The organism is Flavobacterium sp. K77 (genome assembly GCF_021608205.1).
In the GTDB taxonomy this organism is placed as follows: Bacteria; Bacteroidota; Bacteroidia; order Flavobacteriales; family Flavobacteriaceae; genus Flavobacterium; species Flavobacterium turcicum.
This window is the reverse complement of sequence record NZ_JAKIHO010000001.1, coordinates 403701-865073: the sequence shown is the minus strand read 5'-3', so window position 1 is coordinate 865073 and position 461373 is coordinate 403701. Positions and strand designations below refer to the sequence as shown.

Sequence of the window (461373 nt, the reverse complement as noted above, 5' to 3'; positions counted from 1 at the left end):
AAAAACAATGGATTGCCTGAATCTTCGAAAAGTGCTTTTGGATCAAAAAAATGAAATACAAACCAATGCAGAGCGCTTAAAAAAATTAACAGACAGTGTACCCGACGGAATTTTTCAATTAAAAATGAATCCAGAAGGTGCTTTGATTTTTGAATTCATTAGTGAGGGTATGATTGAATTACACCCTTCAGTCACCATGCAACAATGGTTAGACACTCCCGAAATTGGTTTTACATTAATATGTCCGGATGACTTAGATGATTTTAAAATAAAATTAATGGACTCATTCAACAATTTGTCTTTTTTAAATATTGAGTATCGCGTAAAACATGAAACAGAATACCGTTGGCATTCTATGAAAGGAAATCCAGAACGATTGCCCGATGGAAGTGTCGTTTGGTATGGTAGTTTTCACAATATCAACAATCGAGTTGAATACGAGTTAGCTATGGATCAAATTGTATTTGACATATCACATGTATTACGACGCCCAATTACAACACTTATGGCTTTAAATAACTTGATCGAAAACGAAAAAAACATAAGTCATGAAACCCTTATAGAATATGTGACTTATATCAAGAAAGTATCAGAAGAAATGGAAATATTTACGCAAAACCTGAGCGCAATTTACCAAAGAAAAAAAGAGTTAATTACAAACAAAAGTGGCAGAATTAAACCATATAGCAAATAAAATAAACTACCGACCATCATTTTTATTTTTCATGAAACGATGAGCTAAGCTATTTAAGATATATTGCACTAATGATTATAAAAACAAAAGCTACCTAATAACAGGGTAGCTTTTGTTTTATATTTTAAAACTGGCAACTTTTTTCTATTTTGTTTTCACAGGTGGCAAGTCAAACGCTGCTGGCTCATGCTCAAAACCGTTTCGGTGCGCACCATCACAAAAAGGTTTATTAGCAGATAATCCACAACGACAAAGACCCAAGGCCGTTCTCCCCTCTAAACCGTAGGTTTGACCGTTGCAATCAGTAATTTCAAAATCGCCTTCAATTTTTATAGAACCATTTTTGTTGATGGTTAATTTAGTAGTACTCATACTTGATATTATTATTTTTAGAGCGCAAAGGTTAAAAAATTATTCAAGTACCAACTCGCCAAAACTAATTTTTATGCTTTTGATTTATTATTTACATTAATTCTAATTTGACACTGACACCCATTGCTTTAAAATCATAGTTTTTACTCAGGCATCGTAGGTGTAATAATACGACTATTAGGCGAACTTAAAGTTTCTATAAAAGCTAAGAGAGCATTGATTTCGGTACGATTTAAGTTTAATTTTTTAAGAATTGGAGAATTTACTGGTAACAGGGAGTCACGGGCAGTTCCTAAATACTTTGCCTGAACAGGTGATGGGTTGCCTAAATTGTAAAATTCGACTACATCAAGTAAACTTGGGAAATGGCCATTATGCATCCATGGTTTTGTATTGGCTACTTCGCGTAAAGTTGGGGTTCTAAATTTACCTAAATCCTGCTTATTTTTAGTAACATTGTATCTTCCAAAATCTTCATTAACGGTACCAAACAAGGTTTGGCCATCATTGTGAAATTGATTGTCGCTAAAGTAAGGTGTATTGTGGCAATTGATACATTGCGCTTTAGTTCTAAACAAATGCAATCCTAAAACTTGCTCGTCAGAAAAGGCATCAGCTTTTCCGGTTACAAATTTATCAAACTTACTTTTTGGACTTTTAATAGTTCGCTCAAAGGTGGCAATGGCGTATTGTACGCGCTTTAGAGTGATTTCAGAGTCGCCAAATGCAGTTTCAAATAATTTTTTATATCCTTTTACAGCGGCAATCTTATCGACTGCAATAGTCAGCTTTTCGTTCATTTCTAAAGGATCAGAGATGGGAAATTGTGCTTGATCTTCTAAACTATTAGCACGACCATCCCAAAAAAGTGATGTAGCATATCCTGAATTTAAAATAGTCATAGCATTTCGTTTGCCAGTTTGTCTGTTATGACCAAAGGACCGCGTTAAATTATCAGTCCAGCCCAACTCTGGATTATGGCAGGAGGCACAAGCAATTTGTCCGCTAATTGACAACCTTGGATCAAAAAACAAGGTCTTTCCTAAAGATGCTTTTTCCTTAGAATAGGGGTTGTAGTCCGGAAACGGAACTTCTGGCAAAGGACCTATATCTTTAAAATTTGCAGGATCAACATTTCGATCTAAGGTTGGTTTAGGCCATAAAGCAGGATTTCCACTGCTATATAATTGTCTTAAATCTTCAATAGGAATATAAGGGTTGTCATCATATGATTGATATGCTGATAGCCCAAGTAGAGCTAACAAAGCGACTGTTATATATTTAATTTTCATGTTTTTTAAATCTTAAAATTACAAACTAATTTCTTTTAAACAACTTGCAGCTATAGGAGCAGGTCTTGGATAAACTCGGTTATTATAAATTTTGTATTGTGAAGTCACCGTACCTCCAAAAAGGGTCGTATTGGTTGCTTTTAAATCAAAAGAAATCTCAAAAAGACCACTACTTATTTCTGTATAGGTACCGCCGCCCGAAATGCCGATACTATAACTTTTACCATTTGTACCTGCAATTGTAATGTATTGCGGAATGATTAAAACAGTTCCTCTAGTTTTACTATTTCCGCCTTCAGGAAAAAACTCTAAGGCTGAGGCGATATTAAAACCAGGAGAATTCGCCGCCGAAATACTTTCATTAGAGAACCATCGCTTTAGACCAAACGAATTGGTTGTATTAGTTCCAGTAGTAACATTAAACCCAATTTTAAAAGCATGATGGTAAATATCATCTGCAGGATTAGGCGTACCTCTGTCACTGAATAAAATGGCATTTTCAGAACCAGCAGGTACTACCACTGGAAAAGTAAAAGCATTAAAACTTTGCCAAGCACAAACGCCTGCTCTATCAAACCAATTTTCACCATAGGTTAAGTAAAATGGATTCGAAAGGTCATAAAATTTAGCGGCTGTATTGGCAGTAACATCTCTAATTGATTTGATGGGTTTAACGATTTGCAAAATCGAATTACCAGTAGGACTATAAGCTGCAGTAGTTGCTAATTCTATATCTGATTGATAGTACACATCATTGTTCTTTATGTTCTCTAAAAGCGTCAATCGGTATGAAATAGAGCTTCTGTTTGCAGCAAGCGCTTCACGCGTAATTTTGTAGTTGAATCCGTTTAATGTCTTGAACATACTAGCTTCATCGATTTCAGAAGGAATAAATCCGTTGGGGAAATTTACTTTAAACACAACCTCTTCACCCACGTTTCCTTGCAATTCTATTCGATTCACAGGAAAACTGTATGTTGTTTTTATATCTTCAAGGTTGACCTCTAAAGCATTATTTGGTGCTGATAAATTCAAATTTCCGATAGTTATTGATGGATCTGAACTTGATTCTAGTTTTAAAGTAATTTTTTGCTTTTCATTCCACCTTTTGTCGAAAGATACAAAAACAGTATCCGTTAACTGATTTCCAGAAAAAGAAAGCTGGTCTTTGGGAATCAGACTAAAAGTAGCCGCATCACCATTAGTTATTACGCTGTAAGTTACAAAAACAGGTTTAGCTAAAGTTGCCGAAGTTAGTGATACAGGTATTTTAAGCGTTTTTACTGATGTGTTTTTATAACTGCTCACTGGCACTAACGCACTGTTTTTTGCAGGAAACTCTAATGGAGCATTGTTGCTGTTTACCAATAAATTGAATCGTACGAAGGGAGGAACGCTATTGGCATCTAAATTATAATCATCCTTTGAACACGCGCTAAAAACACAAAGAATGAGAGAGACGAACACTATAATTTTAGTATGTTTCATTTTGCTGTAAGTTTGCGTTAAGGTTAATATTTTTTTGTGGTATTGGTAAAACAAATTTTGGAGATGGAAAATCGAGATTACATGTAGTTGCTAAACAACCATCAGTACGAACAATACTCTTTCTTTTACGGGCTAAATCAAAAAACAAATGCCCTTCAAAACAGAGTTCTTTACGCCGCTCTAGTAACAATGCATCTTCAAGATTTTCAGTAGCGGTAAGCAAAGTCGCTTTGGCACGAGATCTAATAGTGTTGATATCAGCAATGGCACCCGATCGATTACCTAATGCTAGCGCAGCTTCGGCACGGATCAAATACACTTCACTCAGTCTGAAAGCAGAATATCCTGGATTGTCCTGAAGTTTTTTGGTAAAATAATAATTTACATTTACAAATACGCCGTTTAATAAGGTAGGTAGAGGTTTTTCTAAAAACAATTGCCTACGAATATCAGCAGTTTCGTATAAGTTTCTCAAATCTTGCGAAGCCACATATTTGTTGTAGTTTGTTGGTGAAAAATACCCAAAATAACTGGATAAGGAACCTCCTACTTCTCCACCACTATCTCTAGGAATTGAAAATTCTAATAGATTTTCTGTTAAAGGTGCGTTGGTTTGCTCCCATTGTGCCACATAATTTTCAGATGAAACCAAACTAATGCCCGAAGATTGAATTACATCATTTGCTACATCAAAAGCGTTTTGCCAATTGTTTTGAGAAAGGTAAACGCGAGCCATTAATGCTTTTGTATTGATTGCGTTAAAATAAGAATTAGTAGGTCCTGCTAAACTTGGCACATTAGAAAAATTATCTAAGGCAGCATTCAAATCTGCTACAATTTTGAGGTAGGTATTGGCCAGCGTTTCTCTTTTAGGATATTGAATTCCTTTCGATAAACTTGCTGTGCTATATACTACACCCAATTGATCTGCTCCGGTTCCGGAAATAGGTTGCGAGTATACCAAAGTCAGTAAAAAATGAGCGTAGGCTCTTATAGCCAAGGCTTCGGCTTTGATTTGATTTTTTTCCATTGCAGTCGCATCAGTTAACTGGTCTACATTTTCAAGAATTAAATTAACCTGATTCACAACCGCATAACTGGCATCATAAAAAGGTGTAAAATTACTTTCTAAAGCTTGATCTTGAAAAGAATATACGTTTTCAACATTGATAGGAACTGTGATTTGCCCGCGATTACTGCCTGATATTGTTGGTGTAAATTTTAAGTTACCACCTTGTAAATCAGCGTAAACCGCAAAGCGTTCTCCCCTTACATTTTCTTCGAGTTTGCCATAGGTTCCATTGAGAGCAACCAGCATTCCGTTTTTGGTACTCAATTGTTCTGCAATAGAGGTTTGAGAGCCTGGTTCTTGCTCTAAAAATTCACTACAACTTTGCACTGACAGAACAACAAGTAGCACAAAAAGGTATTTTAAAAATAGTTTTGAATGATTCATGTTGTTAAAATTTAGTGTTAAATCCTAAAGAAATTGTTCGAGCTTGTGGATAAGTAAAGCTAAATTCCCGCACTCCGTTGCGGCCTGCTGGACTTTTTTGCTTGTACCAATAAGCCACATTTGATACATCAATAAAAACAGAAAGAGCATCGAGCAATTTTGTTTGCATAGGAACATTATAGCTTAAATTGATATTACTAATTCGAATATTGGTATTATCATATAAAAATTTACTCAAATTCGGGATCAAAGTGGCGTTGCTTATTACCAAAGGTTGTAATGCCACATCACCCTGATTGCGCCAATAATCATATGCGTTTACAGATAAATTTCTATTCGAAGTAATGTTGTATTTTGAAATCAAACTGTTATCTACCAATATCGCTCCTCCAATTTCAAAAGCTCCTCTAATAGATAAAGTCAAATTATCTTTAATCACAAAGGTATTGCTGAAACCTCCAAAAGCATCTGGTTGATTATCGCCAATAGGAACCCAATCTGCAGGACCAAATAAGCTCGTGTAGGTTGCCGCATCATAAATTTGGCCGTTTTTTTCTAACAAATCCCTTCCGGTGGCAGCATCAACGCCTGCGTATTTAATACCCCAAATGGTTGAGGTACTAAATCCTATTTTTTGCGCCAGCGCCACCTCAGATGTTGAAAAATCACTTCCCAATCCAATTAACTTTGTGACCTTGTTTTTTACTGTTGAAATATTAAATGAGGTTGTCCATTTAAAATCCTTCGATTGCCACCATTTTACTCGCGTGCTAAACTCGACACCTTTGTTGTACATACTTGCTGCATTTAGCTGTAAGGAAGTATAACCGGTTTCGGTAGGAATATCTCGGCTGGTAATTAAATCTGTAATATTATCGTAATAAAATTCGAGACTTGTTTCTACACGGTTCAAAAAATTAAAGTCGATTCCAGCGTTGAATTTTGTGTTTTTTTCCCAGCTTAAATTCCCATTCGGTGCCGCACTTGGAACCGCACCATTGCCTCCATTGTAATCGATTAGGTTTATGGTATACAAACCTTTAGAACGATACGAACCAATTCTGGAATTACCTGTAGTCCCGTAACTGACTTTTAATTTAAGTAAATCAATTTTGTTTTGAGCAGTCATGAAATTTTCATTAGAAACAATCCAACTCAAACCCGCACCCCCATTTAAAGCTACATTGGTATCGTCACCAAAAACAGAACTCTCGTCTCTTCTAAAATTTCCTAAAAAGTAGTATCGTTTTTTATAATTGTAATTGAGTTGAGAAAAAAACGAGACTCTTGAATTGTAACTGATGTCCTCTCTATAAACCTGATTGGCAAGTCGTTCATCTACAGTTGTTAAAGGGTCATCATCTCTAAGTGCGTTGTTAACATCATTAATTTCGCTTGAATTTACGAAACCACGTCCAGATGCATAGCCGAAATTAGCCTTTTCACTAGACAATTCGAATCCTAAAACTCCATCAATAGTATGGTCTTGATTGATGGCTTTGTTAAAAAGAGCCTGTCCTTGCCAATTCCATTTTGTTCCATTTCTTTCATTAATGAGTCTGCGTCCCCAGTTAGGATATTGGATGCCATTTAGCACAAATGTACCATTACTTTGCCCGCTTTCATTGGCACCTGAAAAATAGCGGTCTTGTACTTTATCTTTGTAATCAAGTCCAAATAAGGTAGAAAAACTTATAAACTGGTTCAATGTGTATGATGCGCTAGCACTACCTAAAATACCATAGCTGTTCGAAACATTTTTGTTTTGTTCAATAGCAGCCAAAGGATTACTTAGACCAACTACGCCAATAGTTGAAAAGGAGCCGTCTGGATTGTAGGGAGCAATTGTAGGCACAAAAGCGTAGCTGTAGTAAATATTTGGCGCGTCTTTTTGAATATAACTAGGGTTAAGAGACAAACTAAAATCAAATTTATTCGCTCGGTAACCTATGTTGATCCCTGCATTATATTGCTTTGTAGAATTCCCTTTTTGAGGCTCGTCAATTTCTAGGTAACTCAAACTAGTTCGATAGGAAAGCTTGGAATTGGCACCAGAAACATTGAAATTGTATTTGTTATAAATACCTGCAACATTAAGCAAATCAAACCAATTGGTATTGATGCCATTATAGGGAACGGGTACATAATTGGTTTGACTGTTTTTAAGATATTCATTTCGTAAATCAGTGTATTGAGAACCGCTCAAATATTCAATTTGATTAATCGCAGATGAAATACCCAATTGATTAGAAAAACCAAATTTCGTTTTGCCTTTTTTTCCTTTTTTAGTTGTGATTAAAATAACTCCATTTGCACCATCGGCACCGTAAATACTAACTGCTGCCGCATCCTTCAAGATAGTCAAACTCTCAATGTTTTCGGGTGAAATTTGCGCCAACGGATTGGATAAGTTTTCTGAGAAAGCACCATTGGCATCAAAAAACTGATTGTCAATACCTACTTCTTCGCTTATAATTACACCATCAACAATGATAAGTGGTTGTGTCGAAGTACCTAGATTTGAATTTGATAAAGAACTCAAACTACCCTGACCACGAATATTTATTTTAACTGGCCCACCAATTCCTGAGGTATTTTCGATTAAAACACCTGCAATTTGACCCACGACCATTTTATCAATACTTTCTGAAGCTTGTTCAACTGCAATGTCTTTAGCTGTTAACGTAGCAATACTTCCAACAACTTCTTCCTTCATTTTTTTGGTACCATAAGAAGATGTGATTACCACCTGCTCTAATTCATCTGTAACTTGCTGCATAGAAAACACAAAATCGACTGTATTCCCTACTCGTTGCGCTTGCGCTTTCATTCCAAGGTATGAAACTTCTAAAACAATGTTCGGGATATCGTTGCCTTTTAGTAAATAGACAAAGCGTCCGTTACTGTCACTGATCACACCAGCCGAAGTCCCTTTCATCAAAATAGTTGCTCCTGGAATGGGCGATTTGTCTTTAGCATCTAGTACAATTCCTTTAATAAATCGTTCTTTTTCCTGCGTTGGTTCTTGTGTATCATTACTGACTAAAAGGATTTGTTCTTTTTGTATAAAAAACGTAATTTTTTTATCCTTAAAAACACGATTGAGAACCTCTTCAAGCGGACTATTTTTGACTTTGATTGATACTTTTTGACTTCCATCAATTTTACTAGCGTTAAACACCACTCGGTAATTTGTTTCTTGTTCGAGTAATTTAATAAACTCTCGCAATGGTACATCCTTGCACTCAAGGGTAATGTTTTTGTTTTTGGTTTGAGCAAAAGTTTGCAAACTCAGCAGGAATATCCCGCAGCTTAACAGTAACTTTTGCCAAAAGGGATTAAGTGTAATGGTCATTTAGTTGTTGTTTTTGGGTTTATAATTGGGTTAGTTAGTGATAGTAATTGTACGATTGTTTACAGTGTATTTAAATGGAGTATCAAGCTGTAATAAATTCAAAATTTCTTGAGGTTTGGCATCTTTTAACTTAATGGTACCAGTAAATTTTTGTTTGTCTAAATTACTGTTGGAGTTTATTATGCGCACATCGAAGGTGCGTTCTATTGTCTTGCATATACTTACAAAGGAACTTTCTTTTAAAATTAATTCGCCATTCATCCAAGCGGTGTAAACTGATACATCTACCGAACGACTTTGATGAGTATTGGTTAATAAATCCCAGTTTACCAATTGTCCTACTGACATCATTGTACTGTTATTTGCGTTACCATTTTGGATTAACTGTACACTTCCTTCGGTTAAAACCGTTTGCATTGATGATTCGTCAGGATAGGCAGATACATTGAATTTTGTTCCTAGAACAGCCACGCTAACACTGTTAGTGGTCACAATAAAAGGTCGAGATTTATCCTTTGTTACGTCAAAAAAAGCTTCTCCAGTTAAAAAAACAGTTCGTTTTCCTTTGACATCAAATTGCTGAGGATATCGTAAGCTTGTACCAGCATTAAGATGCACCGACGTTCCATCGGACAAGATTACTTTAAATGTTTTTCCGTAAGGAACTTTTAGAGTATGGTAACTAACAGCTGCTGTGGTAGTAGATTTTGGGTACACAATTTCATTTTTTTGATGCACTGCAATTGAATTCCCTGCTTTATTAGTTACGTTTTTAGACTCATTTCCCGAAACAGCGGTTATCTCACCTGTTTCAAGCTCTAAAATTACTTCATTAGTTGGTTTGGCAATTGCATTATCTTCCCACACCACTGATTTTCCTAATGTAAAAAACAAAAGAAAAATAGCGGCATATCTCAAAAACAACCTTTGGTATTGCTTTCGCCTGATTTTTCTTTGAAGGACAATGAAATCATTTTGCAAGCTCGTGTTTGACAAAGCAATGTTATCTGTTAACAACCATGCTTTTTTAAGAGCGAAGAATTCTTTTTTGTTATTTTCGGAAGATTCAATCCATTTGAAAACTTCAAGAACTTCCTCTTCAGATGCCTCGTTGTTTAGGTATTTGTATAATAATGTTGAAATCATAATTGAAAAAAAATTAAAATTCTAGTTTTAAAAAAAGGAATAACACCTTCACATACCTAAGAATCATCAAACTGTTTTTGTTAAAAAAGTAGATTTTACAAGCATAAAAACCACAAAAAATCAACAAAATCACAATTGCTTATAGTAAGTACACGTTACAAGGAGAAAACCCTACTCGAATTTTTAATTTTTTTTAACTATTTAGTAAAGTGATGATAATAAATGAAGGTAAATAATCAGATAGTTGCTCTTTTAAAATCTTTAAGGCCTTTGTCATGTGGGCTTCAACCGCTTTTTGCGATACGCCCATAGCTAAGGCTATTTCTTCATTTTTTTTGTTTTCAAAACGTTTTTGCAGATATACTTGTTTTGTTTTTTCAGGAAGCGATTCTATAACTGTATTGATGCGAAGTTCTAATTCGGAGATTTCAACCGAATGAAAATCAATTTCATTCAAAATTTGAGTATTGAGAGCTCGTTCTTTTTGATTGAGTAAATCGTTTTTGAATCTATCCTTAACTTTATTATGGCGGATATGGTTGAGACAAATTGACTTGGCGTAAGTGTATAAAAACGAGAGAATGCCATTTTCTGAATCAATTTTATCTTTATTGATCCATAGTTTCAAGAAGACTTCTTGCGTTACATTTTTGGCTTCGTCTTGATCGTACAAAAATTGAATACTGAACCCTAGCAATCGATTGTAATAGGCATTGAAATAAAAATTAAAAGCGCTTTCATCACCATCCTTAAAAGATTTGAAAGTTTTACATCTATTTTTATCTAACTCCTCCATATTAAAAACAACGCTTCCAATCCAAAATAATAGTTGTACCTAATTACCATACTGAGTTGTAAATCACGTTCCCGCAAAAATACTTAAAATATGTTTTAGAAAAATAATTATTTAGAATAATTATACATTAGCATGGGAATTCAAAATAAATCTGTAAAAACTAATTCAATAATAAGTGTTTAGACTTGCTAGGTATGACTTAATAAATAATCGAAATTCAATGCAATGACAATTAATAAAAATCTAAATTTCTTTTTACTGACTGTTGTGCTAAACACAGAGGCAATAAATAAGAGGCATACTCTTGTTTACAGAAATAAAATTTTAAATTTACCCCATATTAAAAATAAAACTGAAATAGGCTGACACTATCCTGGCAGCAGAATTTGATAAAACCAAACTCAAAGCAGACAATTACAAAAAAAGATGAGCACTTTAAAAAAAATAAATATCTACCGCCGAATTTTAACCAAGAGTTTAACCAAAAATATTGGAACTTCTGCACAAAAATTTGTCGTTGATCCGAATCAAAAAATAGAAATCAAAAGAGTATTAATCTCTAGGCCCAATCATCGATTAGGTAATTTATTGTTGATAACGCCGCTGGTACAAGAGGTGCAAGCTACTTTTCCGGATTGTAAAATTGACTTGTTTGTAAAAGGTGGTTTAGCTCCCATTGTTTTTGAGAATTATCAAAATATACAGACCGTAATTGAACTTCCTAAAAAACCTTTCAAAGATTTGATTGCTTACTTTAAAGTGTGGACAACCATCAAAAAAGGAAATTACGACATTGTGATTAATGTAGACAAAAATTCTTCGTCAGGACGTTTATCTGCGCAATTTGCTAACGCCAAATATAAATTTTTTGGAGAAGAAGATACTACTTTAGCACAAAAGCATTCTGATTATTGCCATATTGCCAAATATCCAGTTTATGAATTCAGAAACTTTTTAACGCAATTAAATTTTCCGGGAAATCAACAAGAAGTACCCCCGTTAAACTTAAAATTGAATGCAAAAGAATTGGAACAAGGTAAAAATACCGTTGCCAAAATAGTAGGGACCAGTAGCAAAACGATTGCCATTTTTACTTTTGCAACCGACGATAAATGTTATGCCACAACTTGGTGGGAACCATTTTACGCTCGTTTGCTTAGTGAATTTCCTGATTATGCCATTCTTGAAGTATTGCCAGTAGAAAATGTTTCTCAAATTGGTTTTGCTGCACCTACTTTTTACAGCAAGGACATTCGAGAAATTGGAGCTGTAATTGCCAACACAGCAATTTTTATTGGAGCTGATAGCGGTATCATGCATTTGTCAAGTGCTTCACTTACGCCTACAATTGGACTTTTTTCTAGAGACAATATAGAAACATATAAACCTTATGACAACAACAGTGTAGCCATAAATACCAACCAGGGAAATCTTGATGATTGGATGGCCATTGTACGCCGAACTTTACAATCTAAGTCATAAAGTAAACCAACAATTAAACAGAAAAGCGACCCATGAAACTAAAATTCCTGTTACTTATCGTATTAGTGCAAAGCAGCTATAGCATTAGCGCTCAGCAAAAAGAAAATTTCAGCCTTCAACTGGATCACATGGCACTTTCTGTGAAAAATTTGGACAATTCAGTACAGTTTTATAAAAACGTTTTACAACTTCAAGAGATAACCAATAAAACCCAAAAAGAAGGAATCCGCTGGATGTCGTTAGGCGAAGGAAAAGAATTGCATTTGGTGTCGACTATAAAAGATCCTGTACAAATTAACAAAGCGATACATCTTGCTTTTAAAGTGCTAGACTTTGAAAATTTAATTAAAAAACTAAATCAATTGCGAATAACTTATTGGGATTGGCCTGGTAAAAAAGATACAATAAGCATTAGAGCTGACGGTGTAAAACAAATCTACATTCAAGATCCAGACGGGTATTGGATTGAATTGAACAGCCTTTAAAAGTAAAAAGCCAAATCATATTTGATTTGGCTTTTTTATTATTATTGAATTACTCTATTGATTTGTGAGAAGTTTTTCTCGTAATATTTCTCTTTTGTAGAAGAAATAATTACACCATTACTTGTTGAGGAATGAATGAATTTAATTTCCCCATCGGTGACCTCAACTACCATCCCAACGTGATTAATTTGCCTGCGGCCATTGGTTTTAAAGAATATTAAATCTCCTTTTTGAGCTTCCTCAACGCTAACTTGAACTCCAACGGTTGATTGCTCTCTTGAAGTACGAGGTAATTTTATATCAAAAGCACCAAAGGTATTACACATCAATCCTGAACAATCAAACCCTGCTTTTGATGAACCACCCGAGCGGTAACGAACACCGATATTCTCAGAGGCACTCTCGATCAATTGATCTAAAAAATCGTGATTAAAATTAGGTTTAGTTGTGGCATTAAAATCAATTTTGCTATTTTCAATTGCGGCATCATTGATAGAAATAGGAGTGGCTGCAATTGCTTCCCCTTCTGGAATTGTACTTGAAGTGATGTTGAGTTTAAAACCCACCGGTAGTCCATTTTTGATGGCTGGATTTTGGTTTTCTAACTCTTTAACGCTAATACCGTATTGTTTTGCAATAGCGTACTTTGTTTCTTTGGGTAAAACTTCGCGTACTATTGTAATAGCTTCGCTAGTTTTTGTTTCTTGCTTAGCAACAGTTTCAATTGGCTGTTTATTTTCAAGTTTTTTATCAGTAGCAACACTATTTAATGTTGTTGGAACTGCCGAGGCAAGAACGACACTACTATTTGGACTGACTGGAATTATAACTTTTTGTCCCACTTTGAGAGCCTTCACACCCAAAGTAGGATTGGATTTGTCGAATTCTTTGATTGTAATTCCGTATTTTTTGGTAATCGAATATTTAGTTTCTTTAGGTAACACTTCCCATTCAAAAGATTCTCCAGCAGGAATTGCTTCCGTCTTGGTAATTTCATCTTTGGTTAAAAGATCTGATTTTGCTGTTGCAATCGCACTACTTTCAATAGCTTTGGCTGATGCGGGAACATTGATTTTTTGACCAATTTGCAACTCGGTGCTAGCCAATAAAGGATTTACTTCTTTTAAATCATTAACTGTAATACCGTATAATTTTGCAATTGCGTAAAAGGATTGTTTGGCTTGCACCTCGTGTTCTTTGGTCGCGATTGTGCTTGTTTTTTTATTTTTTTGTGGAAGTGCCTGCGGTTCGTTGGTTGGGATTATTAAAACCGAATTTAGTTTTAAAAGTTTTTTAGCACTTGGATTTAGTTTAAAAATAGCGCTTTGTTTTACATCGTACTTTTCTGCAATACTAGAAATGGTTTCTCCTTTTACGATGGTATGCTTGATGGTTTTTTCTTGAGCAAAGGCAAGAAAACAATTAAAAAACAACACAATTAATACTATCCGTGAACTCATATACTTTATTTCAATTTAGCTCTCTAAGCTGCAACGATACGAGTGCTACGTGCTACTGACCGTTTTCGTTTATCACGACAGCATGTTTTACTGGGTGCAACTGCTTTTGGAGACTTTAAAATTTCGAAAAAGCTAATTTAAGTGATTTAATCAAAAAACAGGTCGCTTTTCTAAATTTTAACGTTGAAAAATGAAACTTTAACCCTTTTTTTTGAATTTCATTCTAGAAATACTGGCTTCGCGAGATAGTTACATTTTAATAAAATGATAAAAAATATAATTCTTGAGACAAGCAATTTTCCCCAGCCACGATAGCAGCGAACCTCTTTTGCAACTCAAGTGCTATTTTTTTCTGGGAACAAAGAGCGACTAAAAGAAGCTCCTTTTGTGACCTTGAAAAAAAGTACTTGAGTAAAAAAAGGGAAGCGGATAGCGGGAAATAGCTCCTAAAAAAAAACTCCCAAGTTCCCTTGAGAGTTATTGTTTGTGTTCAAATTATTTAAGCATTGCCAGCTGCTGCGATTAAATTGAGCGCTGATCCTGCAACAAACCACCCGATTTGACCTTCGTTGTAGGTGTGATTTGCCAGTATGTAATCCGTGGTTCCGTCATTGTGAACGAAAGCTAGCGTAAGCGGTTTACCCGGCGCAAAATCAATCAAGTCGATAAAATTGATGGTATCATCTTCTTGGATTTTGTCATAATCAGCCTCTGAGGCAAAAGTAAGCGCTAACATTCCTTGTTTTTTCAGGTTGGTTTCATGAATACGCGCAAACGATTTCACTAAAACTGCTTTTACGCCTAAAAAACGAGGCTCCATGGCGGCATGCTCTCTTGAACTTCCTTCACCATAATTGTGATCACCCACGACAATAGATGGAATTCCGGCTGCTTTGTATGCTCTTGCCACTGCAGGGACAGCATCGTATTGACCAGTAATTTGATTTTTAACCGAATTTGCTTTTTGATTGTACGCATTGATCGCACCAATAAGCATGTTGTTTGAAATGTTATCCAAATGCCCTCTGAAACGCAACCAAGGTCCGGCCATAGAGATGTGATCAGTAGTACATTTACCAAAAGCTTTAATTAATAGCTTACCTCCAGTAATATTTTGTTTGTCCCAAGGTTCAAACGGTTCCAAAAGTTGCAAACGCTCTGAAGTTGGAGAAACCGCCACCGCAATACCACTTCCATCTGCAGCTGGCGCTTGAAAACCTGGATCTTCGGCATCAAATCCTTTAGATGGTAACTCATCACCAAATGGGGCGTCAAGACGCACTTCTTCGCCATTTTCGTTGATAAGTGTATCGGTTAAAGGATTAAAACTCAAATCACCTGCTATGGCCAAAGCCGTTACCAACTCAGGCGACCCAACAAATGCTAAGGTATTTGGATTTCCATCAGCACGTTTAGAGAAATTTCTGTTGAAGGAATGTACTATGGTATTGCGTTCCTCTTTCTCGGCTCCTTCTCTATCCCACATCCCTATACAAGGGCCGCAGGCATTGGCAAAAACAGTTGCTCCCATGGCGTCAAAAGTATCAATAAAACCGTCGCGCTCTATGGTGTAGCGTACCAATTCAGATCCTGGAGTGATGGTGAATTCTGATTTAATTTTTAAATTCTTATCCGTTACTTGTTTCGCAATTGAAGCAGCGCGTGCAATATCTTCGTAAGACGAATTGGTGCATGAACCAATTAAACCAACTTCAATTTTTAGCGGCCAATTGTTTTTGATAGCCTCTTCTTTCATTTTAGAAATAGGAGTAGCCAAATCAGGCGTAAACGGTCCGTTAAGATGTGGCTCTAATTCGTCTAAATTAATTTCGATTACTTGGTCAAAATATTTTTCAGGTTCTGCGTAGACTTCAGGATCTCCGGTTAAGTACGGCGCAATAGCATCTGCGGCAGCGGCCACATCAGCACGATCAGTTGCGCGCAAGTATTTAGCCATTGATTCATCATAACCAAAGGTTGATGTGGTTGCACCAATTTCGGCACCCATGTTACATATCGTTCCTTTACCAGTGCAAGACATTGCTAAGGCGCCTTCACCAAAATATTCAACAATGGCTCCAGTTCCTCCTTTTACGGTAAGAATACCTGCTACTTTTAAAATCACATCTTTTGGTGCGGTCCAACCTGATAATTTACCCGTTAATTTCACACCAATTAATTTAGGAAATTTTAGTTCCCATGCCATTCCTGACATCACATCTACAGCATCGGCACCACCTACTCCAATGGCTACCATTCCTAAACCACCGGCATTTACGGTGTGCGAGTCGGTACCAATCATTAAGCCGCCAGGAAAAGCATAATTTTCCAACACTACTTGATGGATAATTCCTGCTCCCGGTTTCCAGAAACCGATACCATATTTATTTGAAACTGATGATAAAAAATCAAAAACCTCGTTACTCTGCGTTTTGGCTCGTGCCAAATCGGTTGCTGCATCTACTTTAGCTTGAATCAAGTGGTCACAATGAACCGTTGTTGGAACAGCAACAGTTTTTTTTCCTGCATGCATAAATTGCAATAAAGCCATTTGAGCAGTAGCATCTTGGCAGGCTACGCGGTCTGGTGCAAAGTCAACATAATCCTCTCCTCGCCTGAATGGCTTTTCGGGCATTTTATCCCAAAGATGATTGTATAAAATTTTCTCTGTCAAGGTAAGCGGACGCCCCACTAATTCACGTGCTTGATCTACTCGTGCAGGCATTGAAGCATACACTTTTTGGATCATTTCGATATCAAATGCCATAGAATTTGTATTTAGTGATTATTGTTTCATTTATTGAACCTACAAGTTACGAAAAAATCAGACCAAAAAAAAGCCTGAGCGATAACACTCAGGCTTTTGAAAGGAAATTAACAAAAATTTACCTTATTTTACTAATAATTTATGAGACGGAGCAAATTGTGTTAAGTTGATTCCGTCAACAGCAGTTTTATACTCTTCGATAGTAGGTGTTCTTCCTAAAATGGTAGATAAAACAACCACTGGCGTAGAAGAAAGTAAAGATTCTCCTTTTTTACCGTCGGTATCTTCAACTACACGACCTTGGAATAAACGAGTTGATGTTGCCATAACCGTATCTCCTTTTGAAGCTTTTTCTTGGTTACCCATACACAAGTTACAACCAGGACGCTCTAAGTACAACATGTTTTCATACTCGGTACGCGCTGCCGCTTTTGGTGCGTTATCATCAAACTCAAAACCAGAGTATTTTTGTAATACTTCCCAATCACCTTCTGCTTTTAATTCGTCCACAATATTGTATGTAGGCGGCGCAACAACTAATGGTGCTTTGAACTCTACTTTACCGTTTTGTGCTTCTACATTTTTAAGCATTTGTGCCAATATTTTCATATCGCCTTTATGAACCATACAAGATCCTACAAACCCAAGATCAACTTGTTTGGTTCCGCCATAAAACGAAAGTGGTCTGATTGTATCGTGAGTATAACGCTTAGAAACATCAGCATTGTTTACATCTGGATCAGCAATCATTGGCTCAGCAACAATATCCAAATCAATAACTACCTCAGCATAATATTTAGCATTAGCATCAGGAGTTAAAGCTGGTTTTTCACCAGATTGAATTTCAGCAATTCTTTTGTTTGCGATATCGATCAACCCTTTAAGCACTTGCTTTTGGTTGTCCATACCTTTATCAATCATAATTTGGATTCTACCTTTTGCAATTTCTAAAGATTCAATTAGAGTAGCATCCTCAGAAATACAGATAGAAGCTTTGGCTTTCATTTCAGCAGTCCAATCGGTGAACGTAAAAGCTTGATCTGCTGTTAATGTTCCAATGTGTACTTCGATAATACGACCTTGGAAAACATTTTCGCCACCAAACTGTTGCAACATTTGCGATTGTGTAGCATGTACCACATCACGGAAATCCATGTAGTTTTTCATGTTTCCTTTAAAAGTCACCTTTACAGATTCTGGAATTGGCATAGAAGCCTCACCTGTTGCTAATGCAAGGGCTACAGTTCCTGAATCGGCACCAAAAGCAACACCTTTTGACATTCTAGTATGTGAATCTCCACCAATAATAATTGCCCATTCATCAACAGTAATATCATTTAAAACTTTATGAATTACGTCGGTCATGGCGTGGTATTCTCCTTTTGGATCACGAGCTGTAATTAAACCAAAATCATTCATGAATTTCATTAATCTTGGGATATTTGCTTTCGATTTATTATCCCAAACCGAAGCCGTGTGACATCCTGATTGGTAAGCACCATCTACAATTGGAGAAATCACAGTAGCTGCCATCGACTCTAATTCTTGTGATGTCATTAAACCAGTAGTATCTTGAGAGCCTACAATATTCACTGTTACACGAACATCTGAACCAGCATGTAATATTTTACCCGGAGTCGCTCCTACTGCGTTTTTATTGAATATTTTTTCAACCGCTGTTAAACCTTGTCCTTCGACAGAAACTTCTTTCGAAGGTGCAAAAACTGGTACCGTTGCAATTCCTAAAGTTTTAGAAGCAAAAGTTTGCAATTTTTTACCAAAAACAATGGCGTAAGAACCACCTGCTTTGATAAATTCCATTTTTTGAGGTGTGAAAGCTTTCGAAATATCGATCAATTCTTCACCGTCCTTGTATAGTTTTTTGGTTTTGGTATTAATAGTCAAAACCGTTCCAGTTGCTACAGAATATGCTTCTTCAAGAATTGGGTCACCACTTTCATTACGAAGTACTTCACCGTTTGCATCTGTTTTTTTAACCCAGTTTTTCAAATCCAAACCGATACCACCAGTTACATCAACTGTCGTTAAGAAGATTGGAGAAATACCATTTGTTCCCGCCACAATCGGAGCAATGTTGATGAATGGAACGTATGGACTAGCTTGTTTTCCTGCCCAAAGTGCTACGTTGTTCACACCAGACATTCTAGAAGAACCTACACCCATAGTACCTTTTTCAGCAATAAGCATCACACTTTTATCTGGGTGTTGCGCTTTTAAAGCTTCAATTCCTTGTTGTGCTTCTGGCGAAATGAAACATTTACCGTGTAATTCACGATCAGAACGCGAGTGCGCTTGATTTCCAGGCGACAATAAATCAGTTGAAATATCACCTTCGCCAGCAATGAACGTCACTACTTGAATTTCTTCGGCAACTTCAGGAAGTTTCGTGAAAAATTCCGCTTTAGCATAACTTTCTAAAATAGAGGTCGCAATTGCGTTGCCTGCTTTGTAAGCTGCTTCTAAACGATCTGTATCTGCTTCATACAAATACACTTGTGTTTTTAAAACTTCGGCTGCAGCCAAAGCTTTTTCAGCATCGTCACCCAAAGCAATATCTAATAAAACTTTGATTGAAGGACCACCTTTCATGTGCGACAATAATTCTAACGCAAATGCTGGGGTAATTTCAGCAACTACTTCAGTACCTAAAATGATTTCTTTTAAGAAAGCGGCTTTTTGAGCAGCTGCAGGTGTTGTTCCTGGCACTACATTGTAAATAAAAAATTGAAGAGACGCTTCACGATGTGCATTCGCTGTGTCTTTAATTTGAGAGATGATTTCGCTAATTAAGTCTGCACCATCAATTGGCTTTGGATGAAGTCCTTGCCCTTTTCTGTCTTCGATTTCTTGTAGATAATCGTTATATAAACTCATAATTGGAATGTTTTTCTATGTTTACAACTTTTACTTTGAGCAAATCAGAGACAAAAGCAGAAACTATTTATTTATCTAGCAAATTTAGTAGATTAAGATGAAATTTAAAAAAATATAATGAAAGTGACCATTTGAAAAAATACTATTAGTAAATACTGAAATCAAATGCTTTAAAATAAGAATAAAATAAAATATTAACATATTTGTGCTATATCCTCAAGAAACAAAACGCTTTTTAATTATTTCGTAAAAACAAAAAATACCAATTTCAAGAAAACGTTGTAGTTCGTCTTAAAATTGGTATTTAAAAATAGAATTTCTTGTCTCTAAAACAACTTTGTAATGATCATTTCCTCAGTAATGCCCTCTGCATCGGCTTTGTAATTTTTAATAATTCTATGACGCAAAATTCCAATAGCTACTGCTTTTACATCTTCAATATCTGGAGAAAATTTACCTTGAAAAACAGCGTGAGTTTTAGCGGCTAAAATTAAGTTTTGCGACGCACGTGGTCCTGCACCCCAATCTAAATAATTTTTCACAAAGTCAGTTGCTAAGTTATTATCAGGACGGGTTTTACTAACCAAAGTCACGGCATATTCAATTACATTATCAGCAACTGGAATACGACGAATTAATTGTTGGAAATCGATAATTTCTTGAGCGGTAAATAATGGATCAACCACTGCTTTTAGATCTGCTGTGGTTTGTTTTACAACTTGTACTTCCTCTTGAAAACTAGGATATTCTAGTTTGATAGAAAACATAAAACGATCTAGTTGCGCTTCTGGCAAAGGATAAGTACCTTCTTGCTCAATTGGGTTTTGAGTTGCCAACACAAAATATGGCAAAGCAAGTTTGTAATTGGCTCCTGCAATAGTTACCGAGCGCTCTTGCATGGCTTCGAGCAAAGCTGCCTGAGTTTTGGGCGGTGTTCTATTAATCTCGTCAGCGAGAATTATGTTTGAAAAAATAGGTCCTTTGATGAATTTGAATTGACGGTTTTCGTCTAAAATTTCGCTTCCCAAAATATCCGACGGCATTAAATCTGGTGTAAATTGAATGCGTTTAAAATCTAACCCCAAGGCTTGCGCTAATGTGTTTACCAACAAAGTTTTTGCCAAACCTGGAACACCTACCAACAAGGCATGACCGCCACTAAAAACGCATAACAAAATTTGTTCTACAACGGCATCTTGCCCAACGATAATTTTGGCGATTTCTTTTTTTAAATCATTTCTTTTTTGAACTAAATTTTGAACTGCAGCTACGTCTGACATGTATAAAGTATTTTTAAATGAAAAAGAGTTAGTTTTTATGAAAACATAAAACTAACTCTTTTTATTAATTTATCGAAAAAAATATGAAACTTCTCAATCAGAAAATAAGCGCTTATTTTTTTAACCAATTATTAGTGAAATCACAATCTCTGTATTCCCCAACAATTTTTATGTAGGTTTCTTTAATTTTCTCATCAAACCATTTACCAATAGCCGTTATACGTTTTTTGTTTAACGCTAACTCTTTAATTTTTGTATAATCTTTGGCATAATCAGCAGCATGCTCATCAATACGATTGGTAACTGTTATGATTTTAAATTTCTTTTTACCTTGATCATCTTGATCTAAAATTGGTGCTGAAATTTCGTTGGTTTTTAAATTGGAAACCTGACTATAAAAAGACGGATCCATCTTGGTCAACTCAAAACGAGTATCCTGAGTTTGAGGATTTATTAGCGCTCCACCATTTGCTCTAGTCTGTTTTTCATCAGATAAACTTCTTGCAGCCTCTGCAAATGTAATTTCTTTAGCTTCGATTCTCTTTTTGATAAGTGCAATTTTTTCTTTAGCTTCTTTCAAAGAAGTTTCAGTTACAGTTGGTGCTAACAAAATATGACGTAATTCTACCTCTTGTCCTTTTATTTTCTCTATGTATATTATATGAAAACCAAATTCTGTTTCAAAAGGGGCTGATATTTCACCCTCAGCTAAACTAAAAGCAACTTCTTTAAATTCTTTTACAAAAGGAGTTTTACGATTCATCTTGTAATAACCACCATTAGCTCTTGAGCCTGGATCTTGAGAGTATAAAACCGCTTTTGTAGAAAAACTAGAACCCTCTTGAATTTCCTTTTTGAACTCATTTAATCTATCAATAACCTTCTGTTTGTCTTCTTGTGAAACCTTTGGTTCCACCACAATTTGCGCTACTTCCAACTCCACTCCAAATGATGGTAAATCTTCTTTTGGAATATCTTTAAAATAATTGCGTACTTCTTCAGGTGTAATTTCTACAGCATCAACAATCTTTTTTGTCATTTCAGAAGTTAACTTACCCTCTTTCAAAATATCTGCAAAATACGTTCTAAAATCTTCTTCAGAGTCTTTTTTATAGTACTGAATTACCTTTTCCATCGAGCCGATTTGACTTACAAGGTAGGTCAATCTTTCCTCTAACATTCCTTTCACTTCTGCATCTGAGACAATAATACTATCTTGTACAGCTTGGTGTGCGTATAATTTATCTTCAAGTAATTTACCTAACATTTGACATCTGGTAATATCCTTTACAGAACCACCGTTAGCAGCAATTTCTAGATATGACTTATCAATATCTGAATCTAAAATGATGTAATCACCTACGGTAGCAATAACTCCGTCTACTTTTAGCTTTCCTTTTGAAGGCGCTTTTTTAACTGGAGCAGCAACAGAATCGATAATAATCTCTTGTGCATTGGCCTGAGTACTTACAAAAAAGAGACAAACTAAAGTAAGTAACAAGACACTTTTGCTAGTGATAAATTTCATTTTAATGGTAGTATTAATTGATGTAATAATTTTATAATTAAGCTTTTAGTTCTGCTATTGCAATACTAAATAAATTGAACGGCTGGCAAATATACACTTTCAAAAATAACTTCAAATATAAAGTCAAAATTGGAAACAACTCCTTAAACAATTCAAGCGAACAAAAATAGCAATTCATTGACACAAAACAAGTTTCATTGGTACTATTAACAAAAAATTATAGGCAAAAAAATCAGTACAATTTTCAGCAAACTTTCTTAAAAAAGCTACAAACAAAAATCCAAATTAAAACCTAAGAAGCACCGTCTTATTATCAGCAACAATACCAGAACTGCTTTTAAAAAAATAAATTATTACCTACGTAATCTTTCGTAAGAAATAAAGTTGTAAACACTATAACGTTTTCGTGATTCGCAAGAAAAAATAATAAACAGCATTTCGAATAATAAAAATATATTCGTAAAAAAATAAATTATTCACAAAATTAAACACATTAAAATATACATATTATCAGCAAAAAGAAATTTAGCTAAATAAGTTGTAGAAAATTCCCTCTAATAAATTAACCAAACTATCAAACCATGAAAAAACCAATTTTTAAAATTTTTGCGCTGACCACCGCCTTAATGGCTTTGTATTCTTGTAGCAATGACGATGCGGCAAACACCCTTGAAACAGCAAAAGAATTCAAAACGATCAATGTAACAACACATGACGGTCGTCCATTTGATACCGGTAAAAAAACTAATCTTTCAAACGGTCGCTATGTAGCTAACCCTGGTGGAGGAGTCATGATGCAAGCCTTTTACTGGGATGCTCCTGCGGGAGGTACATGGTGGAATGTGGTGAATTCAAAAATTACTGCATGGTCAAACGCCGGTATTGGCGCAATCTGGCTACCTCCTGTATCGAAAGCACAAAACGGACCATTCTCCATGGGATATGACCCTACAGACTACTTCGATTTTGGTAATTTCAATCAAAATGGAACCGTTGAAACTCGTTTTGGATCCAAAACCGAACTGGAAAGTTTAATTACAAAAGTACATACTGAAAACATGCAAGTGTATGCCGATATGGTCCTCAATCATAATAGTGGCGGACAATTAGAAAGCAATCCGTTTACAGGAACTCAAACCTATACTAATTTCACAGGAGTAGCCTCAGGTAAATTCAAAAGAACAAGTTCCGACTTTTACAAAAATGCCTATGGAAACAATGACGAGGGATCCTTTGGTGGATTTCCTGATCTTGCTCACGTAGTGCCTAATGTACAAGATTGGTTATGGAAAAGAGCCGATGGAGTTGGGAAATTTTATAAAAATACGATGAAATTTGACGGATGGCGATTTGATTATGTCAAAGGCTTTGCTCCATGGGTAATTCGTGATTGGAATGCTAATGTAGGTGGATTTTCAGTAGGTGAACTTTGGGATTCCAATGTTGATTTGCTAAATAATTGGGCTAATAATGCCAATAGTTCTGTGTTTGATTTTGCTTGCTATTACAAAATGAATGACGCATTTGACAATAACAACCTGAACTTATTAAACGATGACATGATGTGGAAACGCAATCCATATAAGGCGGTTACATTTGTTGCCAATCATGATACTGATGAAATTTGGAAAAAAGAACTGGCTTACGCCTACATTTTAACTCATGAAGGGTATCCAACTATTTTTTACAGAGATTATGAAGAATGGCTGAACAAAACCAAAATGAACAATTTAATTTGGATTCACAATAACAAAGCCACAGGAAATACCTCCATTTTATATACCGATACGGATGAGTATATCGCTAGACGAAACGGATACAATGGGAACCCAGGATTAGTTGTTTACATCAACAATTCAAATACTTGGCAAGAACGATGGATTCAAACCAATTGGAGCAATGCTCAAATAAAAGATTTTACTGGGAATTCTGGTTGGTATCCTACCACACAAGCAGACAAATGGGTTAAAATACAATGTCCACCAAATGGCTATTCTATATGGTCTATCAATATGTAAAATCAAAGGCTACCAAATACGGTGGCCTTTTTTTATAACATTACTAATTGACTCTATTTTAAACCAAAAAATGATCCTGAAACCATTGTAATATTCTTGCTATTAGCTACTACATTTTTTTTAATTGGCATTTATAAATAGTACTTTTGCAACCTATTTATATATACACATGGCTTTTTTAGAAGAAATACAACGCAGAAGAACTTTTGGAATTATATCGCATCCCGATGCCGGAAAAACAACACTTACAGAAAAGCTCCTCCTTTTTGGTGGTGCTATTCAAGAAGCAGGTGCTGTAAAAAACAATAAAATAAAAAAAGGAGCTACGAGTGACTTTATGGAAATTGAACGCCAAAGAGGTATCTCAGTTTCTACATCCGTTTTAGCTTTTAACTACCAAGATAAAAAGATAAATATTCTTGATACGCCTGGTCATAAGGATTTTGCCGAAGATACTTTTAGAACCTTAACAGCCGTTGACAGCGTAATTGTGGTGATTGACGTTGCCAAAGGTGTCGAAGAACAAACAGAAAAATTAGTTGCTGTTTGTAGAATGCGAAAAATTCCTATAATTGTTTTCATCAATAAATTAGACCGCGAAGGACAAGATGGTTTTGACTTGATGGACGAAGTAGAACAAAAATTAGGACTCGCTGTCACTCCATTGAGTTTCCCTATAGGAATGGGTTACGATTTTCAAGGTATTTATAATTTATGGGAACAAAACATTAACTTATTTAGTGGTGACAGCCGCAAGAATATTGAGGAAACTATTGCTTTTTCAGATGTACAAAGTCCAGAGCTGGAAAAAATTATTGGACAAAAACCTGCTGATAAACTTCGTGAAGAACTAGAGTTAATTGATGAAGTATATCCAAAATTTGATCGCCAAGACTATTTGGATGGGAAATTGCAACCTGTGTTTTTTGGTTCGGCTTTAAATAATTTCGGAGTTCGCGAACTTTTGGATTGTTTTGTTCAAATAGCACCATCGCCAAGACCAAAAGACTCCGAAACGAGATTAGTCGATCCTGCTGAACAAAAAATGACTGGTTTTGTATTTAAAATTCATGCCAATATGGATCCTAAGCACCGCGACCGTTTGGCTTTTATAAAAATTGTGTCTGGTACATTTGAAAGAAATAAACCGTATTATCACGTACGTCAAAAGAAGAATTTAAAGTTCTCAAGCCCGAATGCTTTCTTTGCAGAGAAAAAAGAAATTGTAGACATTTCCTATCCGGGAGATATTGTAGGTTTGCACGATACCGGAAACTTTAAAATTGGAGATACACTTACAGAAGGTGAAGTAATGAGTTTTAAAGGAATTCCGAGCTTTTCTCCAGAGCACTTTAGGTATATCAATAATGCAGATCCAATGAAAGCAAAGCAGTTGGATAAAGGAGTTGATCAGTTAATGGATGAAGGTGTGGCACAGCTTTTTACGCTTGAAATGAATAACAGAAAAATAATCGGAACAGTTGGTGCACTACAATACGAAGTAATTCAATACCGATTAGAGCATGAATATGGTGCAAAATGTACTTACGAAAATTTTCCAGTGCACAAGGCTTGTTGGGTAAAACCAAACGACTCTAAAAGTGATGAGTTTAAAGAATTCAGACGTATCAAACAAAAATTCTTGGCTCACGATAAATACGGACAATTAGTATTCTTGGCCGATTCGGACTTTACAATTCAAATGACTCAAAGTAAATACCCTAATGTAAAACTATTCTTTACCTCAGAGTTTGAGTAAAAATTAAAACTATAAACGTACCTTGCGTTTGTATTGAAGACAAAAAAAACGCTACTTTCTCAAGTAGCGTTTTTTTATATTCTTAAATCAATTATTAGGCAATCATACTTTCTAAACTAGAAGCTTTTTTTAAGAATGCTTTAATTAGCAATCTATTTGGAGCAGTACCAGAGGTAATAATTTGTTTTTTTGTTGTTGTCCCTTCTGGATTTATTGTTTTGTTAGGATCTTGTTTTGAACCCATAAACCACAAAACAAAATTCATAGAATTTGTAGTAGTAGTTGCAGAAACATTTTCTGTTTTAGTAGAAGTAACTTCTGTCTGATTCATTTCTGCCACCGTATTTGTAGTTTGACCAAATGAAGAAGAAGATACCAAAGTAAAAGCAAGCACCATCAAGGTGTTTAGTATAAATTTGTTGCTTACTTTAAAAGAAAAATGATTCATATTACTTTCTAATTTTATACGGATAGTAGTTTTTTCTCTATCTCGAGCACGAAAGTATAACATTAGTATATTGTCCAAAAATATTCTCGACAAAGCGCTATAAAACTCGTTCAAAGCACAAATTGAGTATATTAAGCACTGTTAAACTGCATCTTAACAAAAATCAAGGATAATTATAACAAGGAAGTCCAACAGTAAAAAATTAATAGAAACTTTAGATCTACGAGACAAAAAAGCCGTTTCGGGTATTTAAAATAGTGCATAAAAAAAAGGCTCCAGAAAAACTGGAGCCTTTTGAACTATTATTTATGCCTGGCCAGCAGGGCCAAAATTTAAAGGAATTGGAGCTTGATCGGTATCTTTGATCTCGCCATGAGCGCTTTCAAATCTATGAATATTTTCTCCAATCGCTTTCAATAATCTTTTAGCATGCTGCGGAGTCAAAACAATTCTTGACTTCACCTTTGCTTTAGGTATACCTGGCATGATGCTTACAAAATCCAGAACAAACTCAGACGAAGAGTGATTTATTATTGCTAAGTTAGAATAAATTCCTTCAGCAGTAATTTCATCCAATTCGATATTAATTTGATCTTGTGGTTGATCTTTCATATTTTTAGTATTTAGTGGTTAGTTAAATAGTCCTCAGTGATTAAACTTTATGAAAAATCACTAAGGACTAGACACTAAAACCTTAATAGATGTACTCCTCTTTGTTAGCCATCATATCATTGTAATCGTCTTTTGAACCTACAATTGTGTGATCGTACTCTCTCATACCTGTACCGGCTGGGATTCTATGACCTACAATTACATTTTCTTTCAATCCTTCTAAGTAATCAATTTTACCTGCAACTGCAGCTTCATTTAATACTTTAGTAGTTTCCTGGAACGATGCCGCAGAGATAAATGATTTAGTTTGAAGCGAAGCTCTTGTAATACCCTGTAATACTGGAGTTGCTGTTGCAGTTACCACATCACGAGCTACTACTAGATTTTTATCTGTACGTTTCAATAAAGAGTTTTCGTCACGCAACTCACGAGGCGTAATGATTTGTCCTTCTTTTAATACAGCTGAATCTCCAGCATCCTCTACCACTTTCATACCGTATAATTTATCGTTTTGAACGATGAAATCTTTAGTATGAATCAATTGATCTTCTAAGAATAAAGTATCACCTGGATCTTGTACTCTTACTTTGCGCATCATTTGACGAATAACAACCTCGAAGTGTTTGTCGTTAATTTTTACACCTTGTAATCGGTATACCTCTTGGATTTCATTTACCAAGTACTGTTGAACAGCAGCTGGACCTTGAATTCTTAAAATATCATCTGGAGTAATTGCTCCGTCAGACAATGGCACACCTGCTCTTACGAAGTCATTTTCTTGAACAAGAATTTGACTTGATAATTTAACTAGGTATTTACGAACATCTCCAAATTTAGATTCGATAACAATTTCGCGGTTACCTCTTTTGATTTTTCCAAAAGAAACAACACCATCAATTTCAGAAACTACAGCTGGGTTAGATGGATTACGAGCTTCTAATAACTCTGTAATTCTTGGTAAACCTCCGGTAATATCTCCTGATTTAGAAGAACGACGAGGGATTTTTACCAAAACTTTACCTGCTTTAATTTTCTCACCATTTTCAACCATCAAGTGGGCTCCAACTGGTAAGTTGTATGAACGAATCAATTCACCATCTTTACCGTAAACTAATAAAGTTGGAATTAATTTTTTAGCTCTTGATTCAGAAATTACTTTTTCTTGGAAACCAGTTTGCTCATCGATTTCAACCATGAACGATTGTCCTTGCTCTAAATCTTCGTAAGCAATTTTACCAGTAAACTCAGAAACAATAACCCCGTTATATGGATCCCATTTACAGATCACTTCTCCTTTTGCAACAGATTGACCATCTGCAACAAAAATACTAGAACCGTAAGGAATGTTATTGGTACTTAATAAAATACCTGTTCTTTCGTCAATTAATTTCAATTCAGTAGAACGAGAAACAACGATATCTACCGAGTTTCCTTCGCTATCTTCACCTTTAACAGTTTTAAGATCTTCGATTTCAAGCTTACCTGCAAACTTAGTTACAATGCTTGATTCTTCAGAAATACCACCCGCAACCCCTCCAACGTGGAAAGTACGTAATGTCAACTGTGTACCTGGCTCACCAATAGACTGTGCTGCAATTACACCAACAGCTTCACCTCTTTGAGTCATTTTACCAGTTGCTAGGTTACGACCGTAGCACTTAGCACAAATTCCTTTTAGAGCCTCACATGTTAATGGAGAACGAACTTCAACTTTCTCTATTGGAGAAGCGTCGATCGCTTTCATAATTACTTCAGTAATTTGCTCACCTGAACGAACTAGTACTTCGCTTGTCAAAGGATTAATTAAATCTTGTAACACTACACGTCCTAAGATTCTCTCTCCTAATGATTCTACGATCTCTTCGTTCTTTTTCAATGCTGAAACTTCAACACCTCTTAATGTACCACAATCATCGATATTTACAATTACATCTTGTGAAACGTCATGTAATCTACGAGTCAAGTATCCAGCATCAGCTGTTTTAAGAGCGGTATCCGCAAGACCTTTACGAGCACCGTGAGTAGAGATAAAGTACTCAAGGATCGAAAGACCTTCTTTAAAGTTAGAAAGAATTGGGTTTTCAATAATTTCACCACCACCAGCAGTAGATTTTTTAGGCTTAGCCATCAAACCACGCATACCAGTTAACTGACGAATTTGTTCCTTAGAACCCCTCGCTCCAGAGTCAAGCATCATGTACACAGAGTTAAATCCTTGTTGATCCTCTCTAATGTTTTTCATTGCTAACTCTGTTAATTGCGCATTAGCAGAAGTCCAAACATCAATAACTTGGTTGTAACGCTCGTTATTAGTAATAAGACCCATGTTATAGTTAGCAGAGATACCTTGAACTTGCTCTCTTGCATCAGCAATTAACTTAGGTTTTTGGTCTGGAATTCTAATATCACCTAATGAGAATGACAATCCACCTTTGAAGGCGAATTTATACCCCATATCTTTCATGTTATCCAAGAAAGCAGCAGTAGTAGGTACATCTGTACAGCTAAGTACGTGCCCAATAATATCTCTTAAGTTTTTCTTTGTCAATACGTCATTGATATAACCAGCTGCTTCAGGAACAACTTCGTTAAACAATACACGTCCAGCAGTAGTTTGAATGATTTGGTAAACTAATTCACCAGCCTCATTGAAATCTTTTGCTCTAATTTTAACACGAGCATTCAATTCTACTCTTCCTTCATTCAAAGCGATATTCACCTCTTCAGCAGAATAGAATGTAATTCCTTCACCTAAAATTTTCAATTCAGGAGTTGACAAACGTTCTTTGGTCATATAATACAGACCCAAGACCATATCCTGAGATGGTACAGTGATTGGAGCACCATTTGCAGGGTTCAAAATGTTGTGCGAACCTAACATTAACAACTGAGCCTCTAAGATAGCCTCTGGTCCTAATGGTAAGTGTACCGCCATTTGATCCCCATCAAAATCCGCGTTAAATGCCGTACAAACTAGAGGGTGCAATTGGATTGCTTTTCCTTCAATTAATTTCGGTTGGAACGCTTGGATACCAAGACGGTGCAAAGTAGGAGCACGGTTTAATAAGATTGGGTGACCTTTGATTACATTTTCAAGGATATCCCAAACAACTGGCTCTTTTTTATCAATTATTTTTTTAGCAGATTTAACTGTTTTTACAATTCCCCTTTCGATTAATTTACGAATCACAAAAGGTTTGTACAATTCAGCTGCCATATCCTTAGGAATACCGCACTCTGATAATTTTAATTCTGGTCCAACAACAATTACCGAACGAGCAGAATAATCCACACGTTTACCCAATAAGTTTTGACGGAAACGACCTTGCTTACCTTTTAACGAGTCAGAAAGTGATTTCAACGGTCTGTTTGATTCTGTTTTAACAGCAGATGCTTTACGCGTGTTGTCAAATAATGAATCTACAGATTCTTGCAACATACGTTTCTCGTTTCTCAAGATAACTTCTGGAGCTTTGATCTCCATTAATCTTTTCAAACGGTTGTTACGGATGATTACACGACGGTATAAATCATTCAAATCTGAAGTTGCAAAACGACCTCCATCAAGTGGTACAAGCGGACGTAATTCTGGTGGAATAACTGGTACCACTTTCATAATCATCCATTCAGGACGGTTTTCGCGGTTTAAGTTAGACTCACGGAAAGATTCAACTACTTGTAATCTTTTTAAAGCTTCTGTTTTACGTTGTTTAGACGTTTCATTGTTAGCACTGTGTCTTAATGAATATGATAATGCATCAAGATCAATTCTTGCTAACAAATCCATAATACACTCTGCTCCCATTTTGGCAACAAATTTATTAGGATCAAAATCATCTAAATATTGGTTGTCTGCAGGAAGGGTATCTAAAATATTCAAATACTCCTCTTCAGTCAAGAAATCTAATCTTTGTAATGATTCGCCATCAGCATTTTTAGCAATACCAGCTTGGATTACTACGTATCTTTCGTAGTAAATAATCATATCTAATTTCTTAGAAGGAAGACCAAGGATATAACCAATTTTGTTTGGCAAAGAACGGAAATACCAAATATGAGCAATTGGCACCACAAGATTAATGTGACCTACTCTATCTCTACGTACTTTTTTCTCTGTAACTTCAACACCACAACGGTCGCAAATGATACCTTTGTAACGAATTCTTTTGTATTTTCCACACGCACATTCGAAATCCTTTACAGGTCCAAAAATACGCTCGCAAAAAAGACCATCACGCTCTGGTTTGTGCGTTCTATAGTTGATCGTCTCTGGCTTTAAAACTTCACCTCTTGACTCTTTTAAGATTGACTCTGGAGATGCTAATCCAATAGAAATTTTATTAAACCTTTTAACTTGGTTTTTATCTTTATTGTTATTATTTCTGTTATTCATCATAGTTTCTACTATTGATTTATCTGCAATTAAAAAATTGATTTTTGTGTTGGTCTCGGTCTTAAACATCTGGTTCAATCCTCAACAATAACACTACCACGAATTACTTCTCTAAACCTCAAGCCCTTGCTTGAAGTGCTAGTTATTGAACTCTAAAACTCAATAAAAAATCGGAACGGTTTACGGGTATAAATCTTGAAAACTAATTTAAAAAGTAATCAGTGTTCAGTATTCAACATACATTGAACACTGACCACTTTTTACTGAATATTATTCTTCTAATCTGATATCTAAACCAAGACCTTTCAATTCATGCATCAATACATTGAATGATTCAGGTAATCCTGGCTCTGGCATAGATTCTCCTTTAACGATTGCCTCATAGGTTTTAGCTCTACCAATTACGTCATCCGATTTCACTGTTAAGATTTCACGAAGTGTACTAGAAGCTCCATAAGCCTCTAATGCCCAAACTTCCATCTCTCCAAAACGCTGACCTCCAAATTGTGCTTTACCTCCAAGTGGCTGCTGAGTGATTAAAGAGTACGGTCCGATAGAACGTGCGTGCATCTTGTCATCAACCATGTGACCTAATTTCAACATGTAGATTACACCTACAGTTGCAGCTTGGTGGAAACGCTCTCCAGTACCACCATCATACAAATGCGTATGACCAAAACGAGGTACTCCAGCTTCATCCGTTAAAGCGTTGATTTCGTCTAAAGATGCTCCGTCAAAAATTGGTGTAGCAAATTTTCTACCCAAGTTCATACCAGCCCATCCTAATACCGTTTCATAAATCTGACCAATGTTCATACGAGAAGGTACCCCAAGTGGGTTCAACACGATATCAACTGGTGTTCCATCTTCAAGGAAAGGCATATCTTCGTGACGTACGATACGAGCAACAATACCTTTGTTACCGTGACGACCCGCCATCTTATCACCCACTTTTAACTTACGTTTTTTAGCGATGTATACTTTTGCTAATTTCAAAATTCCTGCTGGTAATTCATCTCCAACAGTAATCGTGAATTTCTCTCTACGTAATGCACCTTGTAAGTCGTTCAACTTAATTTTATAGTTATGAATTAAATCATTAACCATTGTATTAGTAGCATCATCAGCTACCCATTGGCCTTTACTTAAGTGAGCAAAATCCTCTACTGCATAAAGCATTTTTTGAGTGTATTTTTTACCTTTTGGTAAAACTTCTTCACCCAAATCATTCATTACACCTTGAGATGTTTTTCCGTTAACGATCAAGAAAAGTTTTTCAACTAATTTGTCTTTCAATTCAACAAATTTCACTTCAAACTCCATTTCAAGTGCTCCTAAAGCATCCTTGTCTTGTGTACGTTTACGCTTATCTTTTACCGCTCTTGCGAACAATTTTTTATCTAAAACAACACCATGTAAAGAAGGAGACGCTTTCAAAGAAGCATCTTTTACATCACCTGCTTTGTCACCAAAGATAGCACGCAATAATTTCTCCTCAGGAGTTGGATCTGATTCCCCTTTTGGAGTAATTTTTCCAATAAGAATATCACCAGGTTTCACCTCGGCTCCAATTCTAATCATACCATTTTCGTCCAAATCTTTAGTAGCTTCTTCAGAAACGTTAGGAATATCATTCGTTAATTCTTCATTACCCAATTTCGTATCTCTTACTTCTAATGAGTAATCATCTACGTGGATTGAAGTAAAGATGTCATCACGAACTACTTTCTCAGAAATTACAATCGCATCCTCAAAGTTATAACCTTTCCATGGCATAAACGCCACTTTCAAGTTACGACCTAATGCTAATTCTCCATTTTGAGTAGCATATCCTTCAGATAAAACCTGACCTGGAACAACTCTATCACCTTTTCTTACGATAGGTTTCAAGTTAATACTTGTTCCTTGGTTGGTTTTTCTAAACTTAATTAAGTTGTATGTTTTTTCATCTGGCTCAAAACTTACCATTCTTTCTTCTTCGGAACGATCATATTTGATAGTGATGATGTTTGCGTCAACATACTCAATAACTCCATGACCTTCAGCATTAATCAATACTCTAGAATCAGAAGCTACTTGACGCTCTAAACCGGTACCTACAATTGGAGCTTCAGGGCGTATCAATGGTACGGCCTGACGCATCATGTTCGATCCCATCAAGGCTCTGTTCGCATCATCATGCTCCAAGAAAGGAATCAAAGATGCAGAAATAGAGGCAATTTGGTTTGGAGCAACGTCAGTATAATCAACATTTGATGGGTCAATAACAGGGAAATCACCTTCTTGACGCGCAATTACGTCTTCGGCAGTAATCTTTCCAGAATTGTCCATTTGAATGTTAGCTTGTGCAATTAACATTCCTTCCTCTTCCTCAGCACTAAGGTAAACTGGAGTAGATTCTAAATCTACAACACCATTAGTTACTTTACGGTAAGGTGTTTCGATGAATCCCATTCCATTCACTTTAGCGTAAACACCAAGTGAAGAAATCAATCCAATGTTTGGTCCCTCAGGAGTTTCAATTGGACATAAACGCCCGTAGTGCGTATAGTGAACGTCACGAACCTCAAATCCTGCTCTTTCTCTTGAAAGTCCACCTGGTCCAAGTGCAGATAACCTACGCTTGTGCGTGATCTCAGCCAATGGATTGGTTTGATCCATAAATTGAGACAACTGGTTGGTACCAAAGAATGAGTTAATTACAGAAGATAATGTTTTGGCATTGATCAAATCAATAGGTGTAAACACCTCATTATCTCTTACGTTCATTCTTTCGCGAATTGTTCTAGCCATACGAGCAAGACCAACACCAAATTGTTGAGAAAGTTGTTCACCAACTGTTCTTACTCTTCGGTTAGATAAGTGATCAATATCATCAATCTCCGCTTTAGAGTTGATTAATTCAATCAAATATTTCACGATAGTTATGATATCCTCTTTGGTCAAGACTTGCTTTTCCATCGGGGTATCTAAACCTAACTTTTTATTAATTCTGTAACGACCTACTTCACCTAAGTTATAACGTTGATCAGAGAAAAATAATTTATCAATGATACCACGTGCTGTTTCTTCATCAGGCGGTTCTGCGTTACGCAATTGTCTATAGATATGCTCAACAGCCTCTTTCTCAGAGTTTGTTGGATCCTTTTGCAATGTATTATGAATGATAGCATAATCACCTTGATTAGCATCTTCTTTATGTAATAAGATAGACTTAACGTTAGAATCAATGATTTCTTCCACATTATCTTTGTCGATAATAGTATCTCTATCAAGGATTATTTCGTTACGTTCGATAGATACAACTTCACCTGTATCTTCATCTACGAAATCCTCGTGCCAAGTGTTCAATACACGTGCAGCAAGTTTTCTACCAATGTATTTCTTAAGACCAGTTTTAGAAACCTTAATTTCCTCAGCAAGGTCAAAAATTTCAAGAATATCTTTATCTCTTTCAAAACCGATAGCTCTGAAAAGAGTGGTTACTGGTAATTTTTTCTTTCTATCAATGTAAGCATACATTACACTATTGATATCAGTAGAAAATTCAATCCAAGAACCTTTAAACGGAATTACTCTCGCCGAATACAATTTTGTACCATTTGCATGGAATGATTGACCAAAGAAAACACCCGGAGAACGGTGCAATTGAGATACAACTACACGTTCAGCACCATTGATAACAAAGGTACCACTAGGCGTCATATAAGGAATTGTACCAAGATAAACATCTTGAACAATAGTTTCAAAATCTTCGTGTTCTGGGTCAGTACAGTACAGTTTAAGTCTAGCCTTTAATGGCACGCTGTACGTAAGACCTCTTTCTATACATTCTTGAATTGTATAACGTGGAGGATCTACAAAATAATCAAGGAACTCTAATACGAAGTTGTTTCTTGTATCAGTTATTGGAAAATTTTCCATGAAGGTATTGTAAAGCCCTTCGTCACCTCTTTCGTCTGATTTAGTTTCTAATTGAAAAAAATCTTTAAACGACTTAACCTGAACATCTAGAAAATCTGGATAGTCAGGGATATTTTTTGTTGAGGCAAAATTCAATCTTTCAGTCTGATTTGTTAGCATCAATGGACAAAATTTTGATTAAAAAAGTAATTTGTTTTGTGAATTTTAGAGTTCTAAAAACACATTTTATAACCACTACATCTTTAAAAATTAATTATTAGGATAACTACTTTCTTATTATCTATTAATTTTTTTTCCTCGTAATGGGCATAAATAGGGTATTCAACGTGCTAGTTTGTTGTAATACAAGCTAGACTTTTGTTATACGAAAAATGGTTTAGGTCATTGAGTGACTAAACTCAAGACCTAAACCTTATTTTATAAACTTAGTTTAACTATTTAAGCTCAACTACAGCTCCAGCTTCTTCTAAAGATTTTTTAAGACCTTCAGCCTCTTCTTTAGTTACACCTTCTTTAACAGTACTTGGAGCACTATCAACTACATCTTTAGCTTCTTTCAAACCTAAACCTGTAAGTTCTTTAACCAATTTCACAACTGCTAACTTAGAAGCACCAGCTTCTTTCAATACAACTGTAAACTCAGTTTGAACTTCTTCAGCAGCAGCTTCACCACCACCTGAAACTACTACAGCTGCAGCAGCTGGTTCGATTCCGTACTCATCTTTTAATATTGTTGCTAATTCGTTAACTTCTTTTACAGTAAGGTTAACTAATTGTTCTGCGAATTGTTTCAAATCTGCCATTTTTTCTATCGTTTTAAAATGATTTGTAAAAATATAATTTATTTATTGTGCGCTAATTTAAATAACTATAGTTTGAAATATAGTTATTATGCCTCTGCTTCTTCAGTTGCCTCTTCGCTATTAGCGAATTGGTTTTGAAGAGCTGAGATAACTCTTTGTGCAGGAGATTGCAATAATCCAATGATTTCGCCAATAAGCTCTTCTTTAGATTTGATAGTTGCTAATGCATCTAATTGATCGTCTCCGATGTAAACTTCAGAATTAATGTAAGCTCCTTTCAATACAGGCTTTGCTGATTTTTTTCTGAAATCTTTAATAATTTTTCCAGGTGCATTTGCAACATCTGAAATAAAGATCGCACTGTTACCAGTTAATACTGATGGTAAATCTCCATAATCATTGTCAGATGCTTCCATTGCTTTTGCAAGCAAAGTGTTTTTTACAACCTCTAATTTTATACCTGCTTTAAAGCAAGCTCTTCTCAAGCTTGAAGTAGTCTCTGCATTAAGTCCTGAAATATCAGATATGTAAATGATATTTGTACCAGCTAACTGTGCAGTTAAATCTTCAATCGCGATTGATTTTTCTTCTCTAGTCATACTAAAAATTATTAACTACCAATTATACTGCTTTTGGATCCAATGCAATAGCTGGACTCATTGTGCTTGTAAGGTGAATACCTTTAATGTAGGTACCTTTAGCAGCAGTTGGCTTAAGTTTGATTAATGTTTGAATAATTTCGTGTGCATTGTCATAAATTTGCTCAGCACCAAATGATACTTTACCAATTCCTGCATGTACAATACCAGTTTTATCAACTTTAAAATCGATTTTACCAGCTTTAACTTCTTGAACAGCTTTTGCAACATCCATAGTTACAGTACCTGTTTTAGGGTTTGGCATTAAACCTCTAGGTCCTAAAATACGACCCAATGGACCTAATTTACCCATAACAGCAGGCATAGTGATGATAACATCAACATCTGTCCAACCATCTTTAATTTTTTGAAGGTAATCATCAAGACCAACGTAGTCTGCACCAGCTGCCAAAGCTTCCGCTTCCTTATCTGGAGTAACTAATGCTAATACTTTAACATCTTTACCAGTACCATGAGGTAAAGTAACTACACCTCTTACCATTTGATTCGCTTTTCTTGGATCTACACCCAAACGAACTGCGATATCAACAGACTCATCAAATTTTGCAGAAGCAATAACTTTGATCAATGCAGCAGCATCTTTCAAAGAATACAATTTGTTCTTTTCAATTTTTGAAGCAGCCTCTTTTTGCTTTTTTGTCAATTTTGCCATGTCTATCTCTTAATTAAAAAGGAGAATCTCCTGATATAGTTATACCCATAGATCTAGCAGTTCCAGCAATCATGCTCATAGCAGATTCGATTGTGAATGCATTTAAATCTACCATTTTATCTTCAGCAATTGCCTTGATAACATCCCAAGTAACGCTAGCTACTTTTTTACGATTTGGTTCACCAGATCCTGACTTTAGCTTTGCAGCTTCCAATAACTGGACAGCCGCTGGAGGAGTCTTAACAACAAAATCAAATGATTTGTCTTTATACACAGTAATTTGTACTGGGCATATTTTGCCGGGTTTATCTTGAGTTCTAGCATTAAATTGCTTACAGAATTCCATGATGTTTACCCCAGCAGCTCCTAAAGCAGGTCCAACCGGTGGCGACGGGTTCGCAGCACCTCCCTTAACTTGTAGTTTAACTACCTTACTAATTTCTTTAGCCATTTTTAAAAAATTTAACATTGCAACCAATGGAAGCGGTTACAATGATTATTATAGATGTAACAAAAATTATACTTTTTCAACTTGCATGAAACTCAATTCTAAAGGTGTTTTTCTTCCGAAAATTTTCACCATTACTTCAAGTTTACGCTTTTCTTCATTAATTTTTTCAACCGTACCGTTGAATCCATTAAATGGTCCATCAATTACTTTTACAGTTTCGCCCATATTGAATGGAATAGCACGTGTATCTGTATTAACAGCCAACTCATCAACTTTTCCTAGCATTCTATTAACTTCCGACATTCTTAACGGAACAGGCTCTCCACCTTTAACTTCTCCTAGAAAACCAATAACACTTGTTATAGACTTAATGATATGTGGTATTTCACCAACAAGATTCGCTTCAATCATTACATAACCAGGAAAATAAACCTTGTCTTTAACTAATTTTTTTCCTTCCTTAACAGTAACGACTTTTTCGGTTGGAACAAGAACTTGAGAAACATAATCTTCCATTCCTAATCTTGCGATTTCGGTCTCGATATATGCTTTTACTTTGTTCTCCTGCCCACTAACCGCTCTAACGACATACCACTTCTTCACATTATTATCTGCCATAACAAAAATTAAGCTTTTATCCAATTAAAAAATCCAGCTAAAGCTTTTGCGAAAATCTCATCTACTCCCCAAGTCCCCAAGGCAAATAAAACAGAAAATACAGCTACAACAATGGTTAGACGCTGTACTTCAGACCATTCCGGCCAAGTTACATTTGATTTTAATTCCTCAAATGCCTCTGATATGTAATTTACAACTTTTGTCATTGTGATTTATTTTTTTGCACGGGCGGAGGGATTCGAACCCCCATCAACGGTTTTGGAGACCGCTATTCTACCCTTGAACTACGCCCGTAGAATAAAAAATAGTGTCATCGTTAAACGACACTATTTTTTGATTGTATATTTCGTGGATTAACCTACGATTTCAGTTACTTGTCCAGCACCTACTGTTCTACCACCTTCACGGATAGCGAAACGTAAACCAACGCTCATTGCGATTGGGCTTAACAAAGATACATTGATAGTTAAGTTATCACCTGGCATTACCATCTCTACACCTTCTGGTAAAGTAATAACTCCTGTTACGTCAGTTGTACGTACGTAGAACTGTGGACGGTAGTTATTGTGGAATGGAGTGTGACGTCCACCTTCTTCTTTTTTCAAGATATAAACCTCAGCTTTGAAAGTAGCGTGTGGCTTAACAGATCCTGGCTTAATGATAACCATTCCTCTTTTGATAGATTCTTTATCAATACCTCTCAACAATAAACCTACGTTATCTCCAGCTTCTCCTCTATCAAGGATTTTACGGAACATCTCAACTCCAGTGATAGTAGAAGTCAATTTCTCAGCTCCCATACCAATGATTTCAACTGGATCTCCAGTGTTAGCAATACCAGTTTCGATACGACCTGTAGCAACAGTTCCACGACCAGTAATTGTAAATACATCCTCAACTGGCATCAAGAATGGTTTGTCAGTATCACGTAATGGCTCTTCGATCCAGTTATCAACAGCTTCCATCAATTCTAAAATTTTAGGAACCCATGCAGCGTCATTGTTCAATCCTCCTAAAGCAGAACCTTGGATAACTGGACAGTTGTCACCATCATATTCGTAGAAAGATAATAAATCTCTAATTTCCATTTCAACAAGCTCTAACAACTCAGCGTCATCTACCATGTCAACTTTGTTCATGAAAACAACCATTCTAGGAATACCTACTTGGCGACCTAAAAGGATGTGCTCACGCGTTTGTGGCATTGGTCCATCAGTTGCAGCTACAACAAGGATAGCTCCATCCATTTGAGCAGCACCAGTAACCATGTTCTTTACGTAATCCGCGTGACCTGGACAGTCAACGTGTGCGTAGTGACGGTTAGCAGTTTCGTACTCAACGTGTGATGTATTGATAGTAATACCTCTTTCTTTTTCTTCAGGAGCATTATCAATTTGATCAAATGATTTTGCTTGACAGTAACCAGCATCAGATAATACTTTTGTGATTGCTGCTGTTAAAGTAGTTTTACCGTGATCTACGTGTCCGATCGTACCAATATTTAAGTGTGGTTTCGAACGGTTAAAGGTTTCTTTTGCCATTTTACTTAATTTTAATCTTGTTATATATTAATTTTTATTTCCTACTTACTTGAGCCAACTACGGGAATTGAACCCGTGACCTCTTCCTTACCAAGGAAGCACTCTACCTCTGAGCTAAGTCGGCAGAACCTCTTATCAAAGAGCTTAGTTTATAAAAGAGAAGCTGTATACTTTTCTAAAACAACTAAGTTTTATTCTTGTGGGGAGAGCAGGATTCGAACCTGCGAAGTTCACACAGCAGATTTACAGTCTGCCCTCGTTGGCCGCTTGAGTATCTCCCCTCACTTTCTTTATCTTTCAATATGTTAACTTGGAGCCGGCGGAGGGACTCGAACCCACGACCTGCTGATTACAAATCAGCTGCTCTAGCCAACTGAGCTACGCTGGCAAATTGATAAAAAAAGTCCGCTATTTCTAACGGACTGCAAATGTATAGATTTTATCTAGCAATCAAAACATTTTTTGAAAAAATTTTATATTAAATGTGCGAACTAATCTTTTCTTTTCGTTTTAGAAGCATTCGCTCTAGAGATTCTGCGGCCAACTCTGTCGCTTCTTCAAAAGTTTTGCATTGTTTTTTAACCAACAACTCATCACCGGGTACATTAATTTTTACTTCGACAATTTTATTTTCTTTCTCACTCGTTTTTTCCACTTTCAAATACACATCAGACGAGACGACCTTATCGTAGTACTTTTCAAGTTTATCCATTCTTTCTTGAACAAAATCAACCAACTTTCTGTCAACAGTAAAGTTAACTGCGTGAACACTTACCTTCATAATCATCGTTATTAAAAATTATTAAATATTTTTTTATCATCAACCCCTTGGATGTGCTTTTTTATGCACTTCTTGAAGAACCGATAAACTACTGTGTGTGTACACTTGCGTAGAAGCTAGACTAGCATGCCCTAACAATTCTTTGACTGAATTTAAATCTGCACCATTATTAAGTAAATGAGTAGCAAAAGTGTGACGAAGAATGTGAGGACTTTTTTTTAGCTTGTGTGACACTTCACTAAAGTATGAATTTATTAACCGATACACAAGACTTTCGTTTAATTTTGTTCCTTTTTTCGTGAGAAAAAAATAATCTGAATCTTCAAGTATCTCTAAATCAGCCCTAGCAACAAGGTATCTCGTGATCGAATCTAACAAAAACGGCAACAACGGTAGCAAACGTTCTTTTTGGCGCTTCCCTAGTACTTTGATAATACCCGATCCTAAATCTACATTTTTAAACTCCAACCCAATAAGCTCTGCCCTTCGCATGCCTGTTGCATAAAACAATTCAACAATCAATTGATTGCGTATTGATTCGAAATCAGCTCCTTCTGAAAAAACCTCCGCAACCTGCACCATTTCTTGTTCTGAAAAAGGAATCTGAATTATTTTGGGAGTTTTTAAGGCCTTGTGAGTCGCCAAAGGACTGGCTTTAAGTTGCTTACTTCGGAGTAAAAATTTATAAAATGCTTTGAGACTAGCAATTTTTCTATTAATTGTAGTGTTTGAAAGTGACTGATCGACTAACTCTACTATCCAAGCTCTTATTTGAACATACAAAACATCATCAATTGAAGTTTGCCCATATCGCAACAGCACAAAGTCTCGAAAAGAAACTATGTCATTATTATAAGCCGTGATGGTATGATCGGAATACTTTTTCTCCAGGCGGAGGTGTTGTTCAAATGCTTCTATACTTGTAACCATAAAAAAACCGTTAGCACCAAAGTTAAATAATTTTGATGACTAACGGTTCCTATTTTCTGTAGAATCGACTAACTTTCTAAGCTATCTTTCAAATTTTGGATATAAGCCGCTTTTTGAATTTTGATTCTGTTTGTTACTGATGGCTTAATAAAAGCAGCACATGCTCTTTGATTGCGAATTCTCTTTATTTTTTCTTTTTAAAACTAAAGTAATACTTAACTTCAAAACCCAAATTATATTTAGTATCTAAATCTGTTGTAGGTGTCCTTTTAATCACCTTGTTAAAGTTGATATTATCTACAAAAACAGATAACAAAATTGCATCATAGGATTCTGACCACAATTTACCCAAAACCCCCATGTTTAAACCAAAAGAACGACTAACTCCTTTTCGGGTTTCTTTTGAATGAATTGTTTTAGTCTCTTGATAAACAAAAATCGCATCTGAAGCTTTTATTTCGGCATAATTATATTTTGGCTTTACTGCTAGGTACCAATGTTTATTTTGATCCAAAGGAATAGACAAATTGGGAGTAACACTCCAATTTAAAGCCTGAAAAGTTGTAAAAACATCTTTTATCCGCATCAAAGAATTTGCAGAGTCATAAGTAGTATTGTTTTGCAAAGCGCCGAAAAAGAATCGGAATTCAACCTCTGGCTTAATAAAGTCCTGCAGATTATATTGAACTCCTGCAGAAATATTTAGGTAACCATTATTTTCAAAAGATGTATTGATATTTTGCCCCGCACCCAAAAAAGGCAATACCTTTTGTGCATTGACACAAAAAGTATTGACAATTACTACAAATAAAACTTTACTTATTTTAGAATAACCCATGCAATAGTAAAATTTAAAATAGGAACAACTTGATGAACTAAATTACTACTGAAATTATATCCCAATCCTGTATTCGCACCAAGATTTACCCCTGTTTTATACGTTTTTTGAAATCCCCACACAGCCCCTGCTGTAAGGCCGTCATAATCGCTTAAATAAGAACCATCATTAATAGGTTTCATATAATAACTAATAGAAGGAGCAATATAAGCAGCTGAATTACCCCTAATTGATTTATTTTTAGCCAAGCGTTTTTTCTAAATTATAATAATAACGATATTGCGCTCTGCCGAATGGAGATGCCAACAGTTTTAATTTCCCATCTCCATTACCCGTGCTTCCAAATGACAAATTAACATCAACATTAAAAGTTGTCTTATCACCTAGAACCCGCTCATAGGTCAAGCCTGGTGCTAAAATATTAACTTTAAATAAATTTCTCGATAAATCACTTTCTTTTTGCGAATAGGCAAGCGTTGAAAAGATTAAAATAGCTGTAAATATTAAGATTTTTTTCATGGTCAATAGTGTTTTTAAAATTAATAAGATATTTTATTCTTTTTGAATAAGTCTTGATCCAGACCGTTCACCATTATTATAACCTGCACCGTAATTTTCATAATTTTCCTTTTAACTGATAATAAAAAAAATGTAAGATTTACTTTGTTATCAGTTAAAAGGAAATTTTTTTAACAAAAAAAATAGCATTAAAGTTAAAAAACTTTAATGCTATTTCTATAATAATTTAGAATCGACTAACTTTCTAAGCTATCTTTCATATTTTGGATATAAGCCGCTTTTTGAATTTTGATTCTGTTTGTTACTGAAGGCTTAATAAAAGCAGTACGTGCTCTTAGTTGACGAACAGTTCCTGTTTTATCAAATTTTCTTTTGTAACGTTTTAACGCTCTATCGATATTTTCTCCGTCTTTAATTGGTATAATTAACATAATATAGACACCCCCTTTCTTTAGCCTGCAAAAGTAGAATAATAAAGTGAACAAACAAGTGTTTGGATAATTTTATTTAATTTTACTAACAAAATAAAGTTTATGTGGTTTATCGTAATTTCTATTCTATTACTTCTTGCGAGTATTTTACCCTATATGCCACTAACTCATTGGTTCTATAGATTTTTTGAGTTTGGGAAAATCCAAATACTTATTTTACAGATTACGGCTTTGGTTTTTAGCTTTATCCTGTTAAATCAATCAGAAGTTTGGATCCAAACTCTTCAGATATTGACTTTTGTTGTTATAACAATGCATCTTACCGCCCTTTACAAATACACGTCTTTTTACAAGTCAGTACAAAGAGAGCCTTGCGATGTTTCTTCAGAATTAATCACTGTCCTTTCAGCAAACATACTTCAAGACAATACAGAATATGAAAAATTTATAGCTTTAGTTCACAAATACAATCCAGATATTGTTTTAACCATGGAATCTGATGAAAATTGGGAAAAGGCACTCTTAGTTTTGGATCAAAAATACAAATACAATGTAAAAGTAGCTTTAAGGAACACCTATGGAATGCATTTGTATTCTAAGTTAAAAATTACAAATCACAATGTTCATTATTTTGTGGCCGACGATTTACCAAGTATCGAGGCTAAAATAAAAACAGCTGACGGTTTTGAATTTACTTTCTTTGCAGTTCATCCGCCTCCACCAAGTCCTACTGAAGAAGAAAATTCCAAAGAGCGTGATGGAGAACTTTTAAGTGTTGCGAAAAAAATAAGACAGAATGCAGATACTTGTGTTGTAGTTGGGGATTTCAATAATGTGGCTTGGGCAAAATCCTCCATCCTATTTAGAAAAACTAGCGAGACAATTGACGGGAGAATTGGTCGTGGATTCATTTCAAGTTTTCATACCAAATATTGGTTTTTAAGATTCCCTATTGATTTGATGTTTCATACACCAGATGTATTTATAGACGAATTGAAAAGTTTAGAATATTTTGGATCTGATCATTTTCCGATTTACGCAAAGTTTTTCATCAATAAGAAAACTTCCGAACAACAGCACTTAACAGAAAACTTAGAAGAGGGCGAACATGAGATTGTTCAAGAAATAATCGTAGAAGGGATAAACGAAAAAAGCGACAATCGTAACTGATTGTCGCTTTTTTATATAGTTTAAAAATTTTTATACATTTTACAATTTTCTACAAATCACTTTTAATTTAATTTGAATGTTTTTATCTCCAAAATTAATAAATTAGAAATTTTTCGAAAATCGCTATGTAATTTCAGAGCAACTATTTCACAGCTGGCTCGTAACTTTGATCATCAATAATCATTTTTCCTAAAATTTCTTTTAAAATCTCTGAAGTACCGCCTCCAATTGGCCCTAAGCGACTGTCTCTAAACAAGCGCGCCAAAGGATACTCTTCCATGTAACCATAACCACCTAGCATCTGCAAACAACTGTAAATAGCCTCATCAGCAACTTTGGTTGATTTCAACTTAGCCATTGTAGCCTCTTTTACTACATATTCTCCTTTATCTAATCGAGCAACAGCAGCATAATTAAAAATTTTACAGTGCTCTACTTCTGTAGCGTGCTCTACAAGGGTGTGACGCAAGGCTTGAAATTTACTTATCTTTTTTCCAAAAGCTTCACGTTGAGACATATAATCGATAGTATAATCAATTGCATATTCTCCTCTAGCATGTGCATTAATTGCCATTATTAAGCGTTCAAGTGCAAAATGCTGCATGATATATGGAAATCCTTTCCCTTCTTCACCCATAAGATTTTCAGCAGGAATCTCTACATTATCAAATGCGATCTCTGCCGTATCCGATGCTCTCCATCCCAATTTATCAAGTTTAGATGCTGATATTCCTTTTAGACCGGTATCCATCAAAAAGATACTAATTCCTTTGTTACCCAACTCCGGATTTGTTTTGGCCGCCACAATATAATAATCAGCGTAAACACCATTAGTGATAAAGGTTTTCGATCCGTTTATGATATATTTGTCGCCTTTTCTAACTGCGGTGGTGCGCATTCCCGCAACATCACTTCCTCCAAAAGGTTCTGATATACACAATGCTCCAATTTTTTCACCTGCAATACTCGGCGCAAGATAATCTTGCTTGATTCTATCATCGCCTTCTGCATTTAAATGCGTCATAGCTAAATACGCATGAGCCCACATTGCTGCAGCAAAACCTGATGATTTTATCTTTTGTAGTTCTTCTAAAAAAACAACTGTGTAAAACAAATCAAGATTCATCCCGCCGTAGGCCTCTGGGTAATTAATTCCAAAGTAACCCATATCGCCAAATTTTTTCCAGATAAAACGCTCTATCGTACCTGTTTTTTCCCATTTTTCAATGTGAGGAACCACTTCTTTTTGTAAAAAATCTTTTAAACTTTCTCTGAAGGCCTGATGCTCTTCTGTGAAGTAAACTGAATTCATATTCTATTATTTTTTTCTTTTAAAAATGTAAATTAAGGTCGTCATTGTTGGACTGAGGCTTACAATTATTAAATGCAACAATACATCAACTAATCTAAAGAAAGGCACTTTACTCTAATAGTTCACTCAAACTAAACGGGATAAAAAACCTACATAGCTCCCAAAACCAGCAACTTCTAACGAAAGTCCAAATATAAGGCAATTATTTTTGCTTTATCAACAGGAAATCCTTTAATTTTTGTTAAATCCTCAATTTTAGTAAAATCTCCTTTCATGCTACGGTAGGTAATTATATCCCGAGCAAGCCCACCTTTAAAATAATAAAACTGATTTAATTCTTTTAGAGATGCATTATTAACATCTAACTTTAAAATAGCCGGCAATGCACCGATATGAAAATGTGTATTCAATTCTGAAATAACCTCAGGTGATAAGCCCCAAACTTCAGTCAATTGCTCCATACTTACAAATCCACCAAGAATGGAACGCTGCTTGATAATTCTGGTAGACAATGCCTCACCTACACCATAAATTTTCATAAGATCATCTTGGTTTGCGAGATTGATATCTTTGACAATGATTTTTTCTTTAGCTCCTGCAGCCTTTTTATAATCATACGATTTTTTAGTGTAGTCACCTTTTGGTTTCGTTGATACCCAAGTCGGAAACTGAAACATTGGAGCAATTTCTTTTAAAAGAGAATCTGAAATTTGAGTCACCATTTGAAACTCAGCTGCTGAATTAACGTATTTATTTTGTTTTCTAAAAGCGAATAAGCGGTCAATCTCTGCGACTGACATGCCTAAATTATATCCTTTATAGTCAGAAATAAAATTAGGGTTAAATTTATATATTTTGTTCGACGCTTTTTTAGCATTATTACTAAGTGTGTCGATGGTACTTTGCAGAGCCAACCACGTTTGCTCCTTAGGATCTTTTTTTTCTATGACAGACCAATCACAAAAAAACACCAAACTTTGTAATATGACGATAAAAACTAACAGTATTAAAACACCTGTACGTTGTTGTTTAGTATAGCTAAAATAGGAAACAATGGTTTGTAATCCATTCATAGGTTTAAAAATTGATATCACACGAGATTAGTTTTAAAAATAAGAAATAAATACGAAACTCATTACGAATTACTTTAAAAAAATTGATTCTCAACACACAACCAACTTTTATCATATTGCGGTAAATATGACAAATCAATAATAAAAAAGAGTTTGAGACATTTTTTACAACTTAAAATTCAATAATTGTTTTTATTTTTTGTAAAAAAGAATACATTTGGTGCTTAATAACTTAAAACATTAAACAACCATGTCAATCTGGAGAGTTAAACCAGTATCGGCTTTTGAAGCTGATATGAAAAAAAGTCAATTAAAAAGAGTTTTAGGTAAGTGGAGCCTTACCGCTATTGGTATTGGAGCCATCATAGGAGGGGGAATATTTGTATTAACAGGTACAGGCGCATACAATCATGCAGGTCCAGCACTTGCTCTTTCGTTTGTAATTGCAGGTATTGCCTGTGTATTTGCTGCATTATGTTATTCTGAATTCGCTTCTATATTACCCGTTGAAGGTTCTGCATACGCTTACGCTTACGGAACAATTGGAGAAATATTTGCCTGGATTATTGGCTGGGGATTAATTCTAGAATACGCCATGGGATCTATGACCGTCGCCGTTTCGTGGTCTGGTTATTTTAATAAAATGCTCAAGATGTTCGGAGTATCATTACCCGAATGGCTTACTGCAGACCCAGGAAGTTATACTGGAGAGGGATTTAGCATGAACTTACCGGCATTTCTAATTGTATTGCTTGTAATTTCATTACTTATTAAAGGTACTGAGAAAGCAGCAAGCGCTAACAACTTTATTGTAATCTTAAAAGTTTCTGCCGTAATATTTGTAATTATTGCGGGAGCATTCTTTATTGATGTAGACAACTGGTCTCCATTTATCCCAGAAGCACAAACAATTATAGTTGATGACAAACCACACGAAGCGTATGGCGTAGCCGGAATAGTTTCAGGAGCAGCTGCTATTTTCTTTGCTTATGTAGGTTTTGATGCTGTTTCTACCCAAGCTGGTGAAGCAATCAATCCGAAGAAAGACGTTCCTTTTGCTATTATTGCATCATTATTAGTTTGTACCGTTCTATATATCTTAGTATCATTAGTACTTACTGGTATGATTAGCTACCAAGATTTCAACCCACTAGGTAAATATCCAGAAGCGATCAAAGCACCTGTTGCATATGCATTTGATATTGCTGGTCAAGCTTGGGCTGGCTACATTATTACTATTGCTGCTACCGTAGGTTTAATTTCTGTATTAATGGTAATGATCATGGGACAATCCCGTATTTTCTTAGGGATGTCAAAAGATGGATTAATCCCACCGGTTTTTTCAAAAATCAATCCTTTGTCAGGAACACCAAGAACAAACTTGATGATATTAGGAGCATTTATTGCTATTGTTGCAGCTTTTACACCAATTAGTAAACTTGCTGAAATGACCAGTTTTGGTACCTTATTTGCCTTTACAATGGTATGTATCGCTGTGTGGATTTTGAGAGTAAAACAACCTACTTTAGAGCGCAGTTTTAAAGTACCTGCGTTACCAGTTATTGCAATTTGCGGAATCGCAATTAATACCTACTTGATGGTAAACTTGAGTAAAGATGCTCAATTATTCTCATTAGGATGGCTAGCGATTGGTATGGTAATCTATTTCCTTTATGGAAAAAGAAATTCTAAATTGAACAACCCACAAGAATAAAACAAAAAAGGCTCCTAAATGATTAGGAGCCTTTTTTTTATCTTATAGATCAAAAACTGATGTTCGCTTAGCGCGAATAAGATCTTTTAACTTAATCCAAAAAGCCAGTGTTAGATACACTGCAAACCACAAACCCGCGGTGACAAACGATAAGTAAATAAAAAAAAGTCGCACACTACTAGCACGCATTCCTAAAGTATCTGCCAATCGTGAAGACACATGGAATCCGTGTTTTTCGAAAAAAAACTTGAGTTTTATAATTACTGACATACAATTTAATTGCTAGAACAAATCTACAAAAAATACAGGATGAAATAACTCTAGTAAAATTAAAGTCCCGCTTTTAATAAATCGACCCCAATTGCACACTCTAAGCATTTACTTTTATTACAATATTCATTTTTGAGCTGTAATAGGGCTTGCGAATCAAATGCATTACTAGCATCAATACCAAAACTAGAAAATTTAGTAATTATAGCGTTTTTCTCTGCAGCAATTCCTTCCATAATCGTCAATAGATTATCTAAAACCTCACCTCCTTTACTCTTTTCGTAAGCAAATTGCATCGGAATTATGGTATTGATTAGGATTAAATCGATAAAAGACTTAGATAGTTTTTTAGTTCTTTTAATACTATTTTTATCAAATTGATAATGCAAATCCCAATAAGAAGATGCTGAAATTTCAAACAGCTGATACCATTTTTCAATAGTTTGTACTTGCATCAAAAGTTCGAATAAATTGGCATTTTGATGGTATAATTGTGCTAGTTGTGACAATCTAACAGTTGGAAAATTATCAGGACGGTGTTTAAAAAACTGCACTGTACCTTCAACTCGTGGCTCTAAATTGTACTTGTGCACCAAATACAAAAATCTAAATTTTAAATCCTTGAAGTACGCATCTTCATGCTCTGGTTCTAACAAACCTAACAAACCAAAAAATAAAGCTTCTAAATTAGCAAGCTCTGAGCGCTCTTTGCGAATAATTGAAAAAGGAATAGATTGGGCCATCCTTAAAAAAATATCCCCATTGGTATTTAAACCAAAATTCTTAGCTAATAACCAAAACAAAGTAGCTTCCCAGTCGTTTTGTGATTGGTCTAAAAACGCAAAAATAGGTGTAGCTTTACGATCTAATCTTTCAAAAAACAAACGCTCTTTCCAATTACTCCAAACAAAATTAGCTGTGCTTGCTAGCTGTTTTTCACAAAAAATCCAGGACTTAGGGTCTAGTAAAACAGTGTAATTTTGCACCGTTTGAGCGTCTACATAATTTTTAAGTTCTAAAACAGGAATGGCACTATTATTTTTTCTAAAAATTTCGGTGTCATGTTCCCAAACAACATGAAGGATCACATTTTCGTAAGCAGGATCTTGCTCATGATGATGAAGATACCAATCAGACGATTTTACATGGATTTCAACATTTCCAGCCCATTTTTGTTCACCAATTGTGATTTGAGCATTAAAAAAATCAGGACCTGCTAATTCCAAATACTGACCAGCAGCAATCACAGTTACAGCCTCACCACTTGTAGTTATCATTTCGAAACTGCTGAATTTTTTAAACTTCCAGATGTAATGTAAAAAATCTTCCTTCATAGATCTAAATTTAGGCAGACCTAATGTACAAAAAAAGATTATAATTTAATAAGAAAATAACGATTTACAAAACAGTTAAATCCACACAGTCAGATAACTACGCACCTACAAGATGAGCTACATACAGCTTCGCACAAGCACGCGCATCAGATAAAGCCTCATGATGCTGCAATTTAATATTCATCACACGACAGCAATTTTTAAGTGTTGTAGGCTTTAGACCTTTTGCTCTGTACAATTTCACTGTACACTCCCAACGGTCTTTTATATCTAAATCTTGATATGGTAATTCATACATCGCCATCGATTTTTGAAGTACAGACCGATCAAAACTTTCATTATGCGCTACTACAATTTGCCCTTGCAAACGCTTTTTAATTTCAGGAAAAACATCCAGAAAAGTAGGCGAGAAACGCGTGTCTTTTGGTGTGATGCCATGGACCGCAATAGTGTACGGACTATAACTATTATTAGGTGGCTGAATCAAACTTACGTATTCATCTACAATTATTCCGTTTTGAACGGTAACAATACCAACTGAACAAGGATGGAAAGAGATTGCAGTTTCAAAATCAATAGCTGTAAAGGTCATTGCGTGCGAATTATAAAATTTAAACTAATCGTGAACTAGGAAGTGAAGTTGGATTTAGGACATAAAAAAACCACAGTACAACAAATCAAAACGTATATAGTTAGCTCTTGCTGTACTGCGGTTTGAGTTTTTCAATTATTTAATCGAACCAATAATATCGTACTTTGTGATAATATGGTGTTTGCCATTAGAAAGTTCTACTAAAACAGCGGCATTTTCTTTGGTAAACAAACGAGAAACTTCATCAATTGGAGTGCTCTCGCTCACAACTGGAAATGGTTTGCCCATGACATCTTTAATCGGTTTATCGGCAACGTCTTTGTTCGCTACATAGCTTTGAAATAAGTCACTTTCGTCAACTGAACCAACAAATCCATTAATATCTATTACTGGGATTTGTGATATTTTGTATTTACGCATACGCTCAATAGCATGCGAAACCAACTCCTCGGTGCGAACAACCACAAGCGGTTTATCGATATGATCTTTGATAACATCAGCTGCTTTTGTGATTTCATCTTCTAGGAAACCTCTTTCACGCATCCAATCATCATTGAACATCTTACCCACATAGCGACTTCCTGAATCGTGAAAAAGTACTACAACAACATCCTCAGGTGTAAAATGATCTTTCAATTGCAACAAACCTTTAATGGCTGCACCAGCAGAATTCCCAACAAATATACCCTCTTCTAAAGCAATTTTTCTGGTGTAAACTGCGGCGTCTTTATCAGTCACTTTTGTGAAACCATCGATTAGAGAAAAGTCAACATTTTTAGGTAAAATATCTTCTCCAATTCCTTCAGTGATGTACGAATAAATTTCATTTTCATCAAAAATTCCGGTTTCGTGGTATTTTTTAAAAACAGAACCGTAGGTATCAATTCCCCAAATTTTAATATTTGGATTTTGTTCTTTTAAATATTTAGCTGTCCCAGAAATGGTTCCACCGGTTCCTACTCCTACTACAAAATGAGTTATTTTACCATCGGTTTGTTTCCAAATTTCCGGACCTGTTTGCTCGTAATGTGCAATTGCATTCGAAGGATTATCGTATTGATTGACGTACCAAGAATTAGGAGTTTCCTCAGCCAAACGCTTTGAAACAGAATAGTAAGAACGCGGATCAGTAGGCTCAACATCAGTTGGGCAAACTACAACTTTAGCACCTACGGCACGAAGAATATCCATTTTTTCTTTGGATTGTTTATCTGAAATAACGCATATTAACTTATATCCTTTGATGATAGCAACCAAGGCCAATCCCATACCTGTGTTACCAGAAGTACCTTCAATAATAGTTCCGCCAGGTTGTAAACGACCATCAGCTTCTGCATCTTCAATCATTTTCATAGCCATTCTGTCTTTTACAGAATTTCCCGGATTGAAGGTTTCTACTTTTGCTAGTACCAAAGCATCAACTTCGGCGGTAACTCTATTTAGTTTTACTAACGGAGTATTACCGATGGTACCTAATATATTTTCTGCGTAATGCATAAAAAAGTGTATTTAAATTTAAGATTTGTTACAAAAACGATTGCAAAGATAGTGTTTTGTTAGAAATTATTCTTGCTCAAGACAGATTGCGTTCGTGATAGTAGCGGCATCCTTTGCTTGCTTTCTTAAAGCAAGAAAAGATAGAGCGGATAGCACGTAAAAACGCCCAAACGGATTAATTGAAAAAATTCCAAATTAAACCAAAACGAATCGTGAAATCACGAGAAGGATTATTTGGAGATGAGTAGAAATTATTACCGGTAAAAGGAGAGTTGAAATGCTCTACTTTGAAATATATTCTCGTGCGCTGAATTTTTGCATTGATGAAGAAATCTAAATTAGGATGATTCCCAATTTCTTTCTCATTTTGCACAAAGAACTCACCAATTACGGGATTGTACTCATTGGCAAGATATTTAGAAAAATAATTTAAAGAGATACCTGTTTGCAAGAAGAGTGCATTTTTGAACAAGTAATCAGAGTAATAAATGGTGTTGCGCGTCACTAGTTCTGGAACATTTAAAATAGCATCATTTTGTTCTGTTTTTTGATACAGCACGGTGTTGTCAAGAGCGAATTTACCAAACTGAAATTCTCTACCTAATTTTAAAGAAAGATACTTAATTGTTCCATTGTACTGTGCAGGTGCAATTATTTGTGTACGCTCGCTTTTTTGTTCAGCGGTTGCTACATCTGCGAAATATAAATGATCATTGAGAACCGATAAATTAAGCTCAGCATTCAAGAAAGGAGTAGTAGCCGTTCCTTTGATAACATTGATTTTTTCGTTTTTAAAATTATTAGACCAATTGTATTCTATATAACTACTTTGGTATAAATTGTAGTTATTATTGGGTAACTTATTTAAATTTTGGTACTGAAAAGTGAATTGATAATCATCGTTCAAGTCATAAGCGACTTGTGCATCCAGATTTGACAAAGACTGATTAGTAATGCTACGCGAGTATAAAAATTTACCTTGAACATTGTCTTTTTTATATGTGTATTGCCCACCAGCTGAATTAATGTTTTGACTAAACGCATTTGGAATAGGTACTTGATTATCAAAAAACAAAACACGGTTGTAGTAATAATTAGAACGAAAATCATCAATAAAAAATTCAAACAAACCCAAAGAAGTATTCTCGTAAACAAGACCTGCTTTATTATACATTCGGTTGTAACGAGTTTGGTCATTAATACCAGAATCGGTAAATGAGGCTCCAAAACGATTCACCTCTGTACTGCCAACATTTGAGGGTACTGTTAGTTGGTTGTATTCAAAAAATTTATTTTCATAATTAATTTGGTGTCTTACCGATAAGTTATTGCTACCTTGTTTAGGATTGATTCTGAAATTTTGATCCAAAAAAATCCTTCTTCCTTTTAGAAAAGATTTAGCATCGTTTAAAAAAACTTCAAAACGCTGTCGGTTATTAAAACTTGGATTCTCACTTTCAAAATCATTTATTGTCGTAATGCCACCATTTTCCTCATTTAAAATATCTTGATAGGTATAATGTGCTTTGGCAAAATACCTTTTGTTTTTAGAATTAAAATTAACTGTAAACCTAAAATTACCAGTACTAGAAAGTTGGTTTAAATATTTACCCTCTGAACGAAGACCTTTATAAGCGATACTAAAATTCAAATTTTCAGATGTATTTAAACTAAGGAACGAATCAACAGATTGGCCACGACCAACCGTGCTTTTAAAATAAAGTTCGGTTATAGGCGTAGCTACAGAGTTGTAACGAATTTGATTGGCCTCAAGAAAATTAAAATGTTTTGCCTTGAATCCCATTTCAGGAAATGGAGAATACCCATTTAAACCAAATTGCAAAGTATTATAAGTTTGCCCATCATTTGAAAACGGCAACAGCCCGAAAATATCTCTTCGCAAATAGTTGTGACTGTACTCTTTTTGAATCGTAAGCGACGTATCTATATAGGTTGTGTCGTTTTCTAAACTAATGAAACGGTATAAATCTAAAGTAGCAACCTTGTCGACACTTTTCTTTTGCGCGTTTACCATACCTGATTTGGATTGGTCTCTGTTTGCGTTTTGTTCTTTATCCTGCGCATTCACAAATACAGAAAACAAAATAAAGGAAAGTAGAAAAACGATTCTCATATTCAAAATATCATAATTTAAGGTGTAAAGATAAATCTAATCCTTCAAATGATGAGTCAATTAAAAGAAAACTCTAAAAATTACTACTGAAAACAGTACTAAACATTTACAAATTCAAAATTAGCGAAGTAAAATAAAACAAAAAGACCGCAAGTATGTACTTGCGGTCTTAATAAATATACTAAATCTCTAAAAAAGATTTAAAATCTAATTAGTATCCAGGGTTTTGTTGAATAGTTGGATTGGCATTCAATTCAGAAATTGGAATTGGCAAAGCAAATTTAGTACTCGTTAATGGCAAATTAGATGGATTCGCAGCAGGATAGCTAGCCGATTTAGAGCTATAATCTGCAGGATCTCTATCGATAGAAGAACCACCTGCTAAAACACCTAATCTTTTCAAGTCAATAAAACGATGACCTTCAAAAGCTAGCTCTATTCTTCTTTCGTCTAGAATTGCTTTCCAAGCAGCAGTTGCATTAGCATAGACTGGTAATGGTTGAGCCGTAGCAAAACGATTGTCTCTGATAGCCTTAATAGCCTGCGCAACACCTAATAAGTCATTTGCAAATGCTCTTCCTTCAGCACGTAGGAAGTACATCTCAGACAATCTCATTACTTTATGATCTGAATTAAGATTACCTACTGAAGCTGAACCTGGATACTTTCCAAGTACAAGTACATCAGTTTTGATGTAGTCAGCTGATGTAGCGTAGTTTGGATCAACTACAGATGTAGGAGCAACAATAACCGCTCTTCTTACATCACCAGGAGTTGCATCAACTTTGTTATATAAAGCTCTAGAAATTTCAAAAAATGGAGAACCACCGAAAGTAGCATTAACCGAAGCCCATCCATTTCCTAAGTTAGTTCCTTGAGCCGATTGCTGCAAAGTACGTTTTAGTCTAAAAATAACTTCAGTGTTTACAGGTTCAGCATCTGTTAAAAATACACTTGAATAATTTGTAGCATTTGCTAAAACTAAACCAGAGCTAGAAATAACATTATTCGCCCAAGTCTCAGCGTTAGCAAAGTCACCTTTATAACCATAAGCTCTGGCTTTTAAACCCCTTGCTAAATTAGCACTAGCGTATAACTTAGCAGCGGCTCCAGTGTATGGAGATGGAGTTGTAGCAAAAATTGCTAATGCATCATCAAGATCTTTATGAATTGCTGCATAAAAAACACCATTTGTTGCTCTTTGTTGAACAGGATCACTAGAAAAGATAATCTTATCAGCTAATACACCTGCTAGTGCAGCATCACTTTTCAAATCTGGGGAGAAATAAGCCATGATTTTTAAATGTGCCATAGCTCTCATAGTTAAAGCTTCCGCCTTTAATGTTCTCAATTTTGCTAACTCAGCAGTATTACTTGGAGCAGTTTTTGCTGCTAAATCATCCGCAAAAGTAATAACACGATTGGCACGAGATAATACAAAATAAGTGTTTGACCAAATAATATCTGGCGATGCAGACGAAATATTTAGAAAGAAAATATAGTTATCACTAATTCCCTGTCCTCCGTTTGCAAAACCGATCCCAACTTCATCAGTAAACACAGATGAAAAAACAACATCTTCTCTATTTGCAGCAATACCATAAGTAGAATTCATAACACGTTGCAAATCACTAGAAGAAGTAATAGCTAAATCTGCAGTTAATGATCCTGGCGTAAATGGTTCTAATAAATCATTATTACAAGATACAGTTAATGCACCTGCGAGTAATGAAAGTATAAATAATTTTTTCATTTTCATATAAATTATAATTAAAATTTCAAATCAACACCGAAAGTGAATGTTTTTCCAGTTGGATACTGACTTTGGTCACCAGATCTTGCACTTTCTGGATCAAAACCTTTCCATTTTGTAATGTTAAATAAGTTTTCACCTTGAATAGTAAATGCTAAATCAGACATGAAGGTTCTTTCAAGATATTTCTTTGGAACTCTGTAACCCATTTGAGCATTTCTTAGTCTTACGTATGACGCATCTCTCAAGAAACGATCAGACAAAGATTCTGCACCGGCATTTGACGCATTTAATCTAGGAACATTTGATGTAGTATTTGTAGCAGTCCATGCATTTAACAAATCATCTGTTACATTGAATTGACCGATTCTACCACTACTGTAAAGACCTGACAAATCAAAATCAAAACGATCAACTTCTTGAGCAAAAGTAAAGGTAGTAGATGTGAAAAATCCTTTGTAAGAAAAATCAAAACCAAAACCTCCTTGATATTTAGGTAAAGCATTTTTACCAGTAGCTTTTCTGTCTGCACCAGTTGGTGTTTCAGTAGGATTTCCGTTAATATCTTCAAACAATAAATTACCATTTACAGGGTTAACTCCTAAATATTTGTAAAGAAAAAACTGATTTAATTTACCACCATTTTGGTTTATTATAGTTGTTCCTACTATACGTCCATTATTTGTCTTTATGCCGTCTATAGAGTTATTATTGATAGATCCGTTAGCTCTAAGAGTTAACTTAACATTTTCATTTTTAACTAAATCGTAAGCTAAATTCAATTCAAAACCTTCATTTATTACGAAAGCGTCTGAGTTTTTAGTAATACTTAAAGCACCTGTTGCAGGAACTAATGGCTCACTTAAATACAAATCATCAGTTTGTTTGTTGTAAAAGTCAAACGAACCTCTCAAAGCGCTTTTGAAAAATTCAAAATCAAGACCAACATTGTACTGAGTTGTAGTCTCCCATCTTAATTGAGGATAACCGATGTTTAGACCATATCCTTGACCGTTGTTGTAAGCATTGTTAGTACCTGGATAAATATCTGCAAATGCTGGTGGATTAATACCTGCATAGATTGTACCATCAACAATACGTTGATTTCCAGAAGTACCATACGAACCTCTTAATTTCAAAACATTTACAAAACCTAAAGATTTGATAAAACCTAACTCTTCAAGGTTTGCTCTACCTCCAATAGAATAAAAATTGTTGAATTGATTTTCTTTAATAAACCTACTTGATCCATCTATTCTGTAAGATGCAACCAAACCAAACATTTTTTTGTAATCGTAGTCTACTGTACCAAAGTAAGAAATCAAATCATTTCTAAGTTGTTGAGCAAATACACTTGGTACATTGAAATCATTAGCAGATGTATCACCTACATAACCAGCACCCGTGTTAGGAACAAATAAAACAGGATCTAAACCATTTTGAGTAAAGTTGTTTACATGTAATCTAGAGTGGTTATACTCTGAAAATGCAGCAACATTGAACGTATGATCACCTATAGTTTTGTTGTAATCTAATTGAAATAAATTACTAAACAAGAACTCACGTCTTTGATTCATGATTTCATACCCTCCAAAAACTTGGCCAGGCGATAAAAACAATAATGTATTAAAAGATATTGGGAATCTAGCCTCTGTAAATCTATTTGCTAGCAATTGTCCAGAAGTTCTAACACGACCTGTCAAGCCTTTTGTCAATTTGTAAGAAGCCTCAGCAGCTAAGTCAATTCTAATTTCTTCAGTTAAGTTACTGAACTTTTTCAATTTATCAATTAAAAAAAGAGGAGTGTATAACAATGTACCACTTGTGTTGTAAAGCTGAAGAACTTCTCTAGAGCCTTTGTACTCACTTGGATCAATGTAAGGAGCAGATTGAAATGCACCCAAAACTATGTTCTGGTTGATTCCACCTGTACCAAGACCTGTAGACTCATTACTTTTAGAGTAACCAACAGCTGAATTTAAGGAATATTTGAATCTTTCAGAAGATGATTTACCATTGATGTTATTTCTCACTGTAAATCTTTTCAATCCTGTCTCTGACAAGATACCGTCTTGATCAAAATAACTTAAAGATGTGAAAGAGTTTAAATTCTTACCGTTTTGTTCGATACTTAAGTTGTGATTTACCGATGTTGAAGTTCTGAAAAAATAATCAACCCAGTCCGTATCAATACCATAACTAGCTATTTGAGCGTCAGTCAGAGTAGCACCTCTTCCTCTTCCTAATCTTTTCTCAATTGTCAGCAATTGTTTAGAATCTGCATAAGAATATCTTTGCTTTTGTAAAGTTGAAATACCGTATTGAGTGGCATATCTAAAAGTAGTTTTGTCATCATTAAAACTTCCTTTTTTCGTTTTAATAACAATTACACCATTTGATCCTCTAGATCCATACTCTGAAACAGCAGAAGCATCTTTTAATACATCTAAACTTTGAATATCATTTGGATTGATTGATCTAAATCCATCACTGTTTGATGGAAAACCGTCAATAACATACAATGGATCTGTATTACCATTAAGTGTACCAACACCTCTAATAATTACAGATGGCTTAGCACCTGGCTGACCAGTGCTTGCTGTAATATTAACACCCGCTAATTGCCCTTGAATTGTATTCAATGCGTTGGCATTAGGCCTGTTTTCAATAGTTTGAGCAGATATAGAAGCGGCTGCAGTAACGGCAGTTTTCTTGGTAACTGTTCTATACCCTTGAACAACAACTTCAGATAAAACCTTTGCATTGTCCGTCATTAAGACATTAACATTACTAGCAGCACCTACTACTTTAGTTGTTTCTGTCATACCTACAAATGAAAACACTAAAACATCGCCCGTTTTAGCTTTAATAGAATACTTACCGTCTAAATCTGTTTGCACACCAGTCTTAGAACCCTTTACTCCAACATTAACTCCAGGAAGAGGACCGGTAACATCTGTTACCACCCCAGTTATCGTTTTCTCCTGAGCAAACGATAAGTGCATTGAAAACGCTACAAGTAGCGTCATAATCCATTTGTACTTTGATCTCATATTTAATAAATTGAATTAGTTATATCGCAAAAATCACAAATAAATCTTAAATAAGCAAGCATTTGAATTTTTTTAACAAAATATAATCTTTAAAAGATTTACATAAAAAAAACTAACATCACAACAATAGCAGCACTTCGCCTCCATATAACTCAAAATTTAAAGAATTTATCTACTTTTACACAAAAAATACAAAATGTTAAAATCTTACTTTTTAGAAGCTGTTTTGGAGGCTGGCACTGATGAAGCAGGCCGCGGTTGCTTGGCAGGCCCCGTCACAGCTGCAGCTATTATTTTACCACCAAATTTCAAACATGAACTTTTAAACGACAGCAAACAATTATCAGAGAAAACTAGATTAAAACTTCAACCTATTCTAGAAAGCGCAGCAGTAGCTTTTTCAGTAGTTCATTTGGAGGCTACCGCTGTAGATGAGTTAAACATTTTAAACGCATCTATAAGAGCAATGCAAGAATGTATTATTGGCCTTACTGTTCAACCTAAATCTATAATAGTCGATGGTAACAGCCCTTTTATACCAAAAGGCGGCATTAAACAGAGAGCCGGTAGAAATTTCACTTCTCATGAAATTGAGATCCTGAACAATATTAAAAGTACAAGCATAATAAAAGGCGACTCTATGTATAGGAGTATTGCAGCTGCCTCTATTTTGGCAAAAACCTATCGCGATGCGTACATGGATCAAATACACGAAGAATTCCCAATGTATAACTGGAAAAAAAATAAAGGCTACCCAACTAAAGAACACCGAGAAGCTATACGTAAATACGGAGTTACTAAATACCACCGTATGTCGTTTAGACTTTTACCAGAACAATACGAATTAGAATTATAAAAATTTACTCCTTAATAGTGGTCTCTTCAAATTGGGCTTCAAATAAAACGGTAAGATGTTTGATTATCTTACTTTTCAGCTCGGCTTCATCTACTTTTTCAACTCCCAACTCTACCTGTAAAGAAGTGACTGCTTTACCACGAATACCACACGGAATAATATTATCAAAATATCCCAAATCAGCATTTACATTTAAAGCAAAGCCATGCATAGTCACCCAACGAGAGGCACGCACTCCCATCGCACATATTTTTCGGGCAAATGGCGTTCCTGCACCTAACCAAACGCCTGTTTCGCCTTCGCTTCGGCCGCAGGTTAGACCATATTCTTGGAGGGTAAGAATGATGGCTTCTTCTAGGAAACGTAAATACTTATGAATGTCTGTAAAGAAATTTTCAAGGTCTAAAATAGGATAACCTACAATTTGTCCCGGTCCGTGATAAGTTATATCACCACCTCGGTTTATTTTATAAAACTTAGCGCCTTTTGCCTCTAATTGTTTTTCGGATAAAAGCAAGTTGTCTAAGTCACCACTTTTACCAAGTGTATACACATGAGGATGCTCAACAAAAAGAAAATAATTAGGAGTAGCCAAGTCGAGTTCTTCTCGGCGATTTCGAATTTTTAAGTCAACAATTCCTTTAAAGAGTTCCTCTTGAAGTTCCCAGGTTTGTTTATAATCTTGTAATCCTAAATCCTGTAATCGAATGATTTTGTTCATGCCTAGATGCAATTTTTGGAGATTATGCAGTACATAGTGCACAACCTATATATATATAATGAATGCAAAGGTACAAAGTTTAAAGCGAAGAAAAGTTGTTATGAGTTTCGTTCCTTACTCAAAAAACACTTCTAAATTGGTACTCTCAGGGTCAGATAAACAATCAGAGAGCAGCAATTTTAGCTGCAATGATTTATGATCTTCACTAATTTGAGCTGATGGATTGGAAACCCATTTAATTTTTCGAGCAAAATGATAATCTAGTACTAGATCTTGTTTGAGGTTAAATGCTTCGTATCGCTTTTTAAGATTGCTAATTTCATCTTGCTGCTTTTTCAATTCGGTTGGATTCGTAATTTTCACTTTCCGAGAAAATACATTGTCTTTTAAACCAAAGCTGACCAAGTAATAATGTTCCTCGGCTACTAATGCATAATTATTTACAATATCATCTGCATAATCTTCTGTTTTATACAAATCAGGAATTTCTTCTACTGCATTAAAAGAGTGTTTTATTGTGGTTCGAAAAATTTTCTCGATTGCACTCTTAAATTCATGCACTGTAACAGCTGCGTACTTTTGAAAAATTGCTTTTTCAGAATCAGGAAGTCGCCCAAATGTTTCTTGATGTTTCGAAATCACATCTTGAAAAAGATAAGTAGTATCTTTAAAAAAAGTTTCTTTTGTATACTCCTCGCCTACAAGCTGCATGTAACTTTGCTCATCTCGAAGCTCGGTAACGGTTATTGATCCTTGACCCTTTTCATCTACAGTTAAGGTTTCGCTTACCTGACAACTTAGACAGCAAAAGCATAGCAATAAAGCCAAGATTGGATACTTCATAATTTCATTTTAGAACAAGAATTCAAAAGTACGAATTTTACATTTAAAAAATTAGCTACTGAAAAAATAAAACGACTCCCTTAGCCCCGATTGCAGCGGCATCCTTTTTTACTTGTTTTTTTTTAAACAAGTAAAAAAGATATAGTGGAAAGCGGGAAAAAACGTTTCTAAAAAACGAAAAAATGTGCTTCAAAAAACCTTGTATTTTAAGCTTTAGATTTAAAAACTTATATAGTATCTTTGCGCTCTTAAAATCAGCATAAAATGGCATTATCCGAACAAGAAATATTACGCAGAGAAGCACTAACCGAATTACGTAATTTAGGCATTGAGCCTTACCCAGCAGCCGAATTTATCACCACCGCATATTCTAGCGAAATCCTTGCCGATTTCGAAAAGTATGAAGGAAAAGAAGTGGTTTTAGCAGGACGTTTGATGGGAAAACGTATCATGGGAAAGGCCTCATTTGCTGAATTGAAAGACGCCGAAGGCCGTATTCAAGTATATATTTCGAGAGATGATGTGTCGAATGACGAGGAAAAAACAATGTACAATGTAGTGTTCAAAAAACTCTTGGACATTGGTGATTTTATTGGAGTACGCGGAACGGTTTTCAAGACTCAAGTTGGTGAAATATCTGTTCATGTTTACGGATTAACGGTGCTTGCTAAAGCGTTGAAGCCACTTCCTGTTGTAAAAACAGATGCCGATGGTAAAACCTACGATGCTTTTGCCGATCCTGAGCAAAGATACCGCCGTCGTTATGTTGATTTAACTGTAAACGATCACGTTAAAGAAACGTTTATCAAACGTACCAAGTTGTTTAACGCCATGCGTTCTTTTTTTAACAACGCGGGCTACCTTGAAGTTGAAACTCCAGTTTTGCAACCTATTCCTGGAGGAGCCGCTGCAAGGCCATTTATTACGCATCACAATTCATTAGACATTCCGTTATACATGCGAATTGCGAACGAATTGTACTTAAAAAGATTAATTGTTGGTGGATTTGATGGGGTGTATGAGTTTTCTAAAAACTTTAGAAATGAAGGAATGGACCGCACGCACAACCCAGAATTTACCGCTATGGAAATATATGTAGCCTACAAAGACTACAACTGGATGATGAAATTTACCGAAAACTTACTGGAACATTGCGCTGTAAGCGTAAATGGTACTAGCGAAGCTACTTTTGGAGAACATAAAGTCAATTTTAAAGCGCCTTATGCACGCGTTACGATGACAGATTCTATCAAACACTTTACTGGTTTTGATATTTCTGGTAAAACAGAAGCAGAATTGTTTGAAGCAGCGAGAGGCATGGGAATTGACGTTGATAAAACGATGGGGAAAGGGAAACTTATTGATGAAATTTTTGGCGCTAAATGCGAAGGAAACTACATTCAGCCAACTTTTATTACGGATTACCCAAAGGAAATGTCGCCACTTTGCAAGCAACATCGCGACAATCCAGAACTTACAGAACGTTTTGAATTAATGGTTTGCGGAAAAGAAGTTGCTAATGCCTACTCAGAATTAAACGATCCTATTGATCAAAGAGAACGTTTTGAAGATCAAATGCGTTTAGCAGAAAAAGGTGATGATGAGGCGAACGGTACAATAGATGAAGATTTCTTGAGAGCTCTTGAATATGGTATGCCACCTACCTCTGGATTGGGAATTGGAATGGACCGTTTGATGATGTTTTTAACTAATAATTCATCAATTCAAGAAGTACTGTTGTTTCCGCAAATGCGTCCTGAGAAAAAACAAGTTAAAATTGAACTTGAAGAAGACGAAAAGTTAATTGTAACACTTTTGCAAGCAAATAACAATCAAATGGAGTTTGGTTTATTAAAGAACAATGCAGGACTTAGCGGTAAAAAATGGGATAAAGCCATGAAAAACCTTTCGTCATTAGGAATGACCGAAGTTGTAGTGGATGGCGATGTGAAAGCTTGCCGATTGAAGGAATAACAGATCTTATAATAGAACATTAAAAGGAACTTCGTAATGGAGTTCCTTTTTTTTTAGAACAACTTCAGTTACAATAACAGAGCTTTCCTGCTACTAAACCTTAGCTAATTTTAAAAGATATAGTTTGAATTCGCTGATTTTTTGACAAAATCATAAAGACGTTAAATCCGTCTTAAAAATCATACATATTTTGTTTTAAGTTCTATTTTTACTTAAAAAAATAGATATGAAAAAATTTACAACATCCTTATTTACACTTTGCGCATTTGCATTTGCAAATGGTCAAGCCAAAGATGGCCAACTATTAAAAGGCAAGTGGTTAATTGAAGCCAATACTGGTTTTGGAAATAATGTAGGTTCTACTGCTTTATATTTCAGTAATTCTAATGGCGTAAACTCCTTTAATATTGGAGCAGAAGGTGGCTATTTTATTAAGGATAATCTAGCTATTAAACTTGGATTGGGCTACGGAGAAATTGATGGTATTGGTGAACCTATTGCCTACAAAATTGGAGCAAAATACTATTTCAAAGGTTTGATTCCTGTTGAACTATCGTATAACGGTATCGGTTTTGGGGATGCTGATTTAAATCCTACATATGTTGGTACACAAATTGGTTACGCCTTATTTTTAGGAAAAAACGTGAGTATTGAACCTGGAATAAGATACAATCTAGCTACACACAAACAATTCTATGATAATGCTTTACAACTAAACATAGGTTTTGCACTGCATTTTTAAGCACTTCTTCACTATATAAAAACAAGTAAGCCAACCCTTCCCAGAGTTGGCTTACTAATGCAAAAAACAATCTAACTATTAAAACCCTAAACCTACGGCCATTGCAGTAACTTGTATATTAAGATCTGCTACTTTTGTTGCAGCTCCTGTAGTAGTGTTCAGGCTGTAAACTCCTGTTACACCGTTAACTTTTAGTAGAGCAAAAGCACTTCCGCTTGTTCCTCCAATATCAAATCCGCTATCCGCATCAATATTAACTCCTAAACTTCCAATAGAAACTAGTGTTCCGTTGTTTGGTGGATCTTGACGGAACATTGTATCAGTTTGTGAATCAAGCACAAATAATACCGTTGTTGTAGCACCAGCAAAGTTATTGGTATATGCTGCAGCATTTACAACTGGAGTTCCTGGATTTAAGTTTCCATCAACCGTAACCGCTCCTGTGTCTGGGTGCAAACGTAAGTTTTGACCTGTATTACTCACTAAACGAATTCTATCTACTGTTGGATTAAAATCAAATCCAAAAGAAGTACCTGATAAAGATGTCAATAAACCTGTACCTACTTGAGTCAAAGCTCCACTAGCAGTATTAACAGAAAATAATCTACTTTGATTTGTAATAGCATACAAAGCTCCTGTTGCAGGTCTAAAATCGATTCCTACTACACTTTCTCCCGAAGCAAGACCTGTTAAGGCAACGCTATTGTTTGAACCGTTTGTTGGATTGAAACGAACTAACATATTTCCTGCTGTTGTAGCATAGGCTATTGGATTAGTTTTGAATGCAATACTGATTACCGATGCTGTAAATTTACCAACATTTTCTGCTTTACCAGTTAACAAGCTAACTGTGAATAATGTAGAAACATTGTTACTGTTAGTCACTGCTAATGCAGTAGAATTATCTGGCAAAATATCCATATCACCAGTTCCTTCAAAATTTACACCTAAATCACCCACTAATTGCAAAGCTCCGTTGTTTGGTGGATTTTGAATATATAATTTATCTTGTTCAAAGTCAATATCATATAATAAAGTAGAAGCTGCACCAGCCATACTATTTGTGTATCCTACAGCCCCAATTTTAGCAGAACCACCACCATTTATGGCACCATCAGTTGCTGCAACTGTTCCCAATTCAGGGTGTAGTCTTAAATTTTGACCTGAGTCAGTTACCAAACGAATTCTATCAACTGTTGGGTTAAAATCAATTGATGCGTTTCCTCCAGCTAATAGCGGAGTGAATGCTACAGCTCCAAGTGCCGTTGCTTGACCACTTTTTTCGTTAATAACATACAATCTGCTTGAAGAACCTAAACCGTATAGTTGGCCGGTTGCTGGTCTGTAGTCAATGCTCACAATGTTTTCTGACATAGGCAGACCAAGAATAGCGGTAGTTGACGTAGCAGTATTTAAATTACGTGCATTATAAGTTAAAATAGTATTGTTACTAGCCAAGGCAGTAAAATTAACATCTGGTGCTACCACAGCAGGTGGTGTTACAGGAGTTTCCATTTCTTTTACATCATCATCATTACATGAAACCGTAAATAGTGATAAAATAGCCAATCCAAAAGTGGAAGCTAAACCTAAGTTTTGTTGATTGTTTTTCATTGTTTATTTATTTAGTTATAAGGAGATGTACGAAGGATTTTCAAATTTGGTTTCCTATTCCTATGAAAAAAATTAAAAAACAAGATCATTTTCAGTTCTAGAAATCAAAAAGACCGCATTTTATTGGCTTCGCACGATCTAAATTTTTTTGTAAAAAAAAATGCTGTGGTAATTTTTTTGGCCTTTATATCTTTATCCCTTCACTAATATAAAAAGAGATAAGTTATCAGCTATAAAATTTTAGTGACTGAATATCATATAATTATAACATATATTCTTTTAAAAAAAACACTTAAAACAAAATACAAAAACTAATAAACTTATGTTAAGGATTAAACTTTTAGCATTCAAAGCAATCTTAATGGTATTAATCCAAAAAACAAAACACGATGAAAAAAGTACTAATTGCAGTTGCATTAATTGTAGGAATGGCAAGTAATGCTCAAGAAAAAATGGAAGGCCGCAGAAATGCGAGAGAGAATCAATTAACAAAAGAACAAAGACAAGAGTTGCATTTAAAAAAAATGACTTTAGACCTTGATTTATCAACAGCCCAACAAAAAGAAATTCAAGTTGTTCTCAACGAGCAAAGTAACAAAAGAGAGACTGCATTGGCAAACAGAAAAGAAAAGCAAGCAGCAAATGCTAAAAAACCAACTGCTGACGAACGTTTTGCAATAAAAAATCAAATGCTAGACGATCAAATTGCAATGAAAGCAAGAATGAAAAAAATACTTTCTAATGAGCAGTTTAAAAAGTGGGAAACCATGAAAGAAAATAAAAATGATCGCATGAACCACCGCCTTGCAATGCATAAGCAACGTAAAGGAGGTAATTCTAATACAAATAAATAAAATTGGTTTTAACACATTAAAAAGCCCAAAATGAAATTTCATTTTGGGCTTTTACTTTTAAATCATAAGTTACTAAAAAGTTTTAGAAACTCTATCTATGGCTTCAATTGTAAAATCTAAATCTTCATATGTTAAAGCATCTGTGATAAACCACGTTTCATAGGCTGAAGGCGCAATATAAATCCCTTCTTGTAACAAACCATGAAAGAATTTCTTGAAAGTTTCATTATCTCCTTTAGCAGCCGTTTGAAAATCAACAACTGGTTCAGCATCAAAATGAACTGAAATCATTGAACCAATAGTATTAATTGTAAACGTTACTTGGTTCGCCTCGAGTACGCGTGCTATTCCAGCAGCTAAATAAGCCGTTTTCTCTGCCAATCTGGTAAAGATGCTTCTATCTCGATCTAATGCTTGCAACATAGCCAATCCTGCAGCCATAGCCAAAGGATTTCCAGACAAGGTTCCTGCTTGATAAACAGGACCAAGTGGTGCTAAATAATTCATGATTTCCTCACGTGCTGCAAAGGCCCCTACTGGTAAACCACCACCTATTACCTTACCAAAACAAACGATATCTGCATTTACTTGAACTAATTCTTGAACACCACCTGCAGCCAAACGAAAACCAGTCATTACCTCATCAAAAATTAACAGAATCCCGTTTTCAGTACAAAGTGTTCGTAAACCTTCTAGAAATCCTTTTTGAGGCGGAATACAGCCCATGTTTCCTGCTACAGGCTCTACAATAATAGCGGCAATTTCGTCCTTGTTTGCCTCGATAAGTGCTCTTACATTCTCTAAATCATTGTATTTGGCCAACAAGGTATCTTTGGCCGTACCCGCTGTAACACCAGGACTATTTGGTGAACCAAAAGTAATTGCTCCACTACCCGCTTGAATTAAAAACGAGTCAGAGTGGCCATGATAACAACCTGCAAATTTTACGATTTTGTCTTTTTTAGTAAATCCTCTTGCCAAACGAATTGCACTCATACAAGCCTCAGTACCTGAATTGACAAACCGAATTTTATCAATATTTGGCACCATTTTAACGGCTAAAGCTGCAATTTCAGTTTCTAAAGCGGTGGGCATTCCAAATGAGGTACCTAACTTAGCTTTATCAATTACTGCTTGTACAACTGGTTCATAAGCATGACCCAAAATCATCGGACCCCAAGAATTGATGTAATCAATTAAACGATTACCATCTTCATCATACAAATAGGCTCCCTTGGCACTTTTTACAAAAATAGGAGTTCCTCCTACTGCCCTAAAGGCACGAACTGGCGAGTTTACTCCTCCAGGAATTACTTTTTCTGCTTCAGCAAAAAGCTGACTACTTCTTTGATATAACATTGTATTATTTTGAGAATTAGTGTTAGTGATTATTTTACAACCAGACGCTGTCCTACAGAAAGGATATTGTCTGATAACTTATTTTTTTCTTTCAATTCTTCTACTTTTAATGCAAATTTTTTAGAAATCGAATACAAAGTATCCCCTTTTTGCACCACATATTCAGCCTCATTTAGCTCATTATTTTGCGCTAGCACCACGGTTTCTTTTGATGGCACATAATTACTATCTAAAACTTGATTATCGTATTGATGCAATTGGTATCGGTCTATATACGAAATAAGTTTGTCTGGGTATTTAGGGTCAGTTGCATAACCTGCCGCACGTAATCCATGTGCCCATGCTTTGTAATCGCCTTTTGGCAATAAGAACAACTTGGCATATCGATTTCTTGTTGTTAAAAATAAGGCATGATCTCGAAACGATTCTGATGGGCTTTCGTATTTACGAAAACATTCTTGCGAAGCATCATCATCGTGTTTTACGCTATCACCGGTCCATCCTACATGGCATTTTATACCAAAATGATTGTTAGCATTGAAGGCTAAATCTCCTTTTCCAGCACCTGATTCTAATATTCCTTGAGCCAAAATAATACTGGCTGGAATGCCATAGGACTTCATGTTATTCATGGCAATATCCTTAAATTTTGCGACGTACATTACAATTACATCAGAGGTAACCACCGTTTTTGAGGTAGAAACAATTGTTTCAGTTTCGGTTTTTTTCGGAAATGTTGCGGTTACTTTTTTCGGAATTGGCTTCGTTTTACCAACGGTAGAAACTGGATTTTTTTTTATCGTCCTAGTTGGAGTTGTCTTAGTATTGGAAACCGGTTTTTTAGTCGTAATTATGGGCTTTGTACTATTACAAGAACCCAATAATATCAAGGCAAAAAGAAGTAGTATTTTTTTAAACATGGACATCTATCGTTGGTAACTGTTTGTTTTTTAATTTTAAATTCATGCCTGCAATACCCTGTAAACCGCCACTGTGCACAATCAATATTTTAGAATTTTCAGGAAAGTAATTCTTTTGAATCAAGTCAAAAACTCCAAATACTGTTTTTCCTGTGTAAATTGGATCAAGCGGAATTTTAAACTTTGAATAGAACTCATTGATGAAATCTACCAACTCTAAATTCACCTTTCCATAGCCTCCAAAATGATACTCAGTAATCAATTCCCAATTGTCTCGATTTACAAAATTACGAATTTCATTGCTTAAAAAATCACCTTTTAGAGAAGGAAAGCCTAAAACTTTTTGAGAAGGTTGCGCGCTAGCAATGATTCCAGATATTGTACCACCTGTACCCACGGCACAGCAAATAAAATCGAATTCAGCATCAGTTTGGGTTAAAACCTCAGTACATCCTTTGATTGCAAGTTCATTTGTCCCTCCTTCTGGTATATTATAAAACCAACCAAATTGCGATTTTAAATGTTCTAAAAACGCAGGATCTTCCTTTTCTCGATACTCTGACCGAGTGACAAAATGAAATTGCATGCCACACTCTTGAGCAAAACGCAATGTGGGATTATCGAGTATTTTATCAATGAGTTCCTCACCGCGAATCACGCCAATTGTCTTAAAACCATTGACTTTACCTGCGTACGCTACTGCGGCAATATGATTTGAAAAAGCACCGCCAAAAGTCAGTAATGTATGGTGGTTTTCAATTTTAGCTTGTTGCAAATTGTATTTTAGTTTCCTGAATTTATTTCCTGAAACAAATGGATGTAATAAGTCCTCTCGCTTAATGGCAATAGTACAATTATTAGGAAATAGCTGCGGCAAGATTTGATTCAATGTTCTAAATTTATGACAAAGGTAAAACTATTCAACAATAAAAAGTGCAACCCTCGCGAGTTGCACCTTTTAAGTAACCAAATCCACCAACTTAATTTTTTACAATAATCTTTTTCCCAACTGTTTTATTGTCTGCTGTGCTTAATTTAACAATATATATTCCATCAGCCAAACCGTTTGTAGGGAATTCATATTTGACATTTGAACCAATATCTTTTTTAGTAAACAACAATTTTCCAGCAATATCATAAATGCCACAATAGCTCAAATCTAATGATTCTGGATTTTCAATTACCACGTTTTTTGCGCTGTTATTGTGATAAACGATAAAGCTTTCAGCCTTCAATTCATCAATTCCTAATGTAGTGTTTTTACGGAACGTAATTTCAAATTGCGTTGTGTTTTTTCCTGCTGGTAGATCTAACTCATGAAAGTTATTTTTGATATCGTAATACAAATCACTCACCTTATCGTGAAGGTAAACGGCTTCTACTGCATCCAAATTCATAATATCTTTCACCGTAATTTTATAATTCGCAGGCTTATCATTTTTAAAACCAACAGCTATTTTTTTATCAAGGTCAAAATTGGTCACATTAATAATATATTCTGCGTTGTTAAGAGCTATGAACATATCTGCAGCTGCGCTATCGCTTGAAGATAAAGCATCCATCGCACGATCTACACCATCTGTAGCTTCTGGCATAAAAGCTAATGCTAATTGGCGGATTCCTTGATTATTTAATAAGGCATTGATTCTTATTTGAGGTGTTACTGCAACACTTACTTTATTATAATCAAAACCAGAAACAGACTGTACTCTTGATAAAAATGCAACATTGGGATCTACAGCTTTATCCTTTTTAGACTGCACCTTTTCAAATTGAGAGTTATTCGCTGCACCTTCTTTTACAAAAACGCGATATGCATTTTTCATTTCAACCGTTCCGCTTACATTACCCATAATCATGAAACCCTGCCCAACTGGCGAAAATCGTCTATTAAACATGCCACCTGTTGCAATCATTGTACTTGGGTTGCCTGAGCCATCATACGAGTAAAAGGTAGCGGGCACATAAACTCCAGCCCCACCGCCTGCTGGCGAAAAAGCTCCGTAACCACCTTTATAGTCAGCAATGTAATGAGAAGCAACCGTTTTATCATGCTCCCAAAAATAAGCAATACCGGTAGTTTTAAGTTGTTCTGTTAAAAAGGCTGACAAATCAATAGCAGAAGGATATGGATTTCCTGTTAGAGTAAATTGCGAAGCAGCTATTGGAATTTGAATGGTTCCATCATTCGGCTTTCCTCTAAAATCATAGCGTTGCTTGCTTCCTGAATTATTTTGAACTCCATTGACTGTTGTAGAATTGGTTCCTGCAGTCCCTTTCATTGTAAAGCCTTCACCAGCATTTATTGATGACGCAGAACCTACTGTAATCCAACTTGCATAATTGGATGTTCCAATTAACTTGTATATCCAATATGGTGCGATCGATAAAGGATTTGCCTGACCATTGTAATTATTCATAGGTAAAATGGTAGGTTCATTAAAACTGATCAAACCCGTTACATCTTTTAATTGTGAAATACCAAATGGCGAATTACCTGCAGTTGCACTAGCTCCTCCAACTGGTGAACACCAATAATTGAATTGAAAATTATTTGTGGTGCCTTCTTGAAAAACAGACAAAGCACCTAAGCCTTTATTGGCACTTCCGGCAGTACTTGCTTGTACCAATTGTGCATTATCGCGCAAGTAGAGATTACTCGTTGTTGCATTAAGCTCGACTTGATTTTTAACAAAAACAACTTGATTTTTAGCAAACACAAAACTATTAGGACTCACATACATTTGCGCATACATGTGAAACTGAAAAAGCACCATTACCAAAACGGCTGATCTCTTAAGTAATTTTGTCTTCATAATTGCTAGAATTAAATTCGTGACTCTTGTTTCTCTTAAATTGATTGCTCTGGTTTAAATCAAATCTTCCCGTTAAGCAACGAGACAAAGCTACAAAAAAAAAGAATTACAAAACATCAAAAAAACCGATAAAAAGTACAAAATATCGATAAAATACATTTTTTTAATAAAAATATATTCTTTTTCTTATAAATAAAATTTAGACAATAAAAAATTGTACTAAAGAAGTTGATTACTTGAAACAGTTATTTTTTGTTTACAAGCTTTTTCAAAATCGTTTAATCAAATAAATAAACTGGACTAACTTAAAAAACGGAAGAAATTAAAAAGAGGTCGCTTTTCTAAAAACAATAAGTCGCGCTCGTGTGCATACGCCTCACGCTCAAAACTAATAGAACGGTAAGCGAGTTGCCATTTTTTTAGTTTGATTAAATGCCAACAAAATTCAATAGCGTACCACAAAAAAAAAGGAATAATTAAAAGCTCTAATTGCTGTCGCAGATGTATTTTTTCATGCTGTACCAACACCAGATCTTGTTTTTCACTTTTATCGTTAAAAATGATAAACGGAAAAAGAGTGATGCTGCGGTATCCTTTCGGAATTAAATATTTGGCCACAATCAAAAACATTCGCTTTAAAATTTATAAGTTTGTAGTGGGTCGGTGCTCTTTTAAAAGCTCGAATTAGCAACAAAATAAGACCCAATAAATCCAAATTGCACTATGACAAGCCAAAGTAATGAAAATAAATTAACAGAGGGCGAAGATTTCTATTATACTCCAGAAGGATACAAATGCTTTACCGAAAAACACCATTTAAAACGCGGTTATTGCTGTAAAAATGGCTGCAGACATTGTCCGTATGGATTTAATAAAAAAACAGGTACAGTAAAAAAGTAAGCGGTTTACAGTCTCAGTTTGCAGTCAAAAATTCAGGTAAAAACGAAAAAACACACATCAAAAAATGACTTTTCAAGAACAAATACTTCAAGGAATACCAACAGTTTTACCACAGCTTAAGCCGTATGACAGTGCCCGATTTGCTAATCCAACTGCATCTACAGCAATTAATCATGCTCCCAAACGAAAAGACATTTTATCAGATGATGAAAAAATACTAGCGCTTAAAAATGCCTTACGCTACTTTGAGCCACAGCATCACGCCGAATTACTTCCAGAATTTAAAGCTGAATTAGAAACTTTTGGTCGTATATACATGTATCGTTTTCGACCGGATTACGAAATTTATGCCCGACCTATAAACGAATATCCCGGAAAAAGTACGCAAGCAAAAGCGATCATGTTAATGATTCAAAACAACTTGGATCATGCTGTTGCGCAACATCCGCACGAATTGATTACCTACGGTGGCAATGGCGCTGTATTTCAAAATTGGGCGCAGTACTTACTTACCATGAAATACCTAGCCGAAATGACCGACGAGCAAACACTCAGCATGTATTCTGGGCATCCAATGGGATTATTTCCTTCGCACAAAGAGGCGCCGAGGGTGGTTGTTACGAACGGAATGGTGATTCCAAATTACTCTCAGCCGGATGATTGGGAAAAAATGAATGCTTTAGGCGTTTCGCAATACGGTCAAATGACAGCGGGAAGTTACATGTACATTGGTCCGCAAGGAATTGTTCACGGAACTACGATCACGGTTTTAAACGGATTCAGAAAAATAAAAAAATCCCCAAAAGGCGGTTTATTCGTTACTTCTGGATTGGGTGGAATGAGTGGCGCACAACCAAAAGCCGGAAATATAGCGGGATGCGTAACGGTTTGTGCAGAGGTGAATCCAAAAATTACTCATATTCGCCATTCGCAAGGTTGGATCAATGAAGTGATTGAAAATATCGAAGAACTAGTGCCAAGAGTTAATAAAGCTTTGGAAAATCAAGAAGTAGTTTCCATTGCTTATCTCGGAAATGTCGTTGATGTTTGGGAACGATTTGACCAAGAAAATTTGCACATCGATCTGGGTTCTGATCAAACTTCATTGCACAATCCGTGGGCTGGAGGTTATTATCCAATAGGCTATACTTTTGAAGAATCGAATGACTTAATGGCAAATAATCCTGCCAAATTTAAAGAAGAAGTTCAAAAAACATTACGTCGTCATGCAGCAGCCATCAACAAGCACACCGAAAAAGGAACCTATTTTTTTGATTATGGAAATGCGTTTTTATTAGAAGCTTCTCGCGCTGGAGCGGATGTACTAAAAACAAAAAACCTTGCTTCTCCTTCTCCTTCGGGGAAGGACGGGATGGGGCTTGATTTCAAATACAACAGTTACGTTCAAGACATTATGGGACCAATGTGCTTCGACTACGGATTTGGTCCATTCCGTTGGGTTTGCGCCTCTGGTAATCCAGAAGATTTAGCAAAAACCGATACAATTGCCTGCGATGTTTTAGAAGAAATGATGAAAAATTCACCTGAAGAAATACAGCAACAAATGGCCGATAACATCCAATGGATAAAAGGCGCTCAAGAAAATCAGTTGGTTGTGGGCTCACAAGCTCGAATTCTTTATGCTGATGCCGAAGGAAGAATAAAAATTGCCGAAGCATTCAATCAAGCTATTGCCCGTGGCGAGATAGGACCCGTAATTTTAGGACGCGATCATCACGACGTTTCCGGAACCGATTCTCCATACAGAGAAACATCAAACATTTATGATGGCTCCCGATTTACAGCCGATATGGCCATTCAAAACGTAATTGGAGACAGTTTTCGTGGAGCAACTTGGGTATCTATTCACAATGGCGGAGGCGTAGGCTGGGGCGAGGTAATTAACGGTGGCTTTGGTATGGTTCTTGATGGCACTAAAGAAGCATCAAGGCGTTTAGAATCAATGCTTTTCTGGGATGTGAATAACGGAATTTCCAGACGTAGTTGGGCGCGCAACGAAGGTGCCATTTTTGCAATCAAACGAGCAATGGCCGCGCAACCTTTACTAAAAGTGACCATCCCAAATGAAGTTAGCGATGATTTGCTCAGCAGTTAAAGTAAGAACATAAAATAAGTCCCATTAATATCAAACTGAAATACCATGAAAACAATTAAATTACTCTCTGTACTATTCGTTTTTGTATTGGCTTCGTGCGCCTCTGTTCGGGTGCAATCTGACTTTGATTCGAAAGTTGATTTTTCACAATACAAAACGTATGCATTCCATAAAAACGGAATTGATAAAGTCGAAATTTCGCAACTGGACAAAAAACGAATTCTAAACGCAATTGACGTTGAGCTTAGCGCAAAGGGAATGACTAAAAGCGAAAATCCTGATTTGTTAGTCAACATTTTTACCAAAGAAAGAGAAAGAATCGACGTTAACCAATTCAACATGGGTTGGGGTTACGGCTGGGGTTGGGGTTGGAATCCATTTTTATGGGGCGGCAACAACACCTTTGCATCTTCTAGCGTTGAAGGGACCTTGTTTATTGATTTAATCGACGCTAAAAAGAAAGAATTAATCTGGCAAGGAGAAGGCATTGGTAATATCACCCAGAATCGCGGTAACAAGGAAAAAAGAATCAGCGAATTTGTGAACCAAATTCTAGCTCAGTTTCCGCCTAAAGCGAAATAAGAACAACACTTAATTAAACGAAAAGTCTACCTTTGTGTAGGCTTTTTTTATACTTTATTATGACTACACTACACGATATACAAACATTGGATGATATTAAAATTTTGGTTAATTCATTTTATGCCAAAGTACAAAACGACGATTTGATAGGACCTATCTTCAATGCTAAAATAGGCGACAAATGGCCCGAACACCTAGACAAAATGTACGGCTTTTGGGAGACAATTCTACTAGAAGTACACTCGTATTCTGGTAGCCCGTTTCCACCGCACAAACATTTGCCTATTGGCAAAGAACATTTTAACCGTTGGATACAATTGTTTACTGAAAATGCTGATGCTCAATTTGCTGGACCGATAGTTGACGAAGCCAAATATAGAGCCAAAGGAATGGCCGATATGTTTCATTATAAAATTGATTATTTCAGAAACTTAGAACAGCAACAAAATAACGACTAAAACCAATTATCTTTCCATTTCAAAAGCTTTCAAACCTTACAAAATAATGATGCGTAACTCCATTTTCGCCCTACTTAGTTCCTTTTTATTTTTAGCCTGCGCGACAAATAAAGCAAGTTTATCAGCAGAAAAAGCGCCACAATTACGTTTCTTGAATCAAATTGAAATTCCGTTTAACACTAGTTTTCAAAACACAACGGTAGGCGGTTTATCTGGAATTGATTACGATGCTAAAAACGACTTGTATTATTTAGCTTGCGATGATCGCTCTATTTACCAAGAAGCTCGTTTTTACACTGCTTCCATCGCGATTCAAAACAACGCAATTAGTGAGGTCGCTTTTAAAAATACCTTTCGTTTGCAAAACGAAAAAGGAGAATCCTTTGCCAATTGGGAAACGACACCCAACCTATCAACCGATCCCGAAGACTTGCGTTACAATGCAAAAACTAAAAGTTTACTTTGGACTAGTGAAGGCGCTCGCGTGTTAAGCTCCGGGAAAAATGTGTTGCAAAATCCGGCCTTGACCATCATGGACACGAAAGGAACCTATGTGACCGAAATGAAACTCCCTGAAAATTTACAGGTGCAGGAGATTGAAAAAGGCCCAAGAAACAATGGCACGCTAGAAGGTTTAACTTTCGATTTCGATTATAAAAATTGCTTTGCCAATTTAGAAGAACCTTTGTTTGAAGACGGTCCACAGTCGAATTTAAACACCGGAGGTTTGATTAGACTATATCAATTTGATACCCAAAAAAATCAGAATATAGCGCAATTCGGTTATCGATTAGAACCGATTGCAAAAGCGCCATCGCCGGCAGGTGCCTTTGCTGTTAATGGTATTTCGGCCATTCAATATTATGGAATAAATCAGCTTTTGGTGGTAGAGCGCTCCTACTCAACGGGTACGCAAGCGTGCACGGTAAAAATCTTTTTGTGTGATTTAAAAAATGCGACTGATGTAAAAAACAGCACGTCACTGCTAGTAAACAGCATTCAATTAGCATCGAAAAAATTGATTTTGAATCTGGATGAACTCGGCATTTTTATTGACAATATTGAGGGAATTACCTTTGGCCCTCGACTTGAAAATGGCAACAGATCGCTAGTGTTGGTATCTGACAATAATTTTTCAGAGAAACAAAAAACGCAATTTTTGTTATTTGAAGTGATCGAGTAATAAATCGAGGCGACTTTTTTTGCAATACACGCCTAGCCCCAATTGAAATAGAAAGCTTTTTGCAAAAGCCGTTTTGATTTTTCTTGTTGCGGCAGAGCGACCAACGGAAGCTCCTGCCGAAACTGTAGAAAAACAAACGGATGTGCAAAAACTTGCCATGAAAAGCGGGAAATGGCTCCTGAAATTCGTATTTTTGCGGCTGAACTACAACGTTTTCGACATGAACTCAACTATAGAAAGCAATCCGTTATTAGACCGATTGCCAAAGCACTTACGACAATTTATTAAACCTCAAGATTATAGCGATTACACGCCCATTAACCAAGCGGTTTGGCGTTATGTGATGCGAAAAAATGTGGCGTATTTATCGAAGGTAGCCCACAATTCGTACCTAGACGGTTTGCAGAAGACAGGGATTGAAATTGACAATATTCCGAGTATGTACGGCATGAACCGTATTTTGAGCGAAATAGGCTGGGCTGCGGTTGCAGTTGATGGTTTTATTCCGCCAAATGCCTTTATGGAATTCCAAGCTTACAATGTATTGGTTATTGCATCAGACATCAGACAACTCGAACACATTGAATATACTCCAGCACCCGATATTATTCACGAAGGTGCCGGACATGCGCCTATCATTGCTAATCCGGAATATGCTGAATATTTGCGTCGATTTGGTGAAATTGGTTGTAAAGCGATATCATCGCACAAAGATTACGAAATGTATGAGGCCATTCGTTACTTATCGATTGTAAAAGAAGCCGAAGATACGCCTGAAGCCACTATTGCTGCTGCTGAAAAAGCGGTGGAAGATTTGCAAAATAATATGGGAGAACTCTCAGAAATGGCACAAATTAGAAACCTGCATTGGTGGACTGTGGAATACGGCTTAATTGGAACTGTAGAAGATCCGAAAATTTACGGCGCGGGACTACTCTCCTCGATTGGCGAAAGTGCACACTGCATGACTCCTGCGGTAAAAAAAATACCTTACGATATCTCGGCAGCTAACCAGAGTTTTGACATTACTAAACTACAGCCGCAGTTGTACGTAACACCAACATTCGCGTATTTGAATTTGGTTTTAGAAGAGTTTGCGAATAAAATGGCGTTGCGAACAGGAGGCTTGTCGGGGATTAAAAAACTTATTGATTCGAAAGCATTGGGTACCGTTGAATTGAGTACTGGCTTGCAGATTTCAGGTGTTTTCAGTTCGGTTATTGAGCACGATGGAAAACCGATTTACCTACAAACTACTGGAAAAACGGCATTGGCTTACCGCGAAAAGGAATTGGTAGGACACGGCACATTAACGCATCCAGAAGGTTTTGGTAGCCCAATTGGAAAATTAGAAGGCATCAACTTGGCTATTGAAGATATGAGTCCGAAAGACTTGAATGCTTACGATATTTTAGAATCGAAAACAGTTACTTTAGATTTTGAAGGCGGTATTAAAGTTACAGGTGAAATTATTACTGGATCGAGAAACCTACAGGGCGAAATTACTTTGATTCGTTTTAAAAACTGTACGGTTACGCATGGCGAGAGAGTATTGTTTCAACCAGAATGGGGCGTTTATGATATGGCAGTTGGGAAAAAGATAACATCGGCTTTTTCAGGACCTGCTGATGTCAATAGTTTTGATTTGATTACGCATTTGCCGTCGAGCAAAACTATTAAAGCCAAACAATCTGCTGAGCGCGATGATTTGGAAGTTTTGTACCAAACCGTTCGAAATATCAGAGTTACAAAAGATACACAAACTTCATTGGCTCCAATTTTTGAAAAGTTGCAAAATAACCATCCTAACGATTGGCTACTTGCAGTTGAAATCACAGAATTGTTACAGGAAAGAAATGAACCGCAGTTAGCTCAGGAAATCATGATGTATCTAGAACAATTGCAAAGTAAAAGACCCGAAGTAGCTCATTTGATTGCTGGTGGCTTAGACTTGATTTTTGACAAAGCGAAAGCTTAAAGCTATGAACCGTAAATTCGCAGATTTAAGAGATTTGGATTTGGTATCGGAAAACATTTGAAAAAAATTTAACCGCAGATTCGCAGATTTATCTCAAACAAGATAGAGATGAATTTTGTGGAAGAAAACAGTTTAATAAAAATTTAACCGCAGATTCGCAGATTTTAAATTATTCTAAAAATTTGCGAATTTGCGGTTTTTCTTTGCTTTACATTTTGATTTTTTGTCCGAAGTCTTTTTCGGTTTCAATTACTTGACCGTCATATTTCAATGTCCAACCCAACTGACTCGTGGTAATCAATAACTTGGACAACTCACTAATTAATCGGTTTTGTGCGTTAGTTTTCAAGGACGATTTTTCAATTTTTTTAGCCAAATTGGCTTTTACCGACTTGTTGATTTTATTGTAATCGTCACCCGTGAAAGGATTTAATTTACTTTGTTCGACGTCATAAAATTGAATATCGGGGCTGATTTTGATTTCTTCCTTTGGAATTTGAACAATCGTAATGATTTTGTTAATGGAATCAATATCGTATTTCATTAGGTGCAAATCGTAAGCTACAGTAACATCAGCATTAACCACAACCAAGGCTTTTTTCTCAAAAGAAAGCATATCCATCAAATATTTCTGTTGGTTTTTATAAGTAATCACCTCAGAAAAATGCCCTTCAGTAACCACTAATTTCCCAACATTTAAAATTTGTTGCTGAATAAGATTGGTGTTATACGTAATATCTTGATCTTCGTTTTTCTTGAAGTCGCAGAATTTAAACAATAAAAATATGATTAGAGCTGCTGCGATTCCGATTAATATTCTTTTAAACATAATTAAAATTTCATGAATGAGTATTGAGATTCTAATATAGTTATTTTTTCTCTGACTTTGGCTTGAAATTTCAAATGACTTTCTGATTCGGGGTTGAATGGCTTGTGCGCAAGGCTTTTTTGGACACCTTCTACCTCATCCATAGTTGACCAAGCTTTTTCGGAAATGACCGCATCTACAAATCGTTTCCAGATGTAACTAATGGCTGTTTGATTGGGATGCAACATATCATCGGCATAAAAACGATAATCACGCAATTCATCCATCATGATTTCATACGAGGGAAAATAAGCCCCCTCCGCCCCCGAAGGGGGAACTTGCAAAACAGTATGCAAAGCAGAAATTAAATTGGCTTTGCTCCTTTGGTTTTCAACAAAACCGTCTTTGATGTGTCGTACTGGTGAAACTGTAAAAATTAGTTTGCATTCCGGATTTAGAGTACGAATTAAATTTACTGTACTTGTGATACTTCCTTGTATTGTTGCAACAGTAAGCAATTCTTTCTGAAATTGTTTTTGCGGTACTTTATGACAATTTGCTACAATTTTTTGGCTTTCGATATGACGATATACCCACGAAGTTCCATAAGTGATAATGCAATGGCTTGCTTGCATGATGTATTCGTGAACGGATACAAGAATTGCATTTAGCGTACCCAACAATTCGTCTTTGTTTGATGTACTCAAATCAGAATGCGCATCAAAGCAATGCCAGCGTTCGTTATGAAAAAAGACATCGTCAGCAGTAAATTTCTTTTCAGAAACAGCCAACTCGATAAGTTTTTCAATTGCTAGTGGATGAAAGAGAATTCCAAATGGATTACAGCTATTTTGAAATTTATAATAGTCTAATTTTTCAGCCATATTTACAGCAAAACAAGAACCTATTGACATGATTTTAGAAGTGTAATCAATAAGGAATTCATTTTTAGGAATGGGAATTGGTGTAGTAAACTGCATAGAAAAAATTTAAACTAGTATTGCTTTTGTATTATGGGTACAAAAAAAGCCCTTTTTCAAAACATCGAAAAGGGCTTTTGATAAAGTTTTATCTTTAATAAAAATAGGTGACTTTTAAATATTCTCGATCATCAGGTGCGTCTTCGAAAATCTGTTCAATAAGATAATTGTCGTCATCATATTTCATTGTACAACTGTACATGTTAGCAGAAGATGTCACACTGTCGTCAGCAAAAACAGTCGAGTTTTCAACAACCGTCATAATACCGTTATTGGCAGATATTAAAGCAAAATGATCTAGTAATTTGCTAACACCTGCAATCTGGTTCCAAGGGTTTTTAAATTGATCGTAGTTTAAGGTAATTAATTCAGTGCTTTTACCTCCTTTTTGATCTACCACAAAGGTTTTTTTATTTGTAATAATGTTTGCGGATTTCACAGTCAATACGCCCATATATAAAGGTTTTTCTTTTTGATCTTGTAGTTCAAAACCTTCATAGTTAATTGTTTCATCCGTATTGTATTGGTAGCGCACCACTTTTTTATCAGATGATTCAACACGGGCCAACTTACCATTTTGGTATGTGTAATTGTAAACCGTTACCTTATTATTTTTCTTATCTGTAGTTTTAATCTGCGAAATTAAACTATCAACATAAGTGAAATCATTGCGAACCAGCTCGCTGTTTGTATTTACAAGTTTATCTCCTTGGTACTTAAAAACAGTGGTTACTGTCTTATCGTCTGCAGTGGTTTCAACTATTTTATTGACTAATTTTACCTCTCCATTTTTCTCTTGGCTACAAGAAGTAAAAAGCAAAACCAACAAACCAATAAGCTGTACTATTTTTAATTTTTTCATTTCATTTAAAAGTTGCAACTGCATTTTTACAGTTGATTAACTGTTTTATTTGCAGCACTTCAAGCTGTCAAAGCTACACAAAATAGCTCACATTTAAAAAATTTTAACTCTTTGCCTTATTGTACAAAGGCAATTGCTTGTTCTAATGCTTGTTGGATTCCGTTTGCATTTTTCCCTTTTCCAGAAGCAAAAAAAGGCTGTCCGCCACCATTCCCGTCTATTAATTTTCCTAATTCTCTAATTACAGTTCCAGCGTTCAAGCCTTTTTCTGCAACCAATTCTTTTGAAATGTAGCAATGGATGTTAGGCAAACCTTCTTCAATTGAAGCTAAAAACACGAATGAATTTGGTTTAGCAGTTCCAATAGCTTGCGCCAAATCTTTGGTAGAACTCATTGATAAATCAACTTGTTTTGCCAAAAAGTTAATACCGTTTACCTCTTGAAAATCAGCAACCAAAATATTCTTTAATCCGTCGATTTTCTCTTTTAACAATTGCTCAATCTGTTTTTTCAGCTTCGCATTATCGTCTTGCAATGAAGCTACCGATTTTAAAACATCTTGTGGATTTTTCAAAGTTTCTTTGATTTCTGCCAAAGTATTCTCTTGATTTTGGTAGAAATTTTTAACCGCATCACCTGTTATTGCCTCAATACGACGAATTCCTGCTGCTACTGCACCTTCGGAAATAATTTTGAAATGCCAGATTTCGGCGGTGTTTTTTACGTGAATTCCACCACAAAGTTCTTTGCTTTCGCCAAATTCAATCATTCGAACTGAATCGCCATATTTTTCTCCAAACAAAGCCATTGCACCTTTGTTTAATGCTTCTTGAATTGGAATATTACGGTGTTCTACCAATTGTAATTGTGCTTCAATTTGAGCATTCACACTTGCCTCTACTTGACGTAATTCCTCATCTGAAACTTTAGAGAAGTGCGAAAAGTCAAAACGCAAATAGTTTGGATTTACTAACGAACCTTTTTGCTCTACGTGCGTTCCTAAAAGACTTCTCAATGCCAAATGCATCAAGTGTGTAGCCGAGTGGTTTTTAGAAGTTGACGTTCTTAAATCCGTATTTACTTTTGCTACAAATCTAGCTTCGATATTTTCTGGAAGCTGTTTTGCAAAATGTAAAATCAGATTATTTTCCTTTTTCGTATCAATGATATCAATCGTTTGGTTTGCCGAAACCAATGTTCCTTTATCACCTACTTGTCCTCCACCTTCTGGATAAAATGGCGTATTGTCTAAAACAATTTGATATAAAACACCATCTTTTTTAGAATCTACTTTACGAATACGAGTGATTTTTACTTCGTTTTCTGTTTGGTCGTAACCCACAAACGTCTCTACATTTCCAGGAATCAACACGGTCCAATCTTCGGTTGAAACTTCAGATGCAGCACGCGAACGATTTTTTTGCTCTTGCATAGAAGCATCAAATTCAGCCTCGTTGAAAGACATTCCTTTTTCTTTTAAAATCAGAGCCGTTAAATCTTTTGGAAAACCAAAAGTATCGTACAATTCAAAAGCTTTTGCTCCTGAAACTTCATTTCCTGATGTTTCAGCAACCACTTTGTCTAACAATTGTAATCCTTGATCTAAAGTTCGTAAAAACGACGCTTCTTCCTCGCGAATTACATTGGTAACCAATTGTTGTTGTGCTTTAATCTCTGGGAAAAACTCTCCCATTTGGTCTGCTAAAACAGCAACTAATTTATTGATAAAAGGTTCTTTAGTATCCAAAAATGTAAATCCGTAACGAATTGCACGACGCAAAATTCTACGAATCACATAACCAGCACCTGTGTTGGATGGCAATTGTCCGTCAGCAATAGCGAAGGCAACCGCACGCACGTGATCTACAATAACACGAATGGCAATATTGGTTTTCTCCTCGTCTGCGCTCGGAGTGACAGTATTGTCTACATATTTAAAACCTGTAATTTGTTCTACTTTTTCAATAAGTGGCGTAAAAACATCAGTGTCATAATTGGATGTTTTGCCTTGTAATGCCATACACAAACGCTCAAATCCCATTCCGGTATCTACGTGCTGTGCTGGAAGTTTTTCAAGAGATCCATCGGCTTTACGGTTAAACTCCATGAATACATTATTCCAGATTTCAACAACTTGTGGGTGGTCATTATTCACCAAACTTTTTCCTGATACCAAAGCTTTTTCCGCATCGGTACGTAAATCAACGTGAATTTCAGAACATGGTCCACATGGTCCTTGGTCGCCCATTTCCCAGAAATTGTCTTTTTTGTTTCCAAGAATGATTCGGTCTTCATCAATTAATGTTTTCCAGATATCCCAAGCTTCTTGGTCAAAAGGCACATTATCTTCTGCGCTGCCTTCGAAAACAGAAACATATAAATTTTCTTTTGGGATTTTGTACACTTCGGTTAAAAGTTGCCAAGCCCAATTGATAGCTTCTTTTTTGAAATAATCACCAAAAGACCAGTTTCCTAACATTTCAAACATGGTGTGGTGGTAAGTATCAAAACCTACATCCTCCAAGTCATTGTGTTTTCCTGAAACGCGCAGACATTTTTGAGTATCGGCAATTCGGTTGCTTTTTGGAGTTCCGTTACCCAAAAAATATTCTTTGAATTGGGCCATTCCTGAGTTATTGAACATCAAGGTAGGATCGTCTTTTAAAACGATGGGCGCCGAAGGCACAATTAAATGCCCTTTGGATGCGAAAAACTCTAAAAACTGCTTACGTACTTGTTGTGATGTCATTTTTTTAATTTAAAAATTTAAAGATTTAACAGTTTAAAGATTATTTAGAATTGAATTTTTCAATTTTTTAATCATTAAATCTTTTTGTTCCTTTTGCCCCAGATAGTAGCGAAAAGCGTTGTGAAATGAAATTTATTTTTTCTTGCGCTGGCAGAGCGACCAACGGAAGCTCCTGCAAGGGCAATAGAAAAAACAATTTCATGAAACAACCTTGCAGCGGATAGCTGGATTGGGCACATTGTATTATTAATTCCTGAAAAAAGGCGGTATCGAATGAAACATTTCTTAAATTTGTTCGACTAACCCTTTACAAAGCGCAAAAATAGGGTATTTTAAAATATGTCGAAAGTAAAATATTATTACGATTCTGAAAATCTAGCCTATAGAAAAATAAAAACCAAAAAAAGGCAAAAAATAGGTGTTGCATTGCTTTTTGTAGTTGCCGCAGCTTTGTTTGGTTTTTTGAGTTTTATTGTATTGTTGAACACTCCTTATTTTGAAACGCCAAAAGACCGCTTGCAAGCTCGTGAAATTGAAAATTTGAAACTAAATTATGCAATTTTAAACGAACGCTTGGATGAAATGAGCGATGTTGTTGCCGCAATTGAGGACAGAGATAATAATTTGTACCGCGTGTATTTTAACAAAGCTGCAATTCCGGATTCGATTAGGAAAGAAGGTTTTAAGGATAACAATCGTTACCAATTGCTTGCCGGATTTGACAATTCGGAGTTGGTAAAATCAACCACCAAAAAAGTAGATGTTTTGAGCAAACAACTTGCCATACAATCAAAATCTTTGGATGTCATTTTGAAGCTTGCCGATGCGAAAAGTGATTTTTTGTCAGCCATTCCTGCCATTCAACCGGTGCGAAACGAGAATTTAAAACACATGGCATCTGGTTTTGGATATCGAACAGATCCTTTTACGAAAGCGCGAAAAATGCATGAAGGAATGGATTTTACAGCAAAATCAGGTACTCCCATTTACGCCACTGGCGATGGAGTTGTGGCAAAAGCAGACAATACTGCCTCGGGTTACGGCAATCATATTGTAATTCGGCACGGATTTGGATATGAAACTTTATACGCACACTTGAGCAAATACAACACTAGAGCTGGGCAACGTGTGAAAAGAGGCGATGTTATAGGATATGTTGGCAGCACAGGACGTTCAGAAGCGCCACATTTGCATTACGAAGTTCATAAGGATAATAAAGTAGTGAACCCGCTTAATTTTTATTACGGAAATATTTCGGCAGTTGAATATGTGGTTATTGCGCAGTTAGCAAATCAAGAGAATCAGTCGTTGGATTAAAAGAGTGAGTTGTGAAAAGTGAATCGTGAGATGTGAATTGTGAGGAGTGAGGAGTGAGAAGCGAAAAGTTTAGTTTCAAAGGGCGGAAATAAAAAATTATAAAATAAATAAAAATGCAAATTGATTTACCAAAAGACAAACGATACTACAGCATTGGCGAAGTGGCCAAAGCGTTTGATGTAAATGCATCGCTTATTCGGTTTTGGGACAGTGAATTTGATATTTTAAAACCCAAAAAAAATGCAAAGGGCAACAGAATGTTTACGCCTGAGGATATTACCAATTTGCAATTGATTTATCATTTGGTAAAAGAAAGAGGTTTTACGCTTGAAGGAGCAAAAATTCATTTGAAAGAAGGTCAAAAGAAAACCTTAGATAAATTCGAAATTATTAAAAAACTAGAAGCAATTAGAAATCAATTAACTAATATTAAAAACGAACTTTAGCGTGACGCTAGGAGTACCAAACAATTAAAACAAATAAACATTAAATTAAACAAACATGAGAAGATTTTTGCCTTGGATTATCATTGGAGGATTAGTTGTACTTGCTATTATGTACTACATTAACGTAACTAACGGAGCTGTTGTAGTTGATCAAGCAGTTAAAAAAGAATGGGGTAACGTGGAGACTTCGTACCAAAGACGAAATGATTTAATTGGTAACTTGGTAAATACGGTAAAAGGTGCCGCTGATTTTGAAAAAGAAACACTAACAGCGGTTATTGAAGCTCGTGCCAAAGCTACTTCTGTAACAATTGACCCAGCTAACGTGAGCCCAGAACAATTAGCAGCTTTTAACTCAGCGCAAAGCGGTGTGAGCAGTTCATTATCTAGATTATTAGTTTCTGTAGAACGCTACCCTGAATTGAAAGCAAATTCTAACTTCATGAAATTGCAAGATGAATTGGCTAGTACAGAAAATCAAATTTTAACAGCTAGAACTCGTTTCAACGAATCAGTAGAAGTATACAACAACTATGTTTTGAAAAATCCTAGAAAATTGTTTCTATCTGACTACAAAGAAAAAGCTGCCTTTAAAGCCGTTGCAGGTGCTGAAAAACCTGTTGAAGTAAAATTCTAAATCCTATTTTTAATTTTGAATAACGATTTTTGATTGCAATCTTGCAGTTAAAAATCGTTATTTGTAATTCAATCCCTTTCTTATGTCAAAAGTAGAAGATTTGTTGAGCAGTGCCGAAGAGCAAGAAGTAGTAGCAGCCATTTGCAGTGCTGAAAAAAATACCTCAGGAGAAATTCGAGTTCATATTGAAAAAACTACTGATCAAGATCCATACGACCGCGCTATGGATGTTTTTCATGAGTTGAAAATGGATGCAACCGAATTGAAAAACGGCGTATTGATTTATTTGGCAGTAGAAGATCGCAATTTTGTTATTTGTGGCGATCAAGGCATCAACGAAGTGGTTCCAGATGATTTTTGGGACTGTACGCGTGACATCATGGTGGCGCACTTCAAAAAAGGCGATTTCAAACAAGGCTTGATTGATGGCATTCACCGCGCAGGCGAACAATTACAACGCTACTTTCCTTGGCAAGAAGGCGATACAAACGAATTATCAAACGAAATCTCAAAAGGATAATGAATCTATATCCAAAAAATATCTTAACTACACTTTGCTTTATTGGTTTCTTACTGATAAGTTTTGTAGCAAATGCTCAATTTACTATTCCGGCTAAACCAGATTTACAAACATCCGTATACGATTATGCTAATGTTTTGAGCAGTACCGAAAAAGCACAATTAGAGCAAAAACTCATCCGATATTCTGATTCGACCACTACGCAAATTGTAGTCATAACCATTGAAAGTTTAAAGGGCGAAGATGTGAGTTTACTCGCTACCAAATGGGCACAAAATTGGGGAATAGGTGGCTCAGCTCAAGATGATAATGGCGTGATTGTTCTTTTGGCTAAAGCCGAAAAACGAATTGCAATTAATCCTGGATATGGATTAGAGGACCGATTAACTGCTGGTATAGGTGGTGAAATCATTCGAAATATTATTGTTCCCGAATTTAAAGCCGGAAGTTTTTACAACGGTTTAGACAAAGGAACGGATGCCTTAATTGACGTTTTTAAAGGAAAATACAAAGGCAAACGCGTTGAAAAAAAATCGAGCAAAGGCTTTCCTATTGGACCCATCATTTTAATTGTGATTGTTTTAATAATTATAGCATCGCGCAGTAAAGGCAACCGAAATAATGGCAACAACGGTGGCGGAGGCATTGGCTCTTCCCTACTCGATGTGATAATTTTAAGCAACCTTGGCCGTGGTGGCGGAGGTGGATTTGGCGGTTCTTCAGGTGGAGGCTTTGGAGGCGGCGGCTTCGGTGGTGGTTTTGGCGGAGGCGGTTTCTCTGGCGGAGGATCTAGCGGCGGTTGGTAAACGCTACAGCTATTTTAAGACTAAAATAATTTCCTTTATAATTGAAACACTCTTATTTTATGCCACGTATAAATAAGAGTGTTTATTTAAAATTAGATTTTCATGCTTTCACAAAAAGCCAAATATGCTTTAAAAGCCCTTTTATATTTAGCACAACAAGAGGACACACACGTGTCAAGAACTCTTGAAATTGCTGACGCCGCTTCTATTCCGAAAAAGTTCTTGGAACAAATACTCCTAGACCTCAAACGCGGGCATTTTGTAGGTAGCAAACAAGGAAAACTTGGCGGCTATTACCTTTTAAAATCTAAAAATGAAATCACTTTAGCGGATATCCATCGGCTTTTTGATGGTGCAATCGCTTTACTGCCTTGCGCCTCTTTAAATTTTTACGAACGCTGTTCTGACTGTACTGATGAATCAACATGCGCCTTACGTCACGGGCTAATTGTCATTCGTGAGGAAACACTCAAAGCCATGCAAGGCATCACTATTGCTTCGTTAATACATCGTTAAAAAAATATATTTTAAACTCGACTAATTTTATAGAATTTATATATATTTGCATCGAAATATTAATAGTAACTCTATTTAAAGCAAGATGAAAAAGATGCAAGTACAAAAATCCTTAGAAGTTTTCAAAAAATTAAACCCCAAATCACCCCTTTGTATGATGTGTATGTGTTAGAAATAAAAAAAAATATTTTAAAACTCTACTAATTACATATATATACTATAAATGAAAAATACTTATCTAAAACTAAGCACTACTTTATTATTTTTTCTAGTTTTCTCTACTTCTTTTGCGCAAGTACTTCTTGAAGGAAAAGTAAAAGACGAACAAGATGCGCCAATTGAAGGTGTCAACATCGTGCTCAAAGGCACCACAAACACTACTACAACGCTAGCTGATGGAACTTTCAGTATTGAAGCAAAGTCACTTCCTTTCACGCTGATCGTGCAATACGCAGGCTACAATACCAAAGAAATTAAAATTACCGAATTGCCTACCAACGTAAAACCGCTGGAGATTATCATTTCGTACGGAGAAGAAAAAGTACTCTCTGAAGTGGTAGTTACCTCTCGCAGAAGAATAGAAAAAGCACAAGATATCCCAATTGCTGTATCTGTAGTAACCGGAAAACAAGCAGATCAAGCAGGTGCTTTCAACGTAAATCGTGTGAAAGAATTGATTCCTTCGGTACAATTGTACTCCTCCAATCCTAGAAATACGGGTATCAACATTAGAGGACTTGGTTCGCCTTACGGACTTACTAATGACGGAATTGATCCTGGTGTTGGTTTTTATGTTGATGGTGTGTATTATGCACGTCCAGCAGCCACCACTTTAGACTTTGTAGACATTGACCGCATCGAAGTATTGCGTGGACCACAGGGATCACTTTTTGGCAAAAACACAACCTCAGGTGCTTTTAACATAACCACCAGAAAACCAAGTTTTACAGCTGGTGCTGATTTTGAAGTAAGCTACGGAAATTACGGTTTCCTTCAAGCTAAAACATCAATAACAGGTGCGTTAAGTAAAAAACTGGCTGGTCGAATCTCATTTTCTGGAACACAAAGAGACGGATTAATTGATAATGTAGCTACTGGAAGACCTACAAATACTTTAAATAATCAAGGAATTAGAGGCCAATTATTGTACAATGCTTCTGAAAACACAAACATTTTATTCGCAGCTGACATCACCACACAACGTCCTGATGGGTATGCGCAAGTAATAGCTGGTGTAGCGCCAACGCAAAGAGCTGCTTACCGCCAATTTGATGCCATCATTGCTGATTTGAATTACCAACTCCCAAGCAGAAATGCTTTTGACCGTAAAATTGATCACGATACACCTTGGCGTTCTGGACAAGATTTGGGCGGCGCATCGCTTAATGTAGATACTAAAATAGGTAAAGGAACTTTGACCTCAACTACAGCATGGCGTTTTTGGAACTGGGATCCTTCCAACGATAGGGATTTTACGGGACTTCAGGTTTTGGCGAAATCACAAAACCCAGCCAGACATACGCAGTTGACACAAGAAATTCGCTATGCTGGACAAGTATCTTCTAAATTAAGCGGAGTAATTGGTGCCTTTTTTATCGATCAAACGGTTAAGATTAGAGGAACAGAAGAATCTGGGAATGCACAATGGCGTTTTTCTCAATCGCCAGTAAACTACAACAATAATGGGGTTTCAACTCCTGTGCCGCTTGCTAGATGGGCTGAACCAGGATTACTTGAAGGCTACGAAATACGCACCATTGCTGATATTCATGCTGTAAGTGCGGCTTTGTTTGGTCAATTAGATTGGCAAGTTACCGATAGATTGCACATTCTACCGGGATTACGTTACAATTATGACAAAAAGGAATCAAATTACGACCGTCAAACGTACGGTGGTTTACAAACCAATGATCCACAATTATTGGCAATAAAAAGAGCGGTGTACACTAACCAAACCTTCTCTGCAAACAAAGATAAGTTTGACTTTTCAGGAAATATAACGGTGAATTACAAAGCGACTGATAAAATTAATGGCTACGCTACTTACGCTAAAAGTTACAAGCCAGTGGGTGTAAACGTAGCCGGATTGCCTACTCCTGCTGCAGGACAAACTTTAGCTGATCTTGCCGTCATTAGACCCGAAGATGTAAATCATTATGAAATTGGGATAAAAACCTCTCCGTTCAAAAGAGCTATTTTAAACCTGACTTTGTACAATACAGATATCAAAGATTTCCAAACCAATGTACAGGCAGCTGAATTAGGAGTTAATCGTGGTTACCTAGCCAATGCAGACAAAGTACGTGTACGAGGTGCCGAAGTGGATGCTAGTTTTGTAGTCAACGAACATTTTACTTTTAACGGGGCGTTGAGTTACACGGATGGTAAATATATTAAATTCACCAACGCTCCACTGCCTCTTGAAGAAACGGGAGCTCCTGTATCTTTCAAAGATGTGTCTGGAACTACTTTGCCTGGTGTTTCAAAATGGGCCGGAAGTTTAGGCGGAGAATATACCAAATCAGCTAAGTTTTTTAGCAACTTAGGTAAATTCTTTGTGGCAATTGACTCGTATGCACGTTCTGAATTTTCATCAAGTCCATCAGCTTCAAAATACTTGGTGGTTCAAGGATATGCTATCTTTAACGGTCGTTTCGGATTTAGAGCAACCGAAGGATTATCTGTAAACTTTTGGGGTCGAAACCTCTTGAACAAAGATTACTTTGAGCAATTATTACCAGCTGGCGGAAATGCTGGGCATTATGCTGGTGTTTTAGGCGACCAAAGAACTTACGGAATTACCTTGAAATATTCGTTATAAACAACAACTTCAGTCTTTTATAACACAGCACCGCTATCCTATAAGTTAGCGGTGCTTTTTTTTTATGGGTAATAAATTGAATCAACAAATACGTAACTACTTTAAAATGGTTGACTTTGTGTACATTTGCAACCATTTTAAAACTAATGACTCAAAAATTCCTTTTCTTTTGTACACTACTCTGTTTGGGGTTGCAAGCTCAAACCGTAAAAAAAGTAGACCATCAAAGTATTGTATGGACGCGCTATTACAACCAATTGCTGTTGAGTGAAAAATGGTCTTTACATTCTGAAATTGACAACAGAGTTTTCACAAAACCGATTCAGCAAAACGTTTACGTGTTGCGTGTGCAAGGACGTTACAGAATAAACAGCTATCTTGAAACAGGTGCTGGTTTGGCTCATTTTTCGGTTACTACACAAGTACCCGAAATCAATCCCGAGTTTAGAATTCCGGAATACCGCGGGCAACAAGACTTGACTTGGAGAATCAGCGGCAAAAAAACAGTAATTAATCAACGTTTTCAAGTAGAGGAACGTTTTATTCAGAACGCGAATTCCTCAGGATTACTACCTGGAAGTACTTTTTCATGGCGTTTTAGATACCGCCTACAAGGAGATTATACCTTTTGGAAAAAAGAAAACCAAGCTATAAAAGCCATTCTCTCTGATGAAATCATGTTCAATGCTGGAAAATCTAACCGTAAAAACACCTTTGACCAAAACAGAATTTACGCAGCGATACATTTTCAAGCTAGCAACCATTTTTCGTATGAGTTAGGCTACCTCAACAGTTATCAAAGGCGACCTAGCGGTGTTGACTTTTTTGATCGCGATATTATTCGATTGAGTGTTTTTCATCGTTTGAATTGGAAAAATAAATCCTAAAAAAAATCCCGAATTTCTTCGGGACTATTGTTCTCGTGATATAGCAGATTTGGAACTAAATTAAGCCCATTCTTCGGATTTGCCAAATCTTCCAAATACAAACCAATTTTTCCATTAAGCCAAATACCCAAATTGCTTGTAGCGTGTGTTGTGAGAAGTGATTTTTAGTTTTCAATTTTAAAAATAGCATACTTACTTTTGTCAAGTATATTAAGCTCAAATTTGAACAAGATTTTAATGTTAATTGAATTTTCTTCCAAAACTAAAATTTCTTCTTCTGAATATTCAATTCCATCTCTTTTTTTCCATTCGGATGATTTCTTCGCTTTTTCAATTACTTCTGCCTTAATAGGTTCAGTAATTTCAATTAATAGTTCATTGTTATACCAATTATCTTTTTGAAAAATTTTATATTCTATTGTGTTAAGATCTATTATAAAAACGTAATCTTTTAGCTCGTAGTTGTTGAAAACAGGAATGTTTTTATATTTAGATCTACAAAAAGGAATGTTTGTTTGAGTTAAATACTCTATATCATTTTGGGAATTGTTTAAAATATCATTACTTATCCAATTGGAAAAAATAACAACTTTCGTTTTATCTTCCAAGGAGCTAATATATCTATCAACTTCTTTTTTAAGTTCATCTCTTTTTAAAATTATTGCTCTTTCTTTTTCTAATAAAGATAAGAAAAATTGTTTGTTTACTTCTCTTGCAGTTTTATTACCAAAATCAGTAAGTCCATAAATGTTTTGATAATTTTCACCATCAATGAAAGCAAATTTTGATTTTAACATTGTTGTAAAAAATCCAATTCCATCTTTTTTGAAAACATTTGGTAAATATTCTACTCGATCGTAAAATTTCAATAAAGTTGGAACTATAGAGTTATTATCCCAAATATTACCTACATTTTTCTTAAAATCATCAATTTTTGTTGTGGATAATGGAATCTTTGATATTTCTTTATAATAAATAATTTCCTGTTCTTTTTTTAATATTTTAAAGAACTCAATAATTCGTGTTTTACTATAATCAAAACTATCATTACTTTGTTCCAAAGTAAAATTGTTTGTATAAAGTATTGAAAACCACTTTTTTTTATTTTTTTCAATAACTTCTATATTCTTTATTATATCATCTAATTCAAATCGAAAATTTTTAAGAATATTAATTTTTTTTATATCTACACCATAGTTTAAAATATTATACTTAAAAAGCATAATTGTAAAACCAAAGTTAAGCCAAGTTGACGGCATTAATAACCAAGTGGCTTCGCCAATTATAGGCTCTTCGATTTGCCAATCTCCACATTCCCACAAACCTTTATCGACATCAGTTTTATATTTAAAAAAAGAATTTATTAATTCTTCTCTATAATCATACGTTTGACTTAAGATATCTTCAAGTAGTTTTATATTATAATCTTTTAATTTAATTTTATTATTTTGAAAAAGATAAAATTGCCAAAATAAAATTGTGAAAGCAAAGCTAAAATTGTAATAATTATCTTTATAGTCGTTAAACTTGTATAAGCTCTCACTTATTTTTTTTAAAATTAAATTATAATTTTCATTATTTTTTTCATCTATGATTTTCTTAATTAATGATATTAATGCAAAGTATGATATTTCTAAATATTCATTATCAATTTCATCAGTGTAACTAATAAAAGAAATATTTTCTGTAAATCGAATTGTAAAAACTTCCATTAATCTTTTTTTACTTTCATTACTAAGATGAGAATAGATGTTTGAAGGTATTCTAATTAATTGATTATATGTTGTAGTTGATTTTTTTACTGATTTCAATATTAAGTCATCTCTTAAAAAAAGAATGAGTTCTAAATAAACTTCATCATTATTTTTTTTTGATGCCGTGATAATACTTTCTTCAATTTTATAAATTAGTTGATTAACATAATCAATACTATTTGGTTCAAAATTATTTCTATATTTATTTTTATATTGCATTTTAGTAAGTATTAAGAAATTTTTCAAAAATGTCATTGACATTTGACAAATCTTCTTTCAAATCTTCTAATTTATTATTACTGACATTATAATCTATTTTTTTCAAAAGGATATTTAAGATATCAGTTTCAAAACTTTCTTCAAACATTGGCTTGTCTTTATAAATGAAATAATTTGATAATTTATTGTTTTCTTCATCAATTGAAATTAATAATAAATCATTATTTGCTGGTGTTTTTTCGTCAAGTTCTAAATTTGTATAATAGTTAACTTTATTTTTAATTTTGATGAAATGTTTTAGTAATTCTGTGCTTCTGATATCTCTAAAATATTTTACTTTGTCAAAATTAACTGTGATATTATGTTTGTCTTTGAGTTGATCATCAAAGTTAAATAAATGTGAGGTTGTGAGCGTGAAATTATTATTTTTAAAAAAGTTATTATATTTAATTCTAAATTCCTTTTTAACTTTTTTTACATAAAGTATATTTTCAAATTCAATTTTTAACTCTTTGGCTATAATATTTTTTCTGGTTGTTTTATTGATAAATTCAAAAACAGTTTTGTATAGATTTATTAATAAAAAGATAAAAATAAGAAACGAATAAAACAATAAGATTAAAATATTCGTTTTATAAATTACTAAAATTTTAAAAGTAAAAATTAATACTAAAAGATAAAAAACAATAGCAAATCCGAAGTATGTGATAAATTTAAAATGTACTTTTTTGGTAATTATTTTTTCTAAATCATCTCTATCATCTTTTAAATGAGTCAGTAATAAATTAGTTACGAATAAATTCATAGAAACTAAAGTTATAACACTCGGTGTTAAAATCTTAATAGTGTCGTTGAAGTCAATATCTAATATATTAAGAAATTCAAAATTAAAATATGTATAAAGAAAAACGATTAAAATGGAACAAAGAAATATTAATAAAATTTGCTTAAAAGATAAATTTGAAAAAAAATTATTAATTTTATTTGTCTTATCACTATATGTTTTATACAATTCGGGAAATTCTGAATTTATTTCTTTTTGGGTTTCTGATAATATTGACATTATTTGATTTTTATCGATTTTTTCCTGCGTTACACCATCATTTCTCACAACTAATGTATATGTCTCATAAAACAAATCCAATCTATCCTAATATCGATAGCTTCATGCCATTACAAAAGTTCTAATTGCCACGAAAATAATCATAATAATTTTCTTAACAATAGAAATCTTCAAATAACTCACAAATCCATAAACTAGAAATAAATACTACAAAAAAACCCAAGAATAAAATCTTAGGCTTTTGGCATCTGTAACAACAAAAAAAAACACTTCGTTACAAAGTGGTTTTCTAGTTTTATTTCTCTCTAATATAAATATCGATTGGCACTCCTGAAAAATCCCAATTTTCTCTAATTTTATTTTCAAGGTAACGTTTGTAAGGTTCCTTAACGTATTGTGGCATGTTAGCAAAAAATACAAACTGAGGCGTTTGTGTAGGCAACTGCATGCAATATTTAATTTTTACATATTTCCCTTTGGTAGCTGGTGGCGGATAAGCCTCAATTACCTTAAGCATGAATTCGTTAAATTTAGAAGTCGCAATACGCTGCTGTCTGTTTTCGTATACTTTTACCGTAGCTTCTAATGCTTTTAGCAAACGCTGCTTGGTCAATGCCGAAACAAAAAGAATAGGCACATCCGTAAACGGCATTAATTCTTTCTTGATTTTCTCTTCGTAATCGCGGGTTGACATGGTATCTTTTTCAACCAAATCCCATTTGTTTACCAAGATTACAACACCTTTTCGGTTTTTTTCGGCCAACCAAAAAATACTTTGGTCTTGCCCTTCAAATCCACGTGTCGCATCAATAACAAGGATACAAATATCAGCATGCTCAATAGCACGCACAGAACGCATTACCGAGTAAAATTCTAAATCTTCTTTTACCTTAGCCTTACGACGAATTCCCGCAGTATCCACCAAGTTAAATTCAAACCCAAAACGGTCAAACTTCGTATCAATAGCATCACGCGTAGTACCCGCAATGTCTGTTACCATAAAACGTTCTTTACCAATCAAGGCATTGATAAAACTTGATTTACCAGCATTTGGTCGCCCAACTACTGCAAAACGTGGCAATACCACTTCCTCTTGAACAGGTTCTGGTTTTACCGGGAAAGCATCAATTAAAGCATCCAATAAATCTCCTGTTCCACTACCAGATATACTGGCAAACGTATAGTATTCACCCAAACCTAAGTTGTAAAACTCCAAGGCATCTTTCTCACGCATGGCGTTATCAACCTTGTTTACCGCTAGCAAAACTGGCTTAGTCACTTTACGCAACAAGCGCGCCACCACATCATCCATAGGCGTAATGCCTTCCTCAACATCAACCACAAAAATAATTACATCGGCCTCATCAATAGCCAGTTCTACTTGCTTACGGATCTCGCCCTCAAACACGTCATCAGAACCTTTTATGTATCCTCCGGTATCAATTACAGAAAATTCTTTTCCGTTCCACTCGCTTTTACCATAGTTTCTATCGCGGGTCACCCCAGATACTGAATCTACAATAGCTTCTCTTCTTTGTATCAGCCTATTAAAAAGGGTCGATTTCCCTACATTAGGTCTTCCTACTATCGCAACAATGTTATTCATAATATAATTTGAAAATTCGTTTTTCCGAAACCTTATTTTTCCGTTTCGGGTGGCAAAGGTAGTGTTTAAAAGCGTGATTATCAATTTTTTTCGAATATTAGCCACAACGCCAAAACCTAACCACCTCATCTTCAAAACAAAACTCACAACGGCAACACTAGCGTTTGTATTTATTCGTTCTTCGAATATTCTAAAATATCGCCTGGCTGGCAATCTAAGGCTTTACAAATAGCTTCCAAAGTACTAAACCGAACCGCCTTAGCCTTTCCTGTTTTTAATATGGATAAATTAGACAAGGTCAAATCTACCTTCTCCGAAAGCTCGTTCAATGACATCTTGCGCTTAGCCATCATCACATCTAGGTTTACAATTATTGCCATAACTTAAATGGTTAGTTCGTTTTCTTGCTGCATTTCGATTCCTTTTTTTATAATTTGCCCAATTACCAATAAAATGACACTCATAAACCACCACACATCACCGCCACCAAAACTTAAATCAGCAACATTAGGCATTTGTAGTCCGTCTGCAATCAAATTCTTTGTAAAGCCAGCTCCCCACAAGGAAAACAACCCAATTCCAAAAGAAATGGTAGCCACCAAATCAATAAACTTTTTCAGAGAATCATTAAAAGGCTGTGCCAAATCAATTTTTTTACTGTGAAAAACGAGTACAATAGTATAAAACAAGATCGCTTTCAACACCGCAACAATACACATTAAAACAGTCAAAGTCACATAATGCGACTGGTTGAAATGATACAAAGCTGCCAAATCAACCTCTGTCCAAAACTTACTTGCCCCAGCAGGATTGAGCAGCAACGTAAAAACAGTGTTAAAAATAAAGCCACCCGCCTGGATGCAAAGCCCCACAAAAATAATCCAAGATACCACTTGCACTACTTTAAAAACAAAATTGGTTTTTCTAGACATGATACAAAGTATTTAAAATTAAAACACAAATATATCAATATTTATTGAATAACAATAAAAATACATCATTTATCAAAATATTTTTATCACTTTTAAAATCATCAGGAGCTATTCCAGCGCTACAATACAACTCCTCGCGCCTCAAGGAGCTGTTGCAAAGCCCGTGCAGGAGCTTCCTTTGGTCGCTCTACACGCGCAGCAACAGCATCCTTTTTTCGCTGCGGGGTTTCCTTTTCGTTCTGGGCTAAAAAAAAAATCAGTACAAGAGACTAACTCTAGTACTGATTTTAAATATTGCATTTAAATGAAAACTAAAAAATTACCATCAATTCACTCCTCACTTCTCACTCCACACTTCTCACCTCTCACCTCTCACTCCTCACCTCTCACTTCTCACTATTCACTTCTCGCTTCTCACCTCTCACTCCTCACCTCTCACTTCTCACTATTCACTTCTCACTATTCACTATTCACTACTGATTATACCCAAAACGCTTCAACATATTCGCGTTACTTCTCCAGTTTTTGTTCACTTTTACGTAAAGCTCAATGTGAATTTGTTTTCCAAAGAATTTCTCTAAATCTTCACGCGCCTCAGTACCTACCTTTTTTAAGGCGGCACCTTTATGACCAATCACAATTCCTTTTTGAGTTTCGCGTTCCACCATAATCAAAGAACGAATGCGAATGATATTGTCGTCTTCAAAAAATTCTTCGGTAACAATTTCAACTGCGTACGGAATCTCTTTGCTGTAATTCAACAAGATTTTTTCACGAATGGTTTCATTCACAAAAAAACGCTCTGGCTTATCCGTAAGTTGGTCCTTTGGGTAATAGGCTGGCGACTCTGGCAAAAGTGTAATGATTCTTTGAAAAACTTCAGGAACATTAAAATTTTGCAACGCTGATATTGGGTATATTTCAGCATTCGGAACTTTCTCTGTCCAAAAAGCCACTTGTTGCTCTAATTGTTCTTGGTTCGAATTGTCAATTTTGTTCAGCAATAGCAAAACTGGAATTTTCGAGTGGATGATTTTATTAAAAAACGCTTCGTCTTTAAGTTCCTGCTCCCCTATTTCGACCATGTAAATCAACACATCAGCATCTTCAAAAGCCGATTTCACGAAGTTCATCATCGATTCCTGCATTTCGTAGGCAGGCTTAATGATTCCTGGCGTATCCGATAAGATCAATTGAAAATCCTCACCGTTTACAATACCTAGAATTCTATGACGAGTTGTTTGTGCTTTTGAAGTAATAATTGATAATCGCTCTCCAACAAAGGCATTCATTAATGTTGATTTACCAACATTTGGATTCCCTATGATGTTTACAAAACCTGCTTTATGTGACATATTTTAAAATAAATTTATCATGCAAAGGTAGCCATATCAACTCAATAGACGAAATAAAACATTTTTTAAAATTTTGATTGTATTTCTAGAAAAACGTCGTACATTTGCACCCGAAACAACGCGGGATAGAGCAGTAGGCAGCTCGTCGGGCTCATAACCCGAAGGTCACAGGTTCGAGTCCTGTTCCCGCTACTAAGTAGCCTTATTGAGATTACAAAACGCACATCGCGGGATAGAGCAGTAGGCAGCTCGTCGGGCTCATAACCCGAAGGTCACAGGTTCGAGTCCTGTTCCCGCTACTAGAAAGCTTCAGAGAAATCTGAAGCTTTTTTTTGTTTATTTTACTTTATTTAAATTTTAGACACGAATTAGGAGGGCTCATATCCGCCGCGGCGGACACAGGTTCGAGTCTCCGCCACGGCGGACTACTAGAAACCTTCAGAGAAATCTGAAGCTTTTTTTGTTTATCTTAGCTTTGATGAAGCCTTATTCACATTGTAGACACGAATTAGGAGGGCTCATATCCGCCGCGGCGGACACAGGTTCGAGTCTCCACCAGTGCGAGACTACTATAAAAGCTTCAGAAAAAGCTGGTGTTTTTTGTTTTTAAAAACTTTCTATTATGGATGAATTTGTGGTTTACATTTTATATTCTGAAAAATTCAATAAAAACTATACAGGATTTACATCGAACCTCATAGAACGTTTCAAATCGCATAACGTTTTAGGCACCAAAGGACACACCTTGAAATTTAGACCTTGGACTGTAATTTATGTTGAATTTTTCTCTTCTAAAGCTGAAGCCATGAAAAGAGAAAAATATTTAAAGTCAGGAATTGGAAGAGAGTTTATTAAAAATTTAATTCTAAAATAAAAACTCGTCGGGCTCATATCCGCCGCGGCGGACACAGATTCGAGTCTCCACCAGTGCGAGACTACTATAAAAGCTTCAGAGAAATCTGAAGCTTTTTTTGTTTATCGTAGATTTAATAAAGATTATTCAGATTGATGGTGCGAAGTCGAAGACATTCGCACATCTTTCGATAAGGTGCTTTTATGAGAGAGCAAGGAGATCAATTTGAACTACCTTACTTTGTAAATGTTTCCGACTTCGAGCCATTTAAAATATTTTTTCACCGCAAATTCGCAGATTGTGGTATTATTTAATCTGCGAATCTGCGGTTATATCAGATGTAATAATGCTTGATGCAGATTACGGATGAAAGTCGGAGACATTCGCACAGCTTTTAAAAGACACTCTTCTTAGAGAGCGGTTACTATGACGAAAACACCACTTGAAAAAGCTGGTGTTTTTTTTCTTTAAAAAACTTACAATCACTCTGATTTTCTTGCCTTTAAATCCAAAAATTGATTCTCAAAAAAAAAAATTAAAAAAAAATGTTTTTTTGAGGTAACAATTAATATCGTACTGTATCAAAAGGTAAACTTTAAAAAAATACATCTTATGAAAACGAAATCTATTTTAATTATTGCATTTTTCCTTTTGATCTCAAAATCTGTTTTTGCTCAAACTGCCTTCAAAGTAGAGGTAAAAGGAAAAGGAACTCCAGTCTTGTTATTTCCTGGTTTTGGTTGTACCGGTGAAGTTTGGAATGAAACAGTAGCCGAACTTTCTAAAAACAACGAATGTCATATTTTTACTTTTGCGGGATTTGGGAATGTCCCTCCTATTGAAACTCCTTGGTTGGCTACCATCAAAGATCAGGTCATTTCCTATGTCAAAACTAAAAAAATAAAAAATGTTACATTAATTGGTCATAGTTTAGGAGGTACTTTAAGCTTGTGGTTAGCCTCTCAGGAAACCAATTTGTTCAAAAAATTAATCATCGTTGATGCTTTGCCTGCAACTGCCGCTTTAATGATTCCTAACTACAAAGGAGAAATTATTTCGTATGACAATCCGCAAAGTAAAATGATGATGACTATGGACCAAAAAGCGTTTGACGGAATGAATTCGCAATCCACTTCTTTTATGTGTATGAACAAAGAAAAACAAAAGACTATCAATGAATGGATGCGTCTTGTGGATCGAAAAACTTACGTTCACGGTTATATCGACATGCTAAACTTAGACCTGCGCAAAGAAATTTCTAAAATTAAAATTCCTGTTGTAATTTTAGCTGCTTCAAATCCAGATCTTACCACAGTACAAAACACCTATAAAGCCCAGTATGAAAACCTACCTTCTGTTAAAATTGAGTATGCAGCAAACTCCGCTCATTTTGTTATGTACGATCAACCGGAATGGTTTATGGATAAAGTAAAACTTGAATTAAAATAAGGTGGCTAAAAAAGAATTATTCGACGAGATTTATTACAAGCACTACAATAAAGTGTTTCGATTGTGCAAAGGATATTTTTGTGGCGATACCGCATTAGCCTCTGATGCAACTCAGGAAATCTTTATCAAAGTTTGGGAGAAGTTAGACACTTTTAGAAATGAATCAAATATCAGCACTTGGATTTACAGAATTGCAGTAAACACTTGCCTTCTTTATTTGAGAAAATCATCTACAAAGAAAGAAATCAGGACCGATATCCTGCCTCAGATTGTTTCAGAAACCTATTCGAGCGAAAAAGATGAGCAGCTTAGACAAATGTATCAATGCATACAAAAATTGGAAGAAACGAACAAGATGATCATCCTGATGACTTTAGACGGTTTAGAATATCAGGAAATATCAGAAGTAATCGGGATAACCGAAGAAACCCTTCGCGTTAGAATTCACAGAATCAAAAAAAGTTTAACTCAATGTGTACAAAATGAAAACATTTGAAGAATTACAAAATATCTGGAATCAGCAGACAGCATCTGAATCACAACCAACTCCCAGCGAAATTATAAAAAAAGCGGAGTTACATACTAAAAAAATTAAACGCAGTCATTTATGGACCAGAATAATTTTAAGCCTTACCTCAATAATATTAATCTCTTATTATATTTGGGCTGATGCTTATAGAAACATACAGTTTAGTATTGGCTTGTGCATTATGATTGTAATGCTTGTGAGCCGCGTAGCCTTAGAATGGATCAGCGTAAAAAAGCTTGCCAATTTAAATACTGATCTCACATTAATAGAGTACAGTAAACTAGCACATCAGTTTTATACTTGGAGAAAAAAAATACATTACATCCTTACTCCTATTATTTACCTCACGTATACAGCTGGATTTACATTGCTCTTACCAGTTTTTAAATCAATTTTCTCAAGAGGCTTTTATCTATACATTTTATTAAGCGGATATATTTTTTTATTTCTATTTGCATTTTTTATGATACGATTCATTCAAAAGGAAATAAAACTTTTACACTTCTTGAAAAACATTTCGTAAAGAAACAATTGGCAGCTGTTTTAGCGTCTCCCATTACTAGAAAAGCTTCAGTCTAAAATCTGGAGCTTTTTTTATTAATCTTAGATTTACTGAGCTTTATTCAAATTGAAGGTGCGAAGTCAGAGACATTCTCACAACTTTTAATAAAACAAAAATTATGAAGCGAAGCATTTTTGAAAATTTTATATTTTATATTTCAATTCTAAAAATTACTTTAAATGTTCCATTTTCTCAGCGGTTATTTTCTTCACTTGATTGACCAATAATGGCAAAGCAGGCTCTACCATATTATGTCCGAAACCTTGAATTTCATAGAGCGTTGTAGCTTTATGACCAACAACTTTCATCATTCGCATGAAATATGCATTCTCTTCGTAACGTCCTAACATTTCTAGTTCTCTATCACCCGTAATGAGTAATAACGGTGGTGCATCAGCGCGCACATGATACAAGGGAGCGAATGCGTCAACGACAGGCTGGGTGTCTGGAATTCCACGTTCTTTGCGCAATTCATAATGAGTAATTACTTGCGGACTTAACGGAATTAAACCTGCAATTGTATTCGCATCGGCATTTTTTGCCTGCAACCATTTTTTATCCATACCAACCATCAGGGCCAGGTAACCTCCTGCGGAATGTCCAGAAACAAAAATTAACGACTTATTTCCACCGTACTTTTCGATATTTTGAAACGTCCATGCTACCGCAGCAGCAGCATCTTCGATACATTTTTCGACTTTTACCTTTGGTGACAACCGATAATTAACAGAAATCACTGCAAAACCTTTGTCTTTTAGTCCGTCCGGTAGCTCTTTGTTTCCACCTGAAAGTCCGCCACCATGAAACCAAATTACCGTAGCGAAACCTTTGCTGTTTTTTGGATAATAAACATCTAAAACGCAGCGCTCTTTAACGTACTCATCGGTCTTTGAGTTAGTAATATCATAATAAGAAACGTTACTCACCGTAGCGTATTCTGTTTTTTGAGCCCATAAAATGGAAACTGTAAAAAGGAAAAAGATTGCGAAAATTTGTTTTTTAATCATGTCGTAAGGTAGCATATTTATTTTGTAGCTCTAAAATTAAGTAAAACGTGTACACTGGCAATTTAATACTACCTAAAAAGTCTTGATTATTATTACAACTTATCTAAAGGCTAATTTGAATTGTTTGGACTGATCATTTTGTAGGAACACAATAACAAATAGAAACCACAAATCAATACTTGTTCTAAATGTGATAGCAAACTTACCTTTAGTTTTCGTTAGTTAATGAGTACGGAACATCTTCCTTTTTTGTGCCTCTTTTTAGATTGGGCGTTGCAGACATTTCTATTTCTAAAGAAGCACCTTTAATTAGCTCTGAATGACTGATCCAGTTTTTAGAATATGTTTTACCATTGAATTGCAATGATTGGATGTACCTATTTTCAACAGTATTTGCTGGAGCATTAATTTGAATTGTCTTACCGTTTTCTAGCTGAATAGTTGCCTTTTTAAACAATGGAGCCCCTAAAACATATTGATCAGATGCTGGAGTCACAGGATAAAATCCGAGAGCTGAAAAAACATACCAAGCAGAGGTTTGCCCATTATCCTCGTCACCACAATACCCATCGGGAGTGGCGTGATACATTCTGTTCATCGTCTCTCGAACCCAATATTGCGTTTTCCATGGCTCATTGGCGTAATTATACAAATAAATCATGTGCTGAATCGGTTGATTTCCGTGAGCATATTGTCCCATATTAGCAATTTGCATTTCTCTCATTTCATGGATTACTCCTCCTTTAAAATTGCCCGTCGCAAAAACAGGTGGAGCAGAAAAAACTTTGTCTAACTGCGATACAAATGTCTTTGGTCCGCCCATTAAATCTATCAAACCTTGCACATCATGAAAAACGGACCACGAGTAATGCCAACTATTTCCTTCTGTAAAACCATTAAACCATTGAAAAGGATCAAAAGGAGTAATAAATTTACCATCCTTGTTTTTTGGTCGCATTAAATTATAAGAAGGATCAAATAGATTTTTATAATTTAAACTTCGCTTTTTATACAAGTCGATTTCGGATTGTGGCTTTTTCAAGGCTTTAGCCAATTGATAAATCGCAAAATCATCATAAGCATATTCCAGAGTTCGAGCTGCACTTTCATCATCGGCGTCTTGTGGCACAAAGCCCAAGGTATTATAAAAATCAACTCCAGCTCTACCCACAGCTCTCAAAGGACCTGCATTATTGGCGCCATGAATTAAAGCTTGGTATAAATTTTCGATGTCGTATTTTGAGTTTTTTCCGCTCTTCAAATACGCCTCAGATACAATAGAAGCCGAATTATTACCCACCATGATATCGCGTAAACCAGGACTTGACCATTCTGGCAACCAACCGCTTTCTTTATAAGCATTCGATAAGCCTTCTTGCATCTTAGCATTCAAATCAGGATACATCAAGTTTAAAAATGGGTATAAAGCCCTAAAAGTATCCCAAAACCCAGTGTCAACAAACATATAACCAGGTAGTACTTGACCATTATAAGGGCTATAATGAACTATATTTTTGTTTTTGTCAAACTCATAGAATTTTCTTGGAAAAAGAAGCGAGCGATACAATGAGGAATAAAAAGTTCCCATTTGGTCAGTCGTCCCGCCTTCTACTTTTATTCGGTTTAGCTCCTTATTCCAAATGGCTTTTCCTTTCGCTTTGAGCGCATCAAAATCATCATTCCCAATTTCTTTTAAATTCAGTTCCGCTTGTTCATAACTAATAAAAGACGAGGCTACTTGTAAATTAACCGCTTCTCCCGATTTCGTTTTAAAACCCACTACTACGCCGGCATGGTTGGCTTGCATTTCTAAAGCATTACCTAAAACATCGCCATTAAAAGTTGCATTTGTTTCAAAATCTTTATCAAAAACAAGCACAAAATAATTTTTGAAATTTTGAGGCACACCACCACTATTTTTTGTGGTATAGCCAATAATTTTTCTTTCAGAAGGAATAATTTTCACATAAGATCCTTTGTCAAAGGCATCAATAACAACATATGCATTATTGGTTTCAGGAAAAGTAAAACGAAATCGTGCAGCCCTTTCGGTAGGTGTAATCTCGGTTGTTACGTTATGATCAGCCAAATACACACTATAATAGTATGGCGTAACGGTTTCAGCTTTATGCGAAAACCAACTTTGGCGCTCCTCTTCCTTAAATTTTAAATCACCAGTGACCGGCATGATTGAAAACTGACCGTAATCGTTCATCCACGGCGAAGGTTGATGGGTTTGCTTAAAACCTTTAATGCGGTTTGCTTTATAGGTATATGCCCAACCATCACCCATTTTTCCTGTTTGGGGTGTCCAAAAGTTCATTCCCCATGGCATTGCTATGGCGGGATAGGTGTTCCCATTCGAGATTCCATAATCTGAATCGGTACCAATTAGCGGGTTCACCCAATCAACAGCTTGCCTAGCTTCTGTAACCACAAGTTCTTGTGCTGTACCCGAAACTATGAAAAACAGACTCAACAACACGAACCGAATTCTATTTATTTTTATACTCAAAACTACATTATTAATTGCGTTAATTATTCCTTTTCTGACTTCGGAATTTCTAAAAATATCTTTTACCAAGCTTTCGAAAATAAGCTGTAAACCAGTTTCCTTCTAAATCTAAATCTGTTGTCTGTGTTCAAACTGCTCCTGCAAAACCAACTTTAGCTGATTGTAGTTATATTTATTTTGCAGTTGTTTGCTTTTATACAATTTCAGTAACACAGACTGTTAGCACCACCAAACTGTAATTTTAAACATGGATTTTGTTAAACTGAACGAAAGTAAAATAAAGGTGATATTAAAATCCTTCTTAACAAAAATACTAATACGTTTTAGTTTAAAAAATATTTTTCGCTAAATTTATCTTTCATTATAGCTTAATAGGATTTGGATTTAGGAACATCAAAATTTTGAAAAATTAATCATTAAAAAAGTCATTGGACGTAACAAACATTTCATTATTAGCAAGCCAAAAAAATAAACGAAGGAGGAAGAATTACGTAGATATTCAAAAAAGCAATTGAATTACTCAATTCACCGAGCAAATGACTATAAAAGTTATTTAAGTTTATAAAAATGAACGGATTAAAACAAATCAAAGACAATTTTAGAAAAATACTTTTTCTGTTTTTATCTACCAGAAAAATTAAATCTTAGATTTCGATACAAAGAATATTCGTTAAAATACCCTGAATAAATTCTATAAAAAAAGGTCTATTGCATCTGCAATAAACCTTTTAGGTTTTACTTTTTTTGTAATTAGCTTCCTTTGTTGAAAAGAATCATCTTGAAAATTATCTACCAAAATCATCCTGTAACCTAACAATATCCTCTTCGTCTGAAGGATGATCAGGATCCGTATGCTGCCAAATTTCGGCTACAACACCCCAAGTATTCAAACCTATCAACCGATGACGTTCTCCTGTATTCATTTTTATAAAATCACCCGCTTCAAGCACTTTTAAATCTCCTTCTTCATCAGTGTCACTTATTTTTACTCCGACCGGTCCATTGACTACTTTCCACACTTCAGACCTTCTGAAATGATACTGCCAAGAAAGTCTACATGATGGCGCTACAACCAAAATTTTTGGGCTTCGCTTAGATGTGAAATCTTCTGACTCTGGAGCAAGATTAGGAAAAAAATTTGAAGCAAAAGTATTTGTTTCCTTTTCATTTATCACAAAAAAACCACCCCAAGGTCTAGTTTGATCTTCATTTTCGATAGTGTAGTTAGCCGTTTCTAATTGATTTCTGATCTCATCAAAAACAACTGATTTATCTAAATCGTTTGATAACTGTAATTGCATTTTTTAAATAATTAAATTAAAAATGAGGCAGTTCCTCCTTTGTTTTTTTTCAAAAAACCTCATTATAAAAATAAGCTGCCTCCAATATAATAGTTGCTTCGGTGTTTTCTAAAATTGCTATAGGCATCTTTAATCCCAAATTAGCAAATTATTGTTTTAAAGCAGTTAGAAATAAACATTCACTATTTGTAAATTTCCTATCGACACTAATATACTTCGGCAAAATTACGCAGAAAAGGCGTTAAAAATAAACTTAAATTGAGTGTAAATTTTTGATACACCTTTTTAGCCGCTTCATTACTCAGTTCTGCCAATTCCGTTATTCCTTCTTGTAGCTATAACCCTATTCCATTTTCCTATTCCTAAATAAACCGTCAAGGTAAAAATAATCATTTCCTGCACCATCTTTCAATTCTTTATACTGCAAAAGTCCTTTTTTCGGAATTGGAACACCTTTAACTATTCGGAAAGTATCTTTTAAATTACAGCAACATAATCGGTACATTGTGTTATTGGAACAAATCTTAAAAACATCATTAGTGTTTTTATAAGTGGTCAATTTTCTAAGAACTACTTAGCAACTTGCATCATTTAAAAATCGAGTAAACAACTGTGCTAAACAGAGATATTTCGCAATTCTTCTACAAAAAAACTTCTGACAGCGCTTCTTAATTCATATTTCATTCAAAATTGACAATTCCTATTTGCTAATGAAAATGCAACTCCAATTGGTAACACGGCTAGTATTTGAATTTTAAAAAAATTAAATTCAAAATGTATGATAACCTACTATTTATCATACAAAAAAATTACTTTTTGAATAAAAGTCAAACATCAAGATGTAAAACAGTTGTTTATAATCGTTAGGCAGGATTTAAAAAAATAAATTGTACTGTTCTTTCCTTACAAGACAAAGAATAGTTAAAATAAAAAGAGTTAAATACTAGGTTTAAAGCGTGAGCCTAGTTGCTAGTTAGGAGTTGCCAAAGAGGACTCTCTAATTTTCAATTTTCCTTGTAATACAACTCGTTTTGGGCTTTCATGAACTTCTTTTCGCTGTAGTAACGGTAAAAGAATTTTCATTACTTCGGTACTTATTTCAACCATAGGCTGAGATACAGCAGAAATCGTAGGGGTATGTATTTTGAAGAATTCATTATCATCAAAAGTAAACATGCCCAATTTATTAATTAAATGAGGTGCGTTTTTCTTGAGTACTTTTAATCCTGTTTGAGCCAAATAATTGGTTGCAAAAAATACAGCGTCTCTATTTTCGACTTCAATAATGAATTTTTTTATAGAATCCCTAGATGTTCCAGCGCTTGATTCAACATAAGGTATCACTAATACATTAGAAACTAAATCCGCCTCTGTAATGGCTCTTTCATACCCTCCAAGACGATCTGTCATTTGGGTTTGAGTGGAATCTGTTGTAATAAAACCAATACTCTTAAAATTATTATCGATTAAATGTTGAATTGCATTGTACGTAGCTTGTTCATTATCTACCACAACGCTATTACAATCTAAATCAGAAAAATACCGATCAAGCAAAACTACTGGTATATTTTCGTCAAGCAATTCTTGAATCACGCTTTTAATTCCGGGAGAAGGCACAATGATAAAACCGTCTACTTGTCTGTATTTAAAAAGACGAATAAGCTCAATTGATTTTTCATCATTGTTTTCGTTGCTACAAAAAATAACTTTATACCCTTTACTGTATGCAATATCCTCGATTACACGAGCTAATTTAGAGAAAAAGCTATTCGAAATATCTTCGACCATAAATACTAAAATATTTGATTTACCGGTACGAAGACTTTGCGCTATTTGATTTGGTGTATAATTTACCTCTTTGGCGTAATTCAATACTTTCTGAATAAGTAAATCAGAAATGTGTTTCTCCTTCCCTTTTCCATTCAAGACGAAAGAAACCGTTGTCACTGAAATTTTAAGATGTTCAGCTATTGATTTAATCGAAACAGGTTTTTTTTTCATCTTTACAACTGCATTAAAAAACGGATAATTTACTTTTAATTGATTACCAAATGGTAAGCACCAAAGATAATAAAAGTATTATTAACAAAGGATAAGCGATACGAGATGCACTTTGTTTTTTTATATTTCCTTGATTTAGCTTTCTTAAATCTCCGTTAAACCAAAAAATCATTAGTAACCGACGATTTCAACGCATAGTTTTTTTTGCAAAGCGAGAAATGAAAAAACACAAAAAAACCTGTAAAGTAAACTCCACAGGTTGTAATGAACTAAGTTTATTAAAAGCAACTAAATATGAATTCTATTATTAATGTTAATCTTCGGCTACAATCGCTGTATTTCGTGAAGTGCTTAGCTCTAATAGGGTTGCTACGCCTTTATCGTTTACCATAGTCATGTTTAAGGTATCTAAAACAGCTAGATTTCTTGAAACCAAACCATTAAATTGGTTGTAAGATAAATTCATCTCTTTCAAATTGTTCAATTTTTCTAATTCAAAAGGAACTTGACCTACCATTTTGTTATCAAAAAGACTTAAGTTTTCTAATGCTATTAATTGCTCAACTTTTCTGTCCAAAGCACCTACCAAAAGATTACTGTTCAATAGTAATGCTTTAAGATTTTTAATTTCATAAAGAGATACCGGAATTTCACCTTCTAATTGATTATTGAATAACGAAAGCACTTCTAATTGACGTAGAGCACCGATGGCTTGTGGCAATTCACCAGATAAACCATTCATGTATAATTCTAATTTCTTTAGGTTATTTAATTCACAAATAGCGTTTGGAATTGAACCTTGAAGTTTATTAAACGAAAGATTCAATACTTGCATTTGCTTTAACTCTCCTATCGCAGAAGGAATTGTCCCCGCAATTTGATTTTTGTGTAAATCTAATTCTTGTAAACTTTCTAAGTTTTTAATTTCAGCTGGCAATTCTCCAATCAAGTTGTTATCTGCTAATTGAAGTGCAACAACTTTATCGTTTTGCAACTTTACTCCAAACCATGTAGATACCGGAGCTGATAAATCCCATTTAACTTTCCATTGACTGCCGTTAGTTGACTCATACAATTTTACAAGTGCTTCTTTTTCGCTTGGTGAAACAGCAGCTAGCATTGAAAATGCACAAAATATAGTTAGTAATAGAGTAGTTTTCGTTTTCATACGCTGAAATGTTTGATTTAACAGGACGAAAGTACACTTAAACGGGTTTACCAGCAAATAAAATCGACGAACGACATCATTTGTGTTTTTTTTTAAAGATATACCTTACAATACGTAGTTGAAATCATTTTTCAAATGTTTTAGTATATTTGTTTTAACAACTTAAAAACTAAAATTATGGAAATCAATTTTTTAGCACTGCTGGTAGCCGCTTTATCAACATTTGCAGTTGGATCTATATGGTACCACCCAAAAGTTTTTGGTACACGATGGATGAAAGAAACAGGACTAACTTTGGCGCAATTGCAACAAACTAATTTATTTGTTTTGTTTGGTGTATCAATTATTTACGCACTAATGATTAGTTTTTTAATGCAAACACTAACTATTCATCAATTTGGTGCATTAGGAATGATTGGTGGTGATCCAGCATCAGCTAAACCATCTTATGGAGCATTTATGAACGATTACGGAACAGCTTTTCGAACCTTTAAACACGGAGCTCTTCATGGCTTCTTATCGGGGCTTTTCTTGGTTTTACCTATAATAGGAACAACCGCTTTACACGAAAAACGTAGTTTTACTTACACAGCAATTGTTAGCGGATATTGGATCGTATCCTTTATGATAATGGGTGGTATTATTTGCGCTTGGCAATAATCTAAACATTTTGTAATTATCATTTAACTACTTGCATTTATTACTTTATCGTTTCAATTGCTTCCGCAATTTGCAGGTCTAAATCAGTAACTCCATTGTGATCGTGAGTTGTTAAGGCAATTGAAACTTTATTATAAGAATTTGACCAATCTGGATGATGATTCTGTTTTTCGCAAAGCAGCGCCACTTGAACCATAAAAGCAAAAGCTTGTTTAAAATCTGAAAAAATAAAGTCTTTGCAAATACGATCGTTATTCAATTCCCAACCACTAAGCTTGGCTAATGCTGGCATGAGAACATCTGGAGTTAATTTTTTCATTTTTATATCTTTTTATCAGGTTAAAGATAGCTATTTAATCAAGAAGATATAAAACATTAAGATTATTACTTAATTTTGAGGAAAATTAAAAATCCTATTGACCTCCTCGTTTTCATTTCAATTATTTACTTCAGCTATTACTCTTCCTTTAGAGTGGGACACTATTGCTGTGACCAATCTTTTTCTTACTCGTAATTACCTACAAATTTTAGAGGAATCAGCACCCGAAAATATGGATTGCCATTTTATTGGGATTTATCAGGAAAACCAAGTAAAAGGAATTGCACTTGCTCAATTTTTAGATTTAAACCAAGTACCATCATACGGTGCTCGCGATAAATCATTAAAAACAAACATCCGTAACTTTGCATTTAAAAATTTTGGAGCCCACGTATTAGTCATGGGCAACAATATGCTTACAGGTCAAAACGCTATGGCTTTCGCCAATGATACTCCTAAAGACGAAGTATTGCAATGCATTCAGCAAGCAAGTAAAGCATTAGAAAAAAAATATAAGTCATTGGGTAAAAAAGTACACATCAGTACTTACAAGGATTTTGTGAAGAAGGAAATTAGTGATTTTGAACTCCCTTCATTTAAAAATTATTATCGATTTAGCACCCAGCCTTCCATGTTGTTTTTTATTAAAGAATCTTGGAAAAAAGAGCAGGACTACATTGATTCCTTGTCAAAAAAATACAGAGACCAATACAAAAGAGCTCGCAAAAAAGCAGCAGGAATTGAAAAACGAAAATTACATTTAGAAGATATCATTCACTTTGAAAAGCGCATTTACGAACTGTATTTGCACGTGGCAAAAAACGCTCCCTTTAACACCTTTTTTCTAGCCAAAAATCATTTCCAGAAGCTGAAAGAAATTCTCAAAGATCAGTTTTTATTTTACGGATACTTTATTAATGATGAACTAATTGGATTTAACACTTTATTGAAAAACGGCAACACTATGGAAACTTATTTTTTGGGTTACGATGATTTGCTACAACGAGAAAAGATGTTGTATTTGAATATGTTATACGATATGATTGCCTATTCAATCAATAAAGGATTTAACGAAATTGTTTTTGCAAGAACAGCGCTCGAAATTAAAAGCTCCGTTGGTGCAGTACCAGTTGACATGTTCGGTTTGATGCGACATAGCAACCCTATCATTAATCGATTTATGCCCTTGTTGTTTCCTTATTTAGAGCCAGAAACCATTTGGCAAGAACGAAATCCTTTTAAATAACGCCAGCAACAGCTGGAACTGCAACTTTTATTTGTTGGTGTAAAATAGCGATATCGAGCTTAGTTTGCTTCCCACAATATTCTCCATCAATTTGAAAATTAACCGGTTGTTGAGTCGTTATTGTTGCTTTTTTCGTCGAAATAATTTCGACATCTTCATCATTTATTGGCATGTTTCCGGTGATAATTTTACCAAAAAGAACCAAATCCATATTTTTTAAAATCACCAATTCAAACAATCCATCATCCATCAGTCCCGCCGGATTTATGGTTACTCCTGTTCCGTATTTTTGGGAATTGGCAATAACAATCATGCGTGCCTCACAAGCAACAGTGGGAAAATCTCCTGTAATGGTTGCAAAAAAAGGAGGTTCTAAATCAATTAGTGTCGAAACGGTTTGTAGCATGTACCCTATTTTACCTCGAATGCTTCCGTTTTCGTAGTTCTTAACCAAATCAGCATTCAAACCAATATCACTTAAATGGATACTTTTTTTACCGTTTATTGCAATCATGTCAATGGCTTTAGTCTCGCCAGAAAATGCAATTTCAAGATTCTCCTCAATGGTAGTTGGTAAATTCAAATCGACTGCCAAACCATTTGCAGAACCTGCTGGCAAAATACCCAAGATAACATCATGCTCCTCCATTGCCTCTGCCACCATTTTGATTGTACCATCTCCACCTGCAACTAATATGCGTTCGAAAAGAAATTTGTTGTACAAGGTTTTTATGTTTTCAATATCATCTTCACCAGTTGTGGTATAAACCTCAAGATTCACTCCCAAATTTTCAGCAAATTCCGAAACCAAGGTTATAATTTCCACCTTGTCAATATCACCTGAAATAGGATTTACAACTAGCAATATATTCTTTTCCACTTTCATTATGTTTATTACTTAAAAATCTCTAATTTGACCCTATCAAAAGTACCAAAATATATGAAACCAATTCTAAAATTATATCGCGGCTATGCAAATGACCAAGAATTGATTGTCATGGGACATGTTTTTAAACCCTCCTCGGTCGAAGAATATAATTTTCAAAGGAAGAATCTTAAAAATGCCACTTCTATTATCAAGCTTTTTCAAATAAAAACTTTGGCTAATGCCGATGTCTATTTGCATTACAAAGGCCTAAACATACATACAAAAACACTAGACGATGGCTACTTTAAGTTTTGTATACCAATGGATACAGAAATGCAGTACGGTTGGAACGAATACAAAGTAAGCACACCCTATAAACAGAACAGTATTTCAGAAAAAGGTTCCTTTATACGACCTCACAAGGGCAATCTTGGAATAATATCTGATATTGACGATACTTTTTTGGTATCGCACACTATTAGTCCGTTAAAAAAACTATACGAACTCTTATTTAAAAACATCAATAAACGAACAGTATATGATGATGTTGTAACCCATTACCAAGCGCTTAGCACAGCCGGTCGATCGCAAAGTGAGGAGTTCAATGTGTTCTTTTATGTTTCAAGTAGCGAGTGGAATCTATATCGGTTTATAACTAAGTTTACTGAAATGCATCAGTTACCCGAAGCAGTTTTGTTACTTAAGGACATCAAAACTAGCCTTTGGGATTTCTTTTCGACAGGTAGAGGCAATCACAATCATAAATTTGAAAAAATCAAGCATATTTTAGAGTTTTATCCCAACCTTGAATATGTTTTGCTTGGTGATGATTCGCAGCAAGATGCTTTTTTATACGAAGCAATTTGTAAAATTTTCCCAGTAACGGTAAAAGCTGTTTACATTAGACAAACCGGCCCTTCTCCAAAAAAGAAAATAGAGACAACCCTTGAGAATATCGCATCATTAAATGTTCGTATTTGCTATTTTAAAGACAGTAGTGAAGCTATTGCGCATTCAAAATCCATTGGCGTTATTTCATAAAAAAAGAGCCTTTTTAAAGCTCTTTTTTGAATTATAAATTATCTATTTCTTCTTGAATGATTTCCCAATCTAACAAAAGTTGGTCTAAATCTGCTTTCTTTTTATTGTAAGCGGTAAAAAATTTAGCATCTTCGATGTGTTTGTCGTAGTTAGAAGTTAGCATTTTGTCATCGTTTTGAATGTCTCGCTCTAATTGTTTGATTTGACTTTCAACTTTACTGAGTTTGTTCTGCAAGGCTTTGCCTTTCTTTTGGTCTTCGTACGAAGCTTTATTGCTATCTTTAGGCGCAGAAGCTTTACTCGCGTCCTTTTTCTCCACTTCACGCATGTTTTCAAGATTGCGTTGCTCTAAGAAATAGTTGATATCGCCTAAGTACTCTTTGATTTTTTGGTCTTTGAATTCGTAAACAATATTCGACATTCCTTGTAAAAAGTCCCTGTCGTGAGAAACCAGAAGTAGCGTTCCACCAAATTTTTGCAAGGCTGCTTTTAAAACATTTTTAGATTTAATATCTAAGTGATTGGTAGGTTCATCCATTAACAAAACGTTGATAGGCTGTAACAATAGTTTACACAATGCTAAACGGTTACGCTCACCACCCGAAAGTACTTTTACTTTTTTCTCAACATCATCACCACGAAACAAAAACGACCCTAGCATATCTCGTACTTTCATACGATTGGTATCTACTGCTGCGTCTTCCATAGTTTGTAGTAAGGTAATCTCTCCATCTAAATATTCGGCTTGATTTTGAGCAAAATACCCCAATTGTACGTTATGACCGAGCTTTATAGAGCCTTGATATTCAAATTCATCAACAATTGCTTTGATAAAAGTCGATTTTCCTTGACCATTTTGTCCCACAAAAGCAATTTTACTGCCACGCTCAACAAGTAAACTTATATCTTTTAAAATAGTTGTGTTGCCGTAACTTTTTGTCACATCTTCGGCCTCAATTACTACTCTTCCTGGTTCTTTTGAAACTGGAAAAGAAATGTTCATCACCGAATTATCATCTTCATCTACTTCAATACGCTCGACCTTATCTAATTTTTTAATTAAGGACTGCGCCATTGATGCTTTCGATGCTTTGGCGCGAAACTTTTCAATCAATTTTTCAGTCTCCTCAATTTTCTTGGCCTGATTTTTTTGAGTAGCTAATTGTTTCTCTCTAATTTCATGACGCAATTCTAAATATTGAGAATAAGGCTTATTAAAATCGTATGCTTTTCCTAATGAAATTTCAATAGTTCTGTTAGTTACGTTATCCAAAAACATTTTATCATGCGAAACAATCACCACAACTCCTGGATAATTACGTAAAAAACTTTCTAACCAAATGATACTTTCAATATCTAAGTGATTCGTAGGCTCATCCAGTAATAAAACATCATTCGATTGCAGTAGTAATTTGGCCAACTCAATACGCATTCTCCAACCTCCAGAAAATGTTTCGGTTTGATTGTCAAAAACTTCTCTTTTAAAACCAAGACCCAAAAGAATTTTTTCAGTGTCGCCAACATAATTGTAACCGCCCAAAACTTCAAATCGATGCGTATAATCGGAAAGATCTTCGATAATTTGGCTGTATTCATCACTCTCGTAATCCGTTCTTGTTACCAAAAGATGGTTGATTTCTGCCAATTTTTTCTCAACCGCTTTTATCTCTGTGAATGCTTCGTAGGCTTCTTCTAAAACAGTTCTACCGCGTTCAAAATCGATATCTTGTCGTAAGAAACCCATTTTGATATCTTTCTCCTGAGATATCACACCCGAGTCTGGAGCAAAGTCACGCGCTAACATTTTCAACATGGTTGATTTTCCCGCACCATTTTTTCCAACTAATCCAACCCTGTCTCCCGCACCGAGTCTAAAAGTAACTTCTTCAAACAAATAAGAGCCACCAAAAGAAACCGACAAATTATGTATATTAAGCATGTATTGTGATTTTATTCCTCTGTGATTTATTAAATTTGCCTATCTTCTGGTAGGACTAAAATCAGGAAAATTAAATTTTTTGCAAATGTTAAAAAAAGGATCCAAATTATATAGCATTTTAACAGGAACTTGTCCTAAATGTCACAATGAGAGCATGTATTTACAAAAAAACCCATGGCATTTAACCCAAGTTTTAAAAATGCATGACAATTGCAGTCATTGTGGATTGAGATATCAAATAGAGCCATCCTTTTTTTACGGAGCCATGTACGTAAGCTACGGATTAAATGTCGCTATTGGTATTGCAGCGTTTGTCATTTCTTTTTTCTTCTTTAAATCAAATTTAAAAGAGGCATTTGTTGTTATAATCATTGCATTAACAGCACTATTTCCGTTTGTTTTACGCTGGGCTCGAAACATTTATATCAATATGTTTGTTTCGTATGACCCTAATCAAAACAAAAAATAAATCCCTACTTTTTACGCTTTTCAAATCGCCAACAGTCAATACTTGGGTCTAAGGCATTTTCAAACTCGATAAAATCATACAAGGCCTTAGCCATTGACGGCCCCAACATAACGCCTCTAGTTCCTAAACCATTTAAAACGTGTAATTGAGGATGTATTTGGTGCGTTCCAATTAATGGTCTTCTATCTCGAACGGTGGGTCTGATTCCTGCAAAATGAGATATAATTTTAAAATCACAATTGATAATTTCTTGAATTCGATCAATCAATTCTTGTTTGCCCTCCTCGCTTGTGTCATTGGTTTTATCTTTCCAATTGTAAGTAGCTCCTACCTTAAAAAGATTTTCTCCAAGCGGCAATATAAATACGCTGGTGTTCACTATTACATCGAGTTGTAAACCAGGCGCCTCAATTATAAATAATTCGCCTTTAGTTCCATCTAATGGAAGAGAGTTAAAATACGGATTAGCGTGCAAGCCATACCCTTCAGCAAAAATAACATGTTTGGCAATAATCCCTTTATACCGCACTCCTCCTGTAATCAACTCCAAAGCATCATACTCAAAATCAAATTCTTCATATTGACCTGATGCCGAAAGGAAAGCCCTAAATTCCTGAAGCAATAAAGCAGTATCTACATAACCTGTATGTAATACTTGACCGTAGCCATGAGGAGATTCAATACCAATAAATGTATCATGAATTAAAGTAGTTGATAAAAAAGGGGCTAAATTGACTTTATCCGAAGCAGTAAACCAATTATTCTGTTCTTCCACTGAAAAAAACTTACGGAGAATTGGTTTCTTAAAATCAAACTGAAAAGATAATCGTTTTTCAATTCTATTGTAAAAAGCGTTCATTTGTTCAAGTTGCTCTTTAGCATTCCATACTTCGCTAAACCGCTTCAAAATAACCGGATTGTACAAACCTCCAGCTACACGAGATGAGTTTTGAGAATTATTATCCACTACACAAATTGTCTTATCATTTTCAAGTGCCCATTCTGCAAAAGAAAGTCCTCCCAAGCCAGCACCAACTATTAAATAATCAATCATAAAATATCAGTTTAAATATCACCAATAAACAAAAAAACTCCTACCACAAGGGTAAGAGTTTTATCTGTTTTAATCTTACGGAAACTAGTAGTTCCACATATCCGATTCAAAATTTCTAATCTTGTCTTTTACTCTTTCAGATTCTAACAACTGATTTTGAGCATTGTCTTTCATGTACTCTTCAATTGCTCGATCTCCGTAAACGTTCTCTTCTTTATAAATCAAACTGTTAAATCGGCGAGAGTTCAAAATTTGATCAAACGAAACTGGCATCGCTGAATTTTTATCATTAAAAGCTTTTGCATTATGTAAAACTTCGCGCGCCGCTGGGAAAAACACCCAAAACAACTCGATATAATCTTTCTCATCACTGTTCATCGTATACACGTCAGGAGTAATAGGACAAATTCCTAACAAACGATATTTCAACTCACTTTGACGTTTGTCAAAATACCAATACCCCTTGATTTTGTATTGCGTAACATCTTGCGCAGATAAATCCTGTCTGACAATGTACTCATCAGAAATTCTATTACCAGCATTTAATTGCTCTCTACCAGCATCAGTTGTATCCACACGAGTTAAAGAGCCCTGAATGTCTTGCAAAGATTTTTTGGTATTGAAATAACTATCAGTATAAACTTCAGTGATTTGACCATTTTTCATTGCCTTAGTCAATACATCATATAAAGACCTTCTATCAGAACCAATATTCGCTGTATCAATAGGAAAATATAAGGAGAAATTTATCTTCTCACTTAAATCAATAATTTCCCATGTTGTTTTACCCATTAAAACATCACGGTCGTGTACATAACCGTAGGCTAATGGTTTATCGTTATCTGAATCCAGCTGTGCAGCAGTTTTTAGTCCAATTTGGTCTGGAGTTTTTGCATTTAGCAAATTCGACTGCCCTACGGAACTAATGCTCCAAGAAAGAGAGACGATAGCGATAAAAAGATTTCTTACATTCATAATAGTGTCCTAATAAAATATTGACTTTGGTTTATACAACCGTTGTATTATTGTATTTCATAAATTACAGGTGCGGTTCTTGGCAACAAGTAGCTACCCGCTCCTTCTAATTTTGTTTTGATCTCAGAAATAGTAACCTGATCTCCACGTCCGGCTTTTGCCAAAACAGCTTTACATTGTGCGTTTAATTTGTTTCCTTGAACAACTACGGTAGGTTGACCAGTAACTTTTAAGTTAAAACCAACTACACTCAATCCTACTTCAAAGTCAAAATCAACAAGCTTAGCTCCAACAGTAGAAATTTCTAAACTTGATTTAGGACCTTTAACAACTCCCATTTCTCCACGGATAGTACCAGTTGGACCAGGAATACCTTTGATTCTAAACACACGTTTATCAGAAGCTACCTTACCATCAGCCATTTTTCCAGAAACATTAATTACAACCTCGTTACCAGCTTGTGGGCTCATGTTGTATTTTCCGTTTCCTACTTTAGTTAATCCTGGTGCAGAAGCATTAACATTGTTATCAGCAATTCCTGCAAAAGAAATAGAAATTGGATTTACAACTCCTCTATAAACAACATTCATTTTGTCTGCTGAAATAGTAGCTGAGTTTGGTCTAGGAACAACTACATACTTGCCTTGAAAAGGTAATGGAATGTTCTTTCCGTCTTCTAAGAAAGTAAATTTACCGTTGATTGATTGCTCACCAACACTTCCAGCAGTCATCGAAATTACAGCTTGACCGTTAACGATTTTTCCAGGACCAGAAAAAGAAGTTGGTTTTGTGTTTTCGTCATAACGACCTAAAACTACTTTACCTGTAACTTGTTCTCCTTGAAAGTAAGCACTCTTGTCTAAAACAACAATCGCTTGATAATTGCTGTAAGAAGCAGCAGCAACGGCCGCTTTTCCTAGCAAAGTATTGTAAACATCTGTCTCCACTTTTTTAACATCATTTTGCCAAGCAGATAACTTTGCTAATGATGCTACAGCTGGAAAACCTTTAAAATGGTAATCTAAATATGCTATTGCTATTCCATCTTTGTTTTTAACCGGTGCAAGATCAAATTTTGACTCTACTTCGCTTAAAATTGAAGCTAATTTTTTGTTTCCACCTAAAGCTGCCTTAACATCATTTTTGTACTGCTCAATAGTTTTAACAACTTCGTTACCTTTTGCAGAATAACCCGCAGGACTAAACCAAGAATTATCTAAGTTGTCTCCTTTATCCATTTCCTCATAAGGTAATTTACCTGTATCTGGATTTGTTTCAGTGCCTGTTAAAACTTCCGTTTTTAAACCTGCAATATAGTCGTAGAAATTCTTAGTAAGTGTTTCTACTTTGTGAGCAGTTGCAGCAGCGTCTTTAAACTCTCCGCCTGCCTCTGCAGCTTTAGCATCTAAACTCAATAACATTTGAGCGTTAGATTGTTCTGCTGCTGTATTTGATCCTTCAAATTTTTCATTCATTAATCCAAAAGCAGATAATACTTCTTTGGACATGTTTAATGCCAACATAGCGATGAAAACCAAATACATAAGGTTAATCATCTTCTGTCTAGGGGTTAGTTTTCCTCCTGCCATATTTTCTAAATAATTAGTTTGTTGTTAATGTATCGCTCGACTAATTATCCTTTATTGTTCATAGCAGAAAGCATTCCACCGTATACACTATTTAAAGAAGATAAATTAGAAGTTAAAGACTGCATTTGCTCTTTCAATTTCAAATTGTTAGCTGCAACTTCTTCATTTATTTGTGCATTTTTAGAAGCACTTTCTAATTGTACTTTGTACAAACTATTTAGAGACTCCATTTGAGTAGCCGCTAAACTTAACTCTTCACTATATTTTTTAGTAGAAGCAATAGAATCTACAGTAGGAGCAATTCCTTTAGCAGCTGATTCAAAATTTTTGATACTGTTTCCTAAACTTGCCATTAACGCTCCGTCAATTTTTGCATCCTTTAGCAATGTATCTAATTTTTGAGACAATAAACCTTGCGTATCTGCCGCTGGTTCTGCTTTTTTAGCAGCTGGTTTTGCCGTTCCACCTACTAACTCAGGGTAAACGTTTTCCCATTTGTATTCATCATCAACAGGTTCGAAAGCTGAAAGTGCGAAAATTGCAGCTTCAACAACTAGTCCAATTGTCAACATCAAGTTTCCTGTGATAGGACCAAATTCAATATGTGTGATTTTAAATAATGCTCCGATGATTACAACTGCCGCTCCCATACCGTAAGCGAAATTCATTGCTTTTTTACCTAGTAATGCCATAATAATAGTAATTTAAAAATTTAATAGATTGGGTTTTTGTTATTTTTTCTTTTTTCCTGTTCCAGTTGTCTGAAGCCCCATGTAGTCTTGTACTGTTCTAAAACCAATGTAACTTCTTGCTGAATCAGCGTATTCGTAATCTCTTGTGCTTACCTGTAGGAAATAAGCAACATCTTTCCAAGATCCTCCACGTAATACTTTACGTTTGTTGGATGCATCTAAAACGTTTGGGTTCATTGTAGATACATATTCGTATGCGTTAGGATCGTATGCTGAATCCGTCCATTCAGAAACGTTTCCAGCCATATTGTATAAATTATAGCCGTTTGGTTCATATGATTTAGCTTCTACTGTGTACAAAGCTTCATCTGCAGCATAATCTCCGCGGTTTGGCTTGAAATTAGCTAAGAAACATCCTCTATCATTTTTCGTATAAGGACCTCCCCAAGGATATGTAGCTGATTCTAAGCCACCTCTTGCTGAATACTCCCACTCAGCTTCTGTAGGCAAACGGAATGAGTTGATTAAATCACGACCTTTTCTTTTTGACTTGATATGTGTATTTTTATATAAAGTTCTCCAAGCACAAAAGGCTTTAGCTTGTGTCCATGTAACACCAACTACCGGGTACTCGCCATATGCTTTATGCCAAAAGTAGTCGTTATGCATTGGTTCATTGTATGAATATGCAAAATCTTTGATCCAAACTGTAGTATCTGGATAAACCTTAATTGTTTCAATTTTAATAAAATCTTTTCTTCTACCAACTTTAGCTTTGGCAGCAGCTTGAATATCCATCCAAGAATAGCGGAACTTCAATTTATTTACATCTATGGTACGCAAACCGTTGTATGACTCTTCAATTGGCAAATACATAGAATCCATCACCTCAGTGTAATATTCGTCCGGATATAATTTGGTATCCTTAATTAATTTCACCTTTTTATTTAATCTTCTACCAGCGTACTGATCATCCTCTGTCCCGATACTGTAATAGTTATCATACATGTACTTATCGTAAGCAGTCATTTTAGTTGGATCTGAATCATTGAATGCAAAATCGCCAATACTACCTGCATTTCTCCCTCTTCCAGTACTTGCGGTTGCTGTTTGACCATTCATATCAGCCATAATAGCCAAACGAACTCTCATTGTAGAATCTTTAACCCATTCTACAAACTGTCTGTATTCTTTATTTGTGATTTCCGTTTCATCCATATAGAAAGAACGCACAGTAACAGTTTTGGTAGGTGCATCTTCAATATTTGCTAAATCAGCATCTGATTTACCCATAATAAAAGATCCTCCTGGTACCAAAGTCATCCCATAAGGTTTTTCAGGATGCCATTTCCCTCCATCAACACCAACTAATTCTCCTCTGTCGCTTGTTTTACCACAGCCAGTTAAAAGGGCTATAATCGCTGTGAAAGCTATGAACTTCTTCATATAAATTTGGTTATCTAATCATTATTTTTAAGTGTGTAAACCTATTTATTATTTTTTACAAAAACAATTTTTTTGTTCCAAACAAACTGTTTTTTATAAAAAAATCATAAATATGTCCTAAATCGATCTAAACGATGTTTTTTCTTTGTGCTTTCCACCACCTTTCGGGCAGTTCTTGGTTGCAAGCAAGTAAGTATTCATCGTAGGAACACGGTAATAACGTGTTTCTTTTTAATTTATTATTAACATTTGAAATAAATGGAATTTCTATCCACCAACGGTCTGTTTTATCACTTTTATAAAAAACCAGTTCCTCCTCTTCTAAAGGCACAATATATTTCAAATAATTCTCTTTGCTTCCAAATGGATATTCATGTGAACGGTAATGAAACCCTTCGATAAAGTACCAAACGACTTGAGCTGCAAGCACGGCTTCGGCAGCAGTATTGTTATGATTGTAAATACCAAATGAAGATACTTTATCACTTATTCCTGCATACCTGCTTAATGCGCAAATTTCTTTACCATTAAAGCCATTTGGCTGAAAACGAATTGTATTTCCAGAATCAGAAGATTTTACAGAATTCAGGTCAATGCTAACCATATCAGCATCTCTAAAAACTGGTTCTGCAATTGCAATATTATTAGAAACTTCACCTAATCGGTAGGCATCAAAATATAATTTTTCGATCAAATCAATTTCTTCTTGCGAGTTGAAATAAGTCTGATATCCGATATTGCAATAATTAAACAAATTATTTGGTTCCTCTACAATCATTTTGGTAAGGTATGAAGTAGCTGAAAGATCTTCTTCATCTGTACCGAAATCAAATTTTGCATCAACGGCAACCAAATTCACCATTTGCTCTAAAGTATCATACGCACGATACAAAGAATAGGTGATGTCCTGAGAGCCGCCAAGAACAATAGGTATTATTCTTTTTTTAATTAATTCGGTAGCAATTTGCTTTACCGCAAAATAAGTATCTGAAACATTACTTCCTGCGGGAATATCTCCCAAATCAGCGATAGAAGCGTCCCAATTTCCTGGAAATAAACTATAAAATTGCCTTCTTATTGGATTAACCTCCACCTCAGAAATAGCATTACAATCGCCGCGATTATCCAAAACACCAAAAATGGCAATTTGAACCTGATCTAAATCTGGAAATTGATCATTAGTATGTAAAACAACCTTACTTCCTAATTGCTGCGCCTTAAGGTTACCTATAAAATCAAGAACATCTGAGTCTATGGGTTTCAAAAAATCAAATTCCATTTTCTATTTTTTTGCTACTGGCTTTTTTACCGCTGTTTTTTTTGCTGTTGCTTTTTTGGCTGGCGCTTTTTTGGCCGCTACTTTTTTGGCTGGAGTTTTCTTTGCGATCATCTCTTGTACTTCGGCCAAAGTCAATTTTGCAGCATCAACATCCTTACTTAATTCAATTTTTATCTTTCCTTTAGTAATAACAGAGCGTCCCCATCTAGCTTTTTCAACCAAGATTCCTTCTTCCTCCCAGTTGTGAAGCACTTTATCTATATTTTTTTGTAATTTATCTTCAATCAAGGCTTCAATATCATTTTGAGATAAATTATCAAAATCATATTTTTTACTCACATTGATAAAAAGGCCATTCCATTTAATAAAAGCACCAAATCTACCCACACCTTTTTGAACACCTTCGCCTTTGTATACTGCAATTGGAGCATCAGCAAGGGCCTTTTCATCAATTAATTCTTTGGCACGTTCAAAATCAACATCCAGTGGGTTTTCGCCTTTTGGCAAAGATACGAAAGCTGCACCATGACGAATATAAGGACCGTAACGGCCATTACTCACCTCTACTTCTTCATCTTTATAAACACCTAAGTTTTTTGGTAACAAGAACAAGTTTAAAGTTTCTTCCAGCGTGATGTTACCAATATTTTGGTCGTTCATCAAGCTTGCGAACTTCTTGTCTTCATCATCAGCAGCACCAATTTGAGCCATTGGTCCAAATTTACCCAAACGTACCGAAACTGGTTTGCCTGTTTTAGGATCAGTTCCCAGAATACGTTCGCCACTTTCACGTTCTGCATTGGCTTCAACATCTTTCACCGTTGGATGAAATTGATCGTAAAACTCTTGCATCATTTTAGTCCAAACGATATTTCCTTCGGCTATTTCATCAAAATCTTGTTCTACTTTGGCAGTAAAATTATAATCGAGAATGTTTCCAAAATTCTTAACCAAGAAATCAGTAACAATGGTTCCAATATCTGTTGGCACTAATTTTCCTTTATCAGAACCAGTATTTTCTTTTAGCATTTTTTCAGCAAGCGTGCCTGCTTGCAAAGTAAGTTGCGTGTACTTACGCTCTTGCCCGTCAAGATTCCCTTTTTCAACATAATTTCTGTTGATAATAGTAGAAATTGTTGGTGCATAGGTAGATGGTCTACCAATACCAAGTTCCTCTAATTTTTTCACCAACGAAGCTTCTGTAAAACGAGCTGGAGGTCGAGAGTATCGCTCAGTAGCGGTAATATAATTATTTTGCAACTTTTCGTTCACTTTCATTGCTGGCAACATGCCTTCTTGCTCCTCCTCGTCATCATCATGACCTTCTAAATAAACTTTTAGAAATCCTTCAAAAAGCAACACCTCTCCAGAAGCTGTGAATACCTCGCTGTGATTATTAGCTTCAATTTTTACATTGGTACGCTCTAGTTGTGCGTCACTCATTTGTGAAGCTAGCGTACGTTTCCAGATCAAATCGTACAAACGGGCTTGGTCGCGATCAATATCTACCGTATGACGTGACATATCCGTTGGTCGAATCGCCTCGTGTGCCTCCTGAGCTCCTTTGCTTTTATTGGTAAAAGTTCTAGGTTTTGAGAACTCCTTACCGTAGGATTTGATAATTTCAGCCTGAGCTGCTTCCATCGCCTCTTTTGATAAATTAACACTATCCGTTCTCATATAAGTGATCAATCCCGCTTCATACAAACGTTGCGCTAACTGCATGGTAATACCTACTGGTAAATACAATTTTCTAGCTGCTTCTTGTTGTAAAGTTGAAGTGGTAAAAGGACCTGTAGGCGACTTTTTGGTAGGTTTTGTTTCTAACTCCCCGACTTTATATTGTGAACCTACGTTATTGTTTAAAAAAGCTTCTGCTTCTTGTTTGGTATTAAAATTTTTAGGCAACTTCGCTTTGAATGCTTTACCGGCTTCATTAGTAAACTCGGCTACTACAGAGTAGGTTGCTACTGCATTAAAGTTTTGAATGTCGCGCTCGCGTTCAACAATTAATCGAACCGAAACCGATTGTACACGACCAGCAGACAAACCTCCTTTTATTTTTCTCCATAAAACAGGCGATAATTCGTAACCAACCAATCGGTCAAGCACACGTCTGGCTTGTTGTGCATTTACTAAGTTATAGTCAATTTCACGTGGATTGTCAATCGCTTTTAAAATAGCCGTTTTTGTAATCTCATGAAAAACAATACGTTTGGTTTTTTTGATATCCAAATTTAGCTCTTCGGCCAAGTGCCAAGAAATAGCCTCACCCTCGCGGTCCTCATCGCTCGCTAGCCATACCATTTCTGCTTTTTTAGCCAAACCTTTCAATTTGGTTACCAATGCTTTTTTATCTGCAGAAACCTCATACTTTGGTTTAAAACCTTGCTCCACATCTACTCCTATTTCTCGTGAAGGTAAATCGGCAATATGCCCATAACTGGACTCTACCTGATAATCACTTCCAAGAAATTTTTCGATTGTTTTTGCCTTTGCAGGAGACTCTACGATAACTAAATTCTTTGCCATTGCTCTATTTTTCTGGGACAAAAGTAGAAGTTTTTTTTATATATCGGGCTTTTGCCGATTTTTAAAATAGAATAAAACCTACTTGATTTGATAATTTGTTGCGAAACGCCTTGTTTTATATCTCTCGAAAAATACTTTGAAAATAAATAAATTCCACTTCTTGTTTTACGAAAATAACTCATTTAAGGTTCATTTTAAACAGTAACATATGTTGCCGCTCTTTCAAAACACTGACTCTATTTATAAAAATAACCATCAACCAAATTTTAGTAATGGCATAAAAAAGAATTTCTTATTTCGCAGTACAAAGTAAAAAGTAGAGCAAAATCGAAACTTTTTCGACAACTTCATTTAGCTCAAGAGTATTCTATTGTAAAATGCAAAACATTGTTAATTTGTAGGCTGACATCTTGTCATATTTGCCGGAATTACGTTATCTTTGTACTTTGAAAAAATGGAATGGAAAAGATAATTGAAGAAAGTAAACAAGGCGAAAGTCTCGTTTTAGAAAATAAACCCGAAAACACTAAAAAACTATTCATTGAGAGTTATGGTTGCGCTATGAACTTTTCAGATAGCGAAATTGTAGCTTCTATTTTATCCGGAAATGGATACAATACGACTCAAGTCTTGGAGGAAGCCGATTTAGTTTTAGTAAATACATGTTCTATTCGCGACAAAGCAGAACAAACCATCCGAAAACGATTGGAAAAATACAATGCCGTAAAACGCATTAATCCAAAAATGAAAGTGGGTGTTTTAGGTTGTATGGCAGAGCGTTTGAAAGAAAAATTTTTAGACGAAGAGAAAATCGTTGACATGGTAGTTGGTCCAGATGCCTACAAAGATTTACCTAATTTATTAGCCGAAGTTGAAGAAGGTCGTGATGCCATCAATGTAATTTTATCAAAGGATGAAACTTATGGTGATATCTCGCCTGTTCGTTTAATGACTAATGGTATAACTGCTTTGGTTTCTATCACTCGAGGATGTGATAATATGTGTACTTTTTGCGTAGTTCCTTTTACACGTGGTCGGGAACGCAGCCGTGAACCACAAAGTATCTTGAGTGAAATTCAAGACTTGTGGAACAACGGTTACAAAGAAATCACATTGTTAGGTCAAAATGTTGACAGTTATTTGTGGTATGGTGGTGGCTTGAAAAAAGATTTTGCTAATGCTAGTGAAATGCAAAAAGCTACTGCAATTGACTTTGATCAATTACTTGAAATGGTTGCCATTGCTTTTCCTAAAATGCGCATTCGATTTTCAACCTCAAATCCGCAGGATATGCATGAAAGTATTCTGCACGTTATAGCTAAATACCCAAACATTTGCAAGCACATTCACTTACCGGTACAATCAGGAAGTAATCGTATTCTAAAAGAAATGAATCGTTTGCATACGCGGGAGGAATACATGACTTTGATTGACAAAATCAGAACTGTAATTCCAAACTGCGCTATTTCGCAAGATATGATTGCAGGTTTCCCAACAGAGACTGAACAAGACCATCAAGATACATTGGCGTTAATGGACTATGTGAAATATAATTTTGGTTATATGTACTCGTATTCTGAACGTCCAGGAACACTTGCTGGAAGAAAAATGGAAGATGATGTACCCGAAGAAACAAAAGCACGCAGACTGCAAGAAATTGTAGACTTACAGCAAAAACACGCTTGGTTTCGTTCAGAGGAATTTATCGGTCAAACCGTAGAGGTTTTGGTTGAAAAAGTTTCAAAAAAATCAACTGAAGAATTCTCAGGTAGAAACTCACAAAGCATTACAGTGGTTTTCCCAAAAGAGAATTACAAGATTGGAGATTTTGTTAATGTAAAAATTACAAGCTGCACAAGCGGAACATTGAAAGGTGAAGCAGTTGGATATTCTGAAATGAATTAGAAAATTTTGCCACAGATTAAAAGGATCCTCACAGATTTTTTTAAATGCTTTGAATCTTAAAAACTGTGGCAAGAAAAATATTTACAAGTTGCACAAGCTGAACATTAAAAGGGGAAGCGATTGGACATTCTGAAATGAATTAGAAAAGTTTATCAGAAATTAAAAAGATCCTCACAGATTTTTTAAATCCTTTGAATCTTAAAAAGATGTGGTAAGAAAAACAATTACAAATGGAAGGCTATAGGGAAGAAGAAACATACAAAATAATAGGAATTTGCATGGAAGTTCATCGTAATCTTGGCCCAGGCTTACTAGAAGTTATCTATAAAGACGCATTAGAAATTGAATTTAGAGCAAACAACATTCCTTTTGAAAGAGAAAAAGAATTTGCAATTGAATATAAAGGTAAAATTTTACCTCATAAGTTTTATGCAGATTTTGTAGTTTGCCAAGATATAATTTTAGAGGTGAAAGCCATAAAAGAATTTTCAAATGAGCATGTTGCTCAAATTCTTAATTATTTAAAATTAGCCCAATCAGAGATAGGGTTGTTAGTGAATTTTCAAACAAAATCTTTACAATATAAAAGATACGCTTTGTAAAATCTGTGAAAATCTTTTTAATCTGTGGTTAAAGAAAAAAATATGGAATCAGTTCAAAATATAAAACAGCGCTTTGAGATTATCGGGAATGATCCGAAGCTCAATCGCGCCATAGAAAAAGCCATTCAGGTTGCTCCTACTGACATCACCGTATTGGTTGCCGGCGAAAGCGGAGTTGGTAAAGAGAATATGCCTCGTATTATTCACTCCCTATCCCATAGAAAACATGGCAAATACATTGCTGTAAACTGTGGAGCTATTCCGGAAGGAACTATTGATAGCGAATTATTTGGTCACGAAAAAGGCGCTTTTACAGGTGCTACCAGCACACGTGAAGGTTATTTTGAAGTAGCTGATGGCGGAACTATATTCCTTGACGAAGTGGGCGAATTACCGCTTACCACCCAAGTACGCTTGCTACGTGTGCTTGAAAATGGTGAGTTTATAAAGGTAGGATCGTCACAAGTACAAAAAACTGATGTTCGAATTGTGGCTGCCACCAATGTCAATTTGTTTGACGCCATTGAAAAAGGAAACTTTAGAGAGGATTTGTACTATCGTTTGAGTACCGTAGACATCACTTTACCGCCTTTGCGAGAGCGCAAGGACGATATTCATTTGTTATTCAGAAAATTTGTTGCTGATTTTGCACACAAATACAAAATGCCTCCGTTGAAACTAGATGAAAATGCGGTGCAATTACTGCAAAAATTTAGATGGAGCGGTAACATTAGGCAATTACGTAACGTAGCGGAACAAATTTCAGTGCTTGAAACGAATCGAGATATTTCTGCTGCAACTTTGCAATCGTATTTACCAGAGCAAGGAAGTAATTTGCCATCGGTAATTAAGGATAAAAAAAGTGAAAACGACTTTTCGACCGAAAGGGAAATTTTGTACAAAGTACTTTTTGACATGAAAAGCGATTTGAATGATCTCAAAAAACTAACGCTCGAATTAATTCAAAACGGAAGCACTCAGGTTCAAGAAACTAATCAACATTTGATCAAGAAAATCTACGGAACAAAAGATAGCGACAACGAAATAGATTTTGAAGAAGAACCAAGAACCGGTTTAATCACTACGCCTTCTGCCGAAGAATTATACCAAGAAAACGATGATAATTATTTGTTTGCAGAGACAGTCGAGGAAGAAGAAACCTTGCGCTTAGAGCAAAAGGAAATTGAAATGATAAAAAAATCGTTAGAAAAAAATAAAGGAAAACGAAAAGCAGCTGCTGATGAATTAGGAATTTCGGAACGTACTTTATATCGAAAAATTAAGCAATTTGATTTGTAACAACCGATTAAATTTTCACCTATTACTTTCAAGAACATGAAATTTATAAAATATTTTCTTTTAGCCCTATTGATTGCAAGCACAAACAGCTGCTCTGTTTATAATTTTACAGGAACAGGTAACATTGATGCCAAAACCTTTCAAGTCGGATTTTTTCAGAATAATGCTGAATTGATAGAACCTGGAATCGATAGAACATTTACCTTGAAATTACAAGATTTGATTCAGAATCAAACCAATTTAAACCTTGTTACGAATGGTGCCGACTTAACCTACGAAGGTGAAATTGTAGATTACAGAATTAGTCCAATGACTGCCACGGCTGATCAAAGAGCTGCACAAAACCGCTTGACCGTTCGAGTAAATGTTCGTTTTACAAACAAGAAGAAAGAAACAGATGATTTTGAAAAATCGTTTAGCTTTTTCTTTGATTATCCTGCCGAACAACAATTAATAGGCGCACCACTTAATTCTGCTTTAGAAGAAATTTTTGATCGTATTACACAAGACATCTTCAACGAGTCTTTGGCCAAGTGGTAACTCAATTCAACCTGTACTCACAATTATTTGACCAACTAGCTCTATCTTAGCATACAACTTGATTTAAAAAAAATGGAATTAGCTGACTATACCTATTTAATAACTAAGCCGGATGCTATCCTTGAGAAGCAAACCACAGCGTTAGACGACGTGATTGCATCGTATCCTTATTTTCAAAGTGCTAAAGCCATTCAGCTTAAAGGACTATACAGTCAAAACAGCTTTAAATATAATGGCGCTTTAAAACTAACGGCCGCCCACACTACAGATCGTTCTGTATTATTTGATTTTATCACTTCCGAAAATTTTGTCGCTATACACAAGCGCCTTTACGAAAAGAAACTCCAAGCCATCTTAGACATTAATGTTATTGATAGTGAAGAAATAAAGCAGCCAGAAATTATAGAACCAGTTTTAAGCCCTGTTGAAAGATCGATTTTAACCTCGATTAAAGAAGCTTCAACGCCCGAACCCAAAGAGCAAGAAGCCATACTTATCGAAAAACTCGAAATAGGAAGCCCACTTGAATTCTCTAAAAAAGAGCAACATTCGTTTCAAGAATGGCTACAACTATCAAGAACGGAGCCAATCAAACGTGACGAAATTGAGCAAAGTATTCCAGAGGAACTTGTGCTTGATCCTGAAAAATTAAAAAAATTAGCCATTATTGATAAGTTCATTGAGACTAGTCCTAAAATTTCTCCTGTAAAGCAGAACTCGAGTCCAGCTGTGAATATTGAACTTCCTACAGCCGATCATTCGGCATTAATGACAGAGACCTTAGCGAGAGTTTATTTGGAGCAAAAAAAATATCAAAAAGCGATACAAGCTTATGAAATATTAATTTTGAAATATCCAGAAAAAAGTAGTTTCTTTGCGGACCGCATATCGGATATTAAGATTTTACAACATAATAATAATTAAACAATGAGCACATTTTCAATTTTTTTAGTTTTAATAACTATAGTTTGTTTCCTATTAATCGTAGTAATCATGGTACAAAACCCTAAAGGTGGCGGATTATCATCTAATGTTGGTGGTTCACAAATGTTAGGTGGGGTACAAAAAACAACTGATTTCTTAGACAAAAGTACTTGGACACTTTCTGCTATTTTAATTGCGCTTATTTTACTTTCAAGCTTAAGTTTCACAGGATCATTAAGTGATACTGATTCTAAAATTATTGAAAATACACCAGCTTCTGCAGCTCCAGCTCCAGCTGTACCAGCTCAAAACGCACCAGCTGCTACAAATCCAGCAAAATAATTACTTGATATAATATAGAAAATGCCAGCCTGTCAAAGCTGGCATTTTTTTTTAAGAAATTATGTCAGTTTTATTAGCATGGCATAATTTCTGAAAGTTGCTTAGCATTCCAAAATAAATAATTTAAAAACATAAATCATGGCATTAAACATTAAACCACTTTCAGACAGAGTTCTTATCGAACCTGTTGCCGCAGAAACAAAAACTGCATCAGGAATTTTTATACCAGATACAGCCAAAGAAAAGCCTCAAAAAGGGACTGTTGTTGCTGTAGGAAATGGAACTAAAGAACACACAATGACCGTAAAAATCGGAGATTCTGTTCTTTACGGAAAATACGCTGGGACCGAGTTAAAACTAGAAGGAAAAGATTATTTGATCATGCGCGAAGATGATATTCTAGCGATAATCTAAATTTTGTTAAAAGTTTCAGGTTAGATTCCTGCAAGCAACTTTAAACTAAAACAACTTTAAACTAAATTAAAAATGGCAAAAGATATAAAATTTGATATTGAAGCACGTGACGGATTAAAACGTGGAGTTGACGCATTAGCAAATGCTGTAAAAGTAACATTAGGACCAAAAGGACGTAATGTAATTATTGGAAAAGCTTTTGGAGGTCCAAACGTAACCAAAGATGGGGTTACCGTTGCTAAAGAAATCGAATTAAAAGATCCTTTAGAAAATATGGGAGCTCAAATGGTAAAAGAAGTAGCTTCAAAAACCAATGACTTAGCTGGTGATGGAACTACAACTGCAACCGTTTTAGCGCAAGCAATTGTAAAAGAAGGATTAAAAAACGTAGCTGCCGGAGCAAACCCAATGGATTTGAAACGCGGTATTGACAAAGCAGTTGAGGCTATTGTAGCTGACTTAGCTCAGCAAGCTAAAGTTGTAGGTAGCGACTCTGAAAAAATCAAGCAAATTGCTTCTATCTCTGCTAATAATGACGAGGTTATTGGTGAACTAATCGCTACTGCTTTCGCAAAAGTAGGAAAAGAAGGAGTGATCACTGTAGAAGAAGCAAAAGGTACAGATACATATGTAGATGTAGTTGAAGGTATGCAATTTGACAGAGGATACTTATCTCCGTACTTTGTTACCAACTCTGAGAAAATGGAAGTTGAATTAGAGAATCCATTCATCTTATTGTACGACAAAAAAGTATCTTCTTTAAAAGAATTATTGCCGGTACTTGAGCCAGTAGCACAATCAGGTAAGCCATTATTGATTATTGCTGAAGATGTTGATGGCGAAGCTTTATCAACATTAGTAGTAAACAAATTAAGAGGAGCATTAAAAATTGCTGCTGTAAAAGCACCTGGATTTGGCGACAGAAGAAAGGCAATGCTAGAAGATATTGCAATTTTAACTGGAGGAACTGTAATTTCTGAAGAGAGAGGTTACACTTTAGAAAACACTACAATTGAAATGTTAGGAACTTCTAAAAAAGTAACTATCGACAAAGACAATACTACAATTGTAAGTGGTGCTGGAGATGCAGACATGATCAAAAATCGTGTGAACCAAATTAAAGGTCAAATGGAAGCTACTACTTCTGATTATGACAAAGAAAAACTGCAAGAGCGTTTGGCTAAGTTAGCTGGTGGCGTTGCTGTTCTTTATGTAGGTGCTGCTTCTGAAGTAGAGATGAAAGAGAAAAAAGACCGTGTAGACGATGCATTACACGCAACTCGTGCTGCTGTAGAAGAAGGTATTGTTGCTGGAGGTGGTGTAGCATTATTAAGAGCTAAAAATGTTCTTGCTGCACTTACAGCTGACAATGCTGATGAAGTTACAGGAATTCAAATTGTTTCTCGTGCAGTAGAAGCTCCATTAAGAACTATCGTTGAAAACGCAGGTCTTGAAGGATCTGTTGTGGTAGCGAAAGTTGCTGAAGGCGCTGGTGATTTTGGATACAACGCTAAAACAGATCAATATGTAGATATGCTTGCTGCTGGAATTATCGATCCGAAGAAAGTAACACGTGTAGCATTAGAAAATGCAGCATCTGTAGCTGGAATGATATTAACAACAGAATGTGCATTAATTGACATTAAAGAAGAAAGCGCTGGAGGCGGAATGCCAATGGGCGGTGGAATGCCAGGGATGATGTAATCCTAAAGATTAGTAAATAAATTAAAGGTCGAAGCAAGAGCTTCGACCTTTTTTTATACGCCAATAAAACCGCGTTAATAGAATGACTTGCACTAAAATAAAATCTAATAAAGTGGTGTAAAAAAAAGGATGCAGTTTTCTATAAACCACATCCTTTTTTATGTTAATCAGTTGTTATTAAAGTCCTAATTATTTTATTCTTGAGTCTTCGACTTTCGGCTAAATTTATAAATAACAGGCAAAATCGTAATTCCAACCAAAGTAAGAACAATTAACTCAATATGCTCTTTCAAATCGATTTGATAATTAGTCAAAAGGAAACCATACAAATAATGACCCGCAAAGATTAATGTAAAAGACCAAATAAAAGAACTTAGGATGTTATAAAACATAAATTTTTGCTTGTTCATAGAAACGATACCAGCAACTATTGGTGCAAAAGTTCTAAATATTGGAAGAAAACGAGCAAAAATAATCGCCTTGCCACCATATTTTTCAAAGAAATCCTTAGATTGTACTAGATACTTACGCTTGAACCAAAAACTATCCTGCTTATTGTACAAATAATATCCACTTTTTGACCCAAACCAATATCCCACTACGTTTCCTAAAATACCAGCTAACGCAACCAATGTAGATAACAAGACCACATTTAAGAAATCATTATCAATAAAAACTATATTTTCAATTAATTCGCGACTGTAAATCCCTGCCAAGAACAACAAACTATCCCCTGGTAAAAAGAAACCTGCAAAGAGACCCGTTTCGGCAAAAACAATAAATAAAACGATATAAATCCCCAACTTAATCCCGTTAATATCAAAATGGATGTAAAAAAGTGGGTCTATTAAATTCTTCCAATCAAAATTGTTCATTCTAAGTTTTTTTGTACTACAATTATTAGTGCGTGAAAGTACATATAATAAACATCAAGAACAATTTATTGTTTTATTTTAAAGTTTTATTAACGGTTGTAAAAACCCTCGAAAAAGACAAAAATTGAATTATTTTACTTGCTTTTGATAATACAAACCTGCCAAAAATAATAGTAAAAAAAGAGGTTGAATAATAAATCTTCTGATGTAAAACAAAACCCAGTTTTGATTTGGTAAATCGTTCAAAAGCACAATGTAGAAAGCAACAATTAATACCACAAAAAAGAACAAATACAGCAGTGATGCAAACTTAATTAAAGCTTTGTCTCGATATAAAATAAAAATGATTGCCAGCGAAAAAACGGTATTTAAAAAATATCTAAAAAACAATCCTAAAAACAATTTACCTTCATCTAAAATAGGAAGTTTTGAGTCTTCAAAATCGTTTTTAAAAAAATCTAGAAAGGGATCATAAAACATTTGATTCTCAGAAGCACGTACCAAAATTAAAAGCACAACAAGAACCATCAAAAAGAAAAAACGCGACTTGTTTTGAAGTAGTTTACGCAGCATAACTTGAATATTTACGCACCCAAATTAACCATAATAAAAACACCACACCGTAAATTGATAATGGAAAAATGACTCCATGAAGCAAAGGTTCTTGGGCTGGATAATAAAAAATTAAGGCGCTCAAGGCTGCAATGCGAAGTACATTTAACACATAAATTAAAACACTACCGCACAAAACATAACCAATTGTAATAGCCCAGCGACCAGAAAAAGAAATCACAAATGAAGCAAACAATATTAGAACGCTCACTGCATTACAACCTTCAACAATCCTAGCTACGTAATGATTTTGATACATAAGCTTCATGTAAGCGTGTTTTGAACTTTCGGCTACAAAAGAATTAGTAGTAAAACAGTCCAAAACCCAAGCGGTATGATTGCTAACCATCTTGGTGATCCCATCCACTTTATTCATTTCAAATCCAGATAAGTAGTATTGATACAAAGCTGTCAAAACAACATAACTCAGAAAAAAAGAACCTAAAAAAAGTAAAAAGGGTTTGTATTGGTAATAATATTTTTTCAACTTAATTTTTTTTTAACAAATTTATACAAAATATAAAACCGTCTTTAAATACTTTTGTAAAATAAAATTAACAAAACATGACCTTTCAAGAATTACAACCTAAAGTTACCGAAATTACTCAAAATACAACTCAAACCCGAGACGAAAAACTTTTGTCTATCTGTCAACTTTTGAGCAATTCTATCCCTTACTACAATTGGGTAGGATTTTATTTTGCCAATCCCGAAACAAAAACGCTTCATTTAGGACCTTACGTAGGTGCAGAAACAGATCATACTGTAATCCCTTTCGGAAAAGGAATTTGCGGACAAGTTGCCGAGTCGAATGCAAATTTTGTGGTGCCTGATGTAAGCGCTCAAGACAATTACATTGCTTGTAGCTTTACCGTAAAATCTGAAATTGTTGTACCCCTTTTTGTAAATGGACAAAACATAGGCCAAATTGATATTGATAGCCATGTAATTGATCCTTTTACTGAAGAAGATGAACGATTTTTAGAGTTTGTCAATCAAGAGATTGCAAGATTATTTTAGCATGAAAAATAAAAAGCAAACCTTCAATTACTCAAAACTTATTTTTTGGTGTTTAATGCTAGCACCTGTATTTGGTTTTAGTCAAGAATCAGTTGGTAAAAAAATATATCTTGACTCACTTGGTGTAGAAACAAACTACGATAATCACTTGTTCTATCGTGTGATTGAATCTTTCGATACGACCACAAATATGTATAGTTTTAAAGAGTATTATAAATCTGGAGCTATTTCTATGTCAGGTCAAGCACTCACTGCCAATGTTGAAAGTAAATCTGGAGAGTTTATTAATTATTACGAAAACGGGAATAAGAAGAGCATTACCAACTACTTAAAAGGTAGATTAGTTGGAAATGAAGAACTTTGGTACGAAAACGGCACAAAGGAATCTGAATCAGAATATTTTGAATCAGAAGATGGTTTTTCGACGTTACAAAAACTTAAAAACTACTGGCTGGAAAACGGCAAGCAAACCGTTGTAAATGGCAATGGTACTTATGAAAAAACTTTTAAGTTCGGGACTGAAAAAGGAATGTATAAAAATGGACTGAAAGAAGGTTCTTGGACAGGAACCTTTATCACTATTTATGGCTATACTGAACAATATAGAGACGGCGAGTTGATTTCAGGAGTGAGCACAGATCAAGACAATAATGAATATTCCTATACCCAATTAGAAGTTAAACCAGAACCATTAACCGGTATGAAAGATTTCTACCAACATATCGGGAAAAACTTCCAAATCCCTAGAGCCTACGACAGAGTGAAAGGAAAAATATACATCTCGTTTGTTGTAGAGAAAAATGGTGACTTGGGCGAAGTGAAAATCCTCAAATCATTGAGCGATGTTTTAGACCAAGAAGGAATTAGAGTCGTTAAGAGTTACGGAAAATGGAAACCAGGTATGCAAAGAGGGCAAAATGTTAGAGTACTATACTCCCTGCCTATTGCACTACAAGGCTCTAGATAATTTACAACAATCTCAAAATAAAAACCGATTAATGTTTCCTTATTCATAATTATTTTTTACTTTTGCACCCGTCTACCAATAGATGGCAGACATACATAAGAATCATTAAATAATATTGGAATGTATTTAACTAAAGAGATTAAAGAAGAAATCTTCGCACAACACGGAGAAAAAACGAATACTGGAAAAGCTGAAGCGCAAATCGCTTTGTTTACTTACAGAATTAGTCACTTAACTGAGCACTTGAAAAAAAATCGTCATGATTATAACACAGAGCGTTCATTAGTATTACTAGTAGGTAAAAGAAGATCGTTGTTAGATTACTTGAAAAAGAAAGAAATCAACAGATACCGTGAAATTATCAAAGTATTGAATATAAGAAAATAATCAATAGGAAAGAGGTGCGAAAGTGCCTCTTTTTTTATTTTATATAATATTGTCTTAAATCACTACAGAAGTCCTGACACAAAAGGGATTAGAGCTAAGACAAAATCGCAGCATCAATTCATTTGGATTGATTATTAAAAAAAGTTTGGTTTTTCATTGGGTTTTAGGCATTAACTACGCACAACAACAACTACAACACAACTAGAACCCATGTTTAACTAAAAAATTAAATTTATGATTCCACAATTATTTGTAGAAAGTATCGATTTAGGTGATGGCAGAAGCATCACAATCGAGACAGGTCGTTTAGCCAAACAAGCTGATGGATCTGTAGTAGTAAGAATTGGAAAAACTGTTATTCTAGGTACAGTTGTTTCCGCAAGAAAAGCAAGTCCAGGTATTGATTTTTTACCATTAACGGTAGATTACCGTGAAAAATTTGCTGCAGCGGGTCGTTTCCCTGGAGGTTTCTTCAAAAGAGAAGCACGCCCTAGTGATAGCGAAGTATTAACAATGAGATTGGTAGACCGTGTATTGCGTCCGCTTTTCCCAGATGATTACCATGCTGAAGTTCAAGTTATGATTCAATTAATGTCTCATGACGAGGATGTAATGCCAGATGCGTTAGCAGGATTAGCAGCTTCGGCGGCACTTGCATTGTCTGATATTCCATTTGAAACTTTGATTTCTGAAGCTAGAGTTGGTCGTATTGATGGTAAATTCATCATCAACCCTTCTCGCGCACAATTAGCATTGTCAGACATTGACATGATGATTGGAGCTTCAACCGATTCTATCGCCATGGTAGAAGGTGAAATGAAAGAGATTTCAGAAGCAGAAATGCTAGAAGCAATTAAATTTGCTCACGAACACATCAAAGTACAAATTGCTGCGCAAGAAAGGTTAGCTGCTGCTTTTGGAAAAAAACAAGTACGTGAATACGAAAATGAAAAATCTGATGAAGCTATTTACGCTAAAGTAAAAGAAGCAGCTTACGATAAAATATATGCTATTGCTAGCAAAGGTTCTTCTAAACAAGAACGTACTGCTGCATTTGCAGAGGTAAAAGAAGAAGTAAAAGCTTTATTTACTGAAGAAGAATTGGCTGAAAATGGAGATTTAGTTTCTAAATACTTCTACAAAACCAATAAAGAAGCAGTTCGTAACGTAACCCTAGATTTAGGAACTCGTTTAGACGGAAGAAAAACTACAGAAATCAGACCAATCTGGTGTGAGGTAGATTATTTACCATCAGTACACGGATCTGCATTGTTTACACGTGGAGAAACACAAGCTTTGGCTACAGCTACTTTAGGAACTTCTAGAGAAGCTAATCAAATTGACTCTCCATCTGAACAAGGTGAAGAAAAATTCTACTTGCATTACAACTTCCCTCCTTTCTCAACTGGTGAAGCTCGTCCATTAAGAGGAACTTCAAGAAGAGAAGTTGGTCACGGAAACTTGGCACAACGCGCCTTGAAAAACATGATTCCTGCTGATTGTCCTTATACAATTCGTGTAGTTTCTGAAGTATTAGAATCGAATGGTTCTTCTTCTATGGCTACTGTTTGCGCTGGTACATTATCATTGATGGATGCTGGTATCCAAATGATTCGTCCAGTTTCTGGAATTGCAATGGGATTAATTACTGACGGAGAACGTTTTGCTGTATTGTCTGATATTCTTGGTGATGAAGATCATTTAGGAGACATGGACTTTAAAGTAACTGGAACTTCTGAAGGAATTACCGCTTGCCAAATGGACATTAAGATTGACGGTTTGAAATACGAGATTATGGAAGCTGCATTGGCTCAAGCTCGTGACGGTCGTTTGCATATTCTTGGAAAATTAATTGAAACGCTTGCTGCTCCAAAAGAAGATGTGAAACCATACGCTCCAAAAATCATCACTAGAACTATTCCTGGTAACTTTATTGGTGCTTTAATTGGACCTGGTGGAAAAGTGATTCAAGAATTACAAAAAGCTACAGGAACTACAATCGTAATCAACGAGGTAGACGAGCAAGGTGTTATTGAAATTTTAGGTACTGACCCTGCTGGAATCGAAGCAGTATTGGCTAAAATTCAATCAATCACTTTCAAGCCACAAATGGGTGAAGCTTACGAAGTGAAAGTAATCAAAATGCTTGATTTTGGTGCCGTTGTAGAATATACAGCTGCTCCAGGAAATGAAGTTTTATTACACGTATCTGAACTAGCTTGGGAAAGAACTGAAAACGTTACTGATGTTGTAAACATGGGCGATGTGTTTCAAGTGAAATACCTAGGACTTGATCCAAAAACAAGAAAAGAAAAAGTGTCTCGTAAAGCACTTATCGCTAGACCTCCACGCGAGGAGAAAAAAGAGTAATCAGATCTTAGTTTACTAAAGGTTTATTTATAGGAAATCCCGTTCGCCAATGCGAACGGGATTTTTGTTTTTCTAAAAACACATATCGCTCTAATGTATACTAAACCGCATTAGGGATAGCAGTGGAAATCCTCTTTATTCGCCAAGGCGTATAAAAAGATTGTAACGTATAGCCCGATTCGCCGCGGCGAAAATGCCCCAAAAAAACGATTTAAAATAAAATTTAAAAATAAATGTAACTTTTTTGCAACTCCTTACGTATAACTATTTGTACACTTTAAAATTGAGGAGACAACACCATGAGACAACTTAAAATTACCAAGCAGGTAACGAATCGTGAAACTGCATCATTAGACAAATATTTACAAGAAATTGGAAAAGTTGATCTTATCACGGCTGATGAAGAGGTAGAGTTAGCACAAAAGATTAAAGCTGGTGACCAGCGCGCTTTAGAAAAATTAACAAAAGCCAACTTACGTTTCGTAGTATCGGTGGCAAAACAATATCAAAACCAAGGTTTAACCCTTCCCGATTTAATTAACGAAGGAAACCTTGGACTAATAAAAGCAGCACAGCGTTTTGATGAAACTCGTGGTTTCAAATTCATTTCGTATGCTGTATGGTGGATTCGTCAATCGATTTTACAAGCGTTGGCTGAGCAGTCTCGTATTGTACGTTTGCCTTTAAACAAAATTGGTTCTATCAATAAAATCAACAAAATGTACGCTTTATTAGAGCAGTCTAACGAGCGTCCGCCATCTGCTGAGGAAATTGCAAAAGAACTTGATATGACCGTAAATGATGTAAAAGAGTCTATGAAAAACTCTGGTCGTCACTTATCAATGGATGCGCCACTTGTAGAAGGTGAAGATTCTAACCTTTACGATGTATTGCGTTCTGGAGAGTCTCCAAACCCAGACAGAGAGTTAATCCACGAGTCATTGCGTACCGAAATTGAGCGTTCTCTTGAAACTCTTACACCTCGTGAGGCTGATGTAGTTCGTTTGTACTTTGGTCTTGGTGACCAACACCCAATGACTTTAGAAGAAATTGGAGAAACTTTCGACCTAACTCGTGAGCGTGTACGTCAAATCAAGGAAAAAGCAATCCGTAGATTAAAACATACTTCTAGAAGTAAAATTTTAAAAACCTATTTAGGATAACTATATTTGTTTCAAGTTTAAAGTTTCAGCTTGCTTATAACATCTTGAAATCTTAAACTTGAAACTTTTTTAAAGCAAACAACAGTCTGATTAACTGTTCGTTTTTTGATTGATGATTGAAACCTCGGCTGATTACCGAGGTTTTATTTTTTTAATAAAACGTCGGTCTGTTCTCCGCCACGGCGGATCGATTTTCCGAGGTTTTATTTTTTTCAATATACCTACAAATCACTATTTACTGAGAACTAATCACTGAATACTGTTCACTACTCACTTTTCACTATTCACTTCTCACTTTAAAGGCGTAACCCTCCGTAAAAACTTCGGGTCGGGCTATTCGCTATATCTTTTGTTTCGCTAACGCTGCACAAAAGGATTCCGCTTCTATCCCTTACGCAATCTTGTTTACTAAAAGTCGTTGTTTCTTCTTAATGAAAAATTACTGCAATTGGTCTAAAAAAACTATTTTTGCACAAACAACAACTAAAGAATCTGAAACAAATTCAGATTAAACAACTACACAATGAAAAACACACTTATTGCTCCATCAGTACTAGCCGCTGACTTTGGAAACCTACAGCGAGACATTGAAATGATCAACAACAGTGAAGCCGATTGGTTTCATATAGACATCATGGACGGCGTTTTTGTTCCGAACATTTCATACGGAATGCCAGTTTTACAAGCTATAGCAAAACACGCTACCAAAACAATTGATGTACACCTAATGATTGTAGATCCTGATCGTTACATCAAAACATTTGCTGACCTAGGAGCTAATATCCTGAGCGTACATTATGAAGCGTGCACACACTTGCACAGAACGCTGCAAGCCATAAAAGCAGAAGGAATGAAGGCAGGAGTTGCCATTAATCCACACACTTCAATTGATCTGTTAGAAGATGTAATTAATGATATTGATTTGGTTTGTATCATGAGTGTCAATCCTGGTTTTGGAGGACAATCATTTATTGAAAACACTTACGCAAAAGTAGAAAAGCTAAAAGCTTTAATAAACCGCAAAGGAGCGCAAACAATTATTGAAATAGACGGCGGTGTAACCAACAAAAACGCACGTCAACTAGCAGAAGCTGGAGCCGATGTTTTAGTTGCTGGAAGCTACGTATTTGGAGCTACTGACCCAATTGCTACGGTTACCGACTTAAAAAAGATTACTACCCTATAAAAAGACAAAAATCCCAATCACATAGATTGGGATTTTTTATTTCTAGAAGAATTACTTTCAAAAATTTTCAGGGATTCCTATTGCAAAAGTTATTCAAACAATAGAAAAGCAACAATCAAAGTCACAATCACGTTGAACAACTGCGCCAATAAAAAAGCGAACAATGGCTTTTTACTACTATTTGCAAAAAGCTCTTTAAAATTGGTTTCAAGACCAATACTAGTAAAGGCTAAAGCGAACCAAAGACCTTGAATATTTTTTAAACTTTCTTTTACAACTTCTCTCGTTTCAGATGGAACTAGAAAAGAAAAAAATAAAGAGGCAGCAATAAAGCCCAAAACAAACTTCGGAAAACGTTCCCAAATAACTCCTAAAGTAGGTTTGGCAGCCTGAACGTCGGCCGCTTTATTTTGCGTATACGTCCAATATACCGAAATTGCAAAAGCCGCAATTCCTAATAAAACATTTTGTGAAAACTTAACGATAGTACTTATTTTTAAAGCCGTCTCGCCTACTAATGACCCCGAGGCAACAACTGCTCCCGAAGTATCTATACTTCCGCCCAACCAAGCTCCTGTAACTGTTTCTGGAAAATTAAAATATTTAGCAATCATGGGCATAAAAATCATCATTGGAATTGCTGTAACCAATACCATTGAAATTACGTAAGACAACTTTTTTGAATCCCCTTTGATAGCTCCAGAAGTAGCAATAGCTGCTGATACACCGCAGATAGAAACCGCACTCGATATCATCATGGTCAGTTCATCGTCAACTTTAAGTTTTTTACACAACCAAAAGGCAAAGTACCAAACAGACAAAACCACCACCAATGCTTGTATAAGCCCCAACGAACCTGCTTTAAGAATATCTGAAAAAATCACACTCGTTCCTAAAAGCACCAAACCAATTTTGACAAAAACCTCAGTTGAAAGCGCTGTACGAAACCAGTCAGGGAGTTTAACCAAATTACCAATACACAACCCTATTGCTAGACTGAAAATAACCGCTTCTAAATTATACTCTTTTACCAAACTATTTCCCGCACAAATAAGAGCCAAAAGGGTAAGAGCATACAATACTGGAAAAATTACGGCAAAATACCGCACTGACTTACCAATCAATAATGCTGCAAGAATGCCTAATATTCCAAAATAGAAAAATTGAATAAGGATAAGCAGCACATTTTCTTTTGAGAAAACCGTATCAATCAAATCAAAACCCGTTGACCATTTAAAAACAGGAACATCAGGCAAAAATAGGAACATCGATACAGCAATAATTAAAAATCCAATCAGTACTACAGTCCAATCTTCGTGAAGACTAAAATTCTTTTCTTTTTTTTGCATTAGAATTAGTTAGTATTATTAAAAGCAGCTTTTTTGAGCAATAAAATAATCTTTTTAAGTACAATACACTTTGAAAATTTACTTCATTCACTAGACACTCTATTACAAACCTAGGTAAATAACTGTAAAAAATAGCAATACAATTGGGAAATAATAAAAAATACGCTATTCATTTAACTTGATGCACGAGAACAAAATTACCTGCTTTTATAGTTTAGCATCCTAACAACATGTTGGTATAATTCAGGATGATTCGCTTTAAAAACTAATGGAGATTCAAAGAAATGTTCTAAAACCACGGCCATAAATTCAAACTCATTTTCGTAAGCATAAGCTCTAAAATATCCTTTTCGAATTAATTCATTTTGACGATTAGGGTCTAAAAAATAACTGAGTGCTTGGTTGAAAGAATCGTGATATATAATTGCACTCGCATCTTTACTTTTAATACCATGCACTTGCAAAGCGTGGGCAAACTCGTGGAGGCCCAAATTAATATTGTCATTTTCCGTTTGTAAACCAGATATAAAATCTTCCCATGAGAAAACTATGGCCTTCGCTTTTATATTTAGCTCGCCTTTATGAAAAACACCATTTGCATCCGAATCATAAGCAGTGGGATAAATTATAATTACTTCAAAAACAGTTATTAAATACTTACGCAAACCAAAACTCAACATCACGTAAGTAGCAGCGATTAAAACCCGCATATCATCGGTAACTTCAATATGCCTACCTACAAATTGATAGCGCTCGATAAAACATACTGTTCTATGTTCAAAATAGGATTTGTATCGTGTGGAAAGTGCCGTGTAGAAAGGAAAATTATCCACAAGTAATTCTCTTTGATTCGGTGACAATTTGCGTTGTACCGGATAAAAATGAACATAAAGCGGCTTATTAAAAAGAAACAAAAAAATGGGCTCAACAATCACAAAGATCACATAGAGCAAGAGAGAAATAGCAACAAACCCAGAAATTATCAATGCAATTGTCATACGAAAAGATGGATTTATTAAAAAAGCTTCAACCATGCTCCCACCTTGGGAAATCAGTTGAAGCTTTAAAGTTAAATGTGGCCGCGACAGGGTTCGAACCTGCAACCCTCAGAGTCGAAATCTGATATTCTATCCAGTTGAACTACACAGCCAAAAAAATCTCAAACAAAACATTTTTTACACAGAATGGCAAAAAATTTATTCGTCAGCAATATAGTTACCGAAGTTTACATACAAACTACTCATAAACTTAAATATTAGCACACAAACCAAACTGAAAAGCTTTGTTTTTTTGAGAGGCGCAAGTAACGATTTTAGATTTACAAAATAAAATCGTTATGCATAAATTTCTGACTAGGTCAATAATTTTTTTACTATAGTTGAAATGGTTTTACCCTCAGCGGTTCCACCAAGTTGTGCAGAAGCCAATCCCATTACTTTTCCCATTGCTGCGATTCCAGAAGCTCCTGTTTCAGCAATAATTTTGGTAATTACAGCTTCTACTTCCTCTTCGCTCAACTGAGCTGGTAAGAATTTTTCGATTACAGCAATTTGCGCCAATTCTGGCTCAGCTAAATCCAAACGGTTTTGCTCTGTAAAAATTCTTGCGCTTTCTTTACGTGTTTTTACCAAACGTTGTAATAACTTCACCTCATCATCTTCGGTAATTTCTTCTTTAGATCCAGAAGCGGTTTGCGCTAAAAGAATCTCACTTTTTATAGCTCTCAAAGCTTCTAATGCAACCGTATCTTTGGCTCTCATGGCAGTTTTCATTTCGTCCATGATTTGTACTGATAAACTCATATATTGGGTTTTAAATTTTGTTTTACTATTGCAGTTGAAACAACTTATGAATGATGCATTTTTGCCCCAGATGAAAGTGAAAAGCCTTTTGAGAGGAAAACACATTTTTTTCTTGGACTTAAAAAGCGACCAAAGGAAGCTATTTTAAGTCCAAGAAAAAAGTGTTTTGTGCCAAAAGCTTGTAACGACAGCTGGAAATAGGCTCGACAAATTTACAGCATTTTAACCGTAATAGCAACTGCTGTTAATGTCATAACATCAAAAAAAATAACCCGAAAATAAGTTCTATTTTCGGGTTATTTACATTTGGTATTATTGAGTATTAATCAACGTTATCGTGCAAATACGAGTTGTTTGATCTGAATTGTAAATCGTTGTTACTGTCAGTACTCAATGAAATTCTTGAATTAGCACTGTTCACTTGATTAGTTGAAATATCGATTCCGGAACGCTTGTAGGCTGGTCCTTTATCAAAATCGTCACGATTCGCTACGTTATTATTGAACTTATAGTTGAATTCTTTTAATTTTTGACGACGCTCATCTGCTTTCATACGCATTGATTCCTCAATAGTCATTTCCATTGGTGAAATTGCTGCGAAATCTACTGGCGCCTCATTTATTGTGCGCTCAACCTGCTTTAGTATAATATTCAATTCAGCTGGAATTACAGGCTCAACTACTTTAGCAACTGGCTTTGGCATGAACTCTGCTTCTGGCTCCATAAACTCCTCTAAAGAATATTTGATAATGCCGTTATCTGAAAGTTCTGTTACAGGAACGAACTGAACTGCATCATTTACTTTGATTTCTTTTGTTTCGTTGGTTAGTTCCCAAACTACTTTATTTTCTTGCACTGGAGCTGCTGCTTCAGTCTTAAAAAGTGGCAAGTCGAAAGAAAAAGCGGTTTGTTCTTGCTTTTCTGGCGATTTTGGCTGAACTGCTTTTACTTCTGGAATAGCATTGGTTACTACAAAATCGATATCAGTGATTGGAGAAACTATCTCGAAAGTAACATCCAAATTTTTGATAAAGTCAGACATTCCAATTAACTCCTCAGCATTTACCTCTGGAGCTGCAACAACAGGAGTAGGAACGACTACTTCATCTTCCATAAGATCAAAGACAATTCTTTCGTTTGAATTTGAAGATACTGGAGTTTCAATATTGATATCAAAAGTATTTACTGACGTATTACTTAAATTATGAACACTTCTTTGCTCATCCTCTAAGGTGTGGATAATTTTTTTTGGCTCTGTGTTTACGATATCATTCTGTTGTTCAATATCAAAACCCGTAGCAATAATTGTAACTGCAATAGAATCGCCAAGAGCTTCATCCTCACCAACACCCATAATAATATTGGCATTGTGACCTGCTTCAATTTGAATGTGGTCATTGATCTCGCCAATTTCATCGATAGTAATTTCATTAGTTCCAGAAACGATAAGCAACAATACGTTTTTGGCACCAGTAATTTTATTATCATTCAATAAAGGAGAATCTAAAGCTGCGATAATAGCCTCTTTTGCTCTGTTTTCGCCAGAAGAAACAGATGATCCCATAATTGCTGTTCCGCTGTTATACAACACGGTCTTAGCATCACGTAAATCGATATTTTGCGTGTAGTGGTGTGTAATTACCTCTGCAATACCTCTTGAGGCTGTAGCTAAAACTTCATCCGCTTTTGAAAATCCTGCCTTGAAACCAAGATTACCATAAACTTCTCTTAACTTATTGTTGTTGATTACAATTAAAGAGTCAACCTGCTTACGCAATTTTTCGATACCAATTAACGCTTGTTCCTGACGTACTTTACCCTCAAATAAGAAAGGCAAAGTCACAATACCTACAGTAAGAATATCTCTTTCTTTAGCTAATTGTGCAATTACAGGAGCAGCACCAGTACCTGTACCTCCACCCATACCAGCAGTAATAAAAACCATTTTGGTATTTACATCTAACATTTTCTCTATCTCAGAGATACTTTCGATGGCTGATTGTTGTCCTACATCTGGATTTGCGCCTGCTCCCAAACCTTCAGTTAAGTGCACACCTAATTGAATTTTGTTTGGAACAGCACTATTATGCAACGCTTGAGAATCTGTATTACAAACGATAAAATCTACCCCTTTGATTCCTTGTCTAAACATGTGGTTTATAGCGTTACTACCGCCGCCACCGACCCCTATAACTTTTATTACATTTGATTGATTTTTAGGTAAATCAAATGAAATACTTCCAAATTCTGTGTTGCTTGGCATAATTTTGGGTTTTTGATATTTATTATTAATTCTTATTCTTTGCTGACTTCTTATTCTACGTTATCTAAAAATTCTTTGATTTTTTCTACATAACGATCAAAGAAGTTTTTTTGTATTCCTTTTACTGTCGAAGGCGCCTTCACTGCTTCTGGCTCTACCTGCACTTCTTCTTCTGGTTCATAAACAACAGTTGGTGTTTCTTGAACTCCTATTACAATTTCTTTTGGTTGTTCTATTTGACCTTTTCGAACAGCACTTTGAGAATTATTCTCGATACTCTTCATTACCAAACCTACTGCTGTCGCGTATAAAGGGCTTGAAATTTCTTCATCTGAATTACCTGCCAAGTGCTCATTAGGATAACCAATACGCGTATCCATACCGGTAATGTACTCCACCAATTGTTTGATGTGCTTAAGTTGCGCACCACCTCCGGTTAATACAATACCTGCAATTAATTTTTTGCGAGGATCTTCGTGTCCGTATGCTTTTACTTCTGTAAAAACTTGATCAATAATTTCTACAACTCGTGCGTGAATAATTTTAGACAAATTTTTCAAAGAAATCTCTTTCGGCTCTCTACCTCTTAAACCAGGAATTGAAACAATCTCGTTGTCTTTGTTTTCACCTGGCCAAGCAGAACCAAATTTTACTTTAAGCAATTCAGCTTGTTTTTCTATGATTGAACAACCTTCCTTGATGTCATCTGTTATTACATTTCCACCGAAAGGAATTACAGCTGTGTGACGAATGATTCCATCTTTAAAAATAGCCAAATCAGTAGTTCCACCACCAATATCAATCAAGGCAACACCTGCTTCTTTTTCTTCTTGACTCAAAACCGCGTCTGCCGAAGCCAATGGTTCCAAAGTAAGTCCTGACAAATCAATACCAGAACTTTGAATGCAACGCCCCACGTTTCTAATAGAAGCAGCTTGCCCTACCACAACATGAAAACTCGCCTCTAAGCGTCCGCCGTACATCCCGATAGGTTCTTTTATTTCAGATTGCCCATCAATTTTAAATTCTTGTGGTAAAACATGAATAATCTCCTCTCCCGGCAACATAGCAAGCTTGTTGACTTGGTCAATTAAAAACTGTATGTCATTTCCGCCAATAACCTCCTCTGGATTATTTCTACTGATATAATCTGTATGCTGTATACTACGAATGTGTTGACCGGCTATACCAACAACAACATCCTTAATTTTAAAACCTGAATCTATCTCCGCTTCCTGAATTGCTTGCTGTATAGATTGAATAGTTTGGGTAATATTATTTACCACACCTCGAGCCACACCAAGACTTTTGGATTTACCTAATCCTAAAATTTCGAGTTTCCCGTACTCATTCTTTTTACCTATCATGGCAACAATTTTAGTTGTCCCAATATCTAGACCTACTGCAATGTTCTCTTTTTCCATTCTCTATTATTTAGTGCAAACTACTTGATCCGTAAATCGGAGGTCAATTTTTTTATATTTATACAACGAACTATCTAAAACTGCTTTTTGAAAAAAAGCTTTATAGTTTTTAAATTTCACTGCCGCATTTTTTAAATTACCAAAATCGATGCGGTAATCAAAATTCCTATTGTACATTTTTAGGCTACTGTTCGGCATAATTTCGACTCCAATAATATTTTTTTTCAAAAAATCATCTTCGTAAATCAACCGAAACAAACTCACCAATTCTTCATTATTTACTGACCCAATTACTCCAGAAACAAGCGGAACTCTTGCAGTAAAATTGGTTGACAAAGGCATTGTACCACCTTCGTAATCAATATAAAAAGACCTTTCATTGGCAAAAACTCTTGCTATTGGGGTCTTTTGCTTTACTACTGCTTTAAGCACGCCATCAATAGTCACAAAAACATCTGATTCTTTAATCATTTTTTGTGAATTGATAGTTTGCTCCAACTCCCTCAAATCTAAAGTAAGTTTTTCAATACTTTTTACATCCCTGTTTTTTTCTATTAACAATTTATTAACCGATTCTTGTTTAACATACGGATCTAATTGCTCAACAAAAATAACTTCTGTAGCTCTTAATTTCCTTTTTTCATTTCGTTTTGAAGTGAACGAAAAAAGAAAAATAACTAGTCCAAACATCAGGACTAATCGGGTATTTGTCCAATTAAAGCGTTTCATTGATAGCCATTTTTATTTGCGGAACCAGCTCTCCTATATCACCTGCACCAATAGTCACAATCACCGTTGCATCGCTAGCCAAAACAGCAGGAATAACCTCCGATTTTGTTACTAACTTTTTGTGCTTATTTGACACCATTTCTAACAACCAACTTGAGGTAATTCCTTCAATTGGTAGCTCTCTTGCTGGATAAATATCTAGCAACAAGATTTCATCAAAAGCTGAAAGACTTTTTGCAAAATCAACTGCAAAATCTCGCGTTCTACTAAAAAGATGTGGTTGAAATACTGCAAATACTTTTTGCCCAGGATACAATTCTCTCACGGCTTGATGTACTGCATTAATCTCAGTAGGATGGTGAGCATAGTCGTCTATATAAACCTTTTCATCACTTTTAATTTGGTACGAAAATCTTCTTTTAATCCCTTGAAAAGAAGCAATGCCTTTTGCAATGGCCTCGGTTGGGGTGCCGAATAAATTAGCCATTGCAATCGCCATTAATGCATTCATTAAATTATGTTTTCCTGGCAATCCAAAATGTAGGTCTTTGATGATTTCAGTAGGTGTCTGTACATCAAAAACATAACTTCCGTTACCTATTCGCACATTGTACGCACGATAAGGTGCATCCGTATTAATTGAGCAAACCACCCCATCAATTGGTAACTCATTTGTTATGAATAACTTATTTTTATCTTCTACTTTAGAGGCAAATTCGATAAACGACGCTTCAATTGCATCGCTCGTGCCATAGATATCCAAATGATCTGCATCCATAGAGGTAATACATGCTATATTTGGATGTAAATGTAAAAACGAACGATCGAATTCGTCGGCCTCTACAACAGTGACCGTTTTTCCATTTCCTATTAGGTTTGAATTGTAATTTTCTACAATGCCGCCAATAAAAGCGGTAACATCGGCGCCACTTTGATGTAATATGTGACCTAAAATTCCAGAAGTAGTTGTTTTACCATGTGTACCCGCAACGGCAAAACAAAAAGTATCTTTAGTAATAATTCCGAGTACCTCGGCTCTTTTTTTAATCACAAAATTGTTTTGCAAAAAGAAATTCCATTGTGAGTGCGAAACTGGAACAGCCGGAGTCACCACTACCAATGTGCTTTCAACAGAAAAATGAGATGGAATAAGAGCTACGTTATCTTCAAAATGAATAGCAATACCTGACGCTATCAACTCATTAGTTAATACCGATGGCGTTTTATCATAACCCGCTACTTGTTTCCCTAAGGTTTTAAAATAGCGCGCCAGATTACTCATACCAATACCACCAATACCGATAAAATAAACGTTATGTATTTGCTCTAGATTCATTTTTTTATTCTGTTTTAAATTTTATTCTAACGAAGTATCACTGTTTTACACTGAACTTAATTTCCTTAATCCCGAATCAGTTTTACAATTTCGTCAACAATATCTTTAGTCGCATTGGGCTTAGCCAAAGCTTTCATATTTGTGCTTAAACTTTTTTGCAACTTTTCATCGTGCAATACATCGTTGAAAAGTGATTGAAATTTTACTTCTAAATCACTTTCTTTTAATAAAAGTGCTCCCTTTTGATCTACAATTGCTTGTGCATTTTTAGTTTGATGATCTTCGGCAACATTTGGTGACGGAATAAAAATAGTCGGCTTTGCTACCAAACATAATTCAGACACAGATGAAGCACCAGCACGTGAAATCACGAAATCAGCAGCTGCATAAATTAAATCCATTCTGTCAATAAATGCTACCACTTGAACGCCAGGTTTCCTATTCAAGTGCTCGAATTCTGATTTATAAAAATTCCCACATTGCCAAAAAACTTGAACTCCTGAAGCAATCAAAAAATCCAACTCTTTTTCAATTAATTGGTTAATTCTTCGTGACCCAAGGCTTCCGCCTAAAACCAAAAGCGTTTTTTTAGAAGCATCTAAATTAAAATATTCAATTCCTTGATTTCTTTTTGATTCAATATCTAACAGATCTTGACGAACAGGATTTCCTGTTACAATAATTTTTTCTTTTGGAAAAAAACGCTCCAAATTGCTATAAGCCACACATATTTTGCGTGCTTTTTTACTCAATATTTTGTTTGTAATTCCAGGAAACGAATTCTGCTCTTGAATTACAGTAGGAATTCCTGCTGATCCTGCCATTTGCAATAGCGGACCACTCGCAAAGCCACCTGTACCGATAACTACATCTGGTTGGAACTTTTTAATAATAGCTTTTGAACGCCATAAACTTGACATTACTTTTAGTGGAAATACAGCATTATCAAATGTGAGCTTACGTTGTAAACCAGCAATCCATAAACCCTCGATAGCATAACCTGCTTGCGGTACTTTTTGCATTTCCATTTTATCTTGGGCACCTACAAAAAGAAAAGAAGCGTCAGGAAAACGCGACTTTAATTCATTTGCAATAGCGATAGCTGGATAAATATGTCCACCTGTTCCGCCTCCACTCAATATGAATTTATAGTTTTTCATTTTTGTATGCTTAAATATCTGTTGTACTTTATTTATTGTAAACTGCCTTCAAAGGATTAGAACCTTTTTCTTCTATTGAGTAAGAAGGTTCTGCATTGTTTTCAGCCTCGATAGTCTCATCAATTAAACGCTGTAAAACTTCATCACGCTTGGCTGCTTCTTTCTGTTCTTCGGCGATTTCTTCTTCTTTTTTTGTAACACTCAAAATAATACCAAGTGCAATACAAGTCATCCAAATAGAAGTTCCTCCACTACTAATTAACGGTAAAGTTTGACCTGTAACTGGTAATAACTCAACCGCAACGGCCATATTGATCATTGCTTGAAATATCATCGGAAATCCTAAACCAATAACTACTAATTTTCCAAACATGGTAGGCGCTTTATGAGATGCTACTACGAAACGAATAAGTAAAAACATATAAATAATCAAAACTCCAATTCCTCCCACAAGTCCATATTCCTCAACGATTATAGCGAAAATAAAATCGGAGGAAGATTGTGGTAAAAAGTTTTTTTGTACACTTTTACCTGGACCCAAACCGTAAATTTTACCAGACGCTATTGCAATTTTTGCTTTTTCTATTTGGTAATCGTCTTCATCTGGTTTGTCGCTTGTAAAACTTTCTATGCGGCTTATCCAAGTATCTACACGATTAGGAAAAGCATTAGGAAAAGCTTTTGCAACCAAAATAAAAAATACTAAAGCTACAATACCTGATCCAACTATAAATCCAATATACTTTAAAGGATATTTACCAATAAAAACTAACATAATTACCATTGAAAAAATCAAGGCAGTTGTTGAAAAATTCGATGGTAAAATAAACATTAGAGTGATAAAAACAGGTAACCACAATTCCTTACATGATTGGACAAAATCTATCGGAGTTTCTCTAGTTTTAGAAAGGTATCTTGCAACATAAATAAACAAAATCAGAGCGGCAAATGCCGATGGTTGAAAGGACAAACCGATGAACGGAATTTGTAACCACCTACTAGCGTTTGCGCCACCAATAACGGTTCCTTTTACCATTGTAATCAACAAAATCACCCAAACAAGAGGCAATAGCAATCTAGATAAAGAACGAAAATATTGGTACGGAATTTTGTGTACATAAAAAATAATGGCAAAACCACAGCAAATGTGAACCAAATGTTTCAATAAATATCCCAGGGTATTTCCCGTACCATGGCCTAAATAAGCTAAATTACTACTCGCACTAAAAACAGGCATAAACGAAAACAAAGCCAATAAGGCCACAAATGACCATATTACTTTATCTCCTTTTAATTTGTTTACTAGATTTTTAATCATTGCTTGTAGTTTTGAACTTTGGGAATGGATTTCTATTATAAACTTTTAACCGCTTGCTTGAATTGTCTTCCTCTGTCTTCGTAGTTTTCGAACAGATCAAAACTAGCACATGCTGGCGACAATAATACCGTATCACCTTTCTCTGTTAAACGCTGTGACATACGAACTGCATCATTCATATTCGTTACCTCAATCATCATATCAACTACATTGCCAAAAGCATCGATAATTTTTTTATTATCCACTCCAAGACAAATAATAGCCTTTACTTTTTCGCGAACCAAAGACATTAACTCATTATAGTCATTTCCTTTATCTACACCACCCACAATCCAAACTGTTGGTGTATTCATGCTATCTAATGCAAAAAAAGTTGCGTTTACATTCGTTGCTTTTGAATCGTTGATATATTGTACGTTTTGAATTTTAAGGACTTTTTCAAGACGATGCTCTACTCCTTGAAAATCCGAAAGACTTTCTCTGATGGTAGCCTTTCTTATTTGCATTAATCGAGCTACAGAAGTTGCTGCCATTGCGTTTTTCATATTATGTTTTCCTTCTAATGCAATGTGCTCTGTGTCCATTGTAAATTCGTCTTTAGTAATCTTTACTTCCATTTTGTTATCTTTTATAAAGGCTCCTTCGCTGAAAGTTTGTGTCAATGAGAAAGGAATTAATTTTGCTTTTGTTGTATTGTTTTTTAACCAATTTGTGATCGCCTCATCGTCGGCATCGTAAATCAAATAATCCTCTTCGGTTTGATTCATTGTAATCCTGAACTTGGCTGCTATGTAATTATCATAATTGTATTCGTAGCGATCCAAATGATCTGGACTTATATTTGTAATTATAGCAATATGCGGTTTGAATTTTTCTATTCCGTCTAGCTGAAAACTACTTAGTTCGAGTACGTACGAATCGTACTTATTATCGGCCACTTGCCAAGCAAAACTTTTACCGATGTTACCTCCTAACCCAACATTCAAACCTGCCGATTTTAGCAAGTGATGCGTAAGCATGGTCGTAGTCGTTTTACCGTTACTACCTGTAATGCCCACAATTGTTGCTTTTGTAAAAGGAGCTGCAAATTCAATCTCTGATATTACCGGAATTCCTTTTTCTAAAAGCTGTTGCACCATTGGCGAACGATCAGGAATACCAGGACTTTTCATCACTACATCGGCGTTTAAAATTAAATCTGCCGTGTGCTTTTCTTCTTCCCAAGCAATACCATTAATTAGAAGAACTTCTTTGTAATTGTTTTTGATTTTCCCAAAGTCGGATACAAAAACATCGTATCCCTTACTTTTTCCAAGGATCGCGGTACCTACACCGCTTTCGCCTCCTCCTAAAACTACTAGCCTCATACTATCTTAATTTTAAAGTAACGATAGACAAAATGGCTAACATGATGGCTACAATCCAAAAGCGAGTTACAATTTTGCTTTCGTGGTAGCCTTTCTTTTGATAGTGATGATGCAAAGGCGACATTAGAAAAATTCTTCGCCCTTCGCCAAAACGTTTTTTGGTATATTTAAAGTAGCTCACTTGCAGGACTACTGAAAAATTTTCGACTAGAAAAATTCCGCACAACAAAGGAATCAGCATTTCTTTACGCACTGCAATTGCTAGTACAGCGATAATTCCTCCTATGGTTAAACTTCCTGTATCGCCCATAAAAACCGATGCGGGATAAGAGTTGTACCATAAAAAACCAATTAACGACCCAACAAATGCGGCTATAAATACGGTCATTTCACCCGAATTGGGGATGTACATAATATTGAGGTAGTTCGAAAAGATAATATTTCCAGAAACAAAAGTAAAAATACCGAGTGCCAACACACTTATTGCCGATGTTCCTGCGGCCAAACCATCAATACCATCCGTCAAATTAGCTCCATTAGAAACCGCTGTGATAATAAAAATAACAACTGGAATAAAAACCAACCAAGCCCATTTTTCATAACCATCACCCGTCCAAGCTAAAACCTCAGCATAATCGAATTCGTTGTTTTTGAAAAACGGAATTGTAGTAGCTGTCGACTTTTCTTCGATAGGAGCTGGAGTTATTACTGTACTATTTGGCGCTTTAAAAATATCCGATGTAGAAGTATCTGTACGAACGGTAACTCCCGCATGAAAGTATAAAACTGTACCTACTATCAACCCTAATCCTACTTGACCGATTACTTTAAAAATTCCTTTTAGTCCTTGTTTGTCTTTTTTAAAGATTTTGATATAATCGTCAATAAAACCAATAGTTCCCATCCACAGAGTGGTAACAATCAACAAAACGATGTAAATATTATGCAGTTTAGCAAACAAAAGAACCGGCAGTAATGTGGCAAAAATAATGATCAACCCACCCATTGTTGGTGTACCTGCTTTTTCATTTTGACCTGCTAAACCAAGCTCACGAACTGTTTCGCCTACTTGCTGTCTTTGTAAAAAACGAATAATTCTTTTACCGTAAATGGTAGACAACAATAACGATAGCATTAAAGCCAAGGCAGAACGGAAGGTAATGTACTGAAAAACTCCTGTGCCCGGCACATCCATTACTTTGTCTAAATATTCGAATAAGTAGTATAGCATAATTCGTTGTTTATTTTATGATTCAGTTTTTTTTACGATGAAAAGCAAACTTGAACTTGATTTTATTTTTCTAATAATTGTAATAACTCTTTTACCGTTTCCATATCATCAAAATGATGACGAACGCCGTTTACTTCTTGATATGACTCATGCCCTTTTCCAGCAATTAAAATGATATCGTTGGACTGAGCCAATTGACAAGCGGTTTTTATAGCTTGGCGTCTGTCAGTGATGGAAACCATTTTTTTGAAATCCTGCGCAGGCACACCTTCTTCCATCTCTTTGATAATGATTTCTGGATCTTCGTTACGCGGATTATCAGCCGTAAAAATGGCTTTGTCACTCCAAGTAGTTGCTAAAGCTGCCATAATAGGTCTCTTAGCTTTGTCTCTATTTCCTCCACAGCCCACTACAGTAATCAATTGCTCATTTTTGGTACGGATATCGGTTATGGTTTTCAAAACATTCTCTAGAGCGTCTGGTGTATGAGCATAATCCACAATAGCCGTAATATTCTCTTTCGAAACGATAAACTGAAAGCGACCTGAAACACTTTCTAAATTTGATAACAACCTTAAAACCTCAAGGCTTTCTAAGCCTAATTCTACTGCGGCACCATAAATTGCTAATAAATTATAAGCGTTGAAGGTTCCTATTAACTTCACCCAAACTTCATTTCCATTTATCTTAAGCAGTAAACCCGCTAGTTGATTCTCTAAAATTTGCGCTCTGTAATCAGCGTAGGATTTTAAAGCATACGTACATTTTTTTGCTGCTGTATTTTGCATCATCACCATTCCGTTTTTGTCATCGGCGTTTACGAGTGCAAAACTACTTTTTGACAAACCATCAAAAAATGCTTTCTTGACGTCTCTATATTCAGCAAACGTTGCGTGATAATCCAAATGATCGTGCGACAAATTGGTAAAAATTCCACCTACAAACTGCAAAGATTCCGTTCTTTTCTGATGAATACCGTGCGAGCTTACTTCCATAAAACAGTAGGTTACACCAGCATCAACCATTTCACGTAAGTAACGATTGATAGTCAAAGAATCCGGAGTAGTATGCGTTGCCTTGTATTCTAAATCATCAACTAAAATTTTAACGGTAGAAAGTAAGCCAACTTTAAAACCCGCTTTTTTAAACAATTGATATAGCAAAGAAGCGATAGTCGTTTTACCATTTGTACCCGTAATTCCAACCAATTTCAATTCACTTGATGGATTTTGGTAATAATTTGCCGCCATAAAAGCTAGAGCAGCGTTCGCATCAGCCACACGGATATAAGTCACATTCGACTCCAAAACAGTTGGTAACTGCTCACAAATAATAGCTACTGCACCTTGCGAAATGGCAGTGCTAATAAAATCATGCCCATCAGAAATTGTTCCTTTGATAGCCACGAAAACATCATTTGCTCCAATATTTCGAGAGTCAAAATCAATTTTATTGATAGTTACAGTAGTTGCTCCTTGAATAGATTCAATGGCTACTTTATGTAATATGTCTTGCAATACTTTCATGATAATTCTAATAATACCGTTGCGTTTTTCACCAATGCATCTCCTGCTTGCAACGATTGTTTTTTCACTTTACCTACGCCAATCACCTTAACTTTAAGTCCAAGATTACCTACTAAAGCTACAGCGTCCATGCCAGACATTCCTTTGAGGTTTGGCATAACATTGGCTTTCTTTTGCACTTTTGAATAAAAAGAAGTATAATGTGTTTCTTGTTTTTTGATTTTTCGATCAATATTTCTTATTGCGTTTGTTGATGGCGCATCAGTAAAAATCTTTTGTGCAATACGTTTAAAAACAGGGCCTGCTACATCTGCTCCGTAAAAATTATTCAGTGCTGTATTAGGCTTGTGCACTACTACAATACAAGAGTATTTTGGACTTTCAGCTGGAAAATATCCCACGAACGAAGAAGCATAATACATTCCTGTTCGACCTGCTTTACCGTAATTGACCTGAGCGGTTCCTGTTTTTCCTGCCATCGAAAACTCTTTCGAATACAATTTTTCTCCTGTTCCTTTTTTAACCACATTAGCCAAAACTGCTTTCAATTTTACAATGGTTTCCTTCGAACAAATTCTCGGGTTAAGCACTTCTTTATCGTACTTTTTAATGGTTTTATTCCACTCCTTAATTTCAGAAACAAACTGTGGCTTCACCATTTCTCCATCATTAGCAACCGCATTATAAAAAGCTAAGGTTTGCATCGGTGTAATGTGTACACCATATCCAAAAGCCATCCAAGGCAATGATATTTTGGACCAACTTCTATCTGTAGGTTGAGGCACGTACGGAATTCCTTCTCCTTTTATAGAAAGTCCCAAAGTTTTACTTAAACCATAATTATTAAGGTGATTTACAAACTGTGAAGGATTCTCTTTGTAGGCATTGTAAACCGCTTGAACTAAAACCGTGTTAGAAGAAACCTCAAAACCTCTAGCCAGCGAAATCTTGCCATAGCCACCTTTATGAGAATCTTCTACTTTTTCACCAAAATAAGTTATCACCCCGTTTTTGCTATCATAAACGGCACTCGTATCTACTTTTTTATCATCTAACAATGCCATTAATCCCGCTAGCTTGTAAGTAGAACCAGGTTCATGAGACTCAGCTATTGCATAATTAGTCGTTTCATAATAAGTTCCGTCATTAGCGCGTCCTAAGTTAGAAATCGCTTTGACGTGACCTGTTTTTGTTTCCATCACCACTACTGATCCGTGATCTGCCTCATAGGCTTCCAATTGTTTTAACAAAGCATGATGCGCAATATCTTGTATGTACACATCAATTGTTGAAATCACATCGTATCCGTCCTGAGGATCCACCTCATTTACATCACGAATTGGTTTCCATTGACCTTTAGCTATTTTCTGTTTTAAAATTTTTCCGTCTTTTCCGTTTAAGTAGTCTCTAAAAGCCCACTCAATTCCTTTACCATCTACAGAAACGCCATTTGCAGTGCGCTCGTAACCCACAGTTCTCTCGGCTATTTTACCAATTGGATGCTCGCGAACCGTTTCTTGCTCTACGATAATTCCGCCTTTGTATGCGCCTAAATTAAAAAGTGGGAAACCTTTAATTTTAAAATATTGCGTATAACTTAATTTTCGACCAATTAAAAAATACCTGTTTTTGTTGGCTCTGGCTTTGCGTAATTCATTCTCGTAGAAATAAGCGGTTTTACCCAGAACAGTAACTAGCGAGTCTGATAATGCCTTTACGTTCTTTTCAAAAGTTTCGCTTTTTGGTGCCAAAGCATCAAAACGAATCTCATAATTCGGTATAGATGTTGCCAATAAACTACCATCTGCCGAGTAGATATTGCCTTTGTTGGCTGGAATAACAAAATTCCTCACCGTTCTTTCTTTTGCAAGCTGACGATAATATGCTCCTTCGACCCACTGAATGTTGGTCAACTTTACCACAATAGCAATTGCCATCAAAAAGATGAAGCCTGCTACTAGGTAAACTCTGTAGGAAATATTTTTATCGTCTACTGCCATATTTTTTGAAAAAAGTTTTTCTCTTCTTTTTTAACTACTTTAATTTTTATTGGAGGAACCGTTGCTGGAAAAATTTGTTTCTCCTCCATTTTTTTCGACACTGTCGATTCCATTTTTAATTTCATTAACTCTGAACGACGATCTACAAATTCTGATCGTAACTCCTTGACTTCATTAGTTAATGCTACAATTTTAAACACCTTTTGCTCGTAACGCTGCGTATTGGCAATCATGATTATCGCCAGTATTATTATAAAGACAATGAATCTCCAGTTTTTGAACGCATCATCATTAACTAGAAATCGGGCTTTTAAAATATTGTACACTCCGTTTTTCATCAGTAATGCCTTTATTTTTTTTCTGCTATGCGCAGTTTTGCACTTCTTGCTCTATTGTTCTCCTTAATTTGCTCGTTGTTTGGAACAATTAACTTGCCTACACTTTTAAAAGGAACAGAAAAATTGCCAAAGAAATCACGTTCTGGTTCTCCGTCAAAAAGTCCGTTTTTCATAAAGCGCTTTACCAATCGATCCTCAAGTGAGTGATACGATATAATACTTAATCGGCCTTCAGGACTTAATATTTCTAATGACTGCTCTAAAAATTCTTTTAAAACATCCATTTCTTGGTTTACCTCAATACGAATGGCTTGATAGATTTGAGCCAAAATTTTATTTTTTACACGATCTGGCAAAAAACGAGCTAAAACTTCTTTTAATTCGTCGGTAGTTTTTATAGGATATCGCTCGCGTTCCTCAACAATAGTTCTGGCAAGAGCAGGCGCATTTTTCAATTCCCCGTAATCCAAAAACACTCTTTTTAATTCCGCCTCTTCGTATTCATTTACAACCTTGTACGCATTTAGGTCGTTTTTTTGACTCATACGCATGTCTAAACCTGCATCAAATCGAGTGGAAAAACCACGTTCCGGCACATCAAACTGATGCGAAGAAACTCCAAGATCGCCCAAAATTCCATCTACACTTTTAACACCATAAAATCGTAAAAAGCGCTTGATAAATCTGAAATTCTCATTTATTAAAGTAAAGCGATCGTCGTTTAAGGCATTAGCCAACGCGTCTTCATCTTGGTCAAAGGCAAACAATTTACCATTCGGACCTAATCTTTTTAATATTTCTTTGGAGTGACCACCGCCACCAAAAGTTACATCTACATAAACTCCATCAGGTTTTATATTCAAACCATCAACTGATTCGTGAAGCAAAACTGGATTATGATATTCCATTGTCGTCGTCATTTAAATTCCCCATTACTTCTTCGGCTAGATCAGCAAAATCCATATCTTCACCACTTATTGATTTTTCGTATAAATCTTTATCCCAAATCTCTACAATATTTACTGCAGAAGAAAACACTACATCTTTTGAAATACTGGCAAAAGAAACTAAATCCTTTGGCACCAAAACTCTTCCTAAAGCATCAATTTCAACCACTTTTACACCTGCCGTAAAACGACGAATGAAATCGTTGTTCTTTTTAACAAATCGATTCAACTTGTTAATTTTTGCCATCATTGCATCCCATTCTTGCATCGGATACAGCTCCAAACAAGGCTGAAACACTGAACGCTTCAAAACAAATCCGTTTTGAAGAGAAGAGGCCAACTGCTTTTTGAGAGGCGCTGGCATGAGCAGCCTTCCTTTAGCATCGACTTTACATTCGTATGTTCCGACAATTGTGTTCAAACAAAAAGTGTTTATTGATATAGAGCAAAAATATAAAAAATATTACCACTATTTACCACTTACTACCACTTTGTTAATAAGTTTAACCACTTTCATCCCATAATAGGTAGTTCATAGACTGTCAACACATTAGCAATAGAAAAGTAAAAATGTAGGAAACCTAACGTTAGATTAAACATTCCAAAAACACTATCTGTATTTCATCGATATTTAGACAGAATTAATCGATAAAAAGAGGCATTCTTATACTGATTTTGGCAATAAAAAATAGGTGTCTTACGCAAGGTTTAATGATAATTTTAGAATTAAAAAACACCCGAAAAATTCATTTTTGTTTATTAAATCCTATATTTGTCGAAATTGAAAATAGGCATTCAAAAAAAATGGAAAAACATTATAAAAAAGAAGGTAAATACAGCTATTATGAAGCAGGTGAAGGAACTCCCATTGTCATTTTACATGGCTTAATGGGCGGACTAAGCAACTTTGATGCCGTTGCTAATCACTTTTCCTCAAAAGGATACAGAATCATTATTCCTGATTTGCCAATTTACACCCAAAATATTTTAAAAACCAACGTAAAAAGCTTTGCCAAATACGTTAAAGATTTTATCACCTACAAAGGATTAGAACGCGTTATTTTATTAGGAAACTCACTTGGAGGCCATATTGCGTTGTACCATACTAAAATGTATCCTGAAAAAGTAGCAGGACTAGTAATCACAGGAAGTTCTGGATTATACGAAAGCGCTATGGGCGACAGTTACCCAAAAAGAGGTGACTACGAATACATCAAGAAAAAAGCCGAAGACGTATTCTACGATCCTAAAGTTGCTACAAAAGAGTTGATTGATGAAGTTTACGAATCAGTAAATGACAGAATCAAATTAATTAAAACTTTGACTATTGCTAAAAGCGCAATCCGTCATAACATGGCCAAAGATTTACCAAAAATGCACGTGCAAACTTGTATTATTTGGGGTAAAAATGATAAAGTTACGCCACCAGATGTTGCTGAAGAATTTAATAAACTATTACCAAACTCTACCTTGTATTGGATTGATAAATGCGGACATGCCGCTATGATGGAGCATCCGGAAGAATTCAATAGGCTGTTAGAAGAATGGCTTACGCACACCCATTTAGCAATACATTAATCTCAGCAGCCTCACATTCCCAATTTAATATGAAAATCAATACCGCCGAATTTGTAATTAGTAACTCTGATGTTTCAAAGTGCCCGAAGGACTTCTTGCCAGAATATGCCTTCATAGGTCGTTCTAACGTGGGGAAATCTTCGTTGATTAATATGATTACCAATCACAAAAAGTTAGCAAAAACTTCAGGTCGACCTGGTAAAACACAATTAATCAATCACTTTTTAATCAACAACAATTGGTTTTTGGTTGATTTACCTGGTTACGGCTACGCCAAAGTATCTAAAAAAACAAAATCTATTTTTCAGGAATTCATCACCGATTATTTTGAAACTAGAGAGCAATTGGTGTGCGCTTTTGTATTGATTGATATTCGTCACGAAGCGCAAACTATTGATGTGGAATTCATGTCATACATGGGAGAAAGTGAAATTCCGTTTTGCATCATTTTTACCAAAGCCGATAAAATTAGCAAAGTAAAAATTGACTCGCATATTGCTGCATACAAAAAGAAAATGTTCGCTAACAACTGGGCCGAAATGCCTCAATACTTTGTAACCTCAGCCACCGAAGGCATCGGAAAAGAAGAATTACTAAGTTATATTGATGAAGTAAATCAAGAAGTTTTTAAAAACAATAGTCAGTTTTAAAAACTGATACAAAATAAAAAATCCAAATTCAGTTTTCGAATTTGGATTTTTTTTGATTTTTATTTTCCGCTTACAAGCTCTAACTTCTCGGCAAAATAATCACAAAAGTCTTTCATGGTATCGGCCATTTTCTCATCGTTTGTTGCACGTTTAAAAGTATCCGCCATTGCCACTAAAGTTTGATGAAAGAATATTTTCATTTCATCAACAGGCATGTCTTTTGTCCATAAATCAATACGCATGCTTTCTTTCGCCTTACTATCCCATATAGATAGCATGATGGCTTTTGTATCTTCTTGCTCTACGCCACCATCAGCAGCAGACCACGTTAATTTTTCAGGTACTCTATTTTCATCAAGTTCAATTTGAAACTTAATTTCGGAAGTGTTCGTATTAGCCATTATTTTTTAGGTTTGTATTTTGATTGAACAAATATTTCTTTAGCGTTGGTTTTTAATAATTCTGACAAAGGTGCTTCGCTGTTTTTCGCGTAAGCTCGTACAATTTGCCATCCAATCCAAGCACCAACTTGACCTGGTGAATCGTTATCAATTTCAAGATAAAATTTAGAAAAAGGCGCCGGATTAATAAATCGTGGCGCTAATTTTTGGTCGGTGCTATACAGCATTTCTTTTTCAAGAAAGTAACGCCAGATATAGCTTTCATTCTCTTCGCACCATTTAATTTGTTCTGGCGTATATCCCATCTTGTCAGCATCTGAGTAATCAGGCAACAACAAATCTTTCATATACAATTGTTTCCCTTGATAAATCATCTGACTCATAAAATCTTTCTCGAGCGGGAGTTGTATTTTGCTACTAGCAAAACTAGCAACCACATCTGGTGCAATTTGTTTGGATTCGAAATTTTGTTTTATATACTTCGGAAACTGATAAAATTTATGTCCTTTCCCCAAATACAATTCTAGTGAAACAATGACCAAACTGTCTGCATAAATAGCTTTGCTGTTATAATCCATTTCAGCAATGATGGTGACTAACTTTGGCGTTTTTACCTCTGGAAAATAATATTTTGCATGTTTAAAAACTTCGGTCAACTCTTGCTTTACAGAGTCGATATTGCTGTACTTTTTTTGCACTTCTGTGTACAATTCGCGCCACAACGGGTCTTGCATTTTTTCAATCCAAACCGCATCAGGAGTTCCTTGCGGAAAAAAGTAAGGGTAACGTTTTTTGATTTTTTGTAAATCTTCTGGTTTTGTTTCAAAAAACAATTGATCAAAACGCTCCACTTTCATTTCGACAGGGATTGCTTCAACTTCTTTCTCAACCTTAGATTTCTTATCACAGGATGCAATAAAGAAACAAAAGACAAGAAGAAACAGGTATTTTTTCATATTAATTTTTTAAATTTGTTAGTAAGGAATCCTGAAAAAGGAGAGCAGTACAGATTGCTTTTGCAAATATACATTCCTGCTTTTTAAAACGTAATTATTATGACTAAAAAAAGAACCATCAACGTAGAGAATGTAAATGAGCAAATTGTTTCTTGGCTAAAAACTTATGCTCAAAACGCGAAAGTAAATGGATTTGTTGTTGGTATTTCAGGAGGCGTTGATTCGGCCGTAACCTCTACTTTGTGCGCACAAACAGGTTTACAGGTTTTATGTGTCGAAATGCCCATACACCAAGCACCAAGTCACGTATCCCGTGCACAAGAACACATTGAACAGTTGAAAGCGCGATTCCCAAATGTTAGTAGCGATCGAGTAGATTTGACACCTGTTTTTGAGACTTTTAAAAGTGCAGTCCCAACAAATTCTGATGTTGCCAAACTGAATTTGAGCTTGGCTAATTGCCGTGCTCGATTACGAATGACTACCTTATACTATCTAGCGGGTATTCATGGATTGCTGGTTGCTGGAACTGGCAATAAGGTTGAAGATTTTGGAGTAGGCTTTTATACCAAATACGGAGATGGTGGTGTCGATTTGAGTCCTATTGCTGATTTAATGAAATCCGAAGTCTATGCTTTAGGAACTTATTTAAAAATTCCGAATTCAATTTTGACAGCAGCACCCACAGATGGACTGTTTGGAGACGACCGAACAGATGAAGACCAACTTGGTGCATCCTACGATGAACTAGAATGGGCGATGCTTGCATCAGAAGCAGGACAAACAGCTTCTGAATTCGAAGGAAGAGAGCGCATTGTTTTTGAAATTTACACTCGTTTGAACACAGCAAATCGCCATAAAATGGACCCTATTCCGGTGTGCTTTCTTAAAATTTAATTAAAAAAAAATATTTTCTGTTGATTTACAAATATTTACAGAATTTATTTATTAATTTTACAGCTCCAATTACAAACAATTCTAAAAAAATTTTATTATGATTAAAGTATGTATCGCCGACAATTTCCCTGTTGTGCATTTTGGAGTAAAATCTTACTTTAAAGATAATGCAGACATTTCAATTGCTGCTAACGTGGGCAATTTTATGATGGTAAGGGATATTCTTCAGACGAAGGAAATTGATGTATTAGTTTTAGATTTGGAGCTAGAAGGACTTTCTAGTATTTTTGAAGTGAAAGCCCTTTTGAAAAACTTTCCAAAAACTAAAATTATTATTTACAGTGGCCTTTCGGAACAAATCTACGCACCAAATGCGATTAAAGCAGGTGTTTCTGGTTTTGTGCACAAGTCTGAAAAGTTAGAAACTCTTGGTATTTCTATTGTTAAAGTACAACAAGGAAAAATCATTATGAACGAAACTGTTAAGAAAAACTTAGCCCTAATCGCTAAGCAAAGTAAGAGCGAGCGTTTGTACAGAAAACTATCGAACAGAGAAGTTGAAGTTTTACGTTATTTAAGCGGAGGCAAAAAAAACCACGAAATTGCCGAAATCTTGAACTTAAACGAAAAAACAATCAGTACTTACAAATTACGTTTGTTAACTAAACTGAACGTAACAAACTTAGTTGACTTAGTTGACAAAGCTAAAAAGTTAGAGATCGTTTAGTAATACCTAGACATTACTCTACCTAATTTTTTCGAAAAAGAGTGGATTAAAATATTATAATCCATCACAAGAGATAAAGACTCCGTATTGTCTGAATTTGGTTCAGATGATAGGGAGTTTTTTAATTCTTCGATGAGACTGCCCACTAAATACCATCTTAGAGTTATAATAGTCTCTGATACTTCTTGTGCAATTGTTTCAGTTTTTGATTTCGGAAAAATATTTTGTCCCACCCAATTATGCAATACCAATTGTTCGTCTTCCATCAAGATATCAGTTACCTCTTGCGCAAAATCAGCATGCAGCTGCATCAAATACTGCTCAATTGTAAAACTTTCATTTTGATGATAGTACGCAATTAAATCATTGTAAATTCCTCTAAACAGCGGATTTGCCAATTCAACCTCATCTTCCTGCAAACTCAAATAAATGCGTTGATACACTTTATATAACTTACGCTCCGTAACGATTACAATTTCACCTTCTTCGTTGGCTCTATGAAAAGCATCTTCGAACTCTTCCTCGTGATTGCCATAGAGTAATAATATTTCAATTATTTTGCGCTCTAATCTGTATAGTACATCTACTTTTTCGGTAGCAATTGGGTTATCGTTTTTAACAACTTCAAATGCTTTAGGCGCTCCAGCTTCAGCTTGTTTTTGCTTTTTACCAATTTCAGCAATATCTTTTTGCATCAGCTGAGCGAGCGTACTTTGCAATACTTGCTCCGAGATATCCATAATTCGAGAACATTCCTGAATGTAAATTTCACGCTGAATGCGATCCGGAATTTTGGAGATACTACCCACCATATCTCTAATCAAATCCGCTTTTTTGATTGGATCGTTTTTAGCCTCATTCATCAAAAGAGATGCTTTGAACTGAATAAAATCTTTAGCATTATCCTCTAAATAACGAACTAAATCATCGTAAGGTGTTTTCTTAGCAAAACTATCTGGATCCTCACCATCAGGGAACGCACATACTTTTACGTTCATGCCTTCCTCCAAGATCAAATCAATTCCGCGAACAGAAGCACGCAAACCAGCGGCATCACCATCAAATAAAACCGTAACGTTTTTGGTCAAACGGTTAATCAATCGAATTTGATCGGGCGTCAGTGCTGTACCGGAGGAAGCTACTACGTTCTCAATTCCAGCTTGATTGAACTGAATCACATCCGTATATCCTTCAACTAGATAACAATTATTTAATTTGGCAATAGATTGTTTGGCTTGAAAAATCCCATACAAAACTTTACTCTTATGGTAAATTTCGCTTTCAGGAGAGTTCAAGTATTTGGCAGCCTTTTTATCGTTGGTTAAAATTCGACCTCCAAAACCTAGAACACGGCCAGACATGCTTTCAATAGGGAACATCACACGCCCTTTGAAACGGTCAAAAGGTTTGTCATCTCGTGGAATAGTTAAACCCGTTGCTTCTAAGAATTCTAATTTATATCCTTTTCCGAGTGCTTCTTTGGTAAAGGCATCCCAAGTTTCAGGAGAATAACCTAAACTGAACTTTTTGATGGTTTCGTTTGTAAAACCACGCTCTTTAAAATAAGAAAGGCCAATGGCTTTGCCTTCCTCGGAATTTAAAAGTGTATTATGAAAATAGGTTTTTGCAAATTCCGATACCAAATACATACTTTCGCGCGTATCGGTAATTGCTTTTTCTTGATCTGTTTGCTCTGTTTCTTCAATTTCAATATTGTACTTTTTCGCTAAATACCGAATGGCTTCTGGATAGGTAAAATGCGAATGTTCCATCAAAAATGCAACCGAGTTCCCTCCTTTTCCAGAACTAAAATCTTTCCAAATTCCCTTTGCTGGTGAAACCATAAACGATGGCGAGCGCTCTTCAGAGAACGGACTTAATCCTTTAAAATTACTCCCTGCTCTTTTGAGATTTACAAAATCACCAATAACCTCCTCTACACGAGCAGTTTCATAAACAGTATCAATAGTAGCTTTTGAAATCAAGTTGAAAAATTATTTAGGGATTGAAAAATGTAAAATTACGCAAATCAAATTGGATTATTCATACTCTAAAAAAACAAAAAAGCACTTCTTTCAAAGTGCTTTTCAAATTATGAAACTAACTAAAACAATTTCTAATTAAAATCAAAACGCAATCCTAACGATACATTATTTTGTTTCACTGCATTGTTTCTAAACAACGGATTTAGATCGTATTTCAAATACAAGCTAGTTGCTTTGTGCCCAACATAAGCGCTCAAACCATAAATAAAATTTGAAGTATTGAAATCGCCTTTGGTTACCGTTCTCTCTTTGTAACCGGCCTCATCGTAATTGATGTATTGCTTCGATTTTAAGTTGGCACCAACATATCCTCCTAGACCAAGGCGGAAACTGTCATGCGTTTTAAAATAAGTTTTTCCATCTCGTTGTGAAGTTTTGGTAAAATCGAATTCTAAATGAACTGGAATAACTAGGTTTACGTTTCTAAAACGTGAATCATCATGAGTGTTTGGGTTGATAACCAAATCAGTTTGTTGTCCGTTATCCACAAAAATTCTATTATCCGTAGGTCTTAAGTTGTTGTACATTAATGACAAACCGTATTTGGCATGCAACAAGTTATTGTTTTGCAACAAACGCGTGTTGTAACTCAATCCCCACTCATAAAAATGAGATCTTACATATTTGAAATCTGAGTTGGTAACTTTTCCATCTGTAACTACATTGTTAACCCCGGTAGCGAAAACAAATTGTGACGTTGTTTTTTTAGATTGACGTGCCTCTTTGTCCTCTTGTCCGTTGTAGACCTTCATCGATGTAAGGTTAATTTCGGTTTGTGAACCAATTGAGCTTGAATTATTACCCAAAACAACTGTTCTACCGCCAGATCTGTATTCTTTAGCATCTTCTACTTTACCGTCTACTTTATCCTGCACCAGTTTGTTTAGTTTAGCTTGTTCTACGGCTACTTTTGACTCGATATTATTTGCATGAAGGGTTGCTTTCTGCATTTTCAACTCATTGGCTTTCTCTTTTGTGATAGCTCCTTTTGCCAGATCAGCATCAATACTTTCAATGGCCTCTTTTAGCGCTTTTTTCTCTGTGCTCGTAATATCTTTAATTTCGTTACTTATCGCTTTAGCTCTCGTTTCAAATGGAAGAGAAACATTGTTTCTACCTTTAGTTTGACCCGTTTCGGCTGTTGCATCATCAACAACAGTTATTACTAAATCTTTAAACCATACCTGACCTGTTTCATTCAACAATACTCCGTAAGATATGGCAGTAGCCTCTTCAGGAACAAACAAAACTACTTCGTAATTTGCCCAATCTTTCGAACCTCTAATTGGTCGTCTTTGCATATTATCAAAAGCTAATACTGCAGTATTGTAATAATCGACACGCATCCATAAACCAGCCCATGATTTTACATTTTCTGTTTTTACAGTGGCTGTCATCTTAATCGTTTTTCCTGCGTATTGTGATGGCGCTACCGTTTTCATTATGGTTCCAAAACCATATATTTTTGATTGATTGGATTTAATTTGATACACATTCGCATCATTTGCATCTGGTCCCATAACATAACTATCCGGTTTTGAACCTCGATAATGCCAATCGGTACTATTTTTAATGGCTTCTACTCCTTGTGCGTTCATTTTATTGAAAACTGAAAGCAACAACATCGCTGTAATTAACATAATTTTTTGCATGATTTTCGTTTTTTGATTGATGATTGAATTTAATATTTATTCGTAATTTCTGTTTACTAAGACCGTTCTAATCGCGTTAAAGTTTTTATTGAATTTATTAATTGCCGACTCTTTGAAGGTCTGATTTAATTCTGATTCAGCCTTTGACAGCAACTGATCAGGCTGAACTACAATTGATGTTGCAGATCTATTGTTACTTTTTAAATTAGCCTCAGATTGAAAATTCTCGTTAGTTACCTCTGCCAACAAGCGCGCCGCAGATAATGAAATAGTTCTTTTTTGAACATCGTCAACTGTTGTCATTGGCATTACTCCCTTGTTCTCAGCAGTTGTTTTTTGAGCAATTTCATTTTTATGTACACTATTCGAGTTTAGAATAGGTAAAGATTTTAGACTAACATTTTGTTTTACAGCCTGCATCCCTTTTGCAGAAGAAGTTTGTACTGCCACTTCCTCTTTTGGACTTTCCGAACCTGGCTGTCCTTTTTCAATTTCATTCGAAGTCCTACTTTCAACACCAACTACAGTAGTTTTTGATGGAATTATATCGTTGTTCTCACTCTTAAAAAACAAAGTAGATAGCAATAAAACACCAACAAAACTTGCTGCCAAGTACATCCACGGAAATTTATTTTTTGGTTTTGACTGCTCACCTAAACTTGGGCTAGCTGCAGTTAACATAGCATCTAGTTTGGACCAAGCCATTTCAGAAGGCTGAATCTCACGAGCATCCAAGCGTTCTTTTATTTGTTTTTCGAAATTATTCGGTTCCATTTTGGTATGATTTTAAGGTTTGCACCTGTTCTTGTAACATTCTTCGCGCATGCGATAACTGAGATTTTGAAGTTCCTTCGGCAATGCCTAAAAGACTCGCTATTTCATGATGTTTGTAGCCTTCGATAGCGTACAAGTTAAAAACAGCTCGGTACCCTTCAGGTAAATTATCAATTAAAAATTGAATTTGCTCCACCGAAAATTGATCTGTTATTGTATCCTGAGATTCTTCAACAAAAAATTCATCTTCGGTATAATTCATTTTTTTATGAACTCTTAAAAATGAAATACACTCATTTACCATGATGCGGCGTATCCAACCTTCAAAACTTCCTTTGTGTTCAAAATGATTAAGATTGGTAAACACCTTCATGAAAGCGGTTAGCATTACATCTTCTGCTTGCTGCAAGTCTTTGATGTATTGCCTGCATACGCTTAACATTTTGGGAGCGAATTGCGAATAAATTTTCTGTTGTGCTTGTCGGTTTTGCTCGACAGCCAACTGAATTAATTCTCGTTCTTCTTGATGTAAGTGTATCACTTTCATGTGCGTGGTTCTTGCGCTACTTTTATCTCAAGTCCGTTTCATACAGACTTCTATTAGCATAGACGCTTGTCGTTGTAAAATGGTTGCATGGGAGGTTAATTTTTTTCAAAAAAAATTTAAAAAAGGAATTCTGAAAGCAAAAAAAGGGACTATTTTTTACGTTCTATTACATAATTCACCATCAAAACCAAGGCTGCTTTGAAGTCGGAATCTGGATAATTAGCCAGTAAACTCAATGCCTCAGCTTGAAATTGCATCATTTTATTTTCGGCGTAAGCCAAACCTTGATTATTTTTTACAAAAGCGATAACCTCTTTGACGCGTTTTTTATCTTTATTGTGATTTTTGATGGAATTGATCAACCAACTTTTTTCTTTTGAAGTGCAAGTATTCAAAACATGTATCAATGGCAAGGTCATTTTTTGCTCTTTGATATCAATTCCTGTTGGTTTTCCGATGGCTTCATCTGTGTAGTCAAACAAATCGTCTTTAATTTGAAATGCCATACCAATGAGTTCGCCAAATTTGCGCATGTTTTCTACTTGCACGGCATCTTCAATCACTGATTGTGCACCAAGCGCGCAACAAGCAGCAATTAGTGTTGCCGTTTTTTTACGTATAATTTCGTAGTAAACCTCTTCGGTAATGTCAAGTCGGCGGGCTTTTTCTATTTGCAACAATTCGCCTTCACTCATTTCGCGAACGGCAACTGAAATTATGCGCAACAAATCAAAATCGCCGTAATCAATAGAGAGCAACAAACCTTTAGAAAGCAAATAATCGCCTACTAAAACGGCAATTTTATTTTTCCAAAGTGCATTTATGGAGAAAAAACCTCGGCGTCTGTTACTATCATCAACCACATCGTCATGAACTAAAGTAGCTGTGTGAATAAGCTCAATTACGCAAGCTCCACGATAGGTACGTTCGTTAACTTGGCCTGACGCTAACATTTTCGCAGTCAAAAAAACAAACATAGGTCGCATTTGCTTCCCTTTGCGATTGACAATGTAATACGTAATGCGGTTTAAAAGCGCCACTTGTGAAGACATCGATTCATAGAACTTTTTTTCAAAAAGTTCCATTTCATCAAAAATGGGCTGTTTTATTTGCGAAGTGATATTCATGAGTTCCAAAGATACGATATTAGCAAGAAATCAGGCAACAAAGCATCTTCTTTTGGATTATTATTAAGCAGTAATTTCTTAAGCTTCTTTGTTTGCCAATTGACCGCAGGCCGCATCAATATCTTTACCGCGGCTACGACGTACTTTAACTACAATTCCGCTAGCTTCTAGTGCTTTAATATAGGCATTGATCGACTCCTCGGAGGCTTGTTGAAATTCGCCATCATCAATTGGGTTGTATTCAATCAAGTTCACTTTGCAAGGCACGTATTTACAAAACTTAACCAATGCATCGACAGCTTGTTTGTTGTCATTAATTCCTTTCCAAACCACATATTCATACGAAACCTTACTTTTAGTTTTACGGTACCAATACTCTAAAGATTCACGCAAATCGGCCAAAGGAAAACTAGCGCTAAAGGGCATAATACGTGCTCGAACCTCATCAATTGCAGAGTGTAAAGAGACAGCCAATTTGAATTTAACATCGTCATCGGCTAGCTTTTTTATCATTTTAGGAACGCCTGATGTAGAAACCATAATACGTTTTGGAGACATTCCGAGACCTTCTGTAGAAGTAATCATTTCAATCGCCTTCAAAACATTGTTGTAATTCATAAGCGGTTCGCCCATTCCCATGAAAACGATATTTGAAAGTGGATGATTGTAGTACAAACGACTTTCTTTATCGATGGCAATAACCTGATCATAAATTTCGGCAGGTTCTAGGTTGCGCATTCTTTTTAGTCGTGCCGTAGCACAAAAATTACAATCTAAACTGCACCCAACTTGACTAGAAACGCACGCAGTTGTTCTGGTAGCGGTAGGAATTAAAACCGACTCCACAACCAAACCATCATGCAAACGAACAGCGTTTTTAACCGTTCCGTCTTCTGACCGTTGCATCGTATCAACCATAATATGATTAATAACAAAGTGCTGTTCGAGCATGCTGCGTGTTCCTTTTGAAACATTAGTCATATCTTCAAAACTATGGGCTCCTTTGCTCCACAACCATTCATACACTTGATTGCCTCGAAAAGCTTTTTCGCCATTGGCCACAAAAAAATCACGAAGTTGCTCTTTTGTTAAAGATCGTATGTCTTTTTTATCGATTTCCATGCTGCAAATTTAATGACTATTTGTTGATTTATTCCATCAATTTAAAGAAATGCACACTTGTTGATTTTATAATTTGGTACCTTTGCATTCCATAGCAAAAAAATTGAATCATGCATTTTATTTCGCCTGAATTAGAGGATTACATCGAACAACATTCTGAAAAAGAACCTGCATTATTAGCGGCTTTGAATAAAGAAACTTACCAAAAAATTCTGCTGCCGCGAATGCTAAGCGGTCATTTTCAAGGTCGTGTTTTGAGCATGTTATCTAAGCTAATTAGACCATTAAACATCCTAGAAATAGGAACCTATACTGGCTATTCTGCATTATGCCTTTGCGAAGGCATGCAAAAAGGAGGGCAATTGCATACGATTGACATCAAAGAAGAGTTAATCGATTTTCAGCGAAAGCACTTTGACAAATCGCCTTGGGGAGCACAAATTGTGCAACATTTAGGCGAAGCAATACACATTATACCCACGCTCGAACTTAAATTTGACTTGGTTTTTATTGATGCAGATAAAGAAAATTACCTCGAATATTTTGAATTGATTCTGCCAAAAATGAATCCAGGCGGCATTATTTTATCTGATAATGTACTTTGGAGTGGTAAAGTTTTAGAACCCTTGAACCCAAAAGATGTGAGCACAAAAGTATTATTAGAATACAACCAACTTTTAGCTACAGACCCACGCGTAGAAACTGTTTTATTACCCATTCGAGATGGTTTGACGGTCAGCCGTGTTTTGTAAATAGCAGGAATCACTTTTCTGCATAAAAAATCCGAAATCATGTTACTACAATGAGTAAGATGATTTCGGATTTTGAATTTTATACTAAAAATTTAATTCAACTGTTTTCAACATTATCGTCCTAGCGGAAAATACTTTTTTTGAAAATGAGAATAGGTTTTGAATACTAAATAACCACTTAAAACTCCAAATAAATAGCCTGTAAGAATATCTAGGGGATAATGTAATCCAAGATATATTCGGCTGTAAGCAAAAACCAATGGCCATAAAAAAATGAAACTAAAATATTTAAATTGAGATCGAAAAATACAAAATATAAAAGTTGCAACTGCCATAGAATTAGAAGCATGGCCTGAAAAAAAGCTATATGAGCCACGTTGCTGCACTACTCGAATGAAAGAATTAATATCAGTATTGTTGCATGGTCTCAAGCGTTGAAAACCATTTTTAAATAAATTCGTAACTTGATCCGTAAACGTCACTAACAACGCTACAAAAACAAGTAAATAAATGGTTTGTTTAACACCTATCTTAGAGTAAATAAGGTATAGCAATAACAAAAAAAGAGGAATCCAGTTGATTTGTTTAGTTACCAACAACCAAAACGGATCGAAAGACTCTGAACCTAAACCGTTAAGAAAAACGAATAAATCAATATCAATTGCACGTAGTTTGTCAAGCATTACATTTGGCGTTTGATAGGACCTTCAATTTCCTCAATAACTTCTTTAGCAGCATCAACAGGCTTCGTTGTATCTACAATTAAATTGTCTTTCACAGTATTGATTTCGTTATTAAAACCCTCTGTAATACTTGTAAATTGAGTTGTATCACCTAGCAAATTTTCTTTTGCTTTATTGATTTCGCTAGTAATATTTCCTGTGAAATCAGTTAATGATTTAGAGTCAAAACCATTAGCTTCTGCTCCTTTTTGAATTTCATTCTTAATATCGTTTGTTGCGTTTTTTAGCTGTGCCATAGTCTTACCCAAAGTACGAGCGATTTCAGGAATTTTATCTGATCCGAAAAGCATGAGCACAATAAACATGATAAAAACTAATTCGCCTCCTCCTATACCGAACATAATAGTGTTGTTTTATTTCAAAGACAAAGATATTACTTTTTGCTACTTTGACTTTTAATTATTTCATAAAAAAAAGACTCTTTACAGAGTCTTTTTTTGTTTTTAAGTTTAGTCAAATTTAGATTTTACTTCTTCTTTTGGCCAAGTATTATTGGTTACATCAATATCAGCAGTTTCTAATTTTGGATCTACTTGAATTTTTTTGATTGCCTTTGCAGTAGCGTAAACTTTTTTGGCAGTATCATTATTTTTTCTCCAAATTTGAGCTGGATACTTGAATGTTTCTTTAGTATCATCTTCATAAGTTAACTCCACAATAATAGGCATTAACATTCCGCCTGGTTTGTTGAACTCTACTTCGTAGAAGAATTTAGGTGCTTTAATCGCCGCTTTTTCTTCTGCTGAAAAGTTTTTGTTTACGTAATCAGATAGTAAATTCACATCTGAAATAGCCAATGCTTTTTTATCTTTCGCAGGTAATTCCTCGCTTGTTCCAGGAACTAAGTAAACGAAAGGTCCTTTTTCTTGTCCGAAACGACCTCTGCGTACTACCGCATCTTTTAATTCTTTAGTTGCAGTTTCAGAAACAAAATATTGCTTCACCTCTTTTACGCCGATATCCACATAGTCTGTAGAATAAAACCAACCTCTAAAAAACCAATCTAAATCAACTGCTGAAGCATCTTCCATTGTTCTGAAGAAATCTTCTGGAGTTGGGTGTTTGAATTTCCATCTGTTCGCATAAACTTTGAATGCATGGTCAAACAATTCTCTTCCCATGATTGTTTCTCTCAAAATGTTTAAACCTGTTGCTGGCTTTCCGTAAGCATTAGATCCAAATTGAACAATCGTTTCAGAGTTAGACATGATTGGCTCCAAGAATTTTTGATCACCGCTCATGTAAGGAACTATTTTACTAGCAGGTCCACGGCTTGAAGGGAAATTAACATTCATTTCTTGCTCAGCCATATATTGCATAAACGTGTTCAATCCTTCATCCATCCATGACCATTGACGCTCATCAGAATTAACGATCATCGGGAAAAAGTTGTGACCTACCTCGTGAATTACTACACCAATCATTCCGTTTTTGATACGATCGCTAGTTACTCCTTTTTCGTCAGGACGACCATAGTTCCAACAAATCATTGGGTATTCCATTCCTTGATCTTCGGCAGATACTGAAACTGCTTTTGGGTAAGGATAATCAAAAGTGTGTGCTGAATAGCTTTTTAAAGTGTGCGCCACAGTTCTAGTTGAAGTTTCTCCCCACAATGGGTTTGCTTCTTTTGGATAAACTGATACTGCCATAACTGTTTTTTCATTAAGTTTTACAGCCATTGCATCGTAAATAAACTTTCTAGACGTAGCAATACCAAAATCTCTTACGTTTTTTGCGCTAAATTTCCATGTTTTCTTTTTGTCTGAGAAACCTTTTTCAGCCGCCTCAGCTTCTGCTTGAGTTACAATAACTACTGGCTTATCATATGATTTTGTTGCCAATTCGTATCTTTTAACCTGCTCTGGGGTAAATACTTCGCTACGGTTCATTAACTCTCCAGTTGCTTCCATCACGTGATCAGCAGGAACAGTAATGTTTACGTCAAAGTTTCCGAAAGGTAAAGTAAACTCACCTGTTCCCCAGAATTGCATGTTTTGCCAACCTTCAACATCATTATACACTGCCATTCTTGGATAAAATTGAGCAATTACATATAATTTATTGCCTTCTTTTTCGAATAATTCGTAGCCAGAACGACCACCTTCTGCTCTATAATTGTTAATGTTGTACCACCAATTAATTCCAAATGAGAATTTCTCACCCGGTTTTAAAGGAGTAGCTAAATTGATACGCATCATGGTTTGATTGATCACGTATGATAAAGGATTGCCCTTTGCATCTTTTACTTGCTCAATATTAAAACCACGCTCTAATGGATCTTTGAAAAACTTGCTTGCAAAATTTGATGCAGGCAAAACTTGATCCATTCTCTGACTTTCTGCCAAAGGAGTTTGTGAGTTTTTATTTTGTTGGTTTTGGTCTAATTGTACCCATAAATACTCTAAAGTATCTGGTGAATTGTTAGTATAAGTGATGGTTTCAGAACCAGTTAATCTTGATTTTTTGTCATCAAGCTCAATGTTGATTTTGTAGTCTGCCTGCTGTTGGTAGTAAGCTGGACCTGGCGCTCCAGAAGCAGTACGAAACATGTTTGGCGTAGCCATCAAATCGTACATTTGGCTAAACTTATTGGTGTCGTATTTGCCTGGTTGTCTTGGCGCGACTGTAGCCGGTTTTTCCTGTGCGAAAAGCATCGCAGGAAAAAATAGTAAAAAGGACAATGTTTTCATAGGTAGAAATCTGGTTATTATCTGGTGTGAAATTAAGAATTTTAGTGATTACAAGCCTGTTAATTTAGTACTTTAACATTCCTCGAACAGAACTATTGGTAAACAGTAACGTATTTTTAGTTCCTTTTATATTAAAATGCATGATATTTTGTTGCTCTGAACTACTCTCCGTAAGCAAACTGTTAAATACTTCGAGCTCCGATATTTTTTTTACTTCATTTACCCGAAGGTAACAAACCAAAACATCGCCTTCTAATTCTTTAGTAACAAAGAAAAACGGTTTACTTTGATTGTTTATTTTGATATTGAATTTTTCGTTCAAATACTTTTTCAATAAAACGACATCTTCTGTGGTTTCTTTTTGGTCTCCCAAGTACACTTTTTTGTTGTATTTTTTCCCCAATGCCAAATTTAAATCATCAACAAACAACCGAGCAGTTACTTGTAGCATTTTCTTTTCAGGCACAAAATTTACCTGAAAAAGACCTACATAAAATTTGTGATATGCAAATGAAGACACCGTTAAACTTAACAATGCCAGTAAAATAACTACAACAGATTTTTTCATTTTTTAAACAATAATTCCTTTTAAGCCAATAGCATTTACGAACTAGAACTTGTTAGACGCCAAAAAACGCAAAAGGTTTCATATCGTTTCGAAAAAAATTATGATTTTTTTAATAGAATGCAAAAAAAACAGCAAATGACTTTAGGAATATACGATTAAAAGTAATTTAATACAATTCATTATCAAATCAATAAAGGTTATCTCTATTCACGTGAATCCAAAAAACCTTTGTATTTTACAGCCAATATAGCCAGCTCAAAAGCAATTTTATTTGTATCCCGAGTATCCATTAAAACTACAAAAGAAGGTTCTTCAGCAACGAAAAATTTAAAACCAGAACAAAACTCCGATGGAATTTGTAGTTGATCGGTGTAGAAATTAGGCTCAAACCATTCCGACAAAAGCTTTACTACTTGCTCCTTTTTCTCTAAGGCAACCAATACTTTTAATCTTTTCGTTCGCCCATTAATTTTATTAATCAAAGGATCGAGCGGCATTGAACCACCAAGTAATCCCAACAACATAATTGGTTTAAAATCTCCAGCTGTTTGAAGTTTTCGCTCGGCTGGCGTGAAGCGTTTGGGTTCTGTGATCTGAGCTCGAATCGAGCGTGCCGTAATCGATTGATCCTTTACAATGACTTCGGGTAATACCGTGATTTTTTGTGGAAGTTCAAATTTTATAACGCTTGAAAGTAAATCTTGTGCTGTTATTATTTTTCGAACAGTCTCATAATTGAACGCCGAAACAAGTAGTTCATCTCCTGTTTTTGCTAAAATAGAAAAACTTCCCATAGTGGTGCTTTTAACTTCTTGCCCCGTTGTCGAATTTCTAATTGTAGCGTCGGCGATGGATTGCTCTTGACATACAACTAAACCTCGAATCGAAGTTAGTTTTTGATCTTGCGCCAGCATTACCGCAGTGCTAAATCCAAACAAAAGGAGGTAGATACTAGTTTTCACTCATTCGAAGTTGGTTGTACTTTTCAGCCAATGGCACTATTAGAAACATAACCAATGTTTTGTTTTTGGCCTTCAATGCCGCTGCAAGAGCATTATCTTCAACACAATAATATAAAAATCCTTTTACATAATCTTGAGGTACTTTTAAGGTTTCAGTAAAATAGGTTTCGTCAAATAAAGCTTCTAATCGATATAAATTGCTTTCTTTTTTTTCGACCAAAATCTCTTTTTTCAGCATGGCCTTCCTTCCAGAAATAGTATTTAATAAGCCATCTATTCCGCCGCCAGAAGTTGCAGTATACAACTTTCGTTCTGCTGCGGTATATTTTTTTTGACCGTATGGAATAATGCCTAAACTTTCAGCCGTAATAGACGATTCGGCAATAACCACTTCTTTTAAAATGATACTTTTAGAATACATTCGAATTTGCATTTCATTTCCCGAGACTTGATCTATCGCTGAAATTGTTCTTCGCACGGTTTCCAAATTAACAGCAGAAAAGACTAGTACATCACCGTTTTTAACCTCAATTTCAAAAGTACCGTCACTTTGAGAAAGCACCAAAACTTTGCTTGTTATGTTGTTGATATTGATTCTGTCAACACTTACCGAGTCCGCAACAACCCGACCTTTTAACTGACGACTTACATTGACTTGCGCACTAATGCCTTGCATCAACAGCAAAAAAAATAGCAACAATAGGACTCTGTATTTATTCACTTATTATTTTTTTATATTTTATGGCCAAATCATTAATTAAAAATTGACTCATTGATTTATTTTTAGATTGTAAAGAGGCCACAAATTGAGGATCTTCGATGGCAAAGTACTCAAAACCTTTTACATAATCTGCAGGAATTTTAAGTTTACTAATTAAATAATCAGACAAAAATAAAGCTTCAAATTGCTGCATGTATCGGTCCTTTTTCTCTATTTGCAGTTCTTTTTTTAACATTTTCGTTCTTCCAGAAATCCAATTCAAAAGTGGATCAGCCGAAATAGATCCTCCCGCCATAGTACCCGCATTTGCCGAAGCATTTAAATGTGTAGCAGTATATAATTTTCGTTCTGCAGGTGTGTATACTTTTTGTCCTTTCGGGATAATCCCCAAACTGGTAGCACTTACTTTCTCTGAAACAACTACCTCATCGAGTTCATTGACAATTCGTTTCAAAAAAACTGACAACACCTCTTTTTGTAAAATAATTGCAGTGAGCACCAAGCAAAATTCTTTATACTGAGGAGCAGTGAAACAAAGGGCATCACCAACGGTAGCTTTTATTTCGAAATTACCCTCTGAATCTGTCTGCACAACATCATTTGTAGACTTATTAGCGACATAAATCCCTGCCGCATCTGCACGAACAACCTCAACTCGACCTTTTACAATTGATCTATTTGCATTTTGCGCAAACAAATTAAAACCAAAAAGAACCAAAAATAAACAGTATATCCTTATTGTTTGTAGCATACCTTAATCCCTAAGCACGTAAAAGTATCATACTCAACTCCAAATTTAATACTAATGCCGTGGTAAAAAAATGTTAATTAAAAAGGAATACAAAAACAGACTTTAATACCTTTATCAAAAAAATTATATTAATCTATGAAAAACGCCATCATAGCGAGTACCTCGACATTAGCTAATGAAGATTATTTACAATATTTACTTCCTGAATTAGAATTGCTATTCAGTCAATGTAATACTATTCTTTTTATTCCATTTGCAAGGCCAGGCGGAATGAGCCATGAAGAATATACCGATAAAGTAAAAAGTGCATTTGCCAAGATCAATAAAAAAGTCGTTGGCATTCATGAATATGACAATCCTGAAAGTGCTATTTGCAATGCTGAAGGGATTTTTACCGGCGGTGGCAATACTTTTGTGCTTGTATCCCAATTATACAAAAACAAAATCATGACCGTTCTCGCTGATGTAGTAAAAAAAGGAACTCCTTATTTGGGATGTAGTGCGGGAAGTAATATTTGTGGCTTGAGTATGCAAACGACTAATGATATGCCAATTGCTTATCCACCAAGTTTTCAAACATTAGGAATCATACCGTTTAATATCAACCCACACTATTTGGATCCTGATCCAAGATCTACTCACATGGGCGAAACACGAGAAACCCGTATTAAAGAATTTCACGCGTACAACTCGGCTCCAGTTTTGGGCCTGCGCGAAGGAAGTTGGATTGAGGTGAAATCAGACAAAGTAACACTAAAAGGCCCCTTAACAGCAAGACTCTTCTTGAAAAATCAATTAGCAGAGGAGTTACCATCTGGTTCTGATTTGAGCGCTTTGAAATAAGGAAATTAAAAAAATCCAAAGTAGTTTGCTTTGGATTTTTTTTATGGTTTAAATTGAATCTACAAATAAGAGGTGAATACATTGCATAAAAAAAGCCCCAAACAAATGTTTGAGGCTTTGAGCGAAAGACGAGGCTCGAACTCGCGACAACCAGCTTGGAAGGCTGGAGCTCTACCAACTGAGCTACTTTCGCATTGTAATACTTATTTTTTGTTTCAAAGCTAGATTTGAAACCTAGAGCGAAAGACGAGGCTCGAACTCGCGACAACCAGCTTGGAAGGCTGGAGCTCTACCAACTGAGCTACTTTCGCATTACAACGGTGCAAATATACTTAATAACTTTGCTTTCCTGCAAGTTTTTTTCTGAAAAAAACTAAAATTCACTCCGCTTTTAGACCTCAACAAAGTACATTTTCGCACCTAATTTATTTACAGTGAAAATCTTATCATCAATAATTTTGACGAAAAAAAAATTAAAAATTAATAATCAAAACCGAAAATCAAACTTTCTAACCTTCAGTATTAAACCAAAATTTGATTCTTTTTTTAGATAATTGGATTTTTCAACTATAAATTATGAAACAAATGTTCCTCCCAAAGCAACTGCACGCGAAGGATGATAGATAAAAAAGCAAGATTTATTTTTAATAAGATTAATAATTTCTTTAGAAATATTACTTGGTACAGCAGGACAACCTTGGCTTCTGCCCAACCTTTGATTGTTTTTTATAAAAGATTCCGAAACATAATCGGCGGCATGCATAACGATACCTCTTGCCCTTGCGTGATCATTTACTCCTTTTTCGAGACCATCTAATTTAAGAGATAAACCATGTTTGCCAGAATAAACCTCAGCAGTTAGATAAAGACCAAGACTACTTTTAAAAGATTCTGCAGCGTTCGAAAATGAAGTAGCAAACTCTTCGCCAGTATTGCGTCCATGCGATACCAAAGAATGAAATTTAACTTCGTTAGTGGCCATATCAATTACCCACAGTCGCTTGGTATTTGCTGACAAACTAAAATCAATAATAGTAAGCAGTTCTTTTTGCACGAGTCCTTTGTTCTTTAGATTGGTGTAAGCTTCTACTGCTTGCTGAAAACTTTCTAAAGTTGGGATTTGTTTGTTTTTAAGCTGTAAATCTTGATAGATAGCCTCTACTTCGTCAAGGTTCTTGACGTCGTTACTAGCAACAAATGAATGTTTGGTTTCTGATGGAATGGCAGCAACATTTTTAGAAAGTAAAAATAGTGAGCAAAAGGCAATAAAAAGCGTAGGAAGTGTATTATAAATCATTGATTATCTTTAGGTTGTAAATAAATTTGGGTTTGCAAACCTAAGGTATTTCTAGAGAAATGAATAATTTTTAACACAATTTTATTCTGACAAGTGCTTTTGTAATTTAAACAAATTAGCAGGAGAGATTGACAAAAACAGCAATTTCTATGTTAATTTTATTACTTTTGTATGCAACTAACTAACCATTTCATGCCAAAACCACAATACGTAATAGCACTTTTTCTGCTATTATTTTCTGTAAATAATTACAGTCAAAAAAAAATACTTCAAGCTAAAAAAACCACCGAAAGCATCATTATTGACGGCAAAACAAACGAAGCTATCTGGGCTTCAACTGCAGCAGCTTCGGACTTTATCATGTTTGAACCCGATAATGGAAAACCCATTAGTGCGGATAAAAAAACAGAGGTAAAAATCGTTTATGACAATGACGCTATTTACATTTCGGCACTGCTTTATGATAATGAACCGAGTAAAATTCAAAAGGAATTAACCAACCGAGATGTTTTTGGAGTATCGGATCATTTTGCGGTCTATATCAACGGGTTTAACGACGGGCAGCAAGATTTTCGTTTTTTTGTTAGTGCTGCAGGAGTACAAATGGACTGCTTAGCAACTGAAGATTTTGAAGACTTTACTTGGGATGCTATTTGGGACAGCGAAGTTTTATTGACTGATTTTGGATGGTCTGTAGAAATGAAAATCCCATATGCTGCTTTGCGTTTTTCAAAATCAGATCAGCAAGTTTGGGGCTTAAACTTCATGCGTGAAATAAAAAGAGACGTTCAAAAATATACTTGGAATCGTATTGACACCAAAATTGGGGCTGTAATTCCGCAAGCCGGAATTTTAGAAGGGATTTCAAATATCAAGACCCCTACTCGATTATTTCTTATTCCGTATGCATCAGCCTATGCACAAAAAAGCGATATTGGCTACGATAATACTTTTAAAGCTGGACTTGACATTAAATACGGAATCAATGATTCATTTACGCTAGACGCCATTCTTGTACCTGATTTTGGACAAACAAAATTTGATAATGCCATCTTAAACTTATTACCCTTCGAACAACGTTTTGAAGAAAATAGACCTTTTTTTACTGAAGGAACAGATTTATTTAACAAAGGTGGATTATTTTATTCCCGTAGAATTGGTGGATCTCCAACTAGTGAACCCGATTTAAATGACACTGAACAGATTGTCGATTATCCAAGTACAGTCAATTTAATAAATGCAGTAAAAGTTTCAGGCCGTACCGAAAAAGGACTAGGAGTTGGATTTTTGAATGCCATTACCGAGGTAACAAAAGCAACAATTCTAGACGAAGCCACTGGAAGTACACGCAAAGCCGTGATTGAACCCTTGGTTAATTATAATATGTTAGTGCTGGACCAACGATTCAATCAAAATTCATCGGTTACTTTTGTAAATGCTAACACTACTAGAAATGGCGGTTTTAGAGATGCCAATGCATCTGCTTTACTTTATGATTTAAGCACTAAAGAAAACACATATAATTTGTACGGCGATTTTAAGTTCAGCCATGTAAACGATACACAAAATTTCAGTGGCTACAAAACAAGCATCAATTTTGAAAAAACTAGTGGTCGCTATCGTTATTTATTTTCAGGAAAATATTTATCTGAGAACTACGATATCAACGATTTAGGTATTATTTTTTATACCAATTATCATGCTGCTTCTGTTAATGGTAGCTATCGCATTTTAAACCCTACCAAAGTGTTTAACACTTTAAAAGTGGAGCAAGAACTGAATTTAGAATTGCAAAACACTACCGGTAAAATGCAAGAAGCTTGGTATAAAACTGTTATCAAAGGAACTACCTTAAACAACAACTATTTTGAACTTGGAGTAACGGCGAGTCCCTTAACAGTATATGATTTCTATGAACCACGCTCTGACGGCAGTTACGTTTACAGACCACGAAATTTAGCCACTTATTTTGGTTTTGAGTTAAATAGAAACAATACTTTTTTGGTGGATATGACTGTAAGCTATGTAAAATTTGACGAACGTGGGCGCAATACTTACGAATTTTACGCTGCTCCAAAGTACCGTTTTAATGACAAACTATCTTTAGCATTTGCTATCGATTACTCAAAATTAAATCAAGATCGCGGATGGGTTGATGTTGGAGAAAATGATGAAGTTATTTTTACCGAACGAAACCGCGAAATCCTGCAAAACGACCTTACTGGAAAATACTCCATCAATAATAAGATGACCCTAAACCTAACTGCACGCTACTATTGGTCATACTCCAAAAATCGAGAATTTTTCACCCTGCAGCCTAATGGATTTTTAACTTCTAACAATAGTTACAATTTAAACAAAGACCGTAATTTTAACTCTTGGAACTTTGATTTATCCTACTCATGGTGGTTTGCGCCCGGCAGTGAAATTTCACTTTTATATCGCAATTACGGCTTGCAACGTGCTAGTATAGTAGAGAAAAATTTAAACACGAATTTAAAAAACGTCTTTAACAGCGACCTAACTAGTGTGTTATCGATTAGTATACGCTATTTTATTGATGCGAATGTGTTAAAATAATATTTTTCAATCCACAACTGTAACATTTCACATACAAATTAGTCTATTAATGCAAACTGTAATGCACTTAAAAGAGATTTCTCTTGAAGCTATTTTGGTTTTACAATCATCATCAAATCAACCAATCAATCGTTTCATGAAAAAACTAATCTTGTTGACACTTTTTTTAAGCACCATTTACAGCTTTGGTCAAAGAAAAAAATTAGAAACTAAATTCATTACAGATAAAATTGAGATAGACGGAAAAGTCAACGAAGCAATTTGGCAAACTGCACCAATAGCGGGCGATTTTATCACCTTTGAACCAGATAACGGCAAACCCATTCCTGAGAACAAGAAAACTGAAGTGCGCGTTCTATATGACAATGATGCTATTTATATCGCGGCTGTAATGAATGACGAAAATCCTGAAAAAATTCTTCGTGAAATTACACAACGCGATGATTTTGGTACTTCGGATGTATTTGGAGTATTTATCAATGGATTTAATGATGGGCAGCAAGATTTTCAATTTTTTGTAAATGCTGCTGATGGTCAAGCCGATTGTATTACAACCGATACCAATGGCGAGGACTATTCTTGGGATGCTGTGTGGCGAAGTAAAGCTGTTATTACAGATAAAGGTTGGAACGTAGAAATGCGAATTCCTTATGCTGCATTGCGATTTTCAGCTGAGAAAAAACAAACTTGGGGACTTAATTTTTTCAGAGAAGTACGAAGAGACCGATTTAAATACACTTGGAATTTTATCGACTCTAAATTAGGTACTTTTACACAACAAACCGGAATTTTAGAAGGAATTGAAAATATAAAACCACCAACTCGACTCTTTTTATTGCCTTACTCCTCTTTTTATGTTGATGCAAATTCTCGACAAAAAACAGTAGGCACACTCAAAGGTGGTCTAGATGTAAAGTACGGTATCAATGACGCTTTTACCTTAGATATGATTTTGATTCCTGATTTTGGACAAACAAAATTTGATGATCAAATCCTAAATTTAGGTCCTTTTGAACAGCAATTCAATGAAAACAGACCCTTTTTTACAGAGGGAACTGATTTATTTAGCAAAGGAAACTTGGTGTATTCTCGTAGAATTGGTGGTAATCCGACAAATTCACCATCAGTAGGAACCAATGAAGTTCTTATTGAAAATCCTGCTAACGTAAGTTTAATAAACGCCTTCAAGGTATCGGGTAGAACAAAAAATGGCCTGGGAGTAGGAATTTTAAATGCCGTTACTCAAAAAACATCAGCGACAATTGCTAACACCGTAACTGGAGAAACACGCAGAGAATTATTAGAACCGTTAGCAAATTATAGTGTCTTAGTACTTGACCAGCGCTTTCGCAAAAATTCCTCAGTTTCATTCGTGAATACCAATGTAACGCGCAACGGAAATTTTAGAGACGGAAACGTAACGGCGCTAGTGTGGGATTTGAATACTAAAAAAAACACCTATAATTTATCAGGTGATTTTAAATACAGTTATGTCAATGAAGGCACAACAAAAACAGGAATCAACTCGCAACTTAATTTTGCGGAAACAAGCGGGAAATTCCGCTACGGAATTGGTGCTGATGTGATGACCAAAGATTTTGATAATAATGATTTGGGTATCAATTTTGAAACCAACTATTACAGCATTTATGGGAATACCAGTTACCGTATTTTAAAATCAACCAAATACTTCAATAGTTTTAATACTAGAATTAATACCTACCATCAATTTCAAAAAGAAACAGGAAAAATTCAATCTAGTAACATCAATTATCAGGTGAATTCGAACACCAAGAAGAATCATTACATTGGGTTTGGAGTAGATGCTAACCCAGTAGAGACTTATGATTATTACGAACCTCGTGCCGCCGATCGCTTTGTAATTCGCCCAACTAGAATTGGCGGTTTTATTTATATTTCAACCAATTACAACAATCCTTTTGCTCTTGATTTTAATCCATCATTCTCTATTTTTGATGAAGCAGGTCGTAAATCATATGGCTTCTCTGTGGGACCGAGATACCGTTTCAATGACAAATTATCATTGAATTACAATTTTAATTTCTCACGACAAAACAACAACAAAGGTTTTATTGATAGTGTAAATGATGACCAAAATGCGGCAACTCCCAACACAATAGTTTTTGCTAACCGCAATGTGGTAACTTATGCCAACACCTTATCAGGTAAATATTCGCTAAACAGTCAAATGACTTTTAACATCGCATTACGTCATTATTGGTCGTATGCCGAAAACAAAAATGCGCTTACTTTGGGTAATGATGGCCGCTTGAACTCAAACAATACGTACAGCGCGAACAAGAATTCAAGTTTTTACTCTTGGAATGCTGACTTATCATACAATTGGTGGTTTGCTCCTGGCAGTCAAGTATCAGTTTTATACCGCAATAACGCTGGTAAATTTGATCGAAGCATCAATAAGGAATTCGCAAATAACGTAACTTCTTTATTAAATAATGATGCCTTGAATCATGTTTTCTCTATTAGCATACGCTATTTTATAGATGCAAATCAGGTATCAAAACACTTATAACTGCATTAATTTTAAAAATTACAACTGCAAATAAAAGAATTATCATTTTTTGTAAAGCTATTTAAGCTATTACGCAATTGTGGTTTTCATGTTCCTCAAGATTTTTAGAAATACTTTACCTTTGTTTAAAACTAAAACAGATGAATAAGAAAGTAATTCTAATGATTTTGGACGGTTGGGGAAAATCACCCGACCCGAAAGTATCTGCAATTGACAACGCCCACGTACCGTTTATAAATCGTTTGTATGTGAACTATCCTAGTGCACAATTGCGCACCGATGGCTTAAATGTTGGCCTTCCAGAAGGACAAATGGGTAATAGCGAAGTAGGCCACATGAATCTTGGCGCAGGACGTATTGTTTACCAAGATTTAGCAAAAATTAATTTAGCCGTAGCACACGGTACACTTGCCAAAGAGCAAGTACTTATTGATGCCTTCACTTATGCTAAAATAAATAACAAAAAAGTACATTTTTTAGGTCTCGTATCAGATGGAGGAGTACACTCACACACCTCGCATTTGCGCGGATTGATTGATGCCACACAAGAATACGGACTTGAAAATGTATACGTACACGCTTTTACTGACGGACGCGATGTTGATCCTAAATCAGGAAAGAAATACATTCAAGATCTTCAAGACTATATTGCTCCTACCAACGTAAAAATTGCCTCTGTAATTGGCCGTTATTACGCAATGGACCGAGACAGACGTTGGGAACGCGTAAAACTTGCTTACGATTTAATGGTTAATGGTGTTGGAACCCCATCCATTGATGCAGCAGCTTCGATAGCAGCCAGTTATGATGAAAATATTACCGATGAATTCATCAATCCGATTGTAATGGTTAACGAATGTCATCAACCGCTTGCATTAATTGAAGAGGATGATGTGGTAGTGTTTTTTAATTTCAGAACTGATAGAGGGCGCGAACTTACAGAGGTTTTATGCCAAATGGATTGTCACGAACAAAACATGCACAAACTAAACTTGTATTATGTTACGTTAACAAATTATGACGAAACCTATACCAACGTTAAAGTAGTTTACAACAAAGATAATATCACCGAAACACTAGGTGAAGTGCTCGAAAAAGCCAACAAAAAACAAATTCGAATTGCAGAAACAGAGAAATATCCACACGTAACTTTCTTTTTTTCGGGTGGTAGAGAGCAGCCATTCATTGGTGAAAGCCGAATTTTAAAAAACTCTCCAAAAGTAGCTACCTACGATTTACAACCCGAGATGAGTGCTTATGATTTAACTGAAGCATTGATTCCTGAGTTAGAAAAAGAAGAGGTAGATTTTGTATGCTTAAACTTTGCTAATGGTGATATGGTAGGACATACCGGCATCATGAGCGCAGCAATTCAGGCCTGTGAAGCAGTTGACAAATGTGTAGAAAAAGTCATTACCACAGCCCTGGAGCACAACTACACTACACTTGTAATTGCTGATCATGGAAATTGCGAAACAATGATTAACCCTGACGGTAGCCCAAATACGGCACACACTACCAATCCAGTTCCGTTTTTATTGGTTGACAAAGAAATAAGAAATGTTCACGACGGAGTTTTAGGTGATATAGCCCCAACAATACTTGAATTGATGGGTATTGAAAAACCTGCGGTAATGACTTGTAACTCTCTACTATGAAAAAGTACATCATTGCGCTGTTAAGTATCACTTTGGCTAGTTGCATCTCACTTAAAACAGGCAAAGACGGTAGCCCTGGCGAGAATGGATCAGATGCAATAGGAACCGAGAATGGAAAAAATGGCGCTCCCGGTAAAAACGGTGAGCCACGATAGACCAAACAATAAATAAAAATCTAGGAGTTGTCAAAAGTAATTTTGAACAGCTCCTTTTTTTATTCCTCACTATAATAATTGAGATTAATCAATACACAAATAAAAGTTAAATAATTATTATCGATGGTAATACTATTATTTTTAATTACATTTGTATCAAATAAAAATGTATAACTAATATTTTAATAGTATGAAAACAATGCTTTTATTGCTCACGTGTTTGTCCTTATCTGTATCAAGCTATGCTCAGGATAAGCAATTAAAAAAAATCAAAAACAAAAAAGTAGCCATTGATTCTGTGCAATGGAGAAAAGAACATTATGTAGTCAATAGAGATTCAGCGTATGCTGATCCTCGAATTGCACTCAAAAAATTAATAGGCGGCAACAAACGTTTTGTTGAAGGCAAGAGCATCAAACCAAGGCAAAACATGGAGACCATTAAAAAACTTGAAAACGGTCAAGAACCTTTTGCAACAATAGTAGCTTGCTCTGATTCACGAGTACCAAACGAAATGATTTTTGATCAAGGTCTTGGAGATTTGTTCATCATTCGTACTGCAGGACAAGTATCGGCGGCGGCATCATACGGGAGCATGGAATTTGCTACTTTAAAATTAAAAACAAAACTGATTGTTGTGCTGGGGCACACAGAATGTGGCGCAGTTGCAGCAGCTGTAGAGCGTCCAGAAAATGTTCCAGGACATATTGTAACCTTAATCAATGAAATCAAACCAGCAGTAGCAAAATGTGCTCATTTACCAGGTAACGCAGTTAACAATTCTGTAAGACAAAATGTGATTGATCAGGTAAATAACTTAAGAGATTTAGAACCTATCTTGCACAAAAAATACGTAAGCGGTGAAATATTAATAGTAGGGGCTGTTTATGATATTCACACCGGAAAAGTAGAATTTTTGCCAGAAACTTTACATAACTTACCACAACTTAAAAAATAATGAAAAAAAACGCCATTCTTTTTTTAGCCCTGTTGTCTCTAGTAGGCAACAGGACTTTTTCGCAAAATACCCGCATTACTGATCGCAACCAAATAGGCTGGTTAGGCTATTTTGGAACCGTGAAAATAAGCGACAAGTACAGTATCCACTCTGAATATCAGTGGCGTCGTGACAACTACATTCAGGCCCCATTACAAGGATTATTACGTGTTGGACTCAATTATCAAGCAAATCCAAAATTACAACTTCGATTAGGTTACGCTTGGATCGAAACACAACCTTACGGAGATTTTCCTATAAATGGTTTTGGTAAGGACTTTACCGAGCATCGCATTTTTCAAATGGCTACATTAACAGATAAACTTGCGCTAGTCGATATTTCGCATCGCTTTATGCTAGAGCAACGTTTTGTAGGCCGCTACACCAATGCTGCATTAGAACGTGAAGACGATTTCTTGTTACTTCATCGCTTGCGCTATATGCTTCGCGTACAAGTGCCCTTAAAAGGAACCAGTATTGCAGACCATACACCTTACCTTGCTGCGTATAATGAAATCTTAATTGGTTTTGGGAAGAATGTAAATGAAAATATATTTGATCAAAACAGGTTAGGACTTTTGTTAGGATACAAGTTCAACAATCAACTTCGTTTAGAGGCTGGCTACTTGAACCAAACCGTCCAATTAGGCCGAGAAATAGAGCAACGCAATGTTTTTCAAAACAACAATGGTTTCATATTGAACACCATTATAAATATTGATGCCACAAAAAAGTAAATCTCAAGGGCTGCAAGCCATGAATTGCGCAAGCAGCCACTTGAAATTTTTACAACGCTACATACTCGATTATTAAATTAAAGTTAAAAACACCATATTGATAGTGTTACTATTAACCTTCTTGATACCTTTGTAAAAACCGTAAATAGTTGAAAAATGAAAAAAGTACTTTTGCTCGCGTTTCTTTGTATTTACAATTCCTCAATTTTTGCACAAATCAAAACCGAATCAAACAAGGAATACACCAATCTTGAGGAGGCGCTGCAACATCCGGAACAAATTATCAATTTGAATTTAAGTAATCAAAAACTAAAATTCAATACCATTGATTGGTCAAAATTTACCAATTTAGAATACCTTACGTTAAAAAATGACCATTTAAATGAAATTCCCACAGGAATAATTACGCTAAAATCTCTTAAAAAAATAGATTTGAGTGGCAATGATTTCAGCGTTTTACCTGCTAATTTCTGGGAGTTATCTAATTTAGAAGAAATAGTTTTAAACGATGACAAAAAGATGGATGTGCCCAAAACACTTTCCATTTTAGCCAAATTACCTAATTTAAAATCACTACATCTAGAGGGAGACAAACTTACTACATTACCCGATGAGATTTTAAACTTCAAAAATCTTGAAAATTTATATCTAGGAAATAATCAACTGCAAAGCATTCCAGTGATTAAAACTTTAGATCATTTGAAATACCTTGATTTAAAAGGGAACAAAATCAAAGTTGATTTACAAGATACTAGAAATACTAATTTTGGCTTTAAAATCAATTTTTAAAAAAACGAACATCCCTTTTATTCAGCAAAAATACCTCTAATGGATTCCATTTTAACAAATATAATTATCTCAGTCAACGAAAAACTATACGTTAAAAACCCTGAAACTTCAGCCTTGGGTAAAAAGATTATCGAACACAGTATTTTGATGATTGATCAAATTGGTTTTGAAAATTTTACTTTTAAAAAATTAGGTGAATCAATTGGTTCAAACGAAAGTTCTATTTACCGATATTTTGAAAGCAAGCATAAATTAATGCTGTACTTATCTTCATGGTATTGGGGATGGATTGAATACAAATTAGTTTTCGCGACCAACAACATTCTAGATCCACTAGAAAAATTAAAAAAAGCAATTGTAATAGTTACTGAAAAAATAGAAGACGATTCGACTACTGCACATATCAACGAATCTATCTTGAACAAGATTATAATTGCAGAGTTTACCAAAACCTTATTAACCAAAGAAGTTGATGAGGAAAACAAGGAAGGCTTTTTCTTGGTTTACAAACGAATCATAAATCGCTTAATCGAGATGATAGCACTTGTCAATCCAAATTATTTGTTTGCTAAAAGCTTAGCTTCATCAATTGTAGAAGGCGCCTTACACCAACACTTTTTAAAAGACCATTTAAAAACAATTACTAATTGTAATGAAACAGTATCACCAACTGATTTTTACCTTGATTTAGTAGAAAAATTGCAATATAAACAACTATGAAAAAAACACCGTTACGTAGATTTTACAACTTACTTTCGTTAGATAAAAAAGATGTTTATCAAATATTTTTCTATGCCATCTTCGCAGGTTTAATTAGCTTGTCGTTGCCATTAGGAATTCAGGCCATTACCAATTTCATACAATCAGGTCGAGTTAGTGCCTCTTGGATTGTCTTGATAATATTAGTAGTATTTGGAGTAGCACTTGTTGGTATTTTATCTTTAATGCAATTGCGAATCACCGAGAATTTACAGCAAAAAATATTTGTTCGCTCCTCATTTGAATTTGGGGCTCGACTTCCTAAAATAAAAACTGAGGCTTTGTACAATACCTACCCGCCAGAATTAGCCAATCGATTTTTTGATACTTTGACTATTCAAAAAGGAACCTCTAAATTACTAATTGATTTCTCAGCAGCATTATTACAAATCGCTTTTGGAATCATTTTACTCTCACTTTACCATCCGTATTTTATAGTTTTTGGACTTTTACTCTTTTTGCTTTTGTACTTCATATTTAAATTCTCCTACAATTCCGGTCTTGAAACCAGTTTAAAAGAATCTAAATTCAAATACAAAGTTGCAGGTTGGTTGCAAGAAATGGCGCGTAACAGTTTTAGTTTTAAAAACGATTTGAATTATAATTTCGGACTTCAAAAAAACAACACTATTGTATCCGATTATTTAAACTATCGCGAAAAACACTTTAAAGTTATCCAAAGACAATTTACGCAATTGATCGTTTTTAAAGTAATAATCACGGCCAGTTTATTATCAATTGGTGGTTTCTTAGTTTTATCACAACAAATGAATATCGGTCAATTTGTTGCTGCAGAAATCATTATCCTTTTGGTTATTAATTCGGTTGAAAAAATCATTTTAGGTTTAGAAACTTTTTATGATGTACTAACTTCGGTTGAAAAAATCGGGCAGGTAACTGACTTAAATCTGGAGGAAGAAGTTGGGTTTGATAGCGATACCTGCTACAACAGGATAGCATTAGAAACTGAAAATTTAAGCTTTAAATTCCCTGACTCTCCAATTGAAATTTTACAATCTTTATCGATCAAAATCGAACAAGGTGAAAAAATAGTCATTGATGGCGCTAACGGATCAGGAAAAACGACACTTATCCGAATCCTTTCAGGTTTATTACAACCAACTTCTGGCGCTTTTTATATCAACGACGATACATTCAAGAAAATCAATTTAAAACAATACCGATCTCAAATTGGCACTATCATTTCAGGCGAAACTCCTTTTGAAGGGACTTTGCTAGAAAACATAACCTTTAATGATCCGAGTATCAAAACTGAGGATTTAAAATGGGCAATTGATGGCGTTCAATTATCGGGTTTTATCAAAGCTTTACCAAAAGGTCTTGATACTCCTATTTTTCCGGAGGGCAAGCAACTTTCTTCATCTAATGCTCAAAAAGTACTTTTGGCACGAAGCATCATTCACAAGCCAAAAATTTTGTTTTACGAAGACCCAACGGATGTAATGGACGAAAAAGTGGCTAATGAAATTATTGATTTCATTACGGCCGATTCACATAAATGGACCATCATTGTTTCCTCTAAAAATCCGTATTGGAAAACAAAATGCACACGAAGAATAACCATGCAAAATGGCATCATACAACTTGATTCAAAAAATATTTAGACATGCTAAACATATCTGAAAACACTTCAAAGCTGCCTTCATTGGAGCGCTTTACTACAGTAAAAAATTTAGTTAATAGGCCTCATTACAAAATCTTAAATAAAATTATTGCTGGTGTATCTATCATAGGAGTCATTGCTTTGTTTTTGCCTTGGACACAAAATATTTCAGGTTCTGGTAGTGTAACCACTCTTAAACCAAACCAACGCCCGTTATCTATTCAGAGTGTTATTTCTGGACGACTCGAAAAATGGTACGTGCAAGAAGGTGATTATGTAAAAAAAGGCGATACCATTCTTTTTATCTCAGAGATTAAAGAAGAATATATGGATCCGAACTTGGTACAAAACACCGAGAACCAAATGAATGCCAAGAAACAATCTTTACTTTCATACGGATCAAAAGTAACTACTTTAGAAGGCCAAATAGAAGCAATTGAACGCGAAAAAGTTTTAAAACTACAGCAAGCCAGTAATAAAATCAAACAAGCTGTGCTGAAAATAAAAAGCGATAGTATTGATTTAGTAGCAGTTCGTACTCAACTAAAAATTGCAACTACACAGTACAATCGAACAGTTGAACTGAACAAAGAAGGCTTAAAACCTTTAACTGATATTGAAGAAAAACGACTTAAATTACAAGAAGTTGAAGCCAAAATTATTACTCAGGAGAACAAATTATTGACGAGTAAAAACGAGTTTATCAACGCCAAGGTTGAAATCAACAGAATTGGAGCGGAATACGCCGAAAAAGCTTCCAAAGCGAATAGTGATAAATTTACAGCCTTGAGCAATCAGTTTGATACCGACGCACAAGTGAATAAGCTACAAAATCAATATGCGAACTACAGCATTCGTAACGGAATGTACTATATCAAAGCGTCGCAAAACGGCTACGTGAACAGGGCGTTACAATCAGGAATTGGAGAAACCATAAAAGAGGGAACGCCAATTGCGACGATCATGCCTGCCAAATATGATATTGCTGTAGAAACGTATGTGAATCCCATAGATTTACCACTTATAAGCAAAGGCGAAAAAGTACGCGTATGGTTTGATGGATGGCCAACTATTGTTTTCTCGGGATGGCCAAACATGTCGTATGGAACCTTTGGTGGAAAAATTGTGGCTATCGAAAATTTCATTAGTCCTAACGGAAAATACAGAGTTTTGATTGCTCCTGACGAAAATGATCACAAATGGCCAAAACAACTAAGCATTGGTGCAGGTGCACAAACACTTGCATTATTGAATAATGTTCCTGTTTGGTTTGAAATCTGGAGAACACTTAACGGTTTCCCTCCTAATTACTACACACCTACAACTGCGACTTCAAAAGAAAAGAAATAATGAAACAACTACTTATTGCGTTTTTATTTTTTGGTTTTGTTGCCTCTGCTCAAAACATTCCATCAAAAGAATTTACCTACAACGAATATTTAGGATATGTAAAAAAATACCATCCGTTGGTAAAAAATGCAAACCTAGAAATTAGCAAAGCACAGGCAAATTTGATGATGGCTAGAGGTGGATTTGACCCGAAAATTGAAGTCGATTTTAGCAAAAAACAATTCAAAGACACCGAGTATTATTCTATTTTGAACAGCAGTTTCAAAATTCCGACTTGGTATGGTATCGAAATTAAAGCGGGTTTTGACAACAATGAAGGTGTTTACCTCAATCCTGAAAACACGGTGCCAAATCAAGGACTGACATCCTTAGGGATCACTGTACCTTTGGGTCAAGGATTACTGATTAACCAACGAATGGCTGATGTACGCAAAGCCAAAATGCAATTGCAATTAAGCCAAGCCGAACGCAAATTACAGGCAATTGCAGTACTCTATGATGCATCAGTGGCGTATTTCAATTGGAAAAAAAACTTCAACGAGGTTGCACTTTATAAAGAGTATAACGAGAATGCCCAAATTCGATTTAAAGGAATTAAATCCTTAATTGTTCAAGGTGATAAACCTGCAATTGACAGCGTAGAAGCTGGTATTATTGTAAAAAACAGAGCTCTAAGTTTAGAAGACTCTCAATTGAAATTAGCCAAAGCAAAACTAGAGTTATCTAACTTTTTATGGTTAGAAAACAATATTCCGCTTGAACTTGCCGAAGAATTAATTCCAGAGGCACAACTAGAATTTACTATTCAAGAAAGTTTACGCACAAATGATTTGGTTAATCAAGATTTCTCAATTACCAATCACCCCAAGATTAATGCCCTTGAGAGTAAAATTGATATGCTTACTGTCGAGCAAAAATTGAAGGCCAATATGCTATTACCCAAAATTGACGTGGGTTACAGTTATTTATCGGAACCAAGTTATATCGATAATTACCGCTTTGAAGATTACAAAATTGGACTTAACTTTTACTTTCCTCTGTTTTTAAGAAAAGAGCGAGGAAGCCTTAAGTTAGCCAAATTCAAGGTTCAAGAAACTCAATTTGCTTTAAATCTGGAAAAAGTACAATTGACCAATAAAATTAATGCTCAAAAAACAGAAATTGAATCGCTCATCAAACAACAACAATTGATTAAAGGTTTAGTAAATGATAATTTAACGATGCTAAAATCAGAAGAGCGACTGTTTTCATTTGGCGAAAGCTCTTTATTTTTAATCAACACCAGAGAGAACAATTTGGTTAGCGCACAACTCTCTAGAATTGCTTTAGAAAACCGTTTTTTCATTTCTAACTCAGAACTTTTTAAAATTATGGCCAATCCGGATTAAATAATTTTAAAATTGTACTTTTGCGAACTGAAAATTCGAAAATATGATTATTCAAAAAACACGTGAGGAGATTGAATTAATGCGCGAAAGTGCCTTAATCGTTTCTAAAACATTAGGAATGATTGCCTCTGAAATTAAAGAAGGCGTAACTACTTTATACCTTGACAAATTAGCAGAAGCCTTCATTCGTGATCACGGCGCTGTGCCTAGTTTCCTTGGCTTATATGGTTTCCCGAATTCATTGTGTATGAGTCCTAACTCGCAAGTAGTACACGGAATTCCAAATAATACTCCATTAAAAAGTGGCGATGTCATTTCAGTAGATTGTGGTGCTTTTAAAAACGGTTACCATGGCGATCATGCCTACTCGTTTGAGATCGGTGAAGTAGCTCCAGAAACTAAAAAGCTTTTACAAGTTACTAAAGAATCTTTATATGTAGGTATACGCGAACTTCGTGCGGGGAATCGTGTGGAAGATGTGGGTAATGCCATTCAAAAGTACAACGAAGCACACGGTTATGGCGTGGTTCGAGAATTAGTAGGACACGGTCTTGGCCAAAAAATGCACGAAGATCCAGAAATGCCCAATTATGGTAAAAAAGGGCGTGGCAAAATGTTGGTTGAAGGAATGGTTGTTGCCATTGAACCGATGATCAACATGGGAACGCGTAACATCAAACAACACAAAGATGGCTGGACAATTACCACTGCCGATGGAAAACCATCAGCTCATTTTGAACATGATGTAGCAATCATCGATGGAAAACCAGAATTACTCTCAACTTTTGCCTACGTATACAAAGCTTTGGGAATTGTGAGCAATGAAGAAGATGAGTTTAGAAAAGTGCCTTTGGTGATTTAATTATTTCACGAAGATTCACAAAGAAATCGCAGAGATTCACAAATTTCTATTCAACACTGGTAAACAAATGCAAGAAGAGCTATCAAAAATTACTGCTGATTTAGAATCACTTTCATACAATATAATAGGATTAGCAATTGAAGTTCATAGACAATTAGGGCCTGGTCTATTAGAATCAGCTTACCAACAATGTTTATTTTATGAAATAATAAAAGCAGGTTTGAAAGTTGAAAAAGAAATAACGCTACCAATTATCTACAAAGAAATAAAAATTGATCATGGATATAGAATTGATTTATTAATTGAAGACAAATTAGTCGTCGAATTGAAAACTGTTGAAAGTTTTAATTCAGTACATTTTGCTCAAATTTTAACCTATTTGAAACTAGGACAGTACCCTCTTGGGCTACTAATCAATTTTAATTCGAAAATTTTAAAAAACAATATTAAACGATTCATTAACACCGCTAGAGAATTGTAAAACTTTGCGAATCTCTGCGATTTCTTTGTGAATCTTTGTGTAATAAATTATGAAAAGACTTTTCAAAACCATACTCAATACCATTCCACGTCCGTTATTAATCCGTTTGAGTTATGTGGCGCGACCAATCATTGCTTTTACCTTAAAAGGGGACAAATTTACGGATCCTATTGATGGCAAAAGCTTCAAATCGATGTTGCCGTATGGATACGAAACACAGCGTAACAATGTGCTTTCGCCAAGTACGCTTTCATTAGAGAGACACCGTTTATTGTGGTTGTACCTCAACGAGCAAACCGATTTTTTTACAGCGCCCAAAAAAGTTTTGCATTTTGCACCTGAGCAAGCTTTTTATAAATTGTTCCGTAAACAAAAGAATCTAGATTATACGACTACCGATTTGTTTTCACCATTAGCAGATGTGAAAGCAGACATTTGCAATTTGCCTTTTAAGGACAATCAATACGATGTCATTTTGTGCAACCACGTTTTGGAACACATTCCAAACGATACCAAGGCCATGAAGGAATTGTATCGTGTGTTGAAACCAGGCGGAATGGCAATTTTACAAATTCCGCAAGACTTAAATCGTGAGGTAACTTTTTCGGATGATAGCATTACCGACCAAAAAGAACGTGCCAAAATATTTGGCCAATACGACCACGTGCGCATTTATGGCCGTGATTATTTTGACAAATTAAGAAGCATAGGTTTTACAGTTGTTGAAGAAGATTATACCAATAAAATTGCACCTGAATTAGTAGAAAAATACTGTTTAGCCAAAGGCGAAATTATACCAGTTTGTTTTAAATAATTTTTTTTAAACAAAATAAAATCCAACACAGATTCCACAAATTTGCACAAAATTATCTGTGTGAATTTGTGGAATCTGTGTCTTTATAACCTAACAATCAAATAACGTTTTACTTTTGGAACCCGAAAATCATTTCCAGTTTTGCTTTGATCTTAGTTTTGAAGCGAAACTCAATTGCTACATTCCTACTATCTATGTGGTCGGACATGCGGATACCATCACGTATTTAGAAAAAAAAGCAAGTTCAGAAGTGCTGCAAAGTATGGGCGTTGAGGCAAAACAACTCCCACTTGCAACCCAAAAAACACTCAACATTTGCGAAAGCCTGCAGCCAGAAGTCCTGTTTAAAAAATACCGTACAAAAAGTAAAGCCGCTAAGAAGATTGAGGACTTGTTGCAAGACGAGAAGCTAAAATTCGGAATTACACAATTCATACAAGTACAATTAGCGTCCTTTTATGCTTTAGTTCGCGAACATGATTTTCCGCTTTCATTTCAATTAGGTAAAGAAAAAGATTTTCGCATCAGTCGTATTGGCACTCAAAATCCAGCTTTAGAAACCGAACTCCATTTTGATAAACACGAAAACGGAATTTCATATACTTTAAAACTCAAGGAAAATGACCTTTCTTTTTATCCCTCGAACACAACAGTAACATTGTTGTTAAACGAACCGGGATGGCTTGTGGCACACCATAAACTGTATGCGTTAAAAAGCATCAATTCTAAAAAAATAACCCCTTTTTTAAATAAAAAAACGGTCGAAATTCCTTCGAAATTAGTACCCGACTATTTTGAAAAATTCATTAAGGATATTGCCCAAAAAGTAGCTATCAGCGCTACGGGATTTGAGGTGATTACCCAAACCAGTATTCGTTCTTGCAACCTGAAATTGGTGCATGATTTTTTTAAAAACACCTATTTCATCAGTCTTTTTTTTGATTATGATGGATACGTTTTTGATGCCACTAAAACCAAAAACACCCATGCCGAAATTGACTTAAAAGACTTAAAGAATATAAAATTAATCCAATACAAGCGCAGTCAAGCTGAGGATAATTTTACGGAATCCCTGCAAACACTTGGGCTTAGCAAACAAGAAAATCAGCTTTTTGGACTTTTGCAAAAACCAGAACAAAAAGACACTTATGCTTGTGTCCAATGGGCATTAGAAAATCGTGTGAAATTAGAATCAGTAGGTTTTTCGTTAGAGAATCTTAAAATCGACGGAAAAAATATTGATAATAATGCAGTTAGCATTACATTCGCCAACACCATTCAAAATGATTGGTTTGATATTAAAATGACTGTGGTTTGTGATGATTTTGAATTCAATTTCAGCGAGTTGATTCCGAATATAAAAAGCCAAAATCGCTTGTTTCTCTTACCCAATGGGAATTATTTTTTGATTCCGTTAGAATGGATGACGCGTTACGGAGCTATGGCTAAGCTGGCTAAAATCAGCAACGGAACTATGGCAGTGCTCAAAAGTAATTTTGCCGTTTTTGAAGAAATTCCGCAATTAAAACAGACCTTGCATGTAAAAGAAACGGTTCAATACCAACCTTCGGATTTGGTTAAAGCCACGTTGCGACCTTACCAAATAGAAGGCGTACAATGGCTTCTAGAACATTACAACAATGGTTTAGGCGCTTGCTTGGCCGATGATATGGGATTGGGAAAAACATTGCAAACCCTATCAACACTAGTCGCCGTTCAAGAAAAATTAGATTTTGAAAAAGCCGAAAACATGCAACTCGATTTGTTCGGCAACGAAATTCCTATAGCCAAAGAATATCTAAAAGCCTTGATTGTACTTCCCTCCTCTTTGGTGTTCAACTGGTACAACGAGGCTAGAAAATTTACGCCTCATTTCAGGAGAATTCAATATGTGGGACAAGATCGAAAACTAATTTCTAAAAAATTAGAAAAATACGACTTGATCTTTACAAGTTATGCGGTGGTGGCGAGAGATCTTTCCATTTTAGAAAAGTATCAATTTCGTTTTTTGATTTTGGACGAAAGTCAATACATTAAAAATAAAAACTCGAAAATTTTTCAAGCGATTAATCAAATTCAAACAAGCCATAAAATTTCTCTGAGTGGTACTCCTATCGAAAACTCCTTAGACGATTTGTGGTCACAAATGCAATTTATCAATCCGAATATTTTGGGGAGTTACGCTTTTTTTGCGGAGCATTACAAAATTCCTATCGAGAAAAACCAAGACGAAAATAGTCTACTGGAACTCAGAAACCTCGTCAGTCCGTTTATTTTACGACGAACGAAAGAACAAGTTTTAAAAGACTTACCTGAACTATCAGAACAAGTTTTTTATTGTGATATGGAACCCGAACAAGAAAAATTCTACGAAGAAGAAAAGTCGAAAGCTAGAAACGCACTTTTAAAAACCGATGGTTCTGGCATTGACAAAATCAATATTATCAATACGTTGATGCGTTTGAGACAATTGAGTAATCATCCTAAAATGATTGATAAAAAATCAGAACTTGATTCGGGGAAATATATTGCGGTGACCCGATATTTAGAAACCTTAGTGCAATCCAATCAAAAAACAATAGTATTCAGTTCGTTTGTGTCGAATTTGCAATTTTATAAAAAATGGAGCATCGAAAACAAAATTGATTTTTGTGAATTGACTGGTGCAACACCACAAAATGAACGTGCATACCAAGTTCAGAAATTTCAAGAACAAGAGCGCTCAAAATTGTTTTTCATTTCCTTAAAAGCGGGTGGCGTGGGACTCAATATTACCAAAGCTTCGTATGTCTTGTTCTTGGACCCATGGTGGAATCCTTTTGCTGAAAAGCAAGGAATTGGTCGCGCGCATCGTATTGGACAGTTGAATAAAGTAAATGTCGTTCGATTCATTACTAAAAATACCGTCGAGGAAAAAATTATTCGGTTACAAGAAAACAAAAAACTGCTTTCGGATGCACTGCTTGATGAAAACCACATCAGCCCTGAAATTGAAGAAAATTTAGATTTTATATTAGCATAAAAAAACCTGCTACTTCAGTGAAATAGCAGGTTTTGGTTTTAAGTCTAAAAAATTATTTTTTCTCTGGCATCAAAATACCGATCACTTTATCTTTTGTAAGATATTGTTTAGCTATATTTTGAATGTCTTTGGCAGTAACGGCATTCACCATTTCTTCCATTTTCAAAACATCTTCAGGATTAGATGCGTTTACATACGATCTTGTCAAGTTAGACAACCAAAAACGGTTTTCTTTACTATCTTTTCTAAAATCGGCTAATTCACCTTCTTTGAATTTAGCTACATCTTTTTCATCTGGTCCTTTGTCAATAATATTCTGAAGTTCTTTCAATGCTGAAGCAGTCAACTTCTCAGCATTTTCTGGTCCGCAAGGGAAACCTATTGAAAAAGTATACGATCCGTAAGGCATTTTGTTCATGCTTCCTCTGGCATTTACACCATAAACACCACTTTCATTTTCACGTAATTGCTCTACCAGTTTAATAGTAAGTACTTCTCCTAACGCTTGCATGCTCATAGCATCTTTAGCAGAATATTTGGCATCTCCATAAAACATGATGGTCACGTTACTCTTAGGATCTGCTCCTTTATTTACTACTTTTTTCAAGTCGCCTTTTAGCAATCGGTAACCTAGATCAACTGCTTTTTCTTTTTTGTCATTCGCTGGCAATGAAGCAATGTATTTAGTAGCCATAGCTTCGATTGTTGCATCATCAACATTTCCTACGAAGAAAAATTCAAAATCAGCAGCATTTGCAAAACGCTCTTTGTATTTTTCGTAAGCCAATTTATAATCGGTATCAGCCCATGATTTATCAGTAGGCATGATTCCAAAAAATCGTGGGTTATTCTGGTTCAAATAGGTATAAAACTCCTGTTGGAAGTAATTCTGTGGCGTAGAAGCCATGTTTTTGAAAAAGCTTGATTGTTTTTGTTTGAATCCTTCAAAAGCTTCTTGGTCAAAATTTAAATCTGTAAAGTAAGCATGCGTCATTTGCATTAAGTACTCTAAGTCTTTAGGAGTTGATGTACCTCTAAGTCCTTCGCTAGTACCTCCAATATAAGGATTCACTCTTGCAATTTTACCTGTCATGAATTTGTTGATGTCATTCAGTTTTAAGCCAGAGAAACCAGCTTCAGCAAGTGCTCCATTAGCAAACTGAACTTTTTTCATTTCCTCGTTTGAGTACAAATTAGATCCACCTAAACTAACCGCTTCAAAAAGCACTTCGTCGTTTTTAAAATCGGTGTTTTTATACGTTACTTTAGCACCATTGGAAAGAACTAATGTTTTTGTACCCAATTTATCATTACTACTTCTGCTTACCACCGTTCCTGCTTTTACCTCTTTTCTAAGCAGACTCGTAGCTACCGCAGCATCTTCGTAAGGTTTTAATTCGTCTGTATTCACTTTTATGGCAGCTAATACTTCTTGCTCTGTAACTTTTTTCAAGCCTTCTTTTTCAGGACCCGTTAAAATAATAACACGGTTATCCTCTTTAACGTACTCTTTAATTAAGCCATTTACATCTGCTAGCTCGATTAACGGTAAAATTTGCTTGAAAGTTTGAAAAGTCCATTCAATTCCTGGAGCTGGTTCTTTCTCTAGGAAATTTGCTTGAAGCTCGCCTACAAAATTCTCTGAATTCGTTTTACTTCTATCATTGTATGCTTTTTCAATAGAAGCCATAAATTCAGACTTAGCACGGTCTAATTCTCCTTTTGTGAAGCCAAACTTCTTAGCACGCTCATTTTCTGTTACCAATGTTTTCAAGGCACTCAATTGCTTGTCTTCTGATGACATGGCAATAGATTGATACCCTTTTTTGGTTCTGGCAAAAGTTCCACCATAATAAGAATACCCGTATGTGAAAGGTGGGGTTGCTGAATTGGTTAATTCATCAAGACGCGTATTTAAAAGCGTTGCAAATAAATTTTCAACTATGTAATTTTTAAAATCAGCTACGGTAACCATTTTCTTAGGTGCAGCATAATCTTTATACAATAATTGCACTTGTGTATTCGATGCTTCTTTGTCACTTTCTACAGCTACAAAAGTTTCTTTATGATTAGGAACTTCAAATACTTTTCTTGGTTTTTCATTTGCAGGATTTTTATAAGCAGAGAAGTGAGAAACAATTTTTTTCTCCATTTCGGCTACATCAATATCACCTACCACAATAACACTCATCAAGTTAGGACGGTACCAATCTTTGTAAAAATTAATTAAGGACTGATGTTTGAATTTTTCTAATACCTCTTTTTGACCAATTGGCAAACGAGTAGCGTATTTTGAATCGTGCATCATCTTGGAGATGTAACGCCCCATCATTCTTTTTCCGGCACCTAACCCAAGGCGGTACTCTTCAAGAACAACACCTCTTTCTTTGTCAATTTCTTCTGGTGTCAAAACTGTGTTGAAAGCCCAGTCCTCAATGATTTGAAATCCTTTTTCAAGTTTCTCAGGATCATCTGAAGGAATTGGTAAAAAATACACGGTTTCATCAAAACTAGTGTAAGCATTTAAATGTTGTCCAAATTTAACCCCAATACTTTGAAGGTAATCTACCAATTGATTTTTAGGAAAACGCTTTGTTCCATTAAAACACATGTGCTCCATGAAGTGCGCTAAACCTTGTTGATCATTTTCCTCGAGAATAGAACCTGCATTAACTACCAGTCGAAGATCTACTTTCTTTTCTGGCTTGGCATTTTTCTTGATGTAATAGGTTAATCCGTTTGGCAAAGTCCCAGTCTTTACACTTGGATCAAGCGGAATGGCCGCATTATAATCAAGTTTTTGCGCAAAAATCGCAGCAGGAATAATAAAAATTCCTACTAATAAATGGTTGAGTTTTTTCATATGTTTATTTGTTTGTTGTAAAACTAACGAGTAATTTTCTACTTTATTACCATTTTTTAAAATAATTAACAGAAATTACACACGAAAACATAATCAAGAAGCAATCAAAATAAATCATTCCAGTTTTCCGTTTTTTAGTATCTTTAAAACTTGAACTTATTTCTAAAAAATGTCAAAAATCCGACTACTATATACTACCCTATCCCTTATTTTGTTTGGCAAGTTTGCTCTTTTTGCACAAGTTGAAAAAGAAATTACACAGCCTTTTCATATCAAAACAGTTTCTTTCGTACAAAACGATCAAAACAAAGTGCCAATTTTTCAGCTTGGCAAAGGTTTTCAATTGGAATTTGACGACTTATACGGCAACGAAGCCAACTATTACTACGAAATTGTTCACTGCAATTTTAAATGGGAACCGTCTCCCATTCCTAAAAACGAATACTTACAAGGTTTCGACAACCAACGCATTCAAGATTACAGTAACTCTTTTAACGCATTGCAACTGTATTCACATTACAAGTTGTCTATTCCCAATCAATTTACGCAACAGCTTAAAATAAGCGGTAACTACATACTTAAAATTTTAGACGAAAACCGCGATGTAGTGTTTAGTCGAAAATTCATTTTATTTGAAGACCTAGCCACAGTACCCATTCAAGTAAAAAGAGCACGAACTGTAAACACTCTAGTTAGCAAACACAATTTAGATTTTAGCGTAAAAAGCAACAGCCTTACGTTTCAAAATCCACTTAAAAATGTTAAAGTAGTCTTGCTACAAAACGGACAATGGCACACAGCAATTCAAAATATAGCGCCGCAATATACGATTGGCAACGATTTGATTTATAAATACGATACCGAAACACAATTCTGGGCCGGAAACGAATTTCTGTTTTTTGAAAACAAAGACATACGCTCTGCCAGCAACAATGTAGCTCGAATAAATGCCAAAACAGACATTTATAGCGCCTACTTATATACTAGTGCCGCTCGTGCCAACACACCTTACACTTTCATGCAAGATGTCAACGGTGGATTTGTGGTTAACAACCTCAATGCGCAAAAAAACGAAATCGAAGCCGATTATGTTTGGGTATATTTTAGCGTATCTGCACCTACTTTCAGACTCAACAAAAACATTTACGTGACAGGAATGTTCAACAATTACGCCCTTACTGATGAAAATAAAATGGATTACAACCCCGAAAAAGCCATTTATGAAAAAGCCATTTTAATCAAACAAGGGTTTACTAATTTCCAGTACACAATCGCAGACTCTAAAGGAAATATCGATTATGAAAACGCTATTGACGGCAATTTCTTTGAAACAGAAAACGACTATACCATTTTAGTATATTACCGAGAAGCCATTGACCGTTACGATCGCGTTATCGGAAAAGGAAATGCTAGTTCAGTGAATATCATCAATTAAAAAAACTTTGACAATAACCGTTAAAATAACATCCTTTTTTTGTAAATTTGTCAATAATAAACACATATTCATCCTTTTAATATGGTTTCTCAAATAACAAGAGGCATAAAAATTTCGGTATTAACTAGTTTTGAAGGTACCTACTTCAAAAACTACAAGATTCACTTTGCCTTTAGTTACGTAATTACTATCGAAAATCATAGTAAGGATTCTGTACAACTTATTACTCGTCATTGGGAGATTTCTGACTCGCTTAATGACCTCGAAATTGTTGATGGCGAAGGAGTAATTGGTAAAAAACCAGTCCTTAAACCAGGAGAACAGCACACTTATAGCTCTGGTTGCCTATTATCATCACCGTATGGCGCTATGAAAGGCTATTTCAACATGATCAACTTCACCACCACTCGAAACTTCAAAGTCATGGTTCCTACTTTTAGACTTTGTGCGCCATTTGCATTAAACTAAATCGCATTATCAGGAGCTCATCCTGCTTTTCGCTACAAGTTTTTTTGTGTTAAGCCCTTTTTTATAGTCCTAAAAAGAGCTTCTTGCAGTCGCTTTTTTAGTCCTTAAAAATGAGGCTATCCACTTCAAAAAGCTTCCCACTTCAATCAGGGCTAAACCTACCATTATACAAAAGTGCACTGTACATAACTTCAAAAAAGTACAAATCTTTAAAGAAACCTTTGTACTTTTGTTTTTAGTTTAAACAACAATACAACACTATTTTTAACCCAATAAAAACATCAATATGTTAAAAGGATTTTTTCACGTACCCAATGCGGTAAACGAACCTGTAAAAAGCTATGCCCCTAATTCGCCAGAACGCGCAGCCGTTTCTGCAGCATACGCTGAAATGTGGAACAACACAGTAGACGTACCCCTTTATATCGGAAACGAAGAAATAAGAACTGGAGATACAAAAAACATGACTGCACCGCACGACCATCAGCATGTGGTTGGTGTGTATCATCAAGCCGAAAAAAAACATATTGAAGCCGCTATTGCCACTGGACTTCAGGCAAAAGAAGCTTGGGCTAATATGGCTTGGGAACAGCGCGCTGGAATTTTCTTAAAAGCAGCAGAATTATTGGCTGGACCTTACAGAGCTAAGATCAACGCTGCAACAATGATTGCACAGTCAAAAACAATTTACCAAGCAGAAATTGATGCCGCTTGTGAACTCATTGACTTTTTACGTTTTAACGTACAGTACATGACACAAATTTACAACGAGCAACCAAAATCTACAGCTGATATGTGGAACCGCGTTGAATACAGACCTCTTGAAGGATTTGTATATGCCATTACTCCTTTTAACTTTACAGCAATTGCCGGAAACTTACCTACAAGTGCTGCCTTAATGGGGAATGTTGTGGTTTGGAAACCTGCAGCAACTCAAGTGTATTCTGCTAACTTATTGATGCAAATTTTCAAAGAAGCAGGTTTACCAAATGGTGTTATCAACATGGTTATGGGAGACTCAGGAATGATTACCGAAACCTTATTGGCTAGCCGTGATTTAGCTGGAGTTCACTTTACAGGATCTACAGGCGTATTTAATGATATTTGGGCAAAAATTGGTACTAATATCAGCAAATACAAAACATATCCACGTATTGTAGGTGAAACTGGTGGTAAAGATTTTATCATTGCACACCCTTCTGCACATTCAAAACAAGTTAGCACAGGAATTTCTCGTGGTGCTTTTGAATACCAAGGTCAAAAATGTAGTGCTGCTTCACGCGTATACATTCCGCAAAGTTTATGGCCAGCTGTACAAGCTGAACTAGAAGCTGATTTAAAATCAATGAAAATGGGATCGCCACAAGATATGAGCAACTTTATCACTGCGGTAATCTCTGAAGGTTCATTTGATAAATTAGCTAAAGCCATTGACCAAGCCAAAGCTGATAGCGATGCAGAAGTAATTATGGGAGGGAATTATGACAAATCAAAAGGTTACTTTATTGAACCAACTGTTATTTTAACTACCAATCCAAAATACGCTACAATGGAAACCGAACTATTCGGACCAGTTGTGACTATTTATGTTTACGAAGATGCTAAATGGGCAGAAACATTGGAATTAGTAGACACTACATCAGAGTACGCTTTGACAGGAGCTGTTTTCAGTCAAGATCGTTATGCTATTGAAGAAGCTACTGTGAAATTACAAAACGCAGCTGGTAACTTCTACATCAATGATAAGCCAACAGGAGCTATTGTAGGCATGCAACCGTTTGGTGGAGCAAGAGGATCAGGAACGAATGACAAAGCAGGATCTATGCAAAACTTATTGCGTTGGACTTCTGCAAGAACCATCAAAGAAACTTTTGTAACTCCAGTTGATTACAGATACCCATTTTTAGGAGAGTAATTTTTAGTCCTAAAGTTTGAAAGTCAAAAGTACTTTAGCAAATAACAAAAAGCCGAATCTAAAAATTTAGATTCGGCTTTTTTTATCTAATTCTTTCTTTAGACTTTATGACTTTTGACCTTAAGACTAAACCGTAAACTTCAACGGCAAATGCACCACTTTTTTAGTCTCAAAAAATTCATCCTCAAAATAATCTGCTAAGTTGTACTCGGTAGCTTTTGGGAAATCTTTTAATTCTTCGGTTAAGTCACCTCCTTTTAGGTAGAGGATTCCGTTTTTCAATTCGTGTTTGTGTTGTTTTTTAATTTTGGTTTTTACCCAAGAAACAAAATCAGGCATATTGGTTACCGCGCGACTTACAATAAAATCGAAATCACCTTTTACATTTTCAGCGCGCATTTGTTCTGCTTTTACATTTTTCAACTCTAAACCTTCGGCAACAGCCTGAACCACTTTTATTTTCTTGGCAATAACATCAATCAAATAAAATCTAGTTTCCGGAAAAAGAATCGCCAATGGAATTCCCGGAAATCCACCACCCGTTCCTACATCTAAAACGTAAGTTCCTGGTTTAAAAGTAATCACTTTGGCAATACCGAGTGAGTGTAAAATATGTTTGGTATACAAAGCATCAATATCTTTTCTAGAAATCACATTTATTTTTTGGTTCCAATCGTGATACAGCGCATCTAATTTTTGAAACTGTTCGATTTGAATTGGTGTCAAATTAGGAAAACACTTAAGAATCTCGTCCATCTCTTCTTTTTTTTAACAAAAGTAATACTTTACAGTTAAAATATTTATGCCAATTTTGTATATCCAAAAATTTATAATAATTACCTTTGAACTTTATCACAATTATATGAATAACACTGCGCCTACTTTTGCTAAGCAAGATAGCTTGAAATTTTTTAGAACACTTAACTCACGGGTTAACAACTACTTTAAAGAAAACAACATTCAAAAAACAGGAAACTGGAAACTGTATTTAAAAACCATCATTTTATTCACTGTTTTTCTTGCGCCTTACTTTTTAATATTAACACTTGATATGCCATTTTGGGCACACCTTTTATTGACAATCGTCATGGGAATTGGTATGGCTGGCGTTGGAATGAATGTAATGCATGATGGAAATCACGGATCCTATTCAAATAAATCATGGATCAATAAATTTATGGGTGGTACCATTTATGTATTGGCTGGAAACGTGTATAATTGGCAAGTGCAACACAACGTACTACACCACACCTACACGAATATTCCGGGACATGACGAAGATTTAGATGCTGGACGTGTAATCCGTTTTACGAAAGAAGCAAAATGGTATAATTTTCACCGTTTTCAACAGTATTACTCTATTTTCTTGTATGGTTTATTGACTTTCAATTGGGCGATTACCACCGATTTTAAGCAAATGCGTAACTACTTAAAAAGAAAATTATCTTACGGAGAAGCTAAAAGTCCAAAAATACTTTGGACAACGCTAATAATTACTAAAGTTATTTATGTTGCTATTTGGATTGCATTACCAATCGTAATTGGAATCACTTGGTGGAAAGTACTGATAGGATTTTTTGTGATGCATTATACTGCTGGTTTGATTTTGAGTGTTGTGTTCCAACTAGCGCATGTGGTAGAGGAAACAATCAATCCTACACCAAACGAATTAGGTGAAATGGACAATACTTGGGCTATTCACCAATTGTTTACCACTACTAATTTCGCACCCAAAAACGCAATCGTAAACTGGTACACAGGTGGTTTGAATCATCAAATTGAGCACCATATTTTCCCAAATATCAGTCACATTCACTACGGGAAAATTGCAAAAATTGTAAAAGAAACGGCGCAAGAGTGCAACTTACCTTACTACGAATACAAAACAATGCGAAGCGCTGTCATTGCTCACTTCAAACATTTGAAAGATTTGGGACAAAACCCAGCAATTACTGCTTAATTCTCAATAGCAGCAAAAGAATAAAACTAACTACAACTATATACTAATGAATCCATTATCCGATAGAATTAACAACTTATCAACTTCGCAAACCCTTGCCATGGCGGCTTTAGCCAGAGAATTAAAAGCACAAGGAAAAGACATTATTAGCCTTAGCCTTGGTGAACCTGATTTTAATACTCCTGATTTTATCAAAGAAGCAGCAAAACGCGCCATAGACGAAAACTACAGTACATATTCACCTGTTGAAGGGTACTTAGAACTTAAAGAGGCGATTTGCAGAAAGTTTAAAAGAGATAATGATTTAGAATATAAACCCACTCAAATTGTAGTCTCTACGGGAGCTAAACAATCATTGTACAACATTGCTCAAGTAATGTTGAATGACGGTGACGAAGTAATTTTGCCAGCTCCGTATTGGGTATCGTATTTCGAAATTGTAAAATTATCAGGTGGCGTTCCTGTTGAAGTTCCAACATCTGTAGAAACCGATTTTAAAATCACACCTGCACAATTAGAAGCAGCTATTACTCCAAAAACAAAAATGATGTGGTTCTCCTCACCATGTAACCCATCAGGATCTGTTTACAGCCGTGAAGAATTAACTGCGCTTGCGGCAGTTTTAGAAAAATATCCAAACATTTACGTAGTTGCTGACGAAATTTACGAGCACATCAATTTTTCAGGAACTTTTTGTAGTATTGCATCCATTCCAGGAATGCTCGAAAGAACAATCACTGTAAATGGTGTAGCCAAAGCTTTTGCCATGACAGGTTGGAGAATAGGTTATATTGGAGCACCTGAATTTATTGCAAAAGCGTGTACTAAAATTCAAGGTCAAGTTACCTCAGGAGCCAACTCTATCGCACAACGCGCTACTATCACCGCTCTTGACGCTGATCCAAGTGTATTGAAAGAGATGGTGAATGCTTTTCATAGTCGCAGAGACTTAGTTGTAGGATTGTTAAAAGAAATTCCGGGTGTAAAAATAAATATTCCTGAAGGTGCTTTTTATGTGTTCCCAGATGTATCTTCTTTCTTCGGAAAAACATTAAACGGAACCGAAATTAAAGACGCCAATGATGTATCAATGTATCTTTTGTCGCAAGCCAATGTAGCTACCGTTACAGGAGATGCTTTTGGAAACCCAAACTGTATTCGTTTTTCATACGCCACAAGCGAGGCCCTTTTAACCGAAGCGCTGTCTCGCATCAAAAATGCATTAACGGTTTAATACCTATACGTACATACCTAAAAGCCTCTTGATCAAACAAGAGGCTTTATTATTTAAAGGCAAAAATCAACGACAAATGAGAGCAAATTTTTGAACATCAATTATTTTGTTTCATGTATTAGCTAATGGCAAAAGATAAAATCCAAAAAATACGGTTTTGAATTAGAAATCTTGAATAATTTATTAGACCTTTGCACACTTTTTTCGGCGAAAGCCAAAAAACCTAATGTTTTAGCAATTAACCCATTATCATCCCAAAGATGAAAAAGAAAATAGAAATTCTAGCACCTGCCAAAGACCTTATTCACGGTATGGCAGCCATTAACGCAGGTGCTGATGCTGTATATATTGGTGCACCGCAATTTGGTGCACGGTCGAATGCCACCAATTCTATCGAAGATGTAGCGGCTTTAGTAAAGTACGCACACCTTTTTAACGCACAAGTTTTTGTGGTTATCAACACGATCTTGTACGATAACGAGCTAGAAACTTGCCGTCAAATGATTTGGCAATTGTATGATATTAAAGTTGATGCTTTAATTGTACAAGACATGGCCATAATGGAAATGGACTTGCCTCCTATCGTGCTACACGCGAGTACGCAAGCCAACAACCGTGATCCTCATAAGATTAAATTCTTGAAAGATGCCGGAATGAAACGCGTCGTTTTGGCTCGTGAATTAAATTTACACCAAATCAAAGAAATTGCGGATACTGCTGATGTGGAATTAGAATTTTTTGTAACCGGTGCACTTTGTGTGTCGTTCAGTGGAAACTGTTATATGAGTGTGGCCAATGGCGAACGCTCTGCAAACCGTGGTTCCTGCGCTCAAAACTGCCGTTTACCGTACAACTTAATCGATGGTAATGGCGACACTTTAATCAAGAACAGTCACTTACTTTCGATTAAAGATTTTGATGTTTCGGATCAAATTCCAAATCTTGTTGAAGCCGGCGTGATGTCCTTTAAAATCGAAGGGCGTTTAAAAGATATCGTTTATGTAAAAAATAATGTTTCGTATTTACGTCAAAAATTAGATGCTTTCTTGGAAGGGAATGAAAACTACACTAAAGCTTCTTCTGGAAAATGCACCTACACTTTTGACTCAGCTTTGAACAAAAGTTTCAATCGTGGATACACTGATTATTTTGTAAACGAAAGACATCAATCTATCGGTTCTTGGGAAAGTCCAAAATCAAAAGGGCAATATATCGGGAAACTAATTCGTACTGTGGGTAACGCTTATGAAATAGAAAACGGCGAATTACTTAACAACGGCGACGGTTTGTGTTACATCAATGAAAATAATGAAGCTGACGGAATTTATGTAAACAAAGTCGAAAACGGCTTGGCTTACCCAAATGTTTTAAAAGAACTAAAAGAAGGCACTTTTATATACCGTAACAACGACGCGGCTTTTATCAAAATTGTAGAGCGTGAAGACAGTGCGGTTCGTAAAATAAGCACCACTTTGCACCTAACCGAAACCGAAAATGGTTTTGAGCTAACTGCTACTGACGAAGATGGTAATGTGAGTACGGTTCAATTGGCGCATCCAAAAGAAAGAACCAAGAACAACGAGTCGATTGAAGAAAACTTTAAAATTAACTTGGCCAAAACGGGTTTCACACCTTACACAGCTGATGAAATTACAATTGCTTTTTCTGAAAATTGGTTCTTACCAATATCTAAAATCAACGAAATGCGAAGAACGGTCTACGAACAACTTTCGGAAACTCGTTTGGCTAATTACAAAGTTGAGGAACACCAATTGGTTAAAACATCGCATCCTTATCCTGAGACAAAACTGGATTTTATGTACAATGTTTCGAACAAACTGGCACGTAAATTCTACGAACGTCATGGCGTTACCGAAATCGAAAAAGCTTTTGAATTGCAATGGGATCCTGGAAAATCACGTGTAATGACTACCAAATATTGCATCAAATATGAGTTGGAACGTTGCCCGAAATACCATCGTGAAAATATGGACAAGAAGGTAAAAGAACCTTTGGTATTAAAACAAGGCGAATTAGAATACAAACTCAAATTTAATTGCAAACCCTGCGAAATGGAAATTTGGGAAAAAGACGCTGAATTCGAAATTGAAGAAGATCATTTTCATTAAAATACAAAACCGATGCTTTATTAAAAAAAGGCATCGGTTTTTTTATTAAATTTGGGCGTGTTCGACGCGGCGAGCGGGCCAACGCTATATCTTTTGTTCCGCTATCGCTTCACAAAAGGATGTCGCTTCTATCCCTCACGCAAATCCCCAAAAAATGAAAATAAAATCCGTACCAATAATTTTAGCTTTGTCACTTTTATCATTTATAAGCTGTCAAAAAGAGCCTAGTTTTGAAAAAGCTATTTCTGATTTGAAAAACAAATTTCCGCAATTAGCGAAACAGAACAATAAAAATATTGAATACAAACTGACAAGAAGTGTAACAAATGGAGATAGAGAATTTCAATTAAAACTATATTCATCTGTAGTGAATGAATATAATGACCCACAGAAGATAATAATTCTTGTCAATCAAGAATCAGAATATTACGCAATACCTTATTTATCAAATACGCAACGAGATTATTGGGAGTTTCCAAATGAGACTCAAATACCTAGTATCAAAAAAACAAATACAACTTTTGAAAAGGAATTAATAAAAGCATTAGATACATTAAATTTGAATGATTCAAAAGGAACTGCTAATATCGTACTTGATGAATTATTTTTTTCACTTTTACATTGTGTAAGAGTAAGTGAAAAAGAAAATAATGAACTACAAGCTATATTTTTGACCTCAAATAATAATATTCCAATCGAAAATAATAATGACTGTAGTGAAAGATTAAAAAAGAACTATTATGCTATTTTCGAAAACAGAAAAAACAAAAAACACATAGGAAATTATACTTTTTGGGATGTTATGAATGCTAGAATATATCAATTTGAAAAATTAGATGGAGTTAAAAACAGGAGAGCGAATCTTACACTAAAAACGTTTAGACAAGATTGTGCTTTCCGTTTAATAACAATGTAAAACTCAATAATCTCTCCCCAACAATTTAAAAAAATGAAAATACTACTCCTCGGCTCTGGCGAATTAGGAAAAGAATTTGTAATCGCTGCACAACGTATGGGGCAAATTGTAATTGCGGTAGACAGTTATGAAAATGCACCTGCTATGCAAGTGGCACACGGTTTTGAAGTCATTAATATGCTTGACGGCGATGCATTAGATCGCATCGTTGCCAAACACCAACCCGATTTTATCGTTCCCGAAATAGAAGCTATTCGCACAGAACGTTTTTATGACTACGAGAAACAAGGTATTACCGTAGTACCATCAGCAAAAGCAGCAAACTTTACGATGAATCGTAAAGCCATTCGAGATTTGGCAGCCAAAGAACTTGGGCTAAAAACGGCCAACTATCGTTACGCCACCACCGCCGAAGAATTGACAAAAGCGGTAGCCGAAGTCGGAATGCCATGCGTGGTAAAACCATTGATGTCTTCTTCTGGAAAAGGACAATCAACCATAAAAACGGAATCTGATATCGAAAAAGCTTGGCAATACGCTGTTGATGGTTCTCGCGGAGATGTGGTAGAAGTAATTGTTGAAGCCTTTGTCAAATTCAATTCGGAGATTACCTTATTGACTGTCACGCAAAATAATAATCCTACGCTTTTCTGCGCCCCAATTGGTCATAGACAAGAACGTGGTGATTATCAGGAAAGCTGGCAACCTGCCCTGATATCCGACAAAGATTTATACGAAGCCCAAGATATGGCCGAAAAAGTTACCGAAGCTTTGGGAGGCGCAGGACTTTTTGGAGTGGAATTTTTCTTGGCGGATGATGGTGTTTATTTCTCAGAATTATCGCCAAGACCACATGATACTGGAATGGTAACTTTGGCGGGAACGCAAAACTTTAACGAATTCGAATTGCATTTACGTGCTATTTTAAGTTTACCTATTTTTGAAATTAAGTTAGAAAAAGTAGGTGCTAGTGCTGTGATTTTAGCATCTGAAAACTCTGAAAATCCGAGTTTTACAGGAATAGAAAAAATTGCCGCTTTACCTAAAACTGATTTTAGAATTTTTGGCAAACCCACTTCAAGACCTTATCGACGCATGGGTGTAGCTTTGGTAAATGATAGTCTTGAAACACCTATTGAAACGGTTGTAGAAAAAGCGAAGAAAGCGGCTAGTTTAGTTACCGTTCATCCGTAATTTACTTTCGGTAATATTTTCAAATCGGGCGCATTCGAGAAGCAACAGTTGGTTTCGACTGCTCCCGACTTTAAAAACGTTTGATAAAACCAAAACTAATTTCCCATTACTTTTTAAAATTGCGGAAGTTCGTTGGTGTCAATCCAGTCTGTTTCTTGAACAATCGCGTAAAATAGGAGTAATCTTCATATCCTAAACGTAATGCGATTTCGTTTACCGTAAAATCTTTGTCAAACAGCATTCGTTTGGCCTCGAGTATAACTCTGTCCGTGATCACTTCGGTGGTGGTTTTTTGGAGTCTTTCGTTGCAAATTCTATTTAAATGTTTCAGTGTTATGTGAAGCTGGGCTGCGTAAAAAGAAGGCGCTTTTTCTGTTTTGTAATGCTTTTCTAATTCGGTTTCAAAAGCTTTAATTTTCACATTGTAGGCATGTGCTTGATGCAAATTCGATTTCTGGTATTTACGGGCAATTTGAATATGAATACAGTCCAAAAGATTCAAAATGAAATCCTTTTGCCAAGGCTGATGAGACTGTGACTCCTCGATAAGTCTTTCAAAATAGGGCACAACAGCAAGTGTTTCGTCAGTTTGCAAAACAAGCTCGGGTTTATTATCCACAGCAGAATAAAAAGGATAGTCGGCAATGTCTTTTTGTCCAAAGTAAAGATTGTAAAATTCCTGCGAGTAAAAAACAACATACCCTTCAACATCTTCGGATAAATGCCAATGGTGAATTTGTCCGGGTTGCATAAAAAACATGCTTCCTGGCTGAATATCAAAAACATCAAAATCAATCTCATGCGTTCCGGAGCCTTGTGTAAAAAATACTAAAACATAAGAGTTATGACGGTGTGGCTCCTCTACAAAACTATGCGTAATTAAATGACTTTTAAAGGTATTGATATACAAACTACTGTTGACTGCATTGCAATTAAACCGCTGAATGTTGTAAATGGGATACTTCGCCATGATATCTAAATGTCTTTATTGTCCTAGAAGTAGCGAAGATAGAAAATACTACGCATAGCAATAAGAAATACCTTTGATAAAAATAAATATCATGTCACACGCTATCGCTCATATCCTAAATAATGATTGTCCTCAGTGTCAAAAAGGTAAGGTTTTTAATGAAAAAAGTATCTTTTTTACTTTTGGTTTCCCTAAAATGAACGAATACTGCTCGCATTGTCATTACAAATTTGAGAAAGAACCTGGCTATTTTTTTGGAGCTATGTACGTCAATTATGGCCTAACAGTGGCGCAAAGTATAGCCACTTATGTTATTGCTCAGTTTTTCTTTCAGGAAAGATTTGATTTGAGAATCATACCCATTATTGCCTTTGTGATAATCGCCTTAGCTTCGTTCAATATTCGTTTGTCACGACTGTTGTGGATTTACATGTTCAAAAACTATTCGATGTAAAAAACAGGTATCTTTGTTTTCTATAACTCTATTACCATGAAAAAAATACTTTGTTTAGTGCTTCTATTTATGACTACGCTTGCCAGCGCTCAGGATAAGAAAGAAAATCAAAAAGCTAAAATTGTAGAAGCTTCTTGTGGTCAATGCCAATTTGGAATGACAGGACACGGATGTGATTTAGCCGTTCGCATAGACGGAAAGTCCTATTTTGTTGATGGCAGTTCCATCGATTCTCACGGAGATGCGCATGCCAAAGATGGGTTTTGTTCTGCTATTAGAAAAGCATCTGTACAAGGAAAAGTGGTAAATAATCGTTTTAAAGCAACTGCCTTTACCCTTTTGCCAAAAGAGAAAAAGAAATCCTAAAAAAATACCCCAACGAGTCGTAAACTTTTTGGGGTGTTTTTTTTTACAGAATAAATTACTCCTTTATTTTGCTTTTGGACTTGTCTTCAAAGTTTTATTGGCGAATGTAGCCACATCAATCACTTCTTCCATATCAACATCAAAAGAAATCATCACGCTATCACCCACCATCGTCACAGGCAATTGATTGGATATTTGCGATGAGCCTACAAAAATATTTGGATAGTCTTTTACTTTGAAATAATAAAAGCTATTTCCGTTTTTTACATCATTTTGAATGCGCGTCACAATAGATTGTACTGATTTTTGAGTCGAAGCACCATTCGGATTTATTTTATTATCTGCCATATTGTAGACATTTTTAAACGAAGTTAGCGTTTCGCGCATGGTATTGCCCACACCTACAATCGTGTAATCTGAAATGGCCACCATAGCAAACATTTTTACCAAACCACCATCATCTTTTAAAGTCATCACGTAGGTTGGAATATTGTTAATGTTATACGGAATTGGCAATGAGGCGCGATAACCTTTTTCTTGAACTTTACCCTGAGCCGAACTTTGAGCTGCAAATTCAGTTGCGCCGCCTTGTTTGTAAAAAGTAGCTTCTTTGGTTCTGGTATCCACCAAAACAAAACCTACCGCCGATTCATCTTTCCCAACTGAAGTCAATCCTGTATACCAATAAGACTTGTTATCTTTACCATACACCAATGTCAAACCCTCTGTGATTTGAAGTTTATCTGCATTCGAAAAATTCCAGTATCCGTGTACGTATTCGCCCCAATCATTTAACTGATCTTCGATAAAGGCCAAAGGCTGAATACGATCAACCCACTTTGGAGTATTGGCGATAGCATACTCGGTAATAGCACCTGACTGCGCATCAACAACCAAGGTTCCTGTGGCTTCTTTTCCTGAAAAACCTATTTTTTTATCGTATTTAGTTACAATCCAAAACGGATTTCCAGCATCGTCAATTTCAAAACTAAAATCAGTCAAACCTACTGTAGCATTTCCGTTAAAGTAAACATGTCTGTGAATATCACTTTGGAAATACGCACCTTGCTGGTACTTAATTTTGACCGCTTTGCCGGCTACGTTCTGCACCAATTTTACATCACGCTCATTGGTTGCTGAAACCATTACATATCCTGCTGTTCCCTCTTGATTGTTGAACCATTTAAAAAAACCAGAGTGTAACAAAGGCGCCACCCAATACAAACTGTTGTTTACTTTTTGAATACAAAAATCGCCCAACTCAACTTGACTTCCTAAAGCTGGTTGCGATCCCAATATTTTTTCGCCCAACAAATGCGCCAATTCTTCGTCAACAACACGAATTTGATCAATAGCGATTGGTGCTATATGATTGGTGATTTTTTGACCATTTTTAACCGGGCCTAATAATTTTTGATACGAATCAGATCGAAACATTTTGAGACTGGCTACAAAAGGTAAAACCGTACAATAACCCAAAACAACCAAAAAAGCATACACTAAAAACCTACTTGGCTTTGAAACGAGTTTAAGCTGATTATTAGAACCTGAAACTGCAAAACCTGCCGAAAACAAAAGAGCCAAAACCACTAAAATAAGCAGAATAAATGCAAAACCCGTAAAACCGTAATTGAAAACGGGTAAATTATTGTAAACCAATAAAAACCCCAAAAACAGTAAAAAAATAATACTAATTGTCTTTTTCATTTTGAAAAGTTATTTGTGTACCTGATTAGTCTTTGTACATCAAAAAGCGTTACACATTTGCTTGCTAAAAAGGAACTATTGATTGATGCAAAAAAATAGTATTTTTGCAGCGAGATAGAGTCGTAAATTCTATCCATAGTAATTTTCAATCTTTAAAACAAACACATGAAAGCATACGTTTTTCCTGGGCAAGGCGCACAATTTACAGGTATGGGTAAAGACTTGTACGAGAGCAGTCCTCTTGCAAAAGAATTATTTGAAAAAGCGAACGAAATTTTAGGATTTCGCATTACCGATATCATGTTTGAAGGAACTGCCGAAGCGTTAAAAGAAACCAAAGTAACACAACCAGCTGTTTTTTTACACTCTGTAATTTTAGCTAAAACTTTAGAGAATTTCACTCCAGAAATGGTAGCGGGACATTCTCTTGGCGAATTCTCTGCACTAGTTGCTAATGGCGCTTTATCTTTTGAAGATGGTTTAAAGCTAGTTTCTCAAAGAGCTTTAGCTATGCAAAAAGCTTGCGAAATTACTCCTTCAACTATGGCCGCTGTTTTAAATTTAGACGATAAAATTGTTGAAGACATTTGTGCTTCTATCGATGGTGTTGTAGTAGCTGCAAATTACAACTGTCCTGGACAATTGGTGATTTCTGGTGAATACAAAGCTGTTGAACTAGCATGCGAAAAAATGAAAGAAGCGGGTGCCAAAAGAGCCTTGATTTTACCAGTAGGTGGTGCTTTCCACTCTCCAATGATGGAGCCAGCTCGTGAAGAATTAGCTGCAGCTATTGAGGCCACTACTTTTTCAACTCCAATATGTCCGGTGTATCAAAATGTAACTGCAAATGCCGTTTCGGACCCGAACGAAATCAAGAAAAATCTAATCATTCAATTAACAGCTCCTGTAAAATGGACGCAATCTGTACAGCAAATGATTGCTGATGGAGCAACCTTATTTACCGAAGTTGGTCCTGGAAAAGTACTTGCTGGGTTAATTGGAAAAATCAATAAAGAAGCAGCTACAGCCAACGCATAAGCTACTTTTCAGTTTATAAAAAATTCTCATAGGCATGCGTTTATGAGGATTTTTTTTATATCTTTAAAATATACAAACCCATAAATTAATAAAATATGAAAAAAGTAATTTTAGGAATAGCCTTTTTAGCATTAGTATCTGTATCTTGTAAAGAAGAAACAAAAGAAAAATTAGACGATGCAAAAGATGCTGTAGGAGTTGAACTAGAGCAAAAACTAGATACTGCTGAAGTTAAAATGGACAAAGCAGTAGATACTCTACAATCAAAAACTGGAAAAGCACTTGAAAAAGGTGCAGCAAAATTAGATGAAGCGGCTGCAAAAATGAAAGAAGCAGCGAAAAAATAAATCAATAAAAAAAGGCAGTCTTTGTAGACTGCCTTTTTTCAATTATGCTCTTACTTTCTGTTCCCATTTCCAGGCACTTGCCATGGCTTCTTCTAGTGTTGATTGTGCTTTCCAACCTAAAACCTCATTAGCTCTTTCAGTACTAGCATAGGCTGATGTAATGTCTCCTTCGCGTCGACCTACAATTTTATAAGGCAACTGCTTCCCACTTACTTTCTCGAAAGTTTCAATTACTTCCAGAACCGAACTTCCGGTACCGGTACCTAAATTGAACGTCTCAACTTTGGTTTGATTTTTCTTATTCAATAAGCGCTGCAATGCAATAACATGGGCTTTCGCCAAATCAACTACGTGAATATAATCGCGAATGGCAGTACCATCAGGCGTAGGATAATCGTTTCCATAAACTGATAATTCTGCTCGCAATCCCATTCCGGTTTGCGTAATAAAAGGCACTAAGTTTTGTGGAACACCCAATGGCAATTCTCCAATTTCAGCTGATGGATGCGATCCAATTGGGTTGAAATAACGCAATAAAATCGCGTTGATATTGGTAACTTTGGCTGTATCTGTAATAATCTCTTCCCCTATTTGTTTGGTATTTCCGTACGGAGACATAGCTGTTTGAATAGACGCATTCTCAGTAATAGGCATCGTTTCGGCTTGACCGTAAACCGTACAAGACGAACTAAAAATAAAATTGGCTTCTGGTTTTTGTTGTAATTCCTGCAACAGGTAAATCAAAGCACTGATGTTGTTTTCATAATATAACAACGGATTTTCAACACTTTCGCCCACCGCTTTTGAAGCCGCAAAATGTATTACCCCTGCAATATCATCATGTCTTTTAAAAAAATCTTGAACTTTATCTTTTTCTCTTAAATCAATTTTTTCAAATGCAGGCTTTACTCCGGTAATGTTTTGAATTCCATCTAATACATCCAAAGAAGTGTTCGATAAATTATCAACAACCACAACTTCGAATCCTTCGTTTTGTAATTCAACAACGGTATGTGATCCTATAAATCCTAAACCTCCTGTTACTAGTATTTTCATAATAAATTATTTTATAAGTGTATTTTTTACACTGATTTAATTCATAAAAAAGACGCGAAAACCGCGTCTCTTAAATTATTGTAAATATTCTAAAACACTTGATGTAATGAAAGCAATTTGCTCATCATCTAACTCAGTGTGCATTGGTAACGAAAGTACTTCAGTTACTAACTGATTGGTTACCGGAAAGTCTTCTTCTTTATACCTAGCATCAGCGTATGCTTTTTGCGAATGCAACGGAATTGGGTAATAAATAGCACAAGGAATTCCTTTGTCTAACAAATGTTGCATCAAACCATTTCTGTCAGCATCAAGAATTCTTAAAGTATATTGATGAAAAACGTGACAGTCACAAATATCACAAATACTTGGTGCAATTATATTTTTATGCCCTTCAAAAGCCGCAGAATATTTACGTGCTGCATCTTGTCTGGCTTTTCCGTATTGATCTAATAAAGGTAATTTAGCATTCAAAACTGCTGCTTGTATGCTGTCTAGTCTTGAGTTTACACCCACTACATCGTGGTGGTAACGCTCATACATTCCGTGATTTACTATTCCGCGAAGTTTGTCAGCCAAAGCATCATCATTGGTAAAAATTGCTCCACCATCTCCATAACATCCTAAATTTTTAGAAGGAAAAAATGAAGTCGCACCCACATGACCAATAGTTCCTGCTTTCTTTTTGGTACCGTCAGAGAATTTGCAATTAGCACCAATAGCTTGTGCGTTATCTTCAATCACGTACAAATTATGTTCTTTGGCAATAGCCATAATCGCTTCCATATTGGCCGCACGTCCAAATAAATGAACAGGTACAATGGCTTTTGTTTTTGGAGTTATGGCTTTGCGAATCCCATCAATAGAGATGTTCATGTTGTACATGTCTACATCGACCAATACGGGAGTTAGTTGCAACAAAGCGATTACTTCAACAGTGGCTGCAAAAGTAAAATCGGCAGTAATAACCTCATCACCTGGCTTTAAATCCAAGCCCATCATTGCAATTTGCAAAGCATCAGTACCATTAGCACAAGGAATTACGTGCTTTACATCTAAATATTCCTCTAGTGATTTTTGAAATTCGTGCACTTTAGGTCCGTTGATATACGTATTGGTGTCTAAAACTTCTTGAATAGAAGCATCTACAACCTCTTTTATTTTTTCATATTGACTTTTTAAGTCAACCATTTGGATTTTTTTCATTTCGATTTTCAGTTTAATGTTCGAAAGAGAAGCCTGCGATTACATTCTGGTTTCTTTCTTAAAACGAAGAACAAAAATAGTTATTTATGTCTTGATACCAATACAACGTTTCTTAAAAAGCAGGCAATAAAATAAAATAAACTGCGCAGTCTTGAAATTTAAAAAAATGATGCGCTAGAAATTCATTTAAAGAAAACGTATTTTAGCCCAAAATTTTTAGCCATGCTTTTTATCTACAATTTATTAGTTTTAGTTGCGAGTTTTCTTTTGAAAATTGTGGCGCTTTTTAGTCCAAAAATGAAACTTTTTGTAGACGGAAGAAAAGGTGTTTTTAAGCAACTTGAACAGCAAATAAAACCAACAGACAAAACCATTTGGTTTCATGCTGCATCTCTGGGCGAATACGAACAAGGCTTGCCCGTGATTGAAAAAATAAAAGAAAAATTCCCAAGTCATAAAATTGTCTTGACTTTTTTTTCCCCATCAGGCTACGAAGTCCGAAAAAACAATGCTATAGCTGATGTGACGGTTTATTTACCAATGGACACAAAGGATAATGCACAACAATTTCTTGACCTCGTTCATCCTGAAATGGTGTTTTTTATCAAGTACGAATATTGGCCGAATTACTTAAACGAACTCAAAAAACGCGATATAAAAACCTATTTGATTTCTGGAATTTTAAGAAAAAACCAAGCCTTTTTTAAATGGTATGGCGGCTTTTACAGAAAAGCACTCGATGCTTTTACTTACTTTTTTGTACAAAATGAAAGTTCTAAAAAACTCTTGCAACAATTAGGTAAAACCAATGTTATTGTGTCTGGTGACACCCGTTTTGATCGTGTGGCCACCATTTTAGAAAAAGACAATACGCTGGATTTTATTGCTCAATTTAAGGATAACTCGGTTACAATTGTTGTGGGAAGTTCTTGGCCAAAGGATGAAGATTTCATAATAAACTTCCTTAACTCGACTGCTTTGAATGTGAAATTTATAATTGCTCCACACAATATTAAAGACGAGCAAATTGAAAAACTCAAAAATAGCATCAGCCGAAAAACTGTTTTATTCTCTGAAAAAGAAAATAAAAACCTAGCCGATTTTGATGTTTTTATCATTGACACTATTGGGATTTTAACCAAAATTTACAGTTATGCTGATATTGCTTATGTGGGTGGAGGCTTTGGAAATCCTGGAGTGCACAATGTTTTAGAACCCGCTACTTTTGGTGTTCCAATCGTTATTGGTGCCAATTATTCGCATTTTGCAGAAGCAATCGCATTGGTTAACATGGACGCTTGTACTTCCATAAAAAATCAACAAGAATTGAACGAGGCTTTTGAAAATTTAATTCGAAATGAAGACATCCGTCACGAAAAAGGACATATGTGCAGCACTTTTGTACAAATGAGCAAAGGCGCAACGCAAATGATTGTGAGTCGAATTTAACACGTTTTTTATAGGTTTGATTAAATTAGTTGAAGTAATTAAATTAGTATCGTCAACCGTTCACAAATCAATAAACCATTAAGTTCATTAAGAAAATTAAGAATCATTGTGCTTACTGTTGCATAATTATCTTTATGATTTAGAGAACAAGCTAATTTTAAAAATTCTTGCAAAAGAGCTGTAAACTAGAATTCAAATTAATGACCATTGACGCCTTGGATGAAGACTAAGTCATTGCTATAAACTTAGCTTTTCTTTGAAATTGCTGGCTTGTCGTCTAGAAATTTCGACTTTGATATCTTTTGGAAGTTCTGCTAAAAGATTACCGCTAAACCAGGTTTCAATTTTACCAATGTATTGCACATTTACAATTTGGTTTCTATTGGCTCTAAAAAAATATTTCTCGGGAAGTTTTTCCTCAATTTGGTTTAATGATTTGTTGATCGTGGCTTTTTCATTTTGAAAAAATACTTTGGTGTAATTGCCATCAACTTCAAACAAATAAATATCAGAGATTTTTACCAACCAGCAATTTTCGCCATCTCTGATGAAAATCTGATTGTCTAAAGCTAGTTTCTTCTCATTTTTTTCGGCTCTTTCGATCAAGTTTGTATTTACTTTTTCTATTGCTTGTGCAAACCTTTTTGGATTGATTGGTTTTAATAAATAATCGAGCGCATTATATTCAAATGACTTGATGGCATACTCATCAAAGGCGGTTGTAAAAACCGTAATAGGTACATTATCGAGCATTTCAAGCAAGGCAAAACCATCTTTTTCAGGCATGTTAATGTCCAGAAAAAGCAAATCAGGTTGCGTGTTGTTGATGAGTTCAAAACCTAAATCTACATTTTCGGCTTCACCAATTATTTGAATTTCAGGGTGATTTTTAATTAATTCCTTTAGCTCATTGCGAGCCAAACGAGAATCTTCGACTATGACAGCTTTTATTTTTTTCATCGGTTACTAAGAAATAGGTAGTGATATTTTAGCAATGACTTCATTTTCAAATTCATTGAGTGAAAAAGTAGCGCTTTCGCCGTAAATCAACTGTAATCTTCTTTGAATGTTTTTGAGACCTAATTGTGTAGTTCCTGTTTGTTGCGATAAATTTCCTGTATTCTTAACTTGAATATGTAAATCGGTATTTTCTTTTTTGATTTCCAACAATAAAATACCGCCGTTTTTTAGTTGTGAAATTCCGTGTTTTATAGCATTTTCAATCAACATTTGAATGATCATAGGCGGAATAGGTAATTTTAAAGTCTCTTCTTCTATTTCTGAAATAAATTGCAATCGATCTTCCAATTGAATTTTTGAAATGGCAATAAAATTTTCAACCATTTCAATTTCTTCTTCAAGTGCAATGGTATTTACCTCGCTTTTTGTCAAAGAATACCGCAGCATTTCAGACAATCGCGTGATCATTTCCCTTGATTTCATTGGGTTTTCCAGAATCAAACCGCGGATATTGTTTAAACTATTAAACATAAAATGCGGGTTAATTTGCCCTTTTAAAGCATTAATCTGTGACTCTTTGAGTGTAGACTCTAGCTCTAACCGATTCATTTTATTGTCTTTTAGTAAGAAAATAGTTTTAATTACGGTGTAAGCAATCATCCATATAAAAAACAAAAATGCAACTGTCAACATAACAAGCGCACCAGCTTTTAGATTTTGGCTAGGATGATCGATAATCTCGGCTTTGTCGTAAACAAAAGTGGCCATCAAGTAATTATATCCATTAACGAATACAAAAAACAGAATGCTTGATACTAAAAAAACAAGCAATAACTTAAAAAAATCTTTCTTAGAAAAACTTTCAAAATCAATGTACTTTTTAAAAAAGTAACGAACTGCATAGGTTATCGAAAGTATTGCAACCGTATGAGAAAAATAATCTAAAAGGAGTTGCCATGTTTCGTATCCTAATACATTGCTTTTGGGATTTAGTATTGAAGGCAGAAATATAAATCCAAATATAATGGTCCAGATCACAATTTGAATGATCCAAAACGTATATTTTCTTTTTGATATTTTTTCTATTGAATTCGTTTTCATTGTTTAATTATGAAATTAGTGCTGTGAAGTACTCCACAATCTTTATAACTGTAATCAAAATTAGTTTTACCATCATTTTGGGTTTTAAATTAAAATATTCCTTTTAAAACTTTTGGCGAAGTACAACTACTCCGCCAAAAGTAAACTTTTTCAAATTAATTTTTACTACTTCAAGTGTTGTGCAAAAAAGCCAAGCATTGATTTATAAAGCTGAATTTGATTTTCTTCTCTAAGAAAACCATGACCTTCATTGTACTTGACCATGTAAGGAACTTCAAATCCTTTTTTGCGTAAAGCAGTCACCATTTGATCTGATTCTCCAATGTTAACCCTTGGATCATTTGCACCTTGAACCACAAACAAAGGCTTTTTGATTTTATCGACTTGATAAAAAGGCGATACCTCTTTGGCAATTTTAGCCTGTGCAGGATTGTCTAAATCATACCAAATTTTCTTTGTCGCTTCTGTATAAGGTTTCCAATATTCAGGAAAAGAACTAAAAAAAGTTTCAATGTTTGAAATTCCCACATAATCCACTCCACACGCATATAAATCAGGTGTTTTTACTAATCCCATCAAAGTAGCATATCCTCCGTGACTTGCACCATAAATAGCAATTTTATCTTTATTTACCCATCCCTGTGTCAATACATATTGCACCCCATCTTCAAGATCATCCATCACTTTACGTCCAATTTGACCATATCCTGCTTTCAAAAATTCTTTTCCGTATCCTCCTGAAATTCGGAAGTTTACATGTAAAGTAGCATAGCCACGACTCGCAAATAATTGTCCTTCTGGACTAAATCCCCAACTGTCTCTTAACGTTTGTGGGCCACCGTGCGGATTAACAATTAAAGGTACCTTTTTTCCTTCTAAAGCCTCTTTAGGCAAGGTGATATACCCGTAAATTAAAATTCCGTCACGACTTTTAAAAGAAATCGGCTTCATTACAGCCATATCTTTTTGTTCTAGTTTTGGCATCAAATCGAACATATAAGTTAATTTATTTAACTTTGAATCGTACTGATAATATTTCCCGTAAAATTTATCACTAGAAACAATGATCAACATTTTTTCTTCATCATCACTTTGGGAAACAATTGAAAATTGCGCATCCTTAAATTCCTTTTGTATGTTGTCGTATATCTTTTTAAAAGTTTTACTTATTGGGATGATGGTGTTTTTTTCTCCGTTAAAACCAACGTAGTCCACTTCAAAATTTCTTTTTTCAGAAAGTCCTAGAATATTAGAATCAAAGGTCGGGTTAGAATAAATTTCTTTAATCATCTTATTCTGCTTCAAATCATACAAAACAATTTGTGTTTTATCAGATTCTAAATTTGATATTACATAAGCATCATCGGGATTGGGCGTTTGGTAATTTAAAGAAACAAATGTGAAGGTTTCTGTAGATTCAAATTCTTTTAACAATTTAAAATCGTTAGCACCTGAAGGCTTGTAGTAATACTGCATACTTATTCCATTAGCCACTCTTACAAAGCCTATTAGATTACCATCTTGATCAAAATTATAGACCAGTATTGGATTTTTAAGGTCCGTATTGGCATATAATCTTTCTATAGCTCCCGTTTTGGTATTGATTTTATAAGGTTCCTTAAGTTGCTTGTTTTCCTTATTCATAGAAACGATAATAAAATCTCTTTGATTTTTTAGTACCGTATTAATTTCTGCCTGTACACCGTCAAAAGGCGTCAAATCAATTGGAGCAGAACCGTCAATACCGGCAGAATAAACATGTATGTTTTCATTTCCTCCTTTATCCATTGCATAAATTAATCGCTCATTATTCAACCAAAAATACGTTTTGATGAGTTCTTCTTTTTCCTCTATTGTTAGCGAAACTTTGCCTGTTTTAATCTCCTTTACGTACACATTGGTTTTGCCGTTATCCATTTTTTGAAAATAAGACATGCGTAATCCGTCAGGTGATAATCTAAACGTTCTTGCTTTTGGTTTTGTGTAGAAATCTTCAACGGAATATTTGTAATTTCCATCGTCAAAAGAGGCTAATTTTTCTAGCGCTCCTTTAGACGAAGGCAATGAAATATCGCCAGGTTTCTTTGTTTCTGGTTGAGCTGTTTGTGCATTGACATTTGATAATCCCATTATTGCTAGCGCAAGTGCTATGATGTTTTTTTTCATGATTTCAATTGATTTGATTTTGATTGATTTTGATTGATTTTGATTTGATTTGATTGATGATCTGTTTTTTAAGCTATTATTAATTTCAATAAGTAAGCTAGTAAAACTCCAATTGTAAAACTTAAAACTGCTTTTACTACAACTATCCCTTTTTTTAGAAATTCTGTTTTCATACTTTTTATGATTGATTGATTAATTGATTGATGTTCGAATTGCCTACTCCAATTTGGTTTAGCCAATTAACATTTTAACGTTTTGGCGCTTTGCGAGGTTGAGGATTAAAGGTGTGGGATTTTTCGGTTAAACACAAATTTTCCAAACACAAATCTATCCTTAAATTCAGCCCAAAACCCCATTCACGCCAAACGGCTGTTAGCGGTTCGGGCATTTTTCGTGCTTCTTTTGTCATTTTATTCTGCTGATACAAAAATTGTCATATAGTAATTTATGCAGTGCAATATTGTAAGTATTAATAATTCCTTATTGTCAAACTTGTCGAAGTTTTGGGTTGTTTCAATATTATAGTCATAGTTAAGTTTATTCCATTTAAAATCAGTTTCAGCAACCATTAACTCTCTTTTGTCTGGGTCAATTAAAACAAACTTACTACTCAAAAGTCCGTTAAGTTTTAGTAAAAAAGTATCTTCTTTGTTATCAAAAAAGGTTTTGATAATTATTCCTTTCCAACCCATTTTAAATTCTAATAAAGCTTTTGTGCCGTCTTTCAACTCAATTTTAGAGTCCCAAAAACCTTGTGGTTCAAGTTGATATTTTGCACCGTCAGACATTAAAATTTCAGCGTTGAAAGAATACCATTTTTCATAAATTAGTTCCCCAATTTTCTGATTGCCAAATGTTAAATTGAAATTTTGAGAATTTATTGAGTTTGCCTTGTATTGTCCCATAGATGTTACTTGATTGATTGATGTTCGAATTGCCTAGGCCAATTTGAGTTTAGCCGATTAACGTTTTAACTAGATGAAACAATGCAAAGCCTATTAAAAAACCTACTACTGCTTTTGCTACGACTACTCCTTTTTTTAAAATTTCTGTTCTCATTGTCATTTGTTTTAAATTGTTTTTGTTTGTTATGATGAGACAAATATAGAACGGCTTCTGCTCTTGTTTTACCGAAAAATGACGAACGGTTGTATCGAAATGACGAACGGTTATGGCAAGACCAAATTCGATATTAACTACCTTTACGCTACTAAATAGATCAATATGATTCACTTTAAACCAATAGATAAACAAGATGTAAATACTGTCAGTACTTTGATGGTCGATTTTTACGCCATTGACGGCTATCCTATTGCTATTGAAACGACGAGAGAATTACTAGATCAATTTATAGACAATCCATCCTTTGGAAAAGCTTGGTTGATCTATTGGCAAGAGCAAGTGGTTGGCTATATCATTCTAACTTTTGTGTTTAGTTTTGAGTACCAAGGAAAAATTGCTTTTTTAGATGAATTATTCGTCACAGAAACAGCTCGAGGCAAAGGCATTGGCAGCAAAGCCATAGATTTTATAAAAGCCGAAAGCCATAAATTATCGTTAAAACTGATCTATCTTGAGGTAGAACCACACAATACAAAAGCGCAAAAATTGTATCTTGCCAGCGGTTTTGAAATGCATAATCGAAAATTAATGCGTCTTAAAACTGATTGAAATTGCTAATAAAATAATCAAACACGGACTTTTTAAAAGATATATTATATTGATTCGTTTTATAGAAACCTATTCAAAGTAAATATTGCTTTTAAAAATGAAGCGTCGCTATTGAGCTAATAAAATGAAAACCAAAATATGTGAAATTTGTTCTATTGCAGCCAGTACAATGTTTCGGGTTCAAATCGCCACGGGAAAAAACTGGATTTTCGTTTGTCAATCTTGCTGCGAAAAATCAAAATCATTGCCCCAATATAAATACGGAGGCACTTGGAAAGGCAAACGACATTAAGTCATTTTCTGTTCCACTATAATTTAAATCAATCATCCAGTTGTATCACACTTTTCTCAAACTAAATTATATACCAATGAAATTTTTAAAATTATTCTTATTACTATTTGTCATTCAAACACAAGCGCAACAAGGCGGTATGTGGATTCCCTCCTTACTAAAAGGAATGAATGAAACCGAAATGAAGAATCTAGGCATGAAAATGTCAATCAAAGACATTTATGATGTGAATCAGTCTAGCATGAAAGACGCAGTGCCGCATTTTAACGGTGGCTGTACTTCTGAAGTAATTTCTCCAAAAGGCTTATTGCTTACCAATCACCACTGCGGTTATTCGCAAATTCAATCGCACTCCTCAGTTGAGAAAGATTATTTAGCTGATGGTTTTTGGGCCTATAAAATGGAAGACGAATTGCCAAACGAAAATTTGACTGTTACTTTTATGGTGAAAATTGAAGACGTAACTACGCAAATACTAGAAGGTACAGCAACACTTGCAAACGAAGCCGACAAACAGAAAAAAATTCAAGAAAACATCACTAAATTGAGCGCCTCTTTCCCGAAAGAATCTTGGCAAGAAAACAAAATTCGTACATTTTACGAAGGCAATCAATATCTACTTTTTGTAACAGAGACTTTTTCTGATGTGCGCTTGGTTGGAGCTCCGCCTACATCAATAGGGAAATTTGGGTCTGACACAGACAATTGGGTTTGGCCACGTCATACAGGAGATTTTTCGCTATTCCGTATTTATGCTGACAAAAATAACCGTCCCGCAAAATACTCTAAAGACAATGTGCCTTACACTCCAAAACACTTCTTACCTATTTCGCTTGACGGTGTTGCCGAAGATGATTTTACGCTTGTTTTTGGTTACCCAGGAAAAACCAACGAATACCTACCATCTGTAGCCATCGAACAAATTGTAAACGAACTTAATCCTGCAAAAATTGAGATTCGTGATAAAGCCTTAAAAGTAGCTGACGGATTCATGCGTAAAGACAATGCTATTAAAATTCAGTATGCCTCTAAATATGCTAGTATTGCTAATTATTGGAAAAAATGGATTGGAGAAACCCAAGGTCTTCAAAAATCGAATGCTGTAGCTGTAAAACGCAATGACGAAAAAACTTTTCAAGAAAAAGTAAAAAAAGCAGGCAAAGAAAAAGAATACGGAACCCTACTTGCTGATTTTGATAAAAACTACACAGCAATTGCTCCTTACGCTCTAGCTAGAGATTACTTTATGGAAACCGTACAGCGCAACACTGAGTTGTTAAGTGCTGCATACCGCTTGTACCAATTAGAGCAAGTGTACAACGCAAGAGGTGAACAAGCCTTCAATGACCGAAAAAACAATTTAATTGGCGGGCTAGCTGATTTTTATAAAAACTTCAATGCAACTGTTGATGAAAAAGTTTTCGAACAATTGATCGCTTTGTATGCCACTAAATCACCAAAACAATTTTTACCAAATAGTCTAGCTAATGTAGATGCAAAAAAACTAGCTACCGCCATATACAGCACTTCTAAAATCACCAGCTACGCGGGCTTAAAAGAGTTACTTTCTGGTGATTCGGCTACTGCTTTAGCTAATCTAAGAAAAGATCCGGCCTACCAACTGGTAAAGGAACTTGCGGATAGTTACAACACCCAAATTGCCCCGAAATACGATGAGATAAACCAAACCATAACTGCTTTGCAGCGCACATATATGAAAGCACAATTAGAACTTAATGCTAACGGTCGTTTGTTTCCAGATGCTAATAGTACCTTGCGTGTTACCTATGGAAAAGTAAAGGGTTACGAACCAAAAGACGCCACCTTGTACACTCCTGTAACCTATCTCGAAGGTGTGATGGAAAAATACATTCCTGGAGATTATGAATTTGATGTTCCTTCAAAATTAGTGGAGTTGTACAAAAACAAAGATTATGGCAATTACAGCGATGCTAACGGTAAAATGCCAGTGTGTTTTATTGGAACCAACCATACGACAGGAGGTAACTCAGGAAGCCCTGCAGTGGATGCCAACGGTAATTTGATTGGTCTTAATTTTGACCGTGTATGGGAAGGTACAATGAGTGATATTTACTATGATCCTAGTATCTGTAGAAACATCATGGTAGACATTAGATACGTATTATTTATCATGGACAAATACGCTGGCGCAAAAAACTTAATGGCCGAATTAAAACTTGTACACCCTAAAAAAGACAAGGCATTGATAAATAAACCATTAAAACAAAAGCAGTCAGAAAAAAAGTCCAAATAAAACTTTAAAAAAAATTACATTTGATGTGCAAAAACTGGCACAATAATTGTAAATTTGCTGAGCACTGGGAAAGAATAATATTTTTTAAAAAATAAATGAAAAAATATTTTCCATATTAAAAAATTTATATCTTTGCCACGAATTAATAATTAACCTTTATATTAAATTAAGATGAAAAAAGTATTTTTAAGTTTAGCTGCTGTTGCTGTATTAACTGTTGTTTCTTGTAAAAAAGCTGATGCACCTGCTACTGATGAAGCTGCTGCTACTGTTGATTCTGCTGCTATGGTAGTTGATTCTGCTGCACAAGTTGTTGATTCTGCTGCGCAAGTAGTTGATTCTGCTGCTGCTGCTGGAACTGAAGCTGCTGAAGTTGCTACTGAAGCTGCAAAAAAATAATTAGAACTTAAATTCTAAAAATTTTAAAGCCATCCGCTTAGCGAGATGGCTTTTTTATGTCGTAAAATGAAATAATTTCATTGCGCAAAACAAAAAGAGTCTTGAATACGTTATCGTTTTCAAGACTCTTTTCTTTTAATCTAAAAAAATACAGTCGTTGGTTGAGAAATCTAAGATCTCTGCTGCCGAGCCGTATTTCACAATTTCATCTATCCCTTTTTGCAAACGCAAAGCCGTTGTGTATTTTCGACTGGTAGCAAAATGATGCCCTTCGAGAACTACTTTAAAAAAAAACTTCCCACTAGTCGATTTAAATTTTAAAAAATCAGCTGACGAAAGTACTTTTTTAAAATGCTCAATAGCCTCCTCCGCTTCGAACTTCAATTCGTAACTCAAACTTGTAAAAATCACTTTTCCTTTCCTTGAGGTAAAAACAAACTTATACTCATCATTGTAGCGCTTACTAATAACAAAAGCCCCCATATTGATTGTTTTTTCAAAATTAAATCTCGTTAGACAGCCTGACCACCCTTCAATCAAAACAACATAAATGTTTTGACTATAGGTCATAAAAAAAGCCCCTTCAATTGAAGGGGCTTTTGTACTCAGAGCGGGACTTGAACCCGCACGAACATTGCTGTTCACTGGATTTTAAGTCCAGCGTGTCTACCAATTTCACCATCCGAGCATTAAGAGGTGTTTGAGCGAAAAACGGGGCTCGAACCCGCGACCTCGACCTTGGCAAGGTCGCGCTCTACCAACTGAGCTATTTTCGCGTTTTTTATTTAAAAGAACCGCAACACTTGTTCTGTATTGCGGTTGCAAATTTAGGACATTTATTGAATTAAACAAGCCTTTTTTTCAAAAAAATTAAACAAAAATGATAACAATCTGATAACGTGCGCTTAAAAAACTAAATTATTTTCGCGTCAACATTCTTTTAATTTCATTGAGTTTCATTAACGCCTCCATTGGCGTTATGGTATTAATATCAAGACTGATAATTTCCTCTTTTATTTCTTCTAGCAAAGGATCATCAAGGTTGAAAAAACTCATTTGCATGGTTTCGGTTTGCGCTTCTTTTAAACTAGCGCCTCTCTTCGCAACTGAATTTCCATTAAGCGATTCACTTGAATGATTTTTCTCAAGCTTCTTGAGTAGTTTTTGTGCTTTTAAAATCACTATTTGTGGCATTCCAGCCATTTTAGCCACATGAATTCCAAAACTATGAGCACTTCCTCCTTTTACTAATTTTCGAACAAAAAGAACGGTGTCTTTCAATTCTTTCACTGCTACATTATAGTTTTGAATTCGAGTCAGCGATTCACTCATTTCATTCAACTCATGATAATGTGTTGCGAACAAAGTTTTAGGCTGCGCTGGGTGTTCATGCAAAAATTCGGCTATGGCCCAAGCAATCGAAATTCCGTCATAGGTACTCGTTCCGCGACCAATTTCATCTAATAAAACCAAACTTCTATCTGAGATGTTATTCAAGATCGATGCCGTCTCGTTCATCTCAACCATGAAAGTAGATTCTCCCATCGAAATATTATCACTTGCTCCTACTCGCGTAAAAATTTTATCTACAACGCCCATTCGAACACTCTCTGCAGGAACAAAACTTCCCATCTGCGCCAGCAATACAATTAATGCGGTTTGACGCAAAATAGCCGACTTACCCGACATATTGGGACCAGTAATCATGATAACTTGCTGCGTATCGCGATCTAAAAAAACATCATTAGCAATGTAGGGCGTACCTACGGGTAATTGCTTTTCGATAACAGGATGCCTACCGTTTTTAATATCCAACTCAAAACTCTCATCTAAATCAGGACAAACGTATTGATTTTCGATGGCGAGTTGCGTAAAGGAACACAAACAGTCCAATTGCGCTATCAAATTAGCATTCATTTGTACAGGCTTGATGTAAGTTGCTATCCAAGCTACCAATTGCTCGAACAACTCTACTTCTATTTTGTGAATTTTTTCCTCAGCACCTAAAATTTTAGTTTCGTATTCTTTTAGTTCTTCTGTGATATAACGTTCTGCGTTTACCAAGGTTTGTTTTCGAATCCATTCGGTTGGAACTTTATCTTTGTGCATGTTTCGCACTTCGATGTAGTAACCAAAAACATTATTAAACGATATTTTTAATGACGAAATCCCCGTTGCTTGTGATTCGCGTTTTTCAATACCCTCTAAAAATTCCTTCCCCGAAGTTGAAATTGCTCTTAACTCATCTAGCTCCGCATGTACGCCGGTAGCAATGGCATTTCCTTTTGAAATAGCCACTGGCGCATCTTGATTTAATACCGTATTTATTTTTTCGCGAAGTAAATCGCAACCATGCAAACTATCACCAATGATTTTTACCGCTTCCTGCGGGCTAGCCAAAGCCAACTTTTTGATAGGCACTATCGCGTCTAACGATTCCTTCAGGTACACTACCTCACGAGGCGACACCTTTCCAGCAGCAATTTTTGAAATCAATCGCTCCAAATCAGAAATTTGCTTGATTTGATTTTGAATGTCTCTTAAAACTTCTTGATTGTTTTTTAAATAGGTCACCACTTCATGTCGACCTTTTATTTTATGACTGTCTTTTAAAGGCAAAGCTAGCCACCTTTTGAGTAATCGCCCACCCATTGGCGAAAGCGTTTTATCAATTACATCAAGCAATGTGACCGCATTTGGATTGTAACTATGGTATAATTCTAGGTTACGAATGGTAAAACGATCCATCCAAACATAAGCATCTTCAGCAATACGCTGAATTGAAGTAATATGCTGTACTCTATTATGTTGTGTTTCCGAGAGGTAATACAAAATAGCTCCCGATGCAATAATTCCATCCGCCAACTCCTCTACTCCAAATCCTTTCAAGGAAACCGTTTGGAAATGCTTGGTTAAAGTTTCAAATGCGTAGTCCTGTTTGTAAATCCAATCTTCGAGATAAAAACAGTGAAAATCTTCGCCAAAAGTTTCTTTAAATTCTACTTTTTTATTTTTCGGAATCAAAACCTCACTTGGGTTGAAGTTTTGCAATAATTTATCAATGTATTCCGCATTGCCCTGAGCGGTTAAAAACTCGCCTGTTGAAACATCTAAAAATGAAATACCTATTGATTTATTGGCAAAAAAAATGGCTGCCAAAAAATTATTAGTTTTAGATTGCAGCACCTCATCATTAAGCGAAACTCCTGGTGTTACCAATTCGGTTACGCCACGTTTCACAATCGTTTTGGTCATTTTAGGATCTTCGAGCTGATCGCAAATAGCCACTCGCAGTCCCGCTTTGACCAATTTAGGCAAATACGTATTTAAGGAATGGTGCGGAAATCCGGCCAAAGCAGTTTCTCCCTCAGATCCTGCACCACGTTTAGTTAAAACAATTCCTAAAATTTTCGAGGCTCGAACAGCGTCTTCACCAAAGGTTTCATAAAAATCACCTACACGAAACAATAAACAAGCATCCGGATACTTCCTTTTGATTTCATTGTATTGTTTCATCAACGGTGTTTCCTTAACTGCTTTATCTTTAGAGGCCAATGTATTTTGCTTTTTAAATTTAATTTCAGGGCGAATTTATAGTTTTTTGACCAAAAATGTGGAGATTCAAAAAAATTAAACAAGTTATTTAAGAAAAAATTAGGCCTATAAAACGAAAAATTACATAAATTTGTATAACATAATAAAAATTAAAAGAAATGAAAAAGATAATTGCTCTAGCCTTGCTAGTTACTTTGGGAGTTACTACTTCGAATGCGCAAGAGACTTCAAAAAAATTAAAAGCTAAAAACACGAAAATTGCTAGCGCTAAAGTTAATGGTGCAGGGATGGTTTTTGTTACAGAAACTATTGATTACGGAAATATTGCCGCTAACTCTGACGGAAGAAGAGAATTTGTATTTACTAACAACGGTAACAAGCCGTTAATTATTACAAACGCTCAAGGTTCTTGCGGATGTACAGTACCTACTTACCCAAAACAACCTATCGCTCCAGGTGCAAAAGGTGTTATTGGTGTGAAATATGATACTTCAAGAGCGGGACAACCGTTTACAAAAACAGTTACTTTGACTACAAATGCAGTAACTCCAAGTAAAACATTAACTATCAAAGGAAACGTTTTACCTCTTGAGGCAGCGAAAAGCTAAGGAATACCAAACATACTAGAAAAGCTTCCATAACCATCTGGAAGCTTTTTTTTTGATAAAATATAAAATATGAGAAAGCTAGAAAATAGCGAGTTAGAGCGAAAATCGATTGCTGATTTCAAACAATCAGAAAAAACACCACTCATCGTAGTTCTTGATGATGTAAGAAGCTTGCATAATATTGGTTCTGTTTTTCGTACTTCGGATGCCTTTTTGATCGAAAAAATTTACCTCTGCGGTATTACAGCCACACCTCCTAACAAAGAAATTCATAAAACAGCTCTTGGCGCAACCGAAACAGTAGCTTGGGAGCATTGTGAAAGCGTTCTTGACGTAATCACTAAACTAAAAGATGACAACATTACAACACTTGCAATTGAGCAAGTAGAAAGTGCAATTTTATTGCAAAATTTTAAAATAGAACCTCAAAAACGATATGCAATTGTGTTTGGAAATGAAGTTCACGGAGTTTCACAAGAAGCAGTGGCACTATGCGATGGCTCAATAGAAATTCCGCAATTGGGCACCAAACATTCCTTGAATATTGCAGTAAGTGCAGGAATTGTGATTTGGGATTTATTTCAAAAATTAAATTGGCCTGCTAATTAAAGTACTATATCAAGTAATTTGTTCCCCATGAAATTAAATACTTTTTTAAAAATAACGTTGGCTTTCCTAGTATTTGCCCCAATGATTGCAAATGCAGCGATTGCTAATACAAATCTGATTTTTAAAAAAGAAGGTGACTCAATTTCTAAAAAAACAAAAACAACTCTTGCGGTTAATTCACCTCGAATAGCAGCAAGTGGTAATCAAATATTTTGCCCAGGAAGTCCTTTAAATGTAGTTACTGATATTACCATTACTGGCGCCGATGCAACTGACATAGGAACAGAAGCAGTTTACATACAAATCACTGGCGGTTACGCTAACGGACAAGATCTACTTACATTAACCAACACAGCCATGCATCCCACCATAATTGCGACGTGGAGTGCTGTTGAAGGTAAGTTACAATTGTCAAGTCCAATTAGTGGTGCAAAAGTACTTTATCAAGATTTTGTGCGCGCCATTAAAAATGTTGTCTTTAGCAACTCAAGCGCGAATCCAGCGGGAACTGCGAGAACTTTTTCTATAACTCTAGGACAAGCCAATTACTTACCGCGAAATGGACATTATTACCGATTTATTTCAGCAATAAATATACCGTGGCAGGATGCAAAAATAGCAGCAGAAAACAGCAATTACTTTGGATTACGAGGCTATTTAGCCACATTAACAGCTGCAGATGAAGCACAAATATCTGGAGAGCAAGCCCAAGGAACAGGATGGATTGGAGGAAGTGATGCAGAAACCGAAGGTGTTTGGAAATGGGTAACTGGCCCTGAAAACGGAACTATATTTTGGAATGGACTCGCCAATGGATCGGCACCCGCTAATCAATTTGCGTTCTGGAATAGAAATGAACCCAATAATTCTGGTAACGAAGATTTTGCTCATATCACAGCGCCTGGTGTTGGAATTCCTGGTTCATGGAATGATTTATCTAACACCGGAGATACTAGCGGAGATTATCAACCCAAAGGATATATTGTTGAATATGGTGGCATGCCAGGTGATCCTGTACTTGAAATTGCAACTAGCACCACTATGACTATTGCCAAAATCACCACTACTACACCTGATAGCCGTTGTGGCTCTGGAACCCTCATTCTTCAAGCAACCGCCACTACGGGCACATTAGACTGGTACGACACTCCAACTGGTGGGAGTATACTTTTTAGCGGCCCTTCATTTACTACCGAGTTTTTAACAAATTCTAAAACCTATTATGTTTCAGCAGGCTGTCCAACGAATCGTACAGCAGTAATTGCTACCGTACAACAAATTCCGAGTATTACAAGTACTAATTCACCCGTTACACGCTGTGGCGCTGGCAGCGTAACTTTACAAGCAACTACAAATACAGGAATCATCAACTGGTACGAAAGCGCTACTTCAACTCAAATTATTGCCACAGGAACTAGTGTAACAATTGCCAACGTAACACAAAATACTACTTATTATGCCCAAGCTTTTAATAATAACTGTACTGATGGCGGCAGAACAGCTGTTACTGTAGAAATCAATACACCTCCATCAGTTACAGATCAAGATTTAATTCTATGCCAAAACGACAACCTAACTCTTGATGCAGGTATAGCCAATGTAAGTTATGAGTGGTCAACCGGTGCACGAACTCAAACTATTCAAGTTTCCTCAGGTGGCACATATACTGTAAAAGTAACCGATAGCCAAGGATGCAGCGCCGTTAAAAAAATTAATGTAGTAGAATATTTAGCGCCTACAATAGATCGAATTGATGTAAACGAAAATAGAGTTGTAATTTATCCTGAAACGGAACAAAATTATTACGAATACTCTGTAGATGGTACTAATTACCAAAATTCGAATGTTTTTTTTAATGTCCCAAGTGGTTTACAAACTGCTTTTATACGAGAAAAAAATGGTTGCGGCATTGATTCAGAACCTTTCGTAGTGGTTATTGCTCCTAAATTCTTCACCCCTAATAACGATTCTTACAATGATATTTGGGAAATCAAAGGTCTTATCAATTATCCGCAAGCAAAAGTCTCTATTTTTGATCGTTACGGAAAATTAATTGTAGTTCTCAACCAATCCAAAACATTTTGGGATGGCACTTTTAATAAAATTCCTTTGCCGGCTGATGATTATTGGTTTGTACTTAAACTAGACGCTACATCACCAGAAAAAAGAGGGCACTTTTCACTTAAAAGATAAGAGCCAAGAAAGAAATTAAAAATTTTGGGCAAGCATTTTTTTCTTGATTTCCTCCAATATGTACAGATAGTCTTCTTGATTTTTTACAAAATCACGATCAGAAACATCGATGATTAGTACATTTAAATTGGTTTGCGACTTGATATAATCCAAATAACCGCTGTTGATTTTATCTAAATAATCAGCTGGAATTTTTTGCTCGTAACTGCGTCCCCTTTTTTTGATGTTTTGCAACAAACGTTCTGAATTTTGATATAAGTACACATACAAATCAGGCCTTGGCATTTCTTTGTAAATGATATCAAAAAGATTGCGATACAAACGGTATTCATCTTCTGCCAAAGTGATTTTTGCAAAAATCAAGGATTTAAAAATGTGATAATCGGCTACCAAAAAATCTTTAAATAAATCGAATTGCGCCAAGTCATCTGATAATTGTTGGTACCTATCCGCAAGGAATGACATCTCAAGCGGAAACGCGTATCGATTTTGATCTTTATAAAATTTTGGTAAAAATGGATTATCAGCAAAACGTTCTAAAACTGTTTTCGCGTTGAAGTCCTCTGCAATTTTGGTTGCCAATGTCGTTTTACCGGCTCCAATATTTCCTTCGAAAGCAACATAATTGTAGCGTTCAATCGGAATGCTTTGCAAAGGTTGTGTCATATTTTGCACAACATCACAAGGGCTAACATCTGTTGACAAAGATACCATTTGGGTTATTGTCTTGCCCAAAACGGGATGCTCCCAGTCTAATTGTAAGTCTTGTAAAGGCAGCAATACAAAATTGCGATCTTGCATTAAAGGATGCGGAATTTGTAATTTTTCAGACTGGATTACTTCATTATCAAACGCAATAATATCGATATCAATAGTTCGGGCAGCATAGCCGGCTGTGCTTTTACGAGACCTACCCAATTGTTTCTCAATTTTTAAAACCTGAGTCAAAACTTTGTGCGCACTGCTATAGGTATGAATCACAACAGCGCAATTATAAAAATCATCGCTCTCAAAACCCCATGCAGGTGTTTGATACAATCTAGAAACACGCAAAATAGTGCCCACTTGTTGATGAATCAGTTGAAGACTCTGCTCAATTGTAGCCAAGCGATCGCCTTGATTACTGCCTATGGATAGAATAACTTGATGCTGTGATTTCATAATTGATGCAAATTAACTAAAAGAATTTTAGAATTCGGAATATATTTGCGCCCACTTTTATTTGCTTGATTTTTGAAAACCCGAAAAACTTTATTGTAACATTTCAATAATTTTGCGACTGATACAAAAAATAAATTATATGAGATTTTTAGGAAATGTACTGGCAACTGTCATTGGGATATTTGTCTTTTTTATGTTATTCTTTTTTGGAATCGTTTTAATAGGAACCATTTTTGGTGGTGAGTCTGATGGCGTTGTGGTAGATAATAATTCAGTTATTGAATTGAATCTGGAAAACGTTCAAAATGATTATGCCGGAAAATACAACGACCCTTGGGTTACTGCTTTTTCAGAAAACGAAAAAATAGGTGTTATTGACATTATTAATTCTATCGAGGCCGCAAAAACGGATGATGATATTAAGGGTATTTCTATTTTAAACAACAATTCCTATTTAGGGATGGCTCAAACTAAAGCCTTGCGCGATGCCTTAGAAAGCTTTAAACAATCTGGTAAATTTGTAATGGCCTACGGCAATACCTACTCGCAAAAAGAATACTACTTGAATTCGGTTGCTAATACCGTTTATTTGAATCCGGTAGGCGAAATGGATTTTAAAGGATTGTCATCAGAGATTATGTTTTTTAAAGATTTTCAAGAAAAATCAGGTTTAAAGATGGAAGTTATTCGTCATGGAAAATACAAAAGTGCCGTTGAACCTTTCTTAGAAAACCAAATGAGCGAAGCCAATAGAGAGCAAACCACTGCACTATTGACCTCTGTTTGGAATTCAATGATAAAAGACATTGCAAAAAGCAGAAATTTAAGTGTGGCAAAATTGAATGAAATTGCTACTGGTCTTTTAGGTCGTACGCCGGAAATGGCAAAGGCTCAAAAACTAATTGACGTAATTGCTTACGAGGATGTATACCATGATGCTATTAAAAAAGCATTAAAAGTCAATAAAGACGAGGATTACAATAGTGTTTCGATACTTGATTATGCTCAAAAAACAGCAACAACTGCAAGCGTAAATAGCGCTACAAACGAAATTGCCATCATTTATGCACAAGGCGAAATTATGGGTGGCGAAGGTGATGTAACAGTAATTGGAGAAGGTTCCATGCGCAGGTCTTTGCAAGAAGCTAGAACTAATAAAGACGTGAAAGCAATTGTTTTGCGTATTGACAGCCCGGGTGGAAGTGCCTTAACTTCTGATTTAATTTGGAGAGAAATTGAGTTAACTAAAAAAGTAAAACCAATAGTAGTGTCTATGGGTAATTATGCAGCATCAGGCGGCTATTACATCGCTTGTAATGCAAACACTATTTTTGCTGAAGAAAGTACCATCACAGGATCAATTGGTGTATTTGGGGTATTACCTAACTTTACAACACTTGCAACCAAAATTGGCATTCATACAGAACAAGTAAAAACCCACTCGAACGCTGCTGATTACAGTCCGTTTGTACCATTGGATGAAAATTTCAAAGCCGTAACGCTAGAAGGTGTGGAACATATTTACAAAACTTTTGTAACTCGAGTAGCTCAGGGCCGAAAAATGTCGTTTGCACAAGTAGACAGCATTGCACAAGGACGTGTTTGGACTGGCGCCGAAGCACTAAAAATTGGTCTTGTAGATAAGATTGGTGGTTTGGATGATGCTATTGCAAAAGCGGCTTCGTTAGCGAAAGTAAAAGAGTACCGAACTCAAAATCACCCTGAATACGACAAAAACTTCGATGATTTACTAGCAGGATTCCCTTTTGCACAATCAAAAGAGCGTTTTATTAAAGAGGAAATTGGAGAAGAAAACTATCGCATGTTGAACGAAATTAAAAAACTTCAAGCCAGACAAGGCGTGCAAGCCATGCTTCCGTTTGCGATCAAAATGAAATAAATAAAAAAATTGAAAATACTTTTAAACCCGCTATTGTCATTACTTTAGCGGGTTTTTCTTTAAATCATATAAGCTTTTATGAAAACATTAGAAAGATAAAAAGTCAAAATCCAGTATTTTTGTACAATAAAGTAATTGGTAAGCAATTCAAAATAAGCAACATCACATGGTAAAGAAAATTTTAAAAATAGTAGGTATAGTCCTTTTGTTGCTAGTAGCAACATTATTTGCAGCACCCTTTTTATTTAAAAATCAAATAAAAGCAAAAATTACCGATGCCATAAATGCAAAAGTTGACGCCACGGTATCCTTTGCTGATGCCGATTTAAGTTTGTTCAAAAACTTTCCAAATGCTAATGTAACGCTAGAAAAACTAGTAATCATCAATAAAGCGCCTTTTGCGGGAGACACATTGGTTTCACTAGGCGAAGTCAACCTTAAAATGTCAATTAAAGAACTTTTTAAAGATAAAAAAGAACCAATAGCTATTGATGGAGTTACTTCAAAAGACGGGTTGATCAACATTATTTTTAACAAAGATGGTATTGGAAACTTTGATATTGCACTTAAAGACGCCAAAAAAGAAGAAGCTTCAACCAGTAGTCCGCTGGCCTTAAAAATTCAAGAATACAAAATTGAAAATTTTCAGTTTCGCTATTTTGACGAAAGTTCAAAAATTAAAATGGTTATTGACAGCTTGAATCACGAAGGCACAGGTGATTTTGCCGCTGAAAAACTAGACTTAACAACCAAAACCACAGCTAAGGTGAGCTTGAATCTGGATAAAGTCAATTACATGAATCAAGTAGCATTAACACTTCATGCCGTATTAGGAATCGATTTAAAAAATAGCAAATACAGCTTTAAAGAAAACAAGGCCTTAATTAATCAACTCCCGTTAGAATTTGATGGCTTTATACAAATTGCTGATGCAGGACAAGAATACGACTTGAAATTTAAAACACCAACCTCATCATTTAAAAACTTTTTGGGCGTAATACCAGCTGCCTATGCAGCTAGTTTAGATAATGTACAAACTACAGGTGATTTTACCATTGATGGTTTTGCAAAAGGATTATACTCTGATACCAGTGTACCTAAATTCAATATTGCAATTGCCTCTAACAATGCTTCTTTCAAATACCCGAACTTGCCTAAAACGGTTGAAAAAATTGTAATTGACACTAAAATTATCAATGAAACCGGAATTCTTAATGACACTTATGTAAACTTAGATCGACTATCGTTTCAAATTGATCAAGATGTATTTAATGCCAAAGCAAACATCAACAACATCACCCAAAATGCAATAGTAGATGCCGCTTTGAAAGGAACTATAAATTTAGCAAACCTATCAAAAGCCTACCCTATCAAGCTTGACAAACCATTATCTGGGATTTTAAAAGCCGATGTTACCACAAAGTTTGACATGCAAAGTGTTGAAAAAAGTGAATATGAAAAGATTAATAATGCGGGTACCATGAGCTTGTCTGGCTTTAAATATGCTGATGAAAATGGCAAAACCATGAACATTAGTACGGCGGTGGTTCAGTTTAACCCAAGCCAAGTTAATTTGAAACAATTGAATGCCACCACTGGGAAAAGTGATATTAGCGTAAGTGGAATTCTGGAAAACTTTTATGGCTTTATTTTTAGAAATCAGGAGTTGAAAGGAAACTTTTTCATGTCGTCAAATCAGTTAGCGGTGGACGATTTTATGACGACTGAAGAACCAGCAAAAGATAACACTGCTGGAAAGAGAGCCGAAGCTATGAAAATCCCCGCTTTTTTAAATTGTACGCTTAGCGCAAAAGCCAATACGGTATTGTATGACAACCTAAAACTAAAAAACGTAGCCGGAAAATTAATTGTGAGAGACCAAAAGGTAACACTAGAAAATGTGAAAACTTCTATTTTTGGTGGATCGATTGGAGTAAACGGAGCCGTCTCTACAAAAGGGAAAGTACCTGTGTTTAATATGGATTTAAAATTAAACCAAGTTGATATTGCACAGTCATTTACACAATTGGACATGCTAAAGAAAATTGCTCCTATTGCGGGAATTATTAATGGCCGTTTGAATTCTAATATTAAACTGAACGGAAATTTAGATGCCACCGAGTTTACGCCTGACTTGAAGACTTTGACCGGTGATTTATTAGGCCAACTTTTATCAACTACTGTCAATGAAAAAAATTCGACTTTATTGAAAGCAATTGGGTCGAATATTAAGTTTATAGATGTAAACAAAATAAATTTGAATGACATCAAAGCAGCAATCACATTTAAAGATGGTAAAGTAAATATCAAACCATTTGACATTAAGTACAAAGACATCAAAGCTACAATTGGCGGAACACACGGTTTTGATCAAAGCATGAGTTACAACCTAAAATTTGATGTTCCTGCTAAATATTTGGGCAACGAAGCGAATGCCTTACTAGCGAAATTAACTCCTGCCGAAGCTGCTAAAATAGAAAACCTGCCTATCAATGCGGTTTTGGGTGGTAATTTTACCAATCCGAAAATAACAACAGATATCAAAACGGCGCTGACACAATTAACAAATCAGTTAGTGAAACAACAAAAAGACCGTTTGGTAAAAAAAGGAACCTCAGCGATAACCGATTATATCAACAAAAACAAAAAACCTGGAGATACCACAAAAACAGCTGTGCCTACCAAACCAGCCACAAAAGAAGAAGTAAAAGCCAAAGCTGCTGATTTATTGAATGGTTTGTTTAAAAAGAAAAAGAAACCAGCCGATACCACAAAGGTAAACTAGGTAGAAATACAATTAAAAAAGAGGAATTTCAATAGGTTTGAAATTCCTCTTTTTTATGAAATATAGTGGCGTTTTGTCATTGAAAACCAAAACGGGTATTGTATGTTGTGTTGCGTAAAGGATGGTAGCGGCATCCTTTTATGCAGCGCAGCGAAATAAAAGATACAGCGAACAGCCTGACCTTTTTTAAAATTTTTCTATTTTAAAAAAGGGTACACCCAACTGTTTTAAACGGTGATGGATACCACATAGCCTTCGGAGCCGCGAACATTAAAAACGGTGCCGTCATCAAAGAGTAAATATTGCCCTTTTACGCCTGTTAACTTGCCTTCGAACTGCGGTGTTTTATCAAGATTCAAGCTGTTTACCTTAGCGGGATACTGCAAAACAGGGTAATTCATTTCATACAAATCGTTGTTTTGATTGTAAAAATACTCCTGAACTTCGGTTGGAATTAAGTGTTCCAGTTTTAAGCGTTCTGCCACCAAATCGACTGGTTCAATAGCGTTGGTTAACATTTTGCGCCAATTGGTTTTGTCTGCATAATGTTTTTTTAAAGCGACCTCGGTGATGCCGGCAAGATAGCGATTGGGAACCTCAACGATTGAAATGGCTTGGTTGGCACCTTGATCAATCCATCGGGTTGGGACTTGTGTTTTGCGTGTAACTCCTACTTTGACTTCACTCGACAAAGCCAAGTAGACAATGTGCGGCTGCAATTGCACTTTTTGCTCGTAGGCCAAATCACGATCAGCGATACCAAGATGCGCAGTGCTTAGTTCAGGTTTCATAATCCAATCGCCCACAGCTGGACTTGAATAAAAGCAGTCGTAACAGAAACCTTGACGGAAAATCTTTTTCTTTTTGTTGCAATTGAGACATTGGTAGCCTACAAATTGTATCGAAAAATTTTTATTTAAAAACTGATTGACGTTTAAAAAACTATTTTCAAAAACGATATAGTATTGAATGGGAGCACCCATTTCGGTTTGCATTTTGGCCAGTACACCTTCGTATGTCATTATTCGTAAAGTTTGTTGTTTAAATTTTTAGGTTAAACAAATTTTGTTATTTTTGGTAAAGTTGTAAAGTTAGTATTTGTGTACCGATATTCAAATGGGAAACTGTAAAACTGCGCCTGACTTTTAAAAATTGTAAATAAAAAAAATGCCATTAACCATAATTAATTCGTTTGCCTCTTGGGTTTTAAAGCAAAGAATTCATCAGATAGAATTGTTCCTAAAGTACCCGAACGAGGTTCAGGAGGAATTGCTTATGAACTTGATACAAGCCTCGAAAAATACGGTTTTGGGCAAAGAATACGATTTTGCATCTGTAAAATCGTATGCTACTTTTACATCACGCGTACCTATTTCTACCTACGAAGAACTGCAGCCGCTTATTGAACGAACGCGACAAGGAGAACAAAATGTTTTTTGGGAAACTCCTATAAAATGGTTTGCCAAATCGAGCGGTACTACCAATGCCAAGAGTAAATTTATTCCCGTAAGCAACGAAGCATTAGAAAATTGTCATTACAAAGGCAGTAAGGACTTGCTGTGTTTGTATTTGAATAATAACGAGGATTCGGAGTTGTTCATAGGCAAGAGTTTACGCTTAGGTGGGAGTTCTCAAATTTACGAAAACAAGAATACTTTTTTTGGTGATTTGTCGGCTATTTTGATAGAAAACATGCCTATTTGGGCAGAGTTTAGCAGCACGCCAAGCAACAAAACATCGTTAATGAGCGAATGGGAAACCAAGATTGCAGCTATTATTAACGAAACTAAAAACGAAAATGTGACCAGTTTTGCAGGTGTTCCGTCCTGGATGCTGGTATTAATGAATAAAATGCTCGAAGAAACCGGTAAAGGCAATTTACTGGAGCTTTGGCCTAACTTAGAAGTCTATTTTCATGGCGGTGTTAATTTTGAACCGTACCGCGAGCAGTATCAAAAAATACTTCCTAAAAAAGATTTTAAATACTACGAAATATATAATGCTTCTGAAGGTTTTTTTGCCATTCAAGACTTAAATTATTCTAGTGATTTGTTGTTGATGTTGGACTACGGGATTTTTTATGAGTTCATTCCGATGGATACTTTCGGCACGCCGAATCAAAAAATTATTCGACTGGCAGATGTAGAATTGTTTAAAAACTATGCCATCGTGATTACTACCAACTCAGGTTTGTGGCGCTATATGATAGGTGACACGGTGCGTTTTACCTCCTTAAATCCCTATAGAATTCGAGTTACAGGCAGAACCAAACATCATATCAACGTTTTTGGCGAAGAGTTAATGGTTGAAAACACGGATCAAGCCATTGCACAAGCTTGTAAAATTACCCACACTGAAGTGGTGGATTATACTGTGGCCCCCATTTTTATGGAAGGCAAAGAAAAAGGCGCTCACGAGTGGATGATTGAGTTTAAAAATCCACCTGCTGATGTCGCTCTATTCCAGAAAGTATTAGATGAATCCATACAAGCGCTCAACTCTGACTACGAGGCCAAACGCTACAACAACATGACTTTAAATCCATTGGTAATCAATATAGCCCGTAAAAATTTGTTTTATGACTGGCTCAAAGAAAATAGCAAACTTGGTGGGCAACACAAAATACCGAGATTATCTAATCAAAGAGATTACTTGGAACAGCTCAAAAACTTGTAAAAAGATTATTTTCCTAAAAAAATTGTACTCCTACTCCATCATATCAATGTGCCTGTCGTGATAACCTAATAGGTACAGAACACCATCTAAACCTAAGCTAGAAATAGAACTTTCGGCTTTTTCCTTTACGGTTGGTTTGGCATGAAAAGCGATGCCTAAACCTGCTAAATTCAACATAGGTAAATCATTGGCACCATCACCCACTGCAATAGTTTGATTGATGTGAATGCCTTCTTTGTCTGCAATGGCTTGAAGGTATTCGGCTTTCTTTTTACCATCAACAATTTCGCCTAAATAATTGCCTGTCAATTTTCCGTCGATGATTTCAAGTTCATTGGCGTGTACGTAATCAATGCCTAATTCTTTTTGCAAATACTTCCCAAAAAAGGTAAAACCTCCTGAAAGAATAGCCGTTCTGTAACCATAATACTTTAAGGCTTTCATCAAGCGATGCGCACCTTTGGTAATGGGTAAATTTTCGGCAACTGTTTGTAAAACGGATTCACTTAAACCTTCAAGTAAAGCCATGCGTTGTTTGAAGCTTTCGCTAAAATCAATTTCGCCGTTCATGGCTGATTCGGTTATCGCACGCACTTGCTCGCCTACTCCAGCAAGCTCTGCTAATTCATCAATTACTTCTGTTTGTATGAGCGTCGAATCCATATCAAAGCACACCAAACGGCGGTTTCGTCGGTACATATTGTCTTCTTGAAACGAAATATCAACATCTAAAGTTCGGGAAATTTCCATAAAACTAGCCGTCATAAAAGACTTGTCAACGATAGTTCCCGTTACCGTAAGCTGAATGCAAGCACGAGGAAATTCTTCTTTTTCAATAATAGATACTCTGCCCGTAAGGCGTTTAATAGCATCAATATTCAAGTTTTGATTGGATAAAATACGAGTCACAGCAGCGATTTGTACCGCAGTTAGACTTTCGCCCAAAACATTAATTGTGTAACGTTGCTTGCGTTGTCCTTTAACCCAAATTTCATAATCATCGATAGAAATGGGAATGAACTTCACTTTTACACCTAATTCATACGCTTTAAACAACAAATCTTTTAAAACTGGTCCCGATGTAGAGCCTGCTTTGATTTCGAATAGAATGCCCAGTGAAAGTGTATCATGAATATCGGCTTGACCAATATCTAGAATAATAGCGTCATAATTTGCTAAAATAGAAGTTAAACCAGCGGTTACTCCAGGTTTGTCTTGACCTGAAACTTTTAATAAAATGACTTCTTTATCTGCTACTTGCATACGATTGGCTTTAAAATACCAAACAAAAATCGACAATTGAAAGGGGATAAAAAAAAATAAAATTCCTTTTTGCACACAAAAACAAATCCGATAATTTAAGTACAAAAAAACCTGCTCAAACGAATGAACAGGTTGCTGTTTTTACGAAAATCGCAATTTATAGCGTAAACTAAAAAATGTAATCTAGGTTATTCTACTGTTGGAGATGATCAATTTCAAGGACATGAATTGTAAAAAAATCAAAGATTTGCCTCTTCAACATATTTTTTAAAATTATCTAAAATAGCCTGCCAGCCTTCTTCTTGTAGTTCTTCTGCATTTTCTGTTTCGGGATCAAAACGTTCAGTCACTTTGGTACTTGCTGCATTTTGCTCAAAAGTAATTTTTACTTTTCTACCATCTGTTATTTCGTATTCTATTACAGAAAAATCTGAAATAGCAGTATAGACTCCTTCAAAATCAAAGCGCATGGTATCGTCTTTAGAAGCCATTGTATATCTGAATTTCCCGCCCACTTTCAAGTCATTTTCTGCAAAAGGAGTATGCCAATCATCAGAGGCATTGTTCCATTTCATGATGTGTTGTGGTGTTGTCCATTTTTCCCACACTTGTTCTATTGGAGCGTTTATAGTGTTTTGTACTGTTATCATTTGAAGTTACTTTTATTAATTAGAATTATAAAAATACAAAATAATTAAAATCAGGTCTCATTTTTAAAATCAATAAAAAAAACCTGCTCAAATGAATGAACAGGTTTTTATATTTTTCTGAGAAATTGATTTGTTAAGAAGCAATCTCCAAACGTTTCAATAAGTTTTTACTTAAAGCTTCCTCTGCATACTCTTGATTGATCTCGAGTACTTTATCCTCTGAACTTGGTAATTCATACATAGCATCTGTTAGAATAGCTTCGCATAACGAACGCAAACCACGAGCACCTAATTTGTATTCTAAGGCTTTATCAACAATAAAATCTAAGGCTTCATTTGTAATGCTAAAAGTTACATCATCCATTAAAAACAACTTTTCATATTGTTTGATCAAGGCATTTTTAGGTTCTGTCAAAATAGAACGTAACGTTGCTCTATCCAAAGGATCCATGTGTGTAAGTACCGGCAAACGACCAATGATCTCTGGAATTAATCCAAAATCTTTGATGTCTTTTGGGATTATGTATTGCAGTAAATTGTCTTTGTCAATAGCATCTGCTGTTTTTGAAGTAGAATATCCTACAGCCTGACGGTTCAATCGTTTCGAAATAATTCTTTCGATACCATCAAAAGCACCTCCGGCAATAAACAGAATATTTTGTGTGTTTACCTCAACAAATTTTTGATCCGGGTGCTTGCGTCCGCCCTTTGGTGGCACATTCACAACGGTTCCTTCTAATAATTTCAGTAAGGCTTGTTGTACTCCTTCGCCAGATACATCACGCGTAATAGATGGATTGTCACTTTTACGTGCAATTTTGTCTATTTCGTCAATAAATACAATACCACGTTCTGCTTTCGCCACATCATAATCAGCAGCTTGTAGCAAACGCGTTAAAATACTCTCTACATCTTCACCTACATATCCTGCTTCGGTTAACACAGTAGCATCTACTATAGCCAAAGGAACATCTAACATTTTCGCGATGGTTTTAGCCACCAATGTTTTTCCGGTTCCGGTTTGCCCTACCATGATGATGTTGCTTTTTTCAATTTCAACCTCATCGTCTTGTTGCTGTTGCATCAATCGTTTGTAGTGGTTGTAAACGGCCACCGACATTACTTTTTTGGTTTGGTCTTGACCAATTACATATTGATCTAAGAACGCTCTTATTTCTTTCGGCTTTTGCAAAACCAAATCGCTTGCTAGCGCGCTGCTACTTGAAGTTCTTAATTCCTCAAGAACAATACCATGCGCTTGCTCAATACATTTGTCGCAAATATGCGCTTCGATACCTGCAATTAATAATTTAGTTTCTGGCTTTTTTCTTCCACAAAACGAACATTCTAATTTTTCTTTCGCCATATTTTTTGTTTCAAGTTTAAAGTTCCAAGTTTAAAGTTTCCATAATAACTTTAAACTTGAAACCTGAAACCATTTTTTATCCTCTTCTCAACACTTCGTCGATCATTCCGTATTCTTTTGCCTCATCTGCTTTCATCCAGTAATCGCGCTCGCTATCAGCGTGTACTTTTTCGAATGATTGTCCAGAGTGGTGCGAGATAATGTTGTATAACTCTTCTTTTAGTTTTAACATTTCTCTTAAATTGATTTCCATATCAGTAGCAACTCCTTGTGCTCCACCTGATGGTTGGTGAATCATAACACGAGAATGTGGCAATGCTGAACGTTTTCCTTCGGCACCAGCGCATAACAATACTGCACCCATAGATGCTGCCATACCTGTACAAATTGTAGCTACATCAGGCTTGATGTATTGCATGGTATCATAAATTCCTAAACCAGCATAAACGCTACCTCCAGGAGAATTCAAGTAAATTTGAATGTCTTTTGAAGCATCGGCGCTTTCTAGGAATAACAATTGTGCTTGTACTATGTTAGCAATTTGATCGTCAATTCCTGTTCCTAAAAAGATAATTCTGTCCATCATCAATCTAGAGAAAACATCTAATTGTGAAATGTTTAATTGACGCTCTTCAATAATATAAGGTGTCATATTAGTTGGGTTCATTGCTGCAACGATTTTATCGTAATACATGGCATTTACCCCTTGGTGCTTTGTAGCAAATTTTTTAAATTCTTTACCGTAATTCATTTGTATAGGTTTAAAAGTTTGTAAGTCTAATGTTTGAATTATTAACAACGCAAAGGTTGTACCTCTTTCGAATTGGTGCCAATATGTCTTGTTTTTAGCCCAGATTGAAGTGGAAAGCTTTTTGAATTCCGTTTTTTAGTTTTTTTATTCATGCAAAGCGACCAAAGGAAGCTCTTGCAGGAATTTAAAAAAACAGAAACGGAAGAAAAAACTTAGAACGTAAAGCTGGATTGGCTCCTGAAAAAATGAGCTATTCATTTCAAACAAAAGAGCGCCAAAAAAAATTTTCTGACGCTCAAATATAACTATTTTTTATCGTTTTGCATTTGTAATAAAATCTTAAAATTTGAAACAAAAAACGAAATTGTTTTCCGATTTTTCAACTTTTGACTTAATAACATTTGACTTTACGACTAGAATTTATTCTCCGTATGAAGCAGCAATAAACTCTTCGTAAGTAACCTCTTTAGTAGTTGGGTTTGCTTTTTCTTTGAACAATTCTAATAACTTTTCAGCAACAACTTGGTCTGAAAGTCTTTTTACTTCGTCTTGGTTTGATAAAACACGAGCTACAATACCTTGCACTTCTTCGTCAGTTGGATTTGTTTGTCCGAACTGAGCCATTTGCAAACGAATGTTTCTTGTGGTGAAATCTTTCAAGTCTTCAAAAGTAATTTTGATGTCAGATTGTGCCATAGCTCTACCTTCGATCAATTGAAAACGCAATCCTTTCTCTGAACGTGCATATTCAACTTCAGCTTCTTCTGGAGTTAATTTTTTCTCACCTACAGTTTGCAACCATCTTTTAAGGAATTCAGCTGGCAAATCGAATTTTGTGTTTTCGATTAACCACTCTGTAACATCGCCTAATAATTTTTGATCTGCTTGTTGCGCGAATTGGCTTTCAGCATCTTCTTTGATTTTAGTTTTCAACTCTTCAAGAGTAGAAATTACACCTGCACCAAATAATTTATCAAAAAGCTCTTGGTTCAATTCAGCCAATTCAGCCGTGTTGATCGCCTCAATAGTGAATTGAACATCAACTGCTAAACCGTGAACATCGTCATGAGCCACTTTCATTACATCCATCAATTGGTGATCGTCTTCAAATAAACCGCTAGTGTTTACTATTACTACATCACCTACTTTTTTACCAATAAACAATTCAAATGTAGCGGCATCTTTAAAAAGATCTGCTGCAATTGTAGTACTGTTATTGATTCCTTTTTCTTCATTTACAAAAGTACCTGTAACATCGCTGTTAGCCGCTACAACTTCTTGTGGAATAGCAGTACCAAATTGTTTTTGAATTCTAGCTACTTGACCATCAATTAATTTATCGTCAGCAGTTACTACATATTTTACGATTTCGTTTTTAGCCTCTAAGTCTAAAGTGAAATTTGGCACTAAGCCAATTTCGTACTCAAAAGTTAATTCTTCAGCATCCCAATCAAAGTTTTCATTAGCGATTGGTAGTGGAGTTCCAAGAAGGTTCAATCTTTCAGACTGCACAAAACGCTCTAGCGCCAAGTCAACTACTTTTTGTACTTCTTCTTGTTTGATTTTTTTTCCGTATTGTTTTTCAACAAGATCTTTAGGAACTTGCCCTTTTCTAAACCCTTTTACAGTAGCCAAAGGCATTTTCTCGTTGATTCTTTTTGCTACTTGACCTTTGTAATCCATGTGTACAACGGTCATTACAATTTTCTCATTTACTGCGTCTATTGCTACTCTTTTGATATCCATCTTGTTCTTTACTTTACATTATAAATTCGGTTGGCAAAATTATAAAATTTTTACACGCTAACCAAGTTTTTCAAAGGCGAACCTTTTGCCTTGAAATTCAACATCTTTTCACTACCAAAACCCCTTATAATTTGGCTTATTTGGGCGTGCCGCACCGCCGTTTCTCTATGGTGCGTCAGGCTGTTCGTTCCCGCTTTTGGGGTTTTGCCCTGCGGGACTAAACCCCAAAGAGCTCCACTGCCATCCTTCACGCGGCACAATTTCCGAACACGACTTTGATAAAACCACGAAAAATTATTCGCAAAATTATCTAGAACACCACAAAATTGAATTAACCCCAATAAAAAAAGCCTCAAGAATTACTTCTTGAGGCTTTAACTAATTGCGTACAGTTGCAAAATAATACAGATAATCTTTCTTAATACTTGCGTTTTTGTAGCCCGTAGCGGAATCGAACCGCTCTTACATGGATGAAAACCATGCGTCCTAACCGATAGACGAACGGGCCTTGTTTTGTATTGCGGGTGCAAAATTAGAACTTTTTTTGAATGCTGCAACACCTTTTGAAAAAAAAATATCTTTTTTTAGTTACAACAAAAACAAATCACTAATTATCAATACAATACTATTATTTTTTAAAACTATAAAAATATTCTTTAGCTAATTCAAGAAGCTGGCTTTATGATTAAACCAGCTTCCTGTAGTAACAATACTAATTTATTACTGCACAGCGCCAATTCTTCGACCACAATGCAACATCTCTGCACCAAAATACGGATTGACCACATCTTTCGTTTCACTTATCCAATAACCGCTTTTACCATTCTCGTACATCGGGCAATAATCTTGATACAAAACCTGCATGGTGCCATAGGTTTTGATAAAGTCGAACATGTTTTTGCTTAGTTTTGCAAAATATTCTCGCTGCTCACTTATTCCTCCGGGAAAATCTCCCACGTAACTAGTGTTTTCTCTCATTTCTTTTACCAACTTAGCATATTCAGCCGCTGCTTTTTTATCTACCGAGCTCGACTTTATAACATCTAAATTGTATTTCATATTATTAGCCAATACGGCTGCATTTCCAGAATCATCTCTTGTTAATGCATTTTTTACTTTTAAATAATCTTCCACTATTTGCTCCGTTGGAAAAGCTTGTTGTTTTTCGGCACGAATTTTAATTTTACGCAACGAGACATCCTCATCCAACGTATCTCCTGCAATAGTCTCGTTATTCTTATAAACCTTCGTTTCTACTTTCTCCGTAAGCTCCATGCCACATTCTGGACACTCTGCACCAGACTCGCCTTTCACATTCGGGTGCATCGGACATGAATATAACGCCGCACTTGTTTCTATTTTAGAATCCTTAGTTTCTGTTGACGAATTGTTTTTAGAATTGCAGGAAACAGTGACTACTGCCCCTAGCAAGACTGCTATAATGGTATTTTTCATTTGTTTGATATTATTATTCTAATTTACTATTTTAAGAACTTACTTGGTTGTGTTAAAAAAAGTATACTCTAATTTCAACAACACACTATTGGTTGCCATTCGGCTCATATTACTGTAAAGCTGATGACGGTAGGCCAAATCTATTCGGGCCTGACTATTCACAATAAATTGAATTGACGGCACAACATCCAAAAATGACTTTCCGTTATCATTTAGGCGCTGACCCAAAAACTCCACCATTGCATTGATATTAGTCTGCTCAAAACTAGTATATTTTTTGGGATGCAACAATTGTCCTATCGACAAAGAATAATTTAAACCACTGTTAGATTGCAAAGCAGGAAAAACAAAGTCGCCATTATTCAATGCGCGCTCATAACTAACTGTGGCACTAATTGCTATTTTGTTTACTAATTGGGTTCCAACCAAACCAGTTTCGTAGCCCGAATTCATTCCCATGGTCTCAATTTCTTCTTGAAAAATAGGAGCGCTATTAGTGCTCAATCTCCCGTATGCCGCCAAACGAAAATGACTGTGCAAATCGTCACTCGAAAAAAATCGGTATTTAGCATACACGCTTCCGCCTTGTAACTTGAATTGATTCTGAGTGGTATTCAAAAAAGCGGTAGCATGAACCATCCAGTTTTTGTTAACTCCCCACATCACCTCAGGCATGGCGTGAAAATTAGTCTCTCCTTGCTTGTTCCAAGTAAGCATCGAGGCTTGACGCACACCTATTGCTCCTGTTGGCATATTGCTTGCCGGCTCTGTCATTACAAATAATTCTTGCGCATTTATTTGTATCGTAAAAAAGGCCAGCATCAATAAAATAAAATACTTCATCTAAATTGATTTTACCAAATACGTATTTTCTTGACCCAAAACATCAGCATACTTGGCAAGCATTTTAGCCGACTTTTTGAATTCTTTTTTAGTTACAAAACCCTCATTAAGCACTTGTATTTGTAAAGATCCAGATGGTTTTTTACCTTTTTCTACAAACACGTAGGTTCCTGATTGATTTTGTACTTTTTCATTTTCTTGTCCATTTACAGCTCCTAAATCAACAGTTAATACTAACGACCCAATAAAAAAACCAGTTTTCTCGATACTATTTTTCAACGCTTTTGGCGTTAAAGTATTATTTGCTTTTAACTGTACCGTAAATGTATTGGTATTCAAATCAGTCGATACACTTTCAACTTCTGGCATTGATTTCAATTGCTTGTTTATGGCATTGGAACACATCGAACACGTTAATCCTGTTGCCACAATCTCCGCTTTCGAAATTTGCGCGTTTCCTTGAACCACAGCCAAAACAAATAGGACAGCGGTCAACACGATTTTTATTTTACTATTTTTCATATATTTATTTTTTTAACTGAGCTGCAATTTGATCTAAGCTCGGGTTAATTGCCACTAATTTTCCGTTTTTGTCAAACAAGACAGCACTTGGTAATTGTTCTACGCCAAAAAGCGCTGCAACCTTTGCCTCAAAACCATTCGGATCAATCAATTGCACGTTTGACAACTTGTCTTTTTCGATTGCGGCTAACCATTTGTCTTTTTTGGTATCAATCGAAATTCCGATCATTTCAAAATTCTTTGCCTTATTAGCAGTGTAAAAAGGCCCTAATTTTTTATTTGCAACTCTACAAGGGCCACACCAAGACGCCCAAAAATCAACCAAAATTACCTTACCTTTGAAAGACGCACCCGAAACATTTACTCCCTTGTGATTCAAAAGTTGAAAACTCGGCATTGCATCACCTATTTTTAATTGCGCATTTGTTGTTGTCATACCTAGTATTACAAACAACACCATCACTATTTTTTTCATAATTATTTTCTTTTAAATTTTAATTTATTGAATAGTTTCAATAACCTTACCACAACTTAACTTTTGCATTTAGATAGTTGCTATTTAGTCGTGAGACTTCTTTTTTACAGCTGGCGCAGTATCTGAAAGCGCTTCACGATCGTACTGGCAACAACCATGCAAATTATTATACACTTCATCCGCAGCTTTAAAACGGGCGCTATCATAACCCGCAGCCGCTACTCGTTTCAAAATTTCATCTTGCGATGTTACTTTACTATCATAAGTAAGGGTTGCCATTTTTGTGTCTTTGTCCCGCACTACAGTTGCTATTTTTTTAACAGAACCCGATTTTTCGATATTGCTTTTACACATACCGCAATTTCCGTTGATTTTTACCTTCTCGGTAACTGAATTTTTAATTTGTGCGCTTGCACCTACTACAGATAACAACAGAGTTATTGCCATCAATATTCTTTGAATTGATTTCATTGTTTTGATTTTAAATAATTGAAAATTTAGAACAGGGAAATAACAAAACAGGACATAAGTCAATTAGTTATAAATCCGTCAATTCTTTTTTAAAAATACTTTAACCCTTTTGAGGATATACGAAGAAAACACACTTTTGGCTGTTGCCAAAAGAATTTAGCTTATTTTAGGTGGGAGCCAAATAGCACTAAAATCATTTGAAATAAATACTTTAGTGTAATAATTAGGAGTTGATTTTGTTAAAAAACCGAATACTACCGATTTAAAATCAACATCAATAGCGTTAGTCAAGCCTAGAACCAAACTTGAACTACCACAAGATAAATCTTTACAAGCACCACTGCACTTTTTAGAAGAATCTTTTGATGAAGAGGATTGTTTTTTGCAGCACTTTTTGTCAGTTGACGATGTTGCAGATTTCTTTTTGCAACAAGACATTTCTACTTTTTGACTACAAGCCATAGCTTCGCTTGGCATCATCAAGAAGCCAAAAACTAGGAAGAACAAAATGTAAATTCTTTTCGTCATGTTACAAATTCAATAGTACAAAAGTATTAAAAAGACAAATGCAAACATGCAATTAACTGCTAAATAGCTGTTAAAAATGCAGTTAAAAAAATCTCGATGCCTGAACTGTTTTAAACAGCCACGCATCGAGATTCAAATCATTAGATATAAAAACGGCTAAGTAGCCAAAAGAAACTTATGATTATGGCCTTGAATTATTTTTTAACACCTAAAATAAGGTTCATAACTGATTGTAAAACCGATAATATGATACTAAACAAAAATGCTGTTATAAAACCATCAATCTCAAAACCGCCAACAATTTTTGTACAAAGCAATACCATTAATGCATTAATGACTAAAAGAAACAAACCTAAAGTAAGCACAGTTACCGGCAAGGTGAAGAACACAATTATTGGTTTTATAAAGATGTTTAACAATCCTAGCACTACAGCAACAATAAGCGCTGTTGTAAAACCGGCAATGCGAACACCCGGCATAAAGTGAGACAAGATTACAACAAGAAGCGCGGTAACGATAATTTTTATAAGTAAATTCATTTTTGTTTGTTTTTAAGAGGTTGAGTTAATTAGTATTTGATTACGATAAAAAATTTATAACGATTTGGTAAAACATTGCAGGATTTTCGGCATGCAACCAATGACCCGCATTAGGAATCGTTTCGATTGTGGATTGCGGAAAATGTTTTTGAATGTTTTCGATATCGCTATCTAAAATATACTTTGAATTTCCACCACGAAGGAACAATGTAGGTTTTTCAAAGCGAGTAGACTCTGATAACGGAACACCGACCGCTTCGAGATTGGCATTAAAAGCAGCCAAATTAAATCGAAAGGCGAGCTGCCCTGGTTGCTGCCAGTACAAACTTTTCATTAAAAATTGACGCGTTCCGAAATCAGGAATATACGTTTCAAGAATAGCCTCGACAGCTGCGCGACTCGGCTGCGTCGAAAAATCCACTGCATTAAGTCCTGCCAGAATATCTTGATGGTGTTGTGGGTAAAATTTAGGACCGATATCAGCAACAATTAATTTATTGACCAAGTCAGGCTGGTTACAAGCCAAAAGCATAGCTACTTTTCCTCCCATAGAATGTCCTAAAATAGTAGCGCTTTGTATGTTGTGCGCTTGGCAATAAGCTACCACATCTTGTGCCATCAAATCATAACTAAATTCAGTTGTGTGTAAACTACGGCCATGATTGCGCAAATCGAGTAAATGTACTTGATACTGCTCAGCAAATTGTGCTCCTAGGGTTTTCCAATTATCTGACATACCTAAAAATCCATGTAAGATTAGAAGTACTGGACTTGCCGTAGGATTTAAAATAACGCTATGTAAAATAGATGTTGATACCATAATAGTCTTAATTTTGTTGGGATCGCGTGAGGGATAGTAGCAGAAAGCCCGGAACAAAACGGAATGCAATTTAGTTTTGTGAGGACTTGTAGCGGATAGCCCGACCCTGCTGCAACGCTAGTGGAAGCAGGGTCACGCCCCAATTATTTTATTTTAATTTTTGAAGATACATATTAACCACATTCTCAAGTCCGAGATACAAAGACTCAGAAATCAAGGCGTGGCCGATGGAAACTTCTAAAAGCCCAGGAATGTTTTGTTTGAAAAACTGAATGTTATCCAGACTTAAATCATGTCCGGCATTGATACCCAACTGTAATTCATTGGCTAATTCGGCTGCAGCGATATACGGTTCGATGGCTGACGTATTACCCAAATTGTATTGGTGAGCAAAAGCTTCGGTATAGAGTTCGATGCGATCAGTACCTGTTTTTTTCGCTCCTTCGATCATGTCGAGTCTTGGATCTACAAAAATAGAAGTTCGAATGTTGTGGCGTTGAAATTCCTGAATCATCTCGGTCAAGTAAGCTTGATTTTTAACCGTATCCCAGCCAGCCGAAGAAGTAATAGCTCCAATGGCATCAGGCACTAAAGTAACTTGTGTAGGCTGACACTCTAAAACCAAATCGATAAAATTATGTTGCGGGTTTCCTTCGATGTTAAACTCGGTATAAACAATCGGTTTTAAATCTCGCGCATCTTGGTACCTAATGTGTCGTTCGTCAGGCCTTGGGTGAATGGTGATTCCTTGACCGCCAAATCGCTGAATATCGGTAGCGACTTTTAACAAATCAGGCACATTGCCGCCGCGAGCATTTCGTAAAGTTGCTATTTTATTGATGTTTACACTTAACTTTGTCATGAATACAGGTTTAGTTTGAATTACTAGTGTTTAATTGAAAGCAAAAATACAAAGTAAAACTTAGGAGATTTTGCTATTTTTTGATTATTTTGCATGAAATATTGCTCGCAAACTTATGACAGAACTACTCCAATTTATCAACAACGACTATAAAGCCCTTGACAGCCAAGAAACTATTGCGGAGGTTCAGGATTTTTTTAGTGATATTTCGTTCTCTCACTTTCCGGTGGTAGAAGATGGCGTGTACTTGGGGTGTATTGCTGCCGAGGATAGCGAGACCTTTGACAGTGATAAAAAAATTATTGATTACCGCTTTACTCTCGAAGGCTTTTTTGTACGAACTACAACTATTTGGCTGGATGTTTTAGAAGTTTTTGCCAAAAACCATACTAATTTGGTACCCGTTTTAGATCCAAACAATAGCTATATTGGTTATTACGAAATGGAAGATGTCATGCGTTTTTTTCACGAGACACCGTTTTTGAAAGAACCAGGTGGAATCATTGTGGTTCAAAAACCAATTTTAGAATACTCGATGAGTCAGATTACTCAAATTGTAGAAAGTAATAATGGTAAACTGCTTGGCTTATTCGTTTCGGAAGCGGCAGTAGATAGCGTTGTGGTAACTTTAAAAATTTCTTTGGGCGCCATGAACGAAATCATTCAAACCTTTAGACGATACAATTACGAGATTTTATCAGACCACCAAGAAGACAATTACATCAATAATTTAAAAGAGCGCTCTGATTATTTGGATAAGTATTTAAATATTTAAGGAGCACCTCAAAAACAACAAGCGCAGCTTTAAACCCGACATCTAAAATCATGAAAGTAGCAATCTACGGTCAATATTATCAAAACAGCACGGAACCTATTATAAACGACATTTTTGATTTTTTCAACAAAAATAATGTCGAGTTGATTATTGAAGACAAGTTCATGCAAATACTTGATGAAAAGAAATTAGTAGCTGCAGGGTACAAAACTTTTTCAAATCACTACGAACTAGACAGTAGCTTTGATATGCTGATAAGTATTGGTGGTGATGGTACTATTTTAAGGGCAGCTACTTTAGTTCGCGACTCTGGAATCCCTATTTTAGGAATAAACGCAGGAAGACTCGGCTTTTTGGCTACGGTTCAAAAAGAAAATATTGCCTCTTTCATGCAATTTGTAATTGATAAAAAATACACACTTTCAAAACGCGCTTTACTAAGTTTGCATTGCACACCAAGTAATGCAGCAATTGATGAAATGAATTTTGCCATGAACGAAATTACAGTAAGCCGCAAAGATACTACCTCTATGATTACCATAGATACGTATTTAAACGGCGAATTCTTAAATTCGTATTGGGCCGACGGTTTAATTATATCGACACCTACTGGCTCAACTGGTTATTCATTAAGTTGTGGCGGACCAATTTTAACCCCTGATGTAAAAAGCCTTGTTATAACGCCAATTGCACCACACAACTTAACCGCAAGACCACTAGTAGTTCCTGACGAAACAGAAATAAAACTAAAAGTATCTGGTCGCGAAGAGAATTATTTAGTATCACTAGATTCAAGAGTAACCTCAATTAAAAACGAATCTATATTGACTTTAAAGAAAACACCTTTCTACATAAACATGGTCGAAATTCCCGGCGAAACATTCCTAAAAACCCTTAGAAACAAATTACTTTGGGGACAAGACAAACGCAATTAAGTCGAAATAACCTGCGCAGATACAATTTTCTCAATCTTTGACGTTTTAACAAAACAATCCCTTTATTTAAAAGCGCTTAAAGTACTAATTATTAAAAAAACGCACATTTAACAGATTGGGCATTGTATCGAAGTGATTATTATTATATTTGCACGCAATTTTTGATTTAATGAAGAAGATTTTTATTATTTTTCTAAGTCTGTTTTCCTTGACAAACCTACAAGCTCAAATTCATGAGATTGGCGTTTTTCTTGGCGGGAGTAATTACATAGGAGACATTGGACCAACAACTTACATCAATCCCAATGAACCTGCTATTGGAATTTTGTATAAGTGGAATAAAAGTCCGAGACACTCGTATCGAATTTCATACATACAGTCGCAAATTAGTTCTAGAGACTTTGACTCAAAGGAAGTAAGTAGGTATGAACGCGGCTTCAACTTAGAAAACAACGTAAAAGAACTATCTTTAGGTCTTGAATTTAATTTTTTCGACTTTAATCTACATGAAGGAAAGCCAAAACTTACCCCTTATGTAGCAACAGGTTTAAGTTACTTTTTTGATAGTTTTACATTGACAAATGATTTTGCGGATGTAAAAATAACGGGAAGAAGTGAACGAAAAAAATCAATTGCGATTCCGATGATTGTTGGACTGAAAGCTACCGTAATGCCACAATTTATCTTGGCGATAGAAGCAGGAGCAAGATACAGCCAAAGCGATAACATGGACGGAAGTTTTAATGAAAAATTTGGGAATATAAATAATAATGATTGGTACGTTTTTTCAGGACTAACACTTACCTACACCTTTGGTAAGTCGCCCTGTTATTGTGCAGAATAAAAAATGAATTTAGTAGAAACGATCAATAAAGAAAGATTACCACAACATCTTGCCATCATTATGGACGGCAATGGACGTTGGGCAAAACAGCAAGGGCTTTTACGAGCACTAGGACACCAAAGCGGAACAAAATCTGTGAAAGTGATTATTGAAGCAACTGCAAAATTGGGCATTCCGTTTTTAACGTTATACGCTTTTTCGACAGAAAACTGGAACAGACCCAAACTTGAGGTAGAAACATTGATGAAAGTTTTAATCAATTCATTAAAAAAAGAATTGACTACCCTGCAAAAAAATAACATCAAACTCAACGCTATTGGTAATTTAGAAATGCTACCAAAATCTGCGCAAAAAGAGTTGTTGGATGTTATGGAAAAAACAAAAAACAACACCCAAATGACCTTAACTTTGGCCCTCAGTTATGGTTCCAGAGAAGAGCTCGTATCTGCAATGAAGAAGATTTGTAGTAAAGTTAAAAATAATATAATTTCAATAGACAGTATTGACGATTCAATTATTAATGAGCATCTTTACACGCAAAATTTACCCGACGTAGATTTATTAATACGAACAAGTGGAGAACATAGAATAAGTAATTTCTTGCTGTGGCAAATAGCCTACTCAGAGTTGTATTTTACTGATACATTGTGGCCAGACTTTAAAGAACAGGATTTATATGAGGCTATCATTAGTTATCAAAAAAGAGAACGTAGATTTGGAAAAACAAGTGAACAAATTAAATAATTTTTTAGTGTTAAATAAGAGCATCAAAACCGTACTTAGCGTTTTATTTTTTATCAGTTTTTTTCAATCTCAAGCACAAGATCGTGTTCCGTTTGATCAAGGAAAAAAATACATTTTAGCAGATGTAGCTGTAGTAGGTGACATAAGTTTTAATAGCCAAACGGTAGTTACATTTACTGGCTTGCAAAAAGGTCAGGAAATAACAATTCCTGGGGAGCAAATTAGTGCTGCAATTAAAAAATTAGGAAAATTAGGTTTGTTTGACGAGATCTCTTTTTACGTAAATAAGATACAAAACGACAGTATATATCTAGATTTAAATATTGTTGAACTCCCTAAACTAAACCAAGTTAAAATTGTTGGTGTTAAAAAAAGCAAGATAGAAGGCCTTATTAAGGACAACTCTTTAAATAAAGGAAAAGTAGTAAACGAAAATTTAATTACTACCACTAAAAATTATATCGAAAACAAATACCGTAAGGATGGTTTTTTTAATACAAAAGTAACCATCAACACTAATAAAGACACTAGCGCAACAAACCAAGTAAACATGCTAGTTCGCATCGATAAAGGTGCAAAAATTAAAATTAGCTCGATTGATTTTATTGGCAACAACAAAATCTCTGATAAAAAACTTCGTAAAGCAATGAAAGACACGAAGCAAAAAAATCCTATTCGAATTTTAAAAGCTTCAAAATTCATTAAAGACAAATACAAAACTGACCTTGAAAAAGTAATTGCTTCTTACAAAGAAAGAGGTTTTCGTGATGCCAGAATAGTGTCTGATTCTGTTGTTTACAATGAACAAAAAAATGCTTTAGATATCAAAATCAAATTAGAAGAAGGAAACAAATACTATTTTGGAGATATTAAATTTTTAGGAAATACAATTTATACCGATCAAGGTTTAGCAAGACTTATTGGAATTAAAAAAGGAGATACCTATAATGGTGTATTACTTGAAAAACGAATTGCTGACAAAACAAAACCAGACGGCGAAGACATTACCAACCTATACCAAAACAGTGGTTATTTGTTCTCAAATGTTAACGCAGTTGAGGTAAAAACCGCAAATGACACTATAGATTTTGAAATTAGAATTACCGAAGGACCGATTGCTTATTTCAATAAAATTACAGCAGTAGGTAACGACAAAACAAATGACCGCGTCATTTACCGTGAATTACAAACTAAACCTGGAGAAAAATACAGCAAAGATTTATTAGTTCGTACAATCCGTGAAATTGGACAGTTAGGTTTCTTTGATCCAGAAGCAATTGATCCTAAATTTAAAAACGTAGATTCTGGTGCTGGAACAGTAGACATTGAATACAACCTAGTAGAAAAAGGATCTAGCCAAATCGAACTACAAGGTGGTTACGGCGGTGGCGGATTTATTGGAACACTAGGACTATCATTTAACAACTTCTCAGCAAGAAATATGTTTAATAAGGAAGCCTACAAACCTTTACCAATGGGAGACGGACAAAAAGTATCGTTACGTTTGCAAGCAAGTACATTTTTTCAAACCTACAGCTTATCATTTTCGGAGCCATGGTTTGGAGGTAAAAAACCCGTTTCTTTCAGTACATCATTATCTTACAGTAAACAGTTTTTGAATAACTTTATCACTCAAAGAGCTGATAGAACCAGAAGTTTTGACATTCTTACTTTATCTGTAGGACTAGCAAAAAGACTTACAGTTCCAGATGATTTCTTTGTATTATCACAATCTGTAAGTTACCAACACTACTCATTAAACAATTACAACACAGGTCTTTTTACCTTTGGTAACGGAACTTCTCGTAATTTAGCTTACACAGTAGCTTTAACTAGAAACAGTAAAGGTGTTAACCCTATTTTCCCAACCTATGGTTCGGAATTCAGCCTTTCGGCAAAAGTTACACCACCGTACTCTTTGTTTAATGGAGTGGATTATGCTTCACTAGGTGATCAAGAGCAATACAAATTAAGAAATACAACTGATAGACAAAATGTTCCCGATGCTAATGGAAATATAGTGGCAATTGGGGATTTGGTAGATGCAAATGGGAACAAAGTAGCAGAAACAGACTTCCGTTTGGCTGCAGTTGACCAAGGTAAAGTAGATCAAAAACGATTCAATTGGTTAGAATATTATAAAGTAAAATTCAAAGCTGATACGTATACTAAACTATATGGTAAAATCGTTCTACGCGTGTTGTCTGAGTTTGGTTTCTTAGGTGCTTACAACCAAGCGCGAGGAGCTGTACCTTTTGAAAGATACTATTTGGGAGGTGATGGTTTAGCTAACTTTGCAATGGACGGTCGTGAGAATATTCAGTTAAGAGGTTATCCTAATAACTCCCTTACTCCTACTAATGAAAGAGGAGAACAAATTGGAGGAACAGTGTACAACAAATTCTCTTTGGAGTTACGTTATCCTATTACATTGAAATCATCTGCATCTATCTATGCTTTAGCATTCTTAGAAGGCGGAGCAGCATTTAGTGATTTTAAAACCTATAATCCATTTGCATTAAACCGTTCAGCAGGTATTGGTCTACGTGTATTCATGCCAGCGTTTGGTTTATTAGGTATTGACTTTGGGCACGGCTTTGATGCTTTACCAGGACAAGCAAAAGCAAACGGATGGGAAACACACTTTATCATTGGACAACAGTTTTAATACTGATAACATCTATCATTTAACAACGTATTGATATGAAAAAACAATTTTTGTTACTTTTTTTAGCCTTTGTACTAGCGCAAACAGCCTCTGCACAAACAAGAGGTACAAAGATTGGTTATATCGATATGGAGTACATTTTGCAAAATGTACCTGACTACACCGAAGCAAAAAACCAATTGGAAATAAAAGCTCAAAAATGGAAGTCAGAAATTGATGCAAAAACGAATGAAATCAACAAGTTAAAAGAGGCGCTGAAGTCTGAAAAAGCTCTATTAACAAAGGAATTAATTGAAGAAAGAGAAACTGAAATTCGTTTTTTAGAAAAAGAAAACTCTGACTACCAACAGCAGCGCTTTGGAGCAAATGGAGATTTAATTAATCAAAAATCAGTTTTAGCTAAGCCAATACAAGATCAAGTTTTCACAGCAGTACAAGACATTGCAGAACGCTTAAAGTATGATTTTATATTTGACAAAACTTCTGATTTAACTATGCTTTATTCAGCGAAAAAATTTGACATTAGTGAGCAAGTTTTACGTTCTTTAACACGTTCTGAAAAAAGAGAGCAACTTACCAAAAAGCAACAAAAAGAAGCAGAGGCTCGAGAAAGCAAAGAAGATGCAATTGACGACAATCCTGTTTTAGCCGAGAGACAAAAAGCACTAGAAGAGAAAAAAGCAGCGAGAGACAAACTTATTGAAGATCGAAAGGCTTTACAAGAACAAAAGAAGAAAGAGTTCGATGACAAACGCAAGCAAATGCTAGAAGCAAGAGCTGCCAAAAAAAGTGGCACGGTTTCTGCAAATGTAGCAAAGGAGGCTAGTACAACAGCTACTGACACGAATTCTAAAGTTGATAGCGCGAAGCAAGCAGCCGAAGAGGCAAAACAAAAAGCTGCAACCGATCGTGCCAAATTGATTGAAGAAAGAAAAAAGGTAATTGAAGATCGCAAGCAAGCTTTTGAAGCAAAAAGAAAGAAAACGCTAGAAGATCGCGAAGCAGCGAAAAAAGCAAAAGAAGAACAATTAAAAGAAAAATCAACCAATAATTAATTACTTACTTAATATTTTAAAAACGATGAAACAAATCAAAACTCTATTAATTGCTGCAGTTTTAATGATGGGAGCAAACCAGACAATTAATGCGCAAGCAAAAACAGCTCACGTTGATGTTAGTGAGATCATGACAAAAATGCCTGCAGTTTTGGATGGTCAAAAACAATTAGAAAAATTGACTACTACATACGACGCTGATTACAAAAAAATGGTAGATGAATACCAAGGTAAATTAAAAAAATACGAAGCTGAAGCTGCTACTGTAACTGAAGTTGTAAATGGTGAGCGTTCTAAAGAAGTTCAAGAAATGCAAACTAGAATTGTAGCATACAGAGACAATGCTCAAAAAGAATTACAGCAAAAAGAATCAGACATCATGAAACCATTAATGGAAAAAGTGAGAGCTTCTATTCAAAAGGTAGGAAAAGCTAAAGGTTTCCAATATATCTTAGACGGATCTTCACTTTTACTTGCAGACGGACCAAACTTGACTGCAGACGTTAAAAAAGATTTAGGTTTTTAATAATCTAATAATATGAATAAAAACTGCTCTTTCTCTATGAGATAAGAGCAGTTTTTTTTTGTAACCATATTGCAAATGTTACTACAAACAGTAACTTTGCTTTTATGAATAGCAACAATCAACCAATTGGAATATTTGATTCAGGAGTAGGAGGAACTTCTATATGGTCTGCCGTACATGAGTTATTACCTAACGAACAAACTATTTACTTAGCAGACAGTAAAAATGCACCCTACGGACAAAAACCGAAGGAAGACATTATTGCTCTAAGTATGAAAAATACCGACTATCTTTTAGATCTTAATTGTAAACTGATTGTTGTAGCATGCAATACCGCAACTACAAATGCCATTCAAGAATTACGTCAGCGCTACAGCGTTCCTTTTATAGGGATTGAGCCAGCTATAAAGCCAGCCGTGACTCATTCTAAAACACAAGTAATAGGAATACTAGCAACACAAGGCACGCTAAATAGCGATTTATTTCATAGCACGGTAGCCAAGTACCAAAACACTAAAATAATTGAACAAGTAGGCCACGGATTAGTTCCTTTGATAGAAAGTGGCGCTATGAATTCACTAGAGATGACAGCACTTTTATTATCGTATCTCACCCCGATGATTGCTGCAAACATAGATTATCTAGTATTGGGCTGTAGTCATTATCCCTACTTAATTCCGCAAATAAAAAAGATTTTACCAGCGCACATACAAATTATTGATTCTGGTCAAGCTGTAGCGCGTCAGACTCAATTTGTGCTTCAAGAAAAAGTAGGTTTATCTGACTCACACAAGCCTGAGCCACTATTTTACACCAATACAAATCCAAGAGTTTTACAAGAAATTATAGGCGCACCATTTAAAGTTAGTGCGAAAGATTTTTAAATTATTCCTCTGATTTAAACCAGCTCGAATACAAAACGTAATTATTAGATATCCTTTCAATTTCGCCTGCAAAATCAGACTGATCAATATCTTTTACTTTTTTGGCTGGAACACCTGCCCAAATAGTTCCAGAGGCTACCACTGTATTTTGAGTAACCACAGAACCTGCAGCAACTATCGCATTACTTTCTACCACGCAGTTATCCATTACAATGGCACCCATACCAATAAGCACATTATCATGAATAACACAACCGTGCACGATGGCGTTATGACCTATTGAAACGTTATTACCAATTACAGTTGGATGTTTTTGATAGGTACAATGCACAACTGCACCATCTTGAATATTGACTTTATTCCCTATTTGAATTGAATTGACATCGCCACGCAACACCGCATTAAACCAAACGCTACATTGTGATCCAAAACGAACATCACCAACAATTGTTGCGTTTTCGGCAACATAACAGTCCTCAGGAATTACAGGAAACTTACCATTAACAGCTTTTATAACTTTCATATATTTAGTTAATTGCAGGGCAATTGCATTCGTATTTGACTGGCTTACAAAACAAATCAATTCCTAAAGTTATTTGATGATATCCACCATTATCGAATTTCACCGCACCTGACAACTGAGAATAAGTGTAGGCAACCATTACTGAATCAAAATTAACACCAACAATAGGCGTTATATACTGTAATTTTTGAGAAGCGATACTTCCATTATCTAAGAACTCTGCTCCATCAAAACTGCGTCTGTAAGACAAACCACCCCACAAACGGCCGAAATCCATATTTTTGTAGGCCTTTAAATTAATATCAATGGATTTTTCTTGGGTTTTTTCGACCATTTGAAATAACAAAGATGGTTCCCATAAAATTTTGTTTTTATCTCCAAAAACATATCCTGCACTTAAGAGATACTTTCGCAAATTGTCACTTTCGTACTCGGTGTAAATTGATCGCCTAGTTTCTACTGCATTTTTTACCGTAGCATGTGCATAAAAATCTAAATAATTGTATGAAGCACCAATATCAAAATTAAAATAAGCATCTTTTTGAACAATAGTACCATTGATATTCGGGTCAAAATCGCCCGAGAGCAAAAAAGAAGTCTCATCTAACTGACTTTGTATAAACCCAGCACTCATTCCAAATGACAATTGATTTAAATCGATTTCATCACGAGAAAACATCAAATGATAAGCATAAGTAAACTTTACTCCTTTTTGAGAATGATAGCCATTAACATCGTTAAATAGTATGACACCAGCTCCTGCTTTCTCTCCTACACGACCATTAAAACTTAAAGTTTGTAACTCTGGCGCATCTTGCTGACCAAACCATTGCTTTCGTCCTGTAAGTCTCACTTTAGCACAATTGGCCGCACCTGCCATTGAGGGATGAATTAGGTAATAGTTATCCGATAAATAATCAGAGTAAACAGGAATTCCTTCTTGCGAAAAAGATATTTGAGTAAAAAATAGGAGGAATAAAAACGGTATTAATTGTTTACGCATCACTGTTGCTTTAAGATGATCTAATTTTAGCTATCAACAGCTATTCATTTTATCTATCTGATTTAAACTAAAGTTAATTTATTCATTAAAAAACCAAAAGTAAGTATTCGTAGAAAATAACTTTAGTAAATTTGCATAAAATTGAACACTCATGAACAAAGTTAGCATAAAAGAAACACAAAACCCAACAATATTAAAATTTGAATTTCAAGATTTTATTACACAAAATGAGAACTTTGAATTCAAAAACATCGATGAAGCAAAATCATCACCATTAGCACAACAATTATTTTATTTACCATTTGTGAAAACGGTTTACATTTCAGGTAATTTTGTTGCTATTGAACGATTCAGCATTGTTGAATGGACTGATGTACAAGACGCTGTTGCGGAGCAAATTGAGAAATTTGTTGCAGATGGTGGTAAAATCATCATTGAAGATGAAAATCGTACCAAAAAACAACCAGTAAACGTATATGGAGAATCAACTCCAAATCCAGCTGCTTTGAAATTTGTAGTAAGTAAAATGCTTACCAAAACAGCAGTTGAGTTTAAAAATATCGATCAAACAGCCTCTTCTCCTCTAGCGAAAGAATTGTTTAAATTTCCTTATGTAAAAGAAATTTTTATCGATGAAAATTATATTTCGGTTACCAAATATGAAATCAATGATTGGCAAGAAATCACATTAGAACTTAGATCCTTCATTAAGCAATTTATTGAAAACGGCGGTCAAGTTTTAGATGAAAATTATGTGGCAGCGGTAATTGCAAACGAGAGTATCAAAGAACAAGAATTTGATCATTTGGATGCTACTTCGCAACAAATTATCAATATTCTAGAAGAGTATGTCAAACCAGCTGTTCAAGCCGATGGAGGAAATATTGCATTTGACTCTTATAACGAAAGTGACAAAGTAGTAAAAGTAATATTGCAAGGCGCTTGCAGCGGATGTCCGTCATCAACATTTACCTTAAAAAGCGGTATTGAAAATATGTTGAAAAGCATGTTAAACGACAATGCTATTCAAGTAGAAGCGATTAACGCCTAATAAATCATCTATTTTAAAATCGAAGTATGGAAGTTTTCTACAGAAAGCTTCCATTTTTTATTTAAAAAAACAACACATTTCCCAACAAGTAAGCAACATTCAGTAATAAAAGTACTGCCATTAATTTATTAGCAAAGGAAGTTTCGTATTTGCCAAAAAAAGTGTACTATTGTCCTATTAATCAAAAACTTAAACTATGGGATTATCAAGCTTTTTTAAAAATTTATTTGGCAGCGCCAAAGAAAGTGCTTCTGAGTTAGTAGAGCAAGCAGAATCAAAACTAGAAGAAGTAAGCGCAGCGGCAGAGCCTTATTTAGATAAAGCAGAAGCATTTGTTGCCGAAACGGCTGCCAATGTAAAAGAAAGTGCAGCGCCTTATGTGGAGAAAGCAGAAACTTTTGTGTCAGAGACAATTGAAAATGCCAAAGAAACTGCTGAACCATATCTTGAAAAAGCCGAGGAAGTAGTTGGCGACACCATAGACAAGGTGAAAGAATCAGCCGCACCTTATGTTGAAAAAGCTGAGGAATTCGCTGATGTAGCTAAGGAAAAAATCAGCGATGGTATTGACACTATCAAAGAAAAATTCAGTGACAAAACAGATGAAGCTACTGCCGCTTTGGAAGAAGTTAAAGAAAAAGCAGTAGAAGCAACCTCAGATACTTTAGAAACAATTGAAGACAAAGCAACCGAAACTGCAGAACAACTTAAAGAAACAGTAGCAGAAAATGCAGAAGCAGCAGAGGACAAAATCAATACTGCAGAAAACAAGATTATTGACACAGCTGAAACACTAAAAGATAAAGCCGAAGACCTATAAATTAATTAAAATCAAACTATGTTAAAAGCGACGCAGCTTCGCAAATAAAGACTTGTTTTGATACTCTAAATTAATTTGTATTTTTGCAAACAACCTACCTTCTCACTATTGAGAAGGTTTTTTTTAGCTTCATCATGATAGTAGATACCAATAAACTCAGTTCGTATATTGAAAATTTCATAACCGTTTTGGTAGATTATTCTCCCAAATTAATTTCGGCGTTTATTATCCTTTTTGTGGGCTTGTACTTGATTAGATTAATCAACCGATTTATCAATAAAATCATGGTAAGTCGGGACCTTGACCCTACTTTGACCCGTTTTTTATCAGATATTTTAATTTGGGTTTTGCGCGTTATTCTTTTTGTTTCTTTTATATCCAAATTAGGCATTGAAACTTCTTCATTTGTTGCAATTCTAGGAGCAATGGGTTTGGCTGTTGGTCTTTCATTACAAGGAAGCTTATCCAATTTTGCGGGTGGCATGCTAATTATTTTATTCAAGCCGTTTCGTGTTAATGATACCATCGAGGCACAGGGCGTAACCGGAACAGTGACCGACATTCAAATTTTTGTTACCAAGTTAATAACTGCAAATAACCAAACTATTTTTGTACCCAACGGTTCTCTTTCAAACGGAAATATTATCAACTATTCGATTGAAAAAACACGCCGTGCTGATTTGACAATTGCCATTTCGTACGAAACCAATATTAAAACAGCGATTGAAATTATCGAAAAAGTGCTTCAGAATAATTCAAAAGTACTGAAAGATCCCGCTCCAAATGTAAGTGTAAAAAACCTAACAGATAATTCGATTCAACTTGCAGTTCGTCCTTGGGCCACAAGTGAGGATTTTTGGGACATGTATGCAGAAGTGCTTCAAAATTGTAAAGAAGCTTTTGATGCAGCAGGAATCGTTATACAACCGTATGTTAAAGAAGCTTCGGTGTAACCTAAACTTTAAAAAATATTGTTTTATTTCGCTTTTGGAGTATTCACCATAAAATCTTTTAGATAATAAGGCTCAAAATAAGCAACATCTTCAGTATCGAGGTTTTGAAATTTTTCGAAACTAAATGAGCTCATATCTTTGGCAGAAGGAAATTTTACGTCTTCTAAAAATACGAAATTACTTTTAGTCAAAACCGTCTTGCATTTCTCAGCACAATCACCGACTAAATAAACAGTTCCTTGTAATTCTTCAAAAGAAGTTTCGTCGATAATTTCGGCTTTTATAACCCTAGCTAATTGTTTGCTACTATCATAAACTGCACTGTACACTTCCATTCTGCGTGCGTCTAGCATCGGAACTATGTAGCCTTCAGTTTGTGTTACTTGCGAGGCTAACACTTGCAAAGTATCTACCGCAATTAAGGGAATATTTAAAGCAAAACACAATCCTTTTGCTGCCGAAACTCCTATTCTTAATCCTGTATAAGAACCCGGACCTTGACTTACTGCCACTGCCGCTAAATTTTTAAAACTAATTCCGGCTTCATTTATCAATTCCTCTATAAAAACATGTAATCGTTCCGCATGTGAATATCCTTCTTCAGCAATCTCTCTGCATGCAATGGTCTGCCCATTATTTGAAAGAGAAACAGAACAATTTTTAGTAGCGGTCTCAATATTTAGGATGTAGCTCAAAGTTGGGTGTTTGTTAAATTAAAAATCACAATCACAAAATTAGATTTTATGATTGTGATTTCAAAATGCTAGTTTAAAACAACTGCTTTATTTTTTTGTGTCGCCTTTTTTCTCTTTATCTGTCATCAAGGCAACTTTGTCACCTGAATTGAGCTCCTTTGTAACGGTAGCGTAAGGACCAGTAATTACAACGTCACCTTTTTTCAAACCTGATATAACCTCGATGTTGGTATCGTCTTGAATTCCGGTTTTAATAATTCTAATTTTAGCCTTGTCACCTACTTTTACAAAAACGCATTCTAGTTTTTTATCACTTTTAGGAGCTGTTTCTTTTTTATCCTCTTCAACATCGGCTACTACGATATCTTTTACTGCTGTTGTATCTGACTTTACAACTACTGCACTAATCGGCACTGATAGAACGTTTGCCTTACGCTCAGTGATAATGTCAACTGTAGCGGTCATTCCTGGTCTAAAAGGGGAATAGGTGTCAGGCTTACCTTCTAATAAATCTTCGTAAGACTCTTTTAAGATACGCACTTTTACTTTAAAATTTGTAACCTGATCTGCTGTAAGTGCTGAACTTGCCGAATTAGAAATACTAGTTACAATTCCTTTAAACTGTTTTTTCAAATAAGCATCAACTTCTACATTAGCCTCGTCTCCTACTTTTATTTTGACAATATCATTTTCATTTACATCTACTTCAACTTCCATATTATTTAAGTTGGCAACTCGTAATATTTCAGTACCCGTCATTTGCTGCGTTCCCAATACGCGCTCACCTAGCTCAACATTTAACATCGAAATTGTTCCATCTGCCGGTGCGTAAATTGTCGTACGACCTAAATTATCTTTAGCTTCATTTACGGTTGCAGAGGCGCTTTGAACATTATAATACGCATTTTGTTTACTTGCTTTTGCTACTTCGAACGAAGCGATGGCTTTATCCCAATCTGATTTAGAAATAATTCCTTTGTCGAATAAAGTTTTATTACGATCATAATTGGCTTTTGCCTCTTTGTAAGAAGCATCGGCTTGGTTCAAATTCGCTTTTGTTCCTGATAAGTTAGAAACAGACCTATTGTATCCAGAAGTATATAAATCAGGATTAATTTTAACCAATAAATCTCCTTTTTTTACAACTTGGCCTTCTTTTACATTGAGTGCGATAATCTCTCCAGAAACCTCAGAAGAAATTTTTACCTCAATTTCAGGTTGAATTTTACCCGTTGCAGAAACGGTTTCAGTGATTGTTAACGGATTTACTTGTGCAATCTCCACTTCGGTTCCTACATCTTTCTTACCGATTACACCTGTTTTAGAAAGTATAACCAAACTAGCAATAACAACTACTGCTCCACCTATTAAAATATAAACTGTTTTCTTTGACATAATAATTAGTTTTTGATAAGAGGAATTCCAAAGTAGAATTCTAAAATTTTAATTTTAAATATATAATCGTATTTGGTTCTTAATACTTCTGATTGGGCATTGGTCAACAAGGTTTGGGCTTGATTAAAATCAAAAGAGTTCATTAAACCCACATTGAAACGCTCTTTAGCAAAATCAACCGCATTTTGTCTAGCCTCTATTGCCGTAATGGCAGACTCGTATGATTTTAAAGCTCCTTTTGCATCTGCGAAGGCGGTGTACACATTACGTTGCAAATCTAAATCTTGTTGCTCAACAGCAATCTTAGATCGCTCAACATTAATTTTAGAACGGTCAACATTATTTTTTACAGATAATCCATTCAAGATTGGAATTGACAACTGCACTCCAAAAGAATGACCTTTATTGTCACTAAACTGATCAAAAAATGGAGCAGGTTTTCCTAAAACTCTTGTGAAATTAGGAGCTAAAACATTTTGATTTGTTCCTTCAACAACACCAATTTGCGAAGTTGGATTTGCTGCATTAGGCACAACACCCACAACTCTATCACTATATGCAACCCTAGAATTAAAGCTATAAAAACCTTGAATAGTTGGTTGGTAGGCTCCTTTTGCAATAACAACATCTTTTTCCGCAAGTTCTAAATTCGTTTTTGCAATCTTTAATTCTGTTCTACCTTCAAGAGCTTTGCTGTAAATGGCATTGGGAGTTTGCATCATGATATTATTTTCATCCTTTACATCGGTATCATCAACAATATCAAAATTTTCAAATTCCTTAAGTTGTAATAATTGAGACAAACTCAATTTAGAAATCAATAATGCATTTTCAGCTGCAATTATGTTTTGATTATTCGTAGCAACAGTAGCTTTAATATCCAACAAATCACCTCTTGGTATCGAACCAGCTTTTACCAAAGCTTCTGAACGAGAGAATTGCTTTTCATTAATGTCCAATTGTTCTTTTTGCACTTTCAAATTTTCTTTATTAAAAAGCACTTGTAAAAAAGCATTGGCTACGTTTAAAGCAATATCCTCTTGCATTTTGACCAATTGATACTTTGCAGCAACAAGAGATAAATTGGATCTACGTAATCGGTTCTGATTTTGTAAACCTTTGTAAATATCTATTCCCACATTCACCCCAGCAGAGGTAAATTGTGTAGTTTGATTTTGCAGCAAACCTGTTGTAATATCTTGGTTCAAACCAATATTCCAAGAATGCGAAGTACTTGCATTAATTGAAGGTAAAAAACTACCAACGGCACTTCGCTTATCAATCAAAGCAGTTTTGGCATCTAACTCCGATTGTTTAATAGAAATGTTATTTTGAATGGCATAATTAACACATTCTTGTAAGGTCCATTTCTTAGTTTGAGCATGAGCTGACAAACTGAGTAACGCCATACAAATGAAACCGATACAACTTTTATTTTTCATATAATTCGAATGAAATTGCAGGACAACTGCAAAAAAATTTAACATTTTAGTTCTTGTGCGAAATCAATGCTTAACAAAATGCAACACTACAACTGTAATTCTTCAATTAGACTTGGCAAGTAAGCATTTGTTACAAAAAAAATTAAAAAAAGAATAGATTGCTTAATTTTGCTACTACAACTCCCATTTATGAAAACATTACAAAGTTCTTTTTTCGTTATAATAACAGCTCTTTTTGTTGTGTCCTGCTCGAGTACTTCAAAAATAAACACGCTCAAACCTGAACCTGATGATGCGGCTCCATTGCAATACGAAAGCCAGATTTCATTTATCAATTTACCCATTTCGGTACAATTAAGAGACATCGAAAAGCAAACTAATACAAGCTTAAATGGATTGATATATGAAGACAATGTAATCGATGATGACGATATCGAAATGAAAGTCTGGAAACAAGCTCCGATTCAAATTACAGATGCTTTTGGAAAAATTAAAACTATTTTACCGCTAAAAGCAAACATTAAGTACCGCCTCGGCACTAAAAAAATGGGAATCGAACTTTATGATACGCGCGAATTTAACCTAAATGGAATCATCACATTAGAAAGTGATGTCCAGCTAGTAAACTGGAAACTAAACACCAAAACTACATTAAAATCATTAGATTGGACCGAAAGTCCGAGTATGGTTGTTTTAGGTAAAAACGTGCCAGTTACCTATTTAATCAACCCAACGGTTCAACTTTTTAAATCAAAAATCGAAAAGAAAATTGATGATGCTATTGCTAAATCACTCGATTTCAAACCGAATGTTTTAGCTGCCTTAGAGAAAATTTGCCAACCATTTCAGTTAAGTGAAACTTATGAAAGTTGGTTACGAATTGCACCTCTAGAATTATATACAACAACTGCAAAACTAAAAAATGGAACAATTTTATTAGACATGGGTTTAAAGTGCAATATGGAGACCATAATTGGCAAAAAGCCAGATTCTAAATTCAATGCCAACAAAATCGCACTAAAAACTGTCCCAAAAACTCCACAACAACTATCAGCTAACATTGTTGCAATTTCAGGATATCAAGAAGCATCACGACTAATGACTAAAAACTTTAGTGACCAAGAATTTGGATCCGGCAACAAAAAAGTAAAAGTAAACAAAGTAGACATTTGGCACAAAAACGGCAAAATGATAATTGCTCTAGAAGTACAAGGCACTGTAAATGGCACATTGTATTTAGCCGGAATCCCAGCGTACAATGAGCAGAAAAAAGAAATCTATTTTGAAAATTTAGATTACGCGCTAGACACAAAAAATAAACTTACGCGCACCGCCAACTGGCTGGCACAAGGACTAATTTTGAAAAAAATAGAGCAAAGTTGTAGGTATTCAATAAAGCCGAATTTAGACGAAGCACAACTAAACATCAAGAATTACTTGATGAATTATTCACCAATGCCGGGAGTTTTTGTCAATGGAAAAATGCAAGACATCGAATTTAAAAAAGTAGCACTTACTAATCAAGCGATTTTAGCTTACTTAAAATTAGACGGTAACGTACAAATCACCGTTGATGGATTTGAATAAGTACCCTAAACAGCAAATTTTAATTATGCCTTTTTCTTTTTCATTTTGTAAATCATGAAACCAATCACAGCTACTAACAGATACGGTATTATCATTAAATAAACAATACCATCATTAACGGCAGCAGCTTGGGTAGTATTATCATCACTAGTTAATGCAGCTCTACACATGGCACATTGCGCAGAAACTATGTTAGACGATAAAAAGAGTAGCAATCCTATTAATAGTGTACTTGAGCGCCATCCTTTTACAGCTACGCTATTTCTTGTCTTTAAAGAATTAATGTACATAATAAGGAGAAATCATTAAATAAACTATTACACCCGTTACCGCTACATACAACCAAATAGGAAAAGTTATTTTCGCAATTTTTTTGTGCGCATCAAATCTTTGAGATAACGCACGCACATAAGTAATCAATACCATTGGGATTATAGCAATAGATAAAACAATGTGTGTAATTAATATAAAGAAGTAAACTGCTTTAATAGCTCCATCACCACCAAATTTAGTTGAATCTGCTGTCATATGATAAGCAACATACATCACCAAAAAAGCCAAAGACAAGGCGATAGCTGCCGTCATCAAACTTTGGTGCAACTTTCTGTTTCCGTTTTTTATGGCCATCACAGCAGCAACAAGCAAAATAGCCGTTAAACCATTAGTTGTAGCGTAAATAGGCGGCAAGAAAGACAAAGGCTCTACATTATAACCAAAATCTTTTAATTTAACGCCAAATAAAATTGCTACCACTACAGGAATAACAATTGACACTACGATAATCCACTTGTTGTATTTTTGTTCTAAAGTTCTATTTTCCATTTTACTCTTTTAATAAAATATTTATATCCTGCTGAATGTTTCTTACTCCCATTTTATCAAGTCCATCGTAATACAATATTGGATTACCAAACTCATCATTTCTACAACGGATATTTCCGTTTTTATCAATTAAAGCAAAAAGACCCGAGTGCTCAAAACCACCCGCTACCTTTTTATTTTGACCTGCATACAAATTAAAACCTTTATTAGCTAAGTTGAAAATATAGTCTTTTTTACCCGTTAAAAAATGCCAATTTGAAGAGCGAACACCAAGTAATTTAGAATGATCTTTTAAAACTTCAGCAGTATCATGATCGGGATCAATAGTGATTGATGCTATACCAAAGTTAGGATTTCCAAAAAACTTTTTCTCAATGAGCAACATACTCTCATTCATCTTTGGGCAAATAGTAGGACAACTCACAAAAAAGAACTCTAAAACATAGACCTTACCTTTATACGTGTCATTATTTATCTTTTTGTTATCTTGATTAGTTAATTCAAAACGAGGTGCTGGCCCTATTTTAATCAACTTATCATCATCAGCAGTAACAGGATTTACACGATCTAAACGATCACCTTGGACTACTTTATCTGTTTTAATGCGTTGAACAATTTTAGGGATAGCATAAATACCAAATATCAAAACAATAAAAGAAATACCTATGTACGATTTATTTTTAAACATAAAAGAAGAATTTTAAATTTTTCGTGAAGCATTGTTATTCTTTTTTAAAGCTGCTCTGTATTCATACAAAATGACTTTAAAATCATCTAACATTTCATTACTTAATTCAGCTGGATGAAATGTGTTGTACCCTTCCATCACATCTTTTACCAATTTACGACCACGTAAATTTCGTTTTTTGTCAACGATATATACTTTTGGTGTGCCAAATTTATCATCAAGTTTTTCAACCAAGTTTAACTGAGCATAATATTTAGAAATCTCTTCTGGCGTGGCAAAAACAAAACGCCATTGTGCCACATCAGTAAAAGCACCCAGCGCAGAAATTACCTTTTTAGCATCTTGCTCTGTTCCTTTCGGACATAAGATCACAAATTGAACATCTTTGAACTCATGATAACGTTGATATATCTTTTGATTTAAATTAAAAAGATTTCCTCTGTTTTTTAACAACTCAAAACCTGAGAAACCTAAAATAGTTACCTTACCGGTTAGCGTAATAGGTTTACCGTCTAATGTTTCCCATTTTCCAAAATCAGCAGTATTTGGAGTTATTGTCGGCAATTTAGTATATCCGTTTACACCCGAAGCAAAAAATAAGTAAGCTACGATAGGAAGGATAAAAAGAACAAAAAGAACTATATTTTTTTTCATTGAATGAGCTACTTTTATTAGAGTACAAAAATAAAAAAAGGTACGCAATGCGTACCCTTTTCATGAATTAATATCTTGTTAAAAATTCCATTTAATTGTTGAATTTTTAAAAACCTCATAAATATAATCGCCTTCTGTTAAAAGAATAAAAAGAAGGTATAATACTAAAAAGATAACTGGATAAACTACTGATGCTCTCAAAGAACTTTTTTCGCCTTCCATGTGCATAAATGCCCAAACAATATAATACGCTTTGTATAAAGTAAGAGCGTAAAAAATCCAGTTTAGCAAGTTCATACCCATTAAACTGTTCATGTGAAGAGACTCTGGCTTCAAAATACCTAAAATAACTTCAACAATTGTTACTGCAGATAAGATTCCGAAAACTTTCCAGATTCTACCAGTATTTGATACGTGATCGTGTGACATGATAATTACTTTTTGAAATTAAACTAGATAGAAAACTGTAAATACGAAAACCCAAACTAAATCGACAAAGTGCCAATATAATCCAACTTTTTCTACCATTTCATAACTTTTTCTTTTCTCGTAAGTTCCTAATAACACATTAAAGAAGATGATAATATTAATAATCACTCCAGAAAATACGTGGAAACCGTGAAAACCTGTGATAAAGAAAAAGAAGTCAGCAAATAATTTACTTCCGTACTCGTTTCTAATCAAGTTAGCTCCTTCAACAACATAGTGAGCATCTGCTAATCTAGCCTCTGACTCTTTTCTAGAAAGAACTGTTTTTTGTTTTTTCTCATTCAATACTTCAGTACGAATTAAGATATCTGGATGCGATTTGAAACCAGCTTGAACTTCAGCAACTGAATAAGAAGGTAAAGTAGGTTCATCCATGAACCACTTTGCTTTATTGCGAGTTAGTTGCTCTCTCTCTTCAGGAAGAGTAGCAGCAAACTCTGCTAAGGCAACTCTTTTACCATCTTTATCAACAAACTGCAGTAAACTACCACCTTTGGTTTCGATTGCACCGTACTCACCTTTAATGAAGTTTTTCCACTCCCAAGCTTGAGAACCTACGAAAATCAAACCACCAATAATTGTTAAAAACATGTAGATAACCACTTTGTTCTTTTTCATTTGGTGCCCTGCATCAACAGCTAAAACCATTGTTACAGATGAGAAAATCAAAATAAACGTCATCAACGCCACATAATACATAGGCGCTGAAACTCCGTGTAAGAACGGAAAGTGTGTAAACACCTCATCAGCCACTGGCCATGTTTCAATAAATTTAAATCTAGAAAAACCGTAAGCCGCTAGAAATCCAGAGAACGTTAAGGCATCTGATACGATAAAAAACCACATCATTAATTTACCATAACTTGCTCCCATTGGCTCATTGCCGCCTCCCCAAGTTTTTTCTTCACTATTTGCAGTAGTAACTGTCGCTTCCATAAAAGTTATTCGTTAAAAAGTTCCCAAATTTACGTTTTTTTCTTATTTAAAGAAATATAAAAACAAAAACAAATAAACCCATAATAAGTCTAAAAAGTGCCAATACATTGCACCGAGTTCTATACCAAGGGTTTGAGATGAATTGTATTTTTGTTTAAAATGATTATAAATTATAATTAACAGCGAAATCACACCGCCAGCAAGGTGTAACAAGTGCACAACAGTTACAACATACAAAAATGTTGTTGTAATTGAACTTCCGCTACCAGTGAAATAATAGCCACTTTGTACGATTTGATCGAAGCCTTCGAATTGTAAAAATACAAATAAAAGTCCTAAAGCTAAGGTCCCTAAAAGAAAACCTGTCGTAGCACTTTGATTGTTTCGTTGAATTGCTTTTTTAGCCAAATGAAAGGTAACACTACAAGCAATAATTACAACTGTACTGTAATAAAATGCACTTGGTAATTCAAAATCTTTCAACCAATCTGCCCTTGATTTACTCACTACAAACGCACTAGTAAGTCCAGCAAACATCATAGTCATACTCACCATAGCAAACAATAAGATCAGCTTATACGACCTATTGCTACGTGCTTTTTGCTCCTCTGCGGTCATTGTCATATTCATATCTATCTTAAAAATTTATCAATAATATACACTAATTGCAACAAAGTAATATAAGAAACACTCACCAACATTAAGGTTCGTGCCGCTTTGGCTGTGCGTTCTTTATACAATTTTACAGCATAAAATAACATCCACAATCCTAGCAAAAACACAATCACAGCTGTGACAGGTGTAATATACAAACGGCCTGTGTAACCAAAAACAGGTAATAAGGAGGCCAAAATCAACCAAACGGTATACAATATTACTTGTAGCGCAGTTCCTTTATCTTTTTTACCCGTAGGTAACATAAAAAATCCTGCTTTTTCGTAATCTTCGTATAAAAACCATCCGATGGCCCAAAAATGTGGGAACTGCCAGAAAAATTGAATTAAAAACAAAGTTCCTGCTTCGATACCAAATTCACCAGTAGCTGCAACCCAACCTAACATGAACGGAATTGCACCTGGAAAAGCGCCAACAAAAACTGATAAAGAAGTCATTGTTTTTAGAGGCGTATATACACTAGTGTATAAAAAGATCGAAATTGCACCAAACATGGCGGTTTTTTCATTGATGGTATACAACAAAACCAAACCTACCACAGTGAGTAAACAGGCAATTATTAATGCCGAAGCAACTGTCATTCTACCTGCTGGAACTGGACGATCTTTCGTTCTATCCATCAAAGCATCGAGATCTTTTTCGATAACCTGATTAAAAGCATTAGAAGCGCCTACCATACAATAGCCACCAACAGCTAACTTTAACAAAACCATCCAGCTAAGTGAGTTCCAATCGTAAATACCCAACATAAAACCAGCTATTGACGAAAAAACCACACTCACAGCTAGACGCGCTTTAGTGATTTCTCTGAAATCGATATAAACAGATTTTAATGAAAGTGTACTGGATGTTGCGCTCAATGCTAGTAATATTTTGTTTCTAAAAACTTTTGCAAAAGTAGACTAACAAAAGGGATTTGACAAAAAACAATTCACAAAAAAGTATAAAAATCAATACGGTAGCGATTAATAATCAAAATACCAATTGAAAATATCCGCTCTAACCCCCATACTAAACCAAGTTGTATTTTGATTAAAGGCGGTAACAGTATCAACATCAGGATTAAAACTACGATAAATCAAACTACCAAATAGCTTTAAATTAGTTGAGGGATTAATCAAATAGCCTGCTTGAAGGTCAGCAATAAATACTGTTGTTTTGTTTCCTTGACCAACTTTTACACCAGAATCAAAAGGTCTTTGATCGTCGTAATTTTTATAAATATTTCCTCCGTAGTTAAATGAATCAGATGGTGTATTAAAATCAAATCCACGAGTACCCAAAATAACTTTTGCATCAGCAAACAGCCTACCTTGATGGTAACGAGCAATTCCGATTAGCTCCCTAAAATTACCACCCCATTGATGTCCTAAACTTTGATTGTTGTGACCATAATTTGTAATCACAGCACTGTGCGAATACACATAAGGCCTTACGTGATTATACTCAACTTGAGCTAACAAATTTTTAATACCAAAAGCATTATAATATTTCGCTCCTATTTGGTAACCATACTTATTTTTCCAGCTATTATTACCTTCTTTCACATCGCCTAGTGAGAATTCATCTAAAATAAACTGCCCATAAAAATTAATGGAATTGTTCCATTTGTATTTAAAAGTAAGTCCTAGAATAGCGTTTCCGCTTCGTGCAGATGAAGTAAACTCAACCGAACGATAGAATATTATAGGATTTACAAAGTTCACATCAAACCCACGATCGTTTGTATTAGTCCACACTACCGATTCGAAAAAACCTAAATTCAGTCGGTTGGAGACATTCCAACTTAAATAATGATTAGCCATGAATTTTGTTGCATAAGTCCTCTCAGTCGTCACCTCTGGTCGCACGTCTTTCAACCACATATAGGTATTGGTATATTTTATTTTCCAGAAATTGGTGTTTAGTTTAAAATAAGGATAAGGACTGGTGCCGTCACTTTCTAACAAAGATCGATATCCATCACCGATAAAATTTCTGCTATAGCCCAACTGCATGTCTAGGTACTTGCTTGGTGTAAAAGTCAAATTAGCATCTGCCGAAGGGAAGTCAAAAGCATCAGTCTTGAATTCTTTAGCAATTCCTATACCCGGAATGATTGCTGGATTTCCTCCGTCAGGACGAATAGAAATAGCGTAATTGTTGTAATAATCTGCAAAACGACCTTGGCTTTCAAAAACCGTAGTGGTGAAATGAAGATTTTTTCCCAAACCTCCTCTAAAATTAATTCCTCGTGTATTTGTGTAAGTATAGGATGATTTGCTATCTGAAGCGCTCCCAACTTGCAAATCTAGTATCGGATTCAACGTAAACCAGTAATCCTCGCCTTTTATCTGTACTAAATTTTCGTTCCACAATTTCTTTGCCCACCAACTTTTTGTATTCTTTTGCAAAGATTGATTTACCGATTTAAAATCGTAATATTTAGCTACTTGAGCATAGGTAAACGGCTTAGAGGCAGTGTGATTATTACTACCCATTTGGTTCATCGCTGCATCAAACTGCGCATAATAACTATGAGAAAAGGGAATATTAAGATTGCTCTCAAACTCAGGACTATCGAATTTTTTATAGACAATACTATCCAATTCAGTAAGCACAACATCTTTTTTCACCACATTAGATAACACAGCTTTTGTACTTGCTACTGTTTCAGTTCTAGATTGAAGCGGAATCGGAATTGTCATTGTAAACCGTGAATAAGTAGGCTTACCATTGTAAGTAGCAGGCGAAACTTTTGGCATAGACGAAAACACGCGCTTGGTTTCTTGTAATAACTGCTCATTAGCAGCATCAGTATAAATAACTTTGAAAACGCCATCAGAATTCACTTCAAACAATACTTTTACATTACCATTAAAATTGTTTTGAATCAGGTCTTGTGGAACCACGAAATTAGCATTCACAAAATCTTGCACTTGATCGTAAAAACATTTTTTTAATTGTTCACCCTGTAAATTTTGACAATTAGTAAAAACAGGAAAGCGGTCTGCAGTTGCATCTTCTTGAGGATTTACTCGGTTAGATTCTTGTGCCGAAGCAAAGAAAATAGTACCCAAAAGAGCTATTACTACTAAAATTTTATTCATGCAGGTGGTATTTATATTTTTAATATTCATCTTTAGTTCTTTGACCTGAGGCAATTTCTTTAGCCCCTGAAGTCCCTATACGCTTCACCCCAAGGTCAATCATAGCTACCGCTTCTTGATAAGTCCTTACGCCACCTGCCGCTTTAACAGGCAAAGGTGCTGCATTTTCCAACATCATTTTTATGGTATCCACAGTTGCTCCATTTGGCAAATTATCTTGAGTTTTGAAGAAACCTGTTGACGATTTAACAAAAACACTTGCCAATTGTTCTTGATTAAAATGTTTAACAACTACATTTTTAATCAAACTACAAATCTGAATAATCTCTTTGTCTGTAAGTGCCGCTACTTCAATAATCCATTTGACAACTTTGTGATGCGTTAAACCCAATTGTGTACCAAGGAGTATTTCATGTTTTACGAGATCTACTTGTCCATTTTTAAACTCTTGGTAATTGCATACAAAATCTAAATCATCAGCACCTGCAGCGATAGCGACTTTGGCTTCATCTAATTTTTCATCAATGCTTGCTTTACCTTCTGGGAAATCAATTACGGTTCCAATTTTTATTTGAGATTCTTGGTCTGCTCTCATACGGTATGCCAAAGAAACTTTTTCTGGGCGAATCATAACGAGCTTGAATTGCTCATCGATTGCTTCTTGAATACAGTTTACTACCAATAGATCATTTTGCTCTTCGGATACACCTGCTTGCAAAGCTGTTTTTAAATAGGTACTGTCTAAATAATTCTTGATATCCATTTATTTTGGTTTTTTGGAAGCAGTGCTTAGTTGTACAAAAATACATTTTATCTTTACATAAGGTTAGCCTCAGGCTGTAATAATGAATGCAAAAGATAAAAAAACGATGAATTTTATTTTCTAAAAAAACAGCACAAAACAAAAAATCCCGCTGGAGCGGGATTTCAATTCGTAACTAGTACTTATGTTTTAATTTGATACGTTCATACATCGAAAATACTCCTATAGAAAGTAATGAACCTGTAGTATTTGCCAATACATCTAATACATCGGCATGCCTTGTTGCTGTGCAAGTCTCTTGAACTAACTCAATCACTATTCCGAACAAAATAGCACTTACAAAAGAATAGCTTTTCACAGCTTTCTTTGACCAATTGGCCTTCGATTCGCTAAGAAATAATTGCAGCAAAAATGTAAGTACAAAATAAAAGAATGCATGAACTACTTTATCCAAATGCGACACTGTTCCTAATGGAACACTATTAAACTGGACTAAGCAAAATACAGATATAATTACAGCCCAAATTATTGTGCTGAAAAGATAAATGTTTTTAAGCACCAATTAATGCTTTGTAATCTGCATCCGAAAGCAAAGTAGCTACTTCGTCAAGGTTTGCAATTTTCACTTTAATCATCCAACCTGCACCATAAGGATCTGAATTTACACTTTCTGGCGTACTCTCAAGCGCATCGTTAAATTCGATAATTTCACCTGCTATAGGCAAAAATAAATCCGATACCGTTTTTACCGCTTCAACCGTTCCAAAAACTTCGTCTTTTTCAAGCGTTTGATCTAAAGTCTCCACCTCAACGTATACAATATCTCCTAATTCTTTTTGTGCAAAATCAGTTATTCCTACTGTTGCGATATCGCCTTCGATACTAATCCACTCGTGATCTTTTGTATACTTTAAATTTGCTGGTATGTTCATCTAATTTGTAATTGATAAATAGTTATTAGTAATTGATTTTTTATGAGACAAATGTAACAATCTTCTACAGAAATTTTGATCAGATTTCAAAAATTAATTTCCAAAATTATATCGGAGTGTAAATCCAGATCTAATGTTTGTTAATGGAAATGCAGTTGAAATTACCGCTTTAGAAAACGAGTGATCGTAATAGAAAATAGCGGTTAGGTTTTTACTAAATGCATAATCCGCTTTAAGCTTGATTGTCCAAATATTTTGCCCTCCTGCTAATTGATTGTTGTCGTAATCCAAGTAGCGCACCAATGTCTCATTGTTTCTATAAGTTACATCGGCGGTTAAATTGATATCACTTTTGATGATTCCGGTCGGATTATCAGCCAAGCGCGATGAGAATATTACATCTTTAAAACGATATCCAAGCCCTACTACATACTCTACACCTTTAACTTCTGTCAATAAGTTGTTGTCAAAACTCATTGACAAAGCGCGATCTTTTTTAATTTCGGTTAGAATTTTTAACGAACTTTTCAACTCAAAATCCATACGAACTAATGGATTAAACTGTTCCACCAAGTTGATATTAGACATGATCGTTTTGTTAAAAAAGTTTCCGCTGGCATCTAAACCGGCAGGATCTTTATCAAACTCAAAATTAGAACGGAAAGCATTGATTGTGTAAGATGCGCGGTAATTGTGTTGCAATGAAAAACGTTTAAAAGCTTTCTTGAAAGTTTCGTAACGCATCAATCCGTTGTACTTAATGGCCCAGTTTGGTATTGGAAAACTTCTAAAAATTCCCAAAGAAACATCAGTCGCATTGCCACCACTGTAAGCTGCCAAGAAAGCTGGCAATAATACTGCTTGATTATTTTTACCAAACCCTCTAGGAAACCCTTCTGGATCAATATTAATTGGATTATTAATATCGATGCCTCGCTCAGTAGCCAAACGATTCGCTACTGTTAACCTATTGGCTCTAAAATCATCAAATGCACTAGAATTATTTTGATCGCTAGTTGCAAAAGAAGTTTTTATCAACACCGTAGAAATTGAAAAAATCCCTGTATTGTATGGAGATCTTGCATTATATATCCCATTTGAAACATCATATTGCTCTGAGAAATTATCCGAATAAGACCTATCTAATGTTAAATCAATTTTAAAATCTGGAAACAAATCAACATTGGCTGTAGCCTTTAAAACCTTATTAGTGACTTGGCTGTAATTTTGATTAAAATCTTGGTATGTGGTTAACCAACCATTCTTAGCTGCCTCAAAACGAACATCATCTTGGCTTCCAAAAATAAACCCAAGTGATGGTCTAGACGAACCCAAAAACCCAACTCCTGGTGTGTATCCTGGTAAAACAGTTCCGCTATTGTGCGTGTAATTTACTTGAATATTTTTTACACTGGTTAAAATCCCTAGTAAACCATCTACAAATGGACTCTTTTTATCGACAACATTTGGAGCTGTATTAACAATTTTTTCTCCAGGTTTAGGAATAGCAGTTTTAGGTTTAGCAACTGATTTTTTGGCTGTTTTAGACAAACCCAAATACTTATAAAGCGTCTCCATATTGAACGTTCCGTTAATATTATGAGATGCTGCATTTTGAATCGTGTTTCCTAAATTAAAATCCTGTCCGTCAATACTAATTTGTGACAACGCATTTGAGGTACGCTGCCAACTGTAATCACCGGTATAGGTATAATTCGCTTTTACAAAACCAAACAGCGGAATTTTATTAATTGGGATTTCATAATTTAAAACCAACTGTTGCAGGTGCTGATTAGGATCACCCATATCCCAATAACTATCCCAGATCGTGAAACTGTCAATAGGTTCGTTATTTTCATTAAGATAATTTTTGACAATATTACTTGACGATGCGGTGTAGTTTAGTTTTAATGCCTTAGTCAAATTATAATTAAAACCGTATTGATAATTGAAAGCAAAGTTACGTCGGTACAATGGATCTAGACCGATACCCTCTACTTCTACTTGTCTAAATTGCTGACGGTTGTATTGCCTGTTGATATTAGTATTAAAGTTGATTGTAGAAGGCAAATAATTGAAATTGAAATCACTCAACATTTTCCAATAATTGCTTTTTTGCATCATTTTATTTTTCTTGAAAGGCTCAACAGGTTTTGATTTGAACGCATAAGAATAATCAATGGATGAATTAGCCTGCTGATCAACATACTCTTCTATTTCAAAATCATGACGCTCTACTTCATTATACGATTGCGAAAAAGTAAAATTTTCGATGTCATATACACGTTGTTTTTGCTCAGCTTGACGCTCTTTTCGAACTCCAATAAAATTGATACTAGTTCGTTTGGTGTAATCAATTGCACGATTGCGAATGTTATCTTTTTTGTTTTGTTCCGGCGTTTCGGCAATAAGTTGCTTTAATCTGATATCTTGGTTAAAAGGATCGTATTCTGGCGTAATAGTTTCCTCGCCAACCGCATAATTAAATGGTAAATTCACTCCCCATTTTTGCGGAAGCAATTTACCCATATTTACATTAGTAACGATATTGTACTGCTGCACATCTTCACGACTGCGTTCGTTAGGTCCTTGCTCTAAAGTACCAAAGCCAATTGTACTTTTTCGTCCACTAGCCGAAACAGTTGCGAAATCAGCAAAATTAGTATCTATATTAAGTACCGCTGCCATCCCGCCTTTGTTATCCATATCAGCCAAGCGCAATTCGTTAAACCAAACCTCGCCTTGAATATCGTTTCGTAAATCATTGTTTTTAACCCCTACCATTAGGGTGCGTACCAAACCAAAATTTGGATTCCCTTTTATACCAATTCGCAAATTAGCGCTACCATCACCATCAGGTTTTGAAGGATCTAAGTCAGGATAATAAACTCCATCAAGTGGTAAAGTTGTAGGGTCAATACTCATGGCCAGAATTTTCAACTTAGTCAATAAATCTAGTGGTAAGTCGATCTCGTTCTCTGTTGGCCAAACAGCCTCCGCATTTAAAGGTGTGCAATCAGAATTAGATACCCCATTTGGAAGTGTAACTTTTAAAGGGATCTCTACTTGATAAAAGTTTTGATTAAAATCATTTCCAAAACGAATGAAACCACTCATTTGGCCATCTTGCAAACTGATCTCACCCGGTAAAGACTCTGCGTGTAAAAACATTTTAAGTTTATTGAACTGACGCATATCAATACTTACATTTTTGAAAACAGCTCTTGAATCTTGTGGCTCTAACCCATCCCCCGAAACTCGTAATGCCAACGATTGTTCGTTTTGGTTGATGATGGTATTGTTATTAAACAATTGCTCCCTTTGTACTCCCGGTGGAACTACATAATTGATTGGGCATCTCTCGTTATTTTCTTGGACATTTACCGCCAAAACATCTAAAATGGTATTATCGTCAGCAAGATTGGTATCATTAAAGTCAAGTGTATTAGTGTACCTTCTCCATTCTCCTCGAACTAAATCTAGCGCTCCAAAACGAACGGTAACTTCTTCATTAAAACCCGTCATGAACATTCTCATAAAACGTATTGATCTAAAATCAGAAATGCTTCCAATTGTATTTTCTGGCTGGGAAACCGGAATTTTAAACTGTATCCATCGTGCCACAGTTGTAGAACCGTTTGGTAAAGTTTCTTGTGTGTTACGAATATCTGTGATGTAATTTTGACCAATCTGCATACCCGGCTGTACATCTATACTGTACTCATAATAAGCATTTATGGTATTCATTGTATTGTCACGATTAATATCTTCAACATCAGGAGCAGCTGTAGCACCACGGTTAGCATCGTTGATATCTACAGCAGAGTTGCCATCAGTACCGTTGTATTGTTTGTAGCGATCAATAATGCCACCGTTAGCATTCAAATAAAAACGGTAATCATCAGCAGCAGGATCAAGCTCAGATGCAAAATTAGTATATACTTGAGCTTCTAAATCATTCGAGAGACCGTCTAAACCAATATCTTGAACTCTTCTATTGGCTGTATTAGTATCAAAAGCATAAATTAACGATTGCGATGCTGGCACCTCACCCCAAATTGGTCTTGGGTTTACCAAAAGTTGATCAGTACCTAAACCGTTTTCATATTGCTTACGACCGTCCTTTAGTATATCCTCAGAAATTTCACCTAAGTTAAAATAAATTTTACCTGAATTTGACTGTGGTGCTGGGCCATTACCAACGTATGGATCTAGAATCCAAAACTGAATGTACTCTACATTTCCTTGTTCAAAATTGGTTGAATTTAAAGAGCGCATGATTCCCCCAAAGTTGTCACTTGGATTAGTAGCAAAATTTGAATCATTGTTGTACGGTCCTCGCTCTGTTGGGAAGTAAGTTAAATCTAAAGTATTTATAACTTGTGTTTGCCCTTGAGCGATATCAGTAAGAGGATACAACTCTCTACTAAAAATACGACGGGTTTTATTAAAGGATAAATCATCATCTGATATCCCTGCAGGTTTTTGGGTGTAAAAAATTGGGTCAATAGCATACCAAGCCAACTTTGCTCGCTTGAAACCATACCTTAAATCTGTAGCGTTTCCGCCAAAATCATAACGACTTCCTGTATTACGCTCTGGCACCGAAGCCAAACTCCAAGCAAAAGGTGACCTTAAATCAATGGTAGATTGCGAGCCTTCAAAATCATCTACATAAATGGTAGATTCACCTTCAAATTGATCAGCCTTTGGAGTGTCTGGTCTTAAGAAAGCAACTTCACCTCTTATAGATAAATTTGAGGGAACATCAGTATCAATATTTGGTAGTTTGTTTACTAATCGTGTAAAGAACGGCACCTCAGTTGAAAAATTGGTATTAAAACCGAAGATGGTATTGTTTACTGACTCCTGACCAAAACTTGATTTTTGTGTAAAAGGACGCTCGGACATTTTTAAAAAAGTACCACCTACTACAAAATTCTCCGAAATTTTGTGCTCCACATTAAAGCCCATAAATCGTCTGGTCTGCTGACCAAATATAGAATTGTTTTCTAATGAAATTTCTATTGGCGTATTAGAGGCTTGCAAAGACGGATCTAAAATTTGTACTCTACCAAATTGATAATTCACACTATAATCAACGCCTTCCACCAATACTCGTCCAGCGGCGGTCACCACTACTGATCCTTGAGGAACGTTTAAAGCACCAATAGGAATTCCATCGTTTCCGTTAGATTTGTATTTACCGCGCAATAAAAATTTGTTTTTATCACTGTCTTGTAAAGCGCCCGCTTGCGTACTGCGATACATGCTTCTAAAAACATATTTGCGTTGGTTTTCATTATAAGTTGTAGGATTGCTGTAGTTTTCACCACTATTCGGATTGGATAATTTTTTGAAAAGTAATTCTCCAAAAGGCTCTTTGGTACTAAACATGATACGACCATTTTGTGCATCAATTGTTAATCCTGGTAAGAAGTCAAAAAAACCATCTCCGCCTACTTGAGGATCGTTGTTGTAATTTAATTTATCTAAATTAAATACTTTTAATAATGGTGTTTCGGCTACCTTATTTTCTTCATTCTCCTTAGGTGTTTTTAAAGGATCTGGTCCAGGAAATGGAACCGGATTTCCCGCAACATCTTTTGCCTCTGTTATATAATTTAATGGTGACGGATCTGTGTATAAAATGTTGAATCTAAAATCCTCTTGAGTAAGTTGATACCCTCCCTGAATTTGATAAATATTTTTCATCATCAAATTCCAAACCGGGTTGGTCACGTTTGTCAAATTGCTTTTCAGCATTTTCAAAATCAAACTTTGCGAAATAATAGCTTGTGTTGCAGGCGTATTCCCCGTAACTACGGTAGCATCTACACCATCATTACCAAACTCCCCAACTTGGTAAACTTGATCACCAATTGTATATTGATAGGCCACTGCTAAAACCTCATCATTAGCCAAACGCTGTTGCAAAGAGATAAATCCTAATTGCGGGTTAAAGGTATATTCGTTTGGATTTAATTTTCGAGCATTTTCAAGTTTGGAGTAATCTTGCCCTTCGTTCACAGTGGTATTAAAACCAGAATTGGCTGTAGCAATTTCACGAATATTTGGATTCAACAAACCCGTTCCTGCATTAATTTGTGCAGGGTCGTAATCATTGTTTGTGTTGTCAGCAGGCGTATCTACAGGATTATTAAAGATTCCTGTTGATGGATTTAAAACTACTACTTCAGTATCCGGCGTGTCAGACAACTGGCCTTCTCCTAAATCTTGTAACGCAATTATATTACGTAAGTTATTATTAGTAGTAGTTACTCTATTTTGCCTATTGGTTACCCAAACTTCTATTCTCGAAATTTGTACCCTACTGTCAATAAATGGATAATTTGCTAAAGCTTTATCGTATCTATTTCTAAAGTATTGCGATAAAAAGAAATGCCTGTCACTATCATAATCTAAGGCAAACATTTCAAAATCTTCAATCGTACCACCGCCTTGTGCTACTAAGCTTTTGGTTTGTGATTTTTGCTCAGAAAACACACCTGTTACCGTTGTTTTACCAAATTGCAATTGGGTTTTTACCCCGAACAAACTTTGTGCGCCACGAATTAAGGAACTGTTAAGTGGCATACTTACGTTACCAACTTCTATTTTTTGAATAATGTCGTCTTCGGTTGGAGCGTAATCAAGTTTAATTAAGTTTTGAAAAGCAAAAGTAGATTGCGTATCGTAATTGGCATTTACATTCAATCGGGTTCCTACTTTACCCATTAAACTCATGCTAATACGTTGATCAAAATCAAAAGATAAATTAGATCTGTTTCTAGGCGAAAACGAAGGATTGTCTTGTTTTGTGTAACGCATTCCTAGATCCATTTCGATAGAACCAGTAGGCCTAACATCGATGGTGTTGCTACCAAAAATAGATTCAAATAAGCCTGATTTAACGTAGTATCGAGGCAAAAGATCTTTTTTAGCTAAGTCGCTACCTTCTTTTTTACCATCAATAGCGTCAACTTTTTTCTTAAAATAATCCCGCATTGATTCCTTTAAAACCAATTTTTCGTATTCTTTTGGTGTTAAAAAAATGGGATAATTTATAGACAAACCGTCTAAAGAACTCGTATAAACATAACGATCTGTAACAGGATCATAGGTGTAAGCAGAACGAATACTTGGTGGGTTTTTTAATTGAATTTTTCCAACAGAAAACCCAGTTTTAACTGTATCCTGAGCCACTTGTTCTACTTGAGAATGAACTGAAAATCCACAAAATAAAACAAGTAAAAAAGTACAAATTTTATGCATATATCGCTAGTTTCTTGACTACTATTATAGGTTTTTTAACGCTTGTTTGATAATGGATTCTACAGATGCTTCGGGATCATCCTTAACAATTTTTTCGATGACTTTTTCAGCACTTTTACGTACAAATCCCAACACCTCCAAAGCTGATAACGCTTCATCACGATTTGTATTGCTTTGCGACATTGAAACTTCGTCTAAATCAAACAATTTGAGCACTTTTTCTTTTAGATCAAGAATCACACGTTGGGCTGTTTTGCTACCAATTCCTTTAATAGATTGAATGGTTCCTACATCACCAGAAGCGATAGCATTTGTAATTTGTTTGGGATTTAATGAGGAAAGCATCGTGCGTGCAATACCAGCACCAATTCCGGAAACAGATAATAAAAGTCTGAAAATTTCGCGCTCTGATTTTTCCATAAAACCAAAAAGCGTATGCGCATCTTCCTTAATTTGCAAATGCGTATACAGCTTGATTAAATCATTAGTTGGCAGTAAAGAATAGGTATGCAACGAAATATTAACATGGTAGCCCACGCCGCCACAGTCGATAATTACGTGTGTTGCCGACTTTTCGACTAGTTTCCCTTGTAAATGTGCTATCATGACGGTTTAAAATTGTGTCAAATATAAAAAAATTAGCATCTGTTTGAACCTAAAACGGCACTTTAACAGATGCTAATTATTTGGTGCTTATTTAATTGTATTGGATTTGCTCTTTTTTAGCTCTTTTTCTTGTGCATCGATAACCGCAATGGCAGCCATATTAACCATTTCTTCTACACTTGCACCCAGCTGGAAAATGTGAACTGGTTTGCCCATTCCCAACATGATTGGCCCTATAGAGTCAGACTTATTCAATTCTTTCAACAATTTATAAGTAATGTTTGCTGAATCTAAGTTAGGAAAAATTAAAGTATTTACTTTTTTTCCTGCTAATTTAGAAAACGGAAATTTAGCTGAAAGCATATCTGGATTAAGTGCAAAATCTACTTGAATTTCACCATCAACAATCATGTCTGGATGATTTTTATGAAGATAAGCTACCGCCTCGCGCACTTTTGCTGCACTATCACTTGGTGACGATCCAAAATTTGAGAACGAAACCATAGCAATTACAGGCTCTACACCAAACATCTTAGCTGTTTTAGCGGTCATTACTGCAATCTTAGCCAAATCATCAGCCGAAGGATTGATGTTAATTGCCGTATCGGCCAAGAACATTGGTCCACGTGCCGTCATCATCATATTTGTAGTTGCAATGATTGATGCACCAGGCGCTTTATCAATTAATTGCATCATTGGTTTTACAACCGATGGATAACTTCTTGAATGCCCCGTAACCAAAGCATCAGCTTCGCCTTCATTTACCATCATTGCTGCAAAATAGTTACGCTCACGCATTAATTTTTGAGCATCAAGTAACGAAATGCCTCGTCTTTGTCTTGAAGACCAATACGTATTTGCAAACTGATTTCTACGTTCTTTTTCTTCGTTGATTTTTGGATCAATGATTTCAACATCAGCATCAAAACCAATTTCCTCTTTCAACTCTAAAATTATTTCTTTGTTTCCTAAAAGAATTGGGAAACCAATACCTTCTTCATGTACAATTTGAGCTGCTTTTAATACATCCAAATGATCTGCTTCTGCAAATACAATTCGTTTTGGATCCATTTTAGCGCGGTTGGTAATCAAACGCACCATTTTATTATCGTTACCCAAACGATCGTTCAATTCGTCTTCGTACTTTTTCCAATCTGTAATCGGATTAAGTGCTACGCCTGATTCCATTGCAGCTTTGGCTACAGCCGGTGCCACAATCGAGATTAAACGTGGATCAAATGGTTTTGGAATAATATAATCGCGACCAAAAACTAATTTTGTAGCGCCATAAGCCACATTTACTTGCTCCGGAACCGACTCTTTTGCCAAAAGCGCTAAAGCTTTTACGGCAGCCATTTTCATCGCTTCGTTAATTTTTGTAGCACGCACGTCTAAAGCTCCTCTAAAAATGTAAGGAAACCCAAGAACATTATTTACTTGATTAGGAAAATCAGATCTTCCTGTGGCCATAATTACATCTTTGCGCGTAGCGATGGCAACATTATAATCAATTTCAGGATCTGGATTGGCCATTGCAAAAACAATTGGATTGTCTGCCATGGTCAACAACATTTCAGGGGACATTAAACCTCCTGTTGATAAACCTAAGAAAATATCCGATCCTACCAACGCCTCAGCCAATGACATCGACGGAATATCTTTTGCGTATTTCAATTGTAATTGAGACAAACTCGGATTGTCCTTGGTTAATAAACCTTTACTATTGAACATTAAAATGTTTTCGACTTTTACACCTAAAAGAACGTACAAATCAGCACATGCCAATGCAGCTGAACCCGCACCTGACACAACCATTTTCACATCCTCAGCATTTTTACCAGCTAATTCCAAAGCGTTTAACAAAGCCGCAGATGAAATGATAGCGGTACCGTGTTGGTCATCATGCATTACCGGAATATTCAATTCTTCAACCAAACGACGTTCAATTTCAAACGACTCTGGAGCTTTAATATCCTCAAGGTTGATACCTCCAAAAGTTGGGGCAATGTTTTTTACAGTTTGGATAAACTCTTCGATATCTTTTGTACCAATTTCAATGTCGAATACATCGATATCAGCAAAAATTTTAAACAACAAACCTTTTCCTTCCATTACAGGTTTTGATGCTTCGGGACCAATATCCCCAAGCCCTAAAACCGCAGTACCATTGGTAATTACTGCTACAAGATTTCCTTTTGCTGTGTATTTATAAACGTTATTAATGTCTTTTGCAATCTCTAAACAAGGCTCTGCTACACCCGGAGAATAGGCCAACGATAGGTCTCTTTGTGTTGCATATTTCTTTGTAGGAACTACTTGAATTTTTCCAGGCGTTGGTTTCGCGTGGTATAATAATGCTTCTTTTCTTCTACTATTTTTGTCCATTTTTTTTAGATTTTATTCTAGCCTACAAAGATAGAAGACTTGGTTTAAAAAGTCAGCTTTTATCCTATTCTTTTCTAAAAATGCGTGATTAACAAGTCTTAGAAATAAAAAAAGCCTCTGATTACAGAAGCTAATTTTGATGACTTTGTATGAGATCTACTGTGAGATGTAAGTATTTAAATGATTTATGGTGTCTTTTTGAATTTCAATGATAGCTTTCACCACATCACTAATGGATATCAGCCCTATTACAATTTGATTTTCAATAACAGGCAAATGTCGAATACGTTTACTGCTCATTAACTCCATGCAATAATCTAAATTATCTGAAGGTTGTACCGTGATAACCGTGGTTTCCATAATTTCACTCACTAAGGTTTTTTTAGATGACTTGTCTTTTAGAACAATTTTTCGAGCATAATCACGCTCTGATAGGATTCCTTTTAAAACGGCATCTTCAATTATCAGAATAGCACCAATGTTTTTTTCACTCATCACGGTGAGTGCTTCATAAACCGTATTAGTCGATAGGATGGAAATAACTTCTTTCCCTTTGCTGCTTAAAATTTGATCAACTGTCATAACTTTTTCATTTAGTGAATCATAAAGTTATGAAAAAATAGCTTGCAATTGCAAAATACGATTTATTTAAAAAGTACATCTGGCGAAATAAGCTTACTTAGATCGGCACGCATGGCAGGAGTTAGAATTTGTAAACCGTATTGATAGGAGGCGTTAACCCATCCAAAACCTTCTTTAGCGATGTAATTAAATTCGGTTCCTACATTACCATATTCAGCAAAAACCTTATGAGAACTGATTTCTAAATCGAATTTTTCAGGAATGGTACCGTTGTAATCGACGGCATTTTTGGTAATCAACCACAGCCAACGGTATACCATTTCTTTGGCTTTTTCGCGGTAACCGTAACGCAGTAATCCTTCCCAAAGCAACATTTGATGCGGGGCCCAGCCAAAAGGATAATCCCATTGTCGTTGCGGAGCATCTGCCGAAAGGTTCGAACTACTTGCTTTTGTACTTCCTGAAATTCCGCCCGTTTGTAAAAACTGCGGGAGCGCCACCTCTACCAATTGCTTGGCTTGCTCCTGAGTGCACAAGCCTGCCCATAGCGGAAAAAATGTAGTAGCTGACTCAAACGGGAATTGCTTATGATTGACAAAATCGTAATCAAAAAACATTCCTGCCGCCTCGTTCCAGCAAAGCTCATTCATTTTTTCTTTTCGGAAATGTGCTTTCTGTTCCCAATCATCTGTGGTATAAACGGCCGAGTCAGTTTCAAAAACACCTTCAAAATGAGTAGCAATCAAGTGGGCAATATCTTTCTCGTATTTAAATAAAAAACTATTGACATCAACCGCGTTCAAATTGGCGCAGGTATTTATAAATCTGCTGGTGGTATCATGCCCGCTCTCTCTCATACTTCGGTCATGCACAAAGTACTCATCCAAATCTTCATCAACCAAAGTACGTTCTAAATATTTTTGCTCGAATTCGCGAATTGGTAACCCGTATTTTTTGGCATAAGGTTCTAAAATATCGTCAAAATGACCCGGCTCTACCTCAAAAGGCATTCCAACACCATCGGCTTTGTACCGATTTAAACCTGTTGGAGTTAGTCGTTTTCCTTGCTTCATCCAAACCGAATTGTACTCTAAAATGACAGTTTCAAGATGAGAACGCAACCAGTCTTTAGGTACGGCCCGTTTTTTTGTAATGTCAAGTAGCAACGAAGAGTAAAGTGGAGGTTGCGTGCGCGTTAGGTAATAACTTCGGTTAGCATTTAGTATTTTGCCGTAATGTTTTATCTGGTACTGAAAATTATCGGCTATTGCAATTGCCTTCTCAAAATGATTGTCAACGAGTAAACCTACACCAATAAAATAACTATCCCAGCCATACATTTCGTTGAAGCGACCACCAGGAACCACAAAAGGAATCCCTTGTAAACTGTATAATTTTTGCTGTAAAGCAAGCGCCAAAATACCTGGACTTTTATCCAAAGTTGCAACATGATCGACTGAATATCCTTCAGGCAAAACCGTTACTTGAAAATTAGAAAACTTACTTTCTAAATCTTTAAAATAAGCTACCCCTTGAAGGTCAGTCGCTGCCACATACAGCGTTGCTAAAGCACTCGAAGTTTTTTCATCTTCAAGAATTTGAGCTAATCCTTTTTTATCAATAGTTCGGGTTAATTCATTCCAATAATCGTCGCGAATTTTTCTAGAAATCCGTTCGACTGGATCTTCTTGAATTCGATTGAGATCGACTTCTCCCAAAACAGGCTTTACGCTTTTTAGCTCCGCTAACTCCTGCAATAAATTGGATAAATGATAAGTACCCTCAATGGCTACTTCATTTTTCGTAATTTCATCAACCAATACAAATCGTTTAGGACCAGTATCGTCTTTGGTTATTTTTTTATCCTTATCGGTATCTTCTTGTTCTAACAAAGCACTAAATACCTGATCAACATTCAATAAGATTTTCATGACCTAACCGTTAATTTTTTTAAAATGAAAAATGAAATCAAAAGCAAAGCCATTGGAATCAATGTGTAATAAAACGCATTTTCTGGTCCTTGATTTTTAAATAAATATCCAATCACTCTGGAGCCTAAGGTGCCGCCAAGTGCTGAAAAAACAACAATTAAACCCGTCATGGAGCTATGCAAACTTTTTGGCAAAGCGCTCAAAACAACCGAATTTAATAACGGATAAATAGGCGCGATAAATAATCCTACGAGTGGAAATGCAAAACCAATTAACGGGATATCGCCTAAACTTGTCACTTCGTTTACCTGCAAGCCAACAGCTTTGGGTAAAACAAAAATTACAATCAGCATGGCGCAAACAATGCAAGAACTTAGTACCCAAATCCAATTTATTTTTTGAGTTAAAAAACCTGCCAATAAACGACCAACCGCTAACGAAACCGCCAGAATACTGGCCATCATGATACTAATATTTTCTGGCAAATGAAGTACTTTGTTATTAAAGGTAGGCAACCAAGACATGATTCCCTGCTCAATCATGACAAACAAAAAGGCGCTAATTACAAAAACGATGGTCAATAGTTTGGCTAACAATTGGAACATTTGTTTAAAATCATCAGCAAGATTAACACCAGCTATTTCTTTTGGATTTTCAAACTTGGCAAGAAACAAAAAAACAAACGAGAGTAGCGCACTACCCGCCAATAACCAATAAACATTTAACCATGCATCAGGATTGGTTGCAGAATTAAAGGCTGGAAACAGAAAGTAAGCCAAGGCAATACCAATCATGAAAACGCCTTCAATACTACTCATTAAACTATTGTGCTCTTTTTGATTTTCTGTGATGGTACCAATTAAAGAATACACGGACACTTTGATCAATGCAAAAGAAACGCCCACTGTGGCAAATAAGATTTTTGCTGCAGCAAATGAATTTCCAAAATACATTCCAAGGCAAGCCACTGTTACCAAGGCCAGACCGATAAGCATGGCTTTTTTATAACCTATTCTAGGTAAAAAGGAAGCAATAAAAAACGAGACTATTGCAATTGGCAAATCCTTAAAAGCTTCCAAAGCACTAGCCTGCACCTCATCAACACCATAATTGGATTGTGCTTTTAAAATCACGATTCCCACGCTATTAAGCAAGATCGCAAACACAAAATAATTGAGATACATGGCTAATTTTATCGTGCTTTTTTTCATCTTGCCGTTTGGATTATTGTGGAATTAATTAAAAATTTAAAATGCGATTCACTTCATTTTCGTGGTGATGAATACTAAATTGAAGTGTTGTCAAATCAGCTTTTAAATGAGCAACAGATTGATCTTTTACCCATTTAATATCAATTTTTGTAGCATCAGATTCGTCTATTTGCACTTGTCCTGAAAAGGCAAGAGCGGTATTTCGTAAACGAATGATTTCAAGTTGTTTTTGGACAACAGTAGTTTTCAAACCTTCGTTAACCTCATCCAATGTAATCGTAGTTCGGTTAATTTCTTTGTGACCGGCACTTCCGCTTGCATCAGCCGCTGCATAATTATTTTTGCCTGCAAAAATGTCCAAATACCATATTTGAGGAATTCCAGGAACAAACATTTGAATGGCTCTTGCCAAAAGTAATTTTTGATCGTCTTCGCCCAAGGCACTATAAAAAGTAGCATTGATTTGGTAGTATGAGATTTTTTTACCTGATGGATCGTATAGATTTTTAACGCGTCCACCACGTTCCATAATGGTATTCATGATCGACTCGATTTCATCATCTTCAAGCAACCCTTTATTGTAAACACCTTCAACTTCTTTTCCTTTTAAATCCAAAACCGGAATTCCATCATGACAACCCAACATGTTCACGGTTTTAAAGCCTTTGCTAACAATTTCTTTGGCCCATCGAACTAAAGCTGCGCTATTTTTATTTTCGATGGTGTGTAACGTGAGTCCTGGTAGGAAAAAATCATAAATATAATAGCCTTCGGCAGCTACTTCGTCATGTAAATGCAAACCATATTCCGCATGGATTTCTGGCAAAAGCATTAAATCATTTTTGTTAGCAATTTGGTTGATGCGCTCTAAGTAGTCCCAAGTGCCAGGTTTATTGAAAAAATTAGACTCACCTACTTGCTTGTGTAAGTAAGCGAAAGCATCCAAACGAAGAATCGTACAACCATAATCCTTCAATTTTTCTAAGGTTTCATTATAAAATTGCCAGACCAATTCTGAAGCGCCATTAACATCCATTTGCCCCAAGTAAGAGCGCTTTTGCTCAATAATTTGTACAATTTGCGAGCTAAAATTAGCAGCATTTTTAAAATCAATAGTAGCCAAGTCTTGTTGTGTTGCAATTCCTTCATTGGCTACAGCCAAGACATCCTTATATTGCTCCTGCGGTAAATTTTGAACCGATTCTAAATCTTCGGTTGTTATCGGATTGTATGTGATTTGCTGGTAAAAAGTGTTCCAATACGGTTGATCAGAACCATCAGGAAAACGAACTTTCAAAATAGGCAAACCTGATTTTCTCATGAATAGTTTATTGAGAAATTCTGGTTTCGGAATTCGGATTCCTTCCTCATTTAAATCGCCGTCATATTGCCAAAACTCATTCCAATTAATAAAAAAATCTTTGTATTTAGAATCTTTTCCATGCTCCAAAAGATCTTTGAACTGCGGAGACGCAACGGAAAGATGATTTAGAACGATGTCGAATTTTAATTTAATATTGAGTTCCTCCAATTCTTTTAAATCATTTGGAGATACTAATTCTTTATTGATATCGTAATCAATAATAGAAAAACCGCGATCTAAATCACTATTAAAAAAGGTTGGCAAAACGTAGAGCAATGAAAAAACATCTTTGAACTCCGTCATCTTAAGCATGGAGATAGAATCACTCAGTTTTACGCCAATACTATCAGGATAAACATTGAGCATTACTCCGTTGCTAATTGTAGGATTATTGTGCTGCATAATATTTATAATAGTTTTGAAAGTATGTTAATATTATCTGGCAAACGACCCACATTTTGTAATTTTAAAGCTGCAAGTTTAAGTGCAATATCTAAACATTTTTGAGTTGATTTTTCTTTGATGTAAGCAAATAAGAAACCCGACCAAAAAGCATCGCCTGCCCCAGTGGAGTCCATTACTTTATCAATTTTAATAGCTGGCATTTGAATAATTTGTTGACCTTTTTGCGAAAGCTTTACCCCCTTACTACCTAAAGTGAGACAAACGGTATCGACTCCTTTATCATGAAAAAATTTAAAAATTTCTTCGTGTGGCAATTCTTTTTCAAAAAGTCGTAACATATCATCTTCGCTAATTTTAATCAAAGGATTAAATTGGCAATACGCATCAATTACTTTGAACGCTTTTTTCTGGCTTTTCCACAACTTGCGTGCATAGTTTAAATCGATGCTTAATTTACAGCCCAAATCATAAGCTTCTTGCGCTTTTTTCAGAATGGTTTTTTGAGCTGGATTTTTACTCAACGCAAAACAAGTAGTGTGAAAAATATCGGTGTTAGCTAAAATATCTGTAGTGATTTGTTCCTCATAAATACAACAATCAGCAGAACGATACGGTATAAAATCAGGCGTGCCTTCAGACCTTGACACAAAAATCACACTTGTTGATTTGTCATCTAAAACAGAAAGATGATTAGTGTTTACTCCTACTTCATTTAAACGCTCAGCGATGTAAGATCCAAAGCCGTCATTCCCAACAGTAGCCACCATTATGGTATTTAAACCTAATCGAGTAGCATTCATGGCGACATTAGTAGGTGAACCTCCTAAATATCGGTGGTAATCTCTTGTCTCATTTATCATAACACTCTCTTGATGACCAATAAAATCAACAAGAACTTCACCCACACAGAGAATATCTATTTTATTCATTATTTAACTCGTTGTATTATTCAATTACTTTATTGTTCTTAATTTTAATTAACAATGTACAGCAGGCTGCTATTGCTAACAATATTCCTGCAAATGTGATAGCTTGTCGCGGATCATTATCTAAAAAATTACGCAGCACATATCCAAAAGAAACGTTTTGAATAATCATTGGTATCACAATCATCATATTTATAATTCCCATATATACTCCATAACGCTCTTTTGAAATCACCGCTACTACCATCAAGTAAGGAATTCCCATCATACTAGCCCATGCGATTCCGTAACCTATAACAACCGCAAAAAACAAATATTGGTTTTGAACTAAAGGAAAGCACAAAAGCGAAACTGCACCCAACAATAAGCAAACGAAATGAATCATTTTGGCTCCATGTTTTTTAGCGAGTTTGGCTAAATAAAAAGCGATTGAAAAAGTCACTATAAATCCAAACGCACCTATTAAACCATTCCACTCTACCGCTTTTTCGTATCCTTGGGGATTACTTGGAGTAACATTCCATACAGAAAGTGCGATACTTTTAGAGTTATTTTGCCAATAACACATCATGGCATACCATTGAAAAAGGTAGACCAAAAACAGCTGCCACATTACTTTTGGCATTTCTAAAACTGCTTTGTAAATATCTATAAAAGGTGAAAAAACGTTTAGAGGTTCTGCTTTCAAAGCTGTTAATTCTTCCTGAGTAGGCGGAATTTCTTGGGTTTTGCTCATACTCCACCAAATAGAAGTAATTGATAAAACCGCACCTAGGAAAAAGGATGCATAAATCCAGGTGGGTAATGATCCAGTATAACCCACGAAAACTATTGGAAATAAAAACAAAGAAATATATGCTAGAAATTGCCCAAAGCCCGTAAAAAAACTTTGCGCTTGAAAACCCATCGGTTGTTGTTCCTCATTAAGTGTATCAGCTATAAAGGCACGGTATGGCTCCATTGCCGTATTGTTACCTACATCTAGAATCCAAAGTAAACCAGCCGCCATCCAAAGCGAACTACTAAACGGAAATAAGAACAAAGCCAAACTGCACACGATCGCACCGATAAAAAAGTAAGGTTTGCGTCGGCCCCATCTTGGATGCCAAGTTTTGTCACTCATAGCACCAATAATAGGTTGAATAAGTAAGCCAGTTAGTGGACCTGCAAGATTTAAAATTGGAATTTCATCAGGACTAGCGTGTAAAAAGTCGTATATCGGGTTTACGGCGCTTTGTTGTAAACCAAAACTGTACTGAATGCCAAAAAAACCAACATTCATATTTATAATTTGCCAAAAACTTAACTTTACTTTTAAATTCATTCTGGTTGGTTAATTTGTTAATTTATCATAAACTTAGTTTTAAAATCGCCAAATAAAAACAGAATGTACAAAAAAACGTTTTCGGAATACCCGAAAACGTTTTCGACTTGTTTAAAAAACGCAGAAAAATTGCTTTATTTTTTTTGAAATGGAATTATGACTTTTGTTTCCCATTCTAGCTCTTCGCCACCATTGAAAGGATTGGCTAAAAAATGCTCCAAAACACGATGTTCTAGCTGTAAATTATTTCGTTCTGCATAGTCTTGCAAGGCAAACCAAGCGCGATCTGATGTTCTGAAATTACCATAATATGTTGCTTTTAAACCTTTAATCACCGGCAAGGTCTTAAATTTAACTACAGCATCTGGAATTATCTTAGTGTTTTTTGCTATCGGAAAGCAATAATTAAACTCGAGAGTTTCTTTTTCTTGATCCCAATTGGTTACCTCAACGTAAGGCCTTCCTGTTATCTTAATTTTGTTTGAGTATAAAAACCCAGTTATAATCGCATCATTAGCAATCATAGTTTGGGCTTTTTCCTGCATCACACTTTTTAGAGAAATGTATGCAACAAATTCCTCATCAGAATTCCCAGGTCCTTCTATTTTAACTTTGAATTTTTTTAGATGTTCATCAAGGCCTTTCTTAAAATCAGTGATTTTTTCCAACTGCTCTTTTTTGAAATCAGTTTCGAAAAAAGGAACTGTCAATTTATTGTACCAACTCTGTTTTGTATCTGATATACCAACGTTGACCACTACCACCGAATCATTTTTCGAAATTACTTCCCAATCATAGATTAATTGTTTTTCACCTTGGGTTAAGGTATAACTTACTTCAGACAGGCCACTTTTTTGGGTTACTACAAATTTCACTCCTTCTTTTTGTTCTCGAATGGCCGTCCATTCTTTAATTCCTTGCTGTACTGTTGCTCTTGCGGCTTGCACTTTAAAGTGAATGGTGTAATCTGATTGTTTAATTAAAAAGTACCATCCTAAAAAAACAGAGAGAAGTACAGTAAATCCAACCAAAATTTTCTTCTTAATGTTCATTATTTTGTCTTCATTTTTAATTTACCAGTAATAAAATCGCCAATATTTTTACCTTGAACTACTCCGTTTTCAATGGCCGCACGATAATGAATTCCACCATATAATCTACTAATAGAAGCTTCGTCTGCAGCTTGTTGAAATGATTTAAAGGAGCGCTTAGGCAAGCCAAAAGGAACTTCAGAATCATCAACATAACTAAAATTATCCCCAAAAATAGAAGTCAAAATTATAGCAGAGCATGACGAAACAACTGAGTGACCGCTAGTATACTCCGGAAAAGGAGGCGTTTGTAGTTGCGGACGCCAATTTTCATCAATGTTTTGATTGATGTACGTTTCTGGACGAATCACATTGCTGCGATACTTTTCGTTCCAACAGCTGATAAAACTTTCAAAAATACCAATAGACGCCTTTGTGTATGCAAAAACAGAAGTTTCAAAATTAGCCTTTGTTTTTTTCAGAGCAATTTTGGTGATGTTAATCCAATGTGCATCGGGTGTGTTTTTCTTTTTGGCAAACATCATGTGACCTTGCACCACTGTTGCATACGGATTACAATCCCAAAAGGAAGCAATGCTGGACTCTTCTGGAATCACTCCTTTTCTGTTTTTTTCAATGGCGAGTAATTTTTCAGAAATTGTATTTCCTATTTGGTACGTTTCTAAAGCATCTTTGTAAAAAGCAGAATTTTTATCCGTTGAAAAAGGATACGGTGCTTTTGGCTTGAATTGTCCAGCAGAATCCATTACTAAAGTTCTTATTTCACCCCAATGTGGCTCTACTCCATCCATATACGATGGCGGTGTGGGTTGCCAACGACCCGGCTCATCTGCATTTACTGAATACTTGGAAAAAGTTCTCGTTTGTTTGTAATTGTCTTTGGCCATCCAAGCGGCAATGCGATCTACGACTTTCAAGGCATAGGTTTTTGACGCCTCAAACTCTTCGGAATTTTCATCACTCCATTTAGTGTATAAACTGTCACGGTATTTTTCGAGTGCTTCTTCAGAAAAAATCAATTGCTTGCTCACCTCCATGTGCGCAATTATGGCTGCCAAGTTTTTGTTGACACCACTTTTTGGGTCTAAAACTGGGATTGAATCAAGACCCTTTAACTGCCCTTGTAGACTTGTATAATTGCTATTGTTTTGCGCTATAATTTCATAAGCAGCCACGTTTGGGTACACATAAATACGACTAGCTACAGGTGGTGAAAAGATATCATGAACCATGATACCTGTCACGGTATCGACCGCTGCACAAAAATCATCGGTGGTAACTTCTATATTTTCTTTTTTCTTGCAAGAACTTAACGCTGTTAAAAAAACAACTAGTCCAATCATTATGGATTTACTGCGAGATATAATAAATTGTTGTTGTTTCATTATTTTAATTTTTTAGTAAAGGCAATTGATACACGGCTGCTTTTGTATTCGTACTAGTAACTAAAAGGTATTTTTTCCCTTTAACAGTAATCATATCCAAATGTCTCACTGCTTTTTTAGTCAAATCAATTCCAATTTGATGGCCTAAGAAAATAGTTTTATCGCTTTTAATCAATGCTCCAGAAAAACCATCAAACCTACTGTGATACGGTGTCACTCCAAAATAATTTCCTGCGGCAAATACAGCTGGTTTTGAACTACCATCAAACTTAGCTTTTACAAAAGTGGTAATTGGTGCTACTTGCATTTTATTGGTAAAAGGAACAAAAATAAACTTGCTTTTGTCATTTCTGAGATAGCCTGATTTTAAATTATGCACTTCAAACAAAGCACCATTTGCTAACATTTTAGGATCAAAAATTTCCTCAACTGTTTTTCCTGCAAATGATTTGTAGTTATTAAATTTCTTTTTAAGCATTCCACTAAATTGTTCAACCAATTCATCTAAACCATGAGTAGTGTAGTATTTACCGTTTTTTTCGATGGTTACAATAGTTTCGTAAGTACCATTTTTGTCAAAATCATCATAGTACATTTTCATTGGGAAAGTAGTCGAAGCTTTGAACTTAGAATTCAATCCCCAATTCCCTACCAAATAATCCAAATCGCCATCGTGATCAATATCAAACGGTATAATTGCCTGCCACAAGCCGTTGTTTTTTTCAGGAAAAACCGTTTCGGTTACATTCGTGAATTTTCCGTTTTTATTAGCTAAAAAAGTTGGTTTCATAAATTCTCCCACCGCGATAATATCTGTTGTTCCATCAGCATTAAAATCGTTAAAAACAGCAGCTGTAACCATTCCGATTTTCTCAAATGCTGGATTTTTCACAACCGTAAAAACTCCTTTGTTATTGTTTAATAAATAGCAATCAGGCATCGATCCGAACCTATTGGTAACCGAGTTGTTACCTATAAAAACATCCAAATCACCATCTTTATCATAATCAAAAACCTGAACTGTTGAAGCATTCTGGGCTAGTTTTGGAAGTGATGCAACACTAAATTGTTTGTTGTTATTCAAGTACAAACGGTCTTGCAAATCAGATGCGTTTTCGCCACTGCCCGAAACAACAAATAAATCATTGATTTTGTCTTGATTAAAGTCGCCAATAATCGCTGAAGCATCCTCATAAATAGAATCTTTTGCTAGTAACTTGTCTTGCTTCAGAGCGAAACCATTTGCATTTTGGAAATAAACCGCAGCTTGTTTTCCTTTGGCACCGCCGAAGAAAATATCATCAAGCCCATCTCCGTTTAAATCGCCTACGGCCGTTGCAGCACCACGATCAGAGCGTTGAAAAGGCATTAATTTTTGTACCAAAACATCGATATACTCATTTTCTTGTTGCAAATGATCAATACCTAAATTACCATCTACTTTCTTAAAAATAGGCAGTACAGTCGCTTGTAATTTCGAGTAATTGAACACACGTCTGTCTTTATTGGCAGTAATAGTAAGGCTTTGATTCACTTTTACATTTTTAAGAGTTTGATAAGTTTTATCAGGCCAAATAACTACTAACGAATCTATACTTTTTTGATTACCTAATCCAAAATGAATCGCAGGTTCTGAGGAAGACTGAAATCCGCGTGTAGTTTGTAACTCTTTAAATTGTTTTTTACCCTTGTTGAAAGCAATTACTTTAGTTCCTACTCCGAAAGAATTCTTACCCGCAAAACGCAATTTTACTTTTAAATAATTGGCTTTATTGTTGGTCGAATTGATATAAAGCGATGCAACGGCGTTGGTATTATTAGTTACAATATCTAAATCTCCATCATTATCAAGATCTGCATAACCGCTTCCGTTTGAAATTATTGAGTCATTTTCTATCCAATCCTGAGATCTATTTTTATATTGCAAATCAGCAGCACCTTGAAAAACATAATTAGTCACATTGCCGCTAGGCATACGCTTTAGAGCTTCTTTATCTAATAGTTTAGTCGAGGTTATTTTTTTCTTGATTTGATCGTTAGAGTAATATTTCACATAATCCAAGTCATTTGGTCGCTTTGGGATACCATTACTGATAAAAATATCTTGTTCGCCATCTTGATCATAATCGCCAAAAAGCGTGCTCCAACTCCAATCGGTTGCCGCTATCCCGCTCAGTAAAGCCGTCTCAGTAAAATGTTTTCCTGCCTGGTTTATTTGTAACATGTTGCGCGCATACTGATTGTGATAACCCAATTTTTCTGTACGCAACTTTAGCATTTGCATATTATCATCACCTAAGGATGCTTTGAGGACTTTTTCGTCGTCAGCCAACATATCTAAGCTCAAAATATCTGGAAATCCATCGTGGTTTACATCGGCAACATCAACACCCATAGAAAAACGACTGGTATGTCCAAAAAACTGTTTGAGACTCTCAGTAAAAGTCCCATCGCCATTGTTCAAATAGTAATAATCGTCTTCATGGAAATCGTTACCCACATAAATATCCGGATAACCATCTAAATTAAAATCGGCAACAGCTAGACCTAATCCATAACCATTTGCGCCACCAAAAATGCCCGCTTGTTCACTTATATCAATAAACTTACCGTTGTCATTTCGGAATAATTTATCGCCTGATTCGTAACTTCTGTTTTTGCGTGTTTCTGCTTTACCAAAAGAAAGTTCGCTGTGTACCGCATGATTGAGCAGGTACATATCAAGATCACCATCTAAATCATAATCGAGAAAAGCGGCAGACGAACTGTAATTATCTAAATCTAAGCCGTATTGCGCGGCACTTTCCGTAAAAGTATTGTCTTTATTATTGATGAACAATTCGTTTTGACCTTCAAAACCATTGATGCCAACAACCGCACATACATAAATATCCAGATAACCATCGCCATTCACATCGGCCATCACGGTACCCGTATTCCAGTCGCTATTGCCTTCTACACCGGCTTTTTCAGAGATATCTTCAAACTTATTTTTTCCTTTGTTTAGGTAGAGTTTGTTTTTCCCTTGGTTTGATGTAAAATAAATATCGACTAATCCGTCGTTGTTGATGTCTCCCAAAGCTACACCGCCGCCATTATAGTAATATAAGTAGTCTAAAATGGAGATATTTTTAGACGGTATCAATTCGTTTTTAAAAGCAATATTGCTCTCTTCCGCAGGGAATTTATCGAACAATTGCCCCTCTTTTTTAGTGCAACTCACAACAAAAAGTGATGCAATGGCGAGTCTAAAAATATTATTCATTGAATTTGAAAAGTTTTGGAACATCATTGTTAATAGCTGCTAATAGGAATGTCTTTTGATTTTTATTTTTTATCAGTTGTATCTTTTTGATTTCGCCTCTCACAAAAAAGCCAGATGCAGTGCTGCTACTGTTAGTAAAAGTTCCTTTTTTAGACCCTAAAAGAACACTACCATAATTGGCATCAAGTCGGCCATATTGTGGTTTAAACTCGTACTGATTTCCTCCCAAAATAAAATCGAGATAACCGTCTTTGTTTACATCCACAGTTGCAATGGTATTCACTGATGAAAACTGAACTTGAGCGGGTAAAGCGGTAACTACAAATTTTCCGTTTCCTGTATTAATTGCTACACAACTTTCTTGATAGGCTACTGTTTTTTGAATCGAATTTTCAACGATCTCTTTGCTAAATAAATCTTGAAAAGTTTTCGTGGCATAAGCTGCATAACTTAAATTTTTCTTTTTGATAGAAGGAATTTGCTTGGCTAACTCTTGTTTTAAGTTGATCGGTAAATCTTTGCCATTAATGGATCGAGTTGCAATTTGTTCGATCGTACCGTTATTATCAAAATCGTTGGTAAATAATTTTAAAGGATTGTCTTGACTTGGTTTGTAAGAGGTATTGGTTCCCTTATTGCCAAGCACTAAATCTTTTTTACCATCATTATTCAAATCAACACAAGCTACCGCATTCCAAAATCCAGTGTAGGTGGATAAATTCGATTTAAATTCTACCAAACGGCGGCCGTTATTTTTAAAAATCATTGGTGCAGTCCAATCACCTACTAAAATCAAGTCTTTTTTAGAATCGTTGTCGATGTCTTCCCAAATGGCATCGGTGATCATTCCGAAGTTATTGATTTTAAAAGCTTTTTTATCAATTACATTCGTAAAATTCCCTTTACCATCATTCTCTAAAAGTAAATGTTTAGGATCAATACCGTAAACACCAGGTACGCTTCGGCTACCAATAAAAACATCGGTATCACCATCTTGATCAAAATCGTAAGATTCTATTACAGCGACGTTATTGGAAGTAGTAGGAATTATAGTTTTACTACGAGTAAAAACTCCTTTACCATTGTTCAAATACAATCTGTTCTTGTAATTGGCTTGATCTGCTTTTTCGTTTCCGCTTGAACCTACTAATAAATCAACATCACCATCATTATCAGCATCAAAAAAACTTGCGGCAGTATCTTCAAATGCAGCATCGAGGTCTAAGTCTTTTTGTGAAGAGATTTTAAAATTACCATTTCCGGCATTGAGGTATATTTTACCCGATTGTCCTTTGGCACCACCAATATAAACATCGTCATTTCCGTCGCCATTGATATCAGCCACACACATCGAAGGCCCTTCTTGCGATAGCATTTTCGAGACTAAACCTTCATGATCAAAATCGATAAAATTATTTTCTTTGTGCGCAACAAAAGAAGAGTTAACCCCTGAAAATTGAGTTTTTTGATTAATTATTTTAGGTAAAAAGGTGCCTTTTGCTTTAGCAATATCTAAATTTAAAACCGCATTTTTTGCAATCTTTTTAACGGTTTCTGTTGTTCCATTTGGCCAAATAACACGCAAGGAATCGATTTTTTTATCACCAATTCCGAATGTCATTGTATAATCAATTGACGATTGAAAACCTCGAGACGGAATTAGCTCTTGCCTAATAATTTCAGATCCTGTAAAAAGCTCCACGACGCTACCAACTGCAAAAGTATTTTGACTGTTACCTTTTAGTTTCACTTTTACATATTGGTTTTTGGCATTTTTCTCCGAATTGTTTCGGTACACAAACGACTCCATGTTCACATTGTTGACCACCAAATCAAGATCTCCATCATTGTCGAGATCAGCATAGGCCGCACCATTAGAAAAACTTGGCGTATCCAAACCCCAATCTGTAGCCTGATTGCTAAAGGTTAAATTTTTATTGTTTTTGTACGCATAATTAGCAATAGGAGTACTTGGCATTTTACTAATTATGGTTTGAATTTCTTCTTTTTTTCCTGTAACCACCATTTTTTGCATGAACTCATTTGCAAAAAAATCAACAAAATCCTGATTAGTCAAGTCATTGTAAATACCATTACAGACAAAAATATCCTTGTATCCATCATTATCCATGTCAAATAGTAATGCACCCCAACTCCAATCGGTTTTTGCTACTCCTGCGTAATTGGCAATTTCTAAAAACTGATTTTCCCCATTGTTAATTTGCAAGGTATTTTGCATGTATTGGGTGTAAAAATCTAAATTTACTTTGCGAACAAATAAATCATAATTTTCAAAATTGGTTGTAGTTTTTAAACGCTCGTCAGGTTCTGGCAGCATATCGGTAACAAAAATATCGGCTTTACCGTCATTGTTTATGTCGGCCATATCAGCTCCCATTGAAGATTGACTGATGTGCGAAGTCCACCCTTTAATTTCCTCGGTAAAAGTTCCGTTTTTATTATTGATATACAGATAATCTCTCTCGTAAAAATCATTAGAAACATAAATATCTGGATATAAATCTCCGTTTACATCACCAACAGTAACCCCTAATCCAAATCCAATAAGACTGCCGTAAATGCCAGAAGCAGCACTTACATCAGTAAATTTTCCGTTATCGTTACGCAATAATTTGTCTCCACCACCTTTTAAAATTTCAGCAACATCCCAATCTTTATCACGTAATTCCCTTTTATTTGAATAATTCAAACTACTTACTGGTATAAAACTATTGTTTAAGATATACACATCGAGATCTCCATCTTTATCATAGTCAAAAAAAGCTGCATGAGTAGTAATGCCTGTATCGGCTAAATTGTACTCGGATGCTTTCTCCGTAAATGTTCCGTTTTTGTTATTAATAAACAGTTCATTTTTTTGCTGATCGCCTAGGCTATTTCCAGCATTACAAACGTAAATATCTAAAAACCCATCTGCATTTAAATCTACCATAACAACACCCGTAGACCAAGACTTACTCCCCTCAACACCTGCCTTTTTGGAAATGTCTTCAAACTTGAAATTTCCTTTGTTCAAATAAAGTTTATTAGCGCCAAGATTCGAGGTGAAATAAACATCCGGAAGCCCATCATTATTTATATCACCAATTGCAACACCTCCGCCATTATAGAAATTACGGTATTTAAAGATATTCATATCGGCTCCATTCTTTACTTCATTAAGAAATGAAATTCCTGTTTCTGAGCCACTCAACTTAGTGAATAACAACCCTTCTTCACTTTGCTTCTTATCGGAACAATTTAAAAAAGTAACAGCGAGAATACAGCTTACAACTAAGCGCTTTAACATAATTGGATTTGACATTGAATTAGAAAATTGTAAGTATTAGAATTGCCTAATTTATATATTATTAGAATAAAAATGAATAAAATAATAAAAAAATAAAGAGGGTAATAAATACCCTCTTCATGACTAACTCAAAAAAATAATTAATTATAAACAACTCTTAATATCCAGGGTTTTGTTTCAAATTAGCATTGAACAAAGCATCCGCTGGGATAGGGAATAAAACATATCTCTTATCAGAAACATAAGGTTTTAAAGCTCTAGCCTCTAAGAATTTCCCAAAACGAATCATGTCGTTTCTTCTCCACCCTTCGTACCAAAGTTCTTTACCTCTCTCTGTGTAAATGGCATCTAAAGTTGTTGGTACAGTACCTGCAACATTAGTTCTTGAAACCAACTGAGCAAATTTAGCAGCATCATTAACACCAGTTCCACCTCGCAAAATTGCCTCTGCTTTCATTAATAAAGCATCTGAATAACGCATCAAAACATAATCGTTTTCCGGTGTTCCTAAATTATCAGCATCTGGGATGTATTTTTGACTTCTAATACCCGCTGTTTCAAGAGTATTTCCGCCTGTGATCAGTGTTAATGCAGGAGTAAAAACAAGTGCATTACCTTTTCTGTCTTTCAACGCTTCTGTCCCACCTGGCTTAAACATTTGTCCTACTTGGAAACCTACGTTGTTACCAAATGCACTAATGATTGCAGGGTCAGCATTTTTAATACGTCTATCGTTTGGATTAAATTTGTTGTAGTACTCAGCTACTGTAGAGAAACCATTCCATCCGTCTGGAGTTTGATTGTAGTGCATAGACATTCTCCAACGAGACTGAATTCCTCCACCTTGACCTCCTCTAATATTTTTAGACGAAAACAAAATTTCAGGAGAAGTGTTGTTTGTAGGCTTAAAGTTATCCCAATAATCTGCAGAAAGATTACCAGTAATCGCGTTTACATGCGTTACCACTTTAGTCATATCAGCTGGATCAAAAGTGTATGGTCCTGCTGCGTCTGCTGCATTGAACACACCTTTATTTAAATACAATTTAGCTAAAAGGAAATGACCTGCATCTGCGTTCGCTATACTTGCATCACCAGCTACTCGTGCTGGTAGATTAGTGATAATTGCTTCCATTTCACTGATTACAAAAGCTGTCGCTTCTTGTCTAGTCCAAACTTTTGGATCTTCTTCAAGTGAACTTCCTGCCTCTCTGTAAGGAACTTGCCCAAACAAATCAATCGCATGGTAGTAATAAAAAGCTCTTAAAAAACGTGCTTGTGTAATTTGAGCAGCGGTTCCGTTTTGAACGACAATATTACAGTTGTATACTTGCGACAGTAAAGAATTCCAAGCGTTTCTGATTTCAATGTTATCAGGAGCCCATGTATGTGTATGCAGCTGTCTCCATTTTGCATTATCATCCCAGTCACCACCTCTTGTTGGCCCCACTAAAGCATCAGTTGACATTTCACCTAATGCGAACATTTTGTCTTGATCCTGAAACCCTCTCAATCCCTCATAGGCACTTACCAATAATGCTGCAGAATTCACTGATGAGCTACCAGTGTTATTCAGCACAACACCATCCAATACCTCCTCATCTAGATTAGTACAACTTACTCCTAGAATAACAGTACTAGTAAACAAGATGCTTTTAATAATATTTATTCTTCTCATTGTTATGTTAATTAAAATGTTACGTTAAGTCCAAGTGATACACTTCTATCTCTTGGGTATGATAAATACTCCATACCTGCAGAAGGTACTCCGTTTAATGATTTATCAGTATCTACCTCTGGATCAGTACCTGAGTAGCTAGTGATTATGAATAAGTTAGAAGCATTTACAAAGAAACGAGCCGATTTGATTTTAAATCTTTCTAAAGAATTAACAGTATATCCAAATGTCAAATTACCCATTCTTAAGAAATCACCTCTTTCTAAGTACTTAGTTGATGGAGAGTTAGGATCTCCTTGAGCTTGAGGAGAAGTAGCTGCCTCTAAAGTTGTATTTCTTCCTCCCAAGAATGCACCTTTAAAGAAGTAAGCATTCGTTGTATTATTATAAATATAATGACCAAATGCACCGTAAAAAGAAGCACTCATATCAAAATTTTTGTATGCTAAACTTGTAGTAAAACCAACGTTGATTTTAGGTAATGGTTGTTTGTCTAATAATTTTTTAGCCGCTGTACCTAAACCAGTATCATTACCTGCAGCATCTGCATAGATTGAATTTCCATCTGCATCATATCCTCTCCACTCATACAAAAAGTAAGTGTAAGCAGGCTGGTTGTTTGTAATTACCTGAGCATATGCATCTGTTAAACCTTGTCCGTTTAATCCACCTGTTTGAATAAATCCTGCAAAGTTTTCAACTTTATTAGTTAAGAAAGATGCATTTCCAGAAACATCCCAAGTTAAATCTTCAGTATCGATTACTTTGTAATTCAATGATACTTCAACTCCTTTATTGATTAAGTTACCAGGTAAGTTTTTAAAACGAGGTGATGGTGGCCCTGGTTGCGTTGCTGCTGCTGGCACAGGGAAAATCAAATCTTTGGTATCTCTTTGAAAGTAATCAACAGAACCTGTTAATTTATTTTTCAACAATTCAAAATCAGCTCCTACACCATATGATTTAGTAGTTTCCCACTTCAAATCAGCATTTGAGTTGGTATCGATATTTAAGTTACCATTGTTACCATATGATGCTCTAGCAATTGCAGAGTTTGGCGCAAACTCTTGGTTACCAGTAATACCGTAGTTTCCTCTAATTTTGAAACTGTTTAACAAACCTTCTTTATCTTCAACAACTTTGTAAGCAACACCTACAGATGGGAAATAATCATACTTGTTGTTTACTCCTAACTTAGTTGATCCGTCAGAACGTAAAGTACCTGTAAGAATTAATTTTTTGTACAATGTAGCATTTACCCTTGCGAAGTACGATTGTAATTCTACTCTATTTCTGAAAGATGAAACTCTGAATTCATTTTGCAAACCTCCTTCAATGTTATCGATTAAGTTTGTCTGGTTCACATCATATCCTTTGCCGCTTGCTGAATTTCCATCTGCATGGTAATCATAGTAAGAGTAACCAACCAATGCATCTAAGTTAAAATTGTCACCGAAATCATTGTTATAGTTCAATGTATGCTCGAAAGTTTTGTTGAACTTGTTTTGATTATTGATATTTGCTGTTCCAAATTTAACTTCACTTGATCCTGGAACATTTGCCTGAAATTGAGCACCTGAGATTTCAATTGTTGGCAACAATTGGCTTTTTCTACTTGAATTTGATGTCTCAATACCAAATAAGAATTGATACTTCAATTTACTGTTAATTTTCCAGGTTGTATTAATGCTTCCTAATAACTTATTAGTATTCGTATAATCAGTATAAGAATCTAAGAGTTGAACTGGATTCAAATAATCATCCCCAACAACATTAAAAGAACCATCTGCATTTCTAATTGGCAAGGTAGGATTCCAATACAAAGCTGTACCAATTACGTTACCTATAAATCCTGCATTATTAGACAAAAGTGTAGCTTGATCTCTTAATGAAGAATAGATAATTCTTGATTCAACTTTTACAGCACCGTTAAACAAATCATTTGAATTGTAAAACGAGGCAGTATATCTGTCTAAACCTGTATTTTTTAAGATACCATCAGTGTTTGATGCACCAAAAGAGATTCTTGTATTTGAGTTCTCTGTAGATTTTGTAAAGGACAAATCGTGATTTTGCGAAAATCCATTTCTAAGCACAGCATCTTTCCAGTTATATGTTCTAGAACCTCTGTCATCTCCACCTGCATCAGCAAATTGTTGCCCACTCATTACATCTAATTTTCCAGACATTTTACTGAATTGGAATGAGGTACTATATGTTAATGAAGGAACGTTAGATTTTCCTTTTTTAGTTGTAATAACGATAACTCCATTCGCTCCACGAGATCCGTAAATAGCAGTTGAAGAAGCATCCTTTAATACAGACATACTCTCAATATCATTTTGGTTGATAAAGTTTAATGGGTTTCTCGCAGATGAAGATCCTAATAAATCAGCACCACCTGCTGAAACATTTCCACCATCCAAAGGAACACCATCAACAACAATAAGTGGTCCGTTACCAGAACGAATAGAAGAATTACCACGAACTCTAATGGCTACGCCAGCACCTGGCTCACCACTTGACTGTGTTACTTGTACACCAGCTACTTTACCACGTAATAATTGTGCAGGAGATGGCGAGGCTACGTTATCAAAACTCTTGGAACTAATTTGATCTACTGCACCAGTTGCATCTTTCTTTTTAACAGATCCGTATCCTATTACAACAACTTCCTTCAACTCTGCCGAATCCTCTTTTAAAAGTACACTCACTGTACTTTTACCAGCTACATTTAATTCTTGCGTTTTAAGACCAATGTAACTAAAAATCAAAACTGCATTTGGCCCAACATTTTTGATAGTAAATTTTCCATCGAAATCAGTTTGAGCTCCGTTTTTTGTTCCTTTTACCAACACAGAAGCCCCTGGAAGAGGACCACTAGCGTCAGAAACTGTACCTGACACATCCTGAGCATAGGTCAAGCTTGTGCAAAGTATCGTCAGAAACAACATCAAGCCTTTAATTAGACTATTTTTCATACGTAATAAATAAGTTGGTTAATAATTTGTTTAAATGGTTTGTTTAATATTAGTTATCAAACATAATTATAATTTTATGATAAATTTAGGATTTACATAAACTATAACGTTTTCGTTAAGCCGAAAACGTTTTCGATTTTAAAATAGATACTGCAATAATTTAATACTAAAATTGAATAAAATATAAAAAATAACAGTAAAAAAAATCAATATTACTGATATTTTCTCTTTCAATAACAAAAAACGTTACACAAACTTCAAAAAAGGTTTCAGTTTTGCAAAATCATTGCGAATTATTCAAAAAAAAGAAGCTCAATTAATTACTAAAGAGAACCCCACCTTTTATAAGTATCAGTCGATAAAATGGTTAGAATTTAATAACCATCAAAAAACTACTAAAAATCACCGATTATCGTTTACCAATTACCGAATTTTTCAAATGAGCCTCAAGTACTGCCAACAATCTTAGTTGGTGCAAAATATCGCCAAAAAAAAAATACAACATTTCCCGCTTGGACAACGGAAAACATTGTATTTACAACAAAAAACAACAATTTTAATTAATCTTAATCGTTCTATTATCAGTACCCAAACCTATAATTGTTAAAGACTTCCATTGCTTTGGTAACAAACCTTTATTGTATTTAAACCCTGTATCCGTTTGCTCAACTCCACCAAATCCAAAAATTACTGCTTGTAACATAGCTCCAGCACCAGTTGCAAAGTAAGGATTATTGCTATTTGCTGATTCAGAAAAAACACCGAAAGGAGGACGACTGTTAAGCAAATATGATTTTACAAAATAATCGTAGGCTTTTTCACGGTCACCCAAGCGCGCGTACAAAACAGATAATACTCCTGATGCCATTGCAGGACCATCTTTTTTATCAATTTTTTCTGCATAATACGCTAAATCACGCTCTACTTGTTTTTTATCAGTAATAACATGTAAAGGATAGGCTAACAAGTTTACATCGGCTTGTTTTATCATTTGTCCATCATAACCGCTGTAATTTTGTGTAATACCATCTTTAGAATGAATTTTAAGTTTTTCGGCAACTGTTTCCCATTTTGGATCAATTGGTTCATTCAAAATTATAGCTGCTTTAATAGTGTTTTTTAATGCTTCAATAGCTGCAGCATTTGTAAAAGCGTTGTCATCTACATGCTGTGCGTATTCATCAGCTCCTACTACGTTTAGAATAGAAAAACTACCATCTACATTTTCACTTACGCGACTCACCCAAAAATCAGCGGTTTCTTTTAAAACTGCCCACTCCTTTTGCAACCAAATTTTATCTTGCGTTAAAGCATAATAATTCCAAAATGCGATAGAAACGTCAGCCGTAATATGTTGTTCAAAAATACCTGTTAAAGCCCAGGTTGGTGTAGCTTCCTCGCCTGTATCATCGGATTCCCAAGGGTACATTGCGCCTTTATAACCATAAATAAAAGCTTTTTGCTTGGCTTTTTCTAATCGATCTGAACGGTAATCTAGGCATGATTTAGCCAAATCGGGTTGCAATGCCAAAAGCGTTGGAAACATCCATAACTCAGTATCCCAAAAAATATGTCCGTTGTAACCTTGTGATGACAAGCCCATGGGCGCAATACTTTGCCTTGTACCTGACCTTATAAATGAATACAAGTTGAACAAGGCAAAACGAACTCTTTGTTGCGCATCAAGATCTCCTTCTATTTGAATGTCTCCAGAATCCCAAAGTACTGACCACGCTTTTTGATGCTTGGCGACCAATTTATCAATTCCTTCTTGTAATGCATAAATAGGCTGTCTTTCAGATTCATTAACAGGATCTGTTACCTCTTTAGAAGTACAAATTCCTCCCGCCACGGCAAAACGATATTTTTGACCTTTACGTAATTTTGTAGTAAAACCAACTTCATTTCCAGTTTGCTGCAAATCTTCAACTTTTTGATCAAACAAAAAAGTTGTAGCTGCCGCTACAGTATATTTCCCCGTACGCGTTTTTGCAACGGTACTAAAAATTGGCATTCGATACTGATTATCTTTTAATATTCTGAACTGACTTTTTGCTTCTTTCAATTCTTCAGGAACAATCATATAATTGCTTGCTTTTAGATCTAAATCTTTAGAAGGAATGATTTCTACAATTGCCATTGCAGAAAAAGGAACTGCTCTATTGGCTAGAATTGTATAAGTAATTTGAGCCAAATTATTAAAGGAGAAAGAAGTTGTGGATGTCCCATTTTTCATAGACACTACTTGCTTCCAATTATCGATTGTGCTTGATTGCACTTCTTTTTGATCTAAAAATAATCTGAGATTCAAAAATTCAATACCGCGAACAATTCTGCTAATCCCATTTTCAGGACTGCCATCATAAACACCATTCAAGATAATCTCTTTGGTTCGCAAAGGGGTATCGTCAGTTACAATTCCTATTTGTCCATTCGCCATTGCAACTCCAAAATAATTGGAGCGCGAAGTAGCTACTAAATTCCACTCATCACCTTGCGTTTGCGCAAAAGTAATAGTGGTTATAAAGAAAATGTAAAGTAACAACTGGCATCTTAAAATCATATGGTTTTATTTGCTTTTTCACTCAAAATTAAAGAAAATAGGTTGCACTAAAATGAAACAAAACAGAAAGTAGCTCATAATTGAATCGAAAACGTTTTCGGCATTTGAAATCAAAATTTCCAAAGGAATATTTTAACATTTCCAAAATAGAATTCTATTTTTATACAAATACTTTAATTTTAAAACCAATTCATTATGAATACGATAACAGAAAAAGCAAGTCGAATACTGATCTTAAGCTGGTTAATTATTGCTTTTTCTTGTAGCAAAAATAATTCGGAAACAACTATCAATAGCGCTTCGGCCGAGGTGTTAAAAAGTGACGATTCAAAAAAATATAAAGAAACATATCGTCCACAATTTCATTTTTCACCAGAAAAAAAATGGATGAACGATCCAAATGGTTTAGTCTATTACAAAGGCGTTTACCACTTGTTTTATCAATATTATCCAGAGGATATCGTTTGGGGACCGATGCACTGGGGACATGCTACAAGTCCTGATTTAATAAACTGGAAACCCGAAAAAATAGCATTGTATCCTGACCAAAACGGACTTATATTTTCGGGCAGTGCTGTCATTGACACACAAAACAGCTCGGGCTTAGGCAGTATTCAAAACCCACCTATGATAGCTATTTTTACCTATCATGATATGGATGGAGAGAAAGCTGGTAAAACCGACTACCAAACACAAGGCTTGGCCTACAGCTTGGATGAAGGAAAATCATGGAAAAAATACAGTCAAAATCCAATTATTAAAAATCCAGGTTTAAAAGATTTTAGAGATCCAAAAGTGTTTTGGAGTGCTGAAACTAGACTTTGGAACATGGCTTTAGTCGCTGGCGATAGAGCACAATTCTATACTTCTAAAAATTTAATTCAATGGAATTTTGAAAGTGAATTTGGTTCAAATGTAGGAGCGCACGGCGGAGTTTGGGAATGCCCTGATCTTTTTAAACTAAAAGTCAATAGAACAAATAAAGAGAAATGGGTTTTATTAATTAGTATCAATCCTGGAGCGCCAAATGGTGGGTCAGGAACACAATATTTTATAGGTGATTACGATGGAAAACGTTTTACGACCGATCAAAAAGATATAAAATGGGTGGATTACGGAACTGATAATTATGCCGGTGTAACCTACAACAATACACCAAATGGCGAGCGTGTTTTTATAGGATGGATGAGTAATTGGGCCTATGCTCGCAATACTCCAACTAAAAACTGGAGAAGTGCTATGACTTTGCCAAGAACACTCGCTTTGACAGAAACTAATGGAGTTTACAATTTACAAAGTCAAGTTGTTAAGCAACTAAAATCATCTGAAAAAGTAGCATTTGAAAGAGACAAAATGACGATTGAAAATGACAAACCAAAAACGTTTACATACGCCTTGCTAAATCAATCTAAAATCGATTTTAAGGCAAAAAATGAGGATTTAAAACTAGTATTCTCCAATAATGTCAAGGATTCTCTGGTGGTTTATTACGATGCTCAACTGAAGAGCTTTACACTAGATAGACGAAACTCTGGACAAGTAAAATTTGAAAAATCGTTCGGAGCACAAAGCCAAAATACCAAAACACCATTACTGCAATCAAAGACCATTCACTATCAAATCTTTTTAGATTGGTCATCCATTGAACTTTTTCTAGGAGGTGGAACCTACAGTTTCACAGCACAAATTTTCCCGAATCAGCCGTATACAAAACTGAGCATCAGCTCAAAGAAAGATCAATGCTTAAAGGACTTTTCTATTTCGAAAATCAATAGTATTTGGTAACTACTTCTTAAAAAAACGCATTAATTTTTTAAAACTAAAAACATGAATCAAAAGAAAATCTTATACTGGTCTATTATTGTTGCTTTTGCGGGATTCCTATTTGGCTTTGACACTGTTGTCATTTCGGGCGCTGATAAACAATTACAGCAATTATGGGGTTCTAGTGATCTATTCCACGGCTTAGTTGTGATGTCATCAGCACTTTGGGGAACTGTTATTGGAGCTGTATTTGGTGCTTTTCCGACCAATATTTTGGGCCGAAAATATACGCTACTGCTTATTGGTATATTGTTTTTTGTTTCCTCTGTGGGAACTGCTTTTGCAAATGATCCATTTTTGTTTTCAATTTTTAGATTCTTAGGTGGTATAGGTATTGGAGCTTCAACTATTGCGGCGCCAACCTACGTTTCAGAAATTGCTCCAGCAAAAGACCGAGGAAAGTTGGTTGCACTGTATCAATTCAACATCGTTTTTGGAATCTTAATTGCTTTTACATCCAACTATTACTTGCAAGATATTGGCGCCAATTCTTGGCGATGGATGCTGGGCATTCAAGCTTTTCCTTCTCTGATTTATACAGTACTAATTTTTTGGATTCCTGAAAGTCCGCGTTGGATTTTAGAATATAAAAAGGACCTAAATAAAGCTAGAGCCATTTTAAAACAAATTTATACTGACGAGGCAGTTGCTACGGCCATTGCTGCGATGGAAAAAGAAACGCAACAAGAGGACAAAAACGAATCTATTTTTATGAAAAAATATAGAAAACCACTTCTTTTGGCCTTTTTTATTGCTTTCTTTAATCAACTTTCCGGGATCAATGCGTTCTTATATTACGCACCCCGAATATTTGAACTTGCCGGATTAGAAAAATCAGCTTCGTTTTTGAGCAGTATTGGAATTGGAATTATCAATTTAATTTTTACCATGATAGGAATTACTCTAATTGACCGTTTCGGACGAAAAACACTCATGTACTTAGGCTCTGTAGGTTATATTATCTCGCTAGGACTTGTTACTACTGCTTTCTATTACGAATGGAAAGGAATGGCTGTTCCTCTATTTTTCTTCCTATTTATCGCATCACATGCCGTAGGGCAAGGCGCCGTAATTTGGGTTTTTATCTCTGAACTTTTTCCAAATAAATTACGAGCAGCTGGAAGCTCTTTTGGTACATCAGTGCATTGGGTATTGGCTGCTTTAATTCCGTCATTTATTCCGTTCTTATTTAAAGTAATAGGAACAACTACTGTTTTTGCAATCTTTTGTTTAATGATGGTATTGCAACTCCTTTGGGTTTTTACGAAGATGCCCGAAACCAAAGGACGAACACTAGAAGAATTATCTGAAAGTTTATCAAAATAATAAGTGCTATGGCTAAAAAAGTAATTTGTTTTGGAGAAGTATTGTTTGATGTGTTTCCTACACATACTAAAATTGGTGGCGCACCTTTAAACGTAGCACTGCGCCTAAGTTCACTGGGTATCGAAACCCAAATTATCAGTCGTATTGGTAGCGATGCACTTGGTGTTGAAATGCTCGATTATATTAGCCAAAATGGAGTTTCAACAAACTCCATTCAAAAAGACCAAATTTATAAAACAGGTGAAGTTATTGTAATATTAGATCAGAAAGGTTCTGCCTCTTACACGATCAATTATCCCGTGGCTTGGGACAAAATAACCTGCAATCCTGAAGATGAAAATGTTGTAAAAAAAGCTGATGCTTTTGTATTTGGCACTCTTGCAAGTCGCGATGCGGTCGCAAAGCAAAGCCTTTTCGAGCTGATAAATTACAGCAAATATTCGGTATTTGACGTTAACCTAAGGGCGCCTTACTACACAAAAGATGTAATAGATCAATTAATGCTACAAGCAGATTTCATAAAATTTAACGATGACGAATTGTATGAAATTAGCGCCTTGATGAATTCACCATTTCATTCCTTAGAGCAAAACATACTTTTCATTGCTGAACAAACTAGAACAAAACATATTTGCGTAACGAAAGGAAGTCATGGCGCAGTTTTATACTACAATAACAAAATGTACTATAACAGCGGATATAAGATTAATGTTGTTGATACTGTTGGATCTGGCGATTCCTTTTTAGCAGGATTGCTTTCTAAACTCTTAACAGATGCAAATCCGCAAGAGGCAATTGATTTCGCATGTGCTCTAGGTGCTTTGGTAGCCACTCATGAAGGTGCAAATCCAACAATTTCTGCAGAAAAAACAAAAAACTTTATGAACCCCGTGCTGTTCTGATTCTTTTTCGTTTTAATTATTTTAAATCTAATCAAAAAATATATTTTAATTCAAACAATCATGAAAACTACACTCGCATTATACTTATTGACAACTCTTACTTTATTTTCTACTGAAAGATTATCGGCTCAAAACAAGTTTCTTGAAACAATTCAAAAAAACGATACCAAATGGTGGAAAGAAGCTGTAGTTTATCAAATTTATCCCCGCAGTTTTAAAGATAGTGACGGCGATGGAGTTGGTGATTTAAAGGGAATTATTTCTAAACTAGACTATATAAAAAGTTTAGGTGTTGATGCGATTTGGCTTAACCCTATCTACACATCTCCTAATGATGACAACGGTTACGACATCAGTAACTATAGGGAAATTATGAGCGATTTTGGTACTATGAATGACTTCGATCTTTTACTAAAAGGTATGCATCAACGAGGTTTAAAACTCATTATGGATATAGTGGTTAATCATAGTAGTGATGAACATGAATGGTTTAAGCAGTCCAAAAGTTCTAGAGATAATAAATACAGAGACTATTATCATTGGTGGCCTGCTGAAAAAGGTAAACCACCTTATCGCTGGAGTTTTTTTGATGTTAATAGTGACGCTTGGAAATATGATGCAAAAACGGATGCATATTATTTGCATTATTTCTCTCAGAAACAACCAGATTTAAATTGGGAAAACCCAACGGTAAGGCAGGAAATTTATGAAATGATGCGCTTTTGGTTAGACAAGGGAATTGATGGTTTTCGAATGGATGCGTTTCAGTTTGCATCAAAAGATACTACTTGGCCAGAATTACCACAAGGATACGAGAAAAACATTATTAAATACTACGGAGTTGGCCCCCATTTGCATGATTATCTACAAGAAATGAATAAGGAGGTTTTTAGCAAATATGATATTATGACTGTTGCTGAAGGTGCCGGAAGCACACCTGAAGAAGCAATGCTCTTTGTTGATCCAGATCGTAAAGAATTAAATATGGCTTACCATTTTGAAAGTGTAGATATTGGCAAACATATCAATGATTTTGGGCTAGTTAAATACAAAGATATATTTTCTAGATACGATCAAACATTTAAAGATAAAGGATGGCTTTCTATTTTCTTGGCAAATCACGATCAACCTAGAATGGTAAGTAAATTTGGTAATGATTCGGTTCAATTTCGCTCATTATCATCAAAAATGCTCTCTACATTTATCATGTGCATGCGTGGTACTCCTTACTACTATAACGGTGACGAATTAGGTATGACCAACATACGCTTTGACTCTATTGAAGATTATAAAGATGTAGATACGCGTAATAAATACATAGGATTAAAAAATAAGGGCGGTGATTTAAAGGCGTTTTTAGAGGGCCAAAAACAAACATCTAGGGAAAACGGCAGAACACCTTTTCAATGGGATTCAACCAAAAATGGAGGTTTTTCGGAAGGTAAACCTTGGTTAAAAGTAAATCCTAATTATTCCTTTATCAATGTCGAGTTGCAAGAAAACGACCCCAATTCAACTTTAAATTATTTTAGATCATTAGTCCAATTACGAAAGAAAGACCCCGTTCTTGTTTACGGTAAATACACCATTTTAGATAAAGAAAATCCTTCTGTTTTTGCATTTACCCGCGAGTTAAACGACAAAAAAATACTTGTGCTATTAAATTTTTCAGAGAAAGAATCAACGTTTAACATCGCATTGCCAACAAGTAAATTTAAAATCATACTAGATAATTACTCCTCGACAAAAGAAATGAAGAAAAATACGCTTCGTCCTTACGAAGCAGTAATAATTGAAATCAAATAAAATTTGATATTTCTGTAAAGCTTTAAAACAACAAACTGTTTTTTGAAAATTGGTTTACAACAAATATATTGTAAATTCGTTTTTAAAAAGCAGTTTTTTTGGCTTTCACATATAGAGAATTTAACTATGAATAATCCAACTCTCAAAGAAATTGCAAACCAACTCGGAATCTCAATAACAACCGTTTCAAAGGCTTTAAAGGGATATAGTGATGTGAGTGCAGCGACCAAAAAAGCGGTTGTTGATTTAGCACAACAATTACATTACACGCCAAATAGTTTTGCCGTGAACCTGAGAACCAAAGAGTCGAAAACAATTGGACTTATTATTCCAACATTGGTGCATGATTTTTTTGCAACTGTTATCAAGGGGATTTTAGAAGAAGCCGAAAAAAGAGACTACTTGGTTATTATTTTACAATCAAACGAAAAAGTAAGTTTTGAAAAAAAACAGCTGGAACTGCTACTTCAAAAAAGAGTCGATGGGATACTGATGTCATTATCTAATGAAACAGGTGACTTTGAACATATTAATGCCATCTTAAAACAAAAAACTCCGCTTGTTCTTTTTGACAAAATTGCCAAAGTTGTTCCTTGTTCAAAAGTTACTATAAACGACCAAAAAGCAGCTTACGATGCGGTAGCATATTTAATAAAGAAAGGACACAAAAAAATTGCACACTTACGAGGTTCATACTTGCCACAAAACGCCATAGATCGTTTTTTGGGTTATAAAAAAGCGCTAGAAGATCATCAAATCAAATACAATCCTAGTCTTGTGTTTGCTTGCGAGAACAACTTAGATTTTGAAGACGGATATGAAAACACAATGCAATTAATTGCTTCACATCCCGATACTGATGCCATTTTTGCCGTTACAGATATGGCCGCTATTGGCGCCATGAAATACTTGAGCGAATCTGGGATACAAATTCCGAATCAAATAGCGGTATTAGGATTTAGTAATTGGTTCATGTCAGAGGTTATAACTCCAAAACTATCAACTATTAATCAGCCCGGATTTGAAATTGGACAAAAAGCAGCAGCCATTTTATTTGATGAAATTTCGGCAAAGAAAGCGAATCAAAAAGTTAACCCTCAATTTATAGAAGTTACTACATCAATAATCGAAAGAGAATCTACCTAGTCTATTTCACTATTCAAAAAATCAGATTATTTACATCTTCTAATTAAAACAAGATTAACAGCTAAAACACTCCGGAAATTAATATATTGCGATTGATTTAAAGATCATTAACACCGTTACATAACTAAAAACTAACTACACAAATCTAAAATCAATTGCAGTTACTATTGATTTTGGATCTCCCACACAAGCATCATCATGAAAGATATTACACTGAAAGAAATAGCAGAAAAACTTGGGATATCAATAACTACAGTTTCAAAAGCATTAAAAAACTATCCAGATGTAAGCGAAAAAACAAAAAAAGCAGTACTTGCCCTTGCCCAAGAACTGCATTATACTCCCAATAGTTTTGCCGTTAATCTTAGAACCAAAGAATCGAAAACTATAGGACTAATTATTCCCGAAGTAGTTCATCATTTCTTTTCCAACGTAGTAAATGCAATCATTGACGAAGCAGAGAAAAAAGGCTATTTGGTTATTATTTTACAATCAAATGAAACACTTGAATTAGAGAAAAAACAAGTAGAACTATTGATCAACAAAAGGGTAGACGGAATTATTATGTCACTCTCTAACGAATCAAACAACGACGATCACATTAAGGAAATTATAAATAGAAATATTCCTTTTGTTATGTTCGATAAGATTGCCAAGCTTTCTAAATGCAACAAAGTTGTTATCAACGATCAAAAAGCCGCTTTCAATGCAGTGCAACATCTCATTGACAAAGGATGCAAAAGGATAGCTCATATACGTGGCCCCTTAAATCCGCAAAACGCAATTGACCGCTACATTGGTTACAAAAAAGCATTAGAAAAAAATCACATTCCGTTTGATGCTAATTTAGTATACACCTGCGAAAACGTAACCTTTGACGAAGGACGTCAGTTTGCAGAAAAAATAGTGAACGATCATAAAGATGTTGATGGAATATTCGCTGTTACAGATCTTGTAGCAGTAGGTGTGATTGCTTATTTAAACGAACAAAAAATTGAGATACCTAAAAAAATTGCAATTATAGGATTTAGCAATTGGTTTATGTCGCAAGTGATTTCACCAAAGTTGAGCACCGTTGATCAACCGAGTCACGAAATGGGAATTGAATCGTTTAATTTACTACTTGAGGAAATGGTATGCCACAAGGATGGGCTTACGTTCGAACCTAGAACAGTTGAATTAGACACAAAAATAATTGAAAGAGAATCTACTATGAAAGTACAATAGCGCTATAGTTCCAAAAACTTAATATTTCTCATAAGTCCGTCATATTTCGTACGCTTTATTGGCGAATTCTTAAAAACCACCCTGAATGTTTCTTCGGTGATTTCGATCCAATCTTGTTTTGACATGGAGAGCAAATCTGGATTTGCAGTAAACAACGGTTCATTATGTGGTTTAGAAAAACGGTTCCAAGGACAAACATCTTGACAAACATCACAACCAAAGGCCCAATCATCGAACTTACCTTTCATATCAACGGGAAGGTTATCCTTAAGTTCAATAGTGTAATAGGAAATACATTTGCTACCGTTTACCACATACGGACTTTCAATGGCTTGTGTGGGACAACTATCAATACAGGCCGTACAAGTTCCGCAATGATCCGATGTAATGGTATCGTAATCAAGCTCCAAATCGATAATCAATTCGGCAATAAAATAAAAAGAACCTACTTTTTGGGTAATTAAATTGCTGTTTTTCCCGATCCAACCCAAACCACTCTTTGCTGCCCAAGCTTTATCTAAAACAGGAGCGGAATCCACAAAAGCTCTACCGGACACAGCACCTATATTCTCGTTAATGGAATACAATAGCTCTTTTAATTTCTCTTTTATCACCAAATGATAATCAGTTCCGTAAGCGTACTTTGAAATCTTAAAAGTATCCTCAATTTGATTTTGTTCAGGAAAATAATTCAATAACAACGACACTACACTTTTTGCATCGTCAACCAACAGCGTAGGGTCCAAGCGCTTGTCAAAATGATTCTCCATATAAGCCATTTGACCATGACTATTTAATTTTAGCCACTTCTCCAATCGAGAAGCTTCGGTTTCTAAAAAACCAGCCTTCGATATGCCACAAGACATAAATCCCAACTTTTTGGCTTCGGTTTTGATAAAGGAAGTATATTTTGATTTAGTGCTAATAAAAAGTGCTTTTAAATTTATTTAAACATCAAAGAATTAAAATAAACCTTGTTGAATGTTCGTTTTTAGTTTACCTAGATGTTTGTAGGCCTTGTCAGTTACTTCTCGACCACGTGGAGTTCTCATAATAAAACCTTCTTGAATTAAAAAAGGTTCATATACTTCTTCAATCGTTTCACTACTCTCAGATACAGCAGTTGCCAACGTTGTCAATCCAACAGGGCCTCCTTTGAACTTATCAATTATAGTTGTTAGAATTTTGTTATCCATCTCATCTAATCCATGCGCATCTACATTAAGAGCTTTTAACGCATATTTAGCAATTCCTATATCAATAGTGCCGTTGCCCTTAATTTGAGCAAAATCACGTACCCTACGCAACAATGCATTTGCAATACGGGGTGTGCCTCTACTTCTACCAGCAATTTCAATAGCAGCTTCCATCGAAATTGGCATTTGAAAAATAGCTGAGCTACGTTCCACAATTGTAGTTAATAATTCAGTGGTATAATATTGCAAACGGGAAGAAATACCAAAACGAGCACGCATAGGAGCAGTTAATAAACCAGAACGCGTAGTTGCACCTATAAGTGTAAAGGGATTCAAATTAATTTGAACGGTCCTAGCATTAGGACCAGACTCAATCATAATGTCAATTTTATAATCCTCCATAGCAGAATATAAATATTCCTCAACAATCGGACTTAAACGATGAATTTCATCAATAAATAGTACATCTCTCTCCTCTAAATTGGTCAACAATCCTGCAAGGTCACCTGGTTTATCTAAAACCGGACCAGATGTTATTTTGATACCCACTTGTAATTCATTAGCTAAGATATTAGCAAGTGTAGTTTTACCTAGCCCTGGAGGTCCATGAAAGAGTGTATGATCAAGCGCCTCATTACGTTGATTGGCTGCTTGAACAAATATTTTAAGATTTTCGAGTACCTGATCTTGACCTGAAAAATCATCAAAGCTTAGAGGCCTTAACTTCTTTTCAATATCAAGCTCTTCAGTACTAAAACTGCGAGAAGTAGGATCTAAATTTTCGTTCATACAACAAAGATAGTAAAGAGAGTCCTAAAATGAAACCACAACAACCTGCAAAGAGAATAATAATTACGTCTATAAAAAAAGCCTCTACTTTGGTAGAGGCTTAAATTTATTTTTAGTGGTGTAAAACTTCTTCACCTTCTTTCATAGGAACGTTTTGTGGTACAAAATCTTCCTCATGATTTGGGTTACTGTAGTCATACGGCCAACGATGTACTTCAGGAATTTCTCCAGGCCAGTTACCATGTATATGTTCTACTGGTGCAGTCCACTCTAGAGTATTAGATTTCCATGGATTCATTACAGATTTCTTACCGTAAAAAATACTACTAAAGAAGTTGTATAAGAAAACCAATTGGAAAGCACCTCCAACAAGTGCAAACATAGTTATCAAAACATTGACATTTTGCAAGTCATCAAACAATGGGAAGTTTGTATTTGTATAGTAACGTCTTGGCAAACCAGCTAAACCAATAAAGTGCATTGGGAAGAAAACACCATAAGCACAAATCGCAGTTACCCAAAAGTGTACATATCCAAGATTCTTATTCAACATACGACCAAACATTCTTGGAAACCAATGATAAATACCAGCAAACATACCATATAATGCAGAAATACCCATTACCAAGTGAAAGTGTGCAACAACAAAATAGGTATCATGAACATTAATATCTAATGTACTATCTCCTAAAATGATTCCAGTCAAACCTCCTGTAATAAAAGTAGAAACTAAACCAATTGAAAACAACATCGCAGGATTTAATTGCAAGTTACCTTTCCATAAAGTAGTGATATAATTAAACGCCTTTACTGCAGATGGAATAGCAATCAATAGAGTTGTAAAGGTAAATACAGATCCAAGGAAAGGATTCATACCAGATATAAACATATGGTGTCCCCAAACAATAGTAGACAAGAATGCAATTGCCAAAATAGACATAATCATCGCTCTGTAACCAAAGATTGGTTTACGTGAGTTTGTAGCAATAACCTCAGAAGTAATTCCTAATGCAGGTAATAATATGATATAAACCTCTGGGTGCCCTAGAAACCAGAACAAGTGCTCAAACAATACAGGAGAACCTCCTTGATAATGTAATACTTCACCAGCGATATAAATATCAGATAGGAAGAAAGAAGTACCAAAACTTCTATCGAAAATCAATAATAAAGCAGCAGATAATAAAACTGGAAAGGAAATAATACCAATAATAGCAGTTACAAAAAACGCCCAAATTGTAAGCGGCATTCTTGTCATTGTCATCCCTTTAGTTCTTAAATTAATTACTGTAACAACATAATTTAAAGAACCCATTAATGAAGAAGCGATGAAAATAGCCATTGAAACCAACCATAAAGTCATACCAGTACCTGAACCAGGAATAGCCTGTGGCAATGCACTTAGAGGAGGATAAATTGTCCAACCCGCAGAAGCAGGTCCAGCTTCAACAAAAAGAGAACCAACCATGATAACACTTGATAAAAAGAACAACCAATAAGATACCATGTTCATAAAACCTGAAGCCATATCTCGAGCACCAAGTTGAAGTGGAATTAACAAGTTACTAAATGTACCACTTAATGCAGCGGTTAATACAAAGAAAACCATAATGGTTCCGTGAATAGTAACTAATGCTAGATAAATATCGTTAGCCATAACTCCATCAGGAGCAAATTTATCCCCTAATAAAACATTAAATATTTTAAAAGATTCTTCTGGCCAAGCCAACTGTAATCTAAAAAGTAATGATAATGAGACACCTATAACTCCCATTAAAATACCAGTAATTAAATACTGCTTAGCAATCATTTTATGATCTATACTAAAAATATATTTAGTAATAAAAGTGTCTTTATGGTGGTGTTCGTGTTCGTGATCTAATGCGTGATCGTGACCTTCTGCTGACATATATGTTTACTTTAAATTTTCTTTAATAATTATTTCATTGCAGTAACAGCAACCTCTTTATCTCCCTTAACAGCGGCAGAATCACTTCCAACAGCTGCATCAGTGGCAGCAGGTTCAGCTAAAGCAGCTTTAACTTCATTAACTACAGTAGCCTTATCTTTTAACCAAGCTTTATAATCTTCTGGAGTATCTACAATAATTTTCATCTGCATGTTATAGTGAGAAGCACCACAGATTTTATTACACAATAACAAATAGTCAAACGTGTAAGGATCTAAAGCAGTTTCGCCTTTAGCAACCAACTCTGCACTCTTTTTAGCACGCAAAGCATTTATATTAGCAACTTTCTCAACCATAAAAGGTAATTCTCTATACTGAGCAGTTGTGTAAATTGGTTCAAAAGCAAATTGAGTTACCATACCAGGAACACAGTTCATCTGGGCTCTAAAGTGAGGCATGTAAGCTGAGTGTAACACGTCTTGAGAACGCATTTTAAACAATATCTTTTTACCTACAGGGATATGTAATTCTGTAACAACAACATCATCTTGAGCATAAGGATCACTTAAATCAACACCTACAGCATTAGCTCCTTCAATGTATCTTACATTTGCCTTACCTAGCACATTATCAGAACCAGAATATCTAGCCTTCCAATTAAATTGCTGTGCATATAATTCAATTACAACTGTATCCTCATCTTCATCAACGAACATAATGTTTGTCCAAGCATACAAACCGTATAGAATCAAACCTGCCAAAACAACAGCCGGTATAATACTCCAGATTGCTTCTAATTTATTATTATCCGCAAAATACAATGCTTTTTGACCTTGTTTACCTCTATATTTAAAAGCGAAGTAATGCACTAATACTTGAGTAATAGCTTGTACAGTAAAAATAAGAACCCATGTAACGTTCATTAAATTATCAACCTCTGCCCCATGCGCTGAAGCCGGAGTGTGCAATACAAGATTACCCCATTTAAATAAACCGTAAATTGTAAAAATATAGATGAAGGCTAAGAAACCAAACATCAAATACCCTTGAATATTATTGTCATTATCGGTTGCGACTTCTGAACCATCACTACTAGAACCAACTTGCGTCAGATCGAATATTTTAGTCAATTGCCATAAAGCAACAGCTAACAAAACTAAAACTATGATTACCAACAAACTTGTCATCTGTTTATTTCTTTAAATATTAATAATGAAAATGTTTACTTTCCTCAATAAACGGATTTCTTTTTGCCAATAAAGGAGATTTAGCTAAAGCTGAAAAGACAACATATATAAACAATCCTAAAAAGAAAAGAACTGAAGAAATCTCTGAAACTCCTATGAACCATCTGTCACCAACTGTCCCAGGCATAACCATATTGAAAAAGTCCAAATAGTGACCACTTAAGATTACTACACCAGCCATTACCAAAACCCAAGATATTCTCTTAAAGTCGGTATTTATTAAAATCAACAATGGAAACAAGAAATTCATGACAACAGCACCAAAGAATGGTAGATTATAATCTTGAATTCTCGTAATAAAATAAGTTACCTCCTCAGGGATATTGGCATACCAAATCAACATGAATTGAGAGAACCATAAATAAGTCCAGAAAACACTTAAACCAAACATAAATTTAGCTAAATCGTGAATATGACTTGTATTCACAAATTCTAAGTAACCTCTAGACTTCAGATACAAAGTAACTAAAGCTATAGTGGTAACACCACTTACAAAGAAACTAGCGAAAACGTACCATCCAAACAATGTACTAAACCAGTGTGGATCGATAGACATAATCCAATCCCAAGACATTATAGACTCAGACACAATAAAAAACACTAAGAACATGGCAGATAACTTAAAGTTCTTTTTGTACATTAAATCGTCATTTGCCTCATCTTGAGCTAAACAATTTTTACGTGAATAATACTGATAAAGACACCATCCAGAAAGGAAGATAGCTGCACGAACAATCCAAAATGGGAAATTCAAATAACCCGACTTATTAGCAATTAGTTTATCATGAGCAACAACCTCCGGATCTAACCAAACAAACATGTGATTGAAATGAAGCCCACACAACACTAAGATTACAAAAAAGATTGCAGCACCTACAGGCAAATAAGAAGTAATCCCTTGCATTACTCTAAATAATACTGGGGACCAACCAGCCTGCGCTACTTGCTGAATTGCATAGAAAGCCAAAACACCTAGCGACACAAGCATAAAAAAGATACATGCAACATACAAAGCAGACCAAGGCTTGTTTTGCAATTGATGTAAAACATGATTTAAATGCTCTTTGTGCTCAGCATCAGCAGAAACTTCATGCGATGGAGCTTTGTGACCTTCTACTTCATGTCCTTTTTCTGAAGAAGCATCGTCATGAGTAGCCTCAGCACCATGAGCTGGTTCAGCGTGAGTTGAACCACCATGTTCACCATGAGTTTCAGCGGCGAGCAATTGCTCTACCTGTTGAATATCTTTGGGAGCACTATAAAAACCGTATCCAATACCCAAAACTCCAAGAGCCATAAGGATGAACGAAAAGGTTTTTAATTTACTTGAAAATGTATACATATCTATTAAGATGAGTTTGTTCAACAATTATAATTCACTTTTTAGTTTAAGAACATAGTCAGCAACTAACCAACGTTCTTTGGCGCTCAATTGATTGGCATGCGAACCCATTGAATTCAAACCGTAAGTTACAACATGGAAAATACTTCCTTCTGTAATAACTCTATCCTTATAACTAGGAACACCTAAAAACTTTTCTCTTTCTACTAATTTACCTTTACCATTACCAGCAGAACCGTGGCAACTTATGCAGTAAATTTCATAAAGCTCTTTTCCTTTTTCTGCATCTCTGCTTAAAGAATCGAGAGGAGATTTCAAATTAGCCTTAGCTAATTCATAACCAGCAGTAGAATTTTCATATTCATAAGGTTCAAAACCTCTGTTTACAGTACCTGCAGCAGGAAGCTGACCTTCCTTACCATCTTTAAATGCAGCCGACTCAGCGTAAGTTTCATAACCTACAGACTCATACATATTTGGAAAATACTGATAATTAGGTGCAGCATTATCTTTGCATGATGCAACTAAAATAGTTAAACCAAATAAAAGTGTTATTTTATGTGCGCTTTTCATATCTCGATTAATGCTTATCAATTACTTTTACTTCTACAGCTCCTGTCCCTTGAAAGAAAGAAATTAATTCTTCCTCATTATTGTTAACAGCCACCTCCATTAAAAAGTGATCATCTGTAGTTCTCACATCTGGATTTTCAGCTTCCTTAAACGGCCACAATTTACTTCTCATATAAAAAGTGATAACCATCAAGTGAGCAGCAAAAAATACTGTAAGCTCAAACATAATAGGTACGAAAGCTGGCATGTTTTCAATATAACTAAAACTAGGCTTACCACCGATATCCTGCGGCCAATCTTGGATCATGATGTAATTCATCATTGCCGTTGCAACAGAAATACCCACACATCCATAAAGGAAAGCACAAATAGCTAATCTTGTTGGTGCAATTCCCATTGCTTTGTCCAATCCGTGAACTGGAAAAGGGGTAAAAACCTCTTCAATATGATGATGAGCTGCTCTCGTTTTTTTAACCGCATCCATCAAAATATCATCGTCATTATAAATGGCGTATATTACTTTATTACTCATGGTGTGAATCTTTATTTGCTTCTCTTTCTCTCTTGTAGTTATCTCCAGTTCCTTTCAAAATTGTTTTAACTTCCGCTTGTGCAATTACAGGGAATGTTCTTGAATATAATAAAAACAATACGAAGAAGAAACCAATAGTTCCAATGAAAATTCCAATATCAACAAATGTTGGCGAAAACATAGTCCAAGAAGATGGCAAGTAATCTCTGTGCAATGAAGTCACGATAATTACAAAACGCTCAAACCACATTCCTATATTTACAACAATCGAAATGACGAATGAAAACATAATACTAGTTCTCAATTTTTTACTCCACATGAACTGAGGAGAAAACACATTACAAGTCATCATTGCCCAGTAAGCCCAAGCATAAGGACCAGTAGCTCTATTTAAGAAAGCATATTGCTCATACTCTACTCCAGAATACCAAGCTACAAAAAGCTCAGTAATATACGCCACACCAACAATAGAACCTGTAATCATGATTACTATGTTCATTAATTCGATGTGCTGTAAAGTGATGTAAGCTTCCAGATTAGATACCTTTCTCATAATAATAAGCAAAGTGTTTACCATTGCGAATCCTGAGAAAACTGCCCCAGCTACGAAATAAGGCGGGAAAATGGTAGTATGCCATCCTGGAATAACAGAGGTAGCAAAGTCCATCGATACAATCGTATGCACAGATAGTACTAAGGGAGTAGCTAAACCAGCAAGTACCAATGATACTTCCTCAAAACGTTGCCAATCTTTAGCTCTACCACTCCATCCAAAACTTAGGATAGAATAAACTCTTTTGTTAAATGGCGTTACAGCACGGTCACGTAACATTGCGAAGTCAGGTAGCAAACCAGTCCACCAGAAAACTAATGATACTGAAAGGTAAGTAGAAATCGCAAATACGTCCCATAGTAACGGTGAGTTAAAGTTAACCCATAGAGAACCGAATTGGTTTGGTATAGGCAAAACCCAGTATGCCAACCATGGACGCCCCATGTGAATGATTGGAAATAAACCTGCTTGAATAACAGAGAAAATTGTCATCGCTTCGGCAGAACGATTAATCGCCATTCTCCAACGCTGACGGAAAAGTAATAATACTGCAGAAATCAAAGTTCCTGCGTGACCAATACCTACCCACCAAACAAAATTTGTGATATCCCAAGCCCAACCTACGGTTTTATTCAAACCCCAAGTTCCGATACCTGTAGATACGGTGTATACAATACAGCCTAAACCCCAAAGGAAGGCTATTAATGCGATAGAAAATACAATCCACCAATGTTTATTCGCTTTTCCCTCAACAGGAGCTGCTACATCTACAGTTACATCGTGATAAGTTTTATCACCTATAACTAAGGGTTTTCTAATGGTTGCTTCGTAGTGAGACGACATAATCCTTTATATTGATTCTTAATTAAATTTTTTTGTACTAGGTATTTCTAACTTTAACATGATAAATCACGTTAGGTTTTGTTCCAACATGCTCCAATAAATGGTACATTCTTTCATCAGAAGCTAATTTAGTAACAGCAGCTTCTTTATCATTTACGTCACCAAAGACCATAGCACCAGTTGAACATGCATTTGAACAAGCAGTTTGGAATTCACCGTCAACGATAGATCTTCCTTCTCTCTTAGCTTTCAAAATAGTAGCTTGAGTCATTTGGATACACATTGAACATTTCTCCATAACCCCACGAGAACGAACATTTACATCAGGATTTAATACCATACGACCTAAATCATCATTCATGTGGTAATCGAACTCTGTATTTTTATTGTACAAGAACCAGTTGAAACGACGTACTTTATACGGACAGTTGTTTGCACAATAACGAGTACCAACACATCTATTGTATGCCATGTGGTTTTGACCCTGACGTGAGTGCGAAGTAGCAGCCACAGGACAAACAGTTTCGCATGGAGCATGATTACAATGCTGACACATTACAGGTTGGAAAGAAACTTGTGGATTATCACCCGGTTTCTCCATTTCATTAAATGTAGAAAGTGAACTAGTTAAACCAGCAATATTCTCTTTTCTTTCAACATCCGCATCGAAAGTAGATTCAGAAGAATAGTATCTATCGATACGCAACCAATGCATATCACGACTTCTTCTTACCTCTGCCTTACCAACAACAGGTACATTATTTTCAGCATGGCAAGCAATAACACAAGCACCGCAACCTGTACAAGCATTTAAATCAATAGACAAATTGAAGTGATGCCCAGTGGAACGATCGAATGAATCCCACAAATCAACTTTTGTAGCTTCAACTTCCATGTGGTCTAATGATACAACTGGTACTTCATTCCATACATGAGCATCTTTAGTATTAAAAATCTCCAATGAAGTTTCCTTGATAATATCACCTCTACCCATTAAAGTTTTTTGTCCTTGAACACATGCAAACTCATGTTCACCACCTGCTTTAGTCAAAGTAATGCTTTGTACATTACTGAAACCTTTATATAAAGAATAGGCATTTAAACCTACCATCATTTCTTCTTTCAAAGCCGCTTTACGACCATAACCTAAAGCCAAACCTACAGTACCAACTGCTTGACCTGGTTGAACGATTACTGGAATGTTTTCTAACTTTAAACCATCAGCAGTAGTAATGCTAGCATAACTACCATTCAAACCACCATTAGCTACAATTTCATTACTCAACCCATATTTTGCAGCATCAGCATTTGAGACTGTTAAGTAGTTATCCCAAGAAACTCTTGTGATAGGATCTGGAAACTCTTGCAACCATGGATTGTTAGCCTGTTGCCCGTCTCCTAAACCAGTTTTTGTGTACAAAACTAATTCTAAAGAATCTGATTTTTTACTAGTTGCTAATGTAGAAGCAGCAGCACTATAATCAGCAGAACCGGCAGTAGCTGCAGGAATACCACCTACAAATACACCATCATGCAAAACTTTATTCCAAGTAGAGCCACTAATAATAGATCCTGAATTCCCTTTAATGTAATCATAGAAAGTACCAACAGTTCCATTTAAAGCCATCAATACATCTTGAAATTGCATTGTATCAAATAATGGACGAATTGTTGGTTGAGTAATGCTATAAGTTCCCTTAGTTAAACTAAGATCATTCCAAGACTCTAAATAATGAGCAGCAGCAGCAGCCACAGTTGATAACAAAGCAGTTTCATCTTCTTTCAAAGAAAAAGCTACCGATGTCTTAACCTTTTTTAAACCTTCTTGAAAAGCAACAGTATCGGCAAGAGTATAAACTGGATTAACACCACTCATAATTAAAGTGTGTACGGCACCAGAATTCATATCAGCTACTAACTGAGCTACTTTTTCATTCGATCCTTTTCTAATCTGACGTACGCCAGAAGTATTAAACGACTCGCTAGCTAAAGCTTTGTTAATTGCAAGAACCAACAATTGAGCATTTTTATCTTGAATACCTGAAACCAAAACTCCTCTTGATCCAGCAGCTTTCAATTGTTGTGCAGCTTTATTAACTTCTACCTTAAATTTCTCATCAAGAGAAACTGAAACAGAAGAACCAGTTACCACATTATAAATGTGAACCAAAGCTTGTTTTTGATTAGCAACAGACATTGGCACACGCTTATCAGCTGCAGCACCAGAAAGTGTCATATTTGCTTCTAGTTGAAAATGACGAGACATTTTACCTGCTTTAGGAATTCTTCCTTGAGCATATCCAGCACCATATCCTCCACCTTGCCAATCTCCAAGGAAATCAGCTCCAACAGAAACGATTAAAGAAGCTTTTGAAAAATCATAATCAACTAAAGCTCTTTCCCCGTATACCATTTCAAAGGCATCCAAAGCTGGAGACTCTGAAACAGCATCATAAACAACGTGCTTAGCATTTGGATTTTTAGCAATAAACTCACCTATCAGTTTTTCAGTAGATGGACTTGCTAATGTATTTGTTAACAATACTACTTGACCACCTTTTGCAGAAGCATCAGCAATACTTGTTTTTAACTTTGTTTGAACTGCAGACCAAGATGCATTTTTACCTTCAATCTTTGGTTGCTTTAAACGCATACTATCATAGAGTGAAAGAATAGATGCATGAACTCTTGCATTTGCACTAAACTTTGCACCAGCGATTGTATTATTGTCAATTTTAATTGGACGACCTTCGCGAGTTTTAACCAATAAGTTAGCAAAATCGAAACCATCAAAAACTGTAGTAGCATAATAATCAGCTACACCAGGAATGATTTGTTCTGGTTGAAGAACGTAAGGAATCGACTTGTTTACAGGTCCTTCACAAGCCGCAAGCGTAGCCGCCGCAGTACTAAAACCAACGTACTTTAAAAAATCACGACGTGAAGTTGAAGAAGATGACAAAGCATCACCGTTACCTAAGAATTCATCAGTAGGAATTGGCTCAACAAACTCGTTATTTCTAAGCGCCTCAACAATAGAACTATTTTTGTCTAGCTCTTCAACACTTTTCCAGTATTTTTTGTTTGATGACATATATAAATATTAAAAACTTAATAATTCAATTAATAGTGGCATTTTCCACACTCTAAACCTCCCATTTGTGCTGCAGTCAATTTGTCAACACCGTATTTTTTAGAAAGTTCATCGTGTATTTTAGTATAATACTCGTTTCCTTCCATTTTAACTTCGGTTTTTCTATGACAATCTATACACCACCCCATTGTTAACGGAGCAAATTGTTTCTGAATTTCATATTCTTGAACTGGACCGTGACATGTCTGACATTCAATTCCACCTACAGTTACGTGTTGTGAGTGATTGAAATAAACAAAATCAGGTAAGTTGTGAATTCTAACCCATTTAACTGGTTCAGTTTTTCCTGTATATGTTTGCGTAGCCTGATCCCAACCCACTGCTTTATAAAGCTTTTGGATTTGCTCATCATAGAAAGCTTTACTGTATTCTGGAGTAGCAGTAGTTTCAGCAACTTCAGCAATGTTTTTATGACAGTTCATACACACATTTAAAGAAGGAATACCACCGTTCTTACTTACTCTAGCAGCAGAGTGACAGTACTTACAGTTGATCTCGTTATCACCTGCGTGGATTCTATGCGAATAGTGAATTGGCTGAATAGGAGCGTAATCTTGATCGACACCCACTTGCATTAAAAACCCGTAAACAAAATAAGCACTTGACAAAAGCAAGAAAACAACAGTAACAAAAATCAAAAATTGATTTTTTGCAAAAGCTTTCCAAATTGGTGTCGTAGGCTCTTTTGGGGCAACTTCAATACCGTTTGCTTTGGCTACTTTAGTCAACACTCTATTTACCAAGAACAACATCACAACAAGTATAGCCAACACTAAAGCTAACGCACCAAGTATCAATGTATTTGACAAACCACTATCAGCAACCGGACCACCTGGAACAGTTGTACTTCCGTCAGCCGGAGCAGGAGCAGCAACTTCAGCTTTAGGCTCTGAAGTGTAAGCAATAATATTGTCAATATCAGCATTTGATAATTGTGGAAACGCAGACATTACCGCCTTGTTGTTTTCATTGAAAACCTTTACAGCAGCAGCATCTCCAGATTTAATCAATTCTGAACTATTTTTAATCCACTTGTACAACCATGGCATATCATGCTTGTTCGCAATTCCTCGTAATGCAGGACCAGTTGCTTTAGCATCCAGTTTATGACATGCTGCGCAATTTGCGTTGAACAATTCCTTACCTTTTACAGCATCTCCGCCAGAGGGAGCGGTAGCAACATCAGTAGTAGCCGCAGCTGCATCAGCCGCAGGAGCTTCTTGAGCAAATGAAGACAAAGAGAAAATCAAAGACAAGGACAAGCCTAGGACTAATTTTCTTGAGATCGAATTATGGTTACCCACCTTTTTCATATTGTATAATGATTATCTAGTAAAATTGGCACAGTTTTTTATAATAACTTTATGAAAAACCACTCCTTTATTTTAAAACTTCGACAAAAATACGACTTAAGAACTATTCTCAAAACCCTAAAATCGCCTTATTTCCAATTTATATTTATTCTAAATAATGTTTTATATGTGGATTCTATCATTAAATATTATTTTTGCCTAAAAACAAACAAGTTATGAAAATTACAGCGTTCCAAAAGGGATTTTACTTAATCCTAACCTACTTTATAACAACACATTTCGCAACTGCACAAGCAGAAGCAATTAACATAAAGCAAGACTCAAGATTTGAACAAATTCTGAACGAGAAAAGAAAAGTTAGTACTAACAGTACCATAAACGACCGCTATAAAATTCAAATTTTTAGTGGTGAAAGTGATAAAGCGAAAACCAATTTAGCTACTTTCCGACAAGAATATCCTGGAATTGATGGTACAATTGTGTTTTTCACTCCAAATTACAAGGTTTGGGTAGGAAATTTTAAAACAAGAATGGAGGCAGAACAACTTTTACTTGAGATAAAAAAAAGGTATCCTATGGTTCATTTGATTAAACCAAGCAGATAATTTATGCATCAACAAAATTTAAAAAGACAACCCAAATAGGGTTGTTTTTTTTTAGCAAAAACTAACCCAAAAACGTAACCGATAATTAAATTACAACTATTAATAAAAAGTAAATAAGAGCCATAAATTACGTGCAAAACCAACACAGAAAGCAACGCATTTTTAGCCAAAAAAATAAACTAGTTTTACTTACCACAACAACGAAACCACAAATCTATACTTGCTCTTAGAAACAAATTATTGTTTCCTTACATCAATAAAAAAAATAGAAATTATAAAAGGTAAGACGATTAAAATAAAGGCGTAAAAAAATCCCGACGAATCGGGATTTTTAAAATATAAATTAGAAAATATTATTTCAATTTCTTTTTTACAGCAACTTCATGGTACGATTCAATAATATCTCTTTCTTCAATATCATTGTATCCTTTAATTTGAATACCACAATCGTATCCTTTTGCTACTTCTCTTACATCGTCTTTGAAACGTTTTAAAGCAATTAGCTCACCGCTATGTACTACAACACCGTCTCTAATAACACGCATCTTAGCATTTTTAACGATTTTACCATCCATAACCATACTTCCTGCAATAGAACCAACTTTAGAGATTTTGAAAATTTCTCTAATCTCAGCAGTACCTAAAATTTCTTCTTTCATTTCAGGAGCTAACATTCCTTCCATTGCATCTTTAAGATCATCAATAGCAGCATAAATGATAGAGTAGTAACGGATATCGATTTCTTCCTTATCAGCTAACTGTCTTGCATTTCCAGCAGGACGAACATTAAATCCGATGATAATCGCATCAGAAGCTGAAGCTAACATAACATCAGTTTCTGTAATAGCTCCCACTCCTTTGTGAATGATATTAATTTGAATTTCTTCAGTTGATAATTTAGAGAACGAATCAGAAAGTGCCTCAACAGAACCATCTACGTCACCTTTAAGAATAATATTCAATTCTTTAAACTGACCTAAAGCAATACGACGTCCGATTTCATCCAATGTAATATGACGTTGTGTACGAACTGACTGCTCACGCATTAATTGAGAACGTTTGGCAGCAATTTGTTTTGCTTCTTTTTCATCTTCAAAAATGTTGAACTTATCACCAGCAGTTGACGCCCCATCTAAACCAAGTACAGATACTGGAGTTGATGGACCTGCCTCTCTAACAATATTTCCGCGCTCATCATGCATGGCTTTAATTTTACCATGATGCTTACCTGCCAACATATAATCACCAATTTTCAAAGTACCATTTTGAACTAAAATTGTAGAAACATAACCTTTACCTTTATCAAGGAAAGCTTCAACAACAGTTCCAGAAGCCGCTTTGTTAGGATTTGCTTTTAAATCTAAAATTTCAGCTTCAAGTAATACTTTTTCCAACAATTCTTTTACACCCGTACCTACTTTTGCAGAAATATCATGTGATTGAATTTTTCCACCCCAATCTTCAACAAGTAAATTCATACCTGCTAATCTTTCTTTTACTTTTTCAGGGTTAGCATTTGGCTTATCAATTTTGTTGATTGCAAATATAATTGGCACACCAGCTGCTTGCGCATGGCTAATAGCCTCTTTAGTTTGTGGCATGATATCATCATCGGCAGCAATTACAATAATAGCAATATCGGTAACCTGAGCACCACGTGCACGCATCGCTGTAAACGCTTCGTGACCCGGTGTATCTAAAAATGCAATTTTTTGACCATTATCTAAAGTTACTCCGTAGGCACCAATGTGCTGCGTGATACCTCCAGACTCACCTGCAATTACGTTTTCTTTACGAATGTAATCCAGTAACGATGTTTTACCGTGATCGACGTGACCCATTACCGTTACAATTGGAGCTCTGAAAACTAGGTCTTCTTCTCTGTCTTCAACAACTTGAATTGCTTCTTCGATGTCAACAGTGATAAACTCTACCTCGTAACCAAATTCATCAGCAACAATAGTTAAAGTTTCAGCATCTAATCTTTGGTTCATGGTTACCATGATTCCAAGTGACATACACGTTCCAATAACTTTAGTAATTGGCACATCCATCATGATTGCTATTTCACCTACAGTAACAAATTCAGTAACCTTAATAGTTTTACTTCCTTCGTCTAATGCTCTTTGCTCATCATCGGATTTTTGACGGTGTGTATCTCTTTTATCTCTTCTATATTTAGCCGCTTTAGATTTACCACCTTTACCTTGTAGTTTTTCTAAAGTCTCCCTAATTTGATTTTTAACTTCTTCTTCTGTTGGCTCAACTTTGGCCACAATAGCAGGTCTGTTTCCTTTTACGAAACCAGGTCTAGCACTACGATTGGCGTTAAAACCACCTCCACCAGTGTTTGGCGTAATTTTGTTTGGATTTGGAGCACCCGGAACAGCAGGAGGCCTTGGCGCACCTGGTTTAGGAGCTATCCTTTTACGTTTATTTTTATTGGCATTGGCTGCCGCAGAACCCGGAGCACCTGGTTTATTTGGTGTAATCTTTGGCTCTTCTTTTTTCTTCTTAGGCTTGTTGAACTGCGACAAATCAATCACTTGACCTGTAAGCGTAGTTCCTGACAACTTTTGGTATTGTGTAGTGATCGTTTCCTCTACTGGAGCCTCGTCTGCTTTTGCAACAACTGGCTTATCTTCCGATTTTGATTCAACAGGAACCTCTGCCTTCACCTCTTTAATACCCGCAATCGGTTTTACCTCTTTTTTGTCTGAAGCAGGTTTTTCATCCAAAGTTTTTTCTACAGCAACCTTTTCAGCTGGAACTTCTTTTGGAGTTACCGGCTCTGGTGTTTTTGCAGCAGCAGGAACAGTGTTCTCTACAGTTTTTGCAGGGGGAACGATAGCTGCTTTTTTCGGATTCAAATCAATTTTACCAACTTGAACAGGACCAGATAAAACTGCTCTTGCTTTGATCACCTCTTGTTGTTTTGCTCGCTCTTCATCCAATTTACGTTTGTCCTCGATTTCTTTTTCTCGTTCTAAACGTAAAGCTTCTTTCTCTTTTCTTTTCTCTTCGCCTACCTCTTTCGAAGCTTCTTTATTCCCTTTGTCACCCGCAAATTGACCGCACAAGACATCGTATGTTTCTCCAGAAATTTTTGCGTTTGGATTTGCTTCCATAGCAATTCCTTTATCTTTTAGATAATCCACAGCTCTTTCTAAAGAAATATTCAATTCCCTTAAAACTTTGTTTATTCTAATAATTCTCTCTTCAGACATAAAACCTTTTTATATTTACCTTTTTTGTTATTCCTCACTTTACTATCACTTCGATACCTATCGCTGCAATATTGTTTTGTAAAGTGGCATGTTTATCGTTGAAGAACTAGTGACTAACTGTCAAATTCCTCTTTCAATATTCTAATTACATCTAGAATTGTTTCCTCTTCTAGGTCAGTTCTACGTACTAAATCGTCAACATCTTGACTTAAGATACTTTTAGCAGTATCTAAACCAATTTTTGCAAACTCTTCAATAACCCAATCCTCAATTTCATCTGAAAACTCTGTTAATTCAACATCGTCCTCATCAGCTGTAGCACCAGCCACATCGCCTTCGCGAATTACATCTAGCTCATAACCAGTTAATAATCCCGCTAATTTAATATTGTGACCACCACGACCGATGGCTTTTGAAACTTCTTCTAATTTCAAGAAAACTTCAGCTCTTTTTGTTTCTTCATTAATTTTAATAGAAGATACTTTTGCTGGACTTAAAGCTCTTGTAATAAATAATTGCAAGTTGGTTGTGTAATTGATGACATCAATATTCTCATTACCTAACTCTCTTACAATACCGTGAATACGTGACCCTTTCATTCCCACACAAGCACCTACTGGATCAATACGATCATCGTATGAATCAACAGCTACTTTTGCTTTTTCACCAGGAATACGCACCACTTTTTTAACCATGATTAAACCGTCAAAAACTTCTGGAATTTCTTGTTCAAATAATTTTTCTAAAAACTTCTCAGAAGTTCTAGACATAATAATTTGCGGCTTGTTTCCTTTTAATTCAACGCTTTCAATAATTCCTCTTACATTATCTCCTTTACGGAAAAAGTCAGATGGAATTTGTTTTTCTTTTGGCAATACAATTTCATTTCCTTCATCATCAACCAAAATAACTACTCTAGGACGCACATGGTGCACTTCGGCAGTATAAATATCGCCAATTAAATCTTTAAATTGCTTGTATAAATTGGTACTATCGTGTTCGTGTATTTTCGAAATTAAATTCTGACGCAATGCTAAAATAGCTCTACGACCTAAGTCAATTAATTTCACCTCTTCCGAAACCTCTTCGCCGATTTCAAAATCAGGCTCAATTTTTCTAGCTTCTGTTAAAGTAATTTCTAAGTGATCAAAATCTAGATCTTCATCCGCAACGATTACTCTTCTTTGCCATATCTCCATATCTCCCTTATCAGGATTAATAATGATATCGAAATTATCATCTGAACCGTATTTTTTCTTTAATGCATTTCTAAATACATCTTCCAAAATTGCCATAAGCGTTACACGATCAATAAGTTTATCATCTTTAAACTCTGAGAATGAATCGATTAATGCTAAATTTTCCATGCGAATTCTTTAATTAAAATGTTACTGTAACAATTGCTTCTTTTATATCTGCGTAAGAAAGTTGTAATTCTTTCTGAACTGTTTCTTTTCCTTTTCCTATTTTCTTTGGTTCTCTTGCTTTCCAGGACAAAATTACAAAATCATCATTAGCATCTACTAATTCTGCTTCAATTATTTCTGTACCAGTCTTTACAATTAATGTACGACCAATATTCTTTTTGTATTGACGAACCATTTTTAAAGCAGATCCTACTCCAACCGAGGCTACCTCTAAAGAATAATCTTGCTCCTCACGATCTAAATGATTATCGATATAACGACTCACATCAATACAATCCTGCAACACAACACCTTGATCGCCATCAAGCGAAACAATTACCTTGTAGGCATCGGTGATAACAAGATCTATTAAAAACAAAGCAGGCTTCTCGGCCAAGGCTTCGTTTAATACGGAATTTACTTTTTCTTTAAATGTCATATTTTTATAAAAAGAGGGGACATTTAGTCCCCTCATTATCTAGATTTTAATAAATAACGGTGCAAAGATAGTCTTTTTTTTGTAATTTGAAATATTAGCACACCTTAAAAAGATCGCTTATTGCTTATATTTCATAAAATTACACTCTAATTGGAGCTCTATATCCAAAAACATTCTTTTACATCTCAAACAAAATTATCCTAAAACAAAAAAACCTCCCAAAAATTGAGAGGTTTTATTTGTTGGTCTACTAGGACTCGAACCTAGAAAGACTGCACCAAAAACAGTTGTGTTACCATTACACCATAGACCAAATTTGATTACTAAGTCGCTATTGTTCCTTAGCGAGTGCAAATTTAGACTATTTTTTAGTTTGCGCAAACTTTTTTCAACTTTTTATGAAAAAAAATTGATTTTTTTTTGAGCTAAAAGCACTACGTAGGCGAAAATAATTCATTGTCAGAGAGTTATTAATTCGATACTCTTTTCCAGAAAATAATGTTAATGCAACGAAGGTTAAACAAAAAAACATTTTCTTTGTATCCTACAATTTAATTAAAAAATAGTACATGGATAAAGCAGTATTCAATTTCAAAAAATGGAATACCATTTTAGGATGGTTCACATTTGGGATCGCATTATTAACCTACACTTTGACCGTTGAACCTACAATGAGCTTTTGGGATTGCGGTGAATACATTGCCACAGCAGCGAAGCTAGAGGTTGGTCACCCACCAGGAGCACCTTTATACCAAATGATGGGTGCTTTTTTTGCGATGTTTGCTACCGATCCAGCCCACGTGGCATTGATGGTTAACATGATGTCTGTTTTCTCGAGTGCTTTTACCATTTTATTTATGTTTTGGTCATCGACGCTTTTGTTAAAAAAATTAATTAGCATTGTATCTGCAACAGAAACAAGTAACACATCCAATCAAGATAATCATAATGATATAGTTGTATTAGGAAGTTCCTTTGTAGGCGCACTTGCTTATACGTTTTCGGACAGTTTTTGGTACAATGCTGTTGAAGCTGAAGTATACGCAATGGCCTCTCTATTTATTGCTTTACTATTTTGGTTGGGATTGAGATGGGAACAAGACATGGATAGTCCACGAGGAAATAAATGGTTGTTAGTCATTTCATTGGTTGTTGGCCTTTCATTTGGAGTACACTTTATGGCACTATTGACTATTCCAGCAATAGGATTTTTATATTTTTTTAAAAATTACAAAGTTGTTACTATTAAAAACTTTATTCTAGCAAATATCATCGTAATTGCGATTTTGCTATTCATTTTCAAACTTTTATTACCTCTTACCATGGGATTCTTTGGGAAAACCGAAGTGTTTATGGTAAACAGCTTAGGCCTACCTTTTGATTCAGGAACATTATTTGTTACCTTATTGTTGGTGGTTTTCTTTTATTTTGGTTTAAAAATTACAAAGGAAAAAGGATTAGTAACGTACAATACAGTATTGCTTTGTGTTCTTTTTATCTTAATTGGATTTTCGACTTGGATGATGCTTCCTATACGAGCAAATGCCGATACAGTAATTAATGAAAACAAACCATCAGATGCACGCGAAGTTTTGGCCTACTACAACAGAGAACAATACGGAGTAAACCCTTTGTTTTATGGACCTCAATACACTGAAAATTTTGCTGGTTTAGACAAAGACAAACCTTATTTGGACAAAGCACCTAATTACGAGCGTGATTACAAAACAGGAAAATATGTTATTGTAAACAACTTTAAAAACGCTGCTCAAAACACTGATGACAACCACAAGACCATTCTGCCAAGAATGTGGAGTGACGCGCATATAGAAAACTATATGAATTTTAGCAATCCGCCAGAATTTAGATTGAACCCTGAATATCCTTACGAAGATGATTTAGGTAAATATGGTATTGACCCAAGTCAGTTAAGCGAAGAGGATTATAACAAAGCCATTGCACAATTAAAAAATGAAACGGAGAAAATTGTAAATGAGTTCAGACGAGCTTATGCTCAGAATCAAATTGATAACGAAGGCTATGTAAAATTCCTGAAAAGCTATGGTGACTATTTAATTGTTGAAAAACCAACAACAGCAGACAACTTAGGCTTCATGATTGAATACCAATTTGGTTACATGTACTGGAGGTATTTAATGTGGAACTTTGTAGGACGTCAAAATGATGTGCAAGGCCGCTACGATTACTTAGACGGGAACTGGTTAAGCGGAATTTCGTTTATCGATGAACTACATTTAGGTAGCCAGGAAAATCTACCATCAGATGTACTAAACAATAAAGGACGTAATGTCTATTTCTTTTTACCATTTATTTTAGGTCTAATCGGATTGATGTATCACGCTAGTAAAGATCGCAAAAGCTTTTATGTTCTGCTTTCCTTATTTCTATTTACCGGAATCGCTCTAAAGATTTACTTAAACGAAAGACCTTTTGAACCAAGGGAGCGCGACTACGCCCTAGTTGGGTCATTTTACGTATTTGCTATTTGGATTGGTTTTGGAGTATACGCATTATACGAAAGTGCTCAAAAATACTTAGCTCCAAAAATTGCAGGACCAGCAATTATTGCTGCTACTTTACTAGCCGCACCGGTATTAATGGCTTCACAAAACTGGGACGATCATGATCGTTCTGGCAAATATACTGCCGTAGCAATGGCAAAAGCGTATTTAGAATCGTGCGACCCTAATGCTATCTTATTTACCATTGGAGACAACGACACCTTCCCACTTTGGTATGCCCAAGAAATTGAAGGTATCCGAACGGATGTCAAAATTGTAAACACAAGTCTATTTATGACGGATTGGTACATTGATCAAATGAAAACCAAAACTTACGAGTCGGACCCATTGCCTATATCGTTTACTCATGATGATTATGTTGGTGACAAGCTAGATTATGTAGCTCACATACCTAAAATAGATAGTCGTTGGGATGTAAAGGATTTGATTAGTTTTATCAAAAACCCACAATCAACAGTTGACATGCAAAACGGACAGACTATTCATTTTTATCCAACCAACAAAATCAGAATTCCTGTAGACAAGAATGTTATCATTAAAAACAAAGTGGTCAATCCTAAGTTTAATGATTCAATAGTATCATCATTAGATATCGAAATTAAAGGAAACGCACTATACAAAAATAGGCTAATGATGCTGGACCTTATTGCCAATAACAACTGGAAAAGACCAATCTATTTTAGTGGTGGTTCATCAGACAGCGAAGATTATCTTTGGATGAAAGACTATCTTCAGTTAGAAGGTATGGTTTACAAATTGGTTCCAATTAAAACCGCATTAGCAAAAGATGCTAGTCCGCTTGAAATGGGGCAACTGGATACTGATAACATGTATGCCAAAGTAATGAAATGGGATTGGGGCAATGGCGAAAGTCCAAAGATTTACCACGATCCAGAAACCAGACGCAACAGTATAACCTACAGAGCCAATCTTTCTAGGCTTATGTTACAACTTATTGCTGAAGGCAAAAAAGACAAGGCAAAAAACATCATTGAATTAGCGATGACTAAAATGCCTGTTGAATATTTTGGGTATTACTCACTAGTAGAGCCTTTTGCAGATGGTTATTACAAAGTTGGCGAAACTAAAAAAGCACAACAGCTTTTGAATCAATTGGTCAAAAAATACCAAGAAAACTTAAATTATTATGGCGGATTAAAATCATCTGAACAGTCAAGTATTGCAATTCCAATTATTACTGATATTGAACGATACAGAAGTTTATTAACAGTCATGAAAACAAATGGCGATTTGGCTTTTTACAACAAAAACAAAGTTAGCTTTAACACTTATATTAAAATGTTTGAGCGTTTTCAACGTGATTTGGAATAAAAGATTGAGCCCATAACAAAAGAGTGTTTTAGAATAGCCCACTAAGTCTATTACTAAAACACTCTTTTTATTTACAAACATTAATAAAACATTACTTCAAAACGTACTTGCACCAAAATTCACAAACAAAACAGGCTTTATGAACTTCTATTGGGTTAAAACAAATTGGCTTATCAAGCGTTTATTTCGCCGATACATTTGGAGTATTGACACAAAAGAACGTGCCGTATATTTAACTTTTGATGATGGTCCGATTCCAGAAATTACGCCTTGGGTACTTGCTCAATTACAAAAATACCATTGCAAAGCTACGTTTTTTTGTATTGGAGACAATGTAGCAGCAAATCCAGAAATTATTGCGCAAATCAATAGCTCAGGTCATCGCATAGGCAATCACACCCAAAATCATTTAAACGGCTGGAAAACTCAAAATAAAATATATGAAGATGATATTATAAATTGTCAAATCGAACTTGACAAAGCAACCACTACAAATCAATTGCCGTTATTATTTAGACCGCCTTACGGCAAAATAAAACCTAAGCAAGCTAAAACAGCTCGCCAATTGGGATATCGAATTGTAATGTGGGATATTTTAAGTGCAGATTTTGATACTACAATTACTAAAGAACAGTGCTTAAAGAATGTATTAACTGGAATACGGCCAGGAAGTATTATCGTTTTTCACGATAGCAAAAAAGCGTTCACTAATTTACAGTACGTGTTACCAAAAATTTTGGAATACTTACAACAGCACAATTTTGAATGCAAACCGTTGTGATACCGTACACCAATTTTAAACCTGCTCTTGTACTAAACTAATAATGGTATTGGCGTCCAACTCACCTGATTGCCTCCAAACCATTTGGCCTTCTTTATAAATCATTAAGGTAGGAAGTCCTTTAATGCGCAATGCATCAGCCAACTCTTTGTTTTTATCGACATCAATTTTTATGACTTTTGCTTTATCACCAAGCGCGGCCGCCACATCTCTAATTACAGGATGCATTGATACTGAGGGCTCACTCCAATCGGTATAAAAATCTATCAGTACCGGAATTCGAGTATTGATTAGTTCTCCAAATTTTGACATAAAACCAAAAATTTAATTTTGAAAATTAACTACAAAAAGTTAGTTGTATTACAAATGTAGCATTTTTAACCAATTATGCGATACTTACACCTTTTTTTAGTTCTATAACTGTAATTTCAGGCATGATACCTACTCGACCTGGGTAGGCATGAAAACCGAATCCTCGATTAACATAAACATATCGCCCAAGGTTTTCATACAATCCTGCCCATTGTGTGTATACATATTGCACTAAACTCCATTTAAAATATCCTGGAATCTCGATACCAAACTGCATACCGTGCGTGTGTCCTGACAGCGTAAGATGATAGTGTTTATCGTCATGTTGAACAACTTTGTCCCAATGCGAAGGATCGTGACTCATTAATATTTTAAAATCTTGTTTGGTTAATGAACCCGAAGCTTTTTTTAAGTCACCAGCTTGCTTAAAATTATGTCCCCAATTCTCCACTCCAATCAAAGCCAATTGATCTGTTCCTTTTTTGATAAACGTATGCTCGTTTAGCAATAATTTAAAATCAATGTCGCCGTATAGTTTTTTTATAGCCTGAAAGTTGGCTTCTTTTTCTTCCTCATTAGGCCAAGTAACATATTCGCCATAATCGTGATTACCAAGCACTGCAAATTTACCAAAAGGATGACTTTTAATTTTATTGAAAGTTTCAATCCAAGGATGCATTTCTTTAGCGTGCGTATTGACAATATCACCTGTAAATAAAATGATATCCGAGTTTTGTTCATTGACTAAATCAATAGCATATTGAATTTTCTCCGGATTATCAAAGCTTCCGCTATGAACATCTGATATTTGAGTAATTGTAAAACCATCAAATGCATCTGGTAAATCTGGAAAAAAAATACGCTGCTTTATTACTTTGTAATTGTATTTCCCAATGGTTACTCCATAAATTAGTGAGAGAAAAGGGACTGCAGCAAGGCCTAAACCTATTTTACTAATAAATTTTCTACGGGAATCAAAAAAAGCGGCGTCTTTGTCGTAGTTTCCAAAAAAGTGAATAGTTCCCACAAACAATCTGTAAACATCTTCTCCTAATAGCACGATAGTAATGAGCAACTTTGGTACATAAACCACCAACAGCAATCCCATGGTAAACATTGTTTGTTGAGTTTGCCCCACACTTCGATCAAACTGAGTGAATGCATAAACAATATAAATTAAAATTAGAACACTTAATCCTTGCAAGGACAACACCACCGGTTTGCTTTTAATTAAAGTTTTAAGAAACTGATAAGTATATAATTCTAATACAAAAAGAATCAAACTAATAAATACGAGACGAAAAATCATTAAAATTTATTTTTGGACAAAATAACGAAAGATTTGATTAAACCAAGGTAGCATTAATTAAAATTTAACGGTCGGTTAAGCATAATAAAATTCTTTTACTAAAAATGCAAAACAAAAAAACACACCATTAAAAACTTAATGATGTGTCTTTATGATCTTCACAACTGTACTATTTAACAATCAAAGTTAGATTGGGCGTAATGATACTATCGCCATTAAAAGTTGACACTAATCTTTGAGCATAAACTTCTACATAATCTGAATTAGATAATTCTACTAACGCATCTAAAGGCACTATTACGATGTCATTTGTAATTAACCCGCGCCCATAAATCTTAAACTGATTAATAACTTGATTATTTTTAGCAATGTAGATAATGTACGTTCCTGGGTTAGGTACTTGAAATGAAATAGAACCAGTTACTTGGAAAAGTCTTTTCTTTTTACCATCGTAAACTAATCGGTTACTAACACCTCCTGTAGAAAATCGAAACAAATTTGTTGATGCAGACACACCCGCAACTTTTAAAATAGCAGTTGGATTAATCGAACTCCCCGAAAAAGTTGTCTGAACCCCTTGACCAACAGGATAATCAAAAGTAAAATCACCGGCAGCAACAGCATCGGTTTCAGTTGGTATCCCAGCGCAACGTACATTCCAACTATTATTAAAATTATAGCCTGCATAACTGCCCGTAGCATATCGACCAACATAACCCACAGTATTAGTTCCAGTAAAAACAACTGATTCCATAACCGCATCTCCTGTTATTATTGGATTTGAAGAAACATCTACCCCCATGGCTGATCCATTTACTTCACAGAAGCCACCTTGCTTTTGAATAAAAGAAAATGTGCCTGTAAACTTTTCAAAAGTACCAGTGTTGTTACCAAACCAAGCAGTATTACTCAACAAAACTCTAGTTGAAGTGCCAAAAGTAATTCCTGTTGTATTTCCAGAATAATTTATCACTGAGAAAAACACTAATCCAAAACCACTTATTGTTCCAACATTGGCTGAGCCTGAAACGATAGAATCTCTAAATATAAAAGTTTGTGTGTTACCCGACGCCACCAAATTAAAAACAGCACTCCCTCCTGCAATACCTAGATTTTTTACGGTTCCTCCCGTCGCACCCTCAAATAAGGTACCACTTGATTTAAATAGTACATCCTCATTAGCGTCCAATCCTACTAAATAAGCATTGTTTAGGTCAATAGGGAAATTGACATTTATTGTGCCATTGATTTCATAATACGTGCCACTATCTAAAACATATTTTGAGCCGCCGCCATTAGCTAATTCTGCCGCCAAAACAGTGGATAGGACATCAGAAGATTTTATTCTTTTAAACTTTAATCGACCCGTAGTGGCGCTATTCATTTGCGTCCAAGCAGTCACTGATTGATTGTAATAACAAAAAGCTTTCAAATCAGTATCATACACCATTAATCCATCCGCTGGCGAAGCAATTGCATTTTTTTGTGCAGTTGTCATTCTTGGAGTAAGCATTCCCTGAGTAGTTGATGAAACATCCAATACTGAACTTGCATCTGGAGTAATTGTACCAACACCCACTTGCGCAGAAACCGTTGCAGTCAATATCATGAAAAACAAAAGACAGCTTTGTAATTTTCTTGAGGTAAAGTAATTTTTTTTCATAACAAATGAGTTTCAAATTATAAAAAAGTATGTTTTTAAATCTTAAGTCAAAACTAATTAATATTATCGATTAAAAACAAATAAAATCGATAAAATACATATTTTTTATCAAAATATAATTTATTTCTTATATTTTATCTAGATGGTTATATGTTTAAATTTGAATTATAAAACAATGAGTAGCTTTTTAGAGACGAAAAAAAACAGCATCCTAAAAAAATATCACGAGCTGATTATACCAAAAGATTTGCTAGCCCCTCTGCACATTGTGTTCTAAGTTTTGTACTTTTGAAATCTTTACAAATTCAAACTTATGTCAGTACAAAAAAGACTTTTCTTGCTCGATGCCTACGCCTTGATCTTTAGAGGATATTATGCTTTTATTAAAAATCCTAGAATTAACTCCAAAGGCATGGACACTTCTGCCATTATGGGATTTATGAATTCGCTAATGGATGTCATCAAAAGAGAAAAACCAGATCATTTGGCAGTAGCTTTTGACAAAGGAGGTAGCGAGCTTCGAAACGAACTTTTCCCGGAATACAAAGCCAATAGAGATGCCACACCAGAGGCTATTAAAATTGCCGTTCCTTATATTCAAGAATTGCTAAAAGCAATGCATATTCCTATTATTGAAGTAGCGGGTTACGAGGCCGATGATTTAATTGGTACCATAGCCAAACAAGCTGAGAAAGAAAATTTTAAAGTTTTCATGGTTACGCCAGACAAGGATTTTGCACAATTAGTATCTGAAAATATCTTCATGTACAAGCCTGCCCGAATGGGTAATGGAATTGAAATTTGGGGTATTCCAGAGGTACTTGAAAAATTTGAAATTGAAAGACCCGAGCAAGTAATTGATTACTTAGGAATGATGGGCGACTCTGCCGATAACATTCCAGGATTACCGGGTGTGGGCGAAAAAACTGCTAAAAAATTCTTAGCCGAATACGGTTCAATTGAAAATTTATTAGCCAATACCCATGAACTCAAAGGAGCTATCAAAACCAAAATTGAGGCGAATTCAGAGTTGGGTTTACTTTCTAAGAAATTAGCAACTATTTTATTAGATTGTCCAGTTACCTTCAACGAGGCTGATTATGAATTATCTACGCCTGATGTTGAAAAAACAGATGCACTGTTTAACGAATTAGAATTTAGACGAATGGCCGAGCAATTTGATGCCATTTTTAAAAATCCATCGCAAAACAACAATACGCCTGAAGTTACTAACGATGCGAAGCTTTACAAAAAAAGCACTAAAAACGACGACCAATTTGATTTATTTGGAACAGCTACAACTGATGAAGACGCTGTTAGTCGCACCGCTTTTTATAACACATTGGCAACAACACCACACGCCTATCAAATCATTCAAGGTGATTTAGGATTGCGCTTGCTCTTGCAAAATCTACAAAATCAAAGCTCCGTTTGTTTTGATACCGAAACTACTGGCCTTGATGCGCTACATGCAGAATTGGTAGGAATTTCATTTTCGTTTGAGAAAGGTAAAGGATTTTATGTTCCGTTTCCCGAAAATCAAGAAGAAGCACAAACACTTGCTGCCAAGTTTCTTCCGTTTTTTGAAAACGAAAACATTGAAAAAATTGGTCAAAATCTAAAATACGATCTCAAAATACTTTCTAATTATGGCATCACTGTAAAAGGAAAACTATTTGACACCATGATAGCGCATTACTTGATCAATCCTGACATGCGTCACAACATGGATATTTTAGCCGAAACCTATTTGCAATACAGTCCACAATCAATTGAAGAACTTATTGGTAAAAAAGGTAAAAACCAAAAGTCAATGCGCGATGTAGCTCTTGAGGAAATAAAAGAATACGCTGTAGAAGATGCCGATATTACCTTTCAACTCAAAGAATTATTCACAACCGAATTAGACAACACCGGAACAAAAAAATTATTTGACGATATCGAAATTCCGTTAGTTAAAGTTTTAGCCGATATGGAGCGCGAAGGCATTCGTGTGGATGTGGCTTTCTTGCAATCGCTTTCGCAAAACCTAACAGAGGACATAAAAAAGCTAGAACAAAACATCTACGAAACCGCAGGCGAAAAATTCAACTTAGCCTCGCCAAAGCAACTTGGAGATATTTTATTTGACAAATTAAAAATTGGTGGCGCTAAGCAAAAAAAGACTAAAACAGGACAATATGCGACTGGCGAAGAAATCCTAAGTTATTTAGCCGCGGAAAATCCAATTGTAAAAGATATTTTAGATTGGCGTCAATTAGTAAAACTACAAAACACCTACGTAGATGCCCTACCGAATCAAGTTGATGTTGCTACAAAACGCATTCATACGGATTACATGCAAACGGTAGCAGCAACAGGACGTTTGAGCTCAAACAATCCCAACTTACAAAACATCCCAATTCGTACTGAACGTGGTCGCCAAATCAGGAAAGCATTTGTTGCTAGAGATGAAAACTACACTTTAGTTTCGGCGGATTACTCTCAAATTGAGCTTCGCGTGATTGCCGCTTTGTGTGGCGAAGAAAATATGATTAAAGCTTTTCAAAATAAAGAAGATATTCATAAATCAACCGCATCAAAAGTATTTAATGTTCCGTTAGAAGAAGTGACTCGCGAACAACGTAGTCATGCCAAAACAGTGAATTTCGGAATCATTTATGGGGTTTCGGCATTCGGATTGAGTAATCAAACCAACTTGTCGCGTAAAGAAAGTGCCGATTTGATTGAAGCCTATTACCAAACGTATCCTAAATTAAAATCATACATACAAGATCAGGTTGATTTTGCCCGAGACAATGGCTATGTGCAAACTATTGTAGGACGTCGCAGGTATTTAAAAGATATCAATTCGCAAAACGCTATCGTTCGTGGTGGAGCTGAACGAAATGCCGTCAATGCACCAATTCAAGGAAGCGCCGCCGATATCATCAAAATTGCCATGATCAACATTCATAAAAAGTTGACCGATGAAAACTGGAAAAGCAAAATGCTCCTTCAAGTACATGATGAACTTGTTTTTGATGTACACAATGACGAACTAGATGCTATTCAGCCTATGATTAAACACGAAATGGAAAATGCTTTTCACCTAAATGTTCCATTAGAAGTTGAAATTGGCAAAGGAAAAGATTGGCTCGAAGCACATTAATAAGAAGGTATAAAAAAACTCTAATCAAGTCGATTAGAGTTTTTTTATTTAACGTAAATATTTTTTACTTTAAACCAATCGCGTAGATTCGCGCTCTTTCAATTTGGTTTTTATCACTTTCGTTTCATAAGGCAAATGTTCTTCATTTGACTCCAAACGATCAATAAGTAATGTAGCGGCTACTTCTCCTATTTCAATTCCGTGCTGACTTACAGTAGTTAAACTCGGAGATAATCGGCGCGAAGCCAAAATTCCATCAGCAAACCCTATGATCGAAATATCTTCTGGTACTCGAAACCCTTTTTTTACTGCAAATCGCAAGGCTGCTACCGAATCGTTTTCTTCTAAAGCAAAAATACCATCAATACCTTGAGCAAAAACAGCATCAACCTTACTTTTTAAATCTTCCTCCGCATCGGTGCGAATGATGATGGATTCATTTACAGCAATATTATTGTTTGCCAGAGCTTTTAAATAACCTTCGGCACGCAATTTTCCTACACTCAAATTATCAACCGATGAGAAAAGCGCAATTTTTTTGCAACCTAAATCAATCAAATGCTGTGTAGCGTTGAGTGCGGAATCAAAATCATCTACAATAACTTTATCACAATCAACACCTTCGGCAATACGATCAAACATAACAATTGGGGTACCGTCATTAATAATCGCAGAAAAATGCTGGTAATCTTCATTTTTTTGTGCCTCTTCAGAAACTGAAACTATAAAACCATCCGTTGTACCATTACTTAACATTTCGAGCGTGTGCGCCTCTTTTTCTGACGATTCGTTGGAGATACACATAATAACGTTGTATCCTTTTTCATCGGCAACTTTCTCTATTCCGCTAAAAACTTTAGCAAAGAAGGAGTTTAAGATATTAGGAATAATTACGCCAATTGTTTTCGTTTTTCTGTTTTTCAAATTCAAACCAATAACATTCGGCTTGTAATTTTTAAGCTTGGCATATTCCTTTATCTTAATTTTAGTTTGATCACTAATCTCTGGACTATCATTTAAGGCTTTAGAAACTGTAGAAACAGAAACATTGAGTTCTTTGGCAATTTGTTTTAGAGTTGCTTTGGCTTTCATAGGAGTTAGGTTGTGCGTAGTTAGTTTTAAAAAACGAACACAATGTAGCAATAATTAAAATACAATGTGTCTAATTGACAAAAATAACCATTTTTGATACGGATTTAGCATAAAAAAACGCGAAAAACCAAAAAACACTACGAAAAATAAAATCTATTGAATGCAAAGCAGTTACCTAAAACAAAAAAGAATTAAGGTAAACCAAACAGACAATTAATATCCGTTTGATAATCAGCACACAACCGTTTCTAAAATAATCTTTTCAGGTATTTGCATTTAAAATAATTAATTGTACTTTTGCAACCCCTTTATTGGGGATGGAATGTTTAATTAAAAATATATTATGGACGCATTAAGCTACAAGACACAGTCAGCAAGCAAAGCCACCGTTACTAAAGAGTGGATTGTTGTAGATGCAGAGGGTCACAACTTAGGTCGTCTTGCTTCAAAAGTCGCAATGATTTTAAGAGGTAAGTACAAACCAAGTTACACACCACACGTGGACTGCGGTGATAACGTAATTGTTATCAACTCAGAAAAAATCAACCTTACAGGTAACAAAATGGATGAAAAAACATACATCCGTCACACTGGTTACCCAGGAGGTCAAAGAAGTTTAACTGCTAAAGTATTGCAAGCGAAAAACCCTGCATTATTAGTAGAAAAAGCTGTAAAAGGAATGTTACCTAAAAACAAATTAGGAGCTGAACTTTTTAGAAATTTAAATGTTGTTGTAGGATCAGAGCACAAACAAGGCGCTCAAAAACCTAGAACAGTTAACCTTAACGATCTTAAGTAATGGGAGTTATTCACAAAATCGGTAGAAGAAAAACGGCTGTTGCACGTGTTTACGTTTCAGAAGGAACAGGAGTAATCACTGTAAACAAAAAAGCATTCGAAACGTATTTCCCAACTGCAACTTTACAGTACAAAGTATTACAACCAATGTCTATGACAGAGAATGTAGGTAACTTTGATGTAAAAGTGAACGTTTACGGAGGTGGATCAAATGGTCAAGCAGAAGCTGTAAGAATGGCATTAGCACGTGTAATGTGTGAAGTTAATGCTGAAAACAGAGGAATTTTGAAACCACAAGGTTTATTAACAAGAGATCCAAGAATGGTTGAACGTAAGAAATTCGGTCAGAAGAAAGCTCGTAAGAGATTCCAGTTCTCTAAACGTTAATATCAAATTTATTTCAAGATCTATTTTTATATACCTTGAAATTATTAAAAAAATGCTGAAAAAATTTCAGTATAAATTTAAAAACACAGTTGTTGTTGCTCTCCTACCGAGGTAGGAAATAGTTTAGCATCTAAATAAGTCGAAAGTCTTGCAGACACAGGTCTGAAAGTCGTATCAAAGAAGCTTATTGCTAATCAACAGAACGTAAACTAGAACAAAAATGGCAAACAAAATAGAAGTTAAAGACTTACTAGAAGCAGGTGTTCACTTCGGACACATGACTAGAAAATGGGATCCAAACATGGCTCCTTACATTTATATGGAGCGTAATGGTATTCACATTATCAACCTATATAAAACAGCAGCAAAAATTGAAGAGGCTAATGAAGCTTTGAAAAAAATCGCTGCATCAGGTAGAAAAATATTATTTGTTGCTACCAAAAAACAAGCAAAAGATATCGTTGCTGATAAAGCAAAAGCTGCAAACATGCCTTACATCACTGAAAGATGGCCTGGTGGAATGCTAACTAACTTTGTAACTATCCGTAAAGCTGTTAAAAAAATGGCTACTATTGATAAAATGAAGAAAGATGGTACTTTCATGACTTTATCTAAAAAAGAGCGTTTGCAAGTTGATCGTCTTCGTGCTAAATTAGAGAAAAACTTAGGTTCAATCGCTGACATGTCTAGACTACCGGCTGCATTGTTCGTAGTAGATATCAAAGCAGAACATATCGCTATAAAAGAAGCTCAAAAATTAAACATTCCAGTTTTCGCAATGGTTGATACTAACTCTGATCCACGTGAAGTAGAGTATGTTATTCCTGCAAATGATGACGCTTCTAAATCAATTGATAAAATTTTAACTTTAGTTACTGCTGCAATTATCGAAGGTCTTTCTGATAGAGGTACTGAAAAAGAAACTGAAGCTACTGCTGAAGTTGTTGCTCCAGCTACTGAAACTGCAGAAGCTCCAGCTGCAACTGCAACTGAAGAATAAATCAAATTTTGAATTCCAAATTTTGAATTCCAAATTCCAAAATCAGAAAATAACTTTCTGATAACATTGGAATTTGGGATTTGAAAATTGGAATTTTTACTTTTAACATTAAAATTCAAAATATTATGGCAACAATTACTGCTGCAGACGTAAACAAATTAAGACAAACTACAGGTGCCGGAATGATGGACTGTAAAAAAGCTTTAGTTGAAGCGGAGGGAGATTTCGATAAAGCGATCCAAAACCTTAGAGAAAAAGGTCAAAAAGTTGCTGCTAACCGTTCTGACCGTGAGTCTTCTGAAGGAGCTGCTGTTTCTTTTATCAATGCTGATAAAACTAAAGGAGCTATCATCACTTTAAACTGCGAAACAGATTTCGTAGGGAAAAATGAATCTTTCGTAAGTTTGGCTAAAGAATTAGTTGAAAAAGCGATCAACTTCTCATCTAAAGAAGAGTTTTTAGCATCAGATTTCAACGGAATTACTGTAGCTGAAAAATTGATTGAACAAACTGGTGTTATCGGTGAAAAAATCGAAATCGGTGGTTTTGAAATTTTAGAAGGTGCTTTCGTTGGATCTTATGTTCACGTTAACAAAATTGCTGCATTAACTGCTATCTCTGCAGCTGTACCAAATGCTGAAGTTTTGACTAAAGATATCTCTATGCAAGTAGCATCAATGGGAGCTGATACATTATCTTACAAAGATTTTGATCCTGCTTTTGTTGAGTCTGAATTAGCAGCTCGTATCGCGATCATTGAAAAAGAAAATGAAGAAGCAAAACGTTTAGGAAAAACTTTAAAAAATGTTCCTAAATACATTTCTTTCTCTCAATTAACTGAAGAAGTAATCAAACAAGCTGAAGAAGATGCTAAAGCTGAATTGAAAGCTGAAGGTAAACCAGAGCAAATTTGGGACAAAATTATTCCTGGTAAAATCCAACGTTTTATCTCTGACAACACTACTTTAGACCAAGAAAAAGCTTTACTTGATCAAAACTTCATCAAAGATGATAGTAAAAAAGTAGGTGATTATGTTAAAGGTTTCAATGTTGAAATTACAGGTTTCAAAAGAGCTTCTTTAGGATAATAAATACATTTGATGCAATTATACTTGCCATCAAATTAAAATACAACCCCATTTCAATTTTGTTGAAATGGGGTTTTTTATTTGAAATTACCAACTCCCTAACATTCTCATTAATTTATTAAATTTGACAAAAGTTAATTCTATGTTCAAAACCAAAAAAGAACTTGTCTTCATCATCCTTGCTGGGATATTTATCACTAATGCCGTTACTGCTGAATTAATCGGCGGTAAACTAATTCAAATAGGACCATTTGTAATGAGTATCGGTATTTTGCCTTGGCCTATTGTGTTTTTGACTACAGATTTAATCAACGATTATTTCGGCGAAAAAGGAGTGAAAAAATTATCCTTGATCACTGCTGCATTAATTGCCTATTCGTTTATTATTTTATTCCTAGCCATTACTATTCCTGCAGCAAAAGGAATTAGCCCTGTAAACGATGCTCAATTTACCGCTGTTTTCGGTCAAAGTATGTGGATCATTGTGGGGAGCATTATTGCATTTCTTGTATCACAATTAATAGATGTTACTGTTTTTTGGTTTTTCAAAAACCGAACGGGAAACAACAAAATATGGCTTAGAGCCACAGGTTCAACCGTCATATCGCAATTGTTTGATTCTTTTATTGTTTTGGGAATTGCTTTTTGGTTGCCAGGCAAAATCAACTTGGAAACCTTCCTAACCTCAGCATTAACAGGATATACTTTTAAGCTTGGCACAGCCATGCTCTTGACTCCCTTAATTTATCTAGGACACTATATGATAAAAAATTATTTAGCCTCTGATAAAGAATGATCACCGATGATAAAATACGTTGTGGCTGGTGTCATTCTAGTGATTTATACATGAAATACCATGACGAAGAATGGGGTGTTCCTGTTTATGATGACACTACTCTATTCGAATTTTTACTACTTGAAACCTTTCAAGCAGGCTTAAGTTGGATTACCATCTTGAACAAAAGAGAAAATTTCAAAGCTGCTTTTGACCAGTTTGATTATAAAAAAATTGCGCACTATTCTGATGATAAAATTCAAGAATTACTACAAGATACAGGAATCATTCGCAACAAACTCAAAGTTTATTCGGCTATGACCAACGCGCAAAATTTCATTAAAATTCAAGAAGAATTTGGAAGTTTCTCAACTTATATATGGGCATTTGTCAATCACACGCCAATTAAAAACTCTCCAAGAACTTTAAAAGAAGTTCCTGCTACTTCACCAATTTCTGATTCTATAAGCAAGGATTTAAAAAAACGCGGTTTTAAATTTGTTGGTTCTACCGTTATGTATGCCTTCATGCAAGCCACAGGCATGGTTGATGATCATGTAGAAAATTGTTGGAAACGAAATTCCCTGCCCCAGATGGACGTGAAAAGCCCGGACTGAAAAGGCTATTTTTTATAGACAGCAAAGAGCGACCGGCAGGAAGCTCCTTTGATGGCTTTAGAAAAAATAAGACTTTGAAGGAGGACTTGTAACAAACAGCTGGAAATAGGCCCTACTGATGCTGCAAAATTCGCATAAACTCCTCGCGAGGAATTTCTCTGCAACCCAAACTTTCGAGATGCGGGTTGTATACTTGGCAATCGAGCAGCTTATAATTTTCATTTTTCAAGTGATTTACCAAGGCAATAAACGCCACTTTAGAAGCATTAGAAACTAACGAAAACATACTCTCTCCACAAAAAATATTTCCTAAATCAACGCCATACAAACCGCCAACTAAGATGTCATCTTGCCAAACTTCAACTGATTTTGCAATGCCTAAGTCGTGCAATTTGCAATAGGCCTCAATCATGTCATTAGTAATCCAAGTGCCGTTTTGACCGTCGCGTTTTACTTTTTGACAGTAGGAAATCACGTCTCTAAAATTTTGATTGAAGGTAACCGAAAATTCGCCTTTGTTGAGAACGTTACGCATGCTTTTGGAGATTTTTAACTCCTCAAGAAACAAAACCATTCTTGGGTTTGGCGACCACCAAAGGATAGGATCACCAGTTTCGAACCACGGAAAGATGCCACTTTTGTAGGCTAACTGCAAGCGCTCAGGAGACAAATCGCCACCAATAGCAAGAATTCCATCGCGATTGGCTTGGTTAACGTCAGGGAAATAAAGTGTTTCAGAAAGGTAATGCATGATTAGATCAATTGAAAAAACGGCGCAATTAGCTCAAAAAAAAACCAAATTCCGAAATGAAAACAGGTTCAAGTTGGAATTTGGAATTTCAATAATTTGGAAGTTTATCTTAGAACGGTAAATCGTCTGCTTCTTCTTCGTTTAAGTTGGTTGCTGGTGCAAAAGCTTGTGCAGCAGGCATAGGTGGCATTTGAGGAGCTGCAGCAGCGCCTTCTTGCAATTTCCCTATTCTCCAACCTTGAATAGTGTTGAAATAAACCGTTTCGCCTTGTGCGTTAGTCCACTCTCTACCTCTTAAATTGATATCAATTTTTACTGACTCACCTACTTGAAAATTATTCAACAAATCACATTTATCTTGTACAAATTGTACCAAAATGTGCTGTGGATATTGCTCATCAGTTGTAACTACAACATCTCTTTTTTTGAAACCGCCTGATCCAACTTCTTTAGTTTGATCAATCATTTTAATTTTTCCTGTTACTTCCATCTTCTCTATATTAATTGTTTTTGCTCTGTTTAATAGGCTCAGCCAGAAGGACTTTCCATGCTGAGTCAACATCATTTTCGTTCAAATATCTTTTGGCCTCGAGCTGTACTTTTTCAGGATCATCGGAGCTCAAAACGGCTTTTACTGCAAAATTTTGTTGTACAAATATACTAACTTCTTCGGTTGTAGGCAAGGCTTCAACATTTCCTAAAATTCCTAAATCGTTTCCGTTAAACACGGGGCTTTGCTTGATAAAATCTGGTATTGCATCTACACCAATTCCTAAGGTAGCTAGTGGTTTTGGCACTTCAAAAAGTCCTTGATTGGATCTAGAATACCAATTGCCACCCAAACGCGACACCAAGTCAATTTTATGTTGATCTATGGCTCCGTTACTGTCTAAAACGGCCTCGTCAATATGAATTTTTACTACTTCGCACACGACTAAGTTACCTGCACCACCCTCTGAACCCAAGGAAATAATTTGATTGACTTTGCACTCAAATTGTACCGGTGATTCTTTTACTCGATACGGTTTTACAATATCAGAAGCAACAGGCGTTAATCCTGATTTAACAAATTCATCAACACCGTCAGCATATTCAGTACTAGCCAACGAGATTTGCTGTACAATATCATAATTCACCACATTAATCACCACCTCTTTAGTTGCCTCAGCATTAATAAGCGTGTGTTTAATGGTATTGTCTCGAACACGGCGTGCTGGCGAAAAAATAAGAATAGGCGGATTGGCACTAAACACATTAAAAAAACTAAAAGGCGATACATTGGCATTGCCATCGGCATCCATTGTACTGGCAAATGCAATAGGTCTTGGACCTACTGAACCTTGCAAATAACCTTGTAATTGAGCTGTAGAAATACTTTTAGGATCTATCGTTAGCATAAAGACATTTTTTTACTGTAGCATACAAAAGTAAGTAAATGAATTTGGTTTTTAGAATGGCTTGCTACATTTTAAACAAAATTATCTTGCTTGTGGTGCTGTCAAAAATTCTTTATCAAAAACTAAAATAGTACGCCATTTATTTCGTTATATTTAACATTCAAAATTTTCCTTATGCAGTTTTCTGATCGTAGAAACACCACCCGATGGGTCATCATTTTTGCTTCGTTTTTAATCATTTCCTTGATTTTATGGAATACGTATTCGTTTTTTCAAATTTTTAAAAATGAAGAACGATTAAAGATGAATTTATGGGCACAGGCGCAAAAAACACTGATCAACGCTGACGAAAATACTGAGGTAGAACTGCCTCTACAAATATTTAGCAACAACACTTCCATCCCGATCATTTTAACCGAAAAAGATAGCATTATCAATACGGTTAACATTGATGAAGAGATTGTAAAAAACAAAATAAAAGCCCAAACATTTTTACAAGATTTAAAATCAGAAAATGATCCTATTGTTATTGAATATGTACCCGGAAAATTTCAAAAACTGTATTACGGCAACTCCTCGTTACTCAACAAACTGAAGTATTATCCGCTTGCGTTGGTGTTAATAATTGTGCTTTTTGGCGGCTTAGTTTATAATTTTTACCGTAGTACCAAAATGGCGACGCAAAATAAATTATGGGCCGGAATGGCAAAGGAAACTGCGCATCAAATAGGTACGCCGCTATCTTCATTAATCGGTTGGGTCGAAATTTTAAAAGCAGATGACGTGGACGCCTCGATCACACAAGAAATAGAAAAAGATATTGAACGCCTGCAAACAATAACCGACCGATTTTCAAAAATTGGTTCGGAACCCAAACTAGAACGCACTGATATTGTTCACGAAACACAACAGGCCTATGATTACTTACAATCGCGGTTTTCAAAACAAATTTACTTTACTTTTAGCGCTCCAAAACACCCGATTTGGGTACAGCTTAACCCTATTTTGCACAGTTGGACGATAGAAAATTTGGTTAAAAATGCAATTGATGCCATGAAGGGAAAAGGAAAACTTCAACTGGCTATTGTTGCCGACGCTGACACGGTAAAAATCAACGTTACAGATACGGGCAGCGGCATTCAAAAAAAACAGTTTCAAACTATTTTTGAGCCCGGTTTTACAACCAAAAAACGCGGTTGGGGATTGGGACTTTCTTTAACCAAACGAATTGTAGAAGAATATCACAAAGGCACAATTAAAGTTTTACAGTCTGAAATTGGCAAAGGAACTACCATGCAAGTACTCCTAAAAATCAAACAAGACTCTATATCTAATTCATAAAAAAAGGAATACGTTTTTGTCGTATTCCTTTTATAATTTTTTATGTTTTAATTTTTACAAATTGGCTGCGATTGCTGCTGCCAGTGCAGTAAATTCTTCGGTGGTAAGAGTTACTTTATTTTGAAAACGCATTTCGTCCATTTCGTTTAGCGGAATCAAGTGTACGTGCGCATGAGGAACTTCGAGTCCTACAACTGCCATCCCTACGCGTTTACAAGGAACTGTTTTTTCGAGTGCAATTGCTATTTTTTTAGAAAACTGCATTAACCCCAAATACAGATCGTCATCCATATCAAAAATCTTATTGATTTCTTGTTTCGGAATGCAAAGTGTGTGACCTTTTGCGTTTGGATTCACATCTAAAAACGCCAGGAAACGATCGTCTTCGGCAATTTTGTAACATGGAATTTCTCCTTGAATAATTTTGGTAAAAATACTTGACATACTTACAATTTTAGGAGTTGAACCTCAACTTTTTTTTCAAAATTAGTCTCTAGTGATTTCAAGAATTTCAAATTTCAATACACCGTTTGGTACTGTAATTTCAGCAACTTCGCCTACTGATTTCCCCAGTAAACCTTTACCAATTGGCGAGGTTACCGAAATTTTTCCAGTTTTAAGATCAGCTTCGCTTTCTGCTACCAAGGTGTATTTCATTTCCATGCCGTTGTTTTGATTCTTAATCTTTACGTTTGATAACACCAAAACTTTAGACAAATCCAAGTTGCTTTCGTCAATTAATCGGGCATTAGCATGCACTTCTTCTAGTTTTGCAATTCGCATTTCTAGCATTCCTTGCGCTTCTTTGGCCGCATCATATTCTGCATTTTCAGACAAATCACCTTTATCTCTCGCCTCAGCAATATCAGCAGATGCTTTTGGACGCATCACACTTTTTAAATAATCTAATTCTTCTCTTAATTTTTTTAATCCGTCTGCGGTGTAATAGGATACTGTGCTCATAACTTCATTATTTATATAAATAGAAAAAATCCCATCAGGACGGGATTTCTTTCCACAAAATTGTAAAATTTTTTTTTCGACTATAATTATATGTTAATCATATATAAGTCAAAGTTAAATAAATTAAATTTGTTTCGCTAATACTTTACCACTATTTTAAAAATGAAAAAATATATCTACCTTTTTGCTTTGGCTGCAGTACTGTTTTCCTGCAGTGAATCTGATGTGAACAACAACAATCCTTTTATTCCCAACTATACTTTTACCCTTGACCTCAACCTAAATTTGCCTACCTATTCAAATCTAAAATTTGTTAGTAATGCGGTTTATGTTTCTGGAGTTGGTGCAAAAGGGATTTACGTATTTTGTACAGGTCCGGGTAATTATAATGCTTTTGACGCAGCCTGTCCAAACCAAGCTTTGAACTCTTGTTCTAATCTGACTCTAAAAGGAATCAATGTAGTTTGCTCTTGTGACAGTAAAGAATATAGCTTGTTTTCTGGCCAAGCTCAAGGCGGCGCACAATATCCTTTGAAACAATACCGAGTTCAAGTTAATGGAGACGTATTGCGTGTGTATAACTAAATTATAATTTATAACTTACAGATAGCATAAAAACTCTTGGTAATACAAAAGTGGTGCGCTGACTGATTAGATAATCTGAGAAGGAAAAATCATTTTTCACCTTGTTGTCAAAAAGGTTGTTGGCTATTAACTCAAATCCAAAAGGACTGTTCTTTTTTTGATAACGCAACGAAGAATTGGCGATGTCGTAAAAATTACTCTGCTTGTTACTATTGGTGTTTTTCAGATTTTCGTAACTGCATTTGAACGTCCAAAATTTTGCCATAGTAATGTCAAAATCTGATGTAATCGCATCGGTTTGAAACTGAGATTGGGTCAAGCCCGAAAACTGACTAAATCCTTTGTTGTATCCGATACTAAAACCCGGCCATTTTTTGTGTGCCGTACGAAGTACTACGCCCAACCTTTGATTGTTTCTATTGTTCAAGGTTTCAGTATTGTTTAGTGTTTGGAAATACGTAAACCAACTAAAATTAGTATTGAACCTCAAGTCAAAACGGTATATCTTTTTGCTAAAAGAACCGTTTAGATTGTAATTCGTCTCGGGATTATCGCTTAAAATTGGGGTATTAAACTGATTGATACCATCTAATTGAATTTCGTTGCGGATCGTTCTTACTTTTTGATTCCAACTTGCCATGGCGTTCCAAGTGATCCCACGATACAAGTTCGTTTTCGTGTAACGCAGGTTGGCATTGTGGAAGCGCTCGTTTTGTAATAAGGCATTTCCTTTGTAAACCAAGTTATAATTTTGCAAGGTAAACTGTTCGGCAAGTTGCGTAGCTTGTGGAAAACTATTTTCTAGTTTGTAGACAAAATTTAAAGATTCTGACTTATTGAACTCGTAATCGCTGTTCCACTGTGGTTGCAAAAGTGTTTTAGTAAGTGCTCGCTCTCCCGACTTTTGTTCTGTAGTTAAATGATACCAATGCGCGTACAAACCTGGTTTATTGGTCCATTTTCCTATTCTGAACTTGTATTCTAAACCCACATAGGCATCATTCAATTGGTATTTTATCGAGTTCCCAAAACCAGACAAAGCAAAATCATTGACATTCCCGTTGGTTAGTAATTGCTGCTCTGTGGTTTCTAAACGGGAATTACCGTAATTATTCCCCACATTGGTGTACAAGTGATTGAAATTATTGATAATCCAATAGTGTTTAAAAAGTGCATCAACGCTATTGGTTTTTACTTTTTTAACTTGTTCAATGCGGTACGCGCTATCCTCTTGTAGCGGAATTAATCCTGCCAAAAAAGGCTGATCAGTAAACCAGTTGGTTCGTGGCGTGTTGTAATCGTATGCTTGATTGATTACTAAAGTGGTGGTGTGTTTTAGATTGTAACTTTTGTGCCACTCAATGTATTGTTTTATGGCAGTATTATCAGCTTTGTTGAGTGTTTCAAAAATACTCGCATTAACATTGGTAATCGAGTTGATGGTGTTTGAAATGGTATTATTACTCGACTGGTATTGTCCGTTGTAGTACCATTTTTCTTTTGCGCTAGGCGAGTAATCTAGTTTGATGTTGCCAATTCCTAAAACAGCGCGATTGGTACCTTCTTGCAATCGGTTTTCAAAAGCAATGGCACTGTTTTGCAAATACTCATTTTTACTTTCGGTTTGCGATGCCGTCAACACTTTCGAAAAAATAGAAAAACCAGAAATAGACAGTTTTGATGAAGTATCGTGGCTAAAATTAAAAGCGCCAAATTGGGACGCATTCTGCACCACATCTTGGTTGTCATTGGCAAAGGAATACAAATTAGTGAGTGATTTTCGACCCGATAAAAAGGTGCTCATACCACCACCAAAACGCATCAGGTCATCAAATGTAAAGGTGCGTTTACCAATGTTGTTTAAATCGCCTATAAAACTTAGGTTTGTTTTAGGAGCATAATAAAACAAAGCAGCGTGCCCAAGATAAAAACCATTATCGGCATTACCTACTTCGGCACCAGCCTCAACATCACCAAAAACAAATTTCTTTTTATCGGCTTTGAGCTTTACATTCATGGCTAGTTCATCACTATCCGAAACCTGCTTCATAAAACCCACTTCGTTAAAGTGGTCAATGACTTCAATTTTATCGAGCGCATCAGCAGGAATGTTTTCAACCGCTAGTTTAGAGCCACCACCAAAAAAAGATTTGCCCTCAACAAGCATTTTAGTAACTTTTTTACCTTGTACGGTAACGCCTCCGTTTTTATCGACTTCAACGCCAGGAAGTTTTTCAAGGACTTCTTTCATTTTGCGTTCGTTGCCGTTAGCAAAGCTTTTAACGTTAAACGTCATGGTATCCTTTTTTATTTCGATGGGCTTGAACTCGTGTTTGATAACGATTTCTTTAAGTTGAACTCCTGTAGACTTTAAAGTAAAATCGTGTGTAGTCACCACAGCATCTGCCTCAAGAATAAACACTTCCTCTTCAAACCCAATGTACGAAACCGTAATTTCATACTTCACAGCTTTTTCCAGCTCTAAGCGGTAGCGTCCTTTATTATCAGCTATAGCAAATTTTAAGCTTGCTTTTTCTTGTAAGGGTTTTGCAATAACGTTTGCAGACTCTAATGGTTTATTGTTCTCCTCAGCCACCACACCAGTAATGGAACGGGATTGAGAGAAACTTAGGGTTGTAAAAAAAAGAAAACAGAAGAGTATTTTATGCATTGAAATTAATTTGAAAGTACTTTTTTAGTGTAGTCTTCTTGGCTGACAGTTTTTCCTTTTGGAAAGGCTATCTCAAGTTCTTTATCTTTTAGTATTGTAATTGAAGATGCATAATAAATAGTGTCAAATTCCTGTAATTCCAGAATTAAACCTGGAGTTCCATTGTATTCTTTGGGACCAAAACCGTAAGGTAATGATGGGGCAAACCAAGCAACAATTCTATTAATTTTGGTTTTATTATCTCTAGCAATGTATTCCTTATTATAGACGGCTTTGTAACATAAATACCCATCAATTGTTTTGCTTTCAGTGCTGATCTCCCAATTGATTTTATGAAAGTCTTTTTTTATTATAGTTCCATCATTTTTCTTAAACAATTCAAAATTTTCCTTTTGATCTAGAAAATAACTATAATCTGCTGTAAACCTGACGGCGCCAATCATGTTGAAAAATTTAGCTTCCTCTGAACTTGCATCTTTGAGTAAGGCATCATTCATCACAAATTTTGACCTACTTCCGTTAAACTCTAAAACAAAAGTTTGTTTTTCGGCTGCAGCTTGTGATTTTTCTAGCATATTTCTCGTTGCTACATCTACTCCTTCTTTAATTTTAAAGCTAATTGGTTTAATGCCATAAATAATACTGCCAGATGTAGCCTGTGAATATAGAACCTGAACAAGAAAAAATAATGTTATGTGTAATAAATTTTTCATTTTTGATCAATTAATTGCGTGATGAACATAAATATTAAAATTGAACGGAAAGTAATAAATAAAATTATTACTCTCCGTTCAAAAAAAAGCATTAGATTACCTCATTAATTTTGAGATATTGCAGCTTCTTTTGGTGTTGTAGCTGCACAAGCATTCAGCATTCCTTGATAAAATGTATTTGTTTGCTCAGAAGTCCATTTATTGTCTGGATCAGCAGCATCTGTTGCTGCAATTGCAACTGCTATGCAATCAGTAAACACTACTTTCTCTTTATCTTCCTTAACTTCTCCTGTGTTCGCCATTGCAGCTCCACTAAATGCTACCACTGCTAGAGCGGTAAATACTAATTTCTTCATTCTTAAAATTTTTAAATTTATTAATAGTTTTTTTGGTTAACCAAGTCAAATATCAAAAAAAAAAAAAAACTATTTAGAAGAATTTACTTTAAATATTAACTAAATTTTAACAAGTTAATACTTTTAATAACTATTAACAAATAAATGTTTTACAATAAACAGAATGTAGAGACCAAACTTTACAAAATGAAAAACGCAACAATAGCAAAAATAACTAATTTGACATTACTTTTTATAGTCTGCTTGTGTTCCAGCTTTAAGCGGTAGCGACCTTTATTATCAGCAATAGCAAATTTTAAACTTGCTTTTTCTTGTAAGGGTTTTGCAATTACGTTTGCAGACTTTAATGGTTTGTTGTTCTCCTCAGCCACCACACCAGTAATGGAGCGGGATTGAGAGAAACTTAGGGTTGTAAAAAAAAGAAAATAGAAGAGTATTTTATGCATTGAAATATTTAGAATGATATCGTTTTCAATTGAGTTTAGATTTAATTACTATGCTTTTTTTCTATTAGTTCATTTAATTCCAGTTCATCAATAATTTTATATTTTTTTAAAGTCTCTATTTCGATTGGAGTTTGTTTTAAATCGATTTTTTTTACACCATATACTCCATTTTTCGTTTGCAATTCTAAGATTAATCCAGGTAAACCACCGTAACTTAAGGGCCCATACGGAAAAGGAATTTCTGGACAATACCATGCGGTAATAGGATGACGAAAGGTCTTTTCTTTAGTAACTACAACATCTTCAGTAGTAGCTTTGAAGCATTTGTAAACTCCAATTAATTTTGACTCGTTTGTTAAAGTCCAATTTTTATTTAATGCTTTTTTAACAATGAAATCACCCAAATTTCTAGAAGAATATTCACTGAAAATACTGTCATTGGCAATTAAAGAATTTCCGTTGAATCTAATCTTTACCATACCCATATCGGCGGCCGTATTATCAGAATACATTTTCTCCGTCATTTGAAAGTGCGCTTTTTCAGAATTAAACTTTAGTATAAATTCAAATTCCTTTATTATGGAGTAGTAGTTGGCGTTCATAGACAACATGAGTTTGTCTAATTGACTGTCCTTATCTTCAATAACGGTAACGCCGTACGTAGCAATGCCACCTTTTACTTGCGCAAAATTGGAGAGACATAGTAAGAGTAAGGAAATTAAAAAATATTTTTTCATTGTTGTTATTTTTTAAATGAGACACATTAAAATAAAATTAATAATGTGCCTCATATTAATCTGTCTTTATTGACTAATTGCCGCTTCTTGTGGTAAATTTTTTCTTGAAGCTATACAATTTCCATACGCAAGATCTGCAGCCTTGTCTGCTGTGTCATGATCTGCGCCTTCTTTTATTGCTAAGTCATAAGCTAAATGACATACATCACTACAAGGATCATTTACAAACTTTAGCTCTACTTCCTTAACTTCTTCTGTATTCGCCATTGCAGCTCCACTAAATGCTACCACTGCTAGAGCGGTAAATACTAATTTTTTCATTTTTTAATAGTTTATTTATCTTGGCTGACAGTTTCTTCTTTTTGGGCCTCATGTTAAGTGTTATTGTTTTGAAATTTCTTTTTCTCTTTTTTTACTTAAAATTACGGCTCCCATGCTTGATTCCAGTCGCTTTATGTATTCTTCTTTAGCAATTGTTTTTCCTTTTGGAAAATCTATTTTTAATTCTTGATCCGATAATTTAATTTTTGACACCACAAAAGTTTTATGATTCTCAATAAGTTCTAAAATCAAACCTGGTAATCCATAAAACTCCTTTGGACCAAACGAATAAGGCAAACTAGGTGCAAAATAAGCTATCACTTCTTTAACTTTCGCTTCTCCATATCGGTTTATAAACGGAATTTTCAAAATGGCTTTGTAACAAAGATAGCCTCCAATTTCTTTTGTGTCTGCTGTAATTTCCCATTTTAAATCCTCATTCTTACTTTCAACCAATGTTCCATCACTCATGATTTCAACTTGTCGTTCATTAGCAAAATCGCTGAAGATATCATGTGAAGTAAATCCCGCTCTAGCTACATTTCCTAATTTTTGATCGAAATCGGATACTGGAGTAAGACTTTCTACTTGTACAAATTGCGTTTTTGTTTTATTAAAAGTCAAGTTAAAAACCTGCTGATTAGCGATATCAACGATTTTTTTAGCAAAGTCTTTAGTCTGTGGGTTTTTTATATCCTTTAAAATATTTGCAGTATGAAAGCTATAGCTTACCGTACCTGAAGACTGAGGATAAACAACAGAACAAAGCAATAAAATGCTGATATAAATTATTTTCATACGACAACAATTGAGTATTAAATTTTATTTGAATTCAAAAAATGCTGTATTACTTTTTAAAAAGCAAATCCTCAAATTCTTATTCCGAAACTACTTTATACGCATTACGCATTGGCACTACAATCTTTTTATCCGCTTGTAAATTGATTGTTTTAACACCAAACAAAATATTCCTAAACAACAATTTTGCGATAAATTGGGCAATCCTCAAGTTTAATTTTGACGATTATACCATATGCTAGTTTAAAAGTACCAAATACAAGGATACCTCTTTTTTAAAGCTCCTACAATACCCACTTTTGGTGATATTTATCGATAGCAGCAAATAAAAAATCCTGACAGCGAACCATCAGGATTTACTCCAATTACAAACTCTTCTTTTAAAACTTCAGGGTCAAACCCAGCAAGAAATTAGTTCCTGCTTGCGGATAGTAGTACGGATAGATATCGTACATGTATCCATTTGAAACGTATTTTTTATCTAAAAAGTTGTTCAATAAGCCCGTTAAGACTATCTCGTTAAATATGGTTTTTGGTTTAAAAGTGTATGCTACGTTTAGATCATTGACAAAATAATCAGCTAATCGTGCTGCTGGCAACTCAATATTGTTCAGGTATTGCTCACCCACAAATTTTTGCAACCATGAAAGATGCAGGTTTTTAATAGGCGAATACACTATAATATTCCCTGCAATAATTGATGGAGAATAAGCAATATCTGTAGTTCCGTAGTTTTGTCCTTCAACAGCTAAGTCTCTATTTTTATTGGCACTCAAGGTAAAATTAGGTCGAATAATCCACTGATCATTGAACGCAATAGTCGCATCTACTTCTAATCCCAATCGGTAACTTTTTTCACTGTTAGAACGAATTGGAGCGCCAACATCATCCAGGTTTCCGGTCAAAATTAGTTGGTCTCTATAAGCAATATAATACACATTGGTATTAATTTGTGTTTTCTCAGCAGTATACCTCCAACCCAATTCAAAGTCGTTTAATTTCTCAGGCCTTACATTGCCACCTTCGTAATCGCTCCTGTTTGGTTCTCTATTGGCTCTTGCGTACGAAGCGTACAAAGCATTGCTTGCATTTACCGTATAAGTCAAACCTGCTTTTGGGTTAAAAAAGTTAAAAGTATCATTTACAGGAAGCGCCTGCACACCATCTGCTTTGTAATTTACAGATCGAAATTGAAGGTCTCCAAATAAACTCAATTGACTTGTAATTTGATAATTGGCTTTTGCAAAAATATTTCCATCGGTTTTGATGGCATCATCATCGTAATACTTGTCACCCAATTCACTTTGCGAAGCAAAACGAGCCCAAATCACTTTACCAAAATGATTGCCTTCGTACTTGTTCCAGCCTCCACCAAAAATGACATCTATTGATTCATCTTTGTAATTAGCTGAAAAAGTGGTTCCATAAAAATCATTATCCAACCATTTTTGACGCACTAAATCGGTTGTCGTAACTGTACCAAAAGGCTGTAATCCATAATCTGCAAAGTCAGCATCTTCTTTGTAATTTTCGTAATAGCCTTTTCCCTTGGTGTAATGCAAAGCAAAATTGGTACTCCATTTATCCGAAAATTTCTCGTTCCAATGCAACTGCGAATGATCTTGTTGGTAATTATCGGTTTCATTGTCATAAAAACGCATATTACCTTGCTCATCTGTAAAAGCACCTGCCGTGTTGAATCTTCGATTGGCATTCAAGGTTTCGCCATCAATTCCGTTCCAAGACTGATATGTTTTTTCATTTCCTCCAAAAACCAAAGCTTTGATTAAGGTTGTTTTACCAACGTAAGTTCCTTGTAAAAAATACGATTTCAAGTCCGAAGCACCTCTGTCAATAAACCCATCTGAGTTTAATGCTGACAAGCGGCCTGCAATTTCAAAATGATCGTTCATCAATCCGGTGCTGAATTTTACGGTATGTTTACGTGTATTGAAACTTCCGAACGAATTAGAGATTTCGCCAGTACTTTTTGTTGCAAAATTATCAGTAAGCATATTAAGGCTTGCGCCAAAAGCACCCGCTCCATTGGTAGACGTTCCTACTCCACGCTGCAATTGTAAACTTTCGACAGATGAAGCAAAATCAGGCATATTCACCCAATACGTGCCATGACTTTCGGAGTCGTTATAAGGAATTCCGTTGATGGTAACGTTTACACGGGTAGCATCACTACCACGCACTCGTATACCTGTATAGCCCACACCATTTCCTGCATCAGAAGTGGTCACGACAGACGGCAAGTAGTTCATTAAAATAGGAATGTCTTGACCTAGATTTCTGAATTTAATTTCTTTTTTAGTGAGATTGCTAAAACTAACTGGTGTTTTTGTAGTAACACGTACTGCCGATACTAAAACCGCATCAAGCTTGTTGACGTTAGTAGTATCTTTTACCTGTGCAAATGTGAAAAGTGAAGTGTAAAATGTGAGAAGTATAAAAAATACTCGCATTAGTTTTGTTTGACGCTCGGCCATTGGCACTTGGTCATTTTTGAAAAATAAAGTTTTCATCCGTAAAAAGATTACGAATAAAAGGGGGAATTATTCTTTTTTGTTTTAATTAATAAAATGATTTGTTTCTATGACAAGACACTAGCGTGCACTCTACTATTTTGTCAATTTTCCGTAAACAGCATTACCTGTTCCCGTTCTTTGGGTATGATCTCAGCTCGTTATTTAGAGCACCCCTTTGAGACAGTGCAAAAGTAATTATAAAAAGTGAATTACAAATTATGAATTGTAATAAATTTTAAAAATCGGGTTTGCGACGGTTTTTTTTCACTTCGGAAGCGCTCTTTTTATCCTTTATTCGTTTGCGAATGACACCTTTAGGAATTTTGGTAGGTTTTCGTTCTTTGGGTACAATTAGTGCTTTTTTTACCATTTCAAAGAACCGTTTTGTTACCAATTCCTTATTTCGAAGCTGACTTCGGTCTTCGTCACAACTTAAATTTAAAATTCCATCAGCCGTTAAACGTGTTTGCAATTGCGTCGCGACCAACTGTTTTTGTTCTTCGTTCAAGCCTTGCGTATTTTTCAAATCAAAACTCAGCACTACTTTTGAAGATACTTTGTTCACATTTTGACCGCCAGCTCCACTACTCCTAACAGCCTTATATTGTATCTCTGATTGTAATTGTGTTTTATCCATTTTTAGAAATGAGTCAACATTAGTTATACGATTGATGCGTTGGCTTTAACAAATCGTTTACCGTTTTCACAGGATTAAAAGTAACCAACGGCACTTGTACAAAAATAGTCAACCAATCGGCCATGGCGCCATTCCATAAACCAGGTAGTTCATATCCTTTAATAGGCTGACCTGCGCTATTTTTTTCAACTATAAATCCACTATTGCAGTCAACATAGTCAGGTAAATTAAATTTTTGATTCATATAATCTTTTAAACCGCAAACCAAATCTACTGGATTAAAATGAGTGGCTGCTTGCAGAATCTCTTTTTGTTGTGAATCGTTAATATCTACTTGAGAACTCTCTACAATTTGAAGCGAAACGGAGCCATTTTGTTGTCGAACCCAGAAAGGACCTCCACCAGGCTCTCCTTCATTTTTTACCATACCGCATACGCGTATTGGTCTGTTTAAAATAGCGTGCAAAGTCGCCACTTTATATTTTTGTGTTCCAATTTGAAAATCATCTGAAAGTGTAATATGAAATTTATCTTTCAAGAAAACAACAATCTGATTGATGTAAGTGGAAGGTACATTTGCCACATCCAAGCCTTGTAAATAATTAAAAACTTGCTTTTGCAAAGCAATTAAAATTCCTCCTAATGCTCTTTTGTACAATCCCACCTTATCTAGATCGTTTTGAACTACGTTGTCTATATTTTTAATAAAAACAATATCTGCTTCAATTTGATTCAAGTTCTCAATTAAAGCGCCATGTCCTCCAGGTCGAAATAACAATTGACCTGCAGCATCTCTAAACGGTTGATTACTTGGAGTAACGGCAATGGTATCTGTACTTTGATTCTGGTAAGAGTATGTTATATCGATAGTGACATTATTGTTCTCCTGAATTCTTGCCAAATCGTTTAATACCACTTGCTCAAAGTACGCTTGATGAGACTGCGAAACCGTGAAATGTAAATTAGATTTCTCTTGTGCGGTAGCGTATTGTACACATTCTAGCAAATGCTCAGCCACCGGAGTTGCCAAGCGAGTGGCGTATTTGTGAAAAGGTAATACTCCTTTTGGTTTGTTTGCAAAATTAAAATAAGTAGGAGATAAAAGTACCTTTATGAAGTAATAATTCTTAAGGTTACGATCAAGACTATCAAAATTTTCGAATTCTTTTTTTAATGTTTCATATACCATTTCAAAAAATGGAAATTTATCCATTCCTACAATAAAAATAGACAATTCACTAGCTTTCTTACGATTGATGTAAGCATTTATTGATTCGTTTTCAATATCAAAATCATTTAGAAATTCGGTTAGAAATTTAAACATCCTACTAGCTGCTCCTGAAGCGGGTACAAACTTAGAGAGTTTAAATTCGTCTTTGTGCGCATCAAAAAATGAGGCATGCATTTCGAAGTCTGTCTCCGATAATTTCAAAATGCCATCCGATAATTTTGCTGGACGTAACAGTTGTGCTGGCTCTATTCCATTTTTAAAAAAATGCAACTGCTGTTCAATATTTTTAAGCGCAATTCCGTGTTCTTTTATCTGTAAAAAATCGGCGGTCGAAAAGCCTAACTTGTTGGCCAAAACTAGTTCATCTACAATTGTAACGGCCGTTTTAAAACGCGTTTCTTGATCTCCACTAAGAGTTAGAAACGGTTTGTTATGATCAATTAGCGCCTGCTTGAACTCACTAAAAATGGCCTCTCTCCCTTGCGGAGTATCTCTGATATCATCTTTTTCCCAAGGTACATCAATAGACGTTAAAAAAAACAAGTCATAATCATGTACAACTGCTGCCTCTTGTAAAGCATCCGGACAAGTACCGTAATACAAATCGGAGAAAACCTTGGTAACCATTAAATTGGTATCACAAAACAGTAGCTCTTTTGCTTTTAAAACACTTTCATTTTCAAGTAGCATTTGTCCTTCAGCAATAGGCAACATATCCTCTAGTGTGCACAATTGCTGATTCGAATCCCATTTTTGTTGCAAATAATCACGAGCAAATTCGGGCACCCACTCTGTTTGATAGTGTGCCGCAAGTTGCTTGGCTAATGTTGTTTTACCGGTACTTTCAGGACCAAATAAGGTTATTTTTACTACTCTGTTTTCGCCACTAGAGCGCTGTTTGAGATTTTCTTCCATTCTAAATAGCCAAATATGGCAACTATTGTAAATACTACATATTGAAAACTGGTAAAAGTATACCCTTTAAAAAAATACAAAGGAATCGAAATGACATCTCCGATGATCCAAAATATCCAGTTTTCTACTTTTCGCTTGGCCATAAGCCACATTCCCACAAAGAAGATTCCTGTGATAAAAGTGTCAACGTAAGCGTACCAAGTGGTGAATTTATCAAAAAAATGGTACACCGCCACAACAAATGCGACGGTAAATATAAAAAGAAATATGGCAATTCGTTTTTCTGCTGAAGAAATTGTAGAAATAGGAAAAGCCACTTCGTCTCCTTTTTTGCGGGTCCAATGATACCAGCCGTAAATACTCATTATAAAATAGTAACCATTGATCATCATATCGCCCCACAAAACCCATTTCCAAAGTAGATAGACAAAAATCGAAGTGCTTATTAAACCTGTTGGAAAAACCCAAATATTATCTTTTTTGGCACACCAAACGCTCAAAAGACCAAATATTACGGCAATAATTTCGAGGTATACATCTAATCGAGGATAGGTGCTGTATTGTGCAAAAAAATAATCAAACATAAAAGTTAATTAAAAAAATTAATATCATTTTCAAATGCGGTTCCTATAACCACTAGGTCTGCGCCAGCAGCGTGAGCGAGTTGAATTGCTTGCAAGTCTTTAATCCCGCCGCCTACAATTAGCGGAATTTTAATATTTTGTGCAACTGCGTCAATCACATTTATTGGCACCGCTTGCTTAGCGCCGCTACCTGCTTCAAGATAAATTAATTGATGACCCAACATTTCACCCGTTAATGAAGTGGCCACAACCAAATCAATGTTGGAGCGATCTAGCGGTTTTGTTTTACTTACACGTTCTACCGCAGTTTGTGTACCACTTTCAATCAGTACATAGCCAGTTGGAATAATTTCTAATTGCGTTCTTTTTAAAATAGGTGCCGCCTGCACTTGATGGGCAATTAAATAGTCAGGATTTCTGCCTGAGATTAATGACAGGAACAAAATTCCATCAGCTTTATCTGAAATTTGCGAAGGATTACCCGGAAAAAGAACTACCGGCAAAGCGCAATCTCTTTTTAAAGTGATTATCAATTCGTCCAAAATGTTGGAAGTTACTAAGCTTCCGCCAATGAATAAATGTGTTGCTGGCGATTGATTGATTTTTGGAATCAAAACACTCAGTTGCGCTATAGTAATTTTATCAGGATCGAGCAAAATGGCCAACAACTTGCTTCCCTTTTCTTTTGCTTTTAAAATCTCGCTGTAAATAGTTTTCATGCAGATATCGACATTAAAGGTTTTCAATGCGATTTTGTTCAAAAGCATAAACCAAACCAAAGTTTTCAATTTCTTGAAAATACAAGTCATAGTTTTGCGGCACTGCGTCAAATAATAATTGAGCGTTGGCGTATTGATCATTCAAATCGAATTGCTGTATGCGAATGTGATTTTTGAAACTGATCCCTTTTTCGTTTCTGATTTTAAAAATGGCTTCTTTTGCACCCCAAATAACGGTTAATTTCGGAATGTAATCTTGGCTTTGTTCAACGAGGAAACTTAGTTCAGCATCACAAAATTTAGAAGCAATACTTTTTATTTTTTCGCGCTGCAGTTCGATATCAATACCTACTTTTTGATCGCTAATAATAATAGCAGCAAATTCATGCGAATGTGTAATCGAAATATGCTGACCATCCTGCAAGTGCGGTTTTCCAAAAGCGTCATAGTATAAATCAAAATCGGTGTAACCTGCCTCGAGTAGTAGCATACGTACACTTAAAAAAGCACGCTGGTGCAACTCTGACTTCATAGACTCTAACCGAGATTGGCTTTCGGGTCTTAATTGAATTTGACTTTGAAACTGTGCGAGCGACTCCGTGACTTTCCAAATAAGCATTCGAGTACCCAATTGCGGGCGTGTATCTTGAAATAAAGGCATGTTAGTAACTTGATTTTTAGCCCCGATTGCAACGGAAATCCTTTTTTATCCGCTTCTTTAGCGGAAAAAAAGATTGGAGTGAAAAGCGGGAAATAGCTCCTAAAAACAAAAATGAACGCTTGAGAACTTTTATTTTATTGATTTTTAAAAGTTTACACCGCTAAACATTTCATAAATAGAAGTGAATGTTTTTATAATCCTAAGATATTGTGTAATTTTGCAAAAAATTAGCCCGCATTTGGCAGGCCAACAGTCAAAATAATTACAAATATACAATAAATGAGTACAGCAACTATGCCATACGTGGCTTTCAAGGTTAAAGACATTTCCCTTGCAGCTTGGGGACGAAAAGAAATTGAATTAGCTGAAGCTGAGATGCCAGGTTTAATGGCGCTTAGAGCAGAATACAAAGACGAACAACCTTTGAAAGGCGCTCGTATTGCAGGATGCTTGCACATGACGATTCAAACTGCAGTTTTAATCGAAACTTTAATTGCACTTGGAGCTGAGGTAACTTGGTCTTCTTGTAACATTTTCTCTACTCAAGATCAAGCTGCTGCTGCTATTGCTGCTGCTGGAATTCAAGTTTATGCTTGGAAAGGATTGAACGAAGAGGATTTTGACTGGTGTATTGAGCAAACTTTGTTCTTTGGTGAAGACAGACAGCCATTAAACATGATTCTTGATGATGGTGGAGATTTAACAAACATGGTTATTGACCGTTACCCACATTTAGTTGCTGGCATCAAAGGTTTATCTGAAGAGACTACAACCGGAGTTCACAGATTGTACGAAAGAGTTAAAGCGGGAACATTACCAATGCCGGCTATTAACGTAAACGACTCTGTTACTAAATCTAAATTTGACAACAAATACGGTTGTAAAGAGTCTGCAGTTGATGCAGTTCGTCGTGCAACTGATGTTATGCTTGCTGCAAAAAGAGTTGTAGTATGCGGATACGGTGACGTAGGTAAAGGAACTGCTGCTTCTTTTAAAGGTGCTGGATCTATTGTTACAGTAACTGAAATTGACCCAATTTGTGCTTTACAAGCTGCAATGGACGGTTTTGAAGTTAAAAAATTAGACACTGTAATTGCTACCGCTGATATCATTATCACAACAACAGGTAACAAAGACATCGTTTTAGGTTCTCACTTCGAGAAAATGAAAGATAAAACTATCGTTTGTAACATCGGACACTTTGATAACGAAATCGACATGGCTTGGTTAAACTCAAACCACGGAGCTTCAAAAGTTGAAATCAAACCACAAGTTGACAAATATACTATTGCTGGAAACGACATTATCGTTCTTGCTGAAGGTCGTTTAGTAAACCTTGGTTGTGCTACAGGTCACCCAAGTTTTGTAATGAGTAACTCATTTACAAACCAAACTTTAGCTCAAATCGAATTATGGAAAAACAGTGCTGCTTACAACAATGAAGTGTACATGTTACCAAAACACCTTGATGAAAAAGTAGCTATGTTACACCTTGCTAAATTAGGAGTAGAGCTTGAAACTTTACGTCAAGATCAAGCAGAATATATTGGTGTTGAAGTAGCTGGACCATTCAAACCAGAGTACTATAGATACTAAAAATTAGTTCGTAGTCCTTAGTGACTAGCTAAATTAAAATAAAAAAACCCTTGCAGCAATGCGAGGGTTTTTTGTTTTTGGGCATTGACCCTCCGTAAAAACTGCGGGTCGGGCTTTTCGCTGTATCTTTTATTGCGCTGCACTCCATAAAAGGATGCCGCTGCAAACGAAGTTCAATGAACTCCGATAAAAATAAAAGCGAAGTGAAGTAATCCCTCATACGAAACTGTTTTCAAAAAAGCTTCTAACCTTAAAAAGGCTAGAAGCTTTAAAAATTACTCTAATAAATTCCGTTTAATCTAAATTGATGCTCATCACATTGCATCAATGTCCAGAACTATATTTTGACAAAAGTTAAAAATAAAATTTATTTATATATTTTTGGCGACACAAAATAAGCTAAATGAAACTAACAATAATTACCTTGCTATTACTGCTATCTGCGGCGGTTTACGCTCAAACACCTACATTACCTTTAATGTATCCGAGAGAAGAAAAATATGCAAAAATCCCGCAATTAGAAACGGTAAAACCAAAATCCTTTTCTCAAAAACAACTTGAAAACAATAGAATAATTGCTCAAGAAAAAAAACTAGTTAAGCTAGCTGCTAAAAGATGGGAAATAGACGAAGAGTTAAAAAGCAATTTGGACCAATTAAAATTATTAGAAACTAACGATAAAAGCCCCAAACATAAATTTTATAAAAGAAAGGTAGATCAACTCCAAAAAGAGCTAGCACTTGCAATACTCAAAGTGGAATACAGCACCCAAAAATTAAAAGAATTAGAAGCTGCTGCAGAAGACAACAAATATAAAATCTACGAGAATTGATTTCTTTTTAGATTCAGACCAACAAATCATCTAGACATAAAGAATGAACACCATTTTTAAATTGTTCTAGATTTTAAATATTATAATAAAACAAAAAAACCCATTTCTTTCGAAATGGGTTTTAAATAATTGAGAAAATCAATTATGCTTCAACTTCAAATGGAAGGATAGAAACATAAGATTTGTTATCTCTTTTCTTTTGGAATAAAACAACTCCATCTACTCTTGCGTGTAGCGTGTGATCTTTACTGATGTAAACATTAGCACCTGGATTATGTTTTGAACCTCTTTGTCTTACGATGATGTTCCCAGCAATAGCAGCTTGACCACCAAAAATCTTAACGCCTAAACGTTTTGATTCTGATTCTCTACCATTCTTCGAACTACCGACACCTTTCTTGTGAGCCATGACGTATTAGTTTTATTTTGTTATTATTCTTGAGTATCTTCTTTTTTAGCTTTAGCCGCTTTTTTCTTAGGAGCCTCTACTTCTTCTGTAGTTGCCTCAGCTGCTGCTTTTTTAGGAGCTGCTTTTTTAGCACCAACACCAGTAATACCTTCAATTACAATTTGAGTAAGATATTGTCTGTGACCGTTTCTCTTTTTGTATCCTTTTCTTCTTTTCTTTTTGAAAACGATAACTTTATCTCCTTTTAAGTGTTGTAACACTTTAGCTTCTACTGAAGCACCTTCTATAGCTGGGGCGCCTAAAGTGATTGCTCCGTTGTCATCTACTAAAAGAACTTTGTCAAAAGTAACTTTTGAACCTTCTTCGTTAGACAAACGGTTTACATAAACCTTTAAGTCTTTGCTTACTTTAAATTGTTGCCCTGCTATCTCTACGATTGCATACATACTGAATTGTTTTAATAATTTTTAAGGTTGCAAATATACAATTATATTTTTAACCTGCAATTACAACTATAAAATTTATTCAAAACCTATAAAACCTTGATTTTCTTGATATTTATCTACCCTTTTATCAACCTCAACCCAAACAGTTGTTAAAGTTTAAATTATATTAATTTCGACTGTAACAAAACCCATCATAGTATTACAAATTACCATACTTAACAAAATTATTAACCTTATGAAAAATTCATTAATGGCTTTAGGTGCTTTATTTATGCTAGGAGGAGTAGCTTCTGCACAAAAAGTAGCTTTTGAGGAATACAAACTTGACAATGGCTTACACGTCATTTTACACAATGACCCATCGGCTCCAACTGTAATTACCTCTGTAATGTACCATGTAGGTGCCAAAGACGAAAATCCAGAAAGAACTGGTTTTGCACACTTTTTCGAACACTTATTATTTGAAGGAACAGAGAATATAAAACGTGGTGAATGGTTTAAAATCGTAACCGGTAATGGTGGTGTGAACAATGCTAACACTACTGACGATAGAACCTATTATTACGAAGTATTTCCATCAAATAACCTAGAACTAGGATTATGGATGGAGGCAGAAAGAATGCTACACCCAGTAATTAACCAAATTGGAGTTGACACTCAAAATGAAGTAGTTAAAGAAGAAAAAAGATTACGTGTTGACAATCAACCTTACGGGAATTTTTTAGCAGAAGTAAAAAAGAATATCTTTAAAAAACACCCTTACCGTTGGGCAACTATTGGTTCAATGGATCACCTTGACGCTGCTACTTTAGAAGAATTTCAAGCATTCAACAAGAAATTCTATGTGCCAAATAACGCCGTTCTTGTTGTAGCAGGTGATTTTAAACCAGAGCAAGCCAAAGAATGGATTCAAAAATATTTTGGACCAATTAAAAAAGGTGCTGCAGTTAAGAGAGAAACTTTTGTAGAGGAACCAATTACACAAACAATTAAAGCTACATTTGAAGATCCTAATATTCAAATTCCAGCAATCGTAGCAGCCTACAGAACGCCATCAATGAAAACCAGAGATGCTAGAGTTTTGGATATGATTTCTTCTCTTTTAAGCGATGGAAAAAGCTCAAGATTGTACAAAAAAATTGTTGACGACAAGAAAATGGCATTGCAAATTGGTGCTTTTAGCAACAACCAAGAGGACTACGGAAGCTACATCATTTACGGCTTGCCGCAGGCTCCTAACACAGCTGAAGGTATTTTAGCTGAAATTGATGCTGAAATTGCGAAACTCCAAACTGAATTATTATCAGAAAACGATTTGCAAAAATTACAAAACAAATTTGAGAATCAATACGTAAACAGCAACTCAACCATCGACGGTATTGCTGACAACTTAGCAACTTACCATTTATTGTACGGAGATATTAACCTAATCAATACTGAAATCGACATTTACCGTTCTATTACTCGTGAAGAAATTAGAGAGGTTGCTAAAAAATATTTAAATCCAAAGCAAAGATTAGTTTTGGATTATGTGCCATCTAAAGACAAAGCTCAAAAATAAGATATCTCATCATGAAAAAATCAATATTAATTATATCCAGCTTGTTCTTAACAGTTATTATGCAAGGACAGATCATACCTCAGCCAAAACCAGGAGCAGCTCCAACTATAAAAATTGGAAAACCAGTTACTTTTGAATTAAAAAACGGTTTAAAAGTACTTGTGGTTGAAAATCATAAACTTCCACGTGTATCTTTTAGTCTTACTCTAGACAACGATCCGTATACTGAAGGTGACAAAAAAGGAGTATCTGATATGACTAGCAGCCTTATGGGAAGCGGTACTACCAAAATCTCTAAAACTGCCTTCAATGAAGAGGTAGATTTTTTAGGAGCTAACATTAATTTTAGTTCTAACGGAGCCTCTGCAAGTTCACTATCTAAATACGCAGGTCGTGTTTTAGAATTAATGGCAGACGGTGCTTTGAATCCTAAATTCACTCAAGAGGAATTCGATAAAGAAAAAGCTAAATTAATTGAAGGCTTAAAGTCGAATGAAAAAAGTGTTTCAGCTGTTTCAGCGCGTGTGGTTGATGTTTTAACATACGGAAAAAACCATCCTGCAGGAGAATATGTAAGCGAAGCTACATTGAAAAATGTAACGCTTGCTGACGTACAAGCTAACTATAGTACTTATTTTGTACCAAGCAATGCTTACCTTATTATAGTAGGTGATGTAAAAGTGACTGAAACTAAGAAAATGGTCGAAAAATTCTTTGGTTCTTGGAAAAAAGCTGCTGCACCATCTCTTGCCTTTGCTGATCCAAAAGATGTGACGAAAACACAAATCAACTTTATAGACATGCCTAACGCAGTCCAGTCAGAAGTTAATGTGGTAAACATGTCTAATTTAAAAATGACTGATCCAGATTATTTTGCAGTTTTAATTGCGAATCAAATCCTAGGTGGTGACTTTAACAGCTACATCAACATGAACTTAAGAGAAGCTCACGGATGGACTTACGGTGCGCGCACTGGAATTTACGGCGACAAAAGAATCTCTACTTTTAGCGCTTCGACTCAAGTACGTAATGCAGTAACTGACAGTACAGTTGTTGAAATTTTCAAAGAATACAAAAAAATCAGAACCGAAAAAGTTACCGATGAAATGTTGGCTAATGTAAAAGCAGGTTATATAGGTCGTTTTGTAATGCAAATTGAAAAACCACAAACCGTTGCTGGTTATGCATTAAGAACAAAAACACAAGGCTTACCAGCTGATTTTTACGAGAACTACATCAAAAACATCAGTGCTGTAACTGCAGATGATGTAATGAGAGTGGCTAACAAATACTTCTTAGCTGACAACAGCCGTATTATCATTGTTGGAAAAGCAGCTGATGTGGTTTCTGGATTAGAAAAACTAAAATACCCTATTTACTATTTTGACAAATACGGTAATCCTACTTCAAAACCAGAAATGAAAAAAGCGGTGCCAGCAGGTGTTACTGCAAAAACAGTTCTTGACAATTACATTAAAGCTATTGGTGGCGAAAAAGCAGCAACGGCTGTAAAAACAGTTACGATGATAGGTTCTACAACAATTCCACAAGCACCATCACCATTGAGTTTTACCTCAAAATCTGATGTAAAAGGAAAAATCATGGTAGAGTTAGCAATGGGAACTATGAGTTTAATGAAACAAGTAGTAAACGAAAAAGGTGGCTACGTAATGCAACAAGGACAGCGTCAGAACATTGAAGGAGCTGCACTTGCTGAAATGAGAGCAGTTGCTATGCCAATACCAGAATTATCACTTGCTAAACAACAAGATCTAAAATTAGAATCTATCGAAATCATCAACGGAAAAGAAGCTTACGCTGTGAAAAACGGAAAAACTACTTTGTATTTTGATGTATCTTCAGGTCTTAAAATTGCTGAATCTATTTTAATGGAACAAGGCGGAAAAAGTATGACCAAAACAACTAACTATTCGGATTACAGAGATGTAAAAGGAGTAAAACTTCCGTTTAACATTATTCAAAATGTTGGTTTTGATTTAGATATTAAATTATCTGAAGTAAAAGTAAACGAAGGTGTAACTGATGCTGATTTTCAATAATCATAACACCATATAATACAAAAGGCTGTCTAGAAATAGGCAGCCTTTTTTGCTTATAATAATTATCAGATAAGCGCTACTTCGATATTATTTGGTAGCAAATTTTCTTCAAACGAAACTCACTAAACTAGTGAAAACGTTAACTTAAAACTAAATACTTTCGTGAAAAATTATGACAACGCATTTATTTCTTAGCTGATAAATACACACCGATCAATACGATGAAAGCACCTAAAAACTGAACAGGAGTTAGCATTTCTTGATCTAGTAAACCCCAACAAAATGCCACCACCGGGATTAAATACGTTACTGATGTTGCAAATACTGGCGACGACATTTGAATCAGTTTAAAAAATAAAATATTAGCAATACCAGTTCCGACTACGCCCAATACTATGATATAAAGTACTGATTGCTGCACTTGTTCCTGTTGTACCACATCAAAAAAACCAGATGCAAACAAAACCGCCAAAGCAGGCAGACTTAATACCATAAAATTACCCGTGGTAATGCTCAGCGGACTCAAATCATGCAAATACTTTTTGATTAAATTGACATTTAAGGCATAACAAATAGAGGCAATTAAAACCAAAATAGCATACCAGTAATTTTGTTCTGGATGATGCATTGCACCATTTAAAATAAGTAAAGCGCTTCCTGCCAAGCCAATTACAATTCCTATAATTTGCGTTCGCTTAAAATGCAAACCAAAAAAAACGGCTCCTAGGATTAAAGTATTGAGCGGCGTTAAAGAATTTAAAATGGAACTAACCGAACTATCTATTTCGGTTTGCGCAATTGCAAATAAATAAGCGGGAATAAATGTTCCAAACAAAGAGGTTAACGCAATATATTTCCATTTGAAACTAGGGATTTTAGAAATGCTTTTAAAACCTATCAACACCAAAAATAGCGCTGCAAACAAAATACGCAAAGACCCTAATTGCAGTGGTGTGAGACCAACGAGACCTTTTTTAATCAATATAAACGAACTTCCCCACACAAGGGCCAATACCGTTAAGTAAACCCATTTTAATTGCTTTGCTTCCATACTTGTAATTTGGGTTCAAAATTGTAATTATTTTATGAATTAGCACTGCTTTTTTTAGTTAATTTTGCATAGAATTTATTTCGAATTTCCTTTAAAAACATACACATTATGAAACTACTACAAGCAATACTCTTTCTAACACTAGCAAGTACTTTATTGGTAGCTTGCAAAGAAAATACTAGAGAAAAAACAAAAGCAGAGCTTGCCTTGACCGCAGCACCACAAGCAAAAAAACCAATTGCTGCCGCTTATTTAAAAACCGCAACTTTTGCTGTGGAAGGTATGACTTGCGCTGTAGGTTGTGCTAAAACAATTCAAGAAGAACTAACCGAATTAGAGGGAGTATCAAAAGCTACCGTAGACTTTGACACCAAACTAGCTACAGTGGTTTATGACAAAACTGCACAATCGCCAGCTAAACTAACTCAAACCGTTGAGGCTGTTGCCGATGGTAAAACATACAAGGTTTCGAATATGAAATCGTAAATTGATTTTTCATTAAACAAAAAAAAAAGCATTCTCTTACCGGGAATGCTTTTTTTTGGGAATTTCAGAACAATGGAATTACTTCCACTTCATGGTTTCCATTAGGCGCTGCATGTCGTTTTTAATGTAACTAGCCGCAGGCATAATAGAATCGAAATTAGGTTTTGCATAAAAATAAACAGAACCAGTTACAAAATGACGTGTACTGTCTGTTGCATAAAACTGCGAATTAGTTGCTGCATTACCATTTACTTGATAAAACATGCCGTACACTTTTTTGTCAGCGTTTAAATACGGCTGCTCCAAAATATCATCTGCCTTGATTACGTGCTTGTAAGTTAATGTTTGTGCTTCGCGTAACAAATTATTGATATTTTTATTGACTGGCTGGTAGGTCAAAAAAATCGTCGCCTTCATTTTTGGATATGTAATACTCAAACCACAGTCTTTGTCTTTTTTTATAACGGCATCTTCATTCATTTCGAAAACAAATGGACATTCATTTTCAAAATTAACATACTTGGCCTCTGGATAATCCAAACGCAAATAGCTTTTTGGTTTTGGTAAAATTTCGTCTTTGCAAGACATAAAACTTATTGCACTAACCAATAAAACCGCAAAAACAGGTATCTTTTTTAACATCTTAGCTTTCATTTTAAAACTGCACTGCAAAACTAGTTTATAATTACAAAATCGTTACTTTAATTTGTTTTATTCTTTTGGAGTCGACTGCCTCAATGGTAAACTGACAATTTTCAAAAACCATTTTTTGATTTTTTTTAGGAAAACCACCTTCTATTTCTAATATAAATCCCGCTAATGTTTCAGCTTCACCTTTGTTGGCCTCAAACAATTCATCATCAACAGGAACGATGCGATAAAAATCCTTTAGATTTATCTTCCCTTCAAAAAGGAAATTCTTACTATCAATTTGCGAATAATTGATTTTATCATCATCGAACTCATCGCTAATATCGCCTACAATCTCTTCGATAACATCTTCTAACGAAACCAATCCCGAAGTTCCTCCATATTCATCAACCACGATCGCTAAATGACTTTTCATACCTTGGAAATCTTTCAGCAAATCATCGAGCTTTTTATTTTCAGGTATAAAAAAGGGCTCGCGTAATAGCAATTTCCAGTCAAAATCAAGTGTGTGAATGTAAGGCAGCAAGTCTTTTACAAACAAAACGCCAACAATTTGATCAATATTGTCCTTATAAACAGGAATCCTTGAATATCCTTTTTCGACAATTTGCGGATAAATGGTTGCAAACGAATCTGAAATTTCAATTGCAAAAATATCAATTCTCGGACTCATTACCTGCCTTGTATCGGTATTTCCGAAACTTACAATTCCCTCTAATATTTTTTGCTCTTCGCTTGAGGTAGCATCTTCGGCTGTTAACTCCAGTGCTTGCGAGAGTTGATCAACGGATAAATTAGTTTTTTGTTTGGTAAACTTATGATGCAAATACAATGTCAACTTTCGCATCGGAGCACTTATTGGCGATAGTAACACATCTAACCAATAAACAGGCAGTATTAACTTCTTTACAAAAAAATAGTTATTTCGGCTGGCGAGTACTTTGGGCAATACATCTGCAAAAAACAACAACACTACAATCAAAAAAACGATTCCAAGAATTTTAACAACAGAAGAATTTTCAGAAAAAATAAAACTCATTTTAAGCTCTTGCAAAAAGAGGAATATGATTGCTAAATAGAAAGTTTTGTTGGCAATGGTTAAACTTGCTCTAAGTTTATTGGGTTTGCTGAGTAAACGACTCAACTTTTTTTCGATCAATGGGGAAACCTGAAACAGCGCTATATCTTTAGCAGAAAGCGAAAAAAAAGCTACTTCAGCCGCAGCTACAGCAGCTGCACAAAATATTAGTATAAAAATTAATAGACCTACCAATAGCTGGCTAGTAGGCGCAAAAGTAAAAAAAAGTAAACTGGGCTCTGGGTCCAAATCAAAAGGTGTTAGTTAAACAATCAAAATGGCAAATCATTGATAGGCAATGTACGTGGTGTGTCGCTTTCAAAATTACTATTTTTTGAAGTATCAGTACTAGTAACCGATTTGCTGTTTTCAGTATCTTTTTTGGTTGACAAAAAGGTAAATTCGGTTACTTGAATTTCATTGGCAAACTTTGTACTTCCGTCTTCAGCTTGCCATTGACGTGATTTTATTCTGCCTTCTACATAAATTTTATCTCCTTTTGACAAATATTTTTCACAAAGTTCAGCGGCTTTATTGCGTACTACCAAATTATGCCATTCGGTAGAAGTGATTTTTTCATTAGTCGTTTTATTGATATACACTTCATGAGTGGCCAACTGAAAGCGACCAATACAGTTGCCACCATCAAAATAGTGCATCTTTATGGCATCGCCAAGATAACCTATGAGCATGACTTTATTTAAGGTTCCGTTCATTTTAATTTGTGGTATTTACCAAAGGTACATTTTTTTGGAAATTCTAAAGTTCCTTTTCAATAAAATTATGAATGACAATAGGAAAAGGAAAAGCGCGCAAAGTTTCGATATCGATAGCTGATTCTAAGGTTTCGGAAACTTGTACTTTCCAAAATTTAATATGCAAATGTTGGTGAGATAATTTATGTACGATACTTTTAGCATTGTACTCATATATAATAGGATTTGATTTCGCATTGCCATACTCCTCCTGAACTTGCTCATTAACGTGGTACCAATCCTCTTCTTTATCGGTTTCATAAACAGGGAACTCATATAAATTATGCCAAATTCCTTTATCAGTTCGTTTTTGAACCAAAGTATTGCCTTGAAGGTCCTCGAACACCAAGTAATTAAAATAGCGATTTCGTACTTTGAGCTTTTTTGACTTAACAGGAAGTTGATCCACTTTCTTTTTCTGCAAAGCGACGCAACTATTATTAAAAACACAATTAGCACAATCCGGATTTTTAGGTACGCATTGCAAGGCTCCAAACTCCATAATGGCTTGGTTAAAAATTGCGGGGTCATCCTTAGGCATTAACTCGGACGCAAGTGCTGCAAATTCTTTTTTGGCAGCAGCCTGGGCAATATCAGTCTCCACATCAAAATAACGTGACAGCACCCGAAACACATTTCCATCCACCACAGGAACGGCTTCATTGTAAGCAAATGAGGCAATAGCAGCAGCGGTGTACTCACCTACTCCTTTTAATTGCAACAACTCTTTGTACGTTCCCGGAAAAATGCCTGACAACTCTTGGGCAATGTATTGTGCCGTTTGATGCAAGTTTCGTGCTCTAGAATAATACCCTAATCCCTGCCATAGCTTTAAAACTTGCTCTTCATTGGCTTGTGCGAGGTCAAAAACGGTTGGAAATGCAGTGGTAAACGACAAAAAATACGGCAAACCTTGCGCTACACGCGTTTGTTGCAACATAATTTCAGAGAGCCAAATAGCGTACGGATTTGTTGTATGACGCCATGGTAAATCACGTTTATTTTGTAAGTACCAATTTATCAGTGTTTTAGAAAAAACCATTAATTAATTATTTGTTAGCAAAAGTAAAAGTTTATGTAATTAAAATTTAATGAATTAGCTTGAATAATTGTTTTTTAAATTCCTATATTTGCAAACTCAAAAAAATAGTACAACATTATAAATAGGAAAGAAAATGACGAAAGCAGATATCGTAGCGAAAATTTCAGAAAAATTAGGTCTTGAAAAAGGAGATGTTCAGGCAACTGTGGAGACTTTCATGAATGAAGTGAAAAATTCATTAGAAACTGGAGACAATGTTTATTTAAGAGGTTTTGGAAGTTTTATAGTGAAGACTAGAGCTGAGAAAACAGGTAGAAATATCTCTAAAAATACAACTATAAAAATTCCTGCACACAATATTCCTGCTTTCAAACCAGCTAAAGTATTTGTAGAAGGTGTAAAAACGAACAACGAAGCAAAATAATAATATTAATCATAAAATCGACAAGACATGCCAAGTGGTAAAAAAAGAAAGAGACATAAGGTAGCAACGCACAAACGTAAAAAAAGAGCGAGAGCTAACCGTCACAAGAAGAAAAAGTAGTTTTAAACTACTTTTTTCTTTTTAAACGTTCATTGAAATCGAAAATCCAGCCTGCAGTATACAGTCTCAGTAAGCAGTTCAACTGTGAACTTAAATTGAAAATCGCTAGCTAATTTTCCCCGGGTACAATACCTGTAAAATTATTGTTTAATCCATCCCTATTATTAATTTAGGAATTAGGATTTTTAGATTTAGGATTGCAAAATCCCAAATCCCAAATCCCAAATCCCTGATTGAGAATTCGGATAAAAATTTACAAATGAATAAAGAATTAATCATTAGATCTAGTTCTGAAGCTGTAGATTTTGCCTTATTAAAAGATGGAAAACTAATTGAATTACACAAAGAAGAAGAAAAAAGCAATTTCCAAGTTGGTGATATTTTTATTGCCAAAATCAGGAAACCAGTTGCCGGACTTAACGCTGCTTTTGTAAATGTAGGCTTCGAAAAAGATGCCTTTTTACATTATCATGACTTAGGACCTAATCTTGCTTCTCAACTGAAATTCATAAAACTTGTAAGCGCAGGTAAATTAAAAGATTTCTCCCTAAAAAACTTTCAGTTTGAAAAAGAGATTGATAAAGATGGCACCATCACTGATGTTTTGAATGCCAATCAATCTGTATTAGTACAAGTCGTCAAAGAACCTATATCAACCAAAGGACCAAGAATTAGCGCTGAGCTCTCTCTTGCAGGAAGATTTATAGTTTTGGTTCCGTTTTCTGACCGCGTTTCTATTTCACAAAAAATAGAAGACAAAAAAGAAAAGGAACGCTTGAAACGATTAGTGCAATCCGTCAAACCAAAAGGATTTGGTGTTATTGTTCGCACAGTAGCCGAAGGCAAAAGCACAGTAGAATTAGAAAAAGATTTGCAGAACCTGCTAAGCAGATGGACTGCAATGTGTAAAAAATTACCAACTGCTCATCATCCGTCAAAAGTACTTGGAGAACTCAACAGAGCTTCATCAATACTTCGCGACGTGTTTAATGATACCTTTAGCGGTATTCAAATAGATGATGAAGAGTTGTACAACCAAACAAAGGATTACTTGCAAGAAATTGCACCATCCAAACAATCAATTGTAAAGTTCTATCAATCAAAAGACACACCTATTTTTGAGAAATACAACATAGAGCGACAAATCAAGACTTCATTTGGGAAAACAGTTTCCATGAGTAAAGGAGCTTACCTAATTATAGAACACACCGAAGCGTTGCACGTTATAGACGTAAACAGCGGAAACCGTTCTAACAAAGCCACCAACCAAGAAGATACTGCCATGGAAGTCAATATGATTGCTGCTGCCGAAATCGCTAGACAATTGCGTCTGCGAGATATGGGCGGTATCATTGTAGTTGATTTTATCGATATGTCTAATCCTGAAAATCGCAAAGTGTTGTTCGATTTCTTGAAAGAAGAAATGAGCGATGATAAAGCCAAGCACAAAATCTTACCTCCTAGCAAATTTGGATTAGTTCAAATTACACGTCAAAGAGTAAGACCAGAAGTTAATATTAAAACCAGAGAAGAAGATCCAAACAATGTAGTAGGTGAAATTGAAGCGCCAATTCAAATCATTGATAAAATATCTTTTGATCTAGAAAGAGTATTAAAAAACCACAATCAAGTTGTTCTTAACGTACATCCGTTTGTGGCCGCATACCTTACCAAAGGTTTTCCATCATTGCGTTCAAGATGGTTTCTTGAACACAAAAAATGGGTGAAAATTATACCTCGTGATGCTTACACGTACCTAGAATATCATTTTTATGACAAAAAAGAAAATGCTGTCATAGAATAAAAACAAACTCCTCAAGAAATTGGGGAGTTTTTTTTTGCTCTATTTTTAGGAGCTTTCTCCAGCTATCCGCTATATTCCCGATCAAAAAAACTACGGCCGAAAAAGCCTTGTTTTTTAAAATCGGGAGATGCCGCTGCTATCTGGGCTAGGGGAATCAATTTCAAAAGAAGATTCTCTATTAAAAAGATATTCTGAATTTGAAAAAGTTATTCCCTTACAATCTCAATTTTCCTCCTAATTTCGTTTCCAAATTCATCCACCACAGTGATGTAATGAAACCCTGTTGTTGCCGAGATTGGCATTTCATGAAAGGTTTTAGTACTGCCTTTAAATACTTGGTCAACATACCAAAAAAGTTTACTATCCCTTTGCGAATGCGCTACTTTTAAAATCACGGGCTGAACTTCGCTATTAAAATTCTTGGTAAGATAGATTTTACTGTTGGTTTTTGGATAAATAAAATCCATTGTAGCCGTTTGTGTTCCCATACAATCACTCCTAAAAGGTGGCAAAGGCAAATATTCAATATGCTGACTTTTGTAATACCAAGCCATTACGGGTGGCAAAATGAACCAGTTTTTGGTCACTATATTTTCTATATTTTCGCAACTGCTGTTCACTTGAAATTGCAATGATTTATCCAGATGCACCGTTTTGTGATACGGACAAATAGAAGTGTTTTTTCCTTTCTTCGGAACCAGTTGTTTTATTTTGGTACAACAGTCCTTAGCCAAATAACCACTCAAACTACACACCTCAACTTCTTCTAAATCTTTAATTGGCGTATCAAACCATCGCTGTCTAGGTAACAAATTAAAGACATCAAACAAAATGGGTGCTGCACACGTAACTCCAGTCAAGGTTGGTCTTCCCTCACCTGTCGCATTACCTACCCACACACCTAACACATATTTTGAATTAGTTCCTATCGCCCACGCATCACGATTCCCGAAACTAGTTCCGGTTTTCCAAGCGATTTTTAATGAACTATCAAAAAATTTCCAAGCCTCGTCACCTTCTGGGCGATTGACTTGTTCCATTGCGTTATACGTGAGCCAAATTGATCCTGCACCCAAGATGTTCTTTTGCTTGGTTTCATCACCAAAATCAACTTGAAAATCATCATCGTAATTCAGTTCAGCAAATTCATTAGCTCTATAATTCCCTTGATTTTTATTGAAATAATTTAAGGTCGAAGATAAACCCGCGTACGTTCGGCACAAATCCCATAAATTACTTTCGGCACCACCCAAAATAAGTGACAAACCGTAATGATCAGGTGGTTTTGAAATATCCCGCAATTTGAATCGCTTTAATTCTTCATAAAATTTATTCACTCCAAAATCCTGTAACATCAATACAGAAGGAATGTTCAACGATCGCGCTAATGCCCGATGAGCAGGAACAGCTCCGTCAAATGTGAGGTTAAAATTCTGAGGCGTATAGCCTGCAATCTGCGTTGGGATATCTGCAACTAGCGTACTTGGCAACAACTCCCCATCATCTAGCATACCAGCGTATAAAAGCGGTTTCAGAATACTTCCTGTACTTCTTGGTGCATCAATAATATCGACATCTTTTTGATGATTGCCATCCGTAGGCGAGTTACCCACATAACTCAACACTTTTCTATTGGACACATCGATAACTAAAATAGCTAAATTATGCACTTCATTTTGCTTGTATTGGTTGTAATAATACTTTGCAATTTGATTGACTCTGTTTTGCAACCCAATTTCTACTGTTGTTTTCACCCGAGTTCCTTCTTGATTCTTAGCAACACGTTGCAATAAATGAGGTGCAATTTGTGGTAGATCATACGGTTTTTGAGGCAAAGGTTCGTCTATTGAAAGTTCGTAAGTCTGTTGATCAATGACTCCTTCTTGGTTTAATTTCAACAACAGTCGGTTGCGCTTGCTCAATAATTTGATTTGATTCTTCCCTGGATAAATTAAACTGGGCGCATTAGGTAAAACCGCCAATGTTGCACTCTCCGCCCATGACAATTGATGGGACTGCACTCCAAAATACCGCCAAGAAGCCATTTCAAGACCCACCACATTTCCGCCAAAAGGAGCATGAGCAGCATACAATTCTAAAATTTCGTTTTTAGAATAACCCATTTCTAATCGGGTGGCGAGAGTGAGCTCAATTATTTTCTCAAAATAGGTTCGCTCTTTTCCGTTTCTGGACAAGCGAATAACTTGTTGCGTCAGCGTGCTTCCTCCGCGAACGACTTTGCCTGCCTTCCTGTTTTGCTGAAACGCATTGACCATCGCCACAGGATTGAATCCAGGGTGTTTATAGAAATATTCGTCTTCAAAATAAACAATACATTTTTTAAACTTATCGGGAACGCTGTCTTGTGCAGGAAATCGCCATTGTCCATCGAGAGCAATTTTGGCGCCAAGCAATTCTCCTTCTTTGCTTTCAATCACTGTTGAATAAGGTTCTTGAAACAAAATTCGTGGCAACGAAAAATAATAAACCACCAATAGCAAAAAGAGTATTGATGATTTAATTTTATTTGTTTTTATCCAATTAATGATGCGTTGTAGGAACGCTATTAGTTTGTTTTTCAAAGTGATTTTTATTTAACCGTAAGGGTCGCAAAGTTATACGCGAATGGCACAAAGAATTTTGATTATTTATAAAACTTAAATTTTTACCACAGATTTTATGGATTGCACGGATTACAACATATTCTAATAAAACTGCGTTAACCCGCGTAAAATCCGTTGCATCCGTGTTATCTGCGTTCCATTTAGTACTATTTCACAACCTGAACCCAAAACCCTTTCGTCCTTGCCAAAAATGTATTGTCATACATCGCTTCGCATTGCAAGCCAGGCAAATAATACGTTCCAAGATAAGAAGCATTCAGTAGTATTCTAAACGTTTTGGTTTCACCCGATTTTAATCCAAAATAGAAATTGGTTCTATCATCGCGAATATCAATATAATCCGCTACGTTATTGGTGGCGTCTCCATAGTCTGTGAAACGAGTATATACAATCTCGAAACCAGAAGGCAAAATTTGTGACAACGCCACATTTTCTACACGTTCATTTTTTAGGTTTTTAACCGTAACCTCAGCAATAAACTCAGTTCCTTGATTGATTTTAGACACATTGATAACGCTTCCTTTTCTGTTTTTAAAAACAATCGAAGCAGAAACGTTACTCTGAATCGCTTTTTCTTGTCCAATTGGAAGAATTCCTGTGTTCAGCACACGAACGTACAATCTATTCTTTCTATTGTTTTTTAAAGTCACACTATTCGAACCCGTTTTGACAACTAAACTTCGGTCTGCGATAGTTTTCATCGTTTTAATTGATTGTCCTTTTCCATCTTTACTGAACTGAACATCAATTCCTTTTGGACCATTACTCGCAGAAAACTTTGCCATTGCATACAATCCAAACGCCGTAGTTTGCGTACTCATCCATTGGTCACTTGACATATCTTTGGCCAATTTTGTTGCCATTGCAAATGCTTTTTGCTTTTGCCCAAGCAATAACAATGTTTCTAGAGCCATGGCACGATTCCTATCAGCAGATCCGTAATAGTAATAATTATAGTTGGAATTATCATCAATTGTAGTATTAAGCAACAACGATAAACCTGCCGATTTTTGTCCTGCCAATACATAAGCCGAAGCCAAACGCAATTTACTTTCGTTCGAAATTCCTTTGGTTTCACGCAATCTGTTCATCGAAGACAAATCAGGAGCTCCTGCCAAAGCCAAAGTATACAAACGGTAGGACTGTGCAAAATCATTTCCATAACTCGGCATAAATCGCCACTGTTTGGCCTCTTTTTGTTGATACGAAATCCATTTGGTTTTGAAATTGATTGGCAAGAAATACCCTCTTTTCTCTGCTTCAATCATAAAATGTCCTGCATACGAAGTACCCCAATCATCAGCAACGGTTCCTCCTTGCCAGTATGCCATTCCACCATTAGATAATTGAAAACCTCCCAAACGAGTAATTCCAGCGGTCACATTTTTTTGAATTAATTGCTGACGCGTAGCATCCAAATCGACAATATCATTTAAATACAATTGTGAAAAAACCGACGAAGTCGTTTGCTCCACACAACCGTGAGGATACTGAATCAGATACTGTAATCGTCCATTCAAATTGATGGTTGGCATTGACGAAACCTCCAGTTTTGCTTTATTACTTCCCGCAACACCAAACGTTTTCCAAGAAATAGTTTTAGAACCGTTGGGTTCCAAAATCACATCAGTAAATGTATTGGTGACTGGATTCGGATTGGTCATGTCAATTTCTACATCATAAACCGCTTTTTCCTTGCCAGAAATCGCGACGATTTGCACCTTTCCGATTCCGGTTACAGAACCTACAGCCAAATTGAAATAAGCCATTTTTTCGTCAGGCTGAGGGAAAGTTAATTTTTGAACAGCACTGCCTATAACTTTTAATCCGTTATTCGTTTTAATCTGAACGATTACATTTTTAATGTCTTTCTCCATTGCAAAAATGGTCACTGGAATCGTCACTTTCTCGGATGGAGAAATTTTTCTAGGCAATGAAGCCAACACCATTAACGGACTACGAACTGGAGTCGCCTTTTCGACACTTCCATACGCACTTGAAGTTGCATCGCCAGCCACGATCATGGTTTTTACAGAACCAATGTACTTCGGTAATTTTACTTGATGGGTTTTGGTTTGTCCTTTTTCTAATTTAAAAGGTCCCATATAAATTACAACCGGTTTGAAACGATTGGCTTTTTTGGCTTTTCCACCACCCAAATCTTGGTCACCACCAATACTGAAAATCTGATTTACTTTTCCGCCATACGCTCCAATCACATCGTCATAAATATCCCATGTTTTAACACCCAAAGCTTCACGAACATAAAAGCTATCCCAGGCATTTGGCGCTTTGAAACGGGTTAAATCCAATAATCCTTCATCAACAATAGCAATGGTATAGGTCATTGATTTTCCGGATTGTTCACTCACTTTTATAGCGAATGATTGCTCTGGACGCAGCATATCAGGCATTACTAATTTGGGCGCAAGAATGGTGTTTTTATCAACTACTTCAATAGGCACAATTCCATACATACGGATTGGCGAATCATTTTTGGTGGAAGCGTGTGGTTGCAACAGCGTAATATTAAAGTACACATTCGGCGCCATAGCAGCCGTAATCGGAATGGTAACTTTGGTTTCTCCTTTTTGGGTCTTTGCCCAAAGCGTTTGTACTACTTTCGAACCATTTTCGATAGAAATAAAAGCGCGCCCTCCTGCACTAGATGGAAACGAAATTTGAGCATTTTCACCCACAGCATACTTCTCCTTATCGGTTGAAAACACTAACATATTGGCCGTAGCAGCATCGGTATTTCTCGTTTTTCCAGACCATGTTGGCCAATCGATATTTACCGTCAAAGCCGTTGCGTGTCCGCCAACACCATCAGAAACCCGAATCATATAACGTCCCCACTCTTCATCCGTCAAGGCAAAACGGACATTTCCTCTTCCACTAGCATCAGTATTAATTATAAAAGTTTTATATGAAGTAGTAGCATTATCAGCGTTGTAATTCGATAAATTATCGCTGGATGCATCCCACCACCAGCGCCATTCTACCTTGTAGACTTTAACTTCCAGGTTTTTAACCGACTTTGGTCGTCCATTTTCATCAACCGTAACCACATCAAATTGGTTCATGGTACGGGTTTCTAGCATTCCGTATTTATTCGGCTCAGGTGACTTAATCCCCACATAAGTAGGGTACGGCGAGTAGGTCGTCGCAATGACATCAGTACTAAAATCACCACCTTCTTCATACACTTTGGTAATAAACGAGGCTTTCAACATTCCAGGTGCTTCTCCTTGTATTTTTGGGTCAATCGTAGCATTCGCTTTTCCAGTGGCATCTAATTTACCTGAGAAAACGGTAACTTCTTCGGTGCTGAATTTTCGAACCAAATCATCAAAAATATACTTGTCATAATTTTTGAAAGTCGTTATTTGTTGCGAAAATTTAGCTTGCATTTCCACATTCAAATTTTTGGCAACAGCGCCATGAAGCCAAGCCACTTCAAGGTTGCTAGTGTTTGGATAAGCCGAAGAAAGTATAGCTCGTTTGAAAGTATTTTTGATTTTCAAACGATTGGGTTTGATAGTTTCAATCTTGATGCTTTTGTAAAACTTCGCACCACCCACGCTAACCATTGCTTCCCAATTTCCAGTAGGCGCGTCATTTGATGTTGGAACAGTAAACGCATAATGATTCCATTCATTCAATTTTTGAACCGTTTGATACGTTACTTTTCCATTTGGATCAGATAGTCTAAATTTTATGGGGTGTCCAAGTGGAATTTTATTCGAAGCATCATTCAAAATAAAAGACAAATACAAATTATCTCCAGGACGCCAAACGCCTCGTTCTCCATAAATGAACCCTTTAAGTCCTTTTTGCAAAGTCTCGCCAGACACATTAAAATTACTCACTGACAGTGAATTCCCGTCGTCTAATTTAACATAAGTAGACTCCGTGCCTTGCGTTATAATAGCAAAATAGGCAAATTTATCCAACTGAAAAGTCGCAATCCCATCGCTATTGGTAGTTCCTGTAGTTATTTTTTGCTGCTGAAAAGTATACAAATCTACTCTTGCATTTGTAACTGGCTCTGTGGTGACAATATTATTTACGGCAAACAAATACGATTTGTTTTCGCCTCTTTTGGCAATTACGCCCAAATCAGTAGCCAGAATATTAGTTGCTATTTTGGCATTATAAAAATAAGAACTCGAGCAAGGATCCTGACTTTCTCTCCATTCGTAATCATCGTAGTAATAATCATCGTAAGAGTTTCCGCTGTAATTAACATCATTCTCATCAACCTCTTCTTCCTCTTCGGTTGTATCCTCATCAGCGGTTTCACATTTGTACAAAGAATATTTTTTCTTGTAAACAAACTCTACTCTATAAATCGCACCTGGTTCAGGAGTAATAATTTTAGATAAATCCAAAGCAAAAGTGTTCCACTTACTTAGATTTAGTAATGTATTTTCTTTTAAATTCAGAGTTGATTTGGCAATAGGTTGCGCCACTCTTTTTAGGTTTTGACTGCCATTGAGTTCGTTGTATTGCAAAAATTGCATGATGTTGTTTTTGTAAATTTTATACACTATTACATCAACAGCACTCAGGTTTACAGCCTCAAAATTGAGTTTTAAGTTATTAGAACTTGGCAGAATTGTTCCGTTTTTTATAAACCGAACACTTGGCTTTATTTCATCAAAGGATATTTTCTCGGCGTAATTCTCATTTAACTTTCTACCATATTCACTTTCTATTCCCTGAAAAACTTCCAACAACAGTTCTCCGGTAAGCTTTTGCAAATCCACAACTGGCTCAGGCTCAACAATAGCAACTTCTTCGGGTTCCTCAACCACAGCACTATCAACAGCCACAGCAGTAGAATCAGAACTTTCAACTGGTTCAACTGCTTCCACTGGCTCTGAAGCCACTTCAACAGCTTGTTGAACAGGTACTTCATTACTAAAATAAACTTTCAACACATTTCCCTGTGCAGAAAACTTTAAATTATTGGTGTTTTGAATAGCGACTAATCCTTTAAAATCTTGTCCTTTTTCTAAGGGTTCCGAAAAATTAATAGACAAGGTTTGATTATCTCCTTCTTGAATTTCGGTCTTAACTACTTTAAACTCTTTCAATGCCGTAATCGGGAAATCGATAGTCCCTTTTTGATCGATATCAAAATCATTTCCGTCGTATTTTATCTCCAAATTGCTTTTAGATTCCAAACGTTGAATGCTGTCAATTCTGAACTTGAATTCTTTTCCAACTGCATTCGATTTTTCGAAAACAATTTTCAAATCGCTTCCGTTATGCTCCGCTTCAATCAATTTTTTAGCGGTTTCCAAATCAATATTGTCAGCGGTTTTAAGCACTGCATTTAAATATTGGTATTCTGGGCTGTAGGATTGCACATCGAGCGTGTTGACCACAAAATCTTGCTTAATCGTTTTTACCGTAAAATTGAAATTGGATAGTGCTTTATCTTTTTCAGCAACCTTTGGATTCAGTTGATCCAAATGTAAAGTCACCTGATATTCCGTACCTGATTCTAACTTTTTTTCGGGAATAAAAGCAATCGTATTGGTTGAAAGCGCAATTACTTTTCCGTCAACACTCGGAGAAATAGTAAACAAATCGTTATCTAAAACCTCATTGACTTTCCATTCTTTTTTATCAAAAGCCAAAACTACCCTAATATCCGATTCTGAAGAGACAATCCCTCCCGTAAAACTGACGATAAACTCTTTGAATAGCGAGAAATCTGAATTAAAATCGGCGGCAGATTTTCTACCACACGCTTGAAACAAAAAAAACACACATAACACGTAAATTAATCCTTTTGTTTTCACTTTTAGCTAGAGTTAATGGGTTATAAATTAAATTATTGCAACATCTCACAAGTAACACAATAACTAGATAGTTACCGTAATATTGTAGTAAATGTAGAATAATTAATTTATTATTTTAAGAAGAAAATTCTTTGATAGGAAATTATTTTTTAAAGGTATTTTTTAGAAGCTATTCCAGCTATTCGTTACAATCTTATATGCCGAACACCGGCACATAAGGATTTCCACTGCTATCTGGGCTAAAGAACATCCTGAATAGTTTACTTCCTTCTCTCAGCAAAAAACCGTTTCATCAAATCAGCGGCTTCATTGGCCATAATTCCAGAAGCAACGGTAGTTTTAGGATGCAATTTTGTTCCAAGAGTGATAAAACCGCGCTGTTCATCACGAGCGCCAAAAACAATTTTAGAAATTTGGCTCCAATACAAAGCGCCAGCACACATCTGGCAAGGCTCCAGTGTTACATAAAGTGTACAACCTGTTAAATATTTTCCACCTAGATAATTTGCAGCAGCAGTGATGGATTGCATTTCGGCATGTGCAGTGACATCATGAAGTAATTCGGTCAAATTATGACTTCGAGCAATGACTTTATTATCAATGACAATTAGCGCACCAACAGGAATTTCGCCTTTATCAAAAGCCATTTCAGCTTCATGCAAAGCTTTTTTCATGAAATATTCGTCGGTGAATGGGTTTATCATAATACAGACCGCAAATTCGCAAATTTAAATTCTTTGTGAGACAACTTTTTTTATCGACTGTAAAAATACAATTTCAAATCGTACCTTTGCTTCATGTCAGATAATTTACTTTCAAACATCAATAACCCAACCGATTTACGCTTGCTTGACGAAGCGCAACTTCCTCAAGTTGCCCAAGAATTACGCGATTTTATTATCGATATTGTGGCCGTAAAAGAAGGTCATCTTGGCGCAAGCCTTGGTGTTATTGAATTGACAATTGCCTTGCATTATGTTTTTGACACCCCAAATGATTTATTGATTTGGGATGTGGGCCATCAAGCCTATGGACATAAAATATTGACCGGCCGAAGAGAAAATTTTCATACCAATCGTCAACTCGGCGGTATCTCTGGTTTCCCAAAAAGAAGTGAAAGCAACTATGACACCTTTGGCGTAGGCCATTCTTCTACATCTATTTCGGCAGCACTCGGAATGGCAATTGCTTCAAATTTGAAAGGAGATTTCAACAAACAACACATTGCCATTATTGGTGACGCATCTATCGCTTCAGGAATGGCTTTTGAAGGGTTGAATCACGCGGGAGTTACTGCTGCCAATTTACTCGTAATTCTTAATGATAACGCTATTGGGATTGATCCTAGCGTGGGCGCCTTGAAACAATACCTCACTGCTGTGAAAGAGGGGAAAAACCCAAGGCAAAACAACATGATCAAGTCCTTGAACTTTGATTATTCGGGACCAATTGATGGTCATGATATTTTTGCTGTGATCAAAGAATTGAAGCGTTTACAAAAGATCAGAGGTCCTAAATTTTTACATTTAATTACCACCAAAGGAAAAGGCCTACAACAAGCCGAAGAGGATCAAGTAAAATACCACGCTCCTGGAAAATTTGATGCAGCAACTGGAGAAATCATTTCAAAACAAGAACAAAATTTACCTCCAAAATACCAAGATGTTTTTGGCTTGACCGTTTTAGACTTAGCTCGAAAAAACGAAAAAATAATAGGAATCACACCTGCAATGCCCTCCGGTAGTTCGTTGAAATTTATGATGAAGGCATTTCCAGAACGTGCTTTTGATGTAGGTATTGCAGAGCAACACGCTGTGACTTTGGCCGCCGGAATGGCAACACAAGGCATGATTGTTTATTGCAACATCTACTCGACTTTTTTACAAAGAGCATATGACCAAATCATTCATGATGTCGCTTTGCAAAATCTTCCAGTAATTTTTTGCCTGGATAGAGCTGGATTGGTTGGCGAAGATGGAGCCACACATCACGGTGTTTTTGATTTAGCGTACCTGCGTTGTATTCCTAACCTGATTGTTTATGCTCCAAGGAACGAAATTGAACTTCAAAATATTTTATACACCGCACAATTAGGACTTGAAAACCCGATTGCTATTCGGTATCCTAGAGGTCGCGGCGTCATCAACGACTGGCAAGAAAACTATAGAGAGAAATACCAAAAAATTTCAATCGGCGCTAGCTCGCGTTTGATAACTGGTGATAAGGTGGCTGTTTTATCAACAGGAACAATTGCTCAAAACGTATCCTTGGCACTTGAACAAATTACAAATGAAAACAAGATTGCACATTACGATTTTCCTTTTGTAAAACCATTAGACGAAAATGCCTTACATACTATTTTCAAAACGTTTTCAACTATCATTACCATTGAAGATGGAACTGTTATTGGTGGCTTTGGAAGTGTAATAACCGAATTTGCTGCAGCACATCATTACTCATCAAACATAACAATTTTGGGAATTCCTGATGAATTTATCGAACATGGAACTGTAAACGAGTTACAACAAAATTGCAAAATTGACGTTAAAAGCCTAAAAGAGCTCTTTTCGGGTTTGTAAAAATGTTTAATTTGCACAACTAAAACTACTACTCTACAACATGAACTATTTAAAAAGTATATTTTTTGCTCTCATTTTAACCTTACCTCTTCACATTTTTGCTCAAAAAAGAGACTCTGTCTTTAGTCCGAGTCAAATAAAAATGGTTTCAGTACCAATGAACAATATCAACTCATTGCGAATTCCATTAAAAATCCAGACTAAAACACACTATTTACCACTATCTCATTGGACCAAAAAAAACAGCATTGGTTTTGATATTTCTGAAGTAGCTTTTGTCAATTGGTCTGCCGGTGGAACGAGCTCTATTTCAGGGTTGTTAAAAGGTAAATTTCATCGCATTTACAACCGAAGTAATTTTAACTGGTCTAACGAACTGATTGTGCGTTACGGTTTAAACAAACAAGATGGAATTGAAGTTAGGAAAACGGAGGATGCCTTGCAATTTAACTCCACCTTTGGCTACCGTAGAGATACACTTTCTAACTGGTTTCATTCAGCTAAGTTTAATTTCAACACCCAATTTACCAACGGATACGCTTACCCAAACACCGATCAGGCTATTTCTAAACCATTTGCACCGGCTTATATTTTTATGGGTGTTGGAGCCGAAAACATAAATAAGGATAAAAAAAGAACCTTTTATATTTCACCTTTTACATTTAAAACTACTCTAGTTTTGGATCAAAGATTAGCAAACCAAGGTGCTTTTGGAGTAGTAAAAGCTACGGTTGATGCCGACGGAAACATTATAACTCCGGGTGAAATGGCAAAAGTTGAACTTGGATTTTTAGCTACTAGTAAATACAGAAAAGAGCTTGCAAAAAATATAACGCTTGAAAATCGATTGACTTTATATTCTGATTACATCAACCGTTTTGGTAATGTCGATGTTGATTGCGACTTACAAGTTGAGCTCGTGGTTAACCAATATGTAAAAGCCAACATTGGTGCGCATGTAATATATGATGACGATATTAAATCAAAACGAGAAATTGAAGGTGTACAAGTAACCGAAGGACCTAAAACTCAATTACGCCAAGCGATAGGTGTTGGAATTGAATACATCTTTTAAAATTTATTACTCCAAAAAAAAAGCCCCAACAGCAATACTGTTGGGGCTTTTTTTATGATGTGGTGATGTATTTATTTGATAATTAATTTATCTACATAACGCAAACCTTCACCTTCAATAGCTAAGATATAAACTCCAGCAGAAATAGGCTTAACGTTAAATGATTTTTCGCCATTGAACGATTCTTTGTCTTTTTGAAAAACAACGCGTCCTGTTATATCACTGATTTTAATATTTACTAAACCATCATAGTTATTGATGCGAACAGTAATATTACCTTGAGATGGGTTTGGATATACGCGCATTACATTTTCTTCATCGATGCTTGCTGTCCCTAGCGTACAATTTGCGTTAGCTGCTGGTCTTGTAAAATCTTCGACTTGATCGTTTCCTACATTGTTAGAGCCTGCAGAAGCGTTCACCCCTAATCCTCTCGCTGCAAAAACTTCCCAAATCAGACAAAAATCTTTACCACCTGTTGTAGCTTGGTCAGCAGCAATAAGCGCATCTCTTCCATCTACAAAAGTAGGACTACAAGGCTGTAACTTCAATCCGTCTAAGACTAACTGCATAACCTTATTGTTTCCTCCTTTTCCTGAATATTTGTTGTCATCATATCCATATTTAGTAATATAAGCCCATGCTAAATCCCATAGCATCGTTGCCCAAACTGACCCTACTCCATGTACTGAAGTCTCCTCAACATTATCGGCATTTAAAAACTGAAAAGAGTTTGTAGTACCATATGTCATTGGATTTACCGAAGTGTCAGTCGAGTATGGAAAACTACGAATACCCACACCATCAGTTTTTTGAGAAGAAACAAAAGTTCCAATTCCTCTTTTCGCAGTACCAACATCTCCCGGTTTTAATTGCATCATCAAGGCAAACCAATCTGACCATCCTTCACCCATTTGATCCGTATTATCTAAACATCGGGAGTTATTTCTTCCTCCTGCTAAACGAGTAGAAATTCCGTGACCGTATTCGTGTGCTATAATTCCATTATCAAAATCACCATCTGAATTAATGAAAGGGGACGATTCTACTTGTAACTTCACATTAACAGGACTATTTTGCATTTGAGCTACTATTCTATCACCTAGAACCTTAGTGATACTGATAACTGGAATTGCAATATTTGCATCGGCTCCAGACATATTTATTTCACCTGCCACATTATTAACAATTATAACAGCGATAGCGCCAGCATCTTGCGCAAATTTAGCCTTGACAGCAAAATTACAAGATCCACGGTATAATATCACAATTTTACCACTCAAAGCCGCAGCATTGCTTGGACCTGAACAACCTAGCGATCCAGCACCAGAATTATCAATGTACAGTGCTAAATCTGATTGTAAAAATGCAGGTGCAACTGGCAAATCTATTTTTCCGGGATTAAATGCGTTTTGTCTAGCACCATAAGTTCCTGCTAAAATACTTGGAGCGGTTATTATGACTGGACTTATTGAAGGTTCGGTGTTCCATAAAAACATTTGCATGCGGGGTCTACCTCCATCAGCTGGAGTTGAAAAATTAGCATTATTTAAGCGTTGCGGTGAGGCCGATGAACCATCCTGAGCATCAGCAAAAACATAATCAGCGGCAGTGCCTCCTTTCCCGTAGTTATTTTGCTGAAAATTTCCACTAGCCTCATCAAATCCATACTGATACCAAACATCATGCATTATATTGTTCATGTAAAACAAATTAGTACAAGCCGCATCAATATAACTAGATGCACTAACACTTGTACCTCCATAACGGTAATCAAATAAAAGAGAAGAACCTCCCTCTGGACTATAAGCGGTCAAGGAGTTATCAGACATAAAATCTTCTTTTGCCCATACATTATTTCCTCTCGTAGTCGTAAATTCAGCTCCAGTATTACCATCTGTATCATGCCATCCGAAAGGTGATGCATTAGAATTAGCTGGATTACTTAATAGTTGAAAATTACCATGAATAGGACTTTCTATTTGAAATGGTAACACTCGATAAGTCCCGGCTTGAACCTGAGCTTTAATAGGAGTGAAAATTTGCTTGTAGGATATTATTTCTGGGTTAGTCAAATGATCATGGCTTGAAACAACACCTTTATGGTCAAAACTACAGTTGATAACGGTATTGATTTTTTCCAAAATTTTACCGTTCAATGCGTCTACTCTAACACTCCAAATCTTGTCATGATCAGCGGTTGGTATTGTCATATCCCAAGCTAATTTTAAATCACCACTTTTACTTTGATGGTAAACTAAATTGGCTTCAATAGGTTCTTCTTTACTTACCCCAGTACCAATAGTATAGGTATTAGGTTGTGGATGCGATTTAGTTTGAAAATTACCGGCCAATGGTAAGCCTAATTGAAAATAAACTTTGGCTGCAGCTTCAGTGGCTGACAAAGAAGGTTTTGTAGCATTGATTTTTTTACTTAAATCGGATAAAACTCTCTCCTGATGAGCTATAACCTTTCCATTTTTAATAGAAAAATTGGAAATCGATCTAAAAATCTCTATGCCTTGGTAACGTTGCACTACAAAACAATTGGTAATGCCTGTAGTTTCTGAAGGGGCTTCACTTTGAATTACCCAATCTTGCAATGATTGACTGGAGGCCATTGCCCTAGCAGATGGACTTTTTAAGTAATTCTTAATAATTTCACTATTACTCTGACAAAAGGCAAAGTAAGGAAAAGATAAAATAACGAATAGTAAAAATTTTTTCATAAATATTGGCTGTTTGGTGAAGCAAAAATAACCAATATTTACAATATTGAAAGTGTATTTTTAAAAACTAATAAATTTTAACTTTTTGAGGCTGTGATGGTTTTGTAGTATAATAATGCATTTCCATCAGTTAACAAGGAAATAAAATGACAAATATGCAACAATCGACCATACAAATCCTGTTTTTCTAACTGATGCTTTTCGGGTAGCATTTTTAAAATTAAGGTATCATAATTAGAAGCGACACCATTATAATTATTGTCAAATGCAGTAATAAATTTATCCAATAAGGTTTGTATGATTTGATAGCCTACAATTTCTTTCTCTATTACCTCACGACTTTGATAGATTTTCTCGACACTGATCTTGATAATATCATCCATCTGAGCTTTGTACTTGCTTTTATCCATTAAGGCATAAGGGAATTTTCCTTGCAAAATGAGCTCTTCATTTTCAACAAAAACTTTTACGGCATCGTTGATTAAGCTTCCTATTGCCAAAGCGCGCAAATAGCTAATGCGATCTTCTTTGGTCTGAAGGGTTTTGTATTTAGAAGTATCAATACTGTCTTTTACTAATTTTATCAGGTATTCCAATGCAAAATCCTCCGAAACCAAACCTAGATTCATTCCGTCCTCAAAATCGATGATGGTATAACAAATATCATCGGCAGCTTCAACGAGATACGCTAATGGATGGCGTTCAAAACCAAGATTTTCTCCTAATTTATTCGGAATCAAGCCCATATCTTGGGCTACTTCTTGAAAAAATGCTTTGTCTGTTTGAAAAAAACCATATTTTTTATCAGCGATATTTTTGGTTGGTTTTTTAGGTAAACTTTCTTTGGGATATTTCATAAAAGCACCCAAAGTTGCATACGAAATACGAAGTCCGCCTTCTATTCCTGGACGGCTTGCGGTAAGTACTGAAAAACCATTAGCATTACCTTCAAAATCTATTAAATCTTGCCACTCTTTTGCGCTAAGTTGGTCTTTGTATTTTTGTCCGTTTCCTATGGAAAAATACTCTCCAATGGCTTTTTCACCCGAATGTCCAAAAGGCGGATTCCCGATATCATGCGCTAATGATGCTGCAGCAACAATTGCCCCAAAATCATTCATGTGATAACCGTGTACTTCTTTTAAATGCGGGTATTTTGCGATGATTTTTTTTCCTACCAAACGCCCCAAAGAACGCCCAACAACGGATACTTCCAGACTATGTGTTAATCTGGTATGCACAAAATCAGTTTTGGATAATGGAATAACTTGTGTTTTATCTTGTAAACTTCTAAACGCCGAAGAAAAAATGATTCGATCATAATCTACTTCAAAACCCAAGCGAGTGTCGTCCTGTTCTACGCGCAATCGTTTGCCTTTGTCGCCTTGTCGTTTAAGTGATAAAAGTTGTTCCCAGTTCATCATTGCTTCTTGTAATTTTGTAGTTTAAAGGAGCGAATATAAAGAAAAAGATTTGAGCGTACGAATAATGCTTACTCGGGTTTTAGCGCAAGGTGTTTTTGAGTGTTAACTGCTTAAAATGGAAGCGTTATAAAACTGAGTTATACCAAGTATTCTGCGCGATTCCTAGCCCTGATAGCAGTGAAAATCCTTTTTAAGGCTTCTAGCCAGTCAAAGGCTAGAAGCCTTAAAAAGATTGTAACGAATAGCAGGAAATAGCTCCAGAAAAAGAACGAAACTAAAACAGAAGGCTTAGTTTTTATAATTGAAAAAATTGTTCTTTACTTTCGAGTAATTTTTTTTCAGTAACTACAAAAGTATTTGAATAGTTATCGTGCATCCCTAGACTTCTACCTCTTAAAAATGTGAAATATTCAAATGGAACTAGTCGTAGTAAACTTCTACCTAAAATTGTAAGTAACTCTGGCTTTGAACCATCTTCGAGAACAACTACTGTTTTGGTGATAAACTTTGCTAAAGTTTTAGATGTTAAACTTTCAAAAGCCGAATAATAAACGAACATCAAAATAGAAAAAAAGATATAATTCTCAGCTGTACTGAACGATGAAAACCAATTGAGTAGGGAAGCGTCACCAAACGGAATAAAAACCGCAACGAGATAAATCAAAAACTTAATCAACTGCAAAAAAAGTAAATCAATTACAAAATTAACCATCCGAATATTCTTGGATGCTAAAATAAATCTAGGTACGATATAATTATTTTCCATTTTTTTTCTAAAACTAAAAAACAGCTACCAAAAATGATAGCTGTTTATTTGACTGTTTTTTAATCTTTATTTACGATCCACACATTTCACAATCTTCTGGACCAGCATTCTTAGCTAGTTCGATCATGGCTCGGTATTCAGCTGCAGTCATTTCTACAGGTTCAGCTACAACCGGGATAGCAATAGGTTGTTCTTTAATAACAATAGGTTCTGCTTTTTTATCGTTGTTTAAGGTAAATTTAATTGCGTCAACGGCAGCTTTTGTTCTCAAATAATACATTCCGGTTTTAAGACCTGATTGCCATGCATAAAAGTGCATTGAAGTTAATTTAGCATAATTAGCATTTTGCATGAACAAGTTCAATGATTGCGATTGATCTACAAAATACCCGCGCTGGCGAGACATGTCAATAATATCTTTCATAGACATTTCCCAAACAGTTTTGTAAAGATCTTTCAAATCCTGAGGAATATCAAGCGCCTGCACCGATCCGTTATTACGCATTAACTCTTGTTTCAGGGTTTCGTTCCACAAGCCACGCTCTACTAAATCATGAAGCAAGTGTTTGTTTACTACAATAAACTCTCCCGAGAGTACACGTCTGGTATAAATATTTGAAGTATACGGTTCGAATGCTTCATTGTTACCCAAAATTTGAGAAGTTGAGGCTGTAGGCATTGGCGCTACCAATAAAGAGTTACGAACACCGTGCTCCATTACTTCTTTACGAAGCGAAGCCCAATCCCAACGACCTGATAAATCACCATCGGTTAATCCCCATAAATTGTACTGAAATTCTCCTTGCGAAATTGGCGATCCTGCAAAACTTGAATACGGTCCTTCTTCTTTAGCCATTTCCATTGATGCTGTTACGGCCGCAAAGTACATGGTTTCAAAAATTTCTTGATTCAGTTTTTTTGCTTCGTCACTTGTAAACGGCAAACGCAACATGATAAATGCATCTGCAAGTCCTTGCACACCTAAACCAATTGGACGGTGGCGTTTATTAGAGTTTTCTCCTTCTTTAACCGGATAATAATTCCTGTCAATTACTTTATTTAAGTTGCGCGTTACACGCTTGGTTACCGTATAAAACAATTCGTGATTGAACGCTCCGTTTTCAACAAACATTGGCAATGACAACGAAGCCAAGTTACATACAGCAATTTCATCTTTTGAAGTAAACTCCATAATCTCAGTACACAAATTCGACGAACGAATAGTACCTAGATTTTTTTGGTTCGATTTGCGGTTAGCTGCATCTTTGTACAACATGTAAGGCGTTCCAGTCTCAATTTGCGACTCTAGGATTTTTTCCCATAATTCATGCGCTTTGATGGTTTTTCTACCTTTTCCAGCCGCTTCATATGAGGTGTACAATTTTTCAAACTCTTCACCATGCACATCATACAAGCCCGGACATTCGTTCGGACACATAAGCGTCCACAACCCATCTTCTTGCACACGTTTCATGAATAAATCCGAAGTCCACATCGCAAAAAACAAATCTCTTGCACGCATTTCTTCTTTTCCTGTATTCTTTTTCAAGTCTAAGAAATCAAAGATATCAGCATGCCAAGTTTCTATGTAAATAGCAAAACTTCCTTTACGTTTTCCGCCTCCTTGATCTACGTAACGAGCCGTATCATTAAACACACGCAACATCGGAACAATCCCGTTTGAGGTTCCGTTTGTTCCACGAATGTACGATCCTGTAGCTCTCACGTTGTGAATTGAAAGTCCAATTCCTCCTGCTGATTGCGAGATTTTAGCTGTTTGTTTCAACGTATCGTAAATCCCATCAATACTGTCATCTTGCATCGCCAATAGGAAACAACTTGACATCTGAGGTTTTGGCGTACCGGCATTAAATAAGGTAGGCGTAGCATGGGTAAAGAATTTCTTCGACATTAAGTCGTAGGTTTCAATAACCGATTTCAAATCACCTAAGTGAATCCCCACAGATACACGCATCAACATGTGCTGCGGACGCTCTACAATTTTACCGTTTATTTTAAGCAAATACGATCTTTCTAGCGTTTTAAAACCAAAATAATCGTAGTTGAAATCTCTATTGTATATAATGTGCGAATCTAAATACTCCGCATTATCCATAATTACTTTGTGCACTTCCTCAGATAACAAAGGAGCGTATTGTCCGTTTCTAGGATTCACGTAATTGAACATATCATTCATCGTTTCAGAGAATGATTTTTTAGTGTTCTTGTGCAAATTCGAAATTGCAATACGGGCAGCCAATTGTGCATAATCCGGGTGCGCAATGGTCATTGAGGCAGCTGTTTCAGCCGCAAGATTATCTAATTCTGAGGTAGTAACCCCATCATATAGTCCTTCAATTACACGCATCGCCACTTTTACAGCGTCTACTAAATCATTCAAACCATAGCATAGTTTTTTAATTCTATCCGTGATTTTGTCAAACATTACAGGCTCTTTGTGCCCGTCTCTTTTTACTACATACATACGCAAAGTGGTTTTAAAAAACAGAAAATCCCTTCTCTGTTTTAAGTTATTTGTTGATTATTTCGCAGCATAACCACCACAACTTTTGTGGCAGCAACTACTATTTGATGGTTACTGATTTAGAATAAAGTTCAGTTTCTTTATTTTCGGGAGCTTATCCCGCTGTCATTCCAATCTTTTTAGTCCTGAGAAAAATCAGGACTAAAAAGGATTTTCCCTTCCATCGGGGCTAGGAAGGTAGTAGGTATATTCAAAACCGATTAAAAATCGGCGTCGAAGGTAATTTTTTGTGCTTCTTCATCAGTGTTCATCACACCTGCTTTTTGGTATTCAGCTACTTTTTTCTCGAAGAAGTTGGTTTTTCCTTGCAATGAAATCATGTCCATAAAATCAAAAGGATTAGCCGTATTGTATTCTCTGTCACAACCTAGTTCTACTAACAAACGATCTGCAACAAACTCCAAGTACTGTGTCATCAAACCTGCGTTCATCCCAATTAAGGATACTGGTAACGACTCAGTGATGAACTCTCTTTCAATATTCAAAGCATCTACAATGATTTCTCTAATTCTTTCTGTAGGTACTTTGTTAATCAAGTGGTGGTTATGCAAGTGAACCGCAAAATCACAGTGTACTCCTTCGTCACGAGAAATCAACTCGTTCGAAAAGGTAAGTCCTGGCATTAAACCACGTTTTTTCAACCAGTAAATAGAACAAAATGCACCTGAGAAAAAGATTCCTTCAACAGCTGCAAAAGCAATCAAGCGCTCCGCAAACGAATCCGATTCAATCCAACGCAAAGCCCAATCTGCTTTTTTCTTAATAGCAGGAAACACATCAAGCGCATTGAACAATTCATCTTTCTCCGCTTCGTCTTTCACGTAAGTATCAATCAACAAAGAGTAAGTTTCGCTGTGAATGTTTTCCATCATGATTTGAAAACCATAGAAAAACTTCGCCTCAGCATATTGTACTTCATTCACAAAATTTTCTGCCAAGTTTTCATTTACAATTCCATCTGAAGCAGCAAAAAACGCCAAAATGTGTTTTACAAAGTACCGCTCATCATCAGAAAGTTTATTATTCCAGTCATTTAAATCCTGAGACAAATCGATTTCTTCAGCAGTCCAAAAACTAGCTTCCATTTTTTTATACCACTCCCAAATATCATGATGTTTAATCGGAAAAATTACGAAACGATTTTTGTTTTCTTGTAAAATTGGCTCCACTTGTGTCATTGTATGTTGTGTTTATTTTGTGATTTTATCGAAAAAAGTTGCTTTCTGCGGAGTACAAAGATTGTGAAATATTGCTTCAATAAAAAGTCAAACTTATTCACAATCGGACCTAGTTTTTAACAAACCACAGAAAAACAACGGCAAATTCATGCAAATTACAAAACACTGAAAATCAGTTTTTTATAATTTTAAAAATGGTGCTAAGCACCGTAAAATATAGGATTTTTAAAAAGAAGAAAAGCAGTTTAGTAGTTACCGCTTCTGGTTGTTTTTGTGTTCTTCTGCCACAGTTTCTAGCTCAGCATACCAGTCTTCGCCAAACTTTCTAACCAAAGCTTCTTTGACAAATTTGTACACCGGTACTTCGAGTTCTTGACCAAGGGAACAAGCCGCGTCGCAGATGTCCCATTTGTCATAATTTACCGCTGCAAACTCACTAAAATCTTTCACGCGCACCGGATATAAATGACAAGAAACAGGTTTTTTCCAGTCGATTATTCCTTGATTGTAGGCTTGTTCGATTCCACATAATGCGGTCTTGCCGTCAAAAATTACGTAAGCACAATCTTTATTGTCAATTAAAGGAGTTTCTAGTTCCCCATCCGTTCCAGTTACCCAAGTTCCTTGTGCCTCGATAGCCGCTATGCCTTGCTTGCGCAAAAAAGGCTTCACTTTTGGGTAAATAGCCTCTAAAATTTTAGTTTCTTCCTCACTTAAAGGCGCACCGGCATCGCCGTCTACACAGCAAGCTCCTTTACAAGCTGATAAGTTGCACACAAATTCTTTTTCGAGTAAGTCCTCAGAGACGATGGTTTTTCCTAGTTGAAACATGCCGCAAAGGTATTCAAACAAATCGAAAAAGCAGCCCACAAAAACAAAAAAAGAAATGTATGAAGATCAAAATCCGAGATTCAAAAAAACTTATTCAAATTTATTTTCAAGCATTAAAAAAAAGCCACAACTCCTTTATTGATAACCAAAAATGAATACTTTTGCACCTTAAAACACATCGACATGGGACTAGATTTGAGAGAAATAATAACTGTAAGCATGGTGCTTTTTGCCGTTATTGATATTGTTGGATCTATTCCAATTATTGTGGATTTACGAGCTAAACATGGTATTATCGAATCGGAGAAAGCTTCCATCGTTGCTGGTGTAATCATGATTGTGTTTCTTTTTGCGGGTGAAGAATTACTAAACCTCATCGGTATAGATGTAAATTCATTTGCTGTAGCAGGATCATTTGTATTGTTTTTCTTGGCACTTGAAATGATTTTAGGAATCCGCATTTATCGTGACGAAGAAGCAAGCTCTGCCTCTATCGTTCCTCTTGCTTTCCCTTTAATTGCAGGTGCAGGTACCATGACTACCTTGCTTTCATTGCGCTCACAATACAATACGCTCAACATTGTTATCGCTATTATTTTAAATATTATATTGGTATACGTAGTTCTTAAATCGTCTTCTAAAATTGAAAAAATGTTAGGCGAAAATGGACTTGGCGTAATCAGAAAGACTTTTGGAGTGGTATTATTAGCTATTGCTGTTAAATTATTCGCTGCTAATGTTAAAGGTCTATTTGCTTAACTATTTTTTTTATAAGTTTACACACTCAAACAATACCAAAATCATTGATAGAGATAGCTATATTGCTATTTATGCTTTAAAAATCAAAATTTTTTATGAAAATCTTCACTAACATACTGGTATTTTTAGCTCTAGCGCTAATCGTCTTTAATGTTACTTTATTAGACTTCAACAATCCTTTTAAAGGAGATAGCGTAGTTGCCTTTATTGGCATTGGAGCTTCATTGTGCGCTGTGCTTATTTTATTAATTTTTAGAGTTTCTAAAAAGATAGAAGAAAAAACAAAAGAAAACTTGTAAGCATGTTTGATGTTTTGATCATTGGCGGTGGTGTTTCAGGCATGTCTTGTGCACTTGTTTTAGGATCTGCAAAACACAAATCCTTTGCCACTGATAAAAAAATCGGCATTTTTACCCATCAAAAAAGTAGCGCTTTGCAAGAGGCGCTTTTTAATAATGCTTACGGAATTCCCGCAGGTACACTTGGTGCTACGCTCTTAGAAGATAGCGTAAACCAACTGCAAAACACCTACCCACACATTACGACCATTCCTAATGAAAAAGTGCTGCGAATTGAAGGAGCTGCACCGCATTTTATTGTGCACACTAACAAAGCAACTTACAGCAGCAAATTGATTGTGGTAGGAATTGGATCAGCCAATACTTTTGCAATTGATGGCTTGATGGAATATGTAATTCCGCATCAAAAATCATTAGAATCTAAACAACGCATTCAACTAAAAAATAACGACCATCTTTTAACAGAAGGCATTTATGTTGTTGGAACTTTAGCCGGCTGGAGAAGTCAATTAGCCATTGCCGCAGGAAGTGGTGCTGCTGTAGCCACTGATATCCTGACACTCTGGAACGATGGCATACAAACTCATGCACACGATAGCATTCGATAAAATTTTTTATTTTTTAACGGGAAGTACTTTTTTCAACATGGCGTCGTCACGAACAAGCATTTCATAATAGCGCTGCTCGCCAAATAATTGCTTGGCAAACTCAGCGGTGAGGTATTTTTTTACCAGATCTTTACTTTTGGAGAAATCTAAATCCAATCCGTTTTTAAACACAAACTCCTCAAAAGCTTTCACATAAGCGGTGGTCGATTGTATTTTAGCTTGTAATTTTTCAAAAGTCAATCCTTTTAAGCTTGTTTTTTTATTGTCTAGTTGTTCAAAGACAAAATTACCCACAATACCCGATTGCAAGAAATAAGCAGTTTCTTCTTGACCGTGTTCTGCAACAATAGGAACAAATACATCCGGCACAATACCGCCGCCACCGTAAACAATTTTACCTTTTTTGGTTTTAAATTTAAGCGTATCTGCCACTTTTATACTATCTTTGGAGTACAACTCACCATTTGCAATGCGTCCTTCCGATTCTTTAAAATAAGCTTCATTCCCTTTTGAATATGGTTTTTGAATGGAACGACCGGTAGGCGTATAATAACGTGCAATTGTCAATCGAACAGCTGAACCATCTGCAAAATTCATTTCGCGCTGCACCAGTCCTTTTCCAAAAGTTCGTCGACCTACAATAGTTCCTCTATCATTATCTTGAATAGCGCCTGCTAGAATTTCACTTGCTGAGGCACTATTTTCATTCACTAAAACAAATACTTTTCCTTTTTCGAAACTGCCTTTTGCCGTAGCATACGTTTTAGTTGTAGTGCCGTTTTTAGCTTTAGTAAATACAATAAGTTGCTCATCAGGCAAAAATTCATCGGCTATTGCAATGGCTTCTTCCATATAACCACCGCCGTTATCACGCACGTCAATAACAAGTGAAGTAACTCCTTTTTTCTTGAGCATATTTAGGCTTGTCATGAACTCCTCGTAAGTAGTTTCGGCAAAACGATTGATTTTAATGTAACCCGTTGTTGGATTGAGGAGTAAGGCTACATCCACACTTTTTATCGGGATGATGTCACGTTTGATTGTAACCTTTAATTTTTTTTGAATGGATTTTCTAAAAATAGTCAGCTCGATGCTTGAGCCTACCTCGCCTTTTAATTTACTAAACAAGCTGTCTGTTGGCAATTTTCGACCAAAAAGTTTGGTTTTGTCTGCATACAAAATACGATCACCTGGCAACAATCCCGCTTTTGCCGAAGGTCCATTTTCAACAGGTTTGATAACAGCAACAGAGTCTTTGTACATATAAAAATTAACTCCAATACCCACAAAATTTCCTTGCATACTCTCAGCCACCTCTTGTTGTTCGGTTGGTGGCACGTAAACAGAATGTGGATCCAGTTGCGCCAAAATTTTGTCTACCGTAAGATTTACAATCGAATCGGTGTTGATTTCATCTACATATTCGGCATCAATAAAATCAATTAATTTATTGAGTTTAGCTTTAGAATTTGTCTTTGATGTCAATCGATTTGATCCCGGTAATTGAATCACGCTACCCAATAGCACGCCCGCCGCAAGTGTCGCGCCTAAAATAAGTGGTAAATATTTAAAATTAACCTTCATTTATTCTTCAAGAATTGGAATATGCTCTACTTCTACTCCTGCTTTAATCAAAAATTGTATGCCGGAATCATCGCGATACCCATTTTGGTACACCACCCTTTTGATTCCTGATTGGTGAATGAGTTTACTGCATTCTTTACAAGGCGAAAGCGTAATGTACAAAGTAGCTCCTTCACAAGATTGTGTAGAGCGCGCTACTTTTAAAATTGCATTGGCTTCAGCATGCAAGACATCCCAACGGGTAATACCTTCATCGTCTTCGCAGCAATTATCAAAACCACTCGGAGTACCGTTGTAACCATCAGAAATAATCATTCGGTCACGAACAATAATAGCACCTACCTGTTTGCGTTTGCAATAAGAGAGTAAACTCCACTCTTTTGCTATACGCAAATAAGCTTTATCGTATTTATTTAATTTTTTTTCGCTCATTTTATCGATTCCAAATTTCACTTGCAATTATCATCGGAATAACCACACCTATTATAAAAGCAGACATTACTAAAGTCCAATCTCGTTTAGAAAATCTAAAAACAGTTTGCACGATATAAGACAGTACCAAAAGTACAAAAACAACAATCATTTGTGCAGCTTCGATACCAAGGGCAAACTCTGCCAAAGGCAACACTTTTGAAGCGGCATCTCCGCCCAAAATAGATTTAAAATAATTCGAAAATCCTAAACCGTGAATAATACCGAAAAATAAGGTTATGAAAACTACCAGATTAATACTTTCTTTTTTATTGTTTTTTCCAGCGGTAAATAAGTTAAAAAGTGCGGTGATTAGAATCGTTATTGGAATTAAAAACTCAACTACGTTCGCCTTAATAACAATGATTTCAAAAACAGACAATACCAAAGCCATAGTGTGGCCAAGGGTAAACAAAGTAACGAGTAAGACAACTCGTTTCCAATCTTTAAACGCGTATGGAACGGCAAGCGCCATTAAAAACAAAACGTGATCGTAAGCATTGAGGTCTAAAACGTGCTTTAAACCTATTTGAAAGTAGATCCAAAATTCATTCATCAAAATTCATTTAAGGTGGATAAAGGGTTGTAAACATACGATTATTTTTGAAAATTTATCTGCTAAAATGGCAAATATGTATGCTAAAACACACGATTGATTTCCTAAAACATAGTAATTGGCGATTGGCAAAATACAGCTCAATATCTTAACAATTTTTCACCCGAAAAACGCTTAAAAGCGCAAAGTCATCCGGTTTGTATTTACTCGAAATAGCTTGTAAAAGCCTTAAATTTTTTAGCTAATCTTAAATTTACTTTAACCTTACAACTTTACAATTCGGTAAACCTAAGACAACGTTTTAATGATTATTCGACAATATTATCCTAAACAAAGATTTTGATTCATGGTATAGATTTGCATTCAAACAAACAAAACACACTATTACCATGAAAAAACAATTATTTAAAAAAATAGCTTTAACATCAGTGTTACTTACTGCCGTTGTAGCTTGTCAAGACGACAACAACGAAGCTCCTGCTTTAAATACTGCTATTAATTTTACAGCAACTTCAAGTGTTCCACCATTGGCTGTAGCCAAAGAAGGATTCGAAAACTTACAAATCACCTCTTTATTGAGTAGCCCTGATGTATTAGCACAATCACCAGGCTTTATTTATGGAGCACAACCTGACGGAGCTGGATTCATGAAAGATCCTGCTGGAGACGGTTACATTATGATTACAAACCACGAAATATTAAAATCGGTTTCGAGAGTATATTTTGACAAAACCTTAAAACCAGTAAAAGGAGATTATATTGTTGATGCAGTTGGCGGAATGACTCGTTTGTGCTCGGCTACACTAGCTGTACCAGCGATTCACGGTTTTGGACCATTGTTTTTAACTGCTGGAGAAAGTGGTGAAGAAAGTATGGTACACGGAATTGACCCGCTAGCTTTGAGCAGCATGAAAAGCCGAACTGACCGCGTTTTGCCAGCTTTAGGAAAAGCAAGTATGGAAAATGCAGTACCATTGACGAAGCAAGCTTATCCTGGAAAAACTGTAATCGTAATTGGTGAGGATCAATCGTACTCTACCTCTCACGCTAGTGCAGGACAAGTGATCATGTACATGAGCGAAACTGTTGGAGATTTAAACAACGGGAAATTATACGCTTTAAAAAGAAATGACGGCAACCAAACCGAAATGAGTATGGGAATGGGATCATCATTCGACGTGTCATTTGTTGAAATTCCGAATGCTAAAAACTTAACAGGTGCAGTAATCAACACTACTGTAAACAACTTGGGAGCCATTCGTTTTTCAAGAGTAGAAGATGTTGATTACCGTAAAGGATCAGCAAAAAATAATCGTGAATTGTATTTTACAGCTACCGGACAAGCTAGCGCTAATGCTCCAGTTGCAGGATACACCATGTGGGGACGCGTTTATAAATTAATATTAGACGATGCTAACCCATTAAAAGGAAAATTAGAGTTGGTAATTGAAGGTGACTCAACTCCAGGAACAGGAATTATCAATCCTGATAATATTACAGTAACTGAGAATTATGTGTACACACAAGAGGATGGAGATTCTTACTACACTGCTGCTCAACATGATTCTTACATTTGGCAATACAATATCGCATCTAAAGTAAACAAACCTTGGTTAACGATGAACCACAAAAGAACCGACGCTGCTTGGAATACAACTTACAACCAAACGAATGAAATGCGTTTTGGTAGCTGGGAGTACGGTGCCATGGAAGATATCTCAGATGTAATTGGAGTACCAAACACCTTTTTAGTTAACATTCACCCGCACACTTGGCAAAAAGATGCTTTCTCGAATGCTGACGGAAGCGGTTTAAACACCAATAAAGAAGGCGGTCAAACTATTATCATTAGAAACGTACAGAGATAACACCTTTAAAATCCAAACTATAGCAACCCAAATTCACTTTGGGTTGTTGTGGTTTATTACAAATCGGTTTATTATGAAATCCTTACTAAAAATTCTTCCCTTATTTACATTACTTTTTTTCTCGTGTCAGAAAGAATATGAAACCTTAGGGCCAAAGGAAGAACTATTACAGCAAATTGCCCAATTGAATCAGGAAATAGAAGCATTTGAGCAAATGGCACAAAAAAATGCTAGCAATAAAGAACTACAACAAAGTTTCGAAAAAAGTCGCCTTGCTTACAAAAAGATAGAATGGGCAGTAGAATACTTTACCCCTGAACCAGCACGATTTATCAATGGTCCTGCACTCGATGAACTGGAAGTAGAAGAAAATAAATTTTTGAATCCGAGTGGTTTTCAAGTGATCGAAGAGCTGATTTACCCAACATTTTCAACCAAAGAAAAAGCTACTTTACAGCGAGAAATCGCCGTTTTGAAAGGATTGATCATGCAAGTTAAAGAACACATTACAGCAATTACTATCAGCCCAGATTATATTGTTGATGCTGTAAAAATGGAAATGTATCGCATCATCACTCTCGGAATTACGGGGTTTGATTCGCCTATTGCCAACAACTCTATCCCAGAAGCACAAGCTAGTTTGTTAGCCCTACCTTCAGTAATTGAAAAGCTGCATCAAGAACCATCGCAAGTTCAAAGCAGTTTACTAGAGCGTATTCGCAAAGCTGCCGCTTTTTGCAACAACGCAAAAGATTTTAATAGTTTTGATCGTGCGCTATTTATTAAAAACTACCTCAACCCGATTTCAAAAAATTTACAAGAGTTTCAGCAGCATTACAAAATTGCTAACGTTGCAAAGACCAATGCTATTTTGCAAACAGCCAGCTCATTATTTGGATCAAAGGTATTCAATGTTGATGCGTTCATTCCGTCACGAGAATACGCATACACTTCCGCGAAAGCGCAACTTGGTAAAGAGTTATTTTATGACACCTCATTTTCAAAGGAAGGAACCCGCAGCTGTGCCTCATGCCATAATCCGGAATTGGCTTTTACTGACGGACTAAAAACCAATCTGTCATTAAACGGAAGTCAACTACTGAGAAACACACCTACATTGACCTACGCCGGACTTCAAAATGCGCAATTTTGGGATATGCGTCAAACAGATTTGGAGAAACAAAGTTTAGATGTAATTCAGAACAAAGACGAAATGCATGGTAATATTCGGGATAATATCAAAAACATTAGCAGTAATTCAAGTTATCAAAAATTAATTCAAAAAGCATTCCCGAAGAGCAAAAAACTAGAAGAATGGCAACTCCAAAACGCACTTGCAAGTTATGTGCGCTCTTTAAATAAATTCAACTCCAAATTCGATCAACACTTTACAGAACCAGCAACCGCTTTGTCTGCAGAGGAAGAATTAGGGTTTAACGTTTTTGCAGGAAAAGGAAAATGTGCAACCTGTCATTTTATTCCGCTGTTTAATGGCACGGTACCGCCTGCTTATAAAAAAACAGAACAAGAAGTTATTGGAACACCGCAGATCAAAAACGGAAAAAAAATAGATCCTGATTTAGGACGTTATGCCCAATACAAAATGCCACAATTATTACATGCTTTTAAAACGCCAACACTTCGAAATGTAGCATTAACAGCTCCTTACATGCATAATGGCGTATTCAAATCATTAGAAGAAGTAGTAGTTTTTTATAATGACGGTGGAGGCGCAGGTACCGGAATTGCGGTTGACAACCAAACCTTGCCCTCAGACAAACTCAATTTAACCGACAAAGAACAAAAAGCGCTCGTTGCCTTTATGAAAACACTTTCGGATAATTGATAAGTAATTTCATTTACACTGATTAAGCTTTTAAACTATCAAAACAGCTAATTTATCCTTTCTACTGCGTGCATATGGAAATCAAAAAGCCAAGTTAAATGAAGCACTAATTATAAAATTAAACTTATCTTTGATAGATATAAAACCCACAATTATGTCATTTTCAGATTTATTCGATAGCGAATTCAAGCAAAGAAACAAAGGCCATTTCGCCTCAATTGCACGCGTTGCACTTACTGACGGAAAATTTTCCCCAGAAGAAAAAGAATTTTTAAACAAATTAGCGGTTCGTCTAGAAATTTCGGCTACTGAATCAGAAGAAATTCTAGAAAACCCAATGAACTACCCAATCAATCCACCTTACTTGCACGAGCAACGTTTAGAACGCTTGTACGATTTGGCGCGCATTGTACATGTTGATCATCATTTAGGAGATCAGCAAGAATTAATGCTTCGCAAAATTGGTGTAGGTTTAGGATTTAATATTGATAACGTCAATTACATCGTACACAAAGCCCTGGTTCTTGTGGATAAGGAAGTTGATTTTGATACTTTTTTTGAAGAGATGCAAAACATGAACAAGTAAGCTTTTATCTAAATAAAAATGCCCCAAAAAGTAATAAACTATTTGGGGCATTTTTTATAATAACTGATGCGACTTAATATTTACTCAGCTTTGCTTTTAGCATAAAATCTTCCGCTTTTTCGACCATGTTGTAGCTTCCGCAGAAAAAGGGAACGCGTTGGTGCAATTCTGTTGGCGTAATTTCCATAATTCGGCTAAATCCATCTGAAGCTTTTCCTCCTGCTTGCTCAACTATAAAAGCCATAGGATTACACTCATACAGCAAACGCAATTTACCGTTTGGGGCTTTTGAACTGGTAGGATAAATATAAATTCCACCTTTAATCATATTTCTATGAATATCAGAAACTAAACTTCCGATATATCTTGAAGTGTAAGGTCTGTCCTCTTCTTCGGTTTGACAATATTTTATATAATCTTTTACTCCTTGCGGAAAATGAATGTAGTTGCCCTCGTTGATTGAATAAATAGATCCATCTTTAGAAAACTGCATGTTAGGGTGCGACAAATAAAAGGTTCCAATTGCAGGGTTTAAAGTAAAACCATTAACTCCGTGTCCAGTAGTATAAACCAACATAGTTGATGTACCATAAATTACATATCCTGCTGCTACCTGATTAATTCCTGGCTGTAAAAAATCTTCAATTGTAACCGGAGTTCCAATAGGAGTCACGCGGCGGTAAACCGAAAAAATGGTTCCAACCGAAACATTCACATCAATATTCGAAGAGCCATCAAGCGGATCCATCAAAACCACATATTTGTTATTATGGCTGTTATCGCTACCTTCTACAGTGATAAAATCATCGTTTTCTTCAGAGGCAATACCGCATACAATTTCGCGGTTAATTAGCGTCTGAATAAAAACCTCATTGGCATAAACATCGAGTTTTTGCTGGTCTTCGCCTTGTATATTTTGCTCACCAGCAGCACCTACAATGTCAACCAATCCTGCTTTGTTTACTTTATAATTGACAACTTTGGCTGCCAATCGAATTGAGTTGATAATTCGGGACAATTCTCCTGATGAATACTGAAAAGCATTTTGATTTTCAATAATAAATTCTCCTAGTGTTTTGTTGCGTTCTTCCATTACGAAATCGTTGTAGTTATTTTGAAGTCACAAATATCGTTTTTTTTGTGAAAATGGATTGAATAATACGCACTTAGTTTAGCTCTATTGTATATTTGCTTCAAAAAGTTCAATTTTAGGAACCCAGAAGCAGCATTTTTTGCGAAAATCGAAGTTTATAATTAACTTTATTTCGAACTTGTTCACGCTAAAAAGCAAAGTGACAATTAATCGATTTCAACAAAACTTAATCAATCATGATCATACGACAAGGAACAGCGGCAGACATGGAATCCGTTTTAGGACTCATCAAAGAATTGGCTATTTTTGAAAAAGAACCCGATGCAGTAAAAATTACTGTTGATGATTTAGTGCGAGATGGTTTTGGAGCCAATCCGCTATTTCATGTTTTCGTAGCCGAAATTACAAACGCTACCCATGAAAAAGAAATCGTAGGTATTGCGCTTTGGTACTATCGTTTTTCAACTTGGAAAGGTAAAACCATTCACCTTGAAGATTTGGTAGTTAAAGAAAGTATGCGCGGCACCGGATTAGGTTCAGCATTGTACGCAGCCATTTTAAAACAAGGAAAAAAAGATCAAGTACGACGCGTCGAGTGGAATGTATTAGATTGGAATACTCCTGCCATTGACTTTTATGAAAAATCAGGCGCTAAAGTATTACGCGATTGGCATGTGGTACAAATGGATGAGCAAGGAATTGCAACTTTTTGTGAAAATAAATAAAATAACAATTGCTATTTAGTTGTTACTACGCAACTAGATGCACAATACGATAATAAAATGAGAGTATTTAAATTTGGAGGTGCCTCTGTAAAAGATGCTGCAGGAATCAAAAACGTTCAGTATGTGTTGCAAACCGTAGGTTATGAAGATGTGTTGCTAGTAGTATCAGCAATGGGAAAAACAACCAATGCGTTAGAATTGGTAATCAAACATTATTTTGATAAATCGGCTGAACTAAATGCGGCAGTGCAAGAAGTAAAGAAGTACCACAACCAAATTCTTTTAGATCTATTCGAAGATGAAAACAATGCTGTTTTTGCAGCAGTTAGCGCTCAATTTGCTGATTTAGAATATTTTTTAGCACACAACAAATCACCTAATTATAATTTTGTGTACGATCAAGTGGTGAGTTATGGCGAATTAATTTCAACCACAATCTTAAGCCACTACATGAACTTTATGGGCATGGCTACACAATGGTTAGATGTACGTAATTTTGTAAAAACAGATGCTAATTACAGAGATGCTGAAGTGGATTGGGAATTAACGCAAGCCAACATTTCTAAGAATGTAAAGCGCAAAACCCTTAACATCACACAAGGATTTTTAGGATCTGACCCAAACAATTTTACTACTACATTAGGTCGCGAAGGATCTGATTATACCGCAGCTATTTTTGCTTATTGCTTAAATGCTGAAAGTGTAACCATTTGGAAAGACGTTCCCGGAGTTATGAACGCAGATCCGCGTTATTTTGAAAATGCAAGTTTGTTAAATCAAATTTCCTACCGTGAAGCCATCGAGTTAGCCTTTTATGGTGCTACTGTAATTCACCCTAAAACGCTACAACCTTTGCAAAAAAAGGAAATTCCTTTGTATGTAAAATCATTTATTAATCCACTTTTACAAGGAACGAGTGTTTCAAAAGGTGTCGATTTAGAGCCGTACCTTCCTTGTTTTATCGTGAAAAGAAACCAATTGTTGATTTCGCTTTCATCAATTGATTTCTCTTTTATCATGGAAGAAAACATCAGCGAAATTTTTGCTCTTTTCCACCAATTTAAAATAAAGGTGAATTTGATTCAAAATTCAGCTATCAGTTTTTCTGTTTGTGTAGAAGATAAGTTCAATAACTTTGCTGCTTTGAATGCCATTTTATCTAAAAAATTCAAAGTCGATTTTGAAGAAAACGTAACTTTGTACACCATCAGACATTTTAATGACGGCGCTGCGCAGACTGTTGAAGCAAACAAAACCGTTTTGTTAAAACAAGTGAGCCGCGAAACCATGCAGGTAGTCACTAAAGAAGTTTAAAAAAACCAATCATTTATACCAATGGGAATCAAAAACTAAAATTTTGATTCCCATTTTTTTTATTTTTCAAACAGTAAAATAACGCACTTCAACAAGGTTTAATTATCAATTTTTATATACTACTTTTGATACTTTGGAGTTATCCTTATTTATGTGGAAAAAAATATTTTTTTGGATTGCTTTATGCTATTGCTCTGGGCTTTTGGCTCAGGAAAAAAGCACGCTCTACCAAACCAAAAAAATAGCTCCTACGAAAGATACCATTCGGCTTGAAAAGAACAGTATCAATTCCAACTTTTTTAAAGTTTTAGATTCCAAAGGAAAAGAAATTGATAGTACGCTGTACCGTATTAATTTTTCAAAAAGCACTTTATTATTACTTTCTGATTATGGCAATCCTAGAGATTCAATCACAGTAGCGTACCTGCAATATCCTGAAGAACTAACCAAAACCTACTATATTTACGATCCTAGCAAAGTAGTTTCAAACGCAGCAGGGAAAGGAAATTTATACAGCGTAACCAACAACAACATCAAAAAAAACATTCCCTTTGACGGGTTGAGCACTTCTGGGAGTATAACACGAGGCGTCACGATTGGTAACAATCAAAACGCAGTTTTAAACTCGAATCTCGACCTGCAAATCACTGGCAAATTATCTGATAAGGTAAGTATTAGAGCCTCACTGCAAGACAGCAATATACCACTTCAAGATGGGGGTTACTCGCAGCAACTCGACCAATTTGATTCTGTCTTTATGGAACTTTTCAGCACAAATTGGAGCATACGTGCAGGCGACTTGTTTCTAGAAAATAAAGAAACCCAATTTTTAAACTTTAATAAAAAAGTACAAGGCATAGCTACTAACTTTAATTGGGAGGGAAAAAACAATAAGAGCAATGTATTTGCAGCAGCAGCATTAGTTCGAGGGCAATACGCCAAAAGTGATATCGTAGGTCAGGAAGGAAATCAAGGTCCTTATAAATTACGTGGCCAAAATGGTGAGTTGTACGTGCTTATTGTTTCAGGATCGGAGCGCGTGTTTGTAAACGGCAATTTGCTGGAGCGTGGGGAAAACAAAGATTATACTATTGATTACAATGCTGGAGAAATCATCTTTACACCGCTGTTTACTATAACTTCTGAGATGCGAATTGCGATTGAATACCAATATACCGACCGGAATTACAGCCGATTTGTAACTTATGCTGGCGGAACACACGAATCTAAAAAGTGGCGATTTGGCGGATATTTATACTCCGAAAACGATTTAAAAAACCAACCTGTTCAGCAAAACCTGTCGCAAGAACAAGTTCAAATTATAAAAAATGCTGGCGATGATACGCGCCAAATGACAGCACCATCGGCCTATCTTGACTCATACAGTGACAATAAAGTACTTTACAAGCAAATTCTTGTAAACGGTGTACTTGTTTACGAATATACCACCGACGTAGATGGCGATTTATATAACGTACGCTTCTCTTTGGTTGGTGGCAATGCCGGAAATTACATTTTATCCAATAGTAATACCATCAGTAGAGTTTTTACTTATGTAGCTCCAATTAACGGCATTCCACAAGGAAATTACGAACCAATCATTCAATTAATTGCGCCAAATAAAGTTCAAGTAGCCAGTTTTGTGGGTCAATTTCATCCTACTGAAAAAACGAATATTGACGTTGAAATTGGAGTAAGCAACAACGATCAAAATTTATTTTCAGCGGTAGATGACTCCAATAATAAAGGATTAGCAGCCAAGATAAAAAGTAAGCAACGACTTTTTTCGAAAGCTTGGAATATGGATGCATTTGTCAATTACCAATTCATTGAAAGTACCTTTAAAACTGTAGAACGATTCAACAACATTGAATTCAATCGCGATTGGAATTTAGAACCTTTAACTACAGGCAATCAAAGTTTGTTGGTCACTGGATTACAGCTACAAAAAAACCAAAATTCGAAATCCACAAGTATAGGGAATGCAAGCTACCAACTGGAAAAATTAGATTTTGCTGGGAATTTCTCTGGAAATCGCCATGTAGTAAATGGATTTTTGCAACATAAAAATTGGAGTATCCGCCAACAAGGCAGTTACTTGCAAAGCGAGAACAATATTTTAAGTTCATCTTTTTTACGCAATCAATCTCAAGTGCGTTATAGATTCAAAAAAAACTGGATTGGTACCTCGTTACGACTTGAAAACAATAGCGAGCGCAACAAAAACACGCAACAACTTTCTGTTTTAAGTCAAAAATTTATTGAATACGGCGGGCATATCGGTCGTGGCGACAGCACCAAAGTATTTTTTGAATTAGGATATTTAAAAAGAATCAATGACAGTTTACAAAACGGAGTGGTACAACGCGTTAATCAGTCGAACACCTTTGTTTTAAAATCGAGATTAATCCAAACAAAAACTAGTGATTTGAGTGTGGTTGCTAATTACAGAACACTTGATTTTGAAGCCAACAATCGAAAAAGAGAAAGTACTTTAAACTCTCGCATCATCTACTCGGATCGATTTTTTAACTCACTTTTTTTGAGTAACACAGTGTATGAAACTACCTCAGGAAGTATTCCACAACAAGAATTTACGTATCTCGAAGTAGCCGTTGGGCAAGGTGTGTACACTTGGAACGACTATAACAGCAATGGTATTCAGGAACTACAAGAGTTTGAGGTAGCACCATTTATCGATCAAGCCAAATTTATACGTGTGTTTTTACCCAACCGTATATTTATAAAAACCCACCAAAATAAATTTTCGCAAGCCCTAACTTTTAATCCTACACAATGGCAAAACGAGAAAGGTTTCAAAAAATTTGCTTCCTATTTCTACAATCAAACTGCTTTTTTATTAGATCGAAAAATAAGAAACAACGGCTCTAATTTTGAATGGAACCCGTTCAGTCCTATTTCGGATGAAATATTAGGTTTGACTTCAAGTTTAAGAAATACGCTTTATTACAACCGCGGCAAGCAAAAACACTCTGTAACATATACTTATTTGCTTAACAAAACTAAAAGTTTACTGTCTATTGGCTCACAGGAGGCTACTAATGGTTCGCACCAACTACAATACAACCATTTGTACCAAAAAAGTTGGCTTTTAGGCTTTTTTACAAAAACCATTCAAAACAAAGTTAACTCCGAGGATTTTATTGAGAAAAATTTCGATGTTACGGGATATCAATTGGCTCCAAAAATCAGTTATTTGTTTTCAAAAAGTACCAGTTGGGAATTGTTTTATGAGTATCAGAAAAAACAAAACCAGATTGGTAATGGCGAACTATTATCACAAAATCGATTGGGAACTTCGTTCTCGTATGCAGGATCTAAAAAATTTACTTTTAATGGCGAATTATCATTGTACCAAAATAAATTTAATGGTAATGAATTCTCAGCCGTCGGCTTTCAAATGCTCGAAGGATTACAAACAGGACAAAACGTTACTTGGCGTGCTTTATTGCAAAAAAGTATTACTTCATTCTTAGACATTAACTTCAATTATCAAGGTCGAAAAAGCGAGCGCAATGCAACTATTCATACTGGTAATGTACAGCTACGAGCTTACTTTTAAATAAATGTACAAGTAACAGATTGCCAATCATATTTTTTTGTATTTTTAAAACTACTAACATAAAAATCAGACCAATGAAAAAATCGATTTTACTTCTTTTCGCTTTACTCCTATCTTTTATGGGAAATGCACAAACTACGGCTGCAGCTAAAAAAACGACGAAAGCGGCAACTGAAAAAACAGCAAAGGCCAAAGAAAAAATAACGAAAGCTAAAGCCGAGGCAGCAGAAGAAAAAGCAGCTACTGCAAAAGAGAAAGCCAAAACGGCAAAAGAGAAAACAACTGCTACTAAAGAAAAAGCTACAGCTACAAAAGAGAAAGCTACAAAAGCAAAAACAGAAGTCGCTGAAGCAAAAGCAGAAAAAGCAAATGCCATTAAAGAAAAGGCAACTGACAAAAAAGAAAAAACTGCTGCTGCAAAAGAGAAAGCAACCGCTGCAAAAGAAAAAATGACCAAATCTAAAGCAGATGCTGTCGCTGAAAAATCAAAAACAGTAAAAGAAAAAGCAGCGGCAACAAAAGCAAAAGCTACTAAAACAGTAAAAGAAACCAATGAAAAAGCGCCAAAAGTTGCCGATAAAGTAACTGGTGAATATAATGGCAAGAAAGTATACACAGGTCCAAGAGGCGGTAAATACTACATTAATGCTAACGGAAATAAGACTTACATTCAGGAGTAAATCACAAAAAAACAATAGTAGAACGAAGACTATCTTTACACCGATGGTCTTCGTTTTTTTTTTGACATGCAACGCGTAGACAATTCATTAAATTAATGGTTTGGTAAACTTTTGTAAATACAAAAAAGCACTGAACTTGTGTATCTTTCCAGCATTAAACCCAAGTTTATGCCTACAGAAACAATTGCGACTTCAAAATCTAAAACCATTTTAGTTGCCCCTTTAAACTGGGGTTTAGGCCATGCTACGCGTTGCATACCAATTATCAAAGCACTTTTAGAGCTTAATTACCAACCTATCATTGCTTCTGATGGTGCTGCTTTGTTGTTGCTACGAAGGGAATTTCCAGACCTAAAAACACTTGAACTTCCGTCATACGAAATAGAATATGCCACCAAAGGCAAAAATTTCAAATGGCATTTGTTAAAAAACAGTTGGAAAACCTTAAAAGCTATTCGAGAAGAAAAAGCATTGGTAAAAAAATGGATTACAACCTACGGCATTGACGGCATAATATCTGATAACCGTTTAGGCGTGTACAATAAAAACATACCAAGCGCTTATCTCACACACCAAATACAGGTTTTAAGCGGACAAACAACATGGATCAGTAGCAAAATTCATCAGTACTTTGCCTTTCAACATAACGAATGTTGGATACCTGATTATGCCAGCAGCAACAATTTATCAGGTATTTTAGGTCACATTGACGATTTTGATCATAAGTTAAAATACATAGGACCGATAAGTCGCCTACAAAAAAAGTTAGTACCAAAAAAATACGATTTGCTCGTTTTACTCTCGGGTCCTGAACCACAACGAAGTATGCTCGAAGCGCATATATTACAGGAATTGAAGAGGTTTGAAGGATCCGTTCTCTTTGTTGCAGGAACTGTTGTTGCACAACAAAAAACAACTCAAACCGAGAAGGTCGAATATTATAATTTTATGACCACTTGCCAGCTAGAGCAGGCTATCAACGAAAGTGAAATGGTACTTTGTCGCTCTGGTTATACCTCGATTATGGATCTTTCCGTATTGCGCAAAAAAGCGTTCTTTATACCTACACCAGGGCAATTTGAACAAGAATATTTGGCCCAAAAACTAGAAAAAGAAGGTCTTGTACCTTATGCCACTCAGGATGAATTTTGTATCGCCAATTTGCAAGATGCCAATCATTATAAAGGTTTGCCAAAAGCAGATTCAAAAGTAGCTTGGGAGAAATTGTTTGGTTTATTCGCAGAATAAAATAATTGACAACTGCGGCTAATAATTATTTTTTTACCCCAAAAGAAGCTTCGTTTTTGGATGTCGTTAACGTAAATGAAAACTCCGATCCTACGCCAAAGTTACTATCTACATAAATTTTTTCGTCGTGCGCTTCAATAATGTGCTTGACAATTGAAAGACCAAGGCCTGAGCCTCCTTCGGTTCGTGCACCACTTTGATCTACACGATAAAAACGTTCAAATAAACGCGGAATGTTTTTCTTTTCTATCCCTTCACCATTATCTGTAAAACGAACAATTACTTTATCTGTAGTTAACTCTTCAATACTTACCTCGGTTGTCCCTTTTAATTTACCATATTTGATAGAGTTTACAACCAAGTTCATGACCACTTGTTGAATTTTTTCTTGGTCACCCAACACCATAATCGGTTTGTGGTAGCGCATGTCAAACATCAAAAGAATATCCTTTTTGGAGGCTTTCATTTCGAGTAAATCAAAAACGTTTTGCACTAATTTCACAATGTCAAACTCGGCAATTTCAAGATTCAAATCGCCTGTTTCTAATTTAGAGATCATGTCTAAATCTTGAACAATGTAAATAAGACGCTCTACCCCTTTTTCAGCACGTTCTAAGTATTTTTTTCGAATCGTTTTATCATTCATCGCGCCATCTAACAAGGTGGAAAGATATCCTTGAACGGTAAATAAAGGTGTTTTCAATTCGTGCGAAACGTTACCTAAAAATTCTCTACGGTATTCTTCACGTACTTTTAGCGTTTCGATTTCAAGTTTTTTGTCGGTAGCAAACTTTTTCACTTCGCGCGTAAGCGTTGCCATATCAGTGGTTATGGGCTGATTTCTGAACGTACTTGACTCTAACAAGGAAACGTCATCGTAAATCTTTTTTACTTTTTTATAAATAAAACGCTCCACGCGATATTGCACCACTAAAAATGAAAAGGAGGCGATGCAAACTGCAAAAATAAGAATGAAGTTAAGGGAAAATTCAAAAAAATAGTGCGTTAAAAAACTCACTAATAAAGTAGAGAACAAGGTTATATACAAGGACGATTTGACTGCAAATCGGTAAGTTTTTTTAAAATTTATTGTCATTTACACTTCAAACTTATAACCAACACCTTTGATGGTTTTAAACAAATCTTCTCCAATTTTTTCGCGCAACTTTCTAATATGCACGTCAATTGTTCTGCCGCCAACAACTACTTCGTTACCCCAAACCTTATCGAGAATTTCGTCACGTTTGAATACTTTTCCTGGTTTTGAAGCCAAAAGGTAGAACAATTCGAATTCTTTTCGCGGAAGCGCAATCTCGATATTGTCTTTTATAATTTTGTATTCTTCTCTATTAATTTCAATACCACCCACGTTTAAGGTTTCGCTTTCAGCTTCTTTTTCCTTTAAACGACGCAGCAAAGCTTTTACTTTACTAACCAATAATTTCGGTTTGATAGGTTTGGTAATATAATCATCGGCACCCGCATCAAAACCGGCTACTTGTGAGTAATCTTCGCTTCTGGCGGTTAGAAAGGTGATCAAAACATTATTCAATTCTGGAATTTTCCTGATGTGCTCGCAAGCTTCCATTCCGTCCATTTCTGGCATCATTACATCCATAATGATAAGGTCTGGAATTTCCTTCTTAGCTTTTGCAATAGCCTCCTTACCATTAGCAGCGGTAAAAATTTGATATCCCTCTTGAGATAGGTTGTAACCAACTATTTCTAAGATATCTGGCTCGTCATCAACTAATAAAATTTTGGTGTGTTTTTTCTTCATGGAGTGTCAAAAATTATTTTTGAGATGTAAATGTAAACATAATTGAAGTAATCAAAAGCAGTTAACCGTAATTTAATATTGAACGGTTTTTGCCAACATAAAGACAACATAAGGTTAACAAGTCAGTAACTCCTGATTTGCATTATGGCCGTTAATTTGCACAAAAATTAAACCCGATGAAATTCAAGTTACTATTACTTACGTTATTAATTACTGCTTTTTCTTTCGCACAAAGCAAAGGAACTATCACAGGAACGTTAACAGACAAAGATGCTAACAATCAATCATTGCCATTTGCTAACGCAATTATCAAAGGTACAACTATTGGTACCAATACCGATATTGATGGTAAATACACACTAAAAGTAGCACCAGGAAAATACACATTGCAATTTAGCTTTGTAGGATACGAATCAGTTGAAGTATCTGTGACAGTAGTTGCAGACCAAACGGTGACAGTTAATCAAGCATTAGGCTCTGGTAGCTACAAACTTGAAGATGTCGTGGTAAAATCAACTGTGAGCAGACAGAAAGAAACGGCTTTGCTATTAGATCAAAAAAATGCTGTATCTATCAAACAAAGTATTGGTTCACAAGAACTAGCTCGTAAAGGAGTTAGCGATGTAGCAACAGCTGTTACTAAAACAACGGGAATTACAAAACAAGAAGGTTCAGGAACTATTTTTGTTCGAGGTTTGGGTGACCGTTACAACTCTACAACAATGAATGGTTTGCCAATACCATCAAACGATCCTGAAAAGAAAAACTTAAATCTTGATATTTTCTCAACAGATATCGTAGAGTACATCTCTATCGATAAAGTTTACAACGGAAATATTTATGGAGACTTTGCAGGAGGAAATGTTGATATTATTTCTAAAGACTACAAAGGAAAAGGTTTTGTAAAAGTAGATATTGGTTCAAAAGTAAATACAAATGCGGTAAGCAATGATAACTTTTCATTACAAAGCGGCATCAATGATTTTGGTTTAAAAACAAGTCAAATTCCATCAAGCCCTTTGACAGCTTACAACTACAACACTTTAAATTTAGAAACAAAAAATCCTATTGCTGGTTCATTTGGTATTTCAACAGGAAAATCATTTGATATTGGTAGCCAAAGTAAATTGAATGTTTTTGCAACAATCAACTACAGTACCAATTATTCTTCTCGAGCAGATGGAAGCGCAAAGGGATCTGTAAATGGAAGTGGCGTTATCAATAAAAACTTTGAAGAGTATACATCAGACTCTTACAGCACAAACTTAACAGGAATGTTGAACCTTGGATACAAATTAAACAAGGCAAACAAAGTTAATTTCAACTCTGTATTTATCAATACTTCATCTTTAACTAAAGAGGAATTTTCAGGATTAATAGTAGATATCGCAAATGATGGCAACGGATTAATTCGTCGTAATGAATTCAAGAAAAACGCCTTATGGATTAACCAACTTTTAGGAGAACATACTTTAAGCGAGCGCACTGCTGTTAGATGGGGAGCTTCATTGAACAGTATCGATGGACAGATGCCAGACCGTAACCAAAATATTTTTAGAAAAGAGAAAGATGGTTTCAAATTATCGAATATTTCTGCACCAGACAACCACAGGTATTTTCAAGAACTACAAGAAACTGAGGTAGCTGCTAACATAGCTGTTGACTACAAATTCAACAAAGATTTTGAAGGAGAATACAAAGGTAAATTTACAGCAGGATACAGCGGACGTGCTAAAAATAGAGATTTTGAAGCTACACAATTCAACTTCAAAACAACAGCTGCCAATTCAACAATCAGCGTAGATCCTAACAACTTAGATTTGTTTTACAACCAACAAAATTTAAATAGCAACATATTTGAGATTACTACTTTTAGAGGTAATAGCCAAGTTCCAAATGCATTAGATCCACAAACTTACAATGGTGAACAATTTATTAACGGAGGTTTCTTAAACACTGAATATAATTTTGGTAAACTATCAGGAGTTTTAGGATTAAGAGGAGAATATGTTTTTCAAAAAATTGCTTGGGAAACTCAATTAGATCCCGCAGGAGGTTTTGACGAATTAGAAAAAATAGCTTTTTTACCTAGCTTAACATTAAAATATACAGTAAACGAAAAACAAAATTTGCGTTTTGGTTTCAGTAAAACCTACACCTTACCACAATTTAAAGAAAGAGCTTTATTTGTATACGAAGAAGTAAACGAAGTAAAAGTTGGTAACCCTGATTTGTATGCTTCTGATGATTACAACTTTGACCTTAAATGGGAACTTTTCCCAAGCTCTGATGAGTTAATCTCTGTAACTGGATTTGGTAAATACATCTTAAACCCAATGAACGAAGTAACAATTGCTTCTTCAACAAATGATATTTCTTTTATCAACACAGGTGATTTTGGATATGTAGCAGGAGCTGAATTAGAGTACAGAAAAACAATTTTTAACTTTGACGAGTCTAAATCAAAAAAATTAACAGCAGGTGTAAATGCATCTTATTTGTACAGTAATCAAGAATTAGATAGCAATAAAGTTATCAGAGAAACAGATTATAATGTTGTTTTTACAGATGCAGAAAGTAAATTTACAGGAGCATCGGATTTATTGTTAAATGCTGATCTTTCATTCTACACTGATTGGAATAATAAAGAAAGTAATTTAACAGCAACATTAGCTTACACTTACTTTTCGGATAGAGTATATGCGTTAGGAACTAATGACAGAGGAAATTTAGTAGACAAAGCCTATGGATCATTAGACTTAATAACTAAACTGAAGTTAAATAAAAAAATGGGAATTGACTTTATAGCAAAAAACATTTTAGACGCTACACTTAATAGAACTCAAGAAAACAAGTCTGGAGATATTAATGTTCTTTCTTATAAAAAAGGAATCAATTTAGGATTAAGTTTAAATTACCAATTCTAATACCAAACCTATATAAATATTATAAAAGCAGCCCTATGAGGCTGCTTTTTGCTTTTAATGCACCTTACTTAACCTACATAACATTAAGTTAATACTATTGTAAGCATTTATTAAATTAACATTCACATTGGCTTAACCTAGTCTTGAGCAAATTGCTACACCTTTGTAACAGAAACAAAACAATTAACTATTACAACATGAAAACAAAATTTTTACAACTAATTGGAATTTTAACAGTAAGTGCAGCCGTAGTGAGCAGTTGTTCAACAACGGAAGAAAACGAAACGCCTTCATCTAATTTCGTAGTTGATGCCAACAATTTTCAAGGAAATATCAATGAGGGTGAAGTTACTCTTGACGCATCTAAAACATACAAGCTTACTGGTAAACTACAAGTAAATTCAGGAGCAACCTTAAACATTCCTGCAGGAACAAAAATTGAAGGAACTGGTGGAACTGCATCATACATTGCGGTGGCACAAGGTGGAAAATTAAACGTAAACGGAACAGCTAGCAACCCAGTGGTTATGACAAGTGGTTTGCCTACTAAAAAAGCTGGAGACTGGGGAGGTTTGGTAATTTGTGGTAAAGCACCAATCAACCGTGTATCAGGTGGAGCAAGTACAGCACAATCAGAAGTTGCAGATTTAACTTATGGTGGAACTGCATCAAACGACAACTCTGGATCTATTCGTTACTTGAGAGTAGAATATGCTGGAGCTGCATTTAACAGTGAAAAAGAATTTAATGGAGTTTCATTATTTGGAGTAGGTTCAGGAACTACTTTTGAATATGTAGAGGCTTACCAAGGTGCTGATGATGGTTTCGAATTTTTTGGAGGTTCTGTAAACACTTCAAACTTGATTTCATTTGGTAACGAAGACGATCAATACGACTGGACCGAAGGATGGAACGGAACTAACACCAACTGGTACGGAAAATTATCATTTGGAAAAGGAAACAGAGGTATCGAAGCTGATAATTTTGAATTTGGTTTTGCTAATACACCAATTGCAAACCCAACTATCACTAATATCACTCTTGTAGGCCCTGGAAGCGTTCCAACATCTGGAACTTGGCAAGAAAACCAAGCTATCAAATTAAGAAGAGGTACAAAAGCAATTTTCACTAACGTAGCGTTGAGCGGTTGGGCAAGAGGAGTTGACATCGAACATGATGAAACTTTAAGCTTTATTGGTTCTGCATTAAAACTTACAAATGTGAACTTTATTGCTGATGTTGCTACTAAAACTAGAGGAACAAAAACAGTAGTAGCTCCTGCTACAGCTGGAGTAACAGCTGATGCTTCATTAGCAATTGCATCTGAATCTGCAACTGCAACAGGTGCTGGAAACGGTGCCGCAGCTCCTGGATGGGCAGCTGGATGGTCAGTAGGATTGTAATTCAGGTTCTAAAATAGATAAAATGCCTTTCAAAATTGAAAGGCATTTTTTTTGGTATACTTTTTGAAATATTTTTTGTATCTTTACTAATCAAAATTGAAATGATGGCAAAAAACTACTTTTATACACTTATTGCATTGGTTTTCTTTTGTTCTTTTAGTGCTGTTGCACAAGAAACAAAGCAAGCACCAAGAGTACAAGAAACAAGCATCGAAGGCTTGAGTTTGTACCCAAATCCTGTGAGTAATGGTAAAGTTTTCATTACCACCAAAAACGATCTTGACAAAGAAATTATCATATTTGATGTGCTTGGTAAAAAAGTCCTACATACCATGATGAATTCAAAAGAACTGAATGTTTCAGCACTGAGTTCTGGTGTATACATCATCAGGATTAACGAGAAAGAATCCTCAGCCACTAGAAAATTAATTATCAAATAAAAATCTATACCACAAGTTCCAATACCAATTGGAGCTTGTTTTTTATAAAAAAGTTTCATTTTCTACGGAGCTTTAATTACATAGCTAGTCCTGACAATTTTTATTACTTTTGTAAAAAAAATTGGTGATCACAGCAACAGATATATTTACGATTTCAAGCCAAAAACAATTTGAAAAAATAGCTTTAAAAGTATTTCGTTTTCAATACGAAAACAATCTGGTGTACAACGAATTCTGCCAATTTCTAAAAACCGATCCTTTCAAGGTAAAGTCGCTACAGCAAATTCCTTTTTTACCCATACAATTTTTTAAAAGTCATGCTGTAGTTTCCAATTCCAACCCAATTCAAGAAACGTTTACTAGTAGTGGCACAACAGGCATGATTACTAGCAAACATTTGGTAACTGATATCAGCCTTTATGAAGAAAGCTATCGAAGAGGTTTTGCTGAGTTTTATGGTAATATAGAGGATTATGTAGTTTTGGCCTTGCTCCCATCCTATTTGGAACGTGAAGGTTCGTCACTAATTTATATGGTTAAAGATTTAATTGAACTTTCGAACCAAGCGGATAGCGGCTTTTATTTAAACGATCACGACACCTTAATCTCGAAACTCGTAGAATTAGACAATCAAGGGCAAAACGTCATTTTGTTTGGGGTAACGTTTGCTTTATTAGATTTAATTGAAAAACTTCCGTTTCAATTACAACATACCATTATCATGGAAACTGGCGGCATGAAAGGGCGTCGCAAAGAAATGATTCGCGAGGAGCTACACGAGCAATTGTGCCAAGGTTTTGGCGTATCAGCCATACACTCAGAATACGGCATGACAGAACTCCTTTCGCAAGCTTATTCACTGGGAGACGGGGTTTTTGAATGTCCTTCTTGGATGCAAATTTTAATTCGTGATACGGAAGATGCCTTGACTTACATTGACAACGGAAAAACAGGCGGAATCAATGTGATCGATTTGGCCAACATCAATTCGTGTTCCTTTATTGCTACTCAGGATTTGGGTAAAAAAAATTACAACAACTCTTTCGAGGTTTTGGGCCGTTTTGATAATTCGGATATTCGCGGGTGCAATTTGATGGTGCTTTAACCTTTTTAAAAAAGTACAAATGCGCATTTTATCTTTGATTCTTTTATTGTTTTTTGGATGGAATGGCAGCGCGCAAACCACTGAGGTAGCAGTTCAAATAGACACGATCACACATATAGATCCTTCCCCAAACGAGCGATTGTTTACCGTTCATTATAGTGTTACGAACAAAACAAAAGACGTTATTTCTTTAATTTTAAACACGCGTTCTATAAAACCGAATATGTACAACCACTCTTCTTGGATTCCTTCGTACAGATTATATCAAGAGGAAAACGTAGTAGAAACCAATAGCATCTTCAATTCTAAAAAAAACGATGCTGCGCTGAAACAGTTAATGCAAGCTTTAGAGGAAAATCGTAAAGATTTAGCCGATTTTTTAGTAAAACAGACTGAAGAAATAGAACAAAAAATCCGTAAGGAAATTTTAGAAAGCGTTCTACAATTTAAAGGAAATGAAACTAAAAAATTTACAGCCAATTTGAGTTGGGACAAAAACCGCTACCATAAATTTGAAGACAACGAATATTATTTAAACAATGACGATGTTCATTTTCTAGACTTGTTTTTGTATTTCAACAAACATGAATTAGCTAGTAGTTTACCCGCTGAAGATTTAAAAAACATACTTGAAACTCCCAACCTCATTTCTGGCTGGATTACTTCTAACAAATTCCCAATAAATTTTAAGGATTGAAATAAAAAATCCCAATAGCTCGTTTGAGTTATTGGGATCTTTAAATTATTGTAAAGCGTAGTTACAACACCGTATTATTTATAGCACTCTTACCACAAAATAGTTTTTCTTTCCGCTTTGTAATAACACAAATTGATTGTTAATTAAATCTTTGGTTGAAACCATAAATTCTTCCGTAACTTTTTCTTTATTTATTGAAATAGAATTCGCTGTTAAAGCACGACGAGCCTCACCGTTAGATTTCATGAAACCAGTTTTTTCGTTTAAAACGTCAACAATATTGATTCCAGCCTCAATTTCATTTCTTGAAATTTCTGCTTGCGGAACGCCATCAAAAACATCTAAAAAAGTAGATACATCCAATTGCTTTAAATCATCAGCAGATGAATTTCCGAACAAAATAGAAGAAGCTTTTATCGCGTTTTCTAGGTCGGCTGCAGAATGAACAAGTATTGTAATTTCTTCTGCTAAGCGTTTTTGCAACAAACGCAAATGGGGCGCCTCTCTGTGTTTTACAGTTAAATCTTCAATTTCTTCTTTCGATAAAAAAGTAAAGATTTTGATGTATTTCTCGGCATCTACATCTGAGGTATTCAACCAATATTGGTAAAATTTATATGGAGACGTTCTAGCCGAATCCAACCAAATATTACCTCCTTCAGATTTTCCAAACTTAGTTCCGTCTGCTTTGGTAATCAACGGACAAGTCAGAGCATACGCCTTACCGCTGGCAATTCTGCGCACTAATTCGGTTCCGGTAGTAATATTTCCCCATTGGTCGCTTCCGCCCATTTGTAACGTACATTTTTTTTCTCGGTACAAATGCAAAAAGTCATAGCCTTGAACCAATTGGTAGGTAAACTCCGTAAACGACATTCCTTCGGCCGCTTCGGATGACAAACGTTTCTTTACAGAATCTTTTGCCATCATATAATTTACGGTGATATGCTTCCCTACATCACGAATGAAATCTAGAAATGAAAAATTCTTCATCCAATCGTAATTATTTACTAATTCAGCTGCATTATCCGCATCTGAACTAAAGTCTAAAAAACGAGCCAATTGCCCTTTAATGGCTTCTTGATTGTGGCGCAGAGTAGCTTCATCTAATAAATTACGTTCGTTAGATTTACCTGATGGATCACCAATCATACCTGTTGCTCCACCCACAAGCGCAAGAGGTTTGTGTCCTGCTAGCTGAAAATGTTTCAACAACATTACGCCCACTAAATGTCCTATATGCAATGAATCGGCAGTTGGGTCAATTCCCACATATGCCACACGCATTTGTTCCATCAAATGTTCCTCTGTGCCGGGCATAACATCGTGGAGCATTCCTCTCCAAGTTACTTCTTCAATAAAATTCTTCATCTTTTTATGCTATTTACTTTGGTCTCTTTCGCCCTAGAGGCGCTATGTGCACAAAGATAAAATTTATTGCGGATTCCGTTATTTGTTTAATAGGTTATTCGAGAAAAATTATTTGTATTTTCGTAACATGATATTAGTAACAGGAGGAACCGGTTTAGTAGGCGCGCATTTATTGCTTCAATTAATTGAATCTAAAAGTGCTGGCAGTGAAAAAGTACGCGCTATTTACCGTAAAGAAGTTGCAATACAAAAAACCAAAGCACTTTTCGAACTTCACAATAAAGCAACATTCTTTACAGAAATTGAATGGGTTCAAGCTGACATTACTGATGTTCCATCACTAGAGCTTGCTTTTCCGGGTATTACAACCGTTTACCATTGTGCTGCGTTAATATCATTTGACCCAAAAGAAGAAGCGCAACTACGCAAAATTAATATTGAGGGCACGGCAAATATTGTCAATTTTAGCATTGCCTATGGCGTACAAAAATTATGTTACGTGAGTTCTATTGCTACACTTGGCGACCCACTTCCGCACGAAAATTTCATCACTGAAACTACTGAATGGAATCCAGAAAACTACCACAGCGACTACGCTATATCTAAATATGGCGCCGAAATGGAAGTTTGGAGAGGACAACAAGAGGGCTTATCCGTAATAATTATCAATCCTGGAGTGATTCTTGGCCCAGTACTTCCTTTTAAAGATTGGGAAAATGGTAGCGGTCAATTGCTTACCAAAGTAAAAAGAGGACTGCCTTTTTATACCCTTGGCAGCAGCGGTTTTATTGCTGTAACTGATGTGGTACAGATTGCACAAAAACTTACGGAAAGCGATATCACAAACGAGCGTTTTACTTTAATAGGAAGTAATATCACTTTTAAAGAAGTATTAGATGTTATGGCTGAAAGTCTAAACGTACGTAAACCACGCTGGCATGCTACACCTTTTATCATGAAAATTATTTGGAGACTCGATTGGATTTCAGCAACTATTTTTGGGCAAAAAAGACGCATTTCAAGAGCATCCGCAATGGCATCCTACAACAGTAATTTGTATTCTAATCAAAAAATAAAAAACGCCTTAACTATCGAATTTATTGATGTCAAGGCGTATATAAAACAAATTATCCAACTGTAATTTATAGTTTTACAGCAGTGCTATCTACTTTTTTCTTAGCGCGAAGTTTTTTTAGTTTTTCTGCTCTAATTTTTTTCTGTTTGTTGGCAATAAGCATATCAGTGGCTTTTAATTTTTGTTCTAAGCGAGTTGTAACTTGATCAAACATTTGTTTATACTCTTCATAATTGGCAGCATAATAGGCATTGTTTTCAACGAATTGCAAACTATCTACCTTGTATTTTTTAAAGATAAAATCTCTTGAATTTATTTTTAACGTATCCAATGAAACCGGATTTTGGAACTTTATAGCCTCAAGAATGGCCAAATCATACATAATATCTGCCATAACCTCTTTGTTAATCGGTTTTTTAGGTTCTTGAAGCACTTCGTTTTTACAGCTCGTAAAAAGAAAACAAAGTACTACTATTGTGATGATTTGCTTCATATACTAAATTTTATCGTTCAAATGACAAACGTTTTCCAGCTTTGATATCTTTTACTTTGAATGCGTTATAAACTAATTGTCCGTTTACAAATGTATGTGTTATTCGGGATTTAAAAGTAAATCCTTCAAAGGGAGACCAACCACATTTAGCCAAAATATTTTCTTTTTTCACGCTCCAAGGCAAGCCTGGATTGACAATTACCAAATCAGCGAAATACCCAACTTTGATAAATCCACGTTTTTCAATCTTGAAAATTTTAGCCGGATTGTGACACATTTTTTCTACAATTTTCTCAACGCTAATTTTACCTTGATGAAAAGCCTCAAAAAGAGCTACCACAGCATGTTGTACTAACGGTCCGCCTGAAGGCGCCTCAAGATAATTTTTCTTCTTTTCCTCCAAAGTATGTGGCGCATGGTCCGTTGCAATAACATCAATACGATCATCTAGCAAAGCCGCCCAAAGTGCATCTCTGTCTTTAGCTGTCTTTACTGCAGGATTCCACTTGATCAAGTTTCCTTTTGTAGCATAATCATCATTGGTAAACCATAAATGATGTACACAAACTTCGGCGGTTATTTTCTTTTCTTCTACTGGAATTTTATTGGTAAACAACTCCATTTCTTTGGCTGTCGAAAGATGAAAAATATGCAAACGAGCGCCTGTTTTTTTGGCCAAAGCCACAGCTTTTGAACTTGAAATGTAGCAAGCTTCTTCGCTTCGAATTAAATGATGTGCCGTTACCGGAATAGCTTCGCCAAATTCCTCTTTGTAAGTAGCTAAGTTGTTACGTATAGTAGTTTCATCTTCACAATGCACAGCAATTAATAAAGAGGTGCTTGAAAATATTTTTTCGAGTGTAGCCTCATTATCAACCAACATGTTTCCTGTTGACGAGCCTAAGAATATTTTAATACCCGCAACATTCTTTGGATCTGTTTTTAAAACCTCCTCCAAATTATCATTGGTAGCACCCATCATGAAGGAGTAATTCGCATAGGATTTTTGTGCTGCCAATTGGTATTTCTGCTCCAAAATTTCTTGCGTAACCGCATTTGGTACCGTATTGGGTTGCTCAATATAAGTCGTTATTCCACCCGCTACAGCAGCGCGCGACTCTGATTCGATATCGCCTTTGTGCGTTAAACCAGGTTCTCTAAAGTGTACTTGATCGTCAATAGCGCCTGGCATTAAATAATTACCTTCGGCATCAATGATTTTGCAATCAGCAAATTTAGCGCTAATGCTGTCAGCAATTTCTACAATAATGTCATTTTCGATTAGTACATCGCCTTCAAAAATAACTCCTTCGTTGACTATTTTAGCATTTTTAATTAAAACCCGATTCATCTACTTACTGCTTTATAATGTGTTAATTAATTTTTTTAGTCGAAGTGCAATCACACCAAAAACAGCCTCAACAATAATCGAATTGCTCATTTTGGACTGCCCTTTTGTTCTATCTGTAAAAATAATAGGAACTTCTACAATTTGAAAATTTTTGCAAAATGTTCTGTATTTCATTTCAATTTGAAAAGCATAACCAACAAAACGAATTTTGTTAAGATTAATATCCTCTAAAACTTTGCGCTTATAACAAACAAATCCTGCGGTAGCATCATGAATTTTCATTCCGGTTATTAAGCGAACGTAAACAGAGGCGAAATAGGACAATAGCACCCTACTTAAGGGCCAATTGACTACATTTACACCAGTAACGTAGCGCGAACCAATAGCCAAATCGGCATCACCAAGATGACAGGCATTGTATAATTTCTCTAAATCTTGAGGGTTGTGGGAGAAATCAGCATCCATTTCAAAAATAAATTCATATTGATGACGCAACGCCCATTTAAAACCGTGTACGTAGGCAGTACCTAAACCAGATTTTTTTTGTCTTTGCTCTAAAAACAAACGACCTTTAAACTCCTCTTGAAGCACTATAACTTTGTCAGCAGTATGATCTGGTGAATTATCATCTATGATCAGTACATGAAAAAGTTTATTTTGTGAAAGTACAGCTCGAATGATACTTTCAATATTTTCAATTTCGTTATAGGTTGGAATTATAACAATACAATCATTCATATTTTGGACTAATTTCACCGCAAAAGTAACCTTTTTATGCCACTTCATCCTTAATAAAATTATAATAAAAAGAATGAGAGAAAAATTAGTAATTTTGCATCGTTATGATTGAAAACGTACTGCATCCGAGAATAATTGAGAACAAAGACTGGGCTACTGCCCTGTTTGTATTAGCATTTGCCATTATTGCATTTACTAAATCAATTTTTGAAAATCGATTTGGCGAATTTGCCAACTTATTGTTTTCGAACAAATACATCAAAATATATCGCGATAGCAGTCATTTAAAAAGCGGATTTACTATTGCACTGTTTGCTGTTCAAGTTATTTCGTTTGCATTTTTTATTCAAATTTCGCTGAGCTATTTTGGCTACGCTTCAAAAACAGATTGGTTGTTATACATTCGGATTGTAACGTTTCTTGTTTTTTTCATTTTAGCAAAGTATTTAATAGAGAAAATAATCGCAACTTCTTTCAACATCGAAGAATTTTCGTCTCAATTCAACTTGCAAAAAGTAACCTACAGAACGTATATTGGTTTGTTAGTTCTTCCTTTCAATATTATTTTGTTCTATTATGACAGTATTTCAAGAAATATTCCACTAGCCATTATCGCTATAATATTAGTAGCCAACATACTAACCTATTTGGTTTCAATAAAAAACTATCAAAATATAATATTCGGTAAGTTGTTTTATTTTATTTTATATCTTTGCGCTCTTGAAATAGCACCCTATTATTTTATGTATTATTGGTTTACAAAAGGGAGTGCTTAGAAACCGTTATATATGAAAGTGAAAACAATTTTGGTGTCACAACCCGAGCCTAAAGTGGAAAATTCCCCTTACTTTGAACTTCAACAAAAACACAAAGTAAAAATTGATTTCAGACCTTTTATTCACGTAGAAGGAGTTAGCGCCAAAGAGATTCGATTACAAAAAATCGACCTTAATCATTACACCGCTATTATTTTAACGAGTAAAAATGCCGTCGATCATTTTTTTAGAGTAGCCGAAGAAATGAGATACAAAGTACCAGAAGGATTAAAATATTTCTGCCAATCAGAAGCAATTGCCTTTTACCTTCAAAAGTACGTTGTGTACAGAAAACGTAAAATTTATGTTGGCCCAAAAGACTTTGCTGATTTATCTCCATTAATCAAAAAGTACAAAGACGAAAAATTCTTGCTTCCTGCATCAGACCAATTGAATGCCGATGCACCAATTACATTAAACGCCTTAAAAGTAGATTGGACTCCTGCCGTTTTTTACAAAACAGTAATGAGCGATCTATCTGATTTAGCAGATGTGTATTATGATGTTTTAGCTTTCTTTAGTCCAACCGGAATCAAATCATTGTTCAAAAATTTTCCTGATTTCGAACAAAACAATACAAGAATTGCCGTGTTTGGAAGCACCACACAAAAAGAAGCATTAGATCATGGTTTAAGAGTTGATATTTTAGCTCCTACGCCTGCCACACCATCAATGACAATGGCATTAGAAAAATATATCGCAGAAGCGAATAAAGGAAAATAAACTCCTTACGAATTTTTTAAAAAATCCAAATTCTAATTAAAAAACGGAATTTGGATTTTTTTTATGACTAAAAACAATATTAAACTTTCAATTAAATATTAAAATCACTAGTTTAGTTTAAAATTCATACTATGAAAATTAATTCGCTGATAGTCGAAATTGACGGTATCGATAAAGAAATTCTTCGTGACCTTATGGAGGATGCTCGAAAACCCATTCTTCAAATTGCCAATAAAATAGGAATTTCGGGCGCTGCGATACACCAACGTTTGCGTAAGTTGGAGCAATCTGGTGTAATATCGGGATCAAAATTTACGGTAAACAATAAAGTTCTTGGGTACAACACCATGGCTTTTGTAGGCGTTTATCTAGACAAGGCTGCCCGAAACGCAGAGGCAGTGCGCGATTTAAGAAAAATTCCAGAGGTTTTAGAATGTCATTACACCACCGGAAATTGGTCTATTTTAATTAAAATTATCTGTCGCGACAACGAACATTTGATGCAGCTACTCAATACCAAAATTCAAGCTATCGAAGGTGTTTCACGAACCGAAACCTTCATCTCGCTTGACCAGCAAATTGACCGACAAATTCAACTTTAAGGAAAGTGAAAAGTGAAAAGTGAGTTGTGAGAAGTGAAATGTGAGCTATCAAAAAAATCCAAAATCCATTAAAACTGGAATTTGGATTTGATAAATAGTTATCTGAAAGTTGGAGAATTAGTCTCTTCTTCCTCCCATGTAAATTGAAATATAATAAAGCAACGTTGCTATTGATCCTAATGCAGCTACCACATAGGTTCTGGCTGCCCATTTTAAAGAATCTTTTGCACCAGCCTGTTCTTGTGGTGTAAGCATTCTTTTGTTTTCTAACCAAGCCAAAGCACGGTTACTTGCATCATACTCCACTGGCAAAGTAACAATTGAAAACAAAGTTGTTGCAGCAAAAATAACAATTCCCACTAGTAAAAGTCCTGGAAACGTTTTTAGCATTACAATTCCCGCTAACAAAATCCATTGCATGTAAGTTGATGCCACATTTACAACAGGAACCAACTTCGAACGCATCGTAAGCCATTCATATCCTACAGCGTGTTGTACCGCGTGTCCGCATTCGTGAGCCGCTACGGCCGCAGCTGCAGCATTGCGCTGGTTGTATACTGCTTCACTTAAATTAACTGTTTTATCAGCAGGATTATAGTGATCCGTTAAACGGCCTGGAGTTGAAATCACTCTTACATCACGAATTCCATTATCGGCTAGCATTTTCTCGGCAATTTCGGCGCCTGACATTCCGTTTTGCAAATGCAACTTTGAATAGTGTTCAAATTTGCTTTTTAATCTTGAGCTAACTAACCAACTTGCTAGCATAATACCGCCCATTAATATCATTGATGGTAAACTAAATCCTAACATATCTTATTTTTTTATTTTTTTAAAGTTACTAAAGAAATAGCAAAATTTGCACCAATCTGTAAAAATGTCAAATTGGCATTAGTTAAATAATCCTAAAAAAAATCCAAATCCCAACCAGCGTTGAAATTTGGATTTTTAAATATTTAAATTGATAAACTATCCCACCAAGTTAATTATTTTCCCCGGAACAATAATCACCTTGTTTGGTGTTTTACCGTCCAGTTGCTTAATGGTTCTTTCGTCTTTCATTACGATTTCCTCGATTTGTGCTGCGGTTAAATCCAAAGGTAAAACTAGGGTAAAACGCATTTTTCCGTTGAAAGAAACTGGGTATTCTTTCTCACTTTCTACCAAATGATTTGGATCGAAAACAGGGAAAGGAACTGCTGCTATCGAACCTTCATGACCTAGTAACGACCATAATTCCTCAGCGATGTGTGGCGCGTAAGGCGAAATCACAATTGCTAAAGGTTCTAAGATAGCACGAGAATGACAGTTTTGAGTAGACAATTCGTTCACACAAATCATAAACTGCGAAACCGAAGTATTGAAAGAGAATCCTTCAATATCTTCAGCTACTTTTTTGATGGTTTTGTGCAATGATTTTAAGTTGCCTTTCGTTGGTATGTCATTGGTCACAATCAAACCATTATCATCGAAATACAAACGCCATAATTTTTTCAAGAAACCAAAAACTCCCGAAATTCCTGCTGTATTCCAAGGTTTCGCTTGTTCTAATGGTCCTAAGAACATTTCATACAAACGCAAGGTATCGGCTCCGTATTCTTCACAAATAGCATCTGGAGTAACCACATTGTATTTGGATTTCGACATTTTTTCAACCTCACGACCAACGATATATTTTCCGTTTTCGTCTAAAATAAATTCCGCATCAGCATAATCTTCTCTCCAAGCCTTAAACTTTTGAACATCTAGCTCATCGGAAGAATTCACCATTGAAACATCAGCGTGAATTGGTTGAACTGATTGTCCAGCAATGTTGTTTTTTGAAATAAAAGTATTTGTTCCTTCTAATCTATAAACAAACGCACTCGTTCCCAAAATCATTCCTTGATTGATCAATTTTTTGAATGGTTCTTCGGTAGGTGCAAAACCTTTGTCTTTTAGGAATTTATTCCAAAAACGAGAGTACAACAAGTGACCGGTCGCGTGTTCGTTTCCTCCTATATACAAATCAACATTTTGCCAATAGTTAAGCGCTTCTTGGCTTGCAAATTCGGTTTCATTGTGCGCATCCATATAACGCATCCAATAGTACGAACTTCCCGCCCAACCTGGCATGGTATTCAATTCGAGAGGAAAAATAGTTGTATTGTCTACCAAACTCGTTTCGACCACTTTGTTATTCACCCTATCCCAAGCCCAAACTGCAGCGTTCCCTAAAGGTGGCAAACCGTCTTCGGTGGGTAAATATTTCTCTACTTCGGGTAAAATGATTGGTAAATGTTGCGCATCAATCATTTGCGGCAAGCCATTTACATAATACACCGGGAAAGGCTCACCCCAATAACGCTGGCGAGAGAAAACTGCATCACGCAAACGGTAATTAATTTTCCCTTTTCCTTGATTTATTTTTTCTAGTTCCTCAATTACTTTTTGAGTTCCTTTTTTATAATCTAATCCATTTAAAAAATCTGAATCAACTAATTGAAAACCTTCTTTGGCTCCAAAAGCCGCTTCCGAAATGTCTTGATCAAAGATGTTTTTGATAGCTGGCATTCCGTTTTGCCCTTTGAAGAAATTCGCAAAAGCATAATCTCTCTCATCGCCACAAGGAACCGCCATTACCGCACCTGTTCCGTATCCCGCCAAAACATAATCACCAATCCAAACCGGAATTGGTTCTTTCGTAAACGGATGTTCTGCAAAAGCTCCTGTAAATACTCCCGAAATGGTTTTCACATCAGCCATACGTTCCCGCTCAGAACGTTTTGAAGTTTTTTCGATGTAGGCTTCTACTTCTGCTTTTTGTTCGGCAGTAGTAATTTCCTGAACCAAAGGATGCTCTGGTGCCAAAGTCATAAAAGTCACTCCGAAGATGGTATCGGGTCTTGTTGTGAATACTTCAATGAAAGAGTCCTTAGTCCCTAGTTCTAAGTCTGAAATTTGCTTTTCACTTTCGACTTTCGACTTTTGACTTTCGACTTTAAAAGAAACCATCGCACCGACTGATTTCCCAATCCAGTTTCTTTGACTTTCTTTAATACTTTCGCTCCAGTCGATATCATTCAAACCTTGCAACAAACGTTCTGCATAGGCTGAAATGCGCATGCTCCATTGTGTCATTTTCTTGCGAACTACTGTAAATCCACCACGTTCAGATACGCCATTTACAATTTCATCATTGGCCAAAACCGTTCCTAATCCCGGACACCAGTTTACTTCCGTCTCCGCTAAATACGTCAATCTGTATTGCAAAAGGATTTTCTCCTGAGTATCTTTTGCGAAAGCGTTCCATTCTTCAGCTGAAAAAGGATCTATATTTTCATCGCAAACTGCATTGACAGTTGCATTTCCTTCTTTTTCAAACAAAGTAATTAGGGTTGCAATATCTTCTGCTTTATCGCTGTTTTTATTGTACCACGAGTTGAATAATTGGATAAAAATCCATTGTGTGTGCTTGTAATAATCTGGATTTGAAGTACGCACTTCACGACTCCAATCAAAAGAAAATCCTATTTTATCCAATTGCTTTCTGTAACCCGCAATTTGATTTCCTTCTTTGTCCACACCACCGTCAATATTCACACGAGTTGTATCCTCAGGACGCTGACCCGTTTGAATAGCGTACTGCTCTGCAGGCAACCCAAAACTGTCGTAACCCATAGGATGAAGCACATTAAAACCTTGATGTCTCTTGTAACGCGAGTATACATCAGAGGCAATGTATCCCAGCGGATGCCCTACGTGTAAGCCCGCTCCAGAAGGGTAAGGAAACATGTCTAAAACGTAATATTTAGGTTTAGTAGAGTGGTTTTCGGATTTAAAAGTTTGGTTTTCTAACCAATATTTTTGCCATTTGGCTTCAATTTCGTTGGGATTGTATTTCATTCCTTTTTATATTGTTTTTTAATTGAGTCAAGCTATCGTAAACTCAAGTCATTCCTTATTTTATTGTTTTTTAATTGAGTCATGCATTCGCAAATTCAAGTCATTTTTATAAGTTTCTGAGCAACTGAGTAACTAAGATTCTAAGTTTTATTGCGACTACTATTTCTAGCTGCCAAATTTACGTTTATTGTACGAAAGTTGAAACTTTGAGCGTTATTAACTTTAAATAAAGAAATTGTTTATTATTTTTACCCCATAATTTCAACATACTATGAGTTCTTCCTTTGATAATTTCCAAAAACGCCGTTTAATTTCCTCTTATTTTTCAGTAGTGTTAAGTGTATTCTTAGTGTTATTTTTACTGGGAATTCTAGGGCTTTTTATCATTAATTCTAAAAAATTAGCTAACGATTTTAAAGAAAACATTGCAATGACTGTGTTTTTTAAAAACGAGGCTAACGATAGTATTGTGAAAAATTTTGACCAACAATTAAAAACAAGTCCTTTCGTGCGCTCTCACAAATACGTGACTAAAGAAGCTGCCGCAAAAGAACACACCGATATTATTGGCGAAGATTTTATGACTTTTCTTGGCGAAAATCCATTGCAAAACTCGTACGACATTCACTTTAAAGGAGATTATGTAGTAAATGATAGTATTACCAAAATTGAAGCACAGTTGCGTAAAAACACAATGATATCTGATATTGTTTATGATAAACAATTAGTTAATTTGGTTAACGACAATATCAATAAAGTGAGTATGTGGATTTTAATCATTAGTTGTTTCTTAGCGGTGATTGCAGTACTACTCATCAATAGTTCGTTGAGATTGTCTATCTACTCGAACCGTTTTATCATTAAAACCATGCAGATGGTAGGAGCAACAAAATCTTTTATTCGTAAGCCATTTGTTGTACGCAGTATTAAACTCGGCATGATTGGTGCAGGTTTAGCGGTTATAGCTTTACTTGGAGTATTATTTTATATTGATACTAACTTTCCGCTTTTGGGAATCTTTAATGACAAAGGGTCAATTGTTTTGGTGTTAATAGGTGTAGTAGGAATAGGAATTGTGATCACTTGGCTAAGTACTTACTTTGCTACACAAAGATTCTTGAATTTACGCACAGACGATCTTTATTAGAAATTAATATTGAGTCACGGTTCAAAGTTATATCATTAAGTAAAAAATTAGCACGTACAAATGGACAATAAAGATAAAAAAAACGGATTTTTGTTTGAGAAAGTTAACTACAAATTTCTTTTAATTGGACTTGGAGTAATAGCTCTTGGCTTCATTTTAATGTCGGGCGGAGGAAGCAAGGATCCGAATGTTTTTAGTGAAGAAATCTTCAGTTTTAGAAGAATTAGATTGGCACCAACAACTGTTTTAATCGGTTTTGGAATTACTATTTACGCCATTCTTAAGAATCCCAAAAACGCATAAATGAATACATTACAAGCGTTTTTGATCGCTATTATCGAAGGATTGACAGAATACCTGCCGGTTTCTTCAACCGCTCACATGGTTTTTTTGAGTTCGTATTTCGGAATACAAGAAGATGATTTTGTGAAACTTTTTCAAGTCTCGATTCAATTTGGCGCCATCTTGGCCGT

The 461373-nt window shown here is 35.5% G+C and carries 382 protein-coding genes and 13 tRNA genes (2 of these 395 running past the window's edge); 154 read left to right on the top strand and 241 right to left on the bottom strand.

Annotated elements, in window-relative coordinates; genetic code table 11:
• Positions 1–694, top strand: the 3' portion of a protein-coding gene (locus L1S34_RS03795) for a hypothetical protein (RefSeq protein ID WP_166138707.1). It extends 440 nt beyond the left edge of the window; 694 of the gene's 1134 nt are visible here — the last part of the coding sequence; the start codon falls outside the window, past its left edge; the stop codon is at positions 692–694.
• A gap of 144 nt (positions 695–838) precedes the next feature.
• Here L1S34_RS03795 and L1S34_RS03790 read toward each other — a convergent pair whose 3' ends face one another.
• The 7 genes from L1S34_RS03790 to L1S34_RS03760 form a co-directional block, all read right to left on the bottom strand.
• Positions 839–1066, bottom strand: a complete 228-nt coding sequence (locus tag L1S34_RS03790) for a CDGSH iron-sulfur domain-containing protein (RefSeq protein WP_166138710.1) — start codon at positions 1064–1066, stop codon at positions 839–841.
• Positions 1067–1209: 143 nt separating this feature from the next.
• Complete coding sequence (locus tag L1S34_RS03785; RefSeq protein WP_236362881.1) at positions 1210–2358, bottom strand: cytochrome-c peroxidase; 1149 nt, start codon at positions 2356–2358, stop codon at positions 1210–1212.
• A gap of 18 nt (positions 2359–2376) precedes the next feature.
• The gene (locus tag L1S34_RS03780; RefSeq protein WP_236362880.1) at positions 2377–3846 is read right to left on the bottom strand and encodes a hypothetical protein; all 1470 of its coding nucleotides are present in this window, start codon (positions 3844–3846) and stop codon (positions 2377–2379) included.
• Positions 3833–5302, bottom strand: a complete 1470-nt coding sequence (locus L1S34_RS03775) for a RagB/SusD family nutrient uptake outer membrane protein (protein ID WP_236362879.1) — start codon at positions 5300–5302, stop codon at positions 3833–3835. Before L1S34_RS03775 ends, L1S34_RS03780 begins: the two co-directional genes overlap by 14 nt.
• 4 nt (positions 5303–5306) lie before the next feature.
• Entirely contained in the window at positions 5307–8657 is a 3351-nt protein-coding gene (locus L1S34_RS03770; protein ID WP_236362878.1) for a SusC/RagA family TonB-linked outer membrane protein, read from the bottom strand.
• Positions 8658–8687: 30 nt separating this feature from the next.
• Positions 8688–9803, bottom strand: coding sequence for a FecR family protein (locus L1S34_RS03765; protein WP_236362877.1), 1116 nt, complete (start codon positions 9801–9803; stop codon positions 8688–8690).
• Positions 9804–9996: 193 nt separating this feature from the next.
• Positions 9997–10599 (bottom strand): RNA polymerase sigma-70 factor, encoded by a 603-nt coding sequence (locus L1S34_RS03760; RefSeq protein ID WP_236362876.1) that lies wholly within the window; start codon positions 10597–10599, stop codon positions 9997–9999.
• Between the two features lie 426 nt (positions 10600–11025).
• Here L1S34_RS03760 and L1S34_RS03755 point away from each other — a divergent pair, with 426 nt between their 5' ends.
• Positions 11026–12081 (top strand): glycosyltransferase family 9 protein, encoded by a 1056-nt coding sequence (locus L1S34_RS03755; RefSeq protein WP_236362875.1) that lies wholly within the window; start codon positions 11026–11028, stop codon positions 12079–12081.
• Between the two features lie 32 nt (positions 12082–12113).
• Complete coding sequence (locus L1S34_RS03750) at positions 12114–12566, top strand: VOC family protein (RefSeq protein WP_236362874.1); 453 nt, start codon at positions 12114–12116, stop codon at positions 12564–12566.
• A gap of 41 nt (positions 12567–12607) precedes the next feature.
• Here L1S34_RS03750 and L1S34_RS03745 read toward each other — a convergent pair whose 3' ends face one another.
• From L1S34_RS03745 to L1S34_RS03725, 5 genes are all read right to left on the bottom strand, one after another.
• The gene (locus tag L1S34_RS03745) at positions 12608–14026 is read right to left on the bottom strand and encodes a LysM peptidoglycan-binding domain-containing protein (protein WP_236362873.1); all 1419 of its coding nucleotides are present in this window, start codon (positions 14024–14026) and stop codon (positions 12608–12610) included.
• A 499-nt stretch (positions 14027–14525) separates the two neighbouring features.
• Positions 14526–16793 carry an aconitate hydratase gene (locus tag L1S34_RS03740; protein ID WP_236362872.1) on the bottom strand — a complete coding sequence of 756 codons (2268 nt, stop codon included), beginning with the start codon at positions 16791–16793 and terminating at the stop codon, positions 14526–14528.
• 123 nt (positions 16794–16916) lie between these two features.
• Positions 16917–19688, bottom strand: coding sequence for a bifunctional aconitate hydratase 2/2-methylisocitrate dehydratase (locus L1S34_RS03735; RefSeq protein ID WP_236362871.1), 2772 nt, complete (start codon positions 19686–19688; stop codon positions 16917–16919).
• 326 nt (positions 19689–20014) lie between these two features.
• On the bottom strand, positions 20015–20968 hold the full coding sequence (locus L1S34_RS03730) for an AAA family ATPase (protein WP_236362870.1): 954 nt from the start codon (positions 20966–20968) through the stop codon (positions 20015–20017).
• A gap of 112 nt (positions 20969–21080) precedes the next feature.
• Positions 21081–22496, bottom strand: coding sequence for a peptidylprolyl isomerase (locus L1S34_RS03725; RefSeq protein WP_236362869.1), 1416 nt, complete (start codon positions 22494–22496; stop codon positions 21081–21083).
• A 581-nt stretch (positions 22497–23077) separates the two neighbouring features.
• Here L1S34_RS03725 and L1S34_RS03720 point away from each other — a divergent pair.
• Together L1S34_RS03720 and L1S34_RS03715 are read left to right on the top strand one after the other, a co-directional pair.
• The gene (locus tag L1S34_RS03720; protein WP_236362868.1) at positions 23078–24514 is read left to right on the top strand and encodes an alpha-amylase; all 1437 of its coding nucleotides are present in this window, start codon (positions 23078–23080) and stop codon (positions 24512–24514) included.
• Positions 24515–24683: 169 nt separating this feature from the next.
• Positions 24684–26273 carry a peptide chain release factor 3 gene (locus L1S34_RS03715; RefSeq protein WP_236362867.1) on the top strand — a complete coding sequence of 530 codons (1590 nt, stop codon included), beginning with the start codon at positions 24684–24686 and terminating at the stop codon, positions 26271–26273.
• Between the two features lie 94 nt (positions 26274–26367).
• Here the strand turns inward: L1S34_RS03715 and L1S34_RS03710 are convergent, their stop codons facing one another.
• The 21 genes from L1S34_RS03710 to rpsU all read right to left on the bottom strand — a co-directional run bounded on the left by L1S34_RS03710 (position 26368) and on the right by rpsU (position 43873).
• On the bottom strand, positions 26368–26721 hold the full coding sequence (locus tag L1S34_RS03710; RefSeq protein WP_166138762.1) for a hypothetical protein: 354 nt from the start codon (positions 26719–26721) through the stop codon (positions 26368–26370).
• Between the two features lie 306 nt (positions 26722–27027).
• The gene (locus tag L1S34_RS03705; RefSeq protein WP_166138765.1) at positions 27028–27333 is read right to left on the bottom strand and encodes a DUF3467 domain-containing protein; all 306 of its coding nucleotides are present in this window, start codon (positions 27331–27333) and stop codon (positions 27028–27030) included.
• A gap of 82 nt (positions 27334–27415) precedes the next feature.
• Positions 27416–31729 (bottom strand): DNA-directed RNA polymerase subunit beta', encoded by a 4314-nt coding sequence (gene rpoC / locus L1S34_RS03700; protein ID WP_210788392.1) that lies wholly within the window; start codon positions 31727–31729, stop codon positions 27416–27418.
• A gap of 267 nt (positions 31730–31996) precedes the next feature.
• A complete protein-coding gene (gene rpoB, locus L1S34_RS03695; protein ID WP_166138767.1) occupies positions 31997–35809 on the bottom strand; it encodes a DNA-directed RNA polymerase subunit beta in 3813 nt (1270 codons plus the stop codon).
• A 275-nt stretch (positions 35810–36084) separates the two neighbouring features.
• Complete coding sequence (rplL, locus tag L1S34_RS03690; protein WP_166138772.1) at positions 36085–36453, bottom strand: 50S ribosomal protein L7/L12; 369 nt, start codon at positions 36451–36453, stop codon at positions 36085–36087.
• Between the two features lie 86 nt (positions 36454–36539).
• Complete coding sequence (gene rplJ, locus L1S34_RS03685) at positions 36540–37052, bottom strand: 50S ribosomal protein L10 (protein WP_210788393.1); 513 nt, start codon at positions 37050–37052, stop codon at positions 36540–36542.
• 22 nt (positions 37053–37074) lie between these two features.
• Positions 37075–37764 (bottom strand): 50S ribosomal protein L1, encoded by a 690-nt coding sequence (gene rplA, locus L1S34_RS03680; protein WP_039111376.1) that lies wholly within the window; start codon positions 37762–37764, stop codon positions 37075–37077.
• 13 nt (positions 37765–37777) lie between these two features.
• Positions 37778–38215, bottom strand: coding sequence for a 50S ribosomal protein L11 (gene rplK / locus L1S34_RS03675; RefSeq protein ID WP_166138783.1), 438 nt, complete (start codon positions 38213–38215; stop codon positions 37778–37780).
• Positions 38216–38281: 66 nt separating this feature from the next.
• Entirely contained in the window at positions 38282–38833 is a 552-nt protein-coding gene (gene nusG, locus L1S34_RS03670; RefSeq protein WP_166138786.1) for a transcription termination/antitermination protein NusG, read from the bottom strand.
• A gap of 8 nt (positions 38834–38841) precedes the next feature.
• Positions 38842–39039, bottom strand: coding sequence for a preprotein translocase subunit SecE (gene secE / locus L1S34_RS03665; RefSeq protein ID WP_086455318.1), 198 nt, complete (start codon positions 39037–39039; stop codon positions 38842–38844).
• 17 nt (positions 39040–39056) lie between these two features.
• Positions 39057–39127 (bottom strand) — tRNA-Trp (locus L1S34_RS03660).
• A gap of 59 nt (positions 39128–39186) precedes the next feature.
• Positions 39187–40374: an elongation factor Tu gene (gene tuf, locus L1S34_RS03655; RefSeq protein WP_166138789.1), complete on the bottom strand. Its 1188-nt coding sequence runs from the start codon at positions 40372–40374 to the stop codon at positions 39187–39189.
• Positions 40375–40426: 52 nt separating this feature from the next.
• Positions 40427–40498: transfer RNA gene (locus tag L1S34_RS03650), tRNA-Thr, on the bottom strand.
• A 76-nt stretch (positions 40499–40574) separates the two neighbouring features.
• Positions 40575–40655: transfer RNA gene (locus L1S34_RS03645), tRNA-Tyr, on the bottom strand.
• Between the two features lie 30 nt (positions 40656–40685).
• A tRNA-Thr gene (locus L1S34_RS03640) sits at positions 40686–40762 on the bottom strand.
• A gap of 90 nt (positions 40763–40852) precedes the next feature.
• Entirely contained in the window at positions 40853–41155 is a 303-nt protein-coding gene (gene hpf, locus L1S34_RS03635; RefSeq protein ID WP_166138791.1) for a ribosome hibernation-promoting factor, HPF/YfiA family, read from the bottom strand.
• Between the two features lie 39 nt (positions 41156–41194).
• Positions 41195–42085 (bottom strand): tyrosine-type recombinase/integrase, encoded by an 891-nt coding sequence (locus L1S34_RS03630; protein WP_236362866.1) that lies wholly within the window; start codon positions 42083–42085, stop codon positions 41195–41197.
• A gap of 184 nt (positions 42086–42269) precedes the next feature.
• A complete protein-coding gene (locus L1S34_RS03625; RefSeq protein WP_236362865.1) occupies positions 42270–42923 on the bottom strand; it encodes a hypothetical protein in 654 nt (217 codons plus the stop codon).
• The gene (locus L1S34_RS03620; protein WP_236362864.1) at positions 42905–43171 is read right to left on the bottom strand and encodes a hypothetical protein; all 267 of its coding nucleotides are present in this window, start codon (positions 43169–43171) and stop codon (positions 42905–42907) included. Before L1S34_RS03620 ends, L1S34_RS03625 begins: the two co-directional genes overlap by 19 nt.
• Positions 43164–43442, bottom strand: coding sequence for a hypothetical protein (locus L1S34_RS03615; RefSeq protein WP_236362863.1), 279 nt, complete (start codon positions 43440–43442; stop codon positions 43164–43166). Before L1S34_RS03615 ends, L1S34_RS03620 begins: the two co-directional genes overlap by 8 nt.
• Positions 43443–43678: 236 nt before the next feature.
• Positions 43679–43873, bottom strand: coding sequence for a 30S ribosomal protein S21 (gene rpsU, locus L1S34_RS03610; RefSeq protein ID WP_236362862.1), 195 nt, complete (start codon positions 43871–43873; stop codon positions 43679–43681).
• A 312-nt stretch (positions 43874–44185) separates the two neighbouring features.
• On the opposite strand from rpsU, the gene L1S34_RS03605 reads away from it, so the two are divergent.
• Positions 44186–45043, top strand: a complete 858-nt coding sequence (locus L1S34_RS03605; protein WP_236362861.1) for an endonuclease/exonuclease/phosphatase family protein — start codon at positions 44186–44188, stop codon at positions 45041–45043.
• A 142-nt stretch (positions 45044–45185) separates the two neighbouring features.
• Here the strand turns inward: L1S34_RS03605 and L1S34_RS03600 are convergent, their stop codons facing one another.
• Both L1S34_RS03600 and L1S34_RS03595 read right to left on the bottom strand, forming a co-directional pair.
• Positions 45186–46355, bottom strand: coding sequence for an acyl-CoA dehydrogenase family protein (locus L1S34_RS03600; protein ID WP_166138807.1), 1170 nt, complete (start codon positions 46353–46355; stop codon positions 45186–45188).
• Positions 46356–46531: 176 nt separating this feature from the next.
• The gene (locus tag L1S34_RS03595) at positions 46532–47428 is read right to left on the bottom strand and encodes a ComEA family DNA-binding protein (protein WP_236362860.1); all 897 of its coding nucleotides are present in this window, start codon (positions 47426–47428) and stop codon (positions 46532–46534) included.
• Positions 47429–47678: 250 nt separating this feature from the next.
• Between L1S34_RS03595 and L1S34_RS03590 the strand changes: the two genes are divergently transcribed.
• On the top strand, positions 47679–49142 hold the full coding sequence (locus L1S34_RS03590; protein ID WP_166138814.1) for an APC family permease: 1464 nt from the start codon (positions 47679–47681) through the stop codon (positions 49140–49142).
• A 42-nt stretch (positions 49143–49184) separates the two neighbouring features.
• Here L1S34_RS03590 and L1S34_RS03585 read toward each other — a convergent pair whose 3' ends face one another.
• The 7 genes from L1S34_RS03585 to L1S34_RS03555 form a co-directional block, all read right to left on the bottom strand.
• Positions 49185–49412, bottom strand: a complete 228-nt coding sequence (locus L1S34_RS03585; protein ID WP_166133493.1) for a PspC domain-containing protein — start codon at positions 49410–49412, stop codon at positions 49185–49187.
• A gap of 59 nt (positions 49413–49471) precedes the next feature.
• Positions 49472–50746, bottom strand: coding sequence for a DUF2851 family protein (locus L1S34_RS03580; RefSeq protein WP_236362859.1), 1275 nt, complete (start codon positions 50744–50746; stop codon positions 49472–49474).
• Positions 50747–50843: 97 nt separating this feature from the next.
• Positions 50844–51338: a 3'-5' exonuclease gene (locus L1S34_RS03575; protein ID WP_236362858.1), complete on the bottom strand. Its 495-nt coding sequence runs from the start codon at positions 51336–51338 to the stop codon at positions 50844–50846.
• A gap of 135 nt (positions 51339–51473) precedes the next feature.
• Positions 51474–52835 carry a pyridoxal-phosphate dependent enzyme gene (locus L1S34_RS03570; RefSeq protein ID WP_166133487.1) on the bottom strand — a complete coding sequence of 454 codons (1362 nt, stop codon included), beginning with the start codon at positions 52833–52835 and terminating at the stop codon, positions 51474–51476.
• 175 nt (positions 52836–53010) lie between these two features.
• Positions 53011–54969, bottom strand: coding sequence for a putative porin (locus tag L1S34_RS03565; RefSeq protein WP_236363183.1), 1959 nt, complete (start codon positions 54967–54969; stop codon positions 53011–53013).
• 211 nt (positions 54970–55180) lie between these two features.
• Positions 55181–56722 (bottom strand): RagB/SusD family nutrient uptake outer membrane protein, encoded by a 1542-nt coding sequence (locus tag L1S34_RS03560; protein ID WP_236362857.1) that lies wholly within the window; start codon positions 56720–56722, stop codon positions 55181–55183.
• A 17-nt stretch (positions 56723–56739) separates the two neighbouring features.
• Positions 56740–59775: a SusC/RagA family TonB-linked outer membrane protein gene (locus L1S34_RS03555; protein WP_236362856.1), complete on the bottom strand. Its 3036-nt coding sequence runs from the start codon at positions 59773–59775 to the stop codon at positions 56740–56742.
• A gap of 196 nt (positions 59776–59971) precedes the next feature.
• On the opposite strand from L1S34_RS03555, the gene L1S34_RS03550 reads away from it, so the two are divergent.
• Positions 59972–60631, top strand: coding sequence for a ribonuclease HII (locus tag L1S34_RS03550; RefSeq protein ID WP_236362855.1), 660 nt, complete (start codon positions 59972–59974; stop codon positions 60629–60631).
• A gap of 4 nt (positions 60632–60635) precedes the next feature.
• Here the strand turns inward: L1S34_RS03550 and lipB are convergent, their stop codons facing one another.
• Together lipB and L1S34_RS03540 are read right to left on the bottom strand one after the other, a co-directional pair.
• The gene (gene lipB, locus L1S34_RS03545; RefSeq protein WP_236362854.1) at positions 60636–61352 is read right to left on the bottom strand and encodes a lipoyl(octanoyl) transferase LipB; all 717 of its coding nucleotides are present in this window, start codon (positions 61350–61352) and stop codon (positions 60636–60638) included.
• A 114-nt stretch (positions 61353–61466) separates the two neighbouring features.
• Complete coding sequence (locus tag L1S34_RS03540; RefSeq protein ID WP_236362853.1) at positions 61467–62195, bottom strand: hypothetical protein; 729 nt, start codon at positions 62193–62195, stop codon at positions 61467–61469.
• 264 nt (positions 62196–62459) lie between these two features.
• Here L1S34_RS03540 and lysS point away from each other — a divergent pair, with 264 nt between their 5' ends.
• Both lysS and L1S34_RS03530 read left to right on the top strand, forming a co-directional pair.
• Positions 62460–64169, top strand: a complete 1710-nt coding sequence (gene lysS, locus L1S34_RS03535) for a lysine--tRNA ligase (protein ID WP_166133475.1) — start codon at positions 62460–62462, stop codon at positions 64167–64169.
• Between the two features lie 226 nt (positions 64170–64395).
• Entirely contained in the window at positions 64396–64911 is a 516-nt protein-coding gene (locus tag L1S34_RS03530) for a porin family protein (protein ID WP_236362852.1), read from the top strand.
• A gap of 78 nt (positions 64912–64989) precedes the next feature.
• On the opposite strand, the gene L1S34_RS03525 is transcribed toward L1S34_RS03530, so the two are convergent.
• Complete coding sequence (locus L1S34_RS03525) at positions 64990–66525, bottom strand: DUF4394 domain-containing protein (protein ID WP_236362851.1); 1536 nt, start codon at positions 66523–66525, stop codon at positions 64990–64992.
• Positions 66526–66914: 389 nt separating this feature from the next.
• On the opposite strand from L1S34_RS03525, the gene L1S34_RS03520 reads away from it, so the two are divergent.
• Positions 66915–67379 carry a hypothetical protein gene (locus L1S34_RS03520; protein ID WP_236362850.1) on the top strand — a complete coding sequence of 155 codons (465 nt, stop codon included), beginning with the start codon at positions 66915–66917 and terminating at the stop codon, positions 67377–67379.
• A 72-nt stretch (positions 67380–67451) separates the two neighbouring features.
• Here the strand turns inward: L1S34_RS03520 and hemL are convergent, their stop codons facing one another.
• The 5 genes from hemL to L1S34_RS03495 form a co-directional block, all read right to left on the bottom strand.
• The gene (hemL, locus tag L1S34_RS03515) at positions 67452–68738 is read right to left on the bottom strand and encodes a glutamate-1-semialdehyde 2,1-aminomutase (protein WP_166133467.1); all 1287 of its coding nucleotides are present in this window, start codon (positions 68736–68738) and stop codon (positions 67452–67454) included.
• 29 nt (positions 68739–68767) lie between these two features.
• The gene (locus tag L1S34_RS03510; protein ID WP_236362849.1) at positions 68768–69658 is read right to left on the bottom strand and encodes a glucosaminidase domain-containing protein; all 891 of its coding nucleotides are present in this window, start codon (positions 69656–69658) and stop codon (positions 68768–68770) included.
• On the bottom strand, positions 69651–70547 hold the full coding sequence (locus tag L1S34_RS03505) for a 1-aminocyclopropane-1-carboxylate deaminase/D-cysteine desulfhydrase (RefSeq protein ID WP_236362848.1): 897 nt from the start codon (positions 70545–70547) through the stop codon (positions 69651–69653). Before L1S34_RS03505 ends, L1S34_RS03510 begins: the two co-directional genes overlap by 8 nt.
• 91 nt (positions 70548–70638) lie before the next feature.
• Entirely contained in the window at positions 70639–72474 is a 1836-nt protein-coding gene (locus tag L1S34_RS03500) for a T9SS sorting signal type C domain-containing protein (RefSeq protein ID WP_236362847.1), read from the bottom strand.
• 300 nt (positions 72475–72774) lie between these two features.
• The gene (locus L1S34_RS03495) at positions 72775–73104 is read right to left on the bottom strand and encodes a hypothetical protein (protein ID WP_236362846.1); all 330 of its coding nucleotides are present in this window, start codon (positions 73102–73104) and stop codon (positions 72775–72777) included.
• Between the two features lie 93 nt (positions 73105–73197).
• On the opposite strand from L1S34_RS03495, the gene L1S34_RS03490 reads away from it, so the two are divergent.
• The 6 genes from L1S34_RS03490 (at position 73198) to L1S34_RS03465 (ending at position 79691) form a co-directional block, all read left to right on the top strand.
• Complete coding sequence (locus L1S34_RS03490; protein WP_166133457.1) at positions 73198–73374, top strand: DUF5522 domain-containing protein; 177 nt, start codon at positions 73198–73200, stop codon at positions 73372–73374.
• Between the two features lie 64 nt (positions 73375–73438).
• The gene (locus L1S34_RS03485; protein ID WP_236362845.1) at positions 73439–75490 is read left to right on the top strand and encodes a urocanate hydratase; all 2052 of its coding nucleotides are present in this window, start codon (positions 73439–73441) and stop codon (positions 75488–75490) included.
• A 45-nt stretch (positions 75491–75535) separates the two neighbouring features.
• The gene (locus tag L1S34_RS03480; RefSeq protein ID WP_210788418.1) at positions 75536–76072 is read left to right on the top strand and encodes a DUF4136 domain-containing protein; all 537 of its coding nucleotides are present in this window, start codon (positions 75536–75538) and stop codon (positions 76070–76072) included.
• 59 nt (positions 76073–76131) lie between these two features.
• Entirely contained in the window at positions 76132–76530 is a 399-nt protein-coding gene (locus tag L1S34_RS03475) for a group III truncated hemoglobin (protein ID WP_236362844.1), read from the top strand.
• Positions 76531–76576: 46 nt separating this feature from the next.
• Positions 76577–77713: an esterase-like activity of phytase family protein gene (locus tag L1S34_RS03470; protein WP_236362843.1), complete on the top strand. Its 1137-nt coding sequence runs from the start codon at positions 76577–76579 to the stop codon at positions 77711–77713.
• A gap of 220 nt (positions 77714–77933) precedes the next feature.
• Positions 77934–79691: an aromatic amino acid hydroxylase gene (locus tag L1S34_RS03465; RefSeq protein ID WP_236362842.1), complete on the top strand. Its 1758-nt coding sequence runs from the start codon at positions 77934–77936 to the stop codon at positions 79689–79691.
• A gap of 208 nt (positions 79692–79899) precedes the next feature.
• Here L1S34_RS03465 and L1S34_RS03460 read toward each other — a convergent pair whose 3' ends face one another.
• From L1S34_RS03460 to alaS, 4 genes are all read right to left on the bottom strand, one after another.
• Positions 79900–80520 (bottom strand): DUF4230 domain-containing protein, encoded by a 621-nt coding sequence (locus L1S34_RS03460; RefSeq protein WP_236362841.1) that lies wholly within the window; start codon positions 80518–80520, stop codon positions 79900–79902.
• Positions 80521–80522: 2 nt separating this feature from the next.
• The gene (locus L1S34_RS03455; protein WP_236362840.1) at positions 80523–81479 is read right to left on the bottom strand and encodes a GSCFA domain-containing protein; all 957 of its coding nucleotides are present in this window, start codon (positions 81477–81479) and stop codon (positions 80523–80525) included.
• A 94-nt stretch (positions 81480–81573) separates the two neighbouring features.
• Positions 81574–82341 (bottom strand): hypothetical protein, encoded by a 768-nt coding sequence (locus L1S34_RS03450; RefSeq protein WP_236362839.1) that lies wholly within the window; start codon positions 82339–82341, stop codon positions 81574–81576.
• Positions 82342–82457: 116 nt separating this feature from the next.
• Complete coding sequence (alaS, locus tag L1S34_RS03445) at positions 82458–85091, bottom strand: alanine--tRNA ligase (RefSeq protein WP_236362838.1); 2634 nt, start codon at positions 85089–85091, stop codon at positions 82458–82460.
• Between the two features lie 339 nt (positions 85092–85430).
• Here alaS and L1S34_RS03440 point away from each other — a divergent pair, with 339 nt between their 5' ends.
• The 8 genes from L1S34_RS03440 (at position 85431) to L1S34_RS03405 (ending at position 93041) form a co-directional block, all read left to right on the top strand.
• The gene (locus tag L1S34_RS03440) at positions 85431–86408 is read left to right on the top strand and encodes a M23 family metallopeptidase (RefSeq protein WP_236362837.1); all 978 of its coding nucleotides are present in this window, start codon (positions 85431–85433) and stop codon (positions 86406–86408) included.
• A 113-nt stretch (positions 86409–86521) separates the two neighbouring features.
• The gene (locus L1S34_RS03435; protein WP_166133439.1) at positions 86522–86854 is read left to right on the top strand and encodes a MerR family transcriptional regulator; all 333 of its coding nucleotides are present in this window, start codon (positions 86522–86524) and stop codon (positions 86852–86854) included.
• A gap of 55 nt (positions 86855–86909) precedes the next feature.
• Positions 86910–87491, top strand: a complete 582-nt coding sequence (locus L1S34_RS03430) for a LemA family protein (RefSeq protein ID WP_210788425.1) — start codon at positions 86910–86912, stop codon at positions 87489–87491.
• Between the two features lie 82 nt (positions 87492–87573).
• Positions 87574–88011 (top strand): TPM domain-containing protein, encoded by a 438-nt coding sequence (locus L1S34_RS03425; protein ID WP_166133435.1) that lies wholly within the window; start codon positions 87574–87576, stop codon positions 88009–88011.
• Complete coding sequence (locus L1S34_RS03420; protein WP_236362836.1) at positions 88011–88817, top strand: TPM domain-containing protein; 807 nt, start codon at positions 88011–88013, stop codon at positions 88815–88817. Before L1S34_RS03425 ends, L1S34_RS03420 begins: the two co-directional genes overlap by 1 nt.
• 102 nt (positions 88818–88919) lie before the next feature.
• Entirely contained in the window at positions 88920–89333 is a 414-nt protein-coding gene (locus L1S34_RS03415; RefSeq protein WP_166133432.1) for an RrF2 family transcriptional regulator, read from the top strand.
• A 223-nt stretch (positions 89334–89556) separates the two neighbouring features.
• Positions 89557–92154, top strand: coding sequence for a TonB-dependent receptor (locus tag L1S34_RS03410; RefSeq protein ID WP_236362835.1), 2598 nt, complete (start codon positions 89557–89559; stop codon positions 92152–92154).
• A 146-nt stretch (positions 92155–92300) separates the two neighbouring features.
• Entirely contained in the window at positions 92301–93041 is a 741-nt protein-coding gene (locus L1S34_RS03405; RefSeq protein WP_236362834.1) for a DUF2490 domain-containing protein, read from the top strand.
• Positions 93042–93205: 164 nt separating this feature from the next.
• Here the strand turns inward: L1S34_RS03405 and L1S34_RS03400 are convergent, their stop codons facing one another.
• The 6 genes from L1S34_RS03400 to era form a co-directional block, all read right to left on the bottom strand.
• A complete protein-coding gene (locus L1S34_RS03400) occupies positions 93206–95014 on the bottom strand; it encodes a hypothetical protein (RefSeq protein WP_236362833.1) in 1809 nt (602 codons plus the stop codon).
• A gap of 1 nt (position 95015) precedes the next feature.
• Positions 95016–96077: a hypothetical protein gene (locus L1S34_RS03395; RefSeq protein WP_236362832.1), complete on the bottom strand. Its 1062-nt coding sequence runs from the start codon at positions 96075–96077 to the stop codon at positions 95016–95018.
• A 295-nt stretch (positions 96078–96372) separates the two neighbouring features.
• On the bottom strand, positions 96373–97683 hold the full coding sequence (gene der / locus L1S34_RS03390) for a ribosome biogenesis GTPase Der (protein WP_144889166.1): 1311 nt from the start codon (positions 97681–97683) through the stop codon (positions 96373–96375).
• 170 nt (positions 97684–97853) lie between these two features.
• Complete coding sequence (locus tag L1S34_RS03385) at positions 97854–98063, bottom strand: helix-turn-helix domain-containing protein (protein ID WP_086453359.1); 210 nt, start codon at positions 98061–98063, stop codon at positions 97854–97856.
• Positions 98064–98066: 3 nt separating this feature from the next.
• Complete coding sequence (locus L1S34_RS03380) at positions 98067–98615, bottom strand: DUF2975 domain-containing protein (protein WP_236362831.1); 549 nt, start codon at positions 98613–98615, stop codon at positions 98067–98069.
• A gap of 473 nt (positions 98616–99088) precedes the next feature.
• A complete protein-coding gene (gene era / locus L1S34_RS03375; protein ID WP_086453362.1) occupies positions 99089–99970 on the bottom strand; it encodes a GTPase Era in 882 nt (293 codons plus the stop codon).
• A 119-nt stretch (positions 99971–100089) separates the two neighbouring features.
• Here era and L1S34_RS03370 point away from each other — a divergent pair.
• The 6 genes from L1S34_RS03370 (at position 100090) to L1S34_RS03345 (ending at position 103324) form a co-directional block, all read left to right on the top strand.
• Positions 100090–100162, top strand: a tRNA-Met gene (locus L1S34_RS03370).
• Positions 100163–100196: 34 nt separating this feature from the next.
• Positions 100197–100269, top strand: a tRNA-Met gene (locus tag L1S34_RS03365).
• Positions 100270–100592: 323 nt separating this feature from the next.
• A complete protein-coding gene (locus L1S34_RS03360) occupies positions 100593–100844 on the top strand; it encodes a GIY-YIG nuclease family protein (protein WP_236362830.1) in 252 nt (83 codons plus the stop codon).
• Positions 100845–101435: 591 nt separating this feature from the next.
• On the top strand, positions 101436–102272 hold the full coding sequence (locus tag L1S34_RS03355; RefSeq protein WP_236362829.1) for an alpha/beta fold hydrolase: 837 nt from the start codon (positions 101436–101438) through the stop codon (positions 102270–102272).
• Between the two features lies 1 nt (position 102273).
• Positions 102274–102768 (top strand): RNA polymerase sigma factor, encoded by a 495-nt coding sequence (locus tag L1S34_RS03350; protein WP_236362828.1) that lies wholly within the window; start codon positions 102274–102276, stop codon positions 102766–102768.
• Entirely contained in the window at positions 102755–103324 is a 570-nt protein-coding gene (locus L1S34_RS03345) for a hypothetical protein (RefSeq protein WP_236362827.1), read from the top strand. Before L1S34_RS03350 ends, L1S34_RS03345 begins: the two co-directional genes overlap by 14 nt.
• 209 nt (positions 103325–103533) lie before the next feature.
• On the opposite strand, the gene L1S34_RS03340 is transcribed toward L1S34_RS03345, so the two are convergent.
• The 5 genes from L1S34_RS03340 to L1S34_RS03320 form a co-directional block, all read right to left on the bottom strand.
• The gene (locus L1S34_RS03340; protein ID WP_236362826.1) at positions 103534–104385 is read right to left on the bottom strand and encodes an alpha/beta hydrolase; all 852 of its coding nucleotides are present in this window, start codon (positions 104383–104385) and stop codon (positions 103534–103536) included.
• Positions 104386–104578: 193 nt separating this feature from the next.
• Entirely contained in the window at positions 104579–106864 is a 2286-nt protein-coding gene (locus L1S34_RS03335; protein ID WP_370637576.1) for a GH92 family glycosyl hydrolase, read from the bottom strand.
• Positions 106865–107670: 806 nt separating this feature from the next.
• Positions 107671–108186: a phosphoheptose isomerase gene (locus L1S34_RS03330; RefSeq protein WP_236362825.1), complete on the bottom strand. Its 516-nt coding sequence runs from the start codon at positions 108184–108186 to the stop codon at positions 107671–107673.
• Positions 108187–109155: 969 nt separating this feature from the next.
• Positions 109156–110187 (bottom strand): LacI family DNA-binding transcriptional regulator, encoded by a 1032-nt coding sequence (locus L1S34_RS03325; protein ID WP_236362824.1) that lies wholly within the window; start codon positions 110185–110187, stop codon positions 109156–109158.
• 313 nt (positions 110188–110500) lie between these two features.
• Complete coding sequence (locus L1S34_RS03320) at positions 110501–111355, bottom strand: leucine-rich repeat domain-containing protein (protein ID WP_236362823.1); 855 nt, start codon at positions 111353–111355, stop codon at positions 110501–110503.
• A 177-nt stretch (positions 111356–111532) separates the two neighbouring features.
• On the opposite strand from L1S34_RS03320, the gene L1S34_RS03315 reads away from it, so the two are divergent.
• A complete protein-coding gene (locus L1S34_RS03315) occupies positions 111533–112015 on the top strand; it encodes a DUF1761 domain-containing protein (protein ID WP_166133398.1) in 483 nt (160 codons plus the stop codon).
• Positions 112016–112055: 40 nt separating this feature from the next.
• Here L1S34_RS03315 and L1S34_RS03310 read toward each other — a convergent pair whose 3' ends face one another.
• On the bottom strand, positions 112056–112334 hold the full coding sequence (locus L1S34_RS03310) for a 4a-hydroxytetrahydrobiopterin dehydratase (protein ID WP_236362822.1): 279 nt from the start codon (positions 112332–112334) through the stop codon (positions 112056–112058).
• 97 nt (positions 112335–112431) lie between these two features.
• Between L1S34_RS03310 and L1S34_RS03305 the strand changes: the two genes are divergently transcribed.
• Positions 112432–113580 carry a GNAT family N-acetyltransferase gene (locus L1S34_RS03305; protein WP_236362821.1) on the top strand — a complete coding sequence of 383 codons (1149 nt, stop codon included), beginning with the start codon at positions 112432–112434 and terminating at the stop codon, positions 113578–113580.
• Here the strand turns inward: L1S34_RS03305 and L1S34_RS03300 are convergent.
• The gene (locus L1S34_RS03300; RefSeq protein WP_255710693.1) at positions 113573–114466 is read right to left on the bottom strand and encodes a diacylglycerol/lipid kinase family protein; all 894 of its coding nucleotides are present in this window, start codon (positions 114464–114466) and stop codon (positions 113573–113575) included. The genes L1S34_RS03305 and L1S34_RS03300 overlap by 8 nt on opposite strands.
• A 54-nt stretch (positions 114467–114520) precedes the next feature.
• On the opposite strand from L1S34_RS03300, the gene L1S34_RS03295 reads away from it, so the two are divergent.
• The gene (locus L1S34_RS03295) at positions 114521–115489 is read left to right on the top strand and encodes an App1 family protein (protein ID WP_236362819.1); all 969 of its coding nucleotides are present in this window, start codon (positions 114521–114523) and stop codon (positions 115487–115489) included.
• Positions 115490–115520: 31 nt separating this feature from the next.
• Here the strand turns inward: L1S34_RS03295 and L1S34_RS03290 are convergent, their stop codons facing one another.
• Positions 115521–117428 carry an ABC-F family ATP-binding cassette domain-containing protein gene (locus tag L1S34_RS03290; RefSeq protein WP_236362818.1) on the bottom strand — a complete coding sequence of 636 codons (1908 nt, stop codon included), beginning with the start codon at positions 117426–117428 and terminating at the stop codon, positions 115521–115523.
• 85 nt (positions 117429–117513) lie between these two features.
• On the opposite strand from L1S34_RS03290, the gene L1S34_RS03285 reads away from it, so the two are divergent.
• Positions 117514–117897: a DUF983 domain-containing protein gene (locus L1S34_RS03285; protein ID WP_166133386.1), complete on the top strand. Its 384-nt coding sequence runs from the start codon at positions 117514–117516 to the stop codon at positions 117895–117897.
• 4 nt (positions 117898–117901) lie between these two features.
• Here the strand turns inward: L1S34_RS03285 and L1S34_RS03280 are convergent, their stop codons facing one another.
• The 7 genes from L1S34_RS03280 to topA form a co-directional block, all read right to left on the bottom strand.
• Complete coding sequence (locus L1S34_RS03280) at positions 117902–118951, bottom strand: NAD(P)/FAD-dependent oxidoreductase (protein WP_236362817.1); 1050 nt, start codon at positions 118949–118951, stop codon at positions 117902–117904.
• Positions 118952–119035: 84 nt separating this feature from the next.
• Positions 119036–119926, bottom strand: a complete 891-nt coding sequence (gldN, locus tag L1S34_RS03275) for a type IX secretion system protein PorN/GldN (RefSeq protein ID WP_166133382.1) — start codon at positions 119924–119926, stop codon at positions 119036–119038.
• Positions 119927–119973: 47 nt separating this feature from the next.
• Positions 119974–121515, bottom strand: coding sequence for a type IX secretion system protein PorM/GldM (gene gldM / locus L1S34_RS03270; RefSeq protein WP_236362816.1), 1542 nt, complete (start codon positions 121513–121515; stop codon positions 119974–119976).
• Positions 121516–121559: 44 nt separating this feature from the next.
• Positions 121560–122207: a T9SS inner membrane protein PorL/GldL gene (gldL, locus tag L1S34_RS03265; RefSeq protein WP_236362815.1), complete on the bottom strand. Its 648-nt coding sequence runs from the start codon at positions 122205–122207 to the stop codon at positions 121560–121562.
• 39 nt (positions 122208–122246) lie between these two features.
• Positions 122247–123653, bottom strand: coding sequence for a type IX secretion system lipoprotein PorK/GldK (gene gldK / locus L1S34_RS03260; protein ID WP_236362814.1), 1407 nt, complete (start codon positions 123651–123653; stop codon positions 122247–122249).
• 127 nt (positions 123654–123780) lie between these two features.
• Positions 123781–124932, bottom strand: a complete 1152-nt coding sequence (locus tag L1S34_RS03255; RefSeq protein ID WP_166133374.1) for a formimidoylglutamase — start codon at positions 124930–124932, stop codon at positions 123781–123783.
• A 3-nt stretch (positions 124933–124935) separates the two neighbouring features.
• The gene (gene topA, locus L1S34_RS03250) at positions 124936–127464 is read right to left on the bottom strand and encodes a type I DNA topoisomerase (RefSeq protein WP_236362813.1); all 2529 of its coding nucleotides are present in this window, start codon (positions 127462–127464) and stop codon (positions 124936–124938) included.
• 459 nt (positions 127465–127923) lie between these two features.
• Between topA and miaB the strand changes: the two genes are divergently transcribed.
• The 8 genes from miaB to groL all read left to right on the top strand — a co-directional run bounded on the left by miaB (position 127924) and on the right by groL (position 135194).
• Positions 127924–129369, top strand: coding sequence for a tRNA (N6-isopentenyl adenosine(37)-C2)-methylthiotransferase MiaB (gene miaB / locus L1S34_RS03245; protein ID WP_236362812.1), 1446 nt, complete (start codon positions 127924–127926; stop codon positions 129367–129369).
• 230 nt (positions 129370–129599) lie between these two features.
• Positions 129600–129971 (top strand): GxxExxY protein, encoded by a 372-nt coding sequence (locus L1S34_RS03240; RefSeq protein ID WP_236362811.1) that lies wholly within the window; start codon positions 129600–129602, stop codon positions 129969–129971.
• Positions 129972–130013: 42 nt separating this feature from the next.
• Complete coding sequence (locus tag L1S34_RS03235; protein WP_236362810.1) at positions 130014–131270, top strand: sigma-54 interaction domain-containing protein; 1257 nt, start codon at positions 130014–130016, stop codon at positions 131268–131270.
• A gap of 36 nt (positions 131271–131306) precedes the next feature.
• On the top strand, positions 131307–131810 hold the full coding sequence (locus tag L1S34_RS03230) for an LptE family protein (protein WP_236362809.1): 504 nt from the start codon (positions 131307–131309) through the stop codon (positions 131808–131810).
• Positions 131811–131882: 72 nt separating this feature from the next.
• Positions 131883–132734, top strand: a complete 852-nt coding sequence (locus L1S34_RS03225) for a tetratricopeptide repeat protein (protein WP_236362808.1) — start codon at positions 131883–131885, stop codon at positions 132732–132734.
• 3 nt (positions 132735–132737) lie between these two features.
• Positions 132738–133076 (top strand): preprotein translocase subunit SecG, encoded by a 339-nt coding sequence (secG, locus tag L1S34_RS03220; RefSeq protein ID WP_166133361.1) that lies wholly within the window; start codon positions 132738–132740, stop codon positions 133074–133076.
• 138 nt (positions 133077–133214) lie between these two features.
• Positions 133215–133490, top strand: a complete 276-nt coding sequence (locus L1S34_RS03215) for a co-chaperone GroES (protein ID WP_007137725.1) — start codon at positions 133215–133217, stop codon at positions 133488–133490.
• 72 nt (positions 133491–133562) lie between these two features.
• Entirely contained in the window at positions 133563–135194 is a 1632-nt protein-coding gene (gene groL, locus L1S34_RS03210; RefSeq protein WP_236362807.1) for a chaperonin GroEL, read from the top strand.
• Positions 135195–135388: 194 nt separating this feature from the next.
• On the opposite strand, the gene L1S34_RS03205 is transcribed toward groL, so the two are convergent.
• The 3 genes from L1S34_RS03205 to xrtF form a co-directional block, all read right to left on the bottom strand.
• Positions 135389–136069: a DedA family protein gene (locus L1S34_RS03205; RefSeq protein ID WP_166133357.1), complete on the bottom strand. Its 681-nt coding sequence runs from the start codon at positions 136067–136069 to the stop codon at positions 135389–135391.
• 129 nt (positions 136070–136198) lie between these two features.
• Entirely contained in the window at positions 136199–136642 is a 444-nt protein-coding gene (locus tag L1S34_RS03200; protein WP_236362806.1) for an exosortase F system-associated membrane protein, read from the bottom strand.
• Entirely contained in the window at positions 136632–137168 is a 537-nt protein-coding gene (gene xrtF / locus L1S34_RS03195; protein WP_236362805.1) for an exosortase family protein XrtF, read from the bottom strand. Before xrtF ends, L1S34_RS03200 begins: the two co-directional genes overlap by 11 nt.
• Before the next feature lie 77 nt (positions 137169–137245).
• Between xrtF and L1S34_RS03190 the strand changes: the two genes are divergently transcribed.
• The 6 genes from L1S34_RS03190 (at position 137246) to rpe (ending at position 143774) form a co-directional block, all read left to right on the top strand.
• Complete coding sequence (locus tag L1S34_RS03190) at positions 137246–137701, top strand: GAF domain-containing protein (RefSeq protein WP_236362804.1); 456 nt, start codon at positions 137246–137248, stop codon at positions 137699–137701.
• 1 nt (position 137702) lies between these two features.
• The gene (locus tag L1S34_RS03185; protein ID WP_236362803.1) at positions 137703–138668 is read left to right on the top strand and encodes an energy transducer TonB; all 966 of its coding nucleotides are present in this window, start codon (positions 137703–137705) and stop codon (positions 138666–138668) included.
• Between the two features lie 120 nt (positions 138669–138788).
• Positions 138789–139055 carry a 30S ribosomal protein S15 gene (gene rpsO, locus L1S34_RS03180; RefSeq protein ID WP_086453034.1) on the top strand — a complete coding sequence of 89 codons (267 nt, stop codon included), beginning with the start codon at positions 138789–138791 and terminating at the stop codon, positions 139053–139055.
• Between the two features lie 234 nt (positions 139056–139289).
• Positions 139290–141425, top strand: coding sequence for a polyribonucleotide nucleotidyltransferase (locus L1S34_RS03175; protein ID WP_236362802.1), 2136 nt, complete (start codon positions 139290–139292; stop codon positions 141423–141425).
• Positions 141426–141724: 299 nt separating this feature from the next.
• A complete protein-coding gene (locus tag L1S34_RS03170; RefSeq protein ID WP_026707723.1) occupies positions 141725–142588 on the top strand; it encodes a sigma-70 family RNA polymerase sigma factor in 864 nt (287 codons plus the stop codon).
• Positions 142589–143111: 523 nt separating this feature from the next.
• Positions 143112–143774, top strand: a complete 663-nt coding sequence (rpe, locus tag L1S34_RS03165) for a ribulose-phosphate 3-epimerase (protein ID WP_236362801.1) — start codon at positions 143112–143114, stop codon at positions 143772–143774.
• 89 nt (positions 143775–143863) lie between these two features.
• Here the strand turns inward: rpe and L1S34_RS03160 are convergent, their stop codons facing one another.
• From L1S34_RS03160 to mraZ, 17 genes are all read right to left on the bottom strand, one after another.
• On the bottom strand, positions 143864–145123 hold the full coding sequence (locus tag L1S34_RS03160) for a YeiH family protein (protein WP_236362800.1): 1260 nt from the start codon (positions 145121–145123) through the stop codon (positions 143864–143866).
• Between the two features lie 197 nt (positions 145124–145320).
• The gene (locus L1S34_RS03155) at positions 145321–146121 is read right to left on the bottom strand and encodes a zinc-dependent peptidase (RefSeq protein ID WP_236362799.1); all 801 of its coding nucleotides are present in this window, start codon (positions 146119–146121) and stop codon (positions 145321–145323) included.
• A 78-nt stretch (positions 146122–146199) separates the two neighbouring features.
• Positions 146200–146273 (bottom strand) — tRNA-Arg (locus L1S34_RS03150).
• A 202-nt stretch (positions 146274–146475) separates the two neighbouring features.
• A complete protein-coding gene (locus tag L1S34_RS03145; protein WP_236362798.1) occupies positions 146476–146925 on the bottom strand; it encodes a GatB/YqeY domain-containing protein in 450 nt (149 codons plus the stop codon).
• Positions 146926–147247: 322 nt separating this feature from the next.
• A complete protein-coding gene (gene ftsZ, locus L1S34_RS03140; RefSeq protein WP_236362797.1) occupies positions 147248–149188 on the bottom strand; it encodes a cell division protein FtsZ in 1941 nt (646 codons plus the stop codon).
• A 50-nt stretch (positions 149189–149238) separates the two neighbouring features.
• The gene (ftsA, locus tag L1S34_RS03135) at positions 149239–150612 is read right to left on the bottom strand and encodes a cell division protein FtsA (RefSeq protein WP_236362796.1); all 1374 of its coding nucleotides are present in this window, start codon (positions 150610–150612) and stop codon (positions 149239–149241) included.
• 6 nt (positions 150613–150618) lie between these two features.
• Entirely contained in the window at positions 150619–151341 is a 723-nt protein-coding gene (locus L1S34_RS03130; RefSeq protein ID WP_210787768.1) for a cell division protein FtsQ/DivIB, read from the bottom strand.
• Positions 151328–152677 carry a UDP-N-acetylmuramate--L-alanine ligase gene (gene murC, locus L1S34_RS03125; protein ID WP_236362795.1) on the bottom strand — a complete coding sequence of 450 codons (1350 nt, stop codon included), beginning with the start codon at positions 152675–152677 and terminating at the stop codon, positions 151328–151330. The genes L1S34_RS03130 and murC overlap by 14 nt, the downstream gene beginning before the upstream one ends.
• Positions 152678–152742: 65 nt before the next feature.
• Positions 152743–153837 carry an undecaprenyldiphospho-muramoylpentapeptide beta-N-acetylglucosaminyltransferase gene (murG, locus tag L1S34_RS03120; protein ID WP_236362794.1) on the bottom strand — a complete coding sequence of 365 codons (1095 nt, stop codon included), beginning with the start codon at positions 153835–153837 and terminating at the stop codon, positions 152743–152745.
• Positions 153838–153865: 28 nt separating this feature from the next.
• Positions 153866–155152 carry an FtsW/RodA/SpoVE family cell cycle protein gene (locus L1S34_RS03115; RefSeq protein ID WP_166133573.1) on the bottom strand — a complete coding sequence of 429 codons (1287 nt, stop codon included), beginning with the start codon at positions 155150–155152 and terminating at the stop codon, positions 153866–153868.
• A gap of 38 nt (positions 155153–155190) precedes the next feature.
• A complete protein-coding gene (gene murD, locus L1S34_RS03110) occupies positions 155191–156522 on the bottom strand; it encodes a UDP-N-acetylmuramoyl-L-alanine--D-glutamate ligase (RefSeq protein ID WP_166133329.1) in 1332 nt (443 codons plus the stop codon).
• Between the two features lies 1 nt (position 156523).
• A complete protein-coding gene (gene mraY / locus L1S34_RS03105; RefSeq protein WP_166133327.1) occupies positions 156524–157753 on the bottom strand; it encodes a phospho-N-acetylmuramoyl-pentapeptide-transferase in 1230 nt (409 codons plus the stop codon).
• A 62-nt stretch (positions 157754–157815) separates the two neighbouring features.
• Entirely contained in the window at positions 157816–159279 is a 1464-nt protein-coding gene (locus L1S34_RS03100; RefSeq protein WP_236362793.1) for a UDP-N-acetylmuramoyl-L-alanyl-D-glutamate--2,6-diaminopimelate ligase, read from the bottom strand.
• Positions 159276–161279, bottom strand: coding sequence for a penicillin-binding protein (locus L1S34_RS03095; protein WP_236362792.1), 2004 nt, complete (start codon positions 161277–161279; stop codon positions 159276–159278). The genes L1S34_RS03100 and L1S34_RS03095 overlap by 4 nt, the downstream gene beginning before the upstream one ends.
• On the bottom strand, positions 161270–161617 hold the full coding sequence (locus L1S34_RS03090) for an FtsL-like putative cell division protein (protein ID WP_236362791.1): 348 nt from the start codon (positions 161615–161617) through the stop codon (positions 161270–161272). Before L1S34_RS03090 ends, L1S34_RS03095 begins: the two co-directional genes overlap by 10 nt.
• A gap of 11 nt (positions 161618–161628) precedes the next feature.
• Entirely contained in the window at positions 161629–162537 is a 909-nt protein-coding gene (gene rsmH / locus L1S34_RS03085) for a 16S rRNA (cytosine(1402)-N(4))-methyltransferase RsmH (protein ID WP_187038234.1), read from the bottom strand.
• Positions 162512–162985, bottom strand: a complete 474-nt coding sequence (mraZ, locus tag L1S34_RS03080) for a division/cell wall cluster transcriptional repressor MraZ (protein WP_166133317.1) — start codon at positions 162983–162985, stop codon at positions 162512–162514. The genes rsmH and mraZ overlap by 26 nt, the downstream gene beginning before the upstream one ends.
• 383 nt (positions 162986–163368) lie before the next feature.
• On the opposite strand from mraZ, the gene L1S34_RS03075 reads away from it, so the two are divergent.
• Both L1S34_RS03075 and yihA read left to right on the top strand, forming a co-directional pair.
• Positions 163369–164142, top strand: a complete 774-nt coding sequence (locus L1S34_RS03075; protein WP_166133315.1) for an alpha/beta fold hydrolase — start codon at positions 163369–163371, stop codon at positions 164140–164142.
• Positions 164143–164171: 29 nt separating this feature from the next.
• Positions 164172–164792, top strand: coding sequence for a ribosome biogenesis GTP-binding protein YihA/YsxC (gene yihA / locus L1S34_RS03070; RefSeq protein WP_166133313.1), 621 nt, complete (start codon positions 164172–164174; stop codon positions 164790–164792).
• 59 nt (positions 164793–164851) lie between these two features.
• Here yihA and gldC read toward each other — a convergent pair whose 3' ends face one another.
• Together gldC and gldB are read right to left on the bottom strand one after the other, a co-directional pair.
• On the bottom strand, positions 164852–165193 hold the full coding sequence (gldC, locus tag L1S34_RS03065) for a gliding motility protein GldC (protein WP_210787780.1): 342 nt from the start codon (positions 165191–165193) through the stop codon (positions 164852–164854).
• Complete coding sequence (gene gldB, locus L1S34_RS03060) at positions 165193–166149, bottom strand: gliding motility lipoprotein GldB (RefSeq protein ID WP_236362790.1); 957 nt, start codon at positions 166147–166149, stop codon at positions 165193–165195. Before gldB ends, gldC begins: the two co-directional genes overlap by 1 nt.
• Positions 166150–166248: 99 nt before the next feature.
• Here gldB and nadE point away from each other — a divergent pair, with 99 nt between their 5' ends.
• Both nadE and L1S34_RS03050 read left to right on the top strand, forming a co-directional pair.
• Positions 166249–167046, top strand: coding sequence for an NAD(+) synthase (gene nadE / locus L1S34_RS03055; RefSeq protein WP_236362789.1), 798 nt, complete (start codon positions 166249–166251; stop codon positions 167044–167046).
• A 97-nt stretch (positions 167047–167143) separates the two neighbouring features.
• The gene (locus L1S34_RS03050) at positions 167144–167773 is read left to right on the top strand and encodes a response regulator transcription factor (protein ID WP_166133304.1); all 630 of its coding nucleotides are present in this window, start codon (positions 167144–167146) and stop codon (positions 167771–167773) included.
• Here the strand turns inward: L1S34_RS03050 and dnaG are convergent.
• The 6 genes from dnaG to rlmN form a co-directional block, all read right to left on the bottom strand.
• Positions 167770–169758: a DNA primase gene (gene dnaG, locus L1S34_RS03045; protein ID WP_236362788.1), complete on the bottom strand. Its 1989-nt coding sequence runs from the start codon at positions 169756–169758 to the stop codon at positions 167770–167772. The two genes, L1S34_RS03050 and dnaG, sit on opposite strands and share 4 nt — an antisense overlap.
• Positions 169759–169889: 131 nt before the next feature.
• A complete protein-coding gene (locus L1S34_RS03040) occupies positions 169890–171470 on the bottom strand; it encodes an OmpH family outer membrane protein (RefSeq protein ID WP_236362787.1) in 1581 nt (526 codons plus the stop codon).
• Between the two features lie 36 nt (positions 171471–171506).
• A complete protein-coding gene (locus L1S34_RS03035) occupies positions 171507–172244 on the bottom strand; it encodes a hypothetical protein (protein WP_236362786.1) in 738 nt (245 codons plus the stop codon).
• Positions 172231–172791 carry an RNA polymerase sigma factor gene (locus L1S34_RS03030; protein WP_236362785.1) on the bottom strand — a complete coding sequence of 187 codons (561 nt, stop codon included), beginning with the start codon at positions 172789–172791 and terminating at the stop codon, positions 172231–172233. The genes L1S34_RS03035 and L1S34_RS03030 overlap by 14 nt, the downstream gene beginning before the upstream one ends.
• A 149-nt stretch (positions 172792–172940) precedes the next feature.
• A complete protein-coding gene (locus tag L1S34_RS03025; protein ID WP_166133294.1) occupies positions 172941–173918 on the bottom strand; it encodes a polyprenyl synthetase family protein in 978 nt (325 codons plus the stop codon).
• A 78-nt stretch (positions 173919–173996) separates the two neighbouring features.
• Positions 173997–175040 carry a 23S rRNA (adenine(2503)-C(2))-methyltransferase RlmN gene (rlmN, locus tag L1S34_RS03020; protein WP_236362784.1) on the bottom strand — a complete coding sequence of 348 codons (1044 nt, stop codon included), beginning with the start codon at positions 175038–175040 and terminating at the stop codon, positions 173997–173999.
• Between the two features lie 110 nt (positions 175041–175150).
• On the opposite strand from rlmN, the gene L1S34_RS03015 reads away from it, so the two are divergent.
• Positions 175151–175792 (top strand): O-methyltransferase, encoded by a 642-nt coding sequence (locus L1S34_RS03015; protein WP_236362783.1) that lies wholly within the window; start codon positions 175151–175153, stop codon positions 175790–175792.
• A gap of 113 nt (positions 175793–175905) precedes the next feature.
• Here L1S34_RS03015 and L1S34_RS03010 read toward each other — a convergent pair whose 3' ends face one another.
• The 7 genes from L1S34_RS03010 to L1S34_RS02980 form a co-directional block, all read right to left on the bottom strand.
• Entirely contained in the window at positions 175906–176475 is a 570-nt protein-coding gene (locus L1S34_RS03010; RefSeq protein WP_236362782.1) for a phosphatase PAP2 family protein, read from the bottom strand.
• Positions 176475–176876: a twin-arginine translocase TatA/TatE family subunit gene (locus L1S34_RS03005; protein ID WP_166133286.1), complete on the bottom strand. Its 402-nt coding sequence runs from the start codon at positions 176874–176876 to the stop codon at positions 176475–176477. Before L1S34_RS03005 ends, L1S34_RS03010 begins: the two co-directional genes overlap by 1 nt.
• A 108-nt stretch (positions 176877–176984) precedes the next feature.
• Positions 176985–179228: a M1 family metallopeptidase gene (locus L1S34_RS03000; RefSeq protein ID WP_236362781.1), complete on the bottom strand. Its 2244-nt coding sequence runs from the start codon at positions 179226–179228 to the stop codon at positions 176985–176987.
• 64 nt (positions 179229–179292) lie between these two features.
• A complete protein-coding gene (locus tag L1S34_RS02995; protein WP_236362780.1) occupies positions 179293–179796 on the bottom strand; it encodes a DUF6702 family protein in 504 nt (167 codons plus the stop codon).
• 203 nt (positions 179797–179999) lie between these two features.
• Entirely contained in the window at positions 180000–180758 is a 759-nt protein-coding gene (locus L1S34_RS02990) for a hypothetical protein (protein ID WP_166133279.1), read from the bottom strand.
• Positions 180748–181479: a hypothetical protein gene (locus L1S34_RS02985; protein WP_236362779.1), complete on the bottom strand. Its 732-nt coding sequence runs from the start codon at positions 181477–181479 to the stop codon at positions 180748–180750. The genes L1S34_RS02990 and L1S34_RS02985 overlap by 11 nt, the downstream gene beginning before the upstream one ends.
• Positions 181472–182230 (bottom strand): hypothetical protein, encoded by a 759-nt coding sequence (locus tag L1S34_RS02980; RefSeq protein WP_236362778.1) that lies wholly within the window; start codon positions 182228–182230, stop codon positions 181472–181474. The genes L1S34_RS02985 and L1S34_RS02980 overlap by 8 nt, the downstream gene beginning before the upstream one ends.
• A 135-nt stretch (positions 182231–182365) precedes the next feature.
• Here L1S34_RS02980 and pepE point away from each other — a divergent pair, with 135 nt between their 5' ends.
• Positions 182366–183073 (top strand): dipeptidase PepE, encoded by a 708-nt coding sequence (gene pepE, locus L1S34_RS02975; protein WP_236362777.1) that lies wholly within the window; start codon positions 182366–182368, stop codon positions 183071–183073.
• A 120-nt stretch (positions 183074–183193) separates the two neighbouring features.
• Here pepE and L1S34_RS02970 read toward each other — a convergent pair.
• The 3 genes from L1S34_RS02970 to L1S34_RS02960 form a co-directional block, all read right to left on the bottom strand.
• A tRNA-Gly gene (locus L1S34_RS02970) sits at positions 183194–183266 on the bottom strand.
• A 45-nt stretch (positions 183267–183311) separates the two neighbouring features.
• Positions 183312–183384, bottom strand: a tRNA-Gly gene (locus tag L1S34_RS02965).
• A 263-nt stretch (positions 183385–183647) separates the two neighbouring features.
• Positions 183648–184370 carry a murein L,D-transpeptidase catalytic domain family protein gene (locus L1S34_RS02960; protein ID WP_236362776.1) on the bottom strand — a complete coding sequence of 241 codons (723 nt, stop codon included), beginning with the start codon at positions 184368–184370 and terminating at the stop codon, positions 183648–183650.
• A 171-nt stretch (positions 184371–184541) separates the two neighbouring features.
• Here L1S34_RS02960 and L1S34_RS02955 point away from each other — a divergent pair, with 171 nt between their 5' ends.
• The 15 genes from L1S34_RS02955 (at position 184542) to L1S34_RS02885 (ending at position 204140) form a co-directional block, all read left to right on the top strand.
• A complete protein-coding gene (locus L1S34_RS02955; protein WP_236362775.1) occupies positions 184542–186950 on the top strand; it encodes a DUF5916 domain-containing protein in 2409 nt (802 codons plus the stop codon).
• A gap of 136 nt (positions 186951–187086) precedes the next feature.
• Complete coding sequence (locus L1S34_RS02950) at positions 187087–189504, top strand: DUF5916 domain-containing protein (RefSeq protein ID WP_236363181.1); 2418 nt, start codon at positions 187087–187089, stop codon at positions 189502–189504.
• 140 nt (positions 189505–189644) lie between these two features.
• Positions 189645–191162: a 2,3-bisphosphoglycerate-independent phosphoglycerate mutase gene (gene gpmI / locus L1S34_RS02945; RefSeq protein WP_236362774.1), complete on the top strand. Its 1518-nt coding sequence runs from the start codon at positions 189645–189647 to the stop codon at positions 191160–191162.
• Positions 191159–191317, top strand: coding sequence for a hypothetical protein (locus L1S34_RS02940; RefSeq protein ID WP_166133267.1), 159 nt, complete (start codon positions 191159–191161; stop codon positions 191315–191317). Before gpmI ends, L1S34_RS02940 begins: the two co-directional genes overlap by 4 nt.
• 190 nt (positions 191318–191507) lie before the next feature.
• Positions 191508–192275 carry a carbonic anhydrase gene (locus L1S34_RS02935; protein WP_236362773.1) on the top strand — a complete coding sequence of 256 codons (768 nt, stop codon included), beginning with the start codon at positions 191508–191510 and terminating at the stop codon, positions 192273–192275.
• On the top strand, positions 192275–193051 hold the full coding sequence (locus tag L1S34_RS02930) for a DUF2490 domain-containing protein (RefSeq protein WP_236362772.1): 777 nt from the start codon (positions 192275–192277) through the stop codon (positions 193049–193051). The genes L1S34_RS02935 and L1S34_RS02930 overlap by 1 nt, the downstream gene beginning before the upstream one ends.
• A 156-nt stretch (positions 193052–193207) precedes the next feature.
• Positions 193208–193840 carry a leucine-rich repeat domain-containing protein gene (locus L1S34_RS02925; RefSeq protein WP_236362771.1) on the top strand — a complete coding sequence of 211 codons (633 nt, stop codon included), beginning with the start codon at positions 193208–193210 and terminating at the stop codon, positions 193838–193840.
• 39 nt (positions 193841–193879) lie between these two features.
• Entirely contained in the window at positions 193880–194560 is a 681-nt protein-coding gene (locus L1S34_RS02920) for a TetR/AcrR family transcriptional regulator (RefSeq protein ID WP_236362770.1), read from the top strand.
• Positions 194557–196224: a peptidase domain-containing ABC transporter gene (locus L1S34_RS02915; protein ID WP_236362769.1), complete on the top strand. Its 1668-nt coding sequence runs from the start codon at positions 194557–194559 to the stop codon at positions 196222–196224. The genes L1S34_RS02920 and L1S34_RS02915 overlap by 4 nt, the downstream gene beginning before the upstream one ends.
• 2 nt (positions 196225–196226) lie before the next feature.
• Complete coding sequence (locus L1S34_RS02910) at positions 196227–197573, top strand: HlyD family secretion protein (RefSeq protein WP_236362768.1); 1347 nt, start codon at positions 196227–196229, stop codon at positions 197571–197573.
• Positions 197573–198961, top strand: a complete 1389-nt coding sequence (locus L1S34_RS02905) for a TolC family protein (protein WP_236362767.1) — start codon at positions 197573–197575, stop codon at positions 198959–198961. The genes L1S34_RS02910 and L1S34_RS02905 overlap by 1 nt, the downstream gene beginning before the upstream one ends.
• A gap of 43 nt (positions 198962–199004) precedes the next feature.
• A complete protein-coding gene (map, locus tag L1S34_RS02900; protein ID WP_236362766.1) occupies positions 199005–199823 on the top strand; it encodes a type I methionyl aminopeptidase in 819 nt (272 codons plus the stop codon).
• Positions 199824–199890: 67 nt separating this feature from the next.
• A complete protein-coding gene (locus L1S34_RS02895) occupies positions 199891–200304 on the top strand; it encodes a GxxExxY protein (RefSeq protein ID WP_236362765.1) in 414 nt (137 codons plus the stop codon).
• A gap of 49 nt (positions 200305–200353) precedes the next feature.
• The gene (locus L1S34_RS02890; RefSeq protein ID WP_236362764.1) at positions 200354–201118 is read left to right on the top strand and encodes a class I SAM-dependent methyltransferase; all 765 of its coding nucleotides are present in this window, start codon (positions 200354–200356) and stop codon (positions 201116–201118) included.
• A 115-nt stretch (positions 201119–201233) separates the two neighbouring features.
• Positions 201234–204140, top strand: a complete 2907-nt coding sequence (locus L1S34_RS02885; protein ID WP_236362763.1) for a DEAD/DEAH box helicase — start codon at positions 201234–201236, stop codon at positions 204138–204140.
• 52 nt (positions 204141–204192) lie between these two features.
• Here the strand turns inward: L1S34_RS02885 and L1S34_RS02880 are convergent, their stop codons facing one another.
• On the bottom strand, positions 204193–207003 hold the full coding sequence (locus L1S34_RS02880; RefSeq protein ID WP_236362762.1) for a M16 family metallopeptidase: 2811 nt from the start codon (positions 207001–207003) through the stop codon (positions 204193–204195).
• Positions 207004–207172: 169 nt separating this feature from the next.
• Here L1S34_RS02880 and L1S34_RS02875 point away from each other — a divergent pair, with 169 nt between their 5' ends.
• From L1S34_RS02875 to pruA, 3 genes are all read left to right on the top strand, one after another.
• On the top strand, positions 207173–208438 hold the full coding sequence (locus L1S34_RS02875; RefSeq protein ID WP_236362761.1) for a DUF5103 domain-containing protein: 1266 nt from the start codon (positions 207173–207175) through the stop codon (positions 208436–208438).
• An 81-nt stretch (positions 208439–208519) separates the two neighbouring features.
• Positions 208520–208906 carry a Co2+/Mg2+ efflux protein ApaG gene (gene apaG / locus L1S34_RS02870; RefSeq protein ID WP_166133241.1) on the top strand — a complete coding sequence of 129 codons (387 nt, stop codon included), beginning with the start codon at positions 208520–208522 and terminating at the stop codon, positions 208904–208906.
• Between the two features lie 286 nt (positions 208907–209192).
• Complete coding sequence (pruA, locus tag L1S34_RS02865) at positions 209193–210821, top strand: L-glutamate gamma-semialdehyde dehydrogenase (RefSeq protein ID WP_166133239.1); 1629 nt, start codon at positions 209193–209195, stop codon at positions 210819–210821.
• Positions 210822–210947: 126 nt separating this feature from the next.
• Here the strand turns inward: pruA and rsmG are convergent, their stop codons facing one another.
• Positions 210948–211577, bottom strand: coding sequence for a 16S rRNA (guanine(527)-N(7))-methyltransferase RsmG (gene rsmG / locus L1S34_RS02860; RefSeq protein ID WP_236362760.1), 630 nt, complete (start codon positions 211575–211577; stop codon positions 210948–210950).
• Positions 211578–211683: 106 nt separating this feature from the next.
• Here rsmG and L1S34_RS02855 point away from each other — a divergent pair, with 106 nt between their 5' ends.
• The 5 genes from L1S34_RS02855 to purT all read left to right on the top strand — a co-directional run bounded on the left by L1S34_RS02855 (position 211684) and on the right by purT (position 218254).
• Complete coding sequence (locus L1S34_RS02855; RefSeq protein ID WP_166133235.1) at positions 211684–212781, top strand: fatty acid desaturase family protein; 1098 nt, start codon at positions 211684–211686, stop codon at positions 212779–212781.
• Positions 212782–212827: 46 nt separating this feature from the next.
• A complete protein-coding gene (locus L1S34_RS02850; protein WP_236362759.1) occupies positions 212828–214015 on the top strand; it encodes a pyridoxal phosphate-dependent aminotransferase in 1188 nt (395 codons plus the stop codon).
• Between the two features lie 260 nt (positions 214016–214275).
• Positions 214276–216144 (top strand): peptidase U32 family protein, encoded by a 1869-nt coding sequence (locus L1S34_RS02845; RefSeq protein ID WP_236362758.1) that lies wholly within the window; start codon positions 214276–214278, stop codon positions 216142–216144.
• Positions 216145–216298: 154 nt separating this feature from the next.
• Positions 216299–217060: a hypothetical protein gene (locus L1S34_RS02840; protein ID WP_236362757.1), complete on the top strand. Its 762-nt coding sequence runs from the start codon at positions 216299–216301 to the stop codon at positions 217058–217060.
• Positions 217061–217069: 9 nt separating this feature from the next.
• A complete protein-coding gene (purT, locus tag L1S34_RS02835; protein WP_370637575.1) occupies positions 217070–218254 on the top strand; it encodes a formate-dependent phosphoribosylglycinamide formyltransferase in 1185 nt (394 codons plus the stop codon).
• Positions 218255–218360: 106 nt separating this feature from the next.
• Here purT and L1S34_RS02830 read toward each other — a convergent pair whose 3' ends face one another.
• The gene (locus L1S34_RS02830) at positions 218361–219224 is read right to left on the bottom strand and encodes an AraC family transcriptional regulator (protein WP_236362755.1); all 864 of its coding nucleotides are present in this window, start codon (positions 219222–219224) and stop codon (positions 218361–218363) included.
• Positions 219225–219315: 91 nt separating this feature from the next.
• Here L1S34_RS02830 and L1S34_RS02825 point away from each other — a divergent pair, with 91 nt between their 5' ends.
• Together L1S34_RS02825 and L1S34_RS02820 are read left to right on the top strand one after the other, a co-directional pair.
• Complete coding sequence (locus L1S34_RS02825) at positions 219316–219678, top strand: DUF983 domain-containing protein (protein ID WP_236362754.1); 363 nt, start codon at positions 219316–219318, stop codon at positions 219676–219678.
• A 36-nt stretch (positions 219679–219714) separates the two neighbouring features.
• On the top strand, positions 219715–220044 hold the full coding sequence (locus tag L1S34_RS02820; RefSeq protein ID WP_236362753.1) for a DUF6370 family protein: 330 nt from the start codon (positions 219715–219717) through the stop codon (positions 220042–220044).
• 63 nt (positions 220045–220107) lie between these two features.
• Here L1S34_RS02820 and L1S34_RS02815 read toward each other — a convergent pair whose 3' ends face one another.
• Positions 220108–221751, bottom strand: a complete 1644-nt coding sequence (locus L1S34_RS02815) for a hypothetical protein (RefSeq protein ID WP_236362752.1) — start codon at positions 221749–221751, stop codon at positions 220108–220110.
• A 165-nt stretch (positions 221752–221916) separates the two neighbouring features.
• Here L1S34_RS02815 and fabD point away from each other — a divergent pair, with 165 nt between their 5' ends.
• Positions 221917–222789 (top strand): ACP S-malonyltransferase, encoded by an 873-nt coding sequence (fabD, locus tag L1S34_RS02810; protein ID WP_236362751.1) that lies wholly within the window; start codon positions 221917–221919, stop codon positions 222787–222789.
• Positions 222790–222884: 95 nt separating this feature from the next.
• Positions 222885–223136: a hypothetical protein gene (locus L1S34_RS02805; protein WP_166133219.1), complete on the top strand. Its 252-nt coding sequence runs from the start codon at positions 222885–222887 to the stop codon at positions 223134–223136.
• Between the two features lie 42 nt (positions 223137–223178).
• Here the strand turns inward: L1S34_RS02805 and galE are convergent, their stop codons facing one another.
• Both galE and L1S34_RS02795 read right to left on the bottom strand, forming a co-directional pair.
• Positions 223179–224192 (bottom strand): UDP-glucose 4-epimerase GalE, encoded by a 1014-nt coding sequence (gene galE / locus L1S34_RS02800; protein WP_236362750.1) that lies wholly within the window; start codon positions 224190–224192, stop codon positions 223179–223181.
• A 75-nt stretch (positions 224193–224267) separates the two neighbouring features.
• Positions 224268–225398, bottom strand: coding sequence for a DegT/DnrJ/EryC1/StrS family aminotransferase (locus L1S34_RS02795; RefSeq protein ID WP_236362749.1), 1131 nt, complete (start codon positions 225396–225398; stop codon positions 224268–224270).
• Positions 225399–225620: 222 nt separating this feature from the next.
• On the opposite strand from L1S34_RS02795, the gene L1S34_RS02790 reads away from it, so the two are divergent.
• A complete protein-coding gene (locus tag L1S34_RS02790) occupies positions 225621–226847 on the top strand; it encodes a 3-deoxy-D-manno-octulosonic acid transferase (RefSeq protein ID WP_236362748.1) in 1227 nt (408 codons plus the stop codon).
• Positions 226848–227084: 237 nt separating this feature from the next.
• Here the strand turns inward: L1S34_RS02790 and L1S34_RS02785 are convergent, their stop codons facing one another.
• The 4 genes from L1S34_RS02785 to L1S34_RS02770 all read right to left on the bottom strand — a co-directional run bounded on the left by L1S34_RS02785 (position 227085) and on the right by L1S34_RS02770 (position 231979).
• Positions 227085–227807: a LytR/AlgR family response regulator transcription factor gene (locus L1S34_RS02785; RefSeq protein WP_236362747.1), complete on the bottom strand. Its 723-nt coding sequence runs from the start codon at positions 227805–227807 to the stop codon at positions 227085–227087.
• 6 nt (positions 227808–227813) lie between these two features.
• Entirely contained in the window at positions 227814–228908 is a 1095-nt protein-coding gene (locus tag L1S34_RS02780; protein ID WP_236362746.1) for a sensor histidine kinase, read from the bottom strand.
• A 165-nt stretch (positions 228909–229073) separates the two neighbouring features.
• Complete coding sequence (locus L1S34_RS02775) at positions 229074–231074, bottom strand: alpha/beta hydrolase family protein (protein WP_236362745.1); 2001 nt, start codon at positions 231072–231074, stop codon at positions 229074–229076.
• Between the two features lie 410 nt (positions 231075–231484).
• Positions 231485–231979 (bottom strand): hypothetical protein, encoded by a 495-nt coding sequence (locus tag L1S34_RS02770; RefSeq protein ID WP_236362744.1) that lies wholly within the window; start codon positions 231977–231979, stop codon positions 231485–231487.
• Positions 231980–232298: 319 nt separating this feature from the next.
• On the opposite strand from L1S34_RS02770, the gene L1S34_RS02765 reads away from it, so the two are divergent.
• The 3 genes from L1S34_RS02765 (at position 232299) to L1S34_RS02755 (ending at position 235711) form a co-directional block, all read left to right on the top strand.
• On the top strand, positions 232299–232745 hold the full coding sequence (locus tag L1S34_RS02765) for a GNAT family N-acetyltransferase (protein WP_236362743.1): 447 nt from the start codon (positions 232299–232301) through the stop codon (positions 232743–232745).
• Positions 232746–233113: 368 nt separating this feature from the next.
• Positions 233114–235312, top strand: a complete 2199-nt coding sequence (locus L1S34_RS02760; RefSeq protein ID WP_236362742.1) for a S46 family peptidase — start codon at positions 233114–233116, stop codon at positions 235310–235312.
• Positions 235313–235483: 171 nt separating this feature from the next.
• Positions 235484–235711, top strand: coding sequence for a PG1828 family lipoprotein (locus tag L1S34_RS02755; RefSeq protein WP_166133201.1), 228 nt, complete (start codon positions 235484–235486; stop codon positions 235709–235711).
• Between the two features lie 135 nt (positions 235712–235846).
• On the opposite strand, the gene L1S34_RS02750 is transcribed toward L1S34_RS02755, so the two are convergent.
• The 4 genes from L1S34_RS02750 to mutS form a co-directional block, all read right to left on the bottom strand.
• Positions 235847–236194 carry a DUF1508 domain-containing protein gene (locus L1S34_RS02750; protein WP_166133199.1) on the bottom strand — a complete coding sequence of 116 codons (348 nt, stop codon included), beginning with the start codon at positions 236192–236194 and terminating at the stop codon, positions 235847–235849.
• Between the two features lie 119 nt (positions 236195–236313).
• A tRNA-Leu gene (locus L1S34_RS02745) sits at positions 236314–236399 on the bottom strand.
• A gap of 15 nt (positions 236400–236414) precedes the next feature.
• Positions 236415–236487 (bottom strand) — tRNA-Gly (locus L1S34_RS02740).
• Positions 236488–236629: 142 nt separating this feature from the next.
• Positions 236630–239266 carry a DNA mismatch repair protein MutS gene (gene mutS, locus L1S34_RS02735; protein WP_236362741.1) on the bottom strand — a complete coding sequence of 879 codons (2637 nt, stop codon included), beginning with the start codon at positions 239264–239266 and terminating at the stop codon, positions 236630–236632.
• A 158-nt stretch (positions 239267–239424) separates the two neighbouring features.
• Between mutS and L1S34_RS02730 the strand changes: the two genes are divergently transcribed.
• The 3 genes from L1S34_RS02730 (at position 239425) to L1S34_RS02720 (ending at position 242676) form a co-directional block, all read left to right on the top strand.
• Positions 239425–239874 carry a DUF1573 domain-containing protein gene (locus L1S34_RS02730; protein WP_236362740.1) on the top strand — a complete coding sequence of 150 codons (450 nt, stop codon included), beginning with the start codon at positions 239425–239427 and terminating at the stop codon, positions 239872–239874.
• A 69-nt stretch (positions 239875–239943) separates the two neighbouring features.
• Positions 239944–240483, top strand: coding sequence for an RNA methyltransferase (locus L1S34_RS02725; protein ID WP_166133192.1), 540 nt, complete (start codon positions 239944–239946; stop codon positions 240481–240483).
• Positions 240484–240510: 27 nt separating this feature from the next.
• On the top strand, positions 240511–242676 hold the full coding sequence (locus L1S34_RS02720) for a T9SS type B sorting domain-containing protein (protein ID WP_236362739.1): 2166 nt from the start codon (positions 240511–240513) through the stop codon (positions 242674–242676).
• A gap of 15 nt (positions 242677–242691) precedes the next feature.
• Here L1S34_RS02720 and folK read toward each other — a convergent pair whose 3' ends face one another.
• Positions 242692–243837: a 2-amino-4-hydroxy-6-hydroxymethyldihydropteridine diphosphokinase gene (folK, locus tag L1S34_RS02715; RefSeq protein WP_236362738.1), complete on the bottom strand. Its 1146-nt coding sequence runs from the start codon at positions 243835–243837 to the stop codon at positions 242692–242694.
• A gap of 139 nt (positions 243838–243976) precedes the next feature.
• Between folK and sppA the strand changes: the two genes are divergently transcribed.
• Together sppA and L1S34_RS02705 are read left to right on the top strand one after the other, a co-directional pair.
• Positions 243977–245737 (top strand): signal peptide peptidase SppA, encoded by a 1761-nt coding sequence (sppA, locus tag L1S34_RS02710; protein ID WP_236362737.1) that lies wholly within the window; start codon positions 243977–243979, stop codon positions 245735–245737.
• Positions 245738–245903: 166 nt separating this feature from the next.
• A complete protein-coding gene (locus L1S34_RS02705) occupies positions 245904–248522 on the top strand; it encodes an AsmA-like C-terminal region-containing protein (RefSeq protein WP_236362736.1) in 2619 nt (872 codons plus the stop codon).
• 227 nt (positions 248523–248749) lie between these two features.
• On the opposite strand, the gene L1S34_RS02700 is transcribed toward L1S34_RS02705, so the two are convergent.
• Positions 248750–249544 (bottom strand): DUF2797 domain-containing protein, encoded by a 795-nt coding sequence (locus L1S34_RS02700; RefSeq protein WP_236362735.1) that lies wholly within the window; start codon positions 249542–249544, stop codon positions 248750–248752.
• Between the two features lie 145 nt (positions 249545–249689).
• Here L1S34_RS02700 and L1S34_RS02695 point away from each other — a divergent pair, with 145 nt between their 5' ends.
• Positions 249690–251198 (top strand): GH3 auxin-responsive promoter family protein, encoded by a 1509-nt coding sequence (locus L1S34_RS02695; RefSeq protein WP_236362734.1) that lies wholly within the window; start codon positions 249690–249692, stop codon positions 251196–251198.
• A gap of 30 nt (positions 251199–251228) precedes the next feature.
• On the opposite strand, the gene serB is transcribed toward L1S34_RS02695, so the two are convergent.
• The 15 genes from serB to L1S34_RS02620 all read right to left on the bottom strand — a co-directional run bounded on the left by serB (position 251229) and on the right by L1S34_RS02620 (position 263489).
• Positions 251229–252461 carry a phosphoserine phosphatase SerB gene (gene serB / locus L1S34_RS02690; protein ID WP_236362733.1) on the bottom strand — a complete coding sequence of 411 codons (1233 nt, stop codon included), beginning with the start codon at positions 252459–252461 and terminating at the stop codon, positions 251229–251231.
• Between the two features lie 239 nt (positions 252462–252700).
• The gene (locus L1S34_RS02685) at positions 252701–253111 is read right to left on the bottom strand and encodes an SRPBCC domain-containing protein (protein WP_236362732.1); all 411 of its coding nucleotides are present in this window, start codon (positions 253109–253111) and stop codon (positions 252701–252703) included.
• 133 nt (positions 253112–253244) lie between these two features.
• Positions 253245–254477, bottom strand: a complete 1233-nt coding sequence (clpX, locus tag L1S34_RS02680) for an ATP-dependent Clp protease ATP-binding subunit ClpX (protein ID WP_236362731.1) — start codon at positions 254475–254477, stop codon at positions 253245–253247.
• Between the two features lie 76 nt (positions 254478–254553).
• Complete coding sequence (gene clpP, locus L1S34_RS02675) at positions 254554–255228, bottom strand: ATP-dependent Clp endopeptidase proteolytic subunit ClpP (protein ID WP_166133171.1); 675 nt, start codon at positions 255226–255228, stop codon at positions 254554–254556.
• A 420-nt stretch (positions 255229–255648) separates the two neighbouring features.
• The gene (locus L1S34_RS02670; RefSeq protein ID WP_236362730.1) at positions 255649–256974 is read right to left on the bottom strand and encodes a trigger factor; all 1326 of its coding nucleotides are present in this window, start codon (positions 256972–256974) and stop codon (positions 255649–255651) included.
• A gap of 436 nt (positions 256975–257410) precedes the next feature.
• Positions 257411–257482: transfer RNA gene (locus L1S34_RS02665), tRNA-Glu, on the bottom strand.
• Positions 257483–257694: 212 nt separating this feature from the next.
• Positions 257695–258429: a DUF3347 domain-containing protein gene (locus tag L1S34_RS02660; protein WP_236362728.1), complete on the bottom strand. Its 735-nt coding sequence runs from the start codon at positions 258427–258429 to the stop codon at positions 257695–257697.
• A gap of 39 nt (positions 258430–258468) precedes the next feature.
• Positions 258469–259272, bottom strand: a complete 804-nt coding sequence (locus L1S34_RS02655) for a hypothetical protein (protein ID WP_236362726.1) — start codon at positions 259270–259272, stop codon at positions 258469–258471.
• Positions 259273–259794 carry a heavy-metal-associated domain-containing protein gene (locus tag L1S34_RS02650; RefSeq protein WP_236362724.1) on the bottom strand — a complete coding sequence of 174 codons (522 nt, stop codon included), beginning with the start codon at positions 259792–259794 and terminating at the stop codon, positions 259273–259275. It abuts the gene before it with no gap.
• Positions 259795–259798: 4 nt separating this feature from the next.
• Positions 259799–260269: a TlpA family protein disulfide reductase gene (locus L1S34_RS02645; protein WP_236362722.1), complete on the bottom strand. Its 471-nt coding sequence runs from the start codon at positions 260267–260269 to the stop codon at positions 259799–259801.
• Positions 260270–260353: 84 nt separating this feature from the next.
• Positions 260354–260740, bottom strand: a complete 387-nt coding sequence (locus L1S34_RS02640; RefSeq protein WP_236362720.1) for a heavy-metal-associated domain-containing protein — start codon at positions 260738–260740, stop codon at positions 260354–260356.
• A gap of 156 nt (positions 260741–260896) precedes the next feature.
• On the bottom strand, positions 260897–261268 hold the full coding sequence (locus tag L1S34_RS02635) for a hypothetical protein (protein WP_236362718.1): 372 nt from the start codon (positions 261266–261268) through the stop codon (positions 260897–260899).
• 194 nt (positions 261269–261462) lie between these two features.
• Positions 261463–261807: a phage holin family protein gene (locus tag L1S34_RS02630; protein ID WP_236362716.1), complete on the bottom strand. Its 345-nt coding sequence runs from the start codon at positions 261805–261807 to the stop codon at positions 261463–261465.
• 40 nt (positions 261808–261847) lie between these two features.
• On the bottom strand, positions 261848–262627 hold the full coding sequence (locus tag L1S34_RS02625) for an alpha/beta fold hydrolase (RefSeq protein ID WP_236362714.1): 780 nt from the start codon (positions 262625–262627) through the stop codon (positions 261848–261850).
• A 148-nt stretch (positions 262628–262775) separates the two neighbouring features.
• A complete protein-coding gene (locus tag L1S34_RS02620) occupies positions 262776–263489 on the bottom strand; it encodes a pyridoxine 5'-phosphate synthase (protein WP_236362712.1) in 714 nt (237 codons plus the stop codon).
• 115 nt (positions 263490–263604) lie between these two features.
• On the opposite strand from L1S34_RS02620, the gene L1S34_RS02615 reads away from it, so the two are divergent.
• The 8 genes from L1S34_RS02615 (at position 263605) to murI (ending at position 271920) form a co-directional block, all read left to right on the top strand.
• On the top strand, positions 263605–264264 hold the full coding sequence (locus tag L1S34_RS02615) for a CBS domain-containing protein (RefSeq protein ID WP_166133149.1): 660 nt from the start codon (positions 263605–263607) through the stop codon (positions 264262–264264).
• A gap of 50 nt (positions 264265–264314) precedes the next feature.
• Positions 264315–265199: an NAD kinase gene (locus tag L1S34_RS02610; RefSeq protein ID WP_166133147.1), complete on the top strand. Its 885-nt coding sequence runs from the start codon at positions 264315–264317 to the stop codon at positions 265197–265199.
• 169 nt (positions 265200–265368) lie between these two features.
• Entirely contained in the window at positions 265369–266043 is a 675-nt protein-coding gene (locus tag L1S34_RS02605) for a DUF6089 family protein (RefSeq protein WP_236362710.1), read from the top strand.
• Positions 266044–266046: 3 nt separating this feature from the next.
• Entirely contained in the window at positions 266047–266787 is a 741-nt protein-coding gene (locus L1S34_RS02600) for an isoprenyl transferase (RefSeq protein WP_236362708.1), read from the top strand.
• On the top strand, positions 266720–269455 hold the full coding sequence (locus L1S34_RS02595; RefSeq protein ID WP_236362706.1) for a BamA/OMP85 family outer membrane protein: 2736 nt from the start codon (positions 266720–266722) through the stop codon (positions 269453–269455). The genes L1S34_RS02600 and L1S34_RS02595 overlap by 68 nt, the downstream gene beginning before the upstream one ends.
• 35 nt (positions 269456–269490) lie before the next feature.
• Complete coding sequence (locus L1S34_RS02590) at positions 269491–270510, top strand: OmpH family outer membrane protein (RefSeq protein ID WP_236362704.1); 1020 nt, start codon at positions 269491–269493, stop codon at positions 270508–270510.
• A gap of 25 nt (positions 270511–270535) precedes the next feature.
• Positions 270536–271036, top strand: coding sequence for an OmpH family outer membrane protein (locus L1S34_RS02585; protein WP_236362702.1), 501 nt, complete (start codon positions 270536–270538; stop codon positions 271034–271036).
• Between the two features lie 104 nt (positions 271037–271140).
• Positions 271141–271920, top strand: coding sequence for a glutamate racemase (gene murI, locus L1S34_RS02580; protein ID WP_236362700.1), 780 nt, complete (start codon positions 271141–271143; stop codon positions 271918–271920).
• 1 nt (position 271921) lies between these two features.
• Here the strand turns inward: murI and L1S34_RS02575 are convergent, their stop codons facing one another.
• On the bottom strand, positions 271922–272443 hold the full coding sequence (locus L1S34_RS02575; RefSeq protein ID WP_166133133.1) for a gamma carbonic anhydrase family protein: 522 nt from the start codon (positions 272441–272443) through the stop codon (positions 271922–271924).
• A 4-nt stretch (positions 272444–272447) separates the two neighbouring features.
• Positions 272448–273446, bottom strand: a complete 999-nt coding sequence (locus tag L1S34_RS02570) for a PorP/SprF family type IX secretion system membrane protein (RefSeq protein WP_236362698.1) — start codon at positions 273444–273446, stop codon at positions 272448–272450.
• A 151-nt stretch (positions 273447–273597) separates the two neighbouring features.
• Between L1S34_RS02570 and L1S34_RS02565 the strand changes: the two genes are divergently transcribed.
• The 3 genes from L1S34_RS02565 to L1S34_RS02555 all read left to right on the top strand — a co-directional run bounded on the left by L1S34_RS02565 (position 273598) and on the right by L1S34_RS02555 (position 276270).
• Positions 273598–274497: a NifU family protein gene (locus tag L1S34_RS02565; protein ID WP_166133129.1), complete on the top strand. Its 900-nt coding sequence runs from the start codon at positions 273598–273600 to the stop codon at positions 274495–274497.
• Positions 274498–274693: 196 nt separating this feature from the next.
• The gene (locus L1S34_RS02560; protein WP_236362696.1) at positions 274694–275317 is read left to right on the top strand and encodes an apolipoprotein A1/A4/E family protein; all 624 of its coding nucleotides are present in this window, start codon (positions 274694–274696) and stop codon (positions 275315–275317) included.
• Positions 275318–275451: 134 nt separating this feature from the next.
• The gene (locus L1S34_RS02555) at positions 275452–276270 is read left to right on the top strand and encodes a mechanosensitive ion channel family protein (protein ID WP_236362694.1); all 819 of its coding nucleotides are present in this window, start codon (positions 275452–275454) and stop codon (positions 276268–276270) included.
• Between the two features lie 23 nt (positions 276271–276293).
• On the opposite strand, the gene tsaB is transcribed toward L1S34_RS02555, so the two are convergent.
• The 3 genes from tsaB to L1S34_RS02540 all read right to left on the bottom strand — a co-directional run bounded on the left by tsaB (position 276294) and on the right by L1S34_RS02540 (position 279802).
• Positions 276294–276965, bottom strand: a complete 672-nt coding sequence (gene tsaB, locus L1S34_RS02550; protein ID WP_236362692.1) for a tRNA (adenosine(37)-N6)-threonylcarbamoyltransferase complex dimerization subunit type 1 TsaB — start codon at positions 276963–276965, stop codon at positions 276294–276296.
• 87 nt (positions 276966–277052) lie between these two features.
• Positions 277053–278360, bottom strand: coding sequence for an efflux RND transporter periplasmic adaptor subunit (locus L1S34_RS02545; RefSeq protein ID WP_166133121.1), 1308 nt, complete (start codon positions 278358–278360; stop codon positions 277053–277055).
• 5 nt (positions 278361–278365) lie between these two features.
• Positions 278366–279802 carry a TolC family protein gene (locus L1S34_RS02540; RefSeq protein ID WP_236362690.1) on the bottom strand — a complete coding sequence of 479 codons (1437 nt, stop codon included), beginning with the start codon at positions 279800–279802 and terminating at the stop codon, positions 278366–278368.
• Positions 279803–279991: 189 nt separating this feature from the next.
• On the opposite strand from L1S34_RS02540, the gene L1S34_RS02535 reads away from it, so the two are divergent.
• A complete protein-coding gene (locus L1S34_RS02535) occupies positions 279992–281389 on the top strand; it encodes a DUF4403 family protein (protein WP_236362688.1) in 1398 nt (465 codons plus the stop codon).
• Between the two features lie 23 nt (positions 281390–281412).
• Here L1S34_RS02535 and L1S34_RS02530 read toward each other — a convergent pair whose 3' ends face one another.
• The 28 genes from L1S34_RS02530 to L1S34_RS02395 form a co-directional block, all read right to left on the bottom strand.
• The gene (locus tag L1S34_RS02530; RefSeq protein ID WP_236362686.1) at positions 281413–281679 is read right to left on the bottom strand and encodes a hypothetical protein; all 267 of its coding nucleotides are present in this window, start codon (positions 281677–281679) and stop codon (positions 281413–281415) included.
• Positions 281669–282211 (bottom strand): DUF420 domain-containing protein, encoded by a 543-nt coding sequence (locus L1S34_RS02525; protein ID WP_166133113.1) that lies wholly within the window; start codon positions 282209–282211, stop codon positions 281669–281671. The genes L1S34_RS02530 and L1S34_RS02525 overlap by 11 nt, the downstream gene beginning before the upstream one ends.
• Position 282212: 1 nt before the next feature.
• A complete protein-coding gene (locus L1S34_RS02520; RefSeq protein WP_236362685.1) occupies positions 282213–282899 on the bottom strand; it encodes an SCO family protein in 687 nt (228 codons plus the stop codon).
• 12 nt (positions 282900–282911) lie between these two features.
• Positions 282912–283553 (bottom strand): hypothetical protein, encoded by a 642-nt coding sequence (locus L1S34_RS02515; protein ID WP_236362682.1) that lies wholly within the window; start codon positions 283551–283553, stop codon positions 282912–282914.
• A gap of 78 nt (positions 283554–283631) precedes the next feature.
• Positions 283632–283982: a cytochrome C oxidase subunit IV family protein gene (locus L1S34_RS02510; protein WP_166133107.1), complete on the bottom strand. Its 351-nt coding sequence runs from the start codon at positions 283980–283982 to the stop codon at positions 283632–283634.
• A gap of 18 nt (positions 283983–284000) precedes the next feature.
• Positions 284001–284978: a cytochrome c oxidase subunit 3 gene (locus L1S34_RS02505; RefSeq protein ID WP_236362680.1), complete on the bottom strand. Its 978-nt coding sequence runs from the start codon at positions 284976–284978 to the stop codon at positions 284001–284003.
• Between the two features lie 42 nt (positions 284979–285020).
• The gene (locus L1S34_RS02500) at positions 285021–285608 is read right to left on the bottom strand and encodes a cytochrome c oxidase subunit 3 (protein ID WP_166133103.1); all 588 of its coding nucleotides are present in this window, start codon (positions 285606–285608) and stop codon (positions 285021–285023) included.
• Between the two features lie 2 nt (positions 285609–285610).
• Positions 285611–286513, bottom strand: a complete 903-nt coding sequence (gene cyoE, locus L1S34_RS02495; RefSeq protein ID WP_236362678.1) for a heme o synthase — start codon at positions 286511–286513, stop codon at positions 285611–285613.
• Between the two features lie 105 nt (positions 286514–286618).
• A complete protein-coding gene (locus tag L1S34_RS02490; RefSeq protein ID WP_236362677.1) occupies positions 286619–288742 on the bottom strand; it encodes a gliding motility protein RemB in 2124 nt (707 codons plus the stop codon).
• A 19-nt stretch (positions 288743–288761) separates the two neighbouring features.
• Positions 288762–289505 carry a deoxyribose-phosphate aldolase gene (deoC, locus tag L1S34_RS02485; RefSeq protein ID WP_236362675.1) on the bottom strand — a complete coding sequence of 248 codons (744 nt, stop codon included), beginning with the start codon at positions 289503–289505 and terminating at the stop codon, positions 288762–288764.
• Positions 289506–289680: 175 nt separating this feature from the next.
• The gene (locus tag L1S34_RS02480) at positions 289681–289968 is read right to left on the bottom strand and encodes a VanZ family protein (protein ID WP_236363180.1); all 288 of its coding nucleotides are present in this window, start codon (positions 289966–289968) and stop codon (positions 289681–289683) included.
• An 88-nt stretch (positions 289969–290056) separates the two neighbouring features.
• Entirely contained in the window at positions 290057–290437 is a 381-nt protein-coding gene (gene gcvH / locus L1S34_RS02475) for a glycine cleavage system protein GcvH (protein WP_210787879.1), read from the bottom strand.
• 93 nt (positions 290438–290530) lie between these two features.
• On the bottom strand, positions 290531–297712 hold the full coding sequence (gene sprA, locus L1S34_RS02470; RefSeq protein ID WP_236362673.1) for a T9SS outer membrane translocon Sov/SprA: 7182 nt from the start codon (positions 297710–297712) through the stop codon (positions 290531–290533).
• A 24-nt stretch (positions 297713–297736) separates the two neighbouring features.
• Positions 297737–298318 (bottom strand): Holliday junction branch migration protein RuvA, encoded by a 582-nt coding sequence (gene ruvA, locus L1S34_RS02465; protein ID WP_166133092.1) that lies wholly within the window; start codon positions 298316–298318, stop codon positions 297737–297739.
• An 87-nt stretch (positions 298319–298405) separates the two neighbouring features.
• Positions 298406–300703 carry an NADP-dependent malic enzyme gene (locus tag L1S34_RS02460; RefSeq protein WP_236362671.1) on the bottom strand — a complete coding sequence of 766 codons (2298 nt, stop codon included), beginning with the start codon at positions 300701–300703 and terminating at the stop codon, positions 298406–298408.
• 156 nt (positions 300704–300859) lie between these two features.
• Positions 300860–301285, bottom strand: a complete 426-nt coding sequence (locus tag L1S34_RS02455) for a CBS domain-containing protein (protein WP_166133088.1) — start codon at positions 301283–301285, stop codon at positions 300860–300862.
• Positions 301286–301347: 62 nt separating this feature from the next.
• Positions 301348–303216 carry an alpha,alpha-trehalase gene (locus L1S34_RS02450; protein WP_236362669.1) on the bottom strand — a complete coding sequence of 623 codons (1869 nt, stop codon included), beginning with the start codon at positions 303214–303216 and terminating at the stop codon, positions 301348–301350.
• Positions 303213–304427 (bottom strand): MFS transporter, encoded by a 1215-nt coding sequence (locus L1S34_RS02445; RefSeq protein WP_236362667.1) that lies wholly within the window; start codon positions 304425–304427, stop codon positions 303213–303215. Before L1S34_RS02445 ends, L1S34_RS02450 begins: the two co-directional genes overlap by 4 nt.
• 28 nt (positions 304428–304455) lie before the next feature.
• Entirely contained in the window at positions 304456–306192 is a 1737-nt protein-coding gene (locus L1S34_RS02440; RefSeq protein WP_236362665.1) for an alpha-amylase family glycosyl hydrolase, read from the bottom strand.
• Positions 306193–306197: 5 nt separating this feature from the next.
• Complete coding sequence (locus L1S34_RS02435; RefSeq protein ID WP_236362663.1) at positions 306198–307124, bottom strand: carbohydrate kinase family protein; 927 nt, start codon at positions 307122–307124, stop codon at positions 306198–306200.
• Between the two features lie 16 nt (positions 307125–307140).
• Positions 307141–308445 (bottom strand): MFS transporter, encoded by a 1305-nt coding sequence (locus L1S34_RS02430; RefSeq protein ID WP_236362662.1) that lies wholly within the window; start codon positions 308443–308445, stop codon positions 307141–307143.
• 134 nt (positions 308446–308579) lie between these two features.
• Positions 308580–309497: a hypothetical protein gene (locus L1S34_RS02425; protein WP_236362660.1), complete on the bottom strand. Its 918-nt coding sequence runs from the start codon at positions 309495–309497 to the stop codon at positions 308580–308582.
• Positions 309497–310882, bottom strand: a complete 1386-nt coding sequence (locus L1S34_RS02420; RefSeq protein WP_236362658.1) for a vanadium-dependent haloperoxidase — start codon at positions 310880–310882, stop codon at positions 309497–309499. Before L1S34_RS02420 ends, L1S34_RS02425 begins: the two co-directional genes overlap by 1 nt.
• Before the next feature lie 4 nt (positions 310883–310886).
• On the bottom strand, positions 310887–314147 hold the full coding sequence (locus L1S34_RS02415; RefSeq protein ID WP_236362656.1) for a VCBS repeat-containing protein: 3261 nt from the start codon (positions 314145–314147) through the stop codon (positions 310887–310889).
• On the bottom strand, positions 314140–317472 hold the full coding sequence (locus tag L1S34_RS02410; protein ID WP_236362654.1) for a VCBS repeat-containing protein: 3333 nt from the start codon (positions 317470–317472) through the stop codon (positions 314140–314142). Before L1S34_RS02410 ends, L1S34_RS02415 begins: the two co-directional genes overlap by 8 nt.
• Positions 317473–317614: 142 nt before the next feature.
• A complete protein-coding gene (locus tag L1S34_RS02405) occupies positions 317615–319135 on the bottom strand; it encodes a RagB/SusD family nutrient uptake outer membrane protein (protein ID WP_166133069.1) in 1521 nt (506 codons plus the stop codon).
• Between the two features lie 11 nt (positions 319136–319146).
• Positions 319147–322116, bottom strand: a complete 2970-nt coding sequence (locus L1S34_RS02400; RefSeq protein ID WP_236362653.1) for a SusC/RagA family TonB-linked outer membrane protein — start codon at positions 322114–322116, stop codon at positions 319147–319149.
• Between the two features lie 556 nt (positions 322117–322672).
• Positions 322673–324679: a glycosyl hydrolase family 95 catalytic domain-containing protein gene (locus L1S34_RS02395; RefSeq protein WP_236362651.1), complete on the bottom strand. Its 2007-nt coding sequence runs from the start codon at positions 324677–324679 to the stop codon at positions 322673–322675.
• A 195-nt stretch (positions 324680–324874) separates the two neighbouring features.
• Between L1S34_RS02395 and L1S34_RS02390 the strand changes: the two genes are divergently transcribed.
• From L1S34_RS02390 to L1S34_RS02365, 6 genes are all read left to right on the top strand, one after another.
• Positions 324875–326464 carry a glycoside hydrolase family 32 protein gene (locus tag L1S34_RS02390; RefSeq protein WP_236362649.1) on the top strand — a complete coding sequence of 530 codons (1590 nt, stop codon included), beginning with the start codon at positions 324875–324877 and terminating at the stop codon, positions 326462–326464.
• Positions 326465–326506: 42 nt separating this feature from the next.
• Positions 326507–327829, top strand: a complete 1323-nt coding sequence (locus L1S34_RS02385; RefSeq protein WP_236362647.1) for a sugar porter family MFS transporter — start codon at positions 326507–326509, stop codon at positions 327827–327829.
• A gap of 8 nt (positions 327830–327837) precedes the next feature.
• Positions 327838–328731, top strand: coding sequence for a carbohydrate kinase family protein (locus L1S34_RS02380; RefSeq protein ID WP_236362645.1), 894 nt, complete (start codon positions 327838–327840; stop codon positions 328729–328731).
• A gap of 60 nt (positions 328732–328791) precedes the next feature.
• Positions 328792–330537, top strand: a complete 1746-nt coding sequence (locus L1S34_RS02375) for a glycoside hydrolase family 13 protein (RefSeq protein WP_236362642.1) — start codon at positions 328792–328794, stop codon at positions 330535–330537.
• 126 nt (positions 330538–330663) lie between these two features.
• A complete protein-coding gene (locus tag L1S34_RS02370; protein WP_236362640.1) occupies positions 330664–331683 on the top strand; it encodes a LacI family DNA-binding transcriptional regulator in 1020 nt (339 codons plus the stop codon).
• Between the two features lie 198 nt (positions 331684–331881).
• Positions 331882–332910: a LacI family DNA-binding transcriptional regulator gene (locus L1S34_RS02365; protein WP_236362638.1), complete on the top strand. Its 1029-nt coding sequence runs from the start codon at positions 331882–331884 to the stop codon at positions 332908–332910.
• A 2-nt stretch (positions 332911–332912) separates the two neighbouring features.
• Here L1S34_RS02365 and queG read toward each other — a convergent pair whose 3' ends face one another.
• The 10 genes from queG to L1S34_RS02315 form a co-directional block, all read right to left on the bottom strand.
• Positions 332913–333836: a tRNA epoxyqueuosine(34) reductase QueG gene (queG, locus tag L1S34_RS02360; protein WP_370637574.1), complete on the bottom strand. Its 924-nt coding sequence runs from the start codon at positions 333834–333836 to the stop codon at positions 332913–332915.
• A gap of 36 nt (positions 333837–333872) precedes the next feature.
• Positions 333873–334895 (bottom strand): Holliday junction branch migration DNA helicase RuvB, encoded by a 1023-nt coding sequence (ruvB, locus tag L1S34_RS02355; RefSeq protein WP_236362634.1) that lies wholly within the window; start codon positions 334893–334895, stop codon positions 333873–333875.
• 112 nt (positions 334896–335007) lie between these two features.
• Complete coding sequence (locus L1S34_RS02350) at positions 335008–336804, bottom strand: cytochrome c oxidase subunit I (RefSeq protein WP_236362632.1); 1797 nt, start codon at positions 336802–336804, stop codon at positions 335008–335010.
• Positions 336805–336833: 29 nt separating this feature from the next.
• Positions 336834–337991 carry a cytochrome c oxidase subunit II gene (locus L1S34_RS02345; RefSeq protein WP_236362630.1) on the bottom strand — a complete coding sequence of 386 codons (1158 nt, stop codon included), beginning with the start codon at positions 337989–337991 and terminating at the stop codon, positions 336834–336836.
• Positions 337992–338010: 19 nt separating this feature from the next.
• Positions 338011–339393: a quinol:cytochrome C oxidoreductase gene (locus tag L1S34_RS02340; protein WP_236362628.1), complete on the bottom strand. Its 1383-nt coding sequence runs from the start codon at positions 339391–339393 to the stop codon at positions 338011–338013.
• Between the two features lie 27 nt (positions 339394–339420).
• Positions 339421–339966, bottom strand: coding sequence for a c-type cytochrome (locus L1S34_RS02335; protein WP_166133049.1), 546 nt, complete (start codon positions 339964–339966; stop codon positions 339421–339423).
• Between the two features lie 7 nt (positions 339967–339973).
• Positions 339974–340498, bottom strand: coding sequence for a DUF3341 domain-containing protein (locus tag L1S34_RS02330; protein ID WP_166133047.1), 525 nt, complete (start codon positions 340496–340498; stop codon positions 339974–339976).
• On the bottom strand, positions 340491–341894 hold the full coding sequence (nrfD, locus tag L1S34_RS02325; protein WP_166133045.1) for an NrfD/PsrC family molybdoenzyme membrane anchor subunit: 1404 nt from the start codon (positions 341892–341894) through the stop codon (positions 340491–340493). The genes L1S34_RS02330 and nrfD overlap by 8 nt, the downstream gene beginning before the upstream one ends.
• Positions 341895–341931: 37 nt before the next feature.
• Complete coding sequence (locus tag L1S34_RS02320) at positions 341932–344988, bottom strand: TAT-variant-translocated molybdopterin oxidoreductase (protein WP_236362625.1); 3057 nt, start codon at positions 344986–344988, stop codon at positions 341932–341934.
• Positions 344989–345017: 29 nt separating this feature from the next.
• Entirely contained in the window at positions 345018–346361 is a 1344-nt protein-coding gene (locus tag L1S34_RS02315; RefSeq protein WP_236362623.1) for a c-type cytochrome, read from the bottom strand.
• A gap of 215 nt (positions 346362–346576) precedes the next feature.
• On the opposite strand from L1S34_RS02315, the gene L1S34_RS02310 reads away from it, so the two are divergent.
• Positions 346577–346966, top strand: a complete 390-nt coding sequence (locus L1S34_RS02310) for an SPOR domain-containing protein (RefSeq protein WP_236362621.1) — start codon at positions 346577–346579, stop codon at positions 346964–346966.
• Between the two features lie 353 nt (positions 346967–347319).
• Here L1S34_RS02310 and infB read toward each other — a convergent pair whose 3' ends face one another.
• The 4 genes from infB to L1S34_RS02290 form a co-directional block, all read right to left on the bottom strand.
• Positions 347320–350193, bottom strand: a complete 2874-nt coding sequence (infB, locus tag L1S34_RS02305) for a translation initiation factor IF-2 (RefSeq protein ID WP_236362619.1) — start codon at positions 350191–350193, stop codon at positions 347320–347322.
• A gap of 113 nt (positions 350194–350306) precedes the next feature.
• Positions 350307–351560 carry a transcription termination factor NusA gene (nusA, locus tag L1S34_RS02300; protein ID WP_210787906.1) on the bottom strand — a complete coding sequence of 418 codons (1254 nt, stop codon included), beginning with the start codon at positions 351558–351560 and terminating at the stop codon, positions 350307–350309.
• 13 nt (positions 351561–351573) lie between these two features.
• Positions 351574–352038 (bottom strand): ribosome assembly cofactor RimP, encoded by a 465-nt coding sequence (rimP, locus tag L1S34_RS02295; RefSeq protein ID WP_187038231.1) that lies wholly within the window; start codon positions 352036–352038, stop codon positions 351574–351576.
• 242 nt (positions 352039–352280) lie between these two features.
• Positions 352281–352351: transfer RNA gene (locus L1S34_RS02290), tRNA-Gln, on the bottom strand.
• A gap of 256 nt (positions 352352–352607) precedes the next feature.
• Here L1S34_RS02290 and L1S34_RS02285 point away from each other — a divergent pair.
• Complete coding sequence (locus L1S34_RS02285) at positions 352608–355913, top strand: glycosyltransferase family 117 protein (RefSeq protein ID WP_236362617.1); 3306 nt, start codon at positions 352608–352610, stop codon at positions 355911–355913.
• Between the two features lie 139 nt (positions 355914–356052).
• A complete protein-coding gene (locus L1S34_RS02280) occupies positions 356053–356694 on the top strand; it encodes a polysaccharide deacetylase family protein (protein ID WP_236362615.1) in 642 nt (213 codons plus the stop codon).
• A 15-nt stretch (positions 356695–356709) separates the two neighbouring features.
• Here L1S34_RS02280 and L1S34_RS02275 read toward each other — a convergent pair whose 3' ends face one another.
• The 3 genes from L1S34_RS02275 to L1S34_RS02265 all read right to left on the bottom strand — a co-directional run bounded on the left by L1S34_RS02275 (position 356710) and on the right by L1S34_RS02265 (position 359978).
• Positions 356710–357006, bottom strand: coding sequence for a thioredoxin family protein (locus L1S34_RS02275; RefSeq protein WP_236362613.1), 297 nt, complete (start codon positions 357004–357006; stop codon positions 356710–356712).
• 73 nt (positions 357007–357079) lie between these two features.
• Positions 357080–358315, bottom strand: a complete 1236-nt coding sequence (locus tag L1S34_RS02270; RefSeq protein ID WP_236362611.1) for a metallophosphoesterase — start codon at positions 358313–358315, stop codon at positions 357080–357082.
• 169 nt (positions 358316–358484) lie between these two features.
• Positions 358485–359978: a hypothetical protein gene (locus tag L1S34_RS02265; RefSeq protein ID WP_236362609.1), complete on the bottom strand. Its 1494-nt coding sequence runs from the start codon at positions 359976–359978 to the stop codon at positions 358485–358487.
• Between the two features lie 313 nt (positions 359979–360291).
• Between L1S34_RS02265 and polA the strand changes: the two genes are divergently transcribed.
• Positions 360292–363129, top strand: a complete 2838-nt coding sequence (polA, locus tag L1S34_RS02260) for a DNA polymerase I (RefSeq protein WP_236362607.1) — start codon at positions 360292–360294, stop codon at positions 363127–363129.
• A gap of 69 nt (positions 363130–363198) precedes the next feature.
• Here the strand turns inward: polA and L1S34_RS02255 are convergent, their stop codons facing one another.
• Positions 363199–364221, bottom strand: a complete 1023-nt coding sequence (locus L1S34_RS02255; protein WP_236362605.1) for a LacI family DNA-binding transcriptional regulator — start codon at positions 364219–364221, stop codon at positions 363199–363201.
• Between the two features lie 343 nt (positions 364222–364564).
• Between L1S34_RS02255 and rplM the strand changes: the two genes are divergently transcribed.
• The 6 genes from rplM to L1S34_RS02225 all read left to right on the top strand — a co-directional run bounded on the left by rplM (position 364565) and on the right by L1S34_RS02225 (position 368886).
• Positions 364565–365020, top strand: coding sequence for a 50S ribosomal protein L13 (gene rplM / locus L1S34_RS02250; RefSeq protein WP_166133019.1), 456 nt, complete (start codon positions 364565–364567; stop codon positions 365018–365020).
• Positions 365020–365406, top strand: a complete 387-nt coding sequence (gene rpsI / locus L1S34_RS02245) for a 30S ribosomal protein S9 (protein ID WP_166133017.1) — start codon at positions 365020–365022, stop codon at positions 365404–365406. The genes rplM and rpsI overlap by 1 nt, the downstream gene beginning before the upstream one ends.
• A gap of 220 nt (positions 365407–365626) precedes the next feature.
• Positions 365627–366406, top strand: a complete 780-nt coding sequence (rpsB, locus tag L1S34_RS02240) for a 30S ribosomal protein S2 (protein ID WP_236362603.1) — start codon at positions 365627–365629, stop codon at positions 366404–366406.
• A gap of 125 nt (positions 366407–366531) precedes the next feature.
• Positions 366532–367494, top strand: coding sequence for a translation elongation factor Ts (tsf, locus tag L1S34_RS02235; RefSeq protein WP_236362601.1), 963 nt, complete (start codon positions 366532–366534; stop codon positions 367492–367494).
• Between the two features lie 142 nt (positions 367495–367636).
• Complete coding sequence (locus tag L1S34_RS02230; RefSeq protein WP_236362599.1) at positions 367637–368290, top strand: queuosine precursor transporter; 654 nt, start codon at positions 367637–367639, stop codon at positions 368288–368290.
• Positions 368287–368886, top strand: coding sequence for a DNA-3-methyladenine glycosylase I (locus L1S34_RS02225; RefSeq protein ID WP_236362597.1), 600 nt, complete (start codon positions 368287–368289; stop codon positions 368884–368886). Before L1S34_RS02230 ends, L1S34_RS02225 begins: the two co-directional genes overlap by 4 nt.
• Positions 368887–368998: 112 nt before the next feature.
• Here L1S34_RS02225 and aat read toward each other — a convergent pair whose 3' ends face one another.
• From aat to L1S34_RS02210, 3 genes are all read right to left on the bottom strand, one after another.
• Positions 368999–369637: a leucyl/phenylalanyl-tRNA--protein transferase gene (aat, locus tag L1S34_RS02220; protein WP_236362595.1), complete on the bottom strand. Its 639-nt coding sequence runs from the start codon at positions 369635–369637 to the stop codon at positions 368999–369001.
• Positions 369638–369746: 109 nt separating this feature from the next.
• Complete coding sequence (locus L1S34_RS02215; RefSeq protein WP_236362593.1) at positions 369747–370127, bottom strand: DUF3127 domain-containing protein; 381 nt, start codon at positions 370125–370127, stop codon at positions 369747–369749.
• 10 nt (positions 370128–370137) lie between these two features.
• Positions 370138–371034, bottom strand: coding sequence for a flavin reductase family protein (locus L1S34_RS02210; protein WP_236362591.1), 897 nt, complete (start codon positions 371032–371034; stop codon positions 370138–370140).
• Between the two features lie 174 nt (positions 371035–371208).
• Here L1S34_RS02210 and L1S34_RS02205 point away from each other — a divergent pair, with 174 nt between their 5' ends.
• Entirely contained in the window at positions 371209–372375 is a 1167-nt protein-coding gene (locus L1S34_RS02205; RefSeq protein WP_236362589.1) for a sensor histidine kinase, read from the top strand.
• 54 nt (positions 372376–372429) lie between these two features.
• Here L1S34_RS02205 and L1S34_RS02200 read toward each other — a convergent pair whose 3' ends face one another.
• Positions 372430–372819, bottom strand: a complete 390-nt coding sequence (locus L1S34_RS02200; protein WP_236362587.1) for an HIT family protein — start codon at positions 372817–372819, stop codon at positions 372430–372432.
• Between the two features lie 42 nt (positions 372820–372861).
• Positions 372862–373338 (bottom strand): transcription elongation factor GreA, encoded by a 477-nt coding sequence (greA, locus tag L1S34_RS02195; protein ID WP_236362585.1) that lies wholly within the window; start codon positions 373336–373338, stop codon positions 372862–372864.
• 162 nt (positions 373339–373500) lie between these two features.
• Between greA and L1S34_RS02190 the strand changes: the two genes are divergently transcribed.
• Positions 373501–373923 carry a Rieske (2Fe-2S) protein gene (locus L1S34_RS02190; RefSeq protein ID WP_236362583.1) on the top strand — a complete coding sequence of 141 codons (423 nt, stop codon included), beginning with the start codon at positions 373501–373503 and terminating at the stop codon, positions 373921–373923.
• A 1-nt stretch (position 373924) separates the two neighbouring features.
• On the opposite strand, the gene L1S34_RS02185 is transcribed toward L1S34_RS02190, so the two are convergent.
• The 13 genes from L1S34_RS02185 to L1S34_RS02125 form a co-directional block, all read right to left on the bottom strand.
• Positions 373925–376594 carry a carboxypeptidase regulatory-like domain-containing protein gene (locus L1S34_RS02185; protein ID WP_236362581.1) on the bottom strand — a complete coding sequence of 890 codons (2670 nt, stop codon included), beginning with the start codon at positions 376592–376594 and terminating at the stop codon, positions 373925–373927.
• A gap of 5 nt (positions 376595–376599) precedes the next feature.
• The gene (locus L1S34_RS02180) at positions 376600–377307 is read right to left on the bottom strand and encodes a GLPGLI family protein (RefSeq protein ID WP_236362579.1); all 708 of its coding nucleotides are present in this window, start codon (positions 377305–377307) and stop codon (positions 376600–376602) included.
• Positions 377308–377411: 104 nt separating this feature from the next.
• Entirely contained in the window at positions 377412–377663 is a 252-nt protein-coding gene (locus L1S34_RS02175; RefSeq protein WP_236362577.1) for a hypothetical protein, read from the bottom strand.
• Positions 377664–377842: 179 nt separating this feature from the next.
• A complete protein-coding gene (locus tag L1S34_RS02170) occupies positions 377843–378109 on the bottom strand; it encodes a hypothetical protein (RefSeq protein ID WP_236362575.1) in 267 nt (88 codons plus the stop codon).
• Between the two features lie 41 nt (positions 378110–378150).
• A complete protein-coding gene (locus tag L1S34_RS02165) occupies positions 378151–378846 on the bottom strand; it encodes a GLPGLI family protein (protein WP_236362573.1) in 696 nt (231 codons plus the stop codon).
• Between the two features lie 66 nt (positions 378847–378912).
• On the bottom strand, positions 378913–379167 hold the full coding sequence (locus tag L1S34_RS02160; protein WP_236362571.1) for a hypothetical protein: 255 nt from the start codon (positions 379165–379167) through the stop codon (positions 378913–378915).
• Between the two features lie 60 nt (positions 379168–379227).
• The gene (locus L1S34_RS02155) at positions 379228–379965 is read right to left on the bottom strand and encodes a GLPGLI family protein (RefSeq protein ID WP_236362569.1); all 738 of its coding nucleotides are present in this window, start codon (positions 379963–379965) and stop codon (positions 379228–379230) included.
• A gap of 380 nt (positions 379966–380345) precedes the next feature.
• Positions 380346–382496 (bottom strand): TonB-dependent receptor, encoded by a 2151-nt coding sequence (locus tag L1S34_RS02150; RefSeq protein WP_236362567.1) that lies wholly within the window; start codon positions 382494–382496, stop codon positions 380346–380348.
• Between the two features lie 238 nt (positions 382497–382734).
• Positions 382735–383136 carry an alternative ribosome rescue aminoacyl-tRNA hydrolase ArfB gene (arfB, locus tag L1S34_RS02145; protein ID WP_236362565.1) on the bottom strand — a complete coding sequence of 134 codons (402 nt, stop codon included), beginning with the start codon at positions 383134–383136 and terminating at the stop codon, positions 382735–382737.
• A gap of 19 nt (positions 383137–383155) precedes the next feature.
• Complete coding sequence (locus tag L1S34_RS02140; protein WP_236362562.1) at positions 383156–385282, bottom strand: DUF4301 family protein; 2127 nt, start codon at positions 385280–385282, stop codon at positions 383156–383158.
• A complete protein-coding gene (gene pnuC, locus L1S34_RS02135) occupies positions 385237–385866 on the bottom strand; it encodes a nicotinamide riboside transporter PnuC (RefSeq protein WP_236362561.1) in 630 nt (209 codons plus the stop codon). Before pnuC ends, L1S34_RS02140 begins: the two co-directional genes overlap by 46 nt.
• Positions 385867–385871: 5 nt before the next feature.
• Positions 385872–386585 carry a geranylgeranylglyceryl/heptaprenylglyceryl phosphate synthase gene (locus L1S34_RS02130; protein WP_236362559.1) on the bottom strand — a complete coding sequence of 238 codons (714 nt, stop codon included), beginning with the start codon at positions 386583–386585 and terminating at the stop codon, positions 385872–385874.
• A gap of 13 nt (positions 386586–386598) precedes the next feature.
• Positions 386599–387246 carry a 4'-phosphopantetheinyl transferase family protein gene (locus tag L1S34_RS02125; RefSeq protein ID WP_236362557.1) on the bottom strand — a complete coding sequence of 216 codons (648 nt, stop codon included), beginning with the start codon at positions 387244–387246 and terminating at the stop codon, positions 386599–386601.
• Between the two features lie 279 nt (positions 387247–387525).
• On the opposite strand from L1S34_RS02125, the gene ahcY reads away from it, so the two are divergent.
• Positions 387526–388842, top strand: a complete 1317-nt coding sequence (gene ahcY / locus L1S34_RS02120) for an adenosylhomocysteinase (protein ID WP_236362555.1) — start codon at positions 387526–387528, stop codon at positions 388840–388842.
• 403 nt (positions 388843–389245) lie between these two features.
• Positions 389246–389674 carry a hypothetical protein gene (locus tag L1S34_RS02115; protein WP_236362553.1) on the top strand — a complete coding sequence of 143 codons (429 nt, stop codon included), beginning with the start codon at positions 389246–389248 and terminating at the stop codon, positions 389672–389674.
• Between the two features lie 142 nt (positions 389675–389816).
• Here the strand turns inward: L1S34_RS02115 and rpmA are convergent, their stop codons facing one another.
• Positions 389817–390083 carry a 50S ribosomal protein L27 gene (gene rpmA, locus L1S34_RS02110; RefSeq protein ID WP_166132962.1) on the bottom strand — a complete coding sequence of 89 codons (267 nt, stop codon included), beginning with the start codon at positions 390081–390083 and terminating at the stop codon, positions 389817–389819.
• A 23-nt stretch (positions 390084–390106) separates the two neighbouring features.
• Complete coding sequence (gene rplU / locus L1S34_RS02105; protein WP_166132960.1) at positions 390107–390529, bottom strand: 50S ribosomal protein L21; 423 nt, start codon at positions 390527–390529, stop codon at positions 390107–390109.
• A 235-nt stretch (positions 390530–390764) separates the two neighbouring features.
• Between rplU and L1S34_RS02100 the strand changes: the two genes are divergently transcribed.
• Both L1S34_RS02100 and L1S34_RS02095 read left to right on the top strand, forming a co-directional pair.
• Entirely contained in the window at positions 390765–392090 is a 1326-nt protein-coding gene (locus L1S34_RS02100; protein WP_236362551.1) for a M16 family metallopeptidase, read from the top strand.
• Between the two features lie 11 nt (positions 392091–392101).
• Positions 392102–394150, top strand: a complete 2049-nt coding sequence (locus tag L1S34_RS02095) for a M16 family metallopeptidase (RefSeq protein WP_236362549.1) — start codon at positions 392102–392104, stop codon at positions 394148–394150.
• Between the two features lie 184 nt (positions 394151–394334).
• Here L1S34_RS02095 and L1S34_RS02090 read toward each other — a convergent pair whose 3' ends face one another.
• Positions 394335–395201 carry a DMT family transporter gene (locus L1S34_RS02090; protein WP_236362547.1) on the bottom strand — a complete coding sequence of 289 codons (867 nt, stop codon included), beginning with the start codon at positions 395199–395201 and terminating at the stop codon, positions 394335–394337.
• A gap of 108 nt (positions 395202–395309) precedes the next feature.
• On the opposite strand from L1S34_RS02090, the gene L1S34_RS02085 reads away from it, so the two are divergent.
• Complete coding sequence (locus L1S34_RS02085; RefSeq protein ID WP_236362545.1) at positions 395310–395687, top strand: heavy-metal-associated domain-containing protein; 378 nt, start codon at positions 395310–395312, stop codon at positions 395685–395687.
• A 78-nt stretch (positions 395688–395765) separates the two neighbouring features.
• On the opposite strand, the gene gldD is transcribed toward L1S34_RS02085, so the two are convergent.
• Genes gldD through mutY form a run of 4 tightly spaced genes read right to left on the bottom strand, consistent with a single transcriptional unit; the run spans position 395766 to position 399213 of the window.
• On the bottom strand, positions 395766–396329 hold the full coding sequence (gene gldD, locus L1S34_RS02080; RefSeq protein WP_210787942.1) for a gliding motility lipoprotein GldD: 564 nt from the start codon (positions 396327–396329) through the stop codon (positions 395766–395768).
• A 43-nt stretch (positions 396330–396372) separates the two neighbouring features.
• Positions 396373–397665 carry a gliding motility-associated protein GldE gene (gldE, locus tag L1S34_RS02075; RefSeq protein ID WP_236362543.1) on the bottom strand — a complete coding sequence of 431 codons (1293 nt, stop codon included), beginning with the start codon at positions 397663–397665 and terminating at the stop codon, positions 396373–396375.
• Between the two features lie 23 nt (positions 397666–397688).
• Positions 397689–398132, bottom strand: coding sequence for a single-stranded DNA-binding protein (locus L1S34_RS02070; RefSeq protein WP_166132948.1), 444 nt, complete (start codon positions 398130–398132; stop codon positions 397689–397691).
• A gap of 43 nt (positions 398133–398175) precedes the next feature.
• Complete coding sequence (gene mutY / locus L1S34_RS02065; protein ID WP_236362541.1) at positions 398176–399213, bottom strand: A/G-specific adenine glycosylase; 1038 nt, start codon at positions 399211–399213, stop codon at positions 398176–398178.
• Positions 399214–399346: 133 nt separating this feature from the next.
• On the opposite strand from mutY, the gene L1S34_RS02060 reads away from it, so the two are divergent.
• Complete coding sequence (locus L1S34_RS02060) at positions 399347–399637, top strand: HU family DNA-binding protein (RefSeq protein ID WP_066080765.1); 291 nt, start codon at positions 399347–399349, stop codon at positions 399635–399637.
• Positions 399638–400016: 379 nt separating this feature from the next.
• The gene (locus L1S34_RS02055; protein WP_166132944.1) at positions 400017–401561 is read left to right on the top strand and encodes an Rne/Rng family ribonuclease; all 1545 of its coding nucleotides are present in this window, start codon (positions 400017–400019) and stop codon (positions 401559–401561) included.
• Between the two features lie 206 nt (positions 401562–401767).
• Here L1S34_RS02055 and pbpC read toward each other — a convergent pair whose 3' ends face one another.
• The 3 genes from pbpC to L1S34_RS02040 all read right to left on the bottom strand — a co-directional run bounded on the left by pbpC (position 401768) and on the right by L1S34_RS02040 (position 410705).
• Positions 401768–404143, bottom strand: coding sequence for a penicillin-binding protein 1C (gene pbpC, locus L1S34_RS02050; protein ID WP_236362539.1), 2376 nt, complete (start codon positions 404141–404143; stop codon positions 401768–401770).
• A gap of 188 nt (positions 404144–404331) precedes the next feature.
• Entirely contained in the window at positions 404332–410001 is a 5670-nt protein-coding gene (locus L1S34_RS02045; protein WP_236362537.1) for an alpha-2-macroglobulin family protein, read from the bottom strand.
• Positions 410002–410261: 260 nt separating this feature from the next.
• On the bottom strand, positions 410262–410705 hold the full coding sequence (locus L1S34_RS02040; RefSeq protein ID WP_166132936.1) for a nucleoside deaminase: 444 nt from the start codon (positions 410703–410705) through the stop codon (positions 410262–410264).
• A 93-nt stretch (positions 410706–410798) separates the two neighbouring features.
• Between L1S34_RS02040 and L1S34_RS02035 the strand changes: the two genes are divergently transcribed.
• Both L1S34_RS02035 and L1S34_RS02030 read left to right on the top strand, forming a co-directional pair.
• Positions 410799–412580, top strand: a complete 1782-nt coding sequence (locus tag L1S34_RS02035; protein ID WP_236362535.1) for a 1-deoxy-D-xylulose-5-phosphate synthase — start codon at positions 410799–410801, stop codon at positions 412578–412580.
• Between the two features lie 157 nt (positions 412581–412737).
• Positions 412738–413655: a DUF3078 domain-containing protein gene (locus L1S34_RS02030; RefSeq protein ID WP_236362533.1), complete on the top strand. Its 918-nt coding sequence runs from the start codon at positions 412738–412740 to the stop codon at positions 413653–413655.
• Positions 413656–413726: 71 nt separating this feature from the next.
• Here L1S34_RS02030 and L1S34_RS02025 read toward each other — a convergent pair whose 3' ends face one another.
• The 6 genes from L1S34_RS02025 to L1S34_RS02000 all read right to left on the bottom strand — a co-directional run bounded on the left by L1S34_RS02025 (position 413727) and on the right by L1S34_RS02000 (position 423128).
• The gene (locus L1S34_RS02025; protein WP_236362531.1) at positions 413727–416384 is read right to left on the bottom strand and encodes a T9SS-dependent M36 family metallopeptidase; all 2658 of its coding nucleotides are present in this window, start codon (positions 416382–416384) and stop codon (positions 413727–413729) included.
• 77 nt (positions 416385–416461) lie between these two features.
• On the bottom strand, positions 416462–417805 hold the full coding sequence (locus tag L1S34_RS02020; RefSeq protein WP_236363179.1) for a deoxyguanosinetriphosphate triphosphohydrolase: 1344 nt from the start codon (positions 417803–417805) through the stop codon (positions 416462–416464).
• A gap of 298 nt (positions 417806–418103) precedes the next feature.
• On the bottom strand, positions 418104–418574 hold the full coding sequence (locus tag L1S34_RS02015; protein WP_236362529.1) for an RDD family protein: 471 nt from the start codon (positions 418572–418574) through the stop codon (positions 418104–418106).
• A gap of 70 nt (positions 418575–418644) precedes the next feature.
• Positions 418645–421059 carry a ribonucleoside-diphosphate reductase subunit alpha gene (locus L1S34_RS02010; protein WP_236362527.1) on the bottom strand — a complete coding sequence of 805 codons (2415 nt, stop codon included), beginning with the start codon at positions 421057–421059 and terminating at the stop codon, positions 418645–418647.
• Between the two features lie 260 nt (positions 421060–421319).
• The gene (locus L1S34_RS02005; protein ID WP_166132926.1) at positions 421320–422297 is read right to left on the bottom strand and encodes a ribonucleotide-diphosphate reductase subunit beta; all 978 of its coding nucleotides are present in this window, start codon (positions 422295–422297) and stop codon (positions 421320–421322) included.
• Positions 422298–422549: 252 nt separating this feature from the next.
• Complete coding sequence (locus L1S34_RS02000) at positions 422550–423128, bottom strand: DUF3109 family protein (protein WP_236362525.1); 579 nt, start codon at positions 423126–423128, stop codon at positions 422550–422552.
• A 183-nt stretch (positions 423129–423311) separates the two neighbouring features.
• Between L1S34_RS02000 and L1S34_RS01995 the strand changes: the two genes are divergently transcribed.
• The 3 genes from L1S34_RS01995 (at position 423312) to L1S34_RS01985 (ending at position 424794) form a co-directional block, all read left to right on the top strand.
• Positions 423312–423887: a MarC family protein gene (locus L1S34_RS01995; RefSeq protein ID WP_166132922.1), complete on the top strand. Its 576-nt coding sequence runs from the start codon at positions 423312–423314 to the stop codon at positions 423885–423887.
• Positions 423888–423982: 95 nt separating this feature from the next.
• Positions 423983–424186 carry a hypothetical protein gene (locus L1S34_RS01990; RefSeq protein ID WP_166132920.1) on the top strand — a complete coding sequence of 68 codons (204 nt, stop codon included), beginning with the start codon at positions 423983–423985 and terminating at the stop codon, positions 424184–424186.
• 2 nt (positions 424187–424188) lie between these two features.
• Positions 424189–424794 carry an FAD-dependent oxidoreductase gene (locus tag L1S34_RS01985; protein ID WP_236362523.1) on the top strand — a complete coding sequence of 202 codons (606 nt, stop codon included), beginning with the start codon at positions 424189–424191 and terminating at the stop codon, positions 424792–424794.
• A 6-nt stretch (positions 424795–424800) separates the two neighbouring features.
• Here L1S34_RS01985 and L1S34_RS01980 read toward each other — a convergent pair whose 3' ends face one another.
• Genes L1S34_RS01980 through L1S34_RS01970 form a run of 3 tightly spaced genes read right to left on the bottom strand, consistent with a single transcriptional unit; the run spans position 424801 to position 427405 of the window.
• Positions 424801–426378 carry a S41 family peptidase gene (locus L1S34_RS01980; RefSeq protein ID WP_236362521.1) on the bottom strand — a complete coding sequence of 526 codons (1578 nt, stop codon included), beginning with the start codon at positions 426376–426378 and terminating at the stop codon, positions 424801–424803.
• Positions 426379–426810, bottom strand: a complete 432-nt coding sequence (locus L1S34_RS01975) for a deoxycytidylate deaminase (protein ID WP_236362519.1) — start codon at positions 426808–426810, stop codon at positions 426379–426381. It abuts the gene before it with no gap.
• A gap of 1 nt (position 426811) precedes the next feature.
• Positions 426812–427405: a HupE/UreJ family protein gene (locus L1S34_RS01970; RefSeq protein ID WP_210787954.1), complete on the bottom strand. Its 594-nt coding sequence runs from the start codon at positions 427403–427405 to the stop codon at positions 426812–426814.
• A 389-nt stretch (positions 427406–427794) separates the two neighbouring features.
• Between L1S34_RS01970 and L1S34_RS01965 the strand changes: the two genes are divergently transcribed.
• From L1S34_RS01965 to L1S34_RS01955, 3 genes are all read left to right on the top strand, one after another.
• Positions 427795–429273 (top strand): hypothetical protein, encoded by a 1479-nt coding sequence (locus tag L1S34_RS01965; protein WP_236362517.1) that lies wholly within the window; start codon positions 427795–427797, stop codon positions 429271–429273.
• Positions 429274–429346: 73 nt separating this feature from the next.
• A complete protein-coding gene (locus L1S34_RS01960; RefSeq protein WP_236362515.1) occupies positions 429347–431119 on the top strand; it encodes a cytochrome-c peroxidase in 1773 nt (590 codons plus the stop codon).
• A gap of 154 nt (positions 431120–431273) precedes the next feature.
• Positions 431274–431705, top strand: a complete 432-nt coding sequence (locus L1S34_RS01955) for a TerB family tellurite resistance protein (protein WP_236362513.1) — start codon at positions 431274–431276, stop codon at positions 431703–431705.
• 73 nt (positions 431706–431778) lie between these two features.
• On the opposite strand, the gene fbp is transcribed toward L1S34_RS01955, so the two are convergent.
• A complete protein-coding gene (fbp, locus tag L1S34_RS01950; RefSeq protein ID WP_210787958.1) occupies positions 431779–432798 on the bottom strand; it encodes a class 1 fructose-bisphosphatase in 1020 nt (339 codons plus the stop codon).
• 236 nt (positions 432799–433034) lie between these two features.
• Here fbp and L1S34_RS01945 point away from each other — a divergent pair, with 236 nt between their 5' ends.
• The 5 genes from L1S34_RS01945 to L1S34_RS01925 all read left to right on the top strand — a co-directional run bounded on the left by L1S34_RS01945 (position 433035) and on the right by L1S34_RS01925 (position 440348).
• The gene (locus L1S34_RS01945; RefSeq protein WP_236362511.1) at positions 433035–433523 is read left to right on the top strand and encodes a GNAT family N-acetyltransferase; all 489 of its coding nucleotides are present in this window, start codon (positions 433035–433037) and stop codon (positions 433521–433523) included.
• Between the two features lie 57 nt (positions 433524–433580).
• Positions 433581–434837, top strand: coding sequence for an aspartate kinase (locus L1S34_RS01940; RefSeq protein ID WP_236362509.1), 1257 nt, complete (start codon positions 433581–433583; stop codon positions 434835–434837).
• 151 nt (positions 434838–434988) lie between these two features.
• Positions 434989–438420, top strand: coding sequence for a hypothetical protein (locus tag L1S34_RS01935; RefSeq protein ID WP_236362507.1), 3432 nt, complete (start codon positions 434989–434991; stop codon positions 438418–438420).
• Between the two features lie 74 nt (positions 438421–438494).
• Positions 438495–439100 carry a hypothetical protein gene (locus L1S34_RS01930; protein WP_236362505.1) on the top strand — a complete coding sequence of 202 codons (606 nt, stop codon included), beginning with the start codon at positions 438495–438497 and terminating at the stop codon, positions 439098–439100.
• Between the two features lie 168 nt (positions 439101–439268).
• Positions 439269–440348, top strand: coding sequence for a glycosyltransferase (locus L1S34_RS01925; protein ID WP_236362503.1), 1080 nt, complete (start codon positions 439269–439271; stop codon positions 440346–440348).
• Between the two features lie 25 nt (positions 440349–440373).
• Here L1S34_RS01925 and L1S34_RS01920 read toward each other — a convergent pair whose 3' ends face one another.
• Together L1S34_RS01920 and L1S34_RS01915 are read right to left on the bottom strand one after the other, a co-directional pair.
• Positions 440374–441444, bottom strand: coding sequence for a sensor histidine kinase (locus L1S34_RS01920; protein WP_166132895.1), 1071 nt, complete (start codon positions 441442–441444; stop codon positions 440374–440376).
• Positions 441445–442128, bottom strand: a complete 684-nt coding sequence (locus L1S34_RS01915) for a response regulator transcription factor (RefSeq protein WP_236362501.1) — start codon at positions 442126–442128, stop codon at positions 441445–441447. It lies immediately after the preceding gene.
• Positions 442129–442304: 176 nt separating this feature from the next.
• On the opposite strand from L1S34_RS01915, the gene L1S34_RS01910 reads away from it, so the two are divergent.
• The 5 genes from L1S34_RS01910 (at position 442305) to L1S34_RS01890 (ending at position 448700) form a co-directional block, all read left to right on the top strand.
• Complete coding sequence (locus L1S34_RS01910; protein WP_236362498.1) at positions 442305–445055, top strand: TonB-dependent receptor; 2751 nt, start codon at positions 442305–442307, stop codon at positions 445053–445055.
• A 197-nt stretch (positions 445056–445252) separates the two neighbouring features.
• Positions 445253–446458, top strand: coding sequence for a hypothetical protein (locus L1S34_RS01905; protein ID WP_236362496.1), 1206 nt, complete (start codon positions 445253–445255; stop codon positions 446456–446458).
• Positions 446459–446562: 104 nt separating this feature from the next.
• Positions 446563–446898, top strand: coding sequence for a T9SS type A sorting domain-containing protein (locus tag L1S34_RS01900; RefSeq protein WP_210787971.1), 336 nt, complete (start codon positions 446563–446565; stop codon positions 446896–446898).
• Between the two features lie 124 nt (positions 446899–447022).
• Positions 447023–448003: a LuxE/PaaK family acyltransferase gene (locus L1S34_RS01895; RefSeq protein ID WP_236362494.1), complete on the top strand. Its 981-nt coding sequence runs from the start codon at positions 447023–447025 to the stop codon at positions 448001–448003.
• A gap of 19 nt (positions 448004–448022) precedes the next feature.
• Positions 448023–448700: a hypothetical protein gene (locus tag L1S34_RS01890; protein ID WP_236362492.1), complete on the top strand. Its 678-nt coding sequence runs from the start codon at positions 448023–448025 to the stop codon at positions 448698–448700.
• A 78-nt stretch (positions 448701–448778) separates the two neighbouring features.
• Here L1S34_RS01890 and tyrS read toward each other — a convergent pair whose 3' ends face one another.
• On the bottom strand, positions 448779–450071 hold the full coding sequence (gene tyrS / locus L1S34_RS01885; protein WP_236362491.1) for a tyrosine--tRNA ligase: 1293 nt from the start codon (positions 450069–450071) through the stop codon (positions 448779–448781).
• 127 nt (positions 450072–450198) lie between these two features.
• Between tyrS and L1S34_RS01880 the strand changes: the two genes are divergently transcribed.
• Entirely contained in the window at positions 450199–451212 is a 1014-nt protein-coding gene (locus L1S34_RS01880; RefSeq protein ID WP_236362489.1) for an NAD-dependent epimerase/dehydratase family protein, read from the top strand.
• Position 451213: 1 nt separating this feature from the next.
• On the opposite strand, the gene L1S34_RS01875 is transcribed toward L1S34_RS01880, so the two are convergent.
• From L1S34_RS01875 to L1S34_RS01865, 3 genes are read right to left on the bottom strand one after another with little or no spacing between them, the layout of a single operon-like run.
• Positions 451214–451639: a DUF4296 domain-containing protein gene (locus tag L1S34_RS01875; protein WP_236362487.1), complete on the bottom strand. Its 426-nt coding sequence runs from the start codon at positions 451637–451639 to the stop codon at positions 451214–451216.
• Positions 451640–451649: 10 nt separating this feature from the next.
• Complete coding sequence (locus tag L1S34_RS01870; protein ID WP_236362485.1) at positions 451650–452990, bottom strand: dihydroorotase; 1341 nt, start codon at positions 452988–452990, stop codon at positions 451650–451652.
• 12 nt (positions 452991–453002) lie between these two features.
• Positions 453003–453728 carry a polyprenol monophosphomannose synthase gene (locus tag L1S34_RS01865; RefSeq protein WP_210787978.1) on the bottom strand — a complete coding sequence of 242 codons (726 nt, stop codon included), beginning with the start codon at positions 453726–453728 and terminating at the stop codon, positions 453003–453005.
• 104 nt (positions 453729–453832) lie between these two features.
• Here L1S34_RS01865 and L1S34_RS01860 point away from each other — a divergent pair, with 104 nt between their 5' ends.
• From L1S34_RS01860 to L1S34_RS01850, 3 genes are all read left to right on the top strand, one after another.
• Positions 453833–454504, top strand: a complete 672-nt coding sequence (locus L1S34_RS01860; RefSeq protein WP_236362484.1) for a DUF4271 domain-containing protein — start codon at positions 453833–453835, stop codon at positions 454502–454504.
• A gap of 12 nt (positions 454505–454516) precedes the next feature.
• Positions 454517–455266 (top strand): uroporphyrinogen-III synthase, encoded by a 750-nt coding sequence (locus L1S34_RS01855; RefSeq protein ID WP_236362482.1) that lies wholly within the window; start codon positions 454517–454519, stop codon positions 455264–455266.
• Between the two features lie 131 nt (positions 455267–455397).
• Positions 455398–455868: an Lrp/AsnC family transcriptional regulator gene (locus L1S34_RS01850; RefSeq protein ID WP_236362480.1), complete on the top strand. Its 471-nt coding sequence runs from the start codon at positions 455398–455400 to the stop codon at positions 455866–455868.
• A gap of 117 nt (positions 455869–455985) precedes the next feature.
• Here the strand turns inward: L1S34_RS01850 and L1S34_RS01845 are convergent, their stop codons facing one another.
• Both L1S34_RS01845 and leuS read right to left on the bottom strand, forming a co-directional pair.
• Positions 455986–456681: a zinc metallopeptidase gene (locus tag L1S34_RS01845; protein WP_236362477.1), complete on the bottom strand. Its 696-nt coding sequence runs from the start codon at positions 456679–456681 to the stop codon at positions 455986–455988.
• 156 nt (positions 456682–456837) lie between these two features.
• On the bottom strand, positions 456838–459753 hold the full coding sequence (gene leuS, locus L1S34_RS01840; RefSeq protein ID WP_236362475.1) for a leucine--tRNA ligase: 2916 nt from the start codon (positions 459751–459753) through the stop codon (positions 456838–456840).
• A gap of 271 nt (positions 459754–460024) precedes the next feature.
• Between leuS and L1S34_RS01835 the strand changes: the two genes are divergently transcribed.
• The 3 genes in view from L1S34_RS01835 to L1S34_RS01825 are tightly spaced (at most 60 nt apart) and all read left to right on the top strand, a layout consistent with a single transcriptional unit that may run on beyond the window.
• Positions 460025–460900: a cell division protein FtsX gene (locus L1S34_RS01835; protein ID WP_236362473.1), complete on the top strand. Its 876-nt coding sequence runs from the start codon at positions 460025–460027 to the stop codon at positions 460898–460900.
• 60 nt (positions 460901–460960) lie between these two features.
• Positions 460961–461203 (top strand): DUF3098 domain-containing protein, encoded by a 243-nt coding sequence (locus tag L1S34_RS01830; RefSeq protein ID WP_236362472.1) that lies wholly within the window; start codon positions 460961–460963, stop codon positions 461201–461203.
• On the top strand, positions 461204–461373 hold the 5' end (the start) of the coding sequence (locus L1S34_RS01825) for an undecaprenyl-diphosphate phosphatase (RefSeq protein WP_236362470.1). 640 nt of this gene lie beyond the right edge of the window; the window shows 170 of its 810 coding nt (coding positions 1–170); its start codon is at positions 461204–461206; its stop codon lies beyond the right edge, outside the window.

Excerpts from the sequence above, each read along its gene's own strand:
- L1S34_RS03790 (WP_166138710.1), bottom strand. The coding sequence starts at position 1,066 with ATGAGTACTACTAAATTAACCATCAACAAAAATGGTTCTATAAAAATT.
- L1S34_RS03785 (WP_236362881.1), bottom strand. The coding sequence starts at position 2,358 with ATGAAAATTAAATATATAACAGTCGCTTTGTTAGCTCTACTTGGGCTA.
- L1S34_RS03780 (WP_236362880.1), bottom strand. The coding sequence starts at position 3,846 with ATGAAACATACTAAAATTATAGTGTTCGTCTCTCTCATTCTTTGTGTT.
- L1S34_RS03775 (WP_236362879.1), bottom strand. The coding sequence starts at position 5,302 with ATGAATCATTCAAAACTATTTTTAAAATACCTTTTTGTGCTACTTGTT.
- L1S34_RS03770 (WP_236362878.1), bottom strand. The coding sequence starts at position 8,657 with ATGACCATTACACTTAATCCCTTTTGGCAAAAGTTACTGTTAAGCTGC.
- L1S34_RS03765 (WP_236362877.1), bottom strand. The coding sequence starts at position 9,803 with ATGATTTCAACATTATTATACAAATACCTAAACAACGAGGCATCTGAA.
- L1S34_RS03760 (WP_236362876.1), bottom strand. The coding sequence starts at position 10,599 with ATGGAGGAGTTAGATAAAAATAGATGTAAAACTTTCAAATCTTTTAAG.
- L1S34_RS03755 (WP_236362875.1), top strand. The coding sequence starts at position 11,026 with ATGAGCACTTTAAAAAAAATAAATATCTACCGCCGAATTTTAACCAAG.
- L1S34_RS03750 (WP_236362874.1), top strand. The coding sequence starts at position 12,114 with ATGAAACTAAAATTCCTGTTACTTATCGTATTAGTGCAAAGCAGCTAT.
- L1S34_RS03745 (WP_236362873.1), bottom strand. The coding sequence starts at position 14,026 with ATGAGTTCACGGATAGTATTAATTGTGTTGTTTTTTAATTGTTTTCTT.
- L1S34_RS03740 (WP_236362872.1), bottom strand. The coding sequence starts at position 16,793 with ATGGCATTTGATATCGAAATGATCCAAAAAGTGTATGCTTCAATGCCT.
- L1S34_RS03735 (WP_236362871.1), bottom strand. The coding sequence starts at position 19,688 with ATGAGTTTATATAACGATTATCTACAAGAAATCGAAGACAGAAAAGGG.
- L1S34_RS03730 (WP_236362870.1), bottom strand. The coding sequence starts at position 20,968 with ATGTCAGACGTAGCTGCAGTTCAAAATTTAGTTCAAAAAAGAAATGAT.
- L1S34_RS03725 (WP_236362869.1), bottom strand. The coding sequence starts at position 22,496 with ATGAAATTTATCACTAGCAAAAGTGTCTTGTTACTTACTTTAGTTTGT.
- L1S34_RS03720 (WP_236362868.1), top strand. The coding sequence starts at position 23,078 with ATGAAAAAACCAATTTTTAAAATTTTTGCGCTGACCACCGCCTTAATG.
- L1S34_RS03715 (WP_236362867.1), top strand. The coding sequence starts at position 24,684 with ATGGCTTTTTTAGAAGAAATACAACGCAGAAGAACTTTTGGAATTATA.
- L1S34_RS03710 (WP_166138762.1), bottom strand. The coding sequence starts at position 26,721 with ATGAATCATTTTTCTTTTAAAGTAAGCAACAAATTTATACTAAACACC.
- L1S34_RS03705 (WP_166138765.1), bottom strand. The coding sequence starts at position 27,333 with ATGAAAGATCAACCACAAGATCAAATTAATATCGAATTGGATGAAATT.
- rpoC (WP_210788392.1), bottom strand. The coding sequence starts at position 31,729 with ATGATGAATAACAGAAATAATAACAATAAAGATAAAAACCAAGTTAAA.
- rpoB (WP_166138767.1), bottom strand. The coding sequence starts at position 35,809 with ATGCTAACAAATCAGACTGAAAGATTGAATTTTGCCTCAACAAAAAAT.
- rplL (WP_166138772.1), bottom strand. The coding sequence starts at position 36,453 with ATGGCAGATTTGAAACAATTCGCAGAACAATTAGTTAACCTTACTGTA.
- rplJ (WP_210788393.1), bottom strand. The coding sequence starts at position 37,052 with ATGACTAGAGAAGAAAAATCAATCGCGATTGAAGATTTAACTGCACAG.
- rplA (WP_039111376.1), bottom strand. The coding sequence starts at position 37,764 with ATGGCAAAATTGACAAAAAAGCAAAAAGAGGCTGCTTCAAAAATTGAA.
- rplK (WP_166138783.1), bottom strand. The coding sequence starts at position 38,215 with ATGGCTAAAGAAATTAGTAAGGTAGTTAAACTACAAGTTAAGGGAGGT.
- nusG (WP_166138786.1), bottom strand. The coding sequence starts at position 38,833 with ATGGCAGATAATAATGTGAAGAAGTGGTATGTCGTTAGAGCGGTTAGT.
- secE (WP_086455318.1), bottom strand. The coding sequence starts at position 39,039 with ATGACAAAAGTTGTAAATTACATATCAGAGGCATTTGAGGAATTAAAA.
- tuf (WP_166138789.1), bottom strand. The coding sequence starts at position 40,374 with ATGGCAAAAGAAACCTTTAACCGTTCGAAACCACACTTAAATATTGGT.
- hpf (WP_166138791.1), bottom strand. The coding sequence starts at position 41,155 with ATGAAGGTAAGTGTTCACGCAGTTAACTTTACTGTTGACAGAAAGTTG.
- L1S34_RS03630 (WP_236362866.1), bottom strand. The coding sequence starts at position 42,085 with ATGGTTACAAGTATAGAAGCATTTGAACAACACCTCCGCCTGGAGAAA.
- L1S34_RS03625 (WP_236362865.1), bottom strand. The coding sequence starts at position 42,923 with ATGGGTTATTCTAAAATAAGTAAAGTTTTATTTGTAGTAATTGTCAAT.
- L1S34_RS03615 (WP_236362863.1), bottom strand. The coding sequence starts at position 43,442 with ATGAAAAAAATCTTAATATTTACAGCTATTTTAATCTTTTCAACGCTT.
- rpsU (WP_236362862.1), bottom strand. The coding sequence starts at position 43,873 with ATGTTAATTATACCAATTAAAGACGGAGAAAATATCGATAGAGCGTTA.
- L1S34_RS03605 (WP_236362861.1), top strand. The coding sequence starts at position 44,186 with ATGCATCTTACCGCCCTTTACAAATACACGTCTTTTTACAAGTCAGTA.
- L1S34_RS03600 (WP_166138807.1), bottom strand. The coding sequence starts at position 46,355 with ATGAATTCAGTTTACTTCACAGAAGAGCATCAGGCCTTCAGAGAAAGT.
- L1S34_RS03595 (WP_236362860.1), bottom strand. The coding sequence starts at position 47,428 with ATGAATGGATTACAAACCATTGTTTCCTATTTTAGCTATACTAAACAA.
- L1S34_RS03590 (WP_166138814.1), top strand. The coding sequence starts at position 47,679 with ATGTCAATCTGGAGAGTTAAACCAGTATCGGCTTTTGAAGCTGATATG.
- L1S34_RS03585 (WP_166133493.1), bottom strand. The coding sequence starts at position 49,412 with ATGTCAGTAATTATAAAACTCAAGTTTTTTTTCGAAAAACACGGATTC.
- L1S34_RS03580 (WP_236362859.1), bottom strand. The coding sequence starts at position 50,746 with ATGAAGGAAGATTTTTTACATTACATCTGGAAGTTTAAAAAATTCAGC.
- L1S34_RS03575 (WP_236362858.1), bottom strand. The coding sequence starts at position 51,338 with ATGACCTTTACAGCTATTGATTTTGAAACTGCAATCTCTTTCCATCCT.
- L1S34_RS03570 (WP_166133487.1), bottom strand. The coding sequence starts at position 52,835 with ATGCATTACGCAGAAAATATATTAGGTACCATCGGTAATACTCCGTTA.
- L1S34_RS03565 (WP_236363183.1), bottom strand. The coding sequence starts at position 54,969 with ATGAGAATCGTTTTTCTACTTTCCTTTATTTTGTTTTCTGTATTTGTG.
- L1S34_RS03560 (WP_236362857.1), bottom strand. The coding sequence starts at position 56,722 with ATGAAAAAATTATTTATACTTTCATTACTCGCAGGTGCATTAACTGTA.
- L1S34_RS03555 (WP_236362856.1), bottom strand. The coding sequence starts at position 59,775 with ATGAGATCAAAGTACAAATGGATTATGACGCTACTTGTAGCGTTTTCA.
- L1S34_RS03550 (WP_236362855.1), top strand. The coding sequence starts at position 59,972 with ATGTTAAAATCTTACTTTTTAGAAGCTGTTTTGGAGGCTGGCACTGAT.
- lipB (WP_236362854.1), bottom strand. The coding sequence starts at position 61,352 with ATGAACAAAATCATTCGATTACAGGATTTAGGATTACAAGATTATAAA.
- L1S34_RS03540 (WP_236362853.1), bottom strand. The coding sequence starts at position 62,195 with ATGAAGTATCCAATCTTGGCTTTATTGCTATGCTTTTGCTGTCTAAGT.
- lysS (WP_166133475.1), top strand. The coding sequence starts at position 62,460 with ATGGCATTATCCGAACAAGAAATATTACGCAGAGAAGCACTAACCGAA.
- L1S34_RS03530 (WP_236362852.1), top strand. The coding sequence starts at position 64,396 with ATGAAAAAATTTACAACATCCTTATTTACACTTTGCGCATTTGCATTT.
- L1S34_RS03525 (WP_236362851.1), bottom strand. The coding sequence starts at position 66,525 with ATGAAAAACAATCAACAAAACTTAGGTTTAGCTTCCACTTTTGGATTG.
- L1S34_RS03520 (WP_236362850.1), top strand. The coding sequence starts at position 66,915 with ATGAAAAAAGTACTAATTGCAGTTGCATTAATTGTAGGAATGGCAAGT.
- hemL (WP_166133467.1), bottom strand. The coding sequence starts at position 68,738 with ATGTTATATCAAAGAAGTAGTCAGCTTTTTGCTGAAGCAGAAAAAGTA.
- L1S34_RS03510 (WP_236362849.1), bottom strand. The coding sequence starts at position 69,658 with ATGTTTAAAAAAATACTACTTCTTTTTGCCTTGATATTATTGGGTTCT.
- L1S34_RS03500 (WP_236362847.1), bottom strand. The coding sequence starts at position 72,474 with ATGAAGACAAAATTACTTAAGAGATCAGCCGTTTTGGTAATGGTGCTT.
- L1S34_RS03495 (WP_236362846.1), bottom strand. The coding sequence starts at position 73,104 with ATGTTTTTGATTGTGGCCAAATATTTAATTCCGAAAGGATACCGCAGC.
- L1S34_RS03490 (WP_166133457.1), top strand. The coding sequence starts at position 73,198 with ATGACAAGCCAAAGTAATGAAAATAAATTAACAGAGGGCGAAGATTTC.
- L1S34_RS03485 (WP_236362845.1), top strand. The coding sequence starts at position 73,439 with ATGACTTTTCAAGAACAAATACTTCAAGGAATACCAACAGTTTTACCA.
- L1S34_RS03480 (WP_210788418.1), top strand. The coding sequence starts at position 75,536 with ATGAAAACAATTAAATTACTCTCTGTACTATTCGTTTTTGTATTGGCT.
- L1S34_RS03475 (WP_236362844.1), top strand. The coding sequence starts at position 76,132 with ATGACTACACTACACGATATACAAACATTGGATGATATTAAAATTTTG.
- L1S34_RS03470 (WP_236362843.1), top strand. The coding sequence starts at position 76,577 with ATGATGCGTAACTCCATTTTCGCCCTACTTAGTTCCTTTTTATTTTTA.
- L1S34_RS03465 (WP_236362842.1), top strand. The coding sequence starts at position 77,934 with ATGAACTCAACTATAGAAAGCAATCCGTTATTAGACCGATTGCCAAAG.
- L1S34_RS03460 (WP_236362841.1), bottom strand. The coding sequence starts at position 80,520 with ATGTTTAAAAGAATATTAATCGGAATCGCAGCAGCTCTAATCATATTT.
- L1S34_RS03455 (WP_236362840.1), bottom strand. The coding sequence starts at position 81,479 with ATGCAGTTTACTACACCAATTCCCATTCCTAAAAATGAATTCCTTATT.
- L1S34_RS03450 (WP_236362839.1), bottom strand. The coding sequence starts at position 82,341 with ATGAAAAAATTAAAAATAGTACAGCTTATTGGTTTGTTGGTTTTGCTT.
- alaS (WP_236362838.1), bottom strand. The coding sequence starts at position 85,091 with ATGACATCACAACAAGTACGTAAGCAGTTTTTAGAGTTTTTCGCATCC.
- L1S34_RS03440 (WP_236362837.1), top strand. The coding sequence starts at position 85,431 with ATGTCGAAAGTAAAATATTATTACGATTCTGAAAATCTAGCCTATAGA.
- L1S34_RS03435 (WP_166133439.1), top strand. The coding sequence starts at position 86,522 with ATGCAAATTGATTTACCAAAAGACAAACGATACTACAGCATTGGCGAA.
- L1S34_RS03430 (WP_210788425.1), top strand. The coding sequence starts at position 86,910 with ATGAGAAGATTTTTGCCTTGGATTATCATTGGAGGATTAGTTGTACTT.
- L1S34_RS03425 (WP_166133435.1), top strand. The coding sequence starts at position 87,574 with ATGTCAAAAGTAGAAGATTTGTTGAGCAGTGCCGAAGAGCAAGAAGTA.
- L1S34_RS03420 (WP_236362836.1), top strand. The coding sequence starts at position 88,011 with ATGAATCTATATCCAAAAAATATCTTAACTACACTTTGCTTTATTGGT.
- L1S34_RS03415 (WP_166133432.1), top strand. The coding sequence starts at position 88,920 with ATGCTTTCACAAAAAGCCAAATATGCTTTAAAAGCCCTTTTATATTTA.
- L1S34_RS03410 (WP_236362835.1), top strand. The coding sequence starts at position 89,557 with ATGAAAAATACTTATCTAAAACTAAGCACTACTTTATTATTTTTTCTA.
- L1S34_RS03405 (WP_236362834.1), top strand. The coding sequence starts at position 92,301 with ATGACTCAAAAATTCCTTTTCTTTTGTACACTACTCTGTTTGGGGTTG.
- L1S34_RS03400 (WP_236362833.1), bottom strand. The coding sequence starts at position 95,014 with ATGCAATATAAAAATAAATATAGAAATAATTTTGAACCAAATAGTATT.
- L1S34_RS03395 (WP_236362832.1), bottom strand. The coding sequence starts at position 96,077 with ATGTCAATATTATCAGAAACCCAAAAAGAAATAAATTCAGAATTTCCC.
- der (WP_144889166.1), bottom strand. The coding sequence starts at position 97,683 with ATGAATAACATTGTTGCGATAGTAGGAAGACCTAATGTAGGGAAATCG.
- L1S34_RS03385 (WP_086453359.1), bottom strand. The coding sequence starts at position 98,063 with ATGGCAATAATTGTAAACCTAGATGTGATGATGGCTAAGCGCAAGATG.
- L1S34_RS03380 (WP_236362831.1), bottom strand. The coding sequence starts at position 98,615 with ATGTCTAGAAAAACCAATTTTGTTTTTAAAGTAGTGCAAGTGGTATCT.
- era (WP_086453362.1), bottom strand. The coding sequence starts at position 99,970 with ATGTCACATAAAGCAGGTTTTGTAAACATCATAGGGAATCCAAATGTT.
- L1S34_RS03360 (WP_236362830.1), top strand. The coding sequence starts at position 100,593 with ATGGATGAATTTGTGGTTTACATTTTATATTCTGAAAAATTCAATAAA.
- L1S34_RS03355 (WP_236362829.1), top strand. The coding sequence starts at position 101,436 with ATGAAAACGAAATCTATTTTAATTATTGCATTTTTCCTTTTGATCTCA.
- L1S34_RS03345 (WP_236362827.1), top strand. The coding sequence starts at position 102,755 with ATGAAAACATTTGAAGAATTACAAAATATCTGGAATCAGCAGACAGCA.
- L1S34_RS03340 (WP_236362826.1), bottom strand. The coding sequence starts at position 104,385 with ATGCTACCTTACGACATGATTAAAAAACAAATTTTCGCAATCTTTTTC.
- L1S34_RS03330 (WP_236362825.1), bottom strand. The coding sequence starts at position 108,186 with ATGCAATTACAGTTATCAAACGATTTAGATAAATCAGTTGTTTTTGAT.
- L1S34_RS03325 (WP_236362824.1), bottom strand. The coding sequence starts at position 110,187 with ATGAAAAAAAAACCTGTTTCGATTAAATCAATAGCTGAACATCTTAAA.
- L1S34_RS03320 (WP_236362823.1), bottom strand. The coding sequence starts at position 111,355 with ATGAAAACGAAAACTACTCTATTACTAACTATATTTTGTGCATTTTCA.
- L1S34_RS03315 (WP_166133398.1), top strand. The coding sequence starts at position 111,533 with ATGGAAATCAATTTTTTAGCACTGCTGGTAGCCGCTTTATCAACATTT.
- L1S34_RS03310 (WP_236362822.1), bottom strand. The coding sequence starts at position 112,334 with ATGAAAAAATTAACTCCAGATGTTCTCATGCCAGCATTAGCCAAGCTT.
- L1S34_RS03300 (WP_255710693.1), bottom strand. The coding sequence starts at position 114,466 with ATGAAAGTGGAAAAGAATATATTGCTAGTTGTAAATCCTATTTCAGGT.
- L1S34_RS03295 (WP_236362819.1), top strand. The coding sequence starts at position 114,521 with ATGAAACCAATTCTAAAATTATATCGCGGCTATGCAAATGACCAAGAA.
- L1S34_RS03290 (WP_236362818.1), bottom strand. The coding sequence starts at position 117,428 with ATGCTTAATATACATAATTTGTCGGTTTCTTTTGGTGGCTCTTATTTG.
- L1S34_RS03285 (WP_166133386.1), top strand. The coding sequence starts at position 117,514 with ATGTTAAAAAAAGGATCCAAATTATATAGCATTTTAACAGGAACTTGT.
- L1S34_RS03280 (WP_236362817.1), bottom strand. The coding sequence starts at position 118,951 with ATGATTGATTATTTAATAGTTGGTGCTGGCTTGGGAGGACTTTCTTTT.
- gldN (WP_166133382.1), bottom strand. The coding sequence starts at position 119,926 with ATGAATGTAAGAAATCTTTTTATCGCTATCGTCTCTCTTTCTTGGAGC.
- gldM (WP_236362816.1), bottom strand. The coding sequence starts at position 121,515 with ATGGCAGGAGGAAAACTAACCCCTAGACAGAAGATGATTAACCTTATG.
- gldL (WP_236362815.1), bottom strand. The coding sequence starts at position 122,207 with ATGGCATTACTAGGTAAAAAAGCAATGAATTTCGCTTACGGTATGGGA.
- gldK (WP_236362814.1), bottom strand. The coding sequence starts at position 123,653 with ATGAAGAAGTTCATAGCTTTCACAGCGATTATAGCCCTTTTAACTGGC.
- L1S34_RS03255 (WP_166133374.1), bottom strand. The coding sequence starts at position 124,932 with ATGGAATTTGATTTTTTGAAACCCATAGACTCAGATGTTCTTGATTTT.
- topA (WP_236362813.1), bottom strand. The coding sequence starts at position 127,464 with ATGGCAAAGAATTTAGTTATCGTAGAGTCTCCTGCAAAGGCAAAAACA.
- miaB (WP_236362812.1), top strand. The coding sequence starts at position 127,924 with ATGGAAAAGATAATTGAAGAAAGTAAACAAGGCGAAAGTCTCGTTTTA.
- L1S34_RS03240 (WP_236362811.1), top strand. The coding sequence starts at position 129,600 with ATGGAAGGCTATAGGGAAGAAGAAACATACAAAATAATAGGAATTTGC.
- L1S34_RS03235 (WP_236362810.1), top strand. The coding sequence starts at position 130,014 with ATGGAATCAGTTCAAAATATAAAACAGCGCTTTGAGATTATCGGGAAT.
- L1S34_RS03230 (WP_236362809.1), top strand. The coding sequence starts at position 131,307 with ATGAAATTTATAAAATATTTTCTTTTAGCCCTATTGATTGCAAGCACA.
- L1S34_RS03225 (WP_236362808.1), top strand. The coding sequence starts at position 131,883 with ATGGAATTAGCTGACTATACCTATTTAATAACTAAGCCGGATGCTATC.
- secG (WP_166133361.1), top strand. The coding sequence starts at position 132,738 with ATGAGCACATTTTCAATTTTTTTAGTTTTAATAACTATAGTTTGTTTC.
- L1S34_RS03215 (WP_007137725.1), top strand. The coding sequence starts at position 133,215 with ATGGCATTAAACATTAAACCACTTTCAGACAGAGTTCTTATCGAACCT.
- groL (WP_236362807.1), top strand. The coding sequence starts at position 133,563 with ATGGCAAAAGATATAAAATTTGATATTGAAGCACGTGACGGATTAAAA.
- L1S34_RS03205 (WP_166133357.1), bottom strand. The coding sequence starts at position 136,069 with ATGAACAATTTTGATTGGAAGAATTTAATAGACCCACTTTTTTACATC.
- L1S34_RS03200 (WP_236362806.1), bottom strand. The coding sequence starts at position 136,642 with ATGCTGCGTAAACTACTTCAAAACAAGTCGCGTTTTTTCTTTTTGATG.
- L1S34_RS03190 (WP_236362804.1), top strand. The coding sequence starts at position 137,246 with ATGACCTTTCAAGAATTACAACCTAAAGTTACCGAAATTACTCAAAAT.
- L1S34_RS03185 (WP_236362803.1), top strand. The coding sequence starts at position 137,703 with ATGAAAAATAAAAAGCAAACCTTCAATTACTCAAAACTTATTTTTTGG.
- rpsO (WP_086453034.1), top strand. The coding sequence starts at position 138,789 with ATGTATTTAACTAAAGAGATTAAAGAAGAAATCTTCGCACAACACGGA.
- L1S34_RS03175 (WP_236362802.1), top strand. The coding sequence starts at position 139,290 with ATGATTCCACAATTATTTGTAGAAAGTATCGATTTAGGTGATGGCAGA.
- L1S34_RS03170 (WP_026707723.1), top strand. The coding sequence starts at position 141,725 with ATGAGACAACTTAAAATTACCAAGCAGGTAACGAATCGTGAAACTGCA.
- rpe (WP_236362801.1), top strand. The coding sequence starts at position 143,112 with ATGAAAAACACACTTATTGCTCCATCAGTACTAGCCGCTGACTTTGGA.
- L1S34_RS03160 (WP_236362800.1), bottom strand. The coding sequence starts at position 145,123 with ATGCAAAAAAAAGAAAAGAATTTTAGTCTTCACGAAGATTGGACTGTA.
- L1S34_RS03155 (WP_236362799.1), bottom strand. The coding sequence starts at position 146,121 with ATGACAATTGCATTGATAATTTCTGGGTTTGTTGCTATTTCTCTCTTG.
- L1S34_RS03145 (WP_236362798.1), bottom strand. The coding sequence starts at position 146,925 with ATGAGTTTATCAGTACAAATCATGGACGAAATGAAAACTGCCATGAGA.
- ftsZ (WP_236362797.1), bottom strand. The coding sequence starts at position 149,188 with ATGCCAAGCAACACAGAATTTGGAAGTATTTCATTTGATTTACCTAAA.
- ftsA (WP_236362796.1), bottom strand. The coding sequence starts at position 150,612 with ATGGAAAAAGAGAACATTGCAGTAGGTCTAGATATTGGGACAACTAAA.
- L1S34_RS03130 (WP_210787768.1), bottom strand. The coding sequence starts at position 151,341 with ATGAAACGCTTTAATTGGACAAATACCCGATTAGTCCTGATGTTTGGA.
- murC (WP_236362795.1), bottom strand. The coding sequence starts at position 152,677 with ATGAATCTAGAGCAAATACATAACGTTTATTTTATCGGTATTGGTGGT.
- murG (WP_236362794.1), bottom strand. The coding sequence starts at position 153,837 with ATGAAAAACTATAAATTCATATTGAGTGGAGGCGGAACAGGTGGACAT.
- murD (WP_166133329.1), bottom strand. The coding sequence starts at position 156,522 with ATGAGGCTAGTAGTTTTAGGAGGAGGCGAAAGCGGTGTAGGTACCGCG.
- mraY (WP_166133327.1), bottom strand. The coding sequence starts at position 157,753 with ATGCTATACTACTTATTCGAATATTTAGACAAAGTAATGGATGTGCCG.
- L1S34_RS03100 (WP_236362793.1), bottom strand. The coding sequence starts at position 159,279 with ATGAAAGTATTGCAAGACATATTACATAAAGTAGCCATTGAATCTATT.
- L1S34_RS03095 (WP_236362792.1), bottom strand. The coding sequence starts at position 161,279 with ATGGCAGTAGACGATAAAAATATTTCCTACAGAGTTTACCTAGTAGCA.
- L1S34_RS03090 (WP_236362791.1), bottom strand. The coding sequence starts at position 161,617 with ATGAAAAACGGAGTGTACAATATTTTAAAAGCCCGATTTCTAGTTAAT.
- rsmH (WP_187038234.1), bottom strand. The coding sequence starts at position 162,537 with ATGACGACGACAATGGAATATCATAATCCAGTTTTGCTTCACGAATCA.
- L1S34_RS03075 (WP_166133315.1), top strand. The coding sequence starts at position 163,369 with ATGGAAAAACATTATAAAAAAGAAGGTAAATACAGCTATTATGAAGCA.
- yihA (WP_166133313.1), top strand. The coding sequence starts at position 164,172 with ATGAAAATCAATACCGCCGAATTTGTAATTAGTAACTCTGATGTTTCA.
- gldC (WP_210787780.1), bottom strand. The coding sequence starts at position 165,193 with ATGGCTAATACGAACACTTCCGAAATTAAGTTTCAAATTGAACTTGAT.
- gldB (WP_236362790.1), bottom strand. The coding sequence starts at position 166,149 with ATGAAAAAATACCTGTTTCTTCTTGTCTTTTGTTTCTTTATTGCATCC.
- nadE (WP_236362789.1), top strand. The coding sequence starts at position 166,249 with ATGACTAAAAAAAGAACCATCAACGTAGAGAATGTAAATGAGCAAATT.
- L1S34_RS03050 (WP_166133304.1), top strand. The coding sequence starts at position 167,144 with ATGATTAAAGTATGTATCGCCGACAATTTCCCTGTTGTGCATTTTGGA.
- L1S34_RS03040 (WP_236362787.1), bottom strand. The coding sequence starts at position 171,470 with ATGCAAAAAATTATGTTAATTACAGCGATGTTGTTGCTTTCAGTTTTC.
- L1S34_RS03035 (WP_236362786.1), bottom strand. The coding sequence starts at position 172,244 with ATGGAACCGAATAATTTCGAAAAACAAATAAAAGAACGCTTGGATGCT.
- L1S34_RS03030 (WP_236362785.1), bottom strand. The coding sequence starts at position 172,791 with ATGAAAGTGATACACTTACATCAAGAAGAACGAGAATTAATTCAGTTG.
- L1S34_RS03025 (WP_166133294.1), bottom strand. The coding sequence starts at position 173,918 with ATGAATATCACTTCGCAAATAAAACAGCCCATTTTTGATGAAATGGAA.
- rlmN (WP_236362784.1), bottom strand. The coding sequence starts at position 175,040 with ATGGAAATCGATAAAAAAGACATACGATCTTTAACAAAAGAGCAACTT.
- L1S34_RS03015 (WP_236362783.1), top strand. The coding sequence starts at position 175,151 with ATGCATTTTATTTCGCCTGAATTAGAGGATTACATCGAACAACATTCT.
- L1S34_RS03010 (WP_236362782.1), bottom strand. The coding sequence starts at position 176,475 with ATGCTTGACAAACTACGTGCAATTGATATTGATTTATTCGTTTTTCTT.
- L1S34_RS03005 (WP_166133286.1), bottom strand. The coding sequence starts at position 176,876 with ATGTTCGGTATAGGAGGAGGCGAATTAGTTTTTATCATGTTTATTGTG.
- L1S34_RS03000 (WP_236362781.1), bottom strand. The coding sequence starts at position 179,228 with ATGAAAACATTGTCCTTTTTACTATTTTTTCCTGCGATGCTTTTCGCA.
- L1S34_RS02995 (WP_236362780.1), bottom strand. The coding sequence starts at position 179,796 with ATGAAAAAATCTGTTGTAGTTATTTTACTGGCATTGTTAAGTTTAACG.
- L1S34_RS02980 (WP_236362778.1), bottom strand. The coding sequence starts at position 182,230 with ATGCTACAAACAATAAGGATATACTGTTTATTTTTGGTTCTTTTTGGT.
- pepE (WP_236362777.1), top strand. The coding sequence starts at position 182,366 with ATGAAAAACGCCATCATAGCGAGTACCTCGACATTAGCTAATGAAGAT.
- L1S34_RS02960 (WP_236362776.1), bottom strand. The coding sequence starts at position 184,370 with ATGATTTATAATACACTTCCTACGCTTTTTATTGCCTTTTGCTCACTA.
- L1S34_RS02955 (WP_236362775.1), top strand. The coding sequence starts at position 184,542 with ATGCAACTAACTAACCATTTCATGCCAAAACCACAATACGTAATAGCA.
- L1S34_RS02950 (WP_236363181.1), top strand. The coding sequence starts at position 187,087 with ATGAAAAAACTAATCTTGTTGACACTTTTTTTAAGCACCATTTACAGC.
- gpmI (WP_236362774.1), top strand. The coding sequence starts at position 189,645 with ATGAATAAGAAAGTAATTCTAATGATTTTGGACGGTTGGGGAAAATCA.
- L1S34_RS02940 (WP_166133267.1), top strand. The coding sequence starts at position 191,159 with ATGAAAAAGTACATCATTGCGCTGTTAAGTATCACTTTGGCTAGTTGC.
- L1S34_RS02935 (WP_236362773.1), top strand. The coding sequence starts at position 191,508 with ATGAAAACAATGCTTTTATTGCTCACGTGTTTGTCCTTATCTGTATCA.
- L1S34_RS02930 (WP_236362772.1), top strand. The coding sequence starts at position 192,275 with ATGAAAAAAAACGCCATTCTTTTTTTAGCCCTGTTGTCTCTAGTAGGC.
- L1S34_RS02925 (WP_236362771.1), top strand. The coding sequence starts at position 193,208 with ATGAAAAAAGTACTTTTGCTCGCGTTTCTTTGTATTTACAATTCCTCA.
- L1S34_RS02920 (WP_236362770.1), top strand. The coding sequence starts at position 193,880 with ATGGATTCCATTTTAACAAATATAATTATCTCAGTCAACGAAAAACTA.
- L1S34_RS02915 (WP_236362769.1), top strand. The coding sequence starts at position 194,557 with ATGAAAAAAACACCGTTACGTAGATTTTACAACTTACTTTCGTTAGAT.
- L1S34_RS02910 (WP_236362768.1), top strand. The coding sequence starts at position 196,227 with ATGCTAAACATATCTGAAAACACTTCAAAGCTGCCTTCATTGGAGCGC.
- L1S34_RS02905 (WP_236362767.1), top strand. The coding sequence starts at position 197,573 with ATGAAACAACTACTTATTGCGTTTTTATTTTTTGGTTTTGTTGCCTCT.
- map (WP_236362766.1), top strand. The coding sequence starts at position 199,005 with ATGATTATTCAAAAAACACGTGAGGAGATTGAATTAATGCGCGAAAGT.
- L1S34_RS02895 (WP_236362765.1), top strand. The coding sequence starts at position 199,891 with ATGCAAGAAGAGCTATCAAAAATTACTGCTGATTTAGAATCACTTTCA.
- L1S34_RS02890 (WP_236362764.1), top strand. The coding sequence starts at position 200,354 with ATGAAAAGACTTTTCAAAACCATACTCAATACCATTCCACGTCCGTTA.
- L1S34_RS02880 (WP_236362762.1), bottom strand. The coding sequence starts at position 207,003 with ATGAAAAAACTCAACCATTTATTAGTAGGAATTTTTATTATTCCTGCT.
- L1S34_RS02875 (WP_236362761.1), top strand. The coding sequence starts at position 207,173 with ATGTCAAAAATCCGACTACTATATACTACCCTATCCCTTATTTTGTTT.
- apaG (WP_166133241.1), top strand. The coding sequence starts at position 208,520 with ATGGTTTCTCAAATAACAAGAGGCATAAAAATTTCGGTATTAACTAGT.
- pruA (WP_166133239.1), top strand. The coding sequence starts at position 209,193 with ATGTTAAAAGGATTTTTTCACGTACCCAATGCGGTAAACGAACCTGTA.
- rsmG (WP_236362760.1), bottom strand. The coding sequence starts at position 211,577 with ATGGACGAGATTCTTAAGTGTTTTCCTAATTTGACACCAATTCAAATC.
- L1S34_RS02855 (WP_166133235.1), top strand. The coding sequence starts at position 211,684 with ATGAATAACACTGCGCCTACTTTTGCTAAGCAAGATAGCTTGAAATTT.
- L1S34_RS02850 (WP_236362759.1), top strand. The coding sequence starts at position 212,828 with ATGAATCCATTATCCGATAGAATTAACAACTTATCAACTTCGCAAACC.
- L1S34_RS02845 (WP_236362758.1), top strand. The coding sequence starts at position 214,276 with ATGAAAAAGAAAATAGAAATTCTAGCACCTGCCAAAGACCTTATTCAC.
- L1S34_RS02840 (WP_236362757.1), top strand. The coding sequence starts at position 216,299 with ATGAAAATAAAATCCGTACCAATAATTTTAGCTTTGTCACTTTTATCA.
- L1S34_RS02830 (WP_236362755.1), bottom strand. The coding sequence starts at position 219,224 with ATGGCGAAGTATCCCATTTACAACATTCAGCGGTTTAATTGCAATGCA.
- L1S34_RS02825 (WP_236362754.1), top strand. The coding sequence starts at position 219,316 with ATGTCACACGCTATCGCTCATATCCTAAATAATGATTGTCCTCAGTGT.
- L1S34_RS02820 (WP_236362753.1), top strand. The coding sequence starts at position 219,715 with ATGAAAAAAATACTTTGTTTAGTGCTTCTATTTATGACTACGCTTGCC.
- L1S34_RS02815 (WP_236362752.1), bottom strand. The coding sequence starts at position 221,751 with ATGAAAAAGACAATTAGTATTATTTTTTTACTGTTTTTGGGGTTTTTA.
- fabD (WP_236362751.1), top strand. The coding sequence starts at position 221,917 with ATGAAAGCATACGTTTTTCCTGGGCAAGGCGCACAATTTACAGGTATG.
- L1S34_RS02805 (WP_166133219.1), top strand. The coding sequence starts at position 222,885 with ATGAAAAAAGTAATTTTAGGAATAGCCTTTTTAGCATTAGTATCTGTA.
- galE (WP_236362750.1), bottom strand. The coding sequence starts at position 224,192 with ATGAAAATACTAGTAACAGGAGGTTTAGGATTTATAGGATCACATACC.
- L1S34_RS02795 (WP_236362749.1), bottom strand. The coding sequence starts at position 225,398 with ATGAAAAAAATCCAAATGGTTGACTTAAAAAGTCAATATGAAAAAATA.
- L1S34_RS02790 (WP_236362748.1), top strand. The coding sequence starts at position 225,621 with ATGCTTTTTATCTACAATTTATTAGTTTTAGTTGCGAGTTTTCTTTTG.
- L1S34_RS02785 (WP_236362747.1), bottom strand. The coding sequence starts at position 227,807 with ATGAAAAAAATAAAAGCTGTCATAGTCGAAGATTCTCGTTTGGCTCGC.
- L1S34_RS02780 (WP_236362746.1), bottom strand. The coding sequence starts at position 228,908 with ATGAAAACGAATTCAATAGAAAAAATATCAAAAAGAAAATATACGTTT.
- L1S34_RS02775 (WP_236362745.1), bottom strand. The coding sequence starts at position 231,074 with ATGAAAAAAAACATCATAGCACTTGCGCTAGCAATAATGGGATTATCA.
- L1S34_RS02770 (WP_236362744.1), bottom strand. The coding sequence starts at position 231,979 with ATGGGACAATACAAGGCAAACTCAATAAATTCTCAAAATTTCAATTTA.
- L1S34_RS02765 (WP_236362743.1), top strand. The coding sequence starts at position 232,299 with ATGATTCACTTTAAACCAATAGATAAACAAGATGTAAATACTGTCAGT.
- L1S34_RS02760 (WP_236362742.1), top strand. The coding sequence starts at position 233,114 with ATGAAATTTTTAAAATTATTCTTATTACTATTTGTCATTCAAACACAA.
- L1S34_RS02755 (WP_166133201.1), top strand. The coding sequence starts at position 235,484 with ATGAAAAAAGTATTTTTAAGTTTAGCTGCTGTTGCTGTATTAACTGTT.
- L1S34_RS02750 (WP_166133199.1), bottom strand. The coding sequence starts at position 236,194 with ATGGGGGCTTTTGTTATTAGTAAGCGCTACAATGATGAGTATAAGTTT.
- L1S34_RS02730 (WP_236362740.1), top strand. The coding sequence starts at position 239,425 with ATGAAAAAGATAATTGCTCTAGCCTTGCTAGTTACTTTGGGAGTTACT.
- L1S34_RS02725 (WP_166133192.1), top strand. The coding sequence starts at position 239,944 with ATGAGAAAGCTAGAAAATAGCGAGTTAGAGCGAAAATCGATTGCTGAT.
- L1S34_RS02720 (WP_236362739.1), top strand. The coding sequence starts at position 240,511 with ATGAAATTAAATACTTTTTTAAAAATAACGTTGGCTTTCCTAGTATTT.
- folK (WP_236362738.1), bottom strand. The coding sequence starts at position 243,837 with ATGAAATCACAGCATCAAGTTATTCTATCCATAGGCAGTAATCAAGGC.
- sppA (WP_236362737.1), top strand. The coding sequence starts at position 243,977 with ATGAGATTTTTAGGAAATGTACTGGCAACTGTCATTGGGATATTTGTC.
- L1S34_RS02705 (WP_236362736.1), top strand. The coding sequence starts at position 245,904 with ATGGTAAAGAAAATTTTAAAAATAGTAGGTATAGTCCTTTTGTTGCTA.
- L1S34_RS02700 (WP_236362735.1), bottom strand. The coding sequence starts at position 249,544 with ATGACATACGAAGGTGTACTGGCCAAAATGCAAACCGAAATGGGTGCT.
- L1S34_RS02695 (WP_236362734.1), top strand. The coding sequence starts at position 249,690 with ATGCCATTAACCATAATTAATTCGTTTGCCTCTTGGGTTTTAAAGCAA.
- serB (WP_236362733.1), bottom strand. The coding sequence starts at position 252,461 with ATGCAAGTAGCAGATAAAGAAGTCATTTTATTAAAAGTTTCAGGTCAA.
- L1S34_RS02685 (WP_236362732.1), bottom strand. The coding sequence starts at position 253,111 with ATGATAACAGTACAAAACACTATAAACGCTCCAATAGAACAAGTGTGG.
- clpX (WP_236362731.1), bottom strand. The coding sequence starts at position 254,477 with ATGGCGAAAGAAAAATTAGAATGTTCGTTTTGTGGAAGAAAAAAGCCA.
- clpP (WP_166133171.1), bottom strand. The coding sequence starts at position 255,228 with ATGAATTACGGTAAAGAATTTAAAAAATTTGCTACAAAGCACCAAGGG.
- L1S34_RS02670 (WP_236362730.1), bottom strand. The coding sequence starts at position 256,974 with ATGGATATCAAAAGAGTAGCAATAGACGCAGTAAATGAGAAAATTGTA.
- L1S34_RS02660 (WP_236362728.1), bottom strand. The coding sequence starts at position 258,429 with ATGAAAAATACCATTATAGCAGTCTTGCTAGGGGCAGTAGTCACTGTT.
- L1S34_RS02655 (WP_236362726.1), bottom strand. The coding sequence starts at position 259,272 with ATGAAGTATTTTATTTTATTGATGCTGGCCTTTTTTACGATACAAATA.
- L1S34_RS02650 (WP_236362724.1), bottom strand. The coding sequence starts at position 259,794 with ATGAAAAATAGTAAAATAAAAATCGTGTTGACCGCTGTCCTATTTGTT.
- L1S34_RS02645 (WP_236362722.1), bottom strand. The coding sequence starts at position 260,269 with ATGAAAAAAATAGTGATGGTGTTGTTTGTAATACTAGGTATGACAACA.
- L1S34_RS02640 (WP_236362720.1), bottom strand. The coding sequence starts at position 260,740 with ATGAAATCAATTCAAAGAATATTGATGGCAATAACTCTGTTGTTATCT.
- L1S34_RS02635 (WP_236362718.1), bottom strand. The coding sequence starts at position 261,268 with ATGACGAAAAGAATTTACATTTTGTTCTTCCTAGTTTTTGGCTTCTTG.
- L1S34_RS02630 (WP_236362716.1), bottom strand. The coding sequence starts at position 261,807 with ATGAATTTACTTATAAAAATTATCGTTACCGCGCTTCTTGTTGTAATC.
- L1S34_RS02625 (WP_236362714.1), bottom strand. The coding sequence starts at position 262,627 with ATGGTATCAACATCTATTTTACATAGCGTTATTTTAAATCCTACGGCA.
- L1S34_RS02620 (WP_236362712.1), bottom strand. The coding sequence starts at position 263,489 with ATGACAAAGTTAAGTGTAAACATCAATAAAATAGCAACTTTACGAAAT.
- L1S34_RS02615 (WP_166133149.1), top strand. The coding sequence starts at position 263,605 with ATGACAGAACTACTCCAATTTATCAACAACGACTATAAAGCCCTTGAC.
- L1S34_RS02610 (WP_166133147.1), top strand. The coding sequence starts at position 264,315 with ATGAAAGTAGCAATCTACGGTCAATATTATCAAAACAGCACGGAACCT.
- L1S34_RS02605 (WP_236362710.1), top strand. The coding sequence starts at position 265,369 with ATGAAGAAGATTTTTATTATTTTTCTAAGTCTGTTTTCCTTGACAAAC.
- L1S34_RS02600 (WP_236362708.1), top strand. The coding sequence starts at position 266,047 with ATGAATTTAGTAGAAACGATCAATAAAGAAAGATTACCACAACATCTT.
- L1S34_RS02595 (WP_236362706.1), top strand. The coding sequence starts at position 266,720 with ATGAGGCTATCATTAGTTATCAAAAAAGAGAACGTAGATTTGGAAAAA.
- L1S34_RS02590 (WP_236362704.1), top strand. The coding sequence starts at position 269,491 with ATGAAAAAACAATTTTTGTTACTTTTTTTAGCCTTTGTACTAGCGCAA.
- L1S34_RS02585 (WP_236362702.1), top strand. The coding sequence starts at position 270,536 with ATGAAACAAATCAAAACTCTATTAATTGCTGCAGTTTTAATGATGGGA.
- murI (WP_236362700.1), top strand. The coding sequence starts at position 271,141 with ATGAATAGCAACAATCAACCAATTGGAATATTTGATTCAGGAGTAGGA.
- L1S34_RS02575 (WP_166133133.1), bottom strand. The coding sequence starts at position 272,443 with ATGAAAGTTATAAAAGCTGTTAATGGTAAGTTTCCTGTAATTCCTGAG.
- L1S34_RS02570 (WP_236362698.1), bottom strand. The coding sequence starts at position 273,446 with ATGCGTAAACAATTAATACCGTTTTTATTCCTCCTATTTTTTACTCAA.
- L1S34_RS02565 (WP_166133129.1), top strand. The coding sequence starts at position 273,598 with ATGAACAAAGTTAGCATAAAAGAAACACAAAACCCAACAATATTAAAA.
- L1S34_RS02560 (WP_236362696.1), top strand. The coding sequence starts at position 274,694 with ATGGGATTATCAAGCTTTTTTAAAAATTTATTTGGCAGCGCCAAAGAA.
- L1S34_RS02555 (WP_236362694.1), top strand. The coding sequence starts at position 275,452 with ATGATAGTAGATACCAATAAACTCAGTTCGTATATTGAAAATTTCATA.
- L1S34_RS02545 (WP_166133121.1), bottom strand. The coding sequence starts at position 278,360 with ATGTCAAAGAAAACAGTTTATATTTTAATAGGTGGAGCAGTAGTTGTT.
- L1S34_RS02540 (WP_236362690.1), bottom strand. The coding sequence starts at position 279,802 with ATGAAAAATAAAAGTTGTATCGGTTTCATTTGTATGGCGTTACTCAGT.
- L1S34_RS02535 (WP_236362688.1), top strand. The coding sequence starts at position 279,992 with ATGAAAACATTACAAAGTTCTTTTTTCGTTATAATAACAGCTCTTTTT.
- L1S34_RS02530 (WP_236362686.1), bottom strand. The coding sequence starts at position 281,679 with ATGTACATTAATTCTTTAAAGACAAGAAATAGCGTAGCTGTAAAAGGA.
- L1S34_RS02525 (WP_166133113.1), bottom strand. The coding sequence starts at position 282,211 with ATGGAAAATAGAACTTTAGAACAAAAATACAACAAGTGGATTATCGTA.
- L1S34_RS02520 (WP_236362685.1), bottom strand. The coding sequence starts at position 282,899 with ATGTTTAAAAATAAATCGTACATAGGTATTTCTTTTATTGTTTTGATA.
- L1S34_RS02515 (WP_236362682.1), bottom strand. The coding sequence starts at position 283,553 with ATGAAAAAAAATATAGTTCTTTTTGTTCTTTTTATCCTTCCTATCGTA.
- L1S34_RS02510 (WP_166133107.1), bottom strand. The coding sequence starts at position 283,982 with ATGTCACACGATCACGTATCAAATACTGGTAGAATCTGGAAAGTTTTC.
- L1S34_RS02505 (WP_236362680.1), bottom strand. The coding sequence starts at position 284,978 with ATGGAAGCGACAGTTACTACTGCAAATAGTGAAGAAAAAACTTGGGGA.
- L1S34_RS02500 (WP_166133103.1), bottom strand. The coding sequence starts at position 285,608 with ATGAATATGACAATGACCGCAGAGGAGCAAAAAGCACGTAGCAATAGG.
- L1S34_RS02490 (WP_236362677.1), bottom strand. The coding sequence starts at position 288,742 with ATGAATAAAATTTTAGTAGTAATAGCTCTTTTGGGTACTATTTTCTTT.
- deoC (WP_236362675.1), bottom strand. The coding sequence starts at position 289,505 with ATGGATATCAAGAATTATTTAGACAGTACCTATTTAAAAACAGCTTTG.
- gcvH (WP_210787879.1), bottom strand. The coding sequence starts at position 290,437 with ATGAACATACCAGCAAATTTAAAGTATACAAAAGATCACGAGTGGATT.
- sprA (WP_236362673.1), bottom strand. The coding sequence starts at position 297,712 with ATGCATAAAATTTGTACTTTTTTACTTGTTTTATTTTGTGGATTTTCA.
- ruvA (WP_166133092.1), bottom strand. The coding sequence starts at position 298,318 with ATGATAGCACATTTACAAGGGAAACTAGTCGAAAAGTCGGCAACACAC.
- L1S34_RS02460 (WP_236362671.1), bottom strand. The coding sequence starts at position 300,703 with ATGGACAAAAATAGTAGAAGAAAAGAAGCATTATTATACCACGCGAAA.
- L1S34_RS02455 (WP_166133088.1), bottom strand. The coding sequence starts at position 301,285 with ATGACAGTTGATCAAATTTTAAGCAGCAAAGGGAAAGAAGTTATTTCC.
- L1S34_RS02450 (WP_236362669.1), bottom strand. The coding sequence starts at position 303,216 with ATGAAAATCTTATTGAATGTTGATCAGGTATTTAGTGCTTTGTTAGAA.
- L1S34_RS02445 (WP_236362667.1), bottom strand. The coding sequence starts at position 304,427 with ATGAAAAAAAGCACGATAAAATTAGCCATGTATCTCAATTATTTTGTG.
- L1S34_RS02440 (WP_236362665.1), bottom strand. The coding sequence starts at position 306,192 with ATGCAGCACAATAATCCTACAATTAGCAACGGAGTAATGCTCAATGTT.
- L1S34_RS02435 (WP_236362663.1), bottom strand. The coding sequence starts at position 307,124 with ATGAATAAAATAGATATTCTCTGTGTGGGTGAAGTTCTTGTTGATTTT.
- L1S34_RS02430 (WP_236362662.1), bottom strand. The coding sequence starts at position 308,445 with ATGAATTTAAAAGTAAAGTTAAGTTTTTGGCAAATTATAAATATGAAT.
- L1S34_RS02425 (WP_236362660.1), bottom strand. The coding sequence starts at position 309,497 with ATGAACATTAAGAAGAAAATTTTGGTTGGATTTACTGTACTTCTCTCT.
- L1S34_RS02420 (WP_236362658.1), bottom strand. The coding sequence starts at position 310,882 with ATGAAACAACAACAATTTATTATATCTCGCAGTAAATCCATAATGATT.
- L1S34_RS02415 (WP_236362656.1), bottom strand. The coding sequence starts at position 314,147 with ATGAATAATATTTTTAGACTCGCCATTGCATCACTTTTTGTTGTGAGT.
- L1S34_RS02410 (WP_236362654.1), bottom strand. The coding sequence starts at position 317,472 with ATGTCAAATCCAATTATGTTAAAGCGCTTAGTTGTAAGCTGTATTCTC.
- L1S34_RS02405 (WP_166133069.1), bottom strand. The coding sequence starts at position 319,135 with ATGAGAAGAATAAATATTATTAAAAGCATCTTGTTTACTAGTACTGTT.
- L1S34_RS02400 (WP_236362653.1), bottom strand. The coding sequence starts at position 322,116 with ATGAAAAATAGTCTAATTAAAGGCTTGATGTTGTTTCTGACGATACTT.
- L1S34_RS02395 (WP_236362651.1), bottom strand. The coding sequence starts at position 324,679 with ATGATTTTAAGATGCCAGTTGTTACTTTACATTTTCTTTATAACCACT.
- L1S34_RS02390 (WP_236362649.1), top strand. The coding sequence starts at position 324,875 with ATGAATACGATAACAGAAAAAGCAAGTCGAATACTGATCTTAAGCTGG.
- L1S34_RS02385 (WP_236362647.1), top strand. The coding sequence starts at position 326,507 with ATGAATCAAAAGAAAATCTTATACTGGTCTATTATTGTTGCTTTTGCG.
- L1S34_RS02380 (WP_236362645.1), top strand. The coding sequence starts at position 327,838 with ATGGCTAAAAAAGTAATTTGTTTTGGAGAAGTATTGTTTGATGTGTTT.
- L1S34_RS02375 (WP_236362642.1), top strand. The coding sequence starts at position 328,792 with ATGAAAACTACACTCGCATTATACTTATTGACAACTCTTACTTTATTT.
- L1S34_RS02370 (WP_236362640.1), top strand. The coding sequence starts at position 330,664 with ATGAATAATCCAACTCTCAAAGAAATTGCAAACCAACTCGGAATCTCA.
- L1S34_RS02365 (WP_236362638.1), top strand. The coding sequence starts at position 331,882 with ATGAAAGATATTACACTGAAAGAAATAGCAGAAAAACTTGGGATATCA.
- ruvB (WP_236362634.1), bottom strand. The coding sequence starts at position 334,895 with ATGAACGAAAATTTAGATCCTACTTCTCGCAGTTTTAGTACTGAAGAG.
- L1S34_RS02350 (WP_236362632.1), bottom strand. The coding sequence starts at position 336,804 with ATGTCAGCAGAAGGTCACGATCACGCATTAGATCACGAACACGAACAC.
- L1S34_RS02345 (WP_236362630.1), bottom strand. The coding sequence starts at position 337,991 with ATGACAAGTTTGTTGGTAATCATAGTTTTAGTTTTGTTAGCTGTTGCT.
- L1S34_RS02340 (WP_236362628.1), bottom strand. The coding sequence starts at position 339,393 with ATGTATACATTTTCAAGTAAATTAAAAACCTTTTCGTTCATCCTTATG.
- L1S34_RS02335 (WP_166133049.1), bottom strand. The coding sequence starts at position 339,966 with ATGAAAAGCGCACATAAAATAACACTTTTATTTGGTTTAACTATTTTA.
- L1S34_RS02330 (WP_166133047.1), bottom strand. The coding sequence starts at position 340,498 with ATGAGTAATAAAGTAATATACGCCATTTATAATGACGATGATATTTTG.
- nrfD (WP_166133045.1), bottom strand. The coding sequence starts at position 341,894 with ATGTCGTCTCACTACGAAGCAACCATTAGAAAACCCTTAGTTATAGGT.
- L1S34_RS02320 (WP_236362625.1), bottom strand. The coding sequence starts at position 344,988 with ATGTCATCAAACAAAAAATACTGGAAAAGTGTTGAAGAGCTAGACAAA.
- L1S34_RS02315 (WP_236362623.1), bottom strand. The coding sequence starts at position 346,361 with ATGAAAAAGGTGGGTAACCATAATTCGATCTCAAGAAAATTAGTCCTA.
- L1S34_RS02310 (WP_236362621.1), top strand. The coding sequence starts at position 346,577 with ATGAAAATTACAGCGTTCCAAAAGGGATTTTACTTAATCCTAACCTAC.
- infB (WP_236362619.1), bottom strand. The coding sequence starts at position 350,193 with ATGTCTGAAGAGAGAATTATTAGAATAAACAAAGTTTTAAGGGAATTG.
- nusA (WP_210787906.1), bottom strand. The coding sequence starts at position 351,560 with ATGGAAAATTTAGCATTAATCGATTCATTCTCAGAGTTTAAAGATGAT.
- rimP (WP_187038231.1), bottom strand. The coding sequence starts at position 352,038 with ATGACATTTAAAGAAAAAGTAAATTCCGTATTAAACGAAGCCTTGGCC.
- L1S34_RS02285 (WP_236362617.1), top strand. The coding sequence starts at position 352,608 with ATGGATAAAGCAGTATTCAATTTCAAAAAATGGAATACCATTTTAGGA.
- L1S34_RS02280 (WP_236362615.1), top strand. The coding sequence starts at position 356,053 with ATGAACTTCTATTGGGTTAAAACAAATTGGCTTATCAAGCGTTTATTT.
- L1S34_RS02275 (WP_236362613.1), bottom strand. The coding sequence starts at position 357,006 with ATGTCAAAATTTGGAGAACTAATCAATACTCGAATTCCGGTACTGATA.
- L1S34_RS02270 (WP_236362611.1), bottom strand. The coding sequence starts at position 358,315 with ATGATTTTTCGTCTCGTATTTATTAGTTTGATTCTTTTTGTATTAGAA.
- L1S34_RS02265 (WP_236362609.1), bottom strand. The coding sequence starts at position 359,978 with ATGAAAAAAAATTACTTTACCTCAAGAAAATTACAAAGCTGTCTTTTG.
- polA (WP_236362607.1), top strand. The coding sequence starts at position 360,292 with ATGTCAGTACAAAAAAGACTTTTCTTGCTCGATGCCTACGCCTTGATC.
- L1S34_RS02255 (WP_236362605.1), bottom strand. The coding sequence starts at position 364,221 with ATGAAAGCCAAAGCAACTCTAAAACAAATTGCCAAAGAACTCAATGTT.
- rplM (WP_166133019.1), top strand. The coding sequence starts at position 364,565 with ATGGACGCATTAAGCTACAAGACACAGTCAGCAAGCAAAGCCACCGTT.
- rpsI (WP_166133017.1), top strand. The coding sequence starts at position 365,020 with ATGGGAGTTATTCACAAAATCGGTAGAAGAAAAACGGCTGTTGCACGT.
- rpsB (WP_236362603.1), top strand. The coding sequence starts at position 365,627 with ATGGCAAACAAAATAGAAGTTAAAGACTTACTAGAAGCAGGTGTTCAC.
- tsf (WP_236362601.1), top strand. The coding sequence starts at position 366,532 with ATGGCAACAATTACTGCTGCAGACGTAAACAAATTAAGACAAACTACA.
- L1S34_RS02230 (WP_236362599.1), top strand. The coding sequence starts at position 367,637 with ATGTTCAAAACCAAAAAAGAACTTGTCTTCATCATCCTTGCTGGGATA.
- L1S34_RS02225 (WP_236362597.1), top strand. The coding sequence starts at position 368,287 with ATGATCACCGATGATAAAATACGTTGTGGCTGGTGTCATTCTAGTGAT.
- aat (WP_236362595.1), bottom strand. The coding sequence starts at position 369,637 with ATGCATTACCTTTCTGAAACACTTTATTTCCCTGACGTTAACCAAGCC.
- L1S34_RS02215 (WP_236362593.1), bottom strand. The coding sequence starts at position 370,127 with ATGGAAGTAACAGGAAAAATTAAAATGATTGATCAAACTAAAGAAGTT.
- L1S34_RS02210 (WP_236362591.1), bottom strand. The coding sequence starts at position 371,034 with ATGCTAACGATAGATCCTAAAAGTATTTCTACAGCTCAATTACAAGGT.
- L1S34_RS02205 (WP_236362589.1), top strand. The coding sequence starts at position 371,209 with ATGCAGTTTTCTGATCGTAGAAACACCACCCGATGGGTCATCATTTTT.
- L1S34_RS02200 (WP_236362587.1), bottom strand. The coding sequence starts at position 372,819 with ATGTCAAGTATTTTTACCAAAATTATTCAAGGAGAAATTCCATGTTAC.
- greA (WP_236362585.1), bottom strand. The coding sequence starts at position 373,338 with ATGAGCACAGTATCCTATTACACCGCAGACGGATTAAAAAAATTAAGA.
- L1S34_RS02190 (WP_236362583.1), top strand. The coding sequence starts at position 373,501 with ATGAAAAAATATATCTACCTTTTTGCTTTGGCTGCAGTACTGTTTTCC.
- L1S34_RS02185 (WP_236362581.1), bottom strand. The coding sequence starts at position 376,594 with ATGCATAAAATACTCTTCTGTTTTCTTTTTTTTACAACCCTAAGTTTC.
- L1S34_RS02180 (WP_236362579.1), bottom strand. The coding sequence starts at position 377,307 with ATGAAAAATTTATTACACATAACATTATTTTTTCTTGTTCAGGTTCTA.
- L1S34_RS02175 (WP_236362577.1), bottom strand. The coding sequence starts at position 377,663 with ATGAAGAAATTAGTATTTACCGCTCTAGCAGTGGTAGCATTTAGTGGA.
- L1S34_RS02170 (WP_236362575.1), bottom strand. The coding sequence starts at position 378,109 with ATGCATAAAATACTCTTCTATTTTCTTTTTTTTACAACCCTAAGTTTC.
- L1S34_RS02165 (WP_236362573.1), bottom strand. The coding sequence starts at position 378,846 with ATGAAAAAATATTTTTTAATTTCCTTACTCTTACTATGTCTCTCCAAT.
- L1S34_RS02160 (WP_236362571.1), bottom strand. The coding sequence starts at position 379,167 with ATGAAAAAATTAGTATTTACCGCTCTAGCAGTGGTAGCATTTAGTGGA.
- L1S34_RS02155 (WP_236362569.1), bottom strand. The coding sequence starts at position 379,965 with ATGAAAATAATTTATATCAGCATTTTATTGCTTTGTTCTGTTGTTTAT.
- L1S34_RS02150 (WP_236362567.1), bottom strand. The coding sequence starts at position 382,496 with ATGAAAACTTTATTTTTCAAAAATGACCAAGTGCCAATGGCCGAGCGT.
- arfB (WP_236362565.1), bottom strand. The coding sequence starts at position 383,136 with ATGGATAAAACACAATTACAATCAGAGATACAATATAAGGCTGTTAGG.
- L1S34_RS02140 (WP_236362562.1), bottom strand. The coding sequence starts at position 385,282 with ATGGAAGAAAATCTCAAACAGCGCTCTAGTGGCGAAAACAGAGTAGTA.
- pnuC (WP_236362561.1), bottom strand. The coding sequence starts at position 385,866 with ATGTTTGATTATTTTTTTGCACAATACAGCACCTATCCTCGATTAGAT.
- L1S34_RS02130 (WP_236362559.1), bottom strand. The coding sequence starts at position 386,585 with ATGAAAACTATTTACAGCGAGATTTTAAAAGCAAAAGAAAAGGGAAGC.
- L1S34_RS02125 (WP_236362557.1), bottom strand. The coding sequence starts at position 387,246 with ATGCCTTTATTTCAAGATACACGCCCGCAATTGGGTACTCGAATGCTT.
- ahcY (WP_236362555.1), top strand. The coding sequence starts at position 387,526 with ATGAGTACAGCAACTATGCCATACGTGGCTTTCAAGGTTAAAGACATT.
- L1S34_RS02115 (WP_236362553.1), top strand. The coding sequence starts at position 389,246 with ATGAAACTAACAATAATTACCTTGCTATTACTGCTATCTGCGGCGGTT.
- rpmA (WP_166132962.1), bottom strand. The coding sequence starts at position 390,083 with ATGGCTCACAAGAAAGGTGTCGGTAGTTCGAAGAATGGTAGAGAATCA.
- rplU (WP_166132960.1), bottom strand. The coding sequence starts at position 390,529 with ATGTATGCAATCGTAGAGATAGCAGGGCAACAATTTAAAGTAAGCAAA.
- L1S34_RS02100 (WP_236362551.1), top strand. The coding sequence starts at position 390,765 with ATGAAAAATTCATTAATGGCTTTAGGTGCTTTATTTATGCTAGGAGGA.
- L1S34_RS02095 (WP_236362549.1), top strand. The coding sequence starts at position 392,102 with ATGAAAAAATCAATATTAATTATATCCAGCTTGTTCTTAACAGTTATT.
- L1S34_RS02090 (WP_236362547.1), bottom strand. The coding sequence starts at position 395,201 with ATGGAAGCAAAGCAATTAAAATGGGTTTACTTAACGGTATTGGCCCTT.
- L1S34_RS02085 (WP_236362545.1), top strand. The coding sequence starts at position 395,310 with ATGAAACTACTACAAGCAATACTCTTTCTAACACTAGCAAGTACTTTA.
- gldD (WP_210787942.1), bottom strand. The coding sequence starts at position 396,329 with ATGTTAAAAAAGATACCTGTTTTTGCGGTTTTATTGGTTAGTGCAATA.
- L1S34_RS02070 (WP_166132948.1), bottom strand. The coding sequence starts at position 398,132 with ATGAACGGAACCTTAAATAAAGTCATGCTCATAGGTTATCTTGGCGAT.
- mutY (WP_236362541.1), bottom strand. The coding sequence starts at position 399,213 with ATGGTTTTTTCTAAAACACTGATAAATTGGTACTTACAAAATAAACGT.
- L1S34_RS02060 (WP_066080765.1), top strand. The coding sequence starts at position 399,347 with ATGACGAAAGCAGATATCGTAGCGAAAATTTCAGAAAAATTAGGTCTT.
- L1S34_RS02055 (WP_166132944.1), top strand. The coding sequence starts at position 400,017 with ATGAATAAAGAATTAATCATTAGATCTAGTTCTGAAGCTGTAGATTTT.
- L1S34_RS02040 (WP_166132936.1), bottom strand. The coding sequence starts at position 410,705 with ATGATAAACCCATTCACCGACGAATATTTCATGAAAAAAGCTTTGCAT.
- L1S34_RS02035 (WP_236362535.1), top strand. The coding sequence starts at position 410,799 with ATGTCAGATAATTTACTTTCAAACATCAATAACCCAACCGATTTACGC.
- L1S34_RS02030 (WP_236362533.1), top strand. The coding sequence starts at position 412,738 with ATGAACAATATCAACTCATTGCGAATTCCATTAAAAATCCAGACTAAA.
- L1S34_RS02025 (WP_236362531.1), bottom strand. The coding sequence starts at position 416,384 with ATGAAAAAATTTTTACTATTCGTTATTTTATCTTTTCCTTACTTTGCC.
- L1S34_RS02020 (WP_236363179.1), bottom strand. The coding sequence starts at position 417,805 with ATGAACTGGGAACAACTTTTATCACTTAAACGACAAGGCGACAAAGGC.
- L1S34_RS02015 (WP_236362529.1), bottom strand. The coding sequence starts at position 418,574 with ATGGAAAATAATTATATCGTACCTAGATTTATTTTAGCATCCAAGAAT.
- L1S34_RS02010 (WP_236362527.1), bottom strand. The coding sequence starts at position 421,059 with ATGTATGTAGTAAAAAGAGACGGGCACAAAGAGCCTGTAATGTTTGAC.
- L1S34_RS02005 (WP_166132926.1), bottom strand. The coding sequence starts at position 422,297 with ATGACACAAGTGGAGCCAATTTTACAAGAAAACAAAAATCGTTTCGTA.
- L1S34_RS02000 (WP_236362525.1), bottom strand. The coding sequence starts at position 423,128 with ATGTTTCAACTAGGAAAAACCATCGTCTCTGAGGACTTACTCGAAAAA.
- L1S34_RS01995 (WP_166132922.1), top strand. The coding sequence starts at position 423,312 with ATGGGACTAGATTTGAGAGAAATAATAACTGTAAGCATGGTGCTTTTT.
- L1S34_RS01990 (WP_166132920.1), top strand. The coding sequence starts at position 423,983 with ATGAAAATCTTCACTAACATACTGGTATTTTTAGCTCTAGCGCTAATC.
- L1S34_RS01985 (WP_236362523.1), top strand. The coding sequence starts at position 424,189 with ATGTTTGATGTTTTGATCATTGGCGGTGGTGTTTCAGGCATGTCTTGT.
- L1S34_RS01980 (WP_236362521.1), bottom strand. The coding sequence starts at position 426,378 with ATGAAGGTTAATTTTAAATATTTACCACTTATTTTAGGCGCGACACTT.
- L1S34_RS01975 (WP_236362519.1), bottom strand. The coding sequence starts at position 426,810 with ATGAGCGAAAAAAAATTAAATAAATACGATAAAGCTTATTTGCGTATA.
- L1S34_RS01970 (WP_210787954.1), bottom strand. The coding sequence starts at position 427,405 with ATGAATGAATTTTGGATCTACTTTCAAATAGGTTTAAAGCACGTTTTA.
- L1S34_RS01965 (WP_236362517.1), top strand. The coding sequence starts at position 427,795 with ATGAAAAAACAATTATTTAAAAAAATAGCTTTAACATCAGTGTTACTT.
- L1S34_RS01960 (WP_236362515.1), top strand. The coding sequence starts at position 429,347 with ATGAAATCCTTACTAAAAATTCTTCCCTTATTTACATTACTTTTTTTC.
- L1S34_RS01955 (WP_236362513.1), top strand. The coding sequence starts at position 431,274 with ATGTCATTTTCAGATTTATTCGATAGCGAATTCAAGCAAAGAAACAAA.
- fbp (WP_210787958.1), bottom strand. The coding sequence starts at position 432,798 with ATGGAAGAACGCAACAAAACACTAGGAGAATTTATTATTGAAAATCAA.
- L1S34_RS01945 (WP_236362511.1), top strand. The coding sequence starts at position 433,035 with ATGATCATACGACAAGGAACAGCGGCAGACATGGAATCCGTTTTAGGA.
- L1S34_RS01940 (WP_236362509.1), top strand. The coding sequence starts at position 433,581 with ATGAGAGTATTTAAATTTGGAGGTGCCTCTGTAAAAGATGCTGCAGGA.
- L1S34_RS01935 (WP_236362507.1), top strand. The coding sequence starts at position 434,989 with ATGTGGAAAAAAATATTTTTTTGGATTGCTTTATGCTATTGCTCTGGG.
- L1S34_RS01930 (WP_236362505.1), top strand. The coding sequence starts at position 438,495 with ATGAAAAAATCGATTTTACTTCTTTTCGCTTTACTCCTATCTTTTATG.
- L1S34_RS01925 (WP_236362503.1), top strand. The coding sequence starts at position 439,269 with ATGCCTACAGAAACAATTGCGACTTCAAAATCTAAAACCATTTTAGTT.
- L1S34_RS01920 (WP_166132895.1), bottom strand. The coding sequence starts at position 441,444 with ATGACAATAAATTTTAAAAAAACTTACCGATTTGCAGTCAAATCGTCC.
- L1S34_RS01915 (WP_236362501.1), bottom strand. The coding sequence starts at position 442,128 with ATGAAGAAAAAACACACCAAAATTTTATTAGTTGATGACGAGCCAGAT.
- L1S34_RS01910 (WP_236362498.1), top strand. The coding sequence starts at position 442,305 with ATGAAATTCAAGTTACTATTACTTACGTTATTAATTACTGCTTTTTCT.
- L1S34_RS01905 (WP_236362496.1), top strand. The coding sequence starts at position 445,253 with ATGAAAACAAAATTTTTACAACTAATTGGAATTTTAACAGTAAGTGCA.
- L1S34_RS01900 (WP_210787971.1), top strand. The coding sequence starts at position 446,563 with ATGGCAAAAAACTACTTTTATACACTTATTGCATTGGTTTTCTTTTGT.
- L1S34_RS01890 (WP_236362492.1), top strand. The coding sequence starts at position 448,023 with ATGCGCATTTTATCTTTGATTCTTTTATTGTTTTTTGGATGGAATGGC.
- tyrS (WP_236362491.1), bottom strand. The coding sequence starts at position 450,071 with ATGAAGAATTTTATTGAAGAAGTAACTTGGAGAGGAATGCTCCACGAT.
- L1S34_RS01880 (WP_236362489.1), top strand. The coding sequence starts at position 450,199 with ATGATATTAGTAACAGGAGGAACCGGTTTAGTAGGCGCGCATTTATTG.
- L1S34_RS01875 (WP_236362487.1), bottom strand. The coding sequence starts at position 451,639 with ATGAAGCAAATCATCACAATAGTAGTACTTTGTTTTCTTTTTACGAGC.
- L1S34_RS01870 (WP_236362485.1), bottom strand. The coding sequence starts at position 452,990 with ATGAATCGGGTTTTAATTAAAAATGCTAAAATAGTCAACGAAGGAGTT.
- L1S34_RS01865 (WP_210787978.1), bottom strand. The coding sequence starts at position 453,728 with ATGAATGATTGTATTGTTATAATTCCAACCTATAACGAAATTGAAAAT.
- L1S34_RS01860 (WP_236362484.1), top strand. The coding sequence starts at position 453,833 with ATGATTGAAAACGTACTGCATCCGAGAATAATTGAGAACAAAGACTGG.
- L1S34_RS01855 (WP_236362482.1), top strand. The coding sequence starts at position 454,517 with ATGAAAGTGAAAACAATTTTGGTGTCACAACCCGAGCCTAAAGTGGAA.
- L1S34_RS01850 (WP_236362480.1), top strand. The coding sequence starts at position 455,398 with ATGAAAATTAATTCGCTGATAGTCGAAATTGACGGTATCGATAAAGAA.
- L1S34_RS01845 (WP_236362477.1), bottom strand. The coding sequence starts at position 456,681 with ATGTTAGGATTTAGTTTACCATCAATGATATTAATGGGCGGTATTATG.
- leuS (WP_236362475.1), bottom strand. The coding sequence starts at position 459,753 with ATGAAATACAATCCCAACGAAATTGAAGCCAAATGGCAAAAATATTGG.
- L1S34_RS01835 (WP_236362473.1), top strand. The coding sequence starts at position 460,025 with ATGAGTTCTTCCTTTGATAATTTCCAAAAACGCCGTTTAATTTCCTCT.
- L1S34_RS01830 (WP_236362472.1), top strand. The coding sequence starts at position 460,961 with ATGGACAATAAAGATAAAAAAAACGGATTTTTGTTTGAGAAAGTTAAC.